Genomic DNA, 461,373 nt, shown 5'->3' on the forward strand with positions numbered 1-461,373 from the left:
GCGTCCGGAACTCGACGCTAAACTGGTAGGCGAAAGTATTGCTCAGCAGCTACAGGCTCGTATCTCGTTCCGCCGGGCCATGAAGATGGCTATCCAGGCCGCCCTACGCGTTGGTGCCGAAGGCATCAAAATTCAGTGCGGTGGCCGTTTGGGCGGTGCTGAAATTGCTCGCTCCGAGCAGTACAAAGAAGGCCGTACGCCCCTGCACACCCTGCGCGCCGACATTGACTATGCCCTGTCGGAAGCTCAGACCGTGTATGGCAAAATCGGTATTAAAGTGTGGATCATGCGCGGTGAGGTGTTCGGTAAGCCCGACCTCTCGCCGAACCAGCAGCCTGCCGGCGGCCAGGGTGGCGAAACCCGTGAGCGGAACGACCGTGGCCCGCGCGGTGAGCGTGGTGGCGACCGGGGCGGTGACCGTGGCCCGCGCCGCGACCGGAATGACCGGGGTGGTGAAGGCCGTGGCGGCGACAACCGCGGTGGCCAGGGTGGCGGCGGACAGCGCCGGGGTGGTGGCCAAGGTGGCCAGAACCGCGGCGGCCAAGGTGGTGGTCCGCGTCGCTAGTCCATTTCTTTTCTCTCGAATTTCAATTCAAGATAACTCATGTTACAACCGAAAAGGACCAAGTATCGCAAGATGCAAAAGGGTCGCGTGCATGGCTTAGCCCACCGCGGCAGCTCCATTGACTTCGGTTCGTTCGCTATCAAGTCGCTGGAAACAGCATGGATTACGGCTCGTCAGATTGAAGCTGCCCGTATTGCCATGACCCGCGCTATGAAACGCGAAGGTCAAGTATGGATTCGCATCTTCCCTGATAAGCCTATCACGAAGAAGCCCGCTGAAGTACGGATGGGTAAGGGTAAAGGCTCGCCTGAGTATTGGGTAGCTATTGTGAAGCCCGGCACCATCATGTTCGAGTCAGATGGGGTGTCGCTGGAGGTGGCGCAGGAGTCGCTGCGGCTAGCAGCCCAGAAGCTGCCGGTGCGGACCTCGTTTGTTGTTCGTCGTGATTACGTAGAAAACAAGTAAGAAGATGAAGAACGCCGAAATCCGCGCCCTCTCCCTGGAGGACCTCAAGAAACAAATCAAAACCGAGCAATCCACCGGCCAGAACCTGCGCTTCGCGCACGCCATCTCGCCTCTGGAAAACCCCGCTCGTCTGAAGCAAGCCCGCAAAACTGTCGCCCGTCTGCTGACCGAGTTGAAGCGTCGCGAGAACGAGCAGGCTCTTAACACTGCTAACTAACGATGGCAAGCAACGAAGAACAGCAGCAGGCAACCACCGCCCCAGAGCGGAACCTGCGGAAAGAAATTATCGGGCGCGTTACCAGCAGCAAGATGGACAAATCCATCACGGTGGTGGTAGAAAGCAAAATCAAGCACCCGATCTACGGTAAGTTCGTTACCAAGTCGACCAAGTTCATGGCCCACGACGAGAACAACGAATGCGGCGAAGGCGATACGGTGCGCATCATGAGCACTCGCCCGCTAAGCAAAATGAAACGCTGGAGACTGGTAGAAATTCTGGAACGCGCCAAGTAAGATGATACAGCAAGAATCCCGTCTGACCGTCGCTGATAACAGCGGCGCCAAAGAAGTTCTCTGCATCCGTGTCCTCGGTGGCACGGGCAAGAAATACGCCAGCGTAGGCGACAAGATTGTAGTAGCCATCAAGTCGGCTATTCCTTCCGGTAACGCCAAGAAGGGCGCTGTATCGAAAGCAGTAGTGGTGCGCACGAAGAAGGAAGTACGTCGCAAAGACGGTTCCTACATTCGCTTCGATGACAACGCTGCCGTGCTGCTCAATAACAACGATGAGCCCCGCGGCACCCGCATCTTCGGTCCCGTGGCCCGCGAACTGCGCGAGAAGCAGTTCATGAAAATTGTTTCGCTGGCTCCTGAAGTTCTCTAAGCAATGGCAACGAAAACCAAAGAAGCGCCCGTTAAGCTGCACGTGAAAACCGGCGACACCGTTCTGGTGATTGCCGGCGACGAGAAAGGTAAGACCGGTGTTATCAAATCGGTGAACCGTTCGACGCAGCGTGTTATCGTGGAAGGCCTGAACCTGGTGACTAAGCACAACAAACCCAGTGCGAAGAATCCTCAGGGTGGCATCACCAAGATCGAGTCGCCGATTCACGTGAGCAACGTGAAGCGCGTTGAATCGACCAACGCCTAATTCGCTCTACGACTATGGCTCGACTGAAAGACAAGTATCAGAAAGAAGTAGTACCGGCGCTCCAGGAGAAATTCCAGTTCAAGAGCATCATGCAGGTACCGCGCATCACTAAGATCTGCATCAACCGCGGCATCGGAGCGGCAGTAGCCGACAAGAAGCTGGTGGATAACGGCGTAGACGAGCTGACCACCATCACTGGTCAGAAAGCTGTGCCGACCATTGCCAAACGTTCGGTGTCAAACTTCAAGCTGCGTGAAGGTATGCCCATCGGAGCCCGCGTTACCCTGCGTGGTGAGCGGATGTACGAGTTCCTGGACCGTCTGCTGACCGTGGCTCTGCCCCGCGTCCGCGACTTTAAAGGCATCAACGACAAAGGCTTCGATGGCCGCGGCAACTACACGCTGGGCATCAAAGAACAAATTATCTTCCCGGAAATCTCAATCGACAAGATTAAGTCGATTGCCGGTATGGACATCACCTTCGTAACGACCGCCGAAAACGATGAGCAGAGCTATGAGCTGCTCCGCGCCTTCGGTATGCCGTTCGCTAACGCCAAGAAACAAAACAATGGCTAAGGAATCCATCAAAGCTCGGGAGCGGAAGCGCATCGCTCTGGTAGCCCGTTACGCCGAGAAGCGTAAAGCTCTGAAAGCTGCCGGTGACCTGGAAGGTCTGGACAAGCTGCCCCGCAACTCGTCGCCCGTGCGCCTGCACAACCGCGACATGATTGACGGCCGTCCGCGTGGCTACATGCGCAAGTTCGGCATCAGCCGCGTGCGTTTCCGCGAAATGGCACTGGCCGGCAAAATCCCGGGCGTGACCAAGTCCAGCTGGTAAGCAGAAAGTATTCCCGAGCAGCTCAGCTGCAACTGGGATAGAATTTGGCAGGTTGCCGAGAGAAACCATTGGCCGAGCCCGAAAGCCGAGCCAAGTAGTCTTAACCGAAAATTTCGTCGCCTCTTTCCGTGGCGGCGAAATTTTCATATCTTTGCGGCTCCCTAAAAACGGGCGCTTCATTTTCACATCCGAATGAACACAGATCCAATTGCCGACTACCTGACCCGGGTGCGTAATGCCATTAAGGCTAGCCACCGGGTAGTAGAAATTCCGGCCAGCAACATCAAAAAGGAGATTACGAAGGTGCTCTACAAGAAGGGCTACATTCAGAGCTACCGGTTTGATGATGGCGCCGTGCAGGGCACGATTAAAATCGCGCTGAAGTATAATCCGGCTACCAAGAAGTCTGCTATCACGAAGCTGGAGCGTGTGAGCACGCCGGGTCTTCGCAAGTACGCTCACGTGGAAAATCTTCCGCGCGTTCTGAGCGGCCTGGGCATTGCTATTCTATCGACGTCGAAAGGCGTGATGACGGAGAAAGAGGCGAAAGCCGAGAACGTGGGCGGCGAAGTGCTGTGCTACGTCTACTAATCTGAAAAGAAACGAGACTATGTCACGCATTGGTAAACTGCCCATCAGCCTGCCCGCTAACGTGCAGGTGGAAGTGAGCAACGAAAACACCGTAACGGTAAAGGGCCCGAAAGGCACCTTGTCGCTACCGGTGGACCGCGATATTACGGTGGCCAAAGAAGACGGTCAGCTGGTAGTTACGCGTCCTACGGAGCAGAAGCGCCACAAAGCTATGCACGGTCTGTACCGTTCCTTGCTGAACAACTTGGTGAATGGGGTAAGCAACGGCTTTGAAGAAAAGCTGGAACTGGTAGGGGTAGGCTACAAAGCCGCTATGGCCGGTACTACGCTTGAACTGTCATTGGGTTACTCGCATAACATCTTCCTGGCGCTGCCCAAGGAAGTAACGGCTACCGCCGTAACCGAGAAAGGTAAAAACCCCATCGTTACGCTGACCAGCATTGACAAGCAGCTGCTGGGCCAAGTAGCCGCCAAGATTCGTTCGTTGCGCAAAGTTGAGCCTTACAAAGGCAAGGGCGTGCGCTTCGTGGGCGAGCAGATTCGTCGTAAGGCTGGTAAAACGGCTTCGAAATAATATCACACCATGGCTTTCGATAAAGCAACTAGAAGAAAACGGATCCAGCGCATCATCCGCACTAAGGTCGCTGGCACGTCCGAGCGTCCGCGCTTGTCGGTCTTTCGTAGCAACACGGGCATCTACGCCCAGATCATTGATGACACGAAAGGTCACACGCTGGCGTCTGCTTCCTCGAAGCACGTTTCGGTGGAAGGGGGCAACGGAGTCGCCCTCGCTGCCGCAGTCGGCAAAGAGCTTGCCACCCGTGCTCAGGAAAAAGGAATTTCGAAAGTGGTATTTGACCGTTCCGGTTACCTCTACCACGGCCGCGTAAAATCATTGGCAGAAGGAGCCCGCGAAGGCGGCCTCAATTTCTAAATCATCATGGCAGAATTTAACACCGGCAACCGTGGTGGTGGCAATGACCGTGGCGGCAACGACCGTCGAGGTGGTGGCAATGACCGTCGCGGCAACAACGACCGTAACAACGAGCAGCAGTCCCGCACCGGCGACTCTGACCTGAAAGAAAAGGTGGTTGCCATCAACCGCGTAGCCAAAGTAGTGAAAGGCGGTCGTCGCTTTAGCTTCTCGGCCATCGTGGTAGTAGGTGACGGCAACGGTACCGTAGGCTACGGCCTCGGCAAAGCCAACGAGGTGACCGACGCCATTGCCAAAGGCATTGACGACGCAAAGAAAAACCTGGTGAAAGTGCCGCTCTATAAGCACACGGTTCCCCACGTGATGGAAGGCAAGTATTCGGGTGGCTACGTGCTGGTACTGCCGGCCGCCGCTGGTACGGGCGTAATTGCCGGCGGTGCTATGCGCGCTGTGTTTGAAAGTGCTGGTATCAAAGACGTGCTGGCTAAGTCGAAAGGCTCGTCGAACCCCCACAACGTGGTAAAGGCTACCTTCGATGCGCTGCTGAAGATGCGTGACCCCATGCAGATTGCGCAGGCTCGCGGCATTACCCTCTCGCAAGTGTTTAACGGCTAAGAGCAGATGGCGCAGATCCAAATCAAACTCGTGAAGAGCGTTATCGACCGCCCCGAGCGGCAGAAGCGCACTGTGAAGGCCTTGGGCCTTGGCAAAATCGGCAGCAGTAAAGCTGTTGAAAACACCCCCCAGATTGCTGGTATGGTGAATGCCGTAAAGCATCTGTTGGAAGTAACCGAACTCTAGGAATCTCCCGAAAATGAATCTCAGCAATCTCAAACCGGCCGTTGGTTCTACTCGCAACGTGAAGCGTGTAGGTCGCGGTACAGGTTCCGGTCGCGGCGGCACGTCGACGCGCGGCCACAAAGGTGCCAAGTCCCGTTCGGGTTACTCCAAGAAGTCGGGCTTCGAAGGTGGCCAAATGCCCCTGCAGCGCCGGGTTCCGAAGTTCGGCTTTAAGAATGCGAACCGCATTGAATACAAAGCTGTTAACCTCGACGTGCTGACAAGCTTGACCGAGAATGGCGCCACGACGCTAGACGCCGCCTTCTTTGTTAATGCTGGTTTGGCTTCGAAGAATGCCAAGATTAAAGTGCTAGGCCGCGGTGAAATCACCAAGGCGCTGGAAGTACACGCTCATGCTTTCTCCAAGTCGGCCGTTGAGGCCATTGAGAAGGCTGGGGGTAAAGCTGTGACGCTGTAAGCCTGACTGGCAATGAACAAGTTCATCACCACGATTAAGAACATTTTTGCGATTGAAGATCTGCGGATGCGGATCTTCAATACGCTTTTTTTCATTGCCATCTATCGGCTGGGTTCTTACGTGGTGCTGCCCGGAGTTGATCCGACGCGGCTAAAGGACAGCGCAGGTGGTGTGCTTGGTATTCTGGACACGCTACTTGGCGGTGCTTTCAGCAACGCCTCGATCTTCGCTCTGGGCATTATGCCCTACATCTCGGCCTCTATTGTGCTGCAACTGCTCACAATTGCCGTTCCTTATTTTCAGAAGCTTCAAAAGGAGGGAGAGTCGGGACGTAAGAAGATCAACCAGTACACGCGCATTCTCACCATCCCGATTGTAGCACTGCAGTCAGTGGGCTTCATTGCAACCATCAACGCCGAAGCCATTACCAATCCCGGGGTTTTCTTTACCGTCTCGACGGCCATTATCGTGACAGCGGGTACGCTGTTTTGCATGTGGCTGGGAGAAAAGATTACTGATAAAGGGATTGGCAACGGTATTTCGATGCTGATTATGATTGGCATCGTGTCACGTCTACCCGGTGCTATCATTGGGGAAGCAGCAGCTCGTACCATGCGTGGCTCGCTTATCTTTTTGATTGAGCTGGTAGTGCTGTTCCTGGTGGTAATGGCTGTGATTATCCTAACGCAGGCGGTTCGTCAGATTCCGGTGCAGTACGCCAAACAGGTAGGTGGTGCCGCGCAGCTTAGCTCGCAGCGGCAGTACATTCCGATGAAAGTGAATGCTGCTGGCGTAATGCCCATCATCTTCGCTCAATCATTGATGTTTGTGCCCGCCATTGCAGCATCGGCCTGGAATAAAGACAGTGAAACTGCTGGTCTGATCGGCACTTGGTTCCAGCCTGACCATTTGGTGTACAACATTGTCTTCGGTCTGCTTATCATCATCTTCACCTACTTCTACACGGCTATCAGCGTTAATCCCAACCAGATTGCGGATGATTTGAAGCGGAGCGGTGGATTTATTCCGGGAGTGAAGCCAGGCCGGGACACGTCGGAATTTATTGATGAAGTGTTGACGCGCATTACGCTGCCCGGTGCTGTGGCCTTGGCTATTATTGCCATTCTTCCCTCATTGGCTAAAGTAGCGGGAGTTACTACCGGTTTTGCTCAGTTCTATGGCGGTACTTCGCTCATCATCATGGTGGGAGTAGTGCTGGACACAGTGAATCAAGTGAAGAGCTATCTGCTCATGCGGCATTACGACGGCATGATGAAGACTGGCAAGGTGCGGGGCCGCTCCCAAAATATTGCCCTCGCTTCGTAAAGATGATTTTTTACAAGACCGAGGAAGAAATAGAATTGATGCGGGCCAGTGCGCGAGTGTTGGCCCGAGCCCACGGTGAGGTGGCCAGCATGATTCGGGAAGGAATCACCACCCGTGAGCTAGATAAGCGTGCGGAGGAGTTTATTCGCGACAATGGTGCCCATCCCGCTTTCAAAGGAGTACCGGCGTCTAGCAAAGGATTTCCCGATTTTCCGGGGAGTCTCTGCATCTCGCCTAACTCGGTAGTAGTGCACGGATTTCCGGGCGACTATACCTTGAAAAGCGGCGACATCGTGTCAATAGATTGCGGAGTGCTGCTGAATGGCTACCACTCCGATAGTGCTTACACTTACCCAGTAGGGGAGGTGGCGCCTGAGGTGCTCAAATTGCTGGCAGAAACCAAAAAGTCGCTTTACCTCGGCATCGAGCAAGCGGTGGCGGGCAACCGAATGGGTGACGTCAGCTATGCCATTCAGAACCATGTTGAGAAACAAGGATACGGAGTGGTGCGCGAGTTGGTAGGCCACGGCATCGGCAAGAAACTGCACGAGCGGCCGGAAGTACCTAATTACGGTAAGCGCGGCGCAGGCCTAAAGTTACAGACCGGTCTTACACTGGCCATTGAGCCCATGGTGAACTTAGGCAAAAAGGATGTGGTGCAAGAGAAGGATGGCTGGACCATCCGGACCAAGGACCTGAAACCCTCGGCGCACTTTGAGCACACGGTAGTTGTTCGCAAAGAAAAGGCGGAAATTCTTACCTCCTTCGAATACATAGAAAAAGCCCTACAGTAGCCTTATGGCCAAACAAACTTCCATTGAGCAGGACGGTGTTATCCTGGAAGCCCTCTCCAACGCCATGTTCCGCGTGGAGCTGGAGAACGGTCACCAGCTGATTGCCCACATCTCGGGTAAGATGCGGATGCACTACATCAAGATTCTGCCGGGAGATAAGGTGAAGCTGGAAATGTCGCCTTACGACTTGTCGAAAGGCCGAATCGTTTACCGTTACAAATAGAGGGTCACTAGGGACTTGGGGTCTTAGGTCTTGGCTGACGTTCTGACAGCTAAAAGGCAACAGGCCTCGATTCCGCACCTAAGACCCCAAGTCTCTAAGCCTCCTAAGTTTCTTTACCTCATGAAAGTCAAAGCGTCCGTTAAGAAGCGCAGCGTCGACTGTAAGGTGATTCGCCGTAAAGGCAAGCTTTACGTCATCAACAAGAAGAACCCCCGCTATAAGCAGCGGCAGGGGTAGTCAACTGGAAGTTGGGGACTTAGGGCCTGGAGGACTTGGTTTTTAAAGGAAAACAGTCCTGAAGAAGCCACGTCCCCATGACCCTAACTCGCCAAAAACCCAAATTCAACACATGGCTCGTATTGCAGGGGTAGATATCCCAGACAACAAGCGCGGCGAAATTGCGCTGACCTACATCTTCGGCATTGGTCGTGCCTCGGCCCAACAGATTCTTGCTAAAGCAGGCGTTGACCTGAATAAGAAGGTGCGGGAGTGGACGGAAGCCGAAGCCGGCGAAATCCGCGGCGTAATTGCCGCCGAATACAAGACTGAAGGTGTGCTACGCTCGGAAGTGCAGCTGAACATCAAGCGTCTGATGGACATCGGTTGTTACCGGGGTCTGCGTCACCGCAAAGGTCTGCCGGTTCGGGGTCAGCGCACCAAGAACAACTCGCGTACCCGCAAGGGCAAGCGCAAGACTGTTGCTGGCAAGAAGAAGGCTACTAAATAATTCATAGCGGAAATCAGAATTAATTAATAATTGATAATTAGTAATTAAGAATTGGCCGGTAGTCTGAAATATGTGGAAAGACCGTAAACCAGAATTCTTAATTACTAATTGTCAGTTATTAATTAATCCTAACACCTTCCGCGGTTTTTTGCGATAACCAAATGGCACAAAAGAGAAAAGACAAAGCCAAAAAGCGCGTTGTCGTTGTTGAGCCGATAGGCCAAGTTCACATCAAGGCTTCGTTCAACAACATCATTATCTCCATCACCAACAACAACGGCCAGGTGATTTCCTGGGCTTCGGCTGGTAAGATGGGGTTCCGGGGTTCCAAGAAGAATACGCCCTACGCCGCGCAGATGGCCATGACCGACTGCGGCAAAGTGGCTCACGACCTGGGTCTGCGCAAGGCCGAGGTATTCGTGAAAGGTCCGGGCGCGGGCCGCGAGTCGGCTATTCGTACGCTGGGTAACGTGGGTATTGAGGTAACGACCATCAAGGACGTGACGCCGCTGCCCCATAATGGCTGCCGTCCTCCCAAACGTCGTCGCGTTTGATTTACTGAGCAGGCTCGCCGCAAGGCGGGCTACCGGTGTCGGGTTCTGGTGGCGCCCTGTATCCCCTGCAAGGAGCGCCGCAAGAGGCCGACACACGCGGTTCAACCCCCTCAACCCTCAACAACTCCGAAATGGCACGTTATACTGGTCCTAAAACCAAGATTGCCCGTCGCTTCAATGAGCCGATTTTCGGCCCGAGCAAGGCACTCACCAAGAAAGCATATCCTCCCGGCCAGCACGGCCGCGGCCGTCGTAAGAAGCAAAGCGAGTACGCTGTCCAGTTGATGGAAAAGCAGAAAGTGAAGTATATGTACGGCGTGCTGGAAAAGCAGTTCGAGAACCTGTTCCATAAGGCCGCCACGATGCCCGGTATCACCGGCGACAACCTGCTGGCCCTACTCGAATCGCGCCTCGACAATACGGTGTACCGCCTGGGCATTGCCCCCACGCGCCGCGCCGCCCGCCAGCTGGTGCTGCACAAGCACATCACCGTAAACGGGGAGATTGTCAACATTGCTTCGTACAAGCTCCGCGCCGGCGACGTTATAGCCGTGCGTGAGAAGTCGAAGTCGCTGGAAGCCATTACCACGAGCCTGAGCGCCCGCAACGCCCGCGCTTTCTCGTGGCTGGAATGGGACGGCAAAGAAATGACGGGCAAGTTTATCGCTGCCCCCTCGCGTGACCTGATTCCGGAGAAAATCACGGAGCAGCTCATTGTCGAGTTGTACTCGAAGTAATAGGGAGAGCGGCCCGGCAGTCCGGGCCGTTTCTCTGCTTCGAATGTTTACTAAAAGGATTTACGGTATTGGGTATTAGGTATTAGGACCATTGAAGCGTCTTACTACCTGATACCTTTTACTCAATACTAAAAAACGCCCCACTTATGTCAATCTTAGCTTTTCAAATGCCGGAGAAAGTGGTAATGGAGAAATCCGACGACTTTTACGGAACGTTTGAATTTAAACCGCTGGAGAAAGGCTACGGCGTCACGATCGGCAACGCTCTGCGCCGCATCCTGCTGTCGTCGCTGGAGGGCTATGCCATCACGTCGGTTCGCACCAACAGCGTGCTGCACGAGTTCATGACCATTGAAGGGGTGATTGAGGACATGTCCGAAATCATCCTGAACCTAAAGCAGGTTCGCTTCAAGAAAGTGAGCGACGCCATTGAGGACAAAATCACGGTGCGCATCAAAGGGCAGGACACTTTCTCGGCCGGCGACATCAACAAGTTCACGAGCGGCTTCCAGGTGCTGAACCCGGAGCTAGTCATCTGCCACGTGGACCCCGGCACTGAGCTGGAGTTTGAGTTCACGATTCAGAAAGGCCGCGGCTACGTGCCGGCCGAAGAAAATAAGCCCACCGACCAGGTGTTTGGGCAAATTGCCATCGACGCCATCTTCACGCCCATCAAAAACGTGAAGTACAGCATCGAAAACACCCGTGTGGAGCAGAAGACCGACTACGAGAAGTTGCTCATCGAAATCCACACCGACGGCTCTATTCACCCGGAGGACGCGCTGAAAGGCGCCGCCAACATTCTGATTCAGCACTTCATGCTGTTCTCGGACAGCACCATGACCTTTGAAACGGCCAAGGCTGAGGAAGAGGAAACCGTGGACGAGGAAACCCTGCACATGCGCAAGGTGCTGAAGACTCCACTGGCCGATATGGACCTAAGCGTGCGCGCCTACAACTGCCTGAAAGCCGCCGACATCAAAACCCTCGGCGACCTGGTGCAGCTGGACATGGCCGATATGATGAAGTTCCGCAACTTCGGTAAGAAGTCGCTGACCGAGCTGGAAAACCTCGTGGAGGAAAAAGGCCTGACCTTCGGGATGGACCTGAGCAAGTACAAGCTCGACGAAGAATAGTCTTGAATGTGCGAAATGTGGTGAATGTGGCATAATGTGCGAAATGCACAGCTGGCTACTTCACCACATTTTTCACATTCTGTACATTTGCCCACATTTTTCACATTTTTCAATCGGTGAGCCCTGAGGGGCGGCGGTTCTAATGTGAAGGCAGCGCCGTAGCTGACTTTCCGCCGTGGTCGTCGTCCGCAAGCTCATCCTTTTCTCTTTTTTATGCGTCACGGTAAAACCATCAACCACCTGGGCCGCACGGCCTCGCACCGCAACGCCATGTTGTCGAACATGGCCTCGTCGCTGATTCTGCACAAGCGTATCACCACGACGGTGGCCAAAGCCAAGGCGCTGCGTAAGTTTGTGGAGCCCCTCCTGACCAAATCGAAGAACGATACGACGCACTCGCGCCGTCTGGTGTTCTCGGAGCTGGGCAACAAGGAGGTACTGAAAGAGCTGTTCGGCACGGTGGCGGCCCGCGTGGCTACGCGCCCCGGCGGCTACACCCGCATCATCAAGCTGAGCCAGAGCCGCTTGGGCGACAACGCCGAGATGTGCATCATTGAGCTGGTGGACTTCAACGAAACCTTGCTGGAAGCCAAAAGCGGCGGCGAAGCCAAAGCTTCGACCACGCGCCGCTCGCGCCGTAGCGGGGGCAGCAAGAAAGCTGCTGAAGGTACGGCGGCCGCTGCTCCAGTAGCTGCTGCATCAGAAGCTGCTCCGGCTCCGACTACGGAAGTTTCGGCTCCCGAAGACACTCCGACGGATACGCTGAGCGAAGGCGAAACCCGTGACGAAGTGAAAGGCGACGAGTCGGCTTCGTAAGCGAAACCGCTTTATGGAATGCTAAAAGGACGCACCAGCCGGTGCGTCCTTTTTCAGTTATAGCAGCTTCCAGAACGATGTAGAGACGCAAGATTTTGCGTCTCCTCGTTGCGAACAGCACGGCTGGAACATCAACCGAGCAGACGGCGCGGACGACGAGACGCAAATCTTGCGTCTCTACATCGTTCTGGAAACTGCTAACGAGTAGGGTAGTGCTGGTGAAAGCAGGAGGGGTGTTCTGCGTTTTCGGGGTGTGATACCGGAGTGACGGAATGCGGGCGGTATGTGTGGGGTAAAAGTCCTGAATGAGTACCTTGCCGCCTCGATTCGCTGCCAAAGTGCCTAGCGCCGGGGCAGCGGGTGCGCGGAAGCTACCAATCTTCAACCCAACCTACTTTTCCATGAGCATTATCACCGAAATCCACGCCCGTCAGATTTTCGATTCCCGCGGCAACCCCACCGTGGAAGTGGACGTGACCACCGAAAACGGCACTGTGGGCCGCGCCGCCGTGCCCTCGGGCGCCAGCACCGGCAAGCACGAAGCCGTGGAGCTGCGCGACGACGACAAAAGCCAGTATATGGGCAAGGGCGTGCTGAAGGCGGTGGAAAACGTGAACAGCAAGATTGCCGAAGAGCTGATTGGCTTCTCGGTGTTTGAGCAGGGCCTGCTCGACAAGATTATGCTGGAGCTGGACGGTACGCCCAACAAAGCCAACCTGGGCGCCAACGCCATCCTGGGGGCTTCGCTGGCCATTGCCCGCGCCGCAGCCCAGGAAGCAGGAATGCCGCTGTACCGCTACGTGGGCGGCGTGAATGCCACCACCTTACCGGTGCCGATGATGAATATTCTGAACGGCGGGTCCCACGCCGACAACTCCATCGACTTCCAGGAGTTCATGATTATGCCGGTGGGCGCGGCCAGCTTCTCGGAGGCCATGCGCTGGGGCTCGGAAATCTTCCACCACCTCAAGAGCGTGCTCAAAAAGCAGGGCCTGAGCACCAACGTGGGCGACGAAGGCGGCTTTGCACCCAACATTCGCTCCAACGAAGACGCCATCAAGGTGGTGCTGCAAGCCATTGAAACTGCGGGCTACCGGCCGGGCGAGGACGTAATGATTGCCATGGATGCGGCCGTGTCGGAGTTTTATGAAGACGGCGTGTACCACTTCAAGAAGAGCACCGGCGACAAGCTGACCTCGCAGGACATGGTAAACTACTGGGCCGACTGGGTGCGGAAGTACCCCATCATCAGCATCGAGGACGGCATGGACGAGGACGACTGGGCTGGCTGGAAGAGCCTGACTGACACCGTAGGCAAGCAGGTGCAGCTGGTAGGCGACGACCTGTTTGTGACCAACGTGAACCGCTTGCAGCGCGGCATCGACGAGCAGGTGGCCAATGCCATTCTCATCAAGGTAAACCAGATTGGCACGCTCACCGAAACCATCGACGCCATCAACCTGGGCCGCCGCCACGGCTACAAGAGCATTATGAGCCACCGCTCGGGCGAAACCGAGGACAACACCATTGCCGACCTGGCCGTGGCCCTGAACACCGGCCAGATTAAGACCGGCTCGGCCTCCCGCTCCGACCGGATGGCCAAGTACAACCAGCTGCTGCGCATTGAGGAAGAGCTGGGCGAAGTGGCCTACTTCCCCGGCCGCAAGATGTAAAGCGCAGATTGGGCATATTCTGTTGATTGCACTGATATAGGCGTGCAGCTTAAAAAAACAGCACCGCGGCCCGGCCGCGGTGCTGTTTTTTTAGTCTGGTTATTCAATGAAAGCACGATATTTGTGAGTGCCGCCGCGCGGGCGTTTCGGCGGCGCTATTTTCAGTTTCGTATGAATATTCTGAGCCGGTTTCCCCGCTTTCTGCGCAGTTTTTATTTTCTGACCGGCCTGGCCTTTCTGGTCTGGATGTTTCTGTTCGATGCCAACGACTTTATAAAGCAGTACGACATGTACGTGAAGTACCAGGAGCTGCGCGACGAGCAAGCGTACTACCTGGACAATATCGAAACGGTGAAGAAAGAGCGGGCCGAGCTGCTGAGCAGCCCGGAGCTGCTGGAGAAGTTTGCCCGTGAGAAATACATTATGAAACGCCCCGGTGAAGACGTGTTTATTCTGGTGCCCCACCAGGAAGAAGGCCAGTAGCCGCCCCGCTTATTCTGCTTTGTAGTTGCCGCCAGTCCGTGCCTTTTCCGAAGCGCTGAGACTGGCATTGCTGTTTATTCTCTTTTTCTCTCCCCACATTTTACCGTATGACCCAACTCTACTGCTGTTTTAAACGAACGTATTTCCTGCTGGTTAGCCTGCTGCTCTGGCTGGGGGCGGCGGTGCCGGCCGCCGCGCAAACGTACCAGGTGCCAGCTGCCGGGACGCTGGCCTTCACTACCTGCGGCGGCGTGCTCTACGATAATGGCGGCCCCAACGGCATGTACTCGCCCAATGCCAACGGCTCCGTAACCCTCACGCCCGCCACGCCCGGCAACAAAATCCGGCTCCAGTTCACCTTGTTTAGCCTGGAGCAGGGCTACGACTACCTGTACATCTACGACGGCCTGGACGCTACGGCGCCGCTGATTGGCATATACGACTCGCAGAACCCCGGCACGGTGTACGCCACCAATAGCGCCGGGGCCCTCACCGTACGCTTCACCAGCGACAATTCGTGGGAGCTGAGCGGCTTTGCCGCCGACATTGCCTGCGTCACGACCGTGCCCCAGGCTGACCTGGCTATTCAGGGAGCTTCGGCCCAGCCGCTGGCCGTGGTGGCCGGCAATCAGCTGAGCGTAAACTGCACGGTGTACAACCTGTCGGGTACACTGGCGCAGAGCAGCACCGTGGGCTATTACCTGTCGACGGACGCAACGCTGAGCCAGAACGACCAACTGCTAGGTAGTTCTACGGGTGGGCCACTGGCCAGCAACCAGTCGGCCTACCGCGCCAGCTCCCTGACCTTGCCCGCCGCCACGCCCACGGGCAGCTACTACCTGCTGTTTGCGGCCGACCACCAAAACGTGGTAAACGAAAGCAACGAGGCCAACAACGTAGCCAGCATTTCCATCAATGTGGTGCCGTCGATGGTGGATTTGCTGATTCAGCAAGCCAGTGTGGCCACGCCCAACACGGCTCCCGGCAACGTGCTGGCTCTTTCCTGCTACGTCGCCAACCAGGGCAATGCTACGGCGCAGAACAGCAGCGTCGGGTTCTACTTATCGGCCGATGCCGTGCTCGACGCCAACGACCAGCTGCTGACCTCGGTGTTTGGGGGCCAGCTCACGCCCACCTACAACCAGTACCGCGCGGTGTCGACCAACGTGCCGGCGGGCACCGCGCCGGGCAGCTACTACGTGCTGTTTGTGGCCGATTACCAGAGCATCGTTCAGGAAAGCAACGAGGCCAACAACACGGCGGCCGTGCCCATCGTGGTGGCGCCGCCGAGCCTGGACCTGGTGGTGCAGCAAGCCCAACTCAACCAAAGCACCGTAGCCGCGGGGGCAACCCTTAGCTCCACAGCGTACGTTGTGAACCAGGGTAACACCACAGCCCAGAGCAGTAGCCTGGGCATCTATCTGTCGACGGACGCGACGCTCAGCACCAACGACCAGCTGCTGACGGCGGTAACGGTGCCACAACTTTTGGGCAACCAGGGAGCCAGCCTTTATCCGCAGATTCCGCTGCCGGGCACTGTGGCACCGGGCAGCTACCACGTGCTGTTCGTGGCCGACTATCAGAACACAGTAGGCGAAACCAACGAGGCCAACAACGTGCGCAGCCAGCCGCTGACCGTGCTGGCGCCCAGCGTTGACTTGCTGATGCAGCAGGTGTTTGTGAACCCCGCCACCACGGTAGCCGGGGCTTCGGTTTCGGTGAGCAGCTACGTGTACAACCTGGGCAACTCCTCGGCTGCGTCTTCCACTGTTGGCTACTATCTGTCCACCGACAATGTGCTGAGTGCCAATGATATTCTGGTGGGCAGCACGTTCGGGGGCAGTCTGGCCGGGGGCGGCTCCACTACCCGCTTCGGCACCCTGACCATCCCCGCTAGTCTGGCCACCGGCACGTACTACGTGTTTAGCGTGGTGGACTACCAGAACCAGGTTTCGGAAACCAACGAGGCCAACAACGCGGCCAGTGCCAGCCTCACCCTCGTGGCGCCGGGCGTCGATTTGAGCGTAAGTCAACCGGGCCTGTACCGCAACTCGGTGGGCGCGGGTGCTCAGCTGGCTGCCTACGTAACGGTGCACAACCAGGGCAACATTGCCACGTCGAGCAGCAGCGTGGGCTTTTATCTCTCCGCCGATGCCACGCTTAGCACCAACGATGTACTGCTGAACGGAGCCTTTGGGGGCTATCTGGCGGCCGGCACTTCCTCCCAGCGTACCACCAGCTTCACGGTGCCGGCGGGCACCGCGCCGGGCCTCTACTACGTGCTGTTCGTGGCCGACTATCAGAATGCCGTGGCAGAAACCAACGAAACAAACAACTTGGCCTCCGTGACATTAACCGTGACGGCGCCCTTTAATGGTACCGTAGTGCCCTTCTCGGGTACGGCTTCCATTACCACCTGCGGTACCACCGTGTACGACCACGCCGGCACCGACGAGTACGACGACTATGCCAGCGGCACGCTCGTCATCAATCCCGGCACACCCGGCAGCCAGGTGCAGCTGATTTTTAGCCTGCTGGAAGTGGAGAGCTGCTGCGACGCGCTTATCATTTACAACGGCTCCAGCACGGCTGCGCCCGTTCTGGGCCGCTACACCCGCAACCCCGGCGTGGTTACGGCCTCCAACGGCTCGGGAGCCCTGACGCTGCAGTTTGTTTCGGATGGCAGCGTGACCTACGACGGCTTCCAGGCCACGGTGTCGTGCGTGACGGGAAGCACCACGCTGCCCGACCTGCTTATCCGGCAGGCTACCTTATCGACGGCTACGGCGCTGCGCGGCTCTATCGTGACGGCCAGCTGCGAGTTGCTCAACCAAGGCGCGGTAGCCGCTGGGCAGAGTGCCACCGGCTACTACCTGTCGACGGATGCGGTGTTCAGCCCCGACGACGTGCTGCTCGGCAACTCCCAGGCGGGCTCGTTGACGAGTGGCTTCTGGCAGGCGCAGGCGGCTACGCTTATCATCCCGCCCACTACGCCGGCCGGCAACTACCACGTGCTGTTTGTGGCTGACTACGTAGGAAACTTGGCCGAAAGCAACGAGAACAACAACGTGGCCGCCCGCAGCCTGGCCGTCACCATCGTGCAAGGCACCCACGACGACCAGCTAGCTGGCCTTTCCCTGCGCGTTTTCCCGAACCCCACGGCCGGCAGCCAGCACCTTACGGTGCAGCTCGACGGCGCCGGCAATGGCAAAGCCGCCGACCTGCGCCTCTACGACGCGCTGGGCCGCGAGGTGGCGCAGCAGCAGTTGACTCTTGGGCCCCGCCGGTCTACGGCTACCTTCGATGCGACGCGCCTGAGCCGCGGCATCTACGTGCTCCGCCTGACGGGAGAGGGGTTGAATGCCACCCGCCGCGTGGTGGTGGAGTAGCGGCAACTCGAGCGAGTAGAACGCCCATTAAGGCAACCAGAGCAACCCACGGCGGTGGTAGGCAAAGTAGCCTGCCACCGCTGTACTGCGTTAAGACGATGCCACAGAAACCGACGGCTGTATAACTTCCATTAGCGCGGCCAGTTGGTACGTATCTTTAAGCACTCATGCAGAATATGTCTTTCTTCCGGGCGCTGGGCGGCAAGGTAGTGCTGTTGGGGCTGTTGCTGAGCGCGCCGTTGCCCGCGGCCCCGTTAGCTCCGCCTTCTCAAATTCAGGTGGCGCGGCAGTTTCTGCTGGCTGTGCTACGCGGCGACTGGCCAGTAGCTTATGCTACGCTGGCGCCGGAAGTGCGCGCCCGGATGTCGGCCCGGCAGTTTCGGGAAGCTGCGCGGCCTTTGGAAGCCGGGCAACAAACCTACGGTCCAGCCATCGACCTCTATAAGTTCGGCTACCGCCTGCGCGAAGGCGAACAACCAGAGCCCTTTGTGGCCTTTACGTTCAAAGCCGACACCCTCCAAAAGCAGCCCCACCTCCAGCTCGACATTACCTTCCGCGACTCCACCGCCCGGCAAGTGCAAGGCTTTAGGGTGGTGAAATAGTGAAATGGTGAGTAGTGAGGTGGTGAGTACAGGAACGGTCATGCTGAGCGCAGTCGAAGCATGACCGTTCCTTATTTACTACCTCAGATAGCTGGGTCGGGGGGCGTGTTGGGGTTGTTGACGCGTTCTTGCTGGGGGTAGGGGTAGAAGTTGCGGGTGCGCTCGGTGAAGCTAGTGGGCGGCGCCGGGCGGCCGAAGCGGCGGCTATCTTCGAGGCGGAGGCCGCTCAGGTACAGCTCGGCGCAGCGCTGCCGGTACACTTCCAGCAGCAGGGCCTCCACGGTTTGCGGGCCAGAGTAGGCGGGCAGGCCAGCGTGCACCAGCCACGGGTCGCCGGTGGTTTGGGTGCGTACGGCGTTGATGTCTTGCAGGGCGGCCGTCAGGTTGGGGGTGGCGGCGCGCAGGTTGCACTCGGCCCGGATCAGGCGCATCTCGTCGGGCAGGTAGGCCGGAATGTCACTGGTTTGGGTGGTGAAGAAGCCAGCCAGCGTCCGTAGCTGGTCGGGGCCGCTGGTCACCACGGGGCCGGTGAGGTAGAAGCCCAGGCGCCGGTCGTCGGTTTCCACTAGGGCCGCGGGCAGCCCCAGCCGCTCACGCGGCAGAAAGTTGCGGGTAACGCTCACAGCCTGGAAGATAGGGTTAGGATTCTGGGGCGAATAAGTGAAGGCCGAGCGCACAGCTAGATTTACTTGGTTGGCAGCAGCCAGAGCCGCGGTGTAATTGCCGGCCATCAAGTTGAAGCGGGCCCGGTAGGCCTGCACGGTGTTGGGCAGGTTGAACGAGGCGCCCAGCACCTGGGCGTTGAATTCCGCCGAAGGCGGAGTGGCCGCCAGCTCCTGGCTGGCCAGGTCCAGCAGGCGCACGGCCTCTTGCAGTAGCTGCTGGCGCGGCACAAAGGCCGCGGGCGTGGGCACGGGCTGTAAGGGCGGAGTAATTGTGGAGCTGACTTGCACCGGGCCTTGCTCGAAGCCCTGGGCCACGGCGCCCAGCGCCATAGCCCGAAACAAATACGCATGAGCCAGCACGCCGCTACGGGCCGCCGCATCGGAGGCCAGCACGGTGGGTGCGGCAGTAATGATTTGCTCGGCCGCTGCCGCCACGCGGTAGGAGCGGGCAAACAGGGCCGAGGTATTGCCGTTGTTGGGCGTGAGGCCGGTGCCGCCGGCTTCCAACTCCACAATGTTGATGAAAGTGGAAATGCCTTTCACCTCGCGGGCGGTGGTACCGGTGGTAAGTATGACGGGCTCCAGCGTGGACGTGGAATAAACCTGCCGCAACCCCACACTGGCCCCGAATAGTCCCTCGCGGGTGGTCAGGGCCTGCTCATCGTCGGCGGCGTTGGGGTTGGGCAGGTCCAGGTCGCAGGCGGCCAGCGCCAGTAGCCCCGGCAGCAGGAGGTGGCGCAGGCGGCGCAGCGGGAAGGGAAACCGTTTCATATGTTGGGTTGTCGAAAGCGTAGAAAATCAGAAGGAAGCATTCAGGCCCACCGACACGGTGCGCGGAATGGGCACTTCCACGAAGTCGAAGCCGCGCACGGCGGTGCTCTGGCCGGCGGCGTTTACCTCGGGGTCGTAGCCGCTGTAGTCGGTAAACACCAGCAGGTTGCGGCCGGCTACTGACAGGCGTAGGTCGCGCAGGCCGAGCACCTTGGGCAGCAGCGTGTAGCTGACGGAGGCTTCACGCAGCTTCACGAAGGAGCCGTCTTCAATCCAGTTCTCAAACACCTGGAACAAAGCTGCGCTGGTTCCCTTGGGCACTTCGCCGCGCAGCTCAGCCTCGTAGCCGGCCAGGGAGCCGTACAGGTCCCGCTCCCCAACGCGCCGGGTGAAGTTGAACACGTCAAAATCCTGCTGGGAATCAAACTGGAGCCGGAACAGCAGGCGGTTGTTGAGCAGGGCCACTTCGTTGATGAGCGAGGCTACGTAGCGTGGGTTTGGGTCGCCGATGACTGTGTTGAGAATGGTGCCCGAGGGCTGGCCGTCGGCGGCACGCTGGGGCGTGTTGGGCCGGCCAAACGTGCCCTGAATACCTCGTTCGCGCTGGGGCAGGCCGGCGGGCGTGAGCAGCAAAGAGCCGTCGGGGTTGCGGGCGAAGTAGGTGCTGTAAAACGTGCCCAGGGGCTGGCCTTCCACAGCGGCTACCTGCCCAAACCCGCCCGGAAACGTGAGCAGGCCGCCCGGAATGTCGGTGATGCGGTTTTTATTGTGCGTGAACGTGCCCGTGACGGTCCAGCGCACGGCCTGGGCCTGCACCGGCACCACCCGCAGCAGCACTTCCACACCGCGGTTGGTCATGTTGCCGATGTTCTGGTACTGGTTGAGGTAGCCACTGCTAAAAGCCAGGTCCCGGAACAGCAGCAGGTCCCTCACGCGCTTGTTGTAGTAAGAGGCTTCCACACCCACCCGGTCGTTGAGGAAGCTGGCGTCAAAGCCGGTTTCAAACTCAATCTGACGCTCAGGCTTGAGGTTGGGGTTGCCGAGCTGGGTGGGCAGGGCCAGGCCTGGCAAGGTGCCTGCCACCACCCCGCCGAAGTTGGTGAACCGGTCGTAGGACCCGATGGCCGTGAGGTTGCCGGCTTGGCCCCAGGACGCGCGCAGCTTGAACTGGGGCACGGCGCGGGCCAGGGCGCTATTCTTCCAAAAGCTTTCCTCCGACACCACATACGAGCCGCTGAGCTTGGGGTAAAATTGAGTCCGGTTGTTGGCCCCATACACCGAAGCGGCATCTACACGGGCCGCACCGGTCAGAAACAGCCGGTTGCCCAGCCCCAGAGTCTGTTGCACAAACGCCCCTATAATCGTGCGTTCCGAGCGAAACTCGCCCGCTACAGCCACGCCGTTAAAGGTAGTTTGAATGACGGGTGCCAGCTGCTGCGACACGATGCCGGTAGTCAGAAACTCGTCCCACTGCAGGGTGCCGCCCAGCGTAGTCGTGGATTGCAGCCACTCCGCGAAGCTGCGGCGGTAGTTCAGCGTGAGGTCGTTGTTGATGAGGTTGGCCGTGCGGTCGGCGCGGCGGGCGTAGCCGGCGCCGTAGCCGGGCGTGGTGTTGTTTGGCGGAATGAAGGCCGTGCCCACCTGCGTGCTGGCATCGTAGCCGAGCACGTAATCCACCGAAAAGCCCTCGAAAGGCGTGAGGCTGAGCTGGGCGTCGCCGATGAAGCGGGAAGTCTGCTGCCGGAAGTCGAAGCGGTTGATGGCTTCCAGCGGGTTGGTGCGCAGCACAATGGCCACCGGCGAGGTGCTGGGGTAACGCCCGGTGGCCGGGTCGGGGCTGGGGTCAATGTAGTTGTTGGCGAAGATGAAGCCGGTGAGGGCGCCGTAGGCTTCGTTGATGCCGCCGTTGGGTATTTCGCGGCTGCGGCTGAGCGTGTAGTTGGCCCCCACGCTCAGGCTGGCCTTAGTGCCCAGGTTTTGCTGAAGCCGGACCCGGCCCCCGCCCCGGCTGAAGTCTGTGCTTTGCACAATGCCCTGGTTGCGAAAGTAATTGCCGGAGGCAAAGTACTTGGTGCTCGTGCTGCCGCCCGTAATGGATACGTAGTTGTCGGTGCCCGTGGCCGTCCGGAAAATCTGGTCCTGGTAGTCGTAGCGCGTCACCGGCACCTGGGTTGGGTCGGTAGCCGTGAAAGTGGCGAAGCGGAACGGGTACTGGTTGTAGGGCAGCTTGCGGCGAATTTCCGACACCAGAAACTGCGACGACGCTGTAACCTGGGGCTTGCCTTCCTTGCCGCGCTTGGTGAAAATCTGCACCACGCCATTTGAAGCGCGGGAGCCGTAGATAGCCGCTGCCGCCGCGCCTTTTATCACCTCCACCCGCTCAATATCGTTGGGGCTGATGTCGACGAGCCGATTCTGCGCGTAGCCGCCCAGGTCGAGCAGTTGGGGTGAGTCGTTGTTGACAATCACCCCGTCGATGATGTAGAGCGGATCGGAAGAGCCGGCTACGGTGCTGGGTCCGCGCAGGCGCACCGAAATGCCACCGGCGGGGTTGCCGGAGTTCTGGGTGATTTGCACGCCGGCAAACTTGCCCTGCAAAGCTTGGTCTATCTGAGTGGGCACGGCCGTGCGCAGCTCGTCGCCGCTCACTGTGGCAATGGTGTTGCCGAGCTGCTTCTTGCTGGTAGCCACCGAGGTGCCGGTTACTACCACGTCGTTCAGGCGCACCAAATCCTCTTGCAAGGTCACGTCTGGCACGGTTACGGTGGTTTCGGCGCCCAGCGTCACGGGGCGGCGCACCGGCCGGTAGCCTACCGAGCTGACTTCGAGCTGATAGACGCCCGGCGCCAGGTTGGCCGTCAGCTCATATCCGCCATCAACGCCGGAACTGGCCCCTAGCACGGTGTTGAGCAGACGCACGGTGGCGCCGGGCAGGCCTTCGGAGCGGGCATCCAGCACGCGCCCGCGCACGGTGTAGCGCGGGTTGGGCTGCGCCGCGCCCGGCCACGCGGCGCTCAGCAGCAACAGCAACAGAAGCCAGCGCCCAAAATGCCGGGCGCTGGCCAGTAAGTAGGGGTGAGGCATACAAGTGGGAATTGGAGGAAAGGAAAAAGAATGGCTTGCTGCTGAGGCGTGAAATGTCCTCAGCAGCAAGCCATTAAACATAATAAATTTTTCACCCCCACTCCCTGGAGCTACAAGCCTCAAGTTGCAAGCACTGGTAATGCAGCTTGTCGCTTGCAGCCTGAGGCTTGTAGCTCCAGGGGATGGGGTCAACCCGGCCAGGAAATCTTGCCCATGGTTACGGCGGGCACGCGCTGGCGGCCGGCCCCGATGCTCACGGGCTGTCCGGCTACGGCTTCGTTGGCCAGCACCGCAAACAGCACGGCCTCTTTGGCGTCGGGCAGCACGCCCAGCGCCTCGGTGGTGGCAAAGTGGCAGGCGGGCAGGTGGCGTTGCAGGGCCTGCCGCAGGGCAGGGTTGTGGGCCCCGCCGCCGCTCACGTACACGGCCGCGGCCGGCTGAGGCCCGAAGGCCTGGCGGGCGGCAGCTGCCACACCCTGGGCGCTCAGCTCCACCAGCGTGGCCAGCAGGTCTTCCACGCGCAACTGCTGGGTACCGGTGCGCGCCTGAGCATCGGCCAGATAAGCCGCGCCAAACAGCTCGGGGCCGGTGGTTTTGGGTAGGGGAGCCCGGAAGAACGGATGGTCGAGCAGAGCGGCCAGCAGAGCGGGGTGCACCTGCCCGGCCGCGGCCAGGCGGCCGTCCTCGTCGTAGGCCAGGTGCGGAAAGTGGGCCCGCACGGTGGCATCGAGCAGGGTGTTGCCGGGGCCAGTGTCGGTGCTGAAGGCGGGGCTGGCATCCGGGCCAGTACGGGGTAGGTAGGTGAAGTTGGCAATGCCGCCCAGGTTGAGCAGCAGCCGCTCCTCCAGGGGGCTGCTCAGCAGCAGATAGTCGCCGTACGCGGCCAGGGGGGCGCCTTCGCCGCCGGCAGCCAGGTGCTTTTGCCGAAAGTCGCTCAGGGTGATGATGCCCGTGCCCACGGCCACATGGTCGCCGTCGCCGAGCTGGAGGGTGGCGTTGAGGCTGGGAAAGTCGGGGCGCCGGTGCTGGTGGTGGGGGGCGTGGTACACGGTCTGGCCGTGGCTGGCTACCAGGTCCACCTCGGCGGCGGGCACCTGCCAGGCGTGCAGGCACTCCAGAATCATCCGGGCGTGGCGGCGGCCCAACCAGGCGTGCAGCAGCGTCAGGTACTCCAGGCTCACCTGCTCGCGCGCAAACACCTCCTGCACCCGCCCGCGCAAGTCGTCATCGTACGCCACTGTTGTGAAGTGCTCCAGCTCCAGCCGGGTGCCGCGGCCGTGCCCGTGCAGGCGGCACAGCGCCACATCCAGCCCATCCAGCGAAGTACCCGACATCAGCCCGATAATGCGGCGGCTGGGCTGCTGCGCAATCTGATGTAGGCGCACGAGATATGGATTCATAATGAGTTTTGTGCTGTTTACTGCTGACTAATAATGCCGAAAGCAGGGTGAAACATTTTTTATACTTTTTAGTGCTGATGGAGTTGATTTCAGGCGCACTAAAGAGTGTTCGAGAAGCTCAAGTAAAGGAATTGAAAAAGCCCCGCTACAGGTAGCAGGGCTGTAAGATGCCTCGCGAAGCTGTACTTCGCGAGGCGTTAGAAGGATATCATAGAACGACTTGGTTCTGACGTCTCGCGCAGTACAGCTTCGCGTTACAAAATCTTCTTGCCGCTCATAGCCTGGCTGATGCTGATGTTCATGACGCGCTCGGCGAAGGGGCGGGTTAGCTCTTCCAGCTCGTCCACGGCTTTCAGGATGGTGTCCTTGTCTTTGGTTTCCAAAGCTGCTTTCAGCTCTTCCACGCCGGCCTGGGTTTGGGCGGTTTCGTTGGGAGTGAGGTGCTGGCCGTTTTTCGCCACGAACCGCTCCACCTGGTAGAGCATCTGCTCGGCTACGGTGCGGGCTTCAATGACCATGCGCGCCGACACATCCTCGCGGGCGTGGGTCAGCGAATCCATCAGCATCTGCTCCACCTGCTCATCGGTAAGGCCGTACTGGGGTTTGATTTCCACGGCTTGGCGGGTGCCGGAGCGCAACTCAACGGCTTCGACTTTCAGGATGCCGTCGGCGTTCAGAATGAAATTCACGTCCACCTTGGGCAGGCCGGCAGGCATGGCCGGGATGCCGCGCAGGTCGAACTCGGCCAGCTTGCGGTTTTCTTTCACCAGGTCCCGCTCGCCCTGGTACACCGAAATCTTCAGGTTCACCTGCCCATCCACGGAGGTGGTGTACTGGCGGCCGGCCTTGGTCGGGATTTTGGAGTTGCGCGGAATGATGGGGTCCATGAGGCCGCCCAGGGTTTCGATGCCCAGGGTGAGGGGCGTCACGTCCAGCAGCAGCACGTCGCGGCGGTTGCCGGCCAGGATGTCGGCCTGGATGGCTGCCCCCAGAGCTACCACTTCGTCGGGGTTGAGGGAGTTGTTGGCCGGCTGCTGAAAGAACGTCGATACCGACTCGTACACCAGCGGCACGCGGGTAGAGCCGCCCACCAGCAGCACGGCGTCCAGGGCCGCGGGCGTGAGCTTGGCATCCTGGAGGGCCTGCCGGCACGAAGTCAGCGTCCGGTCCACCAGGGGCCGAATCAGCTCGTCGAACTCCGGCCGAGTCAGGCGCACCACCAGGTCGTCGCCCAGGTTGCCGGCAAAGTCGTCGTGCTGGCTTAGGTAGCGTTTCGCCGACTCGGCCAGCAGACGCAGCTCTTGTTGTAGAGGCACGTTGCCGGCCAGTGTCGCCGGCAGGTTGTACTGCTGGGTCCAGTGCTCGATGATGGTCCGGTCCAGGTCGTCGCCACCGAGGTAGGTGTCGCCGTTAGTGCTCAGCACCTCGAAAATGCCCTGCTGAATGCGCAAAATGCTCACGTCGAAGGTGCCGCCGCCCAGGTCGTACACGGCCACGGTTTTCTCCTCGTCGGGTGAGAGGCCGATGCCGTAGGCCAGGGCCGCGGCGGTGGGCTCGTTCACGATGCGCAGCACCTCCAGCCCGGCCAGGCGGCCGGCGTCGCGGGTGGCCTGGCGCTGGGAGTCGTTGAAGTAGGCCGGCACGGTGATGACGGCCTTGTTGACCGGCGTTTTGAGGGCGTGCTCGGCGCGGGCCCGCAGCTCCTTCAGAATCTCCGCCGACAACTCGATGGGCGAATAGAACCGGTCCCCGACCCGAATTTTTACCAGGCCCTCGGAGTCGTCGTCAATCACCTTGTAGCCCAGCTCCTGGGCGTGCTGGCCCAGGTCGCGGTAGGACTTGCCCAGCAGGCGCTTCACCGAGTAAATCGTGTTCTGCGGGCTGGTGAGCAGGTAGTCCTTGGCTTCGGTGCCCACGATGGGCGCTCCGCCGTCCGGGGGGAAGTGCACCACCGAGGGCACAATGGTACCCCGGCCCTGGTCGTTGATAGCCAGGGGCTGGCGGGTGTCGGGATGGATGTAGGCCACCAGGGAGTTGGTAGTACCCAGGTCGATGCCGACGATGATTTCTTCCTGCTGAAGACTACCCGTGGAAAGGTTGATTGCAACTTTGGCCATAAGCGGAAAACGCGCCGAAGCGCGCTGAGAAGAGGCGAAACAAATGGGGTACGGCCCTAATAACCAGCAAGCCGCCCGAAAGGCACAAAAGTACAGAACAAATCCTCGGCCTCTTGCGCCAGCCAGGCCGAATGCAGACCTTGGGCAAGGCGTTGGAAAGCACCGAATTGAAATTCAGCGCTACACCTTACGAGCCGCTCCGTTTATGTTTCCAGCCTGGCCCACCTCCTACGCTACCATCCTACTTGGCCTAGCCTTGGCCGGCTGCCAAGCCACCACGGCTACCGAAACACCCGTTGCGGCCGCAGTTACGGCCGTTCCAGCAGGGCCGGCTGCCGCGCCAGTCACGCCCGATTCGCTGCGCCTGACGCCTACGACGCCCATGCCTGACCTGCCCGACTCAATACGGCAGGCCGTGCGGCGCCTGCACGCCCAACTGGGCCCCGAAGCTGCCACGCTGCGCCCCGAGGTGCTGGAACAGGCCTGTGTGGGCTACCTCACGCTGCGCCGGGCCGGCCGCATCAGCCATGGCGGCATTCTGGCCGTGGCCGACATGGACCTGCCATCTTCCGAGCCGCGGCTGTGGGTGCTGGACGTACGCAAGGCCGAAGTGCTGCACCGCAGCCACGTGGCCCACGGCCGCGGCTCCGGATACTTGCGCGCCCGGCGCTTCTCCAACACCATGAAGTCGGCGTGCACGTCCCTGGGTTTCTACCGCACCCAGGACACCTACCAGGGCAAGCACGGCCTCTCGCGCCGCCTCCGTGGCCTCGACCCTGGCCAGAACGACAATGCCCTGCGCCGCTACGTGGTGCTGCACGCCGCCGACTACGCCAGCCAGGACCACCTGCGGCGCCACGGGCAGCTAGGCTACAGCCGCGGCTGCCCCGCACTCCCGCCCGACCAGTACCGCGCCATCATTCAAGCTGTGGGTGAAGGTAGCTGCCTCTTCCTGAGCGGCCCCGGTCTGGCGTCGAAGTGGCTGGACGGAGAGGCTGCCGCCCGGCAGTGGGCGGCGCGAGGGTGGCGGTAGCAAGCCATTACATCGTATGAAATTCGCTAACCGCATCCGCGTCGAGTTCGAGCAACCTAGTCACGGTTGGTTGCCGACTAAAGTTGTTATGAATGACTTCGAGTTAGAAATGGCTGCTTCGAATGTCCCCGTAAACCCAATTTATTTGCTGTATACGGCAATTATGGATGTGGTAAATGGGTCAGAGGCTACCGTTTGGTGGCACTTGGAACCAGCAGGCTATTACTTCAAATTCACTCGGCCGGAGCCACAACTGTATCGGCTTGTTATTAGCTTCGCCACGGATCATCAGCAGGCGCCAACATTTATTTATGGAATCAAGGGAAGTGCCGCTGACATTATCCTGCCGTTTTGCCGGGCCATCAAAAAACTGGCTTCATTTAAGCATGACGAGCATGATTGGCCCAAGCTTGAAAAAAAGCAGCTGGTTCGCCTGACTGATCTTATTAGCGCACTGAAAAACGTAGCATGAAAAAGCGCCGCTGGAAACCCAGCGGCGCTTTTTGCCAACAGCGAGTTGAGACCTTACCTCACCACTACCTTACGGCTGAGGTGCAGTTCCGGCACGTGCAGCTGATACACACCGGCGGGCAGGGCGCGCTGCACCGTCAGGCGCTCCTCTGAGGAGCCGGGGTAAAGGCGAATGGGCTGCTCGTGCACCACGCGGCCAGTCAGGTCCAGTAGGCGCAGGGTGGCGTGCACTTCCTGCGGCGACTGTACTACCACGTCGATGCGGTCGGCGGCGGTGGGGTTGGGGTAGACCAGCAGGTCGGCGGTGGTTACTTCGGCCGGGGTGGGGCTAGCCGTTGGGCTTTCGCGCAGGGCGGTGGTGCTGAGCACGGCCGGGGCGGTGTAGGTGGCCTTCACGAAGGCCCGCTGGGCGGGGTTGGCGCTGGAGGCATTCTTGGCGCGCAGCGTAATCCAGCCGGTGGCCGTGGGCGTGTAGGTGCCCGTGAGCGTGCCCGTGCCGGTGCGGCTGCTCAGCACGGTGCCGCTGCCGTTCACCAGCTCCACCGTCAGGCTGCGGGCCGCGTCGGTCGGGTACAGGGTGTAGGTGACGGTTTTGCCCGAGGCGGCGAAGATGCGGCCCGCCGTGCGGGTAGCCGTAGACGAGGCCGGCAGCTGCCCGCCCTGGCGCAAGGAGCGGGAATCATTGTCGCCCAAGTCGTCGGCCAACTCCCATTCGTGGGTGGTGGTCAGGGCCGGGCGCGAGTAGGCCGGCGGCGCCGTCACGGGCGCCCACACCGAGTAGCCGCGCCGCCCGCCGGTGGCCGTGCCGTTGCAGGGCGGGGTGTTGATAGCCACGGTCTGGGCGCTGCTCACCGTCACGGTGGCCGTGCCGTTGGCGCCGGAGTAGTCCTTGAGCACAGTACCGGCCGGGAAGTCGCAGCTCACCGTGTGGTTCTGCCAGGCCGAGAAGTTGTCGTTGATGCCGATGATGGCCTTGGTGCTGCGCTCCACTACAAGGTGGTCCTGGGCCTGGTAGCGCACTTTGTAGGCCCCATCCTTGAAGCGCAGGTTCTGGTGGCACCAAATCAGGTTTTCGATGTCCGGCCGTACGGGCAGGTCGGTGGTGGAGGTGGGCTGGTGCGAAAACCGCTTGCCCGTGCCACCCACGTTAAACAGGTCCTCAAAGAAAATCTGCGGGGAGCCGTCCAGGGCCAGGGCCGCCGCGTAAGCCGCCGACAAGCGGATATCGAACGGGTCGATGTGCGGGGCCAGCTCCGAGCCGGTGTTCCAGCCAGTGTAGGTGCCGGTGCTACTGAGCTGGGGCCGGAACGTGTCGTGGTTGTTCACGAAAGGCACGGTGCGGTGCACGTACTGCCCGCCCTGGTACACCACCCGGCGGCCCTGCTGGTAGCCCGGCAACGAGCCCAAATCGAAGTTGCCGCCCCCGCTCACAATGTTGTAGAGGCCGTTGCGCAGGCTGAAGTCGAAGGTGCCGGCGCGGTCCTGCACGTTGGTGCACCACTGGTCGAGCTGGCCCGAGCCGCCCACAAATTCGCCCACGGCAAACATGGCGGCGCCCCCATTGGCCCAGCCGGCATTGCTCTGCAGATTATAGAGGAAGTCTTCGGTGGCAAAGTCGGGGAAGTGCTTCACGGCGTCCAGGCGCACCCCGTCGAAGCCCACCTGCTTTTTATACCACACCAGCCAGTTGCGCATGTTGGTGCGCATGTAGTCGGCGCTTTGGGTGGGGTTGAAGGTGGCGTTGGAGCTTTGGCCGTAGGAGCCGTTGTAGAAGCTCACGTCGGGCCCGAACAGAATCTGGTTCCAGTCGCCGGAAGTAGAGTTGTTGCCGGGGTTGGGGTTGAAGTTCTGCCAGTTTTTCGGGAAGCGGCCGTTGCGGGCCAGGTAGTTGGCGGCGTCTTCGGCGGCGGCGGGCCGGGTGTAGCTCACGTAGCGGAAGTTCTTGTACTTGCTGGTGGTGTTGTCTTCCCAGGCCGCCGGGTCTTGGCCGCCCGCGCCGTTCTGGGAGCCGGCATTGTCTACGTGGTTGAGCACCACGTCCTGCACTACCTCAATGCCATTGGCGTGCAACACGGCCACGGCCCGCAGCAGCTCGTCTTTGGTACCCAGGCGCGTCGGCAGGAAGCCTTTTTGGTACTTGTCGCCGAGGTCGTAGTGGTCGAAGGGCGAGTAGCCGTTGCCCTGGTTGCCGTTCTTGATGCTCGGCGGCAGCCACACAGCGTCGATGCCCATGCTCTTCAGGCGAGGGGCCAGCACGGCTACGTAATTAGCCCAGCCGTTGGGGTAGTTGGAGTTCCAGTAGTCCCACCAAAAACCTTGGAGGACAACTTTTTGGGCGCGGGCGGGCTGCGCGCCCAGCAATAGCAGCGCCACGGTCGCGCCTGACAGGGCGCGCACCCAGGAAGTAGAAAACAGCATGTGGGAGGGTGGGAAAAGTGGTGGGAAAAAAGCGGTAAGAAAAGAGCAGAATTAGGCTCGCAGAAGCACGTTGAGCATTGTGGGGCGGAAAAGGTAATAGGAGGAATCATAGATGAAAACAGTTGCCAAAATTTTATAAGATCGGCCGTACTGGCTTTTGTACAATATCCGCCCCTGTTGAGCTGCCGGAATCAATTCGGAAGACTGGGAGTTGAAAGAAGCAGCTACCTCGGCGCAGGTGTATCATTCACTCACGACCTGCGTATAGGCCGTAAACGACTTGGTCGTTTGCTGAAACAGAAAAGCCAGTGTTCTGCAACCGAAAACGAACTTGTGTAGATGGAAACTCAGAGTGTAGTTCGCCGCCAGCGTAAGAAGCTGCGTACCCGCCGCATGGTGCGCCGGGTGTTGCCGTTTGTGGCTTCGTTGTTTTTGGCTACGCCCCTGGCCGCGCCCGTTGCCAAGACGCAGGCTGCCACGGCCGGCGCCGAAACCCGCCTGCCTTCCCCGGAGGCCATGAAAACCGCCCTGTTCAGCCAGCGCCTGCACGATTTGTACCGCGACTTGGGCGTGGAGCAGCAGGGCCTGCGCTACGAGGTGTTCGAGAGAGCCATGACCGGCTACCTCAACCTCGAAAACGAGGGCAAGCTCAGCGACAAGCAGCTGCTCACCGTGGTAGATTTCAGTTTGCCTTCTACTCAGAAGCGCCTGTGGGTATTGGACTTGGCTCAGCGCCAAGTGAAGTTTCACACGCTGGTAGCCCACGGCCACAACTCGGGCGAGAACATAGCTACCAACTTCTCCAACGAGAATGAGTCGAACATGAGCAGCCTGGGTTTCTACGTGACCCAGGGCGAATACCAGGGCAAGCACGGCCGTTCCCTCAAGCTGCAAGGCGTGGACGAAGGCTTTAACACCAACGCCATGATGCGCTCCGTGGTCATGCACGGCGCTGAGTACGTGAGCGAAGACTTCATCCGCCAGTATGGCCGCCTGGGCCGCAGCCTCGGCTGCCCGGCCATTCCCATGGACCAGAAAGACGAAATCATCGAAGCCGTGGAGGGCCGCACCTGCCTGTTTCTTAACGGCCCCAACGACCACTATTCGTCCAAGTACCTGAACCAGGACGTTGCCATGAACACGCTGCTGTCGGCAAGCAGCTAATGACTGCGTAGTGTACTAACGTACCTCTTGATTAGTGTTGTTTTTTAAAAGCTCTGACTTGGTGGTCGGAGCTTTTTTTATGAAAAAGATTCTTTGGTGAAAGTAGCAAAGGCGGTAAAAGGCTATTCCCAAGGGCAGTCTAATGGGTGGGTGCTCCTCACTATAGGTGGGGGCAAATGGGTGTCTTGGAAAATGTTCACCATGAAAAGGAGTGGGTTGATAGTTGAATAATCCAAGCCTATCGAAATAATGATACTTCACTCACAGCTTTATGGTACTTACAGGATCTTACACCAGACAGGGCTGCGCCCTGTAAAAGCTCTCTTTTTCTACTCACACACTCCTGTATGCATCACAAGTATACCCCTACCTTGGCTGGCTTGCTGCTCTGCGGCCTGCTTGGGCCCGGTGCCCAAGCCCAGCAACAACCCTCCAAAACCCTGGCCGAAGATGGCTCGCCAGTGCTGGTGCAGCTGAAAGGCGGCAACGCGTATGGCCTGGGTAATGCGCAGCAGGCACTAACCGAGCAATTGGGCCTCAAGTCCGACGACTACATGCGGCGCGCTACTGCAGAGATTGACGAGCTGGGCTTCGTTCACGAGAAGTACTCCCAATTCTATAAAGGAATCAAGGTAGAGCACGCTGACTACACCGTTCACGCCCACCAGGGCAAGGTGGAGAGCTTGAGTGGTCATTTCAAGCGCATCACAAACCTGAGTGTTGTGCCCACCCTCACGGAGCAGGTAGCCTTGCAGCGCGCCCTGGCTTTCGTGGGTGCACAGAAATACATGTGGCAGGACCCAGCCGAAGAAGCCGGCCTCAAGCAGCAGGAAAACAACCCCGCCGCTACCTACAAGCCCCAGGGTGAGCTCGTGATAGTGGGCGACCGACGCGGCGGCGAGGGCAGTGCCAACTTCGACCGCCCGGTGCTGGCCTGGAAGTTCAACGTGTACGCCCAGCAGCCGATGAGCCGCGCCTACATCTACGTGGACGCCCGCTCGGGCGAAATCGTGCTGCAGGACGCCATCATTAAGCACGCGGCGGCCACCGGCTCGTTTGCTACCCGCTACAGTAGCACCCAGAGCGCCTCTACTGACAGCTACAACAGCTCGTACCGCCTGCGCGACTACACCCGCGGCAATGGCGTTGAGATTTACAACGCCCGCAAGAGTAACAGCCTAACCGGCTCCGTCGACTTCACCGACGCCGACAACAACTGGACCGAGTACAACAACACCAACGTCGACAACGTGGCCCTCGACGCCATGTGGGGCGCGCAGGCGACCTACGACTATTGGAAAACCAAGCACAACCGCAACAGCTACAACAACGCCGGCGCCGTTATCAAAGGCTACGTGCACTTCGACGACACCCCCGGCGACGGCAAAGGCATGGACAACGCTTACTGGAACGGCTCGGTGATGTTGTTCGGCGACGGGTACCAGCAGTTTAAGCCCATGGGCGCCCTCGACGTGACGGCCCACGAAATCGGTCATGCCGTGTGCAGCTCCACGGCGGCGCTGGTGTACCAGGCCGAGTCCGGTGCCCTCAACGAAGGCTTCTCCGACATTTGGGGCGCTTGCGTGGAAAGCTTTAAGACGACTACCAAGCAAACCTGGTTGGTAGGTGAGGAAATCGTGACCCAGGGTGTTGCGGCTCGCTCAATGAGCAACCCAAAATCCTTGGGCCAGCCAGCTTACTACAAAGGCCAGTACTGGTTCACGAACACGGGCGTGTACACGCAGGCCACCGACTACGGCGGGGTGCACATTAACAGCGGGGTGATGAACCACTGGTTCTACATCCTGAGCGTGGGCAAGAGCGGCACCAACGAAGGCGGCTACTCCTACAGCGTCACCGGCATCGGCATGGACAAAGCGGCTAAAATTGCCTTCCGTACCGAAAGCGTGTACCTGACTTCAACCAGTACCTTCGCCAATGCCCGCACTTATTCCATTCAGGCCGCTACCGACCTGTACGGCGCCGGCTCGGCCGAGGTAATTGCCACCACCAACGCCTGGTACGCTGTGGGCGTGGGCGGTGCTTACGGCGGCGCCACGGCCGCGCCCGTTGCGTACTGCGCCTCCAATGGCAACGACAACAACTCCGGGTGGATTGATCTGGTCAATATCGGCGCCATCAACCGTAGCTCGGGCAAGGACGCCGGCGGCTACTACAACGGCACGGCCAGCAGCACCAGCGTAGCCCCTGGCTCGTCGCAGACGTTGTACTTCAGCGCCGGTTTCGCTACCACCGGCACAGCTTACTGGAAGATCTTCGTCGACTGGAACCAGGACAAAGACTTTGCCGATGCCGGTGAACTGCTGGGCGGTGGCTCCAACACCAGTGCCAGCACGCTCAACTTTACGTTTACGGTGCCTACCACAGCCAAAACCGGCAACACCCGCCTGCGCGTGTCGATGAGCAGCGCGGATCAGCCCAGTTGCGGCTCCTTTGCGTACGGCGAAGTAGAGGATTATACGCTCAGTGTGAGCAGCACGACCAGTACGGCTTTTGCCGGCTTGGGCAGCGGCTCGTCGAGCAATGCCGCCACCGACCAACTGGAGGTCTATCCTAACCCTGTGAAGGACGTGCTGCACCTAGTGCTGCCTGCCAACGCTGCTGTAACCTCAGTGGAGGTTCTGGACGTGCACGGGCGGCGGGTAGCGGACCTGCCTTACCGGGCAGATGGGCAGCTGAACGTGAGCAACCTAGCCAAAGGCATGTACACCGTGGCCGTGAGCGACGGGCAGCGAGTGTTCCACCAGCGCTTCGTGAAAGACTAGTCGGGTATTTATACGCATCAAAAAGGCCTTTCGTACTGCACGAAAGGCCTTTTTGGTGTAAAAGCGGATACGCTACACTTTCACGCCAAATCTAGCTCCCACAGCCTCCAGGTCCTTCAGCACCGGCTCCAGCAGCGGAATGCCATCAAGGAGGCGGCGGGCGGCGGTTTCGCGCTCCGGGTCGCCGGGGATGAGCACGTGTTGGCCGTCCACGGCACGGGCCCCGCGGAAGGTGGTAATCCAGTTGTCCATGTGAGCCTTGAACTCGTCGGCGGGGCGGAAGGCGTCCACGCGCATGGCCCCGAAGAAGTGGCCCAGGCCCTGGCCTACCGGGTTTTCCGAGGGCTGCAAAAAGGCCACGAAGGGCGGCACCCAGGGGCCGTAGTTAGCACCGCTGAGCACGGCCGAGAAAATATCCACCACGGCGCCCAGGCCGTAGCCTTTGTGCGAGCCGGTGGCCCCACCCAGCGGCAGCAGCGCCCCGCCGTTTTTTACGGCATTGGCATCGGTGGAGCCCACGCCCGTGGCGTCCTGGGCCCAGCCGTCGGGGATGGGCAGGTGCTTGCGCTGGGCCACTTCCAGCTTGCCGTTGGCGGCGGTAGTGGTGGCCATGTCGAGCACGAAGTCGGGCTGCTGGCCGGCGGGCACGGCCACGGCAATGGGGTTGGTGCCCAGCAGGCGCTCCAGCGAATAGGTGGGCGCCACCAGCGGCGAGGCGTTGGTCATGGCCAGCCCAATCATGTCGTGAGCCAGGGCCTGCATGGCGTGGTAGCCCGCAATGCCGAAGTGGTTGGAATTCTTCACCGACACCCAGCCCGAGCCCACCTGCCGGGCCTTGTCCAGGGCCACCCGCATGGCTTTGGGGCCCACCACCAGGCCTAGGCCCCCGTCGCCGTCCACCACGGCCGTGCTAGGCGTTTCGTAGGTCACGCCCACGCGCGGGGTGGCGTTGATGCGGCCGGCTTCCCAGAGGCGCACGTAGCCCGCCAGCCGGGCCACGCCGTGCGAGTCAATGCCGCGCAAATCGGCCGAGAGCAGGGTTTCGGTGGCAAGGGTGGCGTCGTCGTCGGGGCAGCCCATGCCGCGGAATACGGCTTCGGTGAAAGTGAACAGCTGGGAGTAGGGGAGAGTGGTAGTCATAAGCTGTAGCGCAAACCGTCGGAAGGCGTAGCCAAGCCTCTGCTTCGCACATTGGTGAACGATTACGGGTGGGGGTGTTTGCTAAGGGCGTGAACGATGCGTGAAGCGGAAGCTTGGCTGCGCCTTCCGACGGTTCGCGCTACGCTACTGGCCCAGCATTTCGGCCAGCAGGCCTTCTTTCAGGGCGTAGGCTGAGGCAATGATGTGGGGCAGCTGGTAGGTGGTCAGCACAAAATCAATGAGCACGCAGGCCACTACTATCATGTCGGCGCGCAGGGGCGTCATGCCGGGCAGGGCCAGGCGGCCGGCGTGGTCCAGGCGCAGCAGCAGCTCGTAGCTGCGCCGGAAGCTGTCCAGCGCAATGTCGGTGGCCGGCGCGGCCTTGCCCACCAGCTCCGGGTAGCCGGCGCGGGCGGCTTGCAGGTCGCAGAGGGTATCGAAGGTGCCGCTGGCGCCCACCAGGCCCACGGGGCGGTGCTGCCGCACGGCCGCCGTGAGCGGGGCCAGCACCTCGGCCAGATACGCCTGCTCGGCCTGCACGGCTGCGGCGGGCAGTGGGTCCTGGATGAAAAACTTGTCCAGCAGGCGCTGAGCCCCGATTTCAAAGCTCTGCTTCCAGAAAATAGTGGTGCCGCTGGCCAGGATAAACTCTACCGAGCCGCCCCCGATGTCCATGAGCAAGTGGGGCTCCGGGCCCAGCGGCACGGCCTGCCGGATGCCGCGGGCAATCAGCTCGGCCTCCCGGTCGCCGGGAATAACTTCCACCCGAATGCCGGTTTGCTCGAAGATTTCCTGCACCAGCTCGGGCCCGTTCTGAGCCACGCGCACGGCGCTGGTGGCCGTGGCGCGCACTTCCGTTACCTGGTGCAGCTCGATTTCCTCCTGAAAAGCGGCCAGCGTGTGCAATGCGCGGGCGTAGGCCTCCGGGGCAATACGGCCGGCGCTGATGCCGCCTTCGCCCAGCTTTACGCCCACTTTGGTGCGCAGCAGCACCGTGGGCACCGGCAGCTCGTCGCCCTGGGGCAGCTCCACAATCAGCAGGTGAAATGTGTTGGTGCCCATGTCAATCAGGGCCAGGCGGCGGTGGTGCATAGAAGTAGGGGCGCGTCGCACGCGCCCGTGTCGTTGAACGATAATCTGAAGTATGGGCTATTACCGCCATCCGCGGCCGAAAACTCTGCCGGGCGGGTGCGTGCAACGCGTCCCTACGTTGCAAACCGGCAGAACGTGCCCAGGGGCAGCTTGCGGGTGGCCCGGTCGTGCAAGTAAATCTCGCCGATTTCGCGCTGCCCGGCCGGCCGCCCGAAAATGTCGGTCACAAGGTTATCGAGAATCAAGGCCGAGAAGCCCAGGGAGTAGAGGTTGATGAGGAAGAAATGGTCCTGGGGGTCGAGGAGCTGCTGGCAGAGCTTGAGCATTTCGTTCAGCTCGTCTTCCAGCTGCCACTTCTCGCCGTTGGGGCCGCGGCCGTAGGCGGGCGGGTCCAGGATGAGGCCCTGGTAGCGAGAGCCGCGCTTTACCTCGCGCCGCACGTACTTCATAGCGTCTTCCACCAGCCAGCGCACCCCGTCCAGGCCCGAAGCCTCCATGTTGTCACGAGCCCAGAAGTTGACTTGCTTCACCGAGTCAAGGTGGGTGACGTCGGCGCCGGCGGCGCGGGCAGCCAGGGTGGCCGCGCCGGTGTAAGCAAACAGGTTGAGCACCCGCGGCTGCGGGGTGCGGCGCTTCCGCGTCTGCTCGTAGATGAACTGCCAGTTGGGGTCCTGCTCCGGAAACAGGCCCACGTGCTTAAACGACGACAACCCCAGCCGGAACCGCAGCTTCAGGCCCTCGGGCCGCTCGTAGCCAATAATCCACTGCTCGGTCGTGCCGGGCTTGATGCGCCAGGTACCGCGCTCCTGGCTGCCTTTCTCGCGCGTAAACGTGGCGTGGGCCCGCTGCCACTCCGAGGCCGGCAGGTGCGGGTCCCAGATGGCCTGGGGCTCTGGCCGGGCCAGCACATGCCTGCCAAAGCGTTCCAGCTTCTCAAAGTTGCCAGCGTCCAGCAGCTCGTAATCGGCCCAGGAGCTGGTAGTCAGAAACGTGTACATGCAGGTGTTGATAAGGCGGCAAAGGTAGGAAATGAGGTGGTGAGGTGACAGGTGACAAATGACAAGTGACAGGTAACACGTTTGTCATGCTGAGCGCAGCCGAAGGCGAAGTCGAAGCATCTCTCCCGCTTCGTTGCTGATGTATGCTTCGTTTACATCATTGAAGTTAGCCAGAGGTAGAGATGCTTCGGCAAGCTCAGCATGACGGTCAACCTGTTACCTCATCACTCATCCATGACCGAACTCAACCGCATTACCGACCAGCTACGCCGGGCTTTTGATGGGGATGCCTGGTCGGGGCCCTCACTGCTGGACACGCTGGCGGGTATCACGGCGGCGCAGGCGGCAGCCCGGCCCCTGCCCCAGGCCCACAGCATCGGCGAAATTGTGCGCCACCTAGCTACGTGGGCTGCCACCGTGGCCCGCCGCGTAGCTGAGCAGGCCGCCACCGGCCTCACCGCCGCCGACTGGCCCGACTTCCCCGCTACCGCCGACGAGGCCGCCTGGCAAACGGCCCTGACCGAGCTGCACGCCGCTCACGCGGCCCTGCTGCGCGCCGCCGAAGCCCTGCCGCTAGCCGCCTTGGACACCCCGCTGGGCAAGGTCCGCGACCGGCCCGACGGTTCCGGTGTTAGCCCTTACGTGCTGCTGCATGGCACCGCCCAGCATTATCTTTACCACGCCGGGCAGATAGCTCTGCTGCGCAAACTGGTTTGACCTTTCTTTTCTGATGCTGCTCTCCTTTCATAAATACCAAGGCACCGGCAACGACTTCGTGATGGTGGACGACCGCGCCCACCACTTCGACGAGGCCAACCACCAACTCGTGCGCTTCCTCTGCGACCGGCGCCGCGGCATCGGGGCCGATGGGCTCATTTTGCTGCGTTTGCATGAGCACTACGATTTCGAGATGGTGTACTTCAATGCCGACGGCTACCTGGGCTCCATGTGCGGCAACGGCGGCCGCTGCACCGTGGCCTTTGCCCGCCAGCTGGGCGTCATCGGCACCGAAGCTCGGTTCCTGGCCGCCGACGGCCCCCATGAAGCCCGCGTTGATGCAGCCGATGGCACCGTGCACCTGCGCATGCAGGACGTGCTGGGCCAGCAGGAGATGGAAGACGGCGGCGTGTTTCTGGACACCGGTTCGCCCCACCTCGTGCGCTTCCTGCCTGCCAGCACCCTGGCCGAGCTGAACGTATTTGCCGAAGGCCGCGCCATTCGCTACAACGACCGGTTTCGGGAGCGGGGCACCAACGTCAACTTCGTGGAAAGTCCCGCTGTGCCCGGCCAGCCCTGGCAGGTGCGCACCTACGAGCGGGGCGTCGAAAACGAAACCCTGAGCTGCGGCACCGGCGTAACGGCCGTGGCCCTGGCCGCCTCGCGCCGCGGCGCCACCAGCCCCGTGCACCTGCGCACTCCCGGCGGCGACTTGCGCGTACGCTTCGACGCCCACCCCGACGGCTCATTCACGAACGTGTTTCTGAGCGGCCCCGCCACGCGCGTGTTTGAAGGCACGATAGAAGTAGCGCGAACTGTGTAGTTCGCGTGATGTTGCCCGGTGGTCGTTCTGGCTCCCAGGGCTGAAGCCCTGGGCTAATCAGGGCCGCACGTAAGCCGCTACGTAGCCTAGGGCTTCAGCCCTGGGAACTCCGGGGTCAGTCAAGCAGCAAGCGGCGCGGACGAGGCGCGAAGCGGAAGCTTGGCTCCGCCATCCTCCGATTCGCACTACATCCAGGCGGCGCGGTTCCGGCTGGCCGCTGGCGCGGCCGCAAGTCGGGAGACTTGCCCCATTGGCCGGCGGGCAGACGCCTCGCCTCCGGCGAGAAGTCTGCCGCCAGTGTTTACGCTCTGATTTTTACCAGCACCTCCATGCTCACTTCCGACTTCATCTGCCTGCGCCCGTTGGAGGACGACGACCTGGAGTTTTTGTACGCTCTGGAAAACGACCCTAGCGTGTGGGGCGTGTCGGATACGCTGGCGCCGGTGTCGCGGCACGTGTTGCGGCAGTACCTGGACAGTGCCGCGGCCGACTTCTTCGAGGTGCGGCAGCTGCGGCTGGTGATTGAGGAAACGCGCACCCGCCAGGCCTTGGGCACCCTCGATATTTTCGGGTTTGAGCCCCTGCACCAGCGAGCGGGCATCGGCATCACGGTGCTGGCTTCGCACCGGCGGCGCGGTGTGGCGCGGGCCGCACTGGGCCTGGTAGTGCCCTACGCCCGGCAGGTGCTGCGCCTGCACCAGCTACATTGCACCATCGGGGCCGATAACCGCGCCAGCCTGCGCCTGTTTCGGGCTGCGGGGTTTTGGCGTGTTGGGGTGCGGCGGGAGTGGCTGCGGACCGAATCCGGCTGGCAGGATGCCGTGGAGATGCAGCTGCTGCTGGCTCGTTAGAAAGGGGCTGGAAACTGGCAGTAACCATGCCAGACTGGATGGTGAAGCAACTCAACTATATCCTTTTTTAACCCTCCGCGTATAGGTCCTTGTCGGACGCGGCTGGCCAGTAAGGCCGGAGGTAGCAGCTCAACCACCGCTCAGTCCGACTGACGCTTTTACCTGTTCTTCTATGTCGCTGAATCCACCAGCGGCGGAGGCACCTCCGCACGCGCATGCCCCTTCTGCTGTTCTTTCCGCCTCATCTGCCCCCGTTGCCTCTGGTTCTACGTATTCCCTGCCCGATTTAGTTTGTTTTGCTCACCTGCACTGGGACTTCGTGTGGCAGCGGCCGCAGCACCTGCTGTCCCGCTTTGCCCAGCACGGCCGGGTGTTTTACGTGGAGGAGCCGTTCTACCACGCCGACGACCTGATTGAGCCGCACATGGAGGTGAAAGAGCGCCAGCAAGGTCTTAAAGTGCTGGTAGTGCACCTTCCCCAGCGTTTGCGCGGCCAAGAGGCTGAGGCAGATCAAGCCCAGGCCGACGTGCTAGCCCGGTATTTTGCCGAAGCAAGCATCGAAAAATACATTTTCTGGTACTATACTCCGATGGCGCTGGCGAAGTCCCGCCATTTCCGGCCGGTACTCACCATCTACGACTGCATGGATGAGCTGGCCGCTTTCAAGTTTGCTCCGCCTGCTTTGCGGGAGCGGGAGCAGGAGCTGTTTGAGCGGGCCGACCTGATATTTACCGGTGGCCACACGCTCTACGAAGCCAAGCGCAAGCAGCACCCCGATGCGCATCCTTTCCCGAGCAGCATCGACAAAGCCCACTTCGGGCAGGCCCGCCAGCCCATGCCCGAGCCCGCCGACCAGGCTGATATTGCGCACCCGCGCGTGGGCTTCTTCGGCGTGGTAGATGAGCGTCTCGACATTGACCTGCTGGGCCAACTGGCTGCTGCCCACCCCGAGTGGCAGTTTGTCATCATCGGGCCGGTGGTAAAGATTGACCCGGCCTTGCTGCCCCGCCACACCAACATTCATTATCTGGGCGGCAAAGACTATCAGGAACTTCCGGCTTACCTTCGGGGTTGGGATGTTGCTACCTTGCTATTCGCTGATAATGAGAGTACTAAATTTATCTCGCCCACCAAAACTCCGGAGTATCTGGCTGCTGGCCGGCCCGTGGTTAGCACACCCATCCGCGACGTAGTGCGGCCGTACGGCGAGTTGAACTTGGTGCAGATAGCTGCCACCGCCGACGAGTTTGGCCGGGCCATCGAGAAGGCTCTGACCCAGGCCGACGATGCCGACTGGCGCCGCCGCACCGATGAATACCTTGCTACCATCTCCTGGGACCAAACCTGGGAGCAGATGGTACACCTCATGCAGCAGAAGCTGCGCCACACGTCTACATCAGGGGCCGGAGCGTAGTTTTTACCGCTTCTGGCTGCACATTTCTGCCCTTTTCTCCCTCCCCTACATCTTTTTCCCAAACACCGCTTCGTTATGTTCGATTATCTCATCGTAGGAGCCGGCTTCGCCGGTAGTGTACTGGCTGAGCGGCTTGCCACTCGCTCCAACAAGAAAGTGTTGGTGATAGACAAGCGCAACCACATTGGCGGCAACGCCTATGATCATTACAACGAGGACGGTATTCTGGTCCACAAGTATGGTCCCCATATCTTCCACACCAACTCCCGGGAGGTATTCGAGTACCTGTCCGACTTCACGGAGTGGCGCCCCTACGAGCACCGGGTGCTGGCGTCGGTAGACGGGCAGTACGTGCCCATGCCCATCAACCTCGACACCATCAATAAGCTGTATGGCCTGAGCCTGAACAGCTTCGAGGTAGAGCAATTCCTGGAGTCGCTGGCCGAAAGCATTCCGGTGATCAGAACCTCTGAGGACGTGGTGGTCAGCAAAGTGGGCCGCGAGCTGTACGAGAAGTTTTTCCGCAACTACACCCGCAAGCAGTGGGGCCTCGACCCTTCGGAGCTGGACAAGTCGGTGACCAGCCGCGTGCCGACCCGCACCAACCGCGACAACCGCTACTTCACCGACACCTACCAGGCCATGCCCCTGCACGGCTACACCCGCATGTTTGAGCGCATGCTGGACCACCCCAACATCAAGGTGATGCTCAACACCGACTACCACGATGTTATCGACTTCATTCCCTTCAAGGAAATGATTTACACGGGTCCGGTAGACGAGTTCTTCGATTTCAAGTACGGCAAGCTGCCCTACCGCTCCCTGGAGTTCAAGCACGAAACGCTGAGCACTGAGCAGTTTCTGCCCGCGCCGGTAGTCAACTACCCCAACGAGCACCTCTACACCCGCATCACGGAGTTCAAGCAGCTTACGGGCCAGCAGCACCCCAAAACCAGCGTGGTGTATGAGTACCCGAAGGCCGAAGGCGACCCGTACTACCCCGTACCCAAGCCCGAAAACGCCGAGCTGTACAACCAGTACAAGAAGCTGGCCGATCAGACGCCCAACGTGCACTTTGTGGGCCGCCTGGCTACCTATAAGTACTACAACATGGACCAGGTAGTAGCCCAGGCCCTGACCTTGTACAAGAAGCTCACGGAGAAGTCGGAGGAAGCCCAGAAGCTGGCCAAGCCCGCCATTACCGGCTCTACTTCCATTATGGAGAAGCTGGTGCCCCGCGACCCGGCCAAGGGCTAGTACCACGTATAGAAAACCGGTTGCCAGATGTCTGTCATTCTGGGCTGGTGGGAGGAAGTTGCAGGTTGCCCTGGCCGTTGAGCTGGCACCTGCCCACTTCCTGCCGCCGGCCCAGGATGACAGAACTGTTTCTGGAGGTTGATAACTCGACACTGCCAACCTCTGGGCAGGCAGCCACAACCCGATTGCAGGATGGAAAAAGTAGAAATATGGGGCGGTGTGGAGTGTACCATTCGGCGGATTGGCAACGAGTACAGCGACCAGCTGGTAAATAGCGGGCACCGCACCCGCATCGAGGACCTGGACCGGTTTGCGGAGCTGGGCATCCGTAAGCTGCGCTACCCGGTGCTGTGGGAGCAGGTAGCCCCGCAGAGCCTGGACAACCCCGACTGGTCCTGGACCGACGAGCGTCTGAACCGGCTGCGGGAGTTGGGTATCGAGCCCATTGTAACGCTGCTGCACCACGGCAGCGGCCCCCGCTACACGGCTCTGCACAAAAAGAATTTTGTGCCCGGCCTGGCCCGCTTCGCCCGCATGGTGGCCGAGCGGTATCCGTGGGTAACGCACTACACGCCCGTCAACGAGCCCCTGACTACGGCCCGCTTCAGCGGCCTCTACGGCATCTGGTACCCGCACGGCCTCGACGACCAAACCTTTGTGCGCATCCAGCTCAACCACATCAGGGGCATCAAAGAAGCCATGAAGGCCATCCGGGAGGTTACGCCCGGCGCCCAGCTTATCCAGACCGAAGACCTGGGCAAAACTCACTGCACGCCCCAACTGGCCGCCCAGGCCGAATACGAAAACAACCGGCGCTGGCTGACCTTCGACCTACTCTGCGGCCGCATCGACCAGCAGCACCCACTGTGGGGTTACCTGCGCGCCAGCGGGGCCTCCGAAGCCGAGCTGCTGGAGCTGGTGGATTCGCCGCTGCCGCCCGATGTGCTGGGCATCAACCATTACATTACCAGTGAGCGGTTTTTAGATGAGAATCACCACTACTTCCCTGCTCACCATCTGCGCCAAAGCGAGGAGCGCGTCAACTACGCCGATGTGGAGGCTGTGCGGGTGCGCCTGGTAAAGCTGGCCGGCCTGCACGACTTGCTACTGGAAGCCTGGGAACGGTACCGGCTGCCCCTGGCCAGCACCGAAGTACACCTGGACTGCACCCGCGAGGAGCAGATGCGCTGGGTGCAGTACGCCTGGGAGGCGGCCAACGCCCTAAAGGACAAGGGAGTTGATATGCGGGCCATTACCATCTGGTCGTTGCTGGGTGCCTACGACTGGAACACCCTGCTCACATCTGAGGGAGCCTTTTACGAAAGCGGCGTATTCGACCTGCGGGGCGGCTGGCCCCGCCCCACTGCCCTGTTCAGGATGGTGAAGAGCCTGGCTACCACCGGGCAATACGAGCACCCACTATTGCAGTCGAAAGGGTGGTGGGAACGGGAGGAGCGTTTCCTGTACCATCACCATTGTCCCACTTCTAAGACCACCTAGACTATGCAAATACTACAGGTAAATGATGTGGCCGCCGGGCCGCAGCCGGCTCCGGTTCGGCCCCTGCTCATTACGGGGGCCAACGGGACCCTGGGCCGGGCTTTCCAGCGCATCTGTGCTATTCGGGGCATTGAGGCGGTGGCCCTGGGCCGCGCCGAGCTGAACATCACCGACCCGCTGTCGGTGGAACGAGCCCTGGTGCGCTACAACCCGTGGGCGGTGGTAAACACGGCCGGCTACGTGCGGGTAGACGACGCCGAAAAAGACTTTGAGCGGTGCTACCAGGAAAACGCCACCGGCCCCACCGTCCTGGCCGCCGCCTGCGCCTACCGCGACATCCACTTCCTGACGTTTTCCTCGGACCTGGTGTTCGACGGCAACAAGTCGGCGGCTTACGTGGAAAGCGACACGCCCCGGCCCCTAAATGTATATGGCAACAGCAAGCGCCTGGCCGAGCGGGAAGTGCTGGCCCGCATGCCCCAGGCCTTGGTGGTGCGCACCAGCGCCTTTTTCGGGCCCTGGGATGAGTACAACTTTGTGTACGCGGCGCTGCGGGCTGGCCTCCACAAGCAGCCCTTCGAGGCCGCCGACGACGTGCTCATCTCGCCCACCTTCGTGCCCGACCTGGTGAACGTGTCCCTGGACCTGCTCATTGACGAGGAGCGCGGGGTGTGGCACCTGGCTAACCAGGGCGCCTACACCTGGTCCGATTTGGCCCGCCTAACTGCTGACATGGCCAGCCTGGACACCTCGTTTGTGGTGCCGCGTGCCATGCAGGACTTCGGGCTGGCCGCGGCCAGGCCGGTGTACAGTGTGCTGGGCAGCAAACAAGGCAACCTGCTGCCTCCGGCCGAAGACCGGCTGCACGGCTGCGTGTCGGAAATGATAACGGCGCTGAAGAATGCCCCGGAAGAACACATGGCGGTGGCTTCTTAGTTTCGCTTCTTCTAAAACCAGACCAGCAGCTTTGGTCTGCTTTCCGCAACAACATACAACACCCTGCCCGGAATCAGTTTCGGGCAGGGTGTTGGCTTTTATCCAACCTGGTAGCAGGCAGCGTAATGCGGAAAAGGCTTGTTACACCCCCCGAGCAGCTGGACGCGGCGGTGCAGTGAATCCACCGCTTTCAGGCTCTTGCCAAAAAAAGCGCCCGAGTCAGCTGACTCGGGCGCTTTTCGAGGTAGAAAGGTGCTACAGAGCGGCCCATGTGGCAACTGGCCGCCCGCAACTGGCAGCCGCTACGGAGCCACCGTCAGCCGCTGCACGGTGCGCTTAGCGCCGCACTGCACCGACACATGGTAAACACCGGCGGGCAGTTTTCCCAGCGGCAGGCGCACCTGGTTGAGGCCGCCCGTGGCGCGGTGGGTGAGGCCGGTTACGCGGCGGGCCAGGGCGTCGCGCACTTCCACCACTACCGGCTCGTTGGCGGTGGCTTGCAGGCTCACCATTACGTAGTCGTGGGCCGGGTTGGGGTAGATGGTCAGGCTGGCCGGCGCCGTCGTGGCACGGGCTGCGGCTTGGGCCGTGGAGCGGTTTTGGGTGCCGGTTCCCACGGATAAGCCGTCAGCCGAAACCCAGATGGGCAGGCCTTCCGTGTCGTACACGGCGTTGCCCTGGCCCCGCTTGTCGGCTCCTTCGAGACGGCCGTACCCGTAGCCGTAGTAGAGCTTGCCGTTGGCCGGCACCGTGCCATTGAAGGTCAGCAGCAGGTGGGTGCCGTCCACAATCTGAGCCTTGGTAGCATTAACCGAGCCGCCGGCGCTGTGCACCGACCAGCCCACGCCGTTGGCGGCGTCACTGTCCAGGGCCTTAAATCCGGCGGCCGAGCCGTCGTGCTTAACAGTCAGGCGGAGCTGGGTTGAGCCCACCAACGTGGCGCCCACCACCTGCGGGCCGTGGTCGTTGAGGTTGCCGCCGGCCTGGGCCACGGGCGAGCCGCTGGCAGCGTACTGGGCAAACTGCTCGGCCACAACCCGGGCGATGCGCGGGGCCAGCAGCAGAATGTCACTGTCGGCGAGGTGGCTGCCGCCGTACTCCTGGGTCGATTCGTTTCCGTCGTAGTTGTCCCGGTTGATGTCGAGGTCCAGGGCCCGGCTAGCAATGTCGGCATTAAAGGAGGCGTCTTTCGCCAGCCGCTCCATGCCCTGCCGGATGGCCTGGTGTCCCTCGTTGGTGCCCCAGTACGGGTGCGCGTCCACGAACAGGTAGGGCAGGTCGGCGGCGCTTTTGCCCCAGGCCTGGCGCACTAAGTTGGCGTCAAACCGTACCGCGCTCATCCATTCTTCGGGCGTGAGGTCCGACCGTTTGCTGTCGTTTTCGCTGTGCAGCCAGAGCACTGCCGCCGGAGCCGCCTTCTCAGCCGCCGACAGCTGGTTGATTTGGCCCAGCACCATGTTTTCGAGGCGGCGGGCTTCCCAACCCTGGCGCCAGTCGCCGTTTTTCGGGGCTACCCAGTCGTTGCCGATAAAGGGCGTTCCGCCGAAAGCCGTGGCGGCGCCATCGTCCTCGCCCCGGTCGTATACCAAGCGCACCTTCTGCTTGGTGCCGTCGAAGCCCAGCAGGCGCTGCACTTCCCGCTCGAGGGTGGCTGCGCCGGCCCAGCCATTGCTCTCCATGAAGTAGATGGCGTTGCTCTGGCCACGCACGAGGATATTGATAACCGAGGCGGTAGCCGGGTTCGGCTGGGTCGGCGGGTTGGGGGCGGTCGGCGTGGTGCCGACGGCTTGCAGCTTCCACTGCTGGTTTACGCCGCCCACGTAATCCCACTGCACCAGTTGCGCGCCGTTGTCCTGGCTGGCCCGCCACACATCCAGGGACTTACCCGAATGTTTGGCCGTGATTTTCACGTAGCCGCCGCCCACGTCCTCCACTTTCCACAGCTGATTGTCGGCGCCGAAATTTTCCCATTGGTGCACGTTGGCGCCGTTGTCCGGGGAAACGTCCTGCACGTCGAGCACCTTGCCGCTGTGCTCATTGGTAATCGTGTAGTAGCCATCGGTGGTGGCGGTCAGGGTCCAGATCTGGTTTTTGCCGCTGTAGTTTTCCCACTGCTGCAACCGGCCACCGTTGTCTGTCGAAGCGTTTTCTACGTCCAGGGCTTTGCCCGAGTGGCGGGCCGTTAGCACAAACCGGCCGGCGTAGGTGGCGGTAGTGGGCGGAGGAGGAGTAGTGGTAGTAGGAGCTTGCAGCTTCCACTTCTGGTTTGCGCCGCCCACGTAGGCCCACTGGTGCACCTGGGCGCCGTCGGCCGTGCTTACCTCCGATACATCCAGGGCCTTGCCCGAGTGTTTGGCCGTGAGCTTCACGAACCCGTTGCCGGCGTCCTCCACCTTCCATTTCTGGTTGTCGGAGTTGAAGTTGTCCCACTGGTGCACCTTGGCGCCATCAGCCGTAAAAGCCGCCTCCACGTCGAGCACCTTGCCGCTGTTCACGTTGGTGATGGTGTAGAAGCCGGCGCCGTCGGCCGTCAGGGTCCAGTTCTGGTTTTTGCCGCCCGTCAGGGCCCACTGCTGCACCTTGCCGCCGTTCTGGGTGCCGTCGGCATCCAGGGCCTTGCCCGAGTGCCCGGCCACCAGTACGTACGTGCCCGCGTAGCTCGGGCTCGGCGGGGGCGGCGTGGTGCCGCCATATGGGCCGCCGTTTTTCAGCACCGTGGCTTCGGAAGTCCACTTCACCCAGTCGGCGCGCAGTTCCGTGTCCGACGAGCGGTTCATCAGCCCAATCAGGTGGTTTACGCCCCCGCTGGCAAAGTCAGGCGACGGGTGGTCCGTGTCGACGCCGATAACTTTCCCATCCACGTAGTAGGTAATCTTGTCTTTCTGCAAAAACGCGGCGTAGGTGTGCCACTCCCACTGGTTGTGGCCCTCGGGCGCGTAAAATGCCTTGTAGGCGTCGCACTCCGGCCGGTTCCAGGAGCAATCCGTCCAGTGCGAGGCCATGTAGGTCTTGCCACCGCCATCTATTTCGCCGATGTCAACTTCCCGCGAAAGGTGGTAAGGAAAGGTGCCGCCGGCGTTTTCTACGCTCTTGGCCGTCCACTTGTCGTCGGCGGGCCACAGCACCAGGGCCGGGCCGCTGTTCGAGCCCACGGTGCTGCCCCGCAGCTGGGCTCTGATTTCAAACAGGCCGTTGCCCAGGCCACTGTTGGCGGCGCCCGGCAGCTGCATCACCCCGGCGCCGTTGTGCGTGCCACCAATGGTGACCACCCCACCGCTCACCGACACTTTAGAGCTTTCGCCCCAAACGTGGTTGAGCTGTCCGGTCCAGTTGCCGGTGAAGTCTTCGGTGAATTCCTGGGCCTGAGCTGTGCCGGCCAGGCCCAGCAAGCCGGCTAGCGTCCACGTCAGGCTCCTTCCCAGAAAATGTTTCATCCGCCGGCCAGTGGAAGGCAGTCGGGCAGGCAGCGAGGAGGCGTCTGGCCCCCCGGCAGCGGGGGTGGCCCCCGAAAGGTACTTTAAGAGTGTCTTCATGTACGGGTAATGTGGTTGGAAAGGAAAATGGGTAAATGAGAAAAGGCGGAAAAAACCAGCAGTATCCAGTAGGAGCCGGACCGGGCAACGCCGCATTGGTGGGTGCTGCTGTTTCAGGTGCGGCTCGTGGCGGGCCGCTCCGCGAGGCGGCCATTCGCAGGGCCTGATAGCCGGGTGAGGAAAAAGGCGGGTGGTGTTGGCATGAGCAGAAAGTGAAGTGGACAGGAAAAAGGGAAAGTCAGGTGGGGCCGCGCTTCTGGAGCGGCGCCCGGCCTGCCCCATTCCGAACCCCATGCCACATCCACCCGCCCGGCGGCCTTTGCTCAGCGTTTGGAAAGTAATTATCTGCCTACCAGAGGCTTGTCGGCAAATCGGCGCTTTGTGGCACGCCAAGGTCCGGCCCGGTCAGCTCACGGTTTTCGTAAGAATTCGGATGGCTACCTCCACGCTGTTGGAGTGTAAGCCAGGCAGCAGCTCGGCGGTGGAGCCGCTGCAACGCAGCTGCTTGCCTCCCGAGCGACTCATGTTAGTGCCCCACTCAAAAACGCCCGGCCACCGAGACTACTCGGTGGCCGGGCGTTTTTGCTTCTAGTAGAAGCAATAGGTGCGTTTGGATACAAGCTCCCGAATAGGAAGCAGGAGAGCAGACAGTTAGCGCACTTCCAGGGAAAGCACTTTTCTGGTTTTGTTACTGGTCAGGACCACGCGGTAGGTGCCGGCCTGCAATGTGCTTACCGGCAAGACGGCCGTGTGCGGCCCCGCCGGTTGCGTCACGTTATCCAAGAGCAGGGCGGTGCGCTGCCCGCGCCAGTCCAGCACCTCCAGCCGCACGGCCGCCGGTGCGTCCAGCGTGTACTTCAGCGTTGCCTGCTCGGTGGCCGGATTAGGGTATACCAGCAGTTGGGCGGCGGGGCGGCTGGCCGCCAGACCGTTCTGCTGGCCAGACACGGTGGCCGACCTGAGCGTGAGCTTCCAGCGCTGGTTGTCGCCCGAGTGCGAACCCCACGTGTGCACAATAGCGCCGCTGGTTTGGCTGTTGCCCGCCACATCTAGGCGCTGGCGCGTGCCCGTGCCGCACTGCGGCTCCAACTCGTAGATGCTGTTGGCCGCGTCGATGGCGACGAGCCGCCAGCGCTGCGCCGGCGTGGCGTTGGTGGCGTAGAGCTGCACCTTGCCACCGTCAGTCGATTTTGCCCCGGCCACGTCCAGGCGCTGGCCGGTGGCGCCGGCCAGCTGCGGCGTCAGCTCGTAGATGTCGCCGCTGACGTTGGTCAGCTGCCAGGCTTGGGCCAGGCTGCCGTTGGCCGTGGCAACGGTTATCTGCGCCTCGTTGCCCGTGCCCGTCGCGTTCAGGCGGTTGCCCGTAGCGTGCTGCGGTGCCAGCTCATAAACCCCGCCCGAAACGATACCGGTCGGCACCGTCTTGAGCGTGAGTTTCCAGCGCTGGGCATTGGTCGAGTTGCCTTGGTAGGTCTGCACCACCGTACCGCTGGTCGTGGCAGCGCCGGCCACGTCCAGGCGCTGGCCCACGGCGCACTGCGGCTCCAGCTCATACACGCCGTTGGCCGCATCCACTGTAATAATCTTCCACTGCTGGGCCGGCGTACGGTTACTCTGCCATAGCTGCACCTTCGTGCTGTTGGCGTTGCGCGCACCGTTCACGTCCAGGCGCTGGCTGCTGGCGCCGGCCAGTTGCGGCGTCAGCTCGTAGATGTCGCCGCTGGCCTGGGTGATCTGCCAAGCCTGCGCTAGGCTACCGTTGGCGGCCGCGATGCTCACCTGCGCGCCGTTGCCCGTGCCGGCGCCAGCCGTCAGGCGCGTGCCCGTGGCGTGCTGCGGCGTCAGCTCGTACACCGCGCCCGACTGGATGGTGGACGCCGGGGGCGGCGTAACGGAGCCGCCGGAGGTGACACCGTTCAGGTACAGGTTTTTGAGAGCCGTAGCCGTAGCCGCCGGGGCCCCGTCACTGAGCTTGCCCGTGTAATCGGCGTCGCTGTTCCAGTACGTGGCAAACACCACGTCGTGCGTTTCAATCCATTGCTTCATGCGCTCGATGTAGCGCGCACCGTTTAGGTTGTCCCCATTCCACACCAAGACCGAATTGCCGTTCTGGTCTCTCTCATAGTGGGGGCCGCCGGGCGCGCCCCACTCGGGAATAGCCATGGGCTTGCCGTGCTGGGTGGCAAAGGTGGTCATCCAGTTCAGGCCTCGCTCATAGTTGAGGTCATAGTCAAAGGCTTGGTCTGGATCATTCGTTTCCCACTGCGGGTGCCAATACACGTCCTGTGCAATGACATCCACCACCTCGTCGCCGGGATAGTAGTTCTCCGGTGGACCGAAGTACCCCATTTTGTCGGGCACGAAGTCCCAGACGAGCTTGAAGCGGGGCGATACGCTGTAGAAGGCCTGCGCAAAGTTGCGCCAAGCGGCGATGAACGCCGCCGGGTCGGCCTTGGCAGCTCTGGTCCAGTAGAACCAGTCGCCGCCCAGCTCCCAAGCAGTGCGCACGTAGATCGGGCGCGAGTCGCCGGAACGCGAGTTGAGGATGGTGCGCGCCCAGTCCTGGTACATGCTGTTGCGTGCGCCCGAGGCGGCCTCGCGCATGTTGTTGAGGCCGTTGTTGGAGCCGTTGGGGAACATGCGGACCGACCAAAGCAGCTCACTGCCCGAGGAGCCGAACTGCCCCAGGATCCAGTTGGGGCTGGCGTCCGACCAGTCCCGCTCGCCGGTGTAGGCCAGCACGGCATCGGCGGGCTTGCCCAGCCAGTTGTTGAACTGCGCTAAGTCGGCCGGCTCGTTGCCGACGAATACGCCCAGGATGACCTTGCGGCCGGTGGCGCTCTGCGCGTGGGCGGGGGAGACAATACCTCCGACAGCCAGTGCCCAGAGCAGGAGCAGCAGCGGCAGTTTTGCCGGCCGCCAAGAAGTTAAAGTTGTTTTCATGTGGTGAGAGAATAACGGTGTAAAAAAGTGTGGAAGGCAGCCGCTTCGCCAGGCATGAGTGCACATATTGGCTCACTACTGTCTGACAATCAGATGCTTGCACCCAACCCTATGCCACACCTACAGTTAGGCCACCTACTAAAAGTTGATAGTAGTTAACTATATGGTAATCAATAGTCTATGAGATAAATTTGCCGTATGCTTATCGACAAACTAAAGCCGTGTGGCCTCACGTTTTTCGGAAGATTTCATGGTTCAGGTATCGCCAGGTTGGAGTCTGAGTGTAGTTAAGCTCCGCTGTGGCAACGCTGCCGATTCTGGTCCTGGAAAGAAAAGTGCCGCGCAGGCTCTGCCGTAGTGGCTGGCGCCCTAACTGCCTGACAAGATGAGGCGCTGCCAAACCCCGCACTCTTTTTGAGGACGCGGGGGTAGTCGTTGCGGAGGCTAGGGCCGCAATGGGCGGTAGGTTGGCCGGGAGTTTCCCGAAAAACGCCGTAAATTTGAAGTGCGCCCCGGCGTTTCAATTAAGGTAAAGCAGCATGTTTGATTTTCTAGGGAAGACCGTCGCCAAGATTTTCGGTACCAAATCGGACCGGGACCTGAAGGAGATTGTCCCGTATGTGGCGCTGATTAACGCCGAATATGCCAATCTGGCACAGCTTTCTGACGACGAGCTGCGCGCCCGCACCAACGACGTCCGGGCCCGCATCGACGACCACCTCCGCGGCATCGACGACCAGCTCGCCGCCCTGCACCAGCGCGTCAACGAGGATACGTCCCTGGACGCCGTACAGAAAGAGCAGCTTTTCGACCAGATTGACGCGCTGGAAAAGCAGCGCAATAAGGAGCTGGAAGTGGTGCTGCTGCAAGTGCTGCCCCTGGCCTTTGCCATCTGCAAGGAAACCGCCCGCCGCTACAAGGAAAACGGGCAGCTAACGGTAACGGCCACCGACTACGACCGGGAAGTTGCCCGCCGCAAGCCCAACGTGCGCATCGAGGGCGACAAGGCCGTGTGGGGCAACAAGTGGACCGCCGCCGGCGCCGAAATCACCTGGGACATGGTGCACTACGACGTGCAACTGATTGGGGGTGTGGTGCTGCACCAGGGCAAAATTGCCGAAATGGCTACCGGCGAAGGCAAAACGCTGGTGTCTACGCTGCCGGCTTTCCTCAACGCCCTGGCCCGCCGCGGCGTGCACCTGGTAACCGTCAACGACTACTTGGCCAAGCGCGACTCGGAGTGGAATGCCCCGCTGTTCGAGTTCCACGGCATCACCGTGGACTGCATCGACAAGCACCAGCCCAATACCGACGCCCGTCGCAAAGCCTACCTAGCCGACATCACCTACGGCACCAACAACGAGTTCGGCTTCGACTACCTGCGCGACAACATGGCCCGCGACCCACAGGAGCTGGTGCAGCGCCGCCACCACTACGCCATGGTCGACGAAGTGGACTCCGTGCTGATTGACGATGCCCGCACGCCGCTTATCATCTCGGGCCCCGTGCCCCGCGGCGACGTGCACGAGTTCTACCAGCTCAAGCCCCGCATCGAGCGGCTGGTAAACGAGCAGAAAAAGCAGGTGCAGCAGTACCTGGTGGATGCCCGCCGCCTCATCAAGGAAGGCAAGGATGGCCCCAAGGAAGGGGAGGGCGGCCTGGCCTTGTTCAGGGCCTACCGCGGCCTGCCCAAGAGCAAGCCGCTGATTAAGTTCTTGTCGGAAACCGGCATGCGCGCCGTGCTGCAGAAGGTGGAGAACTTCTACCTCCAGGACAACCAGCGCCAGATGCCCCAGGCCGATGCGCCCCTGTTTTTCACCATTGACGAGAAAAACAACCAGATTGAGCTAACCGAAAAAGGCATCGACCTGATTACCGGCCAGGGCGAAGACCCGCACTTCTTCATCATGCCCGACATCGGCACCGAGCTGGCCAACATCGAGAAGAACCAGAGCCTGGGCAACGAAGACAAGCTGCACCAGAAGGAAAAGCTCATGGACGACTTCCAGGTGAAGTCGGAGCGCATCCACACCATCAACCAGCTGCTCAAGGCCTACACCCTGTTTGAGCGCGACGACCAGTACATTCTGACCGACGACGGCAAGGTGAAAATCGTGGATGAGCAGACGGGCCGCGTCATGGAAGGCCGCCGCTACTCCGACGGTCTGCACCAGGCCATTGAGGCCAAGGAAAACGTGCGCGTGGAGGATGCTACGCAGACCTACGCCACCATCACCCTGCAGAACTACTTCCGCATGTACCACAAGCTGGGCGGCATGACGGGTACGGCCGAAACCGAGGCCGGTGAGTTCTGGGAAATCTACAAGCTCGACGTGGTGGTGATTCCGACCAACCGCGGCATTCAGCGCAAGGACGAGCACGACAAGGTGTACAAGACCGTGCGCGAAAAGTACAACGCCGTGGCCGAGGAAATCCAGACGCTGGTGCAAGCCGGCCGCCCCGTGCTGGTGGGTACCACGTCGGTGGAAATTTCGGAGCTGGTGAGCCGCATGCTCAAGCTGCGCGGCATTCAGCACCAGGTGCTAAACGCTAAGCAGAACCAGCGCGAAGCCGAAATCGTGGCCCAGGCCGGCCACCCCGGCACCGTGACCATTGCCACCAACATGGCCGGCCGCGGCACCGACATCAAGCTGCGCGGTACGGCCAAGGAATCGGGGGGCCTGGCCATTATCGGCACGGAGCGCCACGAAAGCCGCCGCGTCGACCGGCAGCTACGGGGCCGCGCCGGCCGCCAGGGCGACCCCGGCTCGTCGCAGTTCTTCGTGAGCCTGGAAGACAACCTCATGCGCCTGTTCGGCTCCGACCGGATTGCCAAGCTCATGGACCGCATGGGCCTAGAAGAAGGCGAGGTGATTCAGCATTCGATGATTACCAGCAGCATTGAGCGGGCCCAGAAGAAGGTGGAGGAAAACAACTTCGGCATCCGCAAGCGCCTGCTCGAGTACGACGACGTGATGAACGCCCAGCGCGAGGTGGTGTACAAGCGCCGCCGCAACGCCCTGCACGGCGAGCGGCTGGAGCTGGACATCTGGAACATGATTTATGATGTTTGCGAAGACATCGTCGTGGGTCACAAAACCTCCAACGACTTCGAGGACTTTAAGCTGGCCATCATCCGGGTATTCGGCTACGACACCCACCTGACTGCCCAGGACCTGAGCGGGCAGCAGCCGGCCCAGCTCACCCAGAAGCTCTACGACGAGGCCCTGGGCTACTACCAGAGCAAGAACGACTACATCGCCGGCAACTCCATGCCGCTCATCAACGACCTGCTCGGCCAGAACGCCCCGTACGAGAACATTGCCATTCCGTTCACCGACGGCCGCAAGTCGGTGCAGGCGGTGGCTAACCTGCGCCGGGCCCAGGCTACGGGCGGGCACGAGGTAATCCGGGGCATGGAAAAGGTGGTGGTGCTCAGCGTCATCGACGAAGCCTGGACCAAGCACCTGCGCGCCATGGACGACCTGAAACAGGTGGTACAAAACGCCGTGTACGAGCAGAAAGACCCGCTGCTGGTGTACAAGTTCGAGTCGTTTGAGCTGTTCAAGCAGATGATTGGCAAGGTCAACGAGGACACCATTCAGTTCCTGTTCCGCGCCGACGTACCCATGCAGGCCGGCCAAGGCGGCTTCGAGGAGCCCGAATACTTCACCGAGGACGAGCTGCCCGTAGCCCCGCCCCAGCCCAAGCTGAAAGCCGAGAAAGAGGTATCGTCGGTGTCGCTGGGCGCCGGCCCTGAGGACCTGGAGCAAGACGGTGCCCAGCCCCAGGTGCTGGCCAAGCAACAGCCCGCCCGCTCTCAGAAAATTGCCAACCGCAACGAGCGGGTAAGCGTGCAGTACATGGACGGCCGCATCCTCCGCGATGTGAAGTTCAAGCAGGTAGAAGACGACCTGCTCAACGACCGGGCAATACTGATTGAGTAGTTGTTAGGGGCTTAGGGTCTTGGGGTCTTAGGGACTTAGATTTCTGAGCCGCCCTATAAAAAAGGCTTCGTCATGAAAATGACGAAGCCTTTTTTGCAACCCCATCCGGGAAACAACATACTCCCTAAGTCCCTAAGTCCCTAAGTCCCTAAGTCCCTAAGTCCCTAAGTCCCTAAGTCCCTAAGTCCCTAAGTCCCTAAGTCCCTAAGTCCCTAAGTCCCTATCTTTACACCTGTGAACATTGCCTCTACCATCGACCACACGTTGTTGAAGCCCGAGGCGCAGCCGGAGCAAATCAGCCAGCTGTGCCGGGAGGCAGCTACGCACCGGTTTGCCAGCGTGTGCGTGCCGCCGAGCTACGTGGCTCAGGCCGTGCGCGAGTTGCAGGGCACGGGCGTGCCGGTTTGCTCGGTGGTGGGCTTTCCGCTGGGTTACCAAACCACGGAAACCAAGCTGGCCGAAGCCCGGCAGCTGGTGCAGCAAGGCGCGCGGGAGCTGGATATGGTCATCAACATCGGCGACCTGCTGGCCCGCCGTACAGTTCTTGTGGAGGACGAGGTGTGCCGCCTCGCCGACCTCTGCCACACCCACGGAGCTCTGCTCAAAGTCATCATCGAAACGGCCCTGCTGACGGAGTGCGCCATCATTGCCGCCTGCCAGCTCTGCGCCGCGGCTGGCGCCGACTTCGTGAAAACTTCCACCGGCTTTGCCAGCCGGGGCGCCTCCGTGGCCGATGTGGAGCTGATGCGGCAGTCGTTGCCCCCGCACATCCGGATCAAGGCCGCCGGCGGCATCCGCACCCGCGAGGCCGCCTTGGCCCTGCTGGCCGCCGGCGCCGACCGGATTGGCTCCTCCAACAGTCTGGCCTTGCTGGAACCCGCTGCCCATGAAACCTCTGCTTCGTAACGTGCTGCTGCTGTCTGTTTTTTTCTCGCTCGGAGCCTGCGCTTCTTCCGGGCCCGGCACGCCGTCGGCCACCACGGCTACACCCGACACCACCCGGCGCGGCACTGCGGCGGCCACAGCCACGCCCGCCGAAGACCTGAGCCGCTACCGCCCCACCTTTGCCGCGCCCAAAGCGCCGGCTGCCGCTCCGGCCCCAGCCGTGCGGCCCGTGCCACCCACCAACCACGTCAACGCCCAAATTGAGCAGCGCCTGCGCGACCAGGCCTTCACCAACCAAAACGTGAAGTACGCCCAGGGCTATCGGATTCTGGCCTACGTGGGCTTGGAGCGCGACCAGGCCATGGCCGTGCGCCGGGCCGTCATCAGCCGTTTCCCCGAGGAAACCGACTATCTGACCTTCAAGCAGCCCATCTTCCGCCTCTGGATTGGTGACTACCTCACTCGCCTCGAAGCCGAGCAGGCCATGCTGCGCATCCGCCCCTTCGCGCCCAAAGCCGAGCTGCAAGCCGCACAGATTGTTATTAATAAGACGGCGTATTAGCCTTCTTCTCTCATCTAAGCAGGGCTACGGGCCTTGTAGAACTAGCAGAACAATCAGCGCCTTCTGCGTCTTCTGCGGGCTAAACCTGTATCAACGACTCGTGTTAGCGTGAGAGGATTCTTCTCTGCTTGATACGCAGAATGCTCAGCAGGACAGCGCGAACCTTATTCTCCGTATGCACCATCTGATTTCCCGCATCAAAACCCTGGCCGCCGAAGCTGCCGCCGACACGGTAGCTCTGCGCCAGCACCTGCACGCCCACCCGGAATTGTCGTTTGAAGAGCACCAGACGGTGGCTTTCGTAACTGAGCAGCTCCGGAAGCTGGGCCTGCCCACTCAGCCCATTGCGGGCACCGGCGTGGTGGCGCTGGTAGAAGGCCGCAACCCCGGCCGCCGCACCGTAGCCCTGCGCGCCGACATGGACGCCCTGCCCATTACGGAGCAGAACGACGTACCCTACAAGTCGCAGAACCCCGGCGTGATGCACGCCTGCGGCCACGATGTGCACACGGCTTCCCTGCTGGGTGCGGCCCGCATTCTGGTGGCGCTGCGAGACGAGTTTGAGGGCACTGTGAAGCTCCTGTTTCAGCCGGGCGAGGAGCGGCTGCCGGGTGGGGCCGCGCTGATGATTCAGGAAGGCGTGCTGGAAAACCCGCGGCCCGCCAGCGTGCTGGGCCAGCACGTGTTTCCGCGCCTGCCAGCCGGTAAAATTGGGCTGCGGGCCGGCCGCTACATGGCCAGCACCGACGAGCTGTACCTGACCGTGCGCGGCAAGGGCGGGCACGGCGCCATGCCCGAGCAGAACCTCGACCCCGTGCTGGTGGCGGCCCATATCATTGTGGCGGCCCAGCAGATTGTGAGCCGCCGTGCTAATCCCAAGCTACCCTCGGTGCTGTCGTTCGGCAAAATCATTGCCCAGGGCGCCACCAACGTTATTCCCAACGAGGTGCACCTGGAAGGCACGTTCCGGACCCTGAACGAGGAGTGGCGCAACGAAGCCCACGAGCACCTGCGCCGCCTCTGCGAAGGACTGGCCGAGAGCATGGGCACCACCTGCGAGCTAGAAATCCGCCGCGGCTACCCGTATCTGGAAAATGAGCCCGCCCTTACCGGCCGCGTCGAGCAGGCCGCCGTGGAGTACCTGGGCCGCGACAACGTGGTGGAGCTGGACCAGTGGATGGCCGCCGAGGACTTTGCCTATTTCAGCCAGGCCACCAGCGCCTGCTTCTACCGCCTGGGCACTGCCGCTCAGGATGGCAGCGGCCGGTTTATGTCGTCGGTGCACACGCCCACGTTCGACATCGACCCGCACGCGCTGGAAACCGGGCCCGGCCTAATGGCCTGGCTGGCCCTGCGGGAGCTGGGAGCCGACTAGAACTCATTTTATTTCTTCCACTTTATGCGCCATTCTATCCTTCTGCTGGCCGCTGCACTGCTGCTGGCCTTACCGTCAGTTGCCCAGCGCCGGTTGACTTATCCCACCCTGCTGCAGCCCCAGGCCCAGATTGAAATCCCGCTTACCGGCGACAGTTACCTGTTTGGGGCCTTCAACTTGCAGCACCTGAACCTGCCAGTAGTTGAGAACCCGGCTTTTCCCATCCAGAATATACGGTTGGGCTACGAGCGTTTCAGTACCTCAGCCTGGAGCTGGGGTGCCACCGTGAATGGGCAGCGCGACGAGTACCGCAAGTGGGCGGGTAGTTCCGCCGAAGTGCTCTACACGGTGACGCCCGAAGTGTTTGGCCGCCACTGGAACACCTTTGGCAGCGTCAACTTCCGGCAGCGGCTGGGCGTGCAGTACCTGGCGTTTCTAAATGAAGCGGACCGCGCCAACCGGCTGGCTTCCAGCTTGCGCCTTGACGTAGACCGGGTGTTTCCGCTGGGTAGTGGCCGCCTGGCCCTGCGTCCGCGCGTGGCTGCTGAGGCCGTCACCTACCTGCGCTTCCAGCGCGACGAAGACGAGGAAAAAGAGCCGTTTCTTGATTTCTCCGAGCTGCGCGGGGAAGTAGGAGTACGCATCTCGCCCCGCTTCGACTTCACACCCTGGTTTGCCTGGCGGAATCAGTACTACACGGAGTTGCCTCAGTACGATGTCGATGGCAACCTCACCATTGCCGGCGGCACCGTCCGCAATGTACAGCTCACTGTGGGCCTGGACCTACGCCTGACCCTGGGTTCGGCCCCGGATGCTGAGCGCCGTCAGCTGCCAACGCAGTACTAGTGTGCCAAAGTGGCATAAGCACAATTGGCAGATATTCCCCTCTGTTATTCCTCAAACGCGTGTTTTTAAATAAGCGCATCAATTTGAGTTCAGATTAAATAATCTGATTCATGACTTTATGTCATAAAAATTTATCGTAGCCGCGTTGGTATAGAATTTATAGAGGAGGAGGTGTCGCGACGAGGTTGCGACACGACAGACAAGACTTCTAGACCTTAGCTTAACTCCTCATTACCATGGCAACTCTGCTGTATAACAACCTGCCCGCTCTGCGTCCTTCCCGCGCTTTCAACGCTATGCTTAACGACATGCTGCGCGACACGCTGCCGGCCGTAAATCAGCCTTCTACATCGTTTGTGCCCCAGGCCGACGTGCTGGAGTCGGAGCAAGGCTACGAGCTGCACCTGCTGCTGCCGGGCGTGGCCAAGGACAGCCTGAACATCGACTTCCAGGAAGGCAAGCTGACGGTGAGCGGCGAGCGGAAAGCGCCCGAAGCTACTGAGAACAACCCCAAGTTTCGCCGTGTAGAATCGGGCTATGGCACCTTCGCCCGCTCCTTCCGCCTGCCCGACACCGTGGACGTAACGGCCATCGAGGCGCAGCTGACCGATGGGGTGTTGCACCTGACGCTGCCCTTCGACCAGAAGAAAGTGACGAAACATCAGATTGAAGTGCGCTAAGCACCTGACAACCTGCAAAAAAAGCACCCTCTCCGGGTGCTTTTTGCTTGGCTCGCGTGTTGCTTGTACCGTAGCAGGCCCGAAAGCGGGGCTCCCCAAGCGACGCTGCTAACGGCTTCGGCCGGCGTGCAACGCTATACCACTTGTCCCGACTCTTACGTTTACACTCCCAATAAAATCAGGTTTGAGAAAATGAAACTTCAAACTGATTTTGTTGTATTTTCATTTCGACAACTTCTCATTCTCACGTTTTTCTTCCCATGCAAGCAAAACAACTGATGCTCGGCCTGCTGGGCTCCGCCATTTTGGGCGGGGGCGTGGCCGTAGGTGGCTACAAGCTGCTCGAGCCGGAGCGCACGGCTGGTCCGCAAACCGTAGCCGCTGACCCCAACATTCGCTATACCAGTGAGCTGCGCAGCAGCACTTATACCGTTCCCGAAGGCCTGAACTTCACGGCGGCGGCAGCTTCCGTAACCCCGGCCGTGGTGCACGTCATGACCGAGTATTCGGCCCGGAGCGGGCAGGGGGATATGTCGCGCATGGACCCACTCTTGCGTCAGTTTTTCGGCGACGACTTCGAGCAGTACCACGGCGGCAGCGGCAGCCGGGCCCGCGCCCCGCAGCAGGGTTCCGGCTCGGGCGTTATCATTGCCGCCAATGGCTACATCGTCACCAACAATCACGTGATTGATAAGGCCGACAAAATTGAGGTGGTGCTCGACGACAAGCGCAAGTACAAAGCCACGCTGGTGGGCACCGACCCCACCACCGACCTAGCCCTGCTGAAAGTGGAGGCCGACAACCTGCCTTTCGTGCGCTACGGCAACTCCGACCAGGTGAAAGTGGGTGAGTGGGTGCTGGCCGTCGGTAACCCCTTCAACCTGAACTCCACCGTCACGGCTGGCATTATCTCGGCCAAGGGCCGCAACATCGGCATCCTGCGCCGCGAAGACCGCATGGGCCTAGAATCCTTTCTGCAAACCGACGCCGTGGTGAACCCCGGCAACTCGGGTGGGGCCCTGGTGAACCTGAACGGGGACCTGATTGGCATCAACTCGGCCATTGCCTCGCGTACGGGCGCTTTTGAAGGCTACTCGTTTGCCGTGCCCAGCTCCATCGTGAGCAAGGTGATTGACGACCTGCTGAAGTACAAAGTAGTGCAGCGGGCCCTGCTGGGCGTGCAGATTCAGGAGGTAGACGCTACGCTGGCTTCGGAGAAAAAGCTGAAGACCCTGAATGGCGTGTACGTGGCGGGCCTGAGCGACAACAGCTCGGCGGCGGCCGCTGGCATCAAAACCGGCGACATTATCACCGAAATCAACGGCGTGAAGGTGAACACCTCGTCGCAGTTGCAGGAGCAGGTGGCCCGCTTCCGCCCCGGCGACAAAATCAAGGTAACCTACCTGCGCGACAACGACACCCGTACCACTTCGGCCACGCTGCGCAACAGCACCGGCACCACCGACATTATTCGGGAAGATGCCGTGGCGGCGGTGAAGTACGAAGGCGCGACGCTGACCCCCATCAGCCGGCAGGAGCAAAACAAGCTGGATATTGAGGGCGGCGTCAAAATCAGCGGCGTCCGCAGCTCCAACTTCCGCGAAACTGGCATGGCCGACGGCTTCATCATCACGCGCATCGACAAAAACCGCGTGAGCAAGCCTCAGGACGTGCAGCGCTACCTGGAAGAAGCCAAGGAAAATGGTGGCGCCCTGGTAGAGGGTGTCTACCCCGATGGCCGCAAGGCGTACTATCCCATCGGCCAGGCTCAGTAAACCGAAGTAAGTCAGCTTGCAAAAAAGTCCTCCGCTGCCGCAGCGGAGGACTTTTTTTGTGGCTACTTGCGGCGAAACAGGCCCTGCGCTCAGCTAAGCACAAGCAACCTGAGAGGCATTAACCGTCGTTAGACGAGTATTTTCTTGCGCTATGCCCTCATTCCTACCCTACACTTCGCATGCAAATCTCTAAACAACTGGATCTGCGCGACGGCAGCAGCTGCGAGCTGACCTACAATGAAGCAGATAACTGGATTCGGGCTACGTGGATAGGCTACGTAGACCCGCGTGAGGCTTACCAGGGAGCCACTACTTTCCTGGAAGTGCAGGAAGACTGGCAGTGTCCGTATTTGCTTAACGACAACAGCCGCCTGCGCGGCCCGTGGTTCGACTCGGTGGAGTGGCTGACTACGGTGTGGGCGCCGCACGCCCAGCGTTTCGGCCTGCGCTTTATTGCGCACGTTGCCCAGCCGCAAGACCTGCTGGCCCAGGCCGCGGCCTTGTCCGACGGCCAGCCGTTTGGCCCGGACCTGCAAGTGCAGATGTTCGACGACCTGGCCTCGGCCGAGGAGTGGCTGCGGCAGATGCAGCGGGCCGAGTCGTGAGCGGAGGCAGCCGAAAGCCAGCGGCGGCTTTTTGTTAGTTTTGCTGAGCCGCCCGGCCGCCATGCGTGTGGCAAGGCTGGGCATCACTCTCACGCCAGTAGGCCCCGCCTTTCGTTCGTCCCACCCATGAAACAAGCCTTTGAAGAAGCTGCCGCCACCGGCACCGACGTGCAGGAGCACGACCCGCACGGCATAGACCAGGTGCTGCGCGAGCTGGGCGTCGAAGCCCACAACCCCGCCTGGAGCACCGGCCTCGCGTGGGGCGAGGCTTCCACTACCAACTCCCGCACCATCTACTCGCCCACCAACGGCCGCCGCATTGGGGCGGTAGCCCTGGCCACCCCCGCCGACTACGACCACGTGGTGCGCACGGCCCAGGCCGCGTTTCAGACGTGGCGGCTGGTGCCCGCGCCCAAGCGCGGCGAGATTGTGCGCCAGATTGGTAACAAGCTGCGCGAGTACAAAGAGCCCCTGGGCAAGCTGGTGAGCTACGAAATGGGCAAAATCCTGCAGGAAGGCCTGGGCGAGGTGCAGGAGATGATTGACATCTGCGACTTTGCCGTGGGCCTGTCGCGCCAGCTGCACGGCCTGACCATGCACTCGGAGCGGCCCGCCCACCGCATGTACGAGCAGTGGCACCCGCTGGGCGTGGTGGGCATCATCTCGGCCTTCAACTTCCCGGTGGCCGTGTGGAGCTGGAACGCCATGCTGGCCGCCGTGTGCGGCGACGTTTGCATCTGGAAGCCCTCGGAGAAAACCCCGCTGGTGGCCGTAGCCGTGCAGCACATCCTGGCCGACGTGCTGCGCGACAACAGCCTGCCCGAAGGCATTTTCAACCTGGTGATTGGGGATGCCGAAATTGGGGCCCAACTGGCCGCCGATGAGCGGGTGCCGCTGGTATCGGCTACGGGCAGTACCCGCATGGGCAAGAAAGTAGGGGAAGTGGTTGGGGCCCGCCTGGGCCGGGCCCTGCTGGAGCTGGGCGGCAACAACGCCATCATTCTCACCGAGCACGCCGACCTCGACATGGTCATGCGCGCCGTGGTGTTCGGGGCCGTGGGCACGGCCGGGCAGCGCTGCACCACCACCCGCCGCCTCATCATCCACAGCTCGATTTATGAGGACGTGAAGGCCCGCCTGCTGAAAATCTACCCCAACCTACCCATCGGCCACCCCTTGCAGGAAGGCACGCTGGTGGGGCCGCTCATTGATCGGCAGGCCGTGGAAGCATTTGGCAACGCCCTGGCCGCCGTGCAGCAGGAGGGTGGCCGGCTGCTCATCGGGGGCGAGGTGCTGGCGGGGGAAGGCTACGAAACCGGCACTTACGTGCGGCCCGCCCTGGTAGAAGCCGAAAACCACTACCACACGGTGCAGGAAGAAACCTTCGCGCCCATTCTGTACCTGATTCGCTACCGCGGCGGGGTAGAAGAAGCCATTGCCCTGCAAAACGGGGTGCGCCAGGGCCTCTCGTCCAGCATCTTCACCCTGAACATGCGCGAGGCCGAGGCCTTCCTCAGCGCCACCGGCTCCGACTGCGGCATTGCCAACGTCAACATCGGCACGAGCGGGGCCGAAATCGGGGGGGCCTTCGGGGGCGAGAAGGAAACCGGCGGGGGCCGCGAATCCGGCTCCGATGCCTGGCGGGCCTACATGCGCCGCCAAACCAACACCATCAACTACAGCACCCAGCTCCCGCTGGCCCAGGGCATCAGGTTTGACGTGTAGCGTCGGCCTCCGCTTGCGCCGCATGCCCTCAAAACGGCCCGCCTGGCACTTGCCGGGCGGGCCGTTTGCTTACTGTGCTTTGCCCGGCACTACGGGCAGCACTGGCGTAGTGAGCGGGTTTGGCTGGGTGAAGATGGCCGGCCACCGGCCGTTGCGGCCGACTTTGGTGGGCTTGTACACGCGCACGTAGTCAATCAGGAACGGGTCGTTGGGGGCGGGGCAGGGCGGCTCGTTGTTGCAGTGGCGGTTGCCGGCACAGTCCCACAGGAAGTCGGCGCTCAGCAGCAGGTGCAGCTCGGCCGCCGGAGTAGCCGTTTGCACGCGGTGGGTCAGGTGGCCGTCCACGAACCAGGCCAGCTGCGTGGGCGTCCAGGCCAGCACGTACACGTGAAAATCGTCGGCGGGGTCGGCACCCTGCCACGCCGTAAACGCCTGGTGGGCCTGATGGTTGATGAAAGGACTGGCTTGCAGCGTGGAGAAAAAGGTGCGCTGCGCCTGCGTCCGGTAGGTTTCAAGAATATCAATTTCGTTTTGCTGGCCGGGGCGCCAGCGCATGGTGTCGGAGCAGGCATTTGGCCCGTTCCACATCCAGAAAGCTGCCTGCAAGCCCTCGGTGCGCGGCACCTTGGCGCGCATCTCGAATATGCCGTACCGAAAGCCCGATATAGGACAGTCGGTGTCAGCGGCATACAGGGCCCGGAGCATGCTGCCCGTGCGGTACAGCGTGGCGCGGGTAACGGTGCCATCCTCGGCCGTAACCTGGTGCAGCGGGGGCGTGTGCGTGCCGTAGTGCAGGGCCAGGCACTGGTCGCCGGCCTCGGCGGGGTCGGGCGCAAGGGCAATGTTGCTGGCCAGAAAGGCGTAGCTGCCGGCGCTGTAGTCGCCGCACTCCATGGTGGCCGACCGGTGGGCCATGCCCCAGGAGTGCTCGGGGCTCCAGCGGCGGGTAGCGGGAGCCAGCATGTCGGCCACGGAAGGGTAGCGGAAGTCGTCTTCAAACACTACTCGGTAACCTCGCAGGGTAAGGCTGGAACGCTGGGCCGCTACGGGCAAGGCACTCAGCAGCAGAAGCAGGGCAACAAATCGAATCATGCTCCCAACCTACGAACCAGCACGCTGGAAAGCTACCGGCCGCCGCTTGGTGCAACCCTTGCCGCGGCCACTGGTCTTTCACCCGCTTACCCGCTAGCACGAGCCGTTTTTACCCTGAAAAGGTGGATATTTACGGTTCACCAGTTTTCGACTCCCCCGCCAACTGAGCACCTATGGAGGCATTTGCGTATACCGACATCAACGCCCCGCTGGTAGAACGCTGCCGCCTGGGCGACCGGCGCGCCCAGGCTGAAATCTACAAGCGCTACGCCAAGGCCATGTTCAACGCCTCGCTGCGCATCACCGGCGACTATGCCGAGGCCGAGGACGTGTTGCAGGAGTCGTTTCTGAGTGCGTTTCGGGAGCTGCACAGCTACAAGGGCGACTCGTCGTTTGGCTCCTGGCTGAAGCGCATCGTCATCAACAAAAGCATCAACTGCCTGCGCAACCGGCGCCTGCAACTGGTGCCCCTGGCCGAGCAGCACGACGGCGCCGCGGCCGACCACCCCGCCGATGGCGGCTTTGAGGGCGAGGACCTGACCTGGCGGGCCGACGTGGTGCGCCGCTGCGTGCAGGAGCTGCCCGACGGCTACCGCGTAGTGCTCAGCCTCTATCTGCTGGAAGGCTACGACCACGCCGAAATAGCCGCTATTCTGCAAATCACCGAATCAACGTCGAAATCCCAGTATAGCCGGGCCCGCAAAAAACTGCTGGAGCTGGCCCGCCAGCACGGCCTCTGAGGGGCTGGGCTGCCTCCTCTTCCTTTCACCTTTTCTGTCCTGTTACCGGCTGCGGCGGGTTGCCACCCACCATCACCCGCCCGCCTCAGCTTTGGGAAGAAATGTGCGTATTACCACCTGTATGAACGAAAAGAAATCTGGACTTGAAGCCTTCGTTGAGCGCCACCGCGCCGACTTCGACCTGTTCGAGCCGCGCCCCGATTTGTGGGACGACATCGAGCGGGAGCTGGCGGCCCCGGTGGCTTCCCGGCCGGAAGAAGCGCCGTTGCGCGTAGTTCCCCTGTACCCGGCTGCCGGCCCGGTAGCCACCGGGCCCGACGCCGTGCAGCGGGCCCGGCCCTATGGCATAGCGGCTGCCGTGGCCGCCCTGCTGCTGGTAGGCACCTGGTTTTGGCAGCACCGCTCCGAGGCTACTATCTGGACGCGCACCGGCCAGGCGCACGTAACCCTGCCCGCCGTCTCGGCCCCCGACCCCGACCACTCCCTGTATGCCGGGCCCGACCTGCTGGCGACGGCCGCCACCAACGAGCCTGGCCAGCGCCTGCACAGCGCCGTGCAGCGCATGGAAGCCTACTACGCCGCGCAGATTACGGAGCGCCAGCAGGAGCTGCAACACCCTGACCAGGAAGCCAGCAGTGCCCCGCAGGACTGGCAGCAGGAGCTAACGGCCCTGGACTCGACCTACCAGCAGCTGAAAGCCGAGTTGTACCGCAACCCCGAGCCCGATGTGGTGCTGGAAGCCATGAACCGCAACCTGCAGATTCGGCTGGACCTGCTGAACCAGCAGCTGCGCACCCAGGAGCAAATCCGGGAGTATCATAACCAGCCCTACATGGTGGCCGACAGCCGCCGCATGCCCTAGCCCGCCATGAGCCGCTTCCTGCTGATTGTCGTCCGCCGCTGCGTGGGCCGGCTGCCGCTGCTTGCGCTGCTGGGCCTGGTAGCCGCGCCTGGCCAGGCTCAGGTAGTTGCGCCCGAGCCCGCCGCCCCGGCCCTGCATTACCACCAGCCGGGAACTGAGCTGCCGGCCTCTTCCGGAACCGCTGTGCCCCCCGAGCAGCAGAGCGGAGCCGGCCAGGGGCCCCAGGAAGAAAGCCAGCCGGGGCCGGCCGTGGAAAAACTGCGGAAGCTAAGCCGCACCTTTACCGCAACCGGGGCCAAACCCTTCCTGCTCGACACCCGCTACGGCCGCGTGCAGGTGAACGTGTGGAGCCAATCGGAAATCCGCACCGACGTGGACATCATCACGCGGGCCGACACCGAGGAAAAAGCCCAGCAGCTCCAGGACATGATTCAGGTGCAGGTGCTCGACGATGCCGAGGCCGGGGGCATTGTGGCCCGGTCGCGCTTCGGGGCCATGCCGCGGGAGTGCTGGAGCCGCACCAAGCTGTACGAGGTGAACTACACGGTGTGGGTACCCAAAAACACGCCCCTGTACCTAGCTACCCGCTTCGGCGAAATCAGCATAACCGGCGACCTGGCCGGCCCCACGGAGCTGGCCGTGGAGTACGGCACCCTGCGCACGGCCCGCCTCGACGGCCCGCGCAACGTGCTGCACGTCAGCAACGGGCAGTGCGCCGTGCCCTACGCCCGCCGGGCCAGCATCGATGCTTCGTATTCCAAGCTGCGGCTGACGGAAGGCGGAGCCGTGGAGCTGCGCAACAACTACTCCGACATCGACATCGGCTCGGTGCAGGACCTGACCGTGCACAGCAAGTACGGCGACGTGGCCCTGGGCACGGTGCGCAACCTGCGCGGCACCTCCGGCTACTCCAAGTTCAGCATCGACAAGCTCGGCAACCAGCTCGACATGAGCGTGCAGTACTGCCCCAGCTTTGAGGTGCGCAACACGGGCCGCAACTTCCGCCAAATCAACCTCGACGGGGGCTACAGCACTTTCCTGCTCAACTTCCCCGACGGCGCCGGCTTCAACTTCGACGTGAACACCCAGCACGGCAAGCTGCTGGTAGACAAGCGCCTGGTGCGGGTGGCCTCGGAGGAGTCCAGCGCCAGCAGCAGCGACATGCAGGGCCAGTTTGGCGGCCAGGCCCGCACCACCGGCAACGTCAACATCCGGGTCCGCTACGGCAACGTAAGATTTAACCGGTAAGCGTGGATGGCGCGGCGTTCTGCTCCGCGCCCCTCTTAGCTGAGTGTCCCGCTTTTCTTGCCGACCTTCGGCCATGCGTTTCTTCCTGCTGCTTGGCTTGCTGGCGCTGCTGCCCCAGGCCAGCCCGGCACAATCTGCTTCTGCCGTGTCGTCTGCCCCGCCCGTTGTCAGCTCCTCACTCCGCACCTACGCCCTGCGGCTCCGGCCCGGCCAGGACCTGCGCCGGGAGCTGCTGGCTTTCACGGAGCGCCAGCACCTGCGGGCCGCCGCCGTGCTGACCTGCGTGGGCAGCCTCACGGTGGCCACCCTGCGCCTGGCCAACCAGGAAGGGCCCACCGTGTACCGGGGCCACTTCGAGATTGTGTCACTAGTGGGTACGCTGTCGGTGAACGGCAGCCACCTGCACCTGTCGGTCGCCGACTCCACGGGCCGCACCATCGGGGGCCACCTGCTCGACGGCAGCCTTGTGTACACCACCGCCGAGCTGGTGCTGGGTGAGCTGCCCGAGCTAGATTTCCGGCGCGAGCCGGACGCCACGTTTGGCTACCGGGAGCTAGCGGTGTACCCGGCGGAGCCGGCTGCCAAGGCCCCATCGGCCCCGAAAACTACTGCCCCGCCCCGCCGGAAAAAATAGACCACCTGAAACAGCGCCGGGGCTTTTTCAAGCTGAACAAAAGCAATATACTTGTGAGAAACTATCAACGGACCACCGCAGGGGCGGCTGGGCCGGGGAAGTGACTTATACTGATTGCGTTAATGCGAGTTTTTACGTACGGCACGCTCCTGGGCCTCTGGGCCGGAGCTGCCGCCGCGGCGTACGGGCAACAGCAGCCGGCTACCGTACCCACTGCCGCCCAGGCCCTGCAAGAGGGCGTAGCCCTGCACGATAAAGGCGACTACGCCGGGGCCATCCGCCAGTATTTGCTGGTGCCTTCTTCCGATACGGGCTACGTGAGCGTGCAGGGCGAGCTGGCCCTGTCGTACCTGCTGAACAAGCAGTACCGGGAAGCCGCCGATGCCAGCCGCCGGGCCATTGCCTTGCGCATGCATCATGCCCAGCCCTACTACGTGCTGGCCGAAGCCGAGGAAAACCTTAAGCATATGCCCGAAACCTTTCAGGCCTACACCGAAGGGCTGAAACGGTTTCCCTACAACCAGCTGCTCTGGTTCAACCAGGGCGTGAGCCACGATGCCCTGAAGCAGCGGCCGGCTGCCCTGGCCAGCTGGCAGCGCAGCCTGGAGCTGGACCCCTTACACCCCGGCACGCACTACCAATTGGCGTGGCTGGCTCTGGAGCAGGGGCAGACGGCCCGCGCCCTCATCAGCCTGCTTACCTTCTTGGCCATCAGGCCGGATGCCGAAAACAGCCGGGACGTGCTGGTGCTGGCCGAGCGTATTGCCAGCAATGAGATGGAAGTAGAAGAGAAAGAGCGGGAAAAGCCTTTTGTGCCAAACGAGGCCTTTCAGGAGCTGGACCTGCTGCTGACCTCCAAAGTGGCCTTGCGCAAAGACTACACCTCGCGGGTGAAGTTCGACGCCAACCTGGTAAAGCAGGCCCAGCTGCTGGTGGAGAAGTTTCCGGCCGCCGGCCCCCGCGAAACCGACCTGTGGCTGCGCGCATACGGCCCCATGGTGGAAGCCCTGCGCCGCGACGACAACCTGACGCCCTTCACCTACATGATACTGCTGTCGGCCGAAGACAAGCGGCCCGCGCAGTGGGTGAAGTCCAATAAAAGCAAGGTGGAGCGCATGAGCCAGGCAGTGGCCGGGGCCCTGCTGCGCCTGCGCATTCAGCAGCCCGTGGCCGGCCAGCCCGCCGAAACGCGCCGGGACGCCTGGTTTCAGGATGGCTACGTGCAGGGCATCGGCGCCGGCACCTCCAAAGACGGCAAGCTGGAAACCCTGCGCGGCCCCTGGCTGATAATAGACAAAGCCGGGGCGGTAATGGAGGAGGGCTCCTTCACGGAGGACGGCTACCGCACCGGCCGCTGGCGCGAGCATCACCCCAACGGGCAGCTGGCCAAGGAGCTGAACTACGGCGCGCAGGGTTTGCTGGAAGGTCGCTACGTGGAATACCACGACAACGGCGCCCTGTCGATAGAAGGCACCTACAAAGCCGGGAAAGTAGTAGGCTCCGTCAAGCTCTACCACTACTGCGGGGAGGTGCGCGAAGTGCGGCCCTACGAAAACGGCGACGTAAGCGGAGAAGCCCTGTTCTATTATCCCAACGGTAAGCTTCAGCGTCGCGCCACGTACCGGGCCGATAAGCTCGAAGGCCGGGCCACCAATTACTACCCCGACGGAACGGTGGAAGCCACCTACACCTTTGCTGCCGACCAGCGTCAGGGGCCGTTTGAGGTGTTTTACGCCGATAAGCAGCTGGAGCGCAAAGGCAGCTACGAGCAAAACGAGCTGCACGGCGAGTACCAGGAGTTTCATTCCAACGGGCAGCTGGCCAGCACCGGCCGCTACAACCACGGCAAGCAGGCGGGCCGCTGGCAGGTGTTTTACGCTTCGGGCAAGCCTAGCGAAGACAAAAACTTTGACCTCGCCACCGGTGAGCTGCACGGCGCTTTCAAAGACTACGACCGGGACGGCCGCCTGACCAGTGAGGTGCAGTACAACCAAGGCCGCATTGCCGGGGTTACGTTTCTGGACGGCGCCGGCCGCCAGCTCAGCCAGACTACGGTGGCCAAAAAAGGCCGGACCGCCGTGAAAGGCCTCTATCCAGATGGGTCGCTGCACTTTACGGGCAGCTACCAGGATGGCAACCTGGCCGAGGAGTGGCGCTGGTTTCGGCGCAATGGCACCCTGGCCACCGTGCGCCACTACCGCAGCGGCAAGCAGGAGGGTGTCGAGGAGTTCTACGCCGCCACCGGCCGCGTAACCCAGCGCAACCACTACCAGGACGGCCAGCTGAACGGCCTGTCTGAAACCTACTATGCCCACGGCCAGCTCCAGCGCACCGGCTACTACGCGGGCGGCGAGCAGCAAGGCACCTGGCGGCAATATTACCCCACGGGCCAGCTGAGTGAGGAATACAACTTGCAGGACGGCCGCCTCCACGGCCAGACGCGCAGCTACACCCCGGCCGGCCAACTCAGCCGGGAGCGGTGGCTGGAGTACGAGCGGGAGCTGACCGTCACCACCTTCGACTCCACCGGGCGAGTAGTGGACCGCATTCAGGTGCAGCCCACCACCAAGAGCCTGACCGTGCACTACCCCAACGGCAAGCCCCGCATCGAGAACGGCTGGCTGTGCTACGACTATCAGGGCACCGAAAAGTGGCTGCTGCCCAACGGCAAAACCGAAATAACCGTGAACCTGGACCTGGGCCAGCGCCAGGGCCCCTACCGGCGCTACGACCCGCTTACGGGCCAGCTCGTGGAAGAAGGCACCTACCGTAACGGCAAGCGCGAAGGAGAGTGGAAATACTACTACGCCACGGGCAAGCCGCTCCGCCGCGGCACCTACCGCGCCGGCAATATGGAAGGCGAGTGGCTACGGTACTTCGAGAACGGGCAGGTCGAGGCCCGGTCAGTGTATGAGAACGACGAGCTGAACGGCCCCCTGCGCCTTTACAACATGCAAGGGGAGCTGCTCCTGGAAAAGGTGTACGCCAACGGCGAGCTGCTGGGCTTCCGCAGTCCGGGCCCCGACGGGCAGGCCAGCGGCGACGTAAAGCCCCTGGGTGCCATCAACACCACGTTTGCCAACGGCAAGCCCGCTGCTTCCGAAACCTATCAGAAAGGGACGCTGAGCGGCGCCCGCACCTACTACTACAGCTCCGGCCAGGTATACCGCCGCGCCCAGAATACCCCCGACGGCCAGCTCAACGGCCAGCTCACCACCTATTACCCCACCGGCAAAGTGCAGGAGGAAGAGGCCTACCGCTTTGATGAGCTGCACGGCCGCTGCCGCTACTACCGCCCCGATGGGACCCTAGAGCGCGAAGAAACGTACCGTTGCGGCGAAAAGGCCGGCCCCACCATCTACTACAATGCCCAGGGCAAGCCCCTGCGCACCGACTACTACTGGAACACCCACGTGTATGAAACTCGCTAATCTGGGCCACTGGCTGCTGGGACTGTGGCTGGCGGCCACCACCGGGCTGGCCGCCCAGGCCCAGCAGCCCGCCCAGCAGCTGGCCCAGCTCAAGCAGCAGTACCCCACCGAAAAAGCCGTGTACCTCGACTACCGCCAGGAGGTGATGGTGGAGCTGAAGGGCGACTCGGTGCAGGTGCTGGCCCGCCACCACTACGACATGCTGCACCTGGCTGCGCAGTCGGATATGTACGCGCCCGACCAGGTGCACAGCTCCCACTTCAACCGCCTCCAGAAAATAGAGGCCCGCTCCCTGGTGCCCGCCACCAACGACTACAAGGCGCTGAAGGTGACGGAGTTTAAAGACAAGTTTGAAATTCAGCCGGGCATTTTCTTCGACGATGCGCGCGTCGTTAGCTTCTCCTACCCGGTGGTGGCGCCCGGCGTGCGCACCGTGTGCGACTACACCGTGCGCCACCCCGATGCGCGTTTTCTGAACCCGTTCTACTTCGCCAGCTACGTGCCCGTGCGCCACGCCGAGCTGGTCGTTACGGTGCCGCGCACCGTTCGCCTGAACACCAAGCAGTTTCACGTGCCGGCCGGCAAAGTAGCCTACACCCGCCAGGAAAAAGGCAGCACCGTGGTGCACCGCTGGACGGCCGACAACCTGCCCGCTACGCCCCGCGCCCCCGACGCCCCGGAGCCCAGCTACTACACGCCTCATCTGGTGTATTTCCTGGAGGAAGCCCCGGTAAACGGCCAGCCGCGCCGCCTGCTGGGCGGCGTGCCCGAGCTGTATAGCCTGTATGCCGGCTTCGTGAAAAACCTCGACCGGCAGGAGAGCCCCGCCCTGCGCCGCGTGGTGGACTCCCTGACGGCCGGGGCGCGCACCGAGCCTGAGAAGGTGGCCCGCATCTATTACTGGGTGCAGGACCACGTGCGCTACATTGCCTTTGAGAACGGCCTGCGCGGCTTTATTCCGCACGATGCGGGGCGGGTGTACGCCAGCCGCTACGGCGACTGCAAGGACATGGCCAACCTGCTCCACGAGATGCTGCGCCTGGCCGGCATCAAAGCCTACCGCACCTGGATTGGCACCCGCGACCTGCCCTACCGCTACGCCGAGCTGGCCACGCCCGGCGTCGACAACCACATGATTACCACCTACGAGCCCCGCCCCGGCCAGTACGTGTTTCTGGATGCCACCAGCAAGTACACGCCCTACGGTATGCCGTCCTCAATGATTCAGGGCAAAGACGCACTGCTGGCCCTGGACGCCGAGCACTGCAAGGTGGTGAGCGTGCCGGTGATGGAGCGCCAGCGCAACCGCACCGTCGACAGCTCGGTGGTGGTGCTCGACGGCGCCACCGGCCTGCGCGGTACCGGTCGCCTGGCCCTAACCGGCTACCCCAAAGTGCACCAGACCTACGCCCTCGACGGCCTCAACAAAGTAGACGAAGCCAAGCTGGTAAAAGGCCTGGTGGAGCGCGGCAACAACAAGTTCTTCGTCGATAAATACGCCGTGCGCCACCTCGACGCCCGCGACCAGCCCCTGCTGGTCGACTACGAGTACCGCCTGCAAGACTACGTGCAGCGCCTCGACGACGAGGTGTACGTCAACCTCAACCTCGACCAGCGCTACGCCGCCGACCGCCTCGACCCCACCAAGCGCACCCTGCCCCGCACCAACGACTACCACCACGTCACGCGCACCCGCACCGAGTTTGAAGTGCCCACCGGCTACGAGGTAACCTACCTGCCCGCCAACGCCACAGGCCAGGCCGAGGTACTGGGCTTTTCCATCCGCTACGAGCGCAAAGGCAATAAAATCATCCAGGAAAAAGAAGTGTACGTGAACTACCTGCTGCTGGAGCCAACCCAGTTTGGGCAGTGGAACACCGTGGTGGACAAGCTCAACAACGCCTACCGCGACGCCCTTATCCTGAAGCGCAAATAGCTTCTAGAGCCAGCCTCTTGCGCAGCTAAGCCGCAGCATGCATGAGCTACCCCCAAATTGCCAGGCTTGGGCCAACAGACGCCAAGGGAGGCTTGACATGACACTTAAGATTCTTGCCTCTGTGCGCCAGGTGCTTGCCGGCGGCGCGGCCGCTTCCTAACAATTTAGCCTCCATTCAAAACGTATGCTTTCTTTTTACAGAATCTCTTTTGTGAAAATGGTACGCAGGCTGCCAGCTTGGCTAATACTGGCCGGGCTGCTGCTGTTGGCGCCTGCTGCGGCGCTTCGGGCCCAGTCGGTGCCCACCACGCTCACGCACGCGAAGTACACCTGGGAGGCCAAGCGCAAGCCCCTGCCCATTACGCCCACCGAGGCCCAGCAACCCGCCGTGGTGCTGCGCGACTTCCGGGTGGAGGAGTTTGCTCCGGATGCCCGGCAGGAGCTGCGGCTGTATTCGGTGGACCACCGCATCGTGCGCGTCAACACCTCCGACGGCATTGAGCGCTTCAACAAGATTTACTTGCCCGTGCAGGATGGGAGCCGCATTGTGTCGCTGAAAGCCCGCACCATCAGTCCTCGCGGCGAGATAGTGGAGGTGGCCGAAAGCAACATGAAGGAGCTGAAGGACGAGGACGGCAGCCGGGGCTTCAAGGTGTTTGCCGTGGAAGGCGTGGAGAAAGGCAGCGAAATCGAGTACTTCTTTACCCGCGAGCGGCCCTTAGCCTACTTTGGGCGCGTGCCCTTGCAAAGCGAGGTGCCCACCCGCGAGGTGCACGTGGAGCTGATTTCGCCCGAGGCCCTCACGTTTGAAGTGCGCCGCTACCCCGGCGGCCTGCTGCGCGACACCGTGCTGCAAGGCAAGCGCCTGATTCGCTTCAACCTGCGCAACCTGCCCGCTCTGCGCGAAGAGGGTTTTGCCCAGGCCAACGCCCAGCGGCAGCGCCTGGAGTATAAGCTGGCCTACAGCACCGCCCGCGGCCGCACCCGCCTGTTTACCTGGGCCGACGCCAGCCAGTTTCTCTACGGCCGGGTGTACAACTGGGACAAAGACGAGCTGAAGGCCGCCGACAAGCTGCTAAAGCAGATGAGCCTGCCCGCCGACCAGCCCCTGCCCGCGCTGGAAAACTACCTCAAAACTAAATTCCGGCTGGACGAAAGCAGTGAGGAGAACCTGGTTCGGGTACTGGCCACGCGCACGGCTTCCGAAATGGGATTTGCCCGCCTGTTTGCGGCGCTGATGCATCGGCTCAACATCGCCCACGAGTTGGTGCTCACCAACAACCGCAGCGAGGCGGCCTTCGATGATTCCTTCGACACCTGGAATTACCTCGACCACCCGGTTTTTTACTTCCCGGCAACCAAGCAGTGGCTGGCCCCCGGCCGCCCCGACTACCGCCTGCCTATGATTCCGGCCGAGTGGACGGCCAACAAAGGCCTGTTTGTGCGCCGCGTGCGGCTGGGTAACACCGAGTCGGCGGTAGGCAAAATCGGTGACATCCCCACCCTGACGGCCGACCAAAGCCCCAGCGACCTGGACATTGCCGTGCAGTTCGCCCCTGCCCTCGACAAAACCACCATTACTATTCGGGAAACGCTGGGCGGCTACCACGCCCAGGAGATTCAGCCCTTCTTCGCCCTCATTCCCGACGACAAGCGGCCGGAGATACTGCAAAACCTGATTAAAAGCAGCGTGCCCGATGCTACGTTCCTGAAGCTGGACGCCACCAATACGGAGTCGGGCCTGAACCCACTGGAGAAGCCCTTCATCGTGGATGCTACCGTGGAGTCGGCGGCGTTGCTGGACCGGGCCGGCCCCAAGTACCTGTTCAAGATTGGCACCCTGCTGGGGCCACAAGCCGAGCTGTACCAGAATGAAGAGCGGCAGTTTGACATCGAAAACGAGTACAACCGCCGCTACAACCGCACCATCACCTTCGAGGTGCCGGCCGGCTACCGGGTGCGCAACCTGCAAGACTTGAACGTGGACGTGAAGGCCGGCCCCACGGCCGCGGGCCCCGAGTTCCTGTTCCAGTCCAGCTATGAGCAGCAAGGCCAGAAGGTCACGGTTACCATCCGTGAGTATTACCGGCAGGTGCGCTGGCCCAAGTCCGACTTCGAAGCCTTCCGCGGGGTGGTAAATGCCGCCGCCAATTTCAACAAAGTGGTGCTGGTGCTGGAAAAGAAAAGCTGAGTTACTGCCGGCAACGTCTCGGAGCAAGGCAGCAGCGTGGAGAAGCCGGGAGTTGGTGTCGAGCCAAACCAGACAATTTTCGTTCATTGCGCCCCCAAGTCAACTGCCCGCCATGAACCCCGAAGCCCTTTCCGCCCCCGCCGACACGCCCCGCATGGCCGAGTTTCGGCGTGCCATCAGCAACCCGCTGAAGCTGCGGCTTTTTATGCTGCGCCGCTTGCCCATGGCCTATCTGGCGGGGTTGCGGGTGGCGGCCTTCACCCCGGAGCAGGCCACCGTAACGGTGCCGTTCAAGTACCTCACCCAGAACCCGTTTCGCAGCATCTACTTTGCCTGCCTGAGCATGGCCGCCGAAATGAGCAGCGGCCTGCTGGCCATGATGCACGTGCAAAGCGGCTCGCCGGTGTCCATGCTCGTGGTGAGCCTGGAAGCCCAGTTCACCAAGAAAGCCGTGGGCCTCATCCGCTTCACCAGCCACGACGGGGCCGCCATCGGCCAGGCCATTGCCGAAAGCCGCGCCACCGGCGAGGGCCGTACCATCGTAGCCACCAGCACCGGCCTCGACGAAGCCGGCGACACCGTAGCCGTATTCCGCGTCACGTGGTCGTTCCGGGCGAAAAGGTCGTAGGGCCTCACCCCCCGGCCCCCTCTCCCGCGGAGAGGGGGAGCCAGCTCCGCATCGTTCTGCGCCGCCCTGTCGGCTCCCGCCTCCAGAACGGCTACCGGTTTGGTGTAGCATAGTGGCCGCGTAGCGGCTCAAGGATTGTAGAAGCAGCCACACATAGAGAAATGTAGCGTCGCGTAGCGGGGCAAGAAACGTTCGGGCGTCTCTTGCCCCGCTACGCGGCGCTATGCTGTTCTTTCCCCATCTGTCTACAAACCTGTAGGCCGCTAGGCGGCTGTACTGTTTATTACCGTTCACAGTGGTAGCCGTTCTGGAGGCGGGAGCCGACAGGGCGGCGCTGGGCGGAGCGTCAGGCTCCCCCTCTCCGCGGGATACTGCGCATCAAGCAGTTGCGGGGCCGGGGGGTGAGGCCCATTACTCCTCCCGCAGGCTTTCCTTGGTAATTACATCCACTAGGCCATCTTCGCTGACCACGATGGCCATGCAGGGGTAGGGGGAGCTGTCGACGTAGCGGATGGCCGAGTTGTAGCGGGCACCGCGGGTGCTGGTGCCGTGGCCCGAGGCTTTGCCGTCGAGGATGACGCCGATGGAGTAGCAGTAAGAATCGGGGTCGAGCAGCACGGCGCCGTCGATGGCCGTAACCAGGCGGGTGATGAGCGGCGTGAGCGGCACGGGCTCGATGAGGGTGCACTGCAGCTTCAGGCGGTCGGCTTCGGCCAGGGCTTCGGTGGTAATGACCAGCAGGGTGCCGTGCTTCTGGCGGCTGGCTTCTACTACCACGTCCCAGAGGCGCTCTACCTTGGCCGGATCCGTCAGCTGGAAGGTCTGGCGCAGGTCTTTGCGGAAGCGGGTGCGGTTGAGGCGGGTGCGCGGCAGGCTCGGCTGGCCGTAGTGGGCGCGCATCAGCACCTGCCCGCCGTGCTGAAACTCCCAGGCGTAGTGAGTCACGAAGTTGATAACAAACAGGTCTTCGCGCGAGGCGTCGTACTGGCCCACCTGCCGGCCCAGGGCGTACACGTTTTCGCCGTCGGCCAGCAGGCTCACGTCCTGGGTGGTCATTTCCAGCAGCTTGCGCACGGCCCGGTAGTCGGTGAGCGGGGTGGGGCAGGTGAGGGCAAACACCTCGGCCAGGTTGGGGTGGCCGCGGCGGGCCAGCAGCAGCTTGCCCACGCCCTCGGCCCCCTCGTAGCGCAACGACGAAATGGTGTTGCAGGTGGCAAACAGCTTGGCCGTGGCCGGATTCATGCCCAAATCCTGGGCGGGCGTGTCCAGGAACAGCTTGCCGGCGGCCCGAATCAGCTCGTCGGTGTCGCGGGGGCGCACCAGCAGGCCCGAGCCGGGTTCGGGCTCGGTCAAGGACTTCACGCATTCCTCGTGGAAGCGCAGTACGGCGGCCAGCAAGAGGGAGTGAGCCACCGGCCGGCCGTCGGTGTAAAAGCGGTTGGGGTGCAGCGTGGGGTAGCTCAGAAACGCCTTACGGTTGAGCTGCAGCACGGGCACCACAAAGTGCCGGTCGATTTTGATGGGCCAGCCCGCAAACGACAGCCGCTTGTGGCCCCGCTTGTCCAGGCCGTCGAGGGCCTCCTGCACGGCCCGGCGCAGGCCCACGCCGTGCTGCTTGCGGCGCACCATTTCCTCGCTCATCAGCTCCCGCTCCAGGGGCTGCCACGTTTCCGTGAGCTGAAGAAACCGGCCCCGCTCCACTACCTGCTCAAACGAGAGGCCGTCCAGGCCGCAGTCGGTGGGCTCCAGGCAGATGACGGCCGGCTCGGTGGTGTCGTCTTCGGCATCGGCGGGCAGGGCCAGCAGCAGCACGTAGGGGTCGAGGTCTTCGTCGAGCACCTCAAAAATGCCCGAAGCCACGGCCTGAGCCGCCTGCCGAAACCGCGCCTGGTAGGGCCAGATGGTAAACGTGTCGGGCAAGGGCAGGGGAGTACCGAAGCCAACCGGCGGAGCTGAAACAAGAGGTAGCTGAGAAAGCATGAGCGGAAAGGACTAGAATACTGGAATAGCAGAACGGAGTGGCGACAACCGGTCGTCTTACAGGCCGACGAAGCCGCCAGGAAATTACTTTACAGCTCCCCCTAACGAGCCGAAAACCCGGATTCGCATGAGGCTGAGCTACGAGGCTGTTTAAGAAGTCGACAGACCGTCATGCTGAGCCTGTCGAAGCATCTCTACTGCTGGCTAATCTCAATCGTGCAGACGAAGCGGGAGAGATGCTTCGACAGGCTCAGCATGACAATTAGTTTGGCAATGTCAGCACGCGAGATGCTTCAACAAGCGGACGCCAGATGGAGCAGGACGGTCTAGCGACTTCCTCGACAGTTTCTACAACTGGAAGATAACCGGCAAAACCATCTTTTGCTTCATGGCCTGGCCCTGGTACATGGCCGGCTGCCATTTCGGCGCTGATTTCAGCAGCCGGATGGCTTCTTCATCCAAGCCCGAGCCCAGGCGCTTGACGGGTTTGATGTCGGTGAGCGTGCCGTCTTTCTCCACCATAAACTCCATCATCACGCGGCCTTGAATTTTGCGCTGGCGGGCCAGGGCGGGGTAGCGCTGGTTTTGCTGAATCCAGGCAAAAAACGCGTCGGTGCCGCCTACGGGCCGGGCGGGCTGGTCGGGCTTCACCACCTGCGGGCCGCCGGAAGCCGCTGCCGCACCACCCGCCGCCGCCGCCGGCGCGGCTTCGGAGCCGGCCGGAATCTGGAACGTAATGGGCACTGATACCCGCTGGCGCACCACGCCGCCGCGGTGCTGGGCCGGCGTCCAGCGCGGGCCGCCTTTGATGAGGCGGATGGCTTCGGCGTCGAGGGCCAGGGCCACGGGCTGAGCCACCGTCACGCTGGAAATGGCGCCGGTTTTCTCCACCACGAAGCTCACCGTTACCGTGCCCTGCTGCCCGGCCTGCAAGGCAGCAGTGGGGTAGCGCTGCTGGTCGGCAAGGTACTGGGCGTAGGCAGCCAGGCCGCCCACTGGCACGGCAGGCTGCTCCACGGCGTCGTAGATTTCGCCGGCCGCGGCGGGTTTGGGGTACTTGAGCTTCTGCTGGGCCTGCGCGGCGGGAGCGGCCAGGCCCAGGGTCAAACTCAGCGTGGCAAGACGAAGAAAGAAACGCATAGGCAGGAAAGGATGAGCGGGCGAAACGCGGGCTGGCACAACAACCACACCAGCCCGGCAATGGGTTCAGCGGCGCGGGCGAGGCGGCAGAAATCGGTAGTTTTGGCGGTATGGCACCTGACGCATCTTCCTCGGCCCACTTCTCCGGCCGCGCCCCCGAGCCCGTGGGCCTGTACCCCCACGCCCGCCGCGCCGGCAACTTACTGTTTTTGTCCGGCGTGGGGCCGCGCCAGCGCGGCCAGGCCCAGGTGCCCGGCGTGGAGCTGGACGAAGCCGGCCGCGTGGTGCGCTACGACTTTGAAAGCCAGTGCCACGCCGTGTTCCGCAACGTGCGCTACATCCTGGAAGAGGCCGGCGCCCGGTGGGAAGACCTCGTAGATGTTACTGTGTTTCTCACGAATATGCGGGAAGATTTTGCCGTTTACAACCGCCTCTACGCCGACTATTTCCACACCAACCAGCCCTGCCGCACCACCGTCGAAGTCACCCGCCTGCCCACGCCCATTGCCATTGAGCTGAAGTGCGTGGCGGTGGTGAGGTAGGGACTTGGGGTCTTGGGGGCTTAGGGTCTTAGTTAATGTTCGATTAGAACTATCATTCTGAGTGCAGCGAAAGACCTTGCCCGCAGAACGACGCGCGCCAGAACAACCAGTTCAGACATCGAAGCTGTTTAGAAAGTTGATAAAACGTTATGCTGAAACGGTCATGCTGAGCGGAGGCGTAGCCGCAGTCGAAGCATCTCTCCCGCTGGCTAACTCAATCGTGAGGACGAAGCGGGAGAGATGCTTCGGCCAGCTCAGCAGGACGTTCCGGTATGTTTTAAACGACTTCCTAAACTGCTTCATCGATTCGGGCTGATGTGAGAAGGTTCTTAACTGAACTAACCTTTGGCTCAGCTACTGTTGGACGCCAGGGAACGGTAGCGGAGAATACCCACATTGCCACATTCCTCATATTTCCACATTTCCCACATTTCCCACATTTCCATATCCTCCGTGCCCATTTCCCCCGAATACCGCCCCCTGACTGTGCTACCCGCTGAGCTGTTCCAGGCCAACCTAGCCCACCACGAGGAGCAGGAAAAGCAGCAGGCGCGGCGGCATCAGGTGGTGGCGCTGGTGCGGCTGGCCGTGTTTGGGGGTGGGGTGGCGGGAGCGTGGGCCTTGTTTGCGGACGGGCAGCCGGGAGCGGCGCTGGGCGTGGTGCTGGGGGTGTACCTGGTGTTTCTGGGGCTGATGCGCTGGCACGCGGCCGTGAGCTACCGGCGCCGGCATCATGGCCTGCTGGCCCAGCTCAACCACGACGAGCTGGCCCGCCTCGCCGGCCGCCTCAGTGGCTTCGACCCCGGCCTGCGCTACCTCACCCCCGACCACCCCTACGCCGCCGACCTCGACGTGTTCGGGGCCCATTCCCTGTTTCAGCTGCTGAACCGCAGCACCTCGCGCCTGGGGCAAGACTGGCTGGCCGGCTGGCTGCTGGCCCCGGCCGCGCCGCCAGTGGTGCGGGAGCGGCAGCAGGCCGCCGCCGAGCTGGCCCCCGATGTGGCCTGGCAGCAGGAGTGGCAGGCCCGCGCCCGGCACTTTCCGCGCCAGGAGGCCGACCCGCGCCGCTTTGCCGCCTGGCTGGCCCAGCCCGACGTGTTTGCTACTCGGCCCTGGCTGCTGCCGGTGCTGGTGGCCCTGCCCGTGGCGGCGGTGGCCGGTGTGGTGGCCTTGCTTACCGGGTACGGCGCCGTTCTATTGGGAGTGGCGGTGCTGGGCACGAGTTTGCTCAACCTCCAGCTAGGCACTATCCGCGCCGAGTATTACGAGCAGGCCACGGCTATGCGCGACGCCTTGCGGGCCGCGCACAGCCAGCTGACGTTGTTTGAAGCCGGACAGTGGCAGAGCGCCGGTCTGCGCCGCCTGCACCGGGCCGTGCACCCGGCCGCCGGGCCGGCGTCGCGGCTGCTGGAACAGCTGTCGGGGGTGGCGGGGTGGTTTTCGCTGCGCCAGAATCCGGCCGTGGCCGGCGTGCTCAATGCCCTGCTGCTCTGGGATGCCTGGGGCGTGTGGCAGCTGGAACGCTGGAAGCGCCGCCTGAGCGGGCAGCTGACGCCCCTGCTGGAGGCCGCCGCCGAGCTGGACGCCCTGGTGAGCCTGGCCGCCTTCCGGGCCGCCAACCCCGCCTTCGCCGCGCCCGACCTGACGCTGGCCCCGCTGTCCGTCACAGCCGAAGCCGTGGTGCATCCGCTCATTTTTGGGGCGGAGCCGGTGGCCAACGACTTTCATACGGCTGGCGCGGGCCAGACCGTGGTGGTGACGGGCTCCAACATGGCCGGCAAAAGCACGTTTCTGCGGACGGTGGGCCTGAACCTGGTGCTGGCCCAGGCCGGAGCCGTGGTGGCGGCCCGCACCTTCGGCTGCGGCCCGGCCCAGGTATTCACCGCCATGCGCACCCACGACAATCTGGCCGAAAGCACCTCCTCGTTCTACGCCGAGCTGAAGCGCCTCCGGCTCCTGCTCGACCTCACGCAAAACAAAGCCAGCAGCGAGGCCGAAGGAGAAAACCACCAACCCGCGCCCCCCGGCCACCCAAGCCCGAACCACGAGAAACCAACTGCGGAAAACGACAGCCTCCCCGTTTTCTACCTGCTTGACGAAATCCTCAAGGGCACCAACTCCCAGGACCGGCACCGCGGGGCCCGCGCCCTGGTGCATCAGCTGCACCGCCGCCCGGCCAGCGGCCTGCTCAGCACCCACGACCTGGAGCTGGCCGCCCTGGAGCAGGAGCTGCCCGGCGCCGTGCGCAACGTCTCCTTCAACTCCTTCCTCAACCCCACCGACGGCACCCTGCACTTCGACTACCGCCTCACACCCGGCGTGTGCCGCTCCTTCAACGCCAGCCAGCTCATGCGCCTGATGGGAATAGCCGTGGACGAAGAGCCGAGCGGCAACGCATAGCGGTAGCCGCAGGTTATGCCGTAAGCACACAGCCAGGTGGGAGTCGAAAGCCAGGCAAGCTCAAGCTGCGGCCTGGCTTCTTGCTCCATCCTCCTTTCGCTATTCATTCTTTTTTAGCCTTTCCGTGTACGTTCGTAAACACCTGCGCTGGCCCCTGATCTGGAAGCTGAGCTGGCGGCCAATAGTTGGGAGTGCGCTGTACAGCTTGCTAGTCTGCCTGGTGTACGGGCCCCTGGACTTCCATTCGGTGGCTATTCCGTGGCAGCCGGTGGCCACGCTGGGCACGGCGGTGGCCTTTTACATTGGCTTCAAGAACAACGGCTCCTACGACCGGTTCTGGGAGGCGCGGCAGCTGTGGGGCGGCATCGTGAACAGCAGCCGCACCTGGGCCGTGCAGGCCCTGGAGTTTGTTACCTCCCTGGTCGATGCGCCCGGCATACAGGCTCCCGCCGCCTCGGCCGAGGAACTGTCGCAGCGCCACCGCAGCCTGGTGTACCGGCAGATAGCCTGGTGCAATGCCCTGCGCATCCTACTGCGCCGCCAGCCCGAGCGCTGGGACACGGCCGTAGCCCCGTTTCTGGCCCCCGAGGAGTCGGAGCGGCTGCGGCACATGCAGAACCCGCCGGCCCACCTGCTGCGCCAGCAGGCCGCCGACCTGCGCGTGCTGCGCGAAGAGCGCGGCCTGCTCAACGACTTTCAGCACGTGCGCATGGTCGAAGTCATTGAGACGCTCTACAACCTGCAAGGCGGCTGTGAGCGAATCAAAAACACGCCGTTTCCGCGCCAGTATGCGTTTTTCAGTCTGGTGTTTGTGTACCTGTTTACGGCCCTCATGCCCCTGGGCCTGGTCATGGAATTTGCCAAGATGGGCCCCGACCACATCTGGCTGACGGTGCCGTTTTCGGTGCTGGTGTCGTGGGTGTTTGCCACCATTGAGATTGTGGGTCAGAGCAGCGAAAACCCCTTCGAGAATACCATGAACGACGTGCCGATGACGGCCATCTGCCGCTCCATCGAAATCGACCTGCGCCAGATGCTCGGCGAAGCCGAAGTGCCCGAACGCCTGGAGCCCATAGAGGATATTCTGTACTAACCAACCCAAGCCCTGGGCTAGTGGAGTAAGTAGAAAGGTAGTCACCAGAGCCCGTCTGCGCCTTGCAAACAGCAGGGCAGAAACCCCGGCAGATGCCCAGCAGATGCATTGCGCGCTGGGCATCTGCCGGCCCTTGTGCACGTGCGGGTGCGGCAGACCTACTGCTCAGCTTGTATCTCCAATTTGCCGTAGCTGGTCTGGGATTTCTCCGATATACTGGAGAGCGAAGAGCGGGCAGGACAACCCGCCGCGCAGCAGGGTAAAACTATTTTAAACGGCACAGCGGGGCCTGTAGCTTGTTGGCTGGCCTGGGGCGGAAGCCGGACCCAAGGACGGCACAGGGATTGGAGGTAGCGCCTGGGGCCGCTACTGGTACCGCTCATCTTCTTTCCCTTTCTCACCCTATGAAAACAACTCTTACTGGCTTCTCCCGCCGCCGCCACCTGGCCGGCCGTCCCGCCGCTCCGCTCCGCACACCTCCGCCCCGTTCGTGGTGGGGCTGGCTGGGGTTGCTGCTGGCCCTGGTGCTGCCCACGGTAGCATCGGCGCAGTACGTGAGTGTCAGCGGCACGGAGTTTCGGGCCAATGGCTCCCGCATCTGGTTTAACGGGGCCAACACGCCCTGGCACAACTGGAACGACTTCGGGGGCGACTTCAACCAGGCCTGGTGGAGCACCCACTTCCAGACGCTAAAGGACAACGGCATCAACAGCACCCGCGTCTGGATAACCTGCAATGGCGAAGTGGGCGTCAATATCGGCGCCGATGGCACTGTGACCGGGGCCACGCAGGCCCACTGGAACCACCTGGACCAGCTGTTTCAGATTGCCCGCGACAAGCAGATTTACGTGCTGGCTACGCTTATTTCCTTCGACCACGGCCAGGACTACCACCCCAACCACCTGAGCTGGCGCAACATGCTGAACAGCGCGGCAGCTACGAAGTCGTACGTCGACAACTACGTGACGCCCTTCGTGAACCGCTACAAAAGCAACCCCTACGTGTTTGCCGTCGACATCTGTAACGAGATAGAATGGTACAACGAGCAGGCCGACTGCGGCAATATTGCCTGGGCCAACCTGCAACGCTTTGTGGCCCAGTGCGCGGCGGCCATTCACCGCAACAGCACCATGCTGGTAACCGTGGGCACGGGGCCGTTTGTGAAGTACACCTCTTCCATGGCCGGCCACAAGTTCACCGACGCGGCCTTGCAAGCCCAGAACAACGATTTCAACGCGTACCTCGACTTCTACTCGCCCCACTATTTCGACTGGATGTACGATGACCTGAGCCAGGCCAACCCCTACACCAAAAGCCCCGCCGACTTCGGCATGACCGATAAACCCTGCCTGGTGGGCGAAACCCCGGCCAAAGGCACCACCAAGCCCACCCAGACCCTGACCCAGAACTACGAGAATGCCTTTCAGCGGCAGTGGCAGGGCGTGATGGCCTGGACCTCGAACGGCGTGGACACCAACGGCGACATTACCCAGCTGGGCGTGGCCACCAAAGCCTTCCGCGACAACCACAACGCCCTGGTGTACCCGCCGGCGCTGCGGCCCGCCGACAACCCCGCCGGGGCCGTGGCTGGGCTGGCCTACCAGTATTACGAAGGCACCTGGAGCCGCCTGCCCAACTTCGCGACGCTGACCGCCACGAAAGTAGGTACGACCACCAACGTGTCGGCCACCACCAACCGCAACCGCGCCGATAACTACGCCTTCCGCTACACGGGCTACGTGCAGGTGCCCACCGACGGGCAGTACACCTTCTACACTACCTCCGACGACGGCTCCCGCCTGCTTATCGGCGACCAGGTGGTGGTGCAGAACGACGGCCCGCACGGCCCGCAGGAGCGCAGCGGCACCATCGGGCTGAAAGCCGGCCGGCACCCGATTACGGTGTTGTATTTTGAAGGTACCGGGGGCGAAACCCTGAGCTTGAGCTACGCCGGGCCGGGCATCAGCAAAACCAGCGTGCCGGCCTCGTCCCTGTCGCGCACCGAAGGCAACACGGCCCTGAGCATCTACGCCGATGCCCTGGCCGCCGACTGGGCCGACTGGTCGTGGAGCACCACCACCAACCTTGCCAACGCCACGCCCGTGCGGGTGGGCAGCCGCTCGGCCAGCGCCACCTACACTAGCGGCTTCGGCGGCTTTGCCCTGCGCAAAGGCACGGCCATCAGCACCAGCGGGTACACGGCCCTCAAGTTTTGGGTGCACGGCGGCACGGGCAGCAACAAAAACATCAAGCTCTACACTCAAAACGCCGACAATGGCGGCGAAAGCACCATCACCTACTTCACGGCTACGGCCGGGGCCTGGAACGAAATTACCATCAGCCTGAGCGCCCTGGGCAACCCCGGCAGCATCAAGCGCCTCACGTTCCAGGAAAACGGCGGGGCCGCCCAGCCGGCCATCTACTTCGACGACATCCGGCTGGTGTCGGGCACTACGGCCGCCCGCGGCATAGCCGGTACCGAGCCGGCCGAAGCCCCCGCCTTCGCCGTAGCCGCCTTCCCCAACCCGTTCAGCGACCGGCTGTCGGTGCACGTAAGCGCCGCCGCGCCCGAAGCCGTGGAAGTGCGGATTTTCAATCAGCTCGGCCAGGAGGTATTCCGGCAGTCGGCCCTGCCCCTGAACCGCCTGGTGACCCTGCGCCCGGCGTTACCCGACGGCCTCTACCTCGTCCGCATCCTGAGCGAGCAGCACAGCCAGGAGTTCAAACTGGTACGCCACCGCTAAGCACTGGTCGTTGAGACTGGCCGGCAGAAGTAAAACCGCCGCCCCGCATACAAGCTGTGGGGCGGCGGTTTTTTCTGAGTAGTAGGCCACAGGTAATTGGATGTTGGACAAGATGCAAATTGGATGACAAGCAGATGGTTGTCATCCAATTACCCACTACTTCCTGCCAACTGCCTACTTACCGCCCCAGCACCAGGCGCTGGGTGTAGCGGCCGTCCGGGGTGTGCAGGGTGCAGTAGTACACGCCCCCAGCCAGCAGCCGGTGCGTGGCGGGCGTGAGGACATAGGTGTGCGAGCCGGCAGCCTGTATCTTGTCGAGGAGCAGCACGGCGGCGCGGCGGCCGCCGGGAGTATACAGCTCCAGCCGCACCGGGCCCGGCCGGCTCAGCGTGTACGTCACGGTGGCCTGCCGGGCAACCGGGTTCGGGAAAACGGATAATGCCGCCGAAGAAGAGGTGGCAGCAGCGGTGGTAATGTCGCGCCGCACGCCCACTACGGCCGAGAACTGCTGGCTGCCATCGGTATTCACCAGGCGCAGGCGGTAGTAGCTTTGGCCCGGCAGCGGGGCCGTGTCGAGCAAGGAGTAGGAGCGAGGCTGGGTGCTGGTGCCGGCCGCTGGCCGCTCCCCCACGGTCTGAAAGGTGGTGCCGTCGGCGGAGCGCTCCACTACAAAGGTGGCGCTGTTGGTTTCCTGGGCCGTTTCCCAGCTCACCTGCACACCCGCCGCCACCGCCTGAGCCCCGAAGCGCGTCAGCACCACCGGCAGCGGCACCTGAGCCGCCAGTTCCACCGCACCGGGGTCGAAGCGGGCCGTGCCGTCCTGGTTGCCATCCTGGGGGCGAGTGGTGCCCAGCTGGTCGGTGCTGAGGCCGGCTACGGCCACGCCGGCATCTACCAGCGGGCTGGTGGGCAGCAGCGGGTGCACCGGCACCAGGCGGCCCGCTACCGGTACGGTTTGCAGCGCGGGGTTCAGCCGCAAATCGGCCAGGTAGGTGGCGCCGGCTATGCCGCTTTGCGCCCCGCCCGCACTGGGGCTTTGCACAAAATTGCCGCCCCCGCTCAGGGCCGGAAAGTTGACGGTCTGCTCCCGCTGGCTGGTGGCACCGGCCCGGTTGCCGGCAAACACGCAGTTGGTAAACGTCAGGTTCTGGGCATTGGCGCTGCCGGCTATCCAGATGTTGCCGTCGGCGCGGTCGGCGGCGTTGCCCACGAACGTGGAGTTGGTAATACCGATGCGTACACTGGCCGGGGTGTTGAACACGGCCGCCCCGCCAATGTCGCCGGTGCCGCCGGGGCCCGTACTGGCGCGGTTGCCGCTGAAGGTGCAGTTTTCGATGGTAATGCCCTCGGGTCCCCGGCAGTCGAGCCACATGCCGCCGCCCTGCTGAGTGACGGTGTTGCCGGCCAGGGTGCAGTTGCGCAAGAGCAGGGAGCCCCGGTCGCGCACTTGCAGGGCGCCGCCTTTCGACTCATTATCCCGGCCGCCGCGGGCCACGGAGTTGTTCAGCAGCACGGTGTTTTCGATGATGAACCGGTCGAGCGAATAGCCCCACAGGAACAGCCCGCCCCCAACGCCGCGCGCCGTGTTGCCTTCCATCTGGCAGCCCCGAATGGTGGTGGTGCCGCCCACCGTATTCTCCCGCTCCGTGCCATCGGCTCCGTCCTGAAAGATGGCGCCCCCGCCCTGGTCGGCGTCGTTCTGCCGAAACACGCAGTCTTCCACCGTGAGCCCGCCCAGCAGCACGTAGATGGCCCCGCCCACGATGCCCTTGTTGCCCACGAACGTGCAGCCCCGCACCTCGAGGTGGGCCCGGCCGCCCACGCCGTTTTCCAGCACCGTAGCTGCCGGCCCGCCGCCGTAGGTGGAAATGGCGCCGGCGCTGAATCCGTCGCGGGCCACCGAGCCGTCGTTGCCGTCAAACACGCAGTTCAGCACCGTGGCGCGGGCCCCATAGCCCACAAATACCGCTCCGCTTCGCTCGCCCACGTTGCGTAGAAAGCGGCAATTTTCCAGCCGTAGCGTGTTGGGGTCGAGCAGCTCCAGGGCCCCGCCCCGCTGCGCGGTGTTCGGGTCCGCGTCCACGGCCCGGCCGTCGGCAAAGGTGAGATGCTTGATGGTCACCGTCACGAAGCTGTAGTCGATGCGCAGGATGCGGGTGCGGCTTTCGCCGCTCAGCGTGAGGCCCGGCGCCGCCTGCCCGTCGATGGTCACGCTTTTGCTGAGCGTCAGCTGGGAGCTGAGGCGAATGGTCTGGCCCGCCAGGCCGGGCGCAAAGGTGATAAGGTCGCCGTTGGCCGCCGAGGTCAGCGCCTCGCGCAGGGAGCCGGCACCGGCGTCGTTGGCGTTGCTCACCACCCGTGTGGTTTGGGCCTGCACGGGCAGGTGGAGCAGGAAAATGCAAAAAAGAGAAAGAATCGTTTTCATAAGCAGTGGTAGTGAAAGGCGCGAAGGGCAAGTATACGGCAGAATACAGTAAAGAGCAGTCGATTCATTTTGAGCGGTTTGTACTGCCTGGACCCGAAAAGGCCGCGCTTGGGCTGACAGGCGAAACTCCCCGGCGGCCTGAGGTGCCGCATGGCCTCCGTGCAAAAAGCCGGCGGCTCATGGCTGCCCGCCTCGGCCTAGCTCCAGCAGAACCCCGCTTCCGGGTCCGGCGTAAGCAAGGCACGTTGCACGCTTCTTTCCCCATCGTCTTATGCCCCAAGCTCAACCCCTCCGCACCTCCGGCGCTACCCAATCGTCATGGTTTCCTACGGCCGGCCCGCTACCTACTTTCAATCCGCTTACCGAGTCGCTGACTGCCGATGTGGTGGTGGTGGGCGGCGGTATTGCCGGCCTCACCACAGCTTATTTGCTGGGGCGCGAAGGCCAACGGGTGGTAGTGCTGGAAGATGGGGAGCTGGCCTCCGGCGAGTCGGGCCGCACCACGGCCCACCTCAGCTTCGCCCTCGACGACCGGTATACCACCCTGGAAAACCTGTTTGGCAAGGAAGGCGCCCGCCTGGCCGCCGAAAGCCACCAAACAGCCGTGGACGTCATCGAGCAGATTGTAAGCCGGGAGAAAATCGACTGCGACTTTGAGCGCCTCGACGGCTACCTGTTTCTGCCTCAGGATGGCAAGCCCAAAGAGCTGGACGACGAGCTGGAAGCCGCTACCCGCGCCGGCGTGCCCGGCCTGCGCCGCCTGCCTGACGCCGGCGTGCAGGGGTTTGAAACCGGCGAGTGCCTGGTGTTTCCCAATCAGGGGCAGTTTCACATCCTGAAGTACCTGCGGGGCCTGGCCGAGGCCATTGTGCGCCAGGGGGGCCGCATCTACACCCGCACCCACGTGCAGTCGGTGCGTGGCGGCCGCGACGCCCACGTGGTAACCAGCGACGGACTGGAAGTAGGCGCCGATGCCATTGTGGTAGCCACCAACACCCCCATGAACGACCGGGTGGTGATGCACACCAAGCAGCATCCGTACCGCACCTACGTGGTGGCGGCCCGCGTGCCCAAAGGCTCCGTCACGAAAGCCCTGTACTGGGACACGGCCGACCCCTACCACTACATCCGCCTGCAAGAAGTGGACGCCGGCCCCCGTGGCGGCCACGCCGACTACGACCTGCTGGTAGTGGGCGGCGAAGACCACAAAACCGGTCAGGAAGAAGACCCCGAGGAGCGCCTGCGCTGCCTCACCGAATGGGTGCACGAGAACTTCCCGACGGCCGGCAAAATCGAGTACAGCTGGTCGGGGCAGGTGATGGAACCGGTGGACGGGCTAGCCTACGCCGGCCGCAATCCGCTCGACGACGACAACGTGTACATCATCACCGGCGACTCGGGCCACGGCATGACCCACGGCACGCTGGGCCCCATGATTATCACCGACCTGATTCTGGGCCGCGACAATCCCTGGGCCAAGCTCTACGACCCTGCCCGCGTGACGGTGCGTTTTGAGTCGGTGAAAGAGTACATCAAGGAAAACATCAACGTGGCCGCCGAGTACACCGACCTGCTCACCGGCGGCGACGTGCAGACCGCCGATGAAATAGCCCCCGGCTCCGGAGCCGTCATTGGCCGGGGCCCGCTGAAAGTAGCCGTGTACCGCGACCCAAAAGGGCAGCTGCACGAGTGCTCGGCTGTGTGCCCCCACCTGCACTGCATTGTGCACTGGAACTCGCTGGAAACCAGCTGGGACTGCCCCTGCCACGGCTCCCGCTTCAACGCCTACGGCAAGCTGATGAACGGCCCCGCCAACACCGACCTCGCTCCTGTGGATTGATTAGTTGGTGGTTTCTGGCTGCGTTGTATGCTAGAAGTGCTCCAACAACTTGTTCCATCCACCCACCACAAACCAACAGCCACCCACCGCTAACCGAATGCCTGCCACCCGTAAGTCAGCCTCCAATAACCAGAAAACCGTTCGTACGGCCCCCGTGCCCGAAGACACCGCCTGCGCTGCTCCGCGAGGCGTGCTCATTGCCATTGGCGGCCGTGAGCAAAAACAGGTGGACGCTGACATGGCCGATGAGCTCATCTTGCAACGCTTTGTGCGGGAGATGCCCGAAGGCGGAATGGTACTGGTCCTACCCATTGCCTCGGAAGTGCCCGAAGAAGTAGCCGCCGACTACGTGAAGGTGTTTGCTGAGCTGGGGGTGGCCCGTGTGGAGGTGCTTGACATCAACTCGCGCCAGGAAGCCGACGACGAAAACAGCCTGCGCCTAATCAACGAGGCGGCCGGCGTCATGTTCACGGGCGGCGACCAGCTGCGGCTTACGGCCCTACTGGGAGGCACCCGGTTTCAGCGCCGCCTCAAGGAGCGGTACGCCAACGAGCGGTTCGTCATTGCGGGCACCAGTGCCGGGGCCGCGGCCATGAGCACGCCCATGATTTACCAGGGCCGTAACAATGCCGGCATCTTGAAAGACGAAATCCACGTCACCACCGGCCTGGAGTTTTTGCACGACGTGGCCATCGACACCCACTTCATTGCCAGGGGCCGCATCGTGCGCATGGCCCAGATTATTGCCACCAACCCCGCCTGCATCGGGTTGGGCCTGGAGGAAGACACGGGTGTAGTGGTGACCGAAGGCCGGGAGCTGGAGGTGATAGGCAGCGGCCTGGTGGTGGTGCTCGACGGCATGGGCGTCACCGACACCGACATTCACATCGTGGAGCCCGGCAAGGCCTTCTCTATCCGCGACCTGCGCCTGCACCTGCTCAGCGCCGGCCAGCGCTACACCCTGCCCGTAATGGCGCAGATGCACGCCTAGTAGAACTCTACCGCTAACTGAGTTCGGGGAGTGGGCCGAGTCCGCCCCTGAACCTGTACTTTCGCCGGGAACATCAGCCTGCTCTGCGGAGCGGTTCTCGACGTGGCCAGCATGAACGACCGGGTACGCTCCGTTTTCTACTTTTTCTTCACCCAGGAATTCTCAGACGGCCTGCGCACCACGCTGGCGGTGCTGCTGCCGTCATTGGCGGCGGCCAGCGTCGGGCGCTTGCCCGATGGCCTGCCCGTATCGCTCGGGGCCTTGTGCGTGAGCCTGGCCGACCTACCGGGGCCGGCAGCGCACAAGCGCAACGGCCTGCTGGCTGCCATCGGGCTGCTGTTCGGCGTGGCCGTCGTAACGGGACTGGTGCAGCCTTACCGGTGGCTGCTGGGGCTGGAAATAGGGGTGTTCAGCTTCGTGTTTACGCTGCTGCTGGTATACGGCAGCCGGGCCGCCGCCGTGGGCACGGCCGGGTTGCTGCTGGCTATTGTGCTGATGGACCAGCCTTTGCCACCGGCGCGGGTATTGCCGCACGCCGGGCTGGTTACGCTGGGCGGCGGGTGGTACCTGCTGGTTCGGCTGGGTACCCAGCAGCTGTGGCCCTACCGGGCAGCCCAGCAGGCCTTGGGCGAGTGTATCCGGGCGGTGGCGGAGTTTCTGCGGCTGAAGGCGGAGTTCTACCGCACCGGCACCCGCCTCGACGACGACTTTCGGCGCCTGGTAGCCCAGCAGGTAACCGTAAGCGAAAAGCAGGACGCCGTGCGGGAGCTGCTGTTCAAAACCCGCCAGCTGGTGCAGGACACCACTGGCACGGGCCGCCGCCTGGTGCTCACCTTCGTCGACCTGGTAGACCTCTACGAGCAGATTACCGTCACGTATTACGACTACGCCGACCTGCACCGGCAGTTTGAGGCCAGCGGGGTGCTCGACGCCATTGCCGACCTGGTGGATGCCCTGGCCGCCGAGCTGGAAAACATGGGCTACGCCGTGCAGGCCAACCACGGCTACCGGTCCCAGGCCGCCTTCGGCCCCGCCCTCGAACAGCTCAAAGCCCGCATCGACGGGCTGCCCCAGGAGCCGGCCCGCACCCGCGTGCTGCGCAAGATTCTGGTGAACCTACGCACGCTCACCCAGCGTCTGGAGGCTATGCGGGCTTATTTCGACGGCCCCGCGCCGGAGGCCACGGGCCGGGAGCTGGAGTTTGGCCGCTTCGTGGATCACCAGCGCTTCGACCTGAAGCTGCTGCAAGAGCACCTCACGCTCAGCTCCGGCATTTTCCGTCACTCGGTGCGCATGATGCTGGCGTGCCTGGTGGCGTTTGTGGTGGCCGAGGTGGTGCTGCCCGGCCACCACAGCTACTGGATTCTGATGACCGTGACCTACATGCTCAAGCCGGCCTACAGCCTCACCAAGCAGCGCAACGTGCAGCGCGTGCTGGGCACGCTGGCCGGCGGGGCCGCCGGGGCCCTGGTGCTCTGGCTGGTGCCCGACCGGCTGGTGCTGCTGGTTCTGATGAGCCTTTGCATGCTGGTGTCGTTCAGCTTCGCGCGGATTAACTACCTGGTGGCCGTCTCGTTCATGACGCCCTTCGTGCTGATTCTGTTCAGCTTTCTGGGCCTGAGCTACCTGCAAGTGGCCGAAGAGCGGGTGCTCGACACGGTGGTGGGCTGCGCCATTGCCTTTGCCGCCAGCTACCTGCTGTTTCCGCGCTGGGAGTCGGAGCAGCTCCAGGACCACCTCACGGCCGTGCTGCGCGCCAACCTGCGCTACCTGCACACCCTGGCCGAGCTGCTGGCCGGCACCGCCGTAGCCCTGACCGACTACAAGCTGGTGCGCAAGCAGGTGTACGTCAGCTCGGCCAATCTGGCGGCGGCCTTCCAGCGCATGCTTTCGGAGCCCCGCGCCAAGCAGCACCGCCCCACCGAGGTGCACGAGCTGGTGGTGCTCAACCACCTGCTCTCGTCCAACGTGTCGGCCGTGGCCTCGGCGCGGCTGCCGGGCCCCGGCTCTGCTGTGCCGCCTGACGCGCTGCGCCCCCTGCGCCACGCCCAGCTGACCCTGCACCGCGCTCTGCGCCGCCTCAACCCCCAGGAGCCCGATTTGCCGCCAGCTCCCGCGTCCGTCGCCGCACCGGAGGCTGGCCCGCCCGACGCCACCCTTGCCGAGCAGCTAGACTTCATTCAGAAGCTTAGTGCGGATGTTGGGAAAGTGACGGAGGCGGTACTGCGGTAGGAGAGGGTGATTTCGTATCTTGCTAGAAACAGAATCCAACCGATGCGAACTGCTGCTATTACCGTTGACCCCGAAACGATGGGCGGAGAACCGGTCTTTACGGGTACCCGAGTTCCTATTCAGAATATGTGGGACTATCTAATGACGGGCGAAACACTAGATGAGTTTCTGGAAAACTTCCCTACTGTGCGCCGGGAACAAGCTCTGGAGGTATTAGTTCTAGCCGACGACCTGGTAAAAAAGGCCGCCGCCGCATGAAAATTCTACTGGATGAGAACTTGCCAGGAAAGCTGCGTTTTGACTTCGCCCCCGAGCACACTGCACACACTGTACAAGAAATGGGGTGGAGCGGCAAGAAAGATGGGGAGCTGCTGGGCTTGCTGACGATTAGCGGCTTCGATGCACTGGTTACGGTTGATAAAAGCCTGCCCTACCAACAGAACCTACAACGCTTCCCCCTCATCATTTTCTTACTAAAAGCTCCAAACAACAAGCACCAGACGCTGCAACCTTTGGTTGATGTGCTCAAAGCCCGAATACATAGTCTGTCGGATTTCGACCCTGGTCCTGGTTCTGGCAAGGCTTCCGTTATAGAAATACAATACTAAAGGCCAGCCTCACCTCAGGGGCTGGCCTTTAGTATTATAAATTCTGATGTTTACAGCTTCACGCCCACCGAGGCAAACCAGGTGCGGCCGTCGGCGGGCAGGATGCCGGGGCCGGGGTAGCCGCCGGAGCGGCGGGTGAAGTAGTTTTTGTCGAACACATTATTAATGCCGCCGCGCAGGGTGAAGCGCTTAGCAAAGCGGTAGGTGGCCGACAGGTCCGTAACGGAGTAGCCGGGCACGCGGCCGGTGGTGGCGGTGGCATTGGGCGCCACGGTGTTGTTGGCATCGGCAAACACCGCCGACACTCGCGTGAGCTGGGCTGTGGCCGAGAAGCCCTGGTGGGCGAAGGTGCCCCCGAAGCGGTGGGTGTACTTGGGCGCGTACTCCACGCGGTTGTTTTTCAGGTCGCCCTCCTGCAAGTTGCTGCCAGCCAGCGTGGTGGTGCGCAGCTGGGTGTAGCGGGCATCCACGAAGGCCATGGACGCAAACACGTCGAAGTGGGGCAGGTCGAAGTTCTGGGTGATGGCGTGCACCAGGTCCAGCTCCACGTAGGCCTCCACGCCCTTGTGCACGCTGGTGCCGATGTTGGTGCGGAACTGCTGGGTTTGGGTGGTGCTGCCCGGCACGAAGCGGCGGATGGTCCCGATTCGGTCGTCGTAGCGCAGCCAGAAGCCGTCCACGTCAAAGGTCAGCACATTGCCCCAGGAGCCGCGGTAGCCCACCTCGGCGTTGAAGCCGCGGGCATCCTTCAGGTCGGGGTCGATAACGTCGGAGGTGGCGGGCGGGGTCAGGTCGCCGAAGGTCACGGGGCGGAAAGCCCGCGAGTAGTTGGCGTAGAGGTTGGTCTGGTCCGTGACGCGCAGCTCGGCGCCGGCCCCGTACAGCAGCACGCGGCGGCGCGAGTCCTGCCGGATCTGGTTTTCGGTGCCGTTGGCGTTCAGGCTCAGGTAGCCGCGGCCCTCGTTGTCGATAAACTCCAGGCGGGCGCCGGGCGTGAAGGTGAGGCGGGAGCCCACGCGGAAGATGTTTTCCACGAAGGCCGCGTAGTTGCGGGTCCGGAAGCTCAGGTCGCGGCCGAAGCGCGGGGCTTGCAGGTTCAGGTTGAAGTCGGCGCCGGTGTCGCCGCGGCCCTGCTGGTAGCGGCTCATGTTGGCGGCGGCCACGCGCAGGCCGGCGGCCAGCGTGTGTTGCTGGCCCAGCAGGCCGTAGTCGGTGAGCAGGCGCAGCTCCGAGCCCAGGTTGCGGTACCGGTCCCGGTCAATCTGGCGGTTGGCGGGCTGGCCGGTGGCCGGGTTCACGGCGTCGGGCCGGTCTACGCCCACGCTGCTGGCCAGGCCAATGGAGTTCCGCTCGCCCAGCAGCCCGAAGGTTTTCAGGCTCAGGCGGGTACGGTCCGAGAACTGGTAGTCGGCGGTGAAGGCCGGGATGGTCCAGGGCGTGCTAAACCAGTTGCGGCTGCGGGAGCTATTGCGCACGTTGCCTTGGTAGAACTGCGCATCCGTCAGGCCGCCCGGCTGCTGGATTTCGTAGTACAAGTGGCTGATTTCGGCGCCCAGGCGCAGCCGGCTGGTGGCCTGAAATTGCACGTTGCCGTGCACGTTGCGGATGTTGAACTCGGAGTTGTCGCGCCAGCCGCCGCCCACGCGCTGCTGGTAGTAGCCGAAGTAGCTAACCTTGCCCACGGTGCCGCCCAGCGAGTTGTAGGAACTCAGCAGGCCGTTGTTGCCCACGCTGTTGCTGGTTTCAAACTCAATTTTCTTGTCGCGGGGGCCGCGCTTCAGCTCATAGTTCAGCAGGCCGCCAAACTGGGGCCCGTACTGCAAGGAGCCGCCACCCCGGATAATCTGGATGCGCTCCACGGCTTCCAGGGGCGGGTTGTAGTAGGCCTCGGGGTAGCCGAAAGGGTCGGAGCTGATGTCGTAGCCGTTCTGGCGGGTGTTGAACTCCCAGCTCCGGTTGGGCGAGAGGCCGCGCGTGGCCACGTTAATCTGCTGGCCTGACCCGTCGCTTTCCCACACCGTCACGCCCGGTACTTTGGCAAACACCTGCCGGGCGCTGTTCACCACTAGGTTGGCATCGAGCTTATCCAGCTGTATCACCTCGTTCTTCTTGCCCGCCGTGATGGTCGTGCCGTCCACCTCGGGCGCGTAGCGCACCGACTTGGCCGCTACCGTTACGCCGGCCAGCTCCCGCACGGCTTCCTCGATGCTGAGCTTGAGGCTCTGCACCTGCCCGCTCTGCAACGTCACGGCCTGGGTTACGGGCCGGATGCTCAGGCCGCTCACCGTCACGGTAGCCTCGCCGGCCGGCAGCCCATACAGCCGGAACGCGCCGCGGGCATCCGTTACCGCCGTCCGGTCGCCGACCGTCACGAGCACGCCTTCTACGGGCTGGCCGGTGCGGTCCAGCACGGTGCCGGTGAGGGTGGCGCCCTTGCCGGTTTCGTCGCCGGAGGCAGGAAGAGTGTGCAAAGCAGCTGCCGCTAGCGGGGCCGGAGTAGCCAGCGAACCAGCCGCCAGCAGAGAAGATAGAAGAATAGACGTAGTGCGCATGGGAGAGTGGAGCACAACCGTACCCCATAGATTCGGGTACAAAGCTAGTCTGTTTAGATTAAGTTTAAATACTTGCTTAGAAAAAATCTAAATAGTCCATGGCTACACAAAAAAGCCCGCTCGATTCCAAACCGAGCGGGCTTTTTGATAAGCTACCTAGTAGGTGGAGCTACTTAGAAGGCAATGCCGATGCTGAGACCAGCACGCAGGCCAAAGCCTTGGAAGGCACCCGTGTCGAAATTGTCTTCCGAGCCATTGCTTTCAACTTCAACCGAGCCACCGTTGTAGCCCAGGCCCAGGAAAGGGTCGAGGGCAAAACGCTCCTTAAACAGCCACTGGCGCCCCAGCACGATGCCGCCGCCAAAGGTGTTCAGCGTAGCCTTGTCTTCGACAGTGCTCGAAGAAGTGCCATTGAAGCTTTCGTAGGTCGTCTTCAGGGTGAAGTTCTGGTACCGTAGATAGGGACCCACATAGAAGCCATTCAATGCTTCGCCGCTCAGATAAAAACGGTACTCCGGGGTGATGCCAAAGCCCGAAAACTTTGTGTCGGAGGGGGAATAGGATGTAACAAAGGCCCCCAACTGGAAGGAGCTGCCGTCAGTGACTTTCCGCTCGTAGAAGAAGGAGCCAGTTTTTACAATGGGGCTGAATATGTTCAGCTTAACCACATTGCTTTGTGCTGATGCAGCACCCACCATGCCGCACAACACGGCGGTAAGCAGTAGAACTTTTTTCATAAAAAACTGAAAAATGGTAAGGAAATAATCTGCCTCACAACCATTTGTATTTGAAAACAGTTATATGAGGTTTTACAAATATCACCATAATAAATAACTCTACCGCTAGCTGAACAGAAGCAAGCCAGAAGATGTAGCGTATAGTGTTGAAGGTCAGACTGGTAAATTCTTGCTCGAATAGCCACCAAGCGTACCAGTAGGCTATACACAAGCACCAGGCTACCTGACTCAAAGGCTGGTGGCAGCCTTGCGCCTGGCTGAAGTTTCGGACATCCAAGTTAGGCCTAAGCCGCCGCGTTTACCGCTCCAGCTTGAAGCCCGGCTCCCGAGCCGGCGGCGCAGTACGGTTGGCTATGGCCCAGCCCGTGAGGTACATCCACTGCGTCATGCGGGTGAGCTTGGGGTAGTCGATGCGGGCGGCCTCGTCTTTGGGCGTGTGGTAGTCGGGGTGGAGCCAGGAGGTGTACATGACGGCCGGAATGCCCAGGCGGGCGTAGGGCAGGTGGTCGGAGCGGAAGTACCAGCCCTCGGGGTGCGTCGCCTGGTCCCACTTGGTGTCGAGCTTGAACCTGGGGCCCTGCTGGTTGGCGGCCAGGGCTAGGTTCACGAGGTCCGCGGAGTTGCGGTGGGGCGGGATGGAGCCCAGTAGGGCGGCGCTGTCGGGGGCGTTGCGGCCCATCATTTCGGCGTTCAGCACGGCCACAATGCTCTGCTGGGGCACGGTGGGGCGAGCCGAGAAGTAGCGGGAGCCCAGCAAGCCGCGCTCCTCGGCCCCGTGAAACACAAACAGCGCCGAGCGGCGGGCCGGCTGCTGCTTGAAGGCCCGCATCAGGGCCAGCAGGGCCGCGCAGCCGGTGGCGTTGTCGTCGGCCCCGTTCCAGATGGAGTCGCCCTGCACGGCGTGGCGCACGCCGTCGTGGTCCTGGTGGGTGCTGAACAGCACGTGCTCATTGCGCAAAGCCGGGTCGGTGCCCGCCACCTTGGCCACGATGTTGACTGAGGGGTACTGGAAGGTTTCGGTACGCAGGTCGGCCGTGAACTGCTGGCCGGCCTGCTGCACCCAGCTCAGGGCACTGGCCGGCAGCAGCAAGGTAGGAGCCTGGGTGGTAGGCAGCACGTTGGCGTCGCCGGGCAGGCCGTAGCGGCCCCGCTCGTAGGTGTGGCCCCAGTGCTCGTAGATGTTCTGGGCCCGCGCATCGGCCACAAACACTACCGTCACCGCCCCGGCCTTCAGCAGCTCCGCCGACTTGTCGCGCAGTACGGCCGAGAGGTAGCGCCGAAAGCTCATGTCGGCCGGCGGGTTGCCCGAAAACAGCAGGGCCACGGCTTTGCCTTTGATATCGGTTTTAGCCAGCTCTTCCGCCGTGCCCGTGCCCACGTACACCAGCGGGGCCGACACGGTGTACGTGGTGGGCGCAAACACCAGCGCGTCGCGGTTGGGCACCAGCTGGTGCGTGCCGATGCTCAGGCGGCTGGCTTTGGTGAGGCGGGTGCGCTGCAAGTGAAAGAACTGAAAGAAGGTGCCGTTGTCGCCGGCCGGCGCCAGCCCCAGGGCCCGAATCTGGTCGGCCAGCCACACGCTGGCGTTCAGCTCATCCAGCGTGCCACCCTCCCGGCCCCGGAACTTGTCGTCGGCCAGGGCAAACAAGTCCCGCTTAATGTCCGCCTCGCGGATGGCGCCGAGGGCGTTGCCGGACTTGGCGGCGGGTTTGGCTTTGGTTTGGGCAGCTGATGGTTGAGAATTCAGCAACAGGCTGCCAGCCAGCAGTAAGCCGTAAAAACCGGCAGCGAAAGAAGAGAAGCGGTACGTCATACCAGGAAGATAAGGCGGCTCGGCTTAGAAAGTAGTGTAGCGGTATTCGTAGCGGCTGGCTTTCTGGTCATCCGTTGTTACCGTTTCAGTGAGCAGCAGGCCTTTGGGCGAGTACGTTTTTTGGGTTACCACGACACTGGAACGGGCCGGAAACTGATTATGCGCCGGCACGCTCATCTGGATTACTTCCTTACTCACCCGGCCCTGAGCATCGTAGGTGTACTCAAAAGAACTGCTGGTGACGGGCGTAGAAAACAAGGCAGCGTTATTTTTCCAATCGTTGGAGGATGATGGAGGCTGGGACTTTTTGAAGTGAACAGTGCGAAGCAGCTGGCCGTGGGTGTTGTACAGGTTGCGCGTTTCTGGAAGGTACTGGCCCCGCAGCCAGCGGGTTGCCCGCAGCTGGATAGCCGCATCCGACAGCCCCTGGCCGCGCCACCGCCGGGCCAAAGCCGACGTGTCCAGCAGCGCCTGCATGGAGCGGGCATAGGATACCTCCCCGCTCTCGAAATGCCGCCCGGCCCGTACAATGTAATACTGCGACTCGGTAGCCACCGGCTTGTTGTCCTTGTCGTAGCCCACCACTTCCAACCGGATAGTGTCGCGGTGAACAGTGTAGGAGCGGCCGACTATGCGCGCTATCAGCTGGCCCCGGTGCGGCAACGGTTGAAGAAGCCGGGCCTCCCGCACTGCGGTATCTCCCCGCCGTTGTTCCCAGCTCTGAATCAGGCGCTCTTCAGCGGAGTCAACGGGCTGGCGGAATGCCTCGTACCGTTTTTCACCCAGATTAAATTCTTCCCGCAGCCGATAAGGGTAGTGCGGGTTTGGCAGCTGCACTGTTTGCGTTATTCGGCCGCGGGCGTCAAACTGCCGCTGGGTGCGGGCCTTGAACAGCGGATTGTAGCTCAGGATTTTGTTTCCCATGCGGTCCAGCTCGGTGTATTCCACCGAATCAATCCGCGTCCCTTCCCGCAGCTGAAGCTTGGTGATGGTGCGGATCTTGTGCCGCCGGTGCAGCCGCCGGGCCACCGAATCGGCCGTATTGAGCCGGGTAGGAACCCCCGCCACGTAAAACACCAAGGGCAACTCAAAAGGCGTGGATACTGTCACCGTTGTATCGGGCCGCTGAGCTGGCCCAGCCAGGCTAGTAAAAGGCAACGTGCCCAGCAGGCCCAGAATTACGGCGCAAACAAAAAATCTGGAGGACATTCGATACGAGAAGTAGTGGTAGTGAGGTAGAGAATCGTCTGGTAAAGCGGTAACTGGGCCCGTTGCTACTTCGCTGCCTCGGGCCGGAGCGTGCGGCCCAGCCACTCGAAGAACACCCGGTTCCAGAGCACGGCGTTCTGGGGCTTGCTGATCCAGTGGCCCTCGTTGGGGAAGTACAGAAAGCGGCTCGGAATGCCGCGCAGCTGGGCCGTGCCGAAGGCCTCCATGCCTTGGTCCTCGGGCACCCGGAAGTCCCGGCCGCCGTGGATGACGAGCAGGGGCGTGTCCCAGTGGCGGGCAAATTGCTGGGGGTTGAAGTCGGTATAGGCCTTGCTCAGCGTGGCATCCCAGGGTGCGCCTTTCAGGTCGTAGTTGGCGAAGAACATTTCCTCGGTGGTCGGGTACCAGCTCGTCAGGTTGTAGAGGCCGCAGTGGGCAATAAAGGTCTTGAAGCGGCCCTCGTGCTTGCCGGCCAGCAGATACACCGAGTAGCCGCCGTAGGAAGCGCCCACGCAGCCGCGCCGGTCCTTGTCCACGTAAGGCTCCTGGCTCACGGCGTCAATAGCCGACAGGTAGTCCCGAATCGGCTGCCCGCCCCAGTCGCCGCTGATGCTGTTATTCCACTCGGTACCGAAGCCCGGCAGGCCGCGCCGGTTGGGCGCCACCACAATGTAGCCCTGAGCCGCCAGCAGCTGAAAGTTCCAGCGGTAGGAGAAGCTCTGGGTAATCGGGCTTTGCGGGCCGCCCTGGCAGTAGAGCAGGGTGGGGTACTTCTTGGCCGAGTCGAAGTCGGGCGGGTAGATGACGTACACCTGCATCCGTTTGCCGTCGGTGGTGGGCACCCAGCGGGCCTCGGTGCGGCTGGTTTTTACTCCGGCCAGCTCCTGCTGGTTTATCTGCGTCAGAGGCGTTTCGCGGCCGGTTTTCAGGTCCACGCGCACCAAGTCGGCGGGCTGGGCCTGGGTGGTTTTGTTGACAATGGCCACGCCCGCGCTGGCCAGCTCGAAAGCGTTGTAGTTGTGGGCGCCTTGGGTGAGCTGCTTGACCTTGCCGCCCCGGCTGGGCACCGAAAACAGCTGCTCGGTGCCCTCCAGCACGCTCACGAAGTACAGGGTCTTGCCATCTGGGCTCCAGCGCACGTTGCCCGCACTCTGCTCCGAGCCAGCCATTACGTCCTGGCGCTGCTTGGTCCGGAAGTCGTACACCACCACGCCGTTACGGTCGGCCTCGAAGCCGGGCGTGGCCATGCTCAGCCAAGCCACCCGCGTGCCGTCGGGCGAGAAAACCGGCTCGGTGTCGTAGCCCGGCAGGCCTTCTGAGAGGTTCTGGGTCTGGCCGGTGCGCACGTCGTAGAGGTAGATGTCGGAGTTGGTGCTTTCGGCTTCGGCGCGGCCGGTAAGCTTGCGCGAGGTGTAGGCCAGGCGGTAGCCGTCGGGCGCAAAAGCCAGCTGCTCGGCGCCGCCCAGCGGCGGCAAGGGCGAGTCGAATTTTTCCCCGGCCATCACATCCTTGCCGTAGCCGGTGGGGCGGCCGTCGGGGCCGAGGGGCTGGAAGAACACGTGGGAGGCCCGGTAGTCGTCCCACACGTTCCAGTGGCGGTAGTTCAGGTCGTCGATGATGCGGGCGTCGGCCTTGGGCAGGTCCGGGAACAGCTCCTGCACCGTCGGGCCGGTTTTCACGTCCTGGGTGTACAGCACGAAGTTGGCCTTGGGCGCCAGCTTCAGATTGGTTAGGCTTTCGTCTTTGAACTCGCTGAGCTGCTGCTTGCCGGTGCCGTCGGCATTGACAATGTACAGCTGCTCCGAGCCGCCCTCGCTGCTCAGGTACGTCAGCCGGCCATCGGGGCGCCAGTTCAGGCTGTTTTCGGAAGCGCCAGGCGTGGTAGTGAGCTGCCGGGCCGGGCCGCCGGCCACGGGCACAGTCCAGATGTCAGCTTGTCCTTTGTTGTCGGCCAGGGAGTAACGCGTCACGGTGTAGGCCACCGTTTTGCGGTCCGGCGACACCTGCATTTCGCCCAGGCGGCCCAGCTTCCAGAGCAGCTCCGGGGTGTACACGGTTTGTTGGGCCGCGGCAGCCAGCGGCAGCAGGGCCAGCGCAGTCAGTACAGATTTTTTCATCACGTAGGGTGGGACTTAACAGCCAGTTTCAGTACTGGCAAGGTAGCCACAAACGCCCTGTTCTGCACCGCTGGCGCGGGGGGCAGACCAGCCGCGGCACCCTGCCGGCTTTTGCGTACCTTCCCGGAGCCCGCTCGTTTTCTGCCTTCCTCTTCTGCTATGAAAACACGTTTGTTACTCCTGCTGCTGGTGCTGCTCGGCCCTGGCGCCTGGGCCCAGCAGCCGGCCCCGGCTGCTACACCAGCTACGTCCACCTCCACCAACGACGCCCAGCAGCTGGAGCAGGAACGGGAGAAGTGGAACGCCGTGCTGACGGGCAAGGAAACGCGCATTCTGTTTAATGCCCGCCCCAACGCCCTGCTGGTGGAGGCCATCAAAGGCCGTCCGCCCGGCCTGGCCCTCGACGTGGGCATGGGCCAGGGCCGCAACACCATCTACCTGGCCCAGCAGGGCTGGGACGCCTACGGCTTCGACATTGCCGACGAGGCCATCAACCTGGCCCAGGACAACGCTCGCAAAGCCGGCGTCAAAATCACCACCTTCACGCAAAGCGACGAGCAGTTCGAGTTCGGCACCGAGCGCTGGAACCTGGTGGCCGTGCTCTACGCCGGTGGCCGTGAGCTGGTCCCGAGAATCTACCGCAGCCTCAAGCCCGGCGGCCTGGTAGTCATCGAAGCCTTTCACCGCGACGCCACGCGGGTGCGCAAAATCAGCCCCAGCGTGGTCTTCGACCCCGACGAGCTGCGGAAGCTCTACGAGGCCGCCGGCTTCCGCATTCTGCGCTACGAGGAACCCGAAGGCATCGGCGACTTTGGCTTGCAGCGGATGCGCCTGGTGAAGCTCGTAGCCCAAAAACCGTAGGGGTGCGTCGCACACGCCCGAGCCGGCCTAGTGAGTCTGGCCAATCAGTAAAAATGCTTCTTTGTTGACCAAATAGACCGTCATGCTGAGCGGAGCCAGAGGTGGAGTCGAAGCATCTCTACCGCGGGCTAATCTCAATCGTGAGGACGAAGCGGGAGAGATGCTTCGACAGGCGGACGCCAGATGGAGCAGGACGGGCTATAGGCTTCCTGTCCTGCAACCTGGCATAAGGTGCCCATGACAGGATAAAGCTTCCCGGCGCATTGCCGACCTTCGTGCCTGGCGCCAACGTCGTCCGGCTGGGCGGGCGCGTGCGACGCGCCCCACCTATGCCCGATTTTCGACTTCGCGTTTTTCAGTCGGTGGCCCGGCACCTGAGCTTCACCAAGGCGGCCCAGGAGCTGTACATCACCCAGCCAGCCGTGACCAAGCACATCCGGGAGCTGGAACGCAGCTACGGGCAGCGCCTGTTTGAGCGCCGCGCCGGCCGCGTGAGCCTCACCGAGGCCGGCCGCCTGCTCCTGCACCACGCCGACGAGGTGGAAGCCCTGCACCAGCAGCTCACCGACCGCCTCTACGCCCTGCACGACGAAGCCGCCGGCCGCCTGCGCCTGGGTGCCAGCACCACCCTGGCCCAGTACGTGCTGCCGCCCCTGCTGCCCGGCTTCCAGCGGCGCTACCCCCAGGTGCAGCTCACCTTGCTCAACGGCAACTCCGAGCAGATTGCCGAGGCCTTGCTCCACGGCTACCTCGACCTGGGCTTCGTGGAGGGCCGCGCCCACACCCGCGACCTGCACTACGAGCTGCTGCTGGAAGATGAGCTGCTGCCCGTGCGCTGCGCCACGCCCGCCGGTCTGCCTGCGTCACCTTTGCCGCTGGCCGAGGCCCTGCGCAGCCCGCTGGTGCTGCGCGAGCGGGGCTCGGGCACGCTGGAAGTACTGGAGTTTGCCTTGAAAGAGCACGGCATCAGCCTGGCCAGTCTGCCCGTGGCCTTCTATTTCGACAACACCGAGGCCATTAAAGCCTACCTCGAAGCGGCGCCCGGCTGCCTGGGCTTTGTGTCGCGGCGGGCCTTGGGCATGGAACTGGCCGCGGGCCGGCTGGAAGTGCTGCCCGTAGCCGGCCTGCGCCTTACGCGCAGCTTCGAGTCGGTGTGGGTGCAGGGCCAACCTTTGTCCAATCAAGCGCAACGGTTTCTGCGCTACGCCGCCGCTGCTTTCAGCCAAGAGTCTACCACATAATAACCTTAGGTAATACCTTATAAGCTTTTTTGATTATCACGCGGCAATAGGCAGCCGTAGCTTTGTCGTCCGACAAACCTGCTGCTCCCGTGAAAATTGCCCCCGCTCGTCCGCTGCCTACTGCAACTCCTTGGCTTATGCGGCCGGTGGTACACGTGGGACCCTGGCGGCTGACCGGGCAGCAAGCAGGATTCTGGCTGGCGCTGCTGGTGTGCGGGCTGCCGGTGGGCTCCCCGCCGCTGGCCTTGGCGCTGGGGCTGCTGGTGGCGCTGGGCCTCGGCAACCCGTACGCGGCCCGGAGCCGGCAGTACACCAGTCGGCTTTTGCAATGGTCGGTGGTGGGGCTGGGCTTTGGGCTGAACGCGGAGCAGGCCCTGCAAGCCGGGCGTGAGGGCATGGGGTTGGCCGTGGCCTCCATTATCGGTACGCTGGCGCTGGGTTACGGACTGGGCCGCTGGCTGGGCATTGACCGGCGCACGTCCCACCTCATTGCCAGCGGCACCGCCATTTGCGGAGGCAGCGCCATTGCGGCCGTGGGGCCGGTGGTGCGGGCCGAGGAAGGGCAATTGTCAGTGGCCCTGGGTACGGTGTTTTTGCTGAATTCGGTGGCGCTGTTTCTCTTCCCGCTCATCGGGCACGCCCTGCACCTGAGCCAGCACCAGTTTGGGCTGTGGGCCGCCATTGCCATCCACGACACCAGCTCGGTAGTAGGCGCCGCCACGGCTTATGGCGACGAAGCCCTGCGCATAGCCACCACCGTGAAGCTGGCCCGCGCCCTCTGGATTATTCCTGTAACCCTGGGCACGGCCCTGGTGTTTCGCACGCCCGGTGCGCGTGTGCAGCTGCCGTGGTTTATCCTGGGCTTTGTGGGGGTAGTGCTTCTGAATACGTATTCGCCGGGCCTCCGCACCGCCGCGCCCGTAGTGGTAGGGCTGGCTAAAATGGGGCTCACCGTCACGCTGTTTCTGATTGGGGCAGGCTTGTCGGGGCGGGTGCTGCGGGCGGTGGGGGCTAGGCCGCTGGTGCAGGGCGTGGTGCTTTGGGTGGTGGTGTCGGCGGCTTCGCTCTGGGTGATTATGGCCCGCTAGTACGCACTGCGCCCCCAGTCGGCCAGCTGAAAAGTATAGGTGTGGGCTGGGCCGAGCCGAAGGCGCAGTGGTAGTAAAGACTGGTAGTAGGGCTACTTTTTGCGGCCGGAGCCGCTTTTTTTGCCGCCGCCATCCTGTTTGTTGACGGTTGCCCAGGCCCGGCGTTCGGCCTCTTCTTCGGACAGGCCCCGCTTTTCGTAGCTTTCCTCGATGTGCTCAGCCTGCCGCTTCTGCTTGTCGGTGTAGGCCGATTTGTCTCCTTGTGGCATAGTCTTGAGAAAGGTTAGGTGAAAGAAGGTAAACGTGCGTAAACGGGTGTACGACGCGTCCAACAGGGTGTTATGTCGAGGTAGCGGCCGGCGTTGCGGCCCGCTGCCTATCTTCGTCCGTTTATTTGTTGTTGCGCCTTTTGCCATGCGTCAGCTTGCCATCATTCCCCATCCCGAAGCCAAAATCACCCTTTTCTCCTGGAACGGGAAGTACCTCATCAAGCTGGAAAAAGGCCCCCTGGAGCAAACCTACAAGGTGAGCGAGCTGGACCTGACCGGCGAGGACGACATCCATCTGCTGCTGGACCAGGAATTTATGGATGCCGCCGTGCGCCGCTTCGCTGCCATGCACCACGACCTGCAAGCCGCTTTCGACCGGCACGGCCTGTAGTCCCCGGTACGCAAGACATGGCCCCGCATTCAGACTTCAAGTCTGAGAGTAAATAAAGTCGAAATGAAGCTCAACTGTTATAAAACTACCCGAACGTGCGTCATGCTGAGCAGAGCCGGAGGCGAAGTCGCAGCATCTCTCTCGCGGGCTAACTCAATTATGTAAACGAAGCGGGAGAGATACTTCGACAAGCTCAGCATGACGATCTACCCGTTACTTGTCACCTGTCACCCTTTACCTCATCACCTTTCTTTTTCGTGGCAACTCTTTTCCGCATTTTGCTTTCCCTGTCGCTGCTCCTGAGCCTGGCGCCGGCCGCCTATGCCCAACTGTATGAGGCGCGCCCCAGCAGCGTCAACGTGGACAAGCGGGAGCGGGAGGCGGTGAAAGTGCAGATAGACGGCACCGCGCAGTGGACCCGCGACTTCTGGCAGTCCTGGCTGAAAGACACCTACAAAATCCGTCTCAAGGGCGACGGGGTGCTGGGGGTGGGGAAGAAGGACCTGCTAGTGGCCCGGCAGGTACCCATGTCCAGCGTGTCGGGCAAGCTGCTCGACCTGTACTCCACCGTCACGGCGCCCTCCGACTCGGTGGCCGAGCTGGCGGTGTGGGCCGCGTTGGGGCCCGATTCTTTCCTATCGGCGGCCGGTACGCCCTCTGAGTTCAGCTCCCTGCGTAACCTCGCCCAAAGCTTCGCCAGCGCCGCCCGCCTTCAGGCGTACCGGGAGCAGATTGCCGAAGCCGAAAAGCAGCTGCGCGAAGCTGAGAAAGAAAAAGAACGCCTGGAGAAGGAACGCGTAAGCTTGGCTAGCAACACCAAAAGCAACCTCGAAAAAATAGAGCAGCTCAAAAAGCAAAACGCCGACAACAAGCTAAAATCGGCCGCCGACTCGGTGAAGCTGCTCGACAACGCCCGGCTCATGGACGTGCGTAAGGCCCAGCTGGAACGCCGCCGCACCCGCCTCGTCACCCTCGACCGGAAATAACCACCAGTGCTCCGCCTCGGGCGGCTGTTTTATCCGCATGGAAAAAGATTCTTCTCCTCTCGACACCCTGCGCCAGCTCAAGGAATGGCTGGATGCCGGCACCATCACGCCCCAGGAGTTTGAAGCCCTGAAGCGCAAGCTGCTCTTCCCCGATGCCGCCGCTTCCACTGTTCCGGCCGCTCCCACGGTACTCCCCACGAGTCCCGCCCTTACGCCCACCACCAGCGCCCCGGTAGAGGACCCGCTGCTGCCGCCCGTGGTGCACGTGGCCCGGACTCCGGAGCCGTCCCTGGCCCCACCACCCACCCCGCCCACGGCCGAGCCCGGCCTTACGCACCCGTTAGAAGCCGGCCGCCCGGCCAGCTCGCCCAGCACCGAGGACCAGACCATGCCCCCGCCCACTGCGCGTGAGCTGCCGGAAATAGAGGAGGTAGAAGAAGCTCCGTACACGGCTCCGGCCCGCAGTCCGCTGGCCACGGTACTTATCGTGGGGGGCATTGTGGCCCTGCTGGCCCTGGTGGCCTACCTGATGCTGGGCAGCCGGGAGTCGGAGCGCCTGACCAGCACCTCGCTTACCGCCGCCGACTCAGTAGCCGTGCAGCCCGAAACCGGCCCCCAGGCCGAGCAGATTGACCTGCCGCCCGCTGCCGCGCCCGAAACCATCCGGGTGGCGCCCGTAGTACCGCCCGCAGCTACTGCCCCCGCCGATACCGCCGCCGCAAGTACCGCTCCGGCTACTCCGGCTCCGGCCGAAGAAACTCCCGCTGCTCCGTCGCCGGCCGACGAAAGCGCCGCGCAGGCCCGCATTGAGGGCATTCTGAGTGCCTACTACTCCGACCTGCAAGCTGCCCCGTTTGCGGCGACTACGTACTTTGCGCCCCGCGTCGAGCGGTTTTACTTGCTGCAGAACACCACCCCGGCCGCCATTAACGACGAGCTGGCCAAGTCGCATTTCCCGGAGTTTTTGGAGGCTGAAACCAAGGTGGAGCCGGGCACGCTGAGCGTGAGCCCGCCCCTGAATGATGGGTCGCGGGTGGTTACGTTCCAGGAGCGCAGCAAGGCGTTCCGGCAGTCGCGCCAGCAGCACCAGCAAACCCTGGCCCAGGTGCGGGTGCGCTTCGACAAGAACTTTAAAATCGTGTACCTGCGCCAGGAAAAGCTGCTGGAAAACACGTTCAGCGAGTAACTTTACGGCTCAGCCCCGGCCGGCCTCCCGCGCTGCCTGCCACGCGGGGCGTACGTTGGTGTGTAGCCGTTTCCTTCTGCTCTGCCCTGTGTTTACTCGTCCCTTTGTCTTGCTGGGGTTGCCGCTGCTGCTCGGCTCCTGCCTGGGCGTCATTCGGCCGCGGCAGCATTTCACGGCCGCTCGCCTACCCGAAGCGCCCGACTACAGCATGGAAGACAACTGGGCCGCCCTGCCCGACCGGCGCGACTCGGCCGACGTGGTGCCGCGCAATACCCGCCTGCGCGACCGGCAGCGCGACGCCCCCGCCGACGTGTTTTTCGTGCACCCGACCACCTACTTCGGCCGGGCCCAGTGGAACGCTTCCCTCCAGGACGAGAAAACCAACCGCCTCACCGATGCCAGCACCATCCGCAAGCAGGCCTCGGTGTTCAACAGCACCGCCCGCGTGTACGCCCCACGCTACCGCCAGGCCACGCTGTACTCCTTCTTCGACACCCAGTCGCCCAACGGCAAGGAGGCGCTGAACGTGGCGTACCAGGACGTGAAAGAGGCTTTTCAGTACTACCTCGGCCACTACAACCACGGCCGCCCCATCATCCTGGCCGGCCACAGCCAGGGCACTCACCACGCCACCCGCCTGCTGCGCGAGTTTTTCGACCAAGACCCCCAGTTGCGACGCCAGCTGGTAGCGGCTTACCTTGTCGGCTACCACGTGCAGCCCGACGAGTACCAGGTGCTCCGGCCCTGCGAAGATTCAACCCAAACCGGCTGCTACGTAAGCTGGAACACCGTGGAGTGGGGCCACGAGTACAAGCCGTTCGTGGGCGGCGTAGCCGTCAACCCGCTCACCTGGATCCGCGACACGGCCACCGCCCCGCCTTGGCTGAACCTGGGCGGCGTGCCCTACGCCTTCAATAAAGTTGACAAGCGCATCGTGGACGCCAAGGTGCACAACGGCCTGGTGTGGGTGCACCCGCCCCAGCGCGAAGGCTACCCCCGCTTCCTGCTGCCAGGCCGCCCCGAGCTGCGCCATTCCTTCCATATCGTCGACTACGCCCTGTTCTACTTCAACATCCGCCAGAACGCCGAGGCGCGGGTGCGAAGCTACCGTATGCACATGCACGGGCAGTAAATCGGCAATCAGCGGTATATTTAGACTTCACAGCCCTTCCTATGAAATCAGTAGTATTATCCTTTCCTTACTATTAGTTAGTTGTAGTGAGCGGATATTGGCTCAGACGAGTCCCGTGCTATATCCCAGGCTGAGCAAAACCCTCGACAGCTTGGCCTATGTTGACCAATGGCCGATGCAGCGGATGTTTCAGCAGCTTCCCGATAGCGCCGGTCGAAACTTGGTAGACGTAGAAAAAGAAAACTATGCCCGCCACCAGCCCGTCCCGGAGAAAATTGTGCAGCAGGTCGGCTACCCCGGCTTCCGGCAGGTAGGCGAAAAAAGCTCTGGCAACTTTTGGCTACTGGTGCAGCACGCCGACGCCCACCCCGACTTCCAGCGTCACATACTCAAGCTAATGCTACCCGAGGTGAAGCGTAAAAACGCCAGCCCCGTCAACTATGCCTACCTTACCGACCGCGTGGCCGTTAACGCTGGTCAACCTGAAGAATATGGTACTCAGGTAATGTATGAAGGTGTGGGCACGCCCGCTGTCAAAGCCAAGTCCAAGTCCCTGCGCGACCCCGCCCACGTCAACCAGCGCCGCGCCGCCATCGGCATGGAGCCGTTGGAGAATTACTTGGACATGATGACGAAGATGCACATTGAAATGAATAAACCAAAGTCAGCAGCGCCGTAGCGTCAACACAAAAAGGCCCGCTGGTATATTGCCAGCGGGCCTTTTTTAGATACTCAAGCGGATGCTTATCCGATGGCTACGCGCTTGAAGTCCGAAATGGTCAGGCCTTTTTGGGTTTTATCCAGCAGCTGAGTAATGGTCAGGGAGCTGTCTTTTACAAACTCCTGGTTCAGCAGGGTATTTTCCTTGTAGAACTTGTTCAGCTTGCCTTGGGCAATCTTCTCCAGCATAGCCTCCGGCTTGCCTTCGGCGCGGGCTTGCTCCTTACCAATCTCGATTTCGCGCTCGATGGTAGCGGCGTCTACACCGTCTTTGTCGAGAGCAACCGGTTTCATGGCCACAATCTGCATGGCTACGTCGCGGCCCACGGCGGCTACGTCGGCGCCGCCCACGTTTTTCAGGGCCACCAGTACGCCTTTCTTGTTGTCGGAGTGGATGTAGGAAGCTACTTTCTCGCCGGTCAGGTTTTCATAAGCCGTTACGTCCAGTTTCTCCCCAATTTTGCCCATCAAATCGGTGATGTGCTCTTGCAGGGAGCGGCCGTCTTGCTGCGGAGCGGCCAGCAGCTCTTCTTTCGTGGCGGCGTTGGTTTTCACGGCGGCGTCCAGAATCTGCTGGGCCAGGTTGCGGAAATCGGCCACCTTGGCTACGGGCTCGGTTTCGCAGGCCAGGGCCACCAGCTTGCCCGTGGTACCGTCTTCGCTCACGGCGGCCAGCACTACACCCTCGGCCGTGGCATTTTCCGAACGCTTGTCGGCAATTTTTTGGCCCTGCTTGCGCAGAATGTCACGAGCCGCCTCGAAGTCGCCGTCGGCTTCGGTCAGGGCTTTTTTGCAATCCATCATGCCCGCGCCGGTCATGGTGCGGAGCTTGTTCACGTCTGCGGCGGTAATTGCTGCCATTCTTTTAGTAGAACTTAGAGTTGAGAGCTGTTAAGTAGTAGGTAGATAGTAGTAAGTAGTAAGCTGGCTTCTTTTAAGCAGCGTAGCACCAGAGGCAAGGTGCTGTATCGGGCATTGGTTGTTATCTTTTCCAACTACCCAATACCTACTACCAACTACGTAGAAGCAAGAAGAAGTTAGAAGCCGAGCCGGAATAGGTTAACTCCCCGAAGCTCTGACTTCTAACTTCTCAGTTCTCACTTTTCCGAAAAGGACCTATTCGTCAGCGTTTTGCTTTTCCTGGATGCCTTCTTCTTCGGCTTGCTTCTTATCGGCGTCCTCTTTGTCCACCTTACGCTCCGACAGGCCTTCCTCAATGGCCTTGCCGATTACGTTTACGATAAGCTGAATGGACTTCGAGGCGTCGTCGTTGGCCGGGATGGGGAACTGCACCAGCTCGGGGTTGGAGTTCGTGTCGCAGATGGCGAATACCGGAACGCCCAGCTTCTGCGCTTCTTTCACGGCAATGTGCTCCCGCTTCACGTCCACCACAAACAGGGCGGCGGGCAGGCGGCTCAGGTCGGCAATGCCGCCCAGCACACGCTCTAGCTTCTCCCGCTCGCGCGACATCATCAGCTTCTCGCGCTTGGCGAGGGCGGCGTAGGCCGTGTTTTCCTTCACCATCTTGTCGATGGTGCTCATCTTCTTCAGCGACTTGCGCACGGTGGCGAAGTTGGTGAGCATGCCGCCCAGCCAACGGTCCGTCACGTACGGCATTTTCAGGCGCTTCGCCTCTTCCGAAACGATTTCCTGCGCTTGCTTCTTGGTGGCCACGAACATCACCTTGCGGCCGCTCTTGGCAATGTTGCGGATGGCCGAGGCGGCCTGGTCCAGCGAAACCAGGGTTTTGTTCAGGTCAATGATGTGGATGCCGTTCTTCTCCATGAAGATGTACGGCGCCATTTTCGGGTCCCACTTGCGCGTGAGGTGACCAAAGTGGGCACCGGCATCAAGCAGTTCTTTATAGGTGGTGGACTGAGCCATGATAAAGTTTCCTCTGGAAGATTAACGTTTCGAGAACTGGAACGAACGACGGGCTTTGCGCTTGCCGAATTTCTTGCGTTCCACCATGCGCGGGTCGCGGGTCAGGAAGCCTTCTTTCTTCAGCGCCGGGCGCACCTCAGCGTTGTCGCCTACGAGGGCTTTCGAGATGGCCAAACGGATGGCTTCGGCCTGGGCCGCAATGCCACCACCGCGCACGTTGACTTTGATATCGTACTGGCCTACTTGCTCAACGATAGCCAAAGGCTGGTTCACGATGTTTTCCAGGAGTTCATTGCCAAAATAGGCTTTCATTTCCCGGCCGTTGATAGTGATATTCCCTTGCCCGGCCTGCATGTAGATGCGGGCCACCGAGGTTTTTCTTCTACCAGAGGTGTTGGAGATTTCCATTAAGTGAAGGGTTATTAAAAAGAGAGGCCGACGGGCGGCTTAGAGATTGGTCAGGGAAACAGCTTTGGGCTGCTGCGCTTGGTGGGGGTGCTCGGTGCCTTTGTACACGAACAGGTTGCGGAACTGCTCGGCGCCCAGGCGGTTGCCTTGCAGCATGCCGCGCACGGCGTGCTCAATCACGCGGGTCGAGTCCTTGGCTTTCTTGTCGCGCAGGTTGATGCGCTTCTGGCCGCCGGGGTAGCCCGAGTGGGTGATGTAGATTTTGTCGGTCATCTTTTTGCCAGTCACGCGCAGGTTGTCGGCGTTGATGACGATGACGTTGTCGCCACAATCCGAGTTGGGCGTAAAGGAGGGCTTGTGCTTGCCACGCAGCATGTTGGCAATCTGGCTGGCTAGCCGGCCCAGCGGGGCGTCGGCGGCATCAACCACAACCCAGCCCTTGTTGGCGTTGGCTTTGTTGACGGATACCGTCTTGAAGCTCAGATGATCCATTGGGGAGGAGGATAAGCGTTTGAAAATGAAGAAGAAGCCGAACAGGGTTCGGGAAAAACGGACACAAAGTTACCGCCTTTCCTCTAATTTGCAAGGCATTGATCTAGAATAGACATGAGATGATGAGACATGAGAAGTGAGACTCTGTTATAACGGCGCTAGCCCAACAGAACGAAGTCTCACTTCTCATGTCTCATGGTCTCATGTCTATGAATGAAGTCTCACTTCTCACCTCCCACTGTCTCACTTCTCTACTTGTACTGCCGCAGCGTGTCTACCAGCACGCGAAAGTCTTTGGAGTAGGGGGCCTGGATGGTGACGGGCTCCCCGTTGAGTTGGGCAAAGGTGAGCTGGGCGGCGTGCAGGGCAAACCGCTTAATGAAAGGCTGTTCCTCTTCGCCCTGCTTCATGTTGAACTTCTTCTTGAGCGAGGACAAGTAAAAATCCTCGCCACCGTACACGGTGTCGCCCACGATGGGGGCTTGCAAGTACATCAGGTGCAGGCGAATCTGGTGCATCCGGCCCGTGATGGGCATACACTCCAGCAGGGTATGGCGGGCAAAGGTTTCGAGGGTGCGCACCAGCGTCACGGCGGGCTTGCCTTTGTAGGCCAGGCGGGCCTTGCCCTTGGTAGTCGTTTCGATGCTGCGGTCTACGCGCAGGCCTTCGTACTCGTGCACGCCCCAAGACACGGCGTGGTACACCTTCTTCACCTCGCGGTTCTCGAACTGCATAGCCAGGTGGCGGTAAGCCGCAGGGTTTTTGGCCAGGGCCAGGGCCCCACTAGTTTCCTTGTCAAGTCGGTGGCAGGCCTGGATATCGTCGTAGTGCTCCCGCGCTAGGCGCAGAATGTTCTGCGCCCCGCCAAACCGCTCGTCGAGCGTAGCCAGAAATGGCGGTTTATTCAGGACAACGTAATCTTCGTCCTCAAACAGAATCAGTTCAGAAAAGGCGGGTAGCTTCATAAGAAGCTGCAAAGGTAGGGTAAAGTGGTGGGGTGATAGAATGTGAGGTGACAGGTAACAGGTAACAGGTGACAGGATAAACGGTCATGCTGAGCTTGTCGAAGCATCTCTACTGCTTCGTTGAATAAGCGTCAGGAGTCAGCTCGCGGTAGAGATGCTTCGACTACGGCTGCGCCTCCGCTCAGCATGACGGTCTTTCTTACCTGTCACTTGTCACCTGTCACTATTTACTGCATCACCCCACTACCTCATCACTATTCACCTCTTTCTGCTTAGGCTTGGGGAGCTTGAACTCCAGGGTGGTGCCCTGGCCAGGCTCACTGCGCACCCGGATGGTGGATTTGTGGGCTTCCACGATGTGCTTGCTGATGGCCAGGCCCAGGCCCGAGCCTCCCGCCTCCCTGGATTCGCGGGTGCGGCTCTTGTCGATGCGGTAAAACCGCTCGAAAATGCGGTTTTGGTGCTGCTTCGGGATGCCCTCGCCATCGTCTCGCACGCTGATGCGCACGCCTTTGCCGCTTTCGGCCACGCTTACCACTACGTGGCCGTTTTCGCGGCCGTATTTGATGGCGTTGTCAATCAGGTTGATGAGCACCTGCCGGATGCGGTTGCGGTCGGCCAGCACGCGCAGGGAGCCGCCGGGCGGGGCGGTGGCGTCCAGTTCCAGGTGCACGTGGCGCTGGGCGGCTTTTAGCTCCAGCTGCTCAAAAATGTCCTGCACTAGCTGCACAATGTCGAAGCTCTGGCGGCGCATGCGCACCACGCCTTTTTCGAGCTGGGAAATGGTCACCAGATCCTGCACCAGGGCGTCGAGGGCATCGAGGCTGGCGGCGGCTTTCTGGAGAAACTTCTTGCGGGTGAATTCGTCGGCGTCTTCGTCGTCGAGGATGGTGTGCACGAAGCCCTGGGCGGCGAAGATGGGCGTTTTCAGCTCGTGCGACACGTCGGCCAGAAACTCGCGGCGCAGAGCTTGCAGGCGTTTCAGCTCGTCAATCTCGTGCTGTTTGCGCAGGGCCATGTCCAGGATTTCCTCCCGCATGCGCTTGAGCGGCTCCGGCCGAAACAGAAACTTGTTCGACATGCGCCGGAATTCCTTGCGCTTGATGTGCTCCAGCCCCTCGTAGATGTTGTTGATTTCCCGAAAAATCAGAGCCTCAAACATCAAATACATGAGCAGAAAGCAGGCCGCCACCGTAATGCCCGCCACCAGCACGCCCTGCCGCAGCGGCAGCGTGGGCCCCACCCAAGCCAACGCCGTCAGCACGCTAGCTACCAGCAACGACAGCAGAATGGCAATGCCGCGGGAGGAAATGTTCAGCCGCATAGGAAGGAATTAAAAATTAAGAATTATAAATTAAAAATTGGTTGTTTAATAATTCTGGACGGAGCCGTTCAACAACCAATTTTTAATTTATAATTCTTAATTTTTAATTGAAATCAATTGTCCGTGTTGAACTTGTAGCCGACGCCTTTGATGGTCTGGATGTGGTGGTCGCCGACTTTCTCGCGCACTTTGCGCACGTGCACATCCACGGTGCGGGCCAGCACAAACACGTCGTTGCCCCAGATATTTTGCAGCAGCTCGTCGCGGCCGAAGACCTTGTGGGGCGAGGCCGCCAGGAAAGCCAGCAGCTCAAACTCCTTTTTGGGCAGCGTAATCTTGCGGCCTTCCTGGTACACGGCAAAGCCGGTGCGGTCAATCTTGAGGCCGTTGATTTCGATGGTGTCGGACTGAGCCTGGGGGTCTTTGTCGCGGCGCACGAAGGCGGCCAAGCGGCTCATCAGGGCCCGGGGCTTGATGGGCTTGGCAATGAAGTCGTCGGCGCCGGCCTCGAAGGCGGCCACTTCCGAAAACTCCTCGGCCCGCGCCGTCAGGAAGATGATGTAGGTGTCCTTGAACTTGGGCATGTCGCGCAGCTGGCGGCAGGCGGCGATGCCGTCGAGGTGGGGCATCATCACGTCGAGTAGGATGATGTCGGGGCCGAACTGCGGGGCCACCTCCAGGGCCTTGCGGCCGTCGGGGGCGGAGGCTACCTCGTAGCCCTCTTTGCGCAGGTTGTACTCCAGCAGCTCCACGATGTCGGGGTCATCGTCAACTACCAGAATCTTGTAAGCCGTGGGGGAGGAGGATAGTTGCACAGGCCGGAGAGGTTTGGGGTAGAACAAAATGCGCGAGGACAAAAGTACCGCCGGGCGGCGGGCGCGGCGTGTTACGTTTTCGTTAATCACAGATTGTGCAGATTATGTTGATTTCGCTGATTCCTAAGTCAGGAACGAACAAGCCAGCGCAGGACCAGAACGTGCTGATGCTCTGGCTGAAAGAATCTGTGTTATCCATTTAATCTGCATAATCTGTGATAAAGAAAGCGGCCCCCAATGGGAGCCGCTTCGCAAGTGTCAGTTCTTAGCCACCAGATTCAGTCGGTTTCGGAGGCCGTGGTACTTGTACATGTCTACCTTGACCGAGCCCACAAACATTTCGGCTTGGATGAGCACTGGTATCTTATTTCGGTCGTCGGAGAGGTAGACGGAAATGGCGTTTTCGCCGCGGAACAGCTTATTGCTGGGCATCTTGGGCGTGAGGCGGATGGCCCGGATGACGCCAGCCTTGGTTTCGACGGTTTCGCGGCCCCGGTAGGTCACGTCCATATTAAACACCTCCTCGTCGAAAAAGCCCTGCACCTTGATGACCTCGCCCACGCGGCGCTGGTCGTAGTTGAGAGTGCGCAGGAAGTAGAAGCCGCTCACGATGTCCTGCACGTTGTTGGGCACTTTGAACGTGCCGCGCTTGGGCTCGTCCTTGTCTTTCTTGCGGCTTTCCACCTGGGCCAGGTCCTTCAAATGGTCGAAGTCGACGGTTTCCTTTTTGCGGTAGTTGTTTTCCTCGATGTTGCGGAAAAACTTCTGGGGCAAGATGCTGGTCGTGTCAATATAGGAACGCCAGGTGTCCCGGATGCGCAGAAAGAAGTCGAACGAGCCAATGGTGCGGCCCGTAACGGTGGCCTTGTAGCAGGGCCGGTCGTTGACGCGGTGAATATCGTCGGACAGCTCGATGGTGGCGTCGGCGGCGTTAATCAGGCCGTAGTGTACTTTGTAGTGCAGCACTTCGCCCCGCCCAAAGCTGCTGTTGGGGATGGAACGCGGAGCATCGAAAGGGCCGAAAGCGAAAAGCAGGGCTGCCAGCGGCAAGAGCAAAGCAGGGAAACAGAGCCAGCGGCGGTTCATGAATAGCGGCAAAAAGGAGTACAGCCGGTTCCTTCTCAAATGCGGTGCCAGCAAATATACACGGAATTACAGCTCAGGTGCGGGGTGTGAAATGGTGGAATAAGGGTGTTGATGAGCTGTCATTGCGAGGCCGCAGGACGACGCAAGCTGTCCTTTTACCTCTCACAAAGCCCAGACTCTCCAAAGCCCTGCCATTGCCTCACCTCCCGGCCCCCTACGTCGCTTGATGCGCGAAATGAAAAAGGAGAGAGCTCACCACGAAAAAGCCCCATCGGAGTTTCGATGGGGCTTTTTTTCAGAGACAATAAAGCTAGAGCTTATTCCTGGTCGTCGTCTTCGTCAACGGTGCGGTCTTCGGGGATGGCGGCCAGCACGGCTTCGGGCTCACCTTTTACCATCTGCCGAATCTGGGCTTCGATTTTGTCGGCCAGCTCGGGGTTGTCGTGGAGCACGGTTTTCACACCTTCACGGCCCTGGCCCAGGCGGTTGCCGTCGTAGGAGAACCAGGAGCCCGACTTGGCAATGATACCCATATCCACGCCCAGGTCCAGAATCTCACCTACTTTCGAGATGCCTTCGTTGTAGATGATGTCGAACTCAATCACCTTGAAGGGCGGGGCTACTTTGTTTTTCACCACCTTCACCTTGGTGCGGTTACCGGTTACGTTGTCCTTGTCCTCCTTGATCTGGCCGATACGACGGATGTCGAGGCGGACGGAGGCGTAGAACTTCAGCGCGTTACCACCGGTGGTGGTTTCGGGCGAGCCGAACATTACGCCAATCTTTTCACGCAGCTGGTTGATGAAGATACAGCAGCAGCCGGTTTTGTTGATGGTGCCGGTGAGCTTGCGCAGGGCCTGGCTCATGAGGCGGGCGTGCAGGCCCACTTTCGAGTCGCCCATGTCGCCTTCCAGTTCGCCTTTGGGTACCAGGGCGGCTACGGAGTCAATAACGATGATGTCGATGGCACCGGATGAAATCAGCTGGTCGGCAATTTCGAGGGCTTGCTCACCATTGTCGGGCTGGGCGATGAGCAGGTTTTCGGTATCGATGCCCAGCTTCTCAGCGTAGCTCTTATCAAAGGCGTGCTCGGCGTCGATGAAGGCCGCAATGCCACCTTTCTTCTGCGCTTCGGCGATGCAGTGCATAGTTAGCGTCGTCTTACCCGACGACTCCGGCCCATAGATTTCGACCACGCGGCCTTTGGGCAGCCCACCCACACCGAGAGCAATGTCGAGGCCCAGCGAACCGGTGCTGATGACTTCCACATCCGTCACCTTGTTGTCGCTCAGCTTCATGACCGTGCCCTTGCCGTAGTTCTTGTCCAGCTTGTCAAGCGTCAGCTGGAGGGCTTTCATTTTCTCCGCAGCGACGTTGGGCGCGGCTTTGTCAGTGGTTGCAGCCATTAGAAATGGAGTTGAAATATTTGAATTAGGTTTGGTGAAAGTACCAGTTTGCTTGCTGCCGTGCAACTCTGAGCAGGGCCTTCTAAAAAGGCCGTGGAGGCTGGTTTCTGGCGGCTTTTTCTAACACAGGAGTACCCGGTTTCGTGCCGGCCGAGCGAAGAAATATATGAGAAAATATTTGCTAAAGGTATTAGCCGTTGGGGCTCTGCTGCTTACGGCGCAACAAGGGCTGGCCCAATTGGACAACCGGGCGTTTCTGCGTCCCATGCCCGTGGGCCCCGCCTACGAGCGGCAGCTGCGCCTCGATGTGGAAGCATTTCTCTTCAACAAGGACAACGAGTATTTCAACAAGATTGACGAAGGCCGGACTTACTTCGGGACGCAGCTGGCGCCGCGCCTGGTGTACTTTCCCAGCGCCAGCTTGCGGGTGGAGGCGGGCGTGTTTCTCTGGAAAGACTACGGCACGCCGCGGCTGCGGCAGGTGCGGCCGCTGCTCACGGTGAAGTACCAGCACGGTTCGCACCGCATCTTATTCGGCAACATCCAGGGGCACTTGCACCACGGCTACATCGAGCCGCTGTTCGATTTCGAGCGGGTTATTACCAACCGCCTCGAAGAAGGCCTGCAGTACCAGCTGCAAAAGCCCCGGCTCAGCCTCGATGCGTGGGTGGACTGGCAGCGGCAGCAGTACCGGTTCAGCAACTTTCAGGAGGAAGTGGCTGGCGGCCTGGCGGCTGAAGCTACCGTGCTGGGCGACTCGACGGGCTGGTGGCTACGCGTGCCGGTGCAGTTTACGGCCACGCACCGCGGCGGGCAGCTCGACACCATCGACACGCCGCTGCAAACCTTGTTCAACGTGGCTAGTGGCCTGCGGGTGCGCAAGCCCACGGCCGCGCGCTGGGTGCGGGCCGTGCACTTCGACGGCTACCTCACCTACTTCAACGACTATTCCTTTACCCGGCAACTGCCCTTCGCCGATGGCACCGGCCTCTACCTGAATGCCGGCGCCGACACGCCGCTCTCGAACCTGCAAGTGGCGTATTGGCGGGGCAACGGCTTTACCTCGCCGATTGGGGGCCGGTTGTACCGCTCGGTTTCCAGCACCGTCAACAACCCCGACTACGTGGAGAAAAACCGGCAGCTGCTCATTCTGCGCGTGCTGCGCGACTACCGCCTGCCCGGCAACCTCCTCCTTACCACCCGCTTCGAGCCGCTCTACGACCTCAACCACGGCCTGTTCGACTTCTCCTTCGCGCTTTATTTCAATTTCAACCCAAGCTTCCTGCTAACCACCGTGCGCCGGGGTGTGGAATAGGTTGCAGCGCAGGTTTCCGGGCGGTGCTCACCAACGCCACGGCTTGTAGCCAGCTTAGGATGGTGAGTTGAGGCTTGCGTCGCCTGCATCAGTCAGCCTCAGCGAGTAGTACAGAATCTCTGATTCTGCGGGGTTGAGCTTGCGCAGGGGCCAGGGGCGCGGGCGGGGCGGGAGCAGGGTGAAGCCGACGGCCTCGGCTACGGCGCAGCTGCGGGGGTTGTTGGTGCGGCAGCGCACCAGCAGCCGGGTGGCGCCCAGCGTCCCGAAGCCAAAGGGCAGCACCGCGCGCAGGGCCTCGCGGGCGTAGCCGTGGCCCTCGGCTTCGGGGGCCAGGTAATACCCAATTTCGACGGTGATGGGGCCGGCCCAGTTGGGCTTGAGGCTGATGTCGCCGAGGTACTGGCCGGTGGCGCGCAGCCAGATGCCCAGCACGTACAAGTGGCCGGCCTGCCAGTCGTGGTGGAAGGTGGCCAGCACCCGCGCCGCATCAAGTGGGGTTTGCACGGCGGCCTCGCGGGCCGGAAACGATGGGCGCAGCCGGGCGCGGCTGGCGTCGAGCAGGGCGAAGAAATCGGCTTGGTCGGTGGGCAGGTAGGGGCGCAGAACGAGCCGCTGGGAGTGCAGCGGCTCGCCCGCCAGCGCAGCAGAAGGCGGCACAGCGGCGTACATGATTTTGGGCGAGAACAGGGAAGAAGGCAACCAGCCGGCCCTGCGCGCGGTGGCCTGGGCTACTACAGCTGTACGGTAGAAACCTGCGTGCCGGCTTATCGTTCAGAAAAACGGCTGTTTGCAGCTAGCGTAGCCCTGGCTAACACCTACAGCCGCATGTACTCCCCTTTACTTTTCACTTAAACCAGGTTGTTATCATGAGAAGATTGGAAAACAAAGTTGCTATTGTAACGGGCGGCGGCTCTGGCATCGGCGAAGCCATCAGCAAAAAGTTTGCCCGCGAAGGCGCCGCCGTAGTCGTCGTCGGCCTCGACGATGACCCGGTGCGCGAGGTAGTAGATGAGATTCTGGCCGAAGGCGGCCGCGCCATTGGCTACCTCGGCGACATTTCGCACCAGGAGGTGGCCGAAGCCTGCGTGAAAGCCGCCGTGCAGGAGTTTGGCAAGCTTGATATTCTCATCAACAACGCCGGCGTGTTCCCGGCCACGTCTACGCTCGACAAGTATCCCGTGGATGCTTTCGAGTACATGGTAAAAAACAACATCTACTCGGCCTTCATGATGAGCCGGGCCGCCCTGCCCCACCTCCAGAAAACCCGCGGCAATATTGTGTCGGCGGGCTCGGAAGCCGGCTGGATGGGCATTGCCGAAAACACGCCGTACGGAGGCACCAAAGGCTTCATCCACGCCTTTATGAAAGGCCTGGCCGTGGAGCAGGCTAAGGAAGGCGTGCGCTGCAACTGTGTCTGCCCCGGCCCCATCGACACGGCCTGGACCCACAAGGAAACCGGCCCCATGAGCAGCAAAATGGAGAAACAGGCCGTGGAAGGCACGCCCATGGGCCGCCGCGGCACCCCCGAAGAAGTAGCCAACGTGTACCTGTTCCTGGCCTCCGACGAAGCCAGCTACGTGACGGGTGCGCTGTACTTCGTGGATGGTGGCGTCACGAACTCCAAAGGCCCGCACGGCGCCGAGGTGCCCAGCAGCCTTAAAAAGGAGCCCGTCGGTGAGCTAGACCTGCAACATGCTATGGACGGCAACACCAAAGTCCGCAAAGAAGCCTAAATCACAGATTATACGGATTTTAGGCTGATTGCACAGATTAGTAAACTGCAACTCTGTAATGCTTACTACTCATCCGTAGTAAAAGATAAAATCAGTTGCAACAAAAAAGGCTTGCCGGATAGCAAGCCTTTTTTGTTGTGAGTACAACCGGAAAATCTGTGCAATCAGCCCAATCTGTAATTATCCTTTCTGGAGTGCCGCCCCGATGCCGGAGCGGGTTTGGGGCGGACTGCCCAGGGCCTGCTGAATGCGCATGACGTTGACGAGGCGGGCGGTTTCGTTGAAGAACTCCAGGCGCCGAATCAGCATCTCCTTAGTTAGCACGCGGCCTTCCGGGGTACGCATCATGGACTTTTTGTCGTCTAGAATGCGACGCATCAGACTTTCCGTCTCCGACTCGTGCTGCATGTACTGCTGGTGAAACTCACGCAGGCGCTCCAGGCCCTCGGTGGTGAGGCGGTACTGGGCGCCGGCCTGGTTCAGCACCTCGCACAGCACGTACACCTCCAGCGGCAAGGAAGTGGGCAGGGCCGTAGCCCGCACGTCGAGCCCGGCCTGCAAGGCATCCAGAATAATTTCAACGTTACGCTCAAACTGCTGGTAGTAACCGGAGGCTTCCATTTGTGTTAGGGACTTAGGGTCTTGGGGGCTTAGGGTCTTGGTTTTTCTGTTGGGAGTTGGCGGCTTGGCTGCTCAAATGGCTGTTCTGGATGAAATACGAAACATGTCAGAACAGCATCTAAGACCCTAAGCCCCCAAGCCCCTAAGACCACTATAACAACTCTTTCACAATTTGCTCGACCGTAATGCCTTCGGCTTCGGCTTTGAAGTTGCGGACGAGGCGGTGACGCAGGATGGGCAGGGCCACGGCGCGCACGTCTTCGATGTCGGGGGAGTACTTGCCGTGGAGCAGGGCGTGGCACTTGGCCCCTACGATGAGGTGCTGCGAAGCACGCGGGCCAGCGCCCCATTCTAGTAGTTGAGTGGAGCGGGCAGCGGCCCGGTCGGTGTTGGGGCGGGTTTTGTGCACCAGGCTCACGGCGTACTCCACCACGTTGTCGGCCACGGGCACGCGGCGCACCAAGTGCTGAAAGTCCTCGATTTCCTGGGCGTGCAGCACTTTATTTACCGTCGGCTTGTGGTCGGAGGTGGTGTTCTTGACGATTTGCAGCTCGGCCTCGTAGCTGGGGTAGCCCAACTCGATGTTGAACATAAACCGGTCGAGCTGGGCTTCGGGCAGCGGGTAGGTGCCTTCCTGCTCGATGGGATTCTGAGTGGCCAGCACGAAAAACGGCCGCTGTAAAGCGTAGCGCCGGCCGGCCACCGTCACGGCGTACTCCTGCATGCTTTCCAGCAAGGCAGCCTGGGTTTTGGGCGGGGTGCGGTTGATTTCGTCGGCCAGTACGATGTTGGCGAAGATGGGCCCCGGCACGAAGTGGAATTCCCGCTGCTGGTTCAGCGTCTCCGAGCCCACGATGTCGGAGGGCATGAGGTCGGGTGTGAACTGCACCCGGTTGAACGACAGGTCCAGGGAGTCGGCTATGGTCTGGATGAGCAGGGTTTTGGCCAGGCCCGGCACGCCCACCAGCAGGCAGTGCCCCTGGGAGAAAACGGCCGTCAGCACCCGCTCCACCACATCTTCCTGCCCGATAATGACTTTCCCGATTTCCTGGCGCAGCTTCTTATACGACTGAGCCAGCGCGTCGGCGGCTTCTTTATCGGAGGCGAATGGCATATCTATCTGTGGAGGTGAGGGGTGAGACCTGAGACTATGAGACATGAGAAGTGAGACGTTGTTCTGCTAGCGTTAGCAGCGCCAAAACATTGTCTCACTTCTCATGTCTCACAGTCTCAGGTCTACAAAGAGGAATTGAGCAGCTGGCAGCCGGAGTACTCGGGGTCTACTTCGAGGTAGACGGTGCCGCGGTTCTGGGCAAACCAGGCGTCCAGTGCTTTGTTTTTCTTTTCGTTGAGGGCGGCAGCGGCAATTTTCTGGTAGTCGTCGTTCAGGTTGGCCTGGTGGGGCGGGGTGTTCGACTTCAGCCACAGAATCCGCACGGCTTCCTTGCCATCATCGGTGCGGTAGGGGAGAGGCGGCGTGATGCTGCCCACCTTCATCGTGTCGATGGTGAAGAAGATGGCCGGGTCCAGCTTGTCCAGGGGCAGGTAGGTGCCGCCGTCCTGGCGGTTCTGCATCAGGCCGCCGTTGCCACTGGTGCTTTTGTCGTCCGAGAAATCCTTGGCTGCCTTGGCAAACGTAATGCTGTCGGCCAAGATGCGGCGGCGCAGCTTGGCCAGCTCCTGGGCGGCCTCGCTGGCGTCGGCGGCACCGGTGGCGGGCTTGATGAGGATGTGGCGGGTGCTGAACGAGTCGCCTTTCCGCTCAATCAGCTGGATCAGGTGGAAACCGAACTGCGACTCCACTACCGGCGACAAGCCGCCGGGCTCCAGGCGCAGGGCCGCGGCTTCGTACTCGGGCACCAGCTCCCGGCGCTTGAAGAAGCCCAGGTAGCCGCCCTCAGCCGCCGAGCCGGGATCTTCCGAAAACTGCTTGGCCAGAGTCGCGAAATCTTCACCGGCTTGGATGCGGGCCCGCAGGTCGTTGAGCTTGGTTTGGGCTTCCTGCTTGGCCTTGGAGTTGGTCTTGGCCAGCTTGATAATCTGGCCCACTTCCACCTCGGTGGAGTAGTAAGGCAGGCTGTCCTTGGGGATGCGGTTGAAGAACTGACGCACTTCGCGCGGAGTCACGCTCACCTTGCCGGCAATCTGCTCCTGCATCTTCTGCTGAATCAGCTGCTCCTTCACCTGGATGCGTAATTCTTCCTTAAGCTGCTTAATGGGCTTGTTGTAGTACTCTTCGAGCTTTTTCTCCGAGCCAATCTGCTGCACGAAGTAGGCCATGCGGCGGTCCAGCTCCCCCTTCACCTGGGCATCTTCTACCACCACCGAGTCGGTTTCGGCTTTGGCCAGCAGCAGCTTGTTCAGGGCCAGGCTTTGCAGAATGCGGCATTTCACGTCCGGGGGCAGGGGCTTGCCTTCGGCGCGGGCCACTTCCTGGGCGTAGATGTTTTCCAGGTCGGAGCGCAGCACAATCTGGTTGTCGACCTTGGCAATGATGCCGTCAACGACCTGGCGGCCCACCGGCCGGCCGATGCCGAGCTGCGCGAAGCTAGCCGTAGCCGAGGCGGCCAGCAGGACCGCGCCCAGCAGCACGCCCCGCACCGACGTTTGCAAAAAGTGAATCATGGAATGGGTTCTGTAACGCCTCCCGGCAAGTTGAAGTCCAAGAGGCCAGACGGCAGGCAAAACGCCCCAAGCCGCCCGTAAATTTCACACTAAATCCTTTCTCCGGCAAAACCAACACCGGACGGGGCTGAAAAGGTCATTTTGCCTGAATCGCGGATTACACGGATTTTAGGATTTCGCTGATTTTGGTAACGGTTCAGTATCTGACTGAATAGGTTGTCAAAATCCGCAAAATCAGAGTAATCCGTGCAACCCGCGCTACATCATCCAGAGCCGCTACTGGCCTGTAGCGTTGCACGGCGCCTCAGCAAAACGCCCCGGCGGCGGGCCGGGGCGTTGCTGAAGGGCTCTACTTGGTTACCAGCTTATCCACTTCGGGCTGGTTGATTTTCACTGGATACTTCTCGCGCAGCTGCTTGATCCACTCCTGCTCCAGGTAGTTCTGGTAGTCGGAAGTGGCCTGGCCGCGGGCTTCGGCCAGGGTTTTGGGGCCGGCCGGCAGCTGCTTCTCCACAATGACGGCGTAGAAGCGGCCGTCTTTCTGGGTGGTATAGGTGCCGGGGGCGCTGGTCATGAACTCGTCCACGGCTTTGCTGTCGCCCTGCTGGAAGCTGCGCTGCTGAATCTGCACGGCCAGCGGGTTTTGCGTGTTCAGCAGGGCTTCCAGGGCAGCCGGGTTGGTGGTAGTCAGCTCGAAGCTCACCTGACCCGCCGCGCCGGGGCGCGCCTCGGCCGTGGCGCGCAGCCGGTCGGCGGCAATGCCTTTGCCGCGCAGGTAGGCCACTACCCGGTCGGCGCGTCGGCGAGCCAGGGCGGGCGTTTCGCCCTTCTTCACCCGGCCCACGGCCGTCAGGTTCAGGGTTTCGTCGGCGGCGAGGCGGGCAGCTACTTCATCCAGGGCAGGCGTACCGGCCGGCAGGTCGGCCGAGCCGGCGCGGAATGCTACGGGCGCCGGCAGGCCGGTTTTCACTTGGAAGCGGCCTGCTTTCAGCTGCTGCTGGGCTTGGGCCAGCAGCTCCGGCGAAGCGGCGCTGATGACGGTGGCCTGCACCCGCGGCGCCCACTGGTACTTGGCCTGGTTGGCCTGAAAGAACTTTTGCAAGCCCACGCTGTCCTCGATGGCCTTGCTCCACACCTTCTCATCCATGAGCTGGAACAGCAGGATACCGTCGCGGTACTCTTTCACCAGCATGCGGTAGTCCTCGTACTTGGTTTCCAGGTTGGCCTTCTCGTAGTCGGTCAGGCTCTGGTCCACGTACTGGTCGTAGAGCTGCTGCATGGTGAAGCGCGGGTCGGCGCCGGGGCGCGGGCGCTGGTTCTGCTGCACGTAGGTCAGGAAGTCGGCCGTGCTGTAGGGCTTGCCGCCGATGGTAAACAGCGTGTTTGGGTCGGAGGCGCCTTTCTTGGCTTTAGTGGGCTTGGCCGGGGCCGCGGCTGGCGCAGTGTACTTGAACTGGCCGTTCACCAAATCGGCGTTGGCCTGGGCCAGCACATAGTCTTTGGCAGCCTGATTTTCAGTGAAATTATTCTCCTGGCGCACGCGCTTGAGGAAGGCCGTGCGGTTCAGCTCGGAGCGGGAGTCCTTGGCGACTTTGCTTTTCAGCGTGGGCTCCATGGCTTCAAACGTGGGCACCGTCTGCTTCTCAATCAGCCGGATGATGTGCCAGCCGTAGGGCGTCTGCACGGGCCGGGACAAGTCACCGGGCTTTTGCAGCTTGAAGGCGGCTTCCTCGAAGCTTGGAATCATGCGGCCCGTGCCGAAGGGCGGCAGCTCGCCGCCGTTGGCCGCCGAGCCGGCGTCTTCCGAAAACTGGGCCACCAGCTTTTCCCAGCCTTCCTTGCGCTGGGCGAGGCGGTTGTACAGCTCATCTACTTTCTTCTTCACCGTGACTGAGTCGGCGGCGGGCATACCGGGCGTGGCCCGGATCATGAGGTGGGCCACCTTGATTTCGCCCTGGGCCGGGCGCACGTCGTTCACCTTAATAATGTGGTAGCCGAAGCGCGTGCGCACCGGCTGCGACACCTGCCCGGCCGGCGTAACGTAGGCCACCGACTCGAACGGATACACCATTTGCATGGCCGTGAAGTAGCCCAGGCGGCCGGCATTCTCGCGGGCCGAGGGGTCTTCGGAAGCTTCGCGGGCCACTTTGCCGAAGTCTTCGCCGCCCGTCACGCGCTGGCGCAGGGCCTGGATTTTCTGGTAGGCGGCCAGCGTGTCCTTGGGTTCGGCGTCGGGGGCAAGGCGTACCAGAATGTGCGAGGCGTTGATTTCCTTGCTCATTCGGTCATAGGCCTCGCGCACCAGCTTGTCGGTTACGCTTTTCTCGGTGAGGTAGGGCTGGGCCAGCTGCTGGCGGTAGCCGTCCAGCTCCCGCTTAAAGGCCTGGGTGGTGTCGAGGCCGCGCTGCTCGGCTTCCAGCACCTTGAGCTTGAAGTTGGTGTAGAGGTCGAGGTACTCCTGCACGCTGGGGCGGGTGCCGTACTCCGGGGCCGAGCTGTTGTTTTTGCGGTATACGTAGGCAAATTCCGTGGCAGGTACTTCCGTGGTGCCCAGCGTTTCGACGGTGGCGGGCCGGGCGGCCGTGGTGGGTTTGGTGGACTGGCACCCGGCCAGAAGTGCGGCCGCGGCGGTGCCGGCTAGCAGAATGCGTTTGTGCATACGGGGGAGAAAGGAATAACAAAGAGTGCCTGTCAACAAGCTGGGGCAGACACATGGTTGCAATTTTACAGATTTTTTCGGCCACCGGCCGGCTGACCCGGCCGCGGCTCCGACACAAAAAAAGCACCCCGCAAGCGGCGTGCTTTTTCGGCGGCAGCTCAACGCTGGCCTAGTCAATTTTCTTATATAAGCGGCACACATTGTGGGTACCGCTGGTGGTGAATTCTACCCGGTCCATGATGCGGTTGACCAGCATCATGCCCACGCCGCCCTTTTTGCCGATGCGTACATACTCCTGCAAATCGGGCTCCCGGTAGCTGGTGGGCGAGTAGCTGGTCAGGTTGGTATCTTCGATTTCGATACCGAACTCCCGGTTGTTGATTTCGACGCGTAAGTCGAGATACTGCGATTCATTCTCGCCGTTGCCGTGGATGATGAGGTTGGCTACCACCTCGTCCACGGCCAGTACAATCTGGTTTACTTGTACTTCCGACAGGTTATGACTCAGCAGGAAGCCGCTCACAAAATCGCGCACCACTTTCAGGTTGTGGCGGGTGCAGCTGATTCGGATTGCGTGTTTCATTGCCTCCTGTCTTCTTGCAGCATGGTTAAATAGCGGTGGCCTCCGCTTCCGACGGCACAATAGTCATCAGCGAGTCCAGCCCCAGAATCTCGAATACGTTGTGCACTTTTTCCTGCATGTTGAAGAATACCAGGCGCACGTTGGCATCCTGAAACCGCTGCAAATGCGAAATAAAAACGCCCAGGCCGGCCGAAGAAATGTAGTTCAGCTGGCGGCAGTCGATGAGCACTTTCTGGTAGCGCAGGATGTCGGGCTTGTTTAACTCCGTATCCAGCACCACCGACGAGCTGGCGTCCAGTTCGCCATCCAGGCTTAGAGTCAATGAATTTTCGGTGGAGTGTTGGGTTATTTTCATACCTCCGTGCTACGTTAAAGGCTATTGTCGGGTTGAGCAGCTTTAAACTTTATTACCAGCAGGGTTTGGTCGTCGTGCATGGGCTGGCCGCGGCTGAACTCGTAGAGGTCGTCCAGAATGTGCTGCTTGATTTGGTCGGCGTCCAGGTAATACGTGCGCTCCAGCATCTGCTGCAGGCGCTCCTCGCCGTACTCCTCCTGGCCGGCGCCGCGGGCTTCCACGATGCCGTCGGTGTAAATCACCATCACGTCGCCGGGGTTGTAGTCGTAAAATTGGTTCTTGATGTGTTTCTCGTAGGTATCGTTGCGGATAATGCCCAGGCCCAGCCCGGCCGTACGGAAGTAGGATACTTCTTCCTTGATGGAGTGATAGTAGAGCGTGTGGCAGTGGCCGGCGCGGGCGAATACAAAGCCACCGTGCTCATAGTCAATGATGTAGAGTGAGGCCGTGATAAAGGAGGACCGCTCCAGGCAGTGTACCAGGGCCTTATTGGCCATGGCCATGAAGCGGCTGGGCACCGGGAATTTCTCCCGCTCGTCGCGGGCCAGGGGGTTTTCCTGCATCAGCGCATGAAAAATCCCCTTCATCTGGGCCATGTGGAAGGCCGCCGTCACGCCCTTGCCCGACACGTCGCCGATGAGAATGGCCAGGCGGCGGCCCGGCAGGTGCAGGAAGTCGTAGAAGTCGCCGCCCACCTCGCGGGCCGCCAGAGCGTGGGAACTGATTTCAAACCAGTTGTCGATAGGCAGGTTTTTGGGAATCAGGCTGTCCTGCACCGAGGAAGCAATTTTCAGCTCCTCTTTCACCCGCTCGTTCTGGATGGAGTCGCGCACGAGCTGGAGGTTTTCGATGCTGAGCACGGTCTGGCTGGCGAAGGTTTGCAGAATGCTCAGGTTTTCGCGGTCGAAGCCCTGGGGGTGCTCCTTGAGCAGGTGCAGGGCCCCGTAGTGGCGCTTGGCAGAGCGCAGGGGCATCACAATCAGGGAGCCGAAGGGCAGGGCCAGCTCGCGGAAGCCGCTGCTGCCGTCGAGGTTGTTGTTGAAGTATTCTATCTGCCCCAGGTTGTAGTCGCTCAGCAGGCTCCGGATGGCGGCGGCCTGCTCCGGCTCGACGCGGTGATAGTGGTTCAGGGGCTCGTCGTCGGGGCTGCCGTCTATTGCCAGCCAGGCGGCATCGGCCCCCACGGCCTGAATAGACGAGTCGAAGAAAGTACGGTACACCTCCTCGGCGCTTTGGCCCCGCTGAATAAGCTGCGAAAGGCGCTGCAAGGTCAGTAGCTCTTCGCGCTTCTGCTCAAACACGCCCGCCGTGGGCAGGTTGAAGGTGGTGACCAGCAGCCCCATAGCGGCGTAGAAGATGGCGAAGAAGGCATTCAGTACCAGAAAGGCGTGCTGGGTGACCGGGGCCACCAGCTGCGGGCTGTGCCGGGTGTGCAGAAAATACACCACAAACAGGCCCATGGCCAGCAGCACGGCCAGCTGCAGCAGCACGGCCTGCACCTTCTGGCGCCGGCTCAGGTAGGCCACCCATTTCTGATGGCTGCTCAGGTAAGCCCCAAACACGGCCAGGGCCCCAATAAAGGCCGCCAGCAGGTTGGGCGGCAGCGGCCAGGGCACGAGGCGCAGCAGCAGCGTGGCGGCCAACAGCACCTCAAACCACACCCACTGCTGCCGCAGCCGCCCCGACGACCGGAACAGCACCAAGGAGCGCCACACGTAGTTGGTGCGGGCCACCAGCAGCACAAACAAGCCGACGTTGATGGTATACAGGACCGTAAACCATACGGAGCCAGCGGCCGGCAGCTCGGGCTGGATAAACTGCTCCAGCAAATGCAGCCCTACGCACGCCGTAGCCAGCAGGGCAGGCCCGGTTACGAGCTGGCGCAGCATCCCAATGAAGTTGAGGCCACGCAGGCGCTCCGGCCGGGTCCGCTCGTGCATGAAAACAGCGGCGGTAAATACGGCCTGGGCCAGCAGCAACAGCCATTCGGGCGGGGTGCCCAGCTGGGCAGCCCAGGCGGGGTGCGCGTAGAGGAGCGTGCAAGCTAGGAGCCCTGCCCAACTGAGAAAAGTGAAAGGCAGCAGAAGGGAGTTCAGCTTCCGGGCAGAAAACATGAAGGCAGGTTAAGTACAAGCCATACGCCAGGCGCTACACTAGCCGGCAAACGAACGGGCAAGATACGCGGTGCAGCCGAAAAGGCCAGAGCACCGCGAACCGTGCTGAAGCGCCGCCGCAAAAAAGCCGCCAGTTTCTGCTGGCGGCTTTAGAAAGTGCAGGAAATCTACAGCGGATTAGCGGCTGCTGTAGTTGGGGGCTTCGCGGGTAATCTGCACATCGTGGGGGTGCGACTCGCGCAGGCCGGCGCCGGTGATGCGCACGAAGCGGGCCGTTTGCAGGGCCTCGATGGTGGCGGCGCCGCAGTAGCCCATGCCGGCCCGCAGGCCGCCGGCCAGCTGGTAGAGCACTTCGGCCGCCAGGCCTTTGTAGGGCACGCGGCCCACGATGCCCTCGGGCACCAGCTTCTTCACGTCGTCCTCGGCATCCTGGAAGTAGCGGTCCTTGGAGCCTTCTTCCATGGCTTCTACCGAGCCCATGCCGCGGTAGGTTTTAAACTTGCGGCCTTCGTAGATGAGCATTTCGCCGGGCGCTTCCTCGGTGCCAGCCAGCAGGGAGCCCACCATCACGCTGGCCGCACCGGCAGCCAGGGCCTTCACCACGTCGCCCGAAAACTTGATGCCGCCGTCGGCGATAAGCGGGACGCCGGTGCCTTCGAGGCCGCGGGCCGCCTCCAGCACCGCCGACAGCTGGGGCACCCCGATACCGGCAATGATGCGGGTGGTGCAGATAGAGTTATGCACGATGGCGTTGTCGGCAATAAAGCTGTGTGTGGGGCAGTCTACTTCGATGTCGTAGACCGGAATGGCCGTGTGCAGGCGGCGCTGGCCCAGCACTTTCACCACCGTATACTCCTCCGTGTGGCGCTTGGCGTGCGTGACGTTGAGGCGGGCCCGGTAGCTGACGCGGCAGTTTTCGTCGGAAGTGCCTTGCAGGCCCCCCATGCTGCCGGCCTCGCTGTGCAAGTTGGGGAAGCTGCCTTCCAGCAGGTACGTGAGCAGGGCAAACAGCTCGACCAGTGGTTTAGCCGTGTTATGGAAGCACTGGCGGCCATCGGCTCCCACGTAGCCGTCGCTGTCGAGCAAACCGTCGCGCAGGCCTCGCAGATACTCGGGGTTACCGCACAGGTATTCGGTGGGCAGGTGCTTTTCTTCACGCTTGCCAAAGCGGGCCAGCAGGCGCGTCCAGGGCAGGGAATACAGGTGCACGTTGATGAGGTTGCCTTTTTTGGTCAGTACTTCACTGCCCGCGAAGCCTACCACCTGCTCTAAACACCGCTGCAGCTTTTGCACAATGACGGTTTCGTGCGCCGCAAAGTACCACGACACGTGACCGATTTCGCTTTTGCCATTGGTATTTAGGAAAGCATGGCCGTCGCCGAGAAAGGTGCCGAACAGGTAGCCTGTCTCGTAGGAGTCGGTGACAATGGGCTGGTAACGTGTCAATTGTCGGGGCCGCACGGCGTAGTTGGCCAGTTGGTCGGTGAAGTGCTCAGGCCACTCAAAAGCTATTTGGCGGGGCAGCAAAAAGGTGTCCCTGCCGGCTTCGGCTACTTCCTTCCAGCGCAGCTTGCTTTCGCCAAAGCGGGTCGGCTTTTGCAGAATAGCGGCGTAGCCTTTGGAGGCCACCGCCTCGGCATTGACCGTGCTCAGGTCGCCCACCCAGAACTGGTGGTCGGGTGTGACAATCGTCTCTTCCAGGCTGTGGACGTGGCGCACGGCCATTACGTCCCGCACACCGGTGCACCAAGCTTTCAGCACCGTTACAGGCTGCCCGTGCATGTTGATAACCCGGTCGCCGGGCTGTACCAGCTCAATATTCTGGTAGGTACCATTGGCCATGAGCACGCGCGTGCCAGCTGCAAAGCAGCCCGGCCCCACGCCCACCTTCACGGCGTCGGCGCCGGCGTCGGCCAGGGCGCGGGCCCCTTCGGCGGTGGCCACGTTGCCGGCAATAACTTCCAGCTTCGGAAACTGCTGCTTGATGCTGCGCACGGCGTCGAGCACGCCTTTGCTGTGACCGTGGGCGGTGTCCACGCTCACCACATCCACGCCAGCCTCCACCAGGGCCGCAATCCGGTCGAGCAGGTCGGGGGTGACGCCCACGGCCGCGCCCACGCGCAGGCGGCCAAACTCGTCTTTGCAGGCATTGGGGGTGCGGCGGCGCTTCCGGATGTCTTTGTAGGTAATCAGCCCCACCAGCCGGCCGTCCGGGTCCACCACCGGCAGCTTCTCCACCTTCGATTCCTGCAAAATGTCCTCGGCGTGGGCCAGCTCGGTGCCCGCCTGGGCCGTCACAAGCTGGTCGCGGGTCATCACCTCGGCCACCGGGCGGGTCAGGTCCTTCTCGAAGCGCAGGTCGCGGTTGGTGAGGATGCCTTTGAGGCGGCGCTGGCCGTCCACAATCGGAATGCCGCCAATCTTATTGTCCCGCATCAGCTTCTTGGCGTCTTGCAGGGTGGCGGTTTCTTCCAACGTAAACGGGTCGAGGATCATGCCGCTTTCCGAGCGTTTGACGCGCCGTACCAGAGCGGCCTGGGCCCGGATGCTCATGTTCTTGTGGATGATGCCGATGCCGCCTTCCTGGGCCATGGCAATGGCCATTTCGGCCTCGGTCACGGTGTCCATGGCCGCCGACACGAAGGGGAGCTGTAGCCGGATGTTGCGGGTAAGCTGAGAGCTGGGGTCGGCGTCGCGGGGCAGGGTTTCGGAGTACCCCGGCACCAGCAGAACGTCGTCGTAGGTAAGCGCCTCAAAGGCAATTTTGGCAGCGTGGTCGGCCATGGCAACAAGAAGGTTAGGTGGTTCTTATTGCCGGGCAAAAGTACGGCGAATAATCGGGTTTCCAGCCTTACTCTGCTGATGGGCAAGCAAAAGCCACAAAAAGATAATTCCGCCGAGAAGTTGCCGGCCGATGGAAAACACCCGGCTGGTTTTTGGAGTTAGACAGAGCTATCCACCTTTGTGGATAGATTCTTTCATCTTCTGATTTCTATGGCGACTTCCACCCCCAAACACTGGTTTATTACGGGCGTCAGCACCGGCTTTGGCAAGGAGCTGGCCGCCTACTGCCTGGAGCACGGCGACAAAGTGGCCGCCACTTTCCGCCAGCAACACCAAGCCGACGAATTCACGCAGCAAGCCAACGGCCAGGGCGTGGGTGTGGTCTGCGACGTGACCGATGAGCAGCAGGTACAGCGGGCTGTGCAGCAGGCCATTGAAGCCCTGGGCCACCTCGACGTTATCGTGAACAACGCGGGCTACGGCTCCCTGGGCAGCATCGAGGAGGTGCCGGCCGCCGAGGTGCAGCGCCAGTTCGACGTGAATGTATTTGGGCCCCTGCACGTGCTGCGGGCCGTGCTGCCCCACCTGCGCCAGCGCCGCAGCGGGCACGTGCTCAACATTACCAGCATTGGCGGGCTCAAAACGTTTCCGGGCGTGGGCATCTACAACGCCAGCAAGTTTGCCCTCGAAGCCATCGGCGAGAGTTTGGCCCAGCAGGTAGGGCCGCTGGGCATCAAGGTCACCAACATCGAGCCCAGCGGCTTCCGTACCGACTGGGCCGGGCGCTCGGCCAGCTACGTCGACACGCAGATTGAGGACTACCGCGCTACCGTGGGCGAAAACCTGCGCGGCATTCAGGGCTACAGCGGCAAGCAGCCCGGCGACCCGCAGCGCGCCGCCCGCATCATGTTTGACGTGGTGCGCCAGGAAAATCCGCCCCTGCACCTGCCCCTGGGCAAAGCCGCCGTGAAAGGCGCCCGTGAGAAGTTCACCGCCCTGCTCGACGAGCTGGCCCGCGCGGCCGACCTGGGCGACTCGGCCGACTTTCCGGCCGGCGAGTAGCCTGTCCAAAACCCATAAAAAGAGCCCCGCAGCGCGCAGCTGCGGGGCTCTTTTATGCGTATGCCGGACGCAAACGAGCCAGCTAGAACCGGGCCCCGATGCCCAGCTGAAGCTCCCGGATGCGGTACTCCGCCTCGTAGGTGTAAGGGCCGTTCAGCAGGCCCTCGAAGCGCGACGCCCCCGGAATAAGCACGTTGTAAGGCGTGTCGGAAGCAGTAACGGAAAGCAGCAGCCGGTCGGTGGTGAAGTAAATGCCCGGCTGCAAATAGGTATAGCTGTACCCGTCGCGGCTAAGATTAATCATTTGGCCTACCGCTACGCCGGGCATCAACTGGCCCGATTGCCCTAGCTTAACCCGGTAATACAGGCCCCAGTCGACGCGGGCGCGAGTCAGCAGGCGGCTGATGTGCTCATTATCGTAGGCCGTAATGGTGCTGTTAATCACTCGTTGGGTGTAGCCAGTTCTGTAATTCAGATGCTGCATGTCTAGCCCTGCCGTGCCCGAGAGCAGCACGCGTTCCGACAAGGGCGTAAAGGTCTTCACCTGTAGGTAACCCGAAAATGTGTCGCGCACCTTCACTTTCCGTTCGTCGGCCGAAAAAAGAGAGGGATTACCCTGCGGGCTGTAGGAACTGCTGGAGGCCTGGGTGCGAAACTGGCTGATTTTGGGGCCGGCCTCAAAGTAGAACTGCCATTTGGAGGCTTCCTGGGCAGATGCGGAAGTGGCGGCCAGGCAGCCTAGTGCCAGTACGGTAAGCGTCTTTTGCATAGTAGAAGCAGAGGAAAGTGAATGAGCGGCGATAAGCCAAAGATTGCGCTTGCTAGTTGTATAAGAGCAGACCTGCTGTACAAAACTCGAAAAAAGTTTGCTTAAAGTCATACTCCTGTCTGGTTGGGAGACGCCTGCTATTTGCCATAACTTTTGGCCGAAAACGCCTCGTGTCTTGACCGCCAGCTCTGTAGGCTGCCCCTAATCCCCGCTTCCGTGCCTCTTCCTACCAACGACCTCGTAATTTCTTCCTGGGCTGAGCTTCAGGAAGCCTTGTTTCGCGACACGTGGGACGCGCATATTGGGCGGTTTCGCTCGCCGTTTGTGTACCGGGGCCTGCGCTCCAAAGACTGGTCGCTGACCACCAGCCTCCAGCGCCTGGGCGGCGAGTACCACACCCTGGAAAACCACCTGCTGCGCAACTTCCGCAAGTACGGCCGCGACTTTTCGCAGCCGGGCACGTCGGTGTGGAACTGGCTGGCCCTGGCCCAGCACCACGGCCTGCCCACCCGCCTGCTCGACTGGACCTACTCGCCCTACGTGGCCCTGCACTTCGCCACCGACGACCTCGACGCCTACGACCAGGACGGCGTTATCTGGGCCATTGACTATGTAAAAGCCGCCGAATCGTTGCCGCCGCGCCTGCGCGACGCCCTGCGCCGGGAGGGCTCCAACGTGTTTACCCCGGAGCTGCTGGAGCCGCTGTGCCCCACCCTGCGCGACCTGGAAGACCTGCAAGACCAAGCGTTTCTGCTGTTTCTGGAGCCGCCTTCCCTGGATGCCCGCATCGTGCATCAGTATGCCCTGTTTTCCTTGATGAATACGGCCCAGGCTCATCTGCATTCCTGGCTGCAAGCCCACCCCGAGCTGTTCTTCCGCATCGTCCTGCCGGCCGGCCTGAAGTGGGAGGTGCGCGACAAGCTCGATCAGGCCAATATCACCGAACGGGTACTGTTTCCCGGCCTCGGCGGCCTCAGCCGCTGGCTGCACCGCCACTACACGCCCACTAATCTAAATGAGTGACTGAGTAGATGAGTGAATGAGTGAAGAGAAGAACAGACCGTCATGCTGAGCGCAGCCGAAGGCGAAGTAGAAGCATCTCTACCGTTGGCTAATCTTAATCGTGAGGACGAAGCAACCATCCGCAACAAAGCGGGAGAGATGCTTCGGCAAGCTCAGCATGACGGTCTATTTTCATTCATTTTTCACATTTCTCACATTCCGCCACATTCCCCACATTCAAAGCCCATTTTGCTTCTTCGTGCCGCGGATGGGCTGGGCTTCCAAAGGGTTTTCGGGCCAGTGGTGCTTGGGGTAGCGGCCGCGCAGGTCTTTGCGCACGGCGAAGTAGCTGCTGGTCCAGAAGCTACGCAGGTCGCGCGTGACCTGGGCCGGCCGGTAGCCCGGCGACAACAGGTGCAGGGTGAGCGGCACCCGGCCGCCGGCCACGGTGGGCGTATCGAGCAGGCCGAACACCTCTTGCAGGCGCACGGCCAGCACGGGCGCGGCCGGGTCCTGGTAGTCGAGGCGGATGCGGGAGCCGGTGGGCACTTCGAGGTGGGAAGGTGCTAGTCGGTCCAGCTCCTGACGCTGGGCCCAGCCGCCGGGCAGCAGCCCCAGCAGCGCCTCGCCCAGGTCCACCCGCCCCAGTTCCGTCCACGACCGGACGCCGCCCAGGTGCGGCGCCAGCCACTCCGGCAGCGCCGCCAGCAAGGCCTCATCCGACACGTCGGGCCAAGTGTCAGCTTCAGGAAAAGTGTAGTGCAGAAACGCCAGCCGCTGCCGCAGCTGCGTGGCGGCCTCGCTCCAGGGCAGCCGCCCGATGCCTGCCGCCCGGATGGCGTCGAGCAAGGCGGCCGTTACGGCGTCGGCGTCGGGGGAGGGGAGGGCCGTGTCGGCCAGCAACAGGGCACCCAGGCGGCGCAGGCGCCGGGCCGTGACGCGGCCGGCGGCTTCGTCCCAACGCACCTCGTCGCGGCCCTCGATTTGCCCGGCAAAATGCTCTTCCAGCTCTGCCCGGCTCAGGGGCGCGGCCAGGCCGGCACGGGGCTGGGCGGCTAGGCCGTCGAGTGCCGCCACGGCGAAAAACATGTCCTGTTGGCTGAAAAACTCGGCCGGCAGCGTGGCCCGCTGCCCACTCACCAGGCGCACCCGCTCGGGCGTTTCGCGCTGGGCCAGGCGGTCGGGGTAGGCCAGGGCCGCCAGCAGGCCGGCCACGTCGGGCTCGAGGGTGCCGCCCGCCACGCCGGCCCGACTGCGCAGCACGGCGGCGGCTTCGCGCACCCGCCGCACCCCGGCCGCATCGGGCACGAGGCCGGGCAGCGGGGCACGGCCCGAGGCCAGGGCTTCGAGGCGCAGGCGCAGGTCGGGCGGACCGAAGGAGCCGTCGGCGGGGCGCAGAATGTCGCGCTCCGTGAGCAGGGCCGCCAGGGCGCAGGCCGTAGCGCCCTGCCCGATTTCGCGGCCCCGCACCACCAGGTGCGCCAGGCGCGGAGCCAGGCCCAAGCCGGCCAGGGCGCGGCCGTGGGCGGTGGGCTGGCCAGTGGGCGTAAGGGCCTCGAGGCGTACCAGCAGGTCGCGGGCCTGAGCCAGGGCGGGGGCGGGCGGGGCATCGAGCCAGCGCAAAGAATTGGCGTCCTGGGTGCCCCACAAAGCCAGCTCCAGGGCCAGCGGGCTGAGGTCGGCGGTAAGAATTTCGGGGGCCAAGTGAGCGGGCAGGTCGTGGTGCTCGGCTTCGGTCCAGAGGCGGTAGCAGACGCCCGGCCCCAGGCGGCCGGCCCGGCCCCGGCGCTGGTCGGCGGCGGCCTGGCTTACGGGCTCGGTGCCCAGGGTAGTGAGGCCGGTGCGCGGCTCGAACCGCGGCACCCGCGCGTAGCCCCCATCCACCACCATGCGCACCCCTTCAATGGTAAGACTGGTTTCGGCAATGCTGGTAGCCAGCACCACCTTGCGGCGGCCGGTCGGGGCCGGGCGCAGGGCCGCATCCTGCTGCTCGGCGGGCAGCTCCCCGTGCAGCACGTGTACGTCGATGGTATCGGGCAAGGTAGACAACCGCTCGGCCACGCGGCGCTGGTCGGCCAGGCCGGGCAGAAACACCAGCACGTCGCCGGCGGGGTGCTGGGCCAGGGCTTCGCGGATGATGACGGGCGTGAGGTCCTGGAGCTTTTCGTGGGGCCGGCGCGAAGCCGCGGCGGCCCGTTGGGGGCTGAGGTAGTGCGTCTCCACCGGAAACATACGGCCCTGGCTGCGCACCACCGGCGCCCCTAGCCAAGCGCCCAGCCGGTCGGCGTCCAGCGTAGCCGACATGACGAGCAGGCGCAAATCGGGCCGCAGCACGTTTTGCGCGTCCAGGGCCAGGGCCAGGCCGAGGTCGGCTTGCAGGCTCCGCTCGTGAAACTCGTCGAACAGCACCGCCGCCACGCCTTCCAGGGCCGGGTCGTCCTGAAGCTGCCGGGTCAGAATCACCTCGGTCACCACCTCAATTCGCGTCTTGGCCGACACCTTGCTTTCCAGGCGCATCCGGTACCCGACGGTCTGGCCCACCGGCTCGCCGAGCAGCTGGGCCATGCGGGTAGCCGCCGCCCTTGCCGCCAGCCGCCGCGGCTCCAGCACCAGGATGCGGCCGTCCTGCCGCCAGGGCGCTTCGAGCAGGGCCAGCGGCACCACCGTGGTTTTGCCGGCGCCGGGCGGGGCCTCCAGCACGGCGGTGCTGTGGGTTACCAGCGTAGCCAGCAGCTGCGGCAGGGCTTCCTGGATGGGGAGGTTGGGAAGGAGCATTTCTTGTGGAGTTGAGTTTCTCGCAGAGGTGCGCCGAGGGATGCGCAGAGGTAAAAGGAGGTCGTTTCTCTGCTACCCTCTGCGCATCCCTCGGCGCACCTCTGCGAGAAAAAAATCTAATACACCGCCACCGACGGATCCACGCGCAGGCTCCAGGCGTGGATGCCGCCGCGAAGGTTCAGCAGGTTCTCCAGCCCTAGCCGGTGCTGCAAATACCCTAGGGCCTGCATGGAGCGCACCCCGTGGTGGCAGATGAGCACCGCGGGCCGGTCGGGGTCGATTTCCTCGGCGCGGCCGGGCAAATCGCCCAACGGAATCAGCTGGCTACCCTCGATGCGGCAGTAGTCAAACTCCTCGGGCTGGCGCACGTCAATGAGCTGAAGGTCGTCGCCGCGCTGCAAGCGGGCGTGCAGTTCTTCGGGGGTGAGTTCGGGGAGCATGGGCTGAGGCGGATGAAGCTAGAAGAAGCCGCAAAAATAACCGGGGCTTGCTACCTTCGGCGCGGCTTCAACGGCCTGTGTTTACTTCATGACGTTTCCTGACCTCTGGACGGCCATCCGGGCCACTGACCCCGTAGAAGCCGCCGGCGTGCTGACGGGCATAGCCTGCGTGTGGCTGGCGGCCCGCAACTCCGTCTGGAACTTCCCGGTGGCTTTGGTCAGCTGCGGGCTTTACGTATTCATCTTCGGGCGGGCCCGCCTGTATTCCGACGTGGGCTTGCAGTTCGTTTTCATCGGCCTGAGCCTGTACGGCTGGTACCAGTGGCTGCACGGCGGCGCTCAGCGGCCGGAGCTGCCCGTGTCGCGCACCGGGCGGCGGGAGTGGTTGGGGCTGGGAGTCTTGGGCGCGGTGTACGCCCTGGGAGCCGGTTTCCTGTTTCAAACTTACACCGATGCCGCCCTGCCGTACTGGGACACCACCACTACGGCCGTCAGCATCGTGGCGCAGGTGCTGCTGGCCCGCAAGAAGCTGGAAAACTGGCTGCTGTGGCTGGCCGTGGATGTGGCCTACGTGGGCATGTACTGGCACCGGGAGCTGTACCTGACCAGTGGCCTGTACGCCGTGTACCTGGGGCTGGCGGCCTACGGCTACTACGAGTGGCGCCAGCTGCTGCGCCGGCAGCAGGAGCAGACCATCAATCATCCGCAGGCTGCCTGATGCTGCGCGTAGCCCTCACCGGCCCCGAATCCACGGGCAAGTCCACGCTGAGCCGCCGGCTGGCCGCGCACTACCGCACCGCCTGGGCCCCGGAGTATGCCCGCCAGTACCTGGAGGAGCGCGGCCCCCGCTACACCCTGCCCGACCTGGAGGAAATTGCCCGCGGCCAGCTCCGCCACGAAGCCGCCGCCGAGCAGGAAGCCCGCCACCGGGGCCGGCCGGTCGTCTTTTTCGATACCGATTTGCTGGTGATACAAATCTGGGCCGAGCACGCTTTCGGAGAGTGTCCCGCCTGGATTGCCCGGCACGTGCAGGAGCACCGCTACGACCTGACCCTGCTGCTGCACGTAGATGTGCCCTGGGAGCCCGACCCTCTGCGCGAACATCCCCACCAGCGCGACTACTTCTTCCGCCTCTACCAGCAGCGCCTGCACGAGTTGGGCGGCCCCGTGGCCGAAATCAGCGGCCCACCCGCCCAGCGCCTGGCCCAGGCCGTGGCAGCGGTGGAAGGGGTGATGGGATGGTGAGGTGACAGGTGACAAGTGACACGTAACAGGTAGCACGTTGGTCATGCTGAGCTTGTCGAAGCATCTCTACCGAGGGTAACTCTCATCATGTGCAGACGAAGCAGGAGAGATGCTTCGACAAGCTCAGCATGACGGGCTACTTGTCCTCTGTCACTTGTTACCTGTCACCTGTTACCTCATCACTTTCTCTCCTAAATCCACCCATGACCTACACCTTAGAAAACGAAGAATGCCGCGTGGCGGTGAATTCTCATGGCGCCGAGCTGAGCAGCTTCATTCGCAAAGACCTGGATGGCGGCCTGGAGTACATCTGGTCGGCCGACCCGGCCGTGTGGGCCCGCCACGCCCCGGTGCTGTTCCCCATCGTGGGGCGCCTGCCCCAGGACCAGTACACGCATCAGGGCCAGACGTACAGCCTCGGTCAGCACGGCTTTGCCCGCGACCGGGAGTTTCAGTTGGTGCGCCAAACGGCTGCCGAGCTGGTGCTGGAGCTGCGCGACGACGAGCTGACGCGGGCCGTATTTCCGTTCGGGTTTCGGCTGCTGATCAGCTACCGCCTAGCCGGCCATCAGCTCACCATCGGCTGGGAAGTGCAAAACACTGGCGCCGAGGAGCTACTGTTCAGCATCGGCGCCCACCCGGCTTTCCGCTGCCCCCTGCTGCCGGGCGAAACGTTCGAGGACTACCTGTTCGAGTTCGACCACCCTGTATCCCTAGAGCGCCACCTGCTGGAAGGCGGACTGCTAACGGGCCGCACCGAGCCGGTGCTGCGTGAGCAAACCGCGCTGCCGCTCACGTATGAGCTGTTTGCGCAGGATGCGCTGGTATTTAAGCACTTCGACTTCACGCACATTACCCTGCGCAGCCGCCGCTCGGGCCGGTCGGTGCGGGTGCGCTTCGATGGGTTTCCCTACCTGGGCCTCTGGACCAAGGGTTCTGGGGCGCCGTTTGTGTGCATCGAGCCCTGGCACGGCATTGCCAGCGCCGTGAGCGGCTCCGGCGAGCTGGCCGACAAAGAAGGTATTCTCACGCTAAGGCCATCTGGCCAGTTTATTTCTTCGTATAGCGTCACCGTTGCTTAATTTTGCGGTCCGATGACCTCCTCTACTACCTCGCCCATCCTGATCCGCCCCATCAGCGCCGCCGACACCTACCCGCTCCGCCACCAAGTGCTGTGGCCGCAGGAGTCGATTGAGTACGTCCGGCTGAATTCCGACGAGCAAGGCTACCACTTCGGGGCCTTCCGCAACGCCAAGCTGGTGTCGGTAATTTCCCTGTTTATTGACGGCAACGTGGCCCGCTTCCGCAAGTTTGCCACCCGCCCCGACTGCCAGGGCCAGGGCATCGGCTCCCAACTGTTCCGGCACGTGCTGGCCTTTGCCCGCGAAAAAGGCGTCCGGCGCATCTGGTGCGACGCCCGCGCCGTGAATGAAGCCTTCTACCGCGCCTTCGGCCTGGAGCCCGAAGGCAACCGCTTCTACCGCGGCACCATCCCCTACATCCGCATGGCGCGGGAGTTGGTGTAGCGGTTAGAGGCGAGATATGAGAAGTGAGAAGTGAGAGGTGAGACAATAGAACGGCAGCCCCAGCGGGGCGACATGTCGGTAGAAATCAGCGGGTGAAGATGATGCAAAGCCCCAGCGGGGCGGCACCTATCGTTTGCAGATGATGGTGTCGCCCCACTGGGGCTCTGTTGTTCTCACGACTTCGACGGGCTACCGACATGTCGCCCCGCTGGGGCTGCCGGTCTATTGTCTCACTTCTCACCTCTCACTTCTCACCTCTCACCTCTCACTTCTCACCTCTCACTTCTCACCTCTCATATCTCGCCTCTAACCGCTACACTTCCACTCGTGGGCGGTTGTAGTCGGGCTCCCAATCGTTGATGGGGCGGGAGATGCCGGGAGGGAGGTCCAAGTCGGGAAGGCCGTCGTCGAGCGGTTCGCCACCGTCGTCGTCGTTGTCGGGGGCGGGGGGATGCCGAAACCGCCGGCGCGGCAGCACTAGCAGCAGCGTGACCAAGGCAAGCACCACAAGTAAGTATACAAGGCTGGTCATGGCAGCAGAATGAGCTTGGATACAATGGAAAAACAAGCCAGCAGGCGGTAAAAGCAAAACGAGCCGGTGACTGGAGTTGTTTGCTCGACCAGGGTTTCGGGCGTCAGCTGGCTGTTGCCTAAGGTACATGATTGTCAGCCGAAAGTAAAGCTGCTCCGGCAGGAGGGTTTGGCCGAACTGGTAGCTCCCGTTGTGTTCCGGCTTCCGTAAACGGCTGCGTACTTCTGTCACTCCGGCCGCAGGGAGGAGGCTGAGTTCATCATCAAGAACTACCTTGAATCCTTCCTGCGGCCGGAATGACATCGGTCTGGTGGGCCACAGCACAGCTTCGGAGGCCTCATGCTGGAAAATCTGGACCGGGCCGCGTACCTTCGCGCCCAGAAGTTTAGGGGTGCCCTGGGCCGGGAGTGGCTGCCGGGGCTGAGATCATACCCATTGAACCTGATCCGGGTAATGCCGGCGAAGGGAACAAACGATCCGCGAACGAAACACCCGTGGCGCCGACCCCTGGCGCCGGGTCCGTTCCACCTTTTCCATTTTTCTGCTTGAAACAGGTATTGTTTACCGGCGCGGCGCTCTTGGTGCTGCCGCTGGCGGCGTGGGCGCAAGGGCCCGTGTCCGGCACCCTGCGCGACGCCCGTAGCGGCGCGCCCCTGCCCGGCGCCACCGTGCTGCTCGACGGCAGCACGGCCACCGCTACTGCTCCCGACGGCTCGTTTGCCCTGCCCGCCGTGCCGGCCGGCTCCCACGTGTTGCGCGTCACGTTTGTGGGCTACGAGCCTTTGGTGCGACTGGTGCAAGGCCAGCCCACGGCTCAGGAGCTGGCCCTGACCTTACAGGAAGCCAGCGTGCTGACCGGCGAAGCTCTCGTTACGGCCTCGCGGGCCAACGAGCGGACGGCCACGGCCTACGCCAACCTGAGCAAGGAGGACCTGGCCAAGCGCAACTTCGGCCAGGACATTCCCTACCTGCTCGACCAGACGCCCTCCGTGGTGACCAGCTCCGACGCCGGGGCGGGCATCGGCTACACCGGCCTGCGCATCCGCGGCACCGACATTGCCGGCATCAACGTCACCATCAATGGCGTGCCCCTAAACGATGCCGAAAGCCACGGAGCTTTCTTCGTGAACCTGCCCGATTTGGCCTCCAGCACCACCAGCCTGCAAGTGCAGCGCGGCGTAGGCACCAGCCAAAATGGCGGAGCGGCTTTTGGGGCTTCGCTCAACCTGAGCACCCTGGAAACCCGCCGCGAAGCCTACGCCGAGACGCAGAACACCTACGGCTCCTTCAACACCTGGCGCAACAACGTGCAGTTCGGGACCGGGCTGCTGGGCGGCCGGTTTTCGGTGGATGGGCGGTTGTCGCGGATTGCGTCCGATGGGTACATCGACCGGGCTTCGTCGGATTTGAAGTCGTATTATCTGGCGGCGGGATATCAGCAGAAGAACACCTTGCTCAAGTTCATCACCTTCTCGGGCCGCGAGAAAACCTACCAGGCCTGGAACGGCGTGCCCCAGGATTCGCTTCAAACCAACCGCCGCTACAACGAATTCACCTACGACAACCAGACCGACAACTACCAGCAGAACCACTACCAGCTCCACCTCACCCAGGGCCTGGGCCCCGACTGGAACCTGGCCTCGGCCCTGCACCTGACCCGCGGGTTTGGCTACTACGAGGAGTTTCGGGCCGCTGACAAGCTGGCCGATTACGGCCTTCAAAACGTGGCGCTCGGCGATACTACCATCCGGCGTACCGACCTGGTGCGGCGCAAGTGGCTGGACAACTACTTCTTCGGCGGCACCTTTGCCCTGAACTACCAGCCCCGCCAGCACGAGCGGCTGCAAGCCACCCTGGGCGGGGCCTGGAACCGCTACCTCGGCGACCATTTCGGCGAAGTCATCTGGGCCCGCTATGCTTCCAACGGCTTCATTCGCCACCGCTACTACTTTAACGACGCCGAGAAAACCGACTTCAACGCCTACGCCCGCGCCACCTGGCAGGCCACCGGGCGCCTGGGCCTGTTCGGCGACGCGCAGGTGCGCACCATTCGCTACACCATTAACGGCCTCGACGACGACCAGCGCGACGTAACCACGCGGGCCCGCTACACCTTCTTCAACCCCAAAGCCGGTGCCACCTTCGCCCTGGCCGAGGGCCAGCAGCTTTACGCCAGCTTTGCCGTGGGCCAGCGGGAGCCCGTGCGCGCCGACTTCACCGACCGCCCCGCCACCGACCGGCCCCGCGCCGAGCGCCTCCACGACCTGGAAGCTGGCTACCGCCTCCAGCAAACCGGCACCACGCTGCTGGGCCAGAACACGAGCCTGCGCCTGGAGGCCAACTACTTCTACATGAACTACCGCAACCAGCTCGTGGCCACCGGCCAGCTCAACGACGTGGGCACCCCGCTGCGCACCAACATCCCGAGCAGCTACCGCACCGGCCTGGAGCTAACCGCCGCGGCCGGCTGGGCCGACTGGCTGAGCGTGAGCAGCACCCTGACCCTGAGCCGCAACCAGCTGCGAAACTTCCGCGAGGTAGTCTACATCTACAACGACGACTACGACCTGGTAGGCCAGCGGGAGCTGGAATACCGCAACGCCACCATTTCCTTCTCGCCGTCCGTGGTGTCGGCCAGCACCGTGGAGGCCCAGCCGCTGAAGGGCCTGCGCACGGCCCTGCTGCTGAAAACCGTCAGCCGCCAGTTTCTCGACAACTCCGCCAGCGCCGAGCGGAGCCTGCCCGCCTACCAGGTCCTGGACCTGCGCTTGCGCTACACCCTGCGCCCCAGCTGGCTCCAGGAAATCGAGCTGGGTTTGCTGATGAACAACCTGCTGAACCAGGAATACGAGTCGAATGGCTACACCTTCGGCAATTTTGACACCGCCGGCCGGCGCCTGAGCTACAACTACTACTACCCGCAGGCCACCCGTAACTTCCTGGTGTCGGTCGGGTTGAAGCTCTAATGCTACTGCTAGCGTTGTCTGGCGCGAGGTTAGCGCAGCGTACCTCGTGCCTGAGCATGAAGTGGAGGCTGCGCCTCCACTGCCGCGCCAGCGGCAAGCCGGGACCGGGCCACCAGGAGCATGCGTAGGTCGTTCTAGCGGGGGAGGCGTAGCCTCCCGGCATACTGGGCACGAGGTACGCTGCGCTAACCTCGCGCCAGACAACGCCCTCTTTCCGGCACGTGCTTTGCCAAGCCTACTGCGCGACTCTCCCCGACCAAAAATCTGCCTTTTGGTCGTTACTGAGGACGAGGCTTGGGGTGGTTTAGTGGCATTCTCCGCCCCGTCGTCCTTTCCGAAAACCCTGACTGGCTCTCTAACTGGTCAGGGTTTTTTGCGTCTGGAACCCGCCGGGGGAGCGGCCGGTTGTCCGTAGCGAAACCTCTATCTTTGACCGGTCAACCCCACCCAACTTCCCATGTCTTCCCAAGCTGACGTTCTTTCCACCAAGGCCCAGGTGCAGCGCAACAAAGGCTCCCTGAATGCCGCCGGCTTCACCGATTACTACGACCTCGACGGGCTGCTCACCGAGGAGCACAAGCTCATCCGCCAGAGCATCCGCGACTTTGTGAAGCGCGAAATCTCGCCTAGCATTGAGAAGTGGGCTCAGGATGCCTATTTCCCTTCGGACATCGTGCGCAAGTTTGGCGAAGTCGGCGCGTTTGGCCCCACCATCCCCACCGAATACGGCGGCGGCGGGCTCGACTACATCAGTTACGGCCTCATCATGCAGGAAATTGAGCGCGGCGACTCCGGTATGCGCTCCACGGCCTCGGTGCAGGGCTCCCTGGTGATGTTCCCGATTTACCAGTACGGCTCCAAAGAGCAGCGCCGCAAATTCCTGCCCAAGCTGGCCTCCGGCGAGTGGCTGGGCTGCTTCGGCCTCACCGAGCCCGACCACGGCTCCAATCCTGGCGGCATGGTGACCCGCATCGAGGACAAAGGCGACTATTACCTGCTGAACGGCGCCAAGCTCTGGATTTCTAACTCGCCCGAGTGCCAGGTGGCCGTGGTGTGGGCCAAGGACGACAATGGCCGTATCCGGGGCGTCATCGTGGAGCGCGGCATGGAAGGCTTCACCACCCCCGAAATTCACAACAAGTGGAGCCTGCGCGCCTCCACCACCGGCGAGCTGGTGTTCGACAACGTGCGCGTGCCCAAGGAGAACATTCTGCCCAATGTGGAAGGCCTCAAAGGCCCCCTAAGCTGCCTCGACTCGGCCCGCTACGGCATTGCCTGGGGTGCCCTGGGCGCCGCCATCGACTGCTACGAGTCGGCCCTGAAGTACTCGTTGCAGCGGGAGCAGTTTGGCAAGCCCATTGCCTCCTTCCAACTTCAGCAGCGCAAGCTGGCCGAAATGATTACCGAAATCACCAAAGCCCAGCTGTTGGTGTGGCGCCTGGGCACGCTCAAAAACGAAGGCAAGGCCACCAGTGCCCAAATCTCGATGGCCAAGCGCAACTCCGTAGAAATTGCCCTCGACATAGCCCGCGAAGCCCGCCAGATCCACGGCGGCATGGGCATCACCGGCGAGTACCCCATCATGCGCCACATGATGAACCTAGAGTCCGTCGTCACCTACGAAGGCACCCACGACATCCACCTGCTCATCACCGGCGCCGATATCACCGGCATCCAGGCGTTTAAATAATGTAGCACACGCTTTAGCGTGTGCTTTGTCTACAAAAACAGCTCCTTCTATTCAGAAGGGGCTGTTTTTTTAAATTATCGGTTAAAGTCTTCAGCTATCATATAAATTGCGAGTATGGAATATGTGTCTTTGTTTATATTACTTGTGGGCTTCCTGCTATATAAACTTGGTTTCCGACTCAGTTTACTATGGTTGCTGCTTTGTGTCATCAGTGGATACCTGGTCATTCCTGATTTTTACAGAACCAGTTGTGACGGCGGCCTATGCACCTTGTGGATATTATTCCTGCCACCAATGTGGCTGGTGGCAGGTTTACTGCTACTGGGAGTTAAAGCAATGTTAAAGGTGAATAACCCTGACGCAGGTGCGCAGGGGGAGGCAACCAGGCGAGATATTAAAGTTACAGAACTTGATTAACTGGCTGAATGATGTGCACGCCGCCGGCTAACTCTGTAAGCGGTGCTGCAGCGGCTGCGGCGGCTTCTCAGCTAGGTTGTCAAAGTCGATTTGCGCTGGTACTACTTGCAGAGCTGCCGGTACTAATGCTTCCAGCGCAGCCGCAAAAACGCCCCGTCGCCTCTCTGGTAAAAGGCAGCGGGGCGTTTCTATTGAGGCTGCTTTTCAGCTGCCAGCAACTAGCGGCCTACTTCTTCTCCAGGTAGTAAATCGTCTGGCTGAAAACAGTATTGCCGCCGCTGATTACGTCGCTTGGCGCAACGCTGACCAGGCGCCAGCCATCGGCAGTGAGCTGGTTAACGGCCGCCATAGCGGCTTTGTGCACTTCGGTCATGTTTGCGGCCATTTGCTTGGCGCTGAAACGGCTAAAGTCAATTTCTCTAACCTGCTCCTTACCATCCGGCGACACAATAACGATGCTGGCTTGCGCATTAAAACCCAGCGACACGCGGGAAATAATCATCATGTAACCGTTAGGAGCCACGGCAACAGCAGGCGCAACAGGCTGGGCTGCGGCAGTAGCGGAAGTAATAACACCAGGGCTCAGCAGCAATGCCAGCAAAAACGTCCGAATTTTCATTAGTGGAAGTAGATAAAGGAGGAAAAAAGAAAATAGAGCCCTTGAAACAAATGTACAGCCGTTGTCCGGCCGCTTCTAAATGTATTCAAATAGGATGATAAAAGTAGTACCAGCTACAGAGCTGGTTTACCGCAGCTCATCAAACGCATACTGGGCGCTGCTCCAGAACTTGTCCAGGGCCATGATGCGGGGCTTGAAGAAGGAAATCAGCCGGGGCCAGTCGTCGCGGCTGAACAGGTTGACGGGGCGCAGCTCCTGGTAGATGCGGCTGAGCGGCTGGCTGTTGGCGTCGAGGGCATCAGGCTTCCAGGTCCAGGCCTCGCCGGTGGCTTCTTCCAGCATGGGCTTTAGCTCCCGAAACTGCTCAAAGAACAGTTCCCGCAGGCCCGCATCCGGATGAGTCAGCTCGATACCGATGGTGGCGTGGCGGCCGTCGGCCTGCATCCGGAAGTACACGTGCTTGAGGCCGGTTTTGTAGTTGATCCAGTTAGCGGGTCCACCTTCGGCAGAGGGCACCGGCTGCATATACTGGCCAAACGTGGTCCAGAACGCCTGGCGGAGCTGGGAGGCTTCGGTTTTGCTGTACATTGTGGGGCAAAGGTACGGCTGCCGACAGGGGAGGTTGGGTGGCGCAGGTAGCTGGCTGGGTGGCAAAGCCGTTCAGAAATTACCCACGGCACCTTTTACCTGTTATGGTGAGCTGAGCCGAAGCAATTCTGCTGCTTCGTTAGGCAAGCATCAGTAGTTAGCCCGCGGTAGAGATGCTTCGACAGGCTCAGCAGGACGTTCAGGCGACTTCCTGAACGACTTCGGTTTCATTTTCAGTAATAAGCCCAAACCTGGCAAACCGCAGGTGCTGAGTAGTCCACCGCCGCTTAGCGGGACCAAACTGCAAATCGTCTGGGTGGCCTGAAACTATAGTGGCGCGCTGCCCCGGCGGTAGAAGGGCAGCGCGCCACACACATAGCATCACGTAGAAATAAACAGCAGTTATACCGATAACCTCACGTACAGGTACCCACGGCCATCAACTACAAGAGCCACACCGCTGCCGAGAGGTTGCAAGGCGCCTAAACTTTCTGGTCTGATGCGGCAGGCTGGCTCCAGGGCCGTTATTTTGCAGCCTCACCCATACCCATCCTGTCGTATGCCCGGCACCGCTCCCGCATCTTCTCCACTCGTTCTGCTCGAATGCCTTGTGGCCGGCACGTCTCACCGGGAGGGGCTGCGGGCCTACGAGCCCCGCCTGGCCGTGGGCCAACCCCTGGCCTTGCAGCGCGAAGCCGACAGCGCCTACGACGACTGGGCCGTGCGCGTGCTGACCACCGGCACCGATTCTTTCTGGCTGGGCTACCTGCCCGAGGGCCGCAACGAAACCATTGCCCGCCTGCTGGACGCTGGCTACCCGCTCACGGCCCGCCTCACTCACAAAGCCTGGGAAGACGAGTGGCTGCACCTGGAAATCGAAGTGCTGCTAGAGAAGTAGCCGTCATGCCGAGCACAGCGAGGAATAACAGCCGCTACAACGCATCGGCCAGGCGCAATACCTCGGCGCGGGCCTGCTGAATTTCGGGAGCGTCGGGGAAGGTGTGCTGCACCCAGCGGGTAAAGCCACTGACCATTTCGCCCACGGCTTGGCGCTGGCTGCCGGAAGCAGCTTCCGTAGCTGCCGCTTCAGCGGCCGGCAAAGTCGGAAAGGCCTCTTCCAGCCCCAGGCGGCCCATCACATCCGACACGAACACCATGCCGCATACCTGCATGGCCTGGTAAAGCTGCACCAGCTGCGGCATGGTGAGCGGCAAAGGCTCCTGCGCCTGGGCGTGGCCGAACCGCTCAATTAGGAGTTCCAGGGCGGCGGGTCGGAGCTGGGGTAGTTGGGCTACGGCTTGCAGAAACGGATGGCTCGCAACTGGGGGCAGGCTGTGCACCAGCAGCAGTGCCAGACGCAGCATGTGCAGCTGGGGTTCGGTGAGGCGCACTGTAGCGGCCGGCGCCGCCGGGAGTTGTCCCGGCAAGAACCGGGCAAATGCCTCTTCTACCCGCAGGCGGTGCAGACCCAGGGAAACGCTGCCGGCCGGTGGAGGCACGTAGTCTTCCAGCGTAGTCAGGAAGGCGCCGCTCAGCTCAGTACAATACGCTGTCAGGCTGGCTACTTGCTCGGCGCTGATGTGCATCTGCTGCTGCACGTAGGCCAGCACGGGCTTGGCCAGCGTGGTGCCTAGTGTCAGGCGGCCCAACAGCAGCACATGATAGAGGGCCAGCGGCTCGGTGCCCAGCACGGCCAGTAGCTCCTCGTGGCTGCTGATGCTGTTGAGGCGCTGCACACTGCTCAGGGTAAGGCCCGTGAGGTGAGTAAGTTGCTGCAGTAGTTCGTCGGGCGGACGGCTCAGCAGCTCGGCCACGGCCATGCCGTGCAGGCTCAAGCTGTGAGCCAGCTGGTCGTAGAAATCGGCGGGAAGAGAGGTAAGCCAGGAGTCAGCAGCCATGCAAGCGTATAGTAAACGGCCCGTAAGGTACAACGGCAGCAGCAAGGGCAGGCCGGTAACGAGTAGACTTGCTACTAAATTTAGTAAGATAGACTTGCGGCAATATTTTTTGCTAAAAAGGGCACCAAGGCACTGCTCAGCATGTTACCTTTCGACACGCTGAACCCTATTTTGAGCTTATGCGCGAACCGCTTCTAACGGGTGGCACCGAGCACTACGACGCCACCGACAAAGACATTGACAAGGCCCTGCGCCCCCTTTCCTTCGACGATTTCACCGGCCAGGATAAGGTAGTAGAAAACCTGAAGGTGTTTGTGGCAGCTGCCAAGCGCCGCGGCGACGCCCTCGACCACGTGCTCCTGCACGGGCCGCCCGGCCTGGGCAAAACCACCCTGTCCCACATTATTGCCAACGAGCTGGAAGCCGGTATCAAGATGACCTCCGGCCCGGTGCTCGACAAGCCTTCCGACCTGGCTGGCCTGCTCACCAACCTGGAGCCGCACGATGTGCTGTTCATCGACGAAATCCATCGTCTGAACCCGGTGGTGGAGGAGTACCTGTACTCAGCCATGGAGGACTACCGCATCGACATCATGCTCGACTCGGGCCCCAATGCCCGCTCGGTGCAGATTTCGTTGTCGCCGTTTACGCTGATTGGGGCCACCACGCGCTCCGGCATGCTCACCTCGCCGCTGCGGGCCCGCTTCGGCATCAGCTCCCGCCTGGAGTACTACGACTCCAAGCTGCTAACCACCATCGTGCAACGCTCGGCCGAAATTCTGGGCACGCCCATTCACGAGGACGCGGCCTTTGAAATTGCCCGCCGCTCGCGTGGTACGCCCCGCATTGCCAACAACCTGCTGCGCCGCACCCGCGACTTCGCCCAGATTAAAGGTACCGGCACCATTACCGTTGATATTGCCCAGTTTGCTCTGGCCGCTCTCGACGTGGACGCCCGCGGCCTCGACGATATGGACAAGCGCATCCTCACCACCATCATCGACAAGTTCAAGGGTGGCCCCGTGGGCATCACCACCATTGCCACGGCCTGCGGCGAGGAAGCCGAAACCATCGAGGAAGTGTACGAGCCCTTCCTTATTCAGGAAGGCTACATCAAGCGCACCAGCCGCGGCCGTGAGGCTACCGAAGCGGCCTACGAACACCTGGGCCGCCCCATGCCCCAGCACCTGCGCGGCAACTCGGGGAGCACCACGGGGGAGCTGTTCAGCTAAGCTTTACAAGCCTGCTTTACTACTAGTGGAACGCACCGCCCGCAGCGGTGCGTTTCTAGTTTTCAGCCGTATCTTTCTAGTATGGAAACGCAGCAATTAGTTAAAGAAATCAACAGCCTGCCCGCTGATGCGCTTAGGGAACTGGAACGTTTTCTAGTTCAACTAAAATGGCGTTATGCCCAATCAACGCCACCTACTCAAGAAGAAATAATCCCGCTTACTGATCCGGAATTCTTTGGCATGTACGCAAACCGCGACGATATGCGCGACAGTGTGGAGTATATTCGGAAACTGCGGCGCGAGCAATGGGAAGTGAAATAAGCCCGTTTTTGCTGGTGGATTCGGATGTGTTGATTGATTGGCAGCGCGGGATTCAACAGGCCGCCGAGCAGATAGCCATCGTACAGCGACTGAGTGTGCCGGCTGTTAGTGTAGTGACCCGGATGGAGCTTATCGTAGGAAGCCAAAGCCGTGAATATCAGCAACGCACTGAGAAGCTATTGCGGCCCTTTCGCGTTGTGCAGATAGACGAGCAGATTTCTCTGGTGGCAAATGACTTAGTAACGCGCTTCTACCTCAGCAGTGGGTTGTTGCTTCCGGATGCCTTGATTGCGGCAACTGCCCTTGTGCATCGCGCGCCCCTGCTCACCAAAAATCAGCGTGATTTTCAGTTTATTCCAGAATTGAATGTGCTGCCATACCCTGGGGCTGCTTCGTAATGCTTCCCACCGCCCACTATACCGCTTTCATCAAACGCCGGGCGGCGGAGCTGGGCTTTATGTACTGCGGCATTAGTAGGGCCGAGTTTCTGGAAGAGGAAGCGCCGCGCCTCGAAAACTGGCTGAGCCGCCAGATGCACGGACAGATGCGCTACATGGAAAACCACTTTGACAAGCGCCTCGACCCGCGCCTGCTCGTCGACGGGGCCAAATCCGTCATTTCCCTGCTGCTCAACTACTACCCGCCCGAGGAAACCCAGCAGCCCGACGACACGCTGCGCATCAGCAAGTACGCCTACGGCCGCGACTACCACTTTGTCATCAAAGACAAACTCAAGACCCTGCTTCAGGACATGCAGCAGGAAATTGGCGAAATAGGTGGCCGGTGCTTCGTCGACTCGGCGCCGGTGCTCGACAAGGCCTGGGCCAAGAAAAGCGGTTTGGGCTGGGTGGGCAAGAATTCCAACCTGATTACGCCCGGCGTGGGCTCGTTCTACTTCATTGCCGAGCTGATTGTGGACGTGGAGCTGGACTACGACGGCCCCATCAAAGACTACTGCGGCACCTGCCGCAAGTGCCTGGATGCCTGCCCCACCCAGGCCATTACCGAGCCCTACGTGGTGGATGGCTCCAAGTGCATCAGCTACTTCACCATTGAGCTGAAAGACCAGATTCCGACCCAGGTGCAGGGCCAGTTCGGCAATTGGGTGTTCGGCTGCGACATCTGCCAGGATGTGTGCCCCTGGAACCGGTTTGCCCGGCCCCACCAGGAGCCCCAGTTCAACCCGCACCCCAGCCTCAAAGACCTAACGCCCGGCGACTGGCGCGAAATCACGCACGAGCTGTTTTCGGAGCTGTTCCGGCAGTCGGCGGTGAAGCGCACGGGCTACGCAGGTTTGCAGCGCAACATTCGGTTTGTGCTGGGCGAAGAAGCTGCCCCGGCTACCACCGCCAGCGACTCAGCTACCGATGAGCCGCGAATGTAGGCTACTCAGCAGTTGGAATCATTAGAGACAAGCAAAGGAAATCTGTGCAATCCATTTAATCTGCACAATCTGTGATTAGTAGAAGCGCCGGAGCCGGGCGCGAGCTTGTCGTAAGTGACAAGCGGCGCCCGGCTCCGGGGTCTGAAAAGAAGATAGGTTGGAAGCTACGCTACCACGGGCTGCGCAAATACCCGATTCAGGATGCGGCGGTAGAGCTTCGAGAACTGCTGGTAGCACCACACTTTCAGCTCAGACAGCTCGGCCGGGACCAGCATACGCAGGGCCTTGCGCAGTTCTTTTTCAAAGAGAATCTTGTCGAAGCTCACTTTGAGCAGAATGGTTTTTGCGTACTCAAGCATGGCTTTTTGAGATGTTTGGTAAAGGGCAACAGTAGGGCGGAAGTCAGAAACGAGAGCTTATACGGACAAGTCAAAAAAAGGCTTGCGGTATAAGACCGGGGTCAGCACGCTTTTGTTTGAAGATACAAACTTTTGTTCGATATATACAACCAAACGGTTGTTAGCAGTTCCCAACAGCACCTGAAAGCACAAAAGGAACGACGAAAGTCGTTCCTTTTGTATCGGTAACGCAGTCAGGGAGTTGAAACTTAATACGCGAACAGCCCAACAATGGCTTCTGCGGAGGGCCCGTCCAGCGGCTCGTCGAAGGCCTCGGCTACTTTGGCCAGAATGGCGTCGAGGGGCAGTGGGGGAGTGGCTACGTTGATGGGCAGCGATTCGCGGAAGGGCACCAGGCGCGGGCCGGGCAGCAGCTGGGTGGTGGTTTGCTCGTTGGCATACACCTGGGCGGCCACGGCCGCCGGGCCCACCGGAGCGTCGGTGGGGCTGCTCCAGCTTTTTACCTGGGCCCCGCGCTGGCGGCGTAGCGTCCGGATGTGGGCGGCGTGCCGGGCTTCGGTGGAATGGGCGCGCAGGGCGGTTTCGAGCAGGAAATTATCGGCTTGCAGAAACTCCACCTGGCCTTTATAGGCCCGCACGCCCGCGTCTTCGAGTAGCTGCGCTACCTGCAAAAACGTGTCGAAGTTGTCGAATACATCCGGGAACGAGGCCGCCTGGGTGCCGTTTTTGCTACCCGTAAAGTCGAAGTTGGGCTTGGTGGGCACGGTGCCGCCGGAGCTGCGCAGCACGCCTTCCAGCAAAGCCACGTGTTGCTGCTCGTGGCTCTGGATGGTCTGGATGGCCGCTCTGGTGGCCGCCGAGCCGAAAAAGGAAGTAGGCTTAGCTAGGGCGCGGGTATAGAACTCGTTTTCCAAGTATTCCAGCGTCAGGGCCAGGCGCAGGGCGTCGTAGGTGCTGGCAGTGGGACGGGCCTGGGCCGGCGGGGCAAGGGCCAGGCTGAGAGCAGCGGGCAAAGCCGCGGCGCTAGTCTGGGCCAGGCGGCTCAGGGCGCGGCGGCGGGTGTCGGCCGCGGCCGGCGTCGGCGTGTCGGCGCTGGCCAGGTGGCTCAGCAGCTTCAGAAAATCCATAGCGAAAAACGAAAATGCGCTAGAAATGCGCCTACAGCGTGGGCAGATTGGTACCTACCAGCGTTATCTTAACATACTTGCTCACGGCCTCCAGCACCTGCACCGGGGTGAGGGCGGTGTCGAGGCCGGTGCTGCCTACCACGTCGGTGCCGGCGAAGGAGCCGGGTTCCAGCAGCTCCCGCACCACGGCCGCGTGCCGAGCTTCTACGGAAGCTATTTTGCCGGCCAGGCGCAGGTAGCCAGTGCCTTCTGCGGTTAGGTCAAACAGCTTGCCGGCCCCGTTGTAGGCGGCCACGCCCAGGTCTTCGAGCGTGCGGGCGGCGGCCAGCACGCCGGCGCGGGTGGTCAGCGTGAACGAGGAGAAATCAAAGGCCAGCGGCTCGGTGAAATTGGCGTCGTAGGCATTGGAGCCCAGCGTATACTTAAAGGTTTCGCGGTGAATTACCTCATGGTCGCGCAAATCCACGAACAGAGCCCGGTCGGCGGCGGTAAAGTCGGCGGGAAACGTGGTGACGACGGCCTGGTAGAAGGCAGCTTCCAGCTGCTCCAGCAGGTAGGCGTAGTTCAACAGCCCCAAGTTGCCCCGGCCAAACACCAAGGTGCCCGTGCCGGCCGTGGTGGGTTGTTCGGGCGTATCATCATCGTCGCAGCCTGCCAGCACCAGGGCCGACGAAGCAGCGGTGGCACCGGCTACGCGCAGAAAAAAACGGCGGCGCACCGGGCGCCCCAGAAAAGAAGAGAAGGACATAAGCAAACACAATATCAGCCCGCGGAGCAACCGGCTCCCACGCTGATGCAAACAAAGGTAACGTGTTCTAGTGGGATGCTGGAGCCGGGCCGGAGGTTGCAAAAAGAAAAGCGCCTTCCGCAAAACGGAAGGCGCTTTTAGATACTTCTATGAAAAAGGAAGCTTAGAACTTCACCACCGAGCGGGCAATGTTGGTAACGGTGGTGCTGTCGAGGCCTTCATCGAAGGCGGCGCTAACGTCGGCGGCCGTGTAGGTCGTGCCAAGGGCAGTAGTCAGGTTGGCAATACCGCCCTGAGCCAGGTTGTCTTCGGCGGGGAACAGGTTTACCGGGTTGCCGGCGCCGTACACGGGGGCCGGAGCGCCGTTGGCATCGGCATTCACAACCCACGGCATGATGCCAGTCTGGTTGCCGGCCGTAGCACCGCGGCGCATGTAGCGAATGTGGGCAGCGTGGCGAGCTTCTACCGAGTGAATTTGCAGGGCCGTTTGCAGTACGTTGTTGGGGTTGCCGGCGCCCTTAATAACCGTAGCCTGGCCTTTATAGGCCCGCACACCGGTGTCCTCAAACGCCTGAGCAAACGTCAGGAAGGTGCTGTAGGTAGAGAAGGCCGAGCCGAAGTCAAAACCGTTGGCCGGGGCCGGGTCTTTGGCATTACCCAAGGCGGTTTCCAGCAGGTTTACGTGGGCCAGCTCGTGGGCCCGGATGGTTTCAATGGCGGTGCGGGCGGCACCGGTCAGGGGCACGGTGAGGGTGGCGGCTTTCAGGGCCTGGTCGTAGAAGCTGTACTCCAGGCGCTCCAGCAGCAGGGCGTAGTTGAGCACGGCATTCACCGAGGTCAGCGTGTTCTGGCCCATGGCTTTGTTGAAAGCCGAGCCAATGGCAATGGGCGCGGCGGCCAGGGCCATTTTCTTGCTCAAGTCGCCGAGGGCAGTGAGGGCGCTGCGGCGGTGGGTGAGGCGGTCCATGATTTCAGGATCAGCCTTCTCCAGCTCGGAAATTATCTTAAACAGGTTCATAGTACGGGAAAATCAAAAGAGGAGAAGGATGATTATTTGCCTACGTTGTCGCCGTTGATCTTTTCTTTGATGAACGGCTGAGCGGCGGTCAGCACCTGCGATACCGTCAGCGCTTGGTCGAGGCCCTGGGCGTTTACCACGTCGGAAGCGGAGAAGCTGCCGGGCGTAATCAGGTCCCGGATGTAGGCAGCGTGGCGGGCTTCTACCGACACAATTTTGCCGGCAATCAGCAGGTAAGCATCGGTCTTGATGAGCGCACCAGCACCGTTGTAGGCAGCTACGCCTAAGTCCTCGAACGTGCGGGCCGTGGTGAGCACCGAGTTGCGGTCCGAGAAATTCACCTTGCTGAAATCAGGATTCAGACCCGGGATAATCTGGTTGGGCGCAGCTTGTGTAATGGCAGCCTTAAAGAAGTCGCGGTGAATGGCCTCGTGCTGGGCAATGGCGGTGAGGGCCATGCGCTCGTCGGTGGTGATGCCGGTGTAAGGCGTGGCTACCACTTGCTTGTAGAAAGCGGCTTCCAGCTGCTCCAGGGCATAGGCGTAGTTCAGCACGCCCACGTCGCCTGAACCCAGGCTTACGGTAGAATTGTTGTTGGTAACGGTTTCTTCGTCATCGTCGCAGCCAGATAGCAGCAGGGCCGTGGCACCGGCCGTGGCACCAGCGTACATGAAGAAGGAACGACGCTTGATGGGCGTGTACAACGGTTTAGCGAATTCCGCGTCGTCGCCACCGCGTTGCGGGATGTTGGACATGGGAGAAGGGGTGAGAATGGTGAAAAATAAAGGCAATAATCAGCCACCCACCAAAGCGGCGGTTTTTGCGAGAAACTGGCAGAAAAGGGGAGTAGGCTATGTTGCGGGAAGATACGGAGCTATCTAGACAGCCAGATTCACCTAGAACAAAATTTTGTAACTCGACTACAAAGTCAGCACCGGAAAACCATCTTATTGCACTCAGTTTAGAACCTTGTCTTTCCAGAAGAAATGCCTTTCCGACAACGCAGGCGGTGTTTTTATGTACTTTTAAGCTTCAAGCTTGCTAGCTACTGTTCATGCGCTTTTTTCTGCTTTTTTTTATTGGCCTGCTAGTAGGGCTGTCGGGCGTGGCTCAGCAGGCTGCCCCACCAGCATCGGCCCCGGAGGCCGACCTCGTGCTGGGCAAAACCGCTTTTCCAGTCAACGAATACTTTACCATCAGCTTTCGGCTGCGGGGCGCGCCGCTGGAGCGCTATTCCGCCTTCCCCGACATTGAAGGATTCAAGCGCAGCGGCAAGTCCAGCACCACTACTACACGCATCGTAGCAGGCCAAACGTCTACCGAGCTGACCATTACCCAGCGCTACGCCGCCTACGCCGAGGGCGAGTACGTGCTCAAGCCTTTCACCATGACCGTGAATGGCCTGACTATCCGCTCGGAGGGCGCTACGTTGAAGGTGGGGCCGGAAGGAGTGGCTACAGCCCCCGCGCCCCCAGCAGGCAGTGGGCCGTTGCAGGGTATTGGGTCGCTTGACCAGCTTTTTGGCAAGCAGAAGCCCCAGGAGTACCTGGAGCCTCACGACGACGCTTTTTTGGCCGTGCAAGCCGACCGGCCCCGCGTGTACGTGGGGCAGGGCTTGCACGTGGCCCTGTACTTCTACCTCACGCCCCAGGACCAAGCCGTGCTCAACTTCCACAATTTTGCGGGCCAGCTGCCCGGCATCATCCGGCAGCTGCGGCAGCGCACCGTGTGGGAAGAAAGCTTCGATGACCAAGAGGTGACCCCCGAAAACGTAACGGTGGGCGGCAAGCCGTTTTTGCGCTACCGACTGTGGCAGGCCGAGCTGTACCCGCTGAACACCCAGCCGCTGGTGTTTCCGGCCGTGGAGCTGCGGATGCTGAAGTACCGGCTGGCCAAGAAGTCCGACCCCGACCTCGACAACCGCCTGGAAGGCTACAAAACTTACCGCTCCCAGGCCCGCACGGTGCCGGTGCTGCCCCTGCCACGTCACCCTTTGCGCGACCAGGTGCCGGTGGGCTCCTACCAGTTGCGCGAAGCCATTGACCGGACAACTTTCCGCACAGGCCGGGCCTTTGCCTACACGTTTGTGGTAGAGGGCGAAGGCAACTTGGCCGCCCTAAACCTGCCAGCTCCCGTGCCGCCGCGTTACCTGGAGCTCTACGGCCCGGAAGTGGAGCAGCGCCTGACCCGCCAAGCTGGCCGCGTAGGCGGCCGTAAGAGCTTCCGCTTCCGGCTGGTGGCCCGCCGCCCCGGCGCAGTACCCCTCGACAGCCTGTTTCAGCTGGTGGTGTTCAACCCCGCTACGGCCCGCTACGACACGCTGCGCTCCTCGCTGCACCCCATTGTGCGCGGCCCGGCCCGCGCCGAAACCGCCCTGCGCGCCCGTTCCACCGACCCGTTCTACCGCGAAGCCTTGGCCCGCGCCGACGCCACGCCCCAGCCCATCAATGTCTACCAGTCAGTGCGCCGATATGCCAATCTGTTACTGCTGGCCCTACTGGTTGTAGCCGGCATCGGCTGGTGGCGCGGGCAGCGGTGAGGGGATGGATAATGAGGTGGTGAGTAGTGAGGTGGTGAGTGGAAAAGAAGGTCATGCTGAGCGCAGCCGGAGGCGTAGTCGAAGCATCTCTACCGCTTCGTTGCTGACGGCAACTGTCATGCTGAGCCCCGCGAAGCATCTCGCCCGCTTCGTTGAACAGGCGTCAAGAAGTTAGCCAGAGGTAGAGATGCTTCGCGGGGCTCAGCATGACGTTCCACCTCTTCACCCCATCACCTCTTCACCCCATCACCTCTTCACCCCATCACCTCTTCACCCCATCACCTCTTCACCCCATCACCTCTTCACCCCATCACCTCTTCACCCCATCACCTCCTTACCTTTACCACTCACCACAAGCCACCTCACCACATGAATACTTTCGGCACCTTGTTTCGCATTACTACATTTGGCGAGTCGCACGGGCCGGGGATTGGGGTGGTAATTGATGGGTGTCCGGCCGGACTGGTGGTGGACGAAGCCGTGCTACAGGCAGCGCTGGACCGGCGCCGGCCGGGGCAGAGTGACCTAACCACGCCGCGGCAGGAAGAAGACCGGGTGGAAATTCAGTCGGGCATCTTTCAGGGGCAGACCACCGGCACGCCCATCAGCCTCTACATCCGCAACCGTGACCAGCACAGCCACGACTACTCCCACATCGAGCACGCCTACCGCCCCTCCCACGCCGACTACACCTACGACCAGAAGTACGGCCGCCGCGACTACCGAGGCGGGGGCCGCTCCTCGGCCCGCGAAACCGCTGCCCGCGTGGCCGCCGGCGCCGTGGCCCAGCAACTGCTCAGCCAGCACGGTATCCAGGTCAGCAGCTACGTGTCGCAGGTGGGCGCGGTAGCGGTACCGGTGGGCTACGAGCAACTCGACCTCAGCCTCATCGACAGCAACCCGGTGCGCTGCCCTCACCCGGAAACCGCCACCCGCATGGCCGACCTTATCCGCCAGACCCGCGACCGGCATGATACCGTGGGAGGACTTGTGACGGGTGTGGTGCGGGGTGTACCCGCCGGCCTGGGCGAGCCGGTGTTCGATAAGCTGCACGCCGGGCTGGGTCGCGCCATGCTGAGCATCAATGCCGTGAAGGGTTTCGAGTACGGCTCGGGCTTTGCGGGCACGCTGCTTTTCGGCTCCGAGCACAACGACGCCTTCTACACGGATGAGCAGGGCCAAGTACGCACCCGCACCAATCATTCCGGCGGCATCCAGGGCGGCATCAGCAACGGCCAGGACATTTACTTCCGCGTGGCCTTCAAGCCCGTGGCCACCATCCTCCAGCCCCAAACCACTATCAACGACCAGGGCGAGGAAATCACCCTGGCCGGCCGCGGCCGCCACGACCCCTGCGTGCTGCCCCGTGCCGTCCCCATTGTCGACGCCATGACCAGCCTAGTACTAGCCGACATGCTACTGCGGGCGAGGGGAAATAAAGTTTAATGTGAGAAATGTGGAGAAATGAGGAGGAATGTGAAAATGAACGATGAGGCCTAGCAGGGCGGCCTAGCGGTAGAAACTGGTGTCCATTCCGTGTACAAAGCCTCAGCGAGGCGACACAGCCGTCCGCAGACGTCAAGTGTCGCTCCGCTGGGGCTTTTCGTTCATTTCCACATTCTCCCACATTTCTCATATTCCCCACATTTGAATCTATTCCATCGGCGGAGCTGGGGCTATCCAGGGATAGAGGGCAAAGGTGCGGGGTTGGGCGGCCAGGTCCACGTCGGAGCGGACGAGGGGGCGGGGTGGGCGGCGGTTCATGGTCAGCCAGGAGTCGGCGAAAACCTGCACGTGGCCGCGACCCTGCCGGGCGTACTCGGCGGCGAGGAAATGGGCGAATTGCAGGATGAGGTCGGGCTGGGCGGCGAGCTTGTGGCACTGCCGGCGAGTGAGGTAGGCGTCGGGGTGTACTACTTCGGTGCGGCCGTCGGGCAGCACCACCCGGAAGCTGATGGTTCCTTGCTTGGCCCGCAGCATCATGTGCCAGGCAAAGTGGTGGCCTTCCTCGGTCCAGTGCACGTCGCCGGGGTACAGGAAGTGGCGCAGAGGCACCAGCAACTGCACCACGGCGTAGAGGCCCAAGCTCGTTACCAAGACCCGCACTTGGCCGCGGCTCGGAACCCGGAAAGTTGACTTGGCCTCTGTGGCCGGCACTCGCTGGGCCAGCCACCGCCCCAGGACCGGCGTGCGGCGGGGCCAGTCGGGCCGAAAAAATATGCAAGCCGTCATCAGCAGCGAAAACCACGGAAACGTGCCCAGCCCGAAGATGACCACATTGGACAAGTGAAAGAAAGCGGCTACCCCAAACACCCAGGGCCGACTGCGGCGCCACAGCAGCCCCGGCACCACCAGCAGGTCGAAGGCCAGGCCAGCGTAACTCATCAACCAGGGCAGCCAGGGCTGGCCCAGCACGCCGCCCACCACCGGGTAGCTGGCCTTGGGCGCCAGCCACACGCTCAGCGGATGCGCCAGCAGCCAGTCGGGGTTCAGCTTGGCCAGGCCGGCGTAGAAGTACACCACACTTAGCTGGAACAGCAACACCAAGCGCGTCCAGGCGGGCACGGTAGCGGCGGGCAGCACGCGGCCGGCGCGCACGTCGGCGGAGGCGGCGCGGTGGGCCGGCAGCAGCGCCAGCCACCCTGCCACGAGGCAGTACAGGTAAAAATGGTTGATAAAGCGGGTTTCCTCGGCCAGGAATAGCAGAGTGTAGCACACGCAGAGCACCACGGCCGCCGGGCGGTAGCGCCAGCCCGCCGCCACCGCTACCCCCGCCACCACGGCGCCCACGTGCAGGCCCAGCATCACGGCGGGCGGCCAAGCCGGTAGCCAACTGGTCAGCAGGTAAGAGAAGTGCAGTTTGGGCTCGGTATACTCGCGCCAGTAGCCCAGGGCCAGGCTGCCCGCCATTTCCAGGGCCAACAGCCACCCGGCCCCCACCCGAAACACCACCAGCCAGGCAATATCAATGGGGCGAAACAGGGCGGTAGTGAGGCGGCTGAACATGAAGAAAGATAGATAAAAGGGCGTCAGCCAGTGGTACGCGGCCCTGGCCGAGCAGTTACCGGGCAGGGCTGAGTGAGCAGCGAGAATACAAAATTTGGTATTGGGCTTTATACTGATTGCCGAATAGCGCTGGGTCTACATCGGGAGCATGGCCTTCCGATAACTGGCCGTCGTGTACCTTTGCAGAGCTGGTTGCAACTTCCTGGCTGGTTTGTGGTTTATCATCACTGAGCCGCCGAAGAATTGCTGACTGCGTGGCTTCCTTCTTGTTTTTCAGACCCTATATCCCATGAATACGCCCGTTTCCATTTACGCCGAGGCTTCGCCCAATCCTGAGTCCATGAAGTTTGTGCTGAACACCCAGCTGCTGAGCGACGGGGTGAGCGTGGACTATCCTAATCTGGAAGCCGCGGCCAACTCGCCACTGGCCCAGGAGTTGTTCAATTTCGATTACGTGGGCCGGGTGTTCATCGCCCAGAACTTCGTCACTATCACCAAAACCACCGACCACCAGTGGGCCCAGCTGATTCCGGAGCTGCGCACCTTCCTGAAGTCGTACGTGGAAGCTGGCGGCCCCATCTTCACCGTGGACCCCGCTGCCGAGCAGCGGGCCGCCCAGCAAGCCGCTGCCGCCACCGGCGACGCCTCCGAGGCCGATCAGCAAACCAGCCAGAAAATCATCGACCTGCTCGACAACTACGTGCGCCCGGCCGTGGAGCAAGACGGTGGTAACATCACCTTCCGCTCCTACAAAGAAGGCATCGTGACCGTAAATCTGCAAGGCTCCTGCTCCGGCTGCCCCTCGGCTACGGTTACACTGAAGTCGGGCATCGAAAACCTGCTCAAGCGCATGGTGCCTGAAGTGAAAGAAGTGGTAGCCGAAGGCGTGCTCCAGTAATCGAGCGGGTCTCCCGAGACGTTGAAGCTCCAGCCGCACTGCGGCTGGAGCTTTTTTTTGCTGTGTGGCCGGCGCATCTTACGGTAGGGCTACCTGCCACTGGTCGCCTTCGCTAGTCGTTACACCCTGGCCTTCCACCTTGCCGCGGGTCAGGGCATCGGCGGCGAAGTAGTACAGCGGCCGGCCTTTGTAGGTGAGCTGCTGATTGGTGGCCTCGCCGTAGGGGCCAGCGGTGGTAGTAGTGGTGCGGGTAATGGTGCCGAAATCGGTAGCAGTTAGGGCCGAGGGAAACACCCGGCTGGCCGTGTAGAAAGTCGGCCAGGCCGTTTGGCAGTTGCCGGTGCAGTTGGTGGGCTGGGTTGAAGGGCTGCGGGTGTCTTTGCCGAACGTATACAGCGTGCGGCCCTGCGAGTCGACCAGAAAGCTGCGCACCGCTGCCTGCCCGGTCGATTTATCAACCACGCTCTTAGTGGCAACCTGGATTGAAAACGCCGGCTCCATTACGTACCACACGTTGCCGATGCCGTTGCCGGTGGTTTGGCCGGGCTGCTCCCGCACGTTCTGGCCGTTTACCGCTGGCGCATAATAGTACAGCGGCCACCCCTTGTAGGTGGTTTGCGGCTGGCCGCTGGCCGTGTTCTGGGTTTTGAAGTCATTGGCTTGCAGGTCGCCGCTCACCCGGATGTCTTCGGTGTAAAAAACGGGCCAGACGGCCGCGCACCCGCCGCTGCACGCGTTGGTGCCGTCGACGTCGCGGGCAAAGTAGTAGAGCGTGTTGCCATCCTTATCGGTCAGGAAGGAGCCCAGCGCAGGCGAGGTAGCCAGTTGAATGGTAGGCGCGGGCGGGGCGGGTTGGTCGTCCGAATCTGAGTTGTTGCAGCCAGCCAGCAGGCCCAGCAGCAGGCAGAGGAAAGCCAGTGGACGGCGGAGCAGGCCCGTAGGGCCCATGGCGAAGGAGTACGGCATAGGGTTGAAGAAGTTAGTGTGAGAAAAAAAGAGTGTCTGGTGATTGGCGTTTGAATGCGCCGGGACTAGTTGGGTGTGCTTCCAGAAAGGCAAGCGTTTCCCGTCCCGGCCAGAAGCCGGGTTTTGCACAGCAGGAAAAGCGGGGAAAACGTTTAAGGAGTAGCAAGCGGCGCCGGGCGCGGTGCCAGCAGCCCGTAGCGCAGGCCCAGCAGCAGCCCGCCGCTGGTAAAGCGCACTTTACCGAAGCCGACGCCGCCCAAGGGTACGTTCAGAAAAGGCTCGGCCTGCACGCCCCAACGGCCGTTGAGGCGGTGCTCGTAGCCTGCTCCCACCCGCAGAAAGCGGGCTGCGGCTTCGCTGCCGCGGGGCAGGCTCCAGCTGCTCACCACGTACTGCCCGTTCCTTTCGTAGTGATAGGCGTATCGCTCGTTACGCATCAGCACCGAGGTGACGCCGCCCGTGGCGTACCACGTGTGGCCGGCCCGAACTACGGCATCATAGCGCAGCTCCAGCGGAATTTCTGTGATGCGGCAGTTAGCATCTACCTGGTCTATGACATACCGCTGGGTCCAGTAATTCGGCGGTGGATTGTAGTCCTGCTGGCGGGCGGCGTAGCGCTTCACGCTGCGCTGCACTCCTGCACGCACCCGCCAGCGAGGCGCCAGGCGAACATCGACCTGCACTCCCAGCGTGCCGCCCAGCCGGGCCGCCGGACCGCCCGGTATCTGGGCCGCTTCCGGCCCGCCCACCAAGGCCACTCCCACGCGGTATACCGGAGCCTTGGGCAGCTGGGGCGCAGCTTCTGGCTGCCGTATCGAGTCGGCCGGGGCGGGGCGGGGCGCGGCGGCCACAGAATCGGTCGGTACGGGGCGGGCCAAGGTGTCGGCAGCGGTAGTCGGGTGGGTGGCGGTGGGAGCGGTGGGAGTAGGTGAAGCTGCGGCCGCTGCGGTGGGCTGGGCTGTAGCTACTGCTGCGGGTTCGGCTGGGGTTGGGGCTGCTGTTGGAGCTTGGGCCAGGCTAGCACCAGGCTCGGTGGCAGCGGCCGGGCGCATACGAGCAGGCGTTTTTGCGAGCTGCGCCGGCCGCTGAGCCGCTGGCAGCAACTGCCGCGGCGCCCGGCCCACGGTGCCGGAGCGAGGGGCGGTCTGGAAGGAAGTCTCGGCTACAGGTGCCGCCGGGGCGGACGGCTGGCCGGCTGGTACCTGGGCCGGGGCTTCCATGACTGCTGCGCCCGGCTGGGCCGCCCCCCGCGCGGTAGCATTTGGGGGTGCTGGTTGACTTACCCGCGCCCGGCGGGTTAGCCCACCAGATTGCTTGGCAGCAGCCTCGCTTGGGGCAGTAGCTGGCCGGACAGCTGGGCGGCTTGCCAGGTGAGCATCCGGGGAGGCTGGGCGCTGCCACCACAGCAGTAGCAGGCCCACCAGACCCATTTCCAGCAAAAACAACACCGCCACCCGGCGCCACACCTGCCGCCGAAGCTGGCGTTGATACGCGGCTTCGTCGAGCTGAGTGCTCAGGCGCAGCCAGCCGGCCAAGGATATCTCGTCGGGATATGCCTCGGCGCCGCGCTGAAACAGGCGGTCCAGCTCTTCATCTGACATATCCGGTGTGTGCATGGTGTTGGTACTGAGTAAGCAACGCCCGCAGCTGCGCGCGGGCCTTGAATAAGTTGGACTTGGAGGCACCCACCGAAATGCCCAGCTGCTTGGCTATTTCCTCGTGGGTGTAGCCGTCGATGGCGTAGAGGTTGAACACCGCCCGGTAAGCCGGCGGCAGCTGCCCAATCAGCCGCAGCAGCTCCTCAAACGAGAACTGGTCCACGGGGGTAAGGCCAGGGTCGGCGGCGAGGTGAGCTTCGGCGCTGTCGAGGTCGGTGTGGAAGGCGTGGCGGTGCGTGGCTCGAAACTGGTCGATGGCCGTGCGCACCATGATGCGCCGCAGCCATCCGCGCAGCGAGCCGGCCACATCCGGGAAGCGGGCGGCGTCGAAGCGGGGCAGCTCCCGGAAAACCTTCATGAAGCCGTCGTTTACGGCTTCCAGAGCAGCATCCCGCTCGTGCAGGTAGCGCAGGCAGATGCTGAGCGCGTAGGGGTAATACCGCACGTACAAGTGCCGCTGGCTGGTACGGTCTGCCGCTCGGCAACCGGCCAGCAGCTCAAGGAGCAGCGCAGAATCTGGTTCAGGAGTACCCACAGCGGCGGAGCGTCTTAGTAGTTGTCCACTCGGAGGAGGCTAGCAAATGGTTGCCTAAGCATTCAAAAAAGTAATAAAAAAGCCCGACCACCTTCCGGGGCCGGGCATTTTTGATAGCAGGATGTGGGTAGTTGGATGTAGGCAGCTGGGTGTTCGACCAGGAATTCCTGTCCAACTACCCACTACCCACATCCTACTACCTTATTACACCTGGGCGGTGCTCAGCTTGGGTGCATCCACGTCGGTGGTCGTGTTCAGGCGCTCCTTCTCCTTGCGGCCGTAGGTGTCCAGAATGAGCGGAGCCGCAATGAAGAGCGAGGAGTAGGTACCGAAGATGATACCGATGAGCATGGCAAACGAGAACGAGCGGAGCGTTTCGCCCCCGAAGATGTAGAGCACCAGCATCACCAGAAACACCGTCGTGAACGTAATCATCGTCCGGGAGAAGGTGCTGTTCAGGGCCGGGTTTACCACCTGCGCAAAGGTCAGGTGCTTGTTTTCGCGCAGATATTCCCTGATTCGGTCGTAGATAACGATGGTGTCGTTCATGGAGAAGCCGATGGTGGTCAGCACGGCCGCCACGAACACCTGGTCCATCTCGTAGTTCAGGCCCAGGGCCCGCGCAATCGGGAAGGAGGCAATCAGAATAAGAGCGTCGTGGAACAAGGACACCACGGCCGCCATTGAGTACTGCCACTTCTCGAAGCGGAACAGCACGTACACGAAGATGGCCAGCAAGGTCAGGCCCAGGCTCAGCACCGAGGTTTTCTTGATGTCGTCGGCAATGGTGGCGCCTACTTTCGAGGTGCTCTGCACCACGGGGTTTTCGGCGCTGTACTTGGCTTTCAGACCCGTCAGCAGGGCGGTTTCCACTTTCTTGTCGGCCTCCACGCTTTCGTCATCGGCCAGGTAACCGGTGGTGATGCGCAGGCGGTTGGGGCTACCAAAGGTTTTGGCTTCGGTGCCAGCGCCGGCAAAGTACTGGTTGTGCAGCAGGTCGCGCACGTCGGAGGCCACCATGGGCTTATTGAAGTCCACGATGTAGGCCCGGCCCCCGCGGAAGTCTACGCCCAGGTTGGGGCCGCCCTGCAAGTACATCAGCCCGAAACCCACGACGATAATCACCGTCGAGAAGGCGTAGGCCAGTTTGCGCTTCCCTACAATGTCGAAGTTGAGGCCCTTGAACAGGTTGCGCGAGAGGGCCGTGCTGAACGAAAGCGAGGAAGTTTCCTTGCCTTTCACCAGCCACTCAATAATGAGGCGCGACACGTACACGGCCGACAGGAAGGAGGTAAACACGCCGATGCCCAGCGTAATGGCGAAGTTCTGCACCGGACCCGTGCCAAAGAAGCCCAGAATCAGGGCAATGATAAGCGTGGTAACGTTGGAGTCGAAGATGGCTGAGAAGGCGCGGGAGTAGCCTTTGGCAATGGCGTCCTTCAGCTGCAAGCCGTGGTTCAGTTCTTCCCGAATCCGCTCAAAGATGAGCACGTTGGCATCTACCGAAGCGGCAATAACCAGCAGCAGGCCGGCAATGCCGGGCAGGGTAAGGGCAAAGGAGAACTGCGCCAGTACCCCCATGATCAGGAACAGGTTGAACAGCAGGGCCGCATCGGCTACCACCCCGGCGCGGCCGTAGTACAGGGCCATGAACAGCATGATAACGGCCAGCCCGCCCAGCGTGGAGTACAGGCCCTGGTTGATGGCTTCCTGACCCAGCGACGGACCCACCACGGCTTCTTCCACGATGCGGGTAGGAGCGGGCAGCTTACCGGCTTTCAGCACGCTGGCCAGGTCCTGGGCTTCCTCGATCTGGAAGTTGCCCGAGATGCTGGAGTTGCCGCCCGCAATTTCGGCCTGCACCACCGGCGCCGAGTACACGTAGTCGTCGAGCACAATGGCCACCTGGCGGCCGATGTTGGCGGCCGTCAGGCGCTGCCACTTGCGGGCCCCGGTGGGGTTCATCTGCATGCTCACCTCGGCCCGGCCGTTGGTGGGGTCAATGTCGCCGCGGGCGTCACTGATCACCTCGCCGCCAATCGGGGCCTCGCCGTCGCGCGACTTCCGGATGGCGTACAGCTGTAGGTATTCCTGGCCTTCGATAACGTCGGGCTTCACACCCCACATGAAGGTAAGGTTGCTGGGCAGCACGGCGCGCACGTCGGGGCTGCGCAGCACGGCATTCACGCGGGCCGTGTCCCGGATGTTGGTGCCCAGGGTACCGGGCATGGTAAACAGACCAGCCAGCACGCTTTTCTGCGGGGCAGCCGAGTCGGCTTTGGCCGCTGTAGCAGGCTTCTTCTTAGCCAGCTGGCTGGCCAGGGAGGTAGAGTCGCCGGCGGTGGCAGCGGCGGCCGTAGCGGTGGTGTCGGTAGTAGCCGACTTTACGGCGGCGCTGGCCTGCTGCTTGGCGCTCAGTACCTGGTCGAGCTGGGCCAGGTAGGGCGAAAACTCATCGGCCCGCCACACTTCCCAGAACTCCAGCTTGGCCTGGCCCTGGAGCAGCTTACGCACCCGGTCGGGGTTGTCCACGCCGGGCAGCTCAATCTGGATGCGGCCCGTGCCTTTCACCCGCTGAATGTTGGGCTGGCTGGTACCGAACTTGTCTACGCGGGTGCGCAGGATGTTAAACGACCGGTCAATGGCTTCTTCCACCTCCTGGTTGATTTCGCCAATCACCTTCTCGTTGGTCGAGTTAATGTCGATGCCGCGGCTCTTGTTGGTCGTGTTGGCGAAGATGCGGGCCAGCTTATCGGTGGGCGCCACCTCGCGGAACGACTGCGCAAACAGCGTCGTGAACGGGGTCGAAGGGTTGGTTTTCTGCAGCTCCTGAGCCCTGGCCAGGGCGCGGGTGAAGGCTGGGTCTTTGGAGTTGCCGCTCATGGCGCGCACAATCTCCACCGGTGACACTTCCAGCGTCACGTGCATGCCGCCCTTCAGGTCCAGGCCCAAGCCCAGCTCCGAGGTGCGCACGTCTTTGTAGGTCAAGGGCCCAAACACAGGCGCGCGCCACACCGAGTCGAGGTAGTGCTGGCGCTTCTTCTCATCCAGGCGGCCAGTGCGGCTGGCATAGGTTACGGCATCTTTTTGGACGCCGCGCGAGATGAGCGTGAGGGAAAGAAAGTAGATGCACAACGCCGACACGAGCAGCGTCAGCGTAATGATGAGTCCTTTATTACGCATCGGAAAAAAGTAAACGGAAAGAAATCAGAAAGGAAGCCGGGCCAAACGGAAGGCCGCTGCCCACTCCGGGCCCGGCGGCTACAAAAGCCGGCGCTGAAGCACCAGCGCCACGAGTCATAACGCGCCGCTACGGAGCCTGCGGCGACACCGAAGCGCCCAACAGCCGGGCGCAGAACATGACGGCCGGCCGGATGCCGGCCCGCAGGCGAGGCACGGCTAGGGCCCGCCGCAGGGCCGGCCGCCAGCTCAGCGGGTCAGGCCAGGGCAGCCAGGCATCGGCGGCCGGCGCCACCAGCATGTGCAAGTGGCCGGTGGCTTCCAGGGTTACCTTCTGCTTCACCACGGCGGCTTTGGGTGGCAGGCCCACCCGCGCCGCGCCGCCAGCCGGCACCCGCAGCGTAGACACGGCCTGGTGGTTCAGCGCCAGCACAAACAGCACCGAAGCCGTGAGCAGCGCAAAACGCACGTAAGCCGCAACCGAAGAAAAAGCAGACACCATGACCAAACGCAAGGGCTACAAATATAACTGTTTGAATCGCGGATTTCTGGATTGCGCGGATTTCGGTGACGAGTACGTACCAGGCAACACGTGCTTTACAAACGAGAACGAAGCAATATGGGCTTTACAAACGACAAGAGCTTGCCTTGGGCAAGCTCTTGTCGTTTGTAAAGCCGCAGGCTAAGCAACACGGTCGTATTCGTCACCGAAATCCGCGCAATCCAGAAATCCGCGTAATCCGCGATTCAGATTTTACCTCGCAGAAAGGACACAAGCACGTCCAGGCCCCGGTCGAAGTGCCGGTTATTGGGGATGATGAGGTCGGCGTCGTGCTTGAAGGGCTTGATGTACTTCTCGTAGGTGGGCGCCACGTGGTGGGTGTAGCGGTAGAGCACATCTTCCAGGTCGTAGCCCCGCTCGTCCCGGTCGCGCACGATGCGGCGCTGTAGCTTCACGTGCTCCCGCGCGTCGATGTACACCTTCAGGTCGAGCAGCCGAGCTACCTCCTCGAAGTAAAACACGAAGATGCCTTCTACCACCACAATGGGCGCGGGCCGAAACACCAGCTCACTCGGGGTAGCGTTGGGGTTGTTGAAGGTGTATTCGCGGCGGCGCACCTCCTGGCCCTGGCTAATGCGCAGCACATCGGCGGCATAGGCCTGGGAATCAATACTGGACGGCAGGTCGAAGTTGGTGACGCCTTGGGCGTCAACTTGCTGGCTCTCACGCGGGTGGTAGTAGTTGTCCTGCGAAATCAGGCAGATTTCGTCTTCGGCAAACGAGGCCAGCAGCCGGCGCAGAAACGTGGTTTTGCCGGAGGCGCTGCCGCCCGTGATACCAACAATAAAGGGGTGTTGCATGCTACAGAGAAAAGGCCCGTACCGCCGGGGCCAACCCTGCAAAAATAGATAATCTACCCGAGCAGCACGGAAAAATGGTCCGACAGAGAAGTTCTTGATGGCTCCTGATGGGGCGGCGCTGTGTCCCGTGCTGCCTGTTAGCGGGCCTCTGGCCCGCACTCGTCCGCGCCGTTTGAATGACAGCAAACGGGGCTCGTTCTGGCGGGGGAGGCCGGAGCCTTCTGCATAGGCGGCACGGGGCACCGCCCCATTTCGCAGGGAACTTACTTCGCCGTCTTTTGCAGATAGCTCACCAGCCCGGCAACGGCGCGGGCGCGGTGGCTAAGCGTGTTTTTCTCAGCCAGGGTCATCTCAGCAAATGTGCGGCCGTCGCCTTCGTTCGGCTGAAACACGGGGTCGTAGCCGAAGCCATCGAGCCCGCGGGGCACTTCGGTGATGAGGCCGGGCACGGCGCCGGCAAACAGCTGAGGCTCGGGGGTGAGGCCCACCAAGGCTACCACAGTACGAAACGCCGCCGAGCGGTCGGGGGCGCCTTGGAGTTCCTGTAGCAGCTTTTGCACGTTGTCGGGGGCGGAGCGCTGGGGGCCGGCGTAGCGGGCCGAGTACACGCCGGGCGCGCCGTACAGGGCCGCTACCTCCAGGCCAGTATCGTCGGCGAAACAAGCCACGCGGTAGTGTTCCCACACGTATTCGGCTTTCTGGCGGGCGTTGCCTTCCAGCGTGTCCTGGGTTTCGGGCAGCTCTTCCCGGCAGCCGATGTCCTGGAGGCTGAGCAGCTCAAGGGAGGAAGACAGCAGGGGCCGCACTTCGGCGAGCTTGTGCAGGTTGTTGGTAGCGAAGCAAAGGCGCATAGGTGAGCAGAAGTCGGCAGGCGGCTAGCGCAGCATCAGGCGCACCGTGTTCCAGGCGCGTTGAAGCGGAGCGGGCGGGGCAGGTTGGCGGCGGGCGGCGGCATAGGCCTTGGCTGTCGGTTGGGGCTGGGGCAGCGTCACGACGCCCATCAGCCATAACGCGCCAAGCAGAAAGGCGCCGCGGAAAACCGTTTTCTTGTTCATAAACCAGATGCCATGCTACGAAAACATGGCACAGTAACGAATCAAACAGGTGTAACAATATGAATCTTGCGGCCCAAAAATAGAGAAAACCGTGTGTTTGGAAAGAGCGAAGCCCCTGGGCAGCGGAAAAAGAAACGTCGGCTTTTTAAATCCGCAGCTACCGTGTACTTTTGTAGTCCCTTCCGCAAAATCGGCAGGCACTCAGGTACAAACGGCACTACGACCATGAAAAAAGACATCCACCCCGAGTATCGCGAAGTGGTGTTCCAGGACACTTCCAGCGACTTCAAATTCATCACCCGTTCGACCATGAACTCGAACGAGACTATCACGATGGAAGACGGCAAAACCTACCCCGTTATTAAGGTGGAAGTTAGCTCGGCCTCGCACCCCTTCTACACCGGCAAAAACGTGTTTATCGACACGGCGGGCCGCGTAGAGAAGTTCATGAACCGCTACAAGAAGAAGTAGCTTTTTGTGTAGCTGCAAGCCGTACGCTACAAGCTGCAAGCTTTTTTGAAGGCTTTCGTTGGTTTCAGCCAGCGGAAGCCTTTTTTAGTGTAGAATCCATCTTTGCTTGTCTCCGCACTCAGGCGCAACGGCCCCGACGGTTTCGCCGGCGGCTTGTAGCTTGCAGCCTGAAGCTTGCAGCTAACCTCCCATGCATATTCTGCTTTTCGACGACCCAGCCATCCGGCCGCAGCTGCTGCCGTTTACGTTTACCCGTCCCGTGGCCGCCCTGCGCTGCGGCATCCTGACCTTGGCCGAAAAGTGGCAGCACCGCTTGGGCGCCGGGCGCGTGGGCTACCTCACCGAAGCCTACTTGCAGGCCAAGTTTCCGGCCGGCGACACGCAAGGCCCGGCCCTGGTCATCAACGGCGCCGTGTGCCCCGACGACCTGCTGGCCCGCCAGGTGCAGGACTTGCAGCCCGGTGAGGCCCTGTATGACGGCGAGCTGCTGGTGGCGGCCCACCTGGCCGATGCGTCGAAAGTGGCCGAGCTGATTCAGGACGGCTTTCGGCGCACCCGCGCGGTAGCGGAGCCCGTGACGGTGATTCGGGAGGTGTGGCACCTGTTTTTGCGCAACGGCGCCGAAATCCGCCGCGACTTCGACCTGCTCACCCGCGGCCGCCAGTCCCAGCCCGTCGGCGACGCGCACACCATCGTGTACGCCCCCGAGAACATCTTTATTGAGGAGGGCGTGAAGATTCGGGCGGCTATCCTGAACGCTGAAAACGGCCCCATTTACCTGGGCCGCAACTCCCAGGTGCACGAGGGCGCCATCATCAGCGGCCCGCTGGCCCTGGGCGAAGGGGCCCACATCAATGCCGGCGCCAAAATGCGCGGCGACAACACCGTGGGGCCCTACTGCAAGGTGGGCGGCGAGGTCGGCAACAGCATCCTGCTGGGCTACAGCAACAAGGGCCACGACGGCTACCTCGGCAACTCCGTGATAGGGGAGTGGTGCAACCTGGGCGCCGATACCAATACCTCCAACCTGAAGAACAATTACGCCCCGGTGAAAATCTGGAGCCACGCGGCGGGCCGCTTCGTGAACACCGGCCAGACATTTTGCGGGCTGATGATGGGCGACCATAGCAAGTGCGGCATCAACACGATGTTCAACACGGGCACGGTGGTAGGCGTGGCGGCCAACATCTTCGGGGCAGGCTTCCCGCGCACGTTCATTCCGAGCTTCAGCTGGGGCGGGGCCGCGGGTTTCGAGACCTTCAAGCTGCCCAAAGTGGCCGAAGTAGCGGAGCGCGTCATGGCCCGCCGCAACCTTGCCTATGATGCCACCGAGCAGGCCATCCTGCAGCACGTGTACGAGGCCACCGCCCATGACCGGGCGTGGGAACGAGCCACGCCCGCAGCGCCAGAAACCGGGATTTAGCTGTAAGTTGATGGGTCTGGCGGCAGACTTAGGCAGCTTAGCTGCCGCGTCTGCCCGCCGGGGCATGGGGCAAGTCTCCCGACTTGCGGCCGCCGAAGGCGGCCAGCCGGTACCGCGCCGTGTGCCGCTATTAAGCGACCAAAGATGTAACGCGAAGTTTTACTTCGCGACCTGCCAGAACAATACGGCGCAGGATGTCCGCCTGACAGGACCGTGCAACAATGCGCGAAGCGCAAGCTTCGCGCTACACCTAGGCGGCGCGGTACCGGCTGGCCGCTGCGCGGCCGCAAGTCGGGAGACTTGCCCCATGCCCCGGCGGGCAGACGCCTCGCCATAGGCGAGAAGTCTGCCGCCAGACCGAACGCCAGCAGACAACGAAAAACGACCAGCGAACAACGAACCATGCGCTTTTCTGACATTCCGGGCCACGGCGAGGTGAAGCGGGTGCTCGTGCAGAGTGTGCGGCGCAACCACGTGGCCCATGCCCAGCTGTTTCGCGGGGCCGAGGGCTCGGCGGCCCTGGCCCTGGCTCTGGCCTACGCCACGTTTCTGAACTGCGAGGCCCGCACGCCAGAGGCCGAGGACTCGTGCGGAAATTGCCCTAGCTGTCAGAAAATCGACAAGCTCGTGCACCCCGACCTCAACTTCATCCTGCCCGTCACCAGCACCAAGGCCGTGCCCAAGGACGCCACCAGCAGCAAGTTCGCGGCCGAGTGGCGCAGCTTCGTGCTCGACAACCCCTACCAAGGCCTCAACGACTGGATGCAGCACATCGGGGCCGACAACAAGCAGGGCAGCATCTCGAAGGAAGAAAGCCTGCAACTGCTCAGGCTGGTGAGTTTGAAAGCCTTCGAGGCCCAGTTCAAGCTGGTCGTTATCTGGCTGCCCGAGCTGATGCACCCGGCCGCGGCCAACGCCGTGCTCAAGCTACTGGAGGAGCCGCCGCCCGCCACGGTGTTTCTGCTGGTCAGCTACGCGCCCGAGCAGCTGCTGCCGACGATTGTGAGCCGGGTGCAGCCCGTGGTGGTGCGCGCCCTGGCGGAAGATGAGCTGACGGCCTGGCTGCGCGACACCCACCACGTGCCCGAAGTAAAAGCCCGGCAGCTGGCCCAGCTGGCCGAAGGCAACGTGGGCACCGCCCTGGCTTCGCTCAGCTCGGCCGCCGGCGCCACCGACCACAACTACTTCGACCTGTTTGTGGCCTGGATGCGCACCTGCTACGCCAACAAGGTGGCCGACATGCTTGATAAAAGCGACGAGTTTCAGAAGCTGGGCCGCGAAAACCAAAAGGAGTTTTTGCAGTACGGCCTGGGCCTGCTGCGCAAGGTGCTGCTCTTCGGCCTCGACCCCCAACTGGTGCCCCATCTGCCTACCAATGAGCAAGGCTTTATCAAAGGCTTCAGCACCTACGTGACGCCCCGCAACGCCGGGCCGCTAACGCAGGAGCTGAACGAAGCGCACTACCACGTGGAGCGCAACGCCAACCCGCGCATGGTGTTCGTAGATGCGTCGCTGCGCGTAGCCGAGCTGCTGCGCCAGGCCTAGAAGAAAGGCCAGAAATAGCGCCTCAGGGTGTTTGAAGCAGGAAAATACAGCTTGCTAAAAAGCTATAGGCTGTGTTAAGCGAACTATAGCCGGCGGCCGGCAGCGGCTTGCCGTATCTTTGCACCAGCAGTGCAGCCCGCGGCTGAAGCAATTGCTAGGGCTGCTCGGAGAAGCCCGGCCGTAGCCTGTGGCGCAAGCTGCTGAATTTTTACTTCTTAATTCTCAGTTTTTAGTTGAAATCCTCGATTCGCATCGGCACGCGCGGCAGCAAGCTGGCCCTGTGGCAAGCCCAGCACGTGGCCGACCGCCTGGCGGCCGCCGGCCTCACGCCGGAAATCGTCATCATCACCACCACCGGCGACGTGGTGCTGGACCGCTCCCTCGATAAAATCGGAGCCAAAGGCGTATTCACGGAGGAGCTGGAGCAAGGCCTGCGCACCGGCCACGTAGACATTGCCGTGCACAGCGCCAAAGACGTGCAAAGCTCGATTCCGGCCGATTTGGAGCTGCTGGCATTTCTGGAGCGCGAGCAGGTCAACGACGTAATCGTCAGCTTCGACCCCGCTCTGGACCTCCAGCGCCCCGACCTTGTGCTGGGCACCAGCAGCACCCGGCGCAAGGCCATGCTCAAGCGGTTTTTGCCCCACGCCGTTACGGCCGAAGCCCGCGGCAACCTCCAAACCCGCCTGCGCAAGCTGGAAGAAGGCCAGTACCACGGCCTGGTACTGGCCTACGCCGGCGTGCACCGCATGGAGTACGACAGCCTCATCCGGTTTGTGCTGCCCGAAACCCAGTACGTACCCGCTACCGGCCAGGGCAGCATTGCCATTGAGTGTGCCCGCAGCCTGGAGCCGGACCTAAAGGCCAAGCTGCGCCGCATCCTCGACCACGAAGCCACGCACGTGTGCCTGGTGGCCGAGCGGGCATTTCTGCGCACCATGGAAGGCGGGTGCAGCATTCCGTCGTTTGCCTTGGCTACGCTGGCGCCCGGTGGCACGGTGCGCCTGCACGGCGGCCTTATCAGCCTCGATGGGCAACACTGGTTGGACGAACAGCAGACTGCGCCCCTAGCCGCCGCCGAGACGCTTGGGGTGCGGGTGGCGGAGGCCGTGCTGGCCCGCGGTGGCCAGCAGATTCTCGACGACATCCGGCAGCAGCGCCAGCTCAGCTAGCCAGCCTACCCGCCGCTCAGCTGGCAGGGGCCGCGCTGGCTCCCCGCTCAAACTGCGTAGTTTTACCGTTTCCGACACCTACCTCACTCTATGAACATCCTCTCCCGATTAGTCACGCTGCTGATGGCCGTGTTGCTGGTGGCCTCGGCTGCTCAAGCCCAGACCAAGACTGCCAAACGCCCCCGAACCAGCAAGAAAGACGAAGTAATAACCATCAGCACCCCGCAGGGCGACATCCGGCTGGTGCTTTTCGAGCAGACGCCTCTGCACAAGGCCAACTTCCTGAAGCTGGCCGAAAGCGGCTTCTACAACGGCACCACGTTTCACCGGGTCATTCCGGGTTTCATGATTCAGGGCGGCGACCCCAACTCCAAGGACACCGACCCCGATAATGACGGCGAAGGCGCCCCCAATGAGAAGATGATTCCGGCCGAAATCCGGCCCGAGTTCCGGCACAATCCCGGCGCTGTGGCCGCTGCCCGCACCGCCGACTTCGTGAACCCCCAGCGGGCCAGCAGCGCCTCGCAGTTCTACATCGTGCAAAATCCCCAGGGCACCCCCCACCTCGACGGCCAGTACACGGTGTTCGGCCAGGTTATCAGCGGGCAGGAAGTGGTGGACAAAATTGCCCAGCAGCCTGCCAATGAGCGAAACCGCCCCCTCACCGACCTGAAGATGACGGTGAAAGTGGAAAAGCTCAAAAAGAAGAAGATTACTGAACTCTACGGGTATCAGTATTAGGGGCTTAGGGTCTTGGGGGCTTGGGGTCTTAGTTGTTCAAGCACAACGCTGATACGATGTGGGGTCGTCGGCTACTTTCTGCTTAGGGTCTTAGTTGTTGTTCAGGCACAACTGATATTCTGAAATGCCACCGCACGCCATTCTGACAGTAGCATGAGCCGTTGTTTTACCTGACCGTTTTGGCATCAATTGTTTAGCTATGAGAAGCTCGTGCGGTAACGTCTCAGAATGCCACCTGTACCAGAACATCCACTAAGTCCCTAAGCCCCCAAGGCCCTAAAAAATGAAGCTCCTCATTACCGGTTCCAATGGGCTGCTGGGCCAGAAGCTGGTGGCATTGCTCCGCCGGCAGCCCCTGGTGCAACTGGTTGCTACTTCCCGGGGAGCCAACAAGCTTGCTGAACTGTATCCGGAGGTGCGCTTTGTGTCGCTCGATGTGACGGACCGGGCTCAGGTGGAGCGGGTGCTGGCCCAGGAAAAGCCTACTCACCTCGTGCACACGGCTGCCATGACCCAGGTAGATGAGTGTGAGCTAAACCAGGAAGCGTGCTGGTTGCAGAACGTGACGGCCGTGGAGTATTTAGTGGCCGCCTGCGAGCAGCAGGGTACTCACCTCCTCCATCTCAGCACCGATTTTATCTTCAGCGGAGAAGAAGGGCCCCTGACGGAAGACGCCACGCCCGCGCCGGTAAATTTTTATGGGGAAAGCAAGCTGGCTGCCGAGCGTGTGGTGCAGGTCTGCCGGGTGCCCTGGACTATTTTGCGCACGGTGCTGGTGTACGGCGCCGCCCACGACTACGGCCGCACCAACATCGTGCTGTGGGTGCGCGACTCCCTGCGGGCCGGCCAGAAAATCAACGTGGTGGACGACCAGCTCCGCACCCCGACGCTGGCCGAGGACCTGGCCCAGGGCTGCTGGCTGGCTGCGCAACGCAATGCCACCGGCATCTACCACCTGAGCGGCCGGGAGCTGCTGACGCCCTACCAAATGGCCCTGCAAGTAGCCGACTTCTTCCAGCTGGATAAGTCATTACTTGTGCGGGTAGATGCCAGTACTTTTTCACAGCCGGCCAAACGCCCGGCGCGCACGGGGTTCATCATCACCAAAGCCGAGCGGGAACTAAGCTACCAGCCTCATTCCTTCCAGGAAGGCATTGCGCTGCTGGCCCGCCAAACCGAGGCTGCATAAGGCTCTTAGGTCTACTGCCAAAGCTGCCGGAAAGTATGGCCCGGCGACTCCTGTTGCAGATGAAGCCTACCCCTATAAACGCAAAAAACCCGCAAACAATGTTTGCGGGGTTTTCACACACCTATTGCAACAACCTGAAGGGTAGAAAGCGCGCTGCAAGCAGACGCAGGTGCTTCACACCCAATAATTCTGAAATATTAGCTACCTTCAAGAGGCAGCGAAATGGACCCGACCAATAGCTCACCCACCAGAACCACGGTACCATTCTGCAAAGCAGCGGTGGCAACCGAGTAGGGCACTAGTTCTCCGTCAGAAGTCCAGAAACCGGCCGCCCGACTGGCAACCTGGTAAGCCGCTATATCCAGTAGCAGTGAACGGAATACCTGCTCTTGGTGCTGTTTTGGGAGCGGGGAAACCATACCTACAGGTAGCTGGTAAGTCAGCTGATAGAGGCACTGAGTTTCTTTCTCTGTGCCGTTCTACACTACAATAGTAGGGCACAATAGAAGTGCTGTAAAGGACAATAACGTCGTAATTGTGACTTGTATCTAGTAAGGATAGAATAAGCTTGGAATGGGTTCGAGTTGAGCTTATCGACACAAAAAACTGAAGAGTAAGCTGCTATGCTGGTTAAAGACGAGGTTATGCCTGGTCAGAATAGGCTTGTTTTGTGACATCAGCAAAAGAATATTTCTGGCTTTTGCTACGTGCCATGAGCGTGTGCAGGCTGAGTAGGGTGGCCCCCAACGCAACTCCGGGCCCCAGCAGCAGCCACCAGCTACCGGGGCTAAAGCGCACGGCGGCCAACAGACGGCCCCAGCTGGGAATTTCCGGGGGCAGCCCAATACCTAAAAAGGAAAGCGTGGTTTCCAGGCCAATAAGCAGGGCTACAGTAAGCGGAAACCGCACCATCTGCACGGGCCAGGTGGCCGGCCACACGTGGCGCAGCAGGATGCGCCTGGCGGGCAGGCCGGCGGCCCGGGCTGCCTCCACGTAAGGCAGCGCCCGAACCTGCAGAGTAGCGGCCCGCATCAGCCGGGCAGGGGCAGTCCAGCAGGTGCCAGCCAGCAACAATACGAGCCCCGCCGCCGAAGGCCGTTGCAGCGCGGCCACCACCACCACCAGTACCAGCAGGGGCACGGAGTCAAGCAGGGTTATTAGCGTTTGAACAGCGTGGTCGAGGGGCAAAGCCCGGCGGCGGCGACCCCACGCCCAGTGGCGGGCACCATACCAGATGGTGGTTCCTAGCAGCAGCAGCGGCAGCAGCCATACCGGGTGAGCCAGTAGCTGAGCTGCCTCCAGCACCGCTCCGGCTCCCACTACCGCGGCTGCCAGCACAAAAGCTTGCGTTACCCGCCAGTGGGCATTGCCCCAAAACCCCGCTACACTGCCCAGCCCCGCCCCAAGCAGCACCGCCAGCGTGGCCGCCGGCAGGCTTACCAGCAACGTGGTGCGGGCTCCCAGCAGAAGCAAGGTTCCTAGCCCCTGGCCTTGCGCATCAGTACCTAGCCAGAAGGGAGCCTGGCCCGGCGGCAGGTTGGCTTGCAGCAAATTGGGAAAGGGAGCTTGGCTTGGCGCGGCCACGGCGGCCACCACCAGCATCAGCAGCCAGCCTGCTGCTGTCCATTCCGGCCAAGACAGGCGCGGGCGGCTCACGGCTGAATCCGGACCCGGGGGTCGGCGGCTTGGTACAGGATATCGGCCAGGGCCTGAGCCAGCAAGCGTACTACTACGACCAGCGTTACGCCGCCCAGCAGCACCGGGTAATCTTGGCTGGCGGCGGCTTCGGCCAGCAGGCGGCCCATGCCGGGCAAGGCAAACAGCACTTCCACCACTACCGAGCCGGCTACCACCTCGGGCAGCAGGGCCGCCGCCAGGGTAATACCGGGCAGCAGGGCGTTGCGCAGGGCATGATGCCGCAGCACCCCCCACCGGCTGGCGCCTTTGGCACGGGCCGTGGCAATGTAGGGGGCACGTAGCTCGTGTTGCAAGGCTCCATCCAGCTGCACCAGCAGGGCGGGGGCACTCACCAGCACTAAGCTGGTAATCGGCAAAACCAGGTACGGCAGTTGCCGCCCGGCCTGAGCCCACCAAGGCCCGCTCAGCTCGGCCGCATCCAGTCCGAAGACCGGGAACCAGGACAAGGCATCGGGGTTAGCCAGCAGTAGCAGCAGGCCCAGGGCCACCAAAAATAAGGGCAGCGCTTGCAAGGCATGTAGCACCGCCAGCAGGGTTGGCCGCCAGGTTCGATGATAGTTCAGCAGCAAGGAACCACCTACGGCTGCGGCCACGCTCAGCGCCAGGGCCGCGCCGGTCAGGGGCAACGTATAGCGCAACGAGCGGCCAACCAACTTCGCAACGGGGGCGCCGTCGCGGAAGGAAAAGCCCAAATCGCCGCGCAAAAGGCCACCCACCCACCGGTGGTACTGATTGTGAAGGCCGTGCCACTGCCACGCCGGCCGCAAGCCATGCGGCTGCGGCGGCAACGTTACGTAGAACACGGGCTCATCGAGGCCGTAACGGCGCAAGAGCTGCCGGGTGGCTGCTTGCTGCTCGGCCGGCGAAAACACCCGGCTGCTCGACTCCAGGGCTTGCTGAACGAAGGCTGCTGGATCAGCTGCGGAGCGGCTTAGCAGAAACAGAGCTGATAAAACAAGCCAAGCCAGCAGCAGCGTACGTCCCAAAGAATATAAAACGGAAGACCACTGCATAGCCCAAGCGCCAGTTAAGGAGTGCCAGCCGGCACCGCACCAATGCGCTGCACATCATAACCCGGTTTGAACCCCATTACCGGGATGGGGCCCAGGGTGCTGGCCGCCGCAATCCGGTATTGCATATAGTATAGTACCAGCAGTGGCTTTTCCTCGTGCAGCAGCCGTTGCAGCCGGCGCAGTAGCCGGGCTTTCTGGTCGGGCTGCTCAGCCTGCGCAATGTCTTTAATTAGCTTGTCGCTGGCCGGCGTGGCGTAGCCCGTGAAATTGCCTACTCCCAATCCTTCCGAATGCAGAAAGGAAGTGAAGTCATACGAAAAGGGGCTGCCGGCAATGTTGCGCAGCGTTATGTCGGTGGTGCCGGCCCGCAGCTGCTGGCTCAGCAGGGCGCCCTCTAGGGGGCGTAGCTCTACCCGAATACCGATGGCCGCCGCCGCCGCCCGAAACTGCAGGGCCACGGTTTCAAAGCTTGGTTCGCCGGCACGGTAGCTGATGCTTAGCTGCAAGCGGCGCGGGGCCCCTCCTGCCACCGGCCGTTGCCAGCCGCCTGCGGGCAACCGCTGCCAACCAGCTTGCTGCAGCAACTCAACTGCCTGGGCGGGGCTGTACTGTGGCAGCGGCAAGCTGTCGTTGTAGTACGCCTTGATGGCTGGACTGATCAAGCCTACGGTCGGGTAGGCGGTGCCGCGCTCCACTGCCTGAATCAGGGCCGGAATATTAAATAGCTGAGAAAGGGCCTGCCGGGTTAGCCGGTCGCGCAGCACGGGCTGGCGCACGTTAAACGAGGCTATCAGGCATTCATACGAAGGCGTGGTGTAGAAGCGCAGCCGGGCGCGGTCGGAGGCCGATTCCTGCAAGCGGACAAACTCGCCCGCGGGCATCATGCTGTACAAGTCGATTTCGCCGCGCCGCAGGGCCAGCGTGGCCGTAGCCGCATCGGGAATCACGTGGTAAGTAATGCGGCGCGGCACAGCCTGTAGCTGCGGGGGCACGGCTGGTAGCCGGTCGGCCCACCAGGTGGTTTTGCGCTGCAACGTCAGGTAGCGGCCCGGCTGCCAGGAGCGTAGCTGATATGGGCCGCAGCCCGGCAGGCGTTCCGGATGGCGGGCCAGTTCCAGGGCCTGGTAGCGGCGCGCGAAGCTGGCCACTACGCCTGCCGCCGCGCCCGGACGGCGCATCGACGCTATCGTCAGCGGGCGCAACTGCCCCTGCGGGTCCAGCACGTATTCCGGAAGGATGGAAAAGTCGCCCGACTGCTGTACGTACTCCGACGACTTGCCCGCGCATAACAGCGTAAACCGGCGCGGATCCTGAGCATCCAGCTCGATGTCGCGAATAAACCCATATTGCGCCTGATCCAGCTCGATGGGCAAGCCTGGGCAGTTCATCACCTTCAGCGTGAAGGCTACGTCGCGGGCCAGTACGGGCGAGCCGTTGTCCCAGGTGGCTTCGGGCCGCAGCCGGAAGCTCACCAGCATTAGCGAGTCATTGAGTGAGCGTACGGTGGGATAGGCCTCGGCCAGCCAGGGCACACTGATTAGCTTTTTTTCGTTGGGCTTCAGCAAGCTGCAGTGCAGCAGGTTCGCCACCGTATACGAACTCAGGTTGTCCACCACGAGCGGGTCGAGGTTGGCAGGGTCGCGGGCCCAGCGGATGCGGATAGCGTCCGGTTTGGAAGAGGAAGCTGGAGAGCAGGCAACCAGACCAGCCCCTAGCATTACAGTTAAACCAGAAGACAGTAGCTTCATGAATGGGCAACAGCACGGGTATTAGGCCGGGCAAGTTACCACGATTTACCGCTTCAGTTTACCTGGGATAGGATGTTCTGGCACTAAGCAATTGCGTGGCCGTCACCCCAGCCACTGGAGCCACCATGCTCATTCGCTGCTATGTGGCCCTCACCCAAGCCATTGCCATGTGCGAAAGCTACGTGCCCATCACCCCAGCCACTGGAACCGCCATGCTCAACACTGGCTACGTGCCCGTCGCCCCAGCCGCTCGAACCGCCGTGCTCGAAAGCAAGGTGCCCATCGCCCCACCCACTAGAGCCGCCGTGTTCGATAGCTGCTACGTGCCCGTCGCCCCAGCCGCTCGAACCACCGTGCTCAACTGCTGTGATGTGGCCATCACCCCAGCCACTGGAACCGCCATGCTCAATGCTTACCGCATGACCGTCGCCCCAGCCGCTCGAACCGCCGTGCTCTACGGCGTGGATAGTTTGGGCTACGGAGGCTACCGCAGTGGAGGGGGTAAAATTCAGGCTGCCGATTTGCAGGAGGGCGATGGTAACGAGCTCGATCATGGCTTTGGAATTGTTTGTGGTTCAGGTGATTGAATGACACAAAGGTGAACTCCAGCCAAGCCTACGTAAAGGAAAGAAGGCTCGCAAAAGTGACGTGATGTAAGCGTCACTCTTTCGTTGTTGTCACTAGATACATTATTTTATCTTTCTGATAACTAAGTATTTAAAATAAAATTTTTAAAATAGCCAAGGACAAATCTGGTATCAATGTGACATAATATAACTAAAAAAGGTACAAGTTGCCATTTACAAATAAAGGACGCACCTGGAATTGCAAAAAGGATAGGATGTCCCTTTTTGTGACAAGCTTTTTAGCCCCTTATCTTTGATAAGACCCAGGCGCTGAAACTCGTAAAGCACGTATTTAGAATGGAAGAGCTAACCACACTGGTAAAAATTGTGACAGATCGGCGTCTGGCAGTTCTTCCTTTCCTGGATTTCACCTCGCGTGCCAATAACAAAGACTTACAGCTGGTGCGGTTGCTGGAGCAGGACCCGCTAGCGACTCCTACCAAAATTATAAAGGCATTATACGGAAAATCCGACGCTGCCTCTCAGACTGCTTTTCGGCAGTTAAAATCACGGGTGCAACGCAAGCTGCTCAATCACCTGTATTTTCTAGATCAAAACGACCCACGCCATATTGTTTCAAAACGCTACGAGCAGCTGTGCTTGGGCCTGCTGCATCAGGCAAAAATTTTAAGCGGGGAGGGTGAATATAAGCTTGCCGAAAAGTTGTTCCGGAAGGCTCTGAAGACAGCTATAGATGCCGAGCTTACCCAGTATGCTGTTATCTGCGCGCGTCTGCTGCATAATCAGTACGCCGAGATGCGTAAGCCCGCAGAGTACAAGGCTATTAGCAAGCAGTTGGCAGACCTGCAACAACAGTTACTCCTGGAAGATGAAGCGGAAAGCATCTACACCGATATCAAGATGTTTTCGATTCATAAGGTCCGGTGGCGGAAGTATATCTTAAGCCAACTACCCATCTATGAGGAGCAGCTAGCGCAGCTTCACAAAAAGGCAAAGAGCTACAACACCTTCCATTTCCTATACCGGACCAGGTTGTCGAAGGAAGAGTTGGTGGGAAACTATGAAGCCATTATCAAGCTTACGGCCGAAGCCGAACAAGCCTGGCAGAAAGGAAAAATGAATACCAAGCGTTTCGATAAGCGGTTCAATAACTACATGAGCGTGTACGCGCACCTGCGCAGCCGCAAAGCGACGCAGGGGCTAGAGTTAGCCGAGGGATACTTCAAGGATTTTCATCACTCTTCCGGCAACTGGTTCTACTTCCTGGAGACCTACTTTCTGCTGGCGGTGCATGCCGGGCAGTATGCCCGCGCCTACGAGCTGTTGCAGCAGGCCCACAAGAACCCGTATTTTCTGAAGCAGCGGGCCGCCGCTCAGCAGCGGTGGGAGCTGTACGAAGCGTACCTGCAGTTTGTCCGGCCGGATCAGTCGCCGCTGAAGATGCGGCATTTCGCGCAATTTGTGCAGACCGTGCCCGACTATAGCCGCGACAAACAGGGCTACAACGTGGCCATTCTGATTTTGCAGTTTCTGTACTTCCTGCGGCGCCACGACATTGAGGGGCTGCTGGCGCGCCTGGAGGGCCTGCGCAAGTACGAGCAGCGCCACCTCCGCGACCCGGCCACGCTGCGCAGCCAGCTGTTCTTCCGGATGCTGCTCACAACCGTAAAGGAAAACTTCGAGCCCGATGCCTGCGCCCGGAAAGCCCAGCCGCTGCTGGAGCGGCTCCAGGCTGCGCCCCAGCCCGGCGAGGCGTACGGCGAAATCGAAATCATTCCCTACGAAGACCTCTGGCGGCTGACGCTGGACATCCTGCGCCAGCGAGTAGCCGAGCAAGCTGCCGCCGAACAAGCTGCCCGCCGGCGAGTAGCCTAGAAAACCATTTCTTCCTACCAACTGCTGCCGCAAAACCTGGCGGTGAGCGGCCAGGCCGGAGCCAGTCAGGTTGCGCTGCTGGTACTGCCGGCTTTCGGGGTCTGCACCGGGCCTGCTCCAGCAAGCAGCGTTAGCAGCCGACAATGGAGAGGCTGAAAGGAACGCACGTACGCCACCCAAAGCCAACCCAAGGGAAGCAGCCAGGGGAAAAGCTAGAACTTATTCAGGCGCTGAAATACTTCACGCAGGTAGGTTTGCCCGATGGGAATGTATTTGTTGTCGATGACAATAGTATTGTCTTCGATGGTTTGCACCCGCCGCAGGTTGACGATGAACGAGCGGTGCACGCGCACAAACAAGGCCGCCGGGAACTTGTCTTCGACTGCGCGCATGGTGGTGTACACGATAAGCTTGCTTTGGCCCATGACAATGTGCACGTAGTCGCCGAGGGCTTCCACGTAGCGCACTTCCTCGAAAGGAACTTTCACCAGCCGGTTGTCCACCTTCACGAAGGTAAATTCGGCATTGGGCGGGGCGGCAATGGCATCGGCGCCGGCAACGGCCCGGCTTTCCACGGCTTCCAGAGCCTTCCGGGCGGCCGTCAGGAAGCGGGCGTAGCTGATGGGCTTCACCAGGTAGTCGAGCACGTCGTGGCTAAAGGCCTCCACGGCGTAGCTTTTGCTGCTGGTAATGAGGATAACCAGGGGCGGATTCTGCAAGGTGCGCAGCAAATCCAGGCCCGACATTGCCGGCATTTCTACATCCAGAAACAGGACGTCGATGGGTTGGGTGCGCAGAATTTCGGCTGCGGCAATGGCGCTGGCGCAGCTGCCGGCGTGCACCAGGAAGGTGGTGTTGGCAACGCAGTTTTCGACGATTTGCAGCGCCAACGGGTCATCGTCCACAATCAGGCAGCGCAGGGGAGCAGTAGGTTCGGCCATGCCAGCGAAGGTACACGCAATGCGGAAAAAACCTAGGGTAGAGAAGGGGAAGGCAGGCGGCTGTGCAGAGCAGGCTGCAGCTGGTGCAGAAGCTGCGCAATATCGTTGAGGCGGGCGGCCAGCTCGGCGGGGCCGGCCACGGCGGCCTGCTGCTCCACCCACTCCAGCTGGGCGGTCAGCTCCGCTACCCCAAAATAGGCAACCTGGCCTTTGAGCTTGTGGGCGGTGGCTGCCCGCTCGGCCGGCGTGGCCGCTGCCAGCAGCTGCGGCAGCAGCTCGGGCGCCTGGGCCAGAAATGTGCGCACAATCTGCTGCACAAAGCTCTCGTTGCCGCCGGCCAGCTCTTCCAGCAGGCTCCAGTCGGGGCACACGGTGGGGGCTGCGTGGGTCGTTGCCGGATCGGCGGGTTTTGGGGGAGGCGGCAGGCCGGGCCGCTTGGCGGAAGCGGTGGGGCGGCCGGTGAAGTGGGCGAGGCGGGCGTAGAGCACGGCCGGGTCGAAGGGCTTGGCCAGGGTGTCGTCCATGCCGGCTTCGAGGGCCAGGGCGCGGTCTTCGGGCAGGGCGGAGGCAGTGAGGCCGATGAGGGGCAGCTGAGCGGAACTGGGAAAGAGGGCCCGCAGCTGGCGGGCGGCTTCGTAGCCATCCATTTCCGGCATCTGCACGTCGAGCAGTACCGCGTCGAAGGGGTGCTGCTGGGCGGCTTCCACGGCCAGGCGGCCGTTGGCGGCCAGCGTCACGCGCACGTTCCAGGCTTCAAGGGTTTTGCACACCACCAGCTGGTTCAGCTCGTTGTCTTCGGCCACCAGCACGCGCAGGGGCGGCTCAAAGGGCGCCAGCGTTGCGGCAGTCTGGGCCTGCACGAGGGCTTCGTCGGCGGGGTGGCAGGGAATGTCAAACCAGAACGTGGAGCCGCGGCCCTCCTCGCTTTCTACCCACAGCTGCCCGCCGTGCAGCAGCACCAGATTGCGGGCAATGCTCAGCCCCAGGCCCGTGCCCCCAAACTGCCGGGTGGTGCTGGGGTTGGCCTGGGAGAAATCCTCGAAAATAGCGTCCAGCTTGGCCTGGGCAATGCCAATGCCGGTGTCCTGCACGGCCCAGCGTAGGCGGGCCGGCTCCCCGGCTCCGGCGCCCGGCACCACATCGAGACGCACCGTAATGCTGCCGTGGCTGGTGAATTTCACGGCGTTGCCGACCAGGTTGACGAGCACTTGGTTGAGGCGCACCGGGTCGCCGAAAACAACCGGGGGCACGTCGGGAGCCAGGGTGGCATGCAGGACCAGGCCTTTGGCATCGACGGCGAACTGAAACAGGCGGACTACGCCCGCCACCAGCTCCGACAAGCGGAAGGCGGTGTGCTCCAGGGTCAGCTTGCCGGCCTCCATCTTCGAGAAGTCGAGGATGTCGTTGAGGATGACCAGCAGGTTGTGGGAGGAAGAGTGAATGGCCTCCAGATACTCGCGCTGCTCAGCGTCTACCGGCGTGTTGCGCAGCAGGTAGGTCAGGCCGATGACGGCGTTCATGGGCGTGCGAATCTCGTGGCTCATGTTGGCCAGGAACTGCGACTTGGCCCGGCGCGACGCCTCGGCCGCGTCGCGGGCCACCACCAGGTCGGCGTTTATCTGCTCAATTTCAGCCTTCTGCTGGCGCAGCTCGGCGGTTCGCTCGTTCACGGTGGTTTCCAGCCGCAGCTTCTGGCGTTGCAGGGCCGCTGTGCGCGCCCAGGTGGCCGCGTAGCCCAGGCCAGCCAGCAGCAGCACCGTCATGCCCGCAAACCAGCCCGTGCGCCAAAACGGCGTGGCAATGGTAAACGAAGCCGCCGTGGGCGCCGACCACCGGCTTTCGGCACCCCGGCGGGCGCGCACCTCCAGCACGTAGCGGCCCGCATCGAGGCGCGGAAAATCGGCCTCGGGCACGGTGGTGGGGGAGCTCCACTCCTCCTGAAAACCCTGCAAGCGGTACTGGTACTGCCAGGCGCCGGCCGGGGCCAGGCTCGCCACCCGAAAAAGCCAGGTAACGTGGTGCGGCTGCGGCGGCAGGTTGGGCAAGGTGGCCGGCTGGCGGGTGCCATCTACCTCGGCAGCCGTCAGCACAACCGGGGCGCTGGCGGCGGGCAGGCGGGCGGGCAGCCGCACCCGCACCAGGCCCCGGCGGGCGGCCAGCAGCACTACCGAGTCGGTGATGCTGGCGGCAGAATTGGGCAGCAGGTCGCGCACCGTGGGGTTGTTGGGGGTGGTGAGCGGGGCGAATACGGAGCCCCGCCCCAGGCTCAGGGCGTGGCGGTGCTGCACCAGCAGGCCGGCCGGCGTGGGCACCAGGCCGTAGCAGTAGTTGCTGGCCAGGCCCGTGGTGAGGGAAGTGAACTGCCGGAAACGGCCGTTAACAAAGCAGTACACCCCTTCGCCTTCGGTTCCAATCCAGATGCGGCCGGCGGCATCCTGGGCCAGGGCCGTGGCATTCACGCCGCCTGGCGCCAGCTGATGCACCCGGAAGCGGCCCGCTTCGAGCACGGCCAGGCCCGTACCGTGGGTGGCAAACCACACGCGGCCTTGGCGGTCGGGCAGGATGGCGTACACATCGTTCTGAAGCAGACCATTGGCAGTGGTGTAATGGATGGCCGGGCCCTGTGCGGGCAGGTAGTAGGCCCCATCGGCCAGGGTGCCCACCCACAGGCCCCCGGCCGAGTCTTCGGCCAGGGCCATGACGTGCAAGGCAGCGGGCAGCAACGGGCGGGAAACAGTAGCGGTATCCACAACCCACCGGCCGGCTTCGTCGGAGAGGGAGGGCTTGAACGGGGGCCGGCCCTGCAAGCCGTGCGTGGAGGTGCCCAGGGTAATCCAGCCCGGCGTTTTGGCCGAGGGCAGCAGGGCAGTGATGGGAGCCGGGGCGGGCTGGGGCCAGGAGTTCAGCCGAAAGCTGGTGGGCGTGGACTCCAGGTGGAGCAGCTGGCCGGTGGCAGTGCCCGCGGCCAGGGTAGCCCCGCGCCCGGCCAGGGCGGTTAGTCGCTCGGCGGTGGCAAAATACGTGACGTGCGGATCGGTGAGCCGCCACAGGCCGTGCCCGGCCGTACCCACCCAGTACGTGCCTTCGGTGTCGCGCAGCAGGCAGGTGAGGACGGCCCCCGCGGGCAGGGCCGGGCGGTAGCGCCGCCGAAACTGGCCGAGGCGGGCCGTATCGGGGGCGGGCAGGCCGGGGCGCGGACGCAGAAAGGTGGATTTTGAGGCTTCTACTGCCGCGAACCGCCGGCCCTGGCTCACCGACACGTGCCCCCGGTAGTGGCCCACCCAGAGCTGGCCCGTGCGCGGATGCACGGCCAGCTGGGTAACAAAGTCTTCGGCCAGCCCCTCGCGGGAAGTAAACGGCTGGAATGTGGTGCCATCGTAGCGCATCAGGCCCTCGGCCGTGCCCACCCACAGGTAGCCGGCGCGGTCCTGGGCCAGGGCGTAGATGAAAGGCTGCGGCAAACCCTCGGCAGCACCCAGTTGCTTCAGGTACTGCCGGGCCGGCAGCGGCTGAGCGGCCACCACGCGGCTAAGGAAAAGCAGAAGCAGAAGAAGGCGAGTCGTCACACCAGGTAATTTACAGCTTGCGGGGTGCTTCATCGGACTGGCGCGCCTAACAAGCCAATTTTCTTTGATGGATTTTAATGTTCCGACGTTTTTTAGCCCGCAGAAGGCGCAGAAGTTTCCGCGGAAGGCGCTGAGTTCTGCGGAAATTTCTTGGGCAGCTTACTTGCCGGTCACTTTGAACTCGGTGCGGCGGTTGCGCTGGCGGCCCTGCTTGGAGCTGTTGGAAGCTACGGGCTGGGTGTCGCCGTAGCCGGCAAAGGTGAGGCGGCCCTTGTCGATGCCTTTCTGCACGAGGTAGTCCACCACGGCTTTGGCCCGGCGCTGGCTCAGGTCCTTGTTGTAGGCGTCGTTGCCCACGTTGTCGGTGTGGCCCGAAATTTCCAGGCGCAGGTCGGGCGTTTCGGTCAGCAGCTTTTGCAGGCGTTCCAGCTCGTTGGTGCTTTCCTTGCGCAGGGTGGCCTTGTCGAAGTCGAAGAAGATGTTGTTCAAGACCACCTTCACGCCCACGTCCAGCTTCTTGAGGGCAATGTCCTTCACCACCTCCGAGTAGGCCGCGCCGGCCGGCAGGTCAAAGTTTTCGGAGTGGAACAGGTAGCCTTCCTGGCGCACCACAATGCCGTAGTTCACGCCCGAAGGCAACGACACCAGGTAGCGGCCCGACTGGGCGTTAGCCCGGAACGAGGCAATGGTCTGGTTGCGGGAGTTGTCCACTACGTCGATAATAGCCTCCAGGGGCTGCTTGGTTTTCTCGTCCGTGATGGTGCCTTTCAGGATGGTTACCTGGGTGGAGGCAATGGCCACGGGCGGGGCCAGCAGGGTTTCCTTCACCGGCTGCGCGCGGGAAGCCAGCAGCTGGTCTTCCTGGCTGAGTACGGGCGCTTTTTCGGGGCCCAGAAAGGTAATCTGGTAGATGTCCTTGGAGCCCAGGCCGTCGTCGCGGAACGAGGAGTAGTAGCCGTGACGCCCCGAGGCCGAAATCACGAAGAACACGTCGTCGTCGGGGGTGTTGATGGGCCAGCCCAGGTTTTCCGGGGTGCTCCACTTGCCGTTTTCGTACACCGACCTAAAGATGTCGTAGCCGCCCATGGAGTTGTGGCCTTCCGACGAGAAGTACATGGTTTTGCCGTCGGGGTGCAGAAACACGCCTTCCTCGCCGTACTGGGTGTTGATGGCCGGGCCCAGGTTCACGGCCGGCCCGCGGCCGTCAATTTCAATCTTGAAGATGTCGCGCCCGCCCAGGCTGATTTCCTGCTTGTCGCTCACAAAGTACAGGCTCTTACCGTCGGGCGTGTAGGCCGCCGACGACTCGTGGGAGCGGCTGTTGATGCGGGAGCCCAGGCGCTGCGGCTTACGCCAGGCCGCCCCGCGCAGGTCAGCCTCGTGCAGGTCGCCGCCGTTGTCTTCCAGGTACACCATCATGCGCTGCCCGTCGGGCGAGAGGCCCACGGTGGCATCGTGGCCGCTGGTGTTTACCGGCTCGCCCAGGTTGCGGGCCGGCGTCCACTCGCCCTTGCCCGTACGGGTGCTCTGGTACACATCCTCGAAAAAGCCGCCGGTTTCGGGGTCCTTCTGGGCGCCGGTGGAGTTGTCGCGCCGGGAGGTAAACAGAATCACCGACTCGTCGGCCGTGATAACCGGGCCGTAGTCGGGGTAGGGCGAGTTCACGCCTGGTCCGGCGTTGTCGATGAACACGCGGGTGGGCTTGGCGGCCAGCCGGCGGCCGTTTTCGCACTCCCGCACTTTCTTCTGAATGTCCTGGGTGAAGCCGGCGGTGTTTTTGGTGCCGGTGGCCGGTGTGGCCCGCTTGTACTCGGTTATGGCCTCGTCCCACTTGCCGTTCAGGTGCAGGCCCCGGCCCAGCAGGTAATGAATGCGCGGGTCCACGTCGGGGTTGAGCTGATAGGCTTTCTGCAAGTACTCCAAGGCCCGCGGCTTAAAGCCCGAATGCAGGTAGCAGTTCCCGATTTTGAGGTTGAGCTGGGAGTTGTTGGGGTTGAACTTCTGGGCGGCCAGGTAGTGCGGCAGGGCCTGTTCGTAGCGGGGCGGGTCGAGGTCGTAGAACTCGTCGCCGAGCTTGATTTCCTTAAGGGCAGCTTTCAGCCCGTCCTTGTTATTGCCGAACTGGTCTTTGCTGAACTCCACATCCTGAGCCACGGCCACCGTGGTAGCGGAGAACAGCAAAAAGGCGAGTAGGTATTTATACATGGTAATGTCTTGTTTGTCATTCCGACGCAGGAGGAATCTGGCGCGCTTCGTGGACCTCACCCCCCGGCCTTCTCTCCAAAAGAGAGGGGGTGCCAGACGATTGGGGTTAGCTCGCACGCAAGATGCTTCGCTTCGCTCTGCATCACGTTTCTCCTTATGCGTGCGTCCATCCTTTCTAGTCCTGCGTTCCTACTCGGCGCCGCAGCCGGAGTTGGCGGCGTGGGTGGTGCCGGCTTCCAGGCCCAGCTCGGCGGCTTTGCGCCAGTCCTGGCAGGCGGCGTCGGGGTTGCGCAGCATTTCGCGGGCGTGGCCGCGGTTGAGGTAGGCTTCGGCGTACTGCGCGTTCAGGCCGATGGCTTTGGTGGCGTCGGCTTCGGCCCGCTTGTAGTCTTCCAGCTTGAGGCAGGCGGCGGCGCGGTTGTTCCAGGCAAAGGCGTAGGCCGGGTCTAGCTCAATGGCTTTGGTGAAATCCTCGGCGGCGCCTTTGTAGTCGGCTTGCTCGTAGCGGGCGGTGCCGCGGTTGGAGTAGGCCAGGGCGTTGTCCTGCTTCTTGGCTAGGTAGTCGTTGTAGTCCTGGAGGGCGCCTTTCAGGTCGCCGGCGCGGCGGCGGGTGGCGGCGCGGTTCAGCAGGGCGGGCAGCAGCTCGGGTTGCAGCTTCAGGGCCTGGGTGTAGTCCTGAACGGCGGCCGTGAGGTGGCCGAGCTGGCGCTGGGCGCTGCCCCGGTCGTGCCAGGCGTAGGCGTAGGCAGGGTCGGCCTTGATGGCCTGGTCGAAATCGGCCTTGGCGCCCTGGTAATCGGCTTTCTCGAAGCGCAGAGCCCCGCGGTAGTACCAGGCCGGGGCGTAGTCGGCCTTCAGCTCGGCAGCTTTGCCGTAGTCCTGCTCAGCCTCGGCGGGCTGCTTCAGGGCTTCGCGCACCTGCGCCCGCCCGAAGTAGGCCGTGAACGTGGCGGGGTCGAGCTTGATGGCCTGGTCGTAGTCCTGCGCCGCCGGTTGGTACTCCTTCAGCTCGTAGCGCACGGCGGCGCGGTTGTAGTAGGCCTTGGCAAAGTCGGGCTTGGCAGCCAGGGCCTTGTTGAAATCCTGCAAGGCAGCCTGGTAGCTTTTCTGGTTGAACTTCGTCACCCCGCTGTTGTACAGCTTTTCGGCCAGCTGGGAGGGAGGGAGAGTGCTGGCCCGCACGGTGTCTACTTGGGCGTGGGCGGCCGCCGCTCCCAGGAACAGGACCACCAACACAAAACTCATCTTTCGCATAGCATGCCGCCAGTTTCAGTGGCGCGGGATAAATGTAATTTTATTTGCGGGAAGCGTAGATAGGGAACAAGTAAAATGTTGCGTAATTGTCTTTTCTGGTTAATGCGTATTTTGCTACATCTGCACACACTTGTACCACACGCAGCGTAACGGCATACCGTCTACCCGCTCTATCGTATGAAATTACCTCTCGGTTTTGCCGTGGCGCTGCTTTGCACAGTTGTGGCCTGTCAGAAGAAGCATGTCACTCCGCTACCCTCAGGCAAGAACACTTTCTCGTGTCGGATTGATGGCAAAACACTCACGCCTCAGCTTCCGCCCATTATTTTGACAACGAGAACGGCCTTGAAAGCAAGGCGTGTAAATCGTGCAGGTGGCTTTTTCATCGAGGCAAAAGATTCATTCAATGAATTAGATATTTACTCCACTCCTACGCAGGGAGTAGGGACGTACTCATTGGGGTACTCGCTGAATACTAATCCTTATTCCTATCCTCTAAATAACTATGGTGTGTATCGGTCATACCGGCCAATTACCCCAAATGATGATCCATATAATCTGCCTGATCCAGTTCAGTACTACACCGATGCCACGCATACCGGCACCGTGAGGGTTACCCGCTTCGATACCGTGGCCCGCGTGGCAGGCGGCACGTTCGAGTATACCGCTAAAGACAAGGCCACTGGCAAGCTGGTCCGCATTACCAATGGTCAGTTTGACGTTTTGTTTTAACCGATAAAAAGCGGAGGCAACGTAGCTGTATTAGGTCGTTCCGAACACAGTAGACCGTCCTGCTCCATCTGGCGTCCGCTTACCGAAGCATCTCTACCGAGGGTAATCAACTAGCATTACAACGAAGCGGTAGAGATGCTTCGGCAAGCGGACGCCAGATGGAGCAGGACGGTCTACAGGCTTCCTAAACAGCGTAGCTTACCCCGGCAGCTGGGTGCGCACGAGTTCCTCCCACTCCCGGCGCAACGACCCGTTGAACACCGGCCGGCCGGCGCGGCGGTACCAGTAAGCGGCGTTGCCGACGTCGCCTTCCTGGCGGTGCAGAAAGGCGTGCAGCCAGTTGTGCAGCGAGTCGTGCTCGTTGTCCTGGGCAATGTCGTGGGCGCGGTGCCACTCGTCGCGGCCGGCGTGCCACAGGGCTTCCAGTAGGGGCGAGAGGCCGGCCGGCGGCGCAGACTGGGTTTGGGAGGCGAGGAAGTCGGCGTAGAGCATAGGGCTTGGAAAGCTAGGAAAACGGAGGAACGACGGCGGCCTGCACTAACGACGCTGACTTACCGTCGGCAGCTATAGTCAGCGTAAACTAATTGGTCCGCGGCGGGGTTCTATACGCCGACTGCGGCGGTGCGGTGGCAGTTGCGTAATTTTGCCCGGCCGCCCGGCACTTTGCCGTCGGATTGTTCATTCTAACGCCTAGCTTTCACCTATGGCCACGTATCCCGAATACATGGTAGCCCCGATTCGCCAGGACCTCGTTGAGGCCGGTTTCGAGCAGCTCATGACCCCCGAAGAAGTAGACGCCGTGCTCAGCGAGCAGGAAGGCACCGTGCTGGTGGCCGTCAACTCGGTGTGCGGCTGCGCCGCCGCCAAAGCCCGCCCGGCCCTGAAAATGGCCGTTTCCAGCTCCGAGAAGAAGCCCAGCAAGCTCGTCACGGTGTTTGCTGGCATGGAAACCGAAGCCGTAGCCAAGGCCCGCGAGCATATGCTGCCCTATCCGCCCAGCAGCCCCTGCATTGCCCTGTTCAAAGACGGCGAGCTGGTGCACATGATTGAGCGTTACCACATCGAAGGCAACGACCTGATGCGCATCGTCAACAACCTACAAGGTGCGTTTGAGGAGCACTGCTAAGGTAGTTGTAGTGGTGTAACGCGAAGCTAAAGTTCGCGCTTCACCATAACAAGCCCGCTGCCCTTACGCAGCGGGCTTTTGCGTTATTTGCACCGTATGCAACACGCCGCTACCATTCAGCCCTTGTCCTGGGACACTGATTTCCTGGGGTTTCGCGTGGGCCGGCTGCACGGTTCCACCCTGGCGCAGCCGCAGCTGGAAGACCTGCTGGCCCAGGCCCGGCAGGCTGGCTACCGGCTGCTCTACTGGTTTGTGGCCCCCACCGATGCTGCCTCGGCCCGCGCCGCTGCCGCAGCAGGAGCCATACTGGCCGACCGCAAGATTCGGCTGCGGCTGCCGGTGCGCCCGGACCAAACGACCACGCTGCCGCCCGGCATCGTTTCCACTACCGATTTCAGCCCCGCGTTGCAGGCCCTGGCCGCCCAGGCCGGCGAGTATTCCCGCTTTCAGGTAGACCCGCATTTTGGCCCCGACGTGTACCGGCGCCTGTACGGGGAATGGCTGCGCCGCTCCCTGGCCGGCGAGCTGGCCCGCGAGGTGCTGGTGTATCAGCCCCAGCCCAGTGAGCCTGTGCAGGGGTTTCTAACCTTGGCCGAGAAAAATAACTGCACCGAAATGGTGCTGATGGCCGTGGACGCCGCCCAGCGCGGACGTGGCATTGGGGCGGCTTTCATCGAAGCTGCCCGCTGCCGGGCTGCCGCCTGGGGCCACGCGGCCGTGCAGCTCACCACGCAGGCCGCCAACCCGGCCTGCCGCCTGTACCAGCGCCAGGGGTTTGTGCTGGAGCACGAAGAGCACGTGTATCATCTGTGGCTGTAGCTTTGGGGCTTGGCAAAGCCAACCGATTGGCCGGCTGAGGCCAGCTCTGGTCCGCCAACCAAAGAAAATTTCCCTGCTGCCCCCGTACCTTGCTGCATGTCACACCCGTCTTCCGCGCCCGACTACTCGGTGGTAGTGCCCGTGTACCTGGGCCAGGATACGTTGCGGCCCCTGACGGCCCAGCTGGTCGAGTTTTTCACGACGACGGGCCGCACGTTTGAAATCATCTTCGTCTACGACTGCGGGCCCGACAACTCCTGGCAGGTTATCCAGGAGCTTCGCGCGGAGCTGGGGCCGGAGCTGGTACGGGCCGTGCACCTGACCCGCAACTTTGGGCAACACAACGCCCTGCTGTGCGGGTTTGGGGAGGCGCGGGGACGTTTCATCGTGACCATGGACGAGGACTTGCAGCACCGCCCCGCCGACATCGAGCAGCTCATCCGGCGCCAGCGCGAAGGCAATTTTGATGTGGTGTACGGCCGGCCCGGCATGCTGCGGCACTCCCGCTTCCGCAACGTTACGTCCGGGGCCATGCGCCGCCTGCTGCGCGCCGGCATCCCCGACCTGCACCCCGACTACTCCGCCTTCCGCCTCCTGAAAGCCGACACAGCCCGGAGCTGCCTCGACATGCGCAACTCCTACACCTTCCTCGACGGCTACCTGACCTGGGTGACGACGCACGTGGCCAGTGCCCCGGTGGAGCACCAGCCGCGGGCCGCCGGCCGTAGCGGCTACACCGTCGGTAAGCTGGTGGCGTATTCCGTCAACATCTTCGTCACCTTCTCCAACCTGCCCATCCGGCTGCTCACCTTCACGTCGGTGGCCGTGTTTCTGCTCACTAGCTCGTACTCGGTCTATGTGCTGGTGCGCAAGCTGGTGTACAACGACTTCCTGCTGGGTTTTCCGTCCTTGATAATTTCCATCGGCTTCGGAGTGGGGCTGATACTGCTGGGCCTGGGCATTGTGGGCGAGTACATCCACCGCATCAACCTGAAAACCACCCGCCGCCCCAACTTCGTGAAGCGGGAAGCAGTGTAGAGACGCAACATCTTGCGTCTCGTCGTTGGTGCCGCTAGAAAGATGGATGCTCAGGCGGTGTCGTTCAGCGACGAGACGCAAGATGTTGCGTCTCTACAACGGCTACCGTTACGCTAAAAGCAAGCCACAGCAACCTCAGGCCAAGCCCCGCCGGCGCCGGATAGCCAGCCCGATGCCGCCTCCCAGCAAAATGGCGGCGCTAAAGATGAGTCCCAGCCACAGCACCAGGTGATACGTACCGGCATCGGTGTCCATGGGCCGGCCGTTGGTAAAGTATTGATTTTCCAGCACGTACACGGGCTCGGCCAGGCGCAGGCCCTGCTGCTCGAAGGCGGTGCGGGCCACGGTGGGCAGCGTACCCACGTGCAGCTCGCCGGTGAAGGTGCCCGGAAAGGCCGAGGTTTGGTCGTACACGAACGTCTGCTGGTTTTTCTCGTCGAAGTACACGCCAGTGGAGGTGTCGTAGACGATGCGCACCGGCTGGCCGGGGCGCCACTCGGGACCCGTGAGCGGCACGTAGCGGTTGGTGCGGGCCACCTTGCCGTAGCGCGTTTCTTCCAGCACGTACTGGTACTCGGCCTGAAATACGGCGTGCAGCACCGCAAACTTAGCACGGGCCGGTACCGGAGCGGTGGGCTGGTTGATGAAGTCGAGCTGATGCACGGGCTCCTGGGCGTTGGCCGTGGCTTGGTGGCTCAGCCAGAAGTACGCCGGCACGGCCAGCAGCGCCGGCACGGCCGCTATCCAGGCCAGCGTGCGGAAGCTGGCCCCGGCGCGGGGGCGGCCATCGGGGCCCACGGCGGGCGGCGCGGCGGCAGCCAGCCCGCGGCGGTCGAAGCGGGAGACAAACAGCAGCAGGGGCAGCAGGAGCAGCAAGGTGGCGAGGATTAGCGTCACCCGCTCGGAGGCCGAGCCAAACCAGCGGATTTGCAGGTCAATCAGCCAGCCGCACAGGCCGGTTTTGGTGAAGGAGCTGTACAGCAGATAGCCCAGCGCCAGCACGAAATACGCCGAGTACAGCACAGTTTTCAGAGGCCGGCGCGGGTCGGTGGGGAGGGAAGAAGTAGAAGGCATAACGAAAGGCTAGGTGAACAGTACGCTTTCTACGCAAGGTAGCCGTACGGTGGCGCTTCGCAGCCATACCTGACAAGGTCAGTGGCTACCATCCCGCAGGTACAGGTAAAACCCAACGCCCGCCAGCGCGCACCCGCTTATAAAAGCTCCCAGCCCAGCCAGCAGCCCCGGCGGCCAGCCTGCCACCGGCCCCGGCCACAGGCGCACCGCTGCTTCGGCCAGCAGCCCCAGACCCAGTAGCCACTGGGCCAACTGCCGCAGCATGCGCCAGGTGTAAGGCGGCGGTGCGGGTCGCCGGACGGATACGCCGTAGCGCGGCTGCATCATCTGCTGGAACACCGGCCGGTCGTGGCGGTAAATCAGCCCGAACACGGGCGGCACCAGCAGCAGCGCCAGCCCCAACGTCCCGCCCAGTATTACGGTCATAACGGCGCCCGTGCCCACTGCTGGCACGTCGCGCAGGGGCCAGGCCGCGCCCGTAGTTGCCGTCATGCACCCGCAAATCAGCAGCGCAATCAACACGCAATACAAAAATCCGCGTCCGCCCATGAATGGAAAATAACAGCAGGAAACGGGCAACTGCAAGTCCACCGCCGCACCAACTTGCGGCTCCCGTTTCAAACACCAAAGCCGCCCCTGGTGGGGCGGCTTTGGTAAAAACAGAATTCTATAACGCCCAGTGCAGCGGGCTTGGAAGTCTCAATAGGTGAACGAAGCGAAATTGGAGCCGGAGGTGGAAAGGGCAGGATATACTACCTTCTTGCTCACCGGATCCGTGTATGTATCGGCGTAGATGTTGTCGCCATAGGCTGTGACCTGAAGAGGGGTGCCCGGTAACAGGCCGGCCGACCGGAGCTGGTCGAAGGTAATAACATCAAAGAATTGGTCGTCGCTGACGTTCGTCTCCCCTACGGTAGTTAAGGAATAACTGGTTGAAGACACGGGGCCATTATTGAAGAACAAGCGGTGCTTGCGCGGTGGCAAGCCGATCGGGGTGATATCTCCCATCAAACCGCGTATGTACACGGCGTCATTACCAAGCGAAACGACAATACTTTGTACGCCGCGCAAGTTACGTGTGCCCACGGTGACGGTAGGCAGCTTCTCAGCTTTCTTAACCGGATGATCAAGGAGTTTATATGTGCCTAAGAATGCCTTCTCAAACATAATGGTTTGACTGCCGGCTTGGGCTTTTACTTCGTAGTAACCGCTCTGATTCGTCTCGGTGCTTCCCGTAGCGGAAGATACTTTTATCCCGCTTCGATCAGCTACTGCCCGGCCGAACTCATCCATCAGCCGTACTTCACCGGAAAGAAGTACGGTGGGTGGGGAGTCGTCTTTCCCACAGGCAGATAAAAAGCAGACAGTAGCAATCGAGAGAGAGAAGTAAGAGAGTTTCAATGTGTACTGAAGTTTATAACATTTGCCTAGGGACCATTCCCACCGGCGCGACATTGCTATGAGTAGCCCACAGCTGACCAAAAACCAGCGAAATCATACCAATCAGCCTTAATCTGCGATTCTAATTCGCCACTTCACTCAGGAACTTGATGCGCATCAGGCGCAGGTCTTCCTCGGTGTAGTCGTCGGTGCCCAGCTCCTTCAGGGCCACGGCAATGTTGTCGGTGCTGGCCGACATGAAGTAGTCGTAGATTTCGTCCTGGCGTTCCTGGTCCAGCACGCCGTTGATGTAGTAGTCGAGGTTGAGCTTGGTGCCGGAGTAGCAGATGTGCTCGATTTCCTCTATCAGCTCCCGCATGTCGATGCCTTTAGAGGAAGCAATTTCCTCCAGGTCCATCTTCTTGTCGATCTGCTGAATGATGTAAATCTTGATTTTCGACTTGTTGACGGCCGATTTCACCACCACGTCGGCGGCCGTCATAATGTCGTTTTCCTCCACGTACTTCTTGATCAGCTCCAGGAAAGGCGCCCCGAACTTCTGGGCTTTGCCCTGGCCCACGCCGGCCACGTGGGCCAGGTCTTCCAGCTTGGTGGGGAAGGTGGTAGCCATTTCCTTCAGGCTGGGGTCCTGAAACAGCACGTAGGGCGGCAGGCCTTTCTGCTGGGCTATTTTCTTGCGCAGGGCCTTGAGCATGTCAAACAAGGCCTCGTCGTGGCCGGCGGCCTGCTGCACTTCTTCCTGTTCCTGTTCTTCTTTCACCTCTTCCTCGTAGTTGTGGTCCTCGGTGAGCTTGATGGAATGCGGATTTTCAATGAAGTCGAGGCCCTTGGGCGTGATTTTGACGACCCCGAAGTTTTCAATGTCTTTCTCCAACAGGCCATTGAGCAGGCTCTGGCGCAGCAGCGAGTGCCAGAACTGCGCGTCATGCTCTTTGCCCTGGCCGTAGATGGGCAGCTTGTCGTGGCCGTAGCTTTCCACGTGCGGGTTGTTCATGCCCATGAGCACCGTGCCGATGTGGTCCAGACCGAACCGCTCCTCGGTCTGCACCACGGCTTTCAGGGCCAGCAGCACTTCGTTTTTGGCCTCAAACCGCTCTTTGGGGTGCTTGCAGTTGTCGCAGAAGCCACAGTCCCGCTCAAACGTCTCGCCGAAGTAGTGCAGCAGCTGCTTGCGCCGGCACACGGCCGAGTCGGCGTAGTTGGCCATTTCCTGCAAGAGCAGCTTGGAGTTGTCGCGCTCCGTTACGGGCTTGTCCTTGTTGAACTTCTCCAGCTTCACGATGTCGTCGTAGCTGTAGAACATCAGGCAGTCCCCTTCCAGGCCGTCGCGGCCGCCGCGGCCGGTTTCCTGGTAGTAGCCCTCAATGCTCTTGGGCGTGTCGTAGTGAATCACGAAGCGCACGTCGGGCTTGTCGATGCCCATGCCGAAGGCAATAGTGGCCACAATCACGTCGCACTCTTCATTCAGAAAAGCGTCCTGGTTGGCCATGCGCACCTGCGGGTCGAGGCCGGCGTGGTAGGGCAGGGCGCGCACGTCGTTGACGCGCAGCAGCTCGGCAATTTCCTCTACCTTCTTGCGGCTCAGGCAGTATACAATGCCGGCCTGGCCTTTGCGCAGCTTCACGTACTGAATCAGCTGCTTTTTGGTGTTGTGCTTGGGCCGGACTTCGTAGTAGAGGTTGGTGCGGTTGAACGAGGTCTTGAACACCGACGCATCGTCCATTTGCAGGTTTTTCTGGATGTCCTGCTGCACCTTGGGCGTGGCCGTGGCCGTGAGGGCAATAATTGGTATCTGCGCGCCCAGCCCGTCGATGATGCTGCGGATTTTGCGGTACTCGGGCCGGAAGTCGTGGCCCCACTCCGAAATGCAGTGGGCCTCGTCAATAGCCACGAAGGAGATGGTGGCCTTGTTCAGAAACTCGATGGTTTCGTCCTTGGTTAGGCTTTCGGGGGCCACGTAGAGCAGCTTTACCTCGCCGCTGATAACGTCGCGCTTCACCTTGTTCATCTCCGACTTGCTCAACGTGGAGTTCAGGAACTGCGCGTTGACGCCGAAGGCGTTGAGCTGGTCGACCTGATTTTTCATCAGGGCAATCAGCGGCGAAATGACGATGGCCGTGCCGGGCAGCACCAGGGCGGGCAGCTGATAGCACAGGCTTTTGCCGGCCCCCGTGGGCATAATCACGAAGGTATTGTGGCCGGCAATAACATTTTGAATAATGTCTTCCTGGACGCCCCGGAACTGACCGTACCCGAAAACTTCCTTTAACTTGCCTTTCAGATCAGCCTCGCGCTTCACTTGGTTTTTCACGGCTGGCATTGACATCCTCACTAACTCAGATTGGGGGTTGTAGATTGATGCAGCGGCCCACGCGGCTTGCTACCTCAATCTAGGAATTTTGAAGCATAGCGTATAGGGTATTGGATATCAAGACAAGAAGCTGGTCTGGTACCGTCCACCGCATAGGCTCTGCCGCTTACGCAATATCAAATTTAGATTGAAACCGCAGAACGAACTTAACACCCTGGCAAAAAAAGTGCTTCAGCAAGAAGCTGAGGCCATTCAGGGAGTAGCCGTTGCCCTGGCCCAAACCCCCGATTTTGCACAATGCGTAGGGGCTATTCTGGCCCTGCGCGGCCGGGTGGTGGTAACGGGCATCGGCAAAAGTGCCCACATTGCCGGCAAAATAGTGGCCACGCTGAACTCCACGGGCACGCCGGCCCTGTTTATGCACGCCGCCGACGCCATCCACGGCGACCTAGGCATGATTCAGGCTGAGGACTTCGTTATTGCCATCAGCAAGTCCGGCGACACGCCCGAAATCAAGGTGCTGGTGCCCCTGCTCAAGCGCAAAGGCGTGCCCCTGGCCGCCCTGGTCAGCAACGCTGATTCCTACCTGGCCGTGCAGGCCGACTACGTGCTGCACGCCCCCGTGGAGCGCGAAGCCTGCCCCCACAACCTGGCACCCACTACCTCCACCACGGCCGCCCTGGCCCTGGGCGACGCCCTGGCCGTGTGCCTGCTGGAAAGCCGGGAGTTTACGCGCCAGGACTTTGCCCGCCTGCACCCCGGCGGCACTCTGGGCAAGCAGCTTTACCTGAAAGTGGGTGACCTGAGCCGCCAGAACCAGCAGCCCCAGGTCCTGGACACGGCCCCGCTGCCCGATATTATTTTTGAAATTTCGGGTAAGCGCCTGGGCGCTACGGCCGTGCTTAATGCGGCGGGCCAGCTCCAGGGCATCATCACCGACGGCGACCTGCGCCGCATGCTTACTGCCCACGCCGGCCGCCTCGACGCGGTGCAGGCCCGCGACATCCTCACGCCCAACCCCGTCACGGTGGAGGTCGACGACTTTGCCGCCGAGGCCCTGGCCCGCATGCAGCAGCGCAACATCACCCAACTCATCGTCACCGACCAGGGCCGTTTCAGCGGCTTCATCCACCTCCACGACCTGCTGCGCGAAGGGCTGGTGTAGTTTGGGGTGAAGGGTGACAGGGTAATGAGGTGACAGGTAACAGGTAACAGGTAACAGCTAACAGGTAACAAGTAGAACGTCATGCTGAGCGGAGCCGGAGGCGAAGTCGAAGCATCTCTACTGCTTCGTTGCTACTCTGGTTGATTAGCCAGCGGGAGAGATGCTTCGGCAAGCTCAGCATGACCTTCAACCCGTCACCTGTTACCTGTCACCTGTCACTTCCTCACCTGACCCCTATGTACACCCGGCGCAACATCCGAACCAAGCTTATCCTGCAATTTGCCTGGAAAAACCTGCTGGGGTTTACGCTCTGGGCGGGGCTTGTAACGGCCAGCTACGTGCTGCTGCGGCCGCGCGGCCTCGATATTCGCCTGCCGTTTCTGCCCCTGAGCACCATTGGCATAGCCGTGGCCTTTTACATGGGCTTCAAGAACAGTCAGTCGTACGACCGGTTCTGGGAGGCGCGCAAAATCTGGGGTGGCATCGTGAATACCAGCCGGCTGTGGGGCAGCCAGGTGTGCAGCTACGTGGGCGGGCTGGAGCTGGCGGCCGGCGCCGAGCCCTCGGCCGAGCTGCGCGGCGTGCACCAGGACCTGCTATACCGGCAGCTGGCCTGGATTAACGCCTTGCGCCTGCAACTGCGCCGCACCACCATCCACGACCGGCACAACCTCAGCTACGCTCCCGACCTGCACCTGCAACTCGACCGGGATTCACAGGACAACGTGGCCTGCTTTCTGAGTTCCGCCGAGTACGGCAGCCTCGGGGCCGCGGCCAACGCCGCCGTGCAGCTGCTGCACACCCAGTCGGTGAAACTGCAACAGCTGCGCACCCAACACCTGCTCAACGACTTCCAGCACATCGACCTGATGCAGACCGTGAAGGAGGGCTACAACCTGCAAGGCATGTGCGAAAGAATCAAGAACACGCCCTTTCCGCGCCAGTATGCCTACTTCAGCACCGTGTTCGTGTGGATATTTGTGCTGCTACTGCCGCTTGGGCTGGTAGGCGAGTTCAGCAAGCTCAGCAACGGCGCGGCCGTGTGGCTCACGGTGCCGTTTTCGGTGCTGATATCGTGGATTTTCACCACCATTGAAATCGTGGGCGACAACTCCGAAGACCCCTTCGAGAACTACATCAACGACGTGCCGATGACGGCCATCTGCCGCACCATTGAAATCGACCTGCGCCAGATGCTGGGCGAAACCAACCTGCCGCCCCGCCTACAGCCCGTCGACGATATTCTGCTCTAGCTGCGAGCTAGGCCACAGGGCGGGAGCCGCGCTGGTGTCGGGCAAAATCGGATATTTGCAGGCCGCCGGTTCTTTTGCTTACTGCCGGGCCGGGCCCGCATTTCTATGACCCAGCATACCTACCTCGTGGTAATGGCCGGCGGCATTGGCAGCCGCTTCTGGCCGTTTAGCCGCACCCACCACCCCAAGCAGTTCCACGATGTGCTAGGCCTGGGCCGATCCATGCTCCAGCTCACCGTCGACCGGTTTCGCACCATCTGCCCGCCCGAGAATGTGTTTGTCGTGACCAACCGCGACTACATGGAGCTGGTGCAGCAGCACCTGCCCGAGCTGCCCCAAGACCAGATTTTGGGGGAGCCTATCGGCCGCAACACGGCCCCGTGCATCGCCTACGCCAGCTACCGCATCGCCCAGCGCGACTCGGAGGCCGTGGTTATCGTAACGCCCGCCGACCACGCCGTGATGCACGAGGAAAACTTCCGCGAGGCCATCCGGACGGCCGTGGCCGGGGCCCGCACCCACGAGGTGCTCATTACCCTGGGCATCCAGCCTTCCCGCCCCGACACGGGCTACGGCTACATCCAGTTCATTGACGACCCGGTGCCGGCCAGCCACGTCCAGACCGCGCCGGGCCACGAGGACGGCACCTTTCCGGCCGCTCTGCGCAAAGTCAAAACCTTTACCGAGAAGCCTAATTTGGAGCTGGCCCAGATGTTCGTGGCCAGCGGCGACTTCCTCTGGAACTCCGGCCTGTTTGTGTGGCGGGCCGACGTCATCATCCGCGCCTTCCACCAGTACCTGAGCGACATTGCCGAGGTCTTCGACGAAGGCCGGGACATCCTGGGCACCCCGCAGGAAGAGGAGTTTATATCCAGGGCCTACACCCGCTGCCGCAACATCAGCATCGACTACGGGGTGATGGAAAAGGCCGACAATGTGTACGTGCTGCCCGCCGATTTCGGGTGGAGCGACCTGGGAACCTGGGACTCCCTGCACCGCATGGGCCACCACGACGCCGACGACAACGTGGTGGACGGCAACGCCCTGCTCTACGACACCAAAGAGTGCGTCATCAAAACCCCCTCCGAGCGCCTCGTCGTAGTACAGGGCCTCGAAGGCTTCATCGTAGCCGAGTACGACAACGTGCTCCTTATCTGCCGCCGCACCGAGGAGCAGCGCGTCAAGGATTTTGTAGCCGATGTGAAATCGAAAAAAGGAACGGGGTATAATTGAAATTAGTGCTTTCTAGAACCTGAATCGTTTCATATTCGGGGTACAATTCGGCCTGGCAGCTCTTTTCCGTTGTCGAACCGGAGCGTGCACCGAATACAAAATAGCTGCACAGCAAGCAGCGCCCGAATAAGCGTACTCAATTATTGAGTTTTAACCCGCATGATGCCTACTTCCCATAGCTCATTTGTGTAAATAACCTCTTTACGGTGACGCGTACTACTCGGCAGCGTATGTATTCGGGATACATAGCCGTAATCAGCTGCGGAATTCAGGCAATCGTCGTAGAATACGTATTTGCCAAATTTGTTAACCTTGTACTCCCCGTTGCTTATTTCTACGTCGACTTCCTGTCGAAACTTTTCGGGTGGGTATTTCAGGTAGAAAAGAGTGTACACATCAGGTAACGGCACCTGCCTGGATATTATGATCTGGTTGACTCCGGTAAGCTCGCTTGCTGATGCAAAGGCTTCTTCCAGACCCACGTTAAATCGGTCTTTGATTCTGCCTTGCGGATACTCTGTAAAGTAGCTCCGGACAGCTGAGCTACCTTCCCAAATCAATACTCCGGCAACAATAAAACGAGCGGCTTGCCTCTGCATACCAGGCCGGATATTCTGGATGATAAACTGCACAACCCAGGCGCATAATGCCAGGCAGGGAAGGTAGAAATGGTTGAATCGGTTTACATTCAGATTAAACAGAAAAATAAAACTTAAAGACGCTGCTGCCCAGATAAAAAATACGGAAAGAACAACGTCTTCGGGAGTGAAGCGGCCCTGAGCCTGCCGTTTGATGAGTTGGTAGGCGGCGGCCAGCGGACCAAGCAGGATAAGCGGCAAGGTGAAGCGTAGCAGTGTCTTATGGCCGTACAGCACATGATTAACCGTTCCGTCGCTGAAGACAGAACGGATGAAATACACGTTTGACTGCACCGTTTCCAGCCAGCCAGCCGGCCGTATCTGGCTCAGGCGCGTGGATGCCAGCGGAGGCGTTGAGAAAAATAACCTGTCGGCCCAGGCTAAATTGTGCTCTAGTATATAATGCTCGGTGAAGAAAAGTAAAAAAGGAAAAGCTAGAATAAAAAACAAAGTAAATGCAAGAATCCAACAACCAAGCCGAGAGTAAATAATCCTGCGGTGTATAAGTAGAACTGCTGAAAACAAAATTGGTAAAATAATAATTGTTGTACCGTACGCATGCAACGACAAAGCAAATGGCAATACGCAAGGAATGATCCACCTGGCTTGATTTCTGATAAGCGCCTGGGTGAGCATAGTGCAGCCCAGTAGCATAAAAAAAGGGGCTATGTTGCTTTCGAGTGACCAGCGGGAAAGCATAAAATGCCACGGCACGAGTGTCAGCAGCAGCAAGCCCAGGAAGGCAGGATAACGGCCAAAAGGGCGTAGGCAAAAAAAGAAAAGAGGCAGCGTCAGGATTCCGAGCAGCAGCGCGGGCAGACGAGCCGAAAATACGGTTAACCCAAAGGCTTTGATAAACGGAATACTTAAATAAGCCTGTAGCACGTTTTGCCCACTGCCCCAGGAAGGAAAATAAACCGGAAGCTTATTTCCCCATCTATCCCGGCCGGTTGTGGCAAGCGAGAAGGATTCGTAGGCGCTATTGGCCTCATCCTGGCTGAAGCCTGGAGGAATATCCGGAAAATGGACAGTGCGAATACAAACTCCGACACTAATAACAAGGAATACTAAGAAGGCGTAAGCAAGCGTATACCTATTAAATCTAGCTGCCTTTCTATGCATGTAGAATAAAATAAAGCGCAAAATCTACTTGCAGGCTTTTCGGTAGTGAAGCATATTAAATAATTGTAGAGCGCGGCCCTTGGCTTCGCCTTCTTACGGTTCGCGTCTCCTCGTCCGCGCCGACAGGTTGCGTAGAGCAATACCATAGGTCGCTCAACGAGGAAGCGCGAACGAAGGAAGGCGTAGTCAAGGGCTAGGTCTCTACTACACCTTTGAGAGACGGCCGCAGGCTTTGCGCCGCACCGGATTCTGACGCTTGTTCGTGTGAATGCCCGGCCTGGAATAGCGACGTAGCTGCACGTTCTGCAATTAGTGTGCTGCCTGCAAACGTTGACGCAGGACTTCGTAGAGCATAATCCCGCTGGCCACCGACACGTTGAGGGAGCTGATCTGGCCGGCCATGGGAATGCGCAGCTTGTGGTCGGCTAGCTGAAGGTACTCGGGGCTGATGCCGTCCTCTTCGCTGCCTATGAGCACGGCCAGGGGCCCGGTCAGGTCCACGGCCCCGGTTTCGAGGCTGGCATCCGACTTCTCAGTACAGGCCACAATTTGCACGCCCGATTCGCGCAGGAAGGTCAGGGTTTCCCGCAAATTCGGCTCCCGGCACACCGGAATCAGGTTGAGGGCCCCGGCCGAGGTTTTCAGGGCGTCGCCGTTAACCTGGGCCGCGCCACGGCTGGGCACCACAATGGCGTGCACGCCCAAGCACTCGGCGTTGCGGGCAATGGAGCCGAAGTTGCGCACGTCGGTAATGCGGTCCAGCACCAGCAGCAGGGGCGTTTTGCCGTCCTCATACAGCCCGGCCAGAATGCCGTCCAGGGGCATGTAGTCGATGGGCGACACGTAAGCCACGGCGCCCTGGTGGTTTTTGCGCGTGATGCCGTCCAGCTTTTCAATCGGCACCGACGACACGGGCACGTTGGCCGCTTTGGCCAGGGCCTGGATGTCCTGGGTCATCGAGTTCTTGGTGCCGCGCAGCAGGAAAATCTTGTCCAGGGTGCGGCCGGCGTTCAGCGCCTCCAAGATGGGGCGCAGGCCGAAAATCATATCGATGCTGCGGTCCTGGGCCGGGCGGTGGGGGTAACGGGGCTTAAACTCGCCGCGGCCGGCGTCGGCGGCGCGCCCTTCGTTTTCGCGGCTCTCGTGGCCCTCACGGGCGGCAGCGGGGCGGCGGGGCGTTACGGGGCGGTTTTCCGAGTCGAAATACTGGCGGCGCGCCGTTAGCGGCCGGCCTGGGCGATTAGTCCTTTTCTCCATTGTTCCACGGCAGCATACCAGAGACGTTCGTACTCGGGGCGGCGCACCAGTTCGTAGTGTTCAGGCGCAAAGGTACTGGGTTTGGGGCGGAAGACGAAGGTGCCAGCCTGGTCCTGGCCGCCGCGGTACACCCAGCGTTCCTCCTGGGCCGTGCGGTACACACTCTCGGGTGGGCCCAGCACCAGGTACAGCATGCCCCGGTCGGTAAGCCAGCCGGCTTTGTGAGCCGTAAACAGCCGGTTGGCCTCCGTCACGCGCCCGTAGTACGTCCGGATCAGCTGCCGCCCGATAGTCTGGTTGCCGCCGGCCACGTCGAGCCAGAACCGGTCAACGGCTTTCTTGGGCTCCGGCGCGTCAAACAGCTTTTTGCGCTCGGCCGAGGAGGTCAGGTAAATCAGCGGGGCAATCAGCTCGTCGGCCGTAGTTTGCTCCGGAAAATTGTTTTCCTCCACCAGCAGGCCCTGCCGGCTGCCCTGGGCCGTGCGCAGCAGGTACAGCCCGGCCGCCAGCCGCAGCGGCTGCCCCGCCCGGTGCCACACAGAGTCTTGCAGGCTGAGCGTACGGGGCTGGGCCGGCAGGGTGCCGGCCATGGGCGGAGCTGCCGCCTGGGAGCTGAGCGGGTAGCGCCGGGCCTGCACGGGCTGGTCGGGGCCGTAGCAGTCCACGCCAAATGCCTCCCTCGTACGCACGTAGCGCCGGAACAGGGGCTGGCCCAGCGTATCGGTGAGCAAGAAGGGGCGGGCCAGGTGCTCCGGCGTGAGCTGTAGCCAGGCGCCTTCGCCGGCCGTGTCGTCTTCGGGGGCAGCATCGGTCTGGAAGCTAAGCACCTGCCCCGGACGGAGCTGATTAAGCGCCATTCCTACTTCCAGCCAGGCACTTTCGCCTTCGCCCCGGCGCCGGGAAGCCACCGGCATGGCCTGCCGCCACAGCGGCTGGCGGGCATCATAACTGGGCCAGGCCGCCACGTGCAGCGTGCCGCTGGCCTGGGCCCGCCTTGCCGGAAGCCGCAGGTACACCCGCAGGCTGTCATTCTCGCGGCGCGTATCGAGCAGCACCCGCCGCTCCGGGCGGTACAAGCTGGCAAAGTCACGGCGCGAAGGCGCCCGAAAAGTGTTGCCCGACAGGCTAAGCAGGCAAAGGAATAGTAGACTAGCAGCAATAGGTTTCACAGCGGGCATAACGAAGAGTGGACACCGGAAGGTACAAACCGTTGGCCTCACCCCCCGGCCCCCTCTCCCGCGGAGAAGGGGAGCCTGACGACAGGTCGTGCTACGCCGCCCTGTCGGCTGCCGCCTCCAGAACGGCTACCTGCTTGTAGTAGCACAGTGGCCGCGTAGCGGCTGAAGGGTTGTAGCCGCCACACATACAGACAACAAGGCGCCGCGTAGCGGTGCAAGAGACGCCCGAGCGTTCCTTGCACCGCTACGTGGGCTACTTCTTTATTACATGCTGTTTCTACAAACCTGTAGGCCACTATGCAGCCACTGTGCTACTACAAGCAGGTAGCCGTTCTGGAGGCGGCAGCCGACAGGGCGGCGTAGCACGACCCGGAACTGGCTCCCCCTCTCCGCGGGAGAGGGGGCGGGGGGTGAGGCAACTACTGCTGCATGTACCGCTGGAGCAAGCTTACGGCTTTGGCAGCCCGCTGCTGGTCGCCGATTTGCTCGGCGGCGCGGCCGATGCTGTTCAGGGCCAGCAGGTAGGTCTGGTACTCCTGGTCGAAGAGGCTGCTGTTGTGGGTGCTGTAGTAGGCCAAGGCCCGCTCGGCGCGGCCGGTCATGGTATCCATAATTTCGTTGGCGCGGGCCTTGTCGCCCACTGCCACCAGGGCCGGGATGAACTGCGGCACGTAGTAGTCGTAGGGCACCGACTTGTCGGGCATCAGGGCAAAGCACTTGTCCATGACCTGCTTGGCGCGGGCTTTGTCGCCGCTGGCCAGGTAGCTGTTGGCTAGGCGCGCAAACTTGTCGCGGTAGTTGGCCGGGAAGCGCAGGTGGTTTTCGTCGTAGTAGATGCTGGGGTTGTCGAGGCCGCGGTAGGCAAACTGATTCATCAGCTTATCATACATCAGCTGCTGGGCCACGTAGCCTTCCTCGCCGCGCGGCTCATAGTTGGGGTCTTTGGCCGGCAGGATGCGGTAGGCCATGCCTTCCAGCTGGAAATACGGTTGCAAGCCCATGAAGTCGCGCGAGTCGACGGTGCTGGAGAAGTACACCGGGCGCTTCCAGTTATTGGTAGCCAGAATATCCAGAATAAGCAGGCTCTTCTTCTCAATGGCGCTCTTGCCCAGCTCCCATTCCATGCGCGGCACCAGCTGCCCGCGCCGCTCGGCCGGGATTATACCCATCTTGGCCACAGCCGCCGTGTCTACGGGCAAATAGAACTTGCGCGTGGGGTAGGAGAGTAGCGTGGGCCCGCCTTCCCCGTACGACACTTGCAGCAGGGGCGAGTTCTGGTTGACCAGCTGCATGAACTCCTGCACGTTCACCTCCTGCACGGCCGGGTTTTCGGCGTAGGGCAGGTAGTCGTTGGTGCCCTGCTTGTAGGTATCATGCTCCATCGAAACCGGCAAAGGCTCCGACTTGTAGGCGCGGCGCTTCATCTGGTCGATGTACCAGTCGGTGTTCAGGTAGCTGAGCACGGCCACCCGCACGTCGGTGCGCACGCCTTCCACTTCCTGGGCGTACCAGAGCGGGAAGGTGTCGTTGTCGCCGTTGGTGAACAGAATGGCGTTGGGGGCGCAGGAGTTGAGCAGGTTTTTGGCCGAGTCCACCGAGTTGTAGCGGTTTGACCGGTCGTGGTCGTCCCAGCCCTGGGCGGCCATTAGGCCCGGCACGGCCACTAAGCTCAGGGCCGATACCAAGCCGGCACGCACCGTATCAGCCTTCACCACCGACTTCAGCAGGTCAGCCAAGGCCAGCACACCCAGGCCAATCCAGATGGCGAAGGCAAACGTGGCGCCAGCAAAGGTGTAGTCCCGCTCGCGGGGCTCGATGGGCGGCTGGTTGAGGTAAATCACAATGGCCAGGCCCGTAAACACGAACAGCAACCCCACAATAAAGGCGTTGCGGCCGTCGCGGCGCACCTGATAAATCAGACCGGCTAAGCCCAAAATCAGCGGCAGGGCAAAGAAGTTGTTGCGGGCTTCACTGGTGGCCACCCGCTCCGGTAGCCCCGTGTTCTGAGCGCCCGGCCACAGCACGCCGGCCTGCTGAATGTCGCTTTCGCGGCCCACGTAGTTCCACAGGAAATAGCGCCAGAACATGTGGCCCATCTGGTAGCGGGTCAGGAAAGACAGGTTCTGCCCCATCGTGGGTTTCGCGTCTTCCTGAATGTCAACCCACTTTTTGTAGTTGTAGATGTGCAGCGGGTCGGAGCTGTAGAGGCGAGGCAGCAGCATCTTGTCGGCGGGGTCGTACACCAGCTCGGGGCGGTACTCGGCCACCACGTACTTGTCGCCCTGGCGCACGTAGCGCGGAGCGCCTTCGTCCTGCCGGATGGGGCGGGCGTTGAACTGGGGCCCGTAGAGCAAGGGCCGGTCGCCGTACTGTTCGCGCTTGAGGTAGCTCACGAAGCTGAGCACATCATTGGGCGCGTTTTCGTTGATAGTGGGATTGAACGAGCTGCGAATCGGCACAATCAGGTACGATGAATACCCAATCAGAATGAACACGAAGCTCAGCATCACGGTGTTGAGCAGGCGGCTGCGGCGCTGAAACGACTGCCGGAAACCCAGCCAGATCAAGCCCACAAACAAGACCAGGAAAATCAGCAGCCCCGAGCTGAACGGCAGCCCAACCGTATTTACAAAGAACACCTCGAAGGCCCCGGCCAGCGTGGGCAGGCCCGGGATGATGCCGGCCAGAATCAGGCCCACGATGACGCTGCTGACGGCCAGCGTTAGGATGCCGCCCGTGGTAGTGGGGTTCTGGGTGCGGCGGTAGTAGTAGATGAAGCCTAGGGCCGGGATGGTCAGCAGGTTGAGCAAGTGCACCCCGATGCTGAGCCCAATGACGTAGGCAATGAGCACCAGCCACCGGTCCGAATCGGGTTCGTCGGCGCGGTTTTCCCACTTCAGCATCAGCCACACCACCACAGCCGTGCACAACGACGACATGGCGTACACCTCGGCCTCCACGGCGTTAAACCAGAACGAATCGGAGAAGGCGTAAGCCAGGGCGCCCACGGCACCAGCGCCGAGAATGAGCAAGGTTTGGCCCTGGGTGGGCTCCAGGTTCCGGTCGTCGTGCATGCCGGGGCGGTGCAGCACCAGCTTCTTGGCCAGCATGGTGATAATCCAGAACAGGAACAGCACCGTAAACGAGGAGCTGAGCGCCGATAGGGCATTCACCAGCACCGACACCTTGGTAACGTCGCCGAAAGACAGCAGGGAAAACAAGCGGCCCAGCAGCAGGAAGGTGGGGGCGCCGGGCGGGTGGGGCACCAGCAGCTTGTAGGAGCAGGCAATAAACTCGCCGCAGTCCCAGAACGAAGCGGTAGGCTCCAGGGTAAGCAGGTAGGTGGCCGTAGCAATGGCGAATACCAGCCAGCCAACCAGGTTATTTAAACGATGGTAACTCCGCATAGGGTAAAGGATGAGGCAGGGAAAGGCCCGCCTGCCGCTGAACGACGGGATGTTGGGGACAGAAAAGAACCTGGTGAGGATTCAAAAGTAGAGAATAACTAGCAAGCCCGGTGCACTGCCAGGCCACCGCAGCGGGTAGGACCCAAACTTTCGCTGGGCGCCAGGCACAAAAAAAGCAGCTCGTAGAAGCTGCTTTTGTCTGCACCGGGAAAATAAAACTTGGTCGGCGGTTAGTTCTGCAACACCAGGCGCCGGGTGCTCATCACCTTATCGTTCAGCACAAGGCTGTAGAAATACATACCTGCCGGCAAATCCGACAAATTGACGGTAATGCCATTGGTAGCCGCTTCGGGCCGCAGCACCACGGTGCGCACTTCGCGGCCAATAATGTTGCTGAGACGCAATTTATACTCCCCGGTTATTTTCTGGCCCACCGTGATGGTAACCAGTCCGCGGGCCGGGTTGGGGAAAAGAGAAATCGTGGGTAAGCTATTCGTCTTAGGAGCTACCGTGGGGGCCGGCGCCGTCGTTTGAGCTGCGACGGAAGCCGCATGCACCGACAGCTGCCAGGCCAGCAGGAGCAGAAGTGAAAGAAAGCGAAGCGTAAGTTTCATGGCATTAGGTCAGCGGCAAGGACCACGGAGCACCGCGGCCAATGGAAAGATAGTAGGGTTTGGCGAAAGAAGAGCAGTACGGGATACGAGCAAGTTGGCAAGCACCATGCCCGATTCGCAGCCACCATCCGCAGGTTCAACGGGGCAGATGCCTGCGTAAGACGGACGGTTGCACGCAAAGTTTAATTTCCGTACGCAAAGGTGCGACAATTAGTTGATATATGCACTATAAAATACTTTAAGCTGAGGTAGTTAGTAGCAGGCTTCGGGAGATGCCGCCGGCTGCTACAGGTAGCGGATTTCCTTGAGGTCGAAGTAGCGCAGCCCGGTGCGCAGAGCCAGGGCTAGGCGGCCGGCCTCATCCACGCCCACAATCTGGCCCAGCTCCCGGCGGCCGTCCACCTCAAACGGATGCTCTTCCTGGTAGCGGTACAGCACCCGCAGGTACTCGGCCCGCAGCGCACCCACGCCCCCGCCTCGCAGCTGTAAATAGCGCCGCTCCAGGCACTCCAGCAGGCGGGCTGCCAGGGGCGCCAGGGCGTAGGCGCGGCCGGTGAGGCAGGCCAGGGAAGTGGCCGTCGGTACACCAAATACGCGCTGATTGATATTTATACCAATTCCGACCACGCTATGCTGAATTTTCGGGCCCGCCAGTGTGTTCTCCAGCAGGATGCCGGCCAGCTTCTGCGCGCCCCACAGAATATCGTTGGGCCACTTCACGCGCAGGGCGGGGTCGGGGCCCAGCAGCTGGCGGGCCCAGTCGTGCACGGCCAGGGCTACGGCCTGGCTGAGCTGGAACTGGTCGGCGGCCGGCAGGAACGTGGGGCGCCACACCACAGATAAGGTGAGGTTTTCGCCGGGCGCGGCCTCCCACTGGTTGCCGCGCTGGCCGCGGCCGGCCGTCTGTTTGTCGGTAATGACGCAGCAGCCATCCGTGGCCCGGTTTTGGACAACCAGCGCCTGTGCCTCGGTGTTGGTCGAGGCACATTCTGGCAACCAGATAAGTTGCTGGCCCGTGAAGAGGGTTTGGGGGAATATGGCCTCCACCTGATTTTCGTACTTTGTGATGTTCAAACCTAATAATACCCCATGAAAAGTACCCTGGTTCGGCAGGATTCGGACAACTTGGCAGATGTAGTAGTGCGCGGCATGCAAGAGAAGAAGGCAGCCGATATCGTGGTACTTAATCTAAAAGAGCTTAAAAATGCCGTGGCAGATTATTTTGTTATCTGCTCGGCTTCCTCAGATACCCAACTCGACGCCATTGCGCGCTCGGTGGAAGAAGAAGTAGAAAAACTCACCGGCCAGAGCCCCTGGCAGTCGGAAGGGCGCATGAACCGCGAGTGGGTGCTGCTCGACTACGTGGACGTAGTAGTGCACGTGTTCCTGCGCGACCGGCGCGCGTTCTACGCTTTGGAAGAGTTGTGGGGCGACGCCGCCATTACCTACGTGGAAGAGGAGGAAACCTCGACGGCGGTAAAGTAAAACCCGCCTGGTGGCGTCCTTGCACTACGGAAGCCACCAACAAATGCGCGGGTGGCGTGTTCCGCCTTTGTTTTGTTTTAGCACCTGTATTACATGTCAGATACAACCCCCAAGAAGAAAAAACCAATGCTGCCCAACCCTGCCCCGCGGCCGGGTATGCAGCTGTGGGTACTCACGGGTTTGGTCGTCCTCATTCTGGGGATGGTCTACCTCTCGCGGAGCAACCCCCTCGTTGAAATCACCCAAACCCGGTTTGAGCAGATGCTCACGGTCGGCGATGTACGCGACATTACCCTGGTCAACGACCGGCAGGTGGAGGTTACGCTTAAGCCCGAAGCCACCAAGAAGCCGGAATATGCCCGTGAGCTGGCCCGCCGCGGCCCGCTGAGCATGGAGCAGGGCGCCCAGTACGGGTTCCGGGTCGTGGATGGCAAGACGTTCAAGGAAGACCTCGACAAGGCCCAGGCCGCGCTGCCCGCCGACCGCCGGGTAGGCCTGAAGGTGACGGACCGCACCGGCTACGGCGAGTACGTAAGCACCTGGGGCTTTATGATTCTGCTGTTCGTGGGTTTCTGGTTCCTGATGCGCCGCATGAGCGGGGCGGGCGGACCCGGCGGCCAGATTTTCAACATCGGTAAGTCGCGCGCGGCCCTGTTTGAGGGCGGCGACAAGGTAAAGATTACCTTCAAGGACGTGGCCGGCCTGGAAGAAGCCAAGGAGGAAGTGCAGGAAATCGTGGAGTTCCTGAAGAACCCCTCCAAGTTCACGGTGCTGGGCGGCAAGATTCCGAAGGGCGCCCTGCTGGTAGGTCCTCCCGGCACGGGTAAGACCTTGCTGGCCAAAGCAGTAGCCGGCGAGGCTGACGTGCCCTTCTTCTCCCTGTCGGGCTCCGACTTCGTGGAAATGTTCGTGGGTGTGGGCGCGGCCCGCGTCCGGGACCTGTTCAAGCAGGCCAAGGCCAAGGCCCCGTGCATCATCTTCATCGACGAAATTGACGCCATCGGGCGCAGCCGCAGCCGTGGCAACGTGCCCGGCGGCAACGACGAGCGGGAAAACACCCTGAACTCGTTGCTGGTGGAAATGGACGGCTTCGGCACCGACTCCGGCGTTATCATCCTGGCCGCCACCAACCGTCCCGACACGCTCGACTCGGCTCTGCTGCGCCCCGGCCGCTTCGACCGCCAAATCAGCATCGACAAGCCCGATATCAACGGCCGCACCCAGATTTTCAACGTCCACCTCAAGCCCCTGACCCTGGGCCCCGATGTGGAAGCCAAGAAGCTGGCCGCCCAGACGCCCGGTTTTGCCGGCGCCGAAATTGCCAACGTCTGCAACGAAGCCGCCCTCATTGCCGCCCGCCGCGACAAGAAGATGGTGACCATGCAGGACTTCACCGACGCCGTGGACCGCGTGATTGGTGGCCTGGAGAAGAAAAACAAGATTATCAGCCCCGGAGAAAAGAAAATCGTGGCTTACCACGAGGCTGGCCATGCCATTGCAGGCTGGTTCATGGAGCACGCCGACCCGTTGGTGAAAGTAAGCATCGTGCCCCGCGGGGTGGCGGCGCTGGGCTACGCGCAGTATCTGCCGCGGGAGCAGTTCCTCTACAACACCGAGCAGCTCATGGACGAGATGTGCATGACCCTAGGGGGCCGCGCCGCCGAGGAGCTGGTGTTCGGCAAAATTTCGACCGGCGCCCTCTCTGACCTGGAGCGCATCACCAAGGTGGCGTACAGCATCGTGACGGTGTACGGCATGAACCCCAAGCTGGGCAATATCTCGTTCTATGACTCCAAGGGGCAGAATGAGTACGGCTTCACCAAGCCCTACTCGGAGGCTACCTCGCAGATGATTGACGAAGAGGTGCGTACTATTATCGAGCAGGCATATACTCGCACCAAGGAGCTGCTCACCGAGCGCCGGCACGAGCTGGAGGTGGTAGCCAAGGAGTTGCTGGAGAAGGAAATCCTGCTGCAAGACGACCTGGAGCGTCTGGTGGGCAAGCGGCCCTTCGACAGCCAGACCACCTACCAGGCCCACATGGCCGGCACCGACCGGAGCGAAACCCTGAGTGAGCGGAAACAAGAGCACCCCGGCCTGCCTCTCGGCAACGACCTGCCCGACCTGAACCTACCTGGCGTAGACAATGACAAGTCCGGCGCTTCATCTTCTGAGCCCAGCGGCACGGTGGTGACACCCATGTAGGGGCGCGTTGCACGCGCCCGCCGGTGACGGGAGTAATCTAATAAAAAGCCAGCTTCGCAAGAGGCTGGCTTTTTATTTTTTATATAGCACAAACCGAGGTACAACTTGGCTCCGACCTCTTACGGTTCGCGTTCCATCTTTTCGCGTTGCATCTTTCAACTGTTCAACGACCGGGCGCGGGCGGCGCGCCCCTACCCAAAACCCAATACCTTTGTCGCATGTCCGACACCTCCCGCGACACCATCCTGCGCCGCATTCGGCAGGCCTTGCAGCAGCCGGCGCCGCAGCCGGCCCGGCCCGACTTTACGGCGCCCCTGCACCCGCGGCCGGGCGCCGACGAGGACCTGGCCGTGCTGTTTGCCCAGAGCTTCGTGCGGGTGGGCGGGGCCTTGTATTACTGCGAGTCGACGGAGCACTTCTACGATCAACTGTTTGCCTACAAAAAGGAGAAGAGCCTGGAGCGCCTGTTTGTGTGGGAGCCGGAGCTGAAAAAGCTGCTGCACGAGGGCAACTTGGTGTTTCAGGATTCGGAAACTGATTTTCTGGAACACGCCGACGCTGGCCTCACGACCTGCGAGGCCCTGGTAGCCCGCACGGGCAGCGTACTGGTGAGCAGCGCCACCGGCAGCGGCCGGCGCCTGAGCATTTACCCCGACCAGCACCTGGTGTTTGCCCGCACCTCGCAGGTGGTACCCGACATTGGCGATGCGCTCCAAAGTATGCAGCAGAAGTACGGGCCCGACCGGCTGCCCTCCATGGTGTCGTTGACCACGGGGCCAAGCCGCACGGCGGATATTGAGAAAACGCTGGTGCTCGGTGCCCACGGCCCGCGCAGCATCGTGTTGTTTTTACTGGATGACGCGCCCGCCGCAACTGCCTGACCTGCCGCTGCCCCCCGGCCGCCGCGTGTACTTCGCCTCCGATTTTCACCTGGGCGCCCCCGATGCCGCCCGCTCCCGCGAGCGGGAGCAGCGCATCGTGCGCTGGCTCGACATGGCCGCCCAGGATGCCGCCGCCATCTACCTGCTCGGCGACATCTTCGACTTCTGGTTTGAGTACCGCCACGCCATTCCGCGCGGCTTCATCCGGCTGCAAGGCAAGCTGGCCGAGCTGACCGACGCCGGCCTGCCCGTGACCTTCTTCACCGGCAACCATGACATGTGGATGTTTGACTACTTCACCAAAGAACTGAACATTCCCATTCTGCGCCATGCGGTGAGTCAGCGCATCGGCGGGCACCGGTTCCACATCGGGCACGGCGACGGGCTGGGGCCCGGCGACCATACCTACAAGGTGCTGAAGCGGGTGTTTGCCTCGCCCGTGGCGCAGTGGCTGTTTGCCCGCCTGCATCCCAACCTGGGCATCGGCATTGCTAACCGCTGGAGCCGCCACAGCCGCCTGCAAAACGGCGCTGCCGACGACCAGTACTTTGGGGAGGACGAGTGGCTGCTGACCTACTGCCGGGAGCTGCACCAGCAGTTTGCGCACGAGTTCTACGTGTTCGGGCACCGCCACCTGCCCCTCGACGTAGAAGTGGCCCCCGGCAGCCGCTACCTCAACCTCGGCGAATGGGTCAATTATTGCACGTATGCCGTGTATGACGGCAACGAATTGGCCTTGCAAGACTTTTCGGAGAAGTGAGACTATGAGAAGTGAGAAGTTAGACTATGTTCTTGCGGTGCTGCCTTCGTTGAAATGGCGTCTCACCTCTCGCCTCTCCCTTCTCACTTCTATCATCCTGCTTCTCACCTCTCCCTTCTCACCTCTACAAGCGCAAAGCGCGGCCTGGACGCTGGTGCGCACCATTGCGCTGCCGGAGCCGGGGGTGGCGTCGCTGGACCGGCGGGGCAACTTGTACGTGACGGATGCCCAAAACAACCTGCATCAGTATGCGCCCGATGGGCAGCCGCTTAATACCTACTCGCCGCCCTTGCCCGGCCATACGGCCCAGGTGGAAGCCTGGAATACGGCCAAAATTCTGGTGTTTTATGACGACCGGCAGCAGGTGGTGCTGCTCGACCGGTTTCTGGCTCCCATCACCGAAGTAGCCCTCATCGACCACCTCGACGGCATGGCTCGCGCCGTAACCCTGGCCCCCGACGACCGGTACTGGCTGCTGAACGAGTCGGACCTGACCTTGCGGCAGTTTGATGGGGTGCAGAAGCGCTTCACCCTCACCACGCCGCTCGATTTGCTGGTGGGCCGCACCCGCCCCGACTTCCGCTTTCTGCGCGAGTACCAGAACAACCTCTACCTGCTCGACCGTACCACCGGCGTCTACGTGTTCGATAATCTGGGCAACTACCGCAAAAAGCTGCCCTTCGCGGGCCTGACCAGCATTGGGTTTCGCGGCGACGAGCTGTACTACCTGGCCGATGGGCAGGTGCATTTCTTCCACCTCTACCAGCTCACGGAGCGCACTCTGCCCGTGCCCGCCGCCGACACCCGGCAGGTGCTGGTAGGAGAGGGGTTTGCCTATTGCTTTACGCCCCAGGGTGTGCAGGTGTACAAGCTGTGAGATGGTGAGGCGGTGACAGGTAACACGTGACAGGTGACAAGTGAACGGCAAGCCCCGGAGGGGCGACATATTGGTAGAGGGCAAGTCAAGTAGATAGAAAAAGCCCCAGCGAGGTGACATCCAGTCGTGCTGACGTGGGGTGCCGCCCCGCTGGGGCTCTTGAATTATCTATACCTGGTGTTTTCTACCGATGTGTCGCCCCTCCGGGGCTTGCCGTTCACTTGTCACCTGTCACGTGTTACCTGTCACCGGCTACGTGCTACCTCATCCAACCCCGCAACCTCCGTTGTTGGAGCGTCGTTAGCCCACGAACCGGCCCGGCCGGCTAATGACCTGTTCACTCCACAACTCCACTGCCTTAGTATGAAAGCACTTGTGTTTCACGGCCCGAAAGATGTCCGCGTTGATACCGTTGACGACCCCGAGATTATTGACCCGCGCGACGCCATTATCCGCGTAACCAGCACGGCCATTTGCGGCTCCGACCTGCACATCTACAACGGCGGCCTGCCCCAGCCCCGGCCTATGGTGCTGGGTCATGAGTTTATGGGCATTGTGGAGGAAGTGGGGCCCGGCGTGCGGGGCAAGCTCCGGGTCGGCGACCGGGTGGTGGTGCCGTTTCCGGTGGCCTGCGGCACGTGCTACTTCTGCAACCATGAGCTGCCCGGCCACTGCGAAAACTCCAACCCCGACCACTACGGCCCCGAAGGCGGCGTGCTGACCGAGAAAGGCGGCGCCCTGTTTGGCTACACCGACCTGTACGGCGGCTACCACGGCGGCCAGGCCGAATACGTGCGCGTGCCCTACGCCGACTTCGGCCCCCGCGTCATCCCCGATTCGCTGACCGACGAGCAGGCCCTGTTCCTGACCGACATCTTCCCCACGGGCTACTCCGGTATCGACTGGGCCGACGTGAAAGGCGGCGAATTCATTGCCATCTTCGGGTCGGGTCCGGTGGGCATTATGGCGGCTAAATCGGCTTGGCTGCGCGGCGCGGCGCGGGTAGTAGTCATCGACACCCAGCAGTACCGCCTCGACAAAGCCCGCACCACAGCTCACTGCGAAACCATCCTGTGGACCAGCCAGAAAGACGTAGTGGAGCAGATTCGGGCCATGAGCGAGGGCCGCGGCGCCGACGTGTGCGTGGAAGCCGTGGGCTTCGAGCCCGACCGGGACCTGCTGGACCGGGCCAAGGCGGTTATCAACCTGGAAAAAGGCTCAGCCAAGGTTATCGAGGCCTGCTTCTCGGCCGTGCGGCGCGGGGGCGTGGTGACGGTGCTGGGCGTGTACCCGGCCTATTACGACAACTTCCCCCTGGGCCAGTTCTTTGATAAAGGCTTCACCATCCGGGGCGGCCAGGCCCCGGCTCAGAAGCACATCGACAAGCTGCTGAGCTACGTGGTAGAGGGCAAGGTGCAGCTCGACGACATTATCACCCACCGCCTGCCCCTGGCCGAGGCCGCCCACGGCTACGACATCTTCCGCAACAAGAAAGACAACTGCGTAAAAGTGGTGCTTAAGCCCTGAAACAGAAATTAATGCTTACACAGAAAAGGCCGGCTTGAAGCTGGCCTTTCTTGTGTAGACAAGCCATTACTGAGCTGGCCGGGGAGTAGCAACGGGCCAGGGTTTATGTGTACATTTGAAAACAGGCAGTTGGCCCGCAGCAGCTTTCCGGCCGGGCCTGGCTGCTTGGAGTTATGGCGCCGGCTGCCGCCACGGGCGCTTGTCTTTGGCTTCTTCCTACTGATTTCATATGCCTCTTTCTGCTCGTGCCCGCGTGTTCTGTGTGTTGTGCTGGGTGGCCGTGGCCGCCCAGACAAGCCCGGCGGCGCAGGCCCAGCAGGAACCCGGCCGGGCGGCGGCTCCGGTAGCCAGCCGCCTGGCGCCGGGCCTGGAAAAGCGGCCGGCCGGCCAGGCCCTGCGCGTGAGCGTGACGGATGTAGCGGCGTTTCGGCAGTGGCTGGCCCGTGAGCTGCCCAAGGCCCGCGCCACGGCCCAGCCCCGCCACCCCGACCTGCTCCAGGTGCGGGGCGCTGCGGCAGTGGCCCTGGCGGCTTGCCCCTGGGTGCGCTTCGTGGACGTAGCCGACCGGCCCGCCCGCCCCGAGCGGCAAATCAACAGCTCCAACCTGGCCGTCAATAAGATAAGCTTGGTGCACCGGCGCTACCCGCGGCTGGCGGGGCAGGGACTTACGGTGTCGATAAAGGAAAGCCCCCTGGACCAGCAGGACATTGACTTCAAAGGCCGCTTGGTTAACCCCGACCCGCAGGCCCAGATGCTCACGGCCCACGCTACCATCATGGCTACGCTGATTGCTGGGGGCGGCAATTCCTCGCCCAGCGGCAAGGGCGCGGCCTGGCAGGCCCGCATTGCCCAGTCCAGCTACGACAACCTGCTGCCCGATGATGGCGCCGGGCTGACGAGCCAGGGCGTGTCGGTGCAAAACCATTCCTACGGAGTTGGCATCGAGAGCTACTACGGCCTGGAAGCCCGCGCCTACGACCAGCAGGCCCGGCAGTTCCCGAACCTGCTGCACGTGTTTTCAGCCGGCAACTCTGGCACCCAGCCCGGCGGCGCGGGCCGCTACACTGCCCTGCCGGCCACGGCCAACATTACCGGCCAGTTCAAAATGTCGAAAAACACGCTCAGCGTAGGCGCCACCACTGCCCTCGGCCAAGTAGTGCCGCTCAGCTCCCGCGGCCCCGCCCACGATGGCCGCATCAAGCCCGAACTGGTAGCTTTCGGCGACGGGGGTACTTCCGACGCGGCGGCGCTGGTGTCGGGCATGAGCCTGCTGGTGCAGCAGGCCTACCGGGAGCAGCACGGCGCGTTGCCGGCGGCTTCCCTGGTGAAAGCGGCTCTGCTCAACAGCGCCGACGACACCGGCCGCCCTCACCTCGACCACGTAGCCGGCTTCGGGCAGGCCGATGCCCAGGGTGCCGTCCGGACAATGCTCGACAACCGGTTTCGGGAGGGCAGCCTGGCGCAAGGGCAGGAGCAGGCACTGACGCTGACCGTGCCGCCCGGCACCCACCGCCTCAAGGCCACGCTGGTCTGGACCGACCCCGAAGCCGCCGCCAATGCCTCTCAGGCTCTCATCAACGACCTCGACCTGACCCTGGAGCAGGCCGGCCAACGCTGGCACCCCTGGACCCTGAGCACCTTTCCGCACGCCGACTCCCTGGCCCTGCCCGCCCGCCGCCGACCCGACCGCCTCAACAACGCCGAACAAATAACCCTGGACCTGCCCGCCGCCGGCACCTACCAGCTGCGAGTGCGCGGCCACGCCGTGCTCCAGGGGCCGCAACGGTTTAGCGTGGTGTACGAGCTGGAAACCGGCCTCACCTGGGCCAACCCCACCGCCGCCCGCGCCCTGCGGGCCGGCAGCCCCGCCGTGCTGCGCTGGGACTGGGCCGGACCTGCCACCCCTGCCCGTTTGGAGTACAGCTACGTGGGCCAGCCCCAGCGCTGGCGGCCCCTCAGCACCAGCCTCAACCTCACGGAGCAAGCCTTCGTGTGGACTGCTCCACCCGACACGACGGCCCTGCTCCAGCTGCGCCTGCTCACGGCTACGGCTTCGTATACTTCGGATACCGTGGTGCTGGCTCGCCCCTTGGCCCTGGACGTAGCCTACAACTGCCCCGACGAAACCCTGCTGGCCTGGGCCCGCGTGCCCGGCATAGCGCAATACCAAGTCTACCAGCTCGGCGCTACCCACCTGCAACCCTACCGCCTGGTGCCCGATACGGCCCTGCTGCTGACGCCGGCCGAGGCCGCCGGCCGGCACTTTGCCGTGGCGCCCGTGCTGCCGGGCAGCCGGCTGGTAGGAGAGCGGGGCTCGACTATTGATGCCAGCCGCGCCGAGCATGGCTGCTACGTGCGCTCCTTTATTGCCCGCCAGCTGGTTACGGACTCCGTAGAATTTGATCTGGTGCTGGGCTCCACGTTTCAGCTGCAAAGCCTGACGCTGGAGCGCCTCCAGCCCGATGGCTCCTACTTGCCCGTGCAAACCCTGGCACCGGGCCGCCGCACCACTTTTCTGCTCCGCGACCTGGCTCCGCGCCCTGGCCGCGCCGAGTACCGGGTACGCCTGCTGCTGACGGGGGGCCGCACCCGGTTCAGCAACCTGGAAGAAGTGTTTGTAGTGGGCGGCTTGGCTGATGTGCTGGTGTATCCCGTGCCTGTCGTGTCCGGGCAGCCCCTGCGCATTATCGGCCCCCCCGACCAAGCCCTGCGCATCCGGGTGGTGGACATGATAGGCCGGCAGCGCCTGGAAGTCAACACCGAGCCCAGCGCCGTTGCGCAGTTCGACACCCACACGCTGGGCGCTGGCCTCTACCTGCTGCGCATCAGCGTGGCCGGCAGCACCACCGAAGTTGTGCGGCGCGTATTCGTACAGTAGGAGCGCGTCGCACGCGCCCGGTCGTTGAGCAGCCAAGAAAGCAGCGCGAAGTTTCGTGCCGCGCCACTTCTACTAAAGCGCAGGAAAAGCCCGCACGGCCTGGGTCTGGGTGCCCTACCCAGTATAGCGGTAAGGCAGTTGGCAGGGCTTTGCGGCCCCCGGCCTACACTGCTTCTGCTGCGCAAAATCCAGCGGAAGAAGCTGGATGTGAGCGGTAATTCACGCGCGTTGCATAGCAGCCTTCGCTGTATTCTGACTTGTGAGTTAGGCTCAAGAACCGGAGACGGAGGCCACGCAGCAATAATTGGGCGCGTGCGGTGCGACGCGCTCCTACCGCACAAAAACAAACAGCCCCGGCTTCAGGAGCCGGGGCTGTGTTACGCTAGTAAGTCAACTGACTTTAGTACACGTAGTTGAGGGCCGTAACGTCGTTGCCGTTGAAGGGACGGTTGCTGCCCGAGCCGATGCAGGCCAGCATCCAGGAGTTGGGGTCGGGGCCGGTGGGCGTGCCGGGGATGTGGATGGCACCTACCGAGCTGGCACCTTCGTTCACCGACGAGCCACCGCAGCTGTACTGGCGGCCCATGTAGTCGGTGTGGCGGAAGCCAATGCAGTGGCCGATTTCGTGGGCCAGAATGGTGGCAATGTACGTGGAGGCGTTAGCCGTGCCGATGGCGCCGGAGTTTACCAGCACCTGGCCATAGGGGTTGCCGCCCGAGGGGAAGCCAGCCGAAGCCAAGTAGCCGGAGCCCGAAGGAGCAGCCGACAGCACAATGTTACCACCCGACGTAACCCGGCGGAAGGAAAGACGCAAGCCTTCGGCATTAAAGCGGCGGATGGCCTCGTCAGTAGCCGTAACGTAGGCCGAGGGCAGGCTGGTCGAAACGCGTACGGTAATGGTGCGGGGCAGGCCGCCTACCAGGTTGGTAGTGCGGTACTGCTCGTCCTGGCCTACGCGCAGCATGTTATAGTCGGGCTTGCTGGCCAGCATCTCGTTGGTCAGCAGAATGTCGCCCTCCACCAGTACCCCGCCATCAACCTTCTGGGCACCGGCGGCCGTAAAGCCCAGTGCCTTAATTTGATTGATAGTAGTTTCTGAAACCTCGTTTTTTACTTCAACATTGGCTTTTTCCTGGCAGGAAGACAGGGTAAGTGCCGAAGCAGCAAATAAAGCGAGCGGGGTGAAGAGTTGAGAAATTTTCATGTGTTTTGGTTGTGTGTGGTGAAAGTGTGGTCAAAAGGTAATAATTCGTTAACGATTTATCAAAATGACTCCCTGCTTTTTGTCATAATTATGTACAATATGTTCATGATTTCAGCACAATATCTTTAACACCTATTTCTTCTGAATAGAATTTTATCCATAGGCCCACAAGTATCTGGTTCTAGACGATTTTGTAGTATTTGACTAAAATGTTGATTTCATCACAGTAGAGCTTCTTCGGAACTTAGCCTACAGCCAGTCGTAACCCGCGCCACTCCTGTACCGGCTTCACCTAGGCGAATTCTGTATCTTTGTAGATATTGACTTTTCAGCGAAGCTCTCCTTCGCTTCACCTATAGATTTTTCAAGCCGTGGCTTGCTCATCCTGTTCTTCCGGTGGAGGCTGCTCCACAACTGCTAAGGGCTGCGGCTCGAAAGGCAGCTGTAGCAGCGGCTGTACCCGCCTCAACGTGTTCGATTGGTTGCAGGACCTCGATCTGCCCAGCGACTTCAAAGAGTTTGATATTGTAGAAGTCCGCTTCAAAGGCGGCCGCAAGGACTTCTACCGCAACAAGAGCCGCCTGCCCCTGATTACCGGCGACGCCATCGTAGTGGAAGCTGCCGGCAACGGCTGGCACCTGGGCCACGTTTCGCTGAAAGGGGAGCTGGTGCGCCTGCAAATGCGCAAAAAGAAAGTACCCCTCGATGCCAAGGATATCCGCCCCATTCTGCGGGTGGCTACCGAGCAGGACGTGGAGCGCTGGAACGCCGTGCGCGACCTGGAAACCGGCACCATGTTCAAGGCCCGGGCCGTGGTAGACGAGCTGCGCCTCAAAATGAAGCTCTCCGATGTAGAGTACCAGGCCGACCGCACCCGCGCCACGTTCTTCTACTCCGCCGACGACCGGGTAGACTTCCGGGACCTGATTAAGCGCTTGGCCGACGAGTTTCGGGTGCGGGTAGAGATGCGCCAGATTTCCTTGCGCCACGAAGCCGGCCGCCTCGGCGGCATCGGCAGCTGCGGGCGGGAGCTGTGCTGCTCCACCTGGCTGAGTGACTTTAAGAGCGTGAGCACCACCGCCGCCCGCTACCAGAACCTGAGCCTGAACCCGGCCAAGCTCTCGGGCCAGTGCGGCCGCCTCAAGTGCTGCCTCAATTACGAGCTGGACACCTACCTCGACGCCCTCAAGGACATTCCGCAGGTGCAGCGTCCCTTGCTTACCGAAAAAGGCGACTTCGTGCTGCAAAAGACCGACATCTTCAAGAGAAAGATGTGGTTTGCCATGCGCGGCGATAACAACTGGGTGGTACTGAGCACGGAGCGCGTGCGCGAAATCCAGGACCTGAACAAGCGGGGCGAGAAGCCCGAAAGCCTGCTGCCGCCCGTGCGCGAAGAAGAAAAGTCGCCCGAGGTAACGGCCATTGTGGAAGGCTCCTTGGAGCGCCTCGACGACAAGATCAAGGCGTCGAAACGCACCAAACGCGGTAAAAAGAAAAAAGACAAGGAGAAAGTCGGCCCCGATGCAGTAGCTCCGGCCCCCGTCCGCCCGGCCCGGCCCGCCGCCGCCCGGCCGGCCCCGCCCGCCGCCGACGCTCCCACAGCTCCGGCTCCCGACGCCCCCGAAACCGGAACCCCGGAAGAGCGGGCTCGCCCCCGCGGGGCCGCCGCCCGCCCCCTCAACCGGCGGGGCCGCAGCCGCGGCGAGGGCAAGCGCCCCGATGCGCCCCGCCCCGCCAGCGCCGACGGTGCTGCTCCCGAAGCAACCCGGCCCGCCCGCAGCCCCGAGGCCCGGCCGCCCCGCGCAGAAGGTGAATCCCGGCGCTCTTCGGGGGCACCGGGAGGTGGGCGCCGGGGCCCGCGCCCGCCCCGCCCCGACCGCCCGGCCGGCGGACCAGCTCCTGCGCCCCCGGCTTCCTGAACCTGCCTCTTTCCTGCTTATGACCTTTCGTTGCCGACTAGGACTGGCCCTTCTGCTGGGCGCTGGCGGGCTGCTCACCGCCTGCGACGCCAATCAGGTATTTGAAAAAAACATCAACCTCGAATCGCCGGCCGGCGACCCGTACGTGTGGGCCGTGCAAAACAAGCCCACGTTCACGTTCGAGATTCAGGATACCACGCAGACCTATAATGTCTACTTCAACATCCGCAACGCCGCTCACTATGAGTACTACAACCTCTACGTGAAGCACACGCTTACGGGCCCCGATGGCAAGCCCATATCGAGGCTGCTGCACCAGATGCTGCTGATGGACCCGCAAACCGGGGAGCCGCGCGGCAAAGGCACCGGCGACATCTACGACCACCAGATTCTGGCCCTGCCCAGGCAGCGTTTCCGCCAGCCCGGCCCGTACACCATCGTGCTGGAGCAGTACATGCGCCAAGACCAGCTGCCGGGCATCATGGCCGTGGGCATTCGGGTGGCCCGGCACGCGGCGGATAAAGAATAGTGGTCAAGATCCTGTCGGCACGACACATAAACTGCCCCGCCTACAGCCTGAGTAAGGAGTGGGCGGGGCAGCTAGTTGATAAAGCTCTTGAGAACTGGGCGCTACATACGCTCCACTTTCACGGCGTTCTGGCCTTTTTTGCCGTCAATAACATCAAAAGTTACCCGGTCATTCTCGCGGATTTCGTGGACGAGGCCGGTCTGGTGAACAAAGATGTCTTGGCCATTCTCATCCTGGATGATGAAGCCATAGCCTTTAGACTCGTTGAAGAATTTTACTTTGCCGGTTTTCATAGCAGGCGTAGATTGGTTGTGTGGTGAAAGAATGAGGCGGTAAATCTACACGCTTTTCCAAAAGACCAAAACAGCGGAGGAAGCTGGAACGCAGGGAGCAGGCGTGCGTATGCTGGAAAATAATCACTTACCTCAACCCCGATAATCATGCCTGAGCCCGTAGATTCCGCTGCTTCTTCCCAAAATGAACAGCCCGACGCCCATCCCGACCACCTGCTGGCACCCCGCAATGCAAAGGAGTCGGGGCCGGTAGCTAATGACCCTGCCCATGCGCAGAACGAGGTGGCCGGACCCGACCGGGGCGAGTTTGGCCGCCACGCCGGCGGCGTTACCCACGGCGGCTACGGCGGCTTCCAGCCCGGCCGCAAAGAAGGCGGGGCCTACTCGGGGCCGCTGGGTACCCCGCCACCGACCACCGGCTACGACGGCGAACGAAGCCAGCAGTCAGCGGGCTTCGTGGACAACAGCAACGGCAGCTTCGGGAGCCAGCCTGGGCAGCACGCCCCCGCCAACTCGACCGTCAGCCCCGGCTACGCCAACGACAACGCCGCTCCACAAGGCACCGATTCTGGCTTCGCCCCGAACTATGGTACGTCGTCGCTGACCGGAGCCACCACGGCCACCACGGCTGCCCCTGCCGCCGGCCAGCGCAACCAAACCGAAGACTACCGCCCCAACCATCCCGAGCAGGGCCCCGAGGGCCTGACCATCGGGGCGGCGCCTACCAATGCCGCTCACGGCCATAACGAAGCCGATACGACCCCCACCGGTACTCAGCGCAGCGGCTACCAGGCCGCCGGCTCTCCCGATGCCCAAGGCAGCGAGCAAACCGGCTTTGGCTCGCGGGGTGGCTCCTACAACGACGAATACGACGCGGCTTCCGACGCGAAAGGCCAAGGCTCGCCTACCCGCGGCGACTACAGCCAACAGGATGCTGCCCAGAACTACGGCGGGGCCGCCGCCGACCGCACCTCATCCGACGACTCTCCCGATTACGGCCCCGCACCCACCCGCGCCACCACTCCGGGGCAGGGAAAGTGATGCGGTAATGAAGTAATGGGGTGAAAAGAACGTCATGCTGAGCTTGCCGAAGCATCTGTCCCGCTTCGTTGTAGTGCTATTGCAACGAAGCAGTAGAGATGCTTCGACAAGCTCAGCATGACGTTCTTTTTCGCCTCATCACCCCGTTACTTTATCCTCCCCATCACCTTTTCCAAGTAGCCTGGAACAGCTTGCCTTTTTCATTACTGAAAATGAAATCGTGGTTGCTGGTGAATACCAAGGCTTCGGCTTGGCCGGAGGTGGGAAGGGTCAGGCAGCCTTTGAGACTGTCGAAGAGGCGGCGGCCGGGCAGGCGTTCAAACAGGTACACTTGGCCGTAGCCTAGTAGTGCCACACGGCGCCCGTCGGGGCTGATGTCGGCGGCCGTTACCCAGGTGTTCAGCTGGAGGCTGTCGACGAGGCGGGCGGTGTGGCGGCCGGGACGGGCGGGCAGCACGTATTGCTTCACGTAGCGGCCTTCGCCCCGGTTTTTGGTGAACAGGTAGAGGCTGTCCTGGTAATAGTAAAAAGCCTCACAGTCGAAATTACGGCGGGGCTTGCGGGGCGGGAAAGCGTGCTGGTCGGCGTAGGCAAACTGAATGGTATCGACCTGGGCGTAGTCAGGACCACTGAGGCGGTAGATGCACAAGTTGCGGCGCTTGTTCTGGTTGTTGCCGAAGTCGCCGATGTACAGGCGCTGCTCCGGGTCCTGGGCCAGGTCTTCCCAGTCGATGTTGAGCAGGGGGGCCAGCTCCAAGGTTTGCAGCAGGTCGCCCTGGGCCGTGACGCGGTACAAGTTGGCCGTATTGCCGCCGTCGGCGTGGGTCCACAAGTCGCCTTCGGGACCGGCGGTTTCCAGCCCTGAGCTTTCCGCTACGCGCTTCCGGTCCAGGTGGCCGATGGTCTGCACGTCGTAGTGCTGGTGCAGCTGGGCAAACTCACCGCGGCCCTGGTTACGGGAGCAGCCGCAAAGCACGGATTGCAAAAACACCAGAACCGGAAAAAGCTTGTCGCGGAGCAAAAAAAGCATGGAGCAGGGGCGGGAATCAACAGGAAAACAGCTAAACCAAGCCGAAACGCCGGGCCAGCGGGTTGGCAGTCGTCAGCATACGGTATTGGGGCGCGGGCGGCTGTGCTGCTACCAACAAGCCGCTGGCAGCAGTCTGCAACGCCATCGGCTCGGCCTAGCTTTATAGAAGCTACTGAGCCGGCTACTATAGCTGCAAATACGGCCGCAGCTTATCGAGCGTAGTCTGATCCAGAATCCGAATCTGGCGCAGGTCCTCGGGCTGGCGGAAGGGGCCGTGCTGCTGGCGGTAGGCCACCAGCACCCGGGCCAGGCGCTTGCCCACGTACGGATGGGCCTGGAGCACATCGAACGGCGCATTGTTTACGTCGATGCGGGCCGGCGCAAACCCCGCGGCCACAAACGTGTACTTGCGCAGGCTGTCCACCAGGTCGGGTGCGTCGCGCAGGGCGTACATCTCCTGGAGCTGCTCCTCGGCCCAGAAGCCGCCCAGCCGCTGCCGGTACTCTACCACCCGGCGCGCATACCCCCGCCCAATCCCCCGAATCTGCATGAGCTGGGTGGTGTCGGCCAGGTTCAGGTCGAAAGCGGCCAGGTGAGTAGGCTTACGGGGGAAGCGTGCCGCCGCAGCCATGCCGGGGTGGTCGGCCGGGCGCGAGGTGGGCAGCGAGCGGTCAGTGGCACCGTAGGCACGCCCGGAGCGCGGAGGCAGCTGGTCGGGCAGTTGCAGGTAGGGCGCCAGGCGGGCGTACACCGAGTCGGGTAGGCCATAAATGCGCCGAATTTGCTCTTTGGCCCGGAACCCGCCGCTGGCTTCACGGTAGCGCACTAGGTTGCGGGCCGCGTAGCGGGGCACGCCCCGCGCTTGCCAGTCGGCTTCGGTCAGCTGGTTAGGGTCGAAGGGAGCCAGGGCTACTTGTGGCACCGTGGGAGCCTCGTAGCGGCGTGGGCTCCGCTTCAGGAAGGAGCGGGGCTGACGCTGGGCCGCCAGCTCGGCCGCCCACCCCTCCAGAAGCTGAGCGTCGGGAGCGGGGTTGTAGGTGGGCGCGGCCGGGCGCAGCAGCTCCGGCAGCACCAACCACAGCAGAATAAGCAGCAGCAAGCCCACAAACCCCGACGTTTCGCGGCGCGAGAAGCCGAAGTAGCGCCGCACCGCCCGCCGCCACCGCGAGGAAGAGGAGCGGGGCGCCGGAGCCAAACGGGGAGGACGCGAAACAGAAGCCACGGGAATACAGGATAGATGAAACAAGCAATACAGGTGGTAAAGTAGAGCTTGCCTGCGGATAATACAAAATTGGGCTAGCAAGCTGACGGCTGAGACAGTCACCCAAACCATCCTTATCCGTCTTGCGCCATCTAACGTCCGCGCAGCCACACGAAGGTCGCCGCAGGCAAACATCTATCCCGCTGGCTACCTGAGAAGCTGTTCACCCTTACTCCAATGAGGCCTAGTAGCTGTGCAGACGTATTATCCTGTGTCTCGTCGTTGCACGACTCCGTTTAGGATGGCGCGGCCGAAAAGGCGCGAACCGCAGGCAGGCGTAGCCAAGGGTCGCGTCGCTACAGCAGCTAGGCCTCACTGGAAGAAGCGCAAACAGCTTCTTATCGTGAAGACAAAGCTGGCCGCCGCAGTCGGGGCCGAACATGCGGGTGTACACGGGCTGGCGGTTTTCCTTCGGAATCAGAAAGAAAAACGTTTGGGTGAAGTCATCTTCGCCCCAGCTTTTGTCGGCCTAGGCTCCCAACTTGCCTACAAAGACACTGTTTTCGTCCGGGTTGGGCACTCACTGCCTGCGCCGGGGCGCGGGGAAGTCAGTAGTAAAAGCCCAGCCAGCGCCAGCGCGCGGAGCAACGTACGGAACATGCCCCAGGCTAGCGTGCCACGCGCCACGCCGCCAACTCCCGCCCGGCTGTAAGGCTGAGCCATTGCCGAAACCGCCCCCGTGGCGTATCATTACAGCAGATTCCGTTTCTGTTTCGTTTGCCACCGCTATGCCTGCCACCGCCACCCGCACCACCGATTTCCTGGACACTCTGGCCGCCGAGCTGCGCCAGGTGCAGGACGTTACCAGCCGCCGCTTCCGTCCCCTCACCGACGACCAGCTCAACCGCGGGCCGGGCCCCGGCAAGTGGAGCGTGGGCCAGTGCCTGGAGCACCTCAACATCGTGGGCGGCCTGTATTTGCCGGTGATGAGCCGCAAAATCAAAACGGCGCGGGAGCGGGGCTCCCGCCCGGCCGAGCTGGTAAAGCACGGCTTTATCGGGCAGAAGATGACCGAGGCCATGCGCGTGCCCAGCAGCCAGAAGGCGCTCAAGTCGCCCCAGCAGTACGCGCCCAGCGGCTCCCGCCTGCCTCGCACGGTAGTGGAAGTGTTCAGCCGCCAGCTCGACGAGCTGGGCAACCTGATGGAGCAGGCCCGTCACATCAACGCCAACGCCGTGCGCATTCCCAACCCCATTATTCCCCTGCTGCTGCCTCGCCTCACCGACGCCCTGGAGCTGGTAGTGGAGCACATCAAGCGCCACGTAGCTCAGGCCGAGCGGGTGCTGGACGGGCAGGGAGTGGAGGTGAGGGGGTAGAATTGAAATATAGAAGTAAAAAGCCCTTGCTGAATGTCAGCAAGGGCTTTTTTCTGATGCCTGAGTGGAGGTTACTTGGCGCCGAAGAAGTAGGTCAGATTTAATTGTAGGTTGCGGTTGAACACTTTATTCTTCGGCTCCCGGTTGTCACGGTCGTTAGGCAGCAGGTTACTCAGGCCCAGGCCGTAGCCGAGTTGCACCTGAATGGGGCCGGTTTTGTAGCCCACGCCAAAGGTGGCTCCGGCATCGAGGCGGCGGTAGTACGATTTCGTGTTATCGGTGCCCTCTTGCTTGACGAATTCTACCTCCTCGTCGCGCTTGAAGCTAAGGGAATTGTTGCCGGAGGTAGTTTTGCCTTCCACCTCATTTTTGCCGCTGAGGCCCAACCCCACATACGGACCCGCAAAAACCTGCAAGCCTTCCGTCTCGCCACTGGTGTACACAACGTTCAGCGGAATTTCCAGGTAGTTGAGACGGTGCTTTTCTTGGTAGGTTTCAGTGCTGTTGTTGTCAGAATCTTCCAGATCAACGCGGTATCCTTTCTGGCTGTAGAGCACTGCTGGCTGGAAGGCCAACTTGCCAAAACCAACGTTTGCAGCCACGCCAATCTGCGCGCCTAGACGCATCTGCCCGTTAGGAACTGCCAAGCTTTCGGTGCGGTAGCCGAAATCGGCGAAATTGGCTCCTATCCGCGGGCCGAAGCTGATCTGGGCTTGTGCGAGGGACGATACGCCGGTAATCAGGGCCAATCCTAACAAGGAGGAAAACAGTTTTTGGGTCTGCATACAGAAGTTATGGACGAAGAATAACACCGGGCTGCCCGGCGGCACGAAGGTAGCTGAGCCGTGGGAACCGGCCAAGGAACAGAAAAATCAGCGGGGGCGTGTGGAATAAATGGAGTTGGGGCATCTGGATTTTACCAACTTGCCCACGCTCATTCGTTGCTGCTCCATGCGCCTCTTCCTCCTCAGCCTACTCGCCCTGCTGATGCTGCTTACGCCCGGCTCGTCCCAAACCACCCCGCCCGGCCCGGCCGGCGGCAGCCCCGCCGCCTGGAAAAAGATTGACCAGCTGCTGGCCAAAGACCAGACAACCTCGGCCGCCAAGCTGCTGGAGCCCCTGTACCAGCAGGCCCGCCGCCAGCAAAACACGCCCGAGTACCTGCGCGCTTTGCTCTACAAGCTGCGCATTCTGGAGCAAAAGGAAGAGGAAGCCGACTACCAGGCCATTGCCCTGCTGGAAGCCGACCTGCGGACGGCCCGGTTTCCGGCCCGGCCCATCCTGCACAGCCTGCTGGCCCAGCTCTACGCCGCCTACTACCAGGAGCACCGCTACCAGCTGCTGGACCGCACCACCCAGGCTGTCCCCAACCCAGCCGACGCCAGCGCCGCCGACCTGCGCACCTGGGACGCCGCCCGCCTGGGCAGCGCCGTGGTGCGCCACTACCGCGCCTCTCTGGCCGAGCAGCCCCAGCGCCTGCAACGGCTGCCACTCCGGGAGCTGGGCTACGCCGTCCGGGGCGGTGATGCCGAAGGCCGCGCCCTGCGGCCCACGCTCTACGACCTGCTGGCCCACCGCGCCGTGGACGGCCTCCAGAACGACGAATACTACGTTACGCGCCCCGCCGCGCAGTTTGAGCTGACCGACCCCGCCCTGCTGGGTCCGGCCGCCGACTTTGCCCGCCTTCTGCTAACGGCTCCGCCCGCCGACTCGCTTAACGGGCAGTTTCAGGCCTTGCAGGTGTTGCAGCAGCTCACGCGGTTTCGGTTGCAGGACCAGGCTAACCCCGCTGCCCTGGCCGATGTGGAGTTGAAGCGCCTGCGCTTTGTGGCGGAGCACGCCGAGCTGGCCGATAAAGACGCCCTGTACCGCACTGCCCTGGCCCGCGCCGCCGAAACCTTCCGCAGCCTGCCCATCAGCACTGAGTTCATGGCGGCCCAGGCCGAGAGCCTAGCGGAAAGCCAGCCGGCCCAGGCCCGGAAGCTGGCCCAGGCCGCCGAAAAGGCCTTTCCGAAGTCGAGAGGAGCAGGACGGGCACGGGCCCTGCGCCAGCGCATTGAAGCCATGGAGCTGCGCTTTACCGTGGAAGACGTGGTGCTGCCCGGCCAGCCCTGGCTGCTGAAGCTGACCGTGCGCAACGCCCCCCAGCTCTACGCCCGCGCCTACCGCATCAGCCAGGCCCAGGTGCTGCGCCAGTTGGAGCGCCCCGACCTGTACGCCGGCAAAACCTTCTGGCAGCAATATGGCCGGGTGCTGACCCAGGCGCCAGCGGCCACCTGGACCCTGCCCGTGCCCGGCTCCCAGGACTACCGCAGCCACACCGTGCAGCACGCCGGCCCGGCCCTGCCGCTGGGGCACTACCTGCTCGTGCTCAGCACCGCTCCGGAAGTTCCCACGAAAGAGCAAGCAGGCCCAACAGCGGCCTATGCCCAGCTGAGCGTGAGCGAGCTAAGCCAGGTGCGGCGCGCGGCGGCCGGCAAGCAAGGCGGCACGCAGGTGCTGGTGCTGCACCGGCAGTCGGGTAAGGCGCTGGGCGGCGTGCAGGTGCGGCCCATGCTACACCAGTTCAACGCCCAGCGCAACCAGTGGGGCACCCAGCTCGGAGAGTCCGCCCAGACCTCGGCCGAAGGCCTGGCCCTGCTGCCCGCCGACGAGGCCGGCAACATCCAGGTGCGCCGCCAGACCCGCGGCGTGCTGCTGCGCCGCGGCCCCGACACGCTGCTGGTGCAGGAGTACTACGGCTACTACAACTCCCGCAATGCCGACGATGAGGCAGAAGAGCCTTCTGTTAAGACGTTTCTGTTCACCGACCGGGCCATCTACCGGCCGGGCCAGACCGTGTACTTCAAAGGCATCATGGCGGAGCGGGCCCCCGGCGGCAAAACGCGCGTGCTGGCCGGCCGGGAAGAAACCGTGGCCCTGCTCGACGTGAACGGCCAAACCGTGCAGGAAGCCACCTTCCGCACCAACGAATTCGGCTCCTTTCACGGCTCCTTTGTGCTGCCGGTGGGTTTGCTGAACGGCGAAATGCAGCTGCAAGCCCAGGAAGACGACGAAAGCAGCAGCGTCGGCTTTGCGGTGGAAGACTACAAGCGGCCCACGTTTCAGGTGACGCTGGCGCCGGTGGCGGGCACGCCGGTGCTGGGTCAGGCCGTAACGGTGCGCGGGCAGGCCACCGCCTACGCCGGCCAGCCCATCGACCGGGCCACGGTGCAGTACCGCGTGGTGCGGCGCACCCTGTGGCCCATGTTCGGCCGCCCCGTGGGAGGCGGCGACTTTGGCTTTCCCGGCAGGGGAGGAGACCAGGTGGAAATCCTGAATGGCACGGTTCAAACCGACTCGGCCGGGGGCTTTGCCGTTACGTTCGTGGCCAAAGGCGAGGCGCCCGGCGCCGGCAAGCGCGGACCTTGGGAGCCGGGCTACGTGTTTGAAATAACCGCCGACGTGACGGACGCGGCCGGCGAAACCCGCACCGGCGAGCAGCGCGTGAGCCTGGGTACCGAAGCCCTGACCCTGCGCCTGGACGTGCCCGAGCTGCTGAACCGCGCCCAGGTGCCGGCTCTGCGCCTGCTCAGCACCAATGCGGCCGGCGAGGCCCAGCCCGCCCGCGGCCAGCTGCGCCTCTACCGCCTAGCGCCGCCCGCCCGCGCCCTGCGCCCCCGCGCCTGGGAGCGGCCTGAGCGGGAAGCCCTGAGCCGGGAGGAGTTCAAGCGCCGATTCCCACTGGATGCCTACGCCCACGAGGACCAGGACAGCACTTGGGCCCGGACCCTGGTGCTGACCCTGGACTTCGACACCGAAAAAACGCCTTTGCTGCCCGAACTGGCTGCTTCCCTGGCCCGCGGGGCGCCCGGCCGCTACCTGCTGGAAGCCACGGCCGCCACCCCGGCGGGCAGCCCGCCGGCCCGCCTCGAGCAGCGGTTTACACTGTTCGACCCCGCCGCCAGCCGCCAGCCTGTGCCCACACCCGACTGGTTTGTGAGCCTGCAAGACAGCGTGGCGCCCGGCCAGCCCGCCCGCTTCTTGGTGGGCAGCTCGGAGGATGGGGCGCGGGTACTGTTTCAGGCCGAAGCCAAGGGCCAGCCCCTGCGCCAGGAGTGGCTCACGCTGCGGGCCGGTGAGCAGCGGGTGGTGGAAGTAGCTGCATCCGCCGCTGCCCTGGGTGAAACCCAGCTCTACGTGCACACAGCCCAGGTGCGCGACAACCGCCTCTACACGCACTCGGCAACCGTGCAGGTGGCCCCGCCGCCCGCTCCGCTGGCCCTGAGCATTGCCACCTTCCGCGACAAGCTCCAGCCCGGCCAGCGCGAAACCTGGCGCGTCACCATCCGGCAAGCCAACGGCCAGCCTGCCCCGGCCGAGCTGCTGGCCACGCTCTACGATAAGTCGTTGGACGCCTTCCGGATGCATGATTTTGCGGCCCCGGCGTTTTCCGAGCCCTATTCTCAGCCCACATTGGCCTGGCAGGGACGGTTTGGAACGGAAGACTCGAGAGGGCTGAGTAGTCCGAAAAGGGTAAAGGAAGAACGGCAAATGGTCGAGTACCCTGTGCTGAACCAGTGGGGGTATTGTGAGCCAATAGCAGATGGATTTGGCGCCGGTGGCGGGAGAAGAGTAATGCTAAGGGGCCTAGCAGTGGAAAGCGCCGCCGCTATGGCAGCTCCCGCCGCGCCAATGGCTATGGATGCAGCCGAGTCCCAGCAGCTCAGTGAGACAGTGGTGACGGGCTTGGGTATCGAGAAGAAGAAAGCAAACCCCACTGCCCAACCCGACCTTACCGGCGTGCAGGCTCGCCGGGACTTCCGCGAAACGGCGTTCTGGCTGCCCGCCCTGCGCACCAATGCCCAGGGCGAAACCGTGCTGGAGTTCCAGATGCCCGAGGCCGTAACGCGCTGGCAGCTGCTGGCCCTGGCCCACGACCCGCAGCTGCGCACCGGCCTGCTGCGCCGGGAGCTGGTGACGCAAAAAAGCCTGCAAGTAACGCCCAACGCCCCGCGCTTCTTCCGGGAGGGCGACCGGCTCACCTTCTCCGCCAAGCTCAGCAACCTCACCGCCCAGGCCCTCAGCGGCACGGCCCAGCTCTTCCTGCTCGATGCCCGCACCCAGCAGCCCCTCGACAGCCGCCTTCTGCAAAGCCCCGCTCAGCTGAGCTTCGCCCTCACCGGCAACCAAAGCCAGGCCCTGACCTGGGAGCTGACCATTCCCGAAACCGCCCAGGGCCAGGTGCCCCTGGAAGCCATAACCTACCGTGTCGTGGCCAAAGGCCAAGTAAAAATTGAGAATGAAGAAGTAAAAACCGACGGCCGGAAGCGCCGGGCCAAAGCCAAAAATCAAAAACCAGAAACCAACAACCAACCCCAAACCACTGTCGAGGACGGGGAGGAAAACACCCTGCCGGTGCTGCCCAACCGGTTGCTAGTGACGGAAAGCCTGCCCCTGCCCGTGGTGGGGCCGGCCACGCGGGAGTTTGAGCTGAAGAAGCTGACGAGCACCACCTCGCCCACCCGGCGCCACTACTCGCTCACGCTGGAAATGACGGCCAACCCGGCCTGGTACGCCGTGCAGGCCTTGCCCTACCTGATGGAGTACCCCTACGAGTGCTCCGAGCAGGTCTTCAGCCGCCTCTACGCCAACCTGGTAGCGGCCCGCATTCTACAGAGCACGCCCCAGCTGCGCACCACCCTGGCCGAGTGGCAGCGCGCCGCCCAGGCCGGCGACCCGGCAGCCCTCACCAGCAAGCTGGAGCAAAACCAGGACCTGAGAAACCTACTGCTCCAGGAAACGCCCTGGGTGCGCGACGCCCGCTCCGAAACCGAGCGGATGCGCCGCTTGGCCGAGCTGTTTGACGAGCCCCGCCTGCAAGCCGAAACGGCCCGAACCCTGACCAAGCTGCGCCAGATGCAGCTGCCCGACGGGGCCTTCCCCTGGTTTGAAGACATGCCCGCCGACCGGTACATCACCCAGCTTATCGTGGCGGGCCTAGGTAAGCTCCAGCGCCTGGGCGCCTTCGACGCTGCCCAGAACGAAGCGGCCCGCCAAGTGCTGACTGGCGCCGTGCGCTACCTCGACGGCCAGCTCCAGGCCGACTACGCCGCCCTGCGCCGCCAAAAAGGCGTGAACCTCAAGCAAGACCACCTCGCCGATTTGCAGATTCAGGCCCTGTATGCCCGCAGCTTCTGGCCGCGGCTGCCCGTGCTCAAGGAGGCCCAGCCGGCGCTGGCCTACTACCAGCAGCAGGCCGCCACCTACTGGCTGGGCCGCACCCGTTACCTTCAGGCGCAAGCCGCTCTGGCCCTGCACCGCCAGAAAACCCAGCCGGCGGCCGTAAACAACATCCTCACGGCCCTCACCGAAAACGCCCTGCACAGCCCCGAGCTGGGCATGTACTGGAAAGACGTGCGCCCCGGCTACTACTGGCGCGAGGCCCCCACCGAAACCCAGGCTACCCTTATCGAAGCCTTCAACGAAATCCGCCAGGACCAGAAGTCGGTGGATGAGATGAAGCTGTGGCTGCTCAAGCAAAAGCAGGTGCAGAACTGGGAAAGCACCCGCGCCACCGCCGACGCCTGCTACGCCCTGCTGCTGCGCGGCTCCAATTGGCTCCAGGCCACTCAGCCCCTGCGCATTACGGTGGGCGGGCAGCCGGTAACACCCACGGGCCAGCAGGCAGGCACCGGCTACTTCCGCACCAGCTGGCCCGCGGCCGAGGTGCAGCCCGCCCAGGGCCGCGTGACCGTGCAGAAGCCCGACGCAGGCGTGGCCTGGGGCGCCTTGTACTGGCAGTACTTTGAGCAGCTGGATAAGATAACATCCGCCGCCACCTCCTTGCAGCTGGAGCGCCAACTGTACCGGGAGCAGCGCACCACCGGCGGCCCCGTGCTGGAACGCCTCACCAGTACCCAGCCCCTGCGCGTGGGCGACGTGCTGGTGGTGCGCCTGGTACTGCGCTCCGACCGGGACCTGGAGTACGTGCACCTCAAAGACCAGCGCGCCGCCGGCCTGGAGCTGATCAGCCAGACTTCCGGCTACCGCTACCAAAGCGGCCTGGGCTACTACGAAAGCCCCCGCGACGCGGCCACCAACTTCTTCATCAGCTACTTCCCCAAAGGTACCCACACCTTCGAGTACCGCCTGCGAGCCGCCCAAGCCGGCGACTTCTCCGGCGGCCTCTCCCAGCTCCAATGCCTCTACGCCCCCGAATTCACTACCCACTCCGCCGGCCTGCGCTTGCAGGTAGCTCCGCTAAGCGGCAAATAAGGTAGCTAGATATGGTATGTTGACGTCACAATGGCACTGTCCTGCTGAGCGCAGTCGAAACGAAGGAAAGCGCAGTCGAAGCATCTCTCCCGCTTCGTTGAACAAGCATCAGGGAATTAGCCCGCGGTAGAGATGCTTCGGCAAGCGGACGCCAGATGAAGCATGACAGGTACCATCACGACGACGCAGTACAGATGCTGCGCCTTCGCTCAGCATGACAGTGCCACTACACCGTCAGCAGGACTAAGACGGCTCGGTCAATTTCAGACGCCGCGGAAAATGCTAGCTTTGCAACCCGTTTGTCTTTAAGGAATGAAGATGTTGAAACGCAAGCTACTCGTAGTGGCTGGAATGCTGCTCGGCAGCGTTCCGGTGCTGGCCCAGGGAGAGAAAAAACCGCAAGCAGCCGTAGTGGAGCCCACCGCTTTGCCCGGCGAAGAAAAACTATCGGCTAAAGAGCGGGCCGAGCGTGACTTCATTATGCCGGTGCGGCGCAAGCAAGCTGCCACGCTGCGGGCTGCTGCCGCCGAAGCCGCTGCCACCCAGCCCGCCGTAGAAGTAACCGCCCGCAACCTCGAAGCGGCCGAAGAAGACAAGCCCGCCGAAGCGGCCGAGGCCAAAGCAACTCCCGCCGCCCCGGCCCGGCGCAGCACCACGCACCGCCGCACTTCCACCTCAACCCGCCGGTCCAGCAGCCGCCGCAAGAGCACCAGCCACCGTTCGTCGTCGGCTAGAAAGAAAACGACGGCCAGGAAATCAACCGCCAAAAAGAAGACCACTACGCGCCGCCGTCGGTAAGCAGTCCAGAGAATCGCCCAGAGCACATGAGAACGTCCTGCTGAGCGCAGGCGCATCCGCAGTCGAACCGAAGGTCGCCGCAGGCAAGCAGCTCTACCGAGGGTAACCCCAATTGTGAGGACGAAGCGGGAGAGATGCTTCGGCAAGCGGACGCCAGATGAAGCAGGACGGTCTAGCGACTTCTTAGGCAGCTTCTAATGTCTATACCCCAAATACCGACCGAGCCTGCTCAGAAATCTGAGCAGGCTCGGTTGTTTTTCCGGAGGCGTGGTGTGGGCTACACTACCGTTGGCTGAGGGCGGCGTAGCAACAGCACCACCACCAGCAGCGCCAGCAGCACCAGGGCAGGGATTCCGCCGCCCAGGCCGCCCGGAATCTTGGTGATATGCATCACCACGGCGCCTATCATAATAATGATGAGCCCCAGGGCAGCGAGCCGCACAAAGCGCGGTATCAACAGCCCGATGCCGCCCAGCACCTCGGCTATGGCCACCACGTAGGCCAGCACGGCCGGCAGCCCAAGGCTACTGAACATGCCCACGGTGCCGGACAAGTCCATAAGTTTGCGGCCCCCGGAGGCAATAAGCGCTAAGCCAAGCAGCACTTGCAGAATCCAGGCAATGATGTTTCGGGTAGAAGGGGACATGAGCAGTGAAGAGTTAGATGTGAAAGAAAGCTGTACGAGGAAGAAGTGTAGAAAGGCGAAACGACGGTCCTACTCTATCTGGCGTCCGCGCAGCCGAACCGAAGGTCGCCGCAGGCAAGCATCTCTACCTCTGGATAATCAATGCTTCTACAACGAAGCGGTAGAGATGCTTCGACAAGCGGACGCCAGATAGAGCAGGACCGCTCTCTCAATACGAAATACGGGCAAGACCAGCAAGGCTAGCGGCTGAGGAAAGTTGAAGAAAAGCAACCGATAGTCCAAAGCATATAGTGAATATTGCCCATAAAAAAACCGCAGCCCGGAAGGCTGCGGTACAAAGCATCAGCTGCCGTTGGGGCCGACTGGCTTAGGCATCTTGCGGCATCAGGCGCACCACCAGCCCGTCAATGCGCGGGTTGATGCGAATCTGGCAGGAGAGGCGGCTGCCCTGGGTCATTACCGGCAGGCTTTCCAGCATGGCCAGCTCATCGTCGCCGGGCTCGGGCAGCTCGGGGCCGGCCAGCACCTCCACGTGGCAGGTGCCGCACAGGGCCATGCCCCCGCAGGTCGCCTGGATGTCGTAGCCATCGGCCTTCAGAATCTCCATCAGATTCAGGCCCATATCGGTAGGGGCCACTACCTCGCGCCGGTGGCCCGGCGCCTCTTCCACGTACACGCGTACTTCGTCGGTCATAGGTTTTAAATGAGTGAATGAGTGCATGAGTAAATGAGTGAATACAATGGGCGCCAGAACAGCAAACTCACTTATTCACTCATCCACTCATTCACTCATTTAGAGAGTGGGTACCCCGTTGACGGTGGTGTACTTGAGCACGTACTTTTTGTCGGGGTAGATGTATTTGTAGGCGCCCTGGCACATGAGGGCGGCCTCGTGGAAGCCGCACAAAATCAGCTTCAGCTTGCCGGGGTAGGTGTTGATGTCGCCGATGGCGTAGATGCCGGGCTCGGAGGTGGAGTAGTCCACGGTGTTCACCTTTACGGCGTCGTCCTCCAGCTCCAGGCCCCACTCGCCGATGGGTCCCAGCTTGGGCGTGAGGCCAAACAGCGGAATAAACGAGTCGGTGTGCACGGTGCGGGCGGCGCCGTCGTTGCCGGTGATGGTGACGGCTTCGAGCTGGCCGTTGCCGTGCACGTGGGTCACGTTGCTGCTCAGCACCAGGTTTACCCGGCCGGCGTCATGCAGGTGCTTCACTTTCTCGGCTGAGTCGGCGGCGCCGCGGAAGGTGGTGCCGCGGTGCACCAGAGTTACTTCGCGGGCCACGTCGGCCAGGAAGATGGTCCAGTCCAGGGCCGAGTCGCCGCCGCCGGCAATGACGAGGCGCTGGTTGCGGAAGGTTTCCGGGTCGCGCACCATGTAGTACACGCCGCGGCCATTCTCAAACTTGTCCAGCTCATCAATGGCCGGCTTGCGGGGCTCGAAGGAGCCCAGGCCGCCGGCAATGGCAATGGCACGGCAGTGGATTTCGGTGCCGTCGATGGTGGTCACCACAAAAGAGCCGTCCTCGAGCTTGGTGTAGCGCTCCACCCGCTCGCCCAGCGTGAAGGTGGGGTGGAAGGGCTCAATCTGGCGCATCAGGTTCTGCACCAGGTCGCCGGCCAGTACCTCCGGGAAGCCGGGAATGTCGTAGATGGGCTTCTTAGGATAGATTTCCGACAGCTGCCCGCCCACCTGGGGCAGGGCGTCTACTACGTGGCAGCGGAGCTTGAGCAGCCCCGCCTCAAATACCGCAAACAGCCCCACCGGGCCCGCCCCGATAATGCAGATATCGGTGGAAATGGAATTCGTCATGCAATAACAGCGAAAAACAAAGGAAATGGCCCCTCGGCCCGGTTGATAACAGCAAAAGCCGCCAAAACGTTGTTCGACAGCTCCAACTGCGGCCGGGGGCATTGGCGGCGCAAAGATAGGAACCCGGCGCGGAGCCCCGCATACGCCCAACCGGGCACGCAGCCGCCGCACCCCACCAAAATGCCCGACGACGAACTTCCGGAGTTCATCATCGGGCATTCTGGTATTCTATTAATCTACCGGGCGCGGAAACTTGCCGCCGCGCTTACTTCTTCAGCATCTGAATCCGCTCCACCCGCTGGCCGTCCGTCACGGTGAGGAGGTAGAGGCCGGCGGGCAGCTGGCGCACGTCGAGGGTGCCCTGGTGCAGGGTGGCGGTACGAATCCGGTTGCCGGCCGCGCTGCTCACCACCACGGAGGCGCCGTCCGCAAACCCGCCGAGGTAGAACACGTCTTCGGTGGGGTTGGGGAAGCCGGACCGGGCGGCGCTGCCGGGTGCGGTAGCCGGGCGGGCCGCGCTCAGCCGGAAGTCCAGCCAGTTGAAGTTGAAGCCGCCGCCGCTGATGGCCGCCCGCAGGGTGTGGCTACCGGCCGGCAGGGTTACGGTGGCCGAGGTAGTCGTCCAGTTCTGCCCGCCGCCGGTGGTGGGCACGGGCACGGTGCACAGCACCGCCGAGCCCAGTTTGAGCTGCACCTGAGCCCCGGCGCTCCAGCCCGCCACTCGGAACTGCACGGTGTAGGTGCCGGCCGTTTGCACGTTCACGGCGTAGTCGAGCCAGTCATTGGTATCAATATAGCCCACGTTCTGGCCCCCGCCCGCGTCGGCGGTGGGCTCGTTGGCAACGCCGCTCATGGCCGTGAAGCTTTCAGCTTCAATCCGGCCGGGAATGGGCTGACCGGTGCCACCCGTGATGGGGGGCGGATTGCTGCCGGCCAGGCCGGTGCCGAACACCTGGAATTCATAGAGCGAATAGCCATAGCCGCCGCTGCGGGTTTTGCCCCACAGGCGCACGTAGCGGCCGGTGGTTTCGGGGAAGGTCAGCACGTCCTGGCCGCCGTCGGCGCCGGCTACGGGTGCCACGGTGGTCCAGGGGCCGGTGGGGTCGTTGGCTACCTGCACGTCGTAGGCGGTGGCGTAGGCACCTTCCCAGAAAATAACCACCTTATTGAGGCGGTAGGCGTCCTGCAAGTCCACGTACAGCCACTGCGGGTCGGCGTATTTGCTGGCCCAGCGGGTGCTCAGGTTGCGGTCCACGGCAAACCGGCCGGCCACGCCGGGGTCGTCGTTTTCCTGGGACGACGTTTTCACGGGCTTGAAAGCCGCCAGGTTCACCTCCGCAAACGGCTTCACCGACACGTAGGCCGTGTCACTCACCGCGCCGTTTTTCCCAAAAATCATCCACTCGCCCACCTGGTTGGCCGTGAACAATCCTCCCGCGTTGATGGAGCCGCCACCCGATACGGACCACGTAATCGGTCCGGTAAAGGGCACGTCGAACTGGTTTTTGGCGACGTAGGTAAGCTGGCGCGACGTGCCGACGGCCATTTCCAGGCGGCTGGTGGCTTTGGAAAGCGGCTGGATATCAAGCTTCATCAGCTTTGAGGTTTCTTCCACTACCACCGTGGCCTGGCTGACCAGGTTGCCGGCCCTGGCCTGCACCGTGAACGAGGGCTGCAAGTACACCCCGCCGCCGTTGGGCGTGTACAGGCCCGTGGCGCTGATGCTGCCCTTGCCTACCACCTGCCAGGTGGGCGTTACGGCCAGCACCTTGCCGTACTGGTCGTAGCCGGTGGCGGTGAACTGCTGGGTTACGTTGTCTTTCATGACCACGGTGGCCGGCGAGACGAGCAGCGTCGCCAGCACTGGTGGGCCGCTGCGCTGGGGCGAGCCGTAGGCTTCCAGCTCGAACAGGGAGTAGCCCCAGGCCGTGCCGCGCTGGCGCAGGTTCAGCCGCAGGTACTGGCCGGTGCCCGTCACGGCCAGCTCCTCGCGGCCCCCGGTGCCGTTTTGCTGGGTGGGGGCCAGGGCCGTGAAGGTGGTGCCATCGGTGGAAATTTGCAGGTCGTAGGCCTTGCCGTAGGCGGCTTCCCAGTTCAGCACCACTTTTTCCAGGTCAAACACCCCGCCGAGGTTAATGGTGACCTGCTGGGCATCGGCCCAGGTGCTTTCCCAGCGCGTGTCGAGGCGGCCGTCGTTGAGGTTAGCCAGGGGGTTGCTGGTGCTCGATGTGGACGCCGTAGCCGGCTTGCCCAGGGCCAGGTTAGGCAGCGGATAGCTCACCGATACGGCCAGGCTGCCGCTCACGCTGCCCACGGCGGCCTTCAGGGTGAAGGGCCCGCCCGGCGTGGTGGGCGTAAACAGCCCCGCCGCCGACAGCGTGCCGCCTCCGGTGGTCGTCCAGGTCGGCGTTATGGCCAGGGAGTCGCCGTACTGGTCGGTGCCGCGGGCCGTGAGCTGGTAGCTTTGCCCGATTTCAGCCCGCTTCAGGGCCGGCGTTATGGCAATGGCCGCCAGCACTGGCGCCGGCCCCACGCGCACCTGGTACCGGGCCGACACCGCGCCCGAGGTAGCCGTTACTGTGTAGGTGCCGTTGGTGGCGCCGGCCGTGAACAGCCCGCTGGCGTTGATGCTGCCCCCACCCGACACCGACCACGTAATGGGAGCCGCCACGCGCACCTGGTACTGGTCGTAGCCCTGGGCCGTGAGCTGGAGGGTTTGGCCGGGCGGCACCGTTTTGGCCGGGGCCGTCAGCTTGATGGTGGTGAGCTTGGCGTCGAACTTATAGGCAATGAGCTGCCGGGGCGGGGCCGTGAACGAGGCGTACTTCGCGCCGTTCTTGTACACGTCCACGGTTTTTTCGGTGGTGGCGGGGTTGTACACTACCACGGTGGTGCGGTTGAGGCGGGCGTTGTAGTACACCGTGCTCGACGGCAGGTTGGTGTGCTGGTTCCACTGAATCTCGCCCAGGGTGCGGTGGGCGTGGGTGTACCAGTAGGTGAAGGCGTTGTTGTCTTTGGCGCGGGCCGCCGGGCGGTTGTTGGCCCACAGGTTGTCGAAGATGGCCGCCACGCTGTCGGGGTTGGAAATCTGGAAGTAGGCCATGGCCACGTTGCCGGTGCCGGCGTCGTTGCCCAGGTCGGTGTCCCAGCCGCCGCTGTGCTTGCTGTTCCACATGGTGTTCCAGTCCCAGGCCGCAAAGGGCACGTCCTCGTACAAGTGCTTGAGCAAGGGGCTCATGGGCAGCCACTGAATAGAGTGCATCCAGTACGGGTCGCCCGAAAAGTAGGTCCACCACCCGATGCCGTTGCTGGTCAGGTTGCTGTTGTAGGGCTTGCGGTAGGTGGTGTAGTCGTAGTTGCCCTGGCCGCCGTTAGCGGGCAGGCGGGAGCGGTCAAACCAGTACTCGCCCACGGCCTGCGCTTCCTGCACGTACCCGAAGATGCCCGCGTCGCGCATGGGCTTGTCGCCCAGCACCTCGCCCAGCAAGTACATGGCGCCCCAGGCCTGCATGCTCTCCGACGACGACTCCATGCCGTTGCCGTTGAAGTCGCCCAGCCCGCCGGAGTAGGAGTGGCCGGCCCAGGGGTCCATGCTCCGGAAGAACGGGAAACGCCGGTCGGCGCGGTTGTAGTTGGCGTAGTCGAGCACCAGCATCTTGGCCATGTCCTTGTACTTGGCCTTGAACTCCTCGTCGTACATAAACAGGATGGCCGCCGCGTACACGTGGTAGGCGTAGCAGAAGGCGTGGTCCTGCATGATGTCGATGCCGGGCAGGTCGTTGTCGCGGGTGCGGTGGCCCAGGAAGGAGCCCACGTTGGGGTAGAGGGAGAAGAAGTGGGCGTCTTCGCCGGGCGTGTACGTGAACCAGTCGGTCAGCACGTCCTTTACCCGCTTGTGCAGCACGGCGTAGGCTTCCTTGTTGCCGGTTTGGGCCGCCACCTGCATGTAGCGGGCGTAGTTGAGCACGTCTTTGCCGCCCCAGTAGGTGTCGGAGCGGTAGCCGGTCACCGACTTGTAGTTGTCAATCATTTCCTTCATCACCTCGGGCCGGTAGGGGTTGCGCACCCCGCTCAGCACCTCCGGCTCCGTGTAGTTGGGCACCAGCCCGTTGAAGGCGTAGCTGATGCTGAACCGGTTGCCCGTAGCGCACTTCAGCTTGCCGCGGGGCGTGGCGTATTCCAGCCCATTGAAGGCGAAGTCGCGGCTGGTTTTCTTGTAGCTGTGGGGCAGCCAGCCCTGAATCTGGTTGAGCTGGGAGCCGCCGCGCAGGTTTTCGTTTACCAGTTCCCAGGTAGCCGTCATCCGGGCCGCCGCCTCGTCGTAGGTCCAGCTCACCTTACTGTCGCGCGGAATGGTATAGGCGTAGGTGTTGAACAGCGCCAGGTCGGCGGCTTTGGTCAGGGTGCCCACCACCAGGTAGCCGGTGGCGCCGGGTAGGGTAGCCGTAATGGTTTTGCCGTCGAAGGTGAAGCGCGTATTCGGCGGGGCGAAGATGCCGTACTGGTCGCCCTTGGTCTGAATGCCGAAGTGGTCGGTGGTAACGGGAAACGTCAGCGGCGTGCCGTCGTCCTTGAAAAACGTGGCCGAGTCCACGCTGATGGTGGGCGTGACCTTGCTGGTTTCAATCCAGGTAAACGGCAGGCCGTGGCCGATGGTCACAGCAAACTGCCGGCTCGGGTCCGTGGCGTCCTGCATAATCCAGTCCAGGGTCCAGACGCCCCAGCGGCGGGCCAGGGCGCTCTGCGGGGCAAAATCCACGCCCCCGATGGTAAGCCGGCTGCGCGAGGTAAGCTTGGCCGTGCCGCCGTCGGGGGCCACCGTCCAGCGCTTCGGAAACTCCAGGTACAGGCCGTAGTCTTCGGCATTCACCATGCCGGGGTAGGCCCAGAGGTTGTCGGAATACTGGGTGGCTACCAGGCTGGTCCACCACTCGGTGGTGGGCACGGGGCGGGTGGTAGTGTCCACCATGTACCACTTGCGGTTCATCATCTGCTGCGACAAGTCACCCCAGGCGTCGGTGCCGGAGTAGTAAGGCTTGGCGGCTTCAAACAGCGGCGGATACTCGGCGTAGCTGCCGCCGCCCAGCGGAATTATTTTCTGGGCCCGCAGACCGGTAAGGCTGCCGAGCAGCAGCCCCAGCAGCAGCAGCGCCCGGCTCGGAAGCAGGCGGTAGAAGTTGGTTTTCATAGCAGGTGGTGGGTTAGAAAAGCGAGAACTATGGGGACAGCCCCTCCGGGATACAGCTGCAAGCTGTAATCTCCAAGCCTCAAGCTCTTCAATAAGACAAGCTTGCGGCTTGCAGCCTGAGGCTTGCAGCTTTAAGAGAAGGGGGTGGGGTAAGCTACTCTTTCCGGAGGCGCAGCTGCACGGTGCGGCCCTGGCTGCGGAGGCGCACGAGGTAGGTGCCCGGCTGCAAGGTGCCCAGGTCCAGGGCGCCGTCGTGCACAGTGGTGGTAGCCACCGGGAAGCCAGCTGCATTGTGCACGGTGGCGGTGGTGCCGTTGGGCACGCCGGCCACGCGGAAGCGGCCGGGACCGGGGTTAGGGTAGGCCACAATGCTGGCCGCTGCGGGTGCTGGCTGGCTTAAGGCCAGCTGAGCGGCGCTGGCGGCCGAGAAGCTCATCCAGTTAAAGTTGAAACCGCCGCCCAGCACTGCCACGCGCAGCGTCTGGCTGCCGGCCGGCAGCGCAGCCGTGGCCGAAACAGTAGTCCAGCTCTGCCCGCCGCCCGTGGTAGGTACCGCCACGGTGCTGAGCACAGTAGCGCCCGATTGCAGCTGGAGCTGGGCCCCCGCCGCAAAGCCGGCCACCCGAAACTGCACGGTGTAGGTGCCGGCCGCGGCCACGTTCACACTGTAGTCCAGCCAGTCGCCGGCGTCGAGGTAGCCCACATTCTCGCCCCCGCCCGCGTCGGCGGTGGTTTCAGTGGCCACGCCGCGCATGGCGTCGTACCGCTCGGCTTCAATCTGGCCCGGAATGCTCTTGTTGAAGGGGTCGTTGATGACGTAGAACGTGCGGCTAAAGGAAGTCGTAGCGGCCCCCTGGTTGTCGAAGGCCCTAGCAAACACCTGGTAGGTGCCCGGCGCCACGTTCAGCCAGTCGTACTCGTAGGGGCTGTTGGTGTCGGCGCCCAGGATGCGGTAGTTCGTGGGGTCGCCCACGCAAAACTCCACCCGCGCCACGCTGCCGTCGGGGTCGGTGGCGGTGGCCGCCAGCCGAATGCGCTGCCCCGAGTACGTGGAGTTGGCCGCTGGCGCGGTCAGCTGAACGGTGGGCGGGGTGTTAGCGTCGCCGTAAAACTCCCGCTCCAGCGAGGTTGTCGTGGCCCCGTTGTCGTCGGTGGCCACGGCCTTGGCCACGTGCCGGCCGGGCGAAAAGCTGGTCCAGGTAGCCTCGTAGGGGCTGGTGTCGTCGGTGCCCACCAGCACGTTGTCCACGTAAAAATCCACCTTGCTCACGGCGCCGTCGGGGTCAGCGGCGTTGGCTGCGAGGCGCACCGGGCCGCTGTAGGTGGAGTTGGCCGCGGGCTGGGTGAGCTGCACGGTGGGCGGCGTGTTGCTGCCGCTCACCTCCAGCTCGTAGATGGAGTAGCCGTAGCCGGTGCCCCGCGCCGTGCCACGAATACGCACGTACTGCGCGCTGCCCGCCAGTCCCGAAATCAGGTTGATGCGGGCCGTGTTGCCCGTGACGGTCCGGACGGTAGTCCAGGTCTGGGCGTCGTTGGAGAACTGCACCTGGTAATCCTTGCCGTAGGCAGCTTCCCAGTTGATGCGCACCTTGGTAATAGGAGTGGGGGCGCCCAGGTCCACGTACAGCCACTGCGGGTCGGAGAAGGCACTCGACCAGCGGCTGGCGTAATTGCCGTCCACGGCGTTGCGGCCGGGGGTGCCCGCGTTTTCAACGGACGACACTTCTACCGGCTTGCCGGCGGCCAGGTTGGGGCCGATGGGGGCCGTCTGGCCCTGGGCAGCCAGGGCAACGCCGCAGGCCACCAGGAAAAATAGTGGTGTTTTCATAGCAGTGGAAAAGAGCAAAGATGAGGAGCAGCCGAGCCGCCAAGGACAGAGCTTTCGTGGGCTACTGCGTGGCGCTCCAAACCTGGCGAGTAGGCCGGTATAGTCCAAATAATCGGGTACGGTATAACTACGGTGGCGAAAAACTAGCCAAAAGAAATTGTGTACAACTATCTGATAATCAGAAATAAGTATGGCTTCTTGTCAGTCGGTGCCATCTTCCGTGCCTACGGTACGGGCACCCAACTCGGCGGCTGCTCACGCCCAGGCAAAGCGGGGGTGGTCGACCTTATAGGAAACAACAAAGAGGCAGCTGCAACACCCAGCGTCTGGGGTGCAACTGCCTCTTGTTTACGGGGCCGCATCCGTGCGGCAGCGTGTGCTTACTGCGGCTGGTTGAAGAGGTAGCGGGCAATTTTCCACTGCCGGTTTTCCTTGACGAACACCCATAGCTCCCGGTAGGAGTTGGTGGCGGTTTGCCCGTTGGCCTTAACTAGCACCGTGCCGCTGGAAGTGGAGGTGGCAAAGGCGTAGCGGGAGTTGACAACCACAATTTCGGCCGGGGTGAATTGCAGGTTCAGGGTAACTGCCCCGAACAGCCCGTCAAACGCGGCCCGAATCTGCGTTGGGCCGGTGGCCGTGGGCGAGCCGGGCGCCGCAAACACCCCATCCTGGGCAAAGAGCGACGTTATCTTGGCGGCGTCCGAAGCATTCAGGGCCGCGCCGTAGGTGTTTAGCAGCTGCTGAATAGCTTTCCGCTCGGCGGCGTGTCCGCTGTAGCCACCGGGGCCACGGTGGTCGGCCGATTCGGTTTGGTCGGCGCTGCGGGGAGCCGCCGGATCAGTGGTTTTCTCTTCGCAGCCGGCGGCAACCAGGAGCAGGGCGAGGGGAAGAAGTAGCTTTTTCATAGGAAAGAAAAAAGGAGTGAGGGAAAGACAAAGCACCCCACTGGGGAGCCTGACAAAGGTGCCCTCACCGCCTGTCCCCGTGCCTTAACCTATGTTAAGAACGACCAGCCACTACCCGGATAGCAGTAAAAAAAGCCTTCCGCGAGTGGAAGGCTTTTTAGGAAGTTGCTAGCCTGTCCGGCTTCAGCTAGCGTCCACCTGTCGAAGCAGGACGGGCTAGCGGCTTACAGCTCCCTCACTTTAGTAAAGTGACCAAACGGGCTGCTACCCGCGCCGGCTCAGCCGCCGCACCCGGCTCAGCGACTCCGGCTTGATGCCCAGATAGGAGGCAATCAGGTGCTGCGGGACCCGCTGCACCAGCGTGGGGTACTTGCGCAGGAAGTTGTCGTATTTCTGGGCGGCTGACTCGCGAAGCGCCGCGTTGACGCGCTCCTGCAAGGCAATGTAGCGGCTCTGAATCAGCAGGCGCATAAACCGCTCGAACACGGGCGCGGCGGCGTACACCTTTTCCATATCGGAGGCCGTGATGACCCACAACTCGGTGTCCTCCAGCGCATCAATGGTGAGCGTGCTGGGCCGGCCCGTCAAGAAGCTGTAGGGGTCGGAAATCCACCAGTCCTCCGGGGCAAACTGCATGGTGTGCTCTTCGCCCTTATCGTCGATGGAATAGCTGCGCAGGCACCCGCGCACCACAAACCCGAAGCGGGTGCACTCGTCGCCTTCCAGCAGGAAAAACTGCCGCTTGGGCACCGCCAGGGGCTTGACGAACTGGCGGAAGCAGGCAAAGTCGGCTTCGCTCAGCCTCACGCGGGCCGCAATGTTGGCCCGGAGCGACTCGTCGGACAAAAGGTGCATGGGTATGAGCTACGGGGAAGCGGCCACAAACGGCCGACCCAAAATAACCGCTTTGCAAGCAAACGGCCGGCTCCCCTTTGTCAGCTGCCCAAGCTACCTGCCTGTGCAGCGTGGCGGTAGTGGCAGAAATGCTGGCAGACTAGCGCCGGCGCTAGTCTGCCAGTTCTTCGACTGCTCACTGCTTCTGTACTTTCAGCGTGCGAAGTGGGGAGCCGGCCTGCTCTACGTGCAGCATGTACAAGCCCGCCGCCAGGTTGGGCAAGTCCAGCTTGCCGGCTTCGTTTTCGCGGGGCGTCAGCACTTGGTCGTGCACCAGCTGGCCTTGCAGGTTATACAGCTTCACGGTGGCGGGGCGCTGGTTCCGGCCGGGGAGCAGCACGCTCAGCTCGCGGCCAAACGGGCTGGGATACGCCACGAGCCGGGCGGCCGGGTCAGCGGCGCCGGGGGCAGTGGCCGTAACGGTGGACAGCACCTCCTGCACGGCCTTATCCGCCTGAAGCAGGCCGTAGCCGGTGGTGTAGTCAAAGCCTTGATCAAACACGCCGTCGGTAAACAAATCGTCCATGTCCAGGGCCGTGCGGGTCATGGCCGACTTCACCAGGTCCGGAGGCAGGGGCTTCTTGTAGGCTTCTATCATCAGGGCCGCGACGCCCGCCGCGTGCGGGGCCGCCGCCGACGTGCCGAAGAAGTTCGGGAATCCGTCACCCTCCAGGTCGAAGCCAAAGAAGCTGGTGTTGGCGCCGTCGGGGGCCGTTATTTCGGGCTTCTGACGGTAAACCGGACTGCTAAGCCGGTTGCCGTTCTTGTCGAAGAGAATCGGGGTCTTGGAGTAGGAAGTCTGATAGAAAAGAAACTGATGGTAGGCCGTATCAACCCCGAGAAACGGCGGCGTGAACTCGTACCACGCCGCTCCCACTGAAATGGCTCCGGGTGCCAGCACGTGCCCAAAAGCCGTGGAGGCGCCGATGCCCGGAATGGGCGAGGCCGCCGGGTTGACAAAATCAGCATCGCCAAACTGGATGTACTTCATCAGGCGGGGGGCGGGTCCGGCGGCTTGGGTGATGACCACGTAAAACACGTCGTTTTGCATGGTAGTGTCCGTCTTTTCGTAGAAGAGGCCTTCGATTGGGTCGCCGATGGCCAGGTTGTCGAGGGTGCTGGCCGCCACCACCTGCAAGGCATCATCCAGCAGATAGATATCCAGGTCGGTGCGGGCCTGTTTGGCGGTGTCGCCCGTGACGGAGAAGAATGGGTCGTCCCACTGGAACAGACCGATAAAGACGCCTTCCCTCCCAATCCTGACGGGCTGGTAGTAGCGCGGGGGCTGGCCCGGCGCGCTGAAATTGTGAGCCGTGCCGGTGCCGGGACCGAAGGGCTCGAAGGTTGACGGCTGGAAAGAATGCTCGTAGGCAGCATCCCCGTAGTTGCCGACGGCGGTGAAGAAGCTCACGCCCCGGCGCTTTACCTCGTCAATGGCCTGGGTGCTCACCCCGTCGGAGAAGAAGGGCTCGTCGGGGAAGCCCAGGTCATCGACGATAACCTGGCAGCCGGCGTCGGCGAGCTTCAGAACGGCCTGGGCGAAGGTGGCTTCCCCGCCCCCGAAGCCGGTATGAAACGCCAGCTCGGCATCGGGGGCTACGTCGTGGATGATTTCGAGCATGGCCCGGCCCTCGTCGCTGCCGCTGGAGTCCTGGGCGGCCAGCTCTTGCAGCACCTGCACCGGCGTGGTGCGGCCAGTGGGGTTGCCGGGGCCAGGCAAGTCGGCGGAGGCAATGCCCGCCGCGGCCCCGTTCAGCCGGTCGTAGCTGTCGGAGATGACGCCCACCTTCACGCCCCGCCCGGTTACGCCCGCCACCTGCCGGGCCAGGTCCGAGCGTTGGGCCTTGTCGCCCTGGCTGGTGGCAGCGCCTGCTTTCAGGCGGGGCTTGTAGGCGGCCCGCACGAAGCGCACCTTGGGGTTGGCGCCCAGCTTGTCCAGGTTGCGAATCGGCACCGCACCCGAAATCAGCTGTTTGGCTACCGCGGCGTTGGTCAGCCCTACTGTCGTCTTCAGCTCATTGGCCAAGGCCTGGGCATTGCCCGCAGCCACTATATTGACGACTACCAGGCCGTTGCGCACTTGCAGGAAGGAGTTGGCGGACTTACTGGCTCCGGGGGCGGGGCGGCGGTTGGCGGCCGCCGCCGCTGTCGGCTCACGCAGGGCCAGCAGCTCCTGGCTGAGCTTGCCGGGAGCTTTCGGCCGGAAGCCGGCGGGAACGGTGGCTTTGCGCAGGCCCGGATTAGGCGGCAGAGGGGCATCGGCTACCTGGGCACGTACCGGGCTGCCGAAGCAGGCCAGCACCAGCAGAACGCTCCAGGCAGTCCGCAGGCCCGTAGCGAAGAGGGGAAGAGTCTGATTCATACGAACTAGGAATAGAAGTTGAATGGGATGGAGTAAGTGGCAAGACTACCTCAGTGGCGCTGCTAACCCGTTGCGCATACCTAGGATGAACTGCGCGCAGGTGCTGGCAGCAGGGAACCGAGCATCTTGCCGGAACAGAGGAAGCGCCAAAGCATTTGGTTGGTGGCCCGCTCAGATTTTTTTGCGGCCTGCCTCAGGCCGTATAAAGACCGGCTCCGCGAACAGGCCCTAAAGCCCCCAGGCACGCCTGCGCCGGCTTTTCAGTGGGTGGTGGAATGATTACTTAACCTAGGTTAAGGCGGGGGCGCACAGGACTGGGCCACCTTTGGGCTGCTTCCTAACCAAGGAGCTTTGGTTTACCGCTCCACCTTTTTTCTCACCTCTACGACTATGAAAAAGCTTGCCCTTCCCCTAGCCCTGCTCCTGGGTGCCTTCGGCTGCGAAGAAAAGTCCGCCGAAACAGTAGCCCCTACCGCCCAAACTCAAGCTGCCGACCATCGTGTGCACGGCGGCGGACATGGCCACGGACACGGCCACGCGGTGCAGCGCAACCTGGCCACCTTCGATGAACTGGATTTTGAGGTGTTCAGCAACCAGCAGTGGGACCGATTAGGCGAAAGCCACGCCCAGAATATCGTGGTGCACTGGCCCGACGGCCACACCACCACCGGCATCCAGCGTCACATCGAAGACCTGAGGGCTTTGTTCGTTTTCGCGCCCGACACCAAAATCAAGGAGCATCCTATCAAGTTCGGCTCCGGTGAGTACACCGCCGTAACGGGCTTCATGACCGGTACCTTCACCCGGCCCATGCCCAATGGCGACGGTACCTTCACTCCGCCCACCGGCAAGTCCTTCCGCCTGCCCATGTGCACGATTGGCCGCTGGGAAAAAGGAGTGATGGTGGAGGAGTTTTTGTACTGGGACAACCAGACGTACTACAAGCAGCTCGGCCTGCGCTAGAAAATGTACACCAGGTATACCAGCCTGGGTTGATGTAAATCTCCTGCGCAGCCTCGCCGCTTTGCCACGCGCATCATGCGCCGTGGTGCGGCGAGGCTGCGCAGGAGATTTGAATTTTACAAAACGTAGGCAGCTGTTTCTAGTTAGTATGGGGTAACCCAACGCCGAAAGACGCGGCGGCTCAAACGGCATTCTGGCGGCTTCCCCGATTATTATGAAACACACCTCACTAACTGAATTCTATCAGGAACTAACAGCCTGTACCGGAACCGAGGTACAGGCGCTGTTGCCGCAGGGCATTCAGCAAGACGTCGGGCACTTTAATGTGTTTAACCTGACCGACCTCTGGCAGCCAATGCGGGAAAAGCCCGTGGAGCCGTATGCCTGCCGGGCCTACTATAAAATAAGCCTGCTGCACGGGCGCAGCCGCGCCGAATACCCGCATAAGGTGCTCGACATCGAGCAGAACACCCTGCTGTTTTCTACGCCCAAGGTGCCCTACTATTGGCTGCCCCAAGACCCAGGGCAGGCAGGCTGTTTCTGCGTGTTTACGGCTGATTTTCTACAGCCTACGAAAAGCGGCGTGGTGCTCGACGAGTTGCCGCTCTTCAAAACCGAAGTCCCGCCAGCCTTTCCGCTGTCGGTAGAAGAGTGCACTGCCGTGGCGGCTATCTTCCATAAAATGCAGGAGGAAATAGCGTCCGACTACGCCTACAAGTATGATCTGCTGCGCAACTACGTGCTGGAACTGCTGCATTTTGGGCAGAAGCGGCAGCCAGCTACGGCCCTGCACCCGGCCCACAGCGCGGCGGCCCGGCTAACGTCGCTGTTTATTGAGCTGTTGGAGCGGCAGTTTCCGCTGGAAAGCCCCCAGCAGCGCCTGTGTCTGCGCACGGCCACCGACTACGCCGACCAGCTGGCCGTGCACGTCAACCACCTGAACAAGGTGCTCAAAGAAACCACCGGCCGCACCACCACCGACCTGATTGCCAGCCGCATTGTGCAGGAGGCGCAGGTGCTGCTCAAGCAAACCCACTGGACCATTCTGGAAATAGCAGACAGCCTCGGGTTTGCGGACGTGGCCCATTTTTCCAATTTCTTCAAGCGCCAGACAGCCGTAACGCCCGGCGTTTTCAGAAGCTAGCAGAACAAAGTGATTTGAATTCTACAAAAAATGGATTGGCGGGCACAAAAGCCCGGCTGGTTGCTGAGCTGACCTTTGCTGCGTTACCATCACACAACAATCAACCGTCAATCAGATGACAACCACCAAAATAGCCTTGGTTACCGGCGGCAGCCGCGGCCTGGGCCGCAACATGGCCCTGAGCCTGGCCCAGAAAGGCATCGACGTTCTGCTGACCTACCACAGCCAGGAGGCTGCCGCCGCCGCTACCGTGGCCGAAATAGAGGCCTTCGGGCGAAAGGCCGCCGCCCTGCCCCTGGACGCCGCCGCAATAAGCAACTTCGACGCATTCTACGCGCAGGTAGCTACCACCTTGCAGACTACGTTCGGCGCCACGGGCTTAGATTTTCTGATCAACAATGCCGGCACAAGCCTCGGTGCGCCCATTGCCGATATCACCGAGGCGCAGTTTGATGAGATGCTGAACATCCATTTCAAAGGCGTTTACTTTCTGACCCAAAAAGCTTTGCCCTTGCTGCACGACGGGGGGCGCGTTATCACTATTTCGTCGGCCACTACGCGGCACTCTTACCCCGGCTACTCGGCCTACGCCAGCATGAAGGGCGCCATTGAAGTTTTCACCCGCTACCTAGCCCTGGAACTGGGCGAGCGTGGCATTGCTGCCAACGTGGTAGCGCCCGGCGCCATCTTCGGCGGGGGCGCTATGCTGGACACTCCGGAGATGCGCGCCTACATAGCCCAGGCAACCGCCCTGCGCCGCGTTGGCGTGCCCGACGACGTGGGCGGCGTGGTTGCGTTTTTGTGCACCGAGGAAGCCCAGTGGATCAATGGCCAGCGGATTGAGCTAACCGGCGGCATGAGCCTGTAGCACGCGCGGCCCTAGCTTGATGCCGATGGTAGGGGAGGGCACCGCATTCCTAGTAGGCAAAAACACCGAGCGGCTTTCTCTGTCCGCAGTGATTTGTTAACCTACGTCAATGCCGAAAGCCAAGCTAAGCAGGTAGGTTTAGGGTAAGTTAGTTTTTGAACCCCTACTGCTGCCTATGGCCACCATGCAAGCCGTTGTCCTGGACCAGCCGGGTCCGCCCGAAGTGTTGCAGTACCGCCAGGTGCCCCGCCCGGAGCCTACCCCGGAGCAGGTCCTAATTCGGGTGCGCGCGTTTGGGCTGAACCGTTCCGAGCTGTTCACCCGCCAGGGCCATTCGCCCGGCGTTGCCTTCCCGCGCATTTTGGGCATTGAAGCCGTGGGCACCGTGGAGACGGCGCCGGGTGGGCAGTTTCAGCCGGGCCAAACGGTAGTCACGGTCATGGGCGGCATGGGCCGTGCCTTCGATGGCAGCTACGCCGAGTACACCTGCGTGCCGGCGGCGCAGGTGGTGCCGCTCACTACCACCCTCGACTGGGCCCAGCTGGGCGCCTTGCCGGAGCTGCTGCAAACGGCCTGGGGCTGCCTAACGAGTGCCTTGGAGGTGCAAGCGGGCCACACACTGCTCATCCGGGGCGGCACCACATCGGTGGGGCTGATGGCGGCCCAACTGGCCAAGCACTTGGGGCTCACTGTGCTGGCTACCACACGCAACCCCGCCAAAGCCGCCCGACTCCGCCAAGCCGGGGCCGACCATGTTGTTCTGGACACAGGCACCCTAGCGCCGGAAGTGCGTCGCCTCTGCCCCCAGGGCGTCGACCGGGTACTAGAGTTAGTAGGCACCACCTTGCTCGACTCCCTGCAAACCGCCGCCCGGCGGGGCATTGTGTGCATGGCTGGCATGGTGGGCAACGCCTGGACCCTGCCGGAGTTTGAGCCCATGGTGGCAATTCCCTCCACGGTCCGGCTCACCTCGTACTCCGGCACGGCCGACGACTTGCTGGCTACCCCGCTGGCGTGGTTTGCCGAGGAAGTGGCGGCCGGCCGGCAGTCGGCCCTGCTCCACCGCACGTTCGGCTTTGATGAACTGGTGGCAGCCCACCGCTACATGGAAGCCAACGAGGCTACGGGCAAACTAGTCGTGGTAATGCAATAGGGGCGCCCTAGCTGGCGTCTCGTCGTCTGCCCACCGCTAGAGTTGCAGAATAAACTCGGTCAGGTTGGTGCTGGTGCTCAGGCCCATCTTCTTGCGCACCCGGTAGCGCAGGTCTTCGATGCCGCGCACGGAAAGGCCCAGCAGCGAGGCTATTTCCTTGGTGTTGAGGTTCATGCGCAGGTAGGCGCAGAGCTTCAGGTCCCGGCTGGTGAGCTGGGGGTAGGTTTCCTTGAGCCGCTGCATAAAGTTTTCGTGCAGCTGGTTGAACAGCTCCTCGAAGTGCTGCCAGTGCTGGTCGGGGGTTACTTCGCGCTCAATCTGGCGCACCAGGCGCAGGATTTTGCGGCGCTGCTGCGTGGGGTCGGGGTCGTCGAGGGCTTCTTTAAGCTGATTTTTGATGGTCAGCAGGGCTTCGTTTTGCTGGACGATGCTCATCACGGAGGTAGCCAGCTCCGAGGTTTTGTGCAGCATGTCGGTTTCCAGCTGGGTCCGGCTTATTTCTACCAGGGCTTTTTCGTGGCGCAGGCGCTCCTCGCGCAGCTCGGCCTCCTTGGTGCGCAGCTCCTGCTGCTTTTCCAGGTGCAGCTTGTGGCGGAGGCGGTTGGTGCGCAGCCGGTAGAAAGCCACCGCGCCGCCCCCCACCAGCGCCACCGCCAGCACCCGAAACCACAGCGTCTGCCACCACGGGGGCGCCACCAGCACCGTCAGCGCCGTGCCTTGCTCGTTCCACACGCCATCGTTGTTGGCGGCCTTCACCCGGAAGGTGTACTGGCCGGGGTCGAGGTTGGTGTAGGTGGCTTCGCGCCGGGGGCCGGCGTAGCGCCACGCATCATCGAAGCCCTCCAGCCGGTAGGCGTACTGGTTTTTGTGGGGGTCGATAAAGTTGAGCGCCGCAAACTCCAGGGTCAGCACGGCATCTTTGTAGGACAGCCGCAGGGTATCGACCTCGCTGATGTGCTGGCGCAACGGGCCGGTAGGGCTGGGGTGCACGGGCTCATTGAAAAGGTGCAGGCCCGTCAGCACCACGGGCGGCACGGCGGGGTTGCTGGCCAGGGCCGCCGGGGCCACCACGTTGAACCCGTTGATGCCCCCGAAGTACAGGTCGCCGTTGTGGGCCGCCAGCACCGAGTTGATGGCAAACTCGTTGCTCTGCAAGCCGTCCTGCCGGTCGAAGTTCCTGAACGTGCGGCGGTCCACGTCGAACCGCGCAATGCCCCGGCTGGTGCTCACCCACAGGTAGCCGGCCTGGTCCTCCACCAGGCCGTTGATGACGTTGCTGGGCAGACCGTCCCGGATGGTAAACCGGCGAAACGTGCGGCCGTCGGGCGCCATCAGGTTCAGGCCCCCATCGGCCGTGCCCACCCAAAACCGCCCGCGGCGGTCCTTCAGCAGGGCCTGAATCCGGTTGCTGCTGAGCGAGTGGGGGTTACGCGGGTCGTGCTGCACCGCGCTGAACGTGCCGCTGCGCGGATGATACAGGTTGAGGCCCTGGTTTTCGGTGCCCAGCCACAGGCGGCCGGCGGCATCTTCGCGCATGGTCACCACGTTGTAGTCGCCCAGGGAGCCGGGGCCGCTGAAGGGCTTCAGGCGCCGAAACGTGCCGGTGGCGCGGTTCAGCAGGCACACGCCGGCGCCCAGCGTGCTCACCCACAGCTGCCCGCGCCGGTCTTCGTACACGTGCCACACCAGGTTGGTGGTCAGGCTGTTAGGCTGGTTGGGGTCAGAAACGTAGCGTACAAAGCGGCTGCGGGCCCGGTCGTAGCGGTTCAGGCCGCCCAGGTAGGTGCCAATCCACAGGGTGCCCTGCCGGTCTTCGTAGATGGTTTTCACCGCGTCGGCCGACAGGCTGTGCGGGTCGGCGGGGTTGTGGCGGAAGTGGCGAAACGTTTTTCGGCGCGGGTCGAACAGGTTTAGCCCGCCGCCGTCGGTGCCAATCCAGATGCTGCCGCGCCTGTCCTCGTGCAGGGCCAGCACCAGGCGGTGGCTTAGGCTGTTGGGCGTTTGGGGCTGGTGGGTGTAGTGGGCAAACCGGGCCTGGTACGGGCTGTAGAAATTGACGCCGCCCCCGAATGTGCCCACCCACAGCGTGCCGGCCCGGTCTTCATAGAGGCAATACACGGCGTTGCTGCTCAGGCCGTGGGTGGTTTCCTCACCTACCTGCACGTGCTCGAAATCGTCGGTGGCGGGGCGGTACACGTTGAGGCCGCCGCCGTCGGTGCCCACCCACAGCCTGCCCCGGCGCGTTTGCAGCACGGCCCGCACCTGCTGGTGGCTGAGGGAGTGCGCCTGCGCGGGCTGGGGCTGGTACCGCCGCACCGTGGAGCCCTGCACCCGCAGCAGCCCGTAGTCGAGGGTGCCCACCCAGTAGCGCCGCTGCTGGTCCTGCACCAGGGTGCGGGCCGTGGCCAGGCCGGGCGGCGGGCCGGGCAGCGGCACCTGCTCGAAACGCCCGGTGCGGAAGTTATACCGGTTCAGGGCGTCGGCGCCGGTCAGCACCAGCACTTCCCGCCGGTCGTTTTCGATGATGGCGCGCACCTGGTTGCTGTTGATGCTGCCGGGGTCCTGGGGCTGGTGGTAGAAGGCCCGGAACGAGTTGGTGGCCCGGTCCAGCAGGTTGAGGCCGTAGTCGGTGCCCACCCACAGGTTGCCACGGCGGTCCTCGAACACGCACTCCACCCGGCTGGCGCTGAGCCGGTAGGGCGGCTTGCTGGCCGGGGTGTAGCGCACAAAGGCGTCCTGGGCCCGGTCGTAGCGGTTCAGGCCGCCCAGGTGAGTGCCCACCCACAAGGTGCCGCGCCGGTCTTCGTAGAGGCAGGTAATGGTGTTGTCGCTGAGGGCGCGCGGGTTTTGGGGGTTGGCCACGTAGGGCGTGATGCGGTAGCCGTCGTACTTGTTCAGCCCCTGAAACGTGCCAAACCACATAAACCCCCGGCTATCCTGGCAGATGCTGGTCACCGAGCTGTTGGTCAGGCCCTCATCCACGCTCAGATGCCCAAACGTGTAGTTCTGGGCACAAGCAGGAGAGGCCAGCAAAACCAGGGCAAGAAACAGCGCAGGTAGATTCATACTCGACAACCTAGGGGAACGGCCAGCCACAAGCTGCAAGATTCCGGAAAAACTACCTCGCCCACGTTGGGGCTAGGGCTAGTTCTCTCCTCAGATGAGGAGGGGCTAGAGGTGGTTGATGGGTGTGTAGGTTCTAGCTGTAGTTGCCTCACCCCAACCCCTACGCCACTTGATGCGCGGAATGGGAGAGGGGCTCTAGCTCTAGCTTGTAGCGGTAGCCTTGTTCGGCCGCTTGGTCAACCACCCTTAGTCCACACCGCTTGATGCGCGGAATTTTTCAAGGAGGGGAACTAGCTTTAGCCCTAGTACCCAACTTAGGCTAGCTCGGGTTAGCTCGCCATTGGGAAAGAAAGCTGTCGGGTTGCAGGCCGGATGAGCAAACTGGAGTGACGAAGCTCTTTCAGCTACCAAAACCATTCAACAAAAAAGGCGACTCAACCGAGCCGCCTTTTTTTTAACCAATTTACATAGTCACCCGCGCCGTTATTTGGCAAACCGGCGGGTTACCTTCCGCCCGTCCTTGGTCACGATGAGCATCGTGTACAGGCCGGGCTTCAGCGCTGCTACATTCACGGGCCCCGCGGTCAGGGTGCCGCGGGCTACGGTGAGGCCGTATTCGTTCAGGATGCTGTACGAGCTGCTGGCCAAGGCCTTGGTGGTGCGCAGGTACAGCTTTTCGCCTACGGGGTTGGGGTATAGCTCTACGGCTGGCTCACTGCTCAGGGCTGTGGTAGCCGCCTGCGTGGCCGCTGCTACGCGGGCCCCGCTGGCCTGGCTGATGCGAATCCAGTTGATGTTCCAGCCGCCCACCTGGGCGTACACGCCGAAGTTGTAGGTGCCGGCGTTGATAGTCACCGTGCGCGAAACCGTCGTCCAGGTCTGCCAGCCGCCGGTGCCCGGCACGGTGGTGTTGCCCAGCAGAATAGAGCCCCCGTTCAGGTCCGACGACACGGTGCCGCCGCCCGTGCCGCTGGCCACGCGGTACTCAATGGTGTACTGGCCCGTGGTGGGGAAGGTGATGTTGTTGAACACCAGGTAGTCCCCGTTATCCACGTAGCCCATGTTCTGGCCGCCGCCCGCGTCGCTGCACGCCTCTGCCACCATGCCGTTGTTGAGGCTGTGGACCTCGGCTTGCAGCAGCACGCTAAACCCAGCCTTGGCGCGCACCCGCACCGACGAGGCTTTGTCGTTCCAGTTGCCGGTGCCCAGGGCATTGCCCACCAGGCAGCTGTTGTCGGCCCCGACGGTCAGGCTGGCCCCACCGAAGTTATCATTCTCAAACAGCACCACTTCGTAGCCACTGCTCACGCGCAGCGACGACACGTCGTCGTTCAAGATGCCGCGGCTTTGCAGCTGGCCCAAGGTGTAGTCGCCCACGGGCAGGGCCGTGGCCGCTCCGTCGTAGTTGCAGTTCTTGAAAAAAGTAGCCACGCCGCTGCTGGGCTGGGTGATGCCGGCGTAGCCCCCGAACGTGGCTACCACCCGCGTGGGCTTGGGCGTGTGCAGCGAGGCCGACTGGTCGGCCACGTCGTCGTAGGCAAAGCCGTAGGAGAGCTGGTCGACGCTGATGCCGGGCAGGTGCCAGAACCGGGCGTAGTAGTTGGCCGGGCCGGCTTGGTAGAAGCGCGACACGTCGTACCAGTTTTGCAGGCCGGGGTTGGGCGTGGTGGTGTTTACCATGTGGCGGTTGATGGCGGCCGTCAGCTGGGCCTGCACCACCAGGTCGGCGTCGCCGTCGCCCAAACGCCGGTCGAGTACGCCTTTGCCTTCAAATGCTTCTTGCGTGGTGGGGCGCCGCTCTATAATGCCCGTGCGGCCAGCATAGGCACCCGACTGGCCCACCAGTGTGAGCCGCTCGCCGCTGATGCGCCCCTTGAACACGCCCGCGTCGCCGGCGTTGAAAATCAGGTCCTCGTTCTGGTACTTCGCCCAGATGGCATCAATGTACGACTTGAAGTAGTTGCCGTAGGGGCCGGGCGTGGTGCCGTTGGTGCCATCGAAAAACGCGGGCGTTTTGGCCGGGAAGGTGATTTTGCCGGCGGCCTCGTCAACGGTTCCCCGAAACTCGGCCGGTACGTTGGCTTTGTAGAGCGACACAATTTCGGCGGCCGTTTTCAGCTCGCCCACCCGCTTCTGGTAGCCCTGCCCGAACAGCTCCAGGCCCATGGGGTAGTGAAAAGCATCTACGCGGGTGGGGTTGCCGAAGAAGCCATACTGGTTGTTGGTCAGCTCAATCAGCTCGTAAAGAATGCCGCGGTTGGGGTCGGTGGGGCTCTGGGCGTTGGGCGAGGTGTAGCCCGACGGCGCCCCCGTGGCCCCGAAGAAGTAGAAGTACAGCTGCTGGCCTTTGGCAATAAACACCCGGCAGCCGGCGATGTAGGGCAGCGTAAACGTCTTGTTCGGAATGTCGCTCAGCCGGGTAAAGCAGTCGGCGTAGCGCGAGTTCTGGCCGGGGCCGGTGTTGCCGTCGTAGGTAGGGCCGAGCACGGTATTATAGCTGCGGTCCATGGGCAGCACTGCGCTGGTGCGGGCATTAATCCACACGTGCCGGCCCGCGGGGTCGATGCCCACGATGGCTACGTACAGGTCGGAGTCAGGAAAGGGAGAGTTATTAGCAATGGTGAACGGGATGCTGCCCTGCGCCCGGCCGTAGCCCGGCAGGAGCAAGCTCAGCAGCGCAGTCAGAAGAAAAAGAAGCGTACGTTTTTTCATACAATGAACGGATTGGAGGTGGGAAATGGAAAGGAAAGCAAATGCCAGTGCGCAGGTCAGAACCGGAAATAATACCAACCGGCGGGTACTCGCCTCAAGGCCCGGCACCGCGCCACGGCGCGTAGTAGGTGCGGGGCTAAAACAGAAGCTGAAGACGACGAAAACACGTCGGCTGACCTGAGACAGATGAGGCAATGTAGCGGGCTTTTCCGGAAAAAACCGCGGCCTCAGCGTGGCGCAATAGGGCCACAATTGGGTTCTTACCGCTTAGTGCACACGCAGCAGAAAGCCGGCAGGCCACGTAACATTGCCGCTCTGGCGTGTGCGCGCACCCTCTCGCATGGTTGTGATACGGATAAAAAACAATCAACTTCTTTATAAAAACAACGCCCTCAGAAGTAACTTAGAAGCTACCTTGATAGTCGGCCGCCCGGAAGCAAAGTGCGGATAGTGCAAAACACTATGTGGCGCTCGGTGGTAAAACCCGGCCGGCGGTACTAGGACAGAATACCAGGGCCCGACCAGGTACAGGCTGCGGAGTGGGCTACATTTTTTCGGAGGTCCGTACTCGGCCCGTAGGTGGTTCTGTGGGCGCGCGGGCGCAAAAGACTAGGTTCCTGGTAACAACCTTCTGACCTTATGGCTGCTCTCATGCGCACGGCGACGCGCAGTTGCCCCGGCAGACTGTTGCGCGCTTCCACCACATGCGGGAATCTATCCTGCCCTGAACCCCATTGTTTCAGAGCCAAGCACCACGCACATGGAGCAAGAAGTAATTCAGCTGCATCGGTTTGAAGACCGGTTTGCGCACGAGGAGCCGTTCAACATCCGGCAGATACGGGCCAGCGCCCAGCAAATCGACCAGGGGCACCCGCTGCCGCCGCACCGCCACGACTTCTACGAAATCTGCCTGTTCGGCAAAGCCCGCGGCGTACACCACATCGATTGGCAGCCCTACCCGATTCAGGATAGGGCGGTATTCGTGCTGTCGCCCGAGGCCGTGCACCTCGTTGACTTGCAGGGAGAAGTGGACGGCTACATTATCTGCCTGCACAAGGGTTTCGTCTTGGCCAGTCCCGATGCCAGCCTGCCCACCGCGCTGGCTTTCTTCGAGCAGTACAGCCCCTTTTTCACCGTAGCCGGCCCCGACTTTGCCGGCCTCCAGCTTACCGCCGAGCAGTTGCTGCGCGAGGCAGCCTCGCCGGCCATCGGCCACGAGGTCATGTTCAGAGCGTATGTGCAGGTGCTGCTTATTCAGCTGCTGCGATGCCGGAAGCTGGCCCAGGAAGAGGTAGCGCCGGCCGGCAAAAACCAGGTGCACGAAAAGATGGTCCTGTTCAAGGCCCTGCTCGAAGAGCATTACAAAGAGCACTACTCGGTGCAGCAATACGCCGCGCGCCTAGCCCTGTCGACCAAGCAGCTCAACCGGTTGTGCAAGCAAAGCAGCGGCAAAACGGCCAGCGCGCTTATTCAGGAGCGGCTGAATGCCGAGTCCAAGCGGCTGCTGTACAACACGCTGCTCAGCATCAAGGAAATTTCCTTTGCCTTAGGCTTCCGGGAGCCCTCCCACTTCAGCCACTTCTTCTACAAGCAAAACGGGCTGTTTCCGCACTTCTTCCGCGAGATGATGCTCAACGCGAAAGAATAAGCCCGATTTTGCATCGGAACGTCCCTTTTTTACATCGTCGCGCCCGCCGAAAGGCTCTAAGTTTACCACGTCGAATGTGTTGTGCTGTCTGGGCAACCGAAAAACCATAGTAGCTGTCGTTGCCGGTGAAGTGAGCGTAGAGATGTTGCTGTTGAGTTTATGAGTGGTTGCTTGTTAAGTTTTATTTAAAAGTATTGATTCCTATTTAACAGGATATAAGCAATAGTATGTACGTTGATTGTTAAATAATATTTAATTAATTTTATATTGATTATCAATTCAAATTATTTTACGGACAAATTAATTAATATGTCGATAAAATAATTATCATTTAGTTGTACTTGTAAAGCATGCCTGAGTAACAGACGCTCGTGTTGTTTTTATTTGCACAGTAACGGGCGGCTGAATTTGTGCTGAATTAATTTCTTACTTATCGAACCGCACAGCCAGCCTGTGGCCGTGCCGGCTACCTCATGCCCGTGCTACTGAAAACAAACCACCCAAAATAATCTGCTTCTCCGTGCCTGCCGCCTGGCAGCTAGTTCGCTCTGACCTTTTCCGCATGAAAACAAACGCCAACCACTACAACTGTGAAAACACCACAACTACTACTTGCCCGAATTGCCTTACTGCTGTTTCTGGTCTGCACAAACGCCGCCTGGGCGCAAAGCACGCAAGCTTTGTGGCGGGACCTGACTACCACCGCGGCCCAAAGAGCCGCGCAAGCGCCAGCCATTCAGCCCACCAAGTACCGGGCGCTGCAGCTCGATGAGACCGGGCTGCGAGCCGTACTGAGCCGCAGCGCCTCCCGCACCGCCGGCACGGAAGGTCCGAGCTTTGTGCTGGATCTGCCCTTGGCCGATGGCTCGTTTATGCAGTTTCGGGTGCAGGAAGTGGCCGTGATGGCGCCAGCATTGGCCGCCAAGTTTCCGAATATAAAAACGTACTCGGGCTACGCAGTTACTAACAATACTATTACTATCAAAGCTGATTTCACTGAAAAAGGATTTCACGCCATGATATTGAACCCGCAGGGGGACGATATTTTTATTGATCCTTTCGGCACGGGCTCTCCGGGGTATTACATGAGTTATTACAAAAAGGATTTTGTAAAACAGACGCCCGTTGCACCTTGCGCCACCGATGAAGTGCCCGCCAACATCGAAAAAAAAGCGGCCCGCAAAGCACCCGTAAGCGCCAATAGAACGCTGGATAGAAATCTAAGAACGTACCGGCTGGCAGTAGCCGCCACTTACGAGTACTCCCAGTTTCACGGCGGCACCAAGTCCGGGGCGTTGTCCGCTATTGTCACCTCTATAAACCGCGTAAACGGGGTATTTGAGAAGGAAGTGGCCGTGCGGATGGTGCTGGTCGGCGACAATGACAAAGTGGTGTACACGACCAGCAACGACCCGTATACCAACGACGACGGCGGGGCCATGCTCACGCAAAATATCAACACCCTCAACGCGGTGCTTGGCTCCGGCAGCTACGACATTGGGCACGTGTTCAGCACCGACGGCGGGGGCGTGGCCTACTTTGAAAGCGTGTGCGCCAGCTTCAAAGCCGGTGGGGTAACGGGCCAATCCAGGCCAGTAGGCGACCCGTTCGACATTGATTATGTGGCCCACGAAATCGGCCACCAGTTTGGGGCCAGCCACACCCAGAACAACGACTGCAACCGCGACGATACGGCGTCCTTTGAGCCGGGCTCGGGAACCACCATTATGTCGTACGCCGGCATTTGCGACCCGAACGTAGCCAACCAGGCTGACGCCATGTTCCATGCCTTCAGCATTCAGGAAATGACCACCTTCATCAGCACCAAGGGTGGCAACGGCTGCGCTGCTAAAACCCTGCTGGCCAACAACATTCCTACGGCCAACGCCGGCAACGACTACACGATTCCGCGCGGCACGCCCTTCACCCTGACCGGCTCGGCCACCGACGCCGACGGCACTGCGGGCCTCACCTACAGCTGGGAGCAGATGAACAACGAGGAAGCTCCCATGCCGCCTTCCCCCACTGCCACCGTCGGGCCGGCCTTCCGGGTGTTTCTGCCAACGGCTTCTCCGGCGCGCACTTTCCCTCGCCTGCAAGACATTCTCAGCAACACTACGCCCACCTGGGAGGTGCTTTCCACGGTCGGCAGATCGTACCGGTTCCGGCTGGTGGTGCGGGATAACAACCCGGGGGGCGGCTTCACAAACTATGATGAAACCCTCGTAACGGTGGCTGGCAGCGCCGGTCCGTTTCGGGTGACGGCGCCCAACACGGCCGTAAGCTGGGCGGCCAACTCAACCCAGACTGTAACCTGGGATGTGGCCGGCAGCAACGCCGCGCCCGTGAACTGCGCCACCGTGAACATTCTGCTGTCGACGAATGGTGGCACTACGTTCCCGATAACCCTGGCCGCCAATGTTCCCAATACCGGCTCGGCCACCGTTACTGTTCCCGGCAATGCCACCACCCAGGCCCGGATAAAAGTGGAAGCGGTGGGCAACATCTTCTTCGACGTCTCGAACGCCAATTTTACCATCACCACGGGCGGCACAACTGACAACGTAGCAACCGTGTACCGCGACTGTCCCTTCTCGGGGGCGTCGGTGTCCCTGCCCGTGGGCGACTACACCCTGACGCAGCTACGGGCCCTGGGCGTGCGCAACAACGACCTCTCTTCGGTGCGCGTGAACAGCGGGTTTGAAGTTGCCCTCTACGACAACGACAACTTCCAGGGCCAGTTCATTACCGTCGTCAGCAACACCGAGTGCCTGACGGCGCGCAGCTTCAACGACCGCACCACCTCCCTGCGCGTGCGCACCGCGGGCGTGGCCACCTTCTTCCAGGACTGCGGCTTCGGCGGCTACTCCAGGGCCTTGCCGGCCATCGGCAGCTACACCACCAACCAGCTGGCGGCGCGCGGCATCCTCAACAACGACCTTTCCTCGCTGCGCGTGAACAGTGGCTTTACCGTGGTGCTGTTTGACGGCGACAACTTAACCGGGGACTCGCTCACGGTGACGACCGAGAACAGCTGCCTGGTGGACGCGGGCTGGAACGACCGGGTGTCGTCGATTAAAGTGCGGACCACGAGCACCACCCAGGCGCTCAGCAGCGTGCAGGTCTACCCTAACCCGGTGGCCGACAAGCTCTACCTGACTTCGGCGAAGGTGCTGGCGGGCGGCCACTACCGCATTCTGAACGGCTGGGGCAAGCCCCTGGCCAGCGGCCCACTAGCCCAGGACGGGGTGAGCGTGGCGGCCCTGCCGGCAGGGATGTACACGCTGGTGGTGGTAGACAAAGACGGGCATACCATAGCGCGCCGCTTCGTGAAGTAGCCCCCAAGGCAGACGGGAGGCGGCCCTGTACTCCGGGGCCGCCTCCCGCAGCTGTGTCCTCGCCGTGGCGTGCGGATAAGAGAAACCGGCAAGCTGATTGGCAGCCCCGCCACCACCCGTCCCTCACCTCGCAGACTCATTTGTTTCCAGCTTCTCATCACGTAACCACCAACCCTACCCCCACAACTATGAAAACACTACAACGAACCATGCTTTTTCAGCTGGCCTTTGCCCTTTTTCTCTGGGCAAACACGGCCATGGCCCAAATGAATACTATTGGGGTTACCGTCTATGCCGACTGCAACTACGCCGGCGCTTCGGCGAGCCTGCCGGCGGTGGGCAGCTACGGCACCAACTACTTGCTGGCGCTGGGTCTGCGCAGCGACAACACCATCTCCTCGGTGCGCGTGGCCCCTGGCTACGAGGTGGTGCTGTTTGATAATGACAACTTCACGGGCGACTCCATCACCATCACCGCCACCACCGACTGCTTGGTGGCTCAGGGCTGGAACGACCGTGCCTCTTCACTCAAAGTGCGGGCCGCGGTGACCTTGTACCGGGACTGCAACTACACTGGCGTCACGGCGCCCTTGCCCGTGGGCAGCTACACCGCCAGCGACCTGGAGCGGCTGGGCATCGGCAACAACAACCTCTCCTCGCTGCGCGTGCGCCGCGGCTACGAGGTCGTGCTGTTTGACGGCGACAATTTCACCGGGCGGTCTATTACCATCACCGCCAACACGGCCTGCCTGGCGCCCCGCTGGAACAACCGCACTTCCTCGCTCCAGGTGCGCGTGGCCACGCCGCCCACGCCGGTGCTCGTGGCTACATTCTACCGGGATTGCGCCTACGGTGGCCGGCCGGCCGTGCCCCTGGAAGCAGGCAGCTACACCACACGAGGGCTGGAGGACCGCTATATCGAAAACGACGACATTGCCTCCGTGCGCGTGCGCCGCGGCTACCAAGTGGTGCTGTTCGACGGCGACAACTTCACGGGTGACTCGCTGACTATTACGGCTGATACCGAGTGCCTCACGGCCGCCGGCTGGACTGACCGGGCTTCTTCGCTCAAGGTGCGGGCCGTTGCCGGAGCCTCGGCGACCAACGTGCAGGTGGAGCTGTACCCCAACCCAGCCGCCAGCAAGCTCTACCTGACTTCGGCCGTTTCACTGGTTGGCAGTCAGTACCGCATCCTGAACGGCTGGGGCCGGCCGGTGGCCAGTGGCTCGCTGGCGCAGGCCCCCGTGGACGTGGCGGGCCTACCGGAAGGCGTGTACACGCTGGTTGTAGTAACTAAAGATGGGCATACCATAACGCGCCGCTTTATGAAGTAGCCGGCACTGGCTGCTGTAGAGTACAAAAGGCTACCCAGAGGAGGTAGCCTTTTGTATTACCGGAGGTAAGAGGTAGCCCAGGCGGCGCGCGGCGCCAGCAACGGCAAGCGGGCAGGTCGGTATGGCCTGCCCGCTTGCCGTTGCTGGCGTAGGCGAAAGCCGGGTACCAGCCGTGTGTGGCGGTGAGCAAGGATGGTTATAAACTAAGTGCTCCTGCCAACCAGCCTAGCCTGAACCCCAGCAGCTACCTAAGCCAGCTTGGCCGGAGTAGGGAAGGGGGTCTGCCCCGTCAGAAGCAGTGGGTAATACGTGTAATGTGCTATTTTTTTTTATTGTTTTTTAAGTGTGCACAATTGGCCAGCACGAGGCCAGTACGAATAGGAGAAACGCCAGAAAACAGGATTATTTGACGTGTGTGCTAACCGTGTAGCCCACGGCCGATACTATTGTTACGCAACTATTTAGGCTTGTAATTCCCGAAAGAAGCCGGCTTATTTGAGCCGTCCAAACTAGCCGAGTGCGGACCTTGCTGCTCATTGCTTGCTGGTTTACCTCCTCTGATTTGCTGCGAAAAGTGCCATTTCGTGACCTGCGTTTGCGGGCCTCGCACCTGGGGGCAGCTGATAACTGAACAGTTTTGCACAGACTGTTAGGCTGCCTCGCGGGAGAAGGCGCCCCCGCTCCATATCTAGGCCGCACCCTCGGCCCCACCTGCTCTTCCTAAGTACTCTTCATTCCACCACAACCTTTCCACACGTATGTACAAACTTTATTCGTACGGGCTGAGCGCAGCCCTACTGCTCGGCGGGCTGAGCGCCTCGGCCCAGAACCAGCCCGCCGGGCCGGCCTACTCGCTCGGAACCAGCCAAGCCCTGGTGCGCCAGCTTGAAAGCGAAGTGGCCGCCGGCGCGGCCCGCCGCCAAACGCCCACCGTTACGCTGCGCGTGTCGGCCAGCAAGGCCTTTACCGGCAAAGTCAACTACCGCGACGACCTGTCGGCCGCCGGCGAGTTTGTGGTGGGCGAAATTCAGGGCGTGCCCGGCTCTTCCTTCCTGGTGCGCGTAGACGGCGCAAGCGTGGAGGGCAACATCATCCTGCGCAACACCCGGCAGGCCTACCGCTACTCCGCCGATGCCCAGGGCAACGCCACGGTGCAGGAAGTCGACATCAACCAGGTTATCTGCATCGGCTACGACAAGCCTACGGGCTACCAGGAGCCCCAACTGCCCAGCGGCACCGCCAACCGGGCCGCGGCCGTGGCTTCGCTGCAAAGCCTGCCGGGAGCCCGCGGCTGCGTGATGCTGGACCTCGACGGGCAGTACGTATCGGGTACGGGCTGGAACAACGGCAACCCCATCAATGCCGCTCCGGCGGTGATGGTGAACGACGCCGCCAAGGTGCAGGCCCTCTGGGAGCTAGTGAGCGAGGACTTCCGCCCGTTCAGCATCAACGTCACTACCGACGAAGCGGTGTTCAACTCCTACCCCAAAAACATGCGGATGCGCTGCATCATCACGCCCACCAACACGGCGGCGCCCGGCGCGGGCGGGGTGGCTTTCGTGGGGTCGTTTAACTCCAGCGACAACCCGCCCTGCTGGGTATTTATGTCCGACGACCCCAAAGCGGCCGGCGAGGCGGCCTCGCACGAGGTGGGCCACACGCTGGGCCTGGGCCACGACGGCCGCACCAGCCCCAGCGAGGGGTACTACTCCGGCCAGGGCTCGTGGGCGCCCATCATGGGCGTGGGCTACTACAAGCCCGTTTCGCAGTGGAGCCGGGGCGAGTACGCCAATGCCAACAACACCCAGGATGACTTGGCCATCATGTCGGGCACCCGCTTCAACGTGGGCTACCGCGCCGACGACCACGCCAACGCCATAGCCGGCGCCACGGCCCTGAGCCGCAGCGGCACCAGCGTGTCGGGCTCGGGCATTATCGAGCGGACTGCCGACCAGGACTACTTCAGCTTTACGACCAGCGGCGGCGCCGTGACGCTCAACGTCAACACGGTGAGCCGCTACGGCAACCTCGACATTGTGGCGCGCCTGTTTGATGGCGGCGGCACGCAGATTGGCACCTTCGACACCCCCGGCGTCGGCAAGCTGAATGCCACGGTCAGCGCCACCCTGGGCGCGGGCACCTACTACGTGCAGGTGGACGGCACCAGCTCCGGCAACCCCGCCACCGACGGCTACTCCGACTACGGCTCCCTGGGCAGCTTCTCCATCTCGGGCACCGTGCCCAGCACCACCAACCCGAATCCGACTGGCGTGGCAACGTTCTTCAAGAACTGCAACTACGATGGCACGGCCGTGGCCCTGCCCGTGGGCGACTACACGATAAGCCAGCTGCAAAGCCGCGGTATTCTTAACGATGATTTGTCGTCGGTTCGGGTGAGCAGCGGCTACGAAGTTCAGCTGTTTGAGAATGACGGCTTTGCCGGGGCTTCGCTTACTCTGACGGCTGATAACAGCTGCCTGGTAAACAACGCCTTGGGTTCCGGTAACTGGAACGACAAAGTTACTTCCCTGAAAGTACGCGCCGCGGGTCCGGTGACGCTGTCGGGTACGTACACGCTGCAAAACCGCAACAGCGGCCTGTTTATGCAGGTGACTGGCTCGAGCACCGCCAATGGAGCCAGCATCTTGCAGCAAGCCAGCAGCAATTGCGCCTGCCAGCAGTGGAAGTTCACCCACTTGGGCAACAATGTGTACCAGATTACGGCCGTACATAGCGGTAAGGCGCTGGATGTGAGCGAGGTGAGCACCGCCGATGGAGCTATTACGCACCAATGGGAGTATGTAGGCGGCGCCAACCAGCAGTTCACCGCGCAGGACTTGGGCGGCGGCTTCTACAAGCTGATAGCCAAGCACAGCGGCAAAGCAGTGGAAGTAGCCAGCTCTTCTACGGCCACCGGTGCGGTGGTGCGACAGTGGACCGACAACAATTCGGCCACCCAGCAGTGGAAGCTGACGCCGGTGGGCGGGGCAGCCAGCACGCCCGGCGTAGCCAGCGCCACGCTTACCGCTGACTTAAGCGTAAAGCTCTTCCCCAACCCCACGGCCGACCGCCTGACGCTGGCCTCGGGCGCCGACTTGCGCGGTGGGCAGCTGAGCATTGTGAGCCTGGAAGGCAAGGAAGTGTGGCGCGGCACCCACGACGGCGGGGAAACCCTGGACGTGGCGGCGCTGAAGCCAGGCCTCTACACGCTCGTTGTGCTTACCAAAGACCGGCAAAAGCTGGTTAGCCGCTTCAGCAAGCAGTAGGTGATACAGGGCGCGGGCTTTGGCCCGCGCCCTTTTCGCCAGTTTTTTTTACACAGCACGAAATGAAAAAACTCTCTACTCTCCTGTTGGGTGCGGCGGCGCTGCTACTCGGCACTGCCCCCGCCCCGGCCCAAACCTACCAGCAGGTATGGGCCGACGAATTCGATACCCGCATTGGTCCTGGCTGGCAGTTTGAAACCGGTGGCGGCGGCTGGGGCAACAACGAGAAGCAGTATTACCAGGCCGCCAATGCCACGGTGGCGAACGGCGAGCTGCGCATTACGGCCAGAAAAGAAAACGTGGGCGGCTACCCCTACACCTCGGCCCGCCTGAAAACCCAGGGCCTGAAGGAATTCACCTACGGCAAGGTAGAGGCCCGCATCAAGCTGCCGCTGGGCCAGGGCCTGTGGCCGGCCTTCTGGATGCTGGGGGCCAACATCGGCTCGGTGGGCTGGCCCCGGTGCGGCGAGATTGACGTAATGGAGCACGTCAACAGCGAAAACAAGGTGTACGGCACCATTCACTGGGACGCCAACGGCTACGCCCAGTACGGCGGCAACACCCCTGCCGCAGTTGCCGATTACCACGTATACGCCGTGGAGTGGACCCCAGCGGCCATTAAATGGTTTGTGGACGGGGTGCAGTACCACGAGGTCAACATTGCCAACGGCACGGGCAGCACCGAGGAGTTTCAGCGGCCGTTTTTCCTGCTGCTGAACCTAGCCGTAGCCGGCAACTGGCCCGGCCAGACGGTAGACGAAAGCAGGCTGCCCGCCACCATGTTCGTGGACTACGTGCGGGTGTACCAGCTCACGAATGCGCCGGCGGGCGTGGCCACGGTGTACAGAAACTGCAACTACGACGGAGCGGCCACGGCCCTGCCCGTGGGCGACTACACCCTGGGCCAGCTGCAAGCCCGCGGCATTCTCAATGATGATGTGTCGTCGCTGCGGGTAAACAGCGGCCACCAGGTGGTGCTCTACGAGCACGACAACTTCCAGGGCGCCAGCCTCACGGTGGGCGCCGACAACGGCTGCCTGGTAGGCAACCCGCTGGGCGCCGGCAACTGGAACGACAAGGCTTCCTCGCTGCGGGTGCAACCGGTTTCGGCGCCTGCCTGGTCTGCCACCCTGCAAGCCGAAGCCTTCAGCGCCATGCAGGGCGTGCAGGTGGAAAACACTGCCGATACCGGCGGGGGCCAGAACGTAGGCTACATCGACGCTACCGACTGGCTGGCGTACAACAACGTCACCTTTCCGACTTCGGGCACTTACACGATTGAGTACCGCGTGGCCAGCCTGAGCGGCAGCCGCCTGTCCTCGGACCTGAACGCGGGAGCTATTCAGCTGGGCAACGTGGACATTCCGGCCACGGGCGGCTGGCAGACGTGGACGACGGTGTCGCAGACGGTCAACGTGCAAGCTGGCACCTACAACTTCGGCGTGTACGCCCAGGCCGGGGGCTGGAACCTGAACTGGATTCGCATCAGTAGGGCTGGCAGCAACCGGACCGCCGTGGCAGGCTCGGGCGCTGCTACCCTGGGCAGTCCGCTGGCGTTCAGCGTGCATCCCAACCCCACCACCGACTACCTCACGCTAGCGGCCCCGGCCGAGCTGCGGGGCGGGCACCTGAGCGTACTCAACCTGCGGGGCAAAGAGGTATGGCGCGGCACCTACGACGGCCGGACCGTGGACGTGTCGGCGCTGCCGCCCGGACTGTACACGCTGGTGCTTCTCACCCCGGATCAGCGCAAGCTGAGCCGCCGGTTCAGCAAGCAATAGACCTGCACTAGCGCAGACCGGGTAACCCCCGGCCAGTGGCCTCACCCCATTCCCTCCGGGATACAGCTGCAAGCTGTAAGCCCCAAGCCTCAAGCTCTTCAATAAGACAAGCTTGCGGCTTGCAGTCTGAAGCTTGGAGCTTGTAGCTGTATCCCGGAGGAACTGGGAGTGGGACATGCTAAGAACTGCTCTAAGTCAACCGTTTCCACTACCACCGCCATGAAAACAACTGTACTCGCCCTGCTGGGCGTAGCGGCCGGCCTGGTGGCCCAGGCCCAGCCCACCCGCGTGCCCAAAACCAACCCGCTGCCGGTGTATGTGCACTACATGCCCTGGTTCGACACCCCCGCCACGTCCGGCAACGGGCAATGGGGCTGGCACTGGACCATGGACAACCGCAACCCCAACGTCGTCGTGGACCCGGCCACCGGCAAGCGGCAGATTGCTTCGCACTTCTACCCCCTCATCGGGCCCTACGCCAGCTCCGACCCCGACGTGGTAGAGTACCACCTGCTGCTGATGAAGCTGTCGGGCATTGATGGGGTGCTGGTGGACTGGTACGGGGCGGCCGGCACCAACGGCGACCTGGGCAACCTGCTGCGCAACTCCAACGCCCTCATCGACCGCACCGACGACGTGGGGCTGAAGTTCGGGCTGATTCTGGAAGACCGGTTTACGGCCACGGTAGCCAACGGCCGCACCAACCTGGCCTACGCCCGCGACAACTACTTCAACCGCCCGGAGTACATCCGCTACGGTGCCGGCCAGGACCCGCTGGTGGGCGTGTTTGGCCCCATCACCTTCAACCAGCCCAGCCAGTGGACCGAAATCCTGTCGGCTGCCGGGGAGGACGTGGAGTTTCTGACCCTGTGGGACAACAACAACGCCGGGGCCAACGCCGACGGGCAGTACGTGTGGCCCTACGAGGACGAAAACCTCGACAACTTCTACTCCTACATGGAGGCCTACTACCGCGACCGGGCCCCCCGCCAGAAAACCGTGCTGGGTGTGGCCTACCCTGGTTTCCGCGACTTCTACGCCCAGGGCCAGAACGGCGGGCGGAGCTACTTTGACATTCCGCACAACAACGGCCAGACCCTGAACCAGACCCTGGGCCTGGTGGACCAGTACCGGGCCAACATCGACATGCTCCAGCTGGCCACCTGGAACGACTTCGGGGAAGGCACCATCTTCGAGCCCACTCAGGAAACCGGCTTCTCCTACCTCACCCGCGTGCAGCAGTACACCGGCGTGCCCTACTCCGAAAACGACCTGCGCCAGGTGCTGCGCCTCTACAACCTGCGGAAACGATTTGTGGGCGACGCCGCCAAGCAAAACCAGCTCAACCAGGCCTTCGGGCACTTTGTGGCGCTGCGCCTGCCCCAGGCCGTAGCCGCCCTGGACGCGGCGGAAGGCACTGCGCCCCCACCGCCGCCGCCCCCGCCCGTTGCCACGGTGTATAAAGACATCAACTACGGCGGCTACGCCGTGGGGCTGCCGGTGGGCCGCTACAACCTGGCGGCCTTGCAGGCCCAGGGCGTGCTCAACGACGACATCACGGCCGTGCGCGTAGCCAGTGGCTACCAGGTGACGTTTTACGAGCACGACAACTTCCAGGGCGCCACGCTCACCCGCACCGCCGCCGACGCCTGGCTGGGCGCCAGCGGCTGGAACGACCGGGCTTCCTCGGTGGTGGTGAGTGCCGCCCCGGCGCCGTCGTCGGTGCTGATTCAGGCCGAAAACTACAGCGCCATGCAGGGCGTGGTGGTGGAGCCCACCACCGACGCGGGCGGGGGCCAGAACGTGGGCTACCTGCACCCCGGCGACTGGATGAGCTACCACAACATCACCTTCCCCACCGCGGGCCAGTACACCATCGAGTACCGGGTGGCTACGGGCGCCAGCAGCGGCCGGTTTTCTGCCGACCTCAACGGGGGCGCCGCGGTGCTGGGCACGGTGAACGTGCCGGGCACCGGCGGCTGGCAGACCTGGACCACCGTGACGCAAACCGTGACGGTAAATGCCGGCACCTACAACTTCGGCATCTACGTGCAGGTGGGCGACTGGAACCTGAACTGGATTCGCATCACCAAAGCTGGCAGCGCCCGTACTGCCGCCACAGTGGCCCCGGCCAGCAGCAGCTCGCAGCCCGCGGCCCAGCTGCGCCTCTACCCCAACCCCGCCACCGACCGGCTTCACCTCAGCCCGGCTCCCGAGCTGGCCGGCAGCCCCTACCTCGTGCTCAATGCCACGGGCCGGGTGGTAAGCCGCGGCTGCCTGCCAGACCGCGGCACCCTGGATGTAGCCCGGCTCCCGGCTGGTTCTTACGTGCTAGTGGTTAATGCCACCGGCCGGCAGCCCCTCCGCTGGCGCTTCACGAAACAGTAATGGCGGAAAGCTCAGAAGACGTGGGGCAGCTCGAGCCCGGAATCTTTCCGGCCACACAACGGAAACTCCTTCTGACGCACTGCTAACCAAACTGTGCTTAACTAACAATGGGTAAGAAAACGTTTGTCCTGCTTGCGGCAGCTGGCTGGCTGGCCATTTTCGATGGGCGGGGTGCTCACCGGATGGCGGCGAGCCGCCGGGTGGTGGCCGACGCGCCCCTGCCCGCCTACGCCGTGTACACGCTGGCCAATGGAGCCAGTGGCAAGCTGCTGGAGGTGGCCGGTAACGTGTTGCTCAACGAAAAGTACGACGATGCGCGCCCCGTAGTCCAGTTTGCCGCCTCCACGACCAACGGCACCACCGATGGTTGGCAGCAGTGGCACGTTATCTACAAAACAACCCTGGGCACCACCAAGTACTACCACTTCCGCAATGTGTTCAGCGGCAAGCTGCTGACGGTACCTGGCGCTTCGGCAGCGCCGGGCGCTGCGCTGCAGCAGGCCGCCGAGCAAACCGCTGCCCCCGACCAGCAGCTTTGGCAGGTGGAGGAAACGGCTACTCCCGGCCGCTACCTCATCCGCAACCGGGGCAATGGCTTAGCCCTGACCAACGCGGGGGGCTCCACCGTCAACGGCTCCTCTATCACGCAGGAGGTAGCCCGTGCCGGGGCGCCGGAGCAGCAGTGGGCGTTTACTCAACAAACCCCCACTGCTTACCGCGACGACCAGCTCGTGCGCTTTTTCAACCGCAATGGTTCCAGCCAGGGCTCCGTAGCTTTTGATGAAGGCGTCAGTATTCCGCTCAGCTGGGGCCCTAATCAAGGCAAGGTGCTCTGGGTGACGCAGGATGCGTGCGACGGCAGCAAGCTACAGCCCAATGGCAAGTTTGGGTGCGGCATCAATATCACGTATAGCAACTCCCTGCTGCTCCAGCCCTCCACCACCAACTGGGACAACACGGCCACCCCAAACGTCACCATTCCGGGTGGGTCCAACGGCCGGGCCCGGCAAGTGTGCGACGTGCTCACCAAAGCGGAAAACAACGACCGGGCCGACTATACCTATGCCTGGCCAGGGGCGGGGGTCGAAATCGGCAACCACGTGTACCTGCACTGTGGCGAAGGCCGGTTTGATACCGTCCGCGTCCGGGGTCAGCAGTCGCTCTACGACTTCACGCAGGGCGCCGGCACCCAGTGGACGGCCACGCGCACCACCCCGCGGGGCCTGAGCAGCCAGACGGCCATCAACTACGCAACCGGCATGGTGAAAGCGGCCGACGGATACGTGTACGCGTTTGGAATGCGGACCACAGCCTACGGCTATGCTTCCGACCTGCACGTGGCCCGCTTTCCGGCTAGCAACCCGCAGGACTGGACGTTCTGGAATGGTTCCGGGTGGGGCAGCACCCCGGTACCAGGCACTGCGGCACGGGTGGCCGAGGGCAAGGGCAGCAACTACGTAGCCTACCTCAACGGCAGGTATATTCTGATGACGCTGGGCCAGGGGTACAACTGCCCGGACACGGACCGTAGCATCTACCTGGCCACCGCCACCAGCCCCACCGGCCCGTTCACCCCGCTCACTAGGGTGTACGACATCAAAGAGTACATGTACGGCAGCGTGGCCCAGTACTACACCCCGGCCATTCACCCGGAGTTTGATAACGGCCGCAACGAGCTGCTCCTGACATATTGCCTGAACTACAACGCCCAGGGCTGCCCCGACAACCGGTGCGTTAACAACTCGATTGACCCGTATTTCTACCGTATTAAGGGCGTTCGGGTGCCGTATGCGCTGATTGGCCTACCTACTGTACTGGCAGCCCAAGCGCCAGCGCACGTGGCGGAGGTAGAGGTATTTCCGAACCCGGCCCGCACCACCACTACCGTGCGGCTGCCGGCCGCAGCGGGAGCTACGCCCACCTGTCTCACACTCACCGATGCACTGGGCCGGCTGCGGTACACGCGCACCGTGGCGCCCGCGGCCGGGCGGCGGCCAGAACAAGAACTAAACCTAACCGGCCTGCCAGCCGGCCGGTACACGCTACGCGTGCAAGTAGGCGCGGCCGGCACTGTGCACCGCGTGGTGGTGCAGTAGGAGGGGGGCACTGGCCCGGGCAGGTTGGTACCTCCTGCATAGGAAGTCCTTGGCGGTGGCTGTAGCCGGCCGGCTAGTATTCTGAGAATAGTTTTTCATGTGTTAAACCATGGCTTGTTTCAGTAAGAACAACATAGCGCGAACTGCCGGGCTGGTTTTCGGGCTGTTGATAGCCGGACTGCTGGGCGGCGGCAAAGCTGCCCTGGCCCAAACCAAAAGCCCCAAGCGGGGCCTGGCCTACGGCTACCACTCGGCAGCCGACATGCAGGCCCTGGCGCCCGGCCTGAGCTGGTGGTACAACTGGTACTCCCGGCCCGATGCGGGAGCTGCCAGCGTGTACGCGGGCCTGGGCATCGACTTCGTGCCCATGCAGTGGGGGCGGGGCCTGGATGGCGGCCCGCTGACGGCCGACCGGCTGGCGGCCAACGTGCCGGCCGGGGCCCGCTACCTGCTCGGCTTCAACGAGCCCAACTTCCGCTCCCAGGCCAACCTGACGCCCACCCAGGCCGCCGCCCTGTGGCCGGTGCTGGAAGAAGTGGCCCGCCGCAAAAACCTCCGGCTGGTGTCGCCGGCCGTGAATTACTGCGGCGACTGCGTGACGGAAAACGGCACCACCTACTACTCGCCGGTGCAGTACCTGGATGCCTTTTTTGCGGCCTGCCCCAGCTGCCGCGTCGACTACATTGCCGTGCACACCTACGTGTGCGAGGAGCGGTGGCTGCGCGACAAGATTGGGGAGCTGAAGAAGTACGGCAAGCCCATCTGGCTTACCGAGTTTGCCTGCGGCGACCGGCCAGCCGGCGAGATTACTTCGGCCGTGCAGCAGAAGTATATGCTGGACGCCGTGAACTACCTGGAAAAAGAACCGGCCGTATTTCGGTACGCCTGGTTTTCGGGCCGCAACAACGAAATCCCCAACATCAACCTGCTCGGCGGCTCCGGCCAGCTCACTGCCCTGGGCCAGCAGTACGTGCGCCTGCCCGCGGGCTGGGAGCCGGGCCGGCTCACGCCCGTGGCCGTCACGGCTTCTTCCCAGGAAAACGCCGGCAGCCGGGCACAAAACGCCGCCGACCAGGACATCAACACGCGCTGGGCCAGCGCCTGGACCACCTCCCAGTATCTCCAGCTCGACTTTGGCCAGGTCCAGACCTTTTCGCGGGTGCAGCTGAGCTGGGAAGCCGCCTACGCCCTGGACTACCAGCTGCAAACCTCCCTGGACGGCCTCACCTGGAACCCCATCCGCACCGTGCTCAACAGCGACGGGGGCCTGGACAACCACACTGGCCTCCAGGGCCGGGGCCGCTACCTGCGCGTGGCCGGCACCCGGCGCGCCACCGTCTACGGCTATTCGCTATGGGAAGTGGAGGTGTTTGGCGGCGCCACCCTCACGGCCACACGGACCCGCCCGGCCAGCGCAGCCGCCGGGGCGCTGCGCCTCTTCCCGAATCCGGCCGAGACGGAGCTGCACCTGGAGCTACCCCCAACCGTGCGCCTGCACCACCTAGCCGTGACGGACGGCTGCGGCCGAACGGTGCTCAGCTGCTCGGCTACCAATTCGCTCAACATTGCCGCTTTGCCGGCCGGCCTCTACGTGGTGCGCGCCACTACCACCGACCAGCGCCAGCTCACCCAGCGGTTTGTGAAGCGCTGATTTCGCGGCCCGGTGCCGGCTTACCTGTTCATTCTCATTCTCCTCACTTTTTACGCTCATGAAAACCAACTCCTACCTGAAAACCCTGGTGGCGGCTTGCCTGCTGCTACTTTCGGTGCCGGCCCTGGCTCAGTTCAAGGTCGTCGGCTACATGCCCTCCTGGAACGGCGACGTCAACGCCGTGCAGTACGACAAGCTCACCCACATCAACTACGCCTTTCTGCTGCCCAATGGCGACGGCAGCCTGCGGCCCATCGAAAACCCTGGCAAGCTGCAAAGCCTGGTATCGGCGAGCCGCAGCCGGGGCGTGAAGGTGCTGATAGCCGTGGGCGGCTGGAACGACGGCAACGACAGCGCCTTTGAGCAGCTGGCCGCCAACGCCACGGCCCGCACCAACTTCGTCAACAACCTCGTTGGCTTCGTCAATCAGTACAACCTCGACGGGGTGGACATGGACTGGGAATACCCCGACGCGGGAGCTTCGGCCAGCAACTACGCCGCCATGATGCAGCAGCTGGGCTCGGCGCTGCGCAGCCGCGGCAAGCTGCTGACGGCCGCCGTGGTGGGCATCAACGGGGGCAGCATCCTGAACAGCGTGTTCAACGACGTGGACTTTCTGAACCTGATGGCCTACGACGCCAACAACTTCGACCACTCCACCTTCGACTTCGCCGTGCAGTCCATCAACTACTGGAAGGGCCGCGGGCTGCCGGCCAGCAAAACCGTGCTGGGCGTGCCCTTCTACGGCCGGCCCAGCTGGGAATCGTACGCTACGCTGCTTTCCCGCGGCGCCGACCCCAACGCCGACGTATTCAACGGCATCGGCTACAACGGCATTACCACCATCAAGCGCAAAACCAACCTGGCCTTCGATCAGGGCGGCGGCATTATGATGTGGGAATTGTCGCAGGACGCCACCGGCCCCAACTCCCTGCTCACGGCCATCAACCAGGTGGTGCGGGAGCGGAGTGGCGGCGGGAGCGGCGTAGCTACGTTCTTCAAGAACTGCAACTACGACGGGGCGGCCGTGGCCCTGCCCGTGGGCGACTACACCCTGGGCCAGCTGCAAGCCCGCGGCATTCTCAATGATGATGTGTCGTCGATTCGGGTGAGCGGCGGCTACCAGGTGGTGCTGTACGAAAACGACAACTTCAGCGGGGCCTCGCTCACGGTGGGCGCCGACAACGGCTGCCTGGTAAACAACCCGCTGGGCGCCGGCAACTGGAACGACAAGGTATCGTCGGTGCGGGTGCAAACGGCCTCCTCGGGCTTCTCAACCACGATTCAGGCCGAAGCCTTCAGCAACATGAGCGGCGTGCAGGTGGAAGCCTGCACCGAGGGCGGCCAGAACGTGGGCTACATTGACCAAGGCGACTGGCTGGCCTACTACAACGTCACCTTCCCCACTTCGGGTACCTACACCATTGAGTACCGCGTGGCCAGCCTGAGCGGCAGCCGCTTGTCCTCGGACCTGAACGCGGGAGCTATTCAGCTGGGCAACGTGGACATTCCGGCCACGGGCGGCTGGCAGACGTGGACGATGGTGTCGCAGACGGTCAACGTGCAAGCTGGCACCTACAACTTCGGCGTGTACGCCCAGGCCGGGGGCTGGAACCTGAACTGGATTCGCATCAGTCGGGCTGGCGCCAGCCGCGTAGCCGCCAGCAGTGCCGCCACCCTGGCCGCCAGTGAGGTGGAGCCCTATCCTAACCCGGTAGCCGGCCGCCTGCACTTCCGCTCGGCGCGCAACCTGGCCGGTAGCACCTACCAGGTGCTGGACGCCTACGGCCAGGTACAGGCCGCCGGCACGCTGGGCACCGACGGCGCCGACGTGGCCTCGTTGCGGGCCGGCGTGTACACGCTCTGTATCACCACGAAAGAGCGTCAGAAAATCACTCGCCGCCTGGTGAAGCAGTAGGGTCTCGCCCGAGACAACCCGCCCGGCGGCTTAGCCACAGCAGCCGGGCGGGTTGCCTGCCGCCTATTGGCCGCGCGTGTCTTCCCTTGCTGTAGAATAAAGTCCGGCGGCCCGTGAAAAAACGGGCCGTTAGGCCGGCGCGTGCCTATCCCAATCGGCGCCGGCAGCTCTTTCAGGGCGCCACATGACAAAATGTGCCTCATTGGTCCCCGCTGAGGGCACCATCTCTTCAACACCCTCTTATCTACTTCCTTCCTACGCCATGAAACAAAACAACCCGTTTTCCCCCAGGGAAAACCGTAACCGCCTGCGCGAAACGATGCGGGCTATGGTGTGGTCTTGGCTGGCACTGCTCCTGCTGCTGCCGGCCGCCATGCAGGCCCAGGTGAGCCCGACGGTGCCAAAGAAGCGCACCGACCACAACAAGCAGATTATTGGCTACATCACGCAGTGGGGGCCGTGGAAAGACATTCCGGGCCTGATTCCCAAGGGCAGCCTCAACCACCTGAACGTTGATTATTCACAGTACACCATCATCAACTTCTCGTTTTTCGGGGTGGCCGTGGATGGGTCCATTCACAGCGGCGACTACCGCAACCCCAACATTGCCCAGCCCGGTGCCACCCAGCAGCCGGCCCCGCTGGTCAACACCGACATTTACAGCAGCTGGGACCTGTACCTGCTGCAAGGCGAGCTGGACATCATCCAGTACATTTCGGACGGCAGCTACGCCTACTCCCTGGGCTACCGCAACGCGCCGGGTGGCTGGTCGAATGTGAATACGGGCGAGTCGGGTGCGTTTCCGCTGGCCATTCATAAGCAGGGCGGCAAGCTGGGCTTGCTCGACCTGGCTCACCAGCAGGGCGTGAAGGTGATGGCCTCGATTGGGGGCTGGAGCATGAGCAAGCACTTCGGCGAAATGGCCGCCACGCCGGCCAAGCGTGCCGCGTTTATTCGGGACTGCAAGAAGCTGATTGCCATGGGCTTCGACGGCATCGACCTGGACTGGGAATACCCCGGCCAGGCCGGCATGAACTTCACCGGCCAGCCCCAGGACTACACCAACTTTGCGGTGCTGGTAGAGGAAATCCGGGCCGCCATTGGGCCGGGCAAGCTGATTACGGCCGCCTTCACGGCCGTGCCCACCAAGTTCAACCAGTTTGACTGGGCGCGCCTGAGCCGGTCGATGGACTACTTCAACTTCATGACCTACGACTACAACGGGGGCTGGTCGGGCAAAGCCGGCCACAACTCCCCGCTGTATGATTACCCAAATGCCGAGTACGCCGGCTTTTCGCTGGACGCCACTACACAAGGCATCAAGGCGGCCGGCATTCCGCTCAACAAGGTAAACCTGGGCGTGGCTTTCTACGGCCGCGGAGTGGTAACCAACGGCCCGGCCGCTCTGCACGCGCCCACGGTAAAGCGCCAGGAAACCGTCAGCCCCGACGGCTCGGTGATGACGGCCGCCGACTTTGCCAACTGGCCGAAAGACGTGTGGGACGGCACCCCGAACTACCAGGCCATTCTGGCCCAAACCGCCAACTGGACCGAGCACTGGGACGACAACGCCAAAGTGCCCTACAAAACCAACGGCAGCTACTTTCTGAGCTACGACAACGAACGGTCGGTGGGCCTGAAGGCCCAGTACGTGAAAGACCAGCAGCTGGCCGGCGTCATCGTCTGGACCCTCTCGGGCGACTGGACGGGCCTGGCGTCCAACCCCCAGGTGCTCGGCGGCAAGCTCGTGTACAGCCCCAACACCAAGGCCCCGCTGGTCAATAAGCTGAACGAGGTGTTTGCCACGGGCGGCACGTCAACCAACACCCCGCCCACGGTAAGCATCAGCTCCCCGGCCAACAACGCCACATTTGCGGCTGGCACGGGCATTGACATCAACGTAAGCGCCGCTGACGCCAACGGCACGGTAGCCAAGGTCGAGTTCTTCCAGGGCACGACGAAGCTGGGCGAAGACATGAGCAGCCCCTTCAGCTTCCGCTGGACCGGGGCCGCGGCGGGCACCTACTCGCTCACGGCCAAGGCCACTGACAACCAGGGCGCCACCACTACCTCGGCCGCAGTAGCCGTGACGGTGACGGCCGCGCCGGTGGCCCAGGCCATTCCGGGCACCATTCAGGCCGAGAGCTTCAGCGCCCAGCAAGGCACCGACACCGAGCCCACCACCGACGCGGGCGGGGGACGCAACGTGAACTGGGTGGAAACCGGCGACTGGCTGGACTACAATGTGAACGTAGCCGCGGCCGGCACCTACACCGTCGGTTTCCGCGTGGCCAGCATTCCGGGCGCGGCCACCTTGCAGCTGCGCAACAGCGCCGGCACGGTGCTGGGCAGCGTGAACGTAGGTGCTACCGGCGGCTGGCAGAGCTGGACTACGGTGAGCACCACCGTGACCCTGCCCGCCGGGGTGCAGACCCTGCGCGTGCACGTACTCGCCTCGACGGGCTGCAACATCAACTGGTTGTCGTTTGCGCCGGTGACGGCGGGCAACACGCCGCCCACGGTAAGCCTGACGGGCCCGGCCAACGGCGCTTCGTTTGTGGCCCCGGCCAGCTTCACGCTCACGGCCGACGCCGCCGACGCCAACGGCAGCATCAGCAAAGTCGAGTTCTTCCAGGGCAGCACCAAGCTGGGCGAAGACACCTCGGCGCCGTTCACCTATGCGTGGTCGGGCGTGGCCGCGGGTACGTATTCGCTGACAGCTAAGGCCACCGACAACCAGGGCGCCACTACTACCTCGGCGGCCGTGAGCGTGACCGTGACAAGCGGCAACCCGTCGGGCAACCCGGCTGGTAAGGTGATTGTGGGCTACTTCCACAACTGGAACAACGCCAGCGCCCCCTACATCCGCCTGCGCGACGTGAACCCCAAGTACAACGTGGTCAACATTGCCTTTGCCGTGCCCGTGGCTCCCGGCAACATGACCATGACCTTCGAGCCCACCAACCAGCCCAAGGCCGAGTTCATTGCCGATATCCGGACCCTCCAGGCCCAGGGCCGCAAAGTGCAGATTTCCATTGGCGGCGCCGACGCCCCCGTGGAGCTGAACACCACCGCCGACAAAGACAAGTTTGTGGCCTCGATGAAGGGCATCATCACCGAGTACGGCTTTGACGGGTTCGACATCGACCTGGAAGGCACCTCGGTGATTCTAAACGCCGGCGACTCGGACTTCAAGAACTCCACCACGCCCAAAATCAACAACCTGGTGGTGGCTTCGCGGGAGCTGACGGCGTTTTTCCGCGGCCAGGGCAAAGAGTTCTGGCTGACGGCGGCCCCGGAAGTGCAGTACGTGCAGGGCGGCTACGCCAACTACGGCACGGCCTTTGGTGGCTACCTGCCCGTGCTCTACGGCCTGCGCGACCTGCTCACCTTCGTGCACGTGCAGTACTACAACACCGGCTCCCAGAACGCGCTGGACGAGAAGGTGTACTCCCAGGGCACCGCCGACTTCATCGTGGCCATGACCGACATGCTGCTGCGCGGCTTTCCGGTGGCCCGCAACACGGCCAACGTGTTTCCGGCCCTGCGGCAAGACCAAGTAGCGTTTGGCTTGCCAGCCACCGGCACCGGCTCGGCCCCCGCGGGCGGCTACGTGCCGCCGGCCGAAGTAACCAAGGCCCTAAACTACCTGGTAAACGGGGTTTCCTTCGGCGGCCAGTACGTGCTGCCGGCCCGCTACCCCAACCTGCGCGGCATCATGACCTGGTCTATCAACTGGGACCGGACCCAGGGCGACGCCTTCGTGAACAATGCCTACGCCTTCTTCGGCGGCACAAACCCGAACCCGGACCCAAATCCGAACCCCAACCCGACCAACACCCCGCCCACGGTCAGCCTGACCGCCCCGGCGGCGGGTGCTACCGCAGCGGCTCCGGCCAGCTTCACGCTCACGGCCACGGCGGCTGATGCCAACGGCACGGTGGCCAAGGTGGAGTTCTTCCAAGGCACCACCAAGCTGGGCGAAGATACCGACGGCAGCAACGGCTGGAGCTACGCCTGGACCAGCGTGGCGGCCGGCAGCTACTCGCTCACGGCCCGTGCCACCGATAACCAGGGCGCCACCACCACCTCGGCGGCCGTAACGGTAACCGTAACTGGGGGCGGCAGCGCGTGCACCGTGCCGGCTTGGTCGGCCACGGCGGTGTACGTCAAAGACAACCAGGTGTCGCGCAACGGCAACGTGTACATCGCCAAGTGGTGGACTCAGGGCGAAGACCCGCTTACCAAAAGCTGCACCGACTGCGTGTGGCGCCTGGTGGGCCCCTGCGGCACGGCCCGGACCGCAGCCGCAGCAGCTCCCGAGCTGACGCTCTTCCCCAATCCCGTTGCCAACGAGCTGACGATTCAGGCGGGCCAGAGCCTCAACGGCGGGCAGTTTGAGATTCTGGACGCGCGCGGACGGGTTTGGGCGAAAGGTGCCGCCGTGGGTCGCCTCAACGTGTCGAAGCTGCCCGCCGGCGTGTACACCCTGAAGCTCACGCTCCGCGGCCACGCCCCGGTAACCAAGCGCTTCGTGAAGTAGCCTCCGGCGCATACAGGCTGGAACCTGCGGCCCCTGGCCGACGGGTTCCAGCCTTTTGCGCTGTGTGCTCCGCCCTTTGCTTCTTACTCTTAAGCCCTTACCCTCATGAAAACAACTCCGCTCTCAGCCAACTTTCTCGGTAGCCCGACAACTTCAACCAGAAAGCCCGGCCGCCCGTTTTGGGCAGTAGCCAGGGCCGCTCAGAAGCTGGTGCCAGCCGCCGCCGGGCTGCTGCTGGCTACCACGGCCACGGCCCAGGTAACGGTGTTTCAAAACTGTGACTACGCCGGGCGCAAGGCCTCTTTCGGAGTGGGCAGCTACCCGCTGTCGGCCCTGACCGGGGCCGGCCTGGCCAACGATGACGTGTCCTCGGTACTGGTGACGAGCGGCTACCAGGTCACGTTTTATGCCGACGACAATTACCAGGGTGCTGCGCTGGTTAAAACCAGTGACACGGGCTGCCTGACCGGTGCGGGCTGGAACGACCGGGCTTCTTCGTTCAAAGTAGAAAAGATACCCGTGCCGGCCCCGCCCACCACCTGGCAGGAGCACTGGTTCGACCACAACCAGCTGCTCAGTCGCGTGTACTACGACGACGAGGTGGCCGTGTACTACGACAAGGATGTGAGCCGCTCCATCACCTGGCCTAACACCTACCTGGCCGACGTGTGGCGCTACACCAAGCAGGTGTACGGCAGCTTCGGCGGCGACTCCCGCCTGTATGCCGTGTTTCATACCGGCCGGTACAGCGGTGGCCACCCCGCCACCTACTTCGACGCCCACCACGACTACCGCAACACCATTGACGGCGGCCCCGGCCCCTGGACCAGCGGCGCCAACAACGACCTGGACCTGATGACCCACGAGGTAGCCCATATTGTGGAAGGCGCCTGCAAGGGAGTGAAAGGGTCCCCGGCGTTTGGCATCTGGAAGGACAGCAAGTGGGCCGAAATCTTCAACTACGACGTGTACCGGGGTCTGGGCCGCACCAGCGACGCCACGCGCTGGTACAACCTGATGATCAAGCAGGCGGACAACTTTCCGCGCAGCAACACCTACTGGTTCCGCGACTGGTTCTACCCCATCTATTCCAACTACGGCGAAGCGGCCGTGCTGAACCGCTACTTCGAGCTGCTGGCCCAGTACTACACCCGGACCAACAACAAGTACGGCAGCATGAACTGGGGCGAGTTTGTGCACTTCTGGAGTGGGGCGGCCGGCGTCGACCTCAAGCCGCTGGCCACCCAGGCCTTTGGCTGGCCGGCCGAATGGGAGCAGCAGTTTGCGCAGGCACAGCGGCAGTTCCCATTCACCTACGGGGCGGCCAAGCAGGTGCTTTTCTGCCAGCATATTAATTACGGCGGCTACGCCGTGCCGCTGGCGCCGGGCCGCTACACCACCGCCGCCCTGGCCACGGCTGGTATTCTCACCAACGACCTGTCGTCGGTGCGCGTGCCGGCGGGCTACGAGGTGCGCCTGTACGACAATGGCGACTTCACCGGGGCCAGCCTGCTGAAAACTGCCGACGATGCCTCGCTGGTAGATGACGGCTGGAACGACCGGACTTCCTCCATCGTGGTGCAGAAAACAAGTCCTACGAGCCTAGCTGCCACCAAAACGGCGGTGGGGTTGGCCGTGGCATCCTCGCCCGAGTACCGCTGCCTGGCTTCTGACGGAGCTGCCCCAGCTGGGGGCGGCCCGGCGCCGGCTGGCCCGGCGGCCGGAGAGCTACGCCTGTTTCCGAACCCGGCCACCACAAGCGTGGTGCTGACCGGCCTGGCCCCGGCCCCGACCGAGGTAGGCATCTATGACAAGCGCGGCGTACTGCGCCACACCGTGCGCCTGGAGCGGCCAGGGCCGGAGGTGAAACTGAACTGTGCTACGTTGGAAAAGGGCACGTATCTGATTCGGGTTAGTGGCTCGAAAACCACGCGCACCTACCAGTTCGTCAAGCAGTGAGGTAACGCCACAGACTAACCACAACCTAAAGGGCAGGCTCCAGAGAGCCTGCCCTTTGTATTGGTGCCTACTTCAACTGGCTCGACTCCCACCTGAAAGCTGCGGGCAGCGCTTCGCTTACCGCAACGGCTACATTAAAGGCAAGGCAGCTGCCGGACCCTGCTCTGGGGCAAAGTTTTTACGTGTTTTTTAACTGTGGACTGCCGGAGTCCTGAGAGCAGCTTTGGGAGAAATGCCGCTGGCAAACTCCGGGCGCGGCGTGTGCTGTAGGTGTATACGGGCGGTTTCGGGCGCTTGGTACACTATTTTGGCGGCTTGTTTTGCTTGTCAGGAGCTTTCATATTTGACTGCACGCGCTCCGGCCCCGGCCCTGGTTTTAATGTTTTGCGCTGCCGCTACGCTGCCCGGCTCTGCGGCCCCGCCTGCTGGGAGCGTCACCACTGAAGGTACCGGATTCCGGCAACCTGCCCACGCCCTCCTTTTCAATTCTTCCCTTCCCACCCGTAGCCACATGGCCGCTCCCATCTCCCGCACCCTTCCGCCTCCCACCGCGGCCCCCGATGCTGCCGCCCCGCGCTACACTTCGGCGCTGGCCTCGCTCACGGTGCTGTTCTTTATGATGGGGTTCATCACCTGCCTCAACGACATCCTGATTCCGTATCTGAAAGCTATTTTCAGCCTCAGCTACACGCAGGCCAACCTGATTAACCTGTGCTTCTTCGGGGCCTATCTGGTGATGGGTATTCCGGCGGGCAAGGTGGTGCAGCGCCTGGGCTACAAAGGCGGCATGCTGCTCGGGTTTCTGATTGGTGCGCTGGGCTGCTTCCTGTTTTACCCGGCCGCCGAAAGCCGCTCCTACGGGCTGTTTCTGGGGGCGCTGTTTGTGCTGGCCACGGGCGTGGTGCTCTTGCAGGTGGCCGGCAACCCCTACGTAGCCATTCTGGGTCCGCCCCGGTCGGCGCCGGCCCGGCTCACGCTCACCCAGGCCTTCAACTCGGTAGGCACTACTGTGGCTCCGCTGTTGGGCGCTTCCCTGATTCTGGCCAACCTGCCCGACCTCGACACGCCCGCTGCCGCCGCCACCATCGATGTGCGGGCCGTGCAGCTGCCTTACCTGGCCATCGGTGGGGTGCTGCTCCTCATCAGCGTGCTGCTGGCGCTGCTGAAGCTGCCGCGCATCAGCCACGCCGCAGCCGAGGAGGAGCCTGGCCGCCACGCCTGGCACTACCGGCACCTGGTGTTTGGAGTGGTGGGCATCTTCGCCTACGTAGGCGGCGAGGTAGCCATCGGCTCCCACATCGTCAGCTACCTGCACCTGCCCGACGTGCTGAGCCTGACCCCCAAAGCAGCTGGCGACAAGGTGGCGTTTTACTGGGGCGGGGCCATGGTGGGGCGCTTCGTGGGGGCTTATCTGCTGAGCAAGTTTGACCCCGGCCGTCTGCTGGCCTTCAATGCGGTGGGCGCAGTGGCCCTGGTGCTGCTGTCCATCAGCACTACCGGCGAAGTGGCCATGTGGAGCCTGCTGGCCGTGGGGCTAATGAACTCCATCATGTTTGCCACCATTTTCACGCTGGCCGTGGCCGGGCTGGGCCGCCACACCGAAGAAGCATCGGGCCTGCTGAACGTGGGCATTGTGGGTGGCGCCGTGGTGCCCATGCTCTTCGGGGCCGTGGCCGATGCCAGCACCCTGCGCTGGGCGTTTGTGCTGCCCATCGTGTGCTACCTCTACATTGTGTGGTATGGCCTGCGCGGGCACCGGCCCGCAGCGGCGGCTTCAGGTTCGTCTTTCAGCTAGCCTGTAGCCTGGCTACGGCGTAGCGACGCACTAGCTGGAGGCTCGTCGTTGCACGATACCGTCTGCACATCCATCATTCTGCCGGCGCGGACAACGAGACTCCAGCTAATGCGTCTCTACATCGTAGCCAGGTCGTTACAAACGGCTGCTTGGCGCACCAGGCTCTGCTTTTCTCACTTCTCTCTGTTTTCAGATGCCCAGGCGTAGCACCCTTATTTTCAGCCTTGCGTGTTTGCTGCTGGGCGCAGCTGGCGGTTGCAGCAAGAAGAACCTACCTGCCGCGGCCCCGCCGCCGCCACCTCCGCCGGCCACGCCCGCCGGCCCCTCGCAGGTGGCGCTGTGGCTGACCACGCCCGACAAATCGAGCCTGTTTCGGCCAAGCCCGGTGGCGCTGAACTTTCGGGCGGGCAGCAGCCAGAACCCCGCCATTGCGGTAGATACGGCCCAAACCTACCAGACCATCGACGGCTTTGGGTACACGCTCACGGGCGGCAGCGCCCAGCTGCTGCACCAGATGAGCGCCCCGGCGCGGGCGGCGCTGCTGCAAGAGCTGTTTGGTACGGAGGGCACCAGCATTGGCATCAGCTACCTGCGCATCAGCATCGGGGCCTCGGACCTGGATGAGCGGGTGTTCACCTACGACGACCCGCCCGGCGGCCAGCCCGACCCCACGCTGGCCCACTTCAGCTTGGCCCCCGACCGCGCCCACCTGCTGCCGGTGCTCAAGGAAATCCTGGCCATCAACCCCACCATCAAACTCCTCGGCTCGCCCTGGACGGCACCGGTCTGGATGAAAACCAACAACCGCTCCATCGGCGGCTCGCTCCGGGCCGAGTACTACCCCGTGTACGCGCAGTACTTTGTGAAGTACCTGCAAGCCATGCAGGCCGAAGGCGTGCGGGTAGATGCCGTGACCCTGCAAAACGAGCCCCTGCACCCCGGCAACAACCCCAGCATGCTCATGACGGCCGCCGAGCAGGCCACTTTCATTAGGGACCACGTGGGGCCGGCGCTGCGGACGGCGGGCCTCACCACCAAAATCATTCTCTACGACCACAACCTCGACCGGCCCGACTACCCGCTCAGCATCCTGCAAGACCCGCAGGCCAGCCAGTACGTGGATGGCTCGGCGTTTCACCTCTACGCCGGCAGCATTGAAACCATGAGCACGGTGCGCAACGCCTTTCCCGGCAAGCACGTGTACTTCACCGAGCAGTGGACGGGTGGCCCCGGCAACTTCGCCGAAGACTTTAAGTGGCACATGGCCAACCTCATTATTGGGGCGCCGCGCAACTGGAGCCGCAACGTGCTGGAGTGGAACCTGGCCGCCGACCCCAACTACAACCCCCACACGCCGGGCGGGTGCACCACCTGCCTGGGCGCCCTCACCATCAGCGGCGACGCCGTAACGCGCAACTCGGCCTACTACACCGTGGCCCACGCGGCCAAGTTTGTGCGGCCCGGTTCGGTGCGGATAGGCAGCAACGGGCCGACTACCCTGCCCCACGTAGCCTACCGCACGCCCACCGGCCAGAAGGTGCTCATCGTGCTCAACACGGGTTCGGCCCCCCAAACCTTCGACATTCTGTTTCGCGGCAAAGCAGCCACCACCCAGCTACCGGCCGGGGCGGCGGGCACTTACGTGTGGTGACCCCACTCCCCCGGCCCCTCCGGGAGAGGGGCGCCAAGCGTCAGCTGCAAGCTGCAAGCCATAAGCTGCAAGTCTGTTCTAAGCTTGGAGCCTGAAGCTTGTGGCTTGTAGCTCCAGAACGCTCCCCTCTCCCAGAGGATTCTGCGCATCAAGCGGCGTGGGCCGGGGTGGGGTCCGCGGGGCCGTACGCCAGCCCGAGGACTACTCCCATATTCTACCTCAACCATCATTCTCATGCGCCTTTCTACTACTTCTCGTTTTCGCCGTTGCGGCGCCTTGGCGGGGCTGCTGGCCCTGCTGCTGTGCCTGACCCACGCTGCCTGGGCGCAGAGCTTTCTGCGGGCCAGCGGGCCGCGCATCGTAAATGCCAGCAACCAGGAGGTTATCCTGAACGGCATGAACCTGGGGGGCTGGCTGGTGCAGGAAGGCTACATGATGAAGCCCGGCTGGCAGGGCCTCAACGGCCGCCAAACCCAGGGCACGGTAAAGCAAACCCTCTACAATGCCGGCATGAGCGAGGCCGACGTGGAAGCCTTTTACCAAAGCTACCGCAACAACTTCATCACCAAGGCCGACCTCGACTACATTGCCGCCCAGGGCTTCAACTGCGTGCGGCTGCCCCTGCACTACGACCTGTTTCTGACCCCCAGCCAGCGGGCCGTGCGCAACGGCGTGCTGCGCGGCACCACCTCCTACGAGGCCTACGTGGGGGCCCTCACCAGCTGGTACAACGCCAACCAGCTGTTCACGGACCCAGCCAATATGGAGGCCCTGCGCCTGATTGACAACGTGCTGAGCTGGGCCGCGGCCAACCAGCTGTACGTCATCCTGGACCTGCACGCCGCGCCCGGCGCCCAGGGCACCGACCTCAACATTGCCGATGCCCTGGTGCCGCTCGATTTCTGGACCCGGCCCATTTATCAGGACATCACCAACCGGCTGTGGGCCACCATTGCGGCGCGCTACAAGAACGACGCCCGCATTGCCATGTACGACCTACTCAACGAGCCCAACAATGTGCCCACCAACCAGCAGATCAACAGCGTGCTACAGCGCCTTATCAACACGGTGCGGGCCCAGGGCGACCAGCACCTGCTGCTGCTCGAAGGCAACGGCTGGGGAAACGACTACAACTACCTGGAGAAGCGCACTTTCACCAACACCGCCAACCTGGTCTACAACTCGCACCGCTACAGCGGCGCCACCTACCCGCTCGACAACAACGTCAGCTCCACTGACCCCGGCAACGCCAACAACCTGCGCACCATCGGCAACCTCACCCGCTTCCGCACCGACAACGACGTGCCCATCTGGGTAGGCGAAACCGGCGAAAACACCGACGCCTGGATGAACGAAGCCGCCCGCAACCTCAATTCGGTGGGCATCGGCTGGTGCCACTGGACCTACAAGCGCTTCGAGAACGGCAACAACGCCGCCTTTATGCACATCAACCCGCCCTATATCGTGGACGGGCCCGCCGGCCTGGGCCAGGTGCTGGAGAATATCAAGTTCGCCAACTGCGTGCCCAACACCACCGTCCGGGCCGTGGCGCCTAACCTGAACGGCATCGTGAACTACCCCGGCGGCGGCAACTACTACGGCACCGGGAGCAGCGGCGTGGCTACATTCTATAAGAACTGCAACTACGACGGCGCCGCCGTGGCCTTGCCCGCCGGCGACTACACCCTGGGCCAGCTGCAAAGCCGCGGCATTCTTAACGACGATGTGTCGTCGCTGCGCGTGAACAGCGGCTACGAGGTACAGCTCTTCGAGCACGACAACTTTCAGGGCGCTTCGCTGACGCTTACTGTCAGCAACAGTTGCCTGGTGGCCAATGCCTTGGGCACTGGCAACTGGAACGACAAGGCGTCTTCCATCCGGGTGCGGGCGCGCAACACGGCTCCCATCGGCAGCACCATTTGGCTGCGCGGCAGCAACGGCCAGTATGTGTCCTCGGAAAACGGCACCCAGCCCATCACCTGCAACCGCCCCAGCGTGTCGGGGTGGGAGGCCTTCACGGTAGTGGATGGCGGGGGCGGCAAGGTGGCCTTGCGCGGTTTCAACGGCAAGTACGTGTCCTCGGAAAACGGGGAGCGGCCGATGACGTGCACCCGCGACGCCGTGTCGGGCTGGGAGGCGTTTGACTGGCTGGTGAATGCCGACGGCACCATCAGCCTGCGGGGCTTCAACGGCCGGTACGTTTCCTCGGAAAACGGCACCCAGGCCATGACCTGCAACCGCCCGGCCATTTCGGGCTGGGAAGCCTTCAGCTACGGCGTGTTAGGCGCCGCGCGCGGGGCGGTGGCCGGCAGCGTGGCGCCGGGCAGCAGCCAGCGCACCGAGGTCAGCTTCTATCCTAATCCGGTAGTCAGCCGCCTCGTCTACCAGCTGCCGGCCGGCGTCACCGCTCACTCGCTTACCGTACTCGACCTGGCGGGCCGCGCCGTGCTGCGCCAGCGCGCCGACGGCGCCGGGCCAGAGCATACCCTGGATGTTTCGGGGCTCAGGAATGGGCTGTACGTTGTTCGGCTGGCCGGGCCAAAGTTTTCCACTACCTTCAGAATCAGCAAGCAGTAGCCCTCCTTTTTCCGGGCCGCAAGGGTGAAGGGAAGAACGGATGTAGAGACGCGGCCCTTCGCGTGTGCCTGCTAAACGACACGGCCTGAACGGCTACCTGCCCGAACGGCGCGGATGACGAAGCGCGAATACGCGTCGCTGCATCGGTTTACTTCATTTTCTTTTTCAATGCCTTCCAGAACTCTCTCCGTTCTTTCTCTGACCATCCTTGGCCTGAGTGCTGCGGCGCAACAGCCCGCCCCTAAGCCTGCCAGTGCGGCCCCTTATTCGGCGGCGGGCCGGCAGGTGCAGGTGTACACCACGGCCGCCGGCACCGAGTTGCGCCTGGCCGCCGCCGACAAGCTCACGTTTCAGGCGCAGCCCCAGCCCCTGGAAACCCAGCCCACCGTGTTTGTGGACCCTGCGCACCAGTTTCAGACCCTGCTCGGCATTGGTGGGGCCATGACCGATGCCGCGGCCGAAACGTTTGCCCGACTACCCAAAGCCCAGCAGCAGGAGTTTCTGCAGGCCTACTACAGCCCCAGCCAAGGCATCGGCTACACGCTGGCCCGCACCACCATTCACTCCTCCGACTTCAGCAGCGGCTCCTACACCTACGTGGCCGATAACGACAAGGAGCTGAAGAGTTTCAGCGTGAAGCACGACGAGCAGTTTCGGATTCCGTTTATCAAGCAGGCCCAGGCTGCCGCCGGGGGCCGGCTGACCATGTACGTAAGCCCGTGGAGCCCGCCGGCCTGGATGAAAGACAATAACAGCATGCTGCAAGGCGGCAAGCTGCGGCCCGAATTCCGCCAGGCCTGGGCCAACTACTTCGTGAAGTTTATCCGGGAGTACGAGCGGCAAGGCATTCCCATGTGGGGCCTCACGGTGCAAAACGAGCCCATGGCCAAGCAGCGGTGGGAGTCCTGCATTTTCACGGCTGAGGAGGAGCGCGACTTCGTGAAAGGCTACCTGGGCCCCACGCTGAAAAAGGCAGGCCTGGGCGACAAGAAGCTCATCGGGTGGGACCATAACCGTGACCTGCTCTACCAGCGAGCCGCCACGCTCTTCGACGACCCCGAGGCCAGCAAGTATTACTGGGGCCTGGGCTACCACTGGTACGAAACCTGGACCGGCAGCGCCATGCAGTTCGACAACCTGCGCCGCGTGCACGAAACCTACCCCGACAAAAACCTGATTTTTACGGAAGGCTGCGTCGAGAACTTCAAGCTGGACAACGTGAACGACTGGAAGCTGGGCGAGCGGTACGGCCACTCGATGATTAACGACTTCAACGCCGGCACCGTGGCCTGGACCGACTGGAACGTGCTCCTGAACGAAACCGGCGGCCCCAACCACGTCGGCAATTTCTGCTACGCCCCCATCATCGGCGACACCAAGGCCGGCAAGCTCATCTACACTAACGCCTACCACTACATCGGCCACTTCTCGAAGTTCATCCGGCCCGGCGCCCGGCGCATTGCCACCGCCAGCAGCCGCGACGTGCTCGAAACCACCGCCTTCCGCAACCCCGACGGCACCGTGGCCGTGGTCGTGATGAACCGTACCGACAAAGAGCAGCCCTTCCAGCTCTGGATTCGCGGCCAGGCTGCTCCCGCCACCAGCCGCCCCCACTCGATTATGACGCTGGTAGTAAAGTAGGGGCGCGTTGCACGCGCCCGCCGGAACTGCTCCGCCAAAGAATGTAACGCGAAGTTCCACTTCGCGAAGCGTCAGGAAGTCACTGATTGAACTATCAGCCACACGACCCTGACGCCTCGCGAAGTACAACTTCGCGTTACATTCTTTGGCCTCCTCTATAACAGTAGCCGTTCAACCGAGCGGGAAAAAACGACAACTGCGCGGCACCATTACTGCGCCGAAAACCGAAAGGCCGCCGGCGTCAGGCCGGTTTTGCTTTTAAACAGACGGCTGAAATACTGTGGGTACTCGAACCCCAGGCGAAAGGCCGTTTCGCTGATGGTGAGCGAGGTGGTGAGCAGGAGCCGCTTTGCCTGCTCAATCAGGGCGTTGTGAATGTGCTGCTGGGTGGTCTGGCCCGTGAGCGTGCGCAGCATGTCGCTCAGGTAAGCCGGCGACACGTGCAGGGCGTCGGCGAAGTGCTGCACTGTGGGCAGCGGCTGCTCGTGGTGCTGGGCGAAGTAGGCCGTCAGCAGCGCCTCGAAACGGGTTAGTAAATCGTGCTCCACGGTGCGCCGGGTCAGGAACTGGCGGTGGTAGAAGCGGTTGGCGTGGGTGAGCAGCACGTCCAGCTGCGCCACCAGCACGTCCTGGCTGAAGGCGTCGATGGGCCGCTCGTACTCGTTTCGGATGCTGTGCAGCAGGCCGTTGAGCGTGCTTTCCTCTTGGGCCGACAGGTGCAACGCCTCGTGCACAGCGTAGGAGAAGAAGCCATAGCCGGCTATCTTCTTGCCCAACGGATACTTTCGCAGCAGCTCGGGGCTAAAGACCAGCATCCAGCCTTCCAGTCTGGAAACATCCAGTGTCGCATCCACCGCAAAGACTTGTCCGGGCGCCAGAAAGCCTAATACGCCTTCGTTAAAGTCGTAAGCTTGGTGTCCGTAATGGATACGCCCTTTAAAGTCTTTTTTAAGCCAGATGGTATAGAGCTGCTGCACCACCGGCGTAAGTGGCCGCGGGGTGGTGCGGGTCAGGGCCAAATCAATAACTGTGAGCAGCGGATGCGTCGGCGGGGGTAGCCCGACAAACCGCGTATAATCAGTTACCGTGTTCAGCAAGTGGAAATCTTTGGCGGGCTGTTTCATTGCAGTACAGCTGAGTTGGCTGCGGTAGCTTCTCGGAGAAGAGTATCCACGGAGTGAAAAAGGAAGGAGTGATGAGTGTCGGCTTCCTTCGCTTTGCTGCGGCGGCTAGCACCGACTGCTGCAACAGCCTACAGACCTGCCGGATACGCCGCGCCGGCCGCGCTGCCCACCGGCATAGCGGCTTCCAGCTCGGCCCGTTCCGCTGGGCTTAGTACCAGGCTGGCGGCGGCCACGTTTTGCTCCAGGTACTGGCGGCGCTTGGTGCCTGGTATAGCCACCACACCCTGGGCCAGCACCCAGGCCAGTGCCAGCTGGGCCGGCGTGACGCCTTTGGCCTGTGCCACTGCTTGCAGCTTTTCCACCAGTGCCAGGTTTTTATAGAAGTTTTCGCCCTGGTAGCGGGGAAAATTACGACGCGAGTCGTCGGCTGCGAAGTCGTCGGGCGTCTTGATTTCACCCGACAAAAAGCCCCGGCCCAGCGGCGAGTAGCCCACGAAGCCGATACCCAGCTCACGCGCAGCTTCGAGCACGCCGTTTTCTTCCACGCCCCGGTCAAACAGCGAATACTCGGTTTGGAGCGCCGTGATGGGGTGCACGTGGTGGGCGCGACGCAGGATGTCGGCTGGCACTTCGCTCAGGCCCAGGTAGCGCACTTTGCCTTCTTCCACCAGCCGGCTCATGGCGCCTACCGTCTCCTCGATGGGGATGTTGGGGTCGAGGCGGTGCAGGTAGTAGAGGTCGATGTACTCCGTGCCTAAGTGGCGCAGGGAGCGTTCCACCGACTTGCGCACGTACGCCGGCTGGCCGTTGCGCTGCCAGGTGAGGGCGCCCTGGTCATCAATCTCAAACCCAAACTTGGTGGCCAAAATGACCTGCCCACGCTTGCCGGCCACGGCCTGGCCTACCAGCCGCTCGTTGTCGAAGGGGCCGTAGATGTCGGCCGTGTCGAGCAGGGTCACGCCCAGCTCCAGGGCGCGGTGAATGGTGGCTATGCTTTCGGCGGCGTCGGCTTGGCCGTACACGCTGCCGCCGGGGAAGCCCGTCATGCCCATGCAGCCCAGGCCTTCGATGGATACTTCCAGGCCTTGGCTGCCCAGCGGTACTTTGTTGAGGATGCTCATACGCGGAGGTGAGAGGGAATAAGGGTGAAGAATATGTTTCCCAAAGGTCCCGAGCTTACCCTCCCTAGTCGCTATACAAACCGCAGCTTCTGCAACACAAAACACTGGCCGCGCCGCTGTAAAGTCCAGGCAGCCACGCCCTATCCAGAGCGGTTTACTAACCGGTGAACAGGGTATGTAGATACTTCCGCGGGCGACTCTATGTGCTTCATATAATTATAAATCTTTATGCCTTGCAAAGGTTGCTAGACCGTCCTGCTTCATCTGGCGTCCGCGCAGCCGGAGGCGGAGTCGAAGCATTTCTACTGCTTCGTTGAACGATTGAGTTAGCCAGCGGTAGAGATGCTTTGACTCCGCCTCCGGCTGCGCGGACGCCAGATGAAGCATGACAATAGGTGTGGCAACCTTAGCACGCCAGATGCTTCGACTGCGCGGACGCCAGATGAAGCAGGACGGTCAGGCGACTTCCTAGACAGCTTCCGCCTCTGTTGGCTAACTCTCCAAAAACATGACTTCCGGGTACCGACCTGCCCCCTAACTAGCAAGTCAGTCCCCGGAAGTCCCCGCGCGAGTCCCACAACAGGCGCGGGTACGGTCTGGGCCGCTACTGCGCGGCCAGTGTGAAGGTGGTCATCTGCACGTCGCGGGAGTTGCCGCCCACCATCACCTGAAACTCGCCCGGCTCGGCCACGAACTGCAAGTCCTGGTTGTAGAACTTCAGGTCGTCGGGCGTGAGGCGGAAGGTGAGTGTGCGGCTCTCGCCCTTCTTCAAAAAGACTTTCTGGAACCCCTTCAGCTCCTGCACGGGCCGCGAGATGGAGCCCACCACGTCGCGGATGTAGAGCTGAGCCACTTCTTCGCCGTCGTAGCTGCCGGTGTTTTGCACGGTAACGCGCACTTCCAGGGCGCCGGTGGGGCCAAGCGTGGTGGTGCTCAGCTGGGGCTTGCCGTACTGGAAGGTGGTGTAGCTGAGCCCGTAGCCGAACGGGTACAGCGGGTCGTTGACCTCATCGAGGTAGCGCGACTTGTACTTTTCGAGCTGCACGCCCAGGTAGGGCCGGCCGGTGTTTTTGTGGTTGTAATACAGCGGAATCTGGCCCACCGACCGCGGAAACGTGGCCGTAAGCTTGCCCGAGGGGTTGTAGAGGCCAAACAGCACGTCGGCAATGGCGTGGCCGGCCTGGGTGCCCGCAAACCACGTTTCCAGCAGGGCGTCGGCGTTTTCGTCTTCCCAGGTCAGCGTCAGCGGGCGGCCGCTCATCAGCACTACCACCAGGGGCTTGCCGGTTTGCTTCAGGGCCTTGAGCAGGGCCAGCTGCTGGCCGGGAAGCCCCAGGTCGGCGCGGCTGGCCGCCTCCCCCGACATGCCCTGGGCCTCGCCCACCACGGCCACCACCACATCCGCCTGGCGGGCCACCTGCACGGCCTCCTCGATTTGGGCCGCGGCGGGGCGCGGGTCGATGTCGAGGGCGCCGCCGTGGGCGTTGAGGCGGGCAATGAGCTGGGCGTCGTCGGTGAGATTAACGCCGCGGGCAGTTAGCACTTTCACCGCGCTGCCGGCCGCCTGCCGGATGCCCTGCTCCACCGACACGGCCTGCTTCCAGTCGCCGGCGGCGCTCCAGGAGCCCAACACGTCGTGCTGGCGGTTGGCCAGGGGGCCCACCAGGGCCAGGGTGCCGGTTTTGCGCAGGGGCAAGGTGCTGTTGCGGTTCTTGAGCAGCACCATGCTCTTGCGGGCCACGTCGCGGGCGGCGTCCAGATACTCTTTCTTCATCAGCGTGGCCTTGGCCCGCTTCTCGGTGACGCCGCGGTAGGGGTCCTGAAACAGGCCCAGCTTGTACTTGGCTTCCAGCACGCGGCGGCAGGCCTGGTCAATCTGCTCCTGTTTTACGGTGCCTTCCTTCAGGTTTTGGGCCAGGTTTCTCAGGAATACCTCGCCCACCATGTCCTGGTCGATGCCCGCGTTCAGGGCCAGGGCCGAGGTTTGCGCGTCGTTGCCCAGGCCGTGGTTGGTCATTTCGTTGATGGAGGTGTAGTCCGTCACCACGAAGCCGCGGAAGCCCCACTGCTGGCGCAGTAAGTCCGTCATCAGCCACTTATTGCCGGTAGCCGGCACGCCATTGATGTCGTTGAACGACGACATCACGGAGCCGGCCCCGGCGTCGAGAGCGGCTTTGTAGGGCGGCAGGTACTCGTTGTACATGCGCGGCAGGCTCATGTCGGTGGTGTTGTAGTCGCGGCCGGCTTCGGCGGCGCCGTAGAGGGCAAAGTGCTTCACGCAGGCCATCACCGCGTTACTGCGGCTCAGGTCGTTGGTGGGGCCCTGGTAGCCGCGCACCATGGCCCGCGCAATCTGAGAGCCAAGAAAAGGGTCTTCGCCGGCTCCTTCCGAGATGCGGCCCCAGCGCGGGTCGCGGGCAATGTCGACCATAGGCGAGTACACCCAGTTGATGCCGTCGGCGGCGGCTTCTTCGGCGGCCACGCGGGCACTGCGCTCCACGGCGGCCAGGTCCCAGCTGGCCGCCATGCCCAAGGCAATGGGGAAGATGGTGCGGTGCCCGTGGATAACGTCGTAGCCGAACAGCAGCGGGATGTGCAGGCGCGTTTCTTTCACGGCCATTTCCTGGAGCTTGCGGGCCGCCGTGGGCGTGAACGTGTTCAGCACCGCGCCCACCGCGCCGCGCCGGATGTTGGCGTCCACGTCCTTGCTGATTACCGGCCCGGTTACGTCAAAGCCCACGGTTATCAGGTTCAGCTGCCCGATTTTCTCCTCCAGCGTCATCTTCTGCATCAGGGCACTAATGAAGCCGGTCATCTTCGGATCGTCGGCGGCGGAGGCAATGGTGGTACGCGGAGGCGAGGCTGCCTGTTGGGCTTGTAGTGGCAGGCCCAGCGCCAGCAGCAAAGCAGTGCGGAAGAATCGTTTCATTCGGTGGTGGGTGGAGAACCTTATCCCCCTCTCCGTTGCCTCACCCCCTAGCCCCCTCTCCTTCAGAGAAGGGGACTAGTTTCTAGCTCACTAGAACTAGTATTATCTAGCACTAGAACTAGTTCCCCTCTCTTTTGGAGAGGGGGCTAGGGGGTGAGGCAACGGAGAGGGAGTGAGGTCCGGCTTACTTGTACTCGTAGTGCCGCACGTAGTCTACCTGCATCTGCTGGGGGAAGACGGTGGAGGCGTCGGGGTTGCCGTCGAAGTTGCCGCCCACGGCCACGTTCAGAATCACGAAAAACGGGTTGTTGAACGGGAAAGGGCTGGCGTCGGCGCCGGTGAAGGTGTAGTACTGCTGGCCGTCGAGGTAGAAGCGGAGCAAGTCCTTGCTGCGCACCACTGTAAACACGTGGAAGTCGTCGGACAGGTCGTCGGTCAGCACCTTGGTGGTGCCCTTGTAGCGGTGGTCGGCGGTGCTGTTGCCGAAGTGCATGGTCGAAATCAACTCCTTGGGGCGGCTGCCGCGCAGCTCCATAATGTCGATTTCGCCACACTTGGGCCAGTTATTCTGGTCGATGTCGGCGCCCAGCATCCAGATGGCCGGCCACACGCCCTTGCCCTTGGGCACCTTGGCCCGCACGTCGATGCGGCCGTAGCGGAAGCTCTGCTTGCCTTTGGTAATCAGGCGCGCTGAGGTGTAGGCGTTGTTGCCGGATTGCTGGCGGCGGGCCTGAATGACGAGGTTACCCCCGCTCAGAAACGCGTTGTCGGGCAGGTTGGTGTAGTTCTGCAACTCGTTGTTGCCCCAGCCGCCGCCGCCCTGCTCGTAGGTCCACTTGGTTTGGTCGAGGGTGCCCCCGTCGAATTCGTCGCTCCACCGCAGCTCGGTGTACTGGTTGAAGTCGCGCGGCTCCTCATTCACGGCCGGCGGGGTAGGTGTGGGCGGCAGGGGAGTGGGCGCACTGGATTTTGATTTCTCGGTGCACGAGAGCAGGCTTAGTGCCAGCAGGCCACTTTTCCACCAGGCGGGGTGCCGTCGAAACGCGGATACAGTTTTCATAAAGCGCAGGCAGGTCAAAAGTTGAGGACGGTTTTCCACCGGTTACTTCACTACCAGCTTGAACGTGAACACCGTACCGCCGTTCTGGCCGCTGCCGGAGCGCAGGGTCATCTTCTGGTTGTCGATGCTCAGAATGCGGTACACCCGCTCGGTCGGGGAGGCGTCGGTGGTGCCCAGGAAGGCGCCGGCCCGCGTGAGCGTGAACTGCGCCAGCCCGGCCCCGGCCGCCGGCCCAAACACGAAGGGCGAGGAGCCCGACTGCGGGGCCTGGCAGGAGAAGCCGTTGGCGGAGAAGGTTTCGGCCTTGGCGTCGTAGGTGTACACGTTGGCCATGGTGAAGGTGTACTCATCATCCGACTGGCAGGTGGGCAGGGCGCCCGCCGCCACCCCGGCAAAGTAAGACGACGGCGCGGCCTCGGTGCCCACAATGATGGGCGCATCGGCGGTGTTGTCGAGCTTCCAGGTGCGCGTTGAGCCGCCGGTGAGCAGGCGCTTGATGGGGGCCGTGGCATCGTAGGGAGCTAGCGTCACAATGGTGCGGGTGCCGTCGGGGTTGGTGCCGCGCAGGCGCAGCTTGGTGTCGGTGGCCTCCAGGATGTCGTAGGTTTTATTAGCCACCGAGTCGGGCAGGCCGATGAAGGCACCTTTGCCCTTGAGTACCAGCTGCGGACTGCCGCCGTTGGGCCGGAACACGAAGGAGCCGCTGTGGTTGCGCGACGTGCCGCAGGTGCCGTTCTGGAAGGTCTGCCCGCCACTTTCGTAGTTGACGGTGAAGCCGTTGCTTAGCGAGAACTGGTCGTCGAGCTGGCAGTTTTGCAGGGCCCCCGATGAGGAAATGAGCGTGCCGCCGGCCGTTTCGCGCACAATGGCGCCGGGTTCGTTGGAGAAAGCCCACACGCGGGTGCCGCTGCCGGCGCAGTCCACCAGCTTGCTGAAGGTGGTGTTGGCGCAGGCGTCGGGAATGGTCACGGCTTGCTTGGCCGAGATGCCCGTGCCGCCGCGGCCGGCCGTAATCAGCTCCACCTGGTAGGTGCCGGGCCGGTTGTAGGTGTGCTGCACCGTGCTACCCGAGCCGCGGGTGTTGTCGCCGAAGCTCCACTGGTACAGGAACCCGTTCTGGCTGGTGCTCGTGAACGTGACAACCGTGGGAAACTCGGTGGTATTAGCCTGAAACGTGAAGCTGGACTCCGGCACCGGGCCTTCCAGCTTATTATCGTCGCCTTCTATTTCGCAGCTCGTCAGCAATGGCGCTGCCAGCAGGCCCAGCAGGGCTAAGCGTACTATGTTTTTCATGGGAATTTCTGGTGGGAAATGATGTGGGAGAGGGGAGGATGGTGAGGTAGCGAGTAGTGAATGAGTGAGGTAGTAAGTCGGTGATAGGAAGACCATCCTGCTGAGCTTGCCGAAGCATCTCTCCCGCTTCGTCCTCACGATTGGGGTTACCCCCAGTAGAGATGCTTCGACAGGCTCAGCATGACGGCCTTTCCCTTCACTCATTTACTCACTCGCTCATTTACTCATTCACTTAATACCCCGGATTCTGGGTCAGGCCGGGGTTCACGTCCAGCTCCGACTGCGGAATGGGCAGCACGATGTTGAAGGGCTTCACGCCTTTGGCAATGAGCTGGGGCGAGGTGAGCAGCTCGCCGGTGCGCTTCATGTCAAACCACCGGTCCATCTCGAAAGCCAGCTCGTACTTCCGCTCCCGAATCACGGCCGTTTTGAAGGCGGCGGCCCCAATGCCCGCGGCCAGGTCGCGGGGGCTAGCCGTGCCCAGCGGCAGCCCAAAGGCCCGGCGGCGTACTCGGTTGATGGCGTCCAGGCCTTCGGGCGTGGGGCCCACGGCTTCGGCCAGAATCAGGTACACCTCGGCCAGGCGCATCACCGGAATGTTCAGCTCCGAGTCCCAGATATTGGTGTTCGTCTTGCCCACAAACCACTTTTTGCAGCCGTAGCCGTTGGGCGAGCCGGGCAGGGAGCTGGGCTGCTTGCGGCCGTCGGGGTAGGTGTCGCCGGGCATCCAGATGGTAGCGTCGCGGCGCCGGTCGCCGGCCTCGTAGCCGGCCACGAAGTCAGGCTCTGGAATGTTGAAGCCGTAGCCGCCCTGGGGCGTGGCGCCCTGGCCGCGGGGCCCGAAGAACTCGTTGCCGCTGAAGCCGGGGCCGTTTTGGGTCCACTGGTTGCGGCCCGAAAAGAACTGCGCCTCAAACAACGACTCCTTGCCGTTCTCATTGGCTACCTTGAAGTTGTCGGCGTAGTTTTCCCACAAGGACTTGCCGCTACTGCTTATCACCTCGCGGGCCCGCGTGGCGGCTTCGGGCAGCTTGTTCTGAGTGAGGTGCACCTTGGCCAGCAGGCCCGTGGCCGACCACTTGGTGGCCCGGCCCAGGTCGTCGCCGCTGTAAGAAGGCGGCAGGTTGCCGATGGCGTCGGTCAGGTCCTTCTCAATCTGGGCGTACACCTGGGCCGCCGGAGTGCGGGGCACGTTCACGTCGGCCAGCGTAACGGGCGGCGTGGTCAGCAGGGGCACGTCGCCGTAGGCCCGCACCAGGTCAAAGTAGTACTTGGCCCGCAGAAACTGCGCCTCACCAATGCACCGCTTCTGAATAGCGGGGTCGATGCTCATGGCCGGCACCTTTTGCAGCACGATGTTGGCCCGCCCGATGCCCACGTAGCAGCTGCCCCACAGGCGGGTAGCTACCAGGTTGGTAGCCGGAATGTTGAAGAAGTCGAGCTGCTGGTACTCGATACCGTCGCCGCCGCCCCCGCCGCCGGTGGTCGAGATGTCGGAGGCAATGTCGCCCAGGCCCCAGAGGGCGGCGTTGTACTGGCCCTGCGTAATCAGCTCGCCGTAGATGGCGTTGGTGGCCTGAATGGCGTCGGTGGCGGTTTTGTAGAAGTTGGCGTCGGTTACCTGGTCGGTGGGAGACTCCTCCAGAAACTTCTCGCCGCACCCGCTCAGCAGACCCAGCGTCAGGAGCCAGGCGCCGCAGGCGTATTTATTGAAAGTCGACATATGCTAGGGTGGTTAGGAGTAAGTGTTAAGGCAAGCGTGCTGCAGTGCAAGCGTTTAGTACCCATGCTTGCAGCTTGTAGCTTACAGCTTGTAGCTCTAGAAACCGATGTTAAGGCCGGCCAGGAACACGCGCGGCTGCGGGTACACGCCCAGGTCGACGCCGCGGGCACCTACTTCGGGGTCGTAGCCGGAGTACTTGGTCAGCGTCAGCAGGTTTTGGGCCGTTACGTACACGCGCAGCTGCTTGGCGGCAATACGCTCCTGCAAGGCCGAGGGCAGGGTGTAGCCCAGCGTCAGGGTTTTGATGCGCAGATAGGAGCCGTCCTCCACAAAGTAGCTCGACACGCGCAGGTTCTGGTTGGGGTCGGCGTTGTCGCCGCCCACGGCGCGGGGCACGTCGTTGCTGGTGCCGGGGCCGGTCCAGCGGCCCAGTACGCGGGTGCTGCCGCTGCTGGTGCCGTAGAGCGGGCTTTCCAGAATGTAGCGGTTCTGGTTGTAAATGTCGTTGCCCTGGGAGCCCTGCACAAATACGTTCAGGTCGAGGCCTTTCCAGGTCAGCGTGTTATTGATGCCGTAGAAAAAGTCCGGGTTGGGGTTGCCGATGAAGGTGCGGTCGGCGGCGTTGATAAGCCCGTCATTGTTCAAGTCCCGGAAGCGGATGTCGCCGGGGGCGGCTCCGTTCTGGGTGGCGTGGTTTTTCACGTCTTCCGGCGTCTGAAACAGGCCATCGGCCACGTAGCCGTAGAAGGAGCCGAAGGGCTGGCCTTCATCGTAGCGCACAATCACGCCGCTCAGCACGCTCAGTCCGTCGTAGGGTTGCCCCACACCCAATGACTCCAGCTCGGTCTTAAACGCCGACACATTCAGCGTGGTCGTCCAGCTCAGGCCGCTGCCCGCGCCCCGCACGTTGTGCGAGGTAAAGGAGAAGTCGATGCCGCGGTTGTAGGCCGACGCCGCGTTGCGGTTTACGGCTTCGTAGGTGCCCGATACCAACGACACCGGCACCGGCGCAATCAGGTTGGGCGACTGGCGGTTGTAGAGGTCAATGGTGGCCTCGAAGCGGTTTTCCAGGAAGCCCAGGTCAATGCCGATGTTGGTTTGGTTGTTGGTTTCCCAGCGCAGGTCGGGGTTAGCCTGGCGCGTGGGGGCAGCCCCAATCTGCAAGGTGCCGCCGTTGGCCCCAAAGGGATACTGAATGCCCGAGTTGATGGCGTAGAGGTAGGCAAAGCGGCCGGCGTTGTTGGGGTTGCCCACCTTGCCGTAGCCCACGCGCAGCTTCAGGTTGCTGATTAGCTGGTTATCCTTCATGAAGTCTTCCTCCGAAATGCGCCAGCCGGCCGATACGCCGGGGAAGAAGCCGAACTTGTCGCCGGGCGGGAAGCTGCTGGAGCCGTCGTAGCGGGCAATGGCCTGGAACAGGTACTTGCCGGCAAACTCGTAGTTGACGCGCCCGAAGTAGCTGGCTAGGCGGGACGGCGGGTTAATAGTGCCCGCGTTGGCCAGTTGGGTGTTGATGGGGCCGGAGTTGATTACCTGCAAGTCGTTGCGCAGAAAGCCGGTGCGGTAGGCCTCCACATTGCTGTAGTTGAACTGCTGAGCCGACTGCCCCAGCAGCACCGTAACCTGGTGCCGGTCGGCAAAGAGCCGGTCGAAGGTCAGGGTGTTTTCAATCAGGTAGCTCGGCGCGTACGAGGAGGTAGCCGTGGCGCCCGACGTAGCCTGGGTGTAGCGCGTGGAATAGGTCTGGCCGTCGAATTGCAGCTCGGGCACGCCCGGCCGGAAGGCCCGGAAATTGTCGAAGATAAAGTCGGCGCCCACGTTGGTGCGGAAGCGCAGGCCCTTCACCGGTTCCAACTCCGCAAACACCGTGGTCAGGGCGCGGTTGCGGGTGAAGCGCTGGTTGGTGATGGTAGCCGAAGCCAGCGGGTTTTCCTCGATGAAGTTGTCCTGGGCGCCGCGGGGCTCATAGTAGTAGCCATCGGGCCGGAACACCGGAATAATGGCCGGCATGCGCAGCATCTGCTGCACCGTGCCGTACTCGCCGCTGTTGGAGGTAATCTGCCGGTCCGAGAGGTGAGTGAGGGAGATGCTGCTGCCCAGCTTCAGGATGTTATTGGCCTGCAAGTCGCCGTTAGCGCGCAGGGTAAACCGCTCAAAATCAGAGCCGATGATGGTGCCGTCCTGCTGGAAGTAGCTGCCTGACAGGGCGAAGCGGCCCTTGTCGTTGCCGCCCGTCGCCGACAGCGAGTAGTTCTGGATGGCGGCCCGGCGGAACACTTCGTCCTGCCAGTCGGTGCCCTCGCCCAGGGCTTGCGGGTTGCGCAGGCGGTCTACCACAATGGGGGCGCCCCCGGCTAAGCGGCCTTCGTTGTTGATGACGGCGTACTCCTCGGCGTTCAGCAAATCCAGCTTGCGCCACACCTGCTGCACCCCGCGGTAGGCGTCCAGGTTGAGCGTGGAAACCCCGGCCTTGCCCCGCTTGGTGGTGATGATGACCACGCCGTTGGCGGCCCGCACCCCGTAGATGGCGGTGGCCGAGGCGTCCTTCAGAATGTCGATGGTTTCAATGTCGTTGGGGCTGATGGCGTTCAGCTGGTTTTCGCCGCCCTCGGGCAGCGGAAAGCCATCCACCACGTACAGTGGGTTGTTGTTGCCGGCCGAGGTGATGCCGCGCACCCGAATGGACGTGCCAGCCGCCCCGCCCGGCGCCCCGCCGTTGGACGTTACCGTGACACCCGCCGCCCGGCCTTGCAAAGCCTGGGTAGCATCGGCTACCGGCTGCGTGGCAATGTCGCGCGCCGACACCGACGATACGGCGCCCGTTACGCTGCCGCGCTCCTGGGTGCCGTAGCCCACTACTACCACTTCGCTCAGGGCGCGGGTGTCTTCGGCCAGCGTAATGTTCAGGTTGCTCGTGGCGCCCGTGATGGGTACTTCCTGGCGGGCAAAGCCCACGTAGCTGATAATGAGCGTAGCATTTTCTGGCGCGTTCAGCGAGAAGCGGCCGTCGGCGTCGGTGGTGGTACCCAGCGTGGTGCCTTTCACGATGATGGTGACGCCGGGTAGCGGTTCGCCGCTGCCGCGCTGGGTAACGCGGCCGCTCACGGCTACATCGGCGGCAGGAGTGGTGGGGCGGGCTGTGGGAGCTGCGCCGAGGGCCGGTGCTGCCAGCGCCGTGGCTGGTAGCCCGCAAGCCGCCAGCCACAACGCCCGGCGCAGTGCCTGGGAGTAGAAGTGTGATTTCATTGAGTGTGGGAATTTGGGAAGGAACTAAAAGCAGCTAGGGCACCGGCCAGCGGTGGTCCTAGCTCAGGTAAAAGTCCGGGCCGGGAAGCCAGCCGTAGCACGCGCGCAATACAGAAGCAGGAAGGCAGAGCAGCCGACCGGAAGGCGTGGGAACAGTCGGTGGAAGCTGCACCAGGGCGCGAGAGCTAGAAAGGCAAACCAGGTGGGAGCAACACAGCCGGGCAATGAAGCCAGGAAAACACCCAAATATATCCGACCCTATTTCGGAAAAGCAACTACGAAAACGCCTCAGAAAAGCCTCGAAGGCCGTTTTTGAGCTTACATCACACTGCAACTATACACTTACTGCACACGCACATCACCAGACTTACGGCTCCTAAATGTACGGTATGGCATTCAAGTGAATAGAAGGCAACACCTAAGAAACAATCAAAAAAAGAACAGTAAAGACTAAAATTTTTACACTTTTTTCACGCTCATGCTCACTTAAATATCAAAGCTGCTTAATGGGGCTGTTTCAGAAGTTGTTCCAAACGAATTGGACTGTCCTGCTGAACGGAGCCGGAGGCGAAGTCGAAGCATCTCTACTGCTTCGTCCGCACAATTGGAGTTACCCTCTGTAGAGATGCTTCGCGGGACTCAGCAGGACAATCCGATATGTCCGGAACAACCTCAGTTGCAGTTCGCTGAACCCGATACGAGCCATAGGTCGCGTTGCTACAGCAGCTTGGCTTATTCATAGCTAACTAACGCCAACTGCTTCTTACTCCACACCTTAGGGGAGAAATCTGCGCTAAGCCTGGGCTGACGATTCCTCGGCCATTGATTCCTCGTGCTCTACGCTGGTGGCGTCGAGCAGCACGTGGGTCCAGCCTTCATTTTCGTCGAAATCGGGGGCGTGGCGGCGGCGGCGCATGGCTTCCAGCACCTTCTGGCTGAAGCTCCAGCAGGTACCCTGGCGCAGGTCCAGCACCCGCGAGAGTTCCTGGGACGAGTAGTTGCCTTTGTGCGTGTAAATCAGAAACACGGCGTAAAAGGCCTTGATAATGGAGAACTTACACTTTTGCAGCAGCGTGTAAGCCGTAGCCGACTCCACGTAGCGGCACTTGGTGCAGCGGCGCGAGTACAGCTCGCGCCCGTCGCAATACTTCTCGTGGCCGCACTTGCGGCAGCGGTAGCCGTCGGTCCACTTCAGGTTGGCCAGGTATCGGAGGCAGGCGTCCTTGTCGGGGTAGATTTGGCTGAACTCGCCGAAATCAACCTCCTTGGACAGCACGCGGGCCGTTTTCACTTCCTGCAAGTCGCGCTGCAGCTCCAGGTTCAGCTTCTCAATGGCCGCCGACTGCAAGGCTAGCAGGCCGTTGGCTTGCAGCAGTTCCCGGTTTTGGGCGGCAATGGTGTCGCTCTGCCGGCGCAACTCCTCGGTGCGCTGGGCCACCAGGCTTTCCAGCTCCGAGTTAAGCTGGTCTTTCAGCTCCTGGTTTTGCCGCAGCTGCTCCACCAGCATGTTCTGGGCCACGTGCTTTTTGCGCAGCTGCTTCACCAGCTTGTCCTGGGCCCGGATGGTGGCGTCGCGGATGCTCTTGATTTTCTCACCCAGGGCGTACGACAGCACCACCACTTCCACCACAAACGCCACGTTCATGCTGTACACCGTAACGGTATTGGTGAAGGTATGAATCCCTAACTTCCTCAGAATCAGGAAGCAGACGCTGGTAGCTACTAGGGCGTGAGCCAGCAAAAAGAACCGGGCCGGCCGGAAGCCCCGCTGCCACACCCGAAATGCGGCGTAGTACAGCATTCCGTAGGGCAGCAAGTAAAACCAAAACCCCCAGCCTGAGTGCAGCCACCACGTATCCAGCAGCAGCACGCCCACGCTGATGAGCACCACCCGGCGCACCCAGGGGTCGTAGCGGGGCAGGCGCTGCGGGGCATCCAGAAACTGGCGGGCGTAGTAGCTGAATGTGAGCAGCAGCAAAATGGGCGAGCCGGCAATAATCAGCTGGTTCAGCTCCGGGAAGTTGGGCCACAGGTACTGAAAGCCCAGGCCATCTTCGGACAGGAACACCAGGCTGCAGCTGAGCACGTACAGCACGTAGCGCAGGTAGGTTTGTTCGCCAATGAAGAGGTAGAGGCAGAGGTTGTACACTACCATAATCAGCAGCACCCCATAAAACGCGCCCAGCAAGCCATACTCCGTCTGGAAGTGCACGGCCAGGGGCTGCTCGGTACGCAGGCGGCTCACAAAGCTGGTTTTGGAGTTAGAGCTGAGCCGCAGGTAGTAGGTGTGGCTGCGGTTAGGCTCCAGCGGCAGCCGAAACAAAAAGTTTTTGTACGGAAACCGCCGCGAGGCCAGCCGGTGGTCGGCGCCGGTGTGGATGGCGCCCTGCTCGGTGCTAGCCGAGGGGTAGAAGATAATGTCGTTGAGGTGGGAGTCGAACAGCTCCAGGTACCAGTGCTGGTTCAGGGAGCCGTTGGCGTGCACCACCAGCCGCAGCCAGTACGCGGCGCCGGCGCGCTCCATGGTGGACGGCCGCTGGTCGCCGCGCACAAACTGCCGGGCGGTGGCCGGGCGCTGCACATCGGCCAGGGTGAGGCGGCCGGTGGGGTCTTCCAGCACGCTATAGCACCCCGAAGGTATGGGCAGCTCTTCCAGGGCCGAGCTTACCCGCAGCGTATCGGCGGGGCGGGCAGCGGCGGGAATACAGTGCAGCAAGTTCAGCAGCAAGCTGCTTAGCGTCAGGAAAGAAAACCAAGCAGCCCAACGCGGTGGGGGTGGGAGGATGACGAGCTTCATGGCGACCTTAAAGTACGAAAACCTGCCGGGCTTCTCTTACTGCCCACCCGCGCCGCGACTGGCCGTGGTGGGCACAAAGCGCAGCTGGGATACGTGGCGCACCGGCTCATCTACCAGCAGGCGCAGCGTGTGCTGCCCGGCCGGCAGGGGTGGCGTAATCAGGGAAACAGTGGTCCAGTCGGGGCCGGGCGCCACGGAGGCCGTGCCCAGGGGTAAGTCGCCCAGCCGCAGGGTGAGCCGGCCGACACCTACCAGGCCGGGCTGCACATGCACCTCGGCCTGGTAGGCGCCGGCCGCCGCCACCGTTACCGTGTACGTAAGCCACTCGCCCGCCGCCAGCTCACCCACGGCAAAGCCGGTGGCGGTTTCCGTGGTGGCGCTGATATCCACACCGTCGTTGCGGTAGGCCCCGCCGTGGTTGGTGGGCTTCAGCTCCCGGTAGTCGGTGCGGGTCGAGTAGCTGTCGTGGTAGGTCACGCCTTCGCGGCCCAGGTCGTAGTCGGTGGCCGGGATGGTACCGGGAATAGTGAGCGGGGCAAAGGGCGTGCGGGCGTCGGCGGGCTGGATGAGGGCGGCCAGCACGTCGCGGTTAATCTGGCAGTTGGCAAACTGCACGTTGCGCAGCAGCGCCGCCCGGCCTTCGGCGGTGAGGATGCTCCCGTAAGGTGCCACCCGCAGCAGGCCCGCGCCCGAGTCCACGCGCTTGATGTTCCAGTGGCACCAGCCGATGCCCGCGGCGTTGAGGCCCTGCACGGCAGCCGTAAACCACTCGTTGGAGTTTTCGCCGGTTTCGCCCACCCACACCGGCACCTGCCACCGGGCGCGAAAGGCCGCCAGATTGCTTAGCAGGTTGATTTGGTTGGGGTTGGGGTCGGCGGCTTCGGCCGTGTTGGGGCACCAGTAGCGGTGGGCGTTGTACACGAGGTTGGTTTTGTCGCGGGCGGTTAGCTTGTCGGGTGTCAGGTTGGTGTACTCGTTGCCGTAGCCGTTGCCTTCCAGCAGCAGCAGGTGCCGGTCTTGCTGGCCGCGCACGGCATCAATCAGCCGCGCGTACAAGGCGCTCAACTCCTGGTTGTCGTTGGATAAACCATTGGCAGCGTTGAGGTTGTGGGGCTCGTTGATGAGGTCGTACATGGCAATGGTGGCCTCGCGCCGGTAGCGGGCGGCCAGCTTCTCCCACAGCCGCACCGTGAGGTCCTGGTAGAGGAGGCGGCCCTTGGCGTCGCGGCGCTTCCATAGGTCCAGGGGCCGGAAGTTGTCGTTGATGTTGCGGTCGGTGCCCTGGCCGCCGGGCGCGGCGTGCAGGTCCAGAATCAGGTAGAGCTTGTTGGCGGCGCACCACTTCACCATGTCGTCGATAAACCGGAAGCCGTCCAGCTGCTGGGCCGGGTTGAACAGCTGGTTCTGGTCGTACCAGGTGCTGAGCTGCTGCACGTAGGCGTCCAGCTGCTGCGGGTTGTGCGGGTTGCGGGCCACGGCGGTGCGGGCCCGGCGCTGAGTTGGGGTCAGAAACAGGTCGTAGTGCAGGGGCAGGCGCACACAGTTGAAGCCCTGGCGGGCCAGGAAATCAATGTCGGCTTTGGTAATGAAATTGGCCCGGTACTGCCGGTAGAAGTCCTCCACCTCGGCCTCGGGCAGGGTGCGCAGCAGGCCCTGCTGAATGCGCCACTGGCTGTTAAGCGTGTCGGTGCCCAGGATGTAGCTTTCCTGGAGCAGCCAGCCGCCCACGTTGTAGCCGCGGAGCACCACCTCGCGGCCGGCGGCATCTACTATCCTAGGACCGTTGGCGCGGAGCAGGCCGAGCCGCTGCGCCGTAGCCGGACCAGCCACCGCCAGCAACAGCCCGAGCAGCCAGGCCAGTCCGGTAGAAAAGGGGTGGCGTGCGCCCATAGCACGCCGGTTTCGGCACATCATAACCTGAAAATTAAAAGATAAAGCAGCGTAGAAAGTCGGTGTACCGTTTGGCCCCACCCCTGCGGAAGAGGGGTGCGTTCTAGAGCTGTAAGCTTCAGGCTGCAAGCTGTAAGCTCTGTTTAAGCAAGCTTGCGGCTTGGAGCTTGCGTCTTGAAGCTGATGTTTGGACCCCTCTCCCGCAGGATGTCGCGCATCAAGCGAGGTGGGCCAAACGGCTGAGCAGCCAGCACAAGGAGCCGGAAATTCCCTCCGGCTGGTGCTTAGCCGCTGGAACTACTCTTTAACAAACTGCTGCACGGTGGCTGGCCCGCGGACTCCGCGCAGGGTGAGGAAGTAAAGGCCGGGCGGCAGGCTGTGCACGTCTACTTCGGTGGCTTGCTGCTGGCCTTTCACCTCCACGCGCTGCACCACGCGGCCCCGCGAGTTGGTAATGGTAAGCGTGGCCGCCTCCGCAGTGGGCACCGTCAGGCGGTTCCTGACCGGGTTGGGGTAAGCCAGGGCCGCCGGGACGGTGGTGCGGGCGGCCGTCCGGTTGGCGGCGCAGGTGGTGCCGGCCGTGTAGGCGTGCGGGGTGGCGCTGGAGTTGCGCTCGGCCGTGGTGGTGCCTACCCGGTAGGTGAAGTAGAACGACAGCGCCGCGCCGCCCGCCTGAGCCTGGGCAAAGGTGAAGTTGCCTCCCGCCGCCGTCATGGGGTAGCCAGTGTAGCCGCCCGAGCCCACTTTCACATAGATGAGGGCCAGGCTGCTGCCCGCAATGGGCGCCAGCGGCACAAACTTCCAGTTCACCGTGCCGTTGGTGGTCGAGACTTCGTAGGAGTAGTCGCCGTTGGCTACGGTACCGGTACAGGCCGTGCTGCCGGAGCTGCTGGCAGCCGTGCCGTACACTTCCAGCTCGTAGAGGGAGTAGCCGTAGGCGGTGCCCCGCGCCGTGCCGTAGATGCGCACGTACTGCCCGGTCCCGCTCAGGCCGGTGTGGTCATTCACCAGGCTGGTGTTGCCGGTTATGGTTTTGAGCGGCGTCCAGTTCTGGCGGTCCGAGGACACTTCCACGCGGTAGTCTCGGCCGTAGGCAGCTTCCCAGGTCAGCTTCACGCGGCTGATGCTGTAGCTGGCGCCCAGGTCCACGTACAGCCACTGCGAGTCGGCAAAGGCGCTGGCCCAGCGGGTGCCGCCGTTACCATCCACGGCCGCCGAGCCGGGCACTTGGGCGTTTTCCGTCGAAGAAACCGTCACGGGCTTGTTCAGGGCCAGGTTGGGCGTAGCGGGGTCGGTAGGCGTAGCTGTAAAGGACAGCCAGTTGACATTGCAGCCGGAGGAAGCCTGGGCATACAGGCGCAGGCGCTGCCCGCCCGCCGGCAAGCTCGCCGTGGCGCTGATAGTTGTCCAGCTCTGCCAGCCGCCTGTGTTGCCCACGCTGATGGTAGCCAGCACTGCACCAGCGCTGCTGCGCAGCTGTAGCTGGGCTCCACCCACGGCACTGGCCACGCGGAAGCCCACGGTGTAGGTGCCGGCCGTGGCTACGTTTACATCGTAATCCACCCAATCACCCGTCTCAAACCAGTTCATGTTGCGCCCGCCCCCGGTATCGGTGGTGGGCTCGGTGTCCACCCCGGACATAGCCACGTAGCTTTCGGCCTGGATGGTGCCCGGAATGGCCTGGGCCACGGGGGCAGCGGATACCGTCACGGCTACTGCGGCCGAAGTGGCTGTTGCGCCCTGGTTATCAGTGGCCTTGGCCGTGAGCGAGTAGCTGCCCGCCGCCACGCCCGACCAGGTGTAGGTGAACGGCGCACTCGTGTCTTCGCCCAGCTTGGTGCTGCCCTGGAAGAACTCCACCTTACTTACCGTGCCATCGGCGTCGGCAGCCGCGGCGGTGAGGGGGATGCTGGCCGGAGCCGTGAAGCTGGCGTTGTTGGCCGGGGCCGTCAGGCTGACGGTGGGCGGCGTGTTGGGGGCCGCGCCGCTGGCGCTGAGGGTGCGCAGGTTGTCCACGTAAAACACCGTGCCGGTGCTGGAGTTGGGCGCGAAGAGCAGCACCACATTGTCCACGTCGGCATCGGGCGTGCTGGCGTCGGGGGAGCTGGCGTAGCTGAAGATAAGCGTGTGCCAGGCGTTGGTTTGCTTCACTACGGCATGGTACACGCTGTGCCGGCCCGCCGGGAAGTTGCCGGGCGTGGAGGCGGCGCTGCTTTCCAGCTGCCACGATACCACCGTGCCCACCGGCGCCGAGGTATACACGTCCAGGGCAAACACCTTGCGGCCCGCCACGTAGGCGGCACCGTCCTTAATCAGGCTGGTGCCCAGCGTCAGAGCGTCGTAGGTGGAAGCCGAATTACGGGTGTACTGGGCCACTTTGGCGGAGGTGTTGGCGCCGCCGCTGGCCGGGTTGTTCACGGCCGCCTGATAGGTGCCGGTGGCCCGCACAAAGCTCAGGTTGCGCACGTCGTCGTAGTTCTCCAGCGTAGCGCCGGCACTGTACGTGGGGGTGGCCTTCTTCGCAATCCGCAGGTTGTCAATGTAGTACGTGTCCCCCGACTTCACTCCGCTGTTGAACAGCACGGCCAGCTGGTCGATGCTCACGTTGGCCGTGCCGGCGTCGGGGGCGGTGTTGAAGCTGAAAGTCAGCGTCTCCCACTGGTTTTGCTTGGTGGTGTTGGCCAGGTAGGTGCTGTTGCGGCCCGCCGGAAACGAGCCCGTAGGCGCGGCCAAGGCCTTGTTTTGCAGGGTGATATTAATGGGCGTACCCACCGGCGCCGAGGTGTACACGTCGAGCTGAAACTGGTAGGTCTGGTTCTTGAACAGCCCGGCGTCCTCAACCACCGTGCCCGGCGCCCCGGCGTTGAAAAACAGCACGTCGTACTGCTCCGAGGCGTTGCGCACGTATTTGCCCACGTTGGCCGAGGTATTCGCGCCGCCCGCAGCGGGGTTGGCCACGCCCGCCGAGTACACGCCGTTGGTGGTAGCCGCGTCGAAGGTGAGGCGGGCCGCGCCATCGTAGTTCAGCAGGGCCTCGGTGGCTACCACGGGCGCTTCGGGCTGCTTTCTAATTACCACGTTGTCGAAGTAGAACGTGGCGCCGGAGTTGGTGGCCGGCTGAAACAGCAAGGCCACGTTGTTGATGGAGTAAATGTTGGTGCCGGCGTCCAGGACCTTCTCTAACTCAAATTCCAGGGTTTCCCAGGCGTTTTGGCGGGAAGTGAAGGCCCGGTAGGCACTGTGCCGGCCCGCCGGGAAGTTGATGGCCGTCGTCACGTTGCTGTTCTCCAGTTGCAGGGTCACCTTGCTGCCCACCGGCGCCGTCGAGTACACATCCACGAACACCCGGCGCCGGCCCGCCACGAAGTCATTAGCGTTGCCGATGCCCAGGTTTTTCACGTTCAGCACGTCGTACTGCTCCGTGGCATTGCGCACGTAGCGCCCCACCTTGGCCGAAGTGTTGATGACGGCAGATGGGTTGTCAACCACTGGCGTAAGCGTACCGGTGGCGGCGCCGTAGGCCAGCACCCGGTTGCTCTCGAAATCCTCGTACACGCGGTCCAGCTGCAAGGCCGGCGCCACCGTCACGGATTTGGTGTAGGTGGCTGTGGTGCAGCCATTTACGGTTACCGTAGCCGTAACAGCACCGCTCACAGCGCCGCTGCCGAAATTCACCTGCACCGCGTTGGTGCCTTGCCCGCTTACCACGGTAGCCCCGCTCGGCACTGACCACGTGTAGATGGCGCCGCTGCCCACAGCATCGAGGCGGAAGGTGCGGTTTTGGTCGCCCTGGTACACCTGGCCGGGGCCCAGGATGGCGTAGTTGTAAGTGCCTTTGTACACCCGCACGTAGTCAACCTGGGTGGTAACGGGGTAGTCGGCGGGCGTGGGGTTCAGGCCCAGGCCAGTGAAGCCGGTACCGGGCCCGCCCACAGCCGTGTTCAGAATCAGGTAGAAGTTGCCGTCGTTGAAGGGCCAGGAGTTGCCGGCGGTGGTTTTCGGCGAGGCCGTGTGGAACAGGTTGCCGTCTACAAACCACTTAATCTGGTCGGGGCTCCACTCCACGGCATACACGTGAAAGTCCTGCGACAAGTCTACCGGGGCGTTGTAGTCGCGCCCGGTAAAGCGCCAGCCACCCGCGTCGTAGTGGATGGTGCCGCTCACGCTGCGCGGGTTTTTGTGCTTGGCCTCCATGATGTCGATTTCCCCGGTGAAGGGCCAGTTGCCGGGGTCGGCCAGCATCCAGAACGCCGGCCACACGCCCTGGGCCGAGGGCAGCTTCATGCGGGCCTCGATGCGGCCGTAGCGGAACGTCTTCAGCCCGCCGCTGGCCTGCTTCGACAGCAGCTTGGCCGAGGTATAGTTGTAGGTGCGCCCGCCCTGCACCGAATTTTCGTAGCGGGTGGCAATGCTGAGGTAGCCGCCCGCCACGGTGGCGTTGGCGGCCCGGTACACTTGCAGCTCGGCATTACCGAAGTTGCAGAGGCCGGTTTCGCAGCCGTCGCCCTCATATACTTGCCACTTGCTGAGGTTGCCGGGCGTATCGAACTCATCGTTCCAGACTAGCTCGGTGCACTGGGCCTGCGCCGCACTAGGTGCCAGCAGCCAGCCGCAGGCGGCAGCCACGGCCAGCCGGGCACCGCATCCGAGCCACTGGCTCAGAGAGGTAAAAGTGAAGGTCATGTATGGTGGGAGTTTGGTGGAAAGGAGGGCGGAGCCACCAGCTTGGAGCTAGTGGTAGGAGCGGATAAAGTGGAGCGGAGTCCACGTGGAGGCAAGTAGAAACTACGCGTCAACGGCACAATGCCAGACCCAGACACCAAGCGGCGAGTGGCCGCCGAAAACCAGAGTTTTTCAAGGGCCTGCATAGGGAAGTTGTTACAAAAAGATAGGTCTGGTCTTCTAAAATAATGGTACAAAAACCAATTTACAGCACCTGAAAACGCATGTTTCGCTTTGGTGCCAACCCCTCCATACGCTTACAGCACACGCTGATAAGTTGCCTTTTGGCAAGTAGCAGAATAAACTGCCAGTTTCTTTTCGGCAAAAAATCGGATAACAAACAATCAAAAAAGCCAGACATTCTATCCTGTTGGGGTGGTCTCCAACACATTTATTTCCACTCGTCTAAACTGTCAGTCTTTACTGTGATATGGCCACTTGTCTGACCCTCTCCAAGTGTAGTAGTCCAGTATTGAAATATATGTTCTATAGTATTTTGTGTCGAGGCCATAGGCAATACAGAGGTTGTTGATAGCCAGTGCCAAGTAGTATTTCATTGCAGCAGTGAAGCACCTACACCTCCTTTTCGACCCAAGCGGTAGGGCTGATATAAACTACTGAATCCGTTTAGGAAGTCTCCAGACCGTCATGCTGAGCTTGTCGAAGCATCTCTACCGCGGGCTAACTTTTAACGCTTGCTCAACGAAGCGGGAGAGATGCTTCGACAAGCCCAGCATGACGGTCTGGAGACTTCCTAAACAGCTTCACTGTCACATATACCCACCTTATTATCAGCTATAACTGGTCCCAGAAAACAATGCGGCCCGCGTGCTGGTGCACGAATCGTACGCCGCCATCCTGCGAGACGACAATAGCCAGGCTGTCGGGGTCGGCCAGGCACAAGCGGTAGGCGGCCCGGTGGCGGGTGCCGCCGCTGTTGGCCGCCTCACTCTGCACGGCGGTGGCCTCCATATCCAAGGCCCGGTATACCTCGCTAATGGCCACATGCGGCGCATAAACCTCAACCCCGAAGCCAATTACCCGCAAATCCTTGGTTAGTATCAGGGCTCCGTCCACGGCCATCATATCGGCCAGTAAGTCGGCAAACTGGTCCATTTCCGCTTCCAGCGCCCGGAGTTGGGGGTCGGCAGACTGCCGATACAACACGGAGCTAAGCTGCCCCAGCTCAGACAGCCGCCAGATGATAGCGGTTGCGAGCTGGTGAAATCGTGGCCCGGCACTGGCCGCGCCCACGGTGTACTTGGGTTGCAGTATTGCCGCTGGTCCTACCCGCCCGGCTACGTTTTGGCTTGGTACAAAAACCAGCAGCCCGCCGTGGCCGCTTGCCCGCACCCGGGCCAGAATGCGGTGTTGGAGGTGCAAGCCAAGTAGCGAAAGTAGCTCGTCCGGTACAGGCTGAGGTGTGAGGTGCATGCGCCGCATCTCTTCCTGGGCATACTCCAAATCCTGATCGAAGCGGCCGCGGCTCCAGGCTACGGGAAACTGCACAAAGCCGTGCCCGTCCACGCGGCCTCGTTGCAAGGTCAGTACCCGCGTCGGCCCTTCGTTGAAGATTAAGTTGCCCGGCCCGTGCAGGCGCAGCAGCAGGGCGGCGGGCGGGACGCCCATCGAGGGCCGGGGCGTTTCTCCCGGCAGCTCCCACGCGTACTGAGTAGCCAGCAGGCCCCAAATTCGCAGGCTACCGTCGGCGGCTTCGTCAACGGCCAGCAGGTTGCCCGCCCGGTGCACCGTGGGGCTGAGACGGCGCAGCTCCTGCTCAGTGTAGGCGCGGGCCGGCTCAAAAAGCAGCACGTGCTGGCCGCGCTGGCCAGCTACGTGTGCCTCCAGCGCCTCAGCCGAGGCAAACACGAGCTGGCCAACCACGGGCCGGGCTTCCTCGCTGAGCAAGCTGGCCTGGTAGGCCACGGAGATAAACTGCGTCAGCACGGGCGGCGACGGCAGAGCTACGGCTGTTGCGTCGGGCCAGCGGCTCCGCAAGGCATTCGCCAAATCACTCGGGTAGTAATGCATGGCAGATGGCGACAGGATGAAGCAAAGGAAAGCCGAAGCGCCCGTCTCCGGTGGCCCAACTGCTACGTTGCACCAGCGGCAAAGTACGCCGCGACGCCGTCAGCTTGAAGCAGGGCCGCTACTGGGCAAGAGAACCATCTAAACGTTGTTGAAAAGCTGGGCGGGTCAGGCTCACCAGCCTTCGTCGACCGGCGCCAATGACCAGCTAGAGCAGCGCAACAGGCGGCTGGAGTTTCATTAGCTTCGGGCGTAACATTGAAGTTGGCAGAAAGGAGTTACCAAGATCAGGGCTTACTGGCTAGCTGCTTGTCCAGCATTTTAATAAAGTAGCCTCCTACCACCGAGCGGGCCTGAAAACCGACCTGTTTGGCATCGGTGGTTTCGTGCCAGTCGGTGAGCGGGACGCGGGTGGGCGAGTCGTTGGCGAATTGCCAGACCGGCTTGATTAGGGCCTGGAAGTCGGCTGGGTTGTCGGCCAGCGTGGCACTCCATATAATCCAGTCCGACTTGGTGTAGGTCTTGCGGCTGTCCAGCGGCAAGCCGTAGCGCTGCTGGTTTTTGAGGTAGAAAGCTACTTCCTGCCGGGCCACTTCTTTCGGAAAGATATCCAGGCCCAGCAACTTGTCCCAGACCAGGTTATACTTCTGGCTCCAGGAGCCGGCGGGCTTGTCGAAGGTCAGGGCGTAATGGTCGCCAGTGGCCGCCATAGCCATCCAGCGCTGGGCGTAGTCGCGGGCCAGGGCAGTGTACTCGTCGGCCGTTTTCTGGTCGCCGAGCTGCCGGGCCAGCTGCCCGTAGCAGGCAATACCCAGAATAGCCTTCACCGACAAATTGGCGTTGCGGGCCAGGTGGCCGGCAAAGTCGTCGGTGCTGAGCTGGTTGGCCGGGTCCAGGCCGTCGCGCTTCAGAAAGCCGACCCACTTGGTGAGCGTGGGCCAATGCTTGCGGGCAAAGTCGGGCTTGCCGTCCATCTTCACGGCGGCCGCCGTCAGAATCAGCATGTTGCCGGCTTCTTCCACCGGCATGTCCTCACCATAGGTCTGGCCGTTGGCCCGCGGGTAGGTGCCTACATCGTGGGCCGGAAAGTCCTTTTTCCACCGCCCCGACTCGCTGTACTCGAAGATAAAGCGCAGCATGCCCTTGGCCAGCTCGTTGTTGTAGCGCAGAAACAGGGGAGCCGAGGGGTAAGTCACGTCCACCGTCCCGATGGAGCCGTTGGAGAAGTTCTCTTTGGAGAACATAAGCACTTCACCCCTGGGCCCGGCCACGATTTTATGGGCGGCAATGGCCTGGCGGTAAGCCAGCTGGCACAGGTCGGCGTACTCTTTGCCGCCGGCCGCCTGGGCCTCGGCATAGAGCTGCTGATCGAAGGCGGCGCACCGCTGGCGCAGGCGGGCGTAGTCGGCTTCGGCGGCTGCCAGGGTTTTGGGCATGGTGGTGGCGGGGTCGCGGCGCCACCAGCCGCGCAGGTTCTGCCCGAAGTACTGCACCGAATACTGGTCGTCGTAGCCCAGCAGCACGTGCCGCTCGGTGGGCGTGGTTACGGCGCCCAGGTCCAGCACCGCGCCCAGGGCTGTCTGCTGGGCTGGGCCGCTGGCACTCGCCGCCTTGGCGGGGGCCGGCAGCGCGCCGGTTTTGGCAAAAGCTGCTTTCAGCAAGCCGGGCGCTCCGGTGGCCAGCCTAGCCGGACCGGGAGCCGCCAGGTAGGCTTGGCCCCAGTCGATGCGCACGTTGTCGCCGGCCCGAACCAGCACGGCCTGCTCCGTGGTGCCCACTGCCAGCCAGCTCAGGTTGCCGGTGCTGCCTGCCTGGGTTGTAACGGGCTGGTAGGGCGTGTTGGCCGCCAGGCTGCCGCTTTCCGTGAGCAATACCTGCACCAGGTGGGCCCTGCCATCAGTTGAAGCCGCCCCGAACGTGAGGTAGCTCACGGGCCGGGCCACGGTTTCCAGCTCCTCCAGCAGCAGGGGCGAAAGGAAATTCACGGTCAGCTGCACCGGCCCGGCCGCAAACTGATACGTGGTTTGAGTGGCCGTCACGGTGGCGCTGGTCTGGCGGGCGGTGGGCGTAGCGGGCAGCGGCAGCACTTCATACAAGCCGGCATCGAGGTACTCGCCTCCTCTCGGGCTGTTGCAGTGCATGGCCAGCAGGTTCTCTCCCTTGCGCAGGGCCTGGCGCGCCGTTTCGGGCACGTCAAAGTACTCATATCCGTTGTTCCAGTCGGGCTGGCGTAGCAGCAGCACCCCGTTCAGATACACCTCCACCGCGTCGTCGTGCCACATGTACAGGCGCAGCTTACCGGTTGTGGCGGGGTTGGCAATGGTTACCGTGCGGCGCACCCACACGTCGCCCTCGGTCCAGGCCGTGCCCTGCCGGTCCTTCTGGTCGGTAAAGGGAGCAGGGCCGGTTTTCCAACCCGTGGCCGCAAAGGCCGGCTTCTCCCAGCCCGCTGCCGGGGCCGCCAGGGTGTACTGCGCCGTGTAAGGCTTTTCCGGGGCCGTGGGAATAAGCGTGCGGTACTGGGGAGCGGCTTGGCCCAGAAACTGGTACACCTTACCGTCGACGCGCACCACGCCCTCCAGCGCCTGGGGCGCGCCGGTCCAGTGCCGGGTAGGCGCGGCGGTCAGCGTGTCCTGAAAAGCCCACACGCTGAAGTACGGGTCGTGGGTGATGAGCGGATAAGCGGGCGGCCGGAGCGTTTGGGCCAGCAGGTTACCGAGGCTAAGCCCGGTGGCCAGTAAGAAAGCAACGGTTTTTTTCATGCTTGGGAAAGGTAGGAGGGTAGAAGCGGCGGTTTGAAACTCGGCGGAGCGTTCAGCACGAGTTGAAGATAGTCGGCTACGCGTGCTTTCTTCAGCCGCTTCTTATGATTTAAGAATCAAGGTACTACACCACCGAGCTACCTTCCCGGCGCTCTTCCTCGCTGAGCGAAGTCGAAGCAGAACAGTCTGGGACTGGCCGCCAACGGTGGTTGCCACGTTGGGCAGGCAGTAGCAATGGCCTCGTCGCGCTGAGAAGTTGCTGGTTGAGTTTGAAAGACGAGAAGTGTCGATTCCGCTTCGTCTCACTGACCTTGCCGCACAGCTGCTGGCCCATTCCAATACCGCGTTTTCTTTGGGAAATGGCTGGGAAATGAGGTGGGGTAAAACGCAGAAAACCGCCTCAACAGGCTGCGTTTGCAGCCCGCTAAGGCGGTTTTCTGAGACCTTTCGCTATTTGTGAGAGGCCAAGTGGTGGTCACGTAGGGAGTCGAACCCCAAACCTTCTGATTCGTAGTCAGATGCTCTATCCAATTGAGCTACGCAACCTGATGAGTACCGTGAACGGAAACGCTTCTCCGTTTTGGTTGTGCAAAGATAGCGGGGAAACTCTAGGCTGCGCAAGCCAGGCAGTGCATTTTGCCGTGAAATCTGGCGGAAAAGCCTGCAAAATGCTGAATTTCAGCTGAAATTTTTTTGCGCCGATGTGGCGTCCGGCCGCAGGGCGCGCTTTAGGGCCTGCGAAAACAGAAAGTAGAGGCCAAACAGCGACACAGCCAGCAGCACTGCCACCAGCACCTTGCCGGCCGTGCCCGTGTCGGGGTTCTGAATCAGGGCCAGCACATCCTGGGCTTTGGTGCCTAGCCAGTAGAAAAACACTGTGCGCGGCAGCATACCCACCACCGAAGCCGTCAGAAACTGCCGGCGCGGCACGCCCACCACGGCCAGAATAAAGGTGATGAGGGCAAAGGGCAGTACCGGCGAGAGGCGCGTGAGCAGCACCAGGCGCCAACTGTCGCCGCGCAGCTCCTGCATCACGGCGTGGGCCTTCGGGAAACGCTCCAGCAAGCCAATGACCTTGCCCCGGTCGAGGGAAACGGCCAGCAGATAGCCTAGCAGCGCGGCCAGCATGTAGGTGAGCAGCATACCCGGAAAGCCCTTCCACCCCAGGTAAAAGCCCGTAACCAGCACTACCACCGTGGTGTGAGTGAGGGCGAAGGTCATCGTGAAGGCCACCACCACGAAGTACAGCACCATCTGGCCCAGCGTGGGGTTGCGCAGCCAGTCGGCGTTTTCGTGCAGGCCCCAGGTCAGCAGACTGTCGCCGACCAGGGGCAGGCCGGCCAGCAGCAGCAAGGACACCAGCGTGGAGGTGTGCTGCTGGAAAAGTTCTCGGAGAAAAGCCATCGGCAGGGAAAGCAAACGGGCCGGCGTTGCGCGGCCGGCCCGAAGGTAGAACGTAGAAATGGCTTCGATGGCTACGCCTCGGGCTCAGGGCCGCCGGCCAGCTGGGTTCCTCGTCGGTTTTGGCCCAGGAAAGACGAGCAACCACGCGGGCGGCAGAATACGAAGCCCGGCAAGGCAGAGCACCGCCGGCAGAACCAGCGGGCCGTTTGGCAATACAAACCGGCCCAGGCGCCCGGCAGACCAGCGGCCGAGGTGAGGGGCGGCCTAGCCAGGAGCTACTGCGTGAAAGGCGCCAGCCTGCCTACCTTTGTGGCCAACACTTCTCACCGACCCGCCTCTTACCTTCATTCCCGTATGAAATTCGGAACCAAGGCCATTCATGCCGGCGTACACCCCGACCCCGAAACCGGGGCCATCATGACGCCCATCTACCAGACGTCGACCTACGTGCAACGCTCACCCGGCGACCATAAAGGCTACGAGTACTCACGCACCCACAACCCCACCCGCACCCAGCTGCAAGACGCGCTGGCCGCCCTCGAAAACGGCACCCACGGCCTATGCTTCGCCACGGGCATGGCCGCCGTCGACTGCATCATCAAGCTGCTGCAGCCCGGCGACGAGGTTATTAGCACCAACGACCTGTACGGCGGCTCCTACCGCATCTTCACCAAGGTGTTTGCCCAGTACGGTATCAAGTTCCACTTCGTGCCCATGCACGACATGGCGGCCGTGGAGGAGAAAGTAACCGGGCGCACCAAGCTGATTTGGGTGGAAACGCCCACCAACCCCCTGCTCAACGTCATCGACATTGAAGCTGCTGCCCGCGTGGCCAGGCAAGCCGGAGCCCTGCTGGTGGTCGACAATACCTTCTCCACGCCCTACTTGCAAACGCCCCTGGACCTGGGCGCCGATGTGGTGATGCACTCCCTGACCAAGTACATGGGCGGCCACTCCGATGTGGTGATGGGGGCCATCATTGTGAAGGACGATGCCCTGGCCGAGCGCCTGCGCTTCCTGCAGAATGCCTGCGGCGGCACGCCCGGCCCGCAGGACTGCTTCCTGGTGCTGCGCGGCCTCAAAACCCTGCACCTGCGTATGCAGCGCCACTGCGAAAACGGCCGGGCCGTGGCTGAATTTCTGAAAGCTCACCCCAAAGTGGAAAAGGTATTCTGGCCCGGCTTCCCGGACCACCCCAACCACGCCGTAGCCGCCCGCCAGATGCGCGACTTCGGCGGCATGATTTCCTTTGTGCTGCGCGGCGACCGGAAAGAAGACGCCGTGGCCGTGCTGGAGAAGTTCGAGCTGTTTTCGCTGGCCGAAAGCCTGGGCGGCGTGGAAAGCCTCTCGGGCCACCCTGCCACCATGACCCACGCTAGCATTCCGGCCGAGGAGCGCCGCAAAGCCGGCCTCTCCGACTCCCTCATCCGCCTGAGCGTGGGCATTGAGGACGTGGAAGACTTGATTGAAGACTTGCGCCAGGCTATTGGCTAGCTGCGAATTGCGTTGTTGACCTACAGCGGCACCGGCAGTAGCTGGTGCCGCTGTTTCTGCAGGGTAGTGACGCTAAATTGATAATATCCGAAGAGGATTGGCGGTCTGTTACAGACGAGCTACCTTGCTCACTGTGAGAAAAAACGTTATTGACTACCGGTGGCAGCTAGTAAGTCTGCTGACTCTGTTCTGAATCTGCTCTTCCGCCACAGTGCGGGCGCAAACGCCCAGTCAACCCAAAACGGTAGCCGTGCGGGGTTCGGCCACCCGCGAACTAGCCCCTGAAACGGCCGAGCTGCTGCTGACCTACCGCGCCCAGGACCAGGTGCGCAACGCCGACCGGGCCCGCGAACAGCAAGACCGCTTGCTGGCGGTGCTGAACGAATACCGAATTGAGCCGGCTCGGCTAGTAGTGTACAACCTGATGGCAAGTGGTAGCGGCTGGTCGAAGACCACTAACTCGACGGTGTATTTGACTACGCAGTACAAGCTAACACTCGACAAGCCGGCAATAATTAACGAGTTGCTGCCCAAGCTGGTTCAGACCGGAGCTGATGAAGTGGTGGTCAGCAACCTACTAAGCTCCCGCCTCGCTGCCTTTCGGCTTGAAGTGGCGAGCTTGGCCCTGGCCGACGCCCGCACCAAAGCCCAGCATATTGTTCAACAGGCTGGGCTGAAACTAGCGGGCATCAGGACCATAGCTGAGGTGCTGCCAGCTGGTCCGGCTGCGCCGCTTATACCGGAACGTAGCCGGTATAGAATGTTAACTTTTGGTTCTGCAGCATCGGTAGGCGCGGATGCCGCTGATGTTGTAAATCCCGTAAATCCGCGAGCTATCCGCGTGCAGGTGGCTTTCGATGTGGAATATGAGGTACAATAATCTGGCACGGGGCCGGCTACGGGCTGCAAGGTAAACGCGGCTGTCATTCGTCACCTTAGAAAGCAGGGCCATTACGGCCTTGCTTTTTTATTGCCTCAACCATGAAAACTCCCTCCCGCTTCGACGGCCGCCGCTACCATAATACCATTCCCACCAGCATGTCCATGAACTATGGGCTGATGCTGCGGCGGTGGCTGGCGGGCCGGGAGGAGCGGGTGCCGCGCCGGCCGCTGGGGCCGTTCCGGGCCGATGCTGCCGCTCTGGCCGCGCCCGTACCGGCCGAGGCCTTGCGCGTGACGTGGCTGGGACACTCCACGGTGCTGCTGGAGCTGGACGGCCGCCGCCTGCTCACCGACCCGGTGTGGGCCGGGCGGGTGTCGCCGGTGCGGGGCGCCGGGCCCCGGCGCTTCCTCGTGGCTCCGCTGCCCCTGGACCAACTGCCTCTGCTTGATGCCGTGCTGCTTTCCCACGACCACTACGACCACCTCGACCGGGCGGCCATTCAGGCGCTGGCCCGCACCGGTGTGCCTTTTTACTACCCGCTGGGCGTGGGTGGCCACCTGCGCCGCTGGGGTGTGCCCCGGCCCAGATAACCGAGCTGGACTGGTGGCAGGAAGCGGAGCTGCCCGGCGGCACCCACCGGCTGGCCGCCACGCCGGCCCGGCACTTTTCGGGGCGCCGCCTCACCCGCGACACCACGCTGTGGGCATCCTGGTGCGTCCTCGGCCCCCGGCACCGCGCCTTTTTCGGCGGCGACTCCGGCCCTTACGAAGCGGGCTTCCGCGAAATTGGGTCGGCCTACGGGCCCTACGAGCTGATTATGTTGGAAAATCGAAGCCTACGACGAGCTTTGGGCGGATATTCACAGGAGCCCCGACGAGGCACTAGTAGCCCACCATGCCTTAGGCGGCAGGCCGCTGCTGCTCCCATATTGGGACACATTCAACGTGGCTTTCCACGCTTGGTACAAGCCAGTAGAGGGTCTGTAGGCTGCCGCAGGTCCTGCGGTGCCCGTGCTATTGCCCGCCCCCGGCCAGCGCCTCAACGTAGCGGTCAACCCATTGCCGCAGCACTGCTAGCAGGATTGTAGGGCCTAAGCCGCAAGTGAAGACCGTTTGTGTTGAGTTGCAGGTAGTCAGGTAAAAGTACAGTAATAACATTTTTTTAATACAGGTACTGTTGAGTTTAGAGTAACTCAAGCTGCATTATACTGGTGAATAGTAGGTTGAAACAAGGAATCTTGGGTTAGTGGAAAAGTAAACTAGTCTGTGGAAAAGGTATTTTACTTATACTTGTCGCAGACGGCCGCACGGTGTTGGTTAAGATGCTGAGGCTTATAGTGTCTGCTTAGTGGCTTGGTTAGTGGGACTTACTTTTAATGCGTAGTAAGATGTGGGTGCGTAGTTTTTGGTTTACCCTTGCCTGGGTTGTGCTGCCGATACTGGTCTTAGCCCAGCGCCAGCGTACCACAAAATGGGAAAGCGGCACCCTGGAAAAAAACCAGAAAGTTGGTGTCTGGGAGTATTACAGCTATGCGGCCAACGGCGAGCAGATAGTAACCCAGAAATACGACCATACGGCTGGGAAGCTAGTCTACTGTCGCCCCGATGACAAGGAGTACCTGGCCGAAACAGAACCCGGGAAATGGACCAATACGCCGCTGACCCAAGCTCCCTGGTTTATCGGTGGGCACGAAGCCCTAGCTGCCTACATAGCCAAGCTCAAGTACCCGGCGCAGGCCGAAAGCCGGGAAGTTCAAGGTCGGGTAGTGGTGGGCTTCGTTATCGATACGCTGGGTCAAGTGTCGGATCATAAAATAATGCGGGGGATAGGCAGTGGCTGCGACGAAGAAGCCTTGCGGGTTTGTCGTACCGTGCCGGGCAACTGGGTGCCCGGCCGCATTGGGTCGCGGGCGGTGCCCGTGCGCTACGAGCTGCCCTTCACGTTCCGCCTCCACTAAGGAGTAATACCGTAGACCTAAAAAATTAGGTAAGTATTTGATTATTAATACTTTGCTTAAGTATCTTGGCCATCTGCTTTTTGATCGGCCACTCAAGCAGTGCGTCACAGGCAAACCGACAAAAGCTTTCGGATAAACTGTTGAAAACCAGTAAAAGGTCTAAGCTCTAGGTTCTAAACCCTAAGCACTAAGCACCAAGCATTACCGACCAGGTGCCAGCACTCCTGCTCTAAGGTCTTACTACTTACAACCATTTCCCTTGCTATACCAATCTTTCCACTTCACTCACCTTTAGAATGAAAAAACTCTTACTACTCGTGCTGCTAATCCTGAGCGGGTTGGCGGCCACGGCCCAAAGCGGAAAAATATCCGTCTCGGGGCGGGTACTCGACGCCAACGGCCAGGCCATACCAGGGGCAACCGTGCTGGAAAAAGGCACCAACAACGGCCTGGCCACCAACAGCGAAGGCATGTTCAGGCTCGACGTTGCGCCCGACGCCACGCTCTCCTTTTCGGCCTTGGGCTTCATGCCCCAGCAAGTGCCCGTCAACAACCGCAACACGCTCGACGTGCAACTGGAAATGAGCGCCACCGACCTCAATGAAGTGGTGGTGGTGGGCTCGCGCGGGCAGCCCCGCACCAGCGTTCGGAGCGCCGTGCCGGTGGACGTGCTCAACGCCCGCGAGTTGCAGGCCACCGGCCAAGTCGAGTTGGGCCAGCAAGTGCAGTTCACTTCGCCCTCGTTCAACTCAGCCAAAACCGGCGTGAACGGGGTGGCCAACTATGCCGACCCGGCCACGCTGCGCGGCCTCTCGCCCGACCAAGTGCTGGTGCTCGTGGATGGCAAGCGGCGCCACCAGTTTTCGGCGCTGAACCTGAACGTGACCGTGGGTTCGGGCACCGTGGTGACTGACCTGAACGCTGTTCCTACAATGGCCGTGGAGCGCGTGGAAGTGCTGCGCGACGGGGCAGCGGCCCTCTACGGCTCCGACGCCATCGCCGGGGTCATCAACTTGGGCCTGAACAAAAGCACGGGCATAGTTTCGGGCAAAGTGCAGTACGGCATAACCCAGGAAGGCGACGGCGCACAATACCTGGCCGGCGCCAACTACGGCCTCAAGCTGGGCTCGGACAACCCCGGCTACCTCAACCTGACCGTGCAGTACCAGCGCCAGGAACAGACCAACCGCAGCGACAACTACGTGGGCGGCATCTACACCCCTTTCCCGGCCCTGCCGGCCACTCCCACGGCCGCGCAAATCGCCGCCGAAAACGCCAAACGCGCCGAGCGGGGCGTGTACCCGTCGGTAGGGCAGCCCTTCAAGGTGGGCGTGTACGGCAGCAACCAGGCCGACATCTACCAGGGCTTTTACAACTTCGGCCTGCCCCTAGGCTCGGCCGGGTGGACGGTGTACAGCTTTGGCGGCTACTCGCGCAAAGACATCCTGGCCTATGGGTTTTTCCGCAACGCCCAGCCCAACAACGTCAACTACAGTCCCGTGCACCCCGACGGCTACTTGCCCGAGCTACCCGGCCGCAGCGACGACTACTCAGCCGTGGTGGGCCTGAGCCGCAAGGTGGCCGAGGGCTGGAACTTGGATTTTAGCAGCGGCTACGGCTACAACTACCTCGACCTGCACGCCAACAATACCGCCAACCCCTCCATGGGCGCGGCCTCGCCCACCGATTTCTACGTGGGCCGCAGCGCCTTCGGCCAGAGCACAAGCGAAATCAACGTGACGCGCAACTTCGGGGGGCTGCTCGGCACCAAGTCGTTCAACCTGGCTTTCGGCGGCCAGTTCCGGGCCGACCAGTTCATCCTGGAAAAAGGCAGCCCAGAGTCCTACTTCGTGGGCGAGTTTGCCCGGCCCGCGCCCGCCACGCCCACCTCGCCCGCCCGCACGGCCAAGGCCCCCGGCTCGAGCGGCCGGCCCGGCATCGCCCCCGAAGACGAAACCGACGCCACCCGCACCAACGTGGGCGTGTACCTGGACCTGGAAAGCGACGTGAACGAGCGCCTGCTACTGACCACGGCCGTGCGCTACGAAAACTACTCCGACTTTGGCAGCAACATATCGGGCAAGTTTGCCACGCGTTTCAACGTGCTCGAAAACGTGGCCCTGCGCGGCTCCATCAACCGCGGCTTCCGGGCCCCGTCGCTGCAGCAAACCTTCAACAGCGTGACCACCTCCACCGTGCAGGCCGGCGAAATTGTGCAAACCAAGCAGCTGCGCAACAACGACCCGCGCCTGCCCGGCATTGGCATCGGCGCCCCCAAGCCCGAAACGTCGTGGAACTACAGCGCCGGCCTGGCCGCTCAGCTAGGCGATAACTTCGCGCTGACTGTCGACGCCTACCAGATTGACATCCGCGACCGTATCATCAACAGCGAGCGGCTGCTCGTGCCCCAGGGCACGACGGGCGGCACCGGCATCGAGGCCCTGCGCGTGCCCTTCCGTGGCCTGAGCGAAATCCGCTTTTTTACCAACGCCATCGACACCCGCACCCGCGGCATCGACGTGGTGGGCACGTACCGGGTGAATTTCGGTGAGCGCAGCCGTCTGAGCGCCAGCCTGGCCGGCACGCTGAACGAAACCAAAATTTCGCGTTTCGGCGCCACGCCTGCCCAGCTCCAGGCCGGCACCCCCAACCGCGTGCTGCTCATCGACACGGTAAGTATCGGGCTGATCGAACGGTCGCAACCGCGCCAAAAGGTATTGTTTTCGGTTACCTACCAACTGGGCAAGTTCAGCCTCACGCCGCGCGCCACCTACTTCGGGCCCGTGGTGGCTTACGAGAAGCCCAACAACATCCCCGCCACCGCGAGCACGCCGGCCCGGTACGTGCGCCACATCAGCCAGGAGTTTGAGGGCAAAGCTGTGTACGACGTGGCATTGGTTTACAACGTGTTCAAAGCCGTGTCGCTGACGGTAGGCGCCAACAACGTAACCAACGTGTACCCCGACCGGGTAGATGCCCGCCGCTTCGCCAGTTATTCCAATGGCGAAATTCCCTACTCACGCAACGTGGCCCAGTTCGGTTTCAACGGTGCGTATTACTACACCAACCTCTCCCTGACCTTTTAAGTAGTGAGAACTTAGAGCTTAGACTTTTTATTGAAGCTGTTTAGAAAGTCAAAAGACCGTCATGCTGAGCGAAGTCGAAGCATCTCTCCCGCTTCGCCAGAGCTGTTTAACGGAGCGGTAGAGATGCTTCAACTTCGCTCAGCATGACGTCTCAATCTGCTTTTAACGACTTTCTAAACAGCTTCATTGGTTATCAATAGTTTACACAAAGACCTTCACCGGTTTACTTTTAGCGCATTACGTAGGCGCGGTGGAGCTGGGAGCCGCGAGGCTTAACGCCCCGGTTCCCAACTCCCCAAGCCCGAATGCCAAGCCCCGCCAATGTCTAACTTGCTGCTGCTGTTTGTGTGCCTGGCCGCTGGGGCAGCGTTGCGCCGCTGGCAGGTGGTGGCCGCCGATGCCCACACGGTACTGAACCAAGTGCTTATCTGGGTGCTGCTGCCGGCGCTGACGTTTCTGCACCTGGCGGTGGCGCGGTTCGACGCGCGGTTTTTGTTGCCCGTGGGCATGCCTTGGCTGGTTTTTGGGGCGGGCTGGCTGTTTTTTGCGGCGGCGGGGCGGCGGCTGGGCCTGCCCCGCGGCACCGTTGGGGCATTGGTGCTCACGGGCGGCATCAGCAGCGTGTCGTTCGTGGGCTTTCCCGTGTTCGAGTTGCTCTACGGCCGGCCGGGCCTGGAACTGGGCATTGTGATGAGCCTGGCCGGCTCGATGCTGATTTGCGTGACGTTGGGCGTGGGGGTGGGGGCGTGGTACGGCGCGGCCGAGCCATCCTGGCGCGCGATGGGGGCCAGTGTGCTGCGGTTTCCGCCGTTTGTGGCAACGCTGCTGGCGGGGCTGGCCCACGCGGCGGGCTACCAGCACCCGCCCTTGGTGCGCGCCGTGCTCGAACGCCTCAGCCTCGCTTATCCCGTGGTGGCCCTGCTTTCGGTGGGCCTGCAGCTGCGGCTGGTCGTGCCCAGCGCCCAGGCCCGGGCGCTGGGCCTGGGCCTTGCCTACAAGTTGGGGCTGGCTCCGCTGCTGGTTTGGGCAGCCTGCCAGGGGTGGTCCGAGCAGCACGGCTTGGCGGTGGACCTGTGCGTGTTAGGGGCCGCCATCGGCCCCATGAACACGGCTGCCGCCCTGGCCGCCCGCTACGGGCTCAACCCCGACTTGGCGGCGCAAATGGTGGGGCTGGGCATTCCGCTGTCGTTGCCGCTGCTGGCCTTGCTGGGTTGGTGGCTGCGCTAGGGGCCGCCAACGGCTGGCTTTCGGCCAGCCGCGCGCGGCAAGGGCCAGAAGGCAAGCTAAGTTGACTAGTATTTCGGGCAAGCTGCCGGTAAAAAACACTAATTTTTCCCCGCCATGATCCTGCAACGCCTTTCCCGCAACCTCACGCTTTGGGTGCTGCTGGCCATTGTGGCCGGGGCGCTGCTGGGCCATTTTGCGCCCGAGCCCGCCGTGCGCATGGAAGTACTTGGCAAGCGCTTCATCGACGTGGTGAAGTTGTTTATCAACCCCATCATTTTCCTCACTATCACCCTCGGCATCAGCACGATGGGCGACCTGAAGAAAGTGGGCCGCATCGGGGGTAAGGCCCTGCTGTACTTTGAAATCGTGACCACCCTGGCCCTGCTCATCGGGGTGGGCGTGGCGGCGCTGGTGCGGCCGGGGGCGGGCGTGGCCGTGGGCAAGCTCAACACTGCCAAGGTGGGCGAGTACACGCAGCGGGCCACCGAATTTTCGTGGGGAGACTTCCTGGCCGACAACCTCACCCTGCAGGTGTTGCTGGTGGCCATCGTGCTGGGCACGGTGCTGAGCAAGTACGCCGGCCGCGAGCCCATAATTCACCTGCTGAAAACCGCCGCCAAGTACGTGTTTCGGGGCTTGCACCTGGTCATGCTTTTCGCCCCCATCGGGGCGTTTGGGGGCATGGCCTTCACCATCGGCAAGTACGGCATTGCCACGCTGCTGCCCCTGGGCAAGCTCATGGTCACGGTGTACCTGACGATGGCCGTGTTTATTTTCGTGGTGCTGGGCGGCATCCTGCGCTACTGCGGCATCGGCCTCTGGGCTTTCCTCAAGTACATCAAGGCCGAATTGCTGATTGTGCTCGGCACGTCGTCGTCGGAAGCCGGCTTGCCGGGGCTGATGGAGAAACTCGTAGGCATGGGCTGCGCGCAGCCGGTGGTGGGCCTGGTGGTGCCCACGGGCTACTCTTTCAACCTCGACGGCACCACCATCTACCTGGCGCTGGCCACCTTGTTTTTGGCTCAGGTGTTCCACATCGACCTGACGGCGGGCCAGCTCCTGACCATGATGGGCATTTTGATGGTGACCAGCAAGGGCGCGGCCGGGGTGGCCGGCAGCGGCTTCGTGGTGTTGGCCAGTACGCTCACGGCCATGCGCGTCGTTCCGGTCGAGGGGCTAGCCCTGCTGATTGGGGTGGACCGCTTCATGTCCGAGGCCCGCTCCATCACCAACTTCATCGGCAACGGCGTGGCCACCGTTTTCTTGGCTCACCACGAAGGCGCCCTCGACCACGAGCAAGCGGCCACGGTGCTGGGCCGAGGCCCGCGCCCGCTGCGCTTTCGGCGCCGCCACCTCAGCAGCGGCGAGTACCTGGGCGAAATGGCTCAAAAAGCCAAGCCGCAGTAACCCGGCGGCCGGGTTGCGTACCGGCTCGCCCGGCGCGTCAGGGGCCCCACATTGCCGTGTTCCGGTCGTTGTTCCGGTAGCCTCGGCCGCCCCCAGGCCGTTTGGCTCCCACGGCGCCTGGCAGTTGACGCTCCCCAACGTGACGCTATAAATAAAACAAGCAAGTTTTGCCCTGAGAAAAGGTCCGACTACACCAGTCGGACCTTCTTGCGTGATATCTTAGCCGATGAGCCGGCGTTCAGAGTCGAAAACAATTCGCTTAATTTCGGCATCAGGATAATGTTCGGGCGCCGGTTTTGAGCTTTGTAGGCGGCGTTATCGTTGGGCGCCACGGGCGTATAGGCGCTCGGCGTCGGCTTTGCCTTGTTTGGGACAGTTTGGGGGCCGCAGGTCGTCGTATTGCTTGCTTTCCGCGGAGGGGCCTTGGGGTGGTTGTTTGCGCGGTAGCTTTTTGATTCATTTTCCTTCATCTACTCACCTTTTCCTTTCATTTATTCTCGAGCATGAAAAGATTATTACTGCTTGTGCTGCTGGTCCTGACCGGACTGGCGGCAGCCGCCCAGTCGGGTGGCACCTTGTCGGTTTCCGGGCGCGTGCTCAACGCCACCGGGGAGCCCGTGCCAGGCGCCACGGTGCTGGAAAAAGGCACCAACAACGGCACGGCCACTAACAGCGACGGGCAGTTTGTGCTGGAGGTGAAGCCCGACGCCACGCTTATTTTTTCGGGCATTGGGTTTGTAGCCCAGCAGGTGCCCGTGCAGGAGCGCAATACCTTCACCGTCACGCTGCAAGTCGGCGCCACCGACCTGAGCGAGGTAGTGGTAACCGGGTCCCGGGCCACCGAAGGGCGCTCCAACATCCAGACCACGGCTCCGGTAGACGTCATTTCGGCCCGTGAAATCCGGGCCTTTGCCCAAACCGATGTGGGGCAGGTGCTGACGTTTACGGCGCCTTCGTTCCAGAGCAGCCGCCAAACCATTGCCGACGGCACCGACCACCTCGACCCCGCCTCCCTGCGCGGCCTGGGCCCCGACCAGGTGCTGGTACTGGTGAACGGCAAGCGCCGCCACAACCAGGCCCTCGTAAACGTGAACGGCACCGTGGGCCGCGGCTCAGTGGGCACCGACCTGAACACCATTCCGGTGGCCAGCATCAAGCGCATTGAGGTGCTGCGCGACGGCGCGGCGGCCCTCTACGGCTCCGACGCCATTGCCGGCGTTATCAACGTGCAGCTCAAGGACGACACCACCGGCGTAACGGCCAGCTCCACTGCGGGCCAGACCGTGGAAAGTGACGGGGAGCTATTTCAGGCGGATGCCAACGTAGGCCTGGGCCTGGGTGGCCGGGGCTTTGTGGACCTGAGCGGACAGTTTCTGAACCGGGGCTACACCAACCGCAGCGGCGTGGACACGGCCCCGCTCATCTACCTCGGCGACAACAACGGCAACTACCCCGCTAACGCCAACACGCCCGCCCTGCGCGAGCAGCTAAAGCGCCGCGACGATGCCCTGGTGGCCGAACGCGGCTACGACCGCCGCAACCTGCGCTTCGGCAACTCGGAGCAGCGCAACTACGGCGGCTTCCTGAACGCCGGCTTCACCCTGAGCCGCAGCTTGGGCCTGGAAGCTTACCTCACGGCCGGCCTGATGCGCCGCGAAGGCAAAGCTGCCGGTTTTGCCCGCCTGCCCGGCCGCTTCAGCGCCCAAAACGACTCTACCTACTATCCCAACGGCTTCCTGCCCTTCATCGAGCCTACTATCATCGACCGGTCGGTGCTGGCGGGGGTGCGAGGCCAGGTGCTGGGCTTCGGCTGGGACCTGAGCAACGTGTGGGGCTCCAACTCCATGGAGTTCAACGTGACCAACTCCGTGAATGCCTCCCTGCCCCTGGGCACCAGCCCGCGCAATTTCTACGCCGGCCGCATCTACTTCCGCCAGAACACCACCAACCTGAGCTTTACGCGGCAGTTCCGCGACCTGAGCGGCGTGGAGTCGGTGAGCATTGCCTTCGGCGGCGAGTTTCGGGAAGATGAGTATGAGATTGGAGCGGGTGAGCCGGACTCGTACCGGAACGGCGGCCGCATTGCGCGCACCGGCACGGCCGCCAATGGCTCGCCGGTGTTAGGGCCGGCCGCGGCCGGAGCACAGGTGTTTCCGGGGTTTCAGCCCAGCAACGAGCTGAACCGCACGCGCACCAACGTGGCCGGCTACGCCGAAATTGAAAGCGACATCACCCCGCGCCTGCTGGTGAGCTTGTCTGGCCGCGCCGAAAACTACTCCGACTTCGGCAGCAACGTGAGTGGCCGCCTGGGTGTCCGCTTCAACTTCCTCAACGACGTGGCCCTGCGCGGCAACATCAGCAACGGGTTCCGGGCGCCCTCCTTGCAGCAGCGCTACTTCACCAACCAAAGCACCCAGTTTGTGCAGGGCGCCCCCCAAACCGTACTGACGGCCAACAACGAAAACCCCATTGTGCGGCAGTTTGGCGTAGGCTCTCTAAAGCAGGAAACCTCGAAAAACTACAGCCTGGGCCTAACGGCGCGCATTGCGCGCACGGCCACGCTTACCGTGGACGCCTACCAGATTGACATCGATGACCGGATTGCGCTCAGCACCCAGTTTAACCGCACCAACCCGCTGGTAGCAGGCTACCTGAATGCAGCCGGAGCCACCGAGGTGGGCATCGTGCAGTTCTTTGCCAACGCCATCAATACCCGCACCCGCGGCATCGACATCGTGGCCAACGAGCGGCTGACCATAGGCGCAAAAAGTACCCTGAACCTGACGGCGGCGGCCAACCTCACGGAAACCGAGGTGCGCTCCGTAAACGTCCCCAGTCAGCTGGCCGACCCCGTTCTGCGCACCATCTTCTTTGACCGGCAGCAAACCGGCCGCCTCGAAGACGCGCAGCCCCGCAGCAAAATTGTGCTGGCCGCCAACTACACCCTGGGCAAGCTGGGCCTGGAGCTGCGCACCGTGCGCTTCGGCGAAGTAGTGTTTCGCGACGCCCGCGTGAACCCCGAGCCCACGGCCGCCAACCCCAACCCGTTCCTGTTCTCCAGCATCGACCAGACGTTCTCGGCCAAGTGGGTTACCGACGCCACCCTGACGTTTCAGCTGCTGCGCCAGCTCCAGCTGGCCGTGGGGGCCAATAACATCTTTGACGTCTACCCCGACCAGTACCGCATCAACCCCCGCAACAACCCCAACAACTTTGCCGTGGACGGCACCAGCTACGTTTCCAACCTCGACAACACCAACCGCGGCCGGACCCTCTACAACCCCAACCAGTTCGGCTTCAACGGCGCCTTCTACTTCGCCCGCCTGAACCTGACCGTGGGCAAGTAGGCCGTCCTGTTGCTTGGCTTTTGCTGTGCTGCTACTGAGGCTGTTTAGGAAGTCACCCAAGGTGACTTGCTAAACAGCCTCAGTTATTTATTTCATTGCCAGGCAACGCTCAGGGGCAGAGCACTATCTGACGCATGAAACCAACGGTATAAGCTAATGAAGCGTTTTGTCTCGTGTTTGATTGTACTGAGTGTAGTGCTCACTACCGGGCGTAGCAGCTGGGCGCAGGGCTACGACCAGCTATTGCAGGAGGCCGCCGGACTACTGGGGCAGAAAAACTACTGCGCTGCTACCGACCTCTTCACGCGCGCCTTCGCCGACAGCACCAAGACCGGGCCTTACGACCTGTATGCCGGCGCGGCAGCCGCGGCCCATTGTCCGGGCAAGGAACCACTAGCCCTGCACTGGCTGCTCCGCCTGCCGCGGCACCCTAACCTCGCTGTTACGCCCCGCGACGTGGACAACATGGCCAAGGATGAGGGAATGGCCGCTCTGCACGCCGCACCGGAATGGACACGCTTCATTACGCAGATGCGGGGCGTTGCGGCCGAACGGGAAGCCGCCGCCCGCCGCGCCTCGGCACAGTGGTTGACCGATACCCGGAAGCGCGCCCTGGCACCGGCCGAGGCCAAGGGCCGTTACCGCGCCGCCGCGCCGGGTTTTGCCATGTACTACGCTCCCGTCGATACGGTGCAGGTGCCCTACCTGGTGTACGTGCCGCGCAGCTACCAGCCCGCCACGGCCGCGCCCCTGCTGGTGTATTTGCACGGCGGCATTGTGAGCACCCCGCAGTTTCAGCACCAGGACCCCGATGTGGCGGAGGAGCCCATCTTCGCCGCCGCCGACCGGCAGCAGGCTTTGGTGCTTTACCCGTTCGGGCGCAAGTCGTTCGGGTGGTTGCAGCAGCAGGCGGCTCTTACCAACATTCTGCGCATGGTGGCGCAAGTAAAAGCCCGCTACCACGTGGATGCCCGGCGCGTGTACCTGGGCGGCATGTCGAACGGCGGCACGGCGGCCTTCTGGTTTGCCTGCCAGCAGCCCGCCGGGTTTGCCGGCTTCTATGCCTTGTCGGCCATGCCCACCAGCCAACTGGGTTCTTTGAACTTCAAACAGCTAAGCGGCAACGCGCCGATGTATTCACTGAATGCAGAAGATGATCAGGTGTTTGCCTACCAGAAGGTGCAGGCTATTTACGAGCAGCACCGCGCCCAGGCCTCGCAGTGGCACTTCCTGACGAGGCCCAGCGGCGGCCACGGCTTCCTCTATGGCCCCGACGGCCCGGTCGCCCTGCACGAGCTGCTTACCCGGCTTATGGCTCCTTATAAAGTAATCCGGTAACGAAAGCTGCCTAAGAACCAACACATTCGGAGCGCAGACTAGGCAGCGCAACGGCTCTGCGTGCGGCACGGCAGTTGGGTTGGCTTATCTAATGGGTGCTGGCCTGGCTGTGAGCGGGCGTCCGGACCATAAAAAACGGCCTCATCGCCAAGTGGTGAGGCCGTTTTTTGTGCTCGGTATTCCGGATTCCTTATAGATTCATGTCGAGCACGATGCGGTAGTGGGCCTTGCCGGAGCGCAGGTGGTCCATGGCGGCATTAGCCTCGCTCATGGGAAAGTGCTCGGTTAGGGGCTTGATGCCGTGCTGAGCGGCAAAGCGCAGCATCTTGTCGGTTTGGGCGCGGTTGCCGTTGGGCGAGGCGCCCACCGACTGGTTGCCCAGCAGCAGCGGAAACACGGCCACCGGAATGGGCTCCAGCACGGCCCCCACGATGTGCAGCTTGCCGTTGGGCTTGAGCATGGCGATGATGTCGTTCCAGTCGAGCGACACGTTGGCCGTAATCAGCAGAAAGTCGAAGGTGCGGGCTAGTTTTTTCAGCTCGGCGGCATCGGTGCTCGAAGCGGTGCGGGTGGCCCCGAAGGAGCGGGCTTCCTCCATTTTGTTTGGGCTGGAGGTGAAGGCCGTAACGTCGCAGCCCCAGGCCTTCAGGAACATAATGGCCATGTGGCCCAGGCCGCCGATGCCGAACACGCCCACCCGGTCAGTCGGCTTTACGTAGTCGAGCAGAGGAGCAAACACCGTGACGCCGCCGCACAGCAGCGGGCCGGCATCGGCGGGCTCTACGCCGTCCGGAATGGGGACGGCCCAGAGCCAGTGGCTGCGCACCTGCTGGGCAAAGGCCCCGTGCCGCCCGATAATGGTAGGCTGCCCGCTGGTGCACATCTGCTGGTTGCCTTGCAGGCAAGGGTCACAGTGCAGGCAGCTGCTGGCGTTCCAGCCCACGCCCACCCGCTGACCGATGTGCAGGCCTTTCTTCTCGGCTGTTTCGCCTAGGCCCACAATGCGGCCGATGGCCTCGTGGCCGGGAACGAACGGGTAGGTGCTGATGCCCCACTCATTGTCCAGCATCGACAGGTCGGAGTGGCAGATGCCGCAGTACTCCACGGCAATGTCTACTTCCTCGGCACCGAGAGGGCCGGGGTCGTAGCTAAACGGTTCGAGGAGGCCGTGAGCCTCCTTGGCAGCCATTGCTTTTACTTCAGCCATTGGCATAAGAAAAGTTAAGTAGGTGAGAAATTAAGAAGCAGCGGTTGGCGGTAGCTGGTACAGCGTCTGGCCCCTGTAGCGACGCTACCCTTGGCGTCTCGTCGTCCGCGCCACTAGAACGGTAATCGTTCCGACGCTGAGACGCGGACCGCAGAAAGGCGTGGCCACAGGGCACGTCGCTACAGCAACCTGACTAACTGGTTAGCTACCAAAGCTGTTTAGGAAGTCATATAAAACATACCGGACCGTCCTGCTGAGTGCAGGCGCAGCCGAAGGCGAAGCATCTCTACCGCTTCGTTGCTGATAGCCGTTTCGCCCGTACGAGTAGAGTTACCCCCGGTAGAGATGCTTCGACTCCGGCTGCGCCTGCGCTCAGCAGGACGGTCCATCAACTTTCTAAACAGCTTCAACTCTACTAGCTTCTAAGGTGTTTCACTCCTAAACGAGGGGGTGCAGCTGGCAGTTACTTGCTGCATCTACCGGCTGCCTTGTTCTGGCTGGCGCGGCGCCGGGCCGCTCGGGCGCAGGAGCCAGGCTGGGTTTCTCGGCCAAACGGGTGGCCTCTGCTGGCAGCCCGGCCGCTGACGAGGGGAAGTATAAGCCCTACTTCCCCGTCGTCGTCGAGTTCGAGTCCAGAATCTTGAGCAGCTCGTTCAGTTTCGGCGTCAGAATGATTTCGGTGCGGCGGTTCAGGGCTTTGTTGGGGGGCGTGTCGTTTGGGGCGACGGGCACGTACTGGCTGCGGCCCGAGGCCGTGACGCGGGCCGGGGCCACGCCGCCCGCCGTGAGCAGGCGGGCAATTTCGGTGGCGCGCAGCACGCTCAGGTCCCAGTTGTCCTGCATGGCGCCGGCTGGGCGGCTGAATGGCACGTTGTCGGTGTGGCCTTCAATCACCACGTTCACGTCGGGCTGGGTGTTGAGCACGGCGGCCAGCTGCTTCAGCGCCTCCTGGCCCTTGGGGTCCACCTTCGTCGAGCCCGACTTAAACAAGAGCTGCTCCGACAGCGACACGTACACCTTACCGTCCTTCATCTGCACCTGCAAGTCGGTGCCCTGAAAGCCGCGCAGGGCGGCGGCCACGCTGGTGCGCAGGTCGTTCACGGCCCGGTCTTTTTCGGCCAGGGCCGTGGTAAGCTCGGCCAGCTTGGCCTCGCGGGTCGTCAGGTCCTGGGTCAGCTTGTCGATGTCGGCGCGGCTTTTCTTCAGGTTGGTGTCCAGCTCGCCCAGCTCGGCTTCGCGGCGGGCCAGGTCCTTGGCTACTTTGTTGTAGTCGGCCGATTTATCGGCCATGGCCCGGTCGGAGTTTTTCAGCAGCCGGTCGTAGGAGTCGGTGAGCTGGGCGTAGAGCTGCTGGGTGCGGCGCAAGTTGCGGCCGGTGGCAGTGGAGTCGTCCTGGAGGCGGCGGGCTTGCAGGCGCAGCTCGGTTAGCTCGTCGGTGGCTTTTTTCAGCTCCGCCACCGCCTGGCGCTGCTGGCGCTCCACGTCGGCGCGGGCCTGCTCGGTGGCGGCCTGCCGGGCTTTCAGGTCGTCGTATTTCTTGGAAGCCACGCAGCCGGGCAGGGCCGTAGCCGCCGTAAGGAGCACTCCAGCCAGAGCGAAAGAGGAAAAGTTTTTCACAGAAAAAACACGTTTCAGCACCAAAAACGAGGCCTGCCAGTCTACAGCCGGCTACCCCGCGGCAAGGTACGGGCCCGGCGCTGCATCGTGCAAGCTACAGGCGCCGTAAACAGCTGCCACCAGCCCGCACCAGCTGCCAGCGGCCTGGGATGAGGCACTGGTGTAGTTCCGGGATTCGGCTACTTTTGTGCGTTTGGGTAGGACGGGCTGGTTATGTACCGCCGGGCCCGCGCCGGTAGCCGGACCGAAACCCCGCGGGCCTGCTTACCTTTACCTGCTCACCTCTCGTTACCACTACTTTTAATTTTCCTCGCATGTCTTGGTTTAAGCGCGTAGAGAAAGGCATCGTCACGCCCACGGAGCAGAAGAAGGAGACGCCCGACGGCCTGTGGTACAAGTGCCCCGAGTGTAAAACCGTAGCCACCATGGCCGAGCACAAGCGCCTGCTCTTCACGTGCGCCAAGTGCAACCACCACGACCGGATTGACGCCGCCGAGTACTTCGACTTCCTGTTCGACAACCACGAGTACACCGAGCTGGACGCCGACCTGCGCTCGGCCGACCCGCTCCATTTCGTAGATACCAAGGCCTATCCGCAGCGCGTAGCGGCCACCGAGAAGAGCACCGGCCTGCGGGACGCCGTGCGCTCGGCCCACGGCCAGCTCAACGGCCTGGGCCTGGTGGTAGCCTGCATGGACTTCAAATTCATTGGCGGCTCCATGGGCTCGGTGGTGGGCGAGAAAATTGCCCGCGCCATCGACTACGCCCGCCAGCACCGCCTGCCCTTCCTGATGATTTCGCGCTCCGGCGGGGCCCGCATGATGGAGGCCGGCTACTCGCTTATGCAGATGGCCAAGACTTCGGCCAAGCTGGCCCTGCTGTCGGAAGCCGGCCTGCCCTATATTTCTCTGCTCACCGACCCTACCACCGGCGGTGTTACGGCCTCCTTCGCCATGCTCGGCGACTTCAACATTGCCGAGCCGGGGGCTTTGATTGGCTTTGCCGGGCCCCGCGTCATCAAGGAAACTATCGGCAAGGACCTGCCCAAGGGGTTTCAGAGCGCGGAGTTTGTGCTGGAGCACGGTTTTCTTGACTTCATCGTGGACCGCAAGGAGCTCAAGCAGCGCCTCACCGACCTGCTCACCATGCTGCGCCCGGCCGAAGTACCGGTGCCGGAACCGGTAGCGGCCTCCGTGGCCGTGTAAGCAGACCACGTTTTTTCGGCAAGCTTTTTGGAAAAAGCCCGTCAGACGAGCAGTGGACGCGTCTGACGGGCTTTTTCTGTGGTTGCCCTTCTTTTCAGCTCAGCACTAGGGCGCTATATCCGGTGGGGCGTGGTAAGCCAACTTTTTCAGGTCAACTCCAGTAAGAACCTGCGTCAACCGACATTTCTCCCTTACTTCTCTCACCTAGTTTCAACACGATGACTTCTCGTACTTCTCTCTTGACCCTGCTCATGGCCCTGGTGCTGTTCATCAGCTCCTGCGCCTCTTCGCAACAAACCACCAACTCCGGCAACCTGCCTGACGGCAACGGCACGGGAGCCCGCAAAACGGGCGTGAGCCGCACAGCCAAAGGCGGGGCCATTGGGGCCGGCGCCGGAGCTGCTGCCGGAGCCGTATTGGGCCGCGTAATCGGTGGCAAATCGGGTACGGCCGCTGGCGCCATCATTGGGGCCGCCGTGGGCGGTACGGGTGGGGCCCTCATCGGCCGCCGCATGGACAAGCAGGCCGAAGAACTGCAGCGCGACATGCAGAACGCTAAAGTAGAGCGCGTGGGCGAAGGCATCAAAATCACCTTCGACTCGGGCATTCTGTTCGACACCAACAAGAGCGACCTGCGCCCGGCTTCAATGAGCGAGATTCAGAAAATGGCTGAAATCCTCAAGAAGTATCCCGACACCAACATCCTCGTGGAAGGCCACACCGACAACACCGGCACCGACGCCATCAACAACCCCTTGTCGGAGCGCCGGGCTCAGGCCGTAGCCAACTACACCATAGCTCAGGGAGTTGAAGCCGGCCGGATTCAAACCAAAGGGCTGGGCTCGTCGGACCCCATTGCCGACAACACCACCGAGGCCGGCCGCCAGGCCAACCGCCGCGTGGAAGTGGCCATCTTCGCCAATGAGAAAATGAAAAAGGCTGCCGAAGAAGGCCGTCTGTAAGCTTCTTACCGCAGCTTCAGCTGATTTTTTTAAAAGGCTACTCGCAGGAGTAGCCTTTTTTTATAGATCTTGGCGGGCAAGCTGGGCTCCGGTTCGGTGTGGCGGCTGAGCTGGAACAGGACTTTCCGAGGATGACAAGTGAGCTGGTGGGTGGAGCTGTTTTGGCGCAAAGCAAGAGTGCAACTACTGCTGCGGGCAGTGGTTTACGGTAGGAAGCTTAAAATACAGCTTCTGGATAATTTTATCGAAGCTGAAACGTTTTTGGCAAGGTGGTTGCAAAAGTTCATTCAACAACATGACGGTAGCGGCGAATTTTTGCACTAAACAGATGCGTGCTGCCTGACTACAACAGATTCACACCAACACACAAACTTCCTTACCATGAAAAATCTCCGTTCGTTTTTTGCCTTGTTGCTGGCCGTGCTGCTGCTCGGCACCAGCGTAGTGCAGGCCCAGGATACGCCCAGAACCAAAAAGCCCATGAGCAAAACCCTGAAGGGCGGCTTGCTGGGTGCGGGTGGTGGCGCCGTAGTAGGCGGGGTACTGGGCCGCGTAATTGGCGGCAAAAACAGCACGGCCGGCGGGGCTATTATCGGTGCCGCAGTGGGTGGCAGTGCCGGTGCCCTTATCGGCCGCCGCATGGACAAGCAAGCCGCTGAACTACAGCGCGAAATGGCCGGTGCCAAAGTGGAGCGCGTAGGTGAAGGCATCAAAATCACCTTCGACTCAGGCATCCTGTTCGCCAAGAACTCGTCGTCTCTTACTCCCGCCGCCCAGGAAAACATCCGGGAGCTGGCCCAAACCCTGATCAAGTACGGTGACACCAACGTGCTGGTGGAGGGCCACACCGACAACACCGGCACCGATGCCATCAACAACCCGCTTTCGCAGCGCCGGGCTCAGGCCGTAGCCAACTATGCCCAGGCGCAAGGGGTAGACGCTTCGCGCTTCCAGGTATCCGGCTACGGCTCGCGCCAGCCCATTGCCGACAACTCGACCGAAGCTGGCCGCCGGGCCAACCGCCGCGTGGAAGTGGCCATCTACGCCAATGAAAAGCTGAAGAAAGCAGCTGAGCGCGGCACCATCTAATTGCCAACGCACAACTGCTGAAACGGCGGCTCCTGATGCAGGAGCCGCCGTTTTTTGTGTAATGGGGTACGGGCGTGGTGCAGGGGCCAGGCGACGAGCCAGGAACGGATGCGTATCTTCGTGGTGATGAAAAAGCTGGTTGTTAGTGTGGTGCTGGGCCTGCTGCCGCTGGTAGCCCCGGCCCAGTTGCCCAAAGTGGCTGCGGCGACAGTAGCCCCGGCCGGACTGCTGCAAGCAGGGCCCATGGTGGGCTACTCCGAGATGCGCGAGGTGATGTTGTGGGTGCAAACCACCGGCCCGGCTACCGCACAAATAGAGTATTGGGAAGCCGGCCAGCCCGCCACAAAATGGCGCACCGCGGCAGTGCGCACCACGCCCGCGCGGGCGTATACGGCTCACCTGCTGGCCAACCAGGTGCAGCCCGGCCGCCGCTACACGTATGCCCTGTACCTGAACGGTAAGCCGTTTCCGGTGGCGTATCCGCTGGCCTTTCAGAGCCAGGCCCTGTGGCAGTGGCGCACCGACCCCGCCGATTTTCGGCTGGCCCTCGGCAGCTGCGTGTACGTGAACGAGCCCGTGTACGACCGGCCCGGCCGGGCTTACGGCGGCGAGTACAGCATTTTCACGGCTATTGGTCAGCAGAAGCCCGACTTTATGCTGTGGCTGGGCGACAACACCTACCTGCGCGAGGCTGACTGGAACACCCGCACCGGCATCAGCCACCGCTACACCCACTCGCGGGCCGTGCCCGAGCTACAGCCCCTGCTGGGCAGCGTGCACCATTACGCCATCTGGGACGACCACGACTACGGCCCCAACGACTCGGACCGCAGCTTCGCCTACAAGGACCTGACCCTGGAAGCCTTTCGGCTGTTTTGGGCGAACCCCAACTACGGCCTGGGCGCCGCCGACCGCCGGGGCGGCATTACGGGCACGTTTCAGTGGAATGACGTGCAGTTTTTCCTGCTCGACGACCGGTGGTTCCGGGCGCCCAACAAGTACAAAACGGCCGAAGCAGACTACCTCGGCCAATCGCAGCTGCAGTGGCTGCTCGACGCCCTCACTTCCAGCCAGGCCACATTCAAAATAGTGGCCGTGGGCGGGCAGGTGCTCAATCCGGCCAGAGTGTTTGAGAACTACAGCAACTACGAGCAGGAGCGCGCCCAGCTGCTGCAAGCTCTGTCGGACCGCAACGTTCCTGGGGTGCTGTTCCTGAGCGGCGACCGGCACCACACCGAGCTGACCAAGCTGGAACGCCCTGGCCGCTACCCACTCTACGACTTCACGGCCTCGCCCCTGACCAGCAGCGCAGCCACCGGCGCCACCACCGAAGCCAACACCGGCCGTGTACCCGGCACCCTGGTGCTGGAACGCAACTTCAGCACCATCGACGTGCAGGGGCCGCTAAAGGAGCGCCGCCTGGTGCTCCGCACGTTCAGCGCCGCCGGCAAGCAGCTCTGGGAACGGACCATTACGGCGGCAGAATTGCGAAGCGAGTAAATGAGGTGGTGAGGATGAGGTAAGAGGCAGCCCCGTAGGGGCGGTATGTCGGTATAAGTCGGTAGAAAAGCGCCACCTCTTGTGTGAGCCAAGCCCCAGCGGGGCGGCATGTTGGTAGAAAACAAGTCAACAGGAAATATAAGCCCCAGCAGGGCGACGCCCACCGTCCGCAGACGTTGAGTGTCATCCTGCTAGGGCTTTCAACGTTTTTCTGCTTCACTCTTTACTACCGACATGCCGCCCCGCTGGGGCTGACCACCGTCACCTCATTCCCTCATTCCCCTCGTTTTGCAACCTCAAGCTCGGCCACCGGGTACAAGCAGCTATGCTTGCTCCCGCCGTTACCTACACCTCGCCGCCGGCTGATAAGGCCCTGGCCGACCACCAGATTCTGCACGAATTTTATGGCCCTGTGCCCACGGCGCCCCGGCGCACGCCCATGCGGGAGCTGATTAGCACCATCCTTTCGCACCGCACCACCCACGCCGACGAGGAGCTGGCCTACGACCGGATGCTGGAAGCCTTCGGGGATTGGGCCGGGGTGCTGGCGGCGCCTACTGCGGAGCTGGCCCACGCCATCCGCACTACGCGCTGGCCCGATACCCAGGCCCCGCGCATTCAGGAAGTGCTGCGCCGAATTCAGGCCCAGACCGGGGGCGAGTTCATGCTGGATTTCTTGGCCGACTGGCCGCTGGAGCAAGCTATGCAGTGGCTGACCGACATGCCCGGCATCGGCTTGAAAACCGCCTCGCTGGTGCTGCTGTTCAACTTCCGCAAGCCTGTGCTGCCCGTGGATGCGCACGTGCACCGCGTGGCTCAGCGGGTAGGTTTTCTAGGGCCTAAAGTATCGGTGGAGAAGGCCCACGCGGTGCTGTTGGCTTTGCTGCCCACGGATGCCGAGCAGCTCTACAACTTTCATAAGCACAACTACTGGCACGGCCAGCAGATTTGCTTTTTCCTGAAACCCAATTGCGCCCGTTGTCCGCTCAAAGGCTTCTGCAACTACTACCAGGAGCACTACGGTCCGGCTACCGCCGAGGCCTTAGCCGCCACGCCCACCCAGTGGAATGCGGCCTGGGGCAAGCTGCCGCACTAAGGTAGCTACAAGCTGTAAGCGGCAAGCCACAAGCTATTTGGTGGAAATCAACTGGCGCCTGGGGCAACTCCGGCCGTCGAAAGCTACAAGCTTGTAGCTTGCAGCTTAAAGCTTGCAGCCCAAAGATTATGCGCTTGGTTCGTCATCCGGTTTTGTGCAACTACTACGTCACCTACCGGTGCAATGCGCGCTGCTCGTTCTGCGACATTTGGGAAAAACCTTCGCCCTATATCCGGCTGGAAGATGTGGAGCAGAACCTGCGGGACCTGAAGCGCCTGGGCGTGTCGGTGGTGGACTTTACGGGTGGGGAGCCGCTGCTGCACCGCCAGATTCACGAGTTTGTGGGCCTGGCCCACGACATGGGCTTTATCACTACGCTCACCACCAATTGCCTGCTTTACCCCAAGTACGCCGAGCGCCTGCGGGGCAAAGTAGATATGCTGCACTTCTCCCTGGACGCCTCCGAAAAAGAAGTGCACGACCGGGGCCGGGGCGTAGCCTGCTACGATTTTGTGCTGGAAAGCATTCGGGTGGCGCGCGAGCTGGGCGAGCGGCCCGATATCTTGTTCACCGTCTTCCGCCAGAACCTACAGGACCTGGAAAAGGTGTACCAGGAAATCACCCAGCCCAACAAGCTGCTGCTTATCCTGAACCCGGCGTTCGAGTACAACAGCGTGGAAACCGGGGAACAGCTGACCAGCGAGGAGCTTGACTACCTCTCGGCTTTTGGCAAGCGTCGGGGCGTATACCTGAACGAGGCTTTCGTGCAGCTGCGCCGCGACGGCGGCAACCACGTGGCCGCGCCCGTGTGCCGGGCGGCCAGCACCACCCTGGTCGTTTCGCCCAGCAACGAGCTGGTGCTGCCCTGCTACCACCTCGGCGAGCAGAAATTTCCCATCAATGGGCAGCTTTTCGAGCTCTACCATTCGCCCGCAGTGCAGCGCCTGGCCGCCCTGGAAGGCCGCCTGCCCCAGTGCGAGGGGTGCACCATCAACTGCTACATGCAGCCCAGCTTTGCCGTCGAAACCAGCAAATATTTCTGGCAAGCCCTGCCCAGCACGCTCAAGTACAACTGGGAAAAGGGCACGTGGAAGCGGATGGTGAAGTGGTGACTGGTCAGGCAAATGTTTATCCTTGCAACCCACTAACTCACCTCATGCCTGCTCTTATCCTGCCCGTTAACGGCGTCTTGCCCGAATTTGGCCCCGATTGTTTCCTGGCTGATAATGCCACCATTGCAGGCGACGTGGTGTGCGGAGCTGAGTGCACGTTCTGGTTTAATGCCGTGGTGCGCGGCGACGTGAACCGTATCCGCATCGGCGACAAAACCAACGTGCAGGACGGGGCCGTGCTTCACTGCACCTACCAGCGGGCGGCCACCACCATCGGCTCCCGCGTGAGCATCGGCCACAAGGCCATTGTGCACGGCTGCACCGTCGAGGACGACGTGCTCATCGGTATGGGGGCTATTGTGATGGACCACGCCGTGGTGGGAGCGGGCTGCATCATTGCGGCTGGGGCTGTGGTGCTGGAAAATACTCAGTGCGAGCCGGGCTACCTCTACGCCGGCGTGCCGGCCCGCCGCATCAAGCTAGTTAGTGAGGAGCAGCGCCGGAACATGCTGCGCACGGCCGATAATTATGTGCTGTATGCCAGCTGGTTCAAAGAAAAAACAACGGAATAAGTCAATAACCTGTCAGGTAGCTATTGTCGGTGGCAGCTATTCGATGTAGCTTTGCCGCTCACCATTTTCTACCTCTTTTTCTATGACCAAATTTTACTCTTACCTCGTTGCCGGGTGCATGGCCGTTGCTTCATTGGCGTCGTGCAGCCGTTCTCATTATGCGTTTAAACCCGCTGCCTCGGCTTACCACGGCACTGTAGCGGCCGCCCGGCCCGAAGCGCCAGCCCCCCAGGCTGCTCCGGCAGCCCCCGAGCAGGCCACCGCTGCGGTAGTAGCTCAGCCCGCTAAACGGGCAGAGAAGGTAGCCGCCAAAGCTCCTGCTAAAGTTCAAGTAGCCGCGGCGTCTTCGGCTCCGGCCAAGAAGGCCACCGCCCTGCAAAAGAAAGTAGCTGCCAAAGTAGTTAAGCAGTTCCGCAAGCACCAGGAAACGGCTTCCGCAACCGAGGCGCAGTCAAAGGCTGGCCGCGCCGCTATTGTGGCTGGCGTGGGCATCTTGCTATGGCTGCTGGGTTACGCGGCCGGTATCGGGCTGATTGCCCTGATTGGCTTCCTGGCTTTCATCGTAGGCATCATCCTGCTGATTGTAGCACTAATCAACGGCAACTAACCCGTTTTTATCATCCCAACCTCCCAACAAGAAAGGCTCCGCAACTTGCGGAGCCTTTCTTGTTGGGAGGTAAGTGGACCGACAGTTACAGTGCCAGCGTCTCATCGGCTTCTACTTCGCGCTCGGCGGTGTCGGTTACGCGGAGCTGCACCAGCTCCACGGCGCGGCGGGAGCGTTTCAGCACCCGGAACTCGTAGTTGTCGAGCACGGCCACGTCGCCTACTTCCGGAATGTTGCCGTAGATGACGTTGAGCAAACCGCCCACGGTTTCGTAGTCGTCGCCCTCGGGCAGAGGGTAAGGGAGGTACTCGTTGGCATCGGGGATGGGCGTGGCGGTGTTGACGCGGTATTCGTTGTCCGACACCTTTTCCACCACCGGCACCTCATTGTCGTACTCGTCCTGGATTTCGCCGACCAGCTCCTCCATGATGTCCTCGATGGTGACAATGCCCGACACTCCGCCAAACTCGTCGGACACGATGGCCATGTGCATGTGCTTGCGCTGAAACTGACGGAGCAAGCGGTTAATCTTTTTGGTTTCGGGCACGAAGTAGGCCGGCCGCATAATCTTGCTGAGCACGATAGGCTCCTGGCGGCGAATGATTTGCAGCAAATCCTTCACGTAGAGCACGCCCACGATGTTGTCGATATTGCCCTCGTACACCGGAATGCGCGAGTAGCCTTCGTTGTACACCGTTTCCAGCAGGGCATCCTGCGGGGTGCTCACGTCGATGGCAACAATCTTGGTGCGGGGCACCATGATTTGCTTTACCATCCGGTCATTAAACTGAAACACGTTCTCAATCAGCTCGTGCTCCGAGTCTTGCAGCTCCCCGCCCTGCTTGCTCTGGTCGAGCAGCAGGCGCAGCTCCTCGGTGGTGTGCACCTCGTGCTCCGAGGCCGGCTGAACGCCCATCAGGCGCAGCACGGCATTGGAAATCTTGTTCATCACCCAGATAACGGGGAAGGTGAGAAAGTAAAACGCCTGTAGCGGCACGGCCACCACCATGCTGGTCATCTCAGCCCGCTGAATAGCCAGAGACTTGGGCACCAGCTCCCCAAACACGATGTGCATGAACGTAATCAGGCCAAACGAAATGGGTACGGCAAGGCTGTGGGCGGCAGCATTGGTCATTTCATAGCCCAGGCCATGCACGATGGCCAGTACAATGTCAACCACCACTCCTTCCCCAATCCAGCCCAGCAGTAGCGAGGCAATGGTGATGCCCAGCTGCGTGGCCGAGAGGTAAGCATCCAGTTTGTGTAGCAGGCGCAGCGTGAGCTTGGCAAACCAGTTGCCCTCCTGTGCGCGCAACTCCATCTGCGAAAGGCGGACTTTAACAATAGCAAACTCAGCCGCCACGAAAAACCCATTTGCCAAAACCAGCAAGAGGGTAAGCAATATTTTTAAGCCCATAGGTGCGGAAGCAAGACTCGACCGGTCTGCATTCCTTTATGATACAAAAGTACGAGAATGAGGGCAAGCAGTTCGGTTGAGCTGCTGCGTAGCGGCTGCCGTAGCCAATTCGGTGAAACCCCAAGTAGTATCTTCTGGTTCAGGAGGCAGCCCGCCCGGCTACTTTCTGGGCTTCTGCCGTTCTTTGCCTCTGCCGTAGGGCCGGCCGGTTTGCGGTGGCTGGTGGCCGGGCTGTTTCTTTTTGTTGACATGCGTACTCGATTGTATACCTACCTGCCGGCCCTGATGCTGGCGCTGCTACTGGGGCTGCGCGCCCCCGCCCAGGTGCTGACGCCCACCAAGCTGAGCACTACCCTGAGCAAAACCACCGTGAAAGCCGGCGAAGAGCTGGACCTGGTAGTAAATGCCCGGATGGAAGACACCTGGCACCTCTACGCCACCGACTTCGACCCCGACCTAGGGCCCACGGTGTTTACGTTCAGCTTCCCGAAAAGCCCCGCCTACGAGCTGGTAGGGCCGCCCAAGTCCATCGGGGCCAAGAAGAAATTCGACGACGTATTCAAGGGCGACGTCACCTACTTCGAGAAGACCGGCCAGATTCGGCAGCGCATCCGGGTGTTGCAGCCCGGCCCGCTTACCATCAAGGCCGGCGTGGAGTACCAGACCTGCACCGACGTGGACGGCCGCTGCATCCCCGGCAGCGAAACCCTTACGTTTGGGCCGCTGGAAGTAACCGGCGGCGCCGTGCCACCTGCCCCGGCTGCTACTCCCGCTACCACGGCTCCCAAAGCTGCCCCAGCTCCGGCGTCTGGCGGGCCGGCCACGGCTCCAGCCCCCACCCCTGCGGCAACCCCTGCCACCGAAACCGCACCAGCTGCTACCACCGCCCCAGAGGCGGCGGCTGCTCCGGTTGCGCCGGCCGTTACGCCGGAGGTCAGCCCGGCCGCTGCCGCTCCGGCTGCAGTAGCTGCCGCAGCGGTTCCCGCTGGCACCAGCAACCAGCCGGCCGGGGTGGTGCTGAGCTTGTGGAAGTATCTGCTGCTAGCTTTCGGAGCCGGGCTGGTGGCTGTGCTCATGCCCTGCGTGTACCCCATGCTGCCCATGACCATTTCGCTGTTTACCAAGCAGAGCCGCAGCCGCGGCGAAGCCGTAGCCAAAGCGCTGGTCTACGGGCTGTCCATCGTAGCCATCTACACGGGGGTGGGAGTGGTGCTGAGCCTGGTTTTCGGGGCCGATGCGGCTAACCTCATCAGCTCCCACTGGCTGCCCAACCTGCTGTCCTTCGTCATTTTCGTGGTGTTCGGCCTGTCGTTTCTGGGGCTGTTTGAAATCAATGCCCCCAGCGGCTTGGTAAACAAAGTGGACGCCCAGGCCGATAAGGGTGGCTGGTCGGGGCTGTTCTTTATGGCCGCCACGCTGGTGCTGGTGTCGTTTTCGTGCACGGTGCCCATTGTGGGGTCGGTGGCCATTGCGGCGGCCAATGGGGAGCTGCTGCGGCCCACGCTGGGCATGCTGGCGTTTTCGGTGGCTTTTGCCCTGCCCTTCGTGCTGTTCGCCTTGTTCCCCACCTGGCTGAAGTCTATGCCCCGCTCCGGCGGCTGGCTGAACACGCTCAAAGTGACCCTGGGCTTTGTGGAGCTGGCTATGGCCTTCAAGTTCCTCAGCTCCGCCGACTTGTCGTACCACTGGGGCCTGCTGCCGCGGCCGGTGTTTCTGGCCATCTGGATTGCCCTGGCCCTGCTGCTGGGCCTCTACCTGCTGGGCCGCTACCGCCTCTCCCACGACAGCGGCGACGCCACGCACGTAACCGTGCCGCGCCTACTGCTGGCGGCGGGCGTCTTTGCGTTTATGCTGTACCTGATACCGGGTTTGTTTGGGGCGCCGCTTAATGGCCTATCGGCGCTGGTGCCGCCGGCCACGCGCCAGGATTTTGCCTGGCTGAATTCCGGCGGCGAGTCGGCGGCTCCGGCTACGGCCGCGGCCAACGCGCTGTGCAGTCCGCCCCAGTACGCCAGCCGCCTGGAGCTGCCCCACAACCTGCCGGGCTACTTCACCCTGCAAGAAGCCCTGGCCTGCGCCCGGGAGCAAAACAAGCCGGTGTTTGTGGACTTCACGGGCCACAACTGCGGCAACTGCCGGGTGATGGAAGCAACCGTGTGGAGCGACCCGCAGGTACTTCAGCGCCTGCGCAACGACTTCGTGGTGGTGGCCCTGTACGCCGACGACAAAACCGAGCTGCCCGCCAGCCAGTGGTACACCTCGGCCCGCGACCAGCGCCTCAAGAAAACCATCGGTGAGCAAAACCTGGACTTCCAGATCAGCCGCTTCAACATGAACGCCCAGCCCTACTACGTGCTGCTCGACCCCAGCAGCACCCCCGAGCAGCCCCGGCAGCTAACGCCGGCCGTGGCCTATGAGTCGGACATAACCAAATTCGTGCAGTTTCTGGACGCCGGCCTGGCCCGCCACCGCCAAGCCACGGCCCGGCGGTGAGGTGGTAAATAGTGAGGTGGTGAGTTGTCCTTGCTTCGGCTCCGGCTCGCAAGGACAACTCACCACCTCAGCACGTATCTTCGGCCTGCACACACGCCCATTCCTGCTGCCATGACGACCCTACCCTCCCGCTTCCGTGCCGCGCTGCTGTCCGCCCTGCTGCTGGCCGCGCCGGCTTCGCTGCAGGCTCAAGCCTCCACTCCGGCCGCAGCTACTACCGCCCCCGACCCGTCGCGCATAACGCTGGTGATTCATGGCGGCGCTGGCACCATCACTCGGGCTAACATGACGCCCGACAAGGAAAAAGCTTACAACGAAGCCCTCAACCAGGCTCTGGACGCCGGCTACGCTATTCTGAAGCGGGGCGGCACTTCCCTGGATGCCGTGGAGGCTGCCGTGCGCTTCATGGAAGACTCACCCCTGTTCAACGCCGGCAAGGGCGCGGTATTCACCCACGACGGCCGCAACGAGCTGGACGCCGCCATCATGGACGGCCGCACGCTGGCCGCCGGCTCGGTGGCGGGCGTGACGGTGGTGCGCAACCCCATTACGGCCGCCCGCGCCGTCATGGAAAAGTCGGAGCACGTGATGATGGTGGGGCCGGGGGCCGAGCAGTTTGCCCGCGAGAAAGGCCTGGAAATCGTGGAGCCCAAATACTTCTACACCGAAGCCCGCTACCAGCAGCTCCAGAAAGCCCTGGCCGAGGAGCGCCGCCCCGGCACCCCCGACCAGCTCAACGCGCCCTCACAGTCGCAAGTAGCCGCCCCAGCCAAAGCGCCCACCAAAACTAAGGTAAAAGTGAAGCCCGGCAAGCCCCAGGGCAGCGTGCCGCCGTCGTTGATTTTCACCGAAGGCAAGAAGTACGGCACCGTGGGCGCCGTGGCCCTCGACCAGTTCGGCAACCTGGCCGCCGCCACCAGCACCGGCGGCATGACCAACAAGCGCTACGGCCGCGTGGGCGACGCACCCATCATCGGCAGCGGCACCTACGCCGACAACCAGTCCTGCGCCGTGTCGTGCACGGGCTGGGGCGAGTACTTCATCCGGGCCACCGTAGCCCGCGACGTGGCCGCCCGCGTGGAGCTGCAGCAGCTGCCGGTGCAGCAGGCCGCCCAGGCCACCATCGACAAAGTAGCCAAGCTGGGCGGCGACGGCGGCCTGATTGCCGTGGACCGGCAAGGCAACATTGCCATGCCGTTCAACTCCGAAGGCATGTACCGGGCCTACATCCGGGCCACTGGCGAGCGGCAGGTGCAGATTTATAAGTGACCAGGCCGCGTAGGTAACAATAAGATAAACGCCCCGTGCTAGTTACACGGGGCGTTTTTTATGCTCGACGATATCTTTTCCGCTTAAAAAGCCCGTTCTTTGCACCCGCGTTTACCGGACCAAGCGGGCTCGGGCTGCGGGCCAGGCCAACCGTGTGAAAAGTAAAAGGCGGCACCCACCCAGATGCCGCCTCTTGGAAAAGAACGTACCCACCCAGATACGCCCTGTTCTTCCCTCCTCACATGGTCCACCCAATATCACGCGTGCTGTAGAAGAAGGATTCGAACCTTCACGAAGTAGTTAGCCGGCCGCCGGACCAGTTTTTCCCGAATCTTCACCCCCGAGAGAGGAGGGCATGTCTGCCAGTTTCATCATTCTACAAGGTGTAAAACAATCCCTCACCGTTCGTGTTGGATTATGACAAATGTAGTGAGTTGATTGTTATTATAAAATAATTTCAGACATTTGAGGTGAAATTTACAGTCTTTTTAACAAACACACGCTTTCATTGAAATATAGGTAATTAATCCTTGAAAAAATGGCTCGTAATTATGAACTTGACGACACCGACCGGAAGATTCTGGCGCTGTTGATTGAAGACGCGAAAATGCCCTACACGGAAATTGCACGGAAAGTGCACGTGTCGGGCGGTACGGTGCATGTGCGCATGGCCCGGTTGGAGGAGTTGGGAATTGTGCAGGGGGCTACGCTGAAAATAGACTATCAGAAGCTGGGCTATGGCGTGCGCGCCTTTCTCGGCATCTACCTGCAGAAAAGCTCGGTGTACGAAAGCGTAGTGGAGCAGCTGCGCCAGATTCCGGAGGTGGTCAGCATCGACTTCACCACCGGAGCCTACGGCATCTTCGCCCGCCTGATTTGCCGCGACACCAACCACCTTCGGGAAGTGCTGCACGAACAAATTCAGCTGATTGAGGGCATTGAGCGCACCGAGACGCTCATTTCCCTCGAAGAAGCCTTCAACCGGCCCATTCAGCTACAGGAAGCACCGGTGGAGCGCCACGGCTAAGCTCTTGAGCTATAGTTACGGCGTCATGCATAGCCGCCTCTCGTCCGCAAGCCGGAGGAGAGGCGGTTTTGTGCGTGAGCAATAACAGCCTTACGGCTGCGTTTTAGCATTATTTTTTTGATGCAGGTAGGCCCATCCTTGGTTATAGCGTTGTAACCAGATATATTTCGACCCCCGAGTTGGTAATTTCTCAAGGTCAGTCGTTTATGCGCTTTCGTTACCCTGCATTGCTCGCACTGGCTGCCGCCGTGCGCCTGGCCCCGGCCCAAAGCCTGCCCGCCGTCTACCTCAACGACCGGGACGGCGCCACCGTGCCCGACAGCGCCACGCACTACCGCATCATCGACCGTAAAAACGAGCTGCTCGGCACATATTCCATGCGCGAGTATGCCCTGGATGGCACCTTGCAGCTGCGCGGCATGCTGTCGTCTATTGACCCGCCGGTGCGCAATGGGCTGTTTACGTGGTACCACGCCGGCGGGGGCAAGGCCGGGCAGGCGCACTACCGCAACGATGAGGCCGACGGCCTGTACGTGGGCTGGTACGAAGACGGCCGCGTGAGCCAGCGTGGCGAGTACGCCGATGGGCAGCGGGTGGGCCGCTGGATAACCGTGCACCGCAACGGCCAGAAACGCTCGGAGGGCCGCTACAACGCCGGCCGGCCGGTGGGAGAGTGGCGCTATTACTACGATACCGGCCAGCTGAGTGCCATTGAAATGCCCGACCGGAAAGGCAAGCCGCTGGCCCTGGCCTTCTTCAACGAAGACGGGTCGCCGTACATGGGCAAGCTGCATACCCGCGTGCTGCCCGAGTTTCCGGGCGGGCAGGCCGCCCTGCTCAGCTACATAGCCCGTACCACCACATACCCCAAAAACTCCCGGCGCAAAGGCATTACGGGCGCGGTGCACGTGAGCTACATGGTGGGTGAAGACGGCCGCGTAAGCCAGGTGCGGGTAGTGCGGGGCCTCTCGCCCGATGCCGACCAGGAGGCTCGCCGGGTGGTAGCCAGCCTGCCGGCGTTTCAGCCGGGCCGCGAGTACAACGTGCCCACAGCCATGACCTTTACCATTCCCATCTATTTCGCGCCTAACTTCTCACTGGTGTCGGGTCTGCGCCCGGCGCAGGTGCCGCCCTCCGAAGCCCGCGCCGCCGCCCCCGACGACACGTGGTAAGTAAGCCAAACAGCCTGCCGCCAATACTGATGACGCTAGAAGGTAGGCATCCTTAACCAGCACAAAGCCCCGCTTCTCTAGAGAAGCGGGGCTTTGTGCTGGCTGAAAGCAGCAAAAACAGGGCTTAGGCCGTTACCTGGGCGTCTAGCTTTTGGGCTAATACGTGCTTGGGCACGGCGCCCACTTGCTTGTCTACAATCTGGCCATTCTTGAACACCAGCAGCGTAGGAATGCTCCGGATGCCGAACTTGGCCGAGGTCTGGGGGTTGGAGTCTACATCCACTTTGCCCACAATGGCCTTGCCTTCGTACTCGCCGGCCAGCTCTTCTACTACCGGGCCTACCATGCGGCACGGACCGCACCATTCGGCCCAGAAGTCCACGAGGACGGGTTTATCAGAGTTGATGATCTGGTCGAAGGTAGCATCGGTAATTTCGATGGCTTTATGTCCCATAACAGTAGGGGTTTTGTTGAAAGGTGTTGAGCTGTTTACGGTCAACCGGGCCGCAAGGTAGCAGATTGCGTTTCAACAAGCCGCGGGCCGGAAAGTTCACTTCGGCCAGCGTGGCAGTTCGCTGGCTCAACTGTGCGCTAACCCCGGTAGTGCCGGCCGCGCTCAAGCCGGGCCGCCGGGGCTGGGTGCTACGGCTTAGGAATGATACGCCCGGGCGTACTCCTGAGCCCGGTGCCGGAGCTTATAGAACACGTACAGGTTAAAGAAGTGCATGGCCCCCAGAATCAGAATGATAGTGCCCACTTTGATGCTGAGCGTTTCTACGGTTTGCTGGTAGCTGGTAATTGCCCCGGCGCTGCGCAGCGTGAGCGTGGCGTACCCCACGTTGATCAGGTAGAATCCCGTCAGCAGAAGCTTATTTACCGAGTCGGCCAACTGCTCGTTGCCGTGGAAGATGTCGATAAGGAACAAGCGGCCATTGGTGAAAAGAGTGCGGGCTACCCACACCGTGAGCAGAACCGTAACGGGCAGATACACGCCGTACACCAGAAGATGAAAGTTCATGGCTGTAAAGGTTAGAAGTGAGAGGTAAGAAATGAAAAGAATGAGCGCGGAGAAAGTCAGGAGAGGTGGCTCAGGCGAGCTGGGGCAACAGGTTGGCCAGGGCCAGGTCGCAGCTGGGATAGTGGAAGCGAAACCCGGCGGCGAGCAGCCGCTCAGGCACCACTTTGCGGCTTTTCAGGATCAGCTCGGTTTCGGTGCGTAGCAGCAGGGCGCCCACCTCCAGCAGCCACCGGGGCTGCGGCAGGTGCCAGCGCGGCCGGAGGTGCTGGTCGAGCAGGCCGTTGAAGTCCGCATTGGGCAGCGGCTGGGGCGCGCACACGTTGAAGACGCCATCCAGCTGGGGCTGGCCCAGCAGAAACTCCACGGCGCGGCAAAAGTCGACGACGTGCACCCAGCTAATCCACTGCTGCCCGCTGCCCTGCGGAGTGCTCAGGCCCAGCCGCGCCAGCCGGGCCATTACTGGCAGGGCGCCACCATCAGCGCCTAGCACAATGGCCGTGCGCAGCACTAAGCGGCGGGTATGGGGCGCGTGGGCTAGCCAAAACTCGGCTTCCCACTGCTGCGCTACCTGCTCCGAAAAGCTCTGGCCCGTCAGACCGGTGGCTTCGGTATTGGCCGGCTGCGAGCCGGTGGTGTGCTGGTAGATGGTGGCCGTCTAGGAGTTTAGCCACACGGCGGGCGGACGGTGGCAGCGGGCAATGGCCTCACCCAACACCCGCGTGCTTTCCGTGCGGCTGTGCAAAATAGCCCGCTTGTTGGCAGCGTGGTAGCGGCAATCCACCGAGCGGCCAGCTAAGTTGAGTACCACGGCGGCTCCCTCCAGCTCTGCCGCCCAGGGGCCGAGCGTCCGCCCATCCCACTGCACCATTCCGGTGGCAGAATCACCGGGTTGCCGGCTCAGGGTCACCACCCGAAATCCCCGATAAGCGAAGTAACGAGCTACATTCCGGCCTAGAAAACCAGTACCTCCGGCGAGTATCATGGTGGGCTTCTGCATACGCACTAAGTGGTTAGATGAGAAAAACTGTGGCCTCCAGCAGCAGACTGATAAAAAGACAGGTTATGTGATATTTAATACTTTCAATAAATATTGAAACATGCTGGTAAAAAAAGAGGCTTATGGGCTAGAGCGCATCAGCTTCATGAATGTGCTGACAAACCAGTTTTCGTCGGCTTTGATAAGGGTTGATGCTGCACTATCGGCTAGGTTAGCGAAGCTTTGGATATTGCCAATCATGTGAGTGAAAGCGGCTGCTTCGTCGGGTGAAGCAGTAGGAGATGGTTCCACCTGACTGATTTCGCCCAGCACGCGCATGATGGGCTCCAACTCCCGCTTGCGGCGCTCCTTCAGGATGAGCGTTGCCACGCGGTAGATATCCTTTTCGGCGAAAAAGAACTCGCGCCGTTCGCCGGGGCGCAATTCCTTACGCACAAGGCCCCAGTCCATGAGGGCGCGCACGTTCATATTGGCGTTGCCTCGCGAAATCTGTAGCTGCTCCATAATGTCCTCGGTGCTCAACGCTCCTACCGAAACCAGCAGCAACGCGTGTACCTGCGCCATCGTCCGGCTCACCCCCCAGGCCGAACCGAGGGTGCCCCAGCCTTCAATAAATTTGCGCTTGGCTTCGTCGAGTTGCATATCCTAAAGGTATATCCATTTCTCAAACTTTCAATACATATTGAAAATAAATTTAGTCGTTAATTTTTCACCGTAGCGTACCTGTGGAGCCACGTAGAAAAAAGTGTAAGAGCATAATTTTGAACTATTGGTTTTGTCTAAAACATCCGTTGAGTTGATGGGAAGCTATTAAGCAGGCGTAGTGTTCTAAAATAGGTTATTATTAAATGATATAGATATAAGACAAGACATTACAATAGTGCAACTACGGGTGATTGTGTCATAGAAAAGATCAACTACTACAAAGACCTACCGGTGGGCTGCGGCGTAAAACCCGGCAATGGAATCTACCACAACATCTGCTGCCCAGTCAAATCTGCCGGATCGGTTGTCGTCCGAGGTCGAGGCCCCGGTAGTGGTTCCCGTAATTGAGGAGCGGGCTGTCGTAAGCCGTGAAGTAGTAGAAACTGCGCGAGTGCGCCTGACCAAAACTGTTCACGAACGGGAGGAGGTGCTCAACCTGCCTCTGCAACACGAGGAAGTGCAGGTAGAGCGTGTTCCGGTCAACCAGTTCGTGGCAGATGGCGCGGCGCCGCCCGGTGTCCGTCACCAGGGCGACACCACCGTTATTCCGGTGCTGCGCGAAGTAATTGTAACACGCCTGCTTGTCGTAGAGGAAATACACGTCACCAAGCGTACCGTTACAGCCACTCATACCGAGCCCATTACGCTGCGGCACGAAGAACTAACCGTTGACCGGCACCCAGCGCCTGGTGCGGCCGGTCATGGTTCTGCTGAGGCAGCCCCGGCCGGCACCCCCCACCTGTAACCTGCCAATAACCTATTCACCTAATTTCTTTTCCATTTCCCATGAACCAGACCGTAGTAGGAATTTTTGATAGCGCCGAAGAAGCGCAGCAAGCCGCCCGCCAACTCGCCGCCGCCGGCTTCACCAAGGACTATGTAGACGTGGCCTCGTCCAGCGCCTACCGTAATGCCAGCGGCACTGCTACCACCTCAGCAGCCACTACCAGCTCGTCGGCTTCAGATGACGACAGCATCGGTGGCTTCTTCCGCAACCTGTTTGGGGGCGACGATGATGAGAATGCCCGCCGCTATTCGCATGTAGCCCGCCAAAGCAGCTCCTTAGTAACGGTGCATTGCCACTCGGCCGAAAACGCCCGCCAAGCCGCTGAGATTCTGGACCAGGCCGGGGCAATTGACGTAGAGGAACGGGCTGCCCAAACGGGCTATGCCCTGGGCAATAACCTGCAAGCCAGCGGCACGGCTAGCACTCAAGGCGCCGTATCGGCCCAGGTAATCGAAGAAAACCTGCAAGTAGGCAAGCGGGTGGAGCAGACCGGGGGTGCCCGCCTGCGCAGCCGCATCGTGGAGCGCCCGGTAGAAGCTCATGTACGTCTGCGTGAAGAGCACGTAACCGTGGAGCGCACTCCTGTAAACCGTCCCGCTACCGAAGCTGATTTCGCAGCCTTCAAGGAAGGCCAAGTTGAAATCACGGAAAGCGCCGAGCGGGCCGTAGTAGGCAAAGAAGCCCGTGTGGTAGAGGAAGTTACCTTGGGTAAAGAAGTGACTGAGCGTGAGGAAACTATCCGGGACACCGTGCGCAAAACCGAGGTGGACATCGAGCGTCTCGACAACACCACGGGCACCGGCACAACCGGCGACACCAACCGTTCTTAACTTTCCAGCGCAGGTTACGCTACCTGCTACTGCAACTGAAAAGGGCGCCAAAACTGGCGCCCTTTTTTTGTTTACTACCGCCTAGGTGCAGTAGTCAGAAGTACTTGAATCCGCGCCTAAATCAGCTGGCAGGCGTCGATTTCCATTTCGCGCATGCGGCGGATAAACTCCTTGGGCTCGATGCGGTAGCGGCGCGAGTAGGTGTCTACGGTAAGGTGCTCGTGGGGCTCGGCGAATTTGATTTCCAGCTTCTTGGAGCCCTGGCAGCCTTCCACCGCCTCCATAAACCGGTCCATAAAGGGCTCGGTGATGGTGCGCAGGTCGAGCTGCACCCGCACGCCGTTGGCCAGCTTCTCGGCCACGTTGAACAGGGGCTCCATGGTCAGAATTTTGAACTCGAACTGGTCGGAGTCGCGGAAGCGCTGCTGGTACTTGCCCCGAATGTACATGGGGGGCACCTGCTCTTTGTCGTAGTTACGCGGATTAATCAGGGCCGAAAAGCGGGTGTAGTCGTCGCGGAACAGGGCCAGGTTGAGGCTGGAGTCGTAGTCTTCCACGTTGAAGGACACGAAGGGCTGGCCGGTCTTGGTGGTCTTGAACAGGACGTTGGAAATCAGCCCGGCCACGGTTACTTCGCGGTTCTTGTAGTTTTCCACCTTATCAAGTCCGCAGGTGCAGTACGAGTCGATTTCCAGCTTGAAATCGTCGAGCGGATGGCCGGAAAGGTAGAAGCCTACCACCTCTTTCTCGCGGCGCAGCTGCTCAGTGGCGGGCCAGGGCTCCATGTCGGGCACCTTGGGCAGGGGCATGGCTACGGCCCCGAAGGCGCCGCCACCGAACAAACTCTGCTGAGCCGATTCCTGCTCCTGCTGGTACTGCTGGCCCAGGCGCACGGCCTTGTCAATCAGGTTCTGGTCGCCGCCGGGAGCTTCCACGAACTGCCGGCGGTGGTAGCGCTCAAACGAGTCGAAAGCGCCCGCCAAAGCCAAACTTTCGAAAGTTTTTTTGTTGACAGCCCGCAGGTTCACGCGCTTCGAGAAGTCAAACAGGTCGGTATAGGGGCCCTTCTTCTCGCGCTCCGCCACAATGCTTTCAATGGCGGCTTCGCCGGCGCCTTTCACGGCAGCCATGCCAAAGCGGATCTGGCCCTTCTCGTTTACGTTGAACTTCAGGATGGATTCGTTTACGTCGGGGCCGAGTACGGCCACGCCCTGGCGGCGGGCTTCCTCGATGAAGAAGGTCACCTTCTTGATGTCGCCCATGTTGTTGGTGAGCACCGCGGCCATGTACTCGGCGGGGTAGTTGGCCTTGAGGTAGCCGGTTTGGTAAGCCACCACGGAGTAGGCGGCTGAGTGGGAGCGGTTGAAGCCGTAGGCCGCAAACTTCTCCATCACGTCGAACACCTCGTTGGCTTTCTTCTCCTTGATGCCGTGCAGCTCGGCCGCCCCCTTGCAGAACTTCTCCCGCTCCTGGGCCATCTTCTTCATGTCCTTTTTGCCCATGGCCCGGCGCAGCAGGTCGGCGCCGCCCAGGGAGTAGCCGGCCAGAATCTGGGCGGCCTGCATAATCTGCTCCTGGTACACCATAATGCCCTGGGAGTAGTTCAGGATGGGCTCCAGCAGCTCGTGCGGGTACTCGATTTGCTCCCGGCCGTGCTTGCGGTTGATGAAGTTCGGGATGAACTGCATGGGGCCCGGCCGGTACAGGGCGTTCATGGCAATCAGGTCCTCGATGTTGGTGGGCTTGAGGTCCTTGAGGTACATGCGCATGCCCTCCGACTCGAACTGGAACGTACCGATGGTGTCGCCGCGCTGGTACAGCTCGTAGGTTTTGGGGTCGTCGAGCGGAATCTGGTCAATGTCGATGGTGATGCCGTGGTTTTTCTCAATCAGAGCCAGGGCGTCCACGATAATCGTGAGCGTCTTCAGGCCCAGAAAGTCCATTTTCAGCATCCCGGCACTCTCAATCACCTTGCCGTCGAACTGCGTGACCAAGAGGTCTGAGTCCTTGGACGTGGACACCGGAATGTACTTGGTGATGTCGTCGGGGGCGATGATGACGCCGGCGGCGTGAATGCCGGTGTTGCGCACCGAGCCTTCCAGCTTGTGGGCCAGGCGCAGAATCTGGCCGCGCAGGTTGTCGGGGGCTTCGTCCCGGAGGATATAATCCAACTCCGGGTTTTCGGCAAAAGCCCCGGCCAGGGTGGTGCCGGGCTTTTCGGGCACCATCTTGGCCAGCTCGTTGGTGGCCGGCAGGGGCAGCTCCATGGCCCGCGCCACGTCCTTGATGCTGCTTTTGGCGGCCATGGTACCGAAAGTGATAATCTGGGCCACCTGGGTTTTGCCGTACTTGTCCACCACGTAGTCGATGACGCGCTGGCGGTTCACGTCGTCGAAGTCGATGTCGATATCGGGCATGGACACCCGCTCCGGGTTCAGGAAACGCTCGAACAGCAGGCTATACTTAATGGGGTCGATGTTGGTGATACCCACGCAGTACGCCACGGCCGAGCCCGCCGCCGAGCCCCGGCCCGGCCCCACGGCCACGCCCATGTCGCGGCCCCGGTTGATAAAGTCCTGCACGATGAGGAAGTAGCCGGCAAAGCCCATGGCTTCGATGATGCGCAGCTCATAATCCAGCCGCTCCTCGATTTCGGGCGTACGCTCGGAGTAGCGGGGGCGGGGCCCATCGAAAGCACCTTTGTAGGTAAGGTGGCACAGGTAGGCGTCGGCGGTAGGGTGCTCGGCGGGCAGCGGGAAGTTGGGAAGCAGAATGTCGCGCTGGAGCTTGGGCGGCGTGATTTTATCAACGATTTCGTTGGTGTTGTCCACGCTTTCCGGCACGTCCTGGAACAGCCGGTTCATCTCCTCCTGGCTTTTGAAGTAGAACTGGTCGTTGGGGAAGCCGAAGCGGGAGCGGGGCTTGGGCATCTGGGCTTCCTCGTCGATGCGCATAAGCTGGCGCCGCACCTGGTCGTCGGAGGAGGCCAGGGGCCGCAAGTTGTCGAGGTGGTCGTAGAGTACCTTGTTGTCGGAAGACAGCAAGCGGAAGTACTTGGTCTGGAAGTCGCCTACCGGAATGCTGTGCTCCTCGCCGGTATTCACGCACAAAAGCAGGTCGTGGGGCGCAAAGTCCGTTTGGTCGACGTAGTGGGAGTCGTTGGTGCAGATAACCTTGACGTTGTACTTCTTGGCCCACTTCAGCAAGGTCTGGTTGAGGTCCTCCTGGCTTTTGCCGGTGTTGTCGATGTTCATCAGCCCGTGCCGCTGAATCTCGATGTAGTAGTCCTCGCCAAACACGTCCAGCCACCACTTCAGCAGCTCCTCGGCCTTTTCCTCGGTTTCCCACAGCAAAGCCTGCGGAATCTCGGCCCCGATGCAGCAGCTGGTGGCAATCAGGCCCTCATGGTATTGCAGCAGCAGCTCCTTGTCGATGCGCGGGTACTTCGAGTACACGCCTTCGATGAAGCTCATGGAGCAGAGCTTAGCCAGGTTGTGGTAGCCGGCCTGGTCTTTGGCCAGCAGCAGCTGGTGGTAACGGTTGTCCCGCTCGCCCTTCTCCCGGCTGAAGCTCTTTTTGTGCCGGTCTTCTACCAGGTAAAACTCACAGCCCACAATGGGCTTCACGTTGTACTTATTGGCCTCGGCCACAAAGTTGAACGCCCCGAACATGTTGCCGTGGTCGGTGAGGGCCACGGCGGGCATACCGTCGGCCTGGGCCTTTTTCATCAGCTGGCTGATGCTGGCCTGGCCGTCGAGCAGAGAGTACTGAGTATGGCAATGCAGGTGTGAGAAGGTAGGCATGGGCTGGCAAGCGCAGCGCCGTTGGGGCGCAGCGTAAGGTAAAGTTACCCGCGAATTAGAGGTTATAGGATACATTAACACTTTATCGCATATTGCGTATCGCGATACGCAATATGCGGTACGCAATAAAACCCTCTTACAATGGCAGTTCATAAAGGAATGAGACCCCAGGATGTAGTGGTACTTCTAAAGCTGATAAGCATGAGTACATATGAGGCTACACATAGCTTTGCCCTTGGGCAAATCCACTTAGCGGTTTCCCTAGGCTTAAGTCAATCCGAGATATCGAACTCATTGCAACGGAGTAGGATAGTAGGCTTGGTTAGCGAGAATAAAAGGGAGGTGTACCGACAAAATCTTCTTGAATTTCTCCTATATGGTCTACCCTATGTATTCCCAGCGGAGCCTGGAGTCGTAGTTATTGGAATGCCAACAGCTCATTCAGCTCCACCGTTGAGTAACATTATTATGAGCCAAGAACCATATGTTTGGCCTGACATAGAAGGAACTACGCGTGGGCAAGCAGTTGAGCCTTTATATAATAAAGTGCCGCATGCTGCTAAGGGAGACCCCCGGTTGTATGAATTACTAGCTTTAACGGATGCGTTACGGGTTGGCCGGGCACGTGAAAAAAAAATAGCTCAGCAAAAAATCAAAGAATACTTCGATGAATAACCACCGAAATACGCTTGTACTACAAGCAGTGGCTAATGCTTTAGGAGATATGCGTTATGAAGTTGTCTTTGTGGGTGGTGCTACCGTTGGGCTGTACGGCGACGCAAGAATAGCTCCTGAGTCGCGGCCTACGGAAGACGTGGACTGCATTATTGAGCTGGCTTCTTACGGAGAATTCGCGGCAATAGAAGAGAAGCTCCGCCGCCGGGGATTCCGGAATGATCCGACTAGTAAAGTACAGATACGATGGGTATGGCAGGGGTACACTGTAGATGTAATGCCAACTGATGAACGGATACTCGGCTTCAGCAACCCATGGTACAAAACGGGTATGCAGACAGCCGTAGAGTATGTATTGCCTGATGCTAGCGCCATTCGCATTTTGGATGCTCCGCATCTACTTGGTACCAAGTTTTGCGCTATGCGAAACCGCGGGGAAGACCTACGCTACGATTCCGACTTTGAGGATATTTTATATGTATTAACCTATCGACCACAAGTAGTAGAAGAGGTGGCAGGCAGTCTACCGAATCTACGTGCTTATCTGACAAATGAAGCCATTGATTTAATAGGCCGGAAAGATATTCAGGTAGTACTTGATGCGGCTAAAGACCGGGATATTACTGTAGAAATACTATTGAACCGTTTGCGTCAACTAGCACAAACGTAAGTTAAGTAAGTCATGCTTACTTCTCAGTCCGCTCAAATTCGAGTGCTGGGTTCATCAGCACGTCGCGGCTGATTTCGGCGGCCAATAGCTGTAGGTGGCGCCGCCGTAAGCCGGCACAAGCGGATGCACAGAAAATCCGTATGCGGGTCGGTGTATGCAGCGTCCTCGGCTTCAGAGTAGATGCCGGCCCACCCGAAGTCATGGGTGAAGAGAAAGCTGACGGCAAATAAGTCCAAAGACTGCATTTCCGGCTTCGCTGCCTTTCGCTCCAGCACGATACTCTGAAAGGTACTATTCTGCAACCGCTCATCCCGGCCACCTACATAATTGGCTGTAGTCCCACGCCAATGGTATACGAAAGAAAACAGCCCTTTGGGGCCGTTTCTTAGTACACTTAGACAGTACTTTAAGGCTACTTGGTGGCTTTCACCTGCAATTCTTCGCCTATCTTAACCTTCTCCGTAGTCTTGCCATTCCATTCCTGCAATTGAGCAGGCGTAACACCGTACTGGCGGGCAATGCTGAACAGGGTCTCGCCTTTCTGCACGGTATGGCGTGTGGCGGCAGCAGGTTTCGGGGCAGTCGGTTTTGGGTTGGTTTCAGTTGAAGTTAGTTTAGAAGCGGGGCTACCCGCAACCGAAGCAGCTGTAGGAGCAGAGGAAACGGCCTGAGGTTTAGCCGCCGCAACCGCTGAAGCCGGAACTGGCTTAGCCGAAACCGGGGCCGTGGCAGGTTGAGCCTTCGGCGCGGGAGCAGCCATTGAAGCCGAAGCAGCAGCCGCAACCGAAGCAGGCACCGCAGCCGGTGTCGCCACCGCAGTAGCGGCGCTGGGCGCTGGTTTGACAGTACCCAGGAAGCCGGCAGTCTGGAGCCGGTCGGCGGCGGCTTTGAGGGCGGGGTTTTTAGCGGCGCGGGCAGTGAACCCCTTGTACTGAGGGCTGCGCAGCAGCGTATTCAGCTCCACTTGCCAGGGCTGGCGGCGCAGGCGCTGGGCCAGCTCCTGCTGCTGCTCCCGCGACAAGCTGGCCGTGTAGTGACTCAGGCGCTGGTTGAGCACCGGAATTTCTACCAGGGCCTGGTCGACGAGCTGCACGGCGCGGGCGTCATTGGGCTCGAAGTAGATAGCGCGTAACTGCTGCACGCTGCGCTGCACCAGCCCCGACATGACGCGCACGGAATCTTCGGACAGGGGCGGCGGGGTGGGAGTAGAGGTTGATTCGGTTTGTTGGGCGTGGCCCGGCTGGGCCCACAGCAGCCCCAAAGCCAGGGCCACCACTGGTGCAGATAAAGAAATCCTCATAGAAAGATGGAAGGCCGAACAAATTCAGCGAGACGTGAAGAAAGCTAGTTTTTGGGTTTGATAAGCAGAATTTCGCCGGGCTTCACGCTGAAGTCGGGCTTGTTGTTCCACTCCATAATCAGCTTGATGGTGACGCCGTACTTGCGCGAAATTCCATACATGGTTTCGCCAGGCAACACAGTGTGGCGCACCGGAGCTGGCGCGGCCGGAGCCGAAGCTACTTCAGAACTCTCAACCTCGGGAGCCGGAACCGGCGTAGCGGCTGGCTTGGTGGGAGTTGGTGTAGGAACGGAAGCGGGAGAAGCCGTTGCTACAGGAGCCGACGTAGCCACAGCCGGTGCCGGGGGCACAACACGCAGCACCTGGCCAATGCGCAAGCTGGGAACGGGCGGCAGCTTGTTCCAGGCAATCAAGTCGGCCGGGCGCAGGCCAAAGCGCCGGGCTACCGAGTACAGATTTTCCTTGGGCTCTACCGTGTGCAGACCTGAGGCCGGTGCGGGCTCTACCGCAGCCGTAGTCGATGCCGTAGAAGCTGCCGCGCCCCGTGGCGTAGCGGCTACCGCCGGAACAGGTGCAGGGGTAGCCGCCACGGTGGGAGCTGGCGCAGCCGGGGCTGCCGGGGCAGGTGCCGGCTGCGCAGGAGCAGAAGCGGCTTGGGCTGGTGCTGTCGGGGCTGATACTGTCGGGGTCGGGCGGGATGCCTCACTATCTGTCTCCTCCGAGGCTAGGTCTTCTTCGCGCGGCTCATCGGCTACGGGGGCCGGGGCGGGCAGCGGCTTGCGGGGCGCTGGGGCCGGCACGCTGGGCTCCGGGCGTGGGGCCGTAGCGGAAACGGCGGCCGGCGCCGGGGGCAGCTCGTTCAGGTTTTCGGTGTGGGCATCGGTGGCGCTGTCGGGCTGCACGACGGAAGTAACCGGCGCCGCGGGAGCCGCCGGACGCGGGGCAGCTGGCGCCGGCCGGGTAGCGGGAGCCGGCGGCGCGGCGGGAACTTCATCTTCTGTAGCATCCTCCGGGCTCTGCGTGGTGGCGAGTGAGCCTTGGTCGGGCTGGGGCTCGGCGGGACGGGGCTTGGGCGGGGCTGTTACCGGCCGCTCAAACGCAGCCAGCGCCGCGTCGTTGGTGGCATTGGCGTACTCGACGGCTACGGTTTTGGGGCGGGTGTGCTGCATCCAGAGCACCCGGCCCGGCCGCAGCTCTTCGTTGCGGGCCATGCGGTTTTTGGCCCAAATAGCCTTGGCCCGCACCCCGTACTTCTGCGACACAATGGCTACGGTTTCGCCGGGGCGGGCCACGTGGTACTCTACGGCGGCTTTGTCGCGCTTTTTCTGCACAAAATAGGGCTGGCCTACCACGATGTTGTCGAAGGCCAGCAGGTCGTTGTACTGCATGAACTTGCGCAGCTTCAGACCCGCCCGCCGGGCCAGGCTTTCCTTGGTGTCGCCGGGCAGGGCCACCAGGGCGCGCAGGCCGTTTACGCGCACGAAGTCGGCGCTTTCGGGGTCGGGGGCGGGCTGGTTGAGTAGCTGGCCGGCCGTGGCGCTCTTTTGCTGGGCCGCCAAGGCCGTGGTTTGCAGCGGGTCGGTGATGGGCACCAGCATGGTGTACACCTTGTCGGTAGGCACGGCGGGGGCCAGCAGCCAGCGGTTATGGCGGGCCAGCTGCTCGGGGCTCTGTTGCAGAGCCGGAGCCAGCACGGCCAGCGGCTGCCCGGCCGGGGCCGGAAACTCCTGTAGCTGTAAAGGTGGCCGCGGGTTCAGCCCCACCGCCGACTCATACGCCACCTTGTGCGCCAGGAACGTCAGCACGTAGGGGTGGGTCCGCTCACTGATTTCCACCTCCGTGGCGCCGGCATCGGTGGGCAGGGTGTAGGGCTTGGTGCCGGTGAGGCCCAGGTTGTAGCTGAGCAGAGAATTAGCCCAGTTGCGGAAAACCTTGTTGCTGCGCAGCAGGTACTGGGCGGCGGCTTTCGAGGAGGCCACGATGTGCTTCCGCTCATCCACCGCGTCGTTCATCGTCAGTCCAAAGTCCTGAGCCGACTCCCGCTTAAACTGCCAGTAACCCACGGCGTCGTGAATGCTCTGGGCGTCGCCCTGCAAGCCGCTTTCCTGGAGGGCCAGAAAGTGAAAGTCGGCGGGCACGCCTTCCTGCTGGAGCACCCGGTCAATCAGCGGAAAATAGGCATCGGCCAGCACCACGCGGGCCTGAAACGAGGCCGGGTGGCGACGCAGAGCATCCACTTTCTGTTGCACGGCCTGGCGGCCGCCGTCGGTCAGGCGCAGCCGCAGCCCACCCAGGCTCAGCTCGGCGGGCACGGGCTGGGTTTGGCCCACCGCCAGCAGCGGCAGCAGGCCCAGAAATAAGAAAATCAGCTTTTTCATCAGCAAAGAAGCCCGCCCGCGCCCCGAATCCGCATTCGGCTCGGCAGTGGCTGGCTTACAAAGTAGAAGAAAAAACGCTGAAGAAAGCTGCAAGCCGTAAGCCTCAAGCGGCAAACTGCTGTTCTGAACAGGGTATTATACAGTCAACTTCTATAGCCGTTCTCAGGTCAGTGTATGCAGACCCCACTCCGGTAGGGTAGGGTGCAACAAGCGGCGGCTACATCCTCTTACTGGAGAGCCGCTTGCAGCTCACACACCTACATCCCACCTCCCGGCCGCCCCGGCCCGAAGCCGCCGGGGCCGCCCGGCCCACCGGGGCCGAACCCACCGGGCCGCGGGGCGTCGTCGGTGGGCGCGGGGGCGGCCGAGCTGCGGATGTTATAGGTGAACATCAGCATGAGGTAGCGCTGCAAAATGTTGGTGCGCACGTCCTCGGTGTAGGCGGCCGTCACATTGCGCTGAATGCTATTGTTCTGGCCCAGAATGTCGAAGGCGTACAGGCGAATTTCACCCTGCTGCTTGGCAAACACCTTCTGGCCCAAACTGGCATTCCAGAGCACAAAGTTCTGGTTGAAGCCCGCCGACAGGCCCCGGTTCAGCTGGTGGGTTACGTCGGTTTGCACCGTCAGGCCCTTCACCAGAATCCAGCTCAGGCGCAGGCTGGTGTTCTGGCGGAAAAACTCCTGGTTGGCCCGCGTCTGCACGGTGTTGCGCACGTAGGTCTGGGCCGAGTTCGACGACAGGGTGAAGTCCAGCTTCTCGCTGATGTTGCTGCTCAGTACCACGCCCAGGCTCAGGGAGGGCGTGCGGTTGTAGTTCAGCGCATTGTTCACCAGGCCCGGCGTCTGCGAGTAAGTGGCCCCGGCGTTCAGGTTGAGGTTGGACTTCACCACCTTTAGCGGGAAGCTGTAGTTGAGGAAGGAGCGGAGCGTGTACTGCTGGTTCAGGTTGACGGGCCGCGTAATCTGGCCCCCGGCTGGCACCGTCACGCCCCCAATGACGGTGGGCTCCACTACCAGGCGGGTGCTGTTGGTGATAAAGTTGTCGGTGTAGGAGCCGGCCAGCAAGGCAAAAAACGAGGTGGACTTCTCGGGCTGGGCCGCGGCGTAGCGCACAAACAGGTTGTGCTGGAATTCCTGCTCCAGGTTGGGGTTGCCGGTGGTCAGCTGTAGCGGGTTGGCATTGTTCACCACTTCTTGCAGCTGGCTGATGCTGGGCGCGTTGGTGCGCATCCGGTAAAACGCCCGCAGGTTCTGCTGCTTCGTGAAGTTGTAGCGCAGCATGGCATTGGGCAGCACGTTCAGGAAAGTGCGCTCCGTGGCCAGGGGGCGCGGGAAAGTCTGGTCGTTGTCGAGGCGGGCGTGCTGCACGCTGGCCCCCACCATCCACTGCAGCTGCTGGTCGTTGTAGCGGTAGGTCAGGCCGCCGGCATTGGTCAGGTAGTAGCTCTCGAACACGTTGCTGAGCGTGTCGTTGAGGCGGGAATAGGTTTGGGAGCCTGGCTCAAAGTCGAAGGTGCGGCGGTCGGAGGTGTTGGGCGTGTAGCCGAGGTTGTACTCCAGCTGCAGCTGGCTTTTCGGGCTCAGGGGCTCGGTGTAGGTGGCGTTGCCCTGCCAGGCCCAGCCCCGCTGGCGCAGGCGCGAGTTCTGGTTGAGCACGTCGGTGAAGGCCAACGAGTCGGGTTCCAGCACCGCCGTTTCCGACAGCAGGTAGTTGCTGCCTTTGCGGCGGTTGTAGGTGGTATTCAGCCCCAGCGAAAACGTGCGGCCCCGCGTCAGGAAGCGGTGGCGGTACAGCAGCTGGTTGGCGGCCGTGATGCCCGTGAGCGAGGAGCGGTAGTCGCTCTGGTTGGTGCCCTCGGTGGTGCTGGGCTCACCGCTGAGCGGGGTACGGAAGGTGCTGCCCAGCAGGTCGCTGGCGGCCGTGTTGCGCTGCACCGACAGGCTGGGCCGCCACACCAGAGAGTTCAGCGAGTCGAACTTGTGCTCCACGCGCAGGGAGGCGCGGTTGTTTATGTTGCGGCTCAGGGTCAGGGAGTTTTCGCCGTAGCGCAGCTCGTCGGTGCCGCTCCGGCGCAGGTTAAACAGGCGGGCAATTTCCGAGCGGGTGGTGTTGTCGCTCAGGTTGAAGAAGTAGCTGCCCTGCACGTCGGTTTTCGTCCCGAAGGTATTGGTGTAGTTCAAGCCCGCGGCGTGAGTGCGCGAAATACCGCCCTGGGGCTGTACCAGAAAGTCGGACGCGCCACCCTGGCCTTGCCCGCCGGGCCGGCCTCCTTGGGCCCCGCCGCCACCTTGCCGGCCGCCGCCCTGGCCCTGGCGCGAGGCGCCCACCACGCCCAGCAGGTCCTCGGTGCCGAAGTTTTGCTCGTTCACGTTGTTGGACTGAGCCAGCACCGAAATCCGCTCCTTGCCCTTAAATGAGTTGATATTGCCGTTGACGCGGTACCGGTCGTCCTGGGGCCCGTAGCCGGCCACCACCCGCCCAAACCGCCCGTTCCGAAACTGCGGCCGCGTCACGATGTTGATGGTTTTCTGCTGGTTGCCGTCGTCAAAGCCCGTAAACTGGGCCTGGTCGGAGGCCCGGTCGTAAACCTGAATCTTGTCGATGGCCTCGGCCGGCAGGTTGCGCAGCACGGCGTCGGGGTCGTTGCCGAAAAACTCCTTGCCATCCACCAGCACGCGCCGCACCTGCTCACCCTGGGCCTGCACCCGGCCGGTGCTGGGGTCCACGGTCACGCCCGGCATCTTGGTTATTAGGTCCTGGGCGTTGGCGTCGGGGTTAGTCTTGAAAGCGCGGGAGTCGAACTGGGCCGTGTCGCCCTTCTGTACGGCGGCGGCAGCCCGGCCCACTACTTCCACGCCCTTCAGGGCCACGCCGCTGCCGCTTTGCAAAGTCAGGCTGCCCAGTTGCACCGGCTCGGCGCCCACCTGCACCGGGCGGCGCAGGCTTTGGTAGCCCAAAAACGACACCGTGAGCAGGTGGCGCCCCGCCGGCACTCCCGAAATCGTGAACGAGCCATCAGCTTCCACTGCTGCCCCGCGCCGGGTAGAGTCGGGTAGCTGCACCAGCAGCACGTTGGCCCCAATCAGCGCCGACTGGTCCTTGGCATCCAGCACCCGCCCCGAAATGGTGGTCTGGGCCTGGGCCACGGAGGTGGTTATCAGCCAGAAAAAGAGAAAAAGGCAGAGGAGTCGTCTGTACATCACGTCGAGAAAAGGAAGCCACTAGCGTCAATAGACGCAGGTTCTTGCCCGACGTTTAATGGCTGGCTAATTATTTTCTGAAAAGCCGACAGCAATACGCCAGAACGAGTCTCGAGACGCGACCCTTGGCTTCGCCGACCTTCGGTTGGCGTCTCGTTGCCCGCGCCGTCGGCCCGGTTGTGCAGGCGGTGTCGTTCAGCGAGGAGACTCTATCTATTGCGTCTCTATAGCTTGCGCACCAAGAGCAGCCCGTCGCGCAGGGGCAGCAGCACGTTTTCCACTCGGGCGTCGGCTTGTACTTTAGCGTTGAAGGCGCGCACGGCCAGGGTGTCTTTGTCAGAAGGTTTTACCGCGTAGCCATCCAGCACCTTGCCGCCCCACAGCACGTTGTCGATGAGCAAGAAGCCGCCCGGCCGCACCTGGGGCAACACCAGCTCGTAGTAGGTGTCGTTGTTGATTTTATCGGCGTCGATAAACACCAGGTCCCAGGTTTCAGCCAAGCCCGGCACGATGCGGCGGGCGTCGCCCAGGTGCAGATGGATACGCTTATCCAAGCCCGCCTCGCGCACGTAGCGCCGGATTCGGTCTTCCAGCTCGGGATTCTGCTCCACTGTATGCAGTTCCCCATCCGAAGCCAGCCCTTCGGCCAGGCACAGAGCCGAGTAGCCCGTGAACGTGCCCAGCTCCAGCACCCGCCGCGGCCGCACCATGTGGCTGAGCATGCTCAGCAGCCGCCCTTGCGCATGCCCCGATACCATACGGGCGTGCAGCACCTGCACGTGGGTTTCGCGGTTGAGGCGGGCCAGCAGCGGGCTTTCGGGCGTAGTGTGGCGGTCGGCGTAGAGCTGGGCTTCGTCGGGAGTGTACATACAGTAGAGCGGGCTTCAGCCCGCCGCTCCACAAGGGGGAGTTAGAAAGTTGAGAAGTTGATAAGGGAGAAAGTGGCCTGATAGATGGCGCGGGGCCGGGAGCGGCGGGCTGAAACCCGCCCTACACCACCGGCACCAGCCGAAACAGCCACACCTGAAAGCCCGAACGGCCCGGCTCGTAGGAGGAACCTACGACGCGGTAGAGGCCTTCGTAGCGGTAGCCGTCCGCTGCCTTGCGCAGCACCCGCACGGGCTGGCCGGTTTCCTGGCTGCGCAGCAGGGCGCGGTTTCGGTCGTTCAGGTCCTGGTCGGTGGTTTGGTGGCCGGTTTTCGGGTCGCGGCCGCCGTGCCCGGCGTAGATGATTTCGTCTTCCCCGAACACGTCATCCTCATACTGATCGGCCAGCACGATAGAGTCGGCGCCCTCCTGAGCTGAGCCGCTGATGCCCGCCCGCGTGGGCCGGTGTAGCCCCGCGCGGCTCAGCTCCAGCCGGCTCGCCAGCACGTCGCCCGGCCGGTAGTAGCTCACGTGCCCGAAGATGCGCATAGCTGAAGTTTGGAAGTTTGGAAGTTGAGAAGGTAGAAAGTTAGGATGGAGGCTTGTTTTGATGGATTTCAGCTGAGCAGATGAGGAAACAAACGCCCACATCGTCACGCAGAAGTTGCTTTCTACCTTCCCAACTTTCTACCTTCTCAACTTCCAAACTACCCTTCCGGCACGTATTGTAGCACGCTGAGGTGGTCTTCGCGGAGGAGGTCGTTGGCTAGGTCCAGCAGCTCCGAGGAAGTGATGCGGCGCACCCGGTCAAAGATTTCGTTGAGGCTTTCGACGCGGCCCAGGTCCAGGGTGCTTTTGGCCAGCAGCTGCATCAGGCCGCCGTTGCTTTCCTCGGCCATGGCCAGCTGGCCCATGAGCTGCTCCTTCACCGTGTGCAGCTGGGAGGTGCCCAGGGGCTGCTCCCGCAGGCGCTTCAACTCCTTCATTACCAAAGAAACCGTGCGGTTCACCTGTTTCTTCTCGGTGCCGAAGTAGATGCCGAACAGGCCCGTGTCGGTGTAGGGCGAGTAGGTGGCGTCGATGGTGTACACGAGGCCGTATTTCTCGCGCACGGCCAGGTTGAGGCGGGAGTTCATGCCGGGGCCGCCCAGCAGGTTGCTCAGCAGAAAAAACGGAATGCGCCGCTCGTCGTGCAACGCGTAGGCCGGGCCCCCAATGAGGCAGTGAGCCTGGGTAATGGGCTTACGCTCCAGCTGCTCCACACGCTGGTAGCCGCCAAACGCCAGGCGTGGCCGCGCCCCCAGCTGCGGCGGCAGCGGGGCCAGAAACTTATCGGCCAGGCGCTTCACTTCCTTAAACGGCAGGTTGCTTACCGAGCTGAAAATCACCCGGTCGGTGCGCACGTTGTCTTGCAGGAACTGCCGAAAATCGGCCTGCTGGAAGCCCGACACACTCTCGCGGGTGCCCAGAATGTTGTGGCCCAGGGAGTGGCTGGCAAACACCACCCCGTCGAAGTCGTCCACGATGGCATCTTCGGGGGCGTCGTGGTACATGGCCATTTCTTCCAGAATCACCCCGCGCTCCTTCTCAATCTCTTTCTCCGGGAAAACCGAGTGAAAGGTGATGTCCGTCAGCAGCTCAAAGGCCCGCTCAAAATGGGTGCTGAGCAGGGAGGCGTAGAAGCAGATTTTCTCCTTGGTGGTGTAGGCGTTCAGCTCCCCGCCCACGGTTTCGAGGCGGTTGAGAATATGAAAGCTCTTGCGCTTTTCGGTGCCCTTAAAGGCCATATGCTCCCAGAAGTGCGCCAGGCCCAGCTGGTGGGGCTTTTCGTCGCGGGAGCCGATGTCGAGCAGAAAGCCGCAGTGGGCAATTTTGGTGTGTGGTACCGTTTTATGCAGAACCCGGATGCCATTCGGCAGCTCGTACAGGTCGTATTCAGACATTCAGATAGGGACTTATGGTCTTGGGGGCCTAGGGTCTTAGTGTAGAAGCCCGGCCCTGTATAACCGCCTGAGCAGGCCGGTAGTTGCAAAGGTACGTGAGGAGGTGAATGGAGATGAGGCGACAGGTAACAAGTAATAGGTGATAAGTGACAGGTGACAGGTGACAAGAGGACCGTCATGCTGAGCGAAGCCGAAGCATCTCTACTGCGGGCTAATCTCAATCGTGCACACGGCTTCCGCTGCATAGCCTAGGGGTTAACCCCTGGGCTACGGAGGGCCCAACCAAGCGGGAGAGATGCTTCGACAGGCGGACGCTGGATAGAGCATGACGGGCTACTTGTCACTTGTTACCTGTCACCTTCTCACCTCATCACTCATTTCCCTCTCCGCCAGCGCCGCCAGCAGCTGACTGGTCTCAATACCATACGCGCAACGAAAATGACCCAAGGGGCACTTCCGGTAGCCGTGCAGGCCGCAGGGCTGGCACTCCAGCTCCTCCGGTATCTGCACCACCCTGGAAAACGGACTCAGTGGCCCGAAGCCAAAATACGGCACCGTAGAACAGTATACGGCGCACACCGGGGCGCCCACGGCCGAGCACAGATGCATGGGTGCCGAGTCGTTGACGTAGTTAAGCACGGCCCCGCGCATGAGGGCTGCTGAGGCCAGTAAGGATAGTTTTCCGGCCAGGTTTACCACACCGGGGCGAGCCGCGCGTTCCAGGAGCTGCTGGCAGGCGGCCACGTCGGGCGGGCCGCCCAGCAGGTACACGGTGTACTGCGCCGGCAGGGCCGCCAGTAGCTTCAACCACTGCTCCTGCGGGAACTGCTTGGTAAACCACACCGACGTAGGCGCAATGCACACGTAGGGCCCAGCTGCCGCGTACGGTGCCGCGGCGGCTTCATCGGCGGGGGTAGGGTAGAGGCGGGGCGGGATGGTGGGGCCCTGGTAGCCGGGGTCGAGCAGGTGGAGGTTGCGCGCCACCTCGTGCACGCCGGCCCCGATGACGTGGGGCAGGGCCCGCGTAAACCGAAACGAAAACGGATTCTGCTGGAATCCTAGCCGCTCCGGCGCCCCGGAAAACGCCGTCAGAAAGCCCGTGCTGGCGAAGCGCTGCAACGTCACGACGCGGCCGTAGCCCCCGCGGCGGATGCGCTGCAACAGGTGCCACAGGCCGCGGTACTTATCCTGCTGCTTGTTCCACACCAGCACCTCCCGTACGTGCGGGTGCTGGCGCAGCAGGCCTTCGTTGCCCTTGCGCACCAGAAAGTCCACCGGCGTATCGGGCTCGGTGTGGTGCAGGTGCTCCAGCAGGGCCGTGGCCAGGATAACGTCGCCGATAAAGGCAGTTTGGATGAGCAGAATCGGGCGGGGCGGGGCAGTAAGCATTCGGGAAGACGCTGGTGCCGCAAAGGTAACGCGGCTACAGTTCGCGCTACACTGCTACAGCCTCATTGCCTAACTTGCGAAACGACTTCCGAACCTCACATTTCCCGCCATGCGCTACGGCTCCATTGCCCCCGAGTTGTTCATCGAAAACCGCCGCCGCTTCACCGAGCAGCTGCCCCCGGCTTCGCTGGCCATCTTCCACTCCAACGACATCCAGCCCACCAACGCCGATGGCACCCTGCCCTTCCGCCAGAACAACGACCTGTTCTACCTCTCGGGCGTAGACCAGGAAGAAAGCATTCTAGTGCTCTTTCCCGATGCCGTGCTGCCCCAGTACCGCGAAATTCTGTTTCTGAAGGAAACCAGCGAGCATATTCTCGTCTGGGAAGGCTACAAGCTCACCAAAGAGCAGGCCCGCCAGCAAACCGGCGTGCGCACCATTCTCTGGCTCGATTCCTTTAAAACCATTCTGCCGGCCCTGATGAACGAGGCCGAAAACGTATTTCTCAACACCAACGAGCACATCCGGGCCGTGGTGGAAGTGGAAACCCGCGACGCCCGCTTCATCAAGTGGATTCGGGAGGCCTACCCGCTGCACCAGTACCGCCGCGCTGCGCCCATTCTGCACCATTTGCGCGCCATCAAGAGCGAGGAGGAAATCCGGCTGATGCGCCGCGCCTGCGGCATCACCGAAAAGGCCTTCCGCCGCCTTCTGGGCTTTGTGCGGCCCGGCGTGATGGAGTACGAAATCGAGGCCGAAATCCACCACGAGTTTCTGCGCAACGCCTCGCGCGGACCAGCCTACGGCTCCATCATTGCCAGCGGGGCCAACGCCTGCGTGCTGCACTACACCAGCAACGACCGGGAGTGCCAGGACGGCGACGTGCTTCTGCTTGACTTCGGGGCCGAGTACGCCAATTACGCCAGCGACCTGTCGCGCTCCATTCCGGTGAATGGGCGCTTCACGCCCCGCCAGCGCGACGTGTACGAAGCCGTGCTGCGCGTGATGAAGTTTGCTACTTCTCAACTCGTGGCTGGCAACAACATCGAAGACTACCACGCCGCCGTGGGCCGGCAAATGGAGCAGGAGCTGATTCGGCTGGATTTGCTTAACGAGCAGGACGTGCGTAACCAGGACCCGGCCGCTCCGCTCTACAAAAAGTACTTTATGCACGGCACCAGCCACTACCTCGGCCTCGACGTGCACGACGTGGGCGCCAAGTACCGGGTGTTTGAGCCCGGCATGGTCTACACCTGCGAGCCGGGCATCTACATCCGCGAAGAGGGGCTGGGCATCCGCCTCGAAAACGACATTCTCATCACCAAAACCGGCAATGAGGACCTGATGCGCACTATTCCGCTGGAAGCCGACGACATCGAGCACCTCATGCAAGCCAGCCAGAAATAGACCTGCCGGACGAAAGTTTGCTAGTGCTGGCAGCCCCGGCCGGAGCCCCGTAAGACAAGCTGGTGCCCTAGCCGCGGCACCAGCTTTTTTTATTTTTTTCGGAATCTGGTTTCGCGGTATAGTTCTATTTGAAGGTGCCTGCTAACCAAGCGTGCCTATATGAGTTTGATTTAATATAATCTTCTGTCTATGTTACGGTTGAGTTGGCCGTAGCCCAACGTAAACGCGGTTTTTAGCAGAGCCGTAACAACTTTATTTCGCTTAGTGGGGTATAGGCGGATAGTCCGGAGTGCGGCTACCCCTCTCGTGGGCTAGTTCGCCTGTGCAACTTCCTCACCTAACTTCGCCTTATGAAACATCTTTTAGCAACCACCACGGCTCTGGGGTTAACGCTGCTCGCGGCGGCCCCGCGGGCTCAGGGTCAGACGGCGGACCGCAAGACCGCCATCAGCCTGTACGGCAGCGCCTTCCAGTACAAAGGCAACTTTGGCTCCGACTACTGGAACTGGGCTGAGAACAAGTACAGCCCCGGCATCTCCATCAACCGCTACCTCTCGCCAGGCCTCGACCTGGCATTGAGCGGCAACTACGTGAAGTTTGAAAAGAGCTTTGCTGCCGGGGCGCCGAACTACGGCAGCAACTTCAATACTAACGTAGTGAATGTGAACCTGGGCCTGAAGCTGAAGTTGCTAAAAGAAGATGCCTTCTTCCGGCCTTACCTGCTAGCGGCTCCTGGAGTAGCCTTTACCAGCCGTGAGGGCACATTCAACGGAAACGGCCAGTCTATAAACCTGGATAACGACGAGTTGCAGTTTGACCTGTTTGGGGCTGCCGGTCTGAATTTCCGGCTTTCCGATGGAGTTGCTCTGTTCGTGCAGACGGGCCAGCACTTTCCGCTGAGCGCCAACATCGATGGCAACCCCAACCGCGACGACAACAGCATCGACGACCGGTATCTGCAGCACACCGCGGGCCTGACCATTGCTTTCGGCAAGCCCAAAGACACCGACCAGGACGGCGTGCCCGACCGCAAAGACAAGTGCCCCGACACGCCCAGCGGCGTGCAGGTAGATGAGAACGGCTGCCCGCTCGATGGCGACAAGGACGGGGTGCCCGACTACCAGGATAAATGCCCCACCGAAGCCGGCACGGCCGCCATGGAAGGTTGCCCCGACCGTGACAACGACAGCGTACGCGACGGTGACGACGAGTGCCCCGACCAGGCTGGCGTACCCGCTCTGCGCGGCTGCCCCGATGCCGACGGTGACGGCGTAGCCGACAAAAACGACAAGTGCCCCGACACCCCGGCCGGCACCCAGGTAGATGCCAACGGCTGTCCGCTGGTACTCGACTCGGACAACGACGGCGTGAAAGACGACGTGGATAAATGCCCCGGCACGCCTGCTGGCTCCCGCGTAGATGCCAACGGGTGCCCGCTGGAAATTGACCCGGCCGTGCGCCAGCTGGAGCAGCCCATCCGCTTCGAGACCAACAGCACCGTGATTAAGCGCACCTCGTATGGCACGCTGAACAAGATGGTGCAGGCCTTGAAAGACCACCCCGAGTACAGCCTGCGCATCATCGGCCACGCCGACTCGCGTGGCACCGATGAGTACAACCAAGGTCTGTCGGAGCGCCGGGCTGGCTCGGTGAAACGTTACTTCACCGGCAAGCAGGTTGACCCCGCCCGCATCACCACGGAAGGCCGCGGTGAGTCGGAGCCGGCTGCCCCGAACACCTCGAAGACCGGTATGTCGCAGAACCGCCGGGTAGAGTTCAAGTTTGAGTTCTACATCCCGAGTGCTCCTCAGCCTTAAGCGGCCCGGAGCGTAAATCAAAAAAGCGGTGCACGAAGCTCGTGCACCGCTTTCTTGTATCAGGACGGCTAACAGATGAGTTGGTAGATGAGCCAGGAGGGAGGCAGCTTCTTTGCTAAACCTGATGAATAACTCCGGTGCGACGCACCTGCTTGCCCAAGCCTGGCTGCGCGCTTACTTTCTGCAAGTACCCCCGCTGCTGCCTAACGCCACTGGCAAGTCTGCGTAAAGGCCAAGTAAATCCTGTTACTTTACCACTATGAAACTTCATACTCTCTCCTTCTTCCTGGTAGGCTTGCTGCTGTTAGCAGGCTGCCGGGCCAGCGGCCCCGGCAAGCCGGCCCGCACCGTGGCCGAGTTCTTCTCCAAATACGAACACCGCTCGGGCTTCAAAGCCACCGATTGGAACGCGGGCCTCGTTACCCGCCTGATGCTGGGCCGCTTGGGCAAGCTGGCCGGAAACAACGACGTAGCCCAGGCCCTTACCTCGATACGCAACGCGCGCGTGCTTACCTTCAGCCCCACTACCAACCGGGCGCAGAACCTCGTGGCCGAGGGTCTGATTCAGGAAGTGGACGGGCTGCTGGCCAACGAGCGGTACACTCCCCTGACCGTCGACAACACTGACCAGACCTCCCAGCTGCGCTACTCGGTGCGGGAGCAGGGGGGCCGCGTGTCGGAGTTCGTGGCCGTGGGCAACGTGCGGGGCGTGCCCGATTCGTTTATGCTGGTATCCGTGGGCGGCAACTTCACCCGCGAACAGGTAGCCCAGCTCGCGAAAGTCCTGCCCAACGTTGTCCTCGAAGCCGGCAATCAATAAACAATCACAGATTAGGCAGATTAAGCTGATTGCACAGACTCAACTAATACGTGGTGCCGCAACACGGCAGTTAATAACAAAAAGGCTTGCCATATGGCAAGCCTTTTTTACGCTGGAAACCGGACAGCAAAGCTGTTCAGGAAGCCGCCAGACCGTCCTGCTTCATCTAGCGGCTCTTGCCGAACCGAAGGTCGCCGGAGGTAAGCAACTCTACCGCTTCATTGCGGATGGTTGCTTCGTCTGCACGATTGAAGATAGGCAGCGGTAGAGCTGCTTGCTTACGCCTTCCTTCGGTTCGACTGCGGCTACGCACCCTTGGCTTGATGCGCCACCTGCTCAGCAGGACGGTCTAGCAGCTTCCTGATCAGCTTTAATTGATCAGTGAAATCAGTTCAATCTGCCCAATCTGTGATTATGGGTTAGTCGAAGGCTACCACGTTCAGAAAGAACACGTCGCGCCCGGTGCCACGGTCGGGGCGCACGTGCTGGTAGCCGGAGGCCAGGAAGCGGCTGCCGTACCAGGGCTGCAACTGCTCTTGCTGCGTGCTGGAGGCTTTTTCGCGGGCACCGGTCAGGGTCGTCAGCAGGTCTACCTGCTGGTCGTTGGGAGCTGCCACGGCGTGGTCAATAATCTTGTAGTGCAGGGTGTTGTCGTGGAGGTAGGCCACGGCGAGGCGGCGGCCGTCGGGCAGGGGGCGCAGGCTCACGGTTTCGCGCAGGTCGTAGCGCTGCACGTCTTTCAGCAAAAACGAATTGTCCCAGAGCAGAGTGCCGTTCTTATCGAAGCCGCACAAAACGGTGTGGGTGGTGCGGTAGCCGTCGAAGTTGCGCATGGAGCCAGAGTAGCGCGACCAGGCGTTGCCGTACGGGCTGAGGCCCCCAAACCCACTGTAAAAGAACGGGTTGTAGCCGTAGTTGGAGTAGTTATAGCGCGGGTAGTACACTTCAGCGGCCAGCACGTAGCCCTGCTCAAACGGCAGCAGATCGTGCATAAGCAGGCGGTAGCGGAGGCGGTATTGCCGGGCGGCGGCCCGGCGCCGCTCGCTGCGCTGGCGCAGCCGGGCCACGCGCTCCGGCTTCATAAAGTCGAAGAAGTGCTTCAAGTTCAGGAAGTCGTAGAAGCGCAGGGCGCGGTGCGGGGCCGCGGTGGTGCTGCCTTCCCCCGGCAGGGCCGTGGCAAACAGGCCCTGGGAGTAGCGGGAGTCGCGCAGGGTGTAGGTGCCGGCCAGCAGGCGGGCGGCACTGTCGCCGGGGCTGAGCTGGGCTTCCAGCAGGCCCCGCTCACTTTCGGCCTGCACAAACTCGGAGTGCAGCAGCTGCCCCTGCGCCGAGAGCTGCTTGAGCTGCAGCCGCGACTTAAACCCATTGGTTTCGCTGAGCACAAACTCGGCCCGGCGCGTTACGGAGTCGGCCAGGAAGTTGAGCGTGGCAGGCAGGGGCTCGTACACCGACGGCAGAAACCGGAACTGAGCCGTTTTCAGGTTCAGCAGCACCACCGTGAGGTGCTGCTCCAGGGCTACGGTCACGAACAGGTTGCCGCCCAGGGCTTTCAGGTCGTGAATCTCGCGCACCCGCTTGGTTTGAAACTCGCCGCCGCCCAGCTCGCCGGTGCGGCTGTCGAAAGCCGCTACCCACAGCGTGCCCGGCACGCCGGAGTTCTGAAACAAGGCGTACACATCGGTGCCCTCGGCGCACACGCGTTGCAGGTCGAAGCCGCGCGGCACGGGCACGGGCACGCGCCGGCCGGGCTGCAGCTGGGCGTCGAACTTGTGAAAAAAGAACTCTGCCTGGCCCGTAAACAGCGGGTCCTTTTCGACCAGCAGCACCACGCTGCTGTCTTCGGACAGGGGCTGCACGTACACGTCGCTGGAGTAGTGCGTCAGGGGCAGTTCGAGCCGGTGGGGCTGCCGGGGAGTGGTGGCCTGGGCCAGTCCGAGCACCGGCATCAGCAGGCAAAGCAGGAAAAAGTAAATCTGTTTCATAACGGACGCCACAGCTGCCGGAGGCAGGCAGCAGGCATGGGGAAGATACAACGAAAGACGCGCAAAGTCACGCCGTTAGGTAACTCTGTTGAAGAGCAATTCATTCCCTGCATACAGGCTGATAATGCCGGAAAAACCACAGTTGAGTGCCCTCTGTCTGCCCCGCGCCATCGGAAGCCCTGGAGGACGCTTCGCGTTACTGTCCCAGCTCCAGAATAGCGTCGAACTCCTCCGGGCGCAGCGCCATCACCGACAGGCGCGACTGGCGCAGCAGGCCAATCTGGCTGAGGCGGGCATCCTGCTTGATTTGGGCCAGGCTCACGGGGCGGGGGAGGGGCTGGTGGGGCTTGAGGTGCACGGCCACCCAGCCGCTGCCTGCTTCAGCGGTGGCGTCGGGGGCGGCAGCGGCGGCTACTTCGGCCACGCCTACCACTTGCTTATCGGTGACGCTGTGGTAGTAGAGCACCAGGTCGCCGGGCTGCATTTGCTGCAGGAAGTTGCGGGCCTGGAAGTTGCGCACCCCGGTCCAGTCGGTGCCGCCGTCACGGGTGAAATCAGCCCAGGAGTAGGCCGCAGGTTCGGATTTAACGAGCCAGAAATTCAAAGAAAAGGTGAGTGAATGTGAGAAATGAGGAGAATGTGCAAGGAAGTGAACAGCCGCGGCAGGGCGGCATGTCGGTAGCAAAGGTCGAGGGAAAAGACAAAAGCCCCAGCGGGGCGACACTCATCGTCCGCAGGCGGTAGGTGTTACCTCGTTGGGGCTTCGACGCGTTTAGGCCGTGCGTTTTCTACCAGCATGTCGCCCCGCTGGGGCTACTCACTCCCATGTTCGTCACATTCTTCATATTTCCCACATTCCGCACATTCTATCCACATTTCCTTTACTCCACCCTTCTCACCTTCAACACGTCGTTCTCCAGAGACACTACCTCCAACTTGTAGTCGGGGTCTTTTTTGTCTTCGAGGGTGATGCGCAGGGTGTGGTCGTTTTCGGCGGTCCAGCGGCCTTTGCGGCCCTCGATGCCGTCGGTAGGGGCAATGTCGTACTGGGTAAACAGGCCATTGTGGTCGATGGCGAAGCCGGTACGGCCCCTGGAAGGGGGGAAGGGGTAGGTGTTGGGACGGTACACCTGAATGTCGCCCTGGTCTTCCTCGTGGGCGTGCAGCCAGGTGCGCTCCAGCTGCTGCATACGGGCCGCGGTTTGGGCATCGGAGCGGCAGGTGGCAGCCAGCAGCAGCAGGCACAGGCAGGAGGACAGTAACGGAAGCAGGCGCATGGCAGTACAGAAGTGGCGAGCAAGTCGCCGGCAGCCGTTGAAGGCCGCCGGCCAGGAACAGGAGTGACGAGAGCCCACATTGGCGCCCCAGCGCCGGGCGGCCTCATTCACCTCCCCAATCTACGACTTTGCCCCGTACCTTTACCGGCCGCCCCGCCGTTCATCCTATTCTACTCTTGCCTTGCTAGTGGACAACCGCGCCCTGATTCGTGCTTTCCGCCTCGCCGCCCAGCTCATGGAGCTACACGAGGAAAACCCGTTTAAAATCCGGGCCTACGAGGGCACGGCTACTGCCCTGGAGCAGCTCAGCTTTCCGGTAGCCGAGGTGGAGCGCACCGGCCTCCCCGACCGGACCGGCCTGAGCAAAACCGCCGCCGCCAAAGTGGCCGAAATGCTCGATACCGGTTCCTTCGACGAGCTAAACCGCCTGCTCAGCATCACCCCGCCCGGCGTGGTGGAGCTGCTCAAAGTAAAAGGCATCGGCCCCAAGAAAATCCGGGCCCTGTGGAAGGAGCTGGGCATTGAAAGTGCCGAACAGCTGCGCCAGGCCGCCCAGAATGATGAAGTAAGCAAGCTGAAAGGCTTCGGCAAGAAAACCCAGGACGCCATCCTGGCCGCCCTCGAATTCACGGACCAGAGCCGCGGCAAGCTGCTCTACCCCCAAGCCGAAGCCCTGGCCGACGACCTTGTGGCCCGTCTGCGCCAGGCTCTGGGCACCGAGCAGGTAGCAGTGGCCGGCGAAGTACGCCGCCGCCTCGAAACCGTGGAAACTATACGCCTGGTGGCCGCCACCGAGCAGCCGGCCGCGGCTCATGCCGTGCTCAGCAGCCTGGACGGTCTCACTGCCGACCCGCGCCGTTCGGGCCCCTGGGCGTGGCGGGGCACGGCTACGGCCTCGGGCGCCAAGGTGGAAGTGCTGCTGGTGCCGCCGGCCGAGTTTACCAATGAGCTGTTTCTACAGTCGGCGGCTGAAGAGCACTTGAGCGAGGCCCTGGCCGATGAGACTCGCCCCGGCCAGCCAGCCACCCTGCGCCGCCTGCTGCACGGGCAGCAGTTTGCCTCGGAGCAGGACATCTACCAGCGGGCCGGCTTGCAGTACGTGGAGCCCGAGCTGCGCGAAGGCCTGGGCGAGCTGGCCCTGGCCCGCGACAACAAGCTGCCCCGCCTGCTGGAAGTCGAGGACCTGCGCGGCTCCCTGCACAACCACAGCACCTACTCCGACGGCAACCACTCCCTGCGCGACATGGCCACCTTCCTGCGCGACCGGGGCTACGAGTACCTCGGCATCTGCGACCATTCGCAGGCCGCCCATTACGCCAACGGCCTCTCGCCGGAGCGGGTGCGCCAGCAGCAGCGCGAAATTGACGAGCTGAATCAGGAGCTGGCGCCCTTCCGCATTTTCAAAGGCATCGAGTCGGATATTCTGGGGGATGGGGCGCTGGACTACCCGCCCGCCGTGCTCGAAACCTTCGACTTCGTGGTGGCTTCGGTGCATTCCAACCTCAAAATGGACGAGCGGAAGGCCACGGCCCGCGTGCTGCGCGCCGTCGAAAACCCGTACACCACCATGCTGGGCCACCCCACGGGGCGCCTGCTGCTGCGCCGCGAAGGTTACCCCCTCGACCACAAGGCCATCATCGACGCCTGCGCCCGGCACCAGGTTATCATCGAAATCAACGCCAACCCCTGGCGCCTCGACCTCGACTGGCGCTGGGTGCGCTACGCCCTCGACCAGGGCGTGCCGCTCAGCATCAACCCCGATGCCCACCACACCGACGGCTACGCCGATATGCGCTACGGCGTGCTCATGGGCCGTAAAGGCGGCCTCACCAAAGACATGACCTTTAATGCCAAGTCAGTAGAGGAAGTGGCCGCCTACTTCGCCGAGCGCAAAGCCCGCATCAAGCCCCCGCTGGCGTTTCAGGATTCGTTGTTTGGGTGAGCTGTAGGGGCGCGTCGCCCGCGCCTGCCCGGCTGTGCCAGTTAGGCGGCCCAGTATAAACAGCATCACGCCTGACCCGAACGCAGCCTACGGATAAACAACGGGCGGGCGCGGGCGACGCGCCCCTACTCAGATGAAAATCCTAATTCTACGCTTTTCTTCCATTGGCGACATTGTGCTGACTACGCCGGTGGTACGCTGCGTGAAGCAGCAGGTGCCGGGGGCGGTGGTGCACTACGCCACCAAGCCGGCCTTTCGGGGCATTCTGGAGTCGAACCCCTACGTGGACCGGGTGCACTGCCTGACCGGCTCGTTGGGAGAGTTGGTGGAAGAGCTGCGCGCCGAGCGGTTCGACTTTGTACTTGACCTGCACCACAACCTGCGCACCACCCTGCTCAAAGCCCGGCTGGGCGTGAAGTCGGCGGCGTTTGATAAGCTGAACTGGCGCAAGTGGCTGCTGGTGAGCCTGAAAATCAACGTCTTGCCCCGCGTGCACATCGTGGAGCGCTACCTGGCCGCGGCCGCGCCCCTGGGCGTGCGCAACGACGGCAAGGGGCTTGACTACTTCATTCCGCCCCAGGACGAAGTAGACCTGAGCGCCCTGCCAGCGGGGTTTCAGCAGGGCTACGTGGCCTTTGCCATCGGGGCCCAGCACGCCACCAAGCGCCTGCCCGTAGAGCGGATTATCGAGCTGTGCGGCCTGCTGCGCCAGCCCGTGGTGCTGCTGGGCGGCCCCGCCGACGAAAGCACCGGCCACACCGTGGAACTGGCCTTCGACCAGGGCGCCGCTACCTCGCCCGCGCCCGTCCGGCAAATTCCGGAAAGCCCGTACTACTTTCCTAAGTCCCCCAGTTCCCCAGCCCCCCAGACCCTCATCTACAATGCCTGCGGGCAATACTCGCTGAATCAGTCGGCCTCTTTGCTGCGGCAGGCGCGGTTCGTAGTCAGCCACGATACGGGGCTGATGCACATTGCGGCGGCCTTGCACAAGGAGATTTTCAGCGTGTGGGGCAACACCGTGCCGGAGTTTGGCATGTATCCCTACCGCACCGAGTTCCGGGTGCTGGAAGTGCCGGGCCTGTACTGCCGCCCCTGCTCCAAAATCGGCTACGAAAAGTGCCCCCAGGGTCACTTCCGCTGCATGCGCGACATCCGCTTCGACCTCGACCTGCCCCCGCCGCGGGACGGACGGTAGAAGGGACCTTCGCTGGCTTTTCAGAGGGCAGGGTGAATTTGTTTCAGAATATGGCAATATAATTGTGTTCGGCCCGGCGTAGCCTGCCGGGCGGTTTCTGTTTTCCTTTTATAGTTCATCGTATGCAAATTTCTACCCCTCGGATACTGGCCGTGCTGCTGGTGTCGCTGCTGCTCACCGCCTGTGGGCCCAACATCTACCTAGCGAATGATTTTCGCGCCTACGCTCCCAAGCACAAAACGGTAGCCATTCTGCCGGCCGCCGTGACCATGCAACTGCGCCCCAACCAGGCCCGCAACACGTCGGCCGAGCAAATGCGCGACATGGAATTCAAGACTGGCCTCGATTTTCAGGATAGAATATACGCTTGGCTGCTGCGCCGCAGTAGCCAGCGCGGCTACACCGTGCAGTTTCAGGACGTAATGCAAACCAATTCCCGTCTGCGCGAAAGCGGGATTCCGTTTGAGGAGTTGCGCGCCCACTCCCCGCAGGAGCTGGCCAAGCTCCTGGGCGTGGATGCCGTGCTGACCACCAGCGTGCGGACCAACAAGCCCATGAGCGACGGCGCCGCCCTGGCGTTGGGGGCCGCCTCCCTCTTACTGGGCGGTGGCGGGTATGGCGGCGCCACCAACGAAGCCAATATCTCGGTGACTATCCATGAGTCGGACGCCGGCAAGCTGCTGTGGAAGTACGACTTCGTAGCGGCCGGTTCGGTGGGCAGCTCCACCGAAGGCGTCGTAAACGCGCTGATGCGCAATGCTTCCAAGAAATTTCCTTACACTCCCAAATCGTAGGCTACCGGCCCGGCCGGTGGTAGCTTCTGAAAGCTGCTCTCATCCGGGAGCAGCTTTTCTTTTACCCAAGTGGCAGAGAAAAGCCAGCTGAGTAGCCCGTGCCGGCAGAAAACCGTACCTTTTGCAACCCACGCAGGGCGGGCCAGAATGGTATTGCTGGGTGCCATCCGGCCGGCTTCGGGGTTGTTTTCCTGCTCATGCTCTCGTATCTGGCTTATGGCTGAATCTGCTGATAAAACGGTAGTGGTAAAAGTGGGCCCCGAGGCCCTGCTGGCCGATGTGCAGGCCGGCCGCCACACCTGGCTGGTCGACGAGCCCGCCGACGTGGGCGGGCAGGACCGGGGCCCCACGCCCTACGACCTGCTGCTGTCGGCGCTGGGCGCGTGCACGGCCATTACTCTGCGCCTCTACGCTACCCAAAAGAAGTGGCCCTTGGAAGGCATAGAGGTGCGCCTGCGCCACCAGCGCGTGCACCAGCAGGACTGTGAGCAGTGCGAGCAGGCCGGCCACATGCTGGAAGAGGTGCAGAAAGAATTGCGCCTGCTCGGCCCCCTCACCACCGAGCAGCGCCAGCGTCTCGAAGCTATTTCCGCCAAGTGTCCCGTCCAGAAGACCCTCACCGGCAGCCTCCGCATCGTGACCTCGCTTGTAGAAGAGACGCTTATAGAAGAATAGTGTCATGGCAAAGACGCAGGTCACCGTAATCTGTCATTCTTACCACCTTCCCATTATGGCTATCTGCACTCACCTCCAAGCTATTGAAACCCTGATTCCGGCGCCGGCCGAGCACGTTTGCCCGGAGTGCGTAGCCCTGGGCGACCAATGGGTGCACCTGCGCGTGTGCCAGACCTGCGGCCACGTCGGCTGCTGCGACTCGTCCAAGAACAAGCACGCCACCGGTCACTTCCGCGCCACCCAGCACCCGGTAGTTACTTCGGCCGAGCCCGGCGAGCAGTGGGCCTGGTGCTACCAGGACGAGCAGCTGGCCGAATACTAAATCACAGATTAGGCAGATTGAGCGGATTTCACAGATGTAGGAGCCCCTGATACTGTGCTGCGAAAAGCAAACAGCCGCCCGATGAGGCGGCTGTTTGTTAAGTGTAGCAATCCGTGAAATCCTTTTAATCTGCTCAATCTGCGACTTAGGCTGTGATTTTCTCGAACCCGCAGTAGCGGTGCAGCACCTGGGGCAAGCGGATGCTGCCGTCGGCTTGCTGGTTGTTTTCGAGCAGGGCCGCCACGATGCGGGGCAGGGCCAGGGCCGAGCCGTTGAGCGTGTGCAGAAGCTGGGTTTTCCCGTTTTCGGTGCGGTAGCGCAGCTTGAGGCGGTTGGCCTGGTAGCTTTCAAAGTTGCTGGCCGAGCTTACTTCCAGCCAGCGGCCTTGGGCGGCGCTCCACACCTCCAGGTCGTAGGTGAGGGCCGAGGTGAAGCTCATGTCGCCGCCGCAGAGGCGCAGCACGCGGTAGGGCAGCTCCAGCTTCTGCAAAAGGCCTTCGATGTGGGCCAGCATTTCCTCTAGCTGCGCGTAGCTGTGGTCGGGGTGGGCAATCTGCACGATTTCCACCTTATCGAACTGATGCAGGCGGTTGAGGCCGCGCACATCGGCGCCCCAGGAGCCGGCCTCCCGGCGGAAGCAGGGCGTGTAGCCGGCATTGCGGATGGGCAGCTTCTCGGGCTGGATGATTTCGTCGCGGTAGAGGTTGGTGATGGGCACCTCGGCCGTCGGAATCAGGTACAGATTATCCTGGGCGTCGTGGTACATCTGCCCGTCCTTGTCGGGCAGCTGGCCGGTGCCGTAGCCGGAGGCTTCGTTTACCAGAATGGGCGGCTGGATTTCGTCGTAGCCGGCGGCGCGGGCCTCGTCGAGGAAGAAGTTGATGAGGGCGCGTTGCAGGCGGGCACCCTGGTTTTTGTACACCGGGAAGCCGGCGCCCGTGATTTTGTTGCCCAGCTCGAAGTCAATGATGTCGAGCTTCTTGATCAGCTCCCAGTGCGGCTGGGCCGAAGCCGGCAGCTCGGGCCGGGCGCCTACTTCGCGCACCACTTCATTATCCTGGGCCGTGCGGCCTTCGGGTACGCTGGTGTGGGGCAGGTTGGGCAGCTTGTAGAGAGCCTGCTGAAGGGCAATTTCCACCTGGCTCAGCTCGTCGGCGTGCTGCTTGGTGTGCTGCTTTAGCTCGGCGGTGCGGGCCTTCAGGGTTTCGGCGCCGGCTTTGTCGCCCGACTTCATCAGGGCCCCAATCTGGCGGGCCAGCTCGTTGGCTTCGGCCTGGGCCGTGTCGTGGGCGGTTTGCAGGTCTTTGCGGCGCTGGTCCAGGGCCAGTACGGCCTGCACGTCGGCCTCGGCCGTTTTATAGTGCTTTTTGGCCAGGCCAGCCAGCACCGCGTCGGGGTGCTCTCTCAGTACGGAAACTTGCAGCATATCAGCGGAAGGGAAAAGTGCAGCGTGGGGCCTTTAGAAAGCCTGCACAGAACAAATCAGAACAAAACGAAACAAAGGCAGAACAAAACAGAACAAGGCAAAAGTAGGTGGTCTGAACTACAGATACGGGCTTTTCGTTACGACTGCACACGCCACCTGAGCGGGAGAAGACTTCTGGAGCTCGCCGTTTGAGGTTGGGGAAAGGGAAGTGGCGCCCGGCTCGTTTGGCAGCTCAGAATGCCAATCACTTACGAGCGGTAAATTTCCCGCATCCGATTTGGCAGTTCCAGCGTATTACGCTAACATTGCGCTAGCAAGCCGGCTGCTGATTGCCGGGTCCGCGGATAGTATTTCACGCGTACGGCCCGTACTTCTTCCCAGCGCCTCTCCGGCTACCGCCCTTCTGCTGCTATTCATTTTCTCCCGGATCCTGTATCTGGCGCGGCCCCTGCGGCTGCTGTTTGTGTCCGGAATGGCCCGTGCTGCCCTGTCTTTGGCTTCTAGCCCCGCCTGTTTTTTTGCCTTGCTTCCTATATGTACACTATTGATGAGCTGAAGGACCGTTTGCTGTCCGAATTGAAAGAAATTGCCGAAAAGCTAAACGTCGGAAACTTCAAGAAACTCAGCAAGCAGGACCTCATTTACAAGATTCTTGACCAGCAGGCCATTACGCCGCCCGACAAGTTGCCCCAGAAGATAAAGCCCGCTACGGCTTCCGCCGAGGCTGCTCCCGCTGCTGCTGAGCCTGCTCCGGCTTTGGCCGAAGCGGCTCCGGTGGCCGCCGTTCCAGCCAAGGCCCCGCGGGCTGCCCGTCCCGCCCGCCCGGCTACCCGCCGGGAGCCCGCCCGTGCCGCAACAGCCGAAGCCTCGGATGTTGCCGTAGCCGAAGAGGAAGCTCCTGCTGCCGCCGTAGCCGCGCCGGCCCCGCTTGTGGATGCGCCCCAAATTGCCATACCAGCGCCCGCCGAGTCTTTGGATGGCTCTGCTGATGGCTTGGTCGATGGCGCGGCTGACCCCGACCGGCCCGTGAAGCTCTATCAGCGCCCGGAGCGCCGCCCCCGCACCGACCGTGCCGGCCGCCCCGTGCCGGCTCCCACGGCTAATGGCCCGGCCCCGGAAACTGCTACTGCCCCTGAAGCTGCTGGTGAGGCAGTGCCCGCCGAAGCTCCGGCTCCGGAAGCCCCAGCCGCTCCGGCCGAGGCCCCCGCTCCGGCACCCCGGCCCCAGGAAAACGGCCGCGCCGATGGGCGGGCTTTCCGCGACGGCCGCGAGTTCCGGCACGACCAGCCCCGCCCCGATGGCCGCGCCGACCGCCCCGAACCGCCCCGCCCCGACGGCGCCCCGCGCAACGACCAGCCCCGCGAGCCGCGGCCCGAGGCCCCCCGCGCCGAGTTCCGCCACGATGCCCCGCGCGACAACCGCGACCCGAACCGCCCCCTGCGCGACGGCAGCCGTCCCGACGCCCGCGACATGCGGGAACAGCGCCGCGAGGAGCGGTTTGCCGCGCGGGAGATGCAGCGCCAGCAGCGGCAAGAGCAGCGCCAGGAAGTACGTACGGGCACCGCCGAGCAGCCCCGGCCTTCCCGCGCCGTGGAGTTCGACATCACCATTCCGGGTGATGGCACGCTGGAAATGATGCCCGATGGTGGCTACGGCTTCCTGCGCAGCCCGTTCTACAACTACCTGGCCTCGCCCGACGACATCTACGTGGCGCCCCAACAGATCAAGCAGTTTGCCCTGAAGGCCGGCGACACGGTGAAGTGCACCATCCGCCCGCCCCGCGACGGCGAGAAGTACTACGCGCTGGTGGGCGTGGACAGCATCAACGGCCGCTCGGTGGAAGAGGCCCGTGACCGTATCCCGTTCAACAACCTCACGCCGCTGTTTGCCGAGGAACGCCTGAAGCTGGCCACCAAGCCCAGCCAGTACAGCACCCGCATCCTCGACCTGTTTGCACCCATCGGCAAGGGCCAGCGGGGCCTGATTGTGGCCCAGCCCAAAACGGGTAAAACGGTGCTGCTCCAGGAAATTGCCAACGCCATCAGCGAGAACCATCCAGAGGTGTATCTGATGATTCTGCTCATCGACGAGCGCCCGGAGGAGGTAACTGACATGGCCCGCTCGGTGAAGGCCGAAGTGCTTAGCTCGACCTTTGACGAAACGGCCGACCGCCACGTGAAAATTGCCACCATTGCCATGGAAAAGGCCAAGCGCCTCGTGGAGTGCGGCCACGACGTGGTAATTCTGCTCGACTCCATCACCCGCCTAGCCCGCGCCTACAACACGGTGCAGCCGGCTTCGGGCAAGATTTTGTCGGGTGGTGTGGATGCCAATGCTTTGCACAAGCCCAAGCGCTTCTTCGGGGCGGCCCGCAACGTGGAAGATGGCGGCTCACTCACCATCATTGCCACGGCCCTCATCGAAACCGGCTCCAAGATGGACGAGGTAATCTTCGAGGAATTCAAAGGCACCGGCAACATGGAACTGCAGCTGGACCGTAAGCTGGCCAACAAGCGCATCTTCCCGGCCATCGACGTGCCGGCCTCCGGTACCCGCCGCGAAGACCTGCTCATGAGCAAGGACGAGCTAAACCGGGTGTGGGTGCTGCGCAAGTTTATGTCGGACATGACGGCCTCCGAAGCCATGGAGTTCCTCAAAGACCGTATGAAAGGCACCAAGGACAACGACGAGTTCCTGATGGCCATGAACGGCTAGGTTGCGTGTCGTCAGCTGACCCGATTATAAAAAGCCCGCTTCACAATCGTGAAGCGGGCTTTTTGTGTTTAAGACTTTGTGTTTAAGACTATGAACGGACGGTCATGCTGTCGTGCGCGTGGTAACTGTCATGCTGAGCTTGCCGAAGCATCTCTCCCGCTTCGTTGTAGTGCTAATCAATTAGCCCGCGGTAGAGATGCTTCGACAAGCTCAGCGTGACGATTACCTTCTAACATCAGCACGCGAGGTGCTGCACTCCGTTCGGCATGACAGGCAAATGCCGGCAAAGTAGCGTTTGGTTGTCGGCAATTATCCCCGGTTCTTTGCGGTTATGGCACAGCATGACCTCCCCGAACTTCTTTATATCTACGATGCGTACTGTGGCTGGTGCTACGGCATGAGCCCGGTGCTGCTGCGCGTGCAAGAGGCCTTTTCCGACCGCCTGACCGTGAATGTGCTCAGCGGCGGCATGCTAACCGGCGAGCAGGCCGAACCCATCGGGGAAGGCTGGGACTACATCAGCCAGGCTATGCCCCAGGTGGAGCGCGCTACGGGCGTGCAGTTTGGGGAGGCATACAAGCAGCTGGGGGCGCAGGGCACGTATTGGCAAGACTCGGAGGCCCCGGCGCGGGCGCTGTACGTGTTTCGGCAGCTGGATGAGTTGCAGCGGGTGCTGCCCTTCGCCCACGATGTGCAGCGGGCCTTGTTCTGGGCAGGGCGTGACCTTAACCAAGCTGCCACCTATGAGCCGCTCGTGGAAACATATAGGCTGCCGGCCGCCAGCTTCCGGCGCCTGTTTGACCTGCCCGAAACCGCTGCCGCTGTGCAGCAGGAGTTTGGGGCCGTGCGCCGTATCGGGGTGCAGGGCTTCCCCACCGTTATTTTGCGCGTCGGCGCCCAGGGCTACGTGCTGGCCCGCGGCTTTCAGCCCTACGATGTATTCGTGGCCGGCCTCGAACAGGCTTTGGCACAGGCTGAAGAAGAGCAGACTGGCCGGTAGCGGAGCTTTTACGGCTGCTCCGGCAAAGAGCCGTAGCTGGGTGTTACGGTAGCAGAACCTCGTCTGCTGAGCAGAAAAATCTGCGTCATCTGCTTATAATCCGCATAATTGGTGATGCTCAGGGCCAGAGCAGCATCAGCACGAAAGCCAGGCTCAGGCACACCGACGACACCTGGTTCATGCGCATGGTATGCTCGAAGTCGGCGGCGGCGGCATCCTGCCACACGGCGCGGGCCCAGCGCCCGAACAGCATTACCACAGGACCAGTGGCGGCTAGAAAAATCAGCAAGTGGTGCGGGGTACGGCGGTGCAGGTAGATGAAAGCCAGCAGGGCCGCACCCAGGGCCAGGGCCAGACCCGCCCACACAAACGTGCCCCGGATTCCCAGCCGCAAGCTCAGGGTTAAGTCGCCGCGCTGGGCATCTTCTTCGTGCTGGTACACCTGGGTGAGCGGATAGGAGCCGCACAAGAAGATGGTGCTGACCAAGGCCAACCCTAGGTTGGTAGGCGCCAGCAGCTCGGCCGTGCTGGCGCCCACGCCCACCTGCGTCATCAGAAATGTGTAGGCGCCCTGAAACACCACCACCACCACCGTACTAATCAGCGGATACTTCTTCAGGCGGATACCCTCGTAGCTGTAGGCTTTCGACACCAGCAAATACACGACAACCAGCCCTGCAAATGGCAGGCTAAGCAAGGCCGAGCCCAGCACGGCCAGCCCATCAAACAGCCACACCAGATGCAGCAGCTCCGCCGAAACTTTGGGCGGGTGCTTCAGCCCCCCGATGCTGCCTTCGTCCCGGTCGTAGTAGCTGTTGTAGCCGTTGGAGGCCGGGTAGGCCAGCCCGTGCAGCACCAGAAACACACCCAGGGCCCGCCACTCGCTGAATGGCCGCGGCATGGCACTCAGCCCAAACCAGAACACGGGCATGAGGTAGAGCGAGAATGGAATGCGGAGCAAGGGCAAGGCCCGGCGGTAGGCAGCTAGTGTCATAGCAGCTAAGCTACAGCTTACGCTACATTGTTGGGCGTACCCAGCAGATACGTCACTTCCGGACCCCACCAATGCCGCACCTTGCCGGCCTGCCAGGTATAGGCATTTTGCGGATCGGCGCGGCGGGCCAGGGCCAGCAGTTGCTCGGGTGGGTAGAGCCGCAGAATCGATACGCAGCCGTCCCAGATGGTGAACAGCGGAATCAGGGGCACTACGTAGGTGAAAAACAGCCGGCTCAGCCGAAACGGCCGCATAAAAGGCGTGGCCAGCAGCTGGGCCACGGGCAGCACCGTCAGAGCCAGCCCGATTTCCAGCCAGTGCTTGCCCGCCCCTTCAAACACCCCAATCCCGGCCCGTTGCCGCACGGCATCGGCCAGAATCTGCTCGGCCAGGGGCGGCGGGAAATGGTGAAACGCCGAAAAGATAACCCGAAACCCGCGCAGGTGCGCCGGCACAGCCGTGGCATCCACGGCCGAAGCCTCGAAGGCTAGGCCGGGTGTGCGGGCTGCCAGCAACTGCCAGGCTGCCGGCTGGGGGTACAGGTCGGTGAGGCAGATGCGCGCCTCGGGCAGGCTGCTCTGGCGCAACTCATGCAAGATGCCCTCGGTGCCGCCACCCGCGCCGGCACCCAGCTCCAGCAGCTCGGCGCTACCCGTGCGGCGCAGGGCCTGGGCCAGCAGCGGCACAATGGGCCGGTAGGTACCCAGCGCCGAAATCATGAACCGCAGGTAATCCATCATACCCGCCCGAATAACGGCCGGAAACCAGGGCTGGTCTTCAAACTCGAATAGCTGGAGGCGGAGCTTCACGAGCCCTTTTTACGCAAGGTGAGCAGCGGGGTATAGGAAAGGCGTAGTAAGTCACGGTTTACATAACAAGCCGCAGCTACCGCCGACAGCAGCCAGGGAAAGCTCAAGCCGAACATTGCTATTGAATAGTACTTAAGAAGCATTCCGAATGGGCCGTTGTTTACTACATACAGAAATCCTACTACAAGCACGGTAGCTCCCGCCACATACGCCAGGAAAATACCAGCCGTGCCGAGCGTTAGTAGCAGTACCCGGCGCCACCGGGCTGGCTGAAGCAGGGCCTCACGAAACAGCCGCCGCATTGGGGGCTGGCGGAGTAGGGCAAACAGCCAGGCTGGTAGAATACAGATGCCGACGAGGTAAACAAACATTCCCCCTAGGTCGCGTGAGTTCTTCGATTGAACCACGCTCAAAACAAAAAGCGCTAGAAAAATCAGAAACAGGAAAAACACCCCGCCCACCACTGTGTAGGCCGTATGGCGCCGGACACGTGCGGCTATGTCGGAAAACACGGCTTCTGGAACCATGCAAGGCAGGAAGGTGACCAAATGGAAAATCCAGACGCGTAAAACGACTGCAATGCCGCAAGCTACAGCATTTCAGAAACCATCTTCGGGAGCGAGGCGGCACCTTGCCGGGCGCAAGCCATTGGCGCCGCCACTGCCAGTCGTCTTATTCAGTGCCTCACGACTACAGGAGAGGTAGCGGTTGACGAAACTGCACGTGACGGCGCACTGGCAGCCGAAAATTCAGGTGCGTAGAAAATAGTTGTGCGGAGTGCTTGTAATCTAGCAACTAATTGATGTGCTTTGCAACACAAAGTTCTTTACGGAAAGATATGTCGAAGCCCGCCACCGACCCGCTAGCCCAGCTCACCGAGATTCGCGCCATCATGGAGCGCAGTTCCCGCTTCATCTCGCTTAGCGGCCTGAGCGGGGTAGGGGCGGGGATGGTGGCGCTGGCCGGGGCCGGGGTGGGGCACTTGTATTTGCAGCAGCGCTACCCCTATGCGGGCTACCTGCGCCTACTGCAAAGTACGGCTGAGGAGCGCCAGGCGGTGCTGCCGTTTCTGCTGGTGCTGGCCCTGGGCATCATGGGCGCGGCGCTGGCGGTGGCCAGCTTCTTCACCATCCGCCGGGCCCGCCGGGCTGGGCAGGCCGTCTGGAGCGCGCTAGGCCGGCGGCTGGCTATTAGCCTGCTGATTCCGCTGACTGCGGGCGGACTGTTCTGCCTGGCGCTGTTTCTACAGGGAGCCGTGGGGCTGGTGGTGCCGGGGCTCCTGGTCTTTTATGGCCTGGCCCTGCTCAACGCCAGCAAGTACACCCTCGACGAAATTCGCTGGCTGGGCCTCACCCAGATAGTTCTCGGGCTGGTGGCCCTGTTGTTCCCCGGATTTGGGCTGATGTTCTTTGCGCTAGGTTTTGGCCTGGGCCATATCGGCTACGGCCTGCTGATGTACAACCGCTACGAGCGAAATCAATCCGTAGAAACCAGAAGTGAGAGGTAAGAGCATGCTCTTCACAAGAGTAAAGCGAAAGTTTCCGCCTCTGTCTCACTTCTCACTACTCACCTCTCACTTCTAATTTTGAAACACGTCATCCACACGCTCAACAAGGCTTTCGACAACCGGGTGCGGTTGGGCGTCATGGCGGTGCTCATGGCGAATGACGCGGTGAGCTTCAACGAGCTAAAGGAGGCCTTGGACTTGACCGACGGCAACCTGGCCAGCCACGTGGCGGCCCTCGAAAAAGCTGGCTACGTGCTCGTAAGCAAGCAGTTCGTCGGCAAGAAGCCGAATACCACGTACTCGGCTTCCGCGGAGGGCAAAACCGCCTTTCAAGACCATTTGGCCGCTTTGGAAAAATTGCTGCGGGGCAACAGCTAATTTTTTTGTCCATATACTTTGAATCACAAAGTTCTTTTAAGATACATCACTCATGAGCACACTATCTTCTTCGCTGCCCCTGCCGGCGGCTACCTCGCAGGAGCGGCCGGTGGCCGTGCCCCTTACCACCTTGCAAAAGCTGCTGATTCCGGCCGGGGCCATTCTCTTTGACGTGCTGTTCTGGCAGCAGGGCGTGGGGCTGAACCTGGCCTTGTACACCGCATTCGTAGTGGCCGCCACCGTGGCAGGCCTGCCGCGGCACGCGCCGGTGTGGCACTCCTCTTACTTTCGGCTGCTGCTGCTGGGCACCCTGCTCAGCACGAGCGGCGTACTCTGGACCGGTTCGGCGGCCGCCCAGCTGGCTTGCGTGGCCTCGCTCATCATGCTGCTGGGCTACGTCAACCAGCCCCACCTTAAGCTGGTGGTGTACGCCTTGCTCACGGCCCTGGCCGGCGCCGCGCGGGCAGTGCCGGGGCTGCTGCCCTACCTGCGGCTGCCACGCAGCGGCGCGAGCCGCTGGAGCCGCACCCGTTTCTACGGGCGCCTGCTGGTGCTGCCCGTGGTGGTGCTCGGGGTGTTTCACCTGCTGTTCAGCGTTGCCAATCCGCGCTACGACGCCCTGGCTTCGGCCGCCTTTGCGCGGGTAGGGGAGTGGCTGCTGGCCCTGTTGCCGGGGTTGTCGCCACTGCGGGTGCTGTTTTTTGGGCTGGGGCTGGTGCTCACGGCCGGGGCGCTGGTAGTGGTGCCCTTCCACTTCTTCCAGGACCAGGAGTCGCGCCTGGGCGAGTTTGTGCGCCGGCAGCGCGACCGGGTGGCTTCGTTCGGGGTGCGGCGGCCCGATTTTCGGAATCAAAGCTTCCGGGTGCTCGACCTGCGCAAGGAATACCTGGCGGCCCTGGCCGTGTTTGGGCTGGTAAACCTGTTGCTGCTCATTGTCAACCTGATTGACATTAACTGGATTTGGTTCGGCTTCGAGCCCAGCCCTGGGTTCGACCTCACGCAGTTTGTGCACGAGGGCACCTACGTGCTCATCCTGAGCATTCTGGTAGCCATGGGCATTGTGCTGTGGTTTTTCCGCCGCAACCTCAACTTCTACGCCCCCGGCCTGGTCCTGCTGCGCTGGGGCGCTACGGTGTGGACCGTGCAAAATGCCGTGCTCGTGGTGTCGGTGGGTTTGCGCAACTACTACTACATCGTGCACACGGGCTTGGCCTACAAGCGCATCGGGGTGTATGGATTTCTGCTGCTGACGGTGTTTGGGCTGGTCACGGTGCTACTGAAAGTGTGGCAGCGCCGCTCGGCCTACGGGTTGGTGCGCCTCAACTCCCTGGCTGCCTACTGCCTGCTGCTAGTCCTGGCCCTCGGCAATTGGGAAGTGTGGATCGTGCGCTACAACCTTCAGCCTCGCTTCCAGACCGTAGACCTGGGCTTCCTGCTGAACATGCCCGAGCGGGTACTGCCCGAAGTAGCCGCCCGCCAAGACGTGCTGAGCGGTATGACGCGCATCATCCTCAGCCCGCCCGGCACCTACACGGAAACTACCGGCACCCCGGAGCAAGGCCGCGCCGCCATCCAGGCCCGCATAGAAGACTGGCGCCGCCGCTACCCCCGCTACCACAGCTGGCACGACTGGACCTACGCCGAGTCCCGCGCCTTTGCCCAATTATCCAAGCCGTAGTGAAGCGCAGAAAGCAAAGCCTGCTCCGGGCCGGCGCCCAGCCCAGCCGCCTACCACCTGACCAAGACGAAACACCCCGCAACCAACGCAAAACACCCTGCAACCTACCCCAACTTACGCCAATTTCTTGATTCAATCATCTATGAACCCTGTTTCTGTAAGCCTCACGCTGACCGGTCTGCTCCTCTGCGCCGGCTGCGTAACGGCCCTGGCCTGGCTGCTAACCTGGCGCGAGCGAGCCGCCACCCCGCCCCTGCGCCATCTGCGGCTGGTGGCCGTGGTGCTTCCCACGGCTGCCGTGCTGCTGGGCGTCGTGCTCTGGACCTTGCTGCACGTGATGCTGCTGTGGGCGCCTGGTTCCGGCGCCCTGGCTGTCCGCTAGCCTTCCTGCTCATGCTACCTGCCGAACCCCACCTGCATCCTGCCCCACTAGCCGAAGCCGCCGTTGCTCCGCCACCCGCGTCCTGGCTAGAGCAACTGCTCGGTTTCCTCTGCTACACTGTGCTGCCCGCCGTGCCGCGGGGCTTGTGGCTGGCGGGGAGTGGGGCATTGTTTAGCTGTATCAACTTGCTATTGCTCGAAGAAGTCTGGCCGAATACGCCCAAGGCCGAGCCAGTTTTTAGTACTGCTTTTGTTTTGTGTGCTGTGCCTGTGCCTTGGTTGTTGGGTTTCACCACGTACCGGGTAGCCGCCGCCTTGCAAAACTGGAAGTGGCGGATGCTGTGGCAGCTGGTGTATGCGTGCTGTTTCGTAGGTGCTTGTCTGCTGCTTATCCCGGAGTGTATAGGCGTGTTTATCCTACTTTCTAGTTTGTAGCTAATACCTCGTGACCTAATGCAAAAGCCCCCGGCCTGCGCAGTGCAGCCGGGGGCTTTCGGGCTGTAGCGACGCGACCCTTCGCGTCTCAATCGGTGAACGTCGCCGGTAAAGGATAACCAGTCGAACGACAACCGTTGAACGACAGCCAACCGGCATCGTTCAATGATTAAGACGCGAAGGGTCGCGTCGCTACACCTAATCGGCGTTGCCGGTGGCGCCGTCATCGGTGAAGTCGGCGGCGTTGTTAGGGTTGTGCTCGGTGTAGCTGGCTACCTCGTTGGTCAGGGCCACGTCTACGTTGGCAGCCGCGCCGGCCGGAGCGGCCGAGCCTTTGTCAGCGCCAGGGGCGGCGTTGCTGCCTGATTTTTCTGGGGTCTGGTTGCTCTGCTGACTTTGGCTAAAGGGCCAGCTTTTGCGGTTGTAGCTGATGACGGCGCCAGCGGCCAGCACGGCTACCGAGGCACCAATCCAAGCGGTATTTGCTTTCATCGGAAAGAAGAAATGAACAGTGAGAAAACGATGAATGGTCCGGCTCTTGGTTGGGGCCGGCGCCGTACCCTCGGTTACGGGCGGGCAGGAGCAGAGTTGTATGGATTTAGCTGGCTGGCCCCGCCGGCTCGGAGTTCATCGGAAAAAGACCTTTCGCCAGGCGGCGGGCCGGCAGCAAGTGGAAACAGGATACGCACCGGGCCGCCCCTAACTGGTATATTTGCAGCTTCCTAGCCGGGCTTGCCCGACCTGTTTGCCTCACCGCGCGTTGCATGTCCGTTCCCAAGACGTCGAAAACAAATCTGCCGGCTGTGCCGGTCCGCCGCTGGCCCAATATTTTGTCGCGTACCCTGTGGGGGCTGTTTGTGGTGGGCGTAGGCATCTTTTTGCTCTATCCCATCCTGGTCAGCATGAACTTCCTGTTCCTGTTTGGCAAGTCGCCGAGCCTGGAAGAGCTGGAAAACCCTAAAGTGGAGCAGCCCTCCGAGGTGTTCACCGCCGATGGCGTGCAGATTGGGCGCTACTTCCGCGAAAACCGCTACCCCGTGCCGCTGGACCAGATGTCGCCCTGGCTGGTGAAGGCCCTGATTGCCACCGAAGACGTACGCTACCACGAGCACTCCGGCATCGACCCCAAGGCCATAGCGCGGGCCCTGGCCGGCGTGGCCACCGGTGGCAGCGGGGGCGGGGGGTCCACCATCACCCAGCAGCTGGCCAAAAACCTCTACAAAACCCGCCGCGAAGAAAACACCGGGGCCCTAGGCCGCGTGCCACTGGTAGGCACCATCATCAGCAAAACAAAGGAGTGGCTGACGGCCGTGGAGCTGGAGCGCCGCTATACCAAAGAGGAAATCCTGCGCCTCTACCTCAACACCGTGGAGTACGGCTCCCAGGCCTACGGCATCAAGGTGGCGGCCAAAACCTTCTACAGCACTTCCCCCGACAGCCTCACCGCCGAGCAATCAGCCATGCTGATTGGCATGCTGAACAACCCCACGGCTTACAACCCCAAGTTTCACCCGGTGGCGGCCCGCAAGCGCCGCAACCTGGTGCTCACCCGCATGGGCCAGGCCGGTATGCTGCCCGCCCAGGAGGTAACCGCCCTGCAGCAGCAGCCCATTGTGCTGCGCTACCAGGTCGAAAAGCACGTGGATGGGCCCGAAACCTACTTCCGCGGGGCCGTGAGCCAGTTCGTGAACGACTGGTGCAAGAAGAACGGCTACGACATGTACCGCGACGGCCTGCGCATCTACACCACCATTGACTCACGCATGCAGGAGCACGCCGAAGAAGCCGTGCAGAAGCGCATGAAAACCTTGCAGCGCACCTTCGACAACTTCTGGCGCAACCGCGGCAAGAACCCCTGGGTGGATGAGGACGGCAACGAGATTCCCAACTTCATCGAAACCCAGATGAAGCGCACCGACCAGTACAAGGAGCTGGCCGAGCGTTACCAAGGCCGCCCCGACCTCCTGGACTCGGCTCTGCACCGCAAGCGGCCCATGAAGGTGTTTACCTGGAAAGGCGACGGCGACACCACGCTGGTCATGTCGCCGCTCGACTCGCTGGCCTACTACAAGCACTTCCTGCACGCCGGCCTGATGACCATGGACCCGTTCACCGGCCACATCAAGGCCTGGGTGGGCGGGCTGAACTACCGCTTCTTCCAGTACGACCACGTGAAGCAGGGCAAGCGCCAGCCTGGCTCCACGTTCAAGCCCTTCGTCTACCTCACTGCCCTCGACAACGGCTACTCGCCCTGCGACCGAATCCGGGATGAGCGCGTCACCATTAAGTATGTCGAAAACGGCAAGGACATGGAGTGGCAGCCCGACAACGTCACCCGCGAATACACCGGCTCCAACATGACCCTGCGCCACGCCATGGCTCGCTCCGTCAACTCCGTGACGGCCCAGCTCACCGAAAAAGTAGGCTGGGAAAACGTCGTGAAGTACGCCAACAAGGTCGGCATCCGGAGCAAGCTGCTGCCGGTGCCCAGCATCGGCCTGGGCTCGGGCGGCGACGTGAGCGTGTACGAGATGGTGAATGCCTACAGCACCTTCGTCAACCAGGGCTTCCGCCCCGAACCCCTGCTCGTGACGCGCATCGAAGACAAGAACGGCAACGTCATCGTGCAGTTCGACCCCCAGCAGAAGCGCGTCATCCCCACCGAAACGGCCTGGCTGATGCTGCACATGCTGAAAGGCGGCATGGAGGAGTACGGCGGTACCTCCCAGGGCTTGTGGGAGTACGAGCTGTGGCGCCGCAACAACCAGATCGGGGGCAAAACCGGCACCACCAGCAATTACTCCGACGGCTGGTACATGGGCGTCACCAAGGACCTGGTAACCGGCGTGTGGGTAGGCGGCGAAGACCGGAGCATCCATTTCTTCCGCTCCCAGCAGGGCGAAGGCAGCCGCACGGCCCTGCCCATCTTCGGCATGTACATGGAGAAGCTGTACGAGGACCCCGACCTGGACATCCGCATGGGCCCCTTCCCCCAGCCCACGGTCAAAATCAGCAAGAAGTACAACTGCGTGACCGAAGCCCCGCGCCCCCGCCGCGAAGAACTGGCTGTCGATACTATCGTGGTCGATAACCTACTGGAAAACCTGAACAGCGGCACCGTGCCCGTGCCGGACAGCTTGTAGGTTGGCAGCGTAGGGCTGTGCCCCGTGTAGCCCGTTCACCGGAGCGTCCCATATACTGGCACTTCGGCCTGTCGTTCGCAATCTGGCGGTTTTCACCTTCATGCTCTCACGCTTCCGCCGAAGCCCAAGGAGCAGCAGAAGCAGTCCAGCAGCCACCAGCGCCGACCAGCCGTGAAAAGCCCAGCGCCAACTTCCGGCGGGCGTGGCGGCTCGGTTTGCTTCCAGGGAGTTGCTCCAGGCAATAAACGCATCGGCCATGGGCAGGACGCCGAACAGATACCGTTTCTGCCCGCCACTACTCCAGGGCATCCCGAAAGCTTCAATACTATTGCGCAGACCAGTGGCCGTGGCGCTGTCGCCGAAGCGCTGCATGGTGTGCCGCCCCACAATGGAAGCCCCCGCCCACGCCCACCAGCAACACCCGCAGCAGGGTCGGCATAGGTTACCTTTCGGCGTAGAACGATTCCAGCGCCGCCTTCAGGTGCGGATACTCGAACGTGAAGCCCTGCCGCAGTACCTTGTCGGCACTCACCCGCTGGGAGGCCAGCACAATTTCGCTCATCTCGCCCATCACCAGCTTCAGGCCGAACTCTGGCACCTTGGGCAGCACCAGGGGCCGGTGCAGCACCTCGGCCAGGGTTTCGGTGAATTCTTTATTTGTGACCGGGTGCGGAGCCACGGCGTTGTAGATGCCCTGCCACTGCGGCTCCTCTAGGGCCTGCATCAGCAGGCGGCACAGGTCGTCGAGGTGAATCCAGGACATGTATTGCCGGCCGGAGCCCAGCGGAGCGCCGGCCATCAGCTTCACGGTGCGGGCCAACGGCACCAGGGCGCCGCCCTCCGGGCTCAGCACAATGCCGATGCGGAAAATAACCGTCCGGATGCCCTGCTGCTCCACCGTCTGGGCGGCGGCTTCCCACTGCTGGCACACGGTAGCCAGAAAATCATCGGGCGCCGGAGGGACCTGTTCGGTTAGTATCCGGTCGTCCTGGTCGCCGTAGATGCCAATGGCCGAAGCCGACAGAAACGCCCGCACGTGGTGCCCGCCCTTGGCCAACTCCCGCGCCAGCAGGGTGGTAGCGCCGATGCGGCTGTCCAGGATTTCCCGCTTGCGCTCCTCGGTCCATTTGCCTTCCGATACGCTGCTGCCCGCCAGGTTGATAATGTAATCGGCGTATTTGATGGCGGCCTCGTCCAGGGTGCCGGCGCGTAGGTCCCAGCGGAAGCTACGGTAGCGTCCCACGGCTTCGGGCTTGCGGCTGAGAATGGCCACCTCGTAGCCGGCGTCGATGAGCATGTCGGCCAGGCGGGAGCCAATCATGCCGGTGCCCCCGGTTATCAGAACTTTGCGGGACATTCCTTCGGGTTGCTGGGTGCTCATGCCGTCATCGGGGGTGCGGGAAGTGGTGCCGTCCGGGCGGGCTGCGCCGCCAATCGGCCCGAAACCTATTCAATAATAATCAGAACAGCGAAGCCAGTGCGTCGGCTGGGCAAGCGCCTCACTTGCCCAGCAAACGCAGAAACTCACGGCGCAGCGCCTCGTCCTCCCCAAAAGCCCCGCCGTACTCGGCTGTAATAGTGCTGCTGCTCGTGTCATTCACGCCGCGGCTCATCACGCACAAGTGGTCGGCTTCGATGAGTACGGCCACGCTATCCGTACGCAGCGTAGTTTTCAGCTCCTCGGCAATCTGCCGGGTCAGGCGCTCCTGCACCTGGGGGCGGCGGGCAAAGTACTGCACCACCCGGTTGAGCTTGCTCAGGCCCACCACGTGCTCACCTGGCAAGTAAGCTACGTGGGCCTTGCCAATGATGGGCACGAAATGGTGCTCACAGCACGAAAACAGCGTAATGTCGCGCTCCACCAGCATGTTGTGGTACTGATAGCGGTTCTCAAACAGGCGCACGTCGGGGCGGTGCTCGGGGTTGAGGCCCCGAAACCACTCGTGCACGTACATCTTGGCTACGCGCCGGGGCGTGCCGCTGAGGCTGTCGTCGGTGAGGTCGAGGCCCAGCACCTGCATGATTTCGCGGAAGTGACCCGCAATGGCGGTTACTTTTTCGTCTTCGCTCAGCGCAAAGGCATCGGCCCGCAGCGGGGTGCGCAGGTCGGGCGGCAGGTGGAAGTCGGCAGCGGGAAAACGACCGGCCGCTTCGTCCGCCGCCGGTGCTGCAGACGCGGAATTATCCATGATATTCTACAAAGTTGCGTTCGGTCTCGTACAGCGTGACCGACAAAGCCAAGCGCTCCTCCACGTGAGGGCGCAGCCGGTTCCAAATCACAAGGGCAATGTTCTCGGCCGTGGGGTTGAGGGTGCGGAATTCCTCCGTGTCCAGATTCAGGTTCCGATGATCAAAGGTATCCAGAATCTCGCGTTTGATCAGGTCGCTCAGGCGCTTCATGTCATACACGTAGCCCGTCGCCGGATCTATCTCCCCCGTCAGCCGGACAATCAGCTCGTAGTTGTGCCCGTGATAGTGCGGGTTGTTGCACTTGCCAAAAACCGTGGCGTTCTGCTCGTCGCTCCAGGCTGCATTGTGCAGCCGGTGCGCGGCATTAAAATGTTCTTTGCGGCAAACTGTTACTTGCATAGTCGAAAATGAACCAGGTGGACAGGCGTTTGTTTCGCGCTTGTTCCGGAAAGGTGGAAGGCGCCGTTAGGACGAAAAAATCATATCAATGCGTATAAATAGTTGCAGCGTGTTTATACGAGGTATGAATTATTTAACAAATCTTGCTTCCTTGCAAAAAAATAAGGCCAGGGCGTGCAAACATGCTGAGACACTGATTAAATTTGGTGAGTCAGAATCAGCAATGGCATGGTTCTGGTCAAGCCCTTTGCAACTCACTTCTTCTCAACCTATTTCATTCTCTATGAAACGAGGCGTACTCCTTTCTCTGTTGCTGACAGTCGTATCAGCGGTGACTAGCTACGCGCAGAAGTCGCCCGTGGACGAAACGGACATGGCCATCAAAGGCATTCCGCGTAAAGGCCAGCGCGTGGCCATGCAGCTGGACAGCAAACGGGTCGAAGAATCCTGGAAAAAACAGCTGGACGAGCAGTTTTCCACCAAGGTGAAAGCCGATAAGGGCATTTACACCATGGACGGCGTTGTAATTGAGTCGATTTCTAAGACACCGATTCGCGTAATCAGCAAGGTCGATGCCGTGCCCACCGGCACCACCGTATGGTGGTCGATTGACCTGGGCAATGCCTACCTGGGCAAAGACGCCACACCGGTGCAGTGGAAAGCTGCCGAAGCTTACCTGAAAGATTTCGCCCGCAAGCTCTACCGCGAAGACTTGGCCGTGCAGGTAGCCGAAGCTGAAAAAGCCCTGGTGTCGTCGCAGAACAACCACATGGCCGTAATTGCCAAGGGCGACGCCATCAAGAAGGACATCGAGAAAAATAAAGCCCGCAAGGCCGAAATCCAGCAGATGCTGGCGCAGAATGCCGCCGAACTGCTGCAGTTCAATAACCTGGTGGACATGAACCTGAAAGAGCAGGAAGCCGCCCGCGCCGACATTGTAAACATGCGCGTGGCACTGGAAGCCGTGAAAGAGCGCATGAACAAAATCGAATAGCGGCTGACCATAGCCCATCAAGCACAAAGCCCCGCCATACCAGCGGGGCTTTGTGTTTACAGCCAGTCGAAACGGTTAAGTCAAACCGTGGCCCGCAGAACAGAAGGTTGCTGTTCGCTGGTAGATAGAAACAGGTGGCAAAGAAATCAAACTGGGTAGCTTACCGCATTCGGGCTCGGATTTGCTGCTCGGCGTAGTGCTCGTCTTTCCAGCCCGCAATACGCACCGGGCCCGCCGAGCGCCAGTGCTGAAACCAAATACTCAGGGAAGAACGCACGCCCGGATACCGCGCGGTAAGGCTACTCAGGCTCACAGCTTCGGGCAGAATACGCTGGGCTGGCCGGGCAGGCACTGCAATAACCACGTGCTCCAGGCTACCATTCACATCCAAGAGCAGCAACGCCACGGGCAGCACCTCCAGCACCGTGCCGGCTGGCTGGCTTTCGGCCAGTACCAGGGCTGCCAGTGGACGCGGGCCAGGATGAGCAATGGAAGGCGGGAGGCTGGTTCCCGGAATAAACCCCAGATTGCCGGGAAAAGGCAGAAACTCAATCCGCTGCTGCAAGCCCGCCCTCTCCACGGCCCGGAATTGGTTGGTTTCCGGGTCGTAGCGTTGTTCGAGGTTGGTCCCGGCTGGCACTTCCACCACCACCTGCAGTAGCTTATGCTCTGCCGAAAAGGTAGGCAGGTCGCCATACTTGGTGGTACAGGCCGCTAAGCTCAGCAGCAGCAACAGCCACGCGAAACGGCCGAAATCGGGGCGGACCGGGGCGGCAGTCGGCAGCAAGGCAGGACTATAGTGTGGCATAGGAAGGGCAAGGAGTTTGGCAGCGAAATTGGTGAACAGCAGGCAGGTAGCCCGAAGATGACTAAAATTCCGAGTGAAACGAGCTGCGGCACGACGTAAGCGGGCCAACTGCCCGGCTATAACCTTTGCCGTTGGGTTGCGTTTGGAAAGGCATCCAGAACCCTGCTGCCTGTGGCAGCTCAATCCGCCAACCTATGTCCTTTCACAAAATCACCAAAGACGATACCCAACACCAAAACCACCTCGACGGCACCATTAAAAACCTGACCGGCGACTTGGTAGAGGAAGCCAGCAAGGCTGGTTTCGATAACGTACTGCAGCGGTGGATAGAAGACCTGAAAGACGTTAACAACCCCGAACTGCACCAGCTCATAACCGACCTTCAAGCCCTGAAGGCTCACTTCCACGGTGGCACTATCGACGTTACGTTGGTAACTCAACTGCTAAGCCGCCTGGGCACCAACACCAGCAAGGCTGCCATCTTCGCCGAAAACCCAAATACTGCCGAGCGGGTAAGCAAGTTGGGTGACGCCCTGACGGCCGCCGCCAGCCAGCTCAAGCAATCAGCTAAGTAAGAAAACTAAGCACTGCTTCTCTTTCAAGAAGACGGGCAACAAACAACAAGGCCGGCTCCTGACACAGGAGCCGGCCTTGTTGTTTGCTGGCGCTATAGAGAAACAGCTTACGCCGTGGCTTTGTCGGCCAGGGTGTTGCGCTTCTCTTTGATACGGGCAGCTTTGCCCGACAGGCCGCGCAGGTAGAACAGACGGGCGCGCCGAACCTTACCGCGACGGATTACCTCAATCTTGTCGATGTTGGGCGACAACAGGGGGAAGATACGCTCCGTGCCGATCTGGTTGGAAATCTTACGAACGGTGAAGGTTTCACCGTTAGAATTCGTGTTTTTGCGCTGAATCACAACACCCTGGAACTGCTGAATGCGCTCCTTATTGCCCTCGCGGATTTTCACGTGGACGTTGATGGTGTCGCCGGCGGCAAACTGGGGGAAGCTGGCGCGGCGCTCCTGGGATTCCTGCTGGATAAAATCGAGTAGTACGCTCATGGCTGGAAAAACTGTGAAGGACGGCCGCGCCGTCCGAAGGGGTTTCTGGTAAAGAGGCGCAAATATAGCCCTCTGATTTGATAAAGCAATGAGGTAGAAGGTGAATGAACAGGCAGAATGTGGTAAATGTGGTAAAGCGGGGTGATACCCTATACGTACCCCATTCTGTTCATCCACTTTCACTCAAGAAAGCAAGTCGGGCCGGCGCTGGCGGGTGCGCTCTACGGCTTGCTCGTGCCGCCACACGTCAATTTTAGGAGTGTTGCCAGAGAGTAGAATATCGGGTACTGCGAGGCCGCGCCACTCGGCCGGGCGGGTGTACACGGGCGGGGCCAGTAGGTTGTCCTGAAACGAGTCGCTCAGGGCTGATTCTTCGTTGCCGAGCACGCCCGGCAGCAGGCGCACCACGGCATCCACTAGCACCGCGGCCCCCAGTTCGCCCCCACTCAGCACGTAGTCGCCGATGCTGATTTCGTGAGTAATGTAAGCCTGCCGGATTCGCTCGTCCACGCCCTTGTAATGGCCGCAAAGCAGGAGCAGATTGCCGGCCAACGACAGCTGATTAACCAGAGGCTGACGCAGCGTGGCGCCGTCGGGAGTCAGGTAGATGATGGCCTCGTAGCGGCGCTGAGCCAGCAACTCGTCGAAACAGGCCGCAATGGGTTCGACGCGCAGCACCATGCCGGCCCCGCCGCCAAACACGTAGTCGTCGATCTGGCCGTGCTTGTTGATGGCGTAGCGGCGCAGGTCATGCACGTGAATCTCAACCAGCCCTTTGTCCTGGGCGCGCTTTACGATGGAATGCGCAAACGGACTTTCGAGCAGGGCCGGCTGGCACGTAACGATGTCGATGCGCATTATGCAGAAGGCGGGGTGCCAGGCTTGTCTTCCTCCTCATCGGGCTCCGTAAACTCGTCGGGCTCGTCCCGCTCCTGCGAGGCGGGTTGCAGGTACACGTCCAGCAAGCCGGCCGGCAGGTTCACGTAGAGCTTTTTGGTTTCCGCATCGGCGCTCAAGACCAGCTCATCGACCACCGGCACCAGCACTTCCCGGCCCTGGTAGCGCATACCCATCAGGTCTTGCTGGGGCATTTCGTAGAAGGTTTCCACCACGCCCAGCTCACCCAGCGCCTCATCCACCACCGTGTAGCCAATGACGTCGTGGAAATAGAACTGGTCTTCCTCCAGAGCAGGTAGCTCGGCCAGGGGGCGCCACAGCTTGGCGTTGCGCAGCAGCTCAGCCGCCTCAATGGTATCCACGCCCGTGAGCTTGAGCAAGGCCCGCTCCTCGGTTTGCGGCTGGAGCTTGTCGATGCTGTACAGCTGCAACTTGCCCGGAGCCGCAGGCAGCTCCACGTACACCGACTTCAGGCTGCGGTAGGCGTCCAGGTCGTCCACGTCCATAAACGCCACCACAAAGCCCTTCAGGCCGTGCGTTTTGCCGATAGAACCCAGCTCGTAACACTCGTCGATGGTCATGGGGAAAAGGAGTTAGAAAAGGAAAAAGTTTAGAAGTTAGAAAGTCTGGAACGGATGCTGGTACACGTACCACCGGTCCACTTTCTAACTTCCAAACTTTCTAACTTCTACACTAAGCTTAAGCGCCGGCCTCCTCGGTCGTTGCGGCCGGAGCTTCGGCGTCGGTGGCGCCGCCTTCGGCAGCGGGGGCAGTGGCAGCCAGGGCAGCAGCCTGCTTCTGGCGCAGAGCCTCGGCGCGAGCTTCCTTCACCTTGGTTTCAGCGGCCAGGCGCTGCTGGCGAGCTTCCTCTTTGGCGTTGCCCAGGTTAGTACGCTTGCCTTCAATCTTGGCGTCTTTCTGCTCTTTCCAGTCGGTGTAGCGCTGGTCGGCGGTTTCCTGCGAGATGGCGCCTTTGATTACGCCAAGCTGCAAGTGCTTGCGGTACAGCACGCCGCGGTAGGAGAGCATGGCGCGCACGGTATCCGTGGGCTGGGCACCTTTCATAATCCAGTCGAACGCCTTGTCACCGTCGAAATTGATGGTAGCGGGGTTGGTCTGGGGGTTGTAGGTACCGATTTTCTCGATGAAGCGGCCGTCGCGGGGCGAGCGAGAGTCGGCAACAACGATGTCGAACATTGCGGCCTTTTTGCGGCCACGGCGGGCGAGGCGGATTTTAACTGCCATAAACCGGGTTGGTTAAGCGACGCATCCCGTGCGTCTGGTTGAAAATGAGGTGCAAAGGTAAGCACAGATTTATCGGATTGAAAGGATTGCGCGGATTCTGTTCGGAATGACAAAGCCCCTGACACTCGCAAAAGCGTCAGGGGCTTCATCTGTTGTTGTACCAGGAGCAGACTACGCGGCCATGTGCACGGGCTCCTGCCACTTGCGCTTCACCTTTACCACGCCCAGCTTATCCATGCCCCAGATAAACAAGTAGGTGGGGTCAAACTCCCACTTCTTCACGCCGAAGTTGACGCGCATGGGCAGCTTGTGGTGGTTGTTCTGGAACAGCTCCCCGAAGGCCAGAAAGTCAAAGGGCAACGTGTTTTTGGAGTGGTCGTGGTTGTCGAAGTTCTGATAACCGTACTTGTGGCCGCCCCAGTTCACAATAGCGCCGTGGATGGGACCCATCAGGAAGTGCACTGGCAGCAGCAGAAACTGCCACCAAGCCGTGGCAAACTGTACGTAGAACAGCACGTACAGCGTGCCCCAGCCAACGCGCGAATACCAGGTGTCGCCCAGGTTTTCGATGGCTTTCCACTCCGGATAGTCGCCCTCAAACCGCTCGGCCAGCTCATAGCGCTTGTTCAGCACGTCGTTGTAGATGTTCTTGGTCTTCCACATCATCGTGAAAGCATTCGAGGAGTACAACGGGGAGTGCGGGTCCAACTCGGTGTCGGAGTAGGCGTGGTGCATGCGGTGCAGCAGCGCATACGCCCGCGGCGAGAGGAAGGACGAACCCTGGCAGATATAGGTGAATAAGAAGAAGAACCGCTCCCAGAACTTGTTCATCGTGAACATCTTGTGGGCAGCGTAGCGGTGCAGATAGAACGTCTGCGTGAAGAGCGACAGGTAGTAGTGCGCTACAAAGAAAAAGAGAACTGGCATGGCCAAACGGGTTAAGAGCAGCAGGAGAAACGACCGAAGGCTCGGCCCGCATAAGGGCGGCTTGTGAATAATCGTTCACAATCGTTTTACAAACCTACGGCCAACCCCAAGCAGTGTGCAATTCAGCTGCTCAAAAGGCCAAAATGTTATAGGTGGCAGTAAGAAGTAAGAAGTGAGTACCGAGAAGTGAGAGGTGAGACTTTCGTTCTGTAACCCAGCCGGGCTCTCAGAACAAAAGTCTCACCTCTCACTTCTCGGTACTCACTTCTACCCTAATAATATGCTTGCGCGGGCTCCCAGTGGGCTACGTCGGGGAGGGGAGCTACGAAGCACATTTCCTCCTTGGTAACGGGGTGTTGCAGCTCCAGCTGCCGGGCGTGCAGGGCAATGCTAACATCGGGCAGGGGCGCCAGGAAGCCGTACTTCACGTCGCCGACGATGGGCGTGCCCAGGCCCGAGCTGAGCTGCACCCGAATCTGGTGGGGGCGGCCGGTGATGGGGTTTACCTGCACCAGGCAGCGCGTACCGGCCGAGCCCAGCACCTTGTAGTCTAAGTCTGATTTTAGGCCCTGGCCGTGGCGCTCGGTGTAGGCCTTGGTGGTGTTGCGGATGGGGTCCTTGACCAGCCAGTGCGTGAGGTGGCCTTCGGCGGGCTCGGGGCACTTGCCGGTGAGGGCCCAGTAGGTTTTGTGCACTTTGTTGTCGCGGAACAGCTCGTTGAGGCGGCTCAAGGCCTTACTGGTTTTGGCCAGCACCACCACGCCGCTCACGGGCCTATCGATGCGGTGGGCCACGCCCACGAAAGCGGCGCCGGGCTTCTTGTACTTAAAGCGCAGGTATTCTTCGGCCTTGGCTGAAAGCGGCTCGTCGCCGGTGGCGTCGCCCTGCACGAGCAGGCCGGCGGGCTTGTTGATGACGAGCAAGTGGTTGTCTTCGAACAGAATTTCCTTCTGCTCCGACCATAAATTAGGACGGTTCACTCTGGTGGGAATTAATAATTAATAATTAGCAATTAAGAATTGGCAAAGAGCCTTGCTGCCGCCTAAAAACGAAGCCTGGCCGCTACCGATTTCAATTATTAATTATCAATTACTTATTACTAATTAAAACTAATACGCTTCGTCCTGCGTGGGGAAGTCGCGGGACTTTACGTCCTGGATGTAGCGCTGCACGGCGTCGTGCATGAGGTTGCCGAGGTCGGCGTAGCGGCGCAGGAAGCGGGGCTTGAACTCCTTGGTGATGCCCAGCATGTCGTGCACCACCAGCACTTGGCCGTCTACGTCGGGGCCGGCGCCGATGCCGATTACGGGAATTGTGAGCTGCTCGGCTACCTGCCGGGCCAGGGCCGACGGAATTTTCTCCAGCACCAGGGCAAAACAGCCGATTTCCTGGAGCAGCAGGGCATCTTCGATGAGCTTTTGCGCCTCGGCTTCTTCCTTGGCCCGCACCGTGTAGGTGCCAAATTTATAAATACTCTGCGGAGTAAGCCCCAAATGCCCCATTACCGGAATGCCGGCCGTGAGGATGCGGATGATGCTATCCTTGATTTCGGCCCCGCCCTCCAGCTTGATGCCGTGCCCGCCCGACTCCTTCATAATGCGGATGGCCGAGCGCAGGGCCTCCGAAGAGTTGCCCTGGTAGGAACCGAACGGCATATCCACCACCACAAAGGCCCGCTTCACGGCCCGCACCACACTCTGGGCGTGGTAAATCATCTGGTCCAGCGTGATGGGCAAAGTTGTTTCGTGGCCAGCCATTACGTTGGAAGCCGAGTCGCCCACGAGCAGCACATCAATGCCCGCCCCGTCCAGTAGCTGCGCCATCGAGAAGTCGTAGGCCGTGAGCATGGATATTTTTTCACCGCGCTGCTTCATGGCGAGCAGCTGGTGCGTGGTCACGAGCTTGACTTCCTTGTGCTGGGACATGTTGTAGGGACTTAGGAGCTTGGGGGCTTAGGGTCTTAGAGGCAGGAGGCCCGGTAGTCACCGGTCAACCACTCCAAAACCAGGCACAGGTGAAACCGGCTGCCAAAACTGCGGAATTTTTAGAAAAAACCGGCTGTCCGTCATCTAAGTCCCCAAGACCCTAAGTCCCTAATTATTCAAGAACGTGCGGTTGCGGCTCAGCTTCAGGTCCTGGAGCAGGCTGGACTTGGCGGCAATGGTGACGAAGTAGCCGCGGGTGGGGCCGAAGGGGCGCCAGTTGCCGTTGATTTGCCAGCAGTGCAGGTCCTTGAAGACGTCGAGGGTGGTGAAGGCCGCGTTTTTGTTTACGAAGTCGTAGTTGGTGCTGAAGCCGAAGCGCAGGGTTTCAGTGAGCTTCACCGAACCGTTGAGGTTGAGCGTGGCGGCCGTGTAGGGCGAGTTGCGTGGACGGCCGGGGCGGACAATCAGCGGGCCTTGGTTGGCGTAGGTGGCCGTGAAGTTGGTGCTCAACTCCCACGGAATCTCGAAGTCCACGTAGTCCTCGTAGGGGTTAACTGGGCGCGGCGAGCCAAGCGTGGGGTCGTTTACCGGGGCTACGTCGCGGGGCACGGCCGATTTGCGCTTGCCCTGGGCCGGGTTGAACTGGTAGCTCATGGTGAGTTGGGCCGAGGCCAGTCGAGCCAGGCGGGGCCGTTTCTGGTCCCACAGAAACTTGTCGATGAGGCGGCGGGCGGAATCCTGCTGGTAAAACTCGAAGTTGCCGTTCAGCAGAATGTTCAGCTTGCGCGCCACCTGGGTGCGGAACACCGCCGACAGCGGCGACAACTGAAACGAATCGGCCGCCAGGTTGTAGCCGATGTTGAAATCCAGGCCGTCAATCAGGCTGACCTTGTTGAAAGGCGTGGTACCGGTGGTGTCGTTGCTGTTGCGCACCTTCATTTCCACGGAATTCTGCAAGGAGAAATTCACCTGGCTCACCTCGGTGCTGGTGGGCACCCCAAACACAAAACCGTTGAAACGGGGCAACAGTAACCCTTCGTTCCGGCTGTATAACTCCGTCGCCGAATAGGGGCGCCCGGTGCTCGGGTCGCGCAGGTTTTGAACATCAGTCGCCTGAAAGGCGTCCGAGCTGCTGGTCAGGTCAGGCGAGTAGTTGTAGCTGACGCTAGGCGTAATCTTGTGGCGCAGGGCCTGGATTTTGCGCGTGCCCTTGCGCACAATGGTGCCGTACAGGTTGGTGGTCAGGTTGACGCCACCGGAGTAGTTGTAGAGGCGGTTGAAGCCCGTAACCGTATCAATGCGCACGGCCTGGGCCGTGGGCTCAAACCGGTAATCCAGCTTTTTAAAGTACCACACTTCCCCGTAGCTGACCGTGGGATTGATGTTGATGTGCTTAAACGTGTAGGAGCCCAGCGTAATGCCAAAGTTGTGACGCACGCCGGTTTGGGAGTTGCGCAGCAGGGTGTTGAGGGTGGAGAATTTCACCGGCACCACCGTGGTTTCGCGGGAGCCGCCGATGAGGGGGATGCCGCTTTGCAGCTGGCGTGCGGGCAGGGAGTTGGAGAGGCGGTTCTGAGCCGTCAGGTCGTAAGAAAAGGCCAGCTGTTCGTAAATCTTGCGCGGCTCCAGGCCCAGCAGCTCGTACACAAACTGCCGCGCCACGCCCACCGTCACGTCGGGCAGGGTGAAGTCCATGGTGCCCGACTGGGTGTTCTGGCTTTGGCTGAGTTGCAGGGAGTAGTTGATGGGCGCGTTGCGCAGCTGCTTGGCGTAGGTGATGTTGGACTGGAACGCCGGCGAAAGGTAGCGGCGCGGGTCCAGGGAGTTCTGGCGGTAATAGTCGCCGTTGCTGCTGCTGATGTTGACGTTAGCCGAAAACCGCCCGCCTCCCGGCCGGGCCACCGGCGTGTGCGACCATTGCACAGCAAACGTCTGCGCGGAGCGGGGCAGGTTGAAGTTGGGGTTGGTATTCACGTCGGTGGAGCCCAGTAACCGGGTGGTGGGCTGGGAGGAATAGTTGAACGTGAACAGGCCGCTGTAGCGGTAGCGCGTGATATACTGCACTTCGGCGGTGCCGCGCCAGCCCCCAAACTTCTCGGCGTTGCCGGAGTAGATGTCGCCGGTGAGGCGCACCCCGATATGCTCGTTGGCGGCCCAGTAGTAGCCCAGGTTGCGCAGGAAGAAGCCCCGGTCGGCGGCCTGCCCGAAGGTGGGGAAGATGATGCCCGAAGCCCGCTTACCAGCTGGCGAAGGAAAATACCCGAACAAAAAGCCCAGGGGCGTGGGAATGTCGCCGATAACGAGGTTGAACGGCCCGGTCACGACCTTGCGCTTCTCGCCCGGCACCAGCTTCATCTTGGAAGCATTGATGTAGAAGTGCGGGTGCTCCAGGTTGCAGGTGGTGTACACGGCGTTGCGGCCGAAAGCCTCGCCCTCCTTGTTTTTCTTCAGCGTTTCGGCGTGAATAAACCCTTCACCCTGCTGGGTAACCACGCCCGTAATGCGTCCGCGCCGGCTCTTGGTGTTGTAGGCAATCCGCTCGGCCTGGTAGGTGGCGCCGGCATCCGTAAACACGGGCTTGTCGCGCAGGCGGCCGGTAGAGTCGGCTGCTCCCTCGGCCGTCACCACGTTGGTGGTGTAGTCGACGGTGATGCGGGCGGCCTTCAGGTTCATAGTGCCGTAGTCCACGTTGGCCTTGTCGTAGAGAATGGCCCGCTTGTTCTGCACCTCAAACCGAATGGAGTCCTGGGCTTTGTACTTCACCGTGGATTCCACGTTGCCGCGGCGGCCTCCGGCAGCTACCCGCAGCGAGTCGGGTGAGCCAGATACCACGGCGGCTGTGTCCTGGCGCACGGGGGCGGCCGGCTGCGGCGCATTGATAATGCGGGGCGGGCGGCGCACATCGGCGGGCACGTTGGTGGGGCGCGGTAGCTGCTGGGCGTGCGCGCGGGGCAGCGCCGGCAGGCTCAGCAGCAGCGTCAGCACTATAAACCAGGGTTTCAATAATCTAAAATTAAAATTGGACACGGATGCGGGCGGGGCCACGTAGTTTTTATCGTTTATTTTGTGGCGGTTTGCAAAGGTAGCGGGTCGCTACCCCATCTAACGAACTCCGTGCGGAATATTGTCGCTGTAGCTACGGCTGGCCTGCTTTTTTTGGCCAGCTCGTTGTCCCTGAGGGCCGTGGCGCCGGGGGCGCCCACGTTGCCTCCCAAGTATAAGCTGCGCACCGTGGTGCTGGATGCCGGCCACGGTGGCAAAGACCGGGGCTGCGCCGGCGTGAAGGCCCGCGAAGCCGATGTGGCCCTGAAAATTGTGCTGGCCCTGGGCCGGCACATCGAGGAAAACATGCCCGACGTGAAGGTGGTCTACACCCGCAAAACCGACGTGTTTGTGGAGCTGGCCGACCGCGCCGGCATTGCCAACAAGCACAACGCCGACCTGTTTATCTCGGTGCACTGCAACGCCGCCGCGCCCAATGCCTTCGGCACGGAAGTCTGGACCATGGGCCCGCACAAAACCGACGCCAACCTGTCGGTGGCCAAGCGCGAAAACGCGGTAATCTTACAAGAAGACAACTACAAGGAGCGTTACAACGGCTTCGACCCGACTTCGCCGCAGAGCCACATCCTGTTTTCCTTGTACCAGAGCGCCCACATCGTCAACAGCATCCGGTTTGCCCAAAAGGTAGACCGGCAGTTTCGTACTACGGTGGGGCGGCCCTCGCGCGGGGTCAAGCAGGCGGGCTTTCTGGTGCTCTGGAAATCCACCATGCCCTCGGTGCTGATTGAGGCCGGCTTTCTAACCAACCGCCGCGAAGAGCAGTACCTAAACGATAAAGCCGGGCAGTCGTATATGGCGTCAGGTATTTACCGGGCTTTCCGCGACTACAAAAATGAGCTGGAAGCAACCACTGGCGGCGACTAAGGCTCGTTGCCGTTGTATAGTTTGCCTTCTATTCCCGTCTTCCACTAACTCCTGACCACCGTGTCGAAAGAAATCAAAGTAGCCTTGCTGGGCATTGTGGCCATTGTGGCGCTGGTGCTGGGGTTCAACTTCCTGAAAGGCAGCAACCTGCTGTCATCGGACCGTACGTTCTATGCCAAGTACGACAACGTAGACGGCCTGACCGTGGGCAACCCGGTAATCCTCAATGGTATAAAAGTGGGCCAGGTCAAGGAAATGCACCTGGTGCCCGAGGAAGGCAACCGGGTGCGCGTGGCCCTGGAGCTGCAGAAAGGCGTGGTGGTGGGCGACTCTACGATAGCCAGCCTGAGCGGCTCGCTGCTGGGCTCTAAAACCATTACCCTGTTCATGGGCAAAAACTCGAAGGAGTACAGCGGCGGCGAGGAGCTGAAGTCTTACACCGTGGCCAGCATCACCGACGCCTTCCAGGCCAAGGCCCTGCCCGTGCTGGGCACCGTCGACTCCACGCTCATCAAGGTGAACAGCTTTCTGAGCAAGGATGCCAAAGTGAGCCTGCAGCAAACCCTGCTCAACGCCCAGGGCAGCACCGAGGCCCTGCGCAACCTGCTGGTGATGAACCAGCGCAACATCAACCAGATTACCACCAACATGGCCCGGCTGACCAAGGACCTGAACACGACCAGCCAGAAGTTTGACCGGATTGCCGCCAACTTCGCCCAGCTCAGCGACTCGCTGAAAGGGGCGCCCGTGGGGCCGGCTATGCGCAAGCTCAACGCCACCATGGGCGAGGCCCAGGCCACGATGACCAGCCTGAACAAGTCGCTCAACGACCAGCAGGGCTCCCTGGGCAAGCTCATCCACGACACGGCCTTGTACAACAACCTCAACGCCACCGCCGCCAGCTCCAACGCCCTGATTTCCGACCTGAAAGCTAACCCCAAGCGCTACGTGCACTTCTCGGTGTTTGGCGGGGGCAAGGAAAAAAAGAAAACCGAAACTACAGTAAAGGCAAACGGGGAGGTAGAGAAGGAAACCAAAACTGTCACTTCCCCCACAACTTCTGACACCGCCGTGACGCCTCAGGCCCAGTAGAATCACAGATTAGGCAGATTTTGAGCAGATGACGCAGATAGTAGAGGTTGCATCTGGGTTACCTGTTTAAAATCTGCCTAATCTGTGATGCACATCCTTACCTTTGAAATCCGCCCCAGGGCGGATTTTTTTGTGCTGATTTCCCACCTTCCCACCACCCAGCCCATCCCCGCATGGACCTCGAGTTCAACAAAAACGAAGACCAGCTTAAGCAACTAACCTTTCAACTTCAGCAGCGCCTGAAAAAAGTGCAGCTCGGCGGCGGCGAGAAGCGCATTGCCGCCCACAAAGCCAAAGGCAAGCTCACGGCCCGTGAAAGGATAGAATACCTACTCGACAAAGACACTGAGACGCTGGAAATCGGGGCGTTTGCGGGGGAGGGGATGTACCCGGAAGAGGGCGGCTGCCCCAGCGGGGGTGTGGTGGTGGTGATTGGCTACGTGCAGGGCCGGCAGTGCGTGGTGGTAGCCAACGACGCCACCGTAAAGGCCGGGGCCTGGTTTCCGATTACGGCCAAGAAGAACCTGCGGGCCCAGGAAATCAGCATCGAAAACAAGCTGCCTATCATCTACCTCGTCGATTCGGCGGGGGTGTACCTGCCCATGCAGGACGAAATCTTTCCCGACAAGGAGCACTTCGGCCGCATCTTCCGCAACAACGCCGTGATGAGCAGCTTGGGCATCGTGCAGCTGGCCGCCATCATGGGGCCTTGCGTGGCCGGCGGGGCCTACCTGCCCATTATGAGCGACGAGGCTATGATTGTGGATGGCACCGGCTCGGTGTTTCTGGCCGGTTCCTACCTGGTAAAGTCGGCCATCGGCGAGAGTATCGACAACGAAACGCTGGGCGGGGCCACCACGCACTCCGAAATTTCGGGCGTGACGGACTATAAGTTCGCCAATGACGAAGAGTGCTTGGACCACATCCGCAACATCTTCGACAAGCTGGGGGCCACACCCACGGCCGGCTTTTCGCGCAAGACGCCCGCCCAGCCCAAGGAAAACCCGCAGGAAATTCTGGGCCTGCTGCCCGCCGACCGGGTGAAGCCCTACGACATGATGGACATCATCCGGCGCTTGGTAGATGATTCGGAGTTTGAGCCCTATAAGGACCTCTACGGCCAGACCCTCATCTGCGGCTTGGCCCGCATTGATGGCTGGGCGGTGGGCATCGTGGCTAACCAGCGCAAAATCGTGAAGACCAAGAAGGGCGCCATGCAGATGGGCGGCGTCATCTACTCCGACTCGGCCGACAAAGCCGCGCGCTTCATCATGAACTGCAACCAGAAGCGCATCCCGCTGGTGTTCCTGCACGACGTGTCGGGCTTCATGGTGGGCTCCCAGTCGGAGCACGGCGGCATTATCAAGGACGGCGCCAAGATGGTGAATGCCATGAGCAACTCGGTGGTGCCCAAGTTTTCGGTGATTGTGGGCAACTCATACGGGGCCGGCAACTACGCCATGTGCGGCAAAGCCTACGACCCCCGCCTCATCGTGGCCTGGCCCACCGCCCAACTGGCCGTGATGAGCGGAGCCGCCGCCGCCAACACGCTCCTGCAAATTCAGGTAGCGGCAGCCGAAGCCAAAGGCGACAAGCTCACCGACGAAGCCAAAAAAGAAATGTTCGACCGGATCAAAGCCCGCTACGACGAGCAGCTCTCGCCCTACTACGCCGCCGCGCGGTTGTGGGTGGATGCTATTATTGACCCGCTGGAAACCCGCAAGGTTATTTCGCAGGGCATTGCCATGGCGAATCACGCGCCGATTGAGCGGGCGTATAATGTGGGCGTAATTCAGGTTTGAGGATGATGGAACTATGCAGTAGGCAGGTAATGGGTCTTAGTTGGCTTGTAGGCTTTGGCTATGTAATTCTAATGACAAACAGCTGGTCTGGTAGGCCACATAAAGCACCCTATAACAAGTTATTTAACCTAAGAACATATAGCTTACATCTGATTGCAAGCAGTCTACTATGTCTTATTGCATGGGATTGGTGTCGGTATGCGTTGCCTCCAACTGGGCTTGTTTCACCTGTTATATTCCTACTGCTTTTTTTACCAATTGATTTGTGTATTCAACGAGTGACTGGCCGTCACATCATTATTGCAACTCGCTGGGATAATAAGCCTGAGGAATACAAATGGTACATAGATGGACCTCTCGCATTTCTGCTTACCAGCATTCCACTAATTGCACCTGGCATTATATCAAATTGGTACAAGACGTAATTCTTTATTGTATAGGGTTTTCAGGAACGGTGTACTTGGGGTGTAGAGACGCGACCTTTCGCATCTGGGCTACACAGTTCAAGAAACTGCTATAATTCGCAAATAACTGCTTTACATTTACCCGGCCCGTCCGCACCATCCGGTGCGGCGGGCCGCGGACGTTTCAAGCAACGCAGAACGTATCCAGGCTGATTCGTGTAGATTGTAGTACCGCTTAAACTATTGTCCTGCCCGTATGAAAACGCTAACCCTCACCATCCCTGATAATCTGGACCTCACCGATAGGGAAGCCGCCATGCTGCTGGCTTCCCGGCTGTACGAGCAAGGTAAACTGTCACTGGGGCAAGCGGCGGAGCTGGCTGGTTACAGCAAGCGCACCTTCATGGAGCTGCTGGGGCAATATGGAGTATCGGTTATCAACCATTCGGCCGATGATTTGGCGCGTGATGTAGCCAATGCCTGAATTGGTTATTTCCGACGCCAGCTGCCTGATTCTGCTGACCACTATTGGTGAGCTGACGATGCTACAACGGCTGTATGACACCGTACTTACCACGCCCACCGTGGCGGCTGAATATGGAATGCCGCTGCCGGAGTGGGTGAAGCTGGAAGCAGCTCACGATGAGTATCGACAGCAACTTCTGGAAATGCAACTGGATGCGGGGGAATCGAGTGCCATTGCGTTGGCCTTAGAAAAAGCACACTGCACAGTAATTCTGGACGATTATAAAGCCTGTCGCGTGGCTGAACAAATGGGGTTGCAACTCACGGGCACCTTGGGAATAGTAGTGAAGGCTAAACGACGTGGAATTATTCCGGCCGTGAAGCCACTGCTGCAACGCATCAAACAGACCAACTTCCGTCTGTCGGTCGAGTTAGAGAATCAAGTATTGCGGCTGGCCGGCGAGTTATGATAAAGTATATCTACCTCTTAGCCGGCTGTAACGGCGCGGGCAAAACCACCACCGCCTACGCCCTGCTGCCGACACTGCTAGGGTGCCGGGAGTTTATGAATGCCGATGAAATTGCGTGATGCTCTCACTGTTTCCCAGCTCGCCAGCACCACCCGATGCAGCGGGCCGCTGGCGTTTCGGGGCAGTGCCTGCCGGGCCGTGAAGTAGCGGGGGAATACTACCTTTCAGGATAAGGAAACCAACCCTCGTGTTATGACCGCCGACTACCTCACCAGTGCCCGCAAGCAGTTCGAGTACTACAAGCTGCTCGGCGACCGGACCTTTGCCCAACTGCCCGACGAGGCACTGTTCTGGCAGTACAATGCCGAAAGCAACAGCATTGCCACCATCGTTAAGCATCTGTGGGGCAATATGATGTCGCGGTGGACCGACTTTCTGACTACGGACGGCGAGAAAGAGTGGCGACAGCGGGAAGCGGAGTTCGACAACGACGTGCAGACGCGGGCGGAGCTGCTGGCCCGGTGGGAGCAGGGGTGGAGCTGCCTGTTTGCGGCCCTGGACTTGCTGAATGAAAGCAACTGGCACACCATCGTGTACATCCGCAACCAGGGCCACTCGGTGCTGGAGGCCATCAACCGGCAACTGGCGCATTACCCGTACCACATCGGGCAAATCGTGTACATCGGCAAAATGGTGCAGGATGCCGGCTGGGAATCCTTATCCATTCCGCGGGGGAAGTCGCAGGCGTTTAACGCCGAGAAGTTTGCCCAGCCCCAACGCCGCGCCCACTTTACCGACGAATTCTTGACGGGCCCAGCGCCTTCTTCTCCGCACTAAGTCGGGCGTTTGGCCGGGACGTCCTAGCCCCGCAGTTCTTTTCGGGGCACTGACGAGAAAAGGCATAAAATCACTGTGGCGGCTACTACGTAAGCAGGTACTGAACCTAACATGTGGCCTATGAAACGTCTGCTAATTACCGGCGCCACCGGCAACGTGGGAATGGAAGTGCTGCGGAGCCTGGCCGTCACCCCCACCGACGACGTAACCGTGCTGGCCGGCGTCCGGGACGTAGCCAGGGTCCAGCCGCAGCTGCGGGAGCTGCCGACCGTGACGCCCGTGCGCTTCGATTTCGCCGATGCCAGCACCTATGAGCCCGCGCTGCGCGGCGTGACTGGCGTGTTTTTGCTGCTGCCCGCCGGGCTGCCCGATGCTCCCCGGCGCTTTGGGGAGCTGGTGGCAGCAGCGCAGGCGGCGGGCGTGCAGCACGTGGTGTATATGTCGGTGCAGGGGGCCGAAGACATGCGCCTGATTCCGCACCACCGGATTGAAAAAGCGGTGATGCAAGGCGGCGTGCCCTACACGCTGCTGCGGCCGGCTTACTTCATGCAAAACTTCAACAGCACCCTGCGCGACGACCTCGTACGCCGCAACCTGATTTACCTGCCCGCTGGCCAGGCCCGCTTTACGCTGATTGACGTGCGCGACATTGGGCGGGTGGCGGCCGAGGTGCTGCGCCAGCCCACGGCCCACGCCGGCCAGGCCTACACGCTCACGGGCACCGAGTCGCTGACTTTCGGTGAAATGGCTGTTACGCTCACCCAGGGCCTGGGCCGGCCCATCCGCTACCTGTCGCCTAACCCGCTACGTTTTTTTCTCACAAAAAAGCGCCAAGGCACAGCTACTGGGTTTATTCTGATTATGATTCTGCTGCACTACCTGGCTCGCTTCCAGCGGACGGCACCCACCACCGACTGGGTGCAGCGCGTAACCGGGCAGGCTCCGCTCACCTTCGCCGAGTACGTGCGCGACTACCGCGCGGAGTTGAGTTGAGCATCAAGTCAGCATGGGCCGGGGGTGGAATGAACAATGGCTGGCATGCACACGGATTGAAGAACCGGTAGCTACCGGCCTTCCTCCGCGCCCTCTGCGCCAAACTTCTGCGCCCTCTGCGGGAACCAACCCCCACGCTGCCCGCCTGCCCGTATAGCCGGAAAAACCTGAAGGCCATGACCAAAAAAACCGTTTCCGAAATCATCATTGACACCCTGCAAGCGGCCGGGGTGCGGCGCGTGTACGGCGTGGTGGGCGACTCGCTCAACGGCCTCACCGACGTGATTCGCACCCGCGACGACTTGGAGTTTATTGCCGTGCGCCACGAGGAAGCCGGCGCCTTTGCGGCCGGGGCCGAGGCCCACCTCACCGGGGAGCTGGCCGTGTGCTTCGGCTCCTGCGGGCCCGGCAACACCCACCTCATCAACGGCCTCTACGACTGCCACCGTAGCCGTGTGCCGGTGCTGGCCGTGGCCGCCCAGATTCCGAGCGACGAAATCGGGACGGGCTACTTCCAGGAAACGCACCCGGAGCGGCTGTTTCAGGAGTGTAGCCACTATTGCGAGTTGATTTCGGCGCCTAATCAGGCCGTGCGCATCATTGAGGCCGCCGTGCAGCACGCCCTCACCGAGCGCGGCGTGGCCGTCATTGTGGTGCCCGGCGACGTCACCCACCTCAGCATCGAAGCCCCCGAGTCGCGCCTGCCCGCCCGAGGCCGCACCGCCACCCTGCGCCCCGCCGACGCCGACGTGCGCCAGGCTGCCGACGTGCTTAACGCCTGCGACAACATAGCCATTCTGGCTGGAGCGGGCTGCGCCGACGCCCACGCCGAGCTGCTGCAAGTGGCGGAAGCATTGCAAGCCCCCGTGGTACACGCCCTGCGCGGGAAGGAGTTCGTGGAGCCTAATAACCCATACGGCGTGGGGTTGACGGGCTTGCTGGGGATGCCCGCCGGCTACCATGCCCTCATGGACGCCGACGGCATTCTGATGCTGGGCACTGACTTTCCGTACAAACAGTTTATCCCCACCGACGCCCGTATTGTGCAGGTAGACGTGCGCGCCCGCCACTTAGGCCGCCGTGCCCGCGTGGAAGTGGGCCTGCCCGGCGACGTGGCCGACGCCGTGCGCCAGCTGCTGCCCCACCTGCGCCCCCGCACCGACCGCGCCTACCTCGACGCCGCCCTACGCCGCCACCGCGACGACCAGCACAATCTGCGCGAGCTGGCCGACGGTGAGGCCGGGGCCGCTGAGCTGCACCCCCAACACGTGGCACGCCTGCTGAGTGAGCTGGCCCAGGAGGATGCCATTTTCACCTGCGACGTAGGCACGCCTACCATTTGGGCGGCCCGCTACCTTGCCATGAATGGCCGGCGCCGGCTCATTGGCTCGTTTAACCACGGCAGCATGGCCAGCGCGCTTTCCCAGGCCATTGGCGCGCAGCTGGCCTACCCCGAGCGGCAGGTAGTGGCGCTGTGTGGTGATGGGGGCCTGGCCATGCTGCTGAGCGAGCTGCTCACGTTGCGCCAGCACCGTTTGCCGGTGAAAGTGGTAGTGTTCAACAACAGCGCCTACGGCTTTGTAGAGCTGGAAATGAAGGCCGCCGGCACCCTGGAATACGGTACCGAGCTGGACAACCCCGACTTCGGGGTCCTGGCCCAGGCCGCCGGCCTCACCGGCCTGCGCGTGCACGACCCCGCCCACCTGCCCGACGTGCTGGCCCAGGCCCTGGCCACTCCCGGCCCCGTGCTGGTAGATGCTGTGGTGCGTCGCCAGGAGCTGAGTATGCCGCCCACCATCGAAGGCAAGCAGGCCCTGGGCTTCGGCCTGTACGCGCTGAAAGCCCTGATGAACGGCCACGGCAGTGAGCTACTGGAACTAGCCAAGACAAACTTGGGAGGACGGTAGGCGGACGGTGGTGAGTTGAGTGTAGTAAGAGAGAAATGGTACTCAGCTAAGCTGTCCGGATAGAGCATGACGGTTAGCCCCCAACGTCAGCACGCGGGATGCTTCGGCTGCGTGGACGCCAGATAGAGCAGGACGGCCTTTTCCTTCGCTGTCTACTCAGACTAACTCAAAGCTTTGAACAACTCTCCAAACCGCCGCAAGAAACTTGCTGAGAACTGGCAGGCGGTGAACATTCTGCCCCGAATACCGTGTTAATTCCTGGCAACCGGCCGTGGTGAACCCGCGCCGGTTGCTTTTATTTGCTATTCGCCGCATCAAAGGCCGTTTCGGCGGCCTGTCTGCTTCATGACCAACAAAGAAATCAAAGCCCTTATCTCCCTGCTCGACGACCCCGAAGTTGCCCCGCAGATTCAGGAGAGGATTCAAACCCTGGGCGAGAGTATCATTCCGTTTCTGGAAGAATCGTGGGAGGAAACGCTGGACCCCCAGCAGCAGCAGCGCCTCGAAGACCTGATTCATCACCTGCAATTCGAGGGCCTGCAGCAGCGCCTGCGCGTGTGGCGCGACTCGGGCGGCGAAAACCTGCTGGAAGGCATGTGGCTGCTCAACTCCTACCAGTACCCCGACGCCGACTTGCAGAGCCTCAACCGCGCCATCGAGCAGCTGCGCTTCGAGGCCTGGACCCTGCTCCAGCCCGCCATGCACCCCGCCGACCAGGTGCAGGCCCTCAACCATGTGCTGTTCCGGACCCACAAGTTCGCGGCCAACACTCAGAACTTTCACTCGCCGGCCAACTCCATGCTGCACCGGGTACTAGAAACCCGCCGCGGCAACCCATTGACCCTGTGCGTAATCTATCTGCTGGTAGCTCAGCGCCTGGGCTTGCCGGTGTTTGGCGTGAACCTGCCCAATCTGTTCGTGCTGACCTACCGCTCCGAAAACCGGCAGGTGGAACCGTTCTACATCAACTGCTACAACCGGGGGCTGATTTTGTCGCGCACCGATATTGAGCACTACATTGCCCAGCTCAATCTCACCCCCAACGACATGTTCTACGAGCCCTGCTCCCACATCGACATTGTGCGCCGGGCCCTACGCAACCTGCAACTCAGCTTCGAGAAGCTGCAAGAACCCGCCAAAGCCGCCGAAGTAGCCATTCTGCTCAACATCCTCACCGACGAAGCCGGCCCCACCACGGACGGCCCTGATGAACAGTAGCCTCACCCCCCGGCCCCCTCTCCCGCGGAGAGGGGGAGCCTGACGCCAGGTCGTTCTACGCCGCCCTGTCGGCTACCGCCTCCAAGACGGCTACCAATATGAACGTTCCGGCCGCGTAGCGGCCAGTAGGTTTGTAGAGTAGATAGAGATAGATGGGGAAGAACAGCATGGCGCCGCGTAGCGGTGCAAGAAACGTTTAGGCGCCTCTTGCACCGCTACGCGGCGCCATGCTGTTCTTCCCCATCTATCTCTATCTACTCTACAAACCTGCTGGCCGCTATGCGGCTGCTGTTCGGTGCCGTCCTCAGTGGTAGCCGTTCTGGAGGCGGTAGCCGACAGGGCGGCGTAGAACGACCTGGCGTCAGGCTCCCCCTCTCCGCGGGAGAGGGGGCCGGGGGGTGAGGCCTACCGCTTAATCAAACAGCCAGCGGCGCGTTTGTCGGGGACGCCGACGGGGCGGCCGGCCAGCAGGTTGTCGAGGGCTTGTTGCACGTAGCGCTCCTTGACGTAGCCTTCCACCTGGGCGTTATCGTCGATGGCGCCTTTGTAGCGCACGGCAAATCCGCTGCCGACAGGTTGAAGCACTACTACTTCGGGGGTTTTAGTGGCGCCCAGCAGAGTGCTCACTTTCTGGCCTTCGTCGGTGAGCAGGGGCAGGTCGGCGCCGCCGGTGGTTTTGATTTTCAGCTTCTCAGCTTCGCCAGCATCGGCGCTGTCTTCCAGATTAATAGGAGCGTTGACGAACAGAAACTGCACGCCTTGGGCGCCGTAGGTGGTAGCCAGCGAGGTAAGGCGATTCTGGTAAAGCTTGGAAAACGCGCAGGTCGGGTTCACGAATACCACCACCACGGCCTTGCTGCCGGCGTAGCTTCGCAGGGCCACCTCGGCATTGGTGTCATTTTTCAGGCTGAAATCCGGAACCGAGCGGCTGCCCTGGGCCCGAACTGCTCCGGCAGCAACGGTACAGAGCAGCAAGGCCGCGGCGGCAATCAGCGTTATTTTTCGACGAGACATGGCAGAAGGGGAAGGGTAGAAGAGGGCTGGAGCCGAGCGGCACGCTCAGGCGCAACTCGCCTCGGCTAAGGCGTAAGTTAGGACGTAGCCCGGACTTGGTTGCAAGTAGTGGACCGGGTGTTGGCTGCGGGAGTTTTCGAGGAGCAGGTGTCCCGTCAACACACCGGCCTCCCGCAGCCTAAACGGATTGAGCAACAGCTGCTCTTTGAACACCAGGCCCCGGCGACTGTGCAGCTTGTACAAGGTTTCTTTGGCACTCCAGTACAAGCTGTGCTTCACAAGGTCGTCGCCGGCATCGGCCCGCTCCGCTTCCGACAGAAACCGCGGGGCCAACTGTTTGGCTTTGGGCCGCACTAGTTCAATATCTATGCCAACGCCCCCTCGGGTGCAAACTAGTCCCGCCACCCACTCCCCGGAGTGCGACAACGAAACCCCGTAGCCGGGCACTTCGGCAAAGAAGGGCCGGCCGTGGGCATCGGCGTGCAGCAGGGCCGGAGTGTCGTTCAGCTCCCGCAGCAGCTGCCGGGCCAGCACGCGCCCGGCCAGCCACTGCCGGCCCCGGTCGGCGTCGCGCCCCGCCGGCCAGCGGGCCAGGTAGTGCGGCCAGGAGCTTTCGGGCAGCCACTGCCACAGCTCCTCAGCCGATTCCGTCAGCTGCCACAGCCCCAGCACCGCCGTAGCAGAAGCGGGAGAAAGGGAATGCAAAGGCATAGGGCAAAGGTAGGTTGTTAGGGACTTAGGGTCTTGGGGGCTTAGGGTCTTGGGGGCTTAGGGTCTTAGTTGACGTGCAATCAAAGCTGACCTCCTGAGCCTGCGAACCGAAGGAAGGCGAAGCCAAGGACTTAATGACCACTGAACGGCTAACAGCAGCACATTAGTTGAAACAACGATTCGTCCAGCTGTCAGAAGGGCCTCCGGCTACGGCATCAGGATGATAGTTATAGTCGAACAAAACTAAGACCCTAAGCCCCCAAGACCCTAACAACCTACCTTTGCCCTATGCCTTTTCTGCACCGTCCCCAGGTTCATAAGCTTGCTGCTCTGACCGGCCACCGCGACTGTGTGTATGCGCTGGCGGGTATGCCGGGGGCGGGTGCCTTTTACTCGGCGGGGGCCGATGGCCTGGTGGCAGCGTGGAGCACCAATGAGCCGGAGCGCGACGGGGAACTGGTGGCTAAAGTCGACAACTCGGTGTACGCCCTGCTGCACCTGCCCGCGGCCGGCCTGCTGGTGCTGGGCCACAACTTTCAGGGCGTGCAGGCTATTGACTTAGAAGCCCGAAAGCTGGCCTACGCCACGGCTTTGCCACCCGTTCCCATCTTTGACCTTGTAGCAGATATAGCCCGGCAGCGCCTGTACGCGGCCCTCGGCGACGGTACGCTGGCGGTGCTGCGCCTGGCTGATTTTCAGGTGGAAACCTTGCTACGCTTGTCCGACAAAAGCCTGCGCTGCCTGGCCCTGCACGAAACCCGCGGCGAGCTGGCCGTGGGCGGCTCCGACTGGCGCGTGCGCATCCTCGACGCCGACACACTCACGGTAAAGCACGTGGTGGAGGGCGCCACCAACTCGGTATTCACGGCCGCTTACTCGCCCGACGGCCACTACCTGCTCACGGCCGGGCGCGACGCCCACCTGCGCGCCTGGGACGTGGAGGCCGGCTACCAGGAGCACCGCACGCTGGTGGCACACATGTTTACCATCAACCACCTGGCCTTCTCGCCCGATGGCAGCCTGCTGGCTACGTGTAGCATGGACAAAAGCATTAAGCTCTGGGATGCGGCTACGCTGGACCTGCTGCGGGTGGTAGACCGGGCCCGCCACGCCGGCCACGGCACCTCGGTAAACAAGTTATTTTGGCCGGCCCAGCAGAATCGGCTAGTTTCGTGTAGCGACGACCGAACCCTGGCCGTGTGGCAGCTGAGTGCCGAGTAGGAGCTGAAGTGCGAGGCCCGCGGCCAACATCAGCGCCGCCCTGCTCCGTTGTACTACCGTTCTGCTGCTTGTGCCCGCCCAGGGCGCGTCGTACGCCCGCTTCTTTACCCCAGTGCCATGAAAATTACCGCCCTCGATATCCGGCAGAAAACCTTCGAAAAAGCCTTTCGAGGATTAGATAAAGACGAAGTGCAGGCCTTCCTGCTTACTCTCTCTCAGCAGTGGGAGCGGATGGGCGACGAAAACCGGGAGCTGCGCCTCAAGCTCGACCACGCCACCCAGGAAGTAAGCAAGATGCGCGAGGTGGAAACCAGCCTCTACCGCACCCTGAAAACCGCCGAAGACACCGGCAACAGCATCACCGAGCAGGCCCAGCGCGACGCCCAGCTGCGCATCCGCGAAGCCCAGCTCCAGGCCGAGCAGCTCCTGGCCGACGCCCGCCAGAAAGCCCGCTCCGTAGTGGAAGAAGCCTACCAGCAGGCCGAGCGCACCGTGGCCGACATGCAGAAAGAGGTGAACGGCCTGGGCCAGGAGTGCCAGCGCCTCGAAAACGTGCTCGACGGCCTCGTGCGCGACCTGCACCACCTGGCCGCCGACGCCCTGGAAAAAGTGGAAAAGGCCCGCGCCCGCCCCAAAGCCAGCACGGCGGCCATCCTTTCGCGGGCAGCCAGCGTAAAGGTAAACCGGACCGATGCTCGGGACGATTCACCTAAAACTGCCGCTTCCATGCACGTTCATACGCCTGCTTCCGCCTCGGCTGCTGCTGTAGCTTCGGCTCCTGTTGCCTCGCCTTCCTCTTTCGCGCCCCGCGAAGCCGCCCCAGAGCGGACCGCCGCTGCCAGCCTGGCGCCGCAGCCCACCGGTTACAACCCCAAGCCTGGCCAGCAGCCCGATCCGGGCGCCCCGGCCCGCACCACTGGTCCGGAGATTGAGCGGCCCGGTGGCCCGGCCGAGAATCCGGGCATTTCTCCCGCCCCGCACGTCGATCCAGTGGCTCCCACGCACGTGCCCGACCCCACCGGACCCCGCATCGAGCCCACCGCTCCCGATATTCAGCCCATCGGCCCCGGCCACCCCGAAATCACCCAGCCCTCGCCGGCCACTCATCCGGGGTTGTCGGCCGCCAGCCTGGGCGAGAAGTCGTTTTTCGACGAGATATAAACCCTGAAAAAAGTAGCTCACACTGTACCCGCATCGGCCAGCGTTTTGGCTGGTGCGGGTATGTTTTTTAGAGCTGGAAAGTGGTGAGCGGCGCGGTTCTGGAAAAGACCTAGTAGGTTGCGGCCTCATTTGACGCTACACCGCATGGGCCAGATTGCGCTGGAAGGAATGGAGTTTTTCGCGTTCCACGGCTATTACGACGAGGAGCAGAAAATCGGCAATAAATACGGCGTCGACCTCTACATCGACACCGACCTGCACGCGGCGGCTGCCTCCGACCAGCTGCGCGAAACCGTGAACTACGAGGTGCTGTACCGCGTGGTGGCCGAAGAAATGCGCGCCCCGGCCCGCCTGCTAGAGCACCTCGGCCACCGCGTCATGGACCGGGTGCTGGAGGAGTTTCCCTATATCCAGGGCGTGCAGGTCATCGTGTCGAAGTTCAACCCCCCGCTGGGCGGCATCTGCCAGCGTGCCCGCGTCACGCTTGCGCGGCGGCGCTAACTGTATCCTACTACTTCTACTTCAGGATTGAAATGAGGCGCCGGTAAGTATAGCACCCTGCTAGCCGGTTCAGTCTGCCCAACGACACCGCTTTGTAGCTACTGGTGTGCCTGATTAGCGGGAGCTTGCCTATCATTGTGCGTAGCATCGGACTATAGATGTGCAGCTATTTAGTTACCGTGCTGTCTATATTGTAAGTTGAAAGACAGCAACTTACTCAACCGTTTTAATATCATACGAAATAAATCGTAGATATTCCTTGCTTCTACGAATCAGTTCGTATATGTTTGATATACGAACTGATTCGTAGGGTTTGGCTGGACGCTTCTCGACCGGGGAGAAGCGGTGCAGCAGCCACGGCGGTTCGGGGACTCACTGTACTTTTTCGTTTTTTCTATGAGTAAACCGTCCATTCCTAAGCCTACCGATTCGGAGCTGGAGATTTTGCAGGTGCTGTGGCAGCACGGCCCCAGCACGGTCCGGTTCGTGAACGACGAGCTGAGCCGCCGCCGCGACGTGGGCTACACCACCACGCTCAAGCTCTTACAGCTCATGCTGGAGAAAGGCCTCGTGCTACGGGCCGAGGACAGCAAAACCCACGTGTACCGCGCCGCCGTGCGCGAGGAAGAAACCCAAGGGCTGCTGCTCGACCGGTTTGTGGAGTCCACGTTTGGGGGCTCGGCCATGAAGCTGGTCATGCAGGCCCTGGGCAACCGCCGCACTTCCCGCGAGGAACTGGCCCAAATCCGGCGCCTGCTCAATGACATCGAGATTAAAAACGATTCAACTCCACCCTCAACCCCCGACGCTCCATGAACTGGCTTGAACACGTATTGCCGCCGGCCCTGGTGCGGGCCCTGGGCTGGACCCTGGTTCACTCGCTCTGGCAGGGCGCCGTGGTAGCCCTGGCCCTGGCCGGGCTGCTGCTGGTGCTGCGCCGCCACCGCGCTACGGTGCGCTACACGGCTTCGGCGGTGGCGCTGGTACTGCTGCTGGGACTGGCCGCCGCCACCTTCGCGCGGTACTACCTGGCGCATCCCACCCCCGATACGTCCGACCAGGCCATGGCCGGATTTCTGGTGGGCGACGAAGCCGCCGTGCGCGCCGATGGCATTGTGCCGGTGGCTATGACCGAAGCTGCGGTGGCGGAGCTCAATGCCGAAGCAGTACTAACCGTTGACCCCGAGCCAACCGGCCTACGCAGCTGGCTGGCCTACTTCGACAACAACCTGCCGGTGCTGGTGGCGGCCTGGCTGCTGGGTTTGCTGGCCATGACCCTGCGCCTGCTGGGCGGCCTGGCCTACGTGCAGCGCCTGCGCCGCTACCGGGTGCAGCCCCTGGCCGCCGAGTGGCAGGAGCGCCTGGCGGTACTGGCCGACCGGGCAGGCCTGAAGCAGCCCGTGGAGCTGCTGGAATCGGCGCTGGTGCGGGTGCCGGTAGTGGTGGGCTACCTGCGGCCGGTGGTGCTGCTGCCCCTGGGCACGGTGTCGGGGCTGAGCACGGCCTATCTGGAAGCTATTCTGGCCCACGAGCTGGCCCACGTGCAACGCCGCGACTACGTTCTGAACCTGGTGCAGTCGGTAGCTGAGACGCTGTTTTTCTACCACCCCGCCGTGTGGTTTATCACGGCCTGCCTGCGCACCGAGCGCGAAAACTGCTGCGACGACATAGCTACCAGCCTGGTGGGCGGCAACCCGCTCACCGTGGCCCGCGCCCTGGCTGCCCTGGCCGAGCTGAGCGCCGCGCCCGAGACGCCGACCCAGCTGGCGCTGTCGGCGCTGGGGCCCGACGGCTCGGTGCTGGGCCGCATCCGGCGGCTGGTGCAGGGCCGCACGGCCCCCACGTTTTCGGAAGGCGTGCTGGCGGCTTGCGTAGTGCTGGGCGGGCTGGTGCTGCTGACCTCGGCCGTGGCCCTGGCCGACCCGCGCCCCGCTTCGCCCGAGGCTTCCACCGACGAGGGTACCCTGGCCCGCCTGCCCTTCCTGGAAACTCAGTCCGCCGCCGACACCACCAAGCGCAACACCACGGCCGCTCCCGCGGCTCCGGCGCCCCTCATGCCCAAAACGCCGGCCGTGGTGGAGTCGGATGCGGCCGTGCGAGTGCAAACCGACGACGACGGCCCGCGCCGGAACAAGCGCAACGCTTCTGCCCAGCAGCCGATGATTATCGTCAACCCCGGCACCCACCGGGGCGGGGCGGGTACCGTAGTCATCGAGAAAGACAAAAAAGGCCGCGTAACCAATCTGACGGTGAATGGCCAGCCAGTGGAAGCCGCCAGCAGCCGGAAAAAAGGCAAGGGCGGCAGCCGGGTCGAAGTGGTGCAGGTGCCCGACTACCGCGGCGGCTGGGCCAACGACTTCTCCAGCTTCGACTTCCACTTCAACCCGGACGTTGCGCAGGAATTCAACTTCCGGGGCTCGGGGATAGACAAGGCGGAAGTAGCACGTATGCGGGAGCAGGTGCGGAAAAGCATGGCCGATGCTCGGCTGCGCATGAAAGAAAACGCCCTGCGCTTCCGGAAAGGCAACGGGCAAACTTGGTCCCTGAGCTCCCTCGAGACTGACGTGCAGCGAAAAGCACTGGTGGAAGCCGAACGCGCCCTGCAAAACACGCTCAAAGACGAAAACCTGAGCGAAGAGGCGCGTGAGCAAATACAGGAGCAACTAGAGGAGCTGCGCGAGGAGAGAAGTGAGTTGCGGGAACGGTTTCGGGAAGACCTGGAGGAGCAGGTACGGGAGGCAGAAGAGGAGCTGCATGACCAGCAGACGCGCCGCCACGACGAAGAGATGCAGGAACACGCCCGGCAAATGCAGCGCCACGCCGAAGACATGCGCCGCCTGGAAAACGAAGGCCACCACGAAGACGATGATGCCACGGCCGTGCTTACCCGGCAGCTGCGCCAGGATGGGCTGATTACGGATGAGGAAAACTTTCAGTTCAGCCTCAGCCCCGTGCAAATGACCGTCAACGGCAAAAAGCAGCCCACTGCCACCCGCGACAAATACCTGCGTCTGTGGGAAAGCAAGTCGGGAAGCAAGCTGACCAAGGGCTCCATCAACATCAACCGTCAGTCGTCGGGCCGCCGTACGGGCTCGATGCCCGCCCCGCTGCGGCCCCTGCGCCCGGCCCGGCCCGCCAGACCCGCCCGGCCCAGTATAGTCCCGGCTCCGCCGGCCTCGCCCGCGCCACCGGCTCCCGTTGCCCCCCCGGCTCCGCCCGCGCCGCCGCGCATGGACACCGACGAAATTAGGGAGCAGCTGCGCAAAGACGGGCTGGTTGGAGCCTCGGACAAAAGCTTTCAGTTTCAGCTAAACGATGATGGGCTGGTTGTGAACGGCCAAAAGCAGCCGGCTGCCCTGGCCGACAAGTACCGGCGCCTGTTGGATGCCCCGGATGCCAAAGGCAGCCGCCGCAGCCGCAACATTCAGATTTCAGTAAGCGAATAGGCGACATGGCCCGGCCGCTGCCACCGCGGCGGCCGGGTTTTTGTAGCGGCGCCCGGCCCCACGAGGCAACGGTGGGTACCCCACCTGCATCTTTGGCGCAACCTACCCTGCTGCACGCCGCCGGGGACGCTGGCTTGCAGTCGGATTATGACCTTTTGCACTATTTTCTCTTTAAATTATTCTACGATTTGAATCACTTCTCCTCTAGTTGTTTTGCGCCGATGCGTACCGTGTTGTGTATGATGGGCTGGCTGTGGCTGGCCGGTGCCGGGTTGGCCCACGGCCAAACAGCTCCGGCAGCCGCCAAGCCCGCGGCGCCCACCCTGGCTCCCAAGCGGCAGCTGCAAGCCGTGCGCACGGCCACGGCCCCTAAGATTGACGGGCAGCTCGACGAAGCCGTGTGGCAGACGGCCCCGGTGGCTGACCACTTCATTGAGCAGCAGCCCACGCCCGGCCGCCCCGAAAAGCACCCCACCGAAGTGCGCGTGCTCTACGACGACGAAAACCTCTACATCGGGGCCCGGATGCAGGACGTCAGCCAGGACTCGATTCTGCGGGAGCTGAGCCAGCGCGACGACATCGGCAACTCCGACTGGTTTGGGGTGTTTCTGGACACCTACCACGACCGGCTAAACGGATACGGCTTTATCGTGACGCCGGGCGGCGTGCAGGTGGACTCGCGCTACTCGCCGGCCGCCGGCGAGGACGGGGCCTGGAACGCAGTGTGGGAGTCGCGCACACAGGTGAACGAGCGGGAGTGGGTGGCCGAGCTGCGCATTCCGTACTCGGCCATTCGGTTTGCCAAGGCGCCTGAGCAGCTTTGGGGAGTAAACTTCGGGCGGCAGCGCCGCAGCACCCGCCAATCGTTTTGGTGGAACGAGGTGAAGCCCGAGGTAGATGGCTTTGTGAACCAGTGGGGCGAGCTGCAGGGGCTGCAAAACCTGGTGCCGCCCCTGCGCCTCTCGCTCACGCCCTACGTGGGGTACTACCTCAACCACTACCCCTACAATCAGCCCGACCAGCGCAACACCAGCACCAGCATCACGGGCGGCGCCGATGTGAAGTGGGGCATCAACGAAAGCTTCACCCTCGACGCCACCCTGGTGCCCGACTTCGGCCAGGTTATCAGCGACAACCAGGTGCTCAACCTCTCGCCCTTCGAAGTGCAGTTCCAGGAAAACCGGCAGTTTTTCACTGAAGGCACCGAGCTGTTCAACAAGGGCAACATCTTCTACTCGCGGCGGGTGGGTGCCACGCCCATCGGCTTCTACGGCGTGCAGGGCCAGCTGAATCCGGGCGAGGAAGTAGTGAAGAATCCGTCGGTAACGCGGCTGATCAACGCCACCAAAATATCGGGGCGTACCAGCAAGGGCCTGGGCGTGGGCATATTCAACGCTATCAGCAACAACGAGTACGCCACCGTGCGCCACGAAGGCACCCGTGAGGAACGGGACATTCTGACCCAGCCCCTGACCAACTACAACATCGTGGTGCTGGACCAGTCGCTCAAGAACAACTCTTTCGCCTCCCTCATCAACACCAACGTGACGCGCCAGGGCACCACCTACGACGCCAACGTGACCGGCGGGCTATTGCGCCTGGCCAACAAGAAAAACACCCACGCCCTGGATGTGCGCGGCTTTTATTCGCGCCGGCGCGGGCAGCTCTTCAACTCCGAAAGGCGGGTGGATGACCAGGACGGCTACAAATACTACGTGAACTACGGCAAGATTTCCGGCAAATTCACCTGGAACGTGGACCACGGCATCGAGTCGCACACCTACAACCCCAACGACCTGGGCCTGCTGTTCGCCAACAACTCCATCGAGCAGTCCGTCAACTTCGGCTACAACATCTACTCGCCTTTCTGGAAGGTGAACCGCCTGAACACGTACTGGGGCGCCAGCTACCAGCTCCTGGAAAAGCCCACCCGCTACCAGGAGGCCTTTCTGTACTGGGGCGGCAGCACCACCTTCACCAAAAATTTTCTTTCCACGTGGATCAACTTCGACCTCGCGCCCACCACGCGCGACTTTTTCGACCCGCGCGTAGAGCCGATTGGGCGCTACTTCGTGCGGCAGCCGGGCAACTTCGGCATAAACGGCGGCATGTCGTCGGACTACCGCAAGAAGCTGGCCTACGACGTGTACTACGGAACCCGCTTCTTCGGCCCCGATAGCCGGGTGGTGGGCGGCGACGTCCGCCGGGGCCGGCGCAACCTGGCGCTGACCGTGGCTCCTCGCTACCGGGTCAACAACCACCTCAATTTCCGCTATGAAGCCAGCTACCAGCTTAATCTGAACCAGATTGGCTACGCTGGCGGCCTCGACTCGATGAGCTACCCGCTGGACCGGCCGTTTATGAAGAACTTCAACGGCGACGTGTTGCTGGGGCGGCGGCGCGTGTCCACCGTCACCAACACGCTGAACGCGGGCTACACCTTCACCAACAACCTGTCGTTTACCATCCGGGCCCGCCACTACATGAGCCACGTGCGCTACCGCGACTTCAGCCGCCTGCGCCCCAACGGCGAGGAAGAAGCCACCGATTACCAGCGCAACCGCAACACCACCTTCAACGCCTTCAACGTGGACGCCTTCCTGACCTGGTGGTTTGCGCCCGGCTCCCAGGTATCGGTGGTGTGGAAGAACTCGACGGCCTCGTTTCTGCAAGCCGAAGAAGCCCTGCCGCAGTATTTCAGCAATTTCAACAACACCATCAACACCCCGCACAACAACTCCGTGTCGGTGCGGGTGCTTTATTTCCTCGACTACCTCATGCTCAAGCCTAAGCGGAAGTTGTGATGTAGTGTGAAGTTAGTAGTTCGCGTATCGGCCGAGTTGTCAGAACGGGTATCGTTGGGATGGCCCGCCAATACGCGAACTACACAACTCCTACTACACCTGCCCACATCCGAAAGCGCCCCGCCGGAACCATCCGGCGGGGCGCCTTCAGATGTGGGGAAACGGAGCTAGACTTTCAAAACCTTGAAGGCGGCGGATTTAGTGGAGGCGGGGGCAGGACTTTCCAGCACTTCAAACCCGCACTTGCCGAGGCGGCGCAGGTTGCTGGCGTACACGCCCGTGAGTGTGTCGCGGGTCTTGCGCAGGGTGGGCAGCAGGATGGCAAGCTGTTAGCGCTGCTCATAAGGGTTTTCAGGTCTTTTTCCATCCGGTCGATTAAGGCCTGCATCTTGGCGGTAGTGTCTACAGGTGAAGGCTGCTAGCTGGCGGGCGAAAGCAGTCAGGCAAGCCGTGAGCCGCAACGGAGAATACTCTATCTTAAGGCAAGTTATTGCTAGTGCTATTTCCTGTTCTATGTCCCACTACTCCTCTGCCCTGATTGAATGGCACTTCCGGGGCCACTGCTATACGCCCTTGCACGTGCACTACGCTCTGCGCCAGCCCACCGCCCATACCGGCCAGGTCAGCGCCGAGGTGCGGCTAGCGGGGGTAGACCTCTGGCTGGCCGGCCCCGACCTGCACGGCCCGCCCGCGCAGGAGGTCTACGACTACATGCTCGACCACTACACCCAGCGCAGCTCCCTGGTGCTGGTGCGCCGCCCCACGGGCCAGCCGCTGCGCCGCTTAGCCGTAGAGGATGCCTACTGTACGGGTCTGGTAGAGCACTTCGAGCCCGGCAACGCGGCGGGCTGGCCGGCGCTGGTACTAAAGCTGCACCTCTCGCCCGAGGCCCTGCGCATCAACGAGGTCAAGGTTGAGGCCTTTACCCTGCTGCCGGGCCAGTCCACGCCCCAGCAGCGGGAGCGGGCCCGCACCCCGCCCCAGGAGCTGCCCCCCTCCGCCACTCTGGCCGCCCACTTGCGCCAGGCCGCCTTCACGGGCCTACCCATCCCCGCCCCGGCCGGGCCCACCCACCGCCTAGCCGAGTTGCCGGAGGAGGAGCTGCTGCACACCATGCAACGCCACGGCCTGCCCCCAATGGGCGTCTCGTTGTCGTACTTGCCTTCCGATGAGACACTACGCGCGCTGACGGTGGAATTCGGCGTTGAGTTTGCCGTCATCTACACGCTGGGGCCAAGCAAACGGAAGGGGCACTATACCTTGTATGCGGGTGATGAAGACAGTGTTAGGTTAAATAAAGACCCGAATGAATATCTTCTTAAGCATACTCATCCACGCGGTACTCCTCAGCCGAGTGAGCACGATATTAGGTACTTAAAAGAGCAACAAGCCGTAGGGTCTCGACAGGTTAAATCGGTTATCCTGCCACTTGGCAAAGCCAAAATAAACTTTACAAAAGACTCTCCTTTCATTCCTTCGCAACCGCAGTAACACTATGGATTTGTTAGAAAAAATTGAGCGCAACCGCCATTATTGGGAGGAACCCTCTAAATATGTGTTGGTCAAAACTGTCGACGCTGCTTCTGCTCAGCATGAATATCAACAGTATCTTATTATGGAAGCTGATGATAGACGCTATGTCTTAATCAATGATAATGCTTTAGCGAAGGCAATCATTGAACGCATGATTATGGCCGGTTGCACTATTTATGAAAACATGAAAACCTATGACCAAGCCGTGCCACTAAAGCCAAAGCCCACGGAGTTCAAGCCGTGGTGGTAACCTAGCCTGGCAACGTACAGAACTGGCCGGCGCTGGTGCTCCGGCTGCACCTTTCGCCCGAGACCCTGCGCATCAACGGCGTCCAGGTCGAGGCCTTTACCCTGCTGCCGGGCAAGCCCACGCCTCAGTAGTGAGAATGGGCCCGCACCCTGGCCGTAGAACCGCCCTTTTACGGCCCATCTGCATCAGGCTACTCTTATGTGTACATTTTGCGCCCTTTGGTAGGGTTGGTACGTACCGCTTGGCTGAACCAACAAAGGAAGAACATAATGCACATTGCCGCCGTCACCCTCGTGGTCCGCGACTACGACGAAGCCATACAGTTCTACACCCGGCAGCTCGGCTTCGACTTACTGGAAGATACTGACTTAGGTGAGGGAAAGCGGTGGGTACGGGTGGCGCCCGGTGGGCAGGAGCCAGCCCTGTTGCTAGCCCAGGCCGCCACTGCCGAGCAAGCCGCCTGCATTGGCCGCCAAACCGGGAGCCGCGTCAGCTTCTTCCTCCACACCGACGACTTTGCCCGTGACTATGCCCGGATGCAGGCCCGCGGCGTACAGTTTCTGGAGCAGCCCCGCTACGAAAGCTACGGCACCGTGGTCGTGTTCCAGGACCTCTACGGCAACCAGTGGGACTTGCTGGAGCCTGCCCGTTGAACAAGCATGTAACGCGAAGTTTCACTTCGCGAGGCGTCCGCGCCGTTGGGAGCCGCATCCAGGCGGTATCGTTCTTGCATCTCGCGAAGTGAAATTTCGCGTTACATGCTTGGGCCGTTCTGTACAAGGCCATTCAACGGCCGAGTGCGTGCGACGCGCCCCTACAGCCGTAGCAGCTCCTCGGCGGCACTGAAGGCGGACTGGCGGCCTTCCTGTACGCGCTGCTGCACCTCGGCCAGGCGGGCCTGCACTTCGGGGCGGGCGTAGAAGCGGGTTTCCAGGGCTTCGCGGATGGTTTCGTGCAGCCAGTGCAGGTGCTGCTCCTGGCGGCGGCGCTGGAAGTAGCCGCTCTGCTGGGTGTGCTGCACGTACTGCTCCACCACCTGCCACACCTCGGGCACACCAGCGCCGGTGAGGGCCGACGACGTGGTAACAACGGGACTCCACTGACTGGGGGCCAATGGGAACAGGTGCAGGGCGTTCTGGTACTCGCGGCGGGCCCGGCGGGCGGGCACTTCGTTGGGGCCATCGGCTTTGGTGATGGTCACGGCGTCGGCCATTTCCATGATGCCTTTCTTGATGCCTTGTAGCTCGTCGCCGGCCCCGGCCAGCATCAAAAGCAGAAAGAAATCCACCATGCCGTGCACGGCGGTTTCGCTCTGGCCCACGCCCACGGTTTCGATGAAGATGACGTTGTGGCCGGCGGCTTCGCAGAGCACCAGAGCCTCGCGGGTGCTGCGCGTGACGCCGCCCAGGCTGCGGCCGGCCGGGGAGGGGCGGATGTAGGCCTGGGGATGGGCCGCCAGCTGATTCATGCGGGTTTTGTCGCCGAGGATGCTGCCGCCGCTGCGCTGGGAGGTGGGGTCCACGGCCAGCACGGCCAGGCGCTTGCCCTGCTCCTGCACCAGATGCAGGCCCAGGGCTTCGATAAACGTGCTTTTGCCCACACCCGGCACGCCCGTGATGCCCACCCGCACCGAGCGCCCGGCGTGGGGCAGCACCGCGTCGAGCACCTGCTGGGCCAGCTCCTGGTCGGTGGACAGGGTGCTTTCCACCAGCGTAATGGCTCGGCTCAGCACTACCCGGTTGCCGGCCAGGATGCCCTCACTATATTCGGAAGCGGAAAAGCGTTTGGGCACGAAGCGTTGGAAAATGTGGCGCAAGCTTTAGCTTGCGCCGTGCGCCGAAATAGAAAAAAACCGTTGCAAAGGGTTTGCAGACAGCTACCGGCGCAAGCTAAAGCTTACGCCACATTTTTCGCCATGAAACACTGTGTACTATTGCTGGCGGCTGCGCTAAGCCTACCGCTCACGCTGCGCGCCCAAAACGAGCTGAGCAACTTCACGGCCACCGGCCGCGGGGGCGTGGCCACCACCTTCGCCACCGACTACCAGGCCATCGGCATCAACCCCGCCAACCTGGGCCGGGTGGGCGGAGCCAAGGTGGCCTTCACCATTGGCGAGTTTGGGGTGGGAGCGGGGTCCCAGTCCCTGGAGCGGCGGCAGCTGAACCGTCTGCTGTTTCAGCGTAAAGAAACCCTGACGCCAGACGGCAAGCGGGAGCTGGCCCGCGCCTTTACCTCCGACAACGCCCTGAACCTGAACGCCGACGCCACCACCCTGGCCGTGGCCGTGCAGCTGCCCGTGGTGGGCGGCGTGGCCGTGAGCCACCGGGTGCGCACCACGGCCCACGTGGGCCTCAACCAGAACGCCGCCGAAATTGCCTTTCTCGGCCGCAACGCCCCCATCTACACCAGCGCCTCAGCCGGCAATGTGCCCCTGGTGACGGAAGCCCTGGCCGGCACCGACCTGCAGTTTGCCCTGCTCAACGAGTTCAACCTGGCCTGGGGCACCCGCCTCATCGACCAGTCGTTGTTTCAGCTGTCGGCCGGGGCGGGCTACCGGTACGTGCAGGGCGTGGGCATCATCGACATCCGGGTGCAGCCGGGCAGCCTGCGGGCCTACACGGCTATGTCGCCGGTGTTTGATATCGACTACGGCTCGGTGATGAACAACCCCGGCTTCAACTTCCGGGCCCGCGCCGACGGCCTGCAACCCGTGGGCCGCGGCCACGGCTTCGACCTGGGCCTGGCCGTGGAGGCCGGCAAAGCCCTGCGTCTGGGCCTGGCCCTCACCGACCTGGGCCACATGACCTGGGAAGGCAACCTGCTCACGGCCAACGACCAGAAGCTCAAACGCCTGAACTCGGAAGGCATCGGCAGCTACAACTTCATCCGGGAAGTGGCCGACATCTTCGCCTCCGGCACCGACAGCCTGTTTCAGTACACGCCCGGCCAGGAGCGCCGCGCCAGCCTGCCTACCAAGCTGCGCACCGGCGTGGGTGTGCGCGTAAGCGAGTTTTTCGAGGCCGGCCTCGACGTAACCGTGCCCCTGAACACGGTGGCCGGCAACCTGCCCACCACCTTCGTGGGCGTCGGCGTCGACTACAAGCCCACCAGCTGGGTGCGTCTCAGCTCCGGCCTCAGCGGCGGCGCCGGCTACGGCCTGAGCGTACCCCTGGGCTTCACCATCACCAATCCCATCTACGAAATCGGCATCAGCACCCGCGACGTAGCCGGCCTGCTCACCTCCAAAAATCCCTACCTGTCCGTGGCCGCCGGGTTTCTGCGGTTTAAGCTGGGCGGGAAGACAGAATGAGGCCTCACCCCCCGGCCCCCTCTCCCGCGGAGAGGGGGAGCCTGACGACAAACGTTCGACGCCGCTACGTCGGCTGAGGCCTCCGTACCGGCTTACCGCCCTCAAAAGAAAGCGCAAAGCGCCATTACAGGTTTGTAATGGCGCTTTCCTTTATGTTGATGGTAGCAGTTCCGGAGGCGAAAGCCGAAGGGGCTGCGCAAAACAACTCCGTTAGGCTCCCCCTCTCCGCGGGAGAGGGGGCCGGGGGGGTGAGGCCCTACGGCTCCGTAATGAAATTCGGCAGGCCGAGCTTGCTGCGGCGGCCACCGAGCTTGAGGCCGTCGTCGGTGTAGGTGGCCTGGTCGGAGTTGGGGTTGCGGATGATGCCCAGGCTGGGGTTGTCTTCGCGGGCCACGTAGATGTTGCCATCGGGGGCGCGTTGCAGGGAGCCCACTTTGCGGTTGGCCGATTTGCCGATGACTTTGGCCTGGCCGGTTTTCAGGTCGAACTGGAAGATTTGGGCCTGGCCGCCGCCTTCGCCGTTGCTGGAGCCGTAGAGCTTGGTGCCATCGGGCGAAAACTCCACGCCGTAGGCTTCGGGGTAGGGCGCGAAGGTTTTGACGTTGCGCACCTGACCGGTGGCGCGGTCGAAGTCGAATACCTCATACTTGTTGGCTTCGCGCCAGAGAGCCACGGCCAGCTTGCGGCCGTCGGGCGAGAACTTCATAGCCCCGATGGCGTTGCGGCCCGGCCCGGCGTGCATGGAGCCTACGTTGCTCATAATGGGCTTGGTCTGCACCCCGTCGGCCGTGACGAGGAAGGCCACGAAGGCGTTGGAGTTCCAGCGGTGCGCCACCACCCACACGTCGCGGCCATTCTGGTGGCGCACGGCGGCCAGCTTCTCCGCCACCGGCGAGATGAGCAGTGCATTGGCGCGGGGCACGTCGCCCAGGCCCCGGTCGCGGGTCATGTCCACGATGGAGTAGCGCAGGCCGTTGCTGGTGCCCTGGGCGGCCACCGTAAACACGTAGAACACGTTGCCGCTGCCAGGGTCGGGCACGATGAGGGCGCTCTGGGTGCTGGAGTTGGAGCCCATGAGCTTGCGGCCGTTGGGCATTACCTGGTGCTGGCGGTTGAATACGAACTCGCCGTTGGTGTAAAACAGCAGCTGCCCCTGCTGATTGGTGGCCACCGCCGAGCCTTCGTAGGTGGTCATTTTGTTGGTGAGCAGCGGGGTAGGGGCGCCCCCATCGGCCGGGAACTGCAGCCCCGCCTGCTGCCCAAACAGCCAGATAGACTGCTCCCGCTGGGCCAACGCCGCGCCGGGCAGCAAGAACAGCAAGGCGTACAGTACGCTACGTAAGCGCGTCATAGCAAACAAAAACAAAGGTGTTGGAAGGATGAGATGCAGGCCCTGTAACGGAATTTCGTGCCAAAATAAGGTGCCGAAACCTGGCGGCAGACTTAGCCAGCAGAGCTGGCGCGTCTGCCCGCCGGGGGATGGGGCAAGTCTCCGGACTTGCGGCCGCGCAGTGGCCAGGCGGTACCGCGCCGTATGGCTAGATAGCGAGGACAAAAGATGTAACGCGAAGTTATACTTCGCGACACGGCAGCACAATGCTGGACCGCCCCGCGTGTCCCAAGGCTGAAGCCCTGGGCTACGTAGCGAGACATTTTTTCCGCTGATTAGCTCAGGGCTTCAGCCCTGAGGGCCAGAACGACACCTATGCAACGATGCCCGCGGCAACGCTACATTCAGGCAGGCGGCTCTTACGCTCGATGGCCGCCTGCGGCGGCCGCAAGTCCGGAGACTTGCCCCCATTTCCCGGCGGGCAGACGCGCCAGCTCTGCTGGCTAAGTCTGCCGCCAGACCAGATCTGCCGCCAGAAACGCTATATATCCCACTCGCCCGCCAGCAGGCGCGGAATCAAAGGCTGGATGATGCGGTAGCTGGCACCCCACAGGGCATAGCCGGCGCCTACGCGGTAGAAGGGCACGCGGCGCGGGCCCGGCCAGCCCGGCAGCTGCCACACTTCCTCGGCGTGCGTGGCCGCGTCGGCCAGGTGGCGTAGCGGAACCTCCAGCACCTCGTCGATTTCGGCGGCTTGCCACTGCCAGGCGGCAGGGCGGCGGATGCGGCCCAGGTAAGGCGTGATGCGGAAACCCGTGGGCACGGCCACCGGCGGCAGCGAAGCCAGCACTTCAACGTTGGCGGGCAGCAGGCCAACTTCCTCGTAGGCCTCGCGCAGGGCCGTAGCCAGCAGGTTCTCGTCGGTGGGCTCGGGCTTGCCGCCGGGAAACGCCAATTGTCCGCCGTGCACCCCAAACGCCGCCCGCCGCACCAGCACCACCTGCACGTCGCCGGCGGCGTCGCGGAACACGGGCACCAGCACGGCCGAGTCGCGCAAGTGGCGGGGAATGGGAAAGTCGGCAACCGAAGGTGGAACGAGCATGCCCGCAAAGTACGCCGCCCCCGGCAAACCAGTGCTGCCCTGGTTGTTCAAGGTATTCAGCCAGCAGTTTTCGGGCGGAACGGGCATAACAAAGGGCTTGTCGCCAGACAAGCCCTTTGCAGATACTACCCGTAGAAAAAGCTGCGGGAAGTTAATACAGGTAATCCAGGGCCGTTTTGTCGTTGGCATTGAACGGCCGGTCGTCGTCGGCCCCAATGCAGGACAGCATCCAGGAGTCGGGGTCGGGGCCAACGGCAGTGCCGGGAATGTAGATGGCCCCAACGGTGCTGGCGCCTTCATTCACCGCCTGGCCGCCGCAGCTGTAGCTGCGGTCCATGTAGTCGGTGTGGCGGAAGCCGATGCAGTGCCCGATTTCGTGGGCCAGAACACTGGCAATAGTCCCGGTGGAAATGTCCGGGCCGAAGGCGCGGGAGTTAACGCGAATCAGGTTGAAAGGCTCGCCGCCCGAAGGGAAGCCCGCGGAGGCCAGGTAGTCGCCCGCGCCCCGCAGAATGCGGATGTCGGCGCCGCTGGATACACGCGCGAAGCGTAGTTGTAGGTTTTCCGCGTTATAGCGGTCCAGGGCCACGTCCAGGGCGGTGGTAAAGGAAGCAGGAAACTGGTTGGAAATGCTCACGGTGATAGTGCGCGGCAGGCCCGTTACCAAATTGGTGGTGCGGTACTGCTCGTCCTGGCCCACGCGCAGCAGCTGCACCGTCGGCCGCTGCTGCAAGTTCTGGGCAGTCAATAAAATGTCGCCTTCGACCAGATAGTTGCCGTCTTCGTCGCGCCGTACATTCTGAGTGCTGAACCCCAACTGCCGAATCTGGCTCAGCGTGGCAGCGCTGATTTCCTGGCCGGCGGCAGCTGGTACATTTTCTTTTTCCGTGCAGCCAGCAACGGTCAGGGTGAGGGCCAGGCCAGCGGCCCAGACGGGAAGCATGCGTTTCATCATAATAAGTTGGTTGTAAAAGATGAATGGATGGGGAAAAGCTATGCATATTTTACCTATAACAATAATGTTTGGTACTATTCTTTCACAAGAATCCTATTCTATTGGGAAGTTGCTATTTCAGAGCAAGCCTTACTACCCTCAGACCCCCTAAAACCCGGACTTCCGCTAGCGGCTGACTTCGATACCTTTCACTTTATCTTTACCTACCCCAAGCCACCCCCTTCTCCGCGTGCCTGACTTTTCCGCTTCTGCTGCCCCTGCTGCTTCCTACGACGTGCTGATTGTGGGGGCGGGTCCGGCGGGCACGGCCTGCGCCCTGGCCCTGGGCGGCAGCGGCCTGCGCGTGGCCCTAGTCGATAAGGCCCGCTTTCCGCGCGACAAAGTGTGCGGCGACGCCATTCCCAGCCCGGCCCTCAAGGCCCTGCGCCGCCTCAACCCCCGGTACGCCGACGAGCTGCGCGCCCTCACCGCCGCCCACCGCACCGACATGGCCTGTAGCCGCCTGGCCTCGCCGGCCGGGGCCGAGGTGAGTGTGTACTGGCAAGACCCGGCCTTCAACAGCCCCCGCCTGCACTTCGACCACGCCCTGCTGGAGCTGGTGCGCCGCCACACCACCACGGTAATTCTGGAAGACTGCCCCATCCGAAGCGTGGCCGCCACGGCCGAAGGCGTAGCCGTGCAGCCCGCCACTGGCCCTTCGCTTACGGCCCAGCTGCTCATCGGCTGCGACGGAGCCAATTCGGTGGTGGCCCGGCAGCTAGCGCCCTGGCCCCTCGACCGGTCCCGGCACTGCGCCGCTGTGCGCGCCTACTACACGGGCGTGCAGGACACGCCCGCCACCACCAGCGACTTTGTGTTTCTGAGCCGCCACCGGGCCGGATACTGCTGGGTGTTTCCGGTGGGCGAGGGGCTGTTCAACGTGGGGTTTGGCATGCTCTCCGAGGACATTGCCCGCGAGCAGGTTGATTTGAAGGAAGTGCTGGACGAGGTGCTGGCTACCCACCCGCGGCTGGCTCCGCGCTTCCGCCAGGCCCGGCGTCTGGGCAAGGTGCAGGGTTTCGGGCTGCCCCTGGGCGGAGGGCAGCGCCCCCTCACTGGTCCGCGCACCCTGCTCTGCGGCGACGCCGCCGCCCTCATCGACCCCTTGCAAGGCCACGGCATCGACCAGGCCATCATCAGCGGCTTGCTGGCTGCCGAGCACGCCCGCCGCTGCTGCGCCGCCCGCGACTTCAGCCCCGCTGCCCTGCAACCCTACGCCGCCCACGTGCAGCGCCGCCTGGGCCGCGACCTGGCCCGCCACTACTGGCTGATGCGCCTGCTGGCCCGCGCCCCCTGGCTGGTTGAAGCCGCCTTCAGCGCCGCCCGCCTGCCCGCCCTGCGCCGCTGGCTGGTACGCCTGATGGGGTAGGGAGAGGAACTTCTGGATAGCTGCAAGCCACAAGCTACAAGCTCTTCAAACAGGCTTGCAGCTTGCAGCTTGTGGCTTGCAGCTATCCAGAAGCTACCTTCGCCGCATGAACACTGCTGCCCTACTCGACTTCCTTGCCGACCTTGCCTTGCACAACGACCGGGACTGGTTTCAGGCCCGCAAAGGTACCTACGACGGGTTGCGGCGCGACTTTGAGGCGGCCGTGGGGCGGTGGCTGCCGGAGCTGGCGCGCCTGGACCCCACGCTGGCCGGGCTGGAGGCGCGCCGCTGCATCTTCCGTATCTACCGCGACGTGCGGTTTTCGCGCAACAAAGACCCCTACAAAACGCACTTCAGCGCCTACTTTGCGGCGGGCGGCAAGGCCGGCACCGGGCCGGGTTACTACGTGCAGATTGGTCCAAACGGGCAAACCCTGCTGGCCGGCGGCCTCTACCAGCCCGACCGGGAGCAGCTGGCCCGCATCCGGCAGGAAATCGACTACAACGGGGCCAGTCTGCACGCCCTGCTGCAAGCGCCGGAGTTCCGGGAGTTCTTTCCGAATGGCTTAGAAGGGGAGAAGCTGAAAAAAGCCCCCGCCGGCTACCCCACCGACCATCCTGACGTGGAGTTGCTCAAACATAAAAGCTTCATTGCCGCTTACGCTATTCCCGACGCCACCGCCCGTGGCCTTGACCTGGATGCCACGGTGCCGGCCGCCTTCCGGGCCTTGCAGCCCTTGTGCACTTGGCTCCGCGAGGCCGTGACGCCGGGCGAGTAAGCCGGGGCTCAGCCCCAAGGTCAGCCCCGAGGCACTGGGCTGCGTATGGCACAGGCACCCCCTTGTTATATCACTTCATGTTTCGTTACCGATGAATTTCACTTCCTCCCGCCCCGAAGACCTGCTGTTTGACGCCGCCCGCCGCGGCGACGTAGCCACCCTGCAAGCCCTGCTTCAGCAGGGCGTCGACGTCAATGCCCAGGACGGGCGCGGCTTCACGGCCCTCATTCTGGCGGCGTACGACGGCCACCTCGACGCCACCCGCCTGCTGCTGGAGGCCGGCGCCAACCCCAACGTGCACGACGCCAGCGGCAACACGGCCCTGATGGGCGTTTCCTTCAAAGGCTACCCCGAAATTGCCCAGCTCCTTATCCAGCACGGCGCCGACCTCGACGCCCGCAACGGCAACAACGGTACCGCCCTGATGTTCGCCACCCTGTTCGGCCGCCACAACATTGTGCCCATCCTGCTGCAAGCCGGCGCCGACACCACCCTGCGCGACGTGCGCGGCCTCTCAGCCCGCGACCTGGCCATCCAGCAAGGCAACGAAGAAGCCCTGAAGCTGCTCGGCGAGGAGTAGGCAGCAGAGCCACAAAACACAACAGCGCCGCCGCGGACTGGTCCGCGGCGGCGCTGTTCGTAGGGGCCGGATGAGGCCTCAGTCAGAAATCAGCCTAAATAGGTAGTAGGTAGACAAGCAAATGATTGCCATCCAACTACCAACTACCTACTACCAACTACCTAGTATAGGTAGTTGAGGGCGGTTTTGTCGTTGGCGTTGAAGGGGCGGCTCTGGCCCGAGCCGATGCAGGCCAGCATCCAGGAATTGGGGTCGGCGGCCGATGGGGTGCCGGGGATGAGGATGGCACCGACCGTGCTGGCTCCCTCGTTGGCAGTGGAGCCGCCGCAGCTGTAGCTACGGTCCATATAGTCGGTGTGGCGGAAGCCGATGCAGTGCCCGATTTCGTGGGCCAGGATGGTGCCCAGGTAGGCCGCGCTGGGGTTGTTGCCGATGGCGCGGGAGTTAATCTTCACCTCGTTGTGCGGCTCGCCGGCCGCGGTGGGGAAACCCGCCGACGCCAGGTAGCTGCCGTTGCCCCGCACCAGGCTGATGGTGGCGCCGCTGGAAACGCGGCTAAAGGTGATTTGCAGGTTTTCGGCGTTGAAGCGGGCAATGGCTTCGTCGAGGCCGGCCACGTAGGAGGCGGGCAGCTGGCTGGAAATACTCACGGTAATAACGCGCGGCAGGCCGCCTACCAGGTTGGTGGTGCGGTATTGCTCGTCCTGGCCCACGCGCAGGAAGTTCTGGGCGGCCCGCTGGCTTAGTTCCTGGGCGCTGAGGCGGATGTCGCCCTCCACTATGTAGGTGCCGTCTTCGTCGCGCTGCACGTTGCTCGTGCTGAAGCCCGACAATTTGATTTGGTTCAACGCCTCGGCGCTGATGCCTTGCTTATCTTGTACTACTGCTTCTTTTTCAGCGCAGCTATTCAGCAGCCCCGATACGAGCAGGGCACCCAGCAGAATAGGAGAGGAAAACTTCTTCATGAGTAAGTGAATGGAAAGTGGGTGGTGAGGTGTAAAATTATTTTGAAAATTTACAGCGTTATTTTGGAAAGTGATACTTCATAAATTGATTTTATTGAAAAATTTACACCTTATATGGTGAATAATTATGTATATTATAAATACTATAATCAGGCCGCTACGCCAATCCGTGCCTTGGGTATACAGAAAAGCCCGTGCCACTGCGAGTTGCAGAAGCACGGGCTGCTTGCCACTGAATCCAAACTACAGCGCCTCACCGAATAAGCTCACGACCTAACCACACCACATCGGTGGCTGGCCGGCTCGCCGCGCCGGCTACGCCAGGCGTTACGTCAGCGGCTGCCACACCACATCGGCAACGGCGGCGGTGTTGGTGGAGAGGTAGCGGCTGTACAGCTCCTGGGCTTGGCCCTGGGCGGGCTCACTGCCATCGGAATGAAGAACCAGGAGCAGAGCGTCGGCGGGTAAATTCAGGTGGCTGCGGAGCTGCTGGGTCAGGATGGGGGAGATGGTCAGGCCGTCTTGCAGCTTGACGACAGTAACGGCCTGCCCATCCTGCTCGATGCGGGCAAACACACCAGCGGGGCCGGTAGAAAAGGTATCAGTATTCATACAGTTGGCTTGGGTGAGCCCTGCTATACGCAGGCCCGACCCCCGGCGCCTAGCCGGCACCTGAGTAAAAGCGAAGCCCTAGGTAGAAACCTCAGCTCCGACAACACAGGTGCTGGCGGGCCAGAACTCAGCTCCAGTGGTTGCCGCCCCAACGCCAGGGGAGAGAAGGCAGCGCAACACGCTGAGCGTTGCCTGTACCTAAGCTTGCTTCGGAATGAAAACGGCCTGCTTCTGGCGGGCCATTTCAGTGTAGGATAGGGCGCTCGTGGCGTTAAGCGGGCCGCTTGGTAGAAAAAGCACGACAGGTAGAGAAGCCGGCAGCTGAGAATTGCCAAGTAATAGCGTACTTATCTGGAGCAGAAGCAGGTCCTTCCTACCTCGAAAACGTAGCCATGATAACAACTACCAACCGGATTCTCGGCGCCGCGACCATGGTGCTAGCCCTGCCCGGTCCGGGCCGGGTAGCGGCCCAGGTTCGCCCGACGGTAAACCACGTCGCCCTGTACGTGTACGACCTGCAAAAGAGCACGGACTTCTACCAGAACGTGCTGGGGCTGCGGCAAATCCCGGAGCCGTTTAAAGATGGGCGGCACGTGTGGTTTCGGATGGGGCCGCACAGTCAGCTGCACCTCATACAGGGCGCCGCCCGGGTAGAAGAACACGCCAAAGACACGCACCTGGCTTTCCGGGTCAAGAACCTGCGCAAGTTCATGGCCCGCCTAGACCAATCCGCCACGCGCTACAGCAGCTGGACCGGGGAGGAAAAGCAGCTAACCGCCCGCCCCGACGGCGTGAAGCAAGTGTACCTACAGGACCCCGACAACTTCTGGATAGAGGTAAATGATGACCGGTTCTGACGGGCCGCCGCAGCCGGTACGCCGCTGCCTCTGGCACTACTGCCAGCCCTGCCGGTAGTCACGCTTGATGAAGCGGTTCACGTCGTCGAAGTTGGTGACGCGGAGCTGCTTCGGGTCCCACAGCAGCTCGATGCCGCGACCGGGGTAGTCGACGCCAGGACCGGTGGTTTTGGGCCGCTGCAAGTCGTAGCCCCGGATGGCGAGGTTGGCCATCAGCAGGGCCTCGGTGAGCGGACCCGCCACCCCAAACGGGGAGCTGACGTAGTGGTTGCCGTAGCCGGCCAGGCAGGCTTCCACCCACTGGGCGTAGTGGCCGTCGGCCCCGCCGGGCACGCGGGCAATGGTGGGTTTCACGTGCACCTCCTGGGTGCGGGAGGTGGGCAGCAGGCGGGGCTCGGCGGCGTACGTGCTAGCCATCATCTTGCCCTTTTTGCCAATGAACAAAACCCCATTGCCCCCGTCGCCAAACCGCTCGTTGGGACCTAGCTCCTCGGGCCGTTCGGGCTGAATACCGCCGTCCATCCAGTGCACGGTGACTTCCTGCTTGGTTTTGTCGGTTTTGGGGAAGGTCAGGATAACGTGGCTGGAGGGCGGGCAGCTTTCGGGAAAGTAGCCGCGCTTGAACTCATCGACGTACACGCTGCCCACGCTGGCCTGCACGGCACTGGCGTACTCCAAGCCCAGCACCCGGAAGGGCGCTTCCATCAGGTGGCAGCCCATGTCGCCGAGGGCGCCAGTGCCGTACTCCCACCATCCGCGCCAGTTGAAGGGCACCAGTTTATCGACGTAGGGCCGGTAGGGCGCCGTGCCCAGCCACAGGTCCCAGTCCAGCTCCGGCGGCACGCTGGCGGCCGGGGCCGGCCAGGCAATGCCCTGGGGCCACACGGGCCGGTCGGTCCAGCAATACACCGTGTGAACCTTGCCGATGACGTTGGCGTCGTACCACTCCTGGAGCTGCCGCACCCCGTCGCCGGAAGCGCCCTGGTTGCCCATTTGCGTAACCACCCGGTACCGCTTGGCCGCTTCAGTTAGGGCGCGGGCCTCGTACAAGTCGTGGGTGAGCGGCTTTTGCACGTACACGTGCTTGCCCAACTGCATGGCGGCCAGCGTCACGGCGGCGTGGTTGTGGTCGGGCGTCGCCACCGATACGGCATCGAAGTTTTTAGCTTCCTTGTCTAGCAGCTGGCGCCAGTCTTTGTAGTATTTAGCCTGCGGAAACGCCTGCACGGAGCGGGCCGCCCGCCGGTCGTCCACGTCGCAGAGGTAGGCTATTCGGGCCTTGCCCGAGCGGGCAAACGCCGCCAGGTCGCTTTCCCCTTTGCCGCCTACGCCCACTCCGGCAATCAGCAGCTGGTCGCTGGGGGCGGTGTAGCCTTTGCCGCCGAGAACAAAGCGCGGCACAATCAGGAAGGAGGCCGCCGCGGCGGCACTTTGCTTGATAAATTCGCGCCGGGAGGGCGAAGCTGGAAGTTGGCTCATGAGAGAAGGGTAGAGCAGCGAAACACAAACCAAGCGCCCTTCAGACGTTTGGGCACGGCGGCCCACTTAACTCCCTGGGCCCGAATGGGGTAAGACCCTTAAGGTAATAAAATCATGAATACACTCACCCTCCCGGACCCATCCTGTTCCACTTATTTTCAGGCGACTAGTGGCAGCCCCGGCTAGGTAGAAAATAAAGCTTCGTAAGAAGGTGTTTCTTCAGGGAGTGGACGGGTGTTGGGCAGGCGTTTCGCCTCACCTCCGGTGCCTTTCCGAGGGAGAAAAGGAGCCTGACGGGTACAGACGGTACTTTCACAGGAGAACCGCTCCGACAAGGTGTTTCCTCGCCTTATGAGATAGATGGTGCCAAGCAGAGCGTTCGGGCCTGCGTAGCCTCAACCTAGGCAATAGTCGCCACGTCAATGACCGTTTGCGCGGCTATGGAGCCCGGCCACTGGGTCCGGCCCAGCAGCTCGGTCAGGTGCTCCGGCAGCTCCGCCACCGTGAGCGGCCGAGCCGGCCGAGCCACCACATGGTACTGCCGGTGCGCGTCGTTGTGCAAATCGGTTTTGGCAAAGGAAAATAAGCCGCGCCGGGCGTAGCGGGGTGGCTAGGGTAGGTGGGGCTGTTCACCGTCAGGCCCGCCCCCGGCTCCGCGGCAGTAGTCTCGGGCAGATTCAGGAAATAGGCGTGCAGCTCCAGCAGCGCCGCCTCATCCGCCGCCACCGACTCCGGCAGTCGCCCCCCACCCGAAGCTACGTGCAGGACGTGCCCGGCCGCATCGGTGGCAAACCAATCAATGTCCGCGTCGGCTTGGTCGGAGGGGTGGATGCGCATGGAGATGATCGTTATTTTTAAAACAAATTCTTTAGAATATTTCACATAATGCAAATAATTGATATCAAAACATGATGGGAGATTTTAATTTATTTTCTTAATAAGAAATATTATATGATTTCATTGCTATTTTATTTTAAATGCACGCAGATATTTTTCGGCTTCACGGTATTTATTAAATTGCTCGTCGTAACTTTTTATAAAATCAGCAGCAGATTCTACATCCTTGCTGCGAACACGCCCCCCTAATACGATCATTTGCGGGCGGCACCTGCTCATGCGAGTTGCTATGGTGTCAGCTATTACAAATGGTACTCCACCACCAATATCTAAAACCCGAAGTTTAGGAAATTGGCAAAAGTCAAGTGGTTGATTTTTGAATCGATTGAAGAAATAGTATTCTCCCCCTGCGCCTCGCCCCTGCAGATGAAGATACCCCCCCCTGCTGGCAGACGTTTAAAATGTAGCTCGTATTTCCAGGCACGAGGGTAAAACCACAGATTACGCAGTTTCATACCTATTAGAATAGCCTCAACGTTTTGCAGGTTCTGCAAGGACTTCGGGAGGCTATCTAGTTCTTGACCACGTAAGTCAAGTACGCGCACTTTATCGGATTGTTGAATGGCAGTTACTATATCATGGTATACTCCCCGCCGTTGTGCCTGTGCACTTAAGCACACAAAACATCCAGCTAGCAATACCACTATTTTCATTGTGCCTATATAAGAAGTAGCAAGGTGCTGCAAGCTACAACGGAAAGCCAAGCAAACCGCAAGTACATATACACTACATGTACACTACATTGTCAGCGTGTATGCCCTCAGTAGCCTCGAAACAGCCTTTTTAAGCGCATACATATACACAACATATACACAAACCTTCATGCTGTCTCTAGAGCTTGCTGCCCTTTGGGTGTAGATATGTACCGTTGGTTGAGGTGCTTTGGAACTTCTGGCAGGGTGAAGGCCAGGTACCCATCGAGCAAAAGAGGGGTGATATATCGAGTTGAGTTGGTAAGTGAGCTACTCAACCCTAATTCCGCCAGAATCTCCCTGCGAGTGCGTGGCTGCTGGCAGAAGCGCAGGATGTGCAGCTCCCGGCTCGTCAGTTCGCGGGTGATGAAGTCAGGATGGATGGGCAGCGTGACGAGGAAGTAGGAGTGGGCCTCGTCCATCTCGAACACGGGCGGCGGGGAGCCGTTGGCCTGCATGGCCCGCCGAATCTTGGGCAGGCCAGTGGCGCGGCCTTCGGTGAGGTGCAACTCGCGCAGAAAGTCGCCGACGCGGCGGTTGCGGTAGTCGCGCGAGACGATGCGTGGCTGCCGGAGCATGTGTGGCGTTACGGGCGGCAAGGCGCCAGGATAGCTAATGATTTCCAGCTGGCCGGGCCGTACGTTCACTTCAATGGTCTGCTGGCTTTCGTAGCTGCGGTGGTACACGGCGTTGGCCAAGGCCTCTTCAAGGGCATCATAGGGAAAATTAAAAAAGCGCTGGGCCTCTGCCCGGCCGGAGATCTTGCGGACTTCTTCGCGCAGCACCTGGTTGCGCAAGTAGTCCAGCGCCTGACGCAGCTGCCGGTGCAGCGGCCCGGTGAAGCGTTTTTCCGTGAACTGGTCGCCTACTTCGTCGCGGTACACAACAACTTCAATCACTGCTCCGCGAAAGAAGCGTTCCGGATGTTCGCTGAACATGAGTAAGCCAATATTCAGCGGCTTTCTGTATTCTGGCGGGCCGCTCACCAGGCGCATCTGCTCGCACAGCTCGGCAAAGGGCATAGTTTCGGCTTCGTCGGCTAGGTTGCTGCGGATTTCGCGGAGAAAGTCGCGGATAAGAGCCGGGCTCAGGTTATGTAGCTCGGCTTGGTGGTTGATGCGGTCATCGAAGGGCACTTTGGCAGCCAACTCCAACAGTTGGTGTTCGTCGGCCTGGGTGCGCACCTGCACGGTGCTGGCGTAGCGGCGAATAAAATAAGCCTTCTGGCCTTTGTGCTCTTTGCCGAGGGAAATCGGCGCCTTGTAGGGCCGCGTCTGCCCGCCCGGTACCCAAATAATGAACAGCCATGCCCCCTGGTACTGCACTGGCTGCGCCACGGGAAAATAGGGTGGCGTAATCTGGTGGCAGAGTTGCAGCAATTCCTTCTGCATGTGGTCTAGCTGCTCCACAAGTACACCCTCGGGCGGCAGCACCGGGCGCCCGTCCTGCTCCCGCACGCCCACCACGATGTAGCCTCCGCCCCAGTTGTTGATGTCGTTGGCGAAGGCGCAAATTGAGTGCAGAATGTCCTGCGGATTCCAGCCGGTTTTAAATTCCAACCGCTCCCACTCCACCGTATGACCGGATAACAGTTCCGAAAGATTGACAGGTAGCGCCATAAGCCGGTAAATAAGCAAAACGGCCGGAAGAACCGGCCGTTTGTCTGCAATAACAAGAGGGCTTACACCTCTGCCTGCGCCAGCTTCCCCAAAATCTCCTGGGCCGCCACGGCAATGACGGTGCCGGGACCGTACACGCCGGCCACGCCCGCATCGTAGAGGAATTGGTAGTCCTGGGCGGGGATGACGCCGCCGGCAATAACGAGAATGTCTTCGCGGCCGAGCTGCCCCAGCTCCTCGATGAGCTGCGGAATCAGGGTTTTGTGGCCGGCGGCGAGGCTGCTTACGCCCACCACGTGCACGTCGTTTTCGGCGGCTTGGCGGGCTACCTCGGCGGGCGTCTGGAATAGGGGGGCAATGTCCACGTCGAAGCCTACGTCGGCGAAGCTCGTGGCAATGACTTTGGAGCCCCGGTCGTGGCCGTCCTGGCCCATTTTGGCCACCATCATGCGGGGGCGGCGGCCTTCGCGGGCGGCAAAGTCGTCGGCGGCCTGGCGGGCCTTGGCAAACTCCTCGTCGTAGTTCATTTCATGAGAATACACGCCCGAAATAGCCCGGATGGTGGCCTGGTGTCGACCATACACTTTCTCCAGGGCATCGGAAATCTCGCCCAGCGTAGCGCGCAGGCGGGCGGCGTTGATGGCGAGGGCTAATAAGTTATCGGCTTCCCCGTTCGCCTCACCCCCTAGCCCCCTCTCCGAGGGAGAGGGAGGACTAGTTTCTAGTGTTTTAGAGCTAGTGTTTTCTAGAGCTAGTTCCCCCTCTCCCTCGGAGAGGGGGTTAGGGGGTGAGGCGACTAGGCCGGCCCGCGCCGCCTCCGTCAGGGCCGCCAGCGCGGCTTGCACAGCGGCTTCGTCCCGCTCCGCCCGGATCTTCTGGAGGCGGGCAATCTGGGCTTCGCGCACGGCGGCGTTGTCGATGTCGAGGACTTCGATGCTGGTGGCTTCGTCTACGCGGTACTTGTTCACGCCGACCACCGTTTCCTTGCCCGAGTCGATGCGGGCCTGCTTGCGGGCGGCGGCTTCTTCGATGCGCATTT

At 62.0% G+C, this 461,373-nt stretch carries 354 protein-coding genes, 1 tRNA gene, 4 pseudogenes and 1 riboswitch (2 of these 360 cut by a window edge); of the genes and pseudogenes, 204 read left to right on the forward strand and 155 right to left on the reverse strand.

The window, feature by feature from the left end; translation table 11 throughout:
• The 27 genes and pseudogenes from rpsC to OIS53_RS18220 all read left to right on the forward strand — a co-directional run.
• Positions 1-565, forward strand: the 3' portion of a protein-coding gene (rpsC, locus tag OIS53_RS18090; RefSeq protein WP_264679974.1) for a 30S ribosomal protein S3. 317 nt of this gene lie to the left of the window's left edge; 565 of the gene's 882 nt are visible here — the last part of the coding sequence; the start codon falls outside the window, past its left edge; it ends in the stop codon at positions 563-565.
• A 39-nt stretch (positions 566-604) separates the two neighbouring features.
• Positions 605-1,030, forward strand: a complete 426-nt coding sequence (gene rplP, locus OIS53_RS18095) for a 50S ribosomal protein L16 (protein WP_264679975.1) — start codon at positions 605-607, stop codon at positions 1,028-1,030.
• Between the two features lie 4 nt (positions 1,031-1,034).
• The gene (gene rpmC, locus OIS53_RS18100) at positions 1,035-1,247 is read left to right on the forward strand and encodes a 50S ribosomal protein L29 (RefSeq protein ID WP_264679976.1); all 213 of its coding nucleotides are present in this window, start codon (positions 1,035-1,037) and stop codon (positions 1,245-1,247) included.
• A gap of 2 nt (positions 1,248-1,249) precedes the next feature.
• Positions 1,250-1,543 (forward strand): 30S ribosomal protein S17, encoded by a 294-nt coding sequence (gene rpsQ / locus OIS53_RS18105; RefSeq protein WP_264679977.1) that lies wholly within the window; start codon positions 1,250-1,252, stop codon positions 1,541-1,543.
• A gap of 1 nt (position 1,544) precedes the next feature.
• Positions 1,545-1,913 (forward strand): 50S ribosomal protein L14, encoded by a 369-nt coding sequence (gene rplN / locus OIS53_RS18110; RefSeq protein WP_110976717.1) that lies wholly within the window; start codon positions 1,545-1,547, stop codon positions 1,911-1,913.
• A gap of 3 nt (positions 1,914-1,916) precedes the next feature.
• Positions 1,917-2,165 (forward strand): annotated as a pseudogene (gene rplX, locus OIS53_RS18115) (50S ribosomal protein L24); the annotation flags it as partial.
• 29 nt (positions 2,166-2,194) lie between these two features.
• On the forward strand, positions 2,195-2,755 hold the full coding sequence (rplE, locus tag OIS53_RS18120) for a 50S ribosomal protein L5 (RefSeq protein WP_264679979.1): 561 nt from the start codon (positions 2,195-2,197) through the stop codon (positions 2,753-2,755).
• On the forward strand, positions 2,748-3,017 hold the full coding sequence (gene rpsN / locus OIS53_RS18125) for a 30S ribosomal protein S14 (protein ID WP_264679980.1): 270 nt from the start codon (positions 2,748-2,750) through the stop codon (positions 3,015-3,017). The genes rplE and rpsN overlap by 8 nt, the downstream gene beginning before the upstream one ends.
• Before the next feature lie 192 nt (positions 3,018-3,209).
• Positions 3,210-3,608, forward strand: a complete 399-nt coding sequence (gene rpsH, locus OIS53_RS18130; RefSeq protein WP_264679981.1) for a 30S ribosomal protein S8 — start codon at positions 3,210-3,212, stop codon at positions 3,606-3,608.
• A 19-nt stretch (positions 3,609-3,627) separates the two neighbouring features.
• Positions 3,628-4,182 carry a 50S ribosomal protein L6 gene (gene rplF / locus OIS53_RS18135; RefSeq protein ID WP_264679982.1) on the forward strand — a complete coding sequence of 185 codons (555 nt, stop codon included), beginning with the start codon at positions 3,628-3,630 and terminating at the stop codon, positions 4,180-4,182.
• A gap of 9 nt (positions 4,183-4,191) precedes the next feature.
• Positions 4,192-4,542: a 50S ribosomal protein L18 gene (gene rplR / locus OIS53_RS18140; protein WP_264679983.1), complete on the forward strand. Its 351-nt coding sequence runs from the start codon at positions 4,192-4,194 to the stop codon at positions 4,540-4,542.
• A gap of 6 nt (positions 4,543-4,548) precedes the next feature.
• Positions 4,549-5,157: a 30S ribosomal protein S5 gene (rpsE, locus tag OIS53_RS18145; RefSeq protein ID WP_264679984.1), complete on the forward strand. Its 609-nt coding sequence runs from the start codon at positions 4,549-4,551 to the stop codon at positions 5,155-5,157.
• 6 nt (positions 5,158-5,163) lie between these two features.
• Positions 5,164-5,343: a 50S ribosomal protein L30 gene (gene rpmD / locus OIS53_RS18150; RefSeq protein WP_264679985.1), complete on the forward strand. Its 180-nt coding sequence runs from the start codon at positions 5,164-5,166 to the stop codon at positions 5,341-5,343.
• A gap of 13 nt (positions 5,344-5,356) precedes the next feature.
• Positions 5,357-5,800, forward strand: coding sequence for a 50S ribosomal protein L15 (rplO, locus tag OIS53_RS18155; RefSeq protein WP_264679986.1), 444 nt, complete (start codon positions 5,357-5,359; stop codon positions 5,798-5,800).
• A 12-nt stretch (positions 5,801-5,812) separates the two neighbouring features.
• Positions 5,813-7,126 (forward strand): preprotein translocase subunit SecY, encoded by a 1,314-nt coding sequence (gene secY, locus OIS53_RS18160; protein WP_264679987.1) that lies wholly within the window; start codon positions 5,813-5,815, stop codon positions 7,124-7,126.
• 2 nt (positions 7,127-7,128) lie between these two features.
• Positions 7,129-7,920 (forward strand): type I methionyl aminopeptidase, encoded by a 792-nt coding sequence (map, locus tag OIS53_RS18165; protein WP_264679988.1) that lies wholly within the window; start codon positions 7,129-7,131, stop codon positions 7,918-7,920.
• A gap of 4 nt (positions 7,921-7,924) precedes the next feature.
• A complete protein-coding gene (gene infA, locus OIS53_RS18170; RefSeq protein ID WP_022822146.1) occupies positions 7,925-8,143 on the forward strand; it encodes a translation initiation factor IF-1 in 219 nt (72 codons plus the stop codon).
• A gap of 120 nt (positions 8,144-8,263) precedes the next feature.
• Entirely contained in the window at positions 8,264-8,380 is a 117-nt protein-coding gene (gene rpmJ, locus OIS53_RS18175; RefSeq protein WP_071890035.1) for a 50S ribosomal protein L36, read from the forward strand.
• Between the two features lie 112 nt (positions 8,381-8,492).
• Entirely contained in the window at positions 8,493-8,870 is a 378-nt protein-coding gene (gene rpsM, locus OIS53_RS18180) for a 30S ribosomal protein S13 (RefSeq protein ID WP_264679989.1), read from the forward strand.
• Between the two features lie 161 nt (positions 8,871-9,031).
• Complete coding sequence (rpsK, locus tag OIS53_RS18185; protein ID WP_264679990.1) at positions 9,032-9,424, forward strand: 30S ribosomal protein S11; 393 nt, start codon at positions 9,032-9,034, stop codon at positions 9,422-9,424.
• Between the two features lie 131 nt (positions 9,425-9,555).
• The gene (gene rpsD, locus OIS53_RS18190; RefSeq protein ID WP_264679991.1) at positions 9,556-10,161 is read left to right on the forward strand and encodes a 30S ribosomal protein S4; all 606 of its coding nucleotides are present in this window, start codon (positions 9,556-9,558) and stop codon (positions 10,159-10,161) included.
• A 146-nt stretch (positions 10,162-10,307) separates the two neighbouring features.
• Entirely contained in the window at positions 10,308-11,297 is a 990-nt protein-coding gene (locus tag OIS53_RS18195) for a DNA-directed RNA polymerase subunit alpha (RefSeq protein WP_264679992.1), read from the forward strand.
• A 213-nt stretch (positions 11,298-11,510) separates the two neighbouring features.
• Entirely contained in the window at positions 11,511-12,113 is a 603-nt protein-coding gene (gene rplQ / locus OIS53_RS18200) for a 50S ribosomal protein L17 (protein WP_264679993.1), read from the forward strand.
• A 401-nt stretch (positions 12,114-12,514) separates the two neighbouring features.
• Positions 12,515-13,786 (forward strand): phosphopyruvate hydratase, encoded by a 1,272-nt coding sequence (gene eno, locus OIS53_RS18205; protein ID WP_264679994.1) that lies wholly within the window; start codon positions 12,515-12,517, stop codon positions 13,784-13,786.
• A gap of 171 nt (positions 13,787-13,957) precedes the next feature.
• On the forward strand, positions 13,958-14,269 hold the full coding sequence (locus OIS53_RS18210) for an FtsB family cell division protein (RefSeq protein WP_264679995.1): 312 nt from the start codon (positions 13,958-13,960) through the stop codon (positions 14,267-14,269).
• Between the two features lie 107 nt (positions 14,270-14,376).
• Positions 14,377-17,658 carry a CARDB domain-containing protein gene (locus tag OIS53_RS18215; RefSeq protein ID WP_264679996.1) on the forward strand — a complete coding sequence of 1,094 codons (3,282 nt, stop codon included), beginning with the start codon at positions 14,377-14,379 and terminating at the stop codon, positions 17,656-17,658.
• Between the two features lie 167 nt (positions 17,659-17,825).
• Positions 17,826-18,260 (forward strand): hypothetical protein, encoded by a 435-nt coding sequence (locus OIS53_RS18220; RefSeq protein WP_264679997.1) that lies wholly within the window; start codon positions 17,826-17,828, stop codon positions 18,258-18,260.
• Positions 18,261-18,343: 83 nt separating this feature from the next.
• Here the strand turns inward: OIS53_RS18220 and OIS53_RS18225 are convergent, their stop codons facing one another.
• The 4 genes from OIS53_RS18225 to hscA form a co-directional block, all read right to left on the reverse strand.
• Entirely contained in the window at positions 18,344-19,696 is a 1,353-nt protein-coding gene (locus tag OIS53_RS18225) for a RagB/SusD family nutrient uptake outer membrane protein (protein WP_264679998.1), read from the reverse strand.
• 27 nt (positions 19,697-19,723) lie between these two features.
• The gene (locus tag OIS53_RS18230) at positions 19,724-22,780 is read right to left on the reverse strand and encodes a SusC/RagA family TonB-linked outer membrane protein (RefSeq protein WP_264679999.1); all 3,057 of its coding nucleotides are present in this window, start codon (positions 22,778-22,780) and stop codon (positions 19,724-19,726) included.
• A gap of 188 nt (positions 22,781-22,968) precedes the next feature.
• Positions 22,969-24,180, reverse strand: coding sequence for an anhydro-N-acetylmuramic acid kinase (locus OIS53_RS18235; protein WP_264680000.1), 1,212 nt, complete (start codon positions 24,178-24,180; stop codon positions 22,969-22,971).
• Between the two features lie 254 nt (positions 24,181-24,434).
• On the reverse strand, positions 24,435-26,297 hold the full coding sequence (gene hscA, locus OIS53_RS18240) for a Fe-S protein assembly chaperone HscA (RefSeq protein ID WP_264680001.1): 1,863 nt from the start codon (positions 26,295-26,297) through the stop codon (positions 24,435-24,437).
• 205 nt (positions 26,298-26,502) lie between these two features.
• Here hscA and OIS53_RS18245 point away from each other — a divergent pair, with 205 nt between their 5' ends.
• Both OIS53_RS18245 and OIS53_RS18250 read left to right on the forward strand, forming a co-directional pair.
• Positions 26,503-27,330, forward strand: a complete 828-nt coding sequence (locus OIS53_RS18245) for a murein L,D-transpeptidase catalytic domain family protein (protein ID WP_264680002.1) — start codon at positions 26,503-26,505, stop codon at positions 27,328-27,330.
• A gap of 16 nt (positions 27,331-27,346) precedes the next feature.
• Positions 27,347-27,802, forward strand: coding sequence for a hypothetical protein (locus OIS53_RS18250; protein ID WP_264680003.1), 456 nt, complete (start codon positions 27,347-27,349; stop codon positions 27,800-27,802).
• A 53-nt stretch (positions 27,803-27,855) separates the two neighbouring features.
• On the opposite strand, the gene OIS53_RS18255 is transcribed toward OIS53_RS18250, so the two are convergent.
• Positions 27,856-30,219, reverse strand: coding sequence for an alpha-amylase family glycosyl hydrolase (locus tag OIS53_RS18255; RefSeq protein WP_264680004.1), 2,364 nt, complete (start codon positions 30,217-30,219; stop codon positions 27,856-27,858).
• A 339-nt stretch (positions 30,220-30,558) separates the two neighbouring features.
• On the opposite strand from OIS53_RS18255, the gene OIS53_RS18260 reads away from it, so the two are divergent.
• On the forward strand, positions 30,559-31,383 hold the full coding sequence (locus tag OIS53_RS18260; protein ID WP_264680005.1) for a murein L,D-transpeptidase catalytic domain family protein: 825 nt from the start codon (positions 30,559-30,561) through the stop codon (positions 31,381-31,383).
• 347 nt (positions 31,384-31,730) lie between these two features.
• A complete protein-coding gene (locus tag OIS53_RS18265; RefSeq protein ID WP_264680006.1) occupies positions 31,731-34,169 on the forward strand; it encodes a M4 family metallopeptidase in 2,439 nt (812 codons plus the stop codon).
• 72 nt (positions 34,170-34,241) lie between these two features.
• Here the strand turns inward: OIS53_RS18265 and OIS53_RS18270 are convergent, their stop codons facing one another.
• From OIS53_RS18270 to OIS53_RS18280, 3 genes are all read right to left on the reverse strand, one after another.
• Positions 34,242-35,309, reverse strand: coding sequence for an Ldh family oxidoreductase (locus OIS53_RS18270; protein WP_264680007.1), 1,068 nt, complete (start codon positions 35,307-35,309; stop codon positions 34,242-34,244).
• Positions 35,310-35,453: 144 nt separating this feature from the next.
• Positions 35,454-36,401, reverse strand: coding sequence for a Ppx/GppA phosphatase family protein (locus OIS53_RS18275; protein ID WP_264680008.1), 948 nt, complete (start codon positions 36,399-36,401; stop codon positions 35,454-35,456).
• A 113-nt stretch (positions 36,402-36,514) separates the two neighbouring features.
• Positions 36,515-37,399 (reverse strand): class I SAM-dependent methyltransferase, encoded by an 885-nt coding sequence (locus OIS53_RS18280; protein WP_264680010.1) that lies wholly within the window; start codon positions 37,397-37,399, stop codon positions 36,515-36,517.
• A 234-nt stretch (positions 37,400-37,633) separates the two neighbouring features.
• On the opposite strand from OIS53_RS18280, the gene OIS53_RS18285 reads away from it, so the two are divergent.
• The 7 genes from OIS53_RS18285 (at position 37,634) to OIS53_RS18315 (ending at position 44,897) form a co-directional block, all read left to right on the forward strand.
• Positions 37,634-38,116 (forward strand): DinB family protein, encoded by a 483-nt coding sequence (locus OIS53_RS18285; RefSeq protein WP_264680011.1) that lies wholly within the window; start codon positions 37,634-37,636, stop codon positions 38,114-38,116.
• A gap of 13 nt (positions 38,117-38,129) precedes the next feature.
• Positions 38,130-38,939, forward strand: coding sequence for a diaminopimelate epimerase (gene dapF, locus OIS53_RS18290; protein ID WP_264680012.1), 810 nt, complete (start codon positions 38,130-38,132; stop codon positions 38,937-38,939).
• 329 nt (positions 38,940-39,268) lie between these two features.
• Positions 39,269-39,790, forward strand: a complete 522-nt coding sequence (locus tag OIS53_RS18295; protein ID WP_264680013.1) for a GNAT family N-acetyltransferase — start codon at positions 39,269-39,271, stop codon at positions 39,788-39,790.
• A gap of 172 nt (positions 39,791-39,962) precedes the next feature.
• The gene (locus tag OIS53_RS18300; RefSeq protein WP_264680014.1) at positions 39,963-41,204 is read left to right on the forward strand and encodes a glycosyltransferase family 1 protein; all 1,242 of its coding nucleotides are present in this window, start codon (positions 39,963-39,965) and stop codon (positions 41,202-41,204) included.
• Between the two features lie 75 nt (positions 41,205-41,279).
• Complete coding sequence (gene glf, locus OIS53_RS18305; protein WP_264680015.1) at positions 41,280-42,461, forward strand: UDP-galactopyranose mutase; 1,182 nt, start codon at positions 41,280-41,282, stop codon at positions 42,459-42,461.
• Positions 42,462-42,653: 192 nt separating this feature from the next.
• The gene (locus OIS53_RS18310; RefSeq protein WP_264680016.1) at positions 42,654-43,961 is read left to right on the forward strand and encodes a family 1 glycosylhydrolase; all 1,308 of its coding nucleotides are present in this window, start codon (positions 42,654-42,656) and stop codon (positions 43,959-43,961) included.
• Between the two features lie 3 nt (positions 43,962-43,964).
• Positions 43,965-44,897 carry an SDR family oxidoreductase gene (locus tag OIS53_RS18315; RefSeq protein WP_264680017.1) on the forward strand — a complete coding sequence of 311 codons (933 nt, stop codon included), beginning with the start codon at positions 43,965-43,967 and terminating at the stop codon, positions 44,895-44,897.
• A gap of 302 nt (positions 44,898-45,199) precedes the next feature.
• Here OIS53_RS18315 and OIS53_RS18320 read toward each other — a convergent pair whose 3' ends face one another.
• Both OIS53_RS18320 and OIS53_RS18325 read right to left on the reverse strand, forming a co-directional pair.
• Positions 45,200-48,430: an RICIN domain-containing protein gene (locus OIS53_RS18320; protein WP_264680018.1), complete on the reverse strand. Its 3,231-nt coding sequence runs from the start codon at positions 48,428-48,430 to the stop codon at positions 45,200-45,202.
• Positions 48,431-49,081: 651 nt separating this feature from the next.
• Positions 49,082-51,373, reverse strand: coding sequence for an RICIN domain-containing protein (locus OIS53_RS18325; RefSeq protein WP_264680019.1), 2,292 nt, complete (start codon positions 51,371-51,373; stop codon positions 49,082-49,084).
• A gap of 539 nt (positions 51,374-51,912) precedes the next feature.
• Here OIS53_RS18325 and secA point away from each other — a divergent pair.
• The 9 genes from secA (at position 51,913) to amaB (ending at position 63,773) form a co-directional block, all read left to right on the forward strand.
• Positions 51,913-55,320, forward strand: coding sequence for a preprotein translocase subunit SecA (gene secA / locus OIS53_RS18330; protein WP_264680020.1), 3,408 nt, complete (start codon positions 51,913-51,915; stop codon positions 55,318-55,320).
• Between the two features lie 234 nt (positions 55,321-55,554).
• Positions 55,555-56,226, forward strand: a complete 672-nt coding sequence (deoC, locus tag OIS53_RS18335; RefSeq protein ID WP_264680021.1) for a deoxyribose-phosphate aldolase — start codon at positions 55,555-55,557, stop codon at positions 56,224-56,226.
• Positions 56,207-56,767, forward strand: a complete 561-nt coding sequence (locus OIS53_RS18340) for a sporulation protein (protein ID WP_264680022.1) — start codon at positions 56,207-56,209, stop codon at positions 56,765-56,767. The genes deoC and OIS53_RS18340 overlap by 20 nt, the downstream gene beginning before the upstream one ends.
• Positions 56,768-56,942: 175 nt before the next feature.
• The gene (locus OIS53_RS18345; protein WP_264680023.1) at positions 56,943-58,142 is read left to right on the forward strand and encodes a M20 metallopeptidase family protein; all 1,200 of its coding nucleotides are present in this window, start codon (positions 56,943-56,945) and stop codon (positions 58,140-58,142) included.
• A gap of 24 nt (positions 58,143-58,166) precedes the next feature.
• Entirely contained in the window at positions 58,167-58,988 is an 822-nt protein-coding gene (locus OIS53_RS18350; RefSeq protein ID WP_264680024.1) for a hypothetical protein, read from the forward strand.
• Between the two features lie 236 nt (positions 58,989-59,224).
• A complete protein-coding gene (locus OIS53_RS18355) occupies positions 59,225-59,668 on the forward strand; it encodes an Hsp20/alpha crystallin family protein (protein WP_264680025.1) in 444 nt (147 codons plus the stop codon).
• Positions 59,669-59,928: 260 nt separating this feature from the next.
• Positions 59,929-61,443: a Do family serine endopeptidase gene (locus OIS53_RS18360; protein WP_264680026.1), complete on the forward strand. Its 1,515-nt coding sequence runs from the start codon at positions 59,929-59,931 to the stop codon at positions 61,441-61,443.
• A 179-nt stretch (positions 61,444-61,622) separates the two neighbouring features.
• Entirely contained in the window at positions 61,623-62,048 is a 426-nt protein-coding gene (locus tag OIS53_RS18365) for a hypothetical protein (protein WP_264680027.1), read from the forward strand.
• Positions 62,049-62,174: 126 nt separating this feature from the next.
• Positions 62,175-63,773, forward strand: coding sequence for an L-piperidine-6-carboxylate dehydrogenase (gene amaB / locus OIS53_RS18370; RefSeq protein ID WP_264680028.1), 1,599 nt, complete (start codon positions 62,175-62,177; stop codon positions 63,771-63,773).
• A gap of 69 nt (positions 63,774-63,842) precedes the next feature.
• On the opposite strand, the gene OIS53_RS18375 is transcribed toward amaB, so the two are convergent.
• Positions 63,843-64,865 (reverse strand): glycoside hydrolase family 16 protein, encoded by a 1,023-nt coding sequence (locus tag OIS53_RS18375; protein ID WP_264680029.1) that lies wholly within the window; start codon positions 64,863-64,865, stop codon positions 63,843-63,845.
• A gap of 173 nt (positions 64,866-65,038) precedes the next feature.
• Here OIS53_RS18375 and OIS53_RS18380 point away from each other — a divergent pair, with 173 nt between their 5' ends.
• The 8 genes from OIS53_RS18380 (at position 65,039) to OIS53_RS18415 (ending at position 76,535) form a co-directional block, all read left to right on the forward strand.
• Entirely contained in the window at positions 65,039-65,605 is a 567-nt protein-coding gene (locus OIS53_RS18380; protein WP_264680030.1) for an RNA polymerase sigma factor, read from the forward strand.
• A 121-nt stretch (positions 65,606-65,726) separates the two neighbouring features.
• Positions 65,727-66,467 (forward strand): hypothetical protein, encoded by a 741-nt coding sequence (locus OIS53_RS18385; protein WP_264680031.1) that lies wholly within the window; start codon positions 65,727-65,729, stop codon positions 66,465-66,467.
• A 6-nt stretch (positions 66,468-66,473) separates the two neighbouring features.
• The gene (locus OIS53_RS18390) at positions 66,474-67,715 is read left to right on the forward strand and encodes a hypothetical protein (RefSeq protein ID WP_264680032.1); all 1,242 of its coding nucleotides are present in this window, start codon (positions 66,474-66,476) and stop codon (positions 67,713-67,715) included.
• 73 nt (positions 67,716-67,788) lie between these two features.
• A complete protein-coding gene (locus OIS53_RS18395; RefSeq protein WP_264680033.1) occupies positions 67,789-68,349 on the forward strand; it encodes a PPC domain-containing DNA-binding protein in 561 nt (186 codons plus the stop codon).
• A 122-nt stretch (positions 68,350-68,471) separates the two neighbouring features.
• Complete coding sequence (locus OIS53_RS18400) at positions 68,472-71,780, forward strand: tetratricopeptide repeat protein (protein WP_264680034.1); 3,309 nt, start codon at positions 68,472-68,474, stop codon at positions 71,778-71,780.
• Positions 71,767-73,716 (forward strand): DUF3857 domain-containing protein, encoded by a 1,950-nt coding sequence (locus tag OIS53_RS18405; protein ID WP_264680035.1) that lies wholly within the window; start codon positions 71,767-71,769, stop codon positions 73,714-73,716. The genes OIS53_RS18400 and OIS53_RS18405 overlap by 14 nt, the downstream gene beginning before the upstream one ends.
• A gap of 217 nt (positions 73,717-73,933) precedes the next feature.
• Positions 73,934-75,907, forward strand: a complete 1,974-nt coding sequence (locus OIS53_RS18410; RefSeq protein WP_264680036.1) for a DUF3857 domain-containing protein — start codon at positions 73,934-73,936, stop codon at positions 75,905-75,907.
• 112 nt (positions 75,908-76,019) lie between these two features.
• Entirely contained in the window at positions 76,020-76,535 is a 516-nt protein-coding gene (locus OIS53_RS18415) for a PaaI family thioesterase (protein ID WP_264680037.1), read from the forward strand.
• 411 nt (positions 76,536-76,946) lie between these two features.
• Here the strand turns inward: OIS53_RS18415 and OIS53_RS18420 are convergent, their stop codons facing one another.
• On the reverse strand, positions 76,947-78,515 hold the full coding sequence (locus OIS53_RS18420; protein WP_264680038.1) for a DNA integrity scanning protein DisA nucleotide-binding domain protein: 1,569 nt from the start codon (positions 78,513-78,515) through the stop codon (positions 76,947-76,949).
• Positions 78,516-78,863: 348 nt separating this feature from the next.
• Positions 78,864-79,655: an energy transducer TonB gene (locus OIS53_RS18425; protein WP_264680039.1), complete on the reverse strand. Its 792-nt coding sequence runs from the start codon at positions 79,653-79,655 to the stop codon at positions 78,864-78,866.
• A 110-nt stretch (positions 79,656-79,765) separates the two neighbouring features.
• On the opposite strand from OIS53_RS18425, the gene OIS53_RS18430 reads away from it, so the two are divergent.
• From OIS53_RS18430 to OIS53_RS18445, 4 genes are all read left to right on the forward strand, one after another.
• Positions 79,766-80,197 (forward strand): RidA family protein, encoded by a 432-nt coding sequence (locus OIS53_RS18430; RefSeq protein WP_264680040.1) that lies wholly within the window; start codon positions 79,766-79,768, stop codon positions 80,195-80,197.
• Positions 80,198-80,650: 453 nt separating this feature from the next.
• Positions 80,651-82,597, forward strand: coding sequence for a MutS-related protein (locus OIS53_RS18435; protein ID WP_264680041.1), 1,947 nt, complete (start codon positions 80,651-80,653; stop codon positions 82,595-82,597).
• Between the two features lie 124 nt (positions 82,598-82,721).
• Complete coding sequence (locus tag OIS53_RS18440) at positions 82,722-83,690, forward strand: bestrophin family protein (RefSeq protein ID WP_264680042.1); 969 nt, start codon at positions 82,722-82,724, stop codon at positions 83,688-83,690.
• A 404-nt stretch (positions 83,691-84,094) separates the two neighbouring features.
• The gene (locus OIS53_RS18445) at positions 84,095-86,434 is read left to right on the forward strand and encodes a PA14 domain-containing protein (protein WP_264680043.1); all 2,340 of its coding nucleotides are present in this window, start codon (positions 84,095-84,097) and stop codon (positions 86,432-86,434) included.
• A 178-nt stretch (positions 86,435-86,612) separates the two neighbouring features.
• On the opposite strand, the gene OIS53_RS18450 is transcribed toward OIS53_RS18445, so the two are convergent.
• Positions 86,613-88,859, reverse strand: a complete 2,247-nt coding sequence (locus OIS53_RS18450) for a right-handed parallel beta-helix repeat-containing protein (protein WP_264680044.1) — start codon at positions 88,857-88,859, stop codon at positions 86,613-86,615.
• Between the two features lie 271 nt (positions 88,860-89,130).
• Between OIS53_RS18450 and OIS53_RS18455 the strand changes: the two genes are divergently transcribed.
• From OIS53_RS18455 to OIS53_RS18475, 5 genes are all read left to right on the forward strand, one after another.
• Complete coding sequence (locus tag OIS53_RS18455; RefSeq protein ID WP_264680045.1) at positions 89,131-90,699, forward strand: FAD-dependent oxidoreductase; 1,569 nt, start codon at positions 89,131-89,133, stop codon at positions 90,697-90,699.
• A gap of 97 nt (positions 90,700-90,796) precedes the next feature.
• On the forward strand, positions 90,797-91,690 hold the full coding sequence (locus tag OIS53_RS18460; protein WP_264680046.1) for a cyanophycinase: 894 nt from the start codon (positions 90,797-90,799) through the stop codon (positions 91,688-91,690).
• A gap of 111 nt (positions 91,691-91,801) precedes the next feature.
• The gene (locus OIS53_RS18465; RefSeq protein WP_264680047.1) at positions 91,802-93,922 is read left to right on the forward strand and encodes an FUSC family membrane protein; all 2,121 of its coding nucleotides are present in this window, start codon (positions 91,802-91,804) and stop codon (positions 93,920-93,922) included.
• Between the two features lie 42 nt (positions 93,923-93,964).
• Positions 93,965-94,180: a DUF433 domain-containing protein gene (locus OIS53_RS18470; RefSeq protein WP_264680048.1), complete on the forward strand. Its 216-nt coding sequence runs from the start codon at positions 93,965-93,967 to the stop codon at positions 94,178-94,180.
• On the forward strand, positions 94,177-94,530 hold the full coding sequence (locus OIS53_RS18475) for a hypothetical protein (protein WP_264680049.1): 354 nt from the start codon (positions 94,177-94,179) through the stop codon (positions 94,528-94,530). The genes OIS53_RS18470 and OIS53_RS18475 overlap by 4 nt, the downstream gene beginning before the upstream one ends.
• A 50-nt stretch (positions 94,531-94,580) precedes the next feature.
• Here OIS53_RS18475 and OIS53_RS18480 read toward each other — a convergent pair whose 3' ends face one another.
• The 5 genes from OIS53_RS18480 to OIS53_RS18500 all read right to left on the reverse strand — a co-directional run bounded on the left by OIS53_RS18480 (position 94,581) and on the right by OIS53_RS18500 (position 102,958).
• Positions 94,581-97,001 (reverse strand): TonB-dependent receptor, encoded by a 2,421-nt coding sequence (locus OIS53_RS18480; RefSeq protein ID WP_264680050.1) that lies wholly within the window; start codon positions 96,999-97,001, stop codon positions 94,581-94,583.
• Between the two features lie 254 nt (positions 97,002-97,255).
• Positions 97,256-97,819 (reverse strand): DUF3575 domain-containing protein, encoded by a 564-nt coding sequence (locus OIS53_RS18485; RefSeq protein WP_264680051.1) that lies wholly within the window; start codon positions 97,817-97,819, stop codon positions 97,256-97,258.
• A 298-nt stretch (positions 97,820-98,117) separates the two neighbouring features.
• A complete protein-coding gene (locus tag OIS53_RS18490) occupies positions 98,118-99,632 on the reverse strand; it encodes a M28 family metallopeptidase (protein WP_264680052.1) in 1,515 nt (504 codons plus the stop codon).
• 24 nt (positions 99,633-99,656) lie between these two features.
• Complete coding sequence (locus OIS53_RS18495; protein WP_264680053.1) at positions 99,657-100,841, reverse strand: hypothetical protein; 1,185 nt, start codon at positions 100,839-100,841, stop codon at positions 99,657-99,659.
• A 65-nt stretch (positions 100,842-100,906) separates the two neighbouring features.
• On the reverse strand, positions 100,907-102,958 hold the full coding sequence (locus OIS53_RS18500) for a S9 family peptidase (RefSeq protein ID WP_264680054.1): 2,052 nt from the start codon (positions 102,956-102,958) through the stop codon (positions 100,907-100,909).
• 159 nt (positions 102,959-103,117) lie between these two features.
• Here OIS53_RS18500 and OIS53_RS18505 point away from each other — a divergent pair, with 159 nt between their 5' ends.
• The 3 genes from OIS53_RS18505 (at position 103,118) to OIS53_RS18515 (ending at position 106,148) form a co-directional block, all read left to right on the forward strand.
• The gene (locus OIS53_RS18505) at positions 103,118-103,819 is read left to right on the forward strand and encodes a class I SAM-dependent methyltransferase (RefSeq protein ID WP_264680055.1); all 702 of its coding nucleotides are present in this window, start codon (positions 103,118-103,120) and stop codon (positions 103,817-103,819) included.
• Positions 103,820-104,148: 329 nt separating this feature from the next.
• Positions 104,149-105,060, forward strand: a complete 912-nt coding sequence (locus tag OIS53_RS18510) for a LysR substrate-binding domain-containing protein (RefSeq protein ID WP_264680056.1) — start codon at positions 104,149-104,151, stop codon at positions 105,058-105,060.
• 89 nt (positions 105,061-105,149) lie between these two features.
• Positions 105,150-106,148, forward strand: coding sequence for a YeiH family protein (locus OIS53_RS18515; protein ID WP_264680057.1), 999 nt, complete (start codon positions 105,150-105,152; stop codon positions 106,146-106,148).
• A 92-nt stretch (positions 106,149-106,240) separates the two neighbouring features.
• Here the strand turns inward: OIS53_RS18515 and OIS53_RS18520 are convergent, their stop codons facing one another.
• The gene (locus OIS53_RS18520; RefSeq protein WP_264680058.1) at positions 106,241-106,417 is read right to left on the reverse strand and encodes a hypothetical protein; all 177 of its coding nucleotides are present in this window, start codon (positions 106,415-106,417) and stop codon (positions 106,241-106,243) included.
• 145 nt (positions 106,418-106,562) lie between these two features.
• Between OIS53_RS18520 and OIS53_RS18525 the strand changes: the two genes are divergently transcribed.
• From OIS53_RS18525 to OIS53_RS18545, 5 genes are all read left to right on the forward strand, one after another.
• Positions 106,563-106,808 carry a hypothetical protein gene (locus OIS53_RS18525; RefSeq protein ID WP_264680059.1) on the forward strand — a complete coding sequence of 82 codons (246 nt, stop codon included), beginning with the start codon at positions 106,563-106,565 and terminating at the stop codon, positions 106,806-106,808.
• Positions 106,809-107,065: 257 nt separating this feature from the next.
• On the forward strand, positions 107,066-107,794 hold the full coding sequence (locus OIS53_RS18530) for a glutathione S-transferase family protein (RefSeq protein WP_264680060.1): 729 nt from the start codon (positions 107,066-107,068) through the stop codon (positions 107,792-107,794).
• 37 nt (positions 107,795-107,831) lie between these two features.
• Complete coding sequence (locus OIS53_RS18535) at positions 107,832-108,980, forward strand: SHOCT domain-containing protein (protein WP_264680061.1); 1,149 nt, start codon at positions 107,832-107,834, stop codon at positions 108,978-108,980.
• Between the two features lie 88 nt (positions 108,981-109,068).
• On the forward strand, positions 109,069-110,112 hold the full coding sequence (locus tag OIS53_RS18540) for a DUF3089 domain-containing protein (protein ID WP_264680062.1): 1,044 nt from the start codon (positions 109,069-109,071) through the stop codon (positions 110,110-110,112).
• A gap of 151 nt (positions 110,113-110,263) precedes the next feature.
• On the forward strand, positions 110,264-110,791 hold the full coding sequence (locus tag OIS53_RS18545) for a DUF6624 domain-containing protein (RefSeq protein ID WP_264680063.1): 528 nt from the start codon (positions 110,264-110,266) through the stop codon (positions 110,789-110,791).
• A 65-nt stretch (positions 110,792-110,856) separates the two neighbouring features.
• On the opposite strand, the gene tsf is transcribed toward OIS53_RS18545, so the two are convergent.
• From tsf to recA, 9 genes are all read right to left on the reverse strand, one after another.
• The gene (gene tsf, locus OIS53_RS18550) at positions 110,857-111,693 is read right to left on the reverse strand and encodes a translation elongation factor Ts (protein WP_264680064.1); all 837 of its coding nucleotides are present in this window, start codon (positions 111,691-111,693) and stop codon (positions 110,857-110,859) included.
• Between the two features lie 255 nt (positions 111,694-111,948).
• The gene (gene rpsB / locus OIS53_RS18555) at positions 111,949-112,716 is read right to left on the reverse strand and encodes a 30S ribosomal protein S2 (RefSeq protein ID WP_264680065.1); all 768 of its coding nucleotides are present in this window, start codon (positions 112,714-112,716) and stop codon (positions 111,949-111,951) included.
• 21 nt (positions 112,717-112,737) lie between these two features.
• Positions 112,738-113,124, reverse strand: a complete 387-nt coding sequence (gene rpsI / locus OIS53_RS18560; protein ID WP_264680066.1) for a 30S ribosomal protein S9 — start codon at positions 113,122-113,124, stop codon at positions 112,738-112,740.
• 39 nt (positions 113,125-113,163) lie between these two features.
• The gene (gene rplM / locus OIS53_RS18565) at positions 113,164-113,616 is read right to left on the reverse strand and encodes a 50S ribosomal protein L13 (protein ID WP_264680067.1); all 453 of its coding nucleotides are present in this window, start codon (positions 113,614-113,616) and stop codon (positions 113,164-113,166) included.
• Between the two features lie 251 nt (positions 113,617-113,867).
• Positions 113,868-114,581: an RluA family pseudouridine synthase gene (locus tag OIS53_RS18570; protein ID WP_264680069.1), complete on the reverse strand. Its 714-nt coding sequence runs from the start codon at positions 114,579-114,581 to the stop codon at positions 113,868-113,870.
• A gap of 235 nt (positions 114,582-114,816) precedes the next feature.
• Entirely contained in the window at positions 114,817-115,905 is a 1,089-nt protein-coding gene (locus OIS53_RS18575; RefSeq protein ID WP_264680070.1) for a sensor histidine kinase, read from the reverse strand.
• Positions 115,906-116,018: 113 nt separating this feature from the next.
• Entirely contained in the window at positions 116,019-116,720 is a 702-nt protein-coding gene (locus OIS53_RS18580) for a response regulator transcription factor (RefSeq protein WP_264680071.1), read from the reverse strand.
• 258 nt (positions 116,721-116,978) lie between these two features.
• Positions 116,979-117,806 carry a DUF3108 domain-containing protein gene (locus OIS53_RS18585; protein ID WP_264680072.1) on the reverse strand — a complete coding sequence of 276 codons (828 nt, stop codon included), beginning with the start codon at positions 117,804-117,806 and terminating at the stop codon, positions 116,979-116,981.
• Positions 117,807-118,123: 317 nt separating this feature from the next.
• A complete protein-coding gene (recA, locus tag OIS53_RS18590) occupies positions 118,124-119,212 on the reverse strand; it encodes a recombinase RecA (protein ID WP_264680073.1) in 1,089 nt (362 codons plus the stop codon).
• A gap of 178 nt (positions 119,213-119,390) precedes the next feature.
• On the opposite strand from recA, the gene OIS53_RS18595 reads away from it, so the two are divergent.
• On the forward strand, positions 119,391-120,527 hold the full coding sequence (locus OIS53_RS18595) for a hypothetical protein (RefSeq protein ID WP_264680074.1): 1,137 nt from the start codon (positions 119,391-119,393) through the stop codon (positions 120,525-120,527).
• 54 nt (positions 120,528-120,581) lie between these two features.
• Here the strand turns inward: OIS53_RS18595 and OIS53_RS18600 are convergent, their stop codons facing one another.
• Positions 120,582-121,226: a GNAT family N-acetyltransferase gene (locus OIS53_RS18600; protein ID WP_264680075.1), complete on the reverse strand. Its 645-nt coding sequence runs from the start codon at positions 121,224-121,226 to the stop codon at positions 120,582-120,584.
• Between the two features lie 167 nt (positions 121,227-121,393).
• Between OIS53_RS18600 and OIS53_RS18605 the strand changes: the two genes are divergently transcribed.
• Positions 121,394-122,260 (forward strand): SDR family NAD(P)-dependent oxidoreductase, encoded by an 867-nt coding sequence (locus OIS53_RS18605; RefSeq protein WP_264680076.1) that lies wholly within the window; start codon positions 121,394-121,396, stop codon positions 122,258-122,260.
• Between the two features lie 180 nt (positions 122,261-122,440).
• On the opposite strand, the gene OIS53_RS18610 is transcribed toward OIS53_RS18605, so the two are convergent.
• The 9 genes and pseudogenes from OIS53_RS18610 to guaB form a co-directional block, all read right to left on the reverse strand.
• Positions 122,441-122,881 (reverse strand): hypothetical protein, encoded by a 441-nt coding sequence (locus tag OIS53_RS18610; RefSeq protein WP_264680077.1) that lies wholly within the window; start codon positions 122,879-122,881, stop codon positions 122,441-122,443.
• Positions 122,882-123,032: 151 nt separating this feature from the next.
• Positions 123,033-123,995 carry an AAA family ATPase gene (locus OIS53_RS18615; protein WP_264680078.1) on the reverse strand — a complete coding sequence of 321 codons (963 nt, stop codon included), beginning with the start codon at positions 123,993-123,995 and terminating at the stop codon, positions 123,033-123,035.
• A 122-nt stretch (positions 123,996-124,117) separates the two neighbouring features.
• On the reverse strand, positions 124,118-125,506 hold the full coding sequence (locus tag OIS53_RS18620; RefSeq protein ID WP_264680079.1) for a peptidylprolyl isomerase: 1,389 nt from the start codon (positions 125,504-125,506) through the stop codon (positions 124,118-124,120).
• A 349-nt stretch (positions 125,507-125,855) separates the two neighbouring features.
• The gene (locus OIS53_RS18625) at positions 125,856-128,165 is read right to left on the reverse strand and encodes a peptidylprolyl isomerase (RefSeq protein ID WP_264680080.1); all 2,310 of its coding nucleotides are present in this window, start codon (positions 128,163-128,165) and stop codon (positions 125,856-125,858) included.
• Positions 128,166-128,334: 169 nt separating this feature from the next.
• The gene (locus OIS53_RS18630) at positions 128,335-128,748 is read right to left on the reverse strand and encodes an ATP-binding protein (protein ID WP_264680081.1); all 414 of its coding nucleotides are present in this window, start codon (positions 128,746-128,748) and stop codon (positions 128,335-128,337) included.
• A gap of 25 nt (positions 128,749-128,773) precedes the next feature.
• On the reverse strand, positions 128,774-129,103 hold the full coding sequence (locus OIS53_RS18635) for an STAS domain-containing protein (protein ID WP_264680082.1): 330 nt from the start codon (positions 129,101-129,103) through the stop codon (positions 128,774-128,776).
• Positions 129,104-129,117: 14 nt separating this feature from the next.
• Positions 129,118-131,217 carry a PP2C family protein-serine/threonine phosphatase gene (locus OIS53_RS18640; RefSeq protein ID WP_264680083.1) on the reverse strand — a complete coding sequence of 700 codons (2,100 nt, stop codon included), beginning with the start codon at positions 131,215-131,217 and terminating at the stop codon, positions 129,118-129,120.
• A 177-nt stretch (positions 131,218-131,394) separates the two neighbouring features.
• Positions 131,395-131,952, reverse strand: a pseudogene (locus OIS53_RS18645) (IMP dehydrogenase); the annotation flags it as partial.
• A gap of 981 nt (positions 131,953-132,933) precedes the next feature.
• A pseudogene (gene guaB / locus OIS53_RS18650) lies at positions 132,934-134,001 on the reverse strand (IMP dehydrogenase); the annotation flags it as partial.
• A 210-nt stretch (positions 134,002-134,211) separates the two neighbouring features.
• On the opposite strand from guaB, the gene OIS53_RS18655 reads away from it, so the two are divergent.
• Positions 134,212-135,063: an oxidoreductase gene (locus tag OIS53_RS18655; RefSeq protein WP_264680084.1), complete on the forward strand. Its 852-nt coding sequence runs from the start codon at positions 134,212-134,214 to the stop codon at positions 135,061-135,063.
• A gap of 82 nt (positions 135,064-135,145) precedes the next feature.
• Here OIS53_RS18655 and OIS53_RS18660 read toward each other — a convergent pair whose 3' ends face one another.
• Positions 135,146-135,832 (reverse strand): hypothetical protein, encoded by a 687-nt coding sequence (locus OIS53_RS18660; RefSeq protein WP_264680085.1) that lies wholly within the window; start codon positions 135,830-135,832, stop codon positions 135,146-135,148.
• Between the two features lie 216 nt (positions 135,833-136,048).
• Between OIS53_RS18660 and OIS53_RS18665 the strand changes: the two genes are divergently transcribed.
• Positions 136,049-136,855 (forward strand): FRG domain-containing protein, encoded by an 807-nt coding sequence (locus OIS53_RS18665; protein WP_264680086.1) that lies wholly within the window; start codon positions 136,049-136,051, stop codon positions 136,853-136,855.
• Between the two features lie 216 nt (positions 136,856-137,071).
• Here OIS53_RS18665 and hrpB read toward each other — a convergent pair whose 3' ends face one another.
• A complete protein-coding gene (gene hrpB, locus OIS53_RS18670) occupies positions 137,072-139,609 on the reverse strand; it encodes an ATP-dependent helicase HrpB (RefSeq protein WP_264680087.1) in 2,538 nt (845 codons plus the stop codon).
• 116 nt (positions 139,610-139,725) lie between these two features.
• The gene (locus OIS53_RS18675) at positions 139,726-140,049 is read right to left on the reverse strand and encodes a rhodanese-like domain-containing protein (RefSeq protein ID WP_264680088.1); all 324 of its coding nucleotides are present in this window, start codon (positions 140,047-140,049) and stop codon (positions 139,726-139,728) included.
• 88 nt (positions 140,050-140,137) lie between these two features.
• Here OIS53_RS18675 and pnuC point away from each other — a divergent pair, with 88 nt between their 5' ends.
• The 4 genes from pnuC (at position 140,138) to OIS53_RS18695 (ending at position 142,820) form a co-directional block, all read left to right on the forward strand.
• The gene (gene pnuC, locus OIS53_RS18680; RefSeq protein WP_264680089.1) at positions 140,138-140,767 is read left to right on the forward strand and encodes a nicotinamide riboside transporter PnuC; all 630 of its coding nucleotides are present in this window, start codon (positions 140,138-140,140) and stop codon (positions 140,765-140,767) included.
• Positions 140,767-141,294, forward strand: a complete 528-nt coding sequence (locus OIS53_RS18685) for an ATP-binding protein (protein WP_264680091.1) — start codon at positions 140,767-140,769, stop codon at positions 141,292-141,294. The genes pnuC and OIS53_RS18685 overlap by 1 nt, the downstream gene beginning before the upstream one ends.
• A 203-nt stretch (positions 141,295-141,497) precedes the next feature.
• Positions 141,498-142,376 (forward strand): aldose 1-epimerase family protein, encoded by an 879-nt coding sequence (locus tag OIS53_RS18690; RefSeq protein ID WP_264680092.1) that lies wholly within the window; start codon positions 141,498-141,500, stop codon positions 142,374-142,376.
• A 12-nt stretch (positions 142,377-142,388) separates the two neighbouring features.
• The gene (locus tag OIS53_RS18695) at positions 142,389-142,820 is read left to right on the forward strand and encodes a GNAT family N-acetyltransferase (RefSeq protein ID WP_264680093.1); all 432 of its coding nucleotides are present in this window, start codon (positions 142,389-142,391) and stop codon (positions 142,818-142,820) included.
• A 313-nt stretch (positions 142,821-143,133) separates the two neighbouring features.
• On the opposite strand, the gene OIS53_RS18700 is transcribed toward OIS53_RS18695, so the two are convergent.
• Positions 143,134-143,352, reverse strand: a complete 219-nt coding sequence (locus tag OIS53_RS18700) for a hypothetical protein (protein ID WP_264680094.1) — start codon at positions 143,350-143,352, stop codon at positions 143,134-143,136.
• 377 nt (positions 143,353-143,729) lie between these two features.
• A riboswitch (TPP riboswitch) is annotated at positions 143,730-143,839 on the forward strand.
• A gap of 58 nt (positions 143,840-143,897) precedes the next feature.
• Here OIS53_RS18700 and OIS53_RS18705 point away from each other — a divergent pair.
• Complete coding sequence (locus tag OIS53_RS18705) at positions 143,898-146,318, forward strand: TonB-dependent receptor (RefSeq protein ID WP_264680095.1); 2,421 nt, start codon at positions 143,898-143,900, stop codon at positions 146,316-146,318.
• A 457-nt stretch (positions 146,319-146,775) separates the two neighbouring features.
• Positions 146,776-148,008 (forward strand): acyl-CoA dehydrogenase family protein, encoded by a 1,233-nt coding sequence (locus OIS53_RS18710; protein ID WP_264680096.1) that lies wholly within the window; start codon positions 146,776-146,778, stop codon positions 148,006-148,008.
• Between the two features lie 643 nt (positions 148,009-148,651).
• Here the strand turns inward: OIS53_RS18710 and OIS53_RS18715 are convergent.
• Complete coding sequence (locus tag OIS53_RS18715; RefSeq protein WP_264680097.1) at positions 148,652-149,026, reverse strand: DUF4177 domain-containing protein; 375 nt, start codon at positions 149,024-149,026, stop codon at positions 148,652-148,654.
• 144 nt (positions 149,027-149,170) lie between these two features.
• Complete coding sequence (locus tag OIS53_RS18720) at positions 149,171-149,632, reverse strand: DUF4268 domain-containing protein (protein WP_264680098.1); 462 nt, start codon at positions 149,630-149,632, stop codon at positions 149,171-149,173.
• Positions 149,633-150,191: 559 nt separating this feature from the next.
• On the opposite strand from OIS53_RS18720, the gene OIS53_RS18725 reads away from it, so the two are divergent.
• The gene (locus tag OIS53_RS18725; RefSeq protein WP_264680099.1) at positions 150,192-150,530 is read left to right on the forward strand and encodes an HIRAN domain-containing protein; all 339 of its coding nucleotides are present in this window, start codon (positions 150,192-150,194) and stop codon (positions 150,528-150,530) included.
• Positions 150,531-150,564: 34 nt separating this feature from the next.
• Here the strand turns inward: OIS53_RS18725 and OIS53_RS18730 are convergent, their stop codons facing one another.
• Positions 150,565-151,530: a hypothetical protein gene (locus tag OIS53_RS18730; protein ID WP_264680100.1), complete on the reverse strand. Its 966-nt coding sequence runs from the start codon at positions 151,528-151,530 to the stop codon at positions 150,565-150,567.
• A 179-nt stretch (positions 151,531-151,709) separates the two neighbouring features.
• Between OIS53_RS18730 and ruvB the strand changes: the two genes are divergently transcribed.
• From ruvB to queG, 4 genes are all read left to right on the forward strand, one after another.
• Complete coding sequence (gene ruvB / locus OIS53_RS18735; RefSeq protein WP_264680101.1) at positions 151,710-152,762, forward strand: Holliday junction branch migration DNA helicase RuvB; 1,053 nt, start codon at positions 151,710-151,712, stop codon at positions 152,760-152,762.
• 81 nt (positions 152,763-152,843) lie between these two features.
• The gene (locus OIS53_RS18740) at positions 152,844-153,083 is read left to right on the forward strand and encodes a hypothetical protein (RefSeq protein WP_264680102.1); all 240 of its coding nucleotides are present in this window, start codon (positions 152,844-152,846) and stop codon (positions 153,081-153,083) included.
• The gene (locus tag OIS53_RS18745) at positions 153,068-153,481 is read left to right on the forward strand and encodes a type II toxin-antitoxin system VapC family toxin (protein WP_264680103.1); all 414 of its coding nucleotides are present in this window, start codon (positions 153,068-153,070) and stop codon (positions 153,479-153,481) included. Before OIS53_RS18740 ends, OIS53_RS18745 begins: the two co-directional genes overlap by 16 nt.
• Entirely contained in the window at positions 153,481-154,467 is a 987-nt protein-coding gene (gene queG / locus OIS53_RS18750) for a tRNA epoxyqueuosine(34) reductase QueG (protein WP_264680104.1), read from the forward strand. The genes OIS53_RS18745 and queG overlap by 1 nt, the downstream gene beginning before the upstream one ends.
• A 164-nt stretch (positions 154,468-154,631) precedes the next feature.
• Here the strand turns inward: queG and OIS53_RS18755 are convergent, their stop codons facing one another.
• The 5 genes from OIS53_RS18755 to OIS53_RS18775 form a co-directional block, all read right to left on the reverse strand.
• On the reverse strand, positions 154,632-154,826 hold the full coding sequence (locus OIS53_RS18755) for a hypothetical protein (RefSeq protein WP_264680105.1): 195 nt from the start codon (positions 154,824-154,826) through the stop codon (positions 154,632-154,634).
• 248 nt (positions 154,827-155,074) lie between these two features.
• Positions 155,075-155,953: a ferritin-like domain-containing protein gene (locus OIS53_RS18760; RefSeq protein ID WP_264680106.1), complete on the reverse strand. Its 879-nt coding sequence runs from the start codon at positions 155,951-155,953 to the stop codon at positions 155,075-155,077.
• A gap of 31 nt (positions 155,954-155,984) precedes the next feature.
• Positions 155,985-156,701 carry a ferritin-like domain-containing protein gene (locus OIS53_RS18765; protein ID WP_264680107.1) on the reverse strand — a complete coding sequence of 239 codons (717 nt, stop codon included), beginning with the start codon at positions 156,699-156,701 and terminating at the stop codon, positions 155,985-155,987.
• A gap of 163 nt (positions 156,702-156,864) precedes the next feature.
• Positions 156,865-157,719, reverse strand: a complete 855-nt coding sequence (locus tag OIS53_RS18770) for a ferritin-like domain-containing protein (RefSeq protein ID WP_264680108.1) — start codon at positions 157,717-157,719, stop codon at positions 156,865-156,867.
• A gap of 32 nt (positions 157,720-157,751) precedes the next feature.
• Positions 157,752-158,474 carry a ferritin-like domain-containing protein gene (locus OIS53_RS18775; RefSeq protein ID WP_264680109.1) on the reverse strand — a complete coding sequence of 241 codons (723 nt, stop codon included), beginning with the start codon at positions 158,472-158,474 and terminating at the stop codon, positions 157,752-157,754.
• 299 nt (positions 158,475-158,773) lie between these two features.
• Here OIS53_RS18775 and OIS53_RS18780 point away from each other — a divergent pair, with 299 nt between their 5' ends.
• Positions 158,774-160,258 carry a BatD family protein gene (locus OIS53_RS18780; RefSeq protein ID WP_264680110.1) on the forward strand — a complete coding sequence of 495 codons (1,485 nt, stop codon included), beginning with the start codon at positions 158,774-158,776 and terminating at the stop codon, positions 160,256-160,258.
• A 369-nt stretch (positions 160,259-160,627) separates the two neighbouring features.
• Entirely contained in the window at positions 160,628-161,704 is a 1,077-nt protein-coding gene (gene aroC, locus OIS53_RS18785; RefSeq protein ID WP_264680111.1) for a chorismate synthase, read from the forward strand.
• Between the two features lie 207 nt (positions 161,705-161,911).
• Here the strand turns inward: aroC and OIS53_RS18790 are convergent, their stop codons facing one another.
• Positions 161,912-163,264, reverse strand: a complete 1,353-nt coding sequence (locus OIS53_RS18790; protein WP_264680112.1) for an HTTM domain-containing protein — start codon at positions 163,262-163,264, stop codon at positions 161,912-161,914.
• A 289-nt stretch (positions 163,265-163,553) separates the two neighbouring features.
• On the opposite strand from OIS53_RS18790, the gene OIS53_RS18795 reads away from it, so the two are divergent.
• Positions 163,554-164,162: a NifU family protein gene (locus tag OIS53_RS18795; RefSeq protein WP_264680113.1), complete on the forward strand. Its 609-nt coding sequence runs from the start codon at positions 163,554-163,556 to the stop codon at positions 164,160-164,162.
• Positions 164,163-164,240: 78 nt separating this feature from the next.
• On the opposite strand, the gene OIS53_RS18800 is transcribed toward OIS53_RS18795, so the two are convergent.
• The 8 genes from OIS53_RS18800 to OIS53_RS18835 all read right to left on the reverse strand — a co-directional run bounded on the left by OIS53_RS18800 (position 164,241) and on the right by OIS53_RS18835 (position 172,918).
• Complete coding sequence (locus OIS53_RS18800) at positions 164,241-165,128, reverse strand: hypothetical protein (protein WP_264680114.1); 888 nt, start codon at positions 165,126-165,128, stop codon at positions 164,241-164,243.
• A 152-nt stretch (positions 165,129-165,280) separates the two neighbouring features.
• Positions 165,281-166,744, reverse strand: coding sequence for a hypothetical protein (locus OIS53_RS18805; RefSeq protein ID WP_264680115.1), 1,464 nt, complete (start codon positions 166,742-166,744; stop codon positions 165,281-165,283).
• On the reverse strand, positions 166,719-167,231 hold the full coding sequence (locus OIS53_RS18810; protein ID WP_319805494.1) for an RNA polymerase sigma factor: 513 nt from the start codon (positions 167,229-167,231) through the stop codon (positions 166,719-166,721). Before OIS53_RS18810 ends, OIS53_RS18805 begins: the two co-directional genes overlap by 26 nt.
• Positions 167,232-167,525: 294 nt before the next feature.
• The gene (secDF, locus tag OIS53_RS18815) at positions 167,526-170,504 is read right to left on the reverse strand and encodes a protein translocase subunit SecDF (RefSeq protein WP_264680117.1); all 2,979 of its coding nucleotides are present in this window, start codon (positions 170,502-170,504) and stop codon (positions 167,526-167,528) included.
• Positions 170,505-170,631: 127 nt separating this feature from the next.
• Positions 170,632-171,003: a hypothetical protein gene (locus tag OIS53_RS18820; RefSeq protein ID WP_264680118.1), complete on the reverse strand. Its 372-nt coding sequence runs from the start codon at positions 171,001-171,003 to the stop codon at positions 170,632-170,634.
• A gap of 245 nt (positions 171,004-171,248) precedes the next feature.
• A complete protein-coding gene (locus OIS53_RS18825) occupies positions 171,249-171,863 on the reverse strand; it encodes a uridine kinase family protein (RefSeq protein WP_264680119.1) in 615 nt (204 codons plus the stop codon).
• A gap of 263 nt (positions 171,864-172,126) precedes the next feature.
• Positions 172,127-172,714, reverse strand: a complete 588-nt coding sequence (gene rdgB, locus OIS53_RS18830; protein ID WP_264680120.1) for an RdgB/HAM1 family non-canonical purine NTP pyrophosphatase — start codon at positions 172,712-172,714, stop codon at positions 172,127-172,129.
• A 24-nt stretch (positions 172,715-172,738) separates the two neighbouring features.
• Positions 172,739-172,918 (reverse strand): hypothetical protein, encoded by a 180-nt coding sequence (locus OIS53_RS18835; protein WP_264680121.1) that lies wholly within the window; start codon positions 172,916-172,918, stop codon positions 172,739-172,741.
• A 225-nt stretch (positions 172,919-173,143) separates the two neighbouring features.
• Here OIS53_RS18835 and OIS53_RS18840 point away from each other — a divergent pair, with 225 nt between their 5' ends.
• The 6 genes from OIS53_RS18840 (at position 173,144) to OIS53_RS18865 (ending at position 179,459) form a co-directional block, all read left to right on the forward strand.
• Positions 173,144-173,389: a type B 50S ribosomal protein L31 gene (locus OIS53_RS18840; RefSeq protein WP_264680122.1), complete on the forward strand. Its 246-nt coding sequence runs from the start codon at positions 173,144-173,146 to the stop codon at positions 173,387-173,389.
• A 190-nt stretch (positions 173,390-173,579) separates the two neighbouring features.
• Positions 173,580-174,812, forward strand: a complete 1,233-nt coding sequence (locus OIS53_RS18845) for a GlmU family protein (RefSeq protein WP_264680124.1) — start codon at positions 173,580-173,582, stop codon at positions 174,810-174,812.
• A 402-nt stretch (positions 174,813-175,214) separates the two neighbouring features.
• Complete coding sequence (locus OIS53_RS18850; RefSeq protein WP_264680125.1) at positions 175,215-176,357, forward strand: DNA polymerase III subunit; 1,143 nt, start codon at positions 175,215-175,217, stop codon at positions 176,355-176,357.
• Between the two features lie 233 nt (positions 176,358-176,590).
• On the forward strand, positions 176,591-177,529 hold the full coding sequence (gene hemC / locus OIS53_RS18855; protein WP_264680126.1) for a hydroxymethylbilane synthase: 939 nt from the start codon (positions 176,591-176,593) through the stop codon (positions 177,527-177,529).
• 90 nt (positions 177,530-177,619) lie between these two features.
• Positions 177,620-178,270 carry a peptidylprolyl isomerase gene (locus tag OIS53_RS18860; RefSeq protein ID WP_264680127.1) on the forward strand — a complete coding sequence of 217 codons (651 nt, stop codon included), beginning with the start codon at positions 177,620-177,622 and terminating at the stop codon, positions 178,268-178,270.
• 283 nt (positions 178,271-178,553) lie between these two features.
• Positions 178,554-179,459 carry an SDR family oxidoreductase gene (locus OIS53_RS18865; RefSeq protein ID WP_264680128.1) on the forward strand — a complete coding sequence of 302 codons (906 nt, stop codon included), beginning with the start codon at positions 178,554-178,556 and terminating at the stop codon, positions 179,457-179,459.
• A 642-nt stretch (positions 179,460-180,101) separates the two neighbouring features.
• Here the strand turns inward: OIS53_RS18865 and OIS53_RS18870 are convergent.
• The 3 genes from OIS53_RS18870 to OIS53_RS18880 are packed head-to-tail and all read right to left on the reverse strand — an operon-like array spanning position 180,102 to position 183,918.
• Positions 180,102-181,115: an ABC transporter permease gene (locus tag OIS53_RS18870; protein ID WP_264680129.1), complete on the reverse strand. Its 1,014-nt coding sequence runs from the start codon at positions 181,113-181,115 to the stop codon at positions 180,102-180,104.
• Positions 181,112-182,143, reverse strand: coding sequence for an ABC transporter permease (locus OIS53_RS18875; protein WP_264680130.1), 1,032 nt, complete (start codon positions 182,141-182,143; stop codon positions 181,112-181,114). The genes OIS53_RS18870 and OIS53_RS18875 overlap by 4 nt, the downstream gene beginning before the upstream one ends.
• A 41-nt stretch (positions 182,144-182,184) precedes the next feature.
• A complete protein-coding gene (locus OIS53_RS18880) occupies positions 182,185-183,918 on the reverse strand; it encodes an ABC transporter substrate-binding protein (RefSeq protein WP_264680131.1) in 1,734 nt (577 codons plus the stop codon).
• Positions 183,919-184,043: 125 nt separating this feature from the next.
• On the opposite strand from OIS53_RS18880, the gene OIS53_RS18885 reads away from it, so the two are divergent.
• On the forward strand, positions 184,044-184,505 hold the full coding sequence (locus OIS53_RS18885) for a hypothetical protein (RefSeq protein ID WP_264680132.1): 462 nt from the start codon (positions 184,044-184,046) through the stop codon (positions 184,503-184,505).
• A 795-nt stretch (positions 184,506-185,300) separates the two neighbouring features.
• Positions 185,301-186,380: a hypothetical protein gene (locus OIS53_RS18890; RefSeq protein WP_264680133.1), complete on the forward strand. Its 1,080-nt coding sequence runs from the start codon at positions 185,301-185,303 to the stop codon at positions 186,378-186,380.
• Positions 186,381-186,592: 212 nt separating this feature from the next.
• On the opposite strand, the gene OIS53_RS18895 is transcribed toward OIS53_RS18890, so the two are convergent.
• The 4 genes from OIS53_RS18895 to OIS53_RS18910 form a co-directional block, all read right to left on the reverse strand.
• Positions 186,593-187,321 (reverse strand): LytR/AlgR family response regulator transcription factor, encoded by a 729-nt coding sequence (locus OIS53_RS18895; RefSeq protein WP_264680134.1) that lies wholly within the window; start codon positions 187,319-187,321, stop codon positions 186,593-186,595.
• Between the two features lie 32 nt (positions 187,322-187,353).
• Positions 187,354-190,887 (reverse strand): hybrid sensor histidine kinase/response regulator, encoded by a 3,534-nt coding sequence (locus tag OIS53_RS18900; RefSeq protein WP_264680135.1) that lies wholly within the window; start codon positions 190,885-190,887, stop codon positions 187,354-187,356.
• A gap of 159 nt (positions 190,888-191,046) precedes the next feature.
• Positions 191,047-193,068 carry an OmpA family protein gene (locus OIS53_RS18905; RefSeq protein ID WP_264680136.1) on the reverse strand — a complete coding sequence of 674 codons (2,022 nt, stop codon included), beginning with the start codon at positions 193,066-193,068 and terminating at the stop codon, positions 191,047-191,049.
• Positions 193,069-193,281: 213 nt separating this feature from the next.
• Complete coding sequence (locus tag OIS53_RS18910; protein ID WP_264680137.1) at positions 193,282-194,346, reverse strand: tetratricopeptide repeat protein; 1,065 nt, start codon at positions 194,344-194,346, stop codon at positions 193,282-193,284.
• A gap of 177 nt (positions 194,347-194,523) precedes the next feature.
• Here OIS53_RS18910 and OIS53_RS18915 point away from each other — a divergent pair, with 177 nt between their 5' ends.
• Positions 194,524-195,078 carry a Riean_0653 family protein gene (locus tag OIS53_RS18915; RefSeq protein WP_264680138.1) on the forward strand — a complete coding sequence of 185 codons (555 nt, stop codon included), beginning with the start codon at positions 194,524-194,526 and terminating at the stop codon, positions 195,076-195,078.
• Between the two features lie 198 nt (positions 195,079-195,276).
• Here OIS53_RS18915 and OIS53_RS18920 read toward each other — a convergent pair whose 3' ends face one another.
• Positions 195,277-195,570 (reverse strand): hypothetical protein, encoded by a 294-nt coding sequence (locus OIS53_RS18920; RefSeq protein WP_264680139.1) that lies wholly within the window; start codon positions 195,568-195,570, stop codon positions 195,277-195,279.
• A 211-nt stretch (positions 195,571-195,781) separates the two neighbouring features.
• Here OIS53_RS18920 and OIS53_RS18925 point away from each other — a divergent pair, with 211 nt between their 5' ends.
• The 3 genes from OIS53_RS18925 to OIS53_RS18935 all read left to right on the forward strand — a co-directional run bounded on the left by OIS53_RS18925 (position 195,782) and on the right by OIS53_RS18935 (position 198,061).
• A complete protein-coding gene (locus OIS53_RS18925; RefSeq protein ID WP_264680140.1) occupies positions 195,782-196,204 on the forward strand; it encodes a BrxA/BrxB family bacilliredoxin in 423 nt (140 codons plus the stop codon).
• Between the two features lie 96 nt (positions 196,205-196,300).
• Positions 196,301-197,023, forward strand: a complete 723-nt coding sequence (locus OIS53_RS18930; RefSeq protein ID WP_264680141.1) for a GNAT family N-acetyltransferase — start codon at positions 196,301-196,303, stop codon at positions 197,021-197,023.
• A gap of 96 nt (positions 197,024-197,119) precedes the next feature.
• Positions 197,120-198,061: a glycosyltransferase family 2 protein gene (locus OIS53_RS18935; RefSeq protein WP_264680142.1), complete on the forward strand. Its 942-nt coding sequence runs from the start codon at positions 197,120-197,122 to the stop codon at positions 198,059-198,061.
• A gap of 135 nt (positions 198,062-198,196) precedes the next feature.
• On the opposite strand, the gene OIS53_RS18940 is transcribed toward OIS53_RS18935, so the two are convergent.
• From OIS53_RS18940 to recQ, 4 genes are all read right to left on the reverse strand, one after another.
• On the reverse strand, positions 198,197-199,135 hold the full coding sequence (locus tag OIS53_RS18940) for a hypothetical protein (RefSeq protein WP_264680143.1): 939 nt from the start codon (positions 199,133-199,135) through the stop codon (positions 198,197-198,199).
• Positions 199,136-199,213: 78 nt separating this feature from the next.
• Positions 199,214-199,627, reverse strand: a complete 414-nt coding sequence (locus OIS53_RS18945) for a hypothetical protein (protein WP_264680145.1) — start codon at positions 199,625-199,627, stop codon at positions 199,214-199,216.
• A gap of 207 nt (positions 199,628-199,834) precedes the next feature.
• Positions 199,835-200,536 (reverse strand): hypothetical protein, encoded by a 702-nt coding sequence (locus OIS53_RS18950; protein ID WP_264680146.1) that lies wholly within the window; start codon positions 200,534-200,536, stop codon positions 199,835-199,837.
• A 121-nt stretch (positions 200,537-200,657) separates the two neighbouring features.
• Entirely contained in the window at positions 200,658-202,847 is a 2,190-nt protein-coding gene (gene recQ, locus OIS53_RS18955; protein WP_264680147.1) for a DNA helicase RecQ, read from the reverse strand.
• A 187-nt stretch (positions 202,848-203,034) separates the two neighbouring features.
• Here recQ and OIS53_RS18960 point away from each other — a divergent pair, with 187 nt between their 5' ends.
• From OIS53_RS18960 to OIS53_RS18970, 3 genes are all read left to right on the forward strand, one after another.
• Positions 203,035-204,012, forward strand: a complete 978-nt coding sequence (locus tag OIS53_RS18960) for a KpsF/GutQ family sugar-phosphate isomerase (RefSeq protein ID WP_413775167.1) — start codon at positions 203,035-203,037, stop codon at positions 204,010-204,012.
• Positions 204,013-204,248: 236 nt separating this feature from the next.
• Complete coding sequence (locus OIS53_RS18965) at positions 204,249-205,265, forward strand: bestrophin family protein (RefSeq protein WP_264680149.1); 1,017 nt, start codon at positions 204,249-204,251, stop codon at positions 205,263-205,265.
• A gap of 105 nt (positions 205,266-205,370) precedes the next feature.
• Positions 205,371-206,498, forward strand: coding sequence for a mannose-1-phosphate guanylyltransferase (locus OIS53_RS18970; protein WP_264680150.1), 1,128 nt, complete (start codon positions 205,371-205,373; stop codon positions 206,496-206,498).
• Positions 206,499-206,638: 140 nt separating this feature from the next.
• Here the strand turns inward: OIS53_RS18970 and OIS53_RS18975 are convergent, their stop codons facing one another.
• The 6 genes from OIS53_RS18975 to OIS53_RS19000 all read right to left on the reverse strand — a co-directional run bounded on the left by OIS53_RS18975 (position 206,639) and on the right by OIS53_RS19000 (position 215,788).
• A complete protein-coding gene (locus tag OIS53_RS18975; protein WP_264680151.1) occupies positions 206,639-208,258 on the reverse strand; it encodes a glycosyltransferase family 39 protein in 1,620 nt (539 codons plus the stop codon).
• Between the two features lie 309 nt (positions 208,259-208,567).
• Complete coding sequence (rlmB, locus tag OIS53_RS18980) at positions 208,568-209,515, reverse strand: 23S rRNA (guanosine(2251)-2'-O)-methyltransferase RlmB (RefSeq protein ID WP_413775168.1); 948 nt, start codon at positions 209,513-209,515, stop codon at positions 208,568-208,570.
• A complete protein-coding gene (locus tag OIS53_RS18985; RefSeq protein WP_264680152.1) occupies positions 209,479-210,684 on the reverse strand; it encodes a GWxTD domain-containing protein in 1,206 nt (401 codons plus the stop codon). Before OIS53_RS18985 ends, rlmB begins: the two co-directional genes overlap by 37 nt.
• A 428-nt stretch (positions 210,685-211,112) precedes the next feature.
• On the reverse strand, positions 211,113-214,100 hold the full coding sequence (locus tag OIS53_RS18990; RefSeq protein ID WP_264680153.1) for a glycosyltransferase family 117 protein: 2,988 nt from the start codon (positions 214,098-214,100) through the stop codon (positions 211,113-211,115).
• Positions 214,101-214,330: 230 nt separating this feature from the next.
• Complete coding sequence (locus tag OIS53_RS18995; RefSeq protein WP_264680154.1) at positions 214,331-214,714, reverse strand: T9SS type A sorting domain-containing protein; 384 nt, start codon at positions 214,712-214,714, stop codon at positions 214,331-214,333.
• A gap of 285 nt (positions 214,715-214,999) precedes the next feature.
• Positions 215,000-215,788 carry a biotin--[acetyl-CoA-carboxylase] ligase gene (locus tag OIS53_RS19000; protein ID WP_264680155.1) on the reverse strand — a complete coding sequence of 263 codons (789 nt, stop codon included), beginning with the start codon at positions 215,786-215,788 and terminating at the stop codon, positions 215,000-215,002.
• 15 nt (positions 215,789-215,803) lie between these two features.
• On the opposite strand from OIS53_RS19000, the gene rsfS reads away from it, so the two are divergent.
• The 7 genes from rsfS (at position 215,804) to OIS53_RS19035 (ending at position 225,327) form a co-directional block, all read left to right on the forward strand.
• A complete protein-coding gene (gene rsfS, locus OIS53_RS19005) occupies positions 215,804-216,199 on the forward strand; it encodes a ribosome silencing factor (protein WP_264680156.1) in 396 nt (131 codons plus the stop codon).
• Positions 216,200-216,292: 93 nt separating this feature from the next.
• Positions 216,293-218,404 (forward strand): ATP-dependent zinc metalloprotease FtsH, encoded by a 2,112-nt coding sequence (gene ftsH, locus OIS53_RS19010; RefSeq protein ID WP_264680157.1) that lies wholly within the window; start codon positions 216,293-216,295, stop codon positions 218,402-218,404.
• 218 nt (positions 218,405-218,622) lie between these two features.
• Entirely contained in the window at positions 218,623-219,285 is a 663-nt protein-coding gene (locus OIS53_RS19015; protein ID WP_264680158.1) for a LutC/YkgG family protein, read from the forward strand.
• Positions 219,260-220,045: a UDP-2,3-diacylglucosamine diphosphatase gene (locus OIS53_RS19020; protein WP_264680159.1), complete on the forward strand. Its 786-nt coding sequence runs from the start codon at positions 219,260-219,262 to the stop codon at positions 220,043-220,045. Before OIS53_RS19015 ends, OIS53_RS19020 begins: the two co-directional genes overlap by 26 nt.
• Before the next feature lie 49 nt (positions 220,046-220,094).
• Positions 220,095-220,922 (forward strand): hypothetical protein, encoded by an 828-nt coding sequence (locus OIS53_RS19025; RefSeq protein WP_264680160.1) that lies wholly within the window; start codon positions 220,095-220,097, stop codon positions 220,920-220,922.
• Positions 220,923-221,285: 363 nt separating this feature from the next.
• On the forward strand, positions 221,286-222,449 hold the full coding sequence (locus tag OIS53_RS19030; RefSeq protein WP_264680161.1) for a zinc-dependent alcohol dehydrogenase: 1,164 nt from the start codon (positions 221,286-221,288) through the stop codon (positions 222,447-222,449).
• Between the two features lie 229 nt (positions 222,450-222,678).
• The gene (locus OIS53_RS19035) at positions 222,679-225,327 is read left to right on the forward strand and encodes a S8 family serine peptidase (protein WP_264680163.1); all 2,649 of its coding nucleotides are present in this window, start codon (positions 222,679-222,681) and stop codon (positions 225,325-225,327) included.
• Positions 225,328-225,727: 400 nt separating this feature from the next.
• On the opposite strand, the gene OIS53_RS19040 is transcribed toward OIS53_RS19035, so the two are convergent.
• Positions 225,728-226,531, reverse strand: coding sequence for a zinc-dependent metalloprotease (locus OIS53_RS19040; protein ID WP_264680164.1), 804 nt, complete (start codon positions 226,529-226,531; stop codon positions 225,728-225,730).
• A 470-nt stretch (positions 226,532-227,001) separates the two neighbouring features.
• Here OIS53_RS19040 and OIS53_RS19045 point away from each other — a divergent pair, with 470 nt between their 5' ends.
• Together OIS53_RS19045 and OIS53_RS19050 are read left to right on the forward strand one after the other, a co-directional pair.
• On the forward strand, positions 227,002-228,450 hold the full coding sequence (locus OIS53_RS19045; protein WP_264680165.1) for a PSP1 domain-containing protein: 1,449 nt from the start codon (positions 227,002-227,004) through the stop codon (positions 228,448-228,450).
• Between the two features lie 19 nt (positions 228,451-228,469).
• Positions 228,470-228,979: a gliding motility lipoprotein GldH gene (locus tag OIS53_RS19050; protein ID WP_264680166.1), complete on the forward strand. Its 510-nt coding sequence runs from the start codon at positions 228,470-228,472 to the stop codon at positions 228,977-228,979.
• 101 nt (positions 228,980-229,080) lie between these two features.
• Here OIS53_RS19050 and OIS53_RS19055 read toward each other — a convergent pair whose 3' ends face one another.
• Entirely contained in the window at positions 229,081-229,272 is a 192-nt protein-coding gene (locus OIS53_RS19055) for a cold-shock protein (protein WP_264680167.1), read from the reverse strand.
• 147 nt (positions 229,273-229,419) lie between these two features.
• Here OIS53_RS19055 and OIS53_RS19060 point away from each other — a divergent pair, with 147 nt between their 5' ends.
• Complete coding sequence (locus OIS53_RS19060) at positions 229,420-230,313, forward strand: hypothetical protein (RefSeq protein ID WP_264680168.1); 894 nt, start codon at positions 229,420-229,422, stop codon at positions 230,311-230,313.
• A 163-nt stretch (positions 230,314-230,476) separates the two neighbouring features.
• Here OIS53_RS19060 and OIS53_RS19065 read toward each other — a convergent pair whose 3' ends face one another.
• Complete coding sequence (locus OIS53_RS19065; protein ID WP_264680169.1) at positions 230,477-231,343, reverse strand: hypothetical protein; 867 nt, start codon at positions 231,341-231,343, stop codon at positions 230,477-230,479.
• A gap of 184 nt (positions 231,344-231,527) precedes the next feature.
• Positions 231,528-232,565 carry a ComEA family DNA-binding protein gene (locus OIS53_RS19070; RefSeq protein ID WP_264680170.1) on the reverse strand — a complete coding sequence of 346 codons (1,038 nt, stop codon included), beginning with the start codon at positions 232,563-232,565 and terminating at the stop codon, positions 231,528-231,530.
• Positions 232,566-233,332: 767 nt separating this feature from the next.
• Here OIS53_RS19070 and OIS53_RS19075 point away from each other — a divergent pair.
• On the forward strand, positions 233,333-233,920 hold the full coding sequence (locus OIS53_RS19075; RefSeq protein ID WP_264680171.1) for a DinB family protein: 588 nt from the start codon (positions 233,333-233,335) through the stop codon (positions 233,918-233,920).
• Between the two features lie 71 nt (positions 233,921-233,991).
• On the opposite strand, the gene OIS53_RS19080 is transcribed toward OIS53_RS19075, so the two are convergent.
• Positions 233,992-234,705: a porin family protein gene (locus OIS53_RS19080; RefSeq protein ID WP_264680172.1), complete on the reverse strand. Its 714-nt coding sequence runs from the start codon at positions 234,703-234,705 to the stop codon at positions 233,992-233,994.
• Positions 234,706-234,871: 166 nt separating this feature from the next.
• Here OIS53_RS19080 and OIS53_RS19085 point away from each other — a divergent pair, with 166 nt between their 5' ends.
• The gene (locus tag OIS53_RS19085) at positions 234,872-241,177 is read left to right on the forward strand and encodes an alpha-2-macroglobulin family protein (RefSeq protein WP_264680173.1); all 6,306 of its coding nucleotides are present in this window, start codon (positions 234,872-234,874) and stop codon (positions 241,175-241,177) included.
• A gap of 312 nt (positions 241,178-241,489) precedes the next feature.
• On the forward strand, positions 241,490-241,975 hold the full coding sequence (locus OIS53_RS19090; protein WP_264680174.1) for a hypothetical protein: 486 nt from the start codon (positions 241,490-241,492) through the stop codon (positions 241,973-241,975).
• A gap of 277 nt (positions 241,976-242,252) precedes the next feature.
• Here the strand turns inward: OIS53_RS19090 and OIS53_RS19095 are convergent, their stop codons facing one another.
• The 8 genes from OIS53_RS19095 to OIS53_RS19130 all read right to left on the reverse strand — a co-directional run bounded on the left by OIS53_RS19095 (position 242,253) and on the right by OIS53_RS19130 (position 255,608).
• Positions 242,253-242,621, reverse strand: a complete 369-nt coding sequence (locus tag OIS53_RS19095; RefSeq protein ID WP_264680175.1) for a DoxX family protein — start codon at positions 242,619-242,621, stop codon at positions 242,253-242,255.
• Between the two features lie 367 nt (positions 242,622-242,988).
• A complete protein-coding gene (locus OIS53_RS19100) occupies positions 242,989-243,315 on the reverse strand; it encodes a 2Fe-2S iron-sulfur cluster-binding protein (RefSeq protein ID WP_264680176.1) in 327 nt (108 codons plus the stop codon).
• 99 nt (positions 243,316-243,414) lie between these two features.
• Positions 243,415-244,431, reverse strand: a complete 1,017-nt coding sequence (locus OIS53_RS19105) for an NAD(P)/FAD-dependent oxidoreductase (protein WP_264680177.1) — start codon at positions 244,429-244,431, stop codon at positions 243,415-243,417.
• Between the two features lie 265 nt (positions 244,432-244,696).
• The gene (locus tag OIS53_RS19110; RefSeq protein ID WP_264680178.1) at positions 244,697-249,619 is read right to left on the reverse strand and encodes a glycosyl hydrolase; all 4,923 of its coding nucleotides are present in this window, start codon (positions 249,617-249,619) and stop codon (positions 244,697-244,699) included.
• Positions 249,620-249,773: 154 nt separating this feature from the next.
• Positions 249,774-251,447: an Ig-like domain-containing protein gene (locus tag OIS53_RS19115; protein WP_264680179.1), complete on the reverse strand. Its 1,674-nt coding sequence runs from the start codon at positions 251,445-251,447 to the stop codon at positions 249,774-249,776.
• Between the two features lie 380 nt (positions 251,448-251,827).
• Entirely contained in the window at positions 251,828-252,352 is a 525-nt protein-coding gene (locus OIS53_RS19120) for a YybH family protein (protein ID WP_264680180.1), read from the reverse strand.
• A 264-nt stretch (positions 252,353-252,616) separates the two neighbouring features.
• Positions 252,617-253,207: a Crp/Fnr family transcriptional regulator gene (locus tag OIS53_RS19125; RefSeq protein WP_264680181.1), complete on the reverse strand. Its 591-nt coding sequence runs from the start codon at positions 253,205-253,207 to the stop codon at positions 252,617-252,619.
• Positions 253,208-253,382: 175 nt separating this feature from the next.
• Positions 253,383-255,608: a S8 family serine peptidase gene (locus OIS53_RS19130; RefSeq protein WP_264680182.1), complete on the reverse strand. Its 2,226-nt coding sequence runs from the start codon at positions 255,606-255,608 to the stop codon at positions 253,383-253,385.
• A 390-nt stretch (positions 255,609-255,998) separates the two neighbouring features.
• On the opposite strand from OIS53_RS19130, the gene OIS53_RS19135 reads away from it, so the two are divergent.
• The 4 genes from OIS53_RS19135 (at position 255,999) to OIS53_RS19150 (ending at position 259,736) form a co-directional block, all read left to right on the forward strand.
• Positions 255,999-256,571, forward strand: a complete 573-nt coding sequence (locus tag OIS53_RS19135) for an ester cyclase (RefSeq protein ID WP_264680183.1) — start codon at positions 255,999-256,001, stop codon at positions 256,569-256,571.
• A gap of 214 nt (positions 256,572-256,785) precedes the next feature.
• Positions 256,786-257,715, forward strand: a complete 930-nt coding sequence (locus OIS53_RS19140; protein WP_264680184.1) for a helix-turn-helix domain-containing protein — start codon at positions 256,786-256,788, stop codon at positions 257,713-257,715.
• A 115-nt stretch (positions 257,716-257,830) separates the two neighbouring features.
• Entirely contained in the window at positions 257,831-258,583 is a 753-nt protein-coding gene (locus OIS53_RS19145; RefSeq protein ID WP_264680185.1) for an SDR family NAD(P)-dependent oxidoreductase, read from the forward strand.
• Positions 258,584-258,758: 175 nt separating this feature from the next.
• On the forward strand, positions 258,759-259,736 hold the full coding sequence (locus tag OIS53_RS19150) for a zinc-binding alcohol dehydrogenase family protein (protein WP_264680186.1): 978 nt from the start codon (positions 258,759-258,761) through the stop codon (positions 259,734-259,736).
• A 36-nt stretch (positions 259,737-259,772) separates the two neighbouring features.
• On the opposite strand, the gene OIS53_RS19155 is transcribed toward OIS53_RS19150, so the two are convergent.
• Positions 259,773-262,802 carry a two-component regulator propeller domain-containing protein gene (locus OIS53_RS19155; protein WP_264680187.1) on the reverse strand — a complete coding sequence of 1,010 codons (3,030 nt, stop codon included), beginning with the start codon at positions 262,800-262,802 and terminating at the stop codon, positions 259,773-259,775.
• Positions 262,803-263,285: 483 nt separating this feature from the next.
• Positions 263,286-265,514, reverse strand: a complete 2,229-nt coding sequence (locus OIS53_RS19160; RefSeq protein WP_264680188.1) for a beta-1,3-glucanase family protein — start codon at positions 265,512-265,514, stop codon at positions 263,286-263,288.
• Between the two features lie 760 nt (positions 265,515-266,274).
• Between OIS53_RS19160 and OIS53_RS19165 the strand changes: the two genes are divergently transcribed.
• The 15 genes from OIS53_RS19165 (at position 266,275) to OIS53_RS19235 (ending at position 299,100) form a co-directional block, all read left to right on the forward strand.
• Positions 266,275-267,162, forward strand: coding sequence for an AraC family transcriptional regulator (locus tag OIS53_RS19165; protein ID WP_264680189.1), 888 nt, complete (start codon positions 266,275-266,277; stop codon positions 267,160-267,162).
• 590 nt (positions 267,163-267,752) lie between these two features.
• Positions 267,753-270,500: a reprolysin-like metallopeptidase gene (locus tag OIS53_RS19170; RefSeq protein WP_264680190.1), complete on the forward strand. Its 2,748-nt coding sequence runs from the start codon at positions 267,753-267,755 to the stop codon at positions 270,498-270,500.
• Positions 270,501-270,688: 188 nt separating this feature from the next.
• On the forward strand, positions 270,689-271,834 hold the full coding sequence (locus OIS53_RS19175; protein ID WP_264680191.1) for a beta/gamma crystallin-related protein: 1,146 nt from the start codon (positions 270,689-270,691) through the stop codon (positions 271,832-271,834).
• Positions 271,835-272,592: 758 nt separating this feature from the next.
• Positions 272,593-275,100, forward strand: a complete 2,508-nt coding sequence (locus OIS53_RS19180) for an RICIN domain-containing protein (RefSeq protein ID WP_264680192.1) — start codon at positions 272,593-272,595, stop codon at positions 275,098-275,100.
• Between the two features lie 62 nt (positions 275,101-275,162).
• Complete coding sequence (locus tag OIS53_RS19185) at positions 275,163-276,881, forward strand: carbohydrate-binding protein (protein WP_264680193.1); 1,719 nt, start codon at positions 275,163-275,165, stop codon at positions 276,879-276,881.
• A gap of 219 nt (positions 276,882-277,100) precedes the next feature.
• Positions 277,101-279,269, forward strand: coding sequence for a carbohydrate-binding protein (locus OIS53_RS19190; protein ID WP_264680194.1), 2,169 nt, complete (start codon positions 277,101-277,103; stop codon positions 279,267-279,269).
• Between the two features lie 107 nt (positions 279,270-279,376).
• Entirely contained in the window at positions 279,377-281,365 is a 1,989-nt protein-coding gene (locus tag OIS53_RS19195; protein WP_264680195.1) for an RICIN domain-containing protein, read from the forward strand.
• Positions 281,366-281,531: 166 nt separating this feature from the next.
• A complete protein-coding gene (locus tag OIS53_RS19200; RefSeq protein ID WP_264680196.1) occupies positions 281,532-283,016 on the forward strand; it encodes a glycosyl hydrolase in 1,485 nt (494 codons plus the stop codon).
• Positions 283,017-283,074: 58 nt separating this feature from the next.
• Positions 283,075-284,934 carry a glycosyl hydrolase family 18 protein gene (locus tag OIS53_RS19205; protein WP_264680197.1) on the forward strand — a complete coding sequence of 620 codons (1,860 nt, stop codon included), beginning with the start codon at positions 283,075-283,077 and terminating at the stop codon, positions 284,932-284,934.
• A 262-nt stretch (positions 284,935-285,196) separates the two neighbouring features.
• Positions 285,197-289,477 (forward strand): glycosyl hydrolase family 18 protein, encoded by a 4,281-nt coding sequence (locus OIS53_RS19210; RefSeq protein WP_264680198.1) that lies wholly within the window; start codon positions 285,197-285,199, stop codon positions 289,475-289,477.
• A 105-nt stretch (positions 289,478-289,582) separates the two neighbouring features.
• Positions 289,583-291,436: a peptidase inhibitor family I36 protein gene (locus OIS53_RS19215; protein WP_264680199.1), complete on the forward strand. Its 1,854-nt coding sequence runs from the start codon at positions 289,583-289,585 to the stop codon at positions 291,434-291,436.
• Between the two features lie 511 nt (positions 291,437-291,947).
• Positions 291,948-293,231, forward strand: coding sequence for a sugar MFS transporter (locus OIS53_RS19220; RefSeq protein ID WP_264680200.1), 1,284 nt, complete (start codon positions 291,948-291,950; stop codon positions 293,229-293,231).
• 193 nt (positions 293,232-293,424) lie between these two features.
• Positions 293,425-294,882, forward strand: a complete 1,458-nt coding sequence (locus OIS53_RS19225; RefSeq protein WP_264680201.1) for a glycoside hydrolase family 30 protein — start codon at positions 293,425-293,427, stop codon at positions 294,880-294,882.
• Between the two features lie 234 nt (positions 294,883-295,116).
• Complete coding sequence (locus tag OIS53_RS19230; RefSeq protein ID WP_264680202.1) at positions 295,117-297,459, forward strand: cellulase family glycosylhydrolase; 2,343 nt, start codon at positions 295,117-295,119, stop codon at positions 297,457-297,459.
• A 168-nt stretch (positions 297,460-297,627) separates the two neighbouring features.
• On the forward strand, positions 297,628-299,100 hold the full coding sequence (locus OIS53_RS19235) for a glycoside hydrolase family 30 protein (protein WP_264680203.1): 1,473 nt from the start codon (positions 297,628-297,630) through the stop codon (positions 299,098-299,100).
• A 209-nt stretch (positions 299,101-299,309) separates the two neighbouring features.
• Here the strand turns inward: OIS53_RS19235 and OIS53_RS19240 are convergent, their stop codons facing one another.
• The 14 genes from OIS53_RS19240 to OIS53_RS19305 all read right to left on the reverse strand — a co-directional run bounded on the left by OIS53_RS19240 (position 299,310) and on the right by OIS53_RS19305 (position 327,199).
• Positions 299,310-300,224, reverse strand: coding sequence for a helix-turn-helix domain-containing protein (locus OIS53_RS19240; protein ID WP_264680204.1), 915 nt, complete (start codon positions 300,222-300,224; stop codon positions 299,310-299,312).
• Positions 300,225-300,352: 128 nt separating this feature from the next.
• On the reverse strand, positions 300,353-301,345 hold the full coding sequence (locus OIS53_RS19245; protein ID WP_264680205.1) for an aldo/keto reductase: 993 nt from the start codon (positions 301,343-301,345) through the stop codon (positions 300,353-300,355).
• A gap of 604 nt (positions 301,346-301,949) precedes the next feature.
• On the reverse strand, positions 301,950-304,274 hold the full coding sequence (bglX, locus tag OIS53_RS19250; protein ID WP_264680206.1) for a beta-glucosidase BglX: 2,325 nt from the start codon (positions 304,272-304,274) through the stop codon (positions 301,950-301,952).
• 184 nt (positions 304,275-304,458) lie between these two features.
• A complete protein-coding gene (locus OIS53_RS19255) occupies positions 304,459-305,334 on the reverse strand; it encodes a glycoside hydrolase family 16 protein (RefSeq protein WP_264680207.1) in 876 nt (291 codons plus the stop codon).
• Between the two features lie 42 nt (positions 305,335-305,376).
• Positions 305,377-306,627: a PKD domain-containing protein gene (locus OIS53_RS19260; RefSeq protein WP_264680208.1), complete on the reverse strand. Its 1,251-nt coding sequence runs from the start codon at positions 306,625-306,627 to the stop codon at positions 305,377-305,379.
• Positions 306,628-306,859: 232 nt separating this feature from the next.
• Positions 306,860-308,350 (reverse strand): RagB/SusD family nutrient uptake outer membrane protein, encoded by a 1,491-nt coding sequence (locus OIS53_RS19265; protein WP_264680209.1) that lies wholly within the window; start codon positions 308,348-308,350, stop codon positions 306,860-306,862.
• Between the two features lie 96 nt (positions 308,351-308,446).
• Entirely contained in the window at positions 308,447-311,596 is a 3,150-nt protein-coding gene (locus OIS53_RS19270; protein ID WP_264680210.1) for a SusC/RagA family TonB-linked outer membrane protein, read from the reverse strand.
• Between the two features lie 793 nt (positions 311,597-312,389).
• Positions 312,390-314,312, reverse strand: a complete 1,923-nt coding sequence (locus OIS53_RS19275; protein WP_264680211.1) for a 7TM diverse intracellular signaling domain-containing protein — start codon at positions 314,310-314,312, stop codon at positions 312,390-312,392.
• Positions 314,313-314,429: 117 nt separating this feature from the next.
• On the reverse strand, positions 314,430-316,283 hold the full coding sequence (locus OIS53_RS19280; RefSeq protein ID WP_264680212.1) for a cellulase family glycosylhydrolase: 1,854 nt from the start codon (positions 316,281-316,283) through the stop codon (positions 314,430-314,432).
• A 297-nt stretch (positions 316,284-316,580) separates the two neighbouring features.
• A complete protein-coding gene (locus OIS53_RS19285) occupies positions 316,581-320,966 on the reverse strand; it encodes a carbohydrate-binding protein (protein ID WP_264680213.1) in 4,386 nt (1,461 codons plus the stop codon).
• 834 nt (positions 320,967-321,800) lie between these two features.
• Entirely contained in the window at positions 321,801-323,036 is a 1,236-nt protein-coding gene (locus OIS53_RS19290) for a DNA integrity scanning protein DisA nucleotide-binding domain protein (protein ID WP_264680214.1), read from the reverse strand.
• Between the two features lie 284 nt (positions 323,037-323,320).
• Positions 323,321-325,795 carry a glutaminase family protein gene (locus OIS53_RS19295; RefSeq protein ID WP_264680215.1) on the reverse strand — a complete coding sequence of 825 codons (2,475 nt, stop codon included), beginning with the start codon at positions 325,793-325,795 and terminating at the stop codon, positions 323,321-323,323.
• A gap of 469 nt (positions 325,796-326,264) precedes the next feature.
• Positions 326,265-326,341 (reverse strand) — tRNA-Arg (locus OIS53_RS19300).
• Positions 326,342-326,473: 132 nt separating this feature from the next.
• A complete protein-coding gene (locus OIS53_RS19305) occupies positions 326,474-327,199 on the reverse strand; it encodes a TVP38/TMEM64 family protein (RefSeq protein WP_264680216.1) in 726 nt (241 codons plus the stop codon).
• A 354-nt stretch (positions 327,200-327,553) separates the two neighbouring features.
• On the opposite strand from OIS53_RS19305, the gene OIS53_RS19310 reads away from it, so the two are divergent.
• The 9 genes and pseudogenes from OIS53_RS19310 to OIS53_RS19350 all read left to right on the forward strand — a co-directional run bounded on the left by OIS53_RS19310 (position 327,554) and on the right by OIS53_RS19350 (position 341,938).
• Positions 327,554-328,693 carry a cystathionine gamma-synthase gene (locus OIS53_RS19310; RefSeq protein ID WP_264680217.1) on the forward strand — a complete coding sequence of 380 codons (1,140 nt, stop codon included), beginning with the start codon at positions 327,554-327,556 and terminating at the stop codon, positions 328,691-328,693.
• A gap of 250 nt (positions 328,694-328,943) precedes the next feature.
• Positions 328,944-329,573, forward strand: coding sequence for an SIMPL domain-containing protein (locus OIS53_RS19315; protein WP_264680218.1), 630 nt, complete (start codon positions 328,944-328,946; stop codon positions 329,571-329,573).
• Between the two features lie 179 nt (positions 329,574-329,752).
• Positions 329,753-330,663 (forward strand): annotated as a pseudogene (locus OIS53_RS20535) (MBL fold metallo-hydrolase).
• A gap of 339 nt (positions 330,664-331,002) precedes the next feature.
• Entirely contained in the window at positions 331,003-331,533 is a 531-nt protein-coding gene (locus OIS53_RS19325) for an energy transducer TonB (protein ID WP_264680220.1), read from the forward strand.
• A gap of 296 nt (positions 331,534-331,829) precedes the next feature.
• Positions 331,830-334,619: a TonB-dependent receptor gene (locus OIS53_RS19330; protein ID WP_264680221.1), complete on the forward strand. Its 2,790-nt coding sequence runs from the start codon at positions 331,830-331,832 to the stop codon at positions 334,617-334,619.
• 321 nt (positions 334,620-334,940) lie between these two features.
• Positions 334,941-335,846 carry an AEC family transporter gene (locus OIS53_RS19335; protein WP_264680222.1) on the forward strand — a complete coding sequence of 302 codons (906 nt, stop codon included), beginning with the start codon at positions 334,941-334,943 and terminating at the stop codon, positions 335,844-335,846.
• Positions 335,847-335,960: 114 nt separating this feature from the next.
• On the forward strand, positions 335,961-337,253 hold the full coding sequence (locus OIS53_RS19340) for a cation:dicarboxylate symporter family transporter (protein WP_413775169.1): 1,293 nt from the start codon (positions 335,961-335,963) through the stop codon (positions 337,251-337,253).
• Positions 337,254-337,756: 503 nt separating this feature from the next.
• Positions 337,757-340,600 (forward strand): TonB-dependent receptor, encoded by a 2,844-nt coding sequence (locus tag OIS53_RS19345; protein WP_264680223.1) that lies wholly within the window; start codon positions 337,757-337,759, stop codon positions 340,598-340,600.
• 156 nt (positions 340,601-340,756) lie between these two features.
• Positions 340,757-341,938: a dienelactone hydrolase family protein gene (locus OIS53_RS19350; protein WP_264680224.1), complete on the forward strand. Its 1,182-nt coding sequence runs from the start codon at positions 340,757-340,759 to the stop codon at positions 341,936-341,938.
• 190 nt (positions 341,939-342,128) lie between these two features.
• Here OIS53_RS19350 and ahr read toward each other — a convergent pair whose 3' ends face one another.
• Positions 342,129-343,145: an NADPH-dependent aldehyde reductase Ahr gene (gene ahr / locus OIS53_RS19355; RefSeq protein ID WP_264680225.1), complete on the reverse strand. Its 1,017-nt coding sequence runs from the start codon at positions 343,143-343,145 to the stop codon at positions 342,129-342,131.
• Between the two features lie 603 nt (positions 343,146-343,748).
• Positions 343,749-344,762, reverse strand: coding sequence for an OmpA/MotB family protein (locus tag OIS53_RS19360; RefSeq protein ID WP_264680226.1), 1,014 nt, complete (start codon positions 344,760-344,762; stop codon positions 343,749-343,751).
• A gap of 314 nt (positions 344,763-345,076) precedes the next feature.
• Here OIS53_RS19360 and accD point away from each other — a divergent pair, with 314 nt between their 5' ends.
• The 8 genes from accD to OIS53_RS19400 all read left to right on the forward strand — a co-directional run bounded on the left by accD (position 345,077) and on the right by OIS53_RS19400 (position 352,905).
• On the forward strand, positions 345,077-345,967 hold the full coding sequence (gene accD, locus OIS53_RS19365; protein ID WP_264680227.1) for an acetyl-CoA carboxylase, carboxyltransferase subunit beta: 891 nt from the start codon (positions 345,077-345,079) through the stop codon (positions 345,965-345,967).
• Between the two features lie 218 nt (positions 345,968-346,185).
• A complete protein-coding gene (locus OIS53_RS19370; protein ID WP_264680228.1) occupies positions 346,186-346,929 on the forward strand; it encodes an OmpA family protein in 744 nt (247 codons plus the stop codon).
• Positions 346,930-347,310: 381 nt separating this feature from the next.
• The gene (locus OIS53_RS19375) at positions 347,311-348,018 is read left to right on the forward strand and encodes an OmpA family protein (RefSeq protein WP_264680229.1); all 708 of its coding nucleotides are present in this window, start codon (positions 347,311-347,313) and stop codon (positions 348,016-348,018) included.
• Positions 348,019-348,144: 126 nt separating this feature from the next.
• Complete coding sequence (locus tag OIS53_RS19380; protein ID WP_264680230.1) at positions 348,145-349,518, forward strand: alkaline phosphatase D family protein; 1,374 nt, start codon at positions 348,145-348,147, stop codon at positions 349,516-349,518.
• A gap of 325 nt (positions 349,519-349,843) precedes the next feature.
• A complete protein-coding gene (locus tag OIS53_RS19385; protein ID WP_264680231.1) occupies positions 349,844-350,614 on the forward strand; it encodes an endonuclease III domain-containing protein in 771 nt (256 codons plus the stop codon).
• Between the two features lie 128 nt (positions 350,615-350,742).
• The gene (locus OIS53_RS19390; RefSeq protein WP_264680232.1) at positions 350,743-351,726 is read left to right on the forward strand and encodes a radical SAM protein; all 984 of its coding nucleotides are present in this window, start codon (positions 350,743-350,745) and stop codon (positions 351,724-351,726) included.
• 44 nt (positions 351,727-351,770) lie between these two features.
• Positions 351,771-352,298, forward strand: coding sequence for a gamma carbonic anhydrase family protein (locus OIS53_RS19395; protein WP_264680233.1), 528 nt, complete (start codon positions 351,771-351,773; stop codon positions 352,296-352,298).
• Positions 352,299-352,380: 82 nt separating this feature from the next.
• Positions 352,381-352,905, forward strand: a complete 525-nt coding sequence (locus OIS53_RS19400; protein WP_264680234.1) for a hypothetical protein — start codon at positions 352,381-352,383, stop codon at positions 352,903-352,905.
• 85 nt (positions 352,906-352,990) lie between these two features.
• Here the strand turns inward: OIS53_RS19400 and OIS53_RS19405 are convergent, their stop codons facing one another.
• Positions 352,991-354,295 (reverse strand): hemolysin family protein, encoded by a 1,305-nt coding sequence (locus tag OIS53_RS19405; protein WP_264680235.1) that lies wholly within the window; start codon positions 354,293-354,295, stop codon positions 352,991-352,993.
• A gap of 276 nt (positions 354,296-354,571) precedes the next feature.
• Between OIS53_RS19405 and OIS53_RS19410 the strand changes: the two genes are divergently transcribed.
• The 4 genes from OIS53_RS19410 to OIS53_RS19425 all read left to right on the forward strand — a co-directional run bounded on the left by OIS53_RS19410 (position 354,572) and on the right by OIS53_RS19425 (position 360,283).
• Positions 354,572-356,815: a protein-disulfide reductase DsbD family protein gene (locus OIS53_RS19410; protein ID WP_264680236.1), complete on the forward strand. Its 2,244-nt coding sequence runs from the start codon at positions 354,572-354,574 to the stop codon at positions 356,813-356,815.
• A 285-nt stretch (positions 356,816-357,100) separates the two neighbouring features.
• Positions 357,101-358,084: an isoaspartyl peptidase/L-asparaginase family protein gene (locus OIS53_RS19415; protein WP_413775200.1), complete on the forward strand. Its 984-nt coding sequence runs from the start codon at positions 357,101-357,103 to the stop codon at positions 358,082-358,084.
• A 538-nt stretch (positions 358,085-358,622) separates the two neighbouring features.
• The gene (locus OIS53_RS19420; protein WP_264680238.1) at positions 358,623-359,111 is read left to right on the forward strand and encodes an AsnC family transcriptional regulator; all 489 of its coding nucleotides are present in this window, start codon (positions 358,623-358,625) and stop codon (positions 359,109-359,111) included.
• A 206-nt stretch (positions 359,112-359,317) separates the two neighbouring features.
• Positions 359,318-360,283: an energy transducer TonB gene (locus tag OIS53_RS19425; protein WP_264680239.1), complete on the forward strand. Its 966-nt coding sequence runs from the start codon at positions 359,318-359,320 to the stop codon at positions 360,281-360,283.
• Between the two features lie 124 nt (positions 360,284-360,407).
• Here OIS53_RS19425 and trxA read toward each other — a convergent pair whose 3' ends face one another.
• From trxA to OIS53_RS19450, 5 genes are all read right to left on the reverse strand, one after another.
• Entirely contained in the window at positions 360,408-360,737 is a 330-nt protein-coding gene (trxA, locus tag OIS53_RS19430; protein WP_264680240.1) for a thioredoxin, read from the reverse strand.
• Between the two features lie 195 nt (positions 360,738-360,932).
• Positions 360,933-361,301: a hypothetical protein gene (locus OIS53_RS19435; protein WP_264680241.1), complete on the reverse strand. Its 369-nt coding sequence runs from the start codon at positions 361,299-361,301 to the stop codon at positions 360,933-360,935.
• 70 nt (positions 361,302-361,371) lie between these two features.
• Positions 361,372-361,809: a DUF1731 domain-containing protein gene (locus tag OIS53_RS19440; RefSeq protein WP_264680242.1), complete on the reverse strand. Its 438-nt coding sequence runs from the start codon at positions 361,807-361,809 to the stop codon at positions 361,372-361,374.
• A gap of 147 nt (positions 361,810-361,956) precedes the next feature.
• Entirely contained in the window at positions 361,957-362,298 is a 342-nt protein-coding gene (locus OIS53_RS19445; RefSeq protein WP_264680243.1) for an NAD-dependent epimerase/dehydratase family protein, read from the reverse strand.
• Between the two features lie 120 nt (positions 362,299-362,418).
• Positions 362,419-362,940 (reverse strand): GbsR/MarR family transcriptional regulator, encoded by a 522-nt coding sequence (locus OIS53_RS19450; RefSeq protein ID WP_264680244.1) that lies wholly within the window; start codon positions 362,938-362,940, stop codon positions 362,419-362,421.
• A 367-nt stretch (positions 362,941-363,307) separates the two neighbouring features.
• Here OIS53_RS19450 and OIS53_RS19455 point away from each other — a divergent pair, with 367 nt between their 5' ends.
• Positions 363,308-363,748, forward strand: a complete 441-nt coding sequence (locus tag OIS53_RS19455; protein ID WP_264680245.1) for a YsnF/AvaK domain-containing protein — start codon at positions 363,308-363,310, stop codon at positions 363,746-363,748.
• 41 nt (positions 363,749-363,789) lie between these two features.
• Positions 363,790-364,620, forward strand: coding sequence for a YsnF/AvaK domain-containing protein (locus tag OIS53_RS19460; RefSeq protein WP_264680246.1), 831 nt, complete (start codon positions 363,790-363,792; stop codon positions 364,618-364,620).
• A gap of 116 nt (positions 364,621-364,736) precedes the next feature.
• Here the strand turns inward: OIS53_RS19460 and dnaE are convergent, their stop codons facing one another.
• The gene (gene dnaE, locus OIS53_RS19465) at positions 364,737-368,423 is read right to left on the reverse strand and encodes a DNA polymerase III subunit alpha (protein ID WP_264680247.1); all 3,687 of its coding nucleotides are present in this window, start codon (positions 368,421-368,423) and stop codon (positions 364,737-364,739) included.
• A gap of 453 nt (positions 368,424-368,876) precedes the next feature.
• On the opposite strand from dnaE, the gene OIS53_RS19470 reads away from it, so the two are divergent.
• Entirely contained in the window at positions 368,877-369,098 is a 222-nt protein-coding gene (locus OIS53_RS19470; protein ID WP_264680248.1) for a hypothetical protein, read from the forward strand.
• Positions 369,091-369,768: a hypothetical protein gene (locus tag OIS53_RS19475; protein ID WP_264680249.1), complete on the forward strand. Its 678-nt coding sequence runs from the start codon at positions 369,091-369,093 to the stop codon at positions 369,766-369,768. Before OIS53_RS19470 ends, OIS53_RS19475 begins: the two co-directional genes overlap by 8 nt.
• Positions 369,769-370,180: 412 nt before the next feature.
• On the opposite strand, the gene OIS53_RS19480 is transcribed toward OIS53_RS19475, so the two are convergent.
• From OIS53_RS19480 to OIS53_RS19510, 7 genes are all read right to left on the reverse strand, one after another.
• Entirely contained in the window at positions 370,181-371,068 is an 888-nt protein-coding gene (locus OIS53_RS19480) for a LysM peptidoglycan-binding domain-containing protein (protein ID WP_264680250.1), read from the reverse strand.
• Positions 371,069-371,112: 44 nt separating this feature from the next.
• Positions 371,113-373,446: a LysM peptidoglycan-binding domain-containing protein gene (locus OIS53_RS19485; protein WP_264680251.1), complete on the reverse strand. Its 2,334-nt coding sequence runs from the start codon at positions 373,444-373,446 to the stop codon at positions 371,113-371,115.
• 257 nt (positions 373,447-373,703) lie between these two features.
• Positions 373,704-376,649 (reverse strand): TonB-dependent receptor, encoded by a 2,946-nt coding sequence (locus OIS53_RS19490; protein ID WP_264680252.1) that lies wholly within the window; start codon positions 376,647-376,649, stop codon positions 373,704-373,706.
• 224 nt (positions 376,650-376,873) lie between these two features.
• A complete protein-coding gene (locus OIS53_RS19495) occupies positions 376,874-377,518 on the reverse strand; it encodes an O-methyltransferase (RefSeq protein WP_264680253.1) in 645 nt (214 codons plus the stop codon).
• A 121-nt stretch (positions 377,519-377,639) separates the two neighbouring features.
• Positions 377,640-378,065 carry a YDG/SRA domain-containing protein gene (locus OIS53_RS19500; protein WP_264680254.1) on the reverse strand — a complete coding sequence of 142 codons (426 nt, stop codon included), beginning with the start codon at positions 378,063-378,065 and terminating at the stop codon, positions 377,640-377,642.
• Between the two features lie 158 nt (positions 378,066-378,223).
• Positions 378,224-379,459, reverse strand: coding sequence for a M16 family metallopeptidase (locus OIS53_RS19505; RefSeq protein WP_264680255.1), 1,236 nt, complete (start codon positions 379,457-379,459; stop codon positions 378,224-378,226).
• Between the two features lie 354 nt (positions 379,460-379,813).
• Entirely contained in the window at positions 379,814-380,848 is a 1,035-nt protein-coding gene (locus tag OIS53_RS19510; RefSeq protein WP_264680256.1) for a glycosyltransferase family 9 protein, read from the reverse strand.
• A 109-nt stretch (positions 380,849-380,957) separates the two neighbouring features.
• On the opposite strand from OIS53_RS19510, the gene OIS53_RS19515 reads away from it, so the two are divergent.
• The 3 genes from OIS53_RS19515 (at position 380,958) to OIS53_RS19530 (ending at position 384,893) form a co-directional block, all read left to right on the forward strand.
• A complete protein-coding gene (locus tag OIS53_RS19515; protein WP_264680257.1) occupies positions 380,958-382,256 on the forward strand; it encodes an aminopeptidase P N-terminal domain-containing protein in 1,299 nt (432 codons plus the stop codon).
• Positions 382,257-382,606: 350 nt separating this feature from the next.
• Positions 382,607-384,073, forward strand: a complete 1,467-nt coding sequence (locus OIS53_RS20415) for an OmpA family protein (RefSeq protein WP_319805466.1) — start codon at positions 382,607-382,609, stop codon at positions 384,071-384,073.
• Between the two features lie 259 nt (positions 384,074-384,332).
• On the forward strand, positions 384,333-384,893 hold the full coding sequence (locus OIS53_RS19530; RefSeq protein ID WP_264680258.1) for a DUF4252 domain-containing protein: 561 nt from the start codon (positions 384,333-384,335) through the stop codon (positions 384,891-384,893).
• A gap of 419 nt (positions 384,894-385,312) precedes the next feature.
• On the opposite strand, the gene OIS53_RS19535 is transcribed toward OIS53_RS19530, so the two are convergent.
• The 3 genes from OIS53_RS19535 to OIS53_RS19545 all read right to left on the reverse strand — a co-directional run bounded on the left by OIS53_RS19535 (position 385,313) and on the right by OIS53_RS19545 (position 388,152).
• Positions 385,313-386,875, reverse strand: coding sequence for a hypothetical protein (locus OIS53_RS19535; protein WP_264680259.1), 1,563 nt, complete (start codon positions 386,873-386,875; stop codon positions 385,313-385,315).
• Positions 386,876-387,071: 196 nt separating this feature from the next.
• Positions 387,072-387,479 carry an EVE domain-containing protein gene (locus OIS53_RS19540; protein WP_264680260.1) on the reverse strand — a complete coding sequence of 136 codons (408 nt, stop codon included), beginning with the start codon at positions 387,477-387,479 and terminating at the stop codon, positions 387,072-387,074.
• A 277-nt stretch (positions 387,480-387,756) separates the two neighbouring features.
• Positions 387,757-388,152, reverse strand: a complete 396-nt coding sequence (locus OIS53_RS19545) for a hypothetical protein (RefSeq protein ID WP_264680261.1) — start codon at positions 388,150-388,152, stop codon at positions 387,757-387,759.
• Positions 388,153-388,339: 187 nt separating this feature from the next.
• Here OIS53_RS19545 and OIS53_RS19550 point away from each other — a divergent pair, with 187 nt between their 5' ends.
• The 5 genes from OIS53_RS19550 to OIS53_RS19570 all read left to right on the forward strand — a co-directional run bounded on the left by OIS53_RS19550 (position 388,340) and on the right by OIS53_RS19570 (position 393,080).
• Positions 388,340-390,094 (forward strand): helix-hairpin-helix domain-containing protein, encoded by a 1,755-nt coding sequence (locus tag OIS53_RS19550; protein ID WP_264682401.1) that lies wholly within the window; start codon positions 388,340-388,342, stop codon positions 390,092-390,094.
• Between the two features lie 133 nt (positions 390,095-390,227).
• The gene (locus OIS53_RS19555; RefSeq protein WP_264680262.1) at positions 390,228-391,289 is read left to right on the forward strand and encodes a glycosyltransferase family 9 protein; all 1,062 of its coding nucleotides are present in this window, start codon (positions 390,228-390,230) and stop codon (positions 391,287-391,289) included.
• Positions 391,290-391,411: 122 nt separating this feature from the next.
• Positions 391,412-392,083, forward strand: a complete 672-nt coding sequence (locus tag OIS53_RS19560) for a hypothetical protein (protein ID WP_264680263.1) — start codon at positions 391,412-391,414, stop codon at positions 392,081-392,083.
• Positions 392,084-392,299: 216 nt separating this feature from the next.
• Complete coding sequence (locus OIS53_RS19565; RefSeq protein WP_264680264.1) at positions 392,300-392,758, forward strand: OsmC family protein; 459 nt, start codon at positions 392,300-392,302, stop codon at positions 392,756-392,758.
• A 55-nt stretch (positions 392,759-392,813) separates the two neighbouring features.
• Positions 392,814-393,080: a UBP-type zinc finger domain-containing protein gene (locus tag OIS53_RS19570; RefSeq protein ID WP_264680265.1), complete on the forward strand. Its 267-nt coding sequence runs from the start codon at positions 392,814-392,816 to the stop codon at positions 393,078-393,080.
• Between the two features lie 145 nt (positions 393,081-393,225).
• Here the strand turns inward: OIS53_RS19570 and serS are convergent, their stop codons facing one another.
• On the reverse strand, positions 393,226-394,506 hold the full coding sequence (gene serS, locus OIS53_RS19575) for a serine--tRNA ligase (protein WP_264680266.1): 1,281 nt from the start codon (positions 394,504-394,506) through the stop codon (positions 393,226-393,228).
• Positions 394,507-395,040: 534 nt separating this feature from the next.
• On the opposite strand from serS, the gene rho reads away from it, so the two are divergent.
• The gene (gene rho, locus OIS53_RS19580; protein ID WP_264680267.1) at positions 395,041-397,221 is read left to right on the forward strand and encodes a transcription termination factor Rho; all 2,181 of its coding nucleotides are present in this window, start codon (positions 395,041-395,043) and stop codon (positions 397,219-397,221) included.
• 331 nt (positions 397,222-397,552) lie between these two features.
• Positions 397,553-398,221, forward strand: coding sequence for a DsbA family protein (locus tag OIS53_RS19585; protein WP_264680268.1), 669 nt, complete (start codon positions 397,553-397,555; stop codon positions 398,219-398,221).
• A gap of 118 nt (positions 398,222-398,339) precedes the next feature.
• Here the strand turns inward: OIS53_RS19585 and OIS53_RS19590 are convergent, their stop codons facing one another.
• Genes OIS53_RS19590 through OIS53_RS19600 form a run of 3 tightly spaced genes read right to left on the reverse strand, consistent with a single transcriptional unit; the run spans position 398,340 to position 400,551 of the window.
• Positions 398,340-399,215, reverse strand: coding sequence for a UbiA family prenyltransferase (locus OIS53_RS19590; protein ID WP_264680269.1), 876 nt, complete (start codon positions 399,213-399,215; stop codon positions 398,340-398,342).
• A gap of 17 nt (positions 399,216-399,232) precedes the next feature.
• Positions 399,233-400,024, reverse strand: a complete 792-nt coding sequence (locus OIS53_RS19595) for a class I SAM-dependent methyltransferase (RefSeq protein ID WP_264680270.1) — start codon at positions 400,022-400,024, stop codon at positions 399,233-399,235.
• Entirely contained in the window at positions 400,021-400,551 is a 531-nt protein-coding gene (locus OIS53_RS19600; protein WP_264680271.1) for a hypothetical protein, read from the reverse strand. The genes OIS53_RS19595 and OIS53_RS19600 overlap by 4 nt, the downstream gene beginning before the upstream one ends.
• A 311-nt stretch (positions 400,552-400,862) precedes the next feature.
• Between OIS53_RS19600 and OIS53_RS19605 the strand changes: the two genes are divergently transcribed.
• From OIS53_RS19605 to OIS53_RS19625, 5 genes are all read left to right on the forward strand, one after another.
• Positions 400,863-401,531 (forward strand): hypothetical protein, encoded by a 669-nt coding sequence (locus OIS53_RS19605; RefSeq protein ID WP_264680272.1) that lies wholly within the window; start codon positions 400,863-400,865, stop codon positions 401,529-401,531.
• Positions 401,532-401,609: 78 nt separating this feature from the next.
• Entirely contained in the window at positions 401,610-401,909 is a 300-nt protein-coding gene (locus tag OIS53_RS19610) for a winged helix-turn-helix domain-containing protein (protein ID WP_264680273.1), read from the forward strand.
• Positions 401,910-401,961: 52 nt separating this feature from the next.
• On the forward strand, positions 401,962-403,587 hold the full coding sequence (locus OIS53_RS19615; protein ID WP_264680274.1) for a DUF4153 domain-containing protein: 1,626 nt from the start codon (positions 401,962-401,964) through the stop codon (positions 403,585-403,587).
• A 142-nt stretch (positions 403,588-403,729) separates the two neighbouring features.
• Complete coding sequence (locus OIS53_RS19620) at positions 403,730-403,969, forward strand: hypothetical protein (protein ID WP_264680275.1); 240 nt, start codon at positions 403,730-403,732, stop codon at positions 403,967-403,969.
• A gap of 11 nt (positions 403,970-403,980) precedes the next feature.
• A complete protein-coding gene (locus OIS53_RS19625; protein ID WP_264680276.1) occupies positions 403,981-404,403 on the forward strand; it encodes a hypothetical protein in 423 nt (140 codons plus the stop codon).
• A gap of 198 nt (positions 404,404-404,601) precedes the next feature.
• Here the strand turns inward: OIS53_RS19625 and OIS53_RS19630 are convergent, their stop codons facing one another.
• The gene (locus OIS53_RS19630; protein WP_264680277.1) at positions 404,602-404,895 is read right to left on the reverse strand and encodes a hypothetical protein; all 294 of its coding nucleotides are present in this window, start codon (positions 404,893-404,895) and stop codon (positions 404,602-404,604) included.
• A 272-nt stretch (positions 404,896-405,167) separates the two neighbouring features.
• On the opposite strand from OIS53_RS19630, the gene OIS53_RS19635 reads away from it, so the two are divergent.
• The gene (locus OIS53_RS19635) at positions 405,168-407,546 is read left to right on the forward strand and encodes a transglycosylase domain-containing protein (protein ID WP_264680278.1); all 2,379 of its coding nucleotides are present in this window, start codon (positions 405,168-405,170) and stop codon (positions 407,544-407,546) included.
• Positions 407,547-407,988: 442 nt separating this feature from the next.
• Here the strand turns inward: OIS53_RS19635 and OIS53_RS19640 are convergent, their stop codons facing one another.
• From OIS53_RS19640 to OIS53_RS19650, 3 genes are all read right to left on the reverse strand, one after another.
• Positions 407,989-408,903, reverse strand: coding sequence for a TIGR01777 family oxidoreductase (locus OIS53_RS19640; protein ID WP_264680279.1), 915 nt, complete (start codon positions 408,901-408,903; stop codon positions 407,989-407,991).
• Positions 408,904-409,045: 142 nt separating this feature from the next.
• Positions 409,046-409,735: a GTP cyclohydrolase I FolE gene (gene folE / locus OIS53_RS19645; RefSeq protein WP_264680280.1), complete on the reverse strand. Its 690-nt coding sequence runs from the start codon at positions 409,733-409,735 to the stop codon at positions 409,046-409,048.
• Entirely contained in the window at positions 409,728-410,135 is a 408-nt protein-coding gene (locus tag OIS53_RS19650; RefSeq protein ID WP_264680281.1) for a 6-pyruvoyl trahydropterin synthase family protein, read from the reverse strand. Before OIS53_RS19650 ends, folE begins: the two co-directional genes overlap by 8 nt.
• 283 nt (positions 410,136-410,418) lie before the next feature.
• Between OIS53_RS19650 and OIS53_RS19655 the strand changes: the two genes are divergently transcribed.
• The gene (locus OIS53_RS19655; protein ID WP_264680282.1) at positions 410,419-411,129 is read left to right on the forward strand and encodes a DNA repair ATPase; all 711 of its coding nucleotides are present in this window, start codon (positions 410,419-410,421) and stop codon (positions 411,127-411,129) included.
• Between the two features lie 160 nt (positions 411,130-411,289).
• Here the strand turns inward: OIS53_RS19655 and OIS53_RS19660 are convergent, their stop codons facing one another.
• The gene (locus tag OIS53_RS19660; protein ID WP_264680283.1) at positions 411,290-411,937 is read right to left on the reverse strand and encodes an inorganic diphosphatase; all 648 of its coding nucleotides are present in this window, start codon (positions 411,935-411,937) and stop codon (positions 411,290-411,292) included.
• Between the two features lie 194 nt (positions 411,938-412,131).
• Between OIS53_RS19660 and OIS53_RS19665 the strand changes: the two genes are divergently transcribed.
• Positions 412,132-412,512 carry a hypothetical protein gene (locus OIS53_RS19665; RefSeq protein ID WP_264680284.1) on the forward strand — a complete coding sequence of 127 codons (381 nt, stop codon included), beginning with the start codon at positions 412,132-412,134 and terminating at the stop codon, positions 412,510-412,512.
• A 107-nt stretch (positions 412,513-412,619) separates the two neighbouring features.
• Here the strand turns inward: OIS53_RS19665 and rplS are convergent, their stop codons facing one another.
• The 8 genes from rplS to OIS53_RS19705 all read right to left on the reverse strand — a co-directional run bounded on the left by rplS (position 412,620) and on the right by OIS53_RS19705 (position 420,997).
• The gene (rplS, locus tag OIS53_RS19670) at positions 412,620-413,000 is read right to left on the reverse strand and encodes a 50S ribosomal protein L19 (protein ID WP_264680285.1); all 381 of its coding nucleotides are present in this window, start codon (positions 412,998-413,000) and stop codon (positions 412,620-412,622) included.
• A gap of 183 nt (positions 413,001-413,183) precedes the next feature.
• Complete coding sequence (gene trmD / locus OIS53_RS19675) at positions 413,184-413,858, reverse strand: tRNA (guanosine(37)-N1)-methyltransferase TrmD (protein WP_264680286.1); 675 nt, start codon at positions 413,856-413,858, stop codon at positions 413,184-413,186.
• Positions 413,858-414,478 (reverse strand): ribosome maturation factor RimM, encoded by a 621-nt coding sequence (gene rimM / locus OIS53_RS19680; protein ID WP_264680287.1) that lies wholly within the window; start codon positions 414,476-414,478, stop codon positions 413,858-413,860. Before rimM ends, trmD begins: the two co-directional genes overlap by 1 nt.
• 118 nt (positions 414,479-414,596) lie before the next feature.
• A complete protein-coding gene (locus OIS53_RS19685) occupies positions 414,597-415,142 on the reverse strand; it encodes a 30S ribosomal protein S16 (RefSeq protein ID WP_264680288.1) in 546 nt (181 codons plus the stop codon).
• Between the two features lie 171 nt (positions 415,143-415,313).
• Positions 415,314-416,069, reverse strand: coding sequence for an acyl-CoA desaturase (locus OIS53_RS19690; protein WP_264680289.1), 756 nt, complete (start codon positions 416,067-416,069; stop codon positions 415,314-415,316).
• A 272-nt stretch (positions 416,070-416,341) separates the two neighbouring features.
• Entirely contained in the window at positions 416,342-417,049 is a 708-nt protein-coding gene (locus OIS53_RS19695) for an RluA family pseudouridine synthase (RefSeq protein WP_264680290.1), read from the reverse strand.
• Positions 417,050-417,178: 129 nt separating this feature from the next.
• Entirely contained in the window at positions 417,179-417,994 is an 816-nt protein-coding gene (gene panB, locus OIS53_RS19700; protein WP_264680291.1) for a 3-methyl-2-oxobutanoate hydroxymethyltransferase, read from the reverse strand.
• Positions 417,995-418,162: 168 nt separating this feature from the next.
• The gene (locus tag OIS53_RS19705; RefSeq protein WP_264680292.1) at positions 418,163-420,997 is read right to left on the reverse strand and encodes a putative LPS assembly protein LptD; all 2,835 of its coding nucleotides are present in this window, start codon (positions 420,995-420,997) and stop codon (positions 418,163-418,165) included.
• A 165-nt stretch (positions 420,998-421,162) separates the two neighbouring features.
• On the opposite strand from OIS53_RS19705, the gene OIS53_RS19710 reads away from it, so the two are divergent.
• From OIS53_RS19710 to OIS53_RS19755, 10 genes are all read left to right on the forward strand, one after another.
• Positions 421,163-421,921, forward strand: coding sequence for an N-acetylmuramoyl-L-alanine amidase family protein (locus tag OIS53_RS19710; protein ID WP_264680293.1), 759 nt, complete (start codon positions 421,163-421,165; stop codon positions 421,919-421,921).
• Positions 421,922-421,981: 60 nt separating this feature from the next.
• Positions 421,982-423,013, forward strand: a complete 1,032-nt coding sequence (locus OIS53_RS19715; protein ID WP_264680294.1) for an MlaD family protein — start codon at positions 421,982-421,984, stop codon at positions 423,011-423,013.
• 173 nt (positions 423,014-423,186) lie between these two features.
• Positions 423,187-424,815 carry an acyl-CoA carboxylase subunit beta gene (locus OIS53_RS19720; protein ID WP_264680295.1) on the forward strand — a complete coding sequence of 543 codons (1,629 nt, stop codon included), beginning with the start codon at positions 423,187-423,189 and terminating at the stop codon, positions 424,813-424,815.
• A gap of 660 nt (positions 424,816-425,475) precedes the next feature.
• The gene (locus OIS53_RS19725; protein WP_264680296.1) at positions 425,476-425,703 is read left to right on the forward strand and encodes a UPF0175 family protein; all 228 of its coding nucleotides are present in this window, start codon (positions 425,476-425,478) and stop codon (positions 425,701-425,703) included.
• The gene (locus OIS53_RS19730) at positions 425,696-426,154 is read left to right on the forward strand and encodes a DUF3368 domain-containing protein (RefSeq protein WP_264680297.1); all 459 of its coding nucleotides are present in this window, start codon (positions 425,696-425,698) and stop codon (positions 426,152-426,154) included. The genes OIS53_RS19725 and OIS53_RS19730 overlap by 8 nt, the downstream gene beginning before the upstream one ends.
• A complete protein-coding gene (locus tag OIS53_RS19735) occupies positions 426,151-426,273 on the forward strand; it encodes a hypothetical protein (RefSeq protein WP_264680298.1) in 123 nt (40 codons plus the stop codon). The genes OIS53_RS19730 and OIS53_RS19735 overlap by 4 nt, the downstream gene beginning before the upstream one ends.
• A 133-nt stretch (positions 426,274-426,406) precedes the next feature.
• Positions 426,407-426,991 carry a DUF1572 domain-containing protein gene (locus tag OIS53_RS19740; protein ID WP_264680299.1) on the forward strand — a complete coding sequence of 195 codons (585 nt, stop codon included), beginning with the start codon at positions 426,407-426,409 and terminating at the stop codon, positions 426,989-426,991.
• A gap of 120 nt (positions 426,992-427,111) precedes the next feature.
• Entirely contained in the window at positions 427,112-427,984 is an 873-nt protein-coding gene (locus OIS53_RS19745) for an NmrA family NAD(P)-binding protein (protein ID WP_264680300.1), read from the forward strand.
• Between the two features lie 176 nt (positions 427,985-428,160).
• A complete protein-coding gene (gene poxB / locus OIS53_RS19750) occupies positions 428,161-429,891 on the forward strand; it encodes a ubiquinone-dependent pyruvate dehydrogenase (RefSeq protein ID WP_264680301.1) in 1,731 nt (576 codons plus the stop codon).
• 345 nt (positions 429,892-430,236) lie between these two features.
• A complete protein-coding gene (locus OIS53_RS19755) occupies positions 430,237-431,109 on the forward strand; it encodes a transglutaminase-like domain-containing protein (RefSeq protein WP_264680302.1) in 873 nt (290 codons plus the stop codon).
• Positions 431,110-431,514: 405 nt separating this feature from the next.
• Here the strand turns inward: OIS53_RS19755 and OIS53_RS19760 are convergent, their stop codons facing one another.
• Together OIS53_RS19760 and OIS53_RS19765 are read right to left on the reverse strand one after the other, a co-directional pair.
• The gene (locus OIS53_RS19760) at positions 431,515-432,123 is read right to left on the reverse strand and encodes a redoxin domain-containing protein (RefSeq protein WP_264680303.1); all 609 of its coding nucleotides are present in this window, start codon (positions 432,121-432,123) and stop codon (positions 431,515-431,517) included.
• 45 nt (positions 432,124-432,168) lie between these two features.
• Complete coding sequence (locus tag OIS53_RS19765; protein ID WP_264680304.1) at positions 432,169-432,834, reverse strand: 4'-phosphopantetheinyl transferase family protein; 666 nt, start codon at positions 432,832-432,834, stop codon at positions 432,169-432,171.
• Positions 432,835-433,122: 288 nt separating this feature from the next.
• Here OIS53_RS19765 and OIS53_RS19770 point away from each other — a divergent pair, with 288 nt between their 5' ends.
• The 9 genes from OIS53_RS19770 (at position 433,123) to OIS53_RS19810 (ending at position 444,403) form a co-directional block, all read left to right on the forward strand.
• Positions 433,123-434,055 (forward strand): WD40 repeat domain-containing protein, encoded by a 933-nt coding sequence (locus tag OIS53_RS19770; protein ID WP_264680305.1) that lies wholly within the window; start codon positions 433,123-433,125, stop codon positions 434,053-434,055.
• A gap of 117 nt (positions 434,056-434,172) precedes the next feature.
• The gene (locus tag OIS53_RS19775) at positions 434,173-435,216 is read left to right on the forward strand and encodes a DivIVA domain-containing protein (RefSeq protein ID WP_264680306.1); all 1,044 of its coding nucleotides are present in this window, start codon (positions 434,173-434,175) and stop codon (positions 435,214-435,216) included.
• A gap of 144 nt (positions 435,217-435,360) precedes the next feature.
• On the forward strand, positions 435,361-435,717 hold the full coding sequence (gene folB, locus OIS53_RS19780) for a dihydroneopterin aldolase (protein ID WP_264682403.1): 357 nt from the start codon (positions 435,361-435,363) through the stop codon (positions 435,715-435,717).
• 396 nt (positions 435,718-436,113) lie between these two features.
• Entirely contained in the window at positions 436,114-436,533 is a 420-nt protein-coding gene (locus OIS53_RS19785) for a BlaI/MecI/CopY family transcriptional regulator (protein WP_264680307.1), read from the forward strand.
• Entirely contained in the window at positions 436,530-439,163 is a 2,634-nt protein-coding gene (locus OIS53_RS19790) for a M56 family metallopeptidase (RefSeq protein WP_264680308.1), read from the forward strand. The genes OIS53_RS19785 and OIS53_RS19790 overlap by 4 nt, the downstream gene beginning before the upstream one ends.
• Positions 439,164-439,384: 221 nt before the next feature.
• Positions 439,385-441,967 carry a carbohydrate binding family 9 domain-containing protein gene (locus OIS53_RS19795; RefSeq protein WP_264680309.1) on the forward strand — a complete coding sequence of 861 codons (2,583 nt, stop codon included), beginning with the start codon at positions 439,385-439,387 and terminating at the stop codon, positions 441,965-441,967.
• A gap of 513 nt (positions 441,968-442,480) precedes the next feature.
• Complete coding sequence (gene tssD / locus OIS53_RS19800; protein ID WP_264680310.1) at positions 442,481-443,458, forward strand: type VI secretion system tube protein TssD; 978 nt, start codon at positions 442,481-442,483, stop codon at positions 443,456-443,458.
• Between the two features lie 4 nt (positions 443,459-443,462).
• Complete coding sequence (locus tag OIS53_RS19805) at positions 443,463-443,750, forward strand: hypothetical protein (protein ID WP_264680311.1); 288 nt, start codon at positions 443,463-443,465, stop codon at positions 443,748-443,750.
• A 269-nt stretch (positions 443,751-444,019) separates the two neighbouring features.
• The gene (locus OIS53_RS19810; RefSeq protein ID WP_264680312.1) at positions 444,020-444,403 is read left to right on the forward strand and encodes a VOC family protein; all 384 of its coding nucleotides are present in this window, start codon (positions 444,020-444,022) and stop codon (positions 444,401-444,403) included.
• A gap of 161 nt (positions 444,404-444,564) precedes the next feature.
• Here the strand turns inward: OIS53_RS19810 and meaB are convergent, their stop codons facing one another.
• Positions 444,565-445,542, reverse strand: a complete 978-nt coding sequence (gene meaB / locus OIS53_RS19815) for a methylmalonyl Co-A mutase-associated GTPase MeaB (RefSeq protein ID WP_264680313.1) — start codon at positions 445,540-445,542, stop codon at positions 444,565-444,567.
• Positions 445,543-445,665: 123 nt separating this feature from the next.
• Here meaB and OIS53_RS19820 point away from each other — a divergent pair, with 123 nt between their 5' ends.
• Positions 445,666-447,060: a DUF5723 family protein gene (locus OIS53_RS19820; protein ID WP_264680314.1), complete on the forward strand. Its 1,395-nt coding sequence runs from the start codon at positions 445,666-445,668 to the stop codon at positions 447,058-447,060.
• A gap of 256 nt (positions 447,061-447,316) precedes the next feature.
• On the opposite strand, the gene OIS53_RS19825 is transcribed toward OIS53_RS19820, so the two are convergent.
• The 3 genes from OIS53_RS19825 to OIS53_RS19835 form a co-directional block, all read right to left on the reverse strand.
• A complete protein-coding gene (locus OIS53_RS19825; protein WP_264680315.1) occupies positions 447,317-448,411 on the reverse strand; it encodes a YncE family protein in 1,095 nt (364 codons plus the stop codon).
• Between the two features lie 520 nt (positions 448,412-448,931).
• Positions 448,932-449,579, reverse strand: coding sequence for an NUDIX hydrolase (locus OIS53_RS19830; protein WP_264680316.1), 648 nt, complete (start codon positions 449,577-449,579; stop codon positions 448,932-448,934).
• A gap of 64 nt (positions 449,580-449,643) precedes the next feature.
• Positions 449,644-450,444: a zinc-dependent metalloprotease gene (locus OIS53_RS19835; protein ID WP_264680317.1), complete on the reverse strand. Its 801-nt coding sequence runs from the start codon at positions 450,442-450,444 to the stop codon at positions 449,644-449,646.
• A 232-nt stretch (positions 450,445-450,676) separates the two neighbouring features.
• Between OIS53_RS19835 and OIS53_RS19840 the strand changes: the two genes are divergently transcribed.
• The 3 genes from OIS53_RS19840 to OIS53_RS19850 all read left to right on the forward strand — a co-directional run bounded on the left by OIS53_RS19840 (position 450,677) and on the right by OIS53_RS19850 (position 453,213).
• Positions 450,677-451,855, forward strand: coding sequence for an NAD(P)/FAD-dependent oxidoreductase (locus OIS53_RS19840; RefSeq protein ID WP_264680318.1), 1,179 nt, complete (start codon positions 450,677-450,679; stop codon positions 451,853-451,855).
• A 106-nt stretch (positions 451,856-451,961) separates the two neighbouring features.
• Positions 451,962-452,633 (forward strand): DUF2461 domain-containing protein, encoded by a 672-nt coding sequence (locus OIS53_RS19845; RefSeq protein WP_264680319.1) that lies wholly within the window; start codon positions 451,962-451,964, stop codon positions 452,631-452,633.
• A 91-nt stretch (positions 452,634-452,724) separates the two neighbouring features.
• Positions 452,725-453,213: an ankyrin repeat domain-containing protein gene (locus OIS53_RS19850; RefSeq protein WP_264680320.1), complete on the forward strand. Its 489-nt coding sequence runs from the start codon at positions 452,725-452,727 to the stop codon at positions 453,211-453,213.
• A 161-nt stretch (positions 453,214-453,374) separates the two neighbouring features.
• Here the strand turns inward: OIS53_RS19850 and OIS53_RS19855 are convergent, their stop codons facing one another.
• Complete coding sequence (locus OIS53_RS19855) at positions 453,375-454,178, reverse strand: zinc-dependent metalloprotease (protein WP_264680321.1); 804 nt, start codon at positions 454,176-454,178, stop codon at positions 453,375-453,377.
• A gap of 327 nt (positions 454,179-454,505) precedes the next feature.
• Positions 454,506-454,790: a hypothetical protein gene (locus OIS53_RS19860; protein WP_264680322.1), complete on the reverse strand. Its 285-nt coding sequence runs from the start codon at positions 454,788-454,790 to the stop codon at positions 454,506-454,508.
• A 392-nt stretch (positions 454,791-455,182) separates the two neighbouring features.
• Here OIS53_RS19860 and OIS53_RS19865 point away from each other — a divergent pair, with 392 nt between their 5' ends.
• Positions 455,183-455,647, forward strand: a complete 465-nt coding sequence (locus tag OIS53_RS19865; RefSeq protein WP_264680323.1) for a VOC family protein — start codon at positions 455,183-455,185, stop codon at positions 455,645-455,647.
• A 36-nt stretch (positions 455,648-455,683) separates the two neighbouring features.
• Here the strand turns inward: OIS53_RS19865 and OIS53_RS19870 are convergent, their stop codons facing one another.
• The 4 genes from OIS53_RS19870 to scpA all read right to left on the reverse strand — a co-directional run.
• Positions 455,684-457,126, reverse strand: a complete 1,443-nt coding sequence (locus OIS53_RS19870) for a Gfo/Idh/MocA family protein (protein ID WP_264680324.1) — start codon at positions 457,124-457,126, stop codon at positions 455,684-455,686.
• Positions 457,127-457,603: 477 nt separating this feature from the next.
• The gene (locus OIS53_RS19875) at positions 457,604-457,963 is read right to left on the reverse strand and encodes a hypothetical protein (RefSeq protein WP_264680325.1); all 360 of its coding nucleotides are present in this window, start codon (positions 457,961-457,963) and stop codon (positions 457,604-457,606) included.
• An 880-nt stretch (positions 457,964-458,843) separates the two neighbouring features.
• Positions 458,844-460,334 carry an RNA-binding domain-containing protein gene (locus OIS53_RS19880; RefSeq protein WP_264680326.1) on the reverse strand — a complete coding sequence of 497 codons (1,491 nt, stop codon included), beginning with the start codon at positions 460,332-460,334 and terminating at the stop codon, positions 458,844-458,846.
• A 62-nt stretch (positions 460,335-460,396) separates the two neighbouring features.
• Positions 460,397-461,373: the end of a methylmalonyl-CoA mutase gene (scpA, locus tag OIS53_RS19885; RefSeq protein ID WP_264680327.1), read on the reverse strand. It continues 1,288 nt past the right edge of the window; the window shows 977 of its 2,265 coding nt (coding positions 1,289-2,265); the start codon falls outside the window, past its right edge; the stop codon is at positions 460,397-460,399.

The sequence above is a fragment of the Hymenobacter sp. YIM 151500-1 genome (genome assembly GCF_025979885.1).
Classification (GTDB): domain Bacteria; phylum Bacteroidota; class Bacteroidia; order Cytophagales; family Hymenobacteraceae; genus Hymenobacter.

Excerpts from the sequence above, each read along its gene's own strand:
- rplP (WP_264679975.1), top strand. The coding sequence starts at position 605 with ATGTTACAACCGAAAAGGACCAAGTATCGCAAGATGCAAAAGGGTCGC.
- rpmC (WP_264679976.1), top strand. The coding sequence starts at position 1,035 with ATGAAGAACGCCGAAATCCGCGCCCTCTCCCTGGAGGACCTCAAGAAA.
- rpsQ (WP_264679977.1), top strand. The coding sequence starts at position 1,250 with ATGGCAAGCAACGAAGAACAGCAGCAGGCAACCACCGCCCCAGAGCGG.
- rplN (WP_110976717.1), top strand. The coding sequence starts at position 1,545 with ATGATACAGCAAGAATCCCGTCTGACCGTCGCTGATAACAGCGGCGCC.
- rplE (WP_264679979.1), top strand. The coding sequence starts at position 2,195 with ATGGCTCGACTGAAAGACAAGTATCAGAAAGAAGTAGTACCGGCGCTC.
- rpsN (WP_264679980.1), top strand. The coding sequence starts at position 2,748 with ATGGCTAAGGAATCCATCAAAGCTCGGGAGCGGAAGCGCATCGCTCTG.
- rpsH (WP_264679981.1), top strand. The coding sequence starts at position 3,210 with ATGAACACAGATCCAATTGCCGACTACCTGACCCGGGTGCGTAATGCC.
- rplF (WP_264679982.1), top strand. The coding sequence starts at position 3,628 with ATGTCACGCATTGGTAAACTGCCCATCAGCCTGCCCGCTAACGTGCAG.
- rplR (WP_264679983.1), top strand. The coding sequence starts at position 4,192 with ATGGCTTTCGATAAAGCAACTAGAAGAAAACGGATCCAGCGCATCATC.
- rpsE (WP_264679984.1), top strand. The coding sequence starts at position 4,549 with ATGGCAGAATTTAACACCGGCAACCGTGGTGGTGGCAATGACCGTGGC.
- rpmD (WP_264679985.1), top strand. The coding sequence starts at position 5,164 with ATGGCGCAGATCCAAATCAAACTCGTGAAGAGCGTTATCGACCGCCCC.
- rplO (WP_264679986.1), top strand. The coding sequence starts at position 5,357 with ATGAATCTCAGCAATCTCAAACCGGCCGTTGGTTCTACTCGCAACGTG.
- secY (WP_264679987.1), top strand. The coding sequence starts at position 5,813 with ATGAACAAGTTCATCACCACGATTAAGAACATTTTTGCGATTGAAGAT.
- map (WP_264679988.1), top strand. The coding sequence starts at position 7,129 with ATGATTTTTTACAAGACCGAGGAAGAAATAGAATTGATGCGGGCCAGT.
- infA (WP_022822146.1), top strand. The coding sequence starts at position 7,925 with ATGGCCAAACAAACTTCCATTGAGCAGGACGGTGTTATCCTGGAAGCC.
- rpmJ (WP_071890035.1), top strand. The coding sequence starts at position 8,264 with ATGAAAGTCAAAGCGTCCGTTAAGAAGCGCAGCGTCGACTGTAAGGTG.
- rpsM (WP_264679989.1), top strand. The coding sequence starts at position 8,493 with ATGGCTCGTATTGCAGGGGTAGATATCCCAGACAACAAGCGCGGCGAA.
- rpsK (WP_264679990.1), top strand. The coding sequence starts at position 9,032 with ATGGCACAAAAGAGAAAAGACAAAGCCAAAAAGCGCGTTGTCGTTGTT.
- rpsD (WP_264679991.1), top strand. The coding sequence starts at position 9,556 with ATGGCACGTTATACTGGTCCTAAAACCAAGATTGCCCGTCGCTTCAAT.
- OIS53_RS18195 (WP_264679992.1), top strand. The coding sequence starts at position 10,308 with ATGTCAATCTTAGCTTTTCAAATGCCGGAGAAAGTGGTAATGGAGAAA.
- rplQ (WP_264679993.1), top strand. The coding sequence starts at position 11,511 with ATGCGTCACGGTAAAACCATCAACCACCTGGGCCGCACGGCCTCGCAC.
- eno (WP_264679994.1), top strand. The coding sequence starts at position 12,515 with ATGAGCATTATCACCGAAATCCACGCCCGTCAGATTTTCGATTCCCGC.
- OIS53_RS18210 (WP_264679995.1), top strand. The coding sequence starts at position 13,958 with ATGAATATTCTGAGCCGGTTTCCCCGCTTTCTGCGCAGTTTTTATTTT.
- OIS53_RS18215 (WP_264679996.1), top strand. The coding sequence starts at position 14,377 with ATGACCCAACTCTACTGCTGTTTTAAACGAACGTATTTCCTGCTGGTT.
- OIS53_RS18220 (WP_264679997.1), top strand. The coding sequence starts at position 17,826 with ATGCAGAATATGTCTTTCTTCCGGGCGCTGGGCGGCAAGGTAGTGCTG.
- OIS53_RS18225 (WP_264679998.1), bottom strand. The coding sequence starts at position 19,696 with ATGAAACGGTTTCCCTTCCCGCTGCGCCGCCTGCGCCACCTCCTGCTG.
- OIS53_RS18230 (WP_264679999.1), bottom strand. The coding sequence starts at position 22,780 with ATGCCTCACCCCTACTTACTGGCCAGCGCCCGGCATTTTGGGCGCTGG.
- OIS53_RS18235 (WP_264680000.1), bottom strand. The coding sequence starts at position 24,180 with ATGAATCCATATCTCGTGCGCCTACATCAGATTGCGCAGCAGCCCAGC.
- hscA (WP_264680001.1), bottom strand. The coding sequence starts at position 26,297 with ATGGCCAAAGTTGCAATCAACCTTTCCACGGGTAGTCTTCAGCAGGAA.
- OIS53_RS18245 (WP_264680002.1), top strand. The coding sequence starts at position 26,503 with ATGTTTCCAGCCTGGCCCACCTCCTACGCTACCATCCTACTTGGCCTA.
- OIS53_RS18250 (WP_264680003.1), top strand. The coding sequence starts at position 27,347 with ATGAAATTCGCTAACCGCATCCGCGTCGAGTTCGAGCAACCTAGTCAC.
- OIS53_RS18255 (WP_264680004.1), bottom strand. The coding sequence starts at position 30,219 with ATGCTGTTTTCTACTTCCTGGGTGCGCGCCCTGTCAGGCGCGACCGTG.
- OIS53_RS18260 (WP_264680005.1), top strand. The coding sequence starts at position 30,559 with ATGGAAACTCAGAGTGTAGTTCGCCGCCAGCGTAAGAAGCTGCGTACC.
- OIS53_RS18265 (WP_264680006.1), top strand. The coding sequence starts at position 31,731 with ATGCATCACAAGTATACCCCTACCTTGGCTGGCTTGCTGCTCTGCGGC.
- OIS53_RS18270 (WP_264680007.1), bottom strand. The coding sequence starts at position 35,309 with ATGACTACCACTCTCCCCTACTCCCAGCTGTTCACTTTCACCGAAGCC.
- OIS53_RS18275 (WP_264680008.1), bottom strand. The coding sequence starts at position 36,401 with ATGCACCACCGCCGCCTGGCCCTGATTGACATGGGCACCAACACATTT.
- OIS53_RS18280 (WP_264680010.1), bottom strand. The coding sequence starts at position 37,399 with ATGTACACGTTTCTGACTACCAGCTCCTGGGCCGATTACGAGCTGCTG.
- OIS53_RS18285 (WP_264680011.1), top strand. The coding sequence starts at position 37,634 with ATGACCGAACTCAACCGCATTACCGACCAGCTACGCCGGGCTTTTGAT.
- dapF (WP_264680012.1), top strand. The coding sequence starts at position 38,130 with ATGCTGCTCTCCTTTCATAAATACCAAGGCACCGGCAACGACTTCGTG.
- OIS53_RS18295 (WP_264680013.1), top strand. The coding sequence starts at position 39,269 with ATGCTCACTTCCGACTTCATCTGCCTGCGCCCGTTGGAGGACGACGAC.
- OIS53_RS18300 (WP_264680014.1), top strand. The coding sequence starts at position 39,963 with ATGTCGCTGAATCCACCAGCGGCGGAGGCACCTCCGCACGCGCATGCC.
- glf (WP_264680015.1), top strand. The coding sequence starts at position 41,280 with ATGTTCGATTATCTCATCGTAGGAGCCGGCTTCGCCGGTAGTGTACTG.
- OIS53_RS18310 (WP_264680016.1), top strand. The coding sequence starts at position 42,654 with ATGGAAAAAGTAGAAATATGGGGCGGTGTGGAGTGTACCATTCGGCGG.
- OIS53_RS18315 (WP_264680017.1), top strand. The coding sequence starts at position 43,965 with ATGCAAATACTACAGGTAAATGATGTGGCCGCCGGGCCGCAGCCGGCT.
- OIS53_RS18320 (WP_264680018.1), bottom strand. The coding sequence starts at position 48,430 with ATGAAGACACTCTTAAAGTACCTTTCGGGGGCCACCCCCGCTGCCGGG.
- OIS53_RS18325 (WP_264680019.1), bottom strand. The coding sequence starts at position 51,373 with ATGAAAACAACTTTAACTTCTTGGCGGCCGGCAAAACTGCCGCTGCTG.
- secA (WP_264680020.1), top strand. The coding sequence starts at position 51,913 with ATGTTTGATTTTCTAGGGAAGACCGTCGCCAAGATTTTCGGTACCAAA.
- OIS53_RS18340 (WP_264680022.1), top strand. The coding sequence starts at position 56,207 with ATGAAACCTCTGCTTCGTAACGTGCTGCTGCTGTCTGTTTTTTTCTCG.
- OIS53_RS18345 (WP_264680023.1), top strand. The coding sequence starts at position 56,943 with ATGCACCATCTGATTTCCCGCATCAAAACCCTGGCCGCCGAAGCTGCC.
- OIS53_RS18350 (WP_264680024.1), top strand. The coding sequence starts at position 58,167 with ATGCGCCATTCTATCCTTCTGCTGGCCGCTGCACTGCTGCTGGCCTTA.
- OIS53_RS18355 (WP_264680025.1), top strand. The coding sequence starts at position 59,225 with ATGGCAACTCTGCTGTATAACAACCTGCCCGCTCTGCGTCCTTCCCGC.
- OIS53_RS18360 (WP_264680026.1), top strand. The coding sequence starts at position 59,929 with ATGCAAGCAAAACAACTGATGCTCGGCCTGCTGGGCTCCGCCATTTTG.
- OIS53_RS18365 (WP_264680027.1), top strand. The coding sequence starts at position 61,623 with ATGCAAATCTCTAAACAACTGGATCTGCGCGACGGCAGCAGCTGCGAG.
- amaB (WP_264680028.1), top strand. The coding sequence starts at position 62,175 with ATGAAACAAGCCTTTGAAGAAGCTGCCGCCACCGGCACCGACGTGCAG.
- OIS53_RS18375 (WP_264680029.1), bottom strand. The coding sequence starts at position 64,865 with ATGATTCGATTTGTTGCCCTGCTTCTGCTGCTGAGTGCCTTGCCCGTA.
- OIS53_RS18380 (WP_264680030.1), top strand. The coding sequence starts at position 65,039 with ATGGAGGCATTTGCGTATACCGACATCAACGCCCCGCTGGTAGAACGC.
- OIS53_RS18385 (WP_264680031.1), top strand. The coding sequence starts at position 65,727 with ATGAACGAAAAGAAATCTGGACTTGAAGCCTTCGTTGAGCGCCACCGC.
- OIS53_RS18390 (WP_264680032.1), top strand. The coding sequence starts at position 66,474 with ATGAGCCGCTTCCTGCTGATTGTCGTCCGCCGCTGCGTGGGCCGGCTG.
- OIS53_RS18395 (WP_264680033.1), top strand. The coding sequence starts at position 67,789 with ATGCGTTTCTTCCTGCTGCTTGGCTTGCTGGCGCTGCTGCCCCAGGCC.
- OIS53_RS18400 (WP_264680034.1), top strand. The coding sequence starts at position 68,472 with ATGCGAGTTTTTACGTACGGCACGCTCCTGGGCCTCTGGGCCGGAGCT.
- OIS53_RS18405 (WP_264680035.1), top strand. The coding sequence starts at position 71,767 with ATGAAACTCGCTAATCTGGGCCACTGGCTGCTGGGACTGTGGCTGGCG.
- OIS53_RS18410 (WP_264680036.1), top strand. The coding sequence starts at position 73,934 with ATGGTACGCAGGCTGCCAGCTTGGCTAATACTGGCCGGGCTGCTGCTG.
- OIS53_RS18415 (WP_264680037.1), top strand. The coding sequence starts at position 76,020 with ATGAACCCCGAAGCCCTTTCCGCCCCCGCCGACACGCCCCGCATGGCC.
- OIS53_RS18420 (WP_264680038.1), bottom strand. The coding sequence starts at position 78,515 with ATGCTTTCTCAGCTACCTCTTGTTTCAGCTCCGCCGGTTGGCTTCGGT.
- OIS53_RS18425 (WP_264680039.1), bottom strand. The coding sequence starts at position 79,655 with ATGCGTTTCTTTCTTCGTCTTGCCACGCTGAGTTTGACCCTGGGCCTG.
- OIS53_RS18430 (WP_264680040.1), top strand. The coding sequence starts at position 79,766 with ATGGCACCTGACGCATCTTCCTCGGCCCACTTCTCCGGCCGCGCCCCC.
- OIS53_RS18445 (WP_264680043.1), top strand. The coding sequence starts at position 84,095 with ATGAAAACAACTCTTACTGGCTTCTCCCGCCGCCGCCACCTGGCCGGC.
- OIS53_RS18450 (WP_264680044.1), bottom strand. The coding sequence starts at position 88,859 with ATGAAAACGATTCTTTCTCTTTTTTGCATTTTCCTGCTCCACCTGCCC.
- OIS53_RS18455 (WP_264680045.1), top strand. The coding sequence starts at position 89,131 with ATGCCCCAAGCTCAACCCCTCCGCACCTCCGGCGCTACCCAATCGTCA.
- OIS53_RS18460 (WP_264680046.1), top strand. The coding sequence starts at position 90,797 with ATGCCTGCCACCCGTAAGTCAGCCTCCAATAACCAGAAAACCGTTCGT.
- OIS53_RS18465 (WP_264680047.1), top strand. The coding sequence starts at position 91,802 with ATGAACGACCGGGTACGCTCCGTTTTCTACTTTTTCTTCACCCAGGAA.
- OIS53_RS18470 (WP_264680048.1), top strand. The coding sequence starts at position 93,965 with ATGCGAACTGCTGCTATTACCGTTGACCCCGAAACGATGGGCGGAGAA.
- OIS53_RS18475 (WP_264680049.1), top strand. The coding sequence starts at position 94,177 with ATGAAAATTCTACTGGATGAGAACTTGCCAGGAAAGCTGCGTTTTGAC.
- OIS53_RS18485 (WP_264680051.1), bottom strand. The coding sequence starts at position 97,819 with ATGAAAAAAGTTCTACTGCTTACCGCCGTGTTGTGCGGCATGGTGGGT.
- OIS53_RS18490 (WP_264680052.1), bottom strand. The coding sequence starts at position 99,632 with ATGACGTACCGCTTCTCTTCTTTCGCTGCCGGTTTTTACGGCTTACTG.
- OIS53_RS18495 (WP_264680053.1), bottom strand. The coding sequence starts at position 100,841 with ATGTCCTCCAGATTTTTTGTTTGCGCCGTAATTCTGGGCCTGCTGGGC.
- OIS53_RS18500 (WP_264680054.1), bottom strand. The coding sequence starts at position 102,958 with ATGAAAAAATCTGTACTGACTGCGCTGGCCCTGCTGCCGCTGGCTGCC.
- OIS53_RS18505 (WP_264680055.1), top strand. The coding sequence starts at position 103,118 with ATGAAAACACGTTTGTTACTCCTGCTGCTGGTGCTGCTCGGCCCTGGC.
- OIS53_RS18510 (WP_264680056.1), top strand. The coding sequence starts at position 104,149 with ATGCCCGATTTTCGACTTCGCGTTTTTCAGTCGGTGGCCCGGCACCTG.
- OIS53_RS18520 (WP_264680058.1), bottom strand. The coding sequence starts at position 106,417 with ATGCCACAAGGAGACAAATCGGCCTACACCGACAAGCAGAAGCGGCAG.
- OIS53_RS18525 (WP_264680059.1), top strand. The coding sequence starts at position 106,563 with ATGCGTCAGCTTGCCATCATTCCCCATCCCGAAGCCAAAATCACCCTT.
- OIS53_RS18535 (WP_264680061.1), top strand. The coding sequence starts at position 107,832 with ATGGAAAAAGATTCTTCTCCTCTCGACACCCTGCGCCAGCTCAAGGAA.
- tsf (WP_264680064.1), bottom strand. The coding sequence starts at position 111,693 with ATGGCAGCAATTACCGCCGCAGACGTGAACAAGCTCCGCACCATGACC.
- rpsB (WP_264680065.1), bottom strand. The coding sequence starts at position 112,716 with ATGGCTCAGTCCACCACCTATAAAGAACTGCTTGATGCCGGTGCCCAC.
- rpsI (WP_264680066.1), bottom strand. The coding sequence starts at position 113,124 with ATGGAAATCTCCAACACCTCTGGTAGAAGAAAAACCTCGGTGGCCCGC.
- rplM (WP_264680067.1), bottom strand. The coding sequence starts at position 113,616 with ATGGATCATCTGAGCTTCAAGACGGTATCCGTCAACAAAGCCAACGCC.
- OIS53_RS18570 (WP_264680069.1), bottom strand. The coding sequence starts at position 114,581 with ATGAAGCTACCCGCCTTTTCTGAACTGATTCTGTTTGAGGACGAAGAT.
- OIS53_RS18575 (WP_264680070.1), bottom strand. The coding sequence starts at position 115,905 with ATGCGGCTGAACATTTCCTCCCGCGGCATTGCCATTCTGCTGTCGTTG.
- OIS53_RS18585 (WP_264680072.1), bottom strand. The coding sequence starts at position 117,806 with ATGAACCGCCGCTGGCTCTGTTTCCCTGCTTTGCTCTTGCCGCTGGCA.
- recA (WP_264680073.1), bottom strand. The coding sequence starts at position 119,212 with ATGGCTGCAACCACTGACAAAGCCGCGCCCAACGTCGCTGCGGAGAAA.
- OIS53_RS18605 (WP_264680076.1), top strand. The coding sequence starts at position 121,394 with ATGAGAAGATTGGAAAACAAAGTTGCTATTGTAACGGGCGGCGGCTCT.
- OIS53_RS18610 (WP_264680077.1), bottom strand. The coding sequence starts at position 122,881 with ATGGAAGCCTCCGGTTACTACCAGCAGTTTGAGCGTAACGTTGAAATT.
- OIS53_RS18615 (WP_264680078.1), bottom strand. The coding sequence starts at position 123,995 with ATGCCATTCGCCTCCGATAAAGAAGCCGCCGACGCGCTGGCTCAGTCG.
- OIS53_RS18620 (WP_264680079.1), bottom strand. The coding sequence starts at position 125,506 with ATGATTCACTTTTTGCAAACGTCGGTGCGGGGCGTGCTGCTGGGCGCG.
- OIS53_RS18625 (WP_264680080.1), bottom strand. The coding sequence starts at position 128,165 with ATGCACAAACGCATTCTGCTAGCCGGCACCGCCGCGGCCGCACTTCTG.
- OIS53_RS18630 (WP_264680081.1), bottom strand. The coding sequence starts at position 128,748 with ATGAAACACGCAATCCGAATCAGCTGCACCCGCCACAACCTGAAAGTG.
- OIS53_RS18635 (WP_264680082.1), bottom strand. The coding sequence starts at position 129,103 with ATGAAAATAACCCAACACTCCACCGAAAATTCATTGACTCTAAGCCTG.
- OIS53_RS18640 (WP_264680083.1), bottom strand. The coding sequence starts at position 131,217 with ATGTTTTCTGCCCGGAAGCTGAACTCCCTTCTGCTGCCTTTCACTTTT.
- OIS53_RS18655 (WP_264680084.1), top strand. The coding sequence starts at position 134,212 with ATGGCGACTTCCACCCCCAAACACTGGTTTATTACGGGCGTCAGCACC.
- OIS53_RS18660 (WP_264680085.1), bottom strand. The coding sequence starts at position 135,832 with ATGCAAAAGACGCTTACCGTACTGGCACTAGGCTGCCTGGCCGCCACT.
- hrpB (WP_264680087.1), bottom strand. The coding sequence starts at position 139,609 with ATGCTCCTTCCCAACCTCCCCATCCAGGAAGCCCTGCCGCAGCTGCTG.
- OIS53_RS18675 (WP_264680088.1), bottom strand. The coding sequence starts at position 140,049 with ATGCTCCCCGAACTCACCCCCGAAGAACTGCACGCCCGCTTGCAGCGC.
- pnuC (WP_264680089.1), top strand. The coding sequence starts at position 140,138 with ATGACGTTTCCTGACCTCTGGACGGCCATCCGGGCCACTGACCCCGTA.
- OIS53_RS18685 (WP_264680091.1), top strand. The coding sequence starts at position 140,767 with ATGCTGCGCGTAGCCCTCACCGGCCCCGAATCCACGGGCAAGTCCACG.
- OIS53_RS18690 (WP_264680092.1), top strand. The coding sequence starts at position 141,498 with ATGACCTACACCTTAGAAAACGAAGAATGCCGCGTGGCGGTGAATTCT.
- OIS53_RS18695 (WP_264680093.1), top strand. The coding sequence starts at position 142,389 with ATGACCTCCTCTACTACCTCGCCCATCCTGATCCGCCCCATCAGCGCC.
- OIS53_RS18700 (WP_264680094.1), bottom strand. The coding sequence starts at position 143,352 with ATGACCAGCCTTGTATACTTACTTGTGGTGCTTGCCTTGGTCACGCTG.
- OIS53_RS18710 (WP_264680096.1), top strand. The coding sequence starts at position 146,776 with ATGTCTTCCCAAGCTGACGTTCTTTCCACCAAGGCCCAGGTGCAGCGC.
- OIS53_RS18720 (WP_264680098.1), bottom strand. The coding sequence starts at position 149,632 with ATGTACAGCAAAACCGAAGCCTCCCAGCTCCGCCAGGCGTTCTGGACC.
- OIS53_RS18725 (WP_264680099.1), top strand. The coding sequence starts at position 150,192 with ATGCCCGGCACCGCTCCCGCATCTTCTCCACTCGTTCTGCTCGAATGC.
- OIS53_RS18730 (WP_264680100.1), bottom strand. The coding sequence starts at position 151,530 with ATGGCTGCTGACTCCTGGCTTACCTCTCTTCCCGCCGATTTCTACGAC.
- ruvB (WP_264680101.1), top strand. The coding sequence starts at position 151,710 with ATGCGCGAACCGCTTCTAACGGGTGGCACCGAGCACTACGACGCCACC.
- OIS53_RS18740 (WP_264680102.1), top strand. The coding sequence starts at position 152,844 with ATGGAAACGCAGCAATTAGTTAAAGAAATCAACAGCCTGCCCGCTGAT.
- OIS53_RS18745 (WP_264680103.1), top strand. The coding sequence starts at position 153,068 with ATGGGAAGTGAAATAAGCCCGTTTTTGCTGGTGGATTCGGATGTGTTG.
- queG (WP_264680104.1), top strand. The coding sequence starts at position 153,481 with ATGCTTCCCACCGCCCACTATACCGCTTTCATCAAACGCCGGGCGGCG.
- OIS53_RS18755 (WP_264680105.1), bottom strand. The coding sequence starts at position 154,826 with ATGCTTGAGTACGCAAAAACCATTCTGCTCAAAGTGAGCTTCGACAAG.
- OIS53_RS18760 (WP_264680106.1), bottom strand. The coding sequence starts at position 155,953 with ATGGATTTTCTGAAGCTGCTGAGCCACCTGGCCAGCGCCGACACGCCG.
- OIS53_RS18765 (WP_264680107.1), bottom strand. The coding sequence starts at position 156,701 with ATGTCCTTCTCTTCTTTTCTGGGGCGCCCGGTGCGCCGCCGTTTTTTT.
- OIS53_RS18770 (WP_264680108.1), bottom strand. The coding sequence starts at position 157,719 with ATGAACCTGTTTAAGATAATTTCCGAGCTGGAGAAGGCTGATCCTGAA.
- OIS53_RS18775 (WP_264680109.1), bottom strand. The coding sequence starts at position 158,474 with ATGTCCAACATCCCGCAACGCGGTGGCGACGACGCGGAATTCGCTAAA.
- OIS53_RS18780 (WP_264680110.1), top strand. The coding sequence starts at position 158,774 with ATGCGCTTTTTTCTGCTTTTTTTTATTGGCCTGCTAGTAGGGCTGTCG.
- aroC (WP_264680111.1), top strand. The coding sequence starts at position 160,628 with ATGAATACTTTCGGCACCTTGTTTCGCATTACTACATTTGGCGAGTCG.
- OIS53_RS18790 (WP_264680112.1), bottom strand. The coding sequence starts at position 163,264 with ATGTTCAGCCGCCTCACTACCGCCCTGTTTCGCCCCATTGATATTGCC.
- OIS53_RS18795 (WP_264680113.1), top strand. The coding sequence starts at position 163,554 with ATGAATACGCCCGTTTCCATTTACGCCGAGGCTTCGCCCAATCCTGAG.
- OIS53_RS18800 (WP_264680114.1), bottom strand. The coding sequence starts at position 165,128 with ATGCCGTACTCCTTCGCCATGGGCCCTACGGGCCTGCTCCGCCGTCCA.
- OIS53_RS18805 (WP_264680115.1), bottom strand. The coding sequence starts at position 166,744 with ATGCACACACCGGATATGTCAGATGAAGAGCTGGACCGCCTGTTTCAG.
- secDF (WP_264680117.1), bottom strand. The coding sequence starts at position 170,504 with ATGCGTAATAAAGGACTCATCATTACGCTGACGCTGCTCGTGTCGGCG.
- OIS53_RS18820 (WP_264680118.1), bottom strand. The coding sequence starts at position 171,003 with ATGGTGTCTGCTTTTTCTTCGGTTGCGGCTTACGTGCGTTTTGCGCTG.
- OIS53_RS18825 (WP_264680119.1), bottom strand. The coding sequence starts at position 171,863 with ATGCAACACCCCTTTATTGTTGGTATCACGGGCGGCAGCGCCTCCGGC.
- rdgB (WP_264680120.1), bottom strand. The coding sequence starts at position 172,714 with ATGCGCCTTTGCTTCGCTACCAACAACCTGCACAAGCTCGCCGAAGTG.
- OIS53_RS18835 (WP_264680121.1), bottom strand. The coding sequence starts at position 172,918 with ATGAACAAGAAAACGGTTTTCCGCGGCGCCTTTCTGCTTGGCGCGTTA.
- OIS53_RS18840 (WP_264680122.1), top strand. The coding sequence starts at position 173,144 with ATGAAAAAAGACATCCACCCCGAGTATCGCGAAGTGGTGTTCCAGGAC.
- OIS53_RS18845 (WP_264680124.1), top strand. The coding sequence starts at position 173,580 with ATGCATATTCTGCTTTTCGACGACCCAGCCATCCGGCCGCAGCTGCTG.
- OIS53_RS18850 (WP_264680125.1), top strand. The coding sequence starts at position 175,215 with ATGCGCTTTTCTGACATTCCGGGCCACGGCGAGGTGAAGCGGGTGCTC.
- OIS53_RS18860 (WP_264680127.1), top strand. The coding sequence starts at position 177,620 with ATGAACATCCTCTCCCGATTAGTCACGCTGCTGATGGCCGTGTTGCTG.
- OIS53_RS18865 (WP_264680128.1), top strand. The coding sequence starts at position 178,554 with ATGAAGCTCCTCATTACCGGTTCCAATGGGCTGCTGGGCCAGAAGCTG.
- OIS53_RS18880 (WP_264680131.1), bottom strand. The coding sequence starts at position 183,918 with ATGAAGCTACTGTCTTCTGGTTTAACTGTAATGCTAGGGGCTGGTCTG.
- OIS53_RS18885 (WP_264680132.1), top strand. The coding sequence starts at position 184,044 with ATGCTCATTCGCTGCTATGTGGCCCTCACCCAAGCCATTGCCATGTGC.
- OIS53_RS18890 (WP_264680133.1), top strand. The coding sequence starts at position 185,301 with ATGCGTAAGCCCGCAGAGTACAAGGCTATTAGCAAGCAGTTGGCAGAC.
- OIS53_RS18895 (WP_264680134.1), bottom strand. The coding sequence starts at position 187,321 with ATGGCCGAACCTACTGCTCCCCTGCGCTGCCTGATTGTGGACGATGAC.
- OIS53_RS18910 (WP_264680137.1), bottom strand. The coding sequence starts at position 194,346 with ATGCGAAAGATGAGTTTTGTGTTGGTGGTCCTGTTCCTGGGAGCGGCG.
- OIS53_RS18915 (WP_264680138.1), top strand. The coding sequence starts at position 194,524 with ATGAAATTACCTCTCGGTTTTGCCGTGGCGCTGCTTTGCACAGTTGTG.
- OIS53_RS18920 (WP_264680139.1), bottom strand. The coding sequence starts at position 195,570 with ATGCTCTACGCCGACTTCCTCGCCTCCCAAACCCAGTCTGCGCCGCCG.
- OIS53_RS18925 (WP_264680140.1), top strand. The coding sequence starts at position 195,782 with ATGGCCACGTATCCCGAATACATGGTAGCCCCGATTCGCCAGGACCTC.
- OIS53_RS18930 (WP_264680141.1), top strand. The coding sequence starts at position 196,301 with ATGCAACACGCCGCTACCATTCAGCCCTTGTCCTGGGACACTGATTTC.
- OIS53_RS18935 (WP_264680142.1), top strand. The coding sequence starts at position 197,120 with ATGTCACACCCGTCTTCCGCGCCCGACTACTCGGTGGTAGTGCCCGTG.
- OIS53_RS18940 (WP_264680143.1), bottom strand. The coding sequence starts at position 199,135 with ATGCCTTCTACTTCTTCCCTCCCCACCGACCCGCGCCGGCCTCTGAAA.
- OIS53_RS18945 (WP_264680145.1), bottom strand. The coding sequence starts at position 199,627 with ATGACGGCAACTACGGGCGCGGCCTGGCCCCTGCGCGACGTGCCAGCA.
- OIS53_RS18965 (WP_264680149.1), top strand. The coding sequence starts at position 204,249 with ATGTACACCCGGCGCAACATCCGAACCAAGCTTATCCTGCAATTTGCC.
- OIS53_RS18970 (WP_264680150.1), top strand. The coding sequence starts at position 205,371 with ATGACCCAGCATACCTACCTCGTGGTAATGGCCGGCGGCATTGGCAGC.
- OIS53_RS18975 (WP_264680151.1), bottom strand. The coding sequence starts at position 208,258 with ATGCATAGAAAGGCAGCTAGATTTAATAGGTATACGCTTGCTTACGCC.
- rlmB (WP_413775168.1), bottom strand. The coding sequence starts at position 209,515 with ATGGAGAAAAGGACTAATCGCCCAGGCCGGCCGCTAACGGCGCGCCGC.
- OIS53_RS18990 (WP_264680153.1), bottom strand. The coding sequence starts at position 214,100 with ATGCGGAGTTACCATCGTTTAAATAACCTGGTTGGCTGGCTGGTATTC.
- OIS53_RS18995 (WP_264680154.1), bottom strand. The coding sequence starts at position 214,714 with ATGAAACTTACGCTTCGCTTTCTTTCACTTCTGCTCCTGCTGGCCTGG.
- rsfS (WP_264680156.1), top strand. The coding sequence starts at position 215,804 with ATGAAAAGTACCCTGGTTCGGCAGGATTCGGACAACTTGGCAGATGTA.
- ftsH (WP_264680157.1), top strand. The coding sequence starts at position 216,293 with ATGTCAGATACAACCCCCAAGAAGAAAAAACCAATGCTGCCCAACCCT.
- OIS53_RS19015 (WP_264680158.1), top strand. The coding sequence starts at position 218,623 with ATGTCCGACACCTCCCGCGACACCATCCTGCGCCGCATTCGGCAGGCC.
- OIS53_RS19020 (WP_264680159.1), top strand. The coding sequence starts at position 219,260 with ATGACGCGCCCGCCGCAACTGCCTGACCTGCCGCTGCCCCCCGGCCGC.
- OIS53_RS19030 (WP_264680161.1), top strand. The coding sequence starts at position 221,286 with ATGAAAGCACTTGTGTTTCACGGCCCGAAAGATGTCCGCGTTGATACC.
- OIS53_RS19035 (WP_264680163.1), top strand. The coding sequence starts at position 222,679 with ATGCCTCTTTCTGCTCGTGCCCGCGTGTTCTGTGTGTTGTGCTGGGTG.
- OIS53_RS19040 (WP_264680164.1), bottom strand. The coding sequence starts at position 226,531 with ATGAAAATTTCTCAACTCTTCACCCCGCTCGCTTTATTTGCTGCTTCG.
- OIS53_RS19050 (WP_264680166.1), top strand. The coding sequence starts at position 228,470 with ATGACCTTTCGTTGCCGACTAGGACTGGCCCTTCTGCTGGGCGCTGGC.
- OIS53_RS19055 (WP_264680167.1), bottom strand. The coding sequence starts at position 229,272 with ATGAAAACCGGCAAAGTAAAATTCTTCAACGAGTCTAAAGGCTATGGC.
- OIS53_RS19060 (WP_264680168.1), top strand. The coding sequence starts at position 229,420 with ATGCCTGAGCCCGTAGATTCCGCTGCTTCTTCCCAAAATGAACAGCCC.
- OIS53_RS19065 (WP_264680169.1), bottom strand. The coding sequence starts at position 231,343 with ATGCTTTTTTTGCTCCGCGACAAGCTTTTTCCGGTTCTGGTGTTTTTG.
- OIS53_RS19075 (WP_264680171.1), top strand. The coding sequence starts at position 233,333 with ATGCCTGCCACCGCCACCCGCACCACCGATTTCCTGGACACTCTGGCC.
- OIS53_RS19080 (WP_264680172.1), bottom strand. The coding sequence starts at position 234,705 with ATGCAGACCCAAAAACTGTTTTCCTCCTTGTTAGGATTGGCCCTGATT.
- OIS53_RS19085 (WP_264680173.1), top strand. The coding sequence starts at position 234,872 with ATGCGCCTCTTCCTCCTCAGCCTACTCGCCCTGCTGATGCTGCTTACG.
- OIS53_RS19090 (WP_264680174.1), top strand. The coding sequence starts at position 241,490 with ATGAAGATGTTGAAACGCAAGCTACTCGTAGTGGCTGGAATGCTGCTC.
- OIS53_RS19095 (WP_264680175.1), bottom strand. The coding sequence starts at position 242,621 with ATGTCCCCTTCTACCCGAAACATCATTGCCTGGATTCTGCAAGTGCTG.
- OIS53_RS19100 (WP_264680176.1), bottom strand. The coding sequence starts at position 243,315 with ATGACCGACGAAGTACGCGTGTACGTGGAAGAGGCGCCGGGCCACCGG.
- OIS53_RS19105 (WP_264680177.1), bottom strand. The coding sequence starts at position 244,431 with ATGACGAATTCCATTTCCACCGATATCTGCATTATCGGGGCGGGCCCG.
- OIS53_RS19110 (WP_264680178.1), bottom strand. The coding sequence starts at position 249,619 with ATGAAAACCAACTTCTACCGCCTGCTTCCGAGCCGGGCGCTGCTGCTG.
- OIS53_RS19115 (WP_264680179.1), bottom strand. The coding sequence starts at position 251,447 with ATGAAAACACCACTATTTTTCCTGGTGGCCTGCGGCGTTGCCCTGGCT.
- OIS53_RS19120 (WP_264680180.1), bottom strand. The coding sequence starts at position 252,352 with ATGAAAAAGCTACTTCTTCCCCTCGCCCTGCTCCTGGTTGCCGCCGGC.
- OIS53_RS19125 (WP_264680181.1), bottom strand. The coding sequence starts at position 253,207 with ATGCACCTTTTGTCCGACGAGTCGCTCCGGGCCAACATTGCGGCCCGC.
- OIS53_RS19130 (WP_264680182.1), bottom strand. The coding sequence starts at position 255,608 with ATGAATCAGACTCTTCCCCTCTTCGCTACGGGCCTGCGGACTGCCTGG.
- OIS53_RS19135 (WP_264680183.1), top strand. The coding sequence starts at position 255,999 with ATGAAAAAGCTTGCCCTTCCCCTAGCCCTGCTCCTGGGTGCCTTCGGC.
- OIS53_RS19140 (WP_264680184.1), top strand. The coding sequence starts at position 256,786 with ATGAAACACACCTCACTAACTGAATTCTATCAGGAACTAACAGCCTGT.
- OIS53_RS19145 (WP_264680185.1), top strand. The coding sequence starts at position 257,831 with ATGACAACCACCAAAATAGCCTTGGTTACCGGCGGCAGCCGCGGCCTG.
- OIS53_RS19150 (WP_264680186.1), top strand. The coding sequence starts at position 258,759 with ATGGCCACCATGCAAGCCGTTGTCCTGGACCAGCCGGGTCCGCCCGAA.
- OIS53_RS19155 (WP_264680187.1), bottom strand. The coding sequence starts at position 262,802 with ATGAATCTACCTGCGCTGTTTCTTGCCCTGGTTTTGCTGGCCTCTCCT.
- OIS53_RS19160 (WP_264680188.1), bottom strand. The coding sequence starts at position 265,514 with ATGAAAAAACGTACGCTTCTTTTTCTTCTGACTGCGCTGCTGAGCTTG.
- OIS53_RS19165 (WP_264680189.1), top strand. The coding sequence starts at position 266,275 with ATGGAGCAAGAAGTAATTCAGCTGCATCGGTTTGAAGACCGGTTTGCG.
- OIS53_RS19175 (WP_264680191.1), top strand. The coding sequence starts at position 270,689 with ATGAAAACACTACAACGAACCATGCTTTTTCAGCTGGCCTTTGCCCTT.
- OIS53_RS19180 (WP_264680192.1), top strand. The coding sequence starts at position 272,593 with ATGTACAAACTTTATTCGTACGGGCTGAGCGCAGCCCTACTGCTCGGC.
- OIS53_RS19185 (WP_264680193.1), top strand. The coding sequence starts at position 275,163 with ATGAAAAAACTCTCTACTCTCCTGTTGGGTGCGGCGGCGCTGCTACTC.
- OIS53_RS19190 (WP_264680194.1), top strand. The coding sequence starts at position 277,101 with ATGAAAACAACTGTACTCGCCCTGCTGGGCGTAGCGGCCGGCCTGGTG.
- OIS53_RS19195 (WP_264680195.1), top strand. The coding sequence starts at position 279,377 with ATGGGTAAGAAAACGTTTGTCCTGCTTGCGGCAGCTGGCTGGCTGGCC.
- OIS53_RS19205 (WP_264680197.1), top strand. The coding sequence starts at position 283,075 with ATGAAAACCAACTCCTACCTGAAAACCCTGGTGGCGGCTTGCCTGCTG.
- OIS53_RS19210 (WP_264680198.1), top strand. The coding sequence starts at position 285,197 with ATGAAACAAAACAACCCGTTTTCCCCCAGGGAAAACCGTAACCGCCTG.
- OIS53_RS19215 (WP_264680199.1), top strand. The coding sequence starts at position 289,583 with ATGAAAACAACTCCGCTCTCAGCCAACTTTCTCGGTAGCCCGACAACT.
- OIS53_RS19220 (WP_264680200.1), top strand. The coding sequence starts at position 291,948 with ATGGCCGCTCCCATCTCCCGCACCCTTCCGCCTCCCACCGCGGCCCCC.
- OIS53_RS19225 (WP_264680201.1), top strand. The coding sequence starts at position 293,425 with ATGCCCAGGCGTAGCACCCTTATTTTCAGCCTTGCGTGTTTGCTGCTG.
- OIS53_RS19230 (WP_264680202.1), top strand. The coding sequence starts at position 295,117 with ATGCGCCTTTCTACTACTTCTCGTTTTCGCCGTTGCGGCGCCTTGGCG.
- OIS53_RS19235 (WP_264680203.1), top strand. The coding sequence starts at position 297,628 with ATGCCTTCCAGAACTCTCTCCGTTCTTTCTCTGACCATCCTTGGCCTG.
- OIS53_RS19240 (WP_264680204.1), bottom strand. The coding sequence starts at position 300,224 with ATGAAACAGCCCGCCAAAGATTTCCACTTGCTGAACACGGTAACTGAT.
- OIS53_RS19245 (WP_264680205.1), bottom strand. The coding sequence starts at position 301,345 with ATGAGCATCCTCAACAAAGTACCGCTGGGCAGCCAAGGCCTGGAAGTA.
- bglX (WP_264680206.1), bottom strand. The coding sequence starts at position 304,274 with ATGAAACGATTCTTCCGCACTGCTTTGCTGCTGGCGCTGGGCCTGCCA.
- OIS53_RS19255 (WP_264680207.1), bottom strand. The coding sequence starts at position 305,334 with ATGAAAACTGTATCCGCGTTTCGACGGCACCCCGCCTGGTGGAAAAGT.
- OIS53_RS19260 (WP_264680208.1), bottom strand. The coding sequence starts at position 306,627 with ATGAAAAACATAGTACGCTTAGCCCTGCTGGGCCTGCTGGCAGCGCCA.
- OIS53_RS19265 (WP_264680209.1), bottom strand. The coding sequence starts at position 308,350 with ATGTCGACTTTCAATAAATACGCCTGCGGCGCCTGGCTCCTGACGCTG.
- OIS53_RS19270 (WP_264680210.1), bottom strand. The coding sequence starts at position 311,596 with ATGAAATCACACTTCTACTCCCAGGCACTGCGCCGGGCGTTGTGGCTG.
- OIS53_RS19280 (WP_264680212.1), bottom strand. The coding sequence starts at position 316,283 with ATGGGCGCACGCCACCCCTTTTCTACCGGACTGGCCTGGCTGCTCGGG.
- OIS53_RS19285 (WP_264680213.1), bottom strand. The coding sequence starts at position 320,966 with ATGACCTTCACTTTTACCTCTCTGAGCCAGTGGCTCGGATGCGGTGCC.
- OIS53_RS19290 (WP_264680214.1), bottom strand. The coding sequence starts at position 323,036 with ATGCATTACTACCCGAGTGATTTGGCGAATGCCTTGCGGAGCCGCTGG.
- OIS53_RS19295 (WP_264680215.1), bottom strand. The coding sequence starts at position 325,795 with ATGAAAAAAACCGTTGCTTTCTTACTGGCCACCGGGCTTAGCCTCGGT.
- OIS53_RS19305 (WP_264680216.1), bottom strand. The coding sequence starts at position 327,199 with ATGGCTTTTCTCCGAGAACTTTTCCAGCAGCACACCTCCACGCTGGTG.
- OIS53_RS19310 (WP_264680217.1), top strand. The coding sequence starts at position 327,554 with ATGAAATTCGGAACCAAGGCCATTCATGCCGGCGTACACCCCGACCCC.
- OIS53_RS19330 (WP_264680221.1), top strand. The coding sequence starts at position 331,830 with ATGAAAAAACTCTTACTACTCGTGCTGCTAATCCTGAGCGGGTTGGCG.
- OIS53_RS19335 (WP_264680222.1), top strand. The coding sequence starts at position 334,941 with ATGTCTAACTTGCTGCTGCTGTTTGTGTGCCTGGCCGCTGGGGCAGCG.
- OIS53_RS19340 (WP_413775169.1), top strand. The coding sequence starts at position 335,961 with ATGATCCTGCAACGCCTTTCCCGCAACCTCACGCTTTGGGTGCTGCTG.
- OIS53_RS19345 (WP_264680223.1), top strand. The coding sequence starts at position 337,757 with ATGAAAAGATTATTACTGCTTGTGCTGCTGGTCCTGACCGGACTGGCG.
- OIS53_RS19350 (WP_264680224.1), top strand. The coding sequence starts at position 340,757 with ATGAAGCGTTTTGTCTCGTGTTTGATTGTACTGAGTGTAGTGCTCACT.
- ahr (WP_264680225.1), bottom strand. The coding sequence starts at position 343,145 with ATGGCTGAAGTAAAAGCAATGGCTGCCAAGGAGGCTCACGGCCTCCTC.
- accD (WP_264680227.1), top strand. The coding sequence starts at position 345,077 with ATGTCTTGGTTTAAGCGCGTAGAGAAAGGCATCGTCACGCCCACGGAG.
- OIS53_RS19370 (WP_264680228.1), top strand. The coding sequence starts at position 346,186 with ATGACTTCTCGTACTTCTCTCTTGACCCTGCTCATGGCCCTGGTGCTG.
- OIS53_RS19375 (WP_264680229.1), top strand. The coding sequence starts at position 347,311 with ATGAAAAATCTCCGTTCGTTTTTTGCCTTGTTGCTGGCCGTGCTGCTG.
- OIS53_RS19380 (WP_264680230.1), top strand. The coding sequence starts at position 348,145 with ATGAAAAAGCTGGTTGTTAGTGTGGTGCTGGGCCTGCTGCCGCTGGTA.
- OIS53_RS19385 (WP_264680231.1), top strand. The coding sequence starts at position 349,844 with ATGCTTGCTCCCGCCGTTACCTACACCTCGCCGCCGGCTGATAAGGCC.
- OIS53_RS19390 (WP_264680232.1), top strand. The coding sequence starts at position 350,743 with ATGCGCTTGGTTCGTCATCCGGTTTTGTGCAACTACTACGTCACCTAC.
- OIS53_RS19395 (WP_264680233.1), top strand. The coding sequence starts at position 351,771 with ATGCCTGCTCTTATCCTGCCCGTTAACGGCGTCTTGCCCGAATTTGGC.
- OIS53_RS19400 (WP_264680234.1), top strand. The coding sequence starts at position 352,381 with ATGACCAAATTTTACTCTTACCTCGTTGCCGGGTGCATGGCCGTTGCT.
- OIS53_RS19410 (WP_264680236.1), top strand. The coding sequence starts at position 354,572 with ATGCGTACTCGATTGTATACCTACCTGCCGGCCCTGATGCTGGCGCTG.
- OIS53_RS19415 (WP_413775200.1), top strand. The coding sequence starts at position 357,101 with ATGACGCCCGACAAGGAAAAAGCTTACAACGAAGCCCTCAACCAGGCT.
- OIS53_RS19420 (WP_264680238.1), top strand. The coding sequence starts at position 358,623 with ATGGCTCGTAATTATGAACTTGACGACACCGACCGGAAGATTCTGGCG.
- OIS53_RS19425 (WP_264680239.1), top strand. The coding sequence starts at position 359,318 with ATGCGCTTTCGTTACCCTGCATTGCTCGCACTGGCTGCCGCCGTGCGC.
- trxA (WP_264680240.1), bottom strand. The coding sequence starts at position 360,737 with ATGGGACATAAAGCCATCGAAATTACCGATGCTACCTTCGACCAGATC.
- OIS53_RS19435 (WP_264680241.1), bottom strand. The coding sequence starts at position 361,301 with ATGAACTTTCATCTTCTGGTGTACGGCGTGTATCTGCCCGTTACGGTT.
- OIS53_RS19445 (WP_264680243.1), bottom strand. The coding sequence starts at position 362,298 with ATGCAGAAGCCCACCATGATACTCGCCGGAGGTACTGGTTTTCTAGGC.
- OIS53_RS19450 (WP_264680244.1), bottom strand. The coding sequence starts at position 362,940 with ATGCAACTCGACGAAGCCAAGCGCAAATTTATTGAAGGCTGGGGCACC.
- OIS53_RS19460 (WP_264680246.1), top strand. The coding sequence starts at position 363,790 with ATGAACCAGACCGTAGTAGGAATTTTTGATAGCGCCGAAGAAGCGCAG.
- dnaE (WP_264680247.1), bottom strand. The coding sequence starts at position 368,423 with ATGCCTACCTTCTCACACCTGCATTGCCATACTCAGTACTCTCTGCTC.
- OIS53_RS19475 (WP_264680249.1), top strand. The coding sequence starts at position 369,091 with ATGAATAACCACCGAAATACGCTTGTACTACAAGCAGTGGCTAATGCT.
- OIS53_RS19480 (WP_264680250.1), bottom strand. The coding sequence starts at position 371,068 with ATGAGGATTTCTTTATCTGCACCAGTGGTGGCCCTGGCTTTGGGGCTG.
- OIS53_RS19485 (WP_264680251.1), bottom strand. The coding sequence starts at position 373,446 with ATGAAAAAGCTGATTTTCTTATTTCTGGGCCTGCTGCCGCTGCTGGCG.
- OIS53_RS19490 (WP_264680252.1), bottom strand. The coding sequence starts at position 376,649 with ATGTACAGACGACTCCTCTGCCTTTTTCTCTTTTTCTGGCTGATAACC.
- OIS53_RS19495 (WP_264680253.1), bottom strand. The coding sequence starts at position 377,518 with ATGTACACTCCCGACGAAGCCCAGCTCTACGCCGACCGCCACACTACG.
- OIS53_RS19500 (WP_264680254.1), bottom strand. The coding sequence starts at position 378,065 with ATGCGCATCTTCGGGCACGTGAGCTACTACCGGCCGGGCGACGTGCTG.
- OIS53_RS19505 (WP_264680255.1), bottom strand. The coding sequence starts at position 379,459 with ATGTCTGAATACGACCTGTACGAGCTGCCGAATGGCATCCGGGTTCTG.
- OIS53_RS19510 (WP_264680256.1), bottom strand. The coding sequence starts at position 380,848 with ATGCTTACTGCCCCGCCCCGCCCGATTCTGCTCATCCAAACTGCCTTT.
- OIS53_RS19515 (WP_264680257.1), top strand. The coding sequence starts at position 380,958 with ATGCGCTACGGCTCCATTGCCCCCGAGTTGTTCATCGAAAACCGCCGC.
- OIS53_RS20415 (WP_319805466.1), top strand. The coding sequence starts at position 382,607 with ATGAAACATCTTTTAGCAACCACCACGGCTCTGGGGTTAACGCTGCTC.
- OIS53_RS19530 (WP_264680258.1), top strand. The coding sequence starts at position 384,333 with ATGAAACTTCATACTCTCTCCTTCTTCCTGGTAGGCTTGCTGCTGTTA.
- OIS53_RS19535 (WP_264680259.1), bottom strand. The coding sequence starts at position 386,875 with ATGAAACAGATTTACTTTTTCCTGCTTTGCCTGCTGATGCCGGTGCTC.
- OIS53_RS19545 (WP_264680261.1), bottom strand. The coding sequence starts at position 388,152 with ATGCGCCTGCTTCCGTTACTGTCCTCCTGCCTGTGCCTGCTGCTGCTG.
- OIS53_RS19555 (WP_264680262.1), top strand. The coding sequence starts at position 390,228 with ATGAAAATCCTAATTCTACGCTTTTCTTCCATTGGCGACATTGTGCTG.
- OIS53_RS19560 (WP_264680263.1), top strand. The coding sequence starts at position 391,412 with ATGCAAATTTCTACCCCTCGGATACTGGCCGTGCTGCTGGTGTCGCTG.
- OIS53_RS19565 (WP_264680264.1), top strand. The coding sequence starts at position 392,300 with ATGGCTGAATCTGCTGATAAAACGGTAGTGGTAAAAGTGGGCCCCGAG.
- OIS53_RS19570 (WP_264680265.1), top strand. The coding sequence starts at position 392,814 with ATGGCTATCTGCACTCACCTCCAAGCTATTGAAACCCTGATTCCGGCG.
- serS (WP_264680266.1), bottom strand. The coding sequence starts at position 394,506 with ATGCTGCAAGTTTCCGTACTGAGAGAGCACCCCGACGCGGTGCTGGCT.
- rho (WP_264680267.1), top strand. The coding sequence starts at position 395,041 with ATGTACACTATTGATGAGCTGAAGGACCGTTTGCTGTCCGAATTGAAA.
- OIS53_RS19585 (WP_264680268.1), top strand. The coding sequence starts at position 397,553 with ATGGCACAGCATGACCTCCCCGAACTTCTTTATATCTACGATGCGTAC.
- OIS53_RS19590 (WP_264680269.1), bottom strand. The coding sequence starts at position 399,215 with ATGACACTAGCTGCCTACCGCCGGGCCTTGCCCTTGCTCCGCATTCCA.
- OIS53_RS19600 (WP_264680271.1), bottom strand. The coding sequence starts at position 400,551 with ATGGTTCCAGAAGCCGTGTTTTCCGACATAGCCGCACGTGTCCGGCGC.
- OIS53_RS19605 (WP_264680272.1), top strand. The coding sequence starts at position 400,863 with ATGTCGAAGCCCGCCACCGACCCGCTAGCCCAGCTCACCGAGATTCGC.
- OIS53_RS19615 (WP_264680274.1), top strand. The coding sequence starts at position 401,962 with ATGAGCACACTATCTTCTTCGCTGCCCCTGCCGGCGGCTACCTCGCAG.
- OIS53_RS19620 (WP_264680275.1), top strand. The coding sequence starts at position 403,730 with ATGAACCCTGTTTCTGTAAGCCTCACGCTGACCGGTCTGCTCCTCTGC.
- OIS53_RS19625 (WP_264680276.1), top strand. The coding sequence starts at position 403,981 with ATGCTACCTGCCGAACCCCACCTGCATCCTGCCCCACTAGCCGAAGCC.
- OIS53_RS19630 (WP_264680277.1), bottom strand. The coding sequence starts at position 404,895 with ATGAAAGCAAATACCGCTTGGATTGGTGCCTCGGTAGCCGTGCTGGCC.
- OIS53_RS19635 (WP_264680278.1), top strand. The coding sequence starts at position 405,168 with ATGTCCGTTCCCAAGACGTCGAAAACAAATCTGCCGGCTGTGCCGGTC.
- OIS53_RS19640 (WP_264680279.1), bottom strand. The coding sequence starts at position 408,903 with ATGTCCCGCAAAGTTCTGATAACCGGGGGCACCGGCATGATTGGCTCC.
- folE (WP_264680280.1), bottom strand. The coding sequence starts at position 409,735 with ATGGATAATTCCGCGTCTGCAGCACCGGCGGCGGACGAAGCGGCCGGT.
- OIS53_RS19650 (WP_264680281.1), bottom strand. The coding sequence starts at position 410,135 with ATGCAAGTAACAGTTTGCCGCAAAGAACATTTTAATGCCGCGCACCGG.
- OIS53_RS19655 (WP_264680282.1), top strand. The coding sequence starts at position 410,419 with ATGAAACGAGGCGTACTCCTTTCTCTGTTGCTGACAGTCGTATCAGCG.
- OIS53_RS19660 (WP_264680283.1), bottom strand. The coding sequence starts at position 411,937 with ATGCCACACTATAGTCCTGCCTTGCTGCCGACTGCCGCCCCGGTCCGC.
- OIS53_RS19665 (WP_264680284.1), top strand. The coding sequence starts at position 412,132 with ATGTCCTTTCACAAAATCACCAAAGACGATACCCAACACCAAAACCAC.
- rplS (WP_264680285.1), bottom strand. The coding sequence starts at position 413,000 with ATGAGCGTACTACTCGATTTTATCCAGCAGGAATCCCAGGAGCGCCGC.
- trmD (WP_264680286.1), bottom strand. The coding sequence starts at position 413,858 with ATGCGCATCGACATCGTTACGTGCCAGCCGGCCCTGCTCGAAAGTCCG.
- rimM (WP_264680287.1), bottom strand. The coding sequence starts at position 414,478 with ATGACCATCGACGAGTGTTACGAGCTGGGTTCTATCGGCAAAACGCAC.
- OIS53_RS19685 (WP_264680288.1), bottom strand. The coding sequence starts at position 415,142 with ATGGCAGTTAAAATCCGCCTCGCCCGCCGTGGCCGCAAAAAGGCCGCA.
- OIS53_RS19690 (WP_264680289.1), bottom strand. The coding sequence starts at position 416,069 with ATGCCAGTTCTCTTTTTCTTTGTAGCGCACTACTACCTGTCGCTCTTC.
- panB (WP_264680291.1), bottom strand. The coding sequence starts at position 417,994 with ATGTCCCAGCACAAGGAAGTCAAGCTCGTGACCACGCACCAGCTGCTC.
- OIS53_RS19720 (WP_264680295.1), top strand. The coding sequence starts at position 423,187 with ATGGACCTCGAGTTCAACAAAAACGAAGACCAGCTTAAGCAACTAACC.
- OIS53_RS19725 (WP_264680296.1), top strand. The coding sequence starts at position 425,476 with ATGAAAACGCTAACCCTCACCATCCCTGATAATCTGGACCTCACCGAT.
- OIS53_RS19730 (WP_264680297.1), top strand. The coding sequence starts at position 425,696 with ATGCCTGAATTGGTTATTTCCGACGCCAGCTGCCTGATTCTGCTGACC.
- OIS53_RS19735 (WP_264680298.1), top strand. The coding sequence starts at position 426,151 with ATGATAAAGTATATCTACCTCTTAGCCGGCTGTAACGGCGCGGGCAAA.
- OIS53_RS19740 (WP_264680299.1), top strand. The coding sequence starts at position 426,407 with ATGACCGCCGACTACCTCACCAGTGCCCGCAAGCAGTTCGAGTACTAC.
- OIS53_RS19745 (WP_264680300.1), top strand. The coding sequence starts at position 427,112 with ATGAAACGTCTGCTAATTACCGGCGCCACCGGCAACGTGGGAATGGAA.
- poxB (WP_264680301.1), top strand. The coding sequence starts at position 428,161 with ATGACCAAAAAAACCGTTTCCGAAATCATCATTGACACCCTGCAAGCG.
- OIS53_RS19755 (WP_264680302.1), top strand. The coding sequence starts at position 430,237 with ATGACCAACAAAGAAATCAAAGCCCTTATCTCCCTGCTCGACGACCCC.
- OIS53_RS19760 (WP_264680303.1), bottom strand. The coding sequence starts at position 432,123 with ATGTCTCGTCGAAAAATAACGCTGATTGCCGCCGCGGCCTTGCTGCTC.
- OIS53_RS19765 (WP_264680304.1), bottom strand. The coding sequence starts at position 432,834 with ATGCCTTTGCATTCCCTTTCTCCCGCTTCTGCTACGGCGGTGCTGGGG.
- OIS53_RS19770 (WP_264680305.1), top strand. The coding sequence starts at position 433,123 with ATGCCTTTTCTGCACCGTCCCCAGGTTCATAAGCTTGCTGCTCTGACC.
- OIS53_RS19775 (WP_264680306.1), top strand. The coding sequence starts at position 434,173 with ATGAAAATTACCGCCCTCGATATCCGGCAGAAAACCTTCGAAAAAGCC.
- folB (WP_264682403.1), top strand. The coding sequence starts at position 435,361 with ATGGGCCAGATTGCGCTGGAAGGAATGGAGTTTTTCGCGTTCCACGGC.
- OIS53_RS19785 (WP_264680307.1), top strand. The coding sequence starts at position 436,114 with ATGAGTAAACCGTCCATTCCTAAGCCTACCGATTCGGAGCTGGAGATT.
- OIS53_RS19790 (WP_264680308.1), top strand. The coding sequence starts at position 436,530 with ATGAACTGGCTTGAACACGTATTGCCGCCGGCCCTGGTGCGGGCCCTG.
- OIS53_RS19795 (WP_264680309.1), top strand. The coding sequence starts at position 439,385 with ATGCGTACCGTGTTGTGTATGATGGGCTGGCTGTGGCTGGCCGGTGCC.
- tssD (WP_264680310.1), top strand. The coding sequence starts at position 442,481 with ATGTCCCACTACTCCTCTGCCCTGATTGAATGGCACTTCCGGGGCCAC.
- OIS53_RS19805 (WP_264680311.1), top strand. The coding sequence starts at position 443,463 with ATGGATTTGTTAGAAAAAATTGAGCGCAACCGCCATTATTGGGAGGAA.
- OIS53_RS19810 (WP_264680312.1), top strand. The coding sequence starts at position 444,020 with ATGCACATTGCCGCCGTCACCCTCGTGGTCCGCGACTACGACGAAGCC.
- OIS53_RS19820 (WP_264680314.1), top strand. The coding sequence starts at position 445,666 with ATGAAACACTGTGTACTATTGCTGGCGGCTGCGCTAAGCCTACCGCTC.
- OIS53_RS19825 (WP_264680315.1), bottom strand. The coding sequence starts at position 448,411 with ATGACGCGCTTACGTAGCGTACTGTACGCCTTGCTGTTCTTGCTGCCC.
- OIS53_RS19830 (WP_264680316.1), bottom strand. The coding sequence starts at position 449,579 with ATGCCCGTTCCGCCCGAAAACTGCTGGCTGAATACCTTGAACAACCAG.
- OIS53_RS19835 (WP_264680317.1), bottom strand. The coding sequence starts at position 450,444 with ATGAAACGCATGCTTCCCGTCTGGGCCGCTGGCCTGGCCCTCACCCTG.
- OIS53_RS19845 (WP_264680319.1), top strand. The coding sequence starts at position 451,962 with ATGAACACTGCTGCCCTACTCGACTTCCTTGCCGACCTTGCCTTGCAC.
- OIS53_RS19850 (WP_264680320.1), top strand. The coding sequence starts at position 452,725 with ATGAATTTCACTTCCTCCCGCCCCGAAGACCTGCTGTTTGACGCCGCC.
- OIS53_RS19855 (WP_264680321.1), bottom strand. The coding sequence starts at position 454,178 with ATGAAGAAGTTTTCCTCTCCTATTCTGCTGGGTGCCCTGCTCGTATCG.
- OIS53_RS19860 (WP_264680322.1), bottom strand. The coding sequence starts at position 454,790 with ATGAATACTGATACCTTTTCTACCGGCCCCGCTGGTGTGTTTGCCCGC.
- OIS53_RS19865 (WP_264680323.1), top strand. The coding sequence starts at position 455,183 with ATGATAACAACTACCAACCGGATTCTCGGCGCCGCGACCATGGTGCTA.
- OIS53_RS19870 (WP_264680324.1), bottom strand. The coding sequence starts at position 457,126 with ATGAGCCAACTTCCAGCTTCGCCCTCCCGGCGCGAATTTATCAAGCAA.
- OIS53_RS19875 (WP_264680325.1), bottom strand. The coding sequence starts at position 457,963 with ATGCGCATCCACCCCTCCGACCAAGCCGACGCGGACATTGATTGGTTT.
- OIS53_RS19880 (WP_264680326.1), bottom strand. The coding sequence starts at position 460,334 with ATGGCGCTACCTGTCAATCTTTCGGAACTGTTATCCGGTCATACGGTG.